The organism is Chloracidobacterium sp. (genome assembly GCA_015075585.1).
In the GTDB taxonomy this organism is placed as follows: domain Bacteria; phylum Acidobacteriota; class Blastocatellia; order Pyrinomonadales; family Pyrinomonadaceae; genus OLB17.
Genome location: JABTUB010000002.1, coordinates 57672 through 519044 on the forward strand (window position 1 = coordinate 57672; position 461373 = coordinate 519044).

393 protein-coding genes, 6 tRNA genes, 1 other RNA gene, 6 pseudogenes and 2 CRISPR repeat arrays (2 of these 408 running past the window's edge) are annotated in these 461373 nt (G+C 54.1%); of the genes and pseudogenes, 196 read left to right on the forward strand and 210 right to left on the reverse strand.

Annotation, left to right across the window (positions count from 1 at the left end):
• From HS105_09330 to HS105_09370, 9 genes are all read right to left on the reverse strand, one after another.
• Nucleotides 1-477, reverse strand: the 5' portion of a protein-coding gene (locus HS105_09330; protein MBE7516791.1) for an ion transporter. Its footprint begins 348 nt before the window's first position; the window shows 477 of its 825 coding nt (coding positions 1-477); the start codon lies at nucleotides 475-477; its stop codon lies off the left edge, out of view.
• Between the two features lie 47 nt (nucleotides 478-524).
• Nucleotides 525-1379 (reverse strand): 3-deoxy-7-phosphoheptulonate synthase, encoded by an 855-nt coding sequence (aroF, locus tag HS105_09335; GenBank protein MBE7516792.1) that lies wholly within the window; start codon nucleotides 1377-1379, stop codon nucleotides 525-527.
• Nucleotides 1379-1933, reverse strand: coding sequence for a hypothetical protein (locus HS105_09340; protein ID MBE7516793.1), 555 nt, complete (start codon nucleotides 1931-1933; stop codon nucleotides 1379-1381). The genes aroF and HS105_09340 overlap by 1 nt, the downstream gene beginning before the upstream one ends.
• Nucleotides 1930-2223 (reverse strand): chorismate mutase, encoded by a 294-nt coding sequence (locus HS105_09345; GenBank protein MBE7516794.1) that lies wholly within the window; start codon nucleotides 2221-2223, stop codon nucleotides 1930-1932. Before HS105_09345 ends, HS105_09340 begins: the two co-directional genes overlap by 4 nt.
• Nucleotides 2224-2456: 233 nt before the next feature.
• Nucleotides 2457-4385: a DNA mismatch repair endonuclease MutL gene (gene mutL / locus HS105_09350; GenBank protein ID MBE7516795.1), complete on the reverse strand. Its 1929-nt coding sequence runs from the start codon at nucleotides 4383-4385 to the stop codon at nucleotides 2457-2459.
• A gap of 2 nt (nucleotides 4386-4387) precedes the next feature.
• Nucleotides 4388-6070, reverse strand: coding sequence for a bacillithiol biosynthesis cysteine-adding enzyme BshC (bshC, locus tag HS105_09355; protein ID MBE7516796.1), 1683 nt, complete (start codon nucleotides 6068-6070; stop codon nucleotides 4388-4390).
• A 109-nt stretch (nucleotides 6071-6179) separates the two neighbouring features.
• Nucleotides 6180-8312, reverse strand: coding sequence for a hypothetical protein (locus HS105_09360; GenBank protein MBE7516797.1), 2133 nt, complete (start codon nucleotides 8310-8312; stop codon nucleotides 6180-6182).
• A 238-nt stretch (nucleotides 8313-8550) separates the two neighbouring features.
• The gene (locus tag HS105_09365) at nucleotides 8551-11013 is read right to left on the reverse strand and encodes a hypothetical protein (GenBank protein ID MBE7516798.1); all 2463 of its coding nucleotides are present in this window, start codon (nucleotides 11011-11013) and stop codon (nucleotides 8551-8553) included.
• Nucleotides 11014-11287: 274 nt separating this feature from the next.
• Nucleotides 11288-12577 (reverse strand): Glu/Leu/Phe/Val dehydrogenase, encoded by a 1290-nt coding sequence (locus tag HS105_09370; GenBank protein MBE7516799.1) that lies wholly within the window; start codon nucleotides 12575-12577, stop codon nucleotides 11288-11290.
• A gap of 296 nt (nucleotides 12578-12873) precedes the next feature.
• Here HS105_09370 and HS105_09375 point away from each other — a divergent pair, with 296 nt between their 5' ends.
• The 18 genes from HS105_09375 to HS105_09460 all read left to right on the forward strand — a co-directional run bounded on the left by HS105_09375 (nucleotide 12874) and on the right by HS105_09460 (nucleotide 30168).
• On the forward strand, nucleotides 12874-14334 hold the full coding sequence (locus HS105_09375) for a tetratricopeptide repeat protein (protein MBE7516800.1): 1461 nt from the start codon (nucleotides 12874-12876) through the stop codon (nucleotides 14332-14334).
• On the forward strand, nucleotides 14331-14882 hold the full coding sequence (locus HS105_09380; GenBank protein ID MBE7516801.1) for a hypothetical protein: 552 nt from the start codon (nucleotides 14331-14333) through the stop codon (nucleotides 14880-14882). Before HS105_09375 ends, HS105_09380 begins: the two co-directional genes overlap by 4 nt.
• Nucleotides 14879-15475 carry a hypothetical protein gene (locus HS105_09385; GenBank protein ID MBE7516802.1) on the forward strand — a complete coding sequence of 199 codons (597 nt, stop codon included), beginning with the start codon at nucleotides 14879-14881 and terminating at the stop codon, nucleotides 15473-15475. Before HS105_09380 ends, HS105_09385 begins: the two co-directional genes overlap by 4 nt.
• Nucleotides 15476-15562: 87 nt before the next feature.
• The gene (gene gcvT / locus HS105_09390; protein ID MBE7516803.1) at nucleotides 15563-16714 is read left to right on the forward strand and encodes a glycine cleavage system aminomethyltransferase GcvT; all 1152 of its coding nucleotides are present in this window, start codon (nucleotides 15563-15565) and stop codon (nucleotides 16712-16714) included.
• A 25-nt stretch (nucleotides 16715-16739) separates the two neighbouring features.
• A complete protein-coding gene (gcvH, locus tag HS105_09395; GenBank protein MBE7516804.1) occupies nucleotides 16740-17129 on the forward strand; it encodes a glycine cleavage system protein GcvH in 390 nt (129 codons plus the stop codon).
• Nucleotides 17130-17245: 116 nt separating this feature from the next.
• Complete coding sequence (gene gcvPA / locus HS105_09400) at nucleotides 17246-18574, forward strand: aminomethyl-transferring glycine dehydrogenase subunit GcvPA (GenBank protein MBE7516805.1); 1329 nt, start codon at nucleotides 17246-17248, stop codon at nucleotides 18572-18574.
• A gap of 292 nt (nucleotides 18575-18866) precedes the next feature.
• The gene (locus HS105_09405; GenBank protein ID MBE7516806.1) at nucleotides 18867-19268 is read left to right on the forward strand and encodes a transposase; all 402 of its coding nucleotides are present in this window, start codon (nucleotides 18867-18869) and stop codon (nucleotides 19266-19268) included.
• A gap of 82 nt (nucleotides 19269-19350) precedes the next feature.
• Nucleotides 19351-20658, forward strand: a complete 1308-nt coding sequence (locus tag HS105_09410) for an aminotransferase class V-fold PLP-dependent enzyme (GenBank protein MBE7516807.1) — start codon at nucleotides 19351-19353, stop codon at nucleotides 20656-20658.
• A gap of 40 nt (nucleotides 20659-20698) precedes the next feature.
• A complete protein-coding gene (gcvPB, locus tag HS105_09415; GenBank protein ID MBE7516808.1) occupies nucleotides 20699-22213 on the forward strand; it encodes an aminomethyl-transferring glycine dehydrogenase subunit GcvPB in 1515 nt (504 codons plus the stop codon).
• A 199-nt stretch (nucleotides 22214-22412) separates the two neighbouring features.
• Complete coding sequence (locus HS105_09420; protein MBE7516809.1) at nucleotides 22413-23999, forward strand: Re/Si-specific NAD(P)(+) transhydrogenase subunit alpha; 1587 nt, start codon at nucleotides 22413-22415, stop codon at nucleotides 23997-23999.
• 41 nt (nucleotides 24000-24040) lie between these two features.
• A complete protein-coding gene (locus HS105_09425) occupies nucleotides 24041-24289 on the forward strand; it encodes a DUF2281 domain-containing protein (protein MBE7516810.1) in 249 nt (82 codons plus the stop codon).
• Nucleotides 24290-24688 (forward strand): PIN domain-containing protein, encoded by a 399-nt coding sequence (locus tag HS105_09430; protein MBE7516811.1) that lies wholly within the window; start codon nucleotides 24290-24292, stop codon nucleotides 24686-24688.
• Nucleotides 24645-24779, forward strand: a complete 135-nt coding sequence (locus tag HS105_09435; protein MBE7516812.1) for an NAD(P) transhydrogenase subunit alpha — start codon at nucleotides 24645-24647, stop codon at nucleotides 24777-24779. The genes HS105_09430 and HS105_09435 overlap by 44 nt, the downstream gene beginning before the upstream one ends.
• Nucleotides 24780-24784: 5 nt before the next feature.
• Entirely contained in the window at nucleotides 24785-25576 is a 792-nt protein-coding gene (locus tag HS105_09440; GenBank protein ID MBE7516813.1) for a hypothetical protein, read from the forward strand.
• 396 nt (nucleotides 25577-25972) lie between these two features.
• On the forward strand, nucleotides 25973-26425 hold the full coding sequence (tnpA, locus tag HS105_09445) for an IS200/IS605 family transposase (protein MBE7516814.1): 453 nt from the start codon (nucleotides 25973-25975) through the stop codon (nucleotides 26423-26425).
• Nucleotides 26426-26636: 211 nt separating this feature from the next.
• Nucleotides 26637-26870, forward strand: coding sequence for a DUF433 domain-containing protein (locus HS105_09450; protein MBE7516815.1), 234 nt, complete (start codon nucleotides 26637-26639; stop codon nucleotides 26868-26870).
• The gene (locus HS105_09455) at nucleotides 26871-28283 is read left to right on the forward strand and encodes an NAD(P)(+) transhydrogenase (Re/Si-specific) subunit beta (protein MBE7516816.1); all 1413 of its coding nucleotides are present in this window, start codon (nucleotides 26871-26873) and stop codon (nucleotides 28281-28283) included. It begins immediately after the preceding gene.
• Nucleotides 28284-28548: 265 nt separating this feature from the next.
• Nucleotides 28549-30168 (forward strand): trypsin-like peptidase domain-containing protein, encoded by a 1620-nt coding sequence (locus HS105_09460; GenBank protein ID MBE7516817.1) that lies wholly within the window; start codon nucleotides 28549-28551, stop codon nucleotides 30166-30168.
• 14 nt (nucleotides 30169-30182) lie between these two features.
• Here the strand turns inward: HS105_09460 and HS105_09465 are convergent, their stop codons facing one another.
• Entirely contained in the window at nucleotides 30183-31094 is a 912-nt protein-coding gene (locus HS105_09465) for a 1-acyl-sn-glycerol-3-phosphate acyltransferase (GenBank protein MBE7516818.1), read from the reverse strand.
• Nucleotides 31095-31321: 227 nt separating this feature from the next.
• Here HS105_09465 and HS105_09470 point away from each other — a divergent pair, with 227 nt between their 5' ends.
• Complete coding sequence (locus HS105_09470; protein MBE7516819.1) at nucleotides 31322-34177, forward strand: VCBS repeat-containing protein; 2856 nt, start codon at nucleotides 31322-31324, stop codon at nucleotides 34175-34177.
• A gap of 76 nt (nucleotides 34178-34253) precedes the next feature.
• Here HS105_09470 and HS105_09475 read toward each other — a convergent pair whose 3' ends face one another.
• The 5 genes from HS105_09475 to HS105_09495 all read right to left on the reverse strand — a co-directional run bounded on the left by HS105_09475 (nucleotide 34254) and on the right by HS105_09495 (nucleotide 46379).
• Nucleotides 34254-35384, reverse strand: coding sequence for a saccharopine dehydrogenase NADP-binding domain-containing protein (locus tag HS105_09475; GenBank protein MBE7516820.1), 1131 nt, complete (start codon nucleotides 35382-35384; stop codon nucleotides 34254-34256).
• A 118-nt stretch (nucleotides 35385-35502) separates the two neighbouring features.
• Entirely contained in the window at nucleotides 35503-39033 is a 3531-nt protein-coding gene (gene metH, locus HS105_09480) for a methionine synthase (protein ID MBE7516821.1), read from the reverse strand.
• Between the two features lie 256 nt (nucleotides 39034-39289).
• The gene (locus HS105_09485) at nucleotides 39290-40960 is read right to left on the reverse strand and encodes a M1 family metallopeptidase (protein MBE7516822.1); all 1671 of its coding nucleotides are present in this window, start codon (nucleotides 40958-40960) and stop codon (nucleotides 39290-39292) included.
• A gap of 43 nt (nucleotides 40961-41003) precedes the next feature.
• Nucleotides 41004-43607 carry a M1 family metallopeptidase gene (locus HS105_09490; GenBank protein MBE7516823.1) on the reverse strand — a complete coding sequence of 868 codons (2604 nt, stop codon included), beginning with the start codon at nucleotides 43605-43607 and terminating at the stop codon, nucleotides 41004-41006.
• Nucleotides 43608-43838: 231 nt separating this feature from the next.
• Nucleotides 43839-46379, reverse strand: a complete 2541-nt coding sequence (locus HS105_09495) for a VCBS repeat-containing protein (protein MBE7516824.1) — start codon at nucleotides 46377-46379, stop codon at nucleotides 43839-43841.
• Nucleotides 46380-46503: 124 nt separating this feature from the next.
• On the opposite strand from HS105_09495, the gene HS105_09500 reads away from it, so the two are divergent.
• Nucleotides 46504-47676, forward strand: a complete 1173-nt coding sequence (locus HS105_09500) for a cysteine desulfurase (protein ID MBE7516825.1) — start codon at nucleotides 46504-46506, stop codon at nucleotides 47674-47676.
• A gap of 79 nt (nucleotides 47677-47755) precedes the next feature.
• On the opposite strand, the gene HS105_09505 is transcribed toward HS105_09500, so the two are convergent.
• Nucleotides 47756-48040 carry a hypothetical protein gene (locus HS105_09505; protein MBE7516826.1) on the reverse strand — a complete coding sequence of 95 codons (285 nt, stop codon included), beginning with the start codon at nucleotides 48038-48040 and terminating at the stop codon, nucleotides 47756-47758.
• Between the two features lie 427 nt (nucleotides 48041-48467).
• Between HS105_09505 and HS105_09510 the strand changes: the two genes are divergently transcribed.
• From HS105_09510 to HS105_09540, 7 genes are all read left to right on the forward strand, one after another.
• Nucleotides 48468-50711, forward strand: coding sequence for a bifunctional diguanylate cyclase/phosphodiesterase (locus HS105_09510; GenBank protein MBE7516827.1), 2244 nt, complete (start codon nucleotides 48468-48470; stop codon nucleotides 50709-50711).
• A 150-nt stretch (nucleotides 50712-50861) separates the two neighbouring features.
• On the forward strand, nucleotides 50862-51926 hold the full coding sequence (locus tag HS105_09515) for a tellurite resistance/C4-dicarboxylate transporter family protein (GenBank protein ID MBE7516828.1): 1065 nt from the start codon (nucleotides 50862-50864) through the stop codon (nucleotides 51924-51926).
• A gap of 144 nt (nucleotides 51927-52070) precedes the next feature.
• Nucleotides 52071-54209 carry a serine/threonine protein kinase gene (locus HS105_09520; protein MBE7516829.1) on the forward strand — a complete coding sequence of 713 codons (2139 nt, stop codon included), beginning with the start codon at nucleotides 52071-52073 and terminating at the stop codon, nucleotides 54207-54209.
• 4 nt (nucleotides 54210-54213) lie between these two features.
• The gene (locus HS105_09525) at nucleotides 54214-55929 is read left to right on the forward strand and encodes a VWA domain-containing protein (GenBank protein MBE7516830.1); all 1716 of its coding nucleotides are present in this window, start codon (nucleotides 54214-54216) and stop codon (nucleotides 55927-55929) included.
• Between the two features lie 72 nt (nucleotides 55930-56001).
• Nucleotides 56002-57312, forward strand: a complete 1311-nt coding sequence (gene xseA, locus HS105_09530) for an exodeoxyribonuclease VII large subunit (protein MBE7516831.1) — start codon at nucleotides 56002-56004, stop codon at nucleotides 57310-57312.
• A gap of 4 nt (nucleotides 57313-57316) precedes the next feature.
• Nucleotides 57317-58084: a hypothetical protein gene (locus HS105_09535; GenBank protein MBE7516832.1), complete on the forward strand. Its 768-nt coding sequence runs from the start codon at nucleotides 57317-57319 to the stop codon at nucleotides 58082-58084.
• A 6-nt stretch (nucleotides 58085-58090) separates the two neighbouring features.
• Nucleotides 58091-58327 carry an exodeoxyribonuclease VII small subunit gene (locus tag HS105_09540; GenBank protein ID MBE7516833.1) on the forward strand — a complete coding sequence of 79 codons (237 nt, stop codon included), beginning with the start codon at nucleotides 58091-58093 and terminating at the stop codon, nucleotides 58325-58327.
• Between the two features lie 54 nt (nucleotides 58328-58381).
• On the opposite strand, the gene HS105_09545 is transcribed toward HS105_09540, so the two are convergent.
• Together HS105_09545 and HS105_09550 are read right to left on the reverse strand one after the other, a co-directional pair.
• The gene (locus HS105_09545; GenBank protein ID MBE7516834.1) at nucleotides 58382-58792 is read right to left on the reverse strand and encodes a DoxX family protein; all 411 of its coding nucleotides are present in this window, start codon (nucleotides 58790-58792) and stop codon (nucleotides 58382-58384) included.
• 129 nt (nucleotides 58793-58921) lie between these two features.
• Complete coding sequence (locus HS105_09550; GenBank protein ID MBE7516835.1) at nucleotides 58922-60805, reverse strand: phosphoenolpyruvate carboxykinase (GTP); 1884 nt, start codon at nucleotides 60803-60805, stop codon at nucleotides 58922-58924.
• Between the two features lie 209 nt (nucleotides 60806-61014).
• Here HS105_09550 and HS105_09555 point away from each other — a divergent pair, with 209 nt between their 5' ends.
• A complete protein-coding gene (locus HS105_09555; GenBank protein ID MBE7516836.1) occupies nucleotides 61015-61800 on the forward strand; it encodes a PorT family protein in 786 nt (261 codons plus the stop codon).
• 281 nt (nucleotides 61801-62081) lie between these two features.
• On the opposite strand, the gene HS105_09560 is transcribed toward HS105_09555, so the two are convergent.
• Both HS105_09560 and HS105_09565 read right to left on the reverse strand, forming a co-directional pair.
• Nucleotides 62082-62810 (reverse strand): hypothetical protein, encoded by a 729-nt coding sequence (locus HS105_09560; GenBank protein MBE7516837.1) that lies wholly within the window; start codon nucleotides 62808-62810, stop codon nucleotides 62082-62084.
• Nucleotides 62811-63039: 229 nt separating this feature from the next.
• The gene (locus tag HS105_09565; protein MBE7516838.1) at nucleotides 63040-63597 is read right to left on the reverse strand and encodes a hypothetical protein; all 558 of its coding nucleotides are present in this window, start codon (nucleotides 63595-63597) and stop codon (nucleotides 63040-63042) included.
• Between the two features lie 347 nt (nucleotides 63598-63944).
• Between HS105_09565 and HS105_09570 the strand changes: the two genes are divergently transcribed.
• Together HS105_09570 and HS105_09575 are read left to right on the forward strand one after the other, a co-directional pair.
• Nucleotides 63945-64586: an SOS response-associated peptidase family protein gene (locus tag HS105_09570; GenBank protein ID MBE7516839.1), complete on the forward strand. Its 642-nt coding sequence runs from the start codon at nucleotides 63945-63947 to the stop codon at nucleotides 64584-64586.
• A gap of 12 nt (nucleotides 64587-64598) precedes the next feature.
• Nucleotides 64599-65834, forward strand: a complete 1236-nt coding sequence (locus HS105_09575) for a replication-associated recombination protein A (protein MBE7516840.1) — start codon at nucleotides 64599-64601, stop codon at nucleotides 65832-65834.
• Between the two features lie 24 nt (nucleotides 65835-65858).
• Here HS105_09575 and HS105_09580 read toward each other — a convergent pair whose 3' ends face one another.
• The gene (locus HS105_09580; GenBank protein MBE7516841.1) at nucleotides 65859-66317 is read right to left on the reverse strand and encodes a hypothetical protein; all 459 of its coding nucleotides are present in this window, start codon (nucleotides 66315-66317) and stop codon (nucleotides 65859-65861) included.
• 111 nt (nucleotides 66318-66428) lie between these two features.
• On the opposite strand from HS105_09580, the gene HS105_09585 reads away from it, so the two are divergent.
• The 3 genes from HS105_09585 (at nucleotide 66429) to HS105_09595 (ending at nucleotide 70104) form a co-directional block, all read left to right on the forward strand.
• A complete protein-coding gene (locus HS105_09585; protein MBE7516842.1) occupies nucleotides 66429-67190 on the forward strand; it encodes an ATP-binding protein in 762 nt (253 codons plus the stop codon).
• 141 nt (nucleotides 67191-67331) lie between these two features.
• Nucleotides 67332-68942, forward strand: coding sequence for a hypothetical protein (locus tag HS105_09590; GenBank protein MBE7516843.1), 1611 nt, complete (start codon nucleotides 67332-67334; stop codon nucleotides 68940-68942).
• Between the two features lie 10 nt (nucleotides 68943-68952).
• A complete protein-coding gene (locus HS105_09595) occupies nucleotides 68953-70104 on the forward strand; it encodes a TonB family protein (protein MBE7516844.1) in 1152 nt (383 codons plus the stop codon).
• On the opposite strand, the gene deoC is transcribed toward HS105_09595, so the two are convergent.
• Nucleotides 70098-70892, reverse strand: coding sequence for a deoxyribose-phosphate aldolase (gene deoC / locus HS105_09600; GenBank protein ID MBE7516845.1), 795 nt, complete (start codon nucleotides 70890-70892; stop codon nucleotides 70098-70100). The genes HS105_09595 and deoC overlap by 7 nt on opposite strands.
• A gap of 113 nt (nucleotides 70893-71005) precedes the next feature.
• Entirely contained in the window at nucleotides 71006-71794 is a 789-nt protein-coding gene (locus HS105_09605; GenBank protein MBE7516846.1) for an RpiB/LacA/LacB family sugar-phosphate isomerase, read from the reverse strand.
• A gap of 100 nt (nucleotides 71795-71894) precedes the next feature.
• Between HS105_09605 and hpt the strand changes: the two genes are divergently transcribed.
• The 3 genes from hpt (at nucleotide 71895) to rpmA (ending at nucleotide 73159) form a co-directional block, all read left to right on the forward strand.
• Nucleotides 71895-72470, forward strand: coding sequence for a hypoxanthine phosphoribosyltransferase (gene hpt / locus HS105_09610; GenBank protein MBE7516847.1), 576 nt, complete (start codon nucleotides 71895-71897; stop codon nucleotides 72468-72470).
• Nucleotides 72471-72585: 115 nt separating this feature from the next.
• Nucleotides 72586-72858, forward strand: a complete 273-nt coding sequence (gene rplU, locus HS105_09615) for a 50S ribosomal protein L21 (protein MBE7516848.1) — start codon at nucleotides 72586-72588, stop codon at nucleotides 72856-72858.
• Between the two features lie 19 nt (nucleotides 72859-72877).
• On the forward strand, nucleotides 72878-73159 hold the full coding sequence (gene rpmA / locus HS105_09620; protein ID MBE7516849.1) for a 50S ribosomal protein L27: 282 nt from the start codon (nucleotides 72878-72880) through the stop codon (nucleotides 73157-73159).
• A gap of 964 nt (nucleotides 73160-74123) precedes the next feature.
• Here rpmA and HS105_09625 read toward each other — a convergent pair.
• Nucleotides 74124-76019: a chloride channel protein gene (locus HS105_09625; GenBank protein MBE7516850.1), complete on the reverse strand. Its 1896-nt coding sequence runs from the start codon at nucleotides 76017-76019 to the stop codon at nucleotides 74124-74126.
• 131 nt (nucleotides 76020-76150) lie between these two features.
• Here HS105_09625 and obgE point away from each other — a divergent pair, with 131 nt between their 5' ends.
• From obgE to HS105_09655, 6 genes are read left to right on the forward strand one after another with little or no spacing between them, the layout of a single operon-like run.
• Nucleotides 76151-77161: a GTPase ObgE gene (obgE, locus tag HS105_09630; GenBank protein MBE7516851.1), complete on the forward strand. Its 1011-nt coding sequence runs from the start codon at nucleotides 76151-76153 to the stop codon at nucleotides 77159-77161.
• A complete protein-coding gene (nadD, locus tag HS105_09635; GenBank protein ID MBE7516852.1) occupies nucleotides 77158-77799 on the forward strand; it encodes a nicotinate (nicotinamide) nucleotide adenylyltransferase in 642 nt (213 codons plus the stop codon). The genes obgE and nadD overlap by 4 nt, the downstream gene beginning before the upstream one ends.
• Nucleotides 77799-78224: a ribosome silencing factor gene (gene rsfS / locus HS105_09640; protein ID MBE7516853.1), complete on the forward strand. Its 426-nt coding sequence runs from the start codon at nucleotides 77799-77801 to the stop codon at nucleotides 78222-78224. The genes nadD and rsfS overlap by 1 nt, the downstream gene beginning before the upstream one ends.
• Complete coding sequence (locus HS105_09645; protein MBE7516854.1) at nucleotides 78221-78664, forward strand: 23S rRNA (pseudouridine(1915)-N(3))-methyltransferase RlmH; 444 nt, start codon at nucleotides 78221-78223, stop codon at nucleotides 78662-78664. The genes rsfS and HS105_09645 overlap by 4 nt, the downstream gene beginning before the upstream one ends.
• Complete coding sequence (locus tag HS105_09650; protein ID MBE7516855.1) at nucleotides 78661-79014, forward strand: TraR/DksA family transcriptional regulator; 354 nt, start codon at nucleotides 78661-78663, stop codon at nucleotides 79012-79014. Before HS105_09645 ends, HS105_09650 begins: the two co-directional genes overlap by 4 nt.
• Nucleotides 79011-79742, forward strand: a complete 732-nt coding sequence (locus tag HS105_09655; GenBank protein ID MBE7516856.1) for a ComF family protein — start codon at nucleotides 79011-79013, stop codon at nucleotides 79740-79742. Before HS105_09650 ends, HS105_09655 begins: the two co-directional genes overlap by 4 nt.
• A gap of 9 nt (nucleotides 79743-79751) precedes the next feature.
• Here the strand turns inward: HS105_09655 and HS105_09660 are convergent, their stop codons facing one another.
• The 3 genes from HS105_09660 to HS105_09670 all read right to left on the reverse strand — a co-directional run bounded on the left by HS105_09660 (nucleotide 79752) and on the right by HS105_09670 (nucleotide 83285).
• Nucleotides 79752-81743, reverse strand: coding sequence for a PQQ-dependent sugar dehydrogenase (locus HS105_09660; protein ID MBE7516857.1), 1992 nt, complete (start codon nucleotides 81741-81743; stop codon nucleotides 79752-79754).
• Nucleotides 81744-81897: 154 nt separating this feature from the next.
• On the reverse strand, nucleotides 81898-82968 hold the full coding sequence (gene tsaD, locus HS105_09665) for a tRNA (adenosine(37)-N6)-threonylcarbamoyltransferase complex transferase subunit TsaD (protein MBE7516858.1): 1071 nt from the start codon (nucleotides 82966-82968) through the stop codon (nucleotides 81898-81900).
• Nucleotides 82965-83285 (reverse strand): DUF4286 family protein, encoded by a 321-nt coding sequence (locus HS105_09670; GenBank protein MBE7516859.1) that lies wholly within the window; start codon nucleotides 83283-83285, stop codon nucleotides 82965-82967. The genes tsaD and HS105_09670 overlap by 4 nt, the downstream gene beginning before the upstream one ends.
• 253 nt (nucleotides 83286-83538) lie before the next feature.
• Here HS105_09670 and HS105_09675 point away from each other — a divergent pair, with 253 nt between their 5' ends.
• Complete coding sequence (locus tag HS105_09675) at nucleotides 83539-83940, forward strand: hypothetical protein (protein MBE7516860.1); 402 nt, start codon at nucleotides 83539-83541, stop codon at nucleotides 83938-83940.
• A 13-nt stretch (nucleotides 83941-83953) separates the two neighbouring features.
• On the opposite strand, the gene HS105_09680 is transcribed toward HS105_09675, so the two are convergent.
• Nucleotides 83954-84811: a M20/M25/M40 family metallo-hydrolase gene (locus tag HS105_09680; protein ID MBE7516861.1), complete on the reverse strand. Its 858-nt coding sequence runs from the start codon at nucleotides 84809-84811 to the stop codon at nucleotides 83954-83956.
• A gap of 708 nt (nucleotides 84812-85519) precedes the next feature.
• On the opposite strand from HS105_09680, the gene HS105_09685 reads away from it, so the two are divergent.
• A complete protein-coding gene (locus tag HS105_09685; GenBank protein MBE7516862.1) occupies nucleotides 85520-86920 on the forward strand; it encodes a beta-propeller fold lactonase family protein in 1401 nt (466 codons plus the stop codon).
• Between the two features lie 77 nt (nucleotides 86921-86997).
• Here the strand turns inward: HS105_09685 and HS105_09690 are convergent, their stop codons facing one another.
• Together HS105_09690 and HS105_09695 are read right to left on the reverse strand one after the other, a co-directional pair.
• The gene (locus HS105_09690) at nucleotides 86998-88176 is read right to left on the reverse strand and encodes a phosphopentomutase (protein ID MBE7516863.1); all 1179 of its coding nucleotides are present in this window, start codon (nucleotides 88174-88176) and stop codon (nucleotides 86998-87000) included.
• A 24-nt stretch (nucleotides 88177-88200) separates the two neighbouring features.
• Entirely contained in the window at nucleotides 88201-89340 is a 1140-nt protein-coding gene (locus HS105_09695) for a VWA domain-containing protein (protein ID MBE7516864.1), read from the reverse strand.
• A 175-nt stretch (nucleotides 89341-89515) separates the two neighbouring features.
• On the opposite strand from HS105_09695, the gene HS105_09700 reads away from it, so the two are divergent.
• A complete protein-coding gene (locus HS105_09700) occupies nucleotides 89516-91336 on the forward strand; it encodes a VCBS repeat-containing protein (protein ID MBE7516865.1) in 1821 nt (606 codons plus the stop codon).
• A gap of 77 nt (nucleotides 91337-91413) precedes the next feature.
• Here HS105_09700 and trxA read toward each other — a convergent pair whose 3' ends face one another.
• From trxA to HS105_09740, 8 genes are all read right to left on the reverse strand, one after another.
• Nucleotides 91414-91740 carry a thioredoxin gene (gene trxA, locus HS105_09705; GenBank protein ID MBE7516866.1) on the reverse strand — a complete coding sequence of 109 codons (327 nt, stop codon included), beginning with the start codon at nucleotides 91738-91740 and terminating at the stop codon, nucleotides 91414-91416.
• A 68-nt stretch (nucleotides 91741-91808) separates the two neighbouring features.
• Nucleotides 91809-92819 (reverse strand): NAD(P)-dependent alcohol dehydrogenase, encoded by a 1011-nt coding sequence (locus HS105_09710; protein ID MBE7516867.1) that lies wholly within the window; start codon nucleotides 92817-92819, stop codon nucleotides 91809-91811.
• A 15-nt stretch (nucleotides 92820-92834) separates the two neighbouring features.
• Nucleotides 92835-93437 carry a thioredoxin family protein gene (locus tag HS105_09715; GenBank protein ID MBE7516868.1) on the reverse strand — a complete coding sequence of 201 codons (603 nt, stop codon included), beginning with the start codon at nucleotides 93435-93437 and terminating at the stop codon, nucleotides 92835-92837.
• A 16-nt stretch (nucleotides 93438-93453) separates the two neighbouring features.
• The gene (locus HS105_09720) at nucleotides 93454-93855 is read right to left on the reverse strand and encodes an Rrf2 family transcriptional regulator (protein ID MBE7516869.1); all 402 of its coding nucleotides are present in this window, start codon (nucleotides 93853-93855) and stop codon (nucleotides 93454-93456) included.
• Between the two features lie 154 nt (nucleotides 93856-94009).
• Nucleotides 94010-95755: a transglycosylase SLT domain-containing protein gene (locus HS105_09725; GenBank protein ID MBE7516870.1), complete on the reverse strand. Its 1746-nt coding sequence runs from the start codon at nucleotides 95753-95755 to the stop codon at nucleotides 94010-94012.
• Nucleotides 95756-95977: 222 nt separating this feature from the next.
• Complete coding sequence (lon, locus tag HS105_09730) at nucleotides 95978-98380, reverse strand: endopeptidase La (protein ID MBE7516871.1); 2403 nt, start codon at nucleotides 98378-98380, stop codon at nucleotides 95978-95980.
• Between the two features lie 157 nt (nucleotides 98381-98537).
• Nucleotides 98538-99029, reverse strand: a complete 492-nt coding sequence (nrdR, locus tag HS105_09735; GenBank protein ID MBE7516872.1) for a transcriptional repressor NrdR — start codon at nucleotides 99027-99029, stop codon at nucleotides 98538-98540.
• Nucleotides 99030-99034: 5 nt separating this feature from the next.
• The gene (locus tag HS105_09740) at nucleotides 99035-100060 is read right to left on the reverse strand and encodes a flippase-like domain-containing protein (protein MBE7516873.1); all 1026 of its coding nucleotides are present in this window, start codon (nucleotides 100058-100060) and stop codon (nucleotides 99035-99037) included.
• Nucleotides 100061-100355: 295 nt separating this feature from the next.
• Between HS105_09740 and HS105_09745 the strand changes: the two genes are divergently transcribed.
• The 10 genes from HS105_09745 (at nucleotide 100356) to HS105_09790 (ending at nucleotide 109247) form a co-directional block, all read left to right on the forward strand.
• Nucleotides 100356-100931 (forward strand): sigma-70 family RNA polymerase sigma factor, encoded by a 576-nt coding sequence (locus HS105_09745; GenBank protein ID MBE7516874.1) that lies wholly within the window; start codon nucleotides 100356-100358, stop codon nucleotides 100929-100931.
• A 109-nt stretch (nucleotides 100932-101040) separates the two neighbouring features.
• Entirely contained in the window at nucleotides 101041-101826 is a 786-nt protein-coding gene (locus HS105_09750; GenBank protein ID MBE7516875.1) for a hypothetical protein, read from the forward strand.
• A 119-nt stretch (nucleotides 101827-101945) separates the two neighbouring features.
• On the forward strand, nucleotides 101946-102563 hold the full coding sequence (locus HS105_09755; protein ID MBE7516876.1) for a hypothetical protein: 618 nt from the start codon (nucleotides 101946-101948) through the stop codon (nucleotides 102561-102563).
• Between the two features lie 23 nt (nucleotides 102564-102586).
• Nucleotides 102587-102796: a hypothetical protein gene (locus tag HS105_09760; GenBank protein MBE7516877.1), complete on the forward strand. Its 210-nt coding sequence runs from the start codon at nucleotides 102587-102589 to the stop codon at nucleotides 102794-102796.
• 495 nt (nucleotides 102797-103291) lie between these two features.
• Entirely contained in the window at nucleotides 103292-103888 is a 597-nt protein-coding gene (locus HS105_09765) for a M23 family metallopeptidase (protein MBE7516878.1), read from the forward strand.
• A 136-nt stretch (nucleotides 103889-104024) separates the two neighbouring features.
• Nucleotides 104025-106199: a S46 family peptidase gene (locus HS105_09770; GenBank protein MBE7516879.1), complete on the forward strand. Its 2175-nt coding sequence runs from the start codon at nucleotides 104025-104027 to the stop codon at nucleotides 106197-106199.
• Between the two features lie 164 nt (nucleotides 106200-106363).
• Entirely contained in the window at nucleotides 106364-106894 is a 531-nt protein-coding gene (gene folK, locus HS105_09775) for a 2-amino-4-hydroxy-6-hydroxymethyldihydropteridine diphosphokinase (GenBank protein ID MBE7516880.1), read from the forward strand.
• Between the two features lie 60 nt (nucleotides 106895-106954).
• Complete coding sequence (gene panB, locus HS105_09780) at nucleotides 106955-107818, forward strand: 3-methyl-2-oxobutanoate hydroxymethyltransferase (protein MBE7516881.1); 864 nt, start codon at nucleotides 106955-106957, stop codon at nucleotides 107816-107818.
• Entirely contained in the window at nucleotides 107818-108672 is an 855-nt protein-coding gene (locus HS105_09785) for a pantoate--beta-alanine ligase (GenBank protein MBE7516882.1), read from the forward strand. Before panB ends, HS105_09785 begins: the two co-directional genes overlap by 1 nt.
• Nucleotides 108673-108734: 62 nt before the next feature.
• Nucleotides 108735-109247 carry a TlpA family protein disulfide reductase gene (locus HS105_09790; GenBank protein MBE7516883.1) on the forward strand — a complete coding sequence of 171 codons (513 nt, stop codon included), beginning with the start codon at nucleotides 108735-108737 and terminating at the stop codon, nucleotides 109245-109247.
• Nucleotides 109248-109259: 12 nt separating this feature from the next.
• Here HS105_09790 and maf read toward each other — a convergent pair whose 3' ends face one another.
• Nucleotides 109260-109847 (reverse strand): septum formation protein Maf, encoded by a 588-nt coding sequence (gene maf, locus HS105_09795; GenBank protein ID MBE7516884.1) that lies wholly within the window; start codon nucleotides 109845-109847, stop codon nucleotides 109260-109262.
• 84 nt (nucleotides 109848-109931) lie between these two features.
• On the opposite strand from maf, the gene HS105_09800 reads away from it, so the two are divergent.
• From HS105_09800 to gatA, 4 genes are all read left to right on the forward strand, one after another.
• Nucleotides 109932-110246, forward strand: coding sequence for a DUF721 domain-containing protein (locus HS105_09800; protein ID MBE7516885.1), 315 nt, complete (start codon nucleotides 109932-109934; stop codon nucleotides 110244-110246).
• Between the two features lie 58 nt (nucleotides 110247-110304).
• On the forward strand, nucleotides 110305-110586 hold the full coding sequence (gatC, locus tag HS105_09805) for an Asp-tRNA(Asn)/Glu-tRNA(Gln) amidotransferase subunit GatC (protein MBE7516886.1): 282 nt from the start codon (nucleotides 110305-110307) through the stop codon (nucleotides 110584-110586).
• Nucleotides 110587-110681: 95 nt separating this feature from the next.
• On the forward strand, nucleotides 110682-111038 hold the full coding sequence (locus HS105_09810; protein ID MBE7516887.1) for a hypothetical protein: 357 nt from the start codon (nucleotides 110682-110684) through the stop codon (nucleotides 111036-111038).
• A gap of 13 nt (nucleotides 111039-111051) precedes the next feature.
• Entirely contained in the window at nucleotides 111052-112449 is a 1398-nt protein-coding gene (gene gatA / locus HS105_09815; protein ID MBE7516888.1) for an Asp-tRNA(Asn)/Glu-tRNA(Gln) amidotransferase subunit GatA, read from the forward strand.
• Between the two features lie 23 nt (nucleotides 112450-112472).
• Here gatA and HS105_09820 read toward each other — a convergent pair whose 3' ends face one another.
• From HS105_09820 to HS105_09845, 6 genes are all read right to left on the reverse strand, one after another.
• The gene (locus HS105_09820; protein MBE7516889.1) at nucleotides 112473-114695 is read right to left on the reverse strand and encodes an EAL domain-containing protein; all 2223 of its coding nucleotides are present in this window, start codon (nucleotides 114693-114695) and stop codon (nucleotides 112473-112475) included.
• Between the two features lie 450 nt (nucleotides 114696-115145).
• Complete coding sequence (locus HS105_09825) at nucleotides 115146-117197, reverse strand: S9 family peptidase (protein ID MBE7516890.1); 2052 nt, start codon at nucleotides 117195-117197, stop codon at nucleotides 115146-115148.
• Between the two features lie 261 nt (nucleotides 117198-117458).
• Entirely contained in the window at nucleotides 117459-118601 is a 1143-nt protein-coding gene (locus tag HS105_09830; GenBank protein MBE7516891.1) for a citrate synthase, read from the reverse strand.
• Nucleotides 118602-118903: 302 nt separating this feature from the next.
• Nucleotides 118904-119935, reverse strand: a complete 1032-nt coding sequence (locus HS105_09835) for a hypothetical protein (protein ID MBE7516892.1) — start codon at nucleotides 119933-119935, stop codon at nucleotides 118904-118906.
• A 204-nt stretch (nucleotides 119936-120139) separates the two neighbouring features.
• On the reverse strand, nucleotides 120140-122638 hold the full coding sequence (locus HS105_09840) for a carbohydrate binding family 9 domain-containing protein (protein MBE7516893.1): 2499 nt from the start codon (nucleotides 122636-122638) through the stop codon (nucleotides 120140-120142).
• 119 nt (nucleotides 122639-122757) lie between these two features.
• Nucleotides 122758-124635 carry a hypothetical protein gene (locus HS105_09845; protein MBE7516894.1) on the reverse strand — a complete coding sequence of 626 codons (1878 nt, stop codon included), beginning with the start codon at nucleotides 124633-124635 and terminating at the stop codon, nucleotides 122758-122760.
• A 180-nt stretch (nucleotides 124636-124815) separates the two neighbouring features.
• Between HS105_09845 and HS105_09850 the strand changes: the two genes are divergently transcribed.
• The 3 genes from HS105_09850 (at nucleotide 124816) to HS105_09860 (ending at nucleotide 127912) form a co-directional block, all read left to right on the forward strand.
• The gene (locus HS105_09850) at nucleotides 124816-126042 is read left to right on the forward strand and encodes a hypothetical protein (protein MBE7516895.1); all 1227 of its coding nucleotides are present in this window, start codon (nucleotides 124816-124818) and stop codon (nucleotides 126040-126042) included.
• A gap of 68 nt (nucleotides 126043-126110) precedes the next feature.
• Nucleotides 126111-127283, forward strand: a complete 1173-nt coding sequence (locus tag HS105_09855; GenBank protein MBE7516896.1) for a glycosyltransferase — start codon at nucleotides 126111-126113, stop codon at nucleotides 127281-127283.
• On the forward strand, nucleotides 127280-127912 hold the full coding sequence (locus HS105_09860; protein ID MBE7516897.1) for a hypothetical protein: 633 nt from the start codon (nucleotides 127280-127282) through the stop codon (nucleotides 127910-127912). Before HS105_09855 ends, HS105_09860 begins: the two co-directional genes overlap by 4 nt.
• A 20-nt stretch (nucleotides 127913-127932) precedes the next feature.
• On the opposite strand, the gene HS105_09865 is transcribed toward HS105_09860, so the two are convergent.
• Entirely contained in the window at nucleotides 127933-129273 is a 1341-nt protein-coding gene (locus HS105_09865; GenBank protein ID MBE7516898.1) for a glycosyltransferase, read from the reverse strand.
• A gap of 180 nt (nucleotides 129274-129453) precedes the next feature.
• On the opposite strand from HS105_09865, the gene HS105_09870 reads away from it, so the two are divergent.
• A complete protein-coding gene (locus tag HS105_09870; protein ID MBE7516899.1) occupies nucleotides 129454-130554 on the forward strand; it encodes an ABC transporter permease in 1101 nt (366 codons plus the stop codon).
• A gap of 244 nt (nucleotides 130555-130798) precedes the next feature.
• Here the strand turns inward: HS105_09870 and HS105_09875 are convergent, their stop codons facing one another.
• Nucleotides 130799-132406, reverse strand: coding sequence for a lysine--tRNA ligase (locus HS105_09875; protein MBE7516900.1), 1608 nt, complete (start codon nucleotides 132404-132406; stop codon nucleotides 130799-130801).
• 125 nt (nucleotides 132407-132531) lie between these two features.
• On the opposite strand from HS105_09875, the gene mfd reads away from it, so the two are divergent.
• Entirely contained in the window at nucleotides 132532-136017 is a 3486-nt protein-coding gene (mfd, locus tag HS105_09880) for a transcription-repair coupling factor (protein ID MBE7516901.1), read from the forward strand.
• Here mfd and HS105_09885 read toward each other — a convergent pair.
• A complete protein-coding gene (locus HS105_09885) occupies nucleotides 136011-136487 on the reverse strand; it encodes a hypothetical protein (protein ID MBE7516902.1) in 477 nt (158 codons plus the stop codon). The two genes, mfd and HS105_09885, sit on opposite strands and share 7 nt — an antisense overlap.
• A 355-nt stretch (nucleotides 136488-136842) precedes the next feature.
• Between HS105_09885 and HS105_09890 the strand changes: the two genes are divergently transcribed.
• A complete protein-coding gene (locus HS105_09890) occupies nucleotides 136843-137889 on the forward strand; it encodes a peptidyl-prolyl cis-trans isomerase (GenBank protein MBE7516903.1) in 1047 nt (348 codons plus the stop codon).
• 46 nt (nucleotides 137890-137935) lie between these two features.
• Here HS105_09890 and HS105_09895 read toward each other — a convergent pair whose 3' ends face one another.
• From HS105_09895 to HS105_09910, 4 genes are read right to left on the reverse strand one after another with little or no spacing between them, the layout of a single operon-like run.
• Entirely contained in the window at nucleotides 137936-138388 is a 453-nt protein-coding gene (locus tag HS105_09895) for a hypothetical protein (protein ID MBE7516904.1), read from the reverse strand.
• A complete protein-coding gene (gene dusB / locus HS105_09900; GenBank protein ID MBE7516905.1) occupies nucleotides 138385-139482 on the reverse strand; it encodes a tRNA dihydrouridine synthase DusB in 1098 nt (365 codons plus the stop codon). Before dusB ends, HS105_09895 begins: the two co-directional genes overlap by 4 nt.
• A 21-nt stretch (nucleotides 139483-139503) precedes the next feature.
• The gene (locus tag HS105_09905; GenBank protein ID MBE7516906.1) at nucleotides 139504-140031 is read right to left on the reverse strand and encodes a DUF4920 domain-containing protein; all 528 of its coding nucleotides are present in this window, start codon (nucleotides 140029-140031) and stop codon (nucleotides 139504-139506) included.
• Nucleotides 140032-140035: 4 nt separating this feature from the next.
• Nucleotides 140036-141700 (reverse strand): amidohydrolase, encoded by a 1665-nt coding sequence (locus HS105_09910; protein ID MBE7516907.1) that lies wholly within the window; start codon nucleotides 141698-141700, stop codon nucleotides 140036-140038.
• A 53-nt stretch (nucleotides 141701-141753) separates the two neighbouring features.
• Between HS105_09910 and HS105_09915 the strand changes: the two genes are divergently transcribed.
• Entirely contained in the window at nucleotides 141754-142248 is a 495-nt protein-coding gene (locus HS105_09915) for a hypothetical protein (GenBank protein ID MBE7516908.1), read from the forward strand.
• Entirely contained in the window at nucleotides 142245-142928 is a 684-nt protein-coding gene (locus HS105_09920; GenBank protein ID MBE7516909.1) for a hypothetical protein, read from the forward strand. The genes HS105_09915 and HS105_09920 overlap by 4 nt, the downstream gene beginning before the upstream one ends.
• A gap of 6 nt (nucleotides 142929-142934) precedes the next feature.
• Here the strand turns inward: HS105_09920 and HS105_09925 are convergent, their stop codons facing one another.
• The 3 genes from HS105_09925 to HS105_09935 all read right to left on the reverse strand — a co-directional run bounded on the left by HS105_09925 (nucleotide 142935) and on the right by HS105_09935 (nucleotide 145360).
• Nucleotides 142935-143735, reverse strand: coding sequence for a hypothetical protein (locus tag HS105_09925; protein MBE7516910.1), 801 nt, complete (start codon nucleotides 143733-143735; stop codon nucleotides 142935-142937).
• A gap of 3 nt (nucleotides 143736-143738) precedes the next feature.
• A complete protein-coding gene (locus HS105_09930; protein ID MBE7516911.1) occupies nucleotides 143739-144404 on the reverse strand; it encodes a sigma-70 family RNA polymerase sigma factor in 666 nt (221 codons plus the stop codon).
• Nucleotides 144405-144535: 131 nt separating this feature from the next.
• Nucleotides 144536-145360 (reverse strand): hypothetical protein, encoded by an 825-nt coding sequence (locus HS105_09935; GenBank protein MBE7516912.1) that lies wholly within the window; start codon nucleotides 145358-145360, stop codon nucleotides 144536-144538.
• Nucleotides 145361-145531: 171 nt separating this feature from the next.
• Here HS105_09935 and HS105_09940 point away from each other — a divergent pair, with 171 nt between their 5' ends.
• Together HS105_09940 and HS105_09945 are read left to right on the forward strand one after the other, a co-directional pair.
• Nucleotides 145532-146002, forward strand: a complete 471-nt coding sequence (locus HS105_09940; GenBank protein ID MBE7516913.1) for a tRNA (cytidine(34)-2'-O)-methyltransferase — start codon at nucleotides 145532-145534, stop codon at nucleotides 146000-146002.
• A gap of 123 nt (nucleotides 146003-146125) precedes the next feature.
• On the forward strand, nucleotides 146126-146677 hold the full coding sequence (locus HS105_09945) for a BON domain-containing protein (protein MBE7516914.1): 552 nt from the start codon (nucleotides 146126-146128) through the stop codon (nucleotides 146675-146677).
• 85 nt (nucleotides 146678-146762) lie between these two features.
• Here HS105_09945 and HS105_09950 read toward each other — a convergent pair whose 3' ends face one another.
• From HS105_09950 to HS105_09960, 3 genes are all read right to left on the reverse strand, one after another.
• Complete coding sequence (locus HS105_09950) at nucleotides 146763-147212, reverse strand: transposase (GenBank protein MBE7516915.1); 450 nt, start codon at nucleotides 147210-147212, stop codon at nucleotides 146763-146765.
• A 115-nt stretch (nucleotides 147213-147327) separates the two neighbouring features.
• A complete protein-coding gene (locus HS105_09955) occupies nucleotides 147328-147774 on the reverse strand; it encodes a hypothetical protein (protein MBE7516916.1) in 447 nt (148 codons plus the stop codon).
• Nucleotides 147771-148787, reverse strand: coding sequence for a hypothetical protein (locus HS105_09960; GenBank protein ID MBE7516917.1), 1017 nt, complete (start codon nucleotides 148785-148787; stop codon nucleotides 147771-147773). The genes HS105_09955 and HS105_09960 overlap by 4 nt, the downstream gene beginning before the upstream one ends.
• Nucleotides 148788-149039: 252 nt before the next feature.
• Between HS105_09960 and HS105_09965 the strand changes: the two genes are divergently transcribed.
• A complete protein-coding gene (locus HS105_09965) occupies nucleotides 149040-149297 on the forward strand; it encodes a helix-turn-helix transcriptional regulator (protein ID MBE7516918.1) in 258 nt (85 codons plus the stop codon).
• Between the two features lie 121 nt (nucleotides 149298-149418).
• Here the strand turns inward: HS105_09965 and HS105_09970 are convergent.
• The 5 genes and pseudogenes from HS105_09970 to HS105_09990 all read right to left on the reverse strand — a co-directional run bounded on the left by HS105_09970 (nucleotide 149419) and on the right by HS105_09990 (nucleotide 155258).
• Nucleotides 149419-149565, reverse strand: a pseudogene (locus HS105_09970) (transposase).
• Nucleotides 149566-149667: 102 nt separating this feature from the next.
• Nucleotides 149668-150078, reverse strand: a complete 411-nt coding sequence (locus HS105_09975; GenBank protein ID MBE7516919.1) for a hypothetical protein — start codon at nucleotides 150076-150078, stop codon at nucleotides 149668-149670.
• Between the two features lie 53 nt (nucleotides 150079-150131).
• Nucleotides 150132-153845: an RHS repeat protein gene (locus HS105_09980; protein ID MBE7516920.1), complete on the reverse strand. Its 3714-nt coding sequence runs from the start codon at nucleotides 153843-153845 to the stop codon at nucleotides 150132-150134.
• A 123-nt stretch (nucleotides 153846-153968) separates the two neighbouring features.
• A complete protein-coding gene (locus HS105_09985; protein MBE7516921.1) occupies nucleotides 153969-154880 on the reverse strand; it encodes a hypothetical protein in 912 nt (303 codons plus the stop codon).
• On the reverse strand, nucleotides 154881-155258 hold the full coding sequence (locus HS105_09990) for a hypothetical protein (protein ID MBE7516922.1): 378 nt from the start codon (nucleotides 155256-155258) through the stop codon (nucleotides 154881-154883). It lies immediately after the preceding gene.
• Between the two features lie 258 nt (nucleotides 155259-155516).
• Here HS105_09990 and typA point away from each other — a divergent pair, with 258 nt between their 5' ends.
• A complete protein-coding gene (typA, locus tag HS105_09995; GenBank protein ID MBE7516923.1) occupies nucleotides 155517-157328 on the forward strand; it encodes a translational GTPase TypA in 1812 nt (603 codons plus the stop codon).
• Nucleotide 157329: 1 nt separating this feature from the next.
• Here the strand turns inward: typA and HS105_10000 are convergent, their stop codons facing one another.
• From HS105_10000 to ribA, 3 genes are read right to left on the reverse strand one after another with little or no spacing between them, the layout of a single operon-like run.
• Nucleotides 157330-157677 carry a DUF488 domain-containing protein gene (locus tag HS105_10000; protein ID MBE7516924.1) on the reverse strand — a complete coding sequence of 116 codons (348 nt, stop codon included), beginning with the start codon at nucleotides 157675-157677 and terminating at the stop codon, nucleotides 157330-157332.
• Nucleotides 157678-157729: 52 nt separating this feature from the next.
• Complete coding sequence (locus HS105_10005; GenBank protein MBE7516925.1) at nucleotides 157730-159307, reverse strand: FAD-dependent oxidoreductase; 1578 nt, start codon at nucleotides 159305-159307, stop codon at nucleotides 157730-157732.
• A complete protein-coding gene (ribA, locus tag HS105_10010) occupies nucleotides 159279-159965 on the reverse strand; it encodes a GTP cyclohydrolase II (GenBank protein MBE7516926.1) in 687 nt (228 codons plus the stop codon). Before ribA ends, HS105_10005 begins: the two co-directional genes overlap by 29 nt.
• Before the next feature lie 250 nt (nucleotides 159966-160215).
• Between ribA and HS105_10015 the strand changes: the two genes are divergently transcribed.
• The 4 genes from HS105_10015 to HS105_10030 all read left to right on the forward strand — a co-directional run bounded on the left by HS105_10015 (nucleotide 160216) and on the right by HS105_10030 (nucleotide 165130).
• Nucleotides 160216-160842, forward strand: a complete 627-nt coding sequence (locus HS105_10015) for an ArsR family transcriptional regulator (GenBank protein ID MBE7516927.1) — start codon at nucleotides 160216-160218, stop codon at nucleotides 160840-160842.
• A gap of 97 nt (nucleotides 160843-160939) precedes the next feature.
• Entirely contained in the window at nucleotides 160940-161812 is an 873-nt protein-coding gene (locus HS105_10020; GenBank protein MBE7516928.1) for a 5'-nucleotidase, lipoprotein e(P4) family, read from the forward strand.
• A 23-nt stretch (nucleotides 161813-161835) separates the two neighbouring features.
• Entirely contained in the window at nucleotides 161836-164181 is a 2346-nt protein-coding gene (locus tag HS105_10025) for a S9 family peptidase (protein MBE7516929.1), read from the forward strand.
• A gap of 13 nt (nucleotides 164182-164194) precedes the next feature.
• Nucleotides 164195-165130: an SDR family oxidoreductase gene (locus HS105_10030; GenBank protein ID MBE7516930.1), complete on the forward strand. Its 936-nt coding sequence runs from the start codon at nucleotides 164195-164197 to the stop codon at nucleotides 165128-165130.
• Nucleotides 165131-165142: 12 nt separating this feature from the next.
• On the opposite strand, the gene HS105_10035 is transcribed toward HS105_10030, so the two are convergent.
• Nucleotides 165143-167773, reverse strand: a complete 2631-nt coding sequence (locus HS105_10035) for a leucine--tRNA ligase (GenBank protein ID MBE7516931.1) — start codon at nucleotides 167771-167773, stop codon at nucleotides 165143-165145.
• A 620-nt stretch (nucleotides 167774-168393) separates the two neighbouring features.
• On the opposite strand from HS105_10035, the gene HS105_10040 reads away from it, so the two are divergent.
• From HS105_10040 to ispH, 8 genes are all read left to right on the forward strand, one after another.
• Nucleotides 168394-169581 carry an ergothioneine biosynthesis protein EgtB gene (locus HS105_10040; GenBank protein ID MBE7516932.1) on the forward strand — a complete coding sequence of 396 codons (1188 nt, stop codon included), beginning with the start codon at nucleotides 168394-168396 and terminating at the stop codon, nucleotides 169579-169581.
• A 9-nt stretch (nucleotides 169582-169590) separates the two neighbouring features.
• The gene (egtD, locus tag HS105_10045; protein MBE7516933.1) at nucleotides 169591-170562 is read left to right on the forward strand and encodes an L-histidine N(alpha)-methyltransferase; all 972 of its coding nucleotides are present in this window, start codon (nucleotides 169591-169593) and stop codon (nucleotides 170560-170562) included.
• Nucleotides 170562-171299, forward strand: a complete 738-nt coding sequence (locus tag HS105_10050) for a biotin--[acetyl-CoA-carboxylase] ligase (GenBank protein MBE7516934.1) — start codon at nucleotides 170562-170564, stop codon at nucleotides 171297-171299. Before egtD ends, HS105_10050 begins: the two co-directional genes overlap by 1 nt.
• A 113-nt stretch (nucleotides 171300-171412) precedes the next feature.
• Entirely contained in the window at nucleotides 171413-172147 is a 735-nt protein-coding gene (locus HS105_10055) for a VanW family protein (GenBank protein ID MBE7516935.1), read from the forward strand.
• Between the two features lie 7 nt (nucleotides 172148-172154).
• Complete coding sequence (locus tag HS105_10060) at nucleotides 172155-172502, forward strand: hypothetical protein (GenBank protein MBE7516936.1); 348 nt, start codon at nucleotides 172155-172157, stop codon at nucleotides 172500-172502.
• A gap of 30 nt (nucleotides 172503-172532) precedes the next feature.
• Nucleotides 172533-173273 carry a type III pantothenate kinase gene (locus HS105_10065; GenBank protein MBE7516937.1) on the forward strand — a complete coding sequence of 247 codons (741 nt, stop codon included), beginning with the start codon at nucleotides 172533-172535 and terminating at the stop codon, nucleotides 173271-173273.
• 7 nt (nucleotides 173274-173280) lie between these two features.
• Nucleotides 173281-174564, forward strand: coding sequence for a hypothetical protein (locus HS105_10070; protein ID MBE7516938.1), 1284 nt, complete (start codon nucleotides 173281-173283; stop codon nucleotides 174562-174564).
• 72 nt (nucleotides 174565-174636) lie between these two features.
• Nucleotides 174637-175503 (forward strand): 4-hydroxy-3-methylbut-2-enyl diphosphate reductase, encoded by an 867-nt coding sequence (gene ispH / locus HS105_10075; GenBank protein MBE7516939.1) that lies wholly within the window; start codon nucleotides 174637-174639, stop codon nucleotides 175501-175503.
• A 3-nt stretch (nucleotides 175504-175506) separates the two neighbouring features.
• Here ispH and HS105_10080 read toward each other — a convergent pair whose 3' ends face one another.
• The 4 genes from HS105_10080 to crcB form a co-directional block, all read right to left on the reverse strand.
• On the reverse strand, nucleotides 175507-178011 hold the full coding sequence (locus HS105_10080; protein MBE7516940.1) for an EAL domain-containing protein: 2505 nt from the start codon (nucleotides 178009-178011) through the stop codon (nucleotides 175507-175509).
• A 185-nt stretch (nucleotides 178012-178196) separates the two neighbouring features.
• A complete protein-coding gene (locus HS105_10085; protein MBE7516941.1) occupies nucleotides 178197-179102 on the reverse strand; it encodes a GNAT family N-acetyltransferase in 906 nt (301 codons plus the stop codon).
• A gap of 35 nt (nucleotides 179103-179137) precedes the next feature.
• Nucleotides 179138-181714, reverse strand: a complete 2577-nt coding sequence (locus HS105_10090; protein MBE7516942.1) for a S8 family serine peptidase — start codon at nucleotides 181712-181714, stop codon at nucleotides 179138-179140.
• Between the two features lie 185 nt (nucleotides 181715-181899).
• Entirely contained in the window at nucleotides 181900-182319 is a 420-nt protein-coding gene (gene crcB, locus HS105_10095; GenBank protein ID MBE7516943.1) for a fluoride efflux transporter CrcB, read from the reverse strand.
• Between crcB and HS105_10100 the strand changes: the two genes are divergently transcribed.
• Nucleotides 182307-183497 carry a cation:proton antiporter gene (locus HS105_10100; GenBank protein ID MBE7516944.1) on the forward strand — a complete coding sequence of 397 codons (1191 nt, stop codon included), beginning with the start codon at nucleotides 182307-182309 and terminating at the stop codon, nucleotides 183495-183497. The two genes, crcB and HS105_10100, sit on opposite strands and share 13 nt — an antisense overlap.
• 58 nt (nucleotides 183498-183555) lie before the next feature.
• Here the strand turns inward: HS105_10100 and mdh are convergent, their stop codons facing one another.
• From mdh to HS105_10160, 12 genes are all read right to left on the reverse strand, one after another.
• The gene (mdh, locus tag HS105_10105; GenBank protein ID MBE7516945.1) at nucleotides 183556-184491 is read right to left on the reverse strand and encodes a malate dehydrogenase; all 936 of its coding nucleotides are present in this window, start codon (nucleotides 184489-184491) and stop codon (nucleotides 183556-183558) included.
• 203 nt (nucleotides 184492-184694) lie between these two features.
• Nucleotides 184695-185180: a hypothetical protein gene (locus HS105_10110; GenBank protein MBE7516946.1), complete on the reverse strand. Its 486-nt coding sequence runs from the start codon at nucleotides 185178-185180 to the stop codon at nucleotides 184695-184697.
• 318 nt (nucleotides 185181-185498) lie between these two features.
• The gene (locus HS105_10115; GenBank protein ID MBE7516947.1) at nucleotides 185499-186083 is read right to left on the reverse strand and encodes a hypothetical protein; all 585 of its coding nucleotides are present in this window, start codon (nucleotides 186081-186083) and stop codon (nucleotides 185499-185501) included.
• A 338-nt stretch (nucleotides 186084-186421) separates the two neighbouring features.
• Entirely contained in the window at nucleotides 186422-187528 is a 1107-nt protein-coding gene (locus HS105_10120; GenBank protein ID MBE7516948.1) for a histidine kinase, read from the reverse strand.
• Nucleotides 187529-187629: 101 nt separating this feature from the next.
• Entirely contained in the window at nucleotides 187630-188205 is a 576-nt protein-coding gene (gene kdpC / locus HS105_10125; GenBank protein MBE7516949.1) for a potassium-transporting ATPase subunit KdpC, read from the reverse strand.
• 39 nt (nucleotides 188206-188244) lie between these two features.
• A complete protein-coding gene (gene kdpB, locus HS105_10130; GenBank protein MBE7516950.1) occupies nucleotides 188245-190284 on the reverse strand; it encodes a potassium-transporting ATPase subunit KdpB in 2040 nt (679 codons plus the stop codon).
• A gap of 11 nt (nucleotides 190285-190295) precedes the next feature.
• Nucleotides 190296-192098, reverse strand: a complete 1803-nt coding sequence (gene kdpA / locus HS105_10135; protein ID MBE7516951.1) for a potassium-transporting ATPase subunit KdpA — start codon at nucleotides 192096-192098, stop codon at nucleotides 190296-190298.
• Nucleotides 192099-192156: 58 nt separating this feature from the next.
• The gene (gene kdpF, locus HS105_10140) at nucleotides 192157-192246 is read right to left on the reverse strand and encodes a K(+)-transporting ATPase subunit F (protein MBE7516952.1); all 90 of its coding nucleotides are present in this window, start codon (nucleotides 192244-192246) and stop codon (nucleotides 192157-192159) included.
• A gap of 113 nt (nucleotides 192247-192359) precedes the next feature.
• Nucleotides 192360-193043: a hypothetical protein gene (locus tag HS105_10145; protein MBE7516953.1), complete on the reverse strand. Its 684-nt coding sequence runs from the start codon at nucleotides 193041-193043 to the stop codon at nucleotides 192360-192362.
• Nucleotides 193044-193560: 517 nt separating this feature from the next.
• Complete coding sequence (locus HS105_10150; protein ID MBE7516954.1) at nucleotides 193561-194256, reverse strand: response regulator transcription factor; 696 nt, start codon at nucleotides 194254-194256, stop codon at nucleotides 193561-193563.
• Complete coding sequence (locus HS105_10155) at nucleotides 194249-195448, reverse strand: DUF4118 domain-containing protein (protein ID MBE7516955.1); 1200 nt, start codon at nucleotides 195446-195448, stop codon at nucleotides 194249-194251. The genes HS105_10150 and HS105_10155 overlap by 8 nt, the downstream gene beginning before the upstream one ends.
• Before the next feature lie 354 nt (nucleotides 195449-195802).
• Nucleotides 195803-195889 (reverse strand) — tRNA-Leu (locus HS105_10160).
• Between the two features lie 58 nt (nucleotides 195890-195947).
• Here HS105_10160 and HS105_10165 point away from each other — a divergent pair.
• Nucleotides 195948-196442: an NfeD family protein gene (locus HS105_10165; GenBank protein ID MBE7516956.1), complete on the forward strand. Its 495-nt coding sequence runs from the start codon at nucleotides 195948-195950 to the stop codon at nucleotides 196440-196442.
• Nucleotides 196443-196463: 21 nt separating this feature from the next.
• Here the strand turns inward: HS105_10165 and HS105_10170 are convergent, their stop codons facing one another.
• Together HS105_10170 and HS105_10175 are read right to left on the reverse strand one after the other, a co-directional pair.
• Nucleotides 196464-197399 (reverse strand): serine/threonine-protein phosphatase, encoded by a 936-nt coding sequence (locus HS105_10170; protein MBE7516957.1) that lies wholly within the window; start codon nucleotides 197397-197399, stop codon nucleotides 196464-196466.
• Nucleotides 197400-197445: 46 nt separating this feature from the next.
• The gene (locus HS105_10175; GenBank protein ID MBE7516958.1) at nucleotides 197446-198579 is read right to left on the reverse strand and encodes a cystathionine gamma-synthase; all 1134 of its coding nucleotides are present in this window, start codon (nucleotides 198577-198579) and stop codon (nucleotides 197446-197448) included.
• 125 nt (nucleotides 198580-198704) lie between these two features.
• Here HS105_10175 and HS105_10180 point away from each other — a divergent pair, with 125 nt between their 5' ends.
• Genes HS105_10180 through HS105_10190 form a run of 3 tightly spaced genes read left to right on the forward strand, consistent with a single transcriptional unit; the run spans nucleotide 198705 to nucleotide 201140 of the window.
• Entirely contained in the window at nucleotides 198705-199616 is a 912-nt protein-coding gene (locus HS105_10180) for a LysR family transcriptional regulator (protein MBE7516959.1), read from the forward strand.
• A 57-nt stretch (nucleotides 199617-199673) separates the two neighbouring features.
• Complete coding sequence (locus tag HS105_10185; GenBank protein MBE7516960.1) at nucleotides 199674-200006, forward strand: PilZ domain-containing protein; 333 nt, start codon at nucleotides 199674-199676, stop codon at nucleotides 200004-200006.
• A 15-nt stretch (nucleotides 200007-200021) separates the two neighbouring features.
• The gene (locus HS105_10190; GenBank protein MBE7516961.1) at nucleotides 200022-201140 is read left to right on the forward strand and encodes a carboxylate-amine ligase; all 1119 of its coding nucleotides are present in this window, start codon (nucleotides 200022-200024) and stop codon (nucleotides 201138-201140) included.
• A gap of 22 nt (nucleotides 201141-201162) precedes the next feature.
• Here the strand turns inward: HS105_10190 and HS105_10195 are convergent, their stop codons facing one another.
• The 17 genes from HS105_10195 to HS105_10275 form a co-directional block, all read right to left on the reverse strand.
• Nucleotides 201163-202092 (reverse strand): hypothetical protein, encoded by a 930-nt coding sequence (locus HS105_10195; GenBank protein ID MBE7516962.1) that lies wholly within the window; start codon nucleotides 202090-202092, stop codon nucleotides 201163-201165.
• A gap of 77 nt (nucleotides 202093-202169) precedes the next feature.
• A complete protein-coding gene (locus tag HS105_10200) occupies nucleotides 202170-202655 on the reverse strand; it encodes a hypothetical protein (GenBank protein MBE7516963.1) in 486 nt (161 codons plus the stop codon).
• A 14-nt stretch (nucleotides 202656-202669) separates the two neighbouring features.
• Nucleotides 202670-204202 (reverse strand): NADH-quinone oxidoreductase subunit N, encoded by a 1533-nt coding sequence (locus HS105_10205; GenBank protein ID MBE7516964.1) that lies wholly within the window; start codon nucleotides 204200-204202, stop codon nucleotides 202670-202672.
• A 42-nt stretch (nucleotides 204203-204244) separates the two neighbouring features.
• The gene (locus HS105_10210) at nucleotides 204245-205828 is read right to left on the reverse strand and encodes an NADH-quinone oxidoreductase subunit M (protein MBE7516965.1); all 1584 of its coding nucleotides are present in this window, start codon (nucleotides 205826-205828) and stop codon (nucleotides 204245-204247) included.
• Nucleotide 205829: 1 nt separating this feature from the next.
• Nucleotides 205830-207950 (reverse strand): NADH-quinone oxidoreductase subunit L, encoded by a 2121-nt coding sequence (gene nuoL / locus HS105_10215; GenBank protein MBE7516966.1) that lies wholly within the window; start codon nucleotides 207948-207950, stop codon nucleotides 205830-205832.
• Nucleotides 207951-207995: 45 nt separating this feature from the next.
• Nucleotides 207996-208301, reverse strand: a complete 306-nt coding sequence (gene nuoK, locus HS105_10220; protein ID MBE7516967.1) for an NADH-quinone oxidoreductase subunit NuoK — start codon at nucleotides 208299-208301, stop codon at nucleotides 207996-207998.
• Between the two features lie 28 nt (nucleotides 208302-208329).
• Nucleotides 208330-208896 carry an NADH-quinone oxidoreductase subunit J gene (locus tag HS105_10225; GenBank protein ID MBE7516968.1) on the reverse strand — a complete coding sequence of 189 codons (567 nt, stop codon included), beginning with the start codon at nucleotides 208894-208896 and terminating at the stop codon, nucleotides 208330-208332.
• 31 nt (nucleotides 208897-208927) lie between these two features.
• Nucleotides 208928-210016 carry an NADH-quinone oxidoreductase subunit NuoH gene (nuoH, locus tag HS105_10230; protein ID MBE7516969.1) on the reverse strand — a complete coding sequence of 363 codons (1089 nt, stop codon included), beginning with the start codon at nucleotides 210014-210016 and terminating at the stop codon, nucleotides 208928-208930.
• Nucleotides 210017-210025: 9 nt separating this feature from the next.
• Nucleotides 210026-212305, reverse strand: coding sequence for a molybdopterin-dependent oxidoreductase (locus tag HS105_10235; protein ID MBE7516970.1), 2280 nt, complete (start codon nucleotides 212303-212305; stop codon nucleotides 210026-210028).
• A 56-nt stretch (nucleotides 212306-212361) separates the two neighbouring features.
• A complete protein-coding gene (locus HS105_10240) occupies nucleotides 212362-212514 on the reverse strand; it encodes a 30S ribosomal protein THX (GenBank protein ID MBE7516971.1) in 153 nt (50 codons plus the stop codon).
• A 16-nt stretch (nucleotides 212515-212530) separates the two neighbouring features.
• Nucleotides 212531-213889 (reverse strand): hypothetical protein, encoded by a 1359-nt coding sequence (locus HS105_10245; protein MBE7516972.1) that lies wholly within the window; start codon nucleotides 213887-213889, stop codon nucleotides 212531-212533.
• A gap of 30 nt (nucleotides 213890-213919) precedes the next feature.
• Nucleotides 213920-215185, reverse strand: coding sequence for an NADH-quinone oxidoreductase subunit NuoF (gene nuoF / locus HS105_10250; protein ID MBE7516973.1), 1266 nt, complete (start codon nucleotides 215183-215185; stop codon nucleotides 213920-213922).
• A gap of 89 nt (nucleotides 215186-215274) precedes the next feature.
• The gene (gene nuoE / locus HS105_10255; protein MBE7516974.1) at nucleotides 215275-215718 is read right to left on the reverse strand and encodes an NADH-quinone oxidoreductase subunit NuoE; all 444 of its coding nucleotides are present in this window, start codon (nucleotides 215716-215718) and stop codon (nucleotides 215275-215277) included.
• Between the two features lie 170 nt (nucleotides 215719-215888).
• Entirely contained in the window at nucleotides 215889-217109 is a 1221-nt protein-coding gene (nuoD, locus tag HS105_10260; GenBank protein MBE7516975.1) for an NADH dehydrogenase (quinone) subunit D, read from the reverse strand.
• A 30-nt stretch (nucleotides 217110-217139) separates the two neighbouring features.
• Complete coding sequence (locus tag HS105_10265; protein MBE7516976.1) at nucleotides 217140-217619, reverse strand: NADH-quinone oxidoreductase subunit C; 480 nt, start codon at nucleotides 217617-217619, stop codon at nucleotides 217140-217142.
• Nucleotides 217620-217637: 18 nt separating this feature from the next.
• A complete protein-coding gene (locus HS105_10270; GenBank protein MBE7516977.1) occupies nucleotides 217638-218285 on the reverse strand; it encodes an NADH-quinone oxidoreductase subunit B in 648 nt (215 codons plus the stop codon).
• A 22-nt stretch (nucleotides 218286-218307) separates the two neighbouring features.
• A complete protein-coding gene (locus HS105_10275; GenBank protein MBE7516978.1) occupies nucleotides 218308-218796 on the reverse strand; it encodes an NADH-quinone oxidoreductase subunit A in 489 nt (162 codons plus the stop codon).
• Nucleotides 218797-219055: 259 nt separating this feature from the next.
• On the opposite strand from HS105_10275, the gene HS105_10280 reads away from it, so the two are divergent.
• The 6 genes from HS105_10280 (at nucleotide 219056) to HS105_10305 (ending at nucleotide 222109) form a co-directional block, all read left to right on the forward strand.
• On the forward strand, nucleotides 219056-219970 hold the full coding sequence (locus HS105_10280; GenBank protein MBE7516979.1) for a hypothetical protein: 915 nt from the start codon (nucleotides 219056-219058) through the stop codon (nucleotides 219968-219970).
• A gap of 60 nt (nucleotides 219971-220030) precedes the next feature.
• On the forward strand, nucleotides 220031-220240 hold the full coding sequence (gene thiS, locus HS105_10285) for a sulfur carrier protein ThiS (protein MBE7516980.1): 210 nt from the start codon (nucleotides 220031-220033) through the stop codon (nucleotides 220238-220240).
• A gap of 79 nt (nucleotides 220241-220319) precedes the next feature.
• Complete coding sequence (locus HS105_10290) at nucleotides 220320-221090, forward strand: thiazole synthase (GenBank protein ID MBE7516981.1); 771 nt, start codon at nucleotides 220320-220322, stop codon at nucleotides 221088-221090.
• Between the two features lie 51 nt (nucleotides 221091-221141).
• Nucleotides 221142-221360 (forward strand): type II toxin-antitoxin system HicB family antitoxin, encoded by a 219-nt coding sequence (locus HS105_10295; GenBank protein ID MBE7516982.1) that lies wholly within the window; start codon nucleotides 221142-221144, stop codon nucleotides 221358-221360.
• Nucleotides 221361-221426: 66 nt separating this feature from the next.
• Nucleotides 221427-221666 carry a MoaD/ThiS family protein gene (locus HS105_10300; protein ID MBE7516983.1) on the forward strand — a complete coding sequence of 80 codons (240 nt, stop codon included), beginning with the start codon at nucleotides 221427-221429 and terminating at the stop codon, nucleotides 221664-221666.
• Nucleotides 221667-221671: 5 nt separating this feature from the next.
• Entirely contained in the window at nucleotides 221672-222109 is a 438-nt protein-coding gene (locus HS105_10305) for a molybdenum cofactor biosynthesis protein MoaE (protein ID MBE7516984.1), read from the forward strand.
• Here HS105_10305 and HS105_10310 read toward each other — a convergent pair.
• Nucleotides 222067-222645, reverse strand: coding sequence for a bifunctional (p)ppGpp synthetase/guanosine-3',5'-bis(diphosphate) 3'-pyrophosphohydrolase (locus HS105_10310; GenBank protein ID MBE7516985.1), 579 nt, complete (start codon nucleotides 222643-222645; stop codon nucleotides 222067-222069). The two genes, HS105_10305 and HS105_10310, sit on opposite strands and share 43 nt — an antisense overlap.
• Before the next feature lie 13 nt (nucleotides 222646-222658).
• The gene (locus HS105_10315) at nucleotides 222659-224515 is read right to left on the reverse strand and encodes a hypothetical protein (GenBank protein MBE7516986.1); all 1857 of its coding nucleotides are present in this window, start codon (nucleotides 224513-224515) and stop codon (nucleotides 222659-222661) included.
• 109 nt (nucleotides 224516-224624) lie between these two features.
• On the opposite strand from HS105_10315, the gene HS105_10320 reads away from it, so the two are divergent.
• Nucleotides 224625-225587, forward strand: coding sequence for a hypothetical protein (locus HS105_10320; GenBank protein MBE7516987.1), 963 nt, complete (start codon nucleotides 224625-224627; stop codon nucleotides 225585-225587).
• A 134-nt stretch (nucleotides 225588-225721) separates the two neighbouring features.
• On the opposite strand, the gene HS105_10325 is transcribed toward HS105_10320, so the two are convergent.
• Both HS105_10325 and bcp read right to left on the reverse strand, forming a co-directional pair.
• Nucleotides 225722-226012: a rhodanese-like domain-containing protein gene (locus HS105_10325; GenBank protein ID MBE7516988.1), complete on the reverse strand. Its 291-nt coding sequence runs from the start codon at nucleotides 226010-226012 to the stop codon at nucleotides 225722-225724.
• A gap of 7 nt (nucleotides 226013-226019) precedes the next feature.
• On the reverse strand, nucleotides 226020-226478 hold the full coding sequence (gene bcp / locus HS105_10330; GenBank protein MBE7516989.1) for a thioredoxin-dependent thiol peroxidase: 459 nt from the start codon (nucleotides 226476-226478) through the stop codon (nucleotides 226020-226022).
• A gap of 52 nt (nucleotides 226479-226530) precedes the next feature.
• Here bcp and HS105_10335 point away from each other — a divergent pair, with 52 nt between their 5' ends.
• On the forward strand, nucleotides 226531-227133 hold the full coding sequence (locus HS105_10335) for a hypothetical protein (GenBank protein MBE7516990.1): 603 nt from the start codon (nucleotides 226531-226533) through the stop codon (nucleotides 227131-227133).
• On the opposite strand, the gene HS105_10340 is transcribed toward HS105_10335, so the two are convergent.
• Nucleotides 227038-227445: a hypothetical protein gene (locus HS105_10340; GenBank protein MBE7516991.1), complete on the reverse strand. Its 408-nt coding sequence runs from the start codon at nucleotides 227443-227445 to the stop codon at nucleotides 227038-227040. The two genes, HS105_10335 and HS105_10340, sit on opposite strands and share 96 nt — an antisense overlap.
• A 209-nt stretch (nucleotides 227446-227654) precedes the next feature.
• Between HS105_10340 and HS105_10345 the strand changes: the two genes are divergently transcribed.
• From HS105_10345 to HS105_10355, 3 genes are read left to right on the forward strand one after another with little or no spacing between them, the layout of a single operon-like run.
• Nucleotides 227655-228320: an N-glycosylase/DNA lyase gene (locus HS105_10345; GenBank protein MBE7516992.1), complete on the forward strand. Its 666-nt coding sequence runs from the start codon at nucleotides 227655-227657 to the stop codon at nucleotides 228318-228320.
• A gap of 27 nt (nucleotides 228321-228347) precedes the next feature.
• Entirely contained in the window at nucleotides 228348-229907 is a 1560-nt protein-coding gene (locus HS105_10350) for an aspartyl protease family protein (GenBank protein MBE7516993.1), read from the forward strand.
• Complete coding sequence (locus tag HS105_10355) at nucleotides 229904-230365, forward strand: PIN domain-containing protein (GenBank protein ID MBE7516994.1); 462 nt, start codon at nucleotides 229904-229906, stop codon at nucleotides 230363-230365. The genes HS105_10350 and HS105_10355 overlap by 4 nt, the downstream gene beginning before the upstream one ends.
• A 51-nt stretch (nucleotides 230366-230416) precedes the next feature.
• On the opposite strand, the gene HS105_10360 is transcribed toward HS105_10355, so the two are convergent.
• Complete coding sequence (locus HS105_10360; protein MBE7516995.1) at nucleotides 230417-231154, reverse strand: hypothetical protein; 738 nt, start codon at nucleotides 231152-231154, stop codon at nucleotides 230417-230419.
• Nucleotides 231155-231447: 293 nt separating this feature from the next.
• On the opposite strand from HS105_10360, the gene HS105_10365 reads away from it, so the two are divergent.
• The 5 genes from HS105_10365 to HS105_10385 all read left to right on the forward strand — a co-directional run bounded on the left by HS105_10365 (nucleotide 231448) and on the right by HS105_10385 (nucleotide 235537).
• Nucleotides 231448-231813: a hypothetical protein gene (locus HS105_10365; protein MBE7516996.1), complete on the forward strand. Its 366-nt coding sequence runs from the start codon at nucleotides 231448-231450 to the stop codon at nucleotides 231811-231813.
• 121 nt (nucleotides 231814-231934) lie between these two features.
• Entirely contained in the window at nucleotides 231935-233116 is a 1182-nt protein-coding gene (locus HS105_10370; GenBank protein ID MBE7516997.1) for a trypsin-like peptidase domain-containing protein, read from the forward strand.
• Nucleotides 233116-233352, forward strand: coding sequence for a hypothetical protein (locus HS105_10375; protein MBE7516998.1), 237 nt, complete (start codon nucleotides 233116-233118; stop codon nucleotides 233350-233352). Before HS105_10370 ends, HS105_10375 begins: the two co-directional genes overlap by 1 nt.
• 41 nt (nucleotides 233353-233393) lie before the next feature.
• Nucleotides 233394-234242, forward strand: coding sequence for a 3'(2'),5'-bisphosphate nucleotidase CysQ (locus tag HS105_10380; protein MBE7516999.1), 849 nt, complete (start codon nucleotides 233394-233396; stop codon nucleotides 234240-234242).
• Between the two features lie 41 nt (nucleotides 234243-234283).
• The gene (locus HS105_10385) at nucleotides 234284-235537 is read left to right on the forward strand and encodes an exonuclease SbcCD subunit D (protein ID MBE7517000.1); all 1254 of its coding nucleotides are present in this window, start codon (nucleotides 234284-234286) and stop codon (nucleotides 235535-235537) included.
• 3 nt (nucleotides 235538-235540) lie between these two features.
• On the opposite strand, the gene wecB is transcribed toward HS105_10385, so the two are convergent.
• Nucleotides 235541-236632: a UDP-N-acetylglucosamine 2-epimerase (non-hydrolyzing) gene (gene wecB, locus HS105_10390; protein ID MBE7517001.1), complete on the reverse strand. Its 1092-nt coding sequence runs from the start codon at nucleotides 236630-236632 to the stop codon at nucleotides 235541-235543.
• A gap of 148 nt (nucleotides 236633-236780) precedes the next feature.
• Entirely contained in the window at nucleotides 236781-238118 is a 1338-nt protein-coding gene (locus HS105_10395; protein MBE7517002.1) for a nucleotide sugar dehydrogenase, read from the reverse strand.
• Nucleotides 238119-238392: 274 nt separating this feature from the next.
• On the opposite strand from HS105_10395, the gene HS105_10400 reads away from it, so the two are divergent.
• From HS105_10400 to HS105_10410, 3 genes are all read left to right on the forward strand, one after another.
• Nucleotides 238393-239613, forward strand: coding sequence for a hypothetical protein (locus tag HS105_10400; protein MBE7517003.1), 1221 nt, complete (start codon nucleotides 238393-238395; stop codon nucleotides 239611-239613).
• Between the two features lie 135 nt (nucleotides 239614-239748).
• On the forward strand, nucleotides 239749-241998 hold the full coding sequence (locus tag HS105_10405) for a S8 family serine peptidase (protein ID MBE7517004.1): 2250 nt from the start codon (nucleotides 239749-239751) through the stop codon (nucleotides 241996-241998).
• A 66-nt stretch (nucleotides 241999-242064) separates the two neighbouring features.
• A complete protein-coding gene (locus HS105_10410) occupies nucleotides 242065-242934 on the forward strand; it encodes a UbiA family prenyltransferase (protein ID MBE7517005.1) in 870 nt (289 codons plus the stop codon).
• Between the two features lie 22 nt (nucleotides 242935-242956).
• Here the strand turns inward: HS105_10410 and HS105_10415 are convergent, their stop codons facing one another.
• From HS105_10415 to HS105_10430, 4 genes are all read right to left on the reverse strand, one after another.
• Nucleotides 242957-243379 (reverse strand): group III truncated hemoglobin, encoded by a 423-nt coding sequence (locus tag HS105_10415; GenBank protein MBE7517006.1) that lies wholly within the window; start codon nucleotides 243377-243379, stop codon nucleotides 242957-242959.
• Nucleotides 243380-243551: 172 nt separating this feature from the next.
• Nucleotides 243552-245777: a nitric-oxide reductase large subunit gene (locus HS105_10420; protein ID MBE7517007.1), complete on the reverse strand. Its 2226-nt coding sequence runs from the start codon at nucleotides 245775-245777 to the stop codon at nucleotides 243552-243554.
• Nucleotides 245778-245798: 21 nt separating this feature from the next.
• Nucleotides 245799-246128 (reverse strand): hypothetical protein, encoded by a 330-nt coding sequence (locus HS105_10425; GenBank protein MBE7517008.1) that lies wholly within the window; start codon nucleotides 246126-246128, stop codon nucleotides 245799-245801.
• A 118-nt stretch (nucleotides 246129-246246) separates the two neighbouring features.
• Nucleotides 246247-247149: a DUF72 domain-containing protein gene (locus tag HS105_10430; protein MBE7517009.1), complete on the reverse strand. Its 903-nt coding sequence runs from the start codon at nucleotides 247147-247149 to the stop codon at nucleotides 246247-246249.
• A gap of 103 nt (nucleotides 247150-247252) precedes the next feature.
• Here HS105_10430 and mqnE point away from each other — a divergent pair, with 103 nt between their 5' ends.
• The 12 genes from mqnE (at nucleotide 247253) to HS105_10490 (ending at nucleotide 256899) form a co-directional block, all read left to right on the forward strand.
• Nucleotides 247253-248353 (forward strand): aminofutalosine synthase MqnE, encoded by a 1101-nt coding sequence (mqnE, locus tag HS105_10435; protein MBE7517010.1) that lies wholly within the window; start codon nucleotides 247253-247255, stop codon nucleotides 248351-248353.
• A gap of 101 nt (nucleotides 248354-248454) precedes the next feature.
• Nucleotides 248455-249477, forward strand: a complete 1023-nt coding sequence (locus tag HS105_10440) for a DNA cytosine methyltransferase (GenBank protein ID MBE7517011.1) — start codon at nucleotides 248455-248457, stop codon at nucleotides 249475-249477.
• Between the two features lie 14 nt (nucleotides 249478-249491).
• The gene (locus HS105_10445; protein ID MBE7517012.1) at nucleotides 249492-250661 is read left to right on the forward strand and encodes an NgoFVII family restriction endonuclease; all 1170 of its coding nucleotides are present in this window, start codon (nucleotides 249492-249494) and stop codon (nucleotides 250659-250661) included.
• 12 nt (nucleotides 250662-250673) lie between these two features.
• Nucleotides 250674-251084, forward strand: a complete 411-nt coding sequence (vsr, locus tag HS105_10450) for a DNA mismatch endonuclease Vsr (protein ID MBE7517013.1) — start codon at nucleotides 250674-250676, stop codon at nucleotides 251082-251084.
• Between the two features lie 48 nt (nucleotides 251085-251132).
• Nucleotides 251133-251348 carry a type II toxin-antitoxin system HicB family antitoxin gene (locus tag HS105_10455; GenBank protein ID MBE7517014.1) on the forward strand — a complete coding sequence of 72 codons (216 nt, stop codon included), beginning with the start codon at nucleotides 251133-251135 and terminating at the stop codon, nucleotides 251346-251348.
• Nucleotides 251349-251518: 170 nt separating this feature from the next.
• Nucleotides 251519-251992: a DinB family protein gene (locus HS105_10460; GenBank protein ID MBE7517015.1), complete on the forward strand. Its 474-nt coding sequence runs from the start codon at nucleotides 251519-251521 to the stop codon at nucleotides 251990-251992.
• A 165-nt stretch (nucleotides 251993-252157) separates the two neighbouring features.
• The gene (locus HS105_10465) at nucleotides 252158-253300 is read left to right on the forward strand and encodes a hypothetical protein (protein ID MBE7517016.1); all 1143 of its coding nucleotides are present in this window, start codon (nucleotides 252158-252160) and stop codon (nucleotides 253298-253300) included.
• Between the two features lie 242 nt (nucleotides 253301-253542).
• Nucleotides 253543-254022 carry an SRPBCC domain-containing protein gene (locus HS105_10470; protein MBE7517017.1) on the forward strand — a complete coding sequence of 160 codons (480 nt, stop codon included), beginning with the start codon at nucleotides 253543-253545 and terminating at the stop codon, nucleotides 254020-254022.
• 25 nt (nucleotides 254023-254047) lie between these two features.
• Nucleotides 254048-254452, forward strand: coding sequence for a hypothetical protein (locus HS105_10475; GenBank protein ID MBE7517018.1), 405 nt, complete (start codon nucleotides 254048-254050; stop codon nucleotides 254450-254452).
• A 261-nt stretch (nucleotides 254453-254713) separates the two neighbouring features.
• Nucleotides 254714-255268: a hypothetical protein gene (locus tag HS105_10480; protein ID MBE7517019.1), complete on the forward strand. Its 555-nt coding sequence runs from the start codon at nucleotides 254714-254716 to the stop codon at nucleotides 255266-255268.
• Between the two features lie 218 nt (nucleotides 255269-255486).
• Nucleotides 255487-255930: a transposase gene (locus tag HS105_10485; protein MBE7517020.1), complete on the forward strand. Its 444-nt coding sequence runs from the start codon at nucleotides 255487-255489 to the stop codon at nucleotides 255928-255930.
• A gap of 543 nt (nucleotides 255931-256473) precedes the next feature.
• Nucleotides 256474-256899, forward strand: coding sequence for an SRPBCC domain-containing protein (locus HS105_10490; GenBank protein ID MBE7517021.1), 426 nt, complete (start codon nucleotides 256474-256476; stop codon nucleotides 256897-256899).
• A gap of 83 nt (nucleotides 256900-256982) precedes the next feature.
• Here HS105_10490 and mgtE read toward each other — a convergent pair whose 3' ends face one another.
• Both mgtE and HS105_10500 read right to left on the reverse strand, forming a co-directional pair.
• A complete protein-coding gene (gene mgtE / locus HS105_10495) occupies nucleotides 256983-258344 on the reverse strand; it encodes a magnesium transporter (GenBank protein MBE7517022.1) in 1362 nt (453 codons plus the stop codon).
• Between the two features lie 85 nt (nucleotides 258345-258429).
• The gene (locus tag HS105_10500; GenBank protein ID MBE7517023.1) at nucleotides 258430-259407 is read right to left on the reverse strand and encodes a GDP-mannose 4,6-dehydratase; all 978 of its coding nucleotides are present in this window, start codon (nucleotides 259405-259407) and stop codon (nucleotides 258430-258432) included.
• 126 nt (nucleotides 259408-259533) lie between these two features.
• Here HS105_10500 and HS105_10505 point away from each other — a divergent pair, with 126 nt between their 5' ends.
• From HS105_10505 to HS105_10530, 6 genes are all read left to right on the forward strand, one after another.
• Nucleotides 259534-260853 (forward strand): PDZ domain-containing protein, encoded by a 1320-nt coding sequence (locus HS105_10505; GenBank protein ID MBE7517024.1) that lies wholly within the window; start codon nucleotides 259534-259536, stop codon nucleotides 260851-260853.
• Between the two features lie 242 nt (nucleotides 260854-261095).
• A complete protein-coding gene (locus HS105_10510; protein MBE7517025.1) occupies nucleotides 261096-261590 on the forward strand; it encodes a 6,7-dimethyl-8-ribityllumazine synthase in 495 nt (164 codons plus the stop codon).
• A gap of 55 nt (nucleotides 261591-261645) precedes the next feature.
• Nucleotides 261646-262071, forward strand: coding sequence for a transcription antitermination factor NusB (nusB, locus tag HS105_10515; protein MBE7517026.1), 426 nt, complete (start codon nucleotides 261646-261648; stop codon nucleotides 262069-262071).
• Nucleotides 262031-262621, forward strand: coding sequence for a hypothetical protein (locus HS105_10520; protein MBE7517027.1), 591 nt, complete (start codon nucleotides 262031-262033; stop codon nucleotides 262619-262621). The genes nusB and HS105_10520 overlap by 41 nt, the downstream gene beginning before the upstream one ends.
• 69 nt (nucleotides 262622-262690) lie before the next feature.
• Nucleotides 262691-266416, forward strand: a complete 3726-nt coding sequence (locus tag HS105_10525; protein ID MBE7517028.1) for a multifunctional oxoglutarate decarboxylase/oxoglutarate dehydrogenase thiamine pyrophosphate-binding subunit/dihydrolipoyllysine-residue succinyltransferase subunit — start codon at nucleotides 262691-262693, stop codon at nucleotides 266414-266416.
• 37 nt (nucleotides 266417-266453) lie between these two features.
• A complete protein-coding gene (locus tag HS105_10530) occupies nucleotides 266454-267581 on the forward strand; it encodes a CapA family protein (GenBank protein ID MBE7517029.1) in 1128 nt (375 codons plus the stop codon).
• A gap of 3 nt (nucleotides 267582-267584) precedes the next feature.
• Here HS105_10530 and HS105_10535 read toward each other — a convergent pair whose 3' ends face one another.
• The 4 genes from HS105_10535 to HS105_10550 all read right to left on the reverse strand — a co-directional run bounded on the left by HS105_10535 (nucleotide 267585) and on the right by HS105_10550 (nucleotide 276620).
• Nucleotides 267585-268400: a hypothetical protein gene (locus HS105_10535; GenBank protein ID MBE7517030.1), complete on the reverse strand. Its 816-nt coding sequence runs from the start codon at nucleotides 268398-268400 to the stop codon at nucleotides 267585-267587.
• Between the two features lie 42 nt (nucleotides 268401-268442).
• Nucleotides 268443-272234, reverse strand: coding sequence for a chromosome segregation protein SMC (gene smc, locus HS105_10540; GenBank protein MBE7517031.1), 3792 nt, complete (start codon nucleotides 272232-272234; stop codon nucleotides 268443-268445).
• A 64-nt stretch (nucleotides 272235-272298) separates the two neighbouring features.
• Entirely contained in the window at nucleotides 272299-273060 is a 762-nt protein-coding gene (locus HS105_10545) for a DUF4388 domain-containing protein (protein MBE7517032.1), read from the reverse strand.
• Nucleotides 273061-273191: 131 nt separating this feature from the next.
• Nucleotides 273192-276620 carry a TonB-dependent receptor gene (locus HS105_10550; protein MBE7517033.1) on the reverse strand — a complete coding sequence of 1143 codons (3429 nt, stop codon included), beginning with the start codon at nucleotides 276618-276620 and terminating at the stop codon, nucleotides 273192-273194.
• Between the two features lie 184 nt (nucleotides 276621-276804).
• Here HS105_10550 and HS105_10555 point away from each other — a divergent pair, with 184 nt between their 5' ends.
• Together HS105_10555 and HS105_10560 are read left to right on the forward strand one after the other, a co-directional pair.
• Nucleotides 276805-277668 (forward strand): metallophosphoesterase, encoded by an 864-nt coding sequence (locus HS105_10555; GenBank protein ID MBE7517034.1) that lies wholly within the window; start codon nucleotides 276805-276807, stop codon nucleotides 277666-277668.
• Nucleotides 277665-278255, forward strand: coding sequence for a CDP-alcohol phosphatidyltransferase family protein (locus HS105_10560; protein MBE7517035.1), 591 nt, complete (start codon nucleotides 277665-277667; stop codon nucleotides 278253-278255). The genes HS105_10555 and HS105_10560 overlap by 4 nt, the downstream gene beginning before the upstream one ends.
• 100 nt (nucleotides 278256-278355) lie before the next feature.
• Here the strand turns inward: HS105_10560 and HS105_10565 are convergent, their stop codons facing one another.
• Both HS105_10565 and HS105_10570 read right to left on the reverse strand, forming a co-directional pair.
• Nucleotides 278356-279510 carry a sugar ABC transporter permease gene (locus HS105_10565; GenBank protein ID MBE7517036.1) on the reverse strand — a complete coding sequence of 385 codons (1155 nt, stop codon included), beginning with the start codon at nucleotides 279508-279510 and terminating at the stop codon, nucleotides 278356-278358.
• 6 nt (nucleotides 279511-279516) lie between these two features.
• A complete protein-coding gene (locus HS105_10570; GenBank protein ID MBE7517037.1) occupies nucleotides 279517-281028 on the reverse strand; it encodes a xylose ABC transporter ATP-binding protein in 1512 nt (503 codons plus the stop codon).
• Between the two features lie 127 nt (nucleotides 281029-281155).
• Between HS105_10570 and acs the strand changes: the two genes are divergently transcribed.
• From acs to HS105_10600, 6 genes are all read left to right on the forward strand, one after another.
• A complete protein-coding gene (acs, locus tag HS105_10575; GenBank protein ID MBE7517038.1) occupies nucleotides 281156-283108 on the forward strand; it encodes an acetate--CoA ligase in 1953 nt (650 codons plus the stop codon).
• Nucleotides 283109-283729, forward strand: coding sequence for a methylthioribulose 1-phosphate dehydratase (mtnB, locus tag HS105_10580; protein ID MBE7517039.1), 621 nt, complete (start codon nucleotides 283109-283111; stop codon nucleotides 283727-283729).
• Nucleotides 283730-283731: 2 nt separating this feature from the next.
• On the forward strand, nucleotides 283732-284277 hold the full coding sequence (gene msrA / locus HS105_10585; protein ID MBE7517040.1) for a peptide-methionine (S)-S-oxide reductase MsrA: 546 nt from the start codon (nucleotides 283732-283734) through the stop codon (nucleotides 284275-284277).
• 177 nt (nucleotides 284278-284454) lie between these two features.
• Nucleotides 284455-287121 (forward strand): hypothetical protein, encoded by a 2667-nt coding sequence (locus HS105_10590; protein MBE7517041.1) that lies wholly within the window; start codon nucleotides 284455-284457, stop codon nucleotides 287119-287121.
• 110 nt (nucleotides 287122-287231) lie between these two features.
• On the forward strand, nucleotides 287232-287480 hold the full coding sequence (locus tag HS105_10595) for a hypothetical protein (protein ID MBE7517042.1): 249 nt from the start codon (nucleotides 287232-287234) through the stop codon (nucleotides 287478-287480).
• A 133-nt stretch (nucleotides 287481-287613) separates the two neighbouring features.
• Complete coding sequence (locus tag HS105_10600) at nucleotides 287614-288558, forward strand: LD-carboxypeptidase (GenBank protein MBE7517043.1); 945 nt, start codon at nucleotides 287614-287616, stop codon at nucleotides 288556-288558.
• A gap of 61 nt (nucleotides 288559-288619) precedes the next feature.
• Here HS105_10600 and HS105_10605 read toward each other — a convergent pair.
• Nucleotides 288620-288695, reverse strand: a tRNA-Thr gene (locus HS105_10605).
• A 148-nt stretch (nucleotides 288696-288843) separates the two neighbouring features.
• Here HS105_10605 and HS105_10610 point away from each other — a divergent pair.
• From HS105_10610 to rsmG, 4 genes are all read left to right on the forward strand, one after another.
• Nucleotides 288844-289383, forward strand: coding sequence for a helix-turn-helix domain-containing protein (locus tag HS105_10610; GenBank protein ID MBE7517044.1), 540 nt, complete (start codon nucleotides 288844-288846; stop codon nucleotides 289381-289383).
• A gap of 39 nt (nucleotides 289384-289422) precedes the next feature.
• Entirely contained in the window at nucleotides 289423-289869 is a 447-nt protein-coding gene (locus tag HS105_10615; protein ID MBE7517045.1) for an ImmA/IrrE family metallo-endopeptidase, read from the forward strand.
• Between the two features lie 63 nt (nucleotides 289870-289932).
• A tRNA-Leu gene (locus HS105_10620) sits at nucleotides 289933-290019 on the forward strand.
• A 78-nt stretch (nucleotides 290020-290097) separates the two neighbouring features.
• Nucleotides 290098-290763 (forward strand): 16S rRNA (guanine(527)-N(7))-methyltransferase RsmG, encoded by a 666-nt coding sequence (gene rsmG / locus HS105_10625; GenBank protein MBE7517046.1) that lies wholly within the window; start codon nucleotides 290098-290100, stop codon nucleotides 290761-290763.
• Here the strand turns inward: rsmG and HS105_10630 are convergent.
• Together HS105_10630 and HS105_10635 are read right to left on the reverse strand one after the other, a co-directional pair.
• Nucleotides 290724-292115 carry a sigma-54-dependent Fis family transcriptional regulator gene (locus HS105_10630; protein ID MBE7517047.1) on the reverse strand — a complete coding sequence of 464 codons (1392 nt, stop codon included), beginning with the start codon at nucleotides 292113-292115 and terminating at the stop codon, nucleotides 290724-290726. The genes rsmG and HS105_10630 overlap by 40 nt on opposite strands.
• Before the next feature lie 27 nt (nucleotides 292116-292142).
• A complete protein-coding gene (locus tag HS105_10635) occupies nucleotides 292143-293789 on the reverse strand; it encodes a PAS domain-containing protein (GenBank protein ID MBE7517048.1) in 1647 nt (548 codons plus the stop codon).
• 219 nt (nucleotides 293790-294008) lie between these two features.
• Here HS105_10635 and HS105_10640 point away from each other — a divergent pair, with 219 nt between their 5' ends.
• From HS105_10640 to HS105_10650, 3 genes are all read left to right on the forward strand, one after another.
• A complete protein-coding gene (locus HS105_10640) occupies nucleotides 294009-294662 on the forward strand; it encodes a hypothetical protein (GenBank protein ID MBE7517049.1) in 654 nt (217 codons plus the stop codon).
• Between the two features lie 71 nt (nucleotides 294663-294733).
• A complete protein-coding gene (locus HS105_10645) occupies nucleotides 294734-297613 on the forward strand; it encodes a carboxypeptidase regulatory-like domain-containing protein (protein MBE7517050.1) in 2880 nt (959 codons plus the stop codon).
• A gap of 49 nt (nucleotides 297614-297662) precedes the next feature.
• Nucleotides 297663-297749: transfer RNA gene (locus HS105_10650), tRNA-Leu, on the forward strand.
• Between the two features lie 64 nt (nucleotides 297750-297813).
• Here the strand turns inward: HS105_10650 and HS105_10655 are convergent.
• Nucleotides 297814-299109: a hypothetical protein gene (locus HS105_10655; GenBank protein MBE7517051.1), complete on the reverse strand. Its 1296-nt coding sequence runs from the start codon at nucleotides 299107-299109 to the stop codon at nucleotides 297814-297816.
• Nucleotides 299110-299305: 196 nt separating this feature from the next.
• On the opposite strand from HS105_10655, the gene queA reads away from it, so the two are divergent.
• From queA to HS105_10680, 5 genes are all read left to right on the forward strand, one after another.
• Nucleotides 299306-300337 carry a tRNA preQ1(34) S-adenosylmethionine ribosyltransferase-isomerase QueA gene (gene queA, locus HS105_10660; GenBank protein MBE7517052.1) on the forward strand — a complete coding sequence of 344 codons (1032 nt, stop codon included), beginning with the start codon at nucleotides 299306-299308 and terminating at the stop codon, nucleotides 300335-300337.
• A 4-nt stretch (nucleotides 300338-300341) separates the two neighbouring features.
• The gene (gene rimI, locus HS105_10665) at nucleotides 300342-300875 is read left to right on the forward strand and encodes a ribosomal protein S18-alanine N-acetyltransferase (protein ID MBE7517053.1); all 534 of its coding nucleotides are present in this window, start codon (nucleotides 300342-300344) and stop codon (nucleotides 300873-300875) included.
• Nucleotides 300875-301504 (forward strand): thiamine phosphate synthase, encoded by a 630-nt coding sequence (gene thiE, locus HS105_10670; protein ID MBE7517054.1) that lies wholly within the window; start codon nucleotides 300875-300877, stop codon nucleotides 301502-301504. The genes rimI and thiE overlap by 1 nt, the downstream gene beginning before the upstream one ends.
• A gap of 123 nt (nucleotides 301505-301627) precedes the next feature.
• Complete coding sequence (locus HS105_10675) at nucleotides 301628-302827, forward strand: PilT/PilU family type 4a pilus ATPase (protein MBE7517055.1); 1200 nt, start codon at nucleotides 301628-301630, stop codon at nucleotides 302825-302827.
• Nucleotides 302828-302837: 10 nt separating this feature from the next.
• On the forward strand, nucleotides 302838-303566 hold the full coding sequence (locus tag HS105_10680) for a zinc-ribbon domain-containing protein (GenBank protein MBE7517056.1): 729 nt from the start codon (nucleotides 302838-302840) through the stop codon (nucleotides 303564-303566).
• A gap of 2 nt (nucleotides 303567-303568) precedes the next feature.
• On the opposite strand, the gene holA is transcribed toward HS105_10680, so the two are convergent.
• Genes holA through folP form a run of 4 tightly spaced genes read right to left on the reverse strand, consistent with a single transcriptional unit; the run spans nucleotide 303569 to nucleotide 306234 of the window.
• The gene (gene holA, locus HS105_10685; protein MBE7517057.1) at nucleotides 303569-304609 is read right to left on the reverse strand and encodes a DNA polymerase III subunit delta; all 1041 of its coding nucleotides are present in this window, start codon (nucleotides 304607-304609) and stop codon (nucleotides 303569-303571) included.
• Complete coding sequence (locus HS105_10690; protein MBE7517058.1) at nucleotides 304609-305160, reverse strand: LptE family protein; 552 nt, start codon at nucleotides 305158-305160, stop codon at nucleotides 304609-304611. The genes holA and HS105_10690 overlap by 1 nt, the downstream gene beginning before the upstream one ends.
• Entirely contained in the window at nucleotides 305157-305369 is a 213-nt protein-coding gene (locus HS105_10695) for a hypothetical protein (GenBank protein ID MBE7517059.1), read from the reverse strand. Before HS105_10695 ends, HS105_10690 begins: the two co-directional genes overlap by 4 nt.
• A 4-nt stretch (nucleotides 305370-305373) precedes the next feature.
• Entirely contained in the window at nucleotides 305374-306234 is an 861-nt protein-coding gene (folP, locus tag HS105_10700; protein ID MBE7517060.1) for a dihydropteroate synthase, read from the reverse strand.
• A gap of 105 nt (nucleotides 306235-306339) precedes the next feature.
• On the opposite strand from folP, the gene HS105_10705 reads away from it, so the two are divergent.
• Nucleotides 306340-306513 carry a hypothetical protein gene (locus HS105_10705; GenBank protein MBE7517061.1) on the forward strand — a complete coding sequence of 58 codons (174 nt, stop codon included), beginning with the start codon at nucleotides 306340-306342 and terminating at the stop codon, nucleotides 306511-306513.
• Between the two features lie 95 nt (nucleotides 306514-306608).
• On the opposite strand, the gene HS105_10710 is transcribed toward HS105_10705, so the two are convergent.
• From HS105_10710 to argH, 4 genes are all read right to left on the reverse strand, one after another.
• Nucleotides 306609-308504, reverse strand: a complete 1896-nt coding sequence (locus HS105_10710) for an ATP-dependent zinc metalloprotease FtsH (GenBank protein MBE7517062.1) — start codon at nucleotides 308502-308504, stop codon at nucleotides 306609-306611.
• A 178-nt stretch (nucleotides 308505-308682) separates the two neighbouring features.
• Entirely contained in the window at nucleotides 308683-309675 is a 993-nt protein-coding gene (gene tilS, locus HS105_10715) for a tRNA lysidine(34) synthetase TilS (GenBank protein ID MBE7517063.1), read from the reverse strand.
• A 36-nt stretch (nucleotides 309676-309711) separates the two neighbouring features.
• A complete protein-coding gene (locus HS105_10720) occupies nucleotides 309712-310131 on the reverse strand; it encodes a hotdog fold thioesterase (GenBank protein MBE7517064.1) in 420 nt (139 codons plus the stop codon).
• Nucleotides 310132-310145: 14 nt separating this feature from the next.
• Entirely contained in the window at nucleotides 310146-311534 is a 1389-nt protein-coding gene (argH, locus tag HS105_10725) for an argininosuccinate lyase (protein ID MBE7517065.1), read from the reverse strand.
• A gap of 54 nt (nucleotides 311535-311588) precedes the next feature.
• Here argH and HS105_10730 point away from each other — a divergent pair, with 54 nt between their 5' ends.
• The 4 genes from HS105_10730 (at nucleotide 311589) to HS105_10745 (ending at nucleotide 314478) form a co-directional block, all read left to right on the forward strand.
• Nucleotides 311589-312785, forward strand: coding sequence for an argininosuccinate synthase (locus tag HS105_10730; protein MBE7517066.1), 1197 nt, complete (start codon nucleotides 311589-311591; stop codon nucleotides 312783-312785).
• A 373-nt stretch (nucleotides 312786-313158) separates the two neighbouring features.
• The gene (locus tag HS105_10735; GenBank protein MBE7517067.1) at nucleotides 313159-313557 is read left to right on the forward strand and encodes a hypothetical protein; all 399 of its coding nucleotides are present in this window, start codon (nucleotides 313159-313161) and stop codon (nucleotides 313555-313557) included.
• A 33-nt stretch (nucleotides 313558-313590) separates the two neighbouring features.
• Nucleotides 313591-313980, forward strand: coding sequence for a hypothetical protein (locus HS105_10740; GenBank protein MBE7517068.1), 390 nt, complete (start codon nucleotides 313591-313593; stop codon nucleotides 313978-313980).
• Nucleotides 313981-314016: 36 nt separating this feature from the next.
• Nucleotides 314017-314478: an isoprenylcysteine carboxylmethyltransferase family protein gene (locus HS105_10745; GenBank protein MBE7517069.1), complete on the forward strand. Its 462-nt coding sequence runs from the start codon at nucleotides 314017-314019 to the stop codon at nucleotides 314476-314478.
• Nucleotides 314479-314486: 8 nt separating this feature from the next.
• On the opposite strand, the gene HS105_10750 is transcribed toward HS105_10745, so the two are convergent.
• The 12 genes from HS105_10750 to HS105_10805 all read right to left on the reverse strand — a co-directional run bounded on the left by HS105_10750 (nucleotide 314487) and on the right by HS105_10805 (nucleotide 334105).
• Nucleotides 314487-315755, reverse strand: a complete 1269-nt coding sequence (locus HS105_10750; GenBank protein ID MBE7517070.1) for a DUF1501 domain-containing protein — start codon at nucleotides 315753-315755, stop codon at nucleotides 314487-314489.
• Between the two features lie 59 nt (nucleotides 315756-315814).
• Nucleotides 315815-319147 carry a glycoside hydrolase family 92 protein gene (locus HS105_10755; protein ID MBE7517071.1) on the reverse strand — a complete coding sequence of 1111 codons (3333 nt, stop codon included), beginning with the start codon at nucleotides 319145-319147 and terminating at the stop codon, nucleotides 315815-315817.
• A complete protein-coding gene (locus tag HS105_10760; GenBank protein ID MBE7517072.1) occupies nucleotides 319095-320195 on the reverse strand; it encodes an exo-alpha-sialidase in 1101 nt (366 codons plus the stop codon). The genes HS105_10755 and HS105_10760 overlap by 53 nt, the downstream gene beginning before the upstream one ends.
• Complete coding sequence (locus HS105_10765) at nucleotides 320192-322006, reverse strand: beta-galactosidase (protein MBE7517073.1); 1815 nt, start codon at nucleotides 322004-322006, stop codon at nucleotides 320192-320194. The genes HS105_10760 and HS105_10765 overlap by 4 nt, the downstream gene beginning before the upstream one ends.
• An 11-nt stretch (nucleotides 322007-322017) precedes the next feature.
• The gene (locus HS105_10770) at nucleotides 322018-324312 is read right to left on the reverse strand and encodes a family 20 glycosylhydrolase (GenBank protein MBE7517074.1); all 2295 of its coding nucleotides are present in this window, start codon (nucleotides 324310-324312) and stop codon (nucleotides 322018-322020) included.
• A 53-nt stretch (nucleotides 324313-324365) separates the two neighbouring features.
• Nucleotides 324366-325319 (reverse strand): RluA family pseudouridine synthase, encoded by a 954-nt coding sequence (locus tag HS105_10775; protein MBE7517075.1) that lies wholly within the window; start codon nucleotides 325317-325319, stop codon nucleotides 324366-324368.
• Nucleotides 325320-325394: 75 nt separating this feature from the next.
• Nucleotides 325395-326195, reverse strand: a complete 801-nt coding sequence (gene lgt, locus HS105_10780) for a prolipoprotein diacylglyceryl transferase (protein MBE7517076.1) — start codon at nucleotides 326193-326195, stop codon at nucleotides 325395-325397.
• Between the two features lie 6 nt (nucleotides 326196-326201).
• Entirely contained in the window at nucleotides 326202-326720 is a 519-nt protein-coding gene (gene lspA, locus HS105_10785) for a signal peptidase II (GenBank protein ID MBE7517077.1), read from the reverse strand.
• Nucleotides 326721-326723: 3 nt separating this feature from the next.
• Nucleotides 326724-327161 (reverse strand): hypothetical protein, encoded by a 438-nt coding sequence (locus HS105_10790; GenBank protein MBE7517078.1) that lies wholly within the window; start codon nucleotides 327159-327161, stop codon nucleotides 326724-326726.
• 9 nt (nucleotides 327162-327170) lie between these two features.
• Nucleotides 327171-330029 carry an isoleucine--tRNA ligase gene (gene ileS / locus HS105_10795; GenBank protein ID MBE7517079.1) on the reverse strand — a complete coding sequence of 953 codons (2859 nt, stop codon included), beginning with the start codon at nucleotides 330027-330029 and terminating at the stop codon, nucleotides 327171-327173.
• A 202-nt stretch (nucleotides 330030-330231) separates the two neighbouring features.
• The gene (locus HS105_10800; GenBank protein MBE7517080.1) at nucleotides 330232-330543 is read right to left on the reverse strand and encodes an ATP-dependent Clp protease adaptor ClpS; all 312 of its coding nucleotides are present in this window, start codon (nucleotides 330541-330543) and stop codon (nucleotides 330232-330234) included.
• A gap of 67 nt (nucleotides 330544-330610) precedes the next feature.
• Entirely contained in the window at nucleotides 330611-334105 is a 3495-nt protein-coding gene (locus tag HS105_10805) for a glycosyltransferase (protein ID MBE7517081.1), read from the reverse strand.
• A gap of 223 nt (nucleotides 334106-334328) precedes the next feature.
• Here HS105_10805 and HS105_10810 point away from each other — a divergent pair, with 223 nt between their 5' ends.
• The 3 genes from HS105_10810 to HS105_10820 all read left to right on the forward strand — a co-directional run bounded on the left by HS105_10810 (nucleotide 334329) and on the right by HS105_10820 (nucleotide 339125).
• Nucleotides 334329-337385 carry a sigma 54-interacting transcriptional regulator gene (locus HS105_10810; GenBank protein ID MBE7517082.1) on the forward strand — a complete coding sequence of 1019 codons (3057 nt, stop codon included), beginning with the start codon at nucleotides 334329-334331 and terminating at the stop codon, nucleotides 337383-337385.
• Between the two features lie 114 nt (nucleotides 337386-337499).
• Nucleotides 337500-337832, forward strand: coding sequence for a YegP family protein (locus HS105_10815; protein ID MBE7517083.1), 333 nt, complete (start codon nucleotides 337500-337502; stop codon nucleotides 337830-337832).
• A gap of 117 nt (nucleotides 337833-337949) precedes the next feature.
• The gene (locus HS105_10820) at nucleotides 337950-339125 is read left to right on the forward strand and encodes a DUF1343 domain-containing protein (GenBank protein MBE7517084.1); all 1176 of its coding nucleotides are present in this window, start codon (nucleotides 337950-337952) and stop codon (nucleotides 339123-339125) included.
• Between the two features lie 29 nt (nucleotides 339126-339154).
• Here HS105_10820 and HS105_10825 read toward each other — a convergent pair whose 3' ends face one another.
• Nucleotides 339155-340948 carry a M14 family metallopeptidase gene (locus HS105_10825; protein ID MBE7517085.1) on the reverse strand — a complete coding sequence of 598 codons (1794 nt, stop codon included), beginning with the start codon at nucleotides 340946-340948 and terminating at the stop codon, nucleotides 339155-339157.
• 153 nt (nucleotides 340949-341101) lie between these two features.
• Here HS105_10825 and HS105_10830 point away from each other — a divergent pair, with 153 nt between their 5' ends.
• Genes HS105_10830 through HS105_10845 form a run of 4 tightly spaced genes read left to right on the forward strand, consistent with a single transcriptional unit; the run spans nucleotide 341102 to nucleotide 344440 of the window.
• A complete protein-coding gene (locus HS105_10830; GenBank protein MBE7517086.1) occupies nucleotides 341102-342037 on the forward strand; it encodes a bifunctional hydroxymethylpyrimidine kinase/phosphomethylpyrimidine kinase in 936 nt (311 codons plus the stop codon).
• A gap of 23 nt (nucleotides 342038-342060) precedes the next feature.
• Nucleotides 342061-342819 carry a hypothetical protein gene (locus HS105_10835; protein MBE7517087.1) on the forward strand — a complete coding sequence of 253 codons (759 nt, stop codon included), beginning with the start codon at nucleotides 342061-342063 and terminating at the stop codon, nucleotides 342817-342819.
• A 38-nt stretch (nucleotides 342820-342857) separates the two neighbouring features.
• Nucleotides 342858-343619, forward strand: coding sequence for an enoyl-ACP reductase (locus tag HS105_10840; GenBank protein ID MBE7517088.1), 762 nt, complete (start codon nucleotides 342858-342860; stop codon nucleotides 343617-343619).
• Between the two features lie 5 nt (nucleotides 343620-343624).
• A complete protein-coding gene (locus HS105_10845; protein ID MBE7517089.1) occupies nucleotides 343625-344440 on the forward strand; it encodes a TIGR00730 family Rossman fold protein in 816 nt (271 codons plus the stop codon).
• Here HS105_10845 and HS105_10850 read toward each other — a convergent pair.
• The 5 genes from HS105_10850 to HS105_10870 are packed head-to-tail and all read right to left on the reverse strand — an operon-like array spanning nucleotide 344437 to nucleotide 348328.
• On the reverse strand, nucleotides 344437-344751 hold the full coding sequence (locus HS105_10850) for a divalent-cation tolerance protein CutA (GenBank protein ID MBE7517090.1): 315 nt from the start codon (nucleotides 344749-344751) through the stop codon (nucleotides 344437-344439). The two genes, HS105_10845 and HS105_10850, sit on opposite strands and share 4 nt — an antisense overlap.
• A gap of 26 nt (nucleotides 344752-344777) precedes the next feature.
• Nucleotides 344778-345758, reverse strand: a complete 981-nt coding sequence (locus HS105_10855; protein ID MBE7517091.1) for a M48 family metallopeptidase — start codon at nucleotides 345756-345758, stop codon at nucleotides 344778-344780.
• 47 nt (nucleotides 345759-345805) lie between these two features.
• Complete coding sequence (locus HS105_10860; GenBank protein ID MBE7517092.1) at nucleotides 345806-346990, reverse strand: class I SAM-dependent RNA methyltransferase; 1185 nt, start codon at nucleotides 346988-346990, stop codon at nucleotides 345806-345808.
• A gap of 22 nt (nucleotides 346991-347012) precedes the next feature.
• Nucleotides 347013-347657 carry a hypothetical protein gene (locus HS105_10865; GenBank protein MBE7517093.1) on the reverse strand — a complete coding sequence of 215 codons (645 nt, stop codon included), beginning with the start codon at nucleotides 347655-347657 and terminating at the stop codon, nucleotides 347013-347015.
• Nucleotides 347654-348328, reverse strand: coding sequence for a hypothetical protein (locus HS105_10870; protein ID MBE7517094.1), 675 nt, complete (start codon nucleotides 348326-348328; stop codon nucleotides 347654-347656). The genes HS105_10865 and HS105_10870 overlap by 4 nt, the downstream gene beginning before the upstream one ends.
• A gap of 111 nt (nucleotides 348329-348439) precedes the next feature.
• On the opposite strand from HS105_10870, the gene HS105_10875 reads away from it, so the two are divergent.
• The 5 genes and pseudogenes from HS105_10875 (at nucleotide 348440) to HS105_10895 (ending at nucleotide 361978) form a co-directional block, all read left to right on the forward strand.
• A complete protein-coding gene (locus HS105_10875) occupies nucleotides 348440-349816 on the forward strand; it encodes a tyrosine phenol-lyase (GenBank protein ID MBE7517095.1) in 1377 nt (458 codons plus the stop codon).
• Between the two features lie 172 nt (nucleotides 349817-349988).
• Nucleotides 349989-352994 (forward strand): type II CRISPR RNA-guided endonuclease Cas9, encoded by a 3006-nt coding sequence (gene cas9, locus HS105_10880; GenBank protein MBE7517096.1) that lies wholly within the window; start codon nucleotides 349989-349991, stop codon nucleotides 352992-352994.
• 32 nt (nucleotides 352995-353026) lie between these two features.
• Nucleotides 353027-353926 (forward strand): type II CRISPR-associated endonuclease Cas1, encoded by a 900-nt coding sequence (gene cas1 / locus HS105_10885; GenBank protein MBE7517097.1) that lies wholly within the window; start codon nucleotides 353027-353029, stop codon nucleotides 353924-353926.
• Nucleotides 353927-353968: 42 nt separating this feature from the next.
• Nucleotides 353969-354301 (forward strand): CRISPR-associated endonuclease Cas2, encoded by a 333-nt coding sequence (gene cas2, locus HS105_10890; protein ID MBE7517098.1) that lies wholly within the window; start codon nucleotides 353969-353971, stop codon nucleotides 354299-354301.
• A 48-nt stretch (nucleotides 354302-354349) separates the two neighbouring features.
• Nucleotides 354350-357075: a CRISPR direct-repeat array (repeat unit 36 nt; unit sequence AGTTTAGCAGATAAGAGAATCGCCGCAACTCACAAC).
• A 43-nt stretch (nucleotides 357076-357118) separates the two neighbouring features.
• Nucleotides 357119-361978: pseudogene (locus HS105_10895) on the forward strand (N-6 DNA methylase).
• Nucleotides 361979-363031: 1053 nt separating this feature from the next.
• Here the strand turns inward: HS105_10895 and HS105_10900 are convergent.
• Complete coding sequence (locus HS105_10900; protein MBE7517099.1) at nucleotides 363032-363406, reverse strand: hypothetical protein; 375 nt, start codon at nucleotides 363404-363406, stop codon at nucleotides 363032-363034.
• A gap of 966 nt (nucleotides 363407-364372) precedes the next feature.
• Here HS105_10900 and HS105_10905 point away from each other — a divergent pair.
• From HS105_10905 to HS105_10915, 3 genes and pseudogenes are all read left to right on the forward strand, one after another.
• A pseudogene (locus tag HS105_10905) lies at nucleotides 364373-365065 on the forward strand (hypothetical protein).
• A 288-nt stretch (nucleotides 365066-365353) separates the two neighbouring features.
• A pseudogene (locus HS105_10910) lies at nucleotides 365354-365746 on the forward strand (hypothetical protein).
• A 655-nt stretch (nucleotides 365747-366401) separates the two neighbouring features.
• Entirely contained in the window at nucleotides 366402-366569 is a 168-nt protein-coding gene (locus tag HS105_10915; protein ID MBE7517100.1) for a hypothetical protein, read from the forward strand.
• Between the two features lie 836 nt (nucleotides 366570-367405).
• On the opposite strand, the gene HS105_10920 is transcribed toward HS105_10915, so the two are convergent.
• On the reverse strand, nucleotides 367406-367654 hold the full coding sequence (locus tag HS105_10920) for a hypothetical protein (GenBank protein ID MBE7517101.1): 249 nt from the start codon (nucleotides 367652-367654) through the stop codon (nucleotides 367406-367408).
• A 334-nt stretch (nucleotides 367655-367988) separates the two neighbouring features.
• On the opposite strand from HS105_10920, the gene HS105_10925 reads away from it, so the two are divergent.
• Complete coding sequence (locus tag HS105_10925; protein ID MBE7517102.1) at nucleotides 367989-368231, forward strand: hypothetical protein; 243 nt, start codon at nucleotides 367989-367991, stop codon at nucleotides 368229-368231.
• A gap of 131 nt (nucleotides 368232-368362) precedes the next feature.
• Here the strand turns inward: HS105_10925 and HS105_10930 are convergent, their stop codons facing one another.
• Together HS105_10930 and HS105_10935 are read right to left on the reverse strand one after the other, a co-directional pair.
• On the reverse strand, nucleotides 368363-368752 hold the full coding sequence (locus HS105_10930) for a hypothetical protein (GenBank protein ID MBE7517103.1): 390 nt from the start codon (nucleotides 368750-368752) through the stop codon (nucleotides 368363-368365).
• Nucleotides 368753-368944: 192 nt separating this feature from the next.
• The gene (locus HS105_10935) at nucleotides 368945-369508 is read right to left on the reverse strand and encodes a hypothetical protein (protein ID MBE7517104.1); all 564 of its coding nucleotides are present in this window, start codon (nucleotides 369506-369508) and stop codon (nucleotides 368945-368947) included.
• Between the two features lie 455 nt (nucleotides 369509-369963).
• Nucleotides 369964-370392: direct repeats of the CRISPR family, unit length 36 nt; unit sequence AGTTTAGCAGATAAGAGAATCGCCGCAACTCACAAC.
• A 106-nt stretch (nucleotides 370393-370498) separates the two neighbouring features.
• Here HS105_10935 and HS105_10940 point away from each other — a divergent pair.
• The 3 genes from HS105_10940 to HS105_10950 all read left to right on the forward strand — a co-directional run bounded on the left by HS105_10940 (nucleotide 370499) and on the right by HS105_10950 (nucleotide 375471).
• Nucleotides 370499-371713: an IS256 family transposase gene (locus HS105_10940; protein MBE7517105.1), complete on the forward strand. Its 1215-nt coding sequence runs from the start codon at nucleotides 370499-370501 to the stop codon at nucleotides 371711-371713.
• Between the two features lie 177 nt (nucleotides 371714-371890).
• On the forward strand, nucleotides 371891-373495 hold the full coding sequence (locus HS105_10945; protein ID MBE7517106.1) for a methylmalonyl-CoA mutase family protein: 1605 nt from the start codon (nucleotides 371891-371893) through the stop codon (nucleotides 373493-373495).
• 422 nt (nucleotides 373496-373917) lie between these two features.
• Nucleotides 373918-375471 (forward strand): type IV pilus twitching motility protein PilT, encoded by a 1554-nt coding sequence (locus HS105_10950; GenBank protein MBE7517107.1) that lies wholly within the window; start codon nucleotides 373918-373920, stop codon nucleotides 375469-375471.
• Nucleotides 375472-375475: 4 nt separating this feature from the next.
• Here the strand turns inward: HS105_10950 and HS105_10955 are convergent, their stop codons facing one another.
• Genes HS105_10955 through HS105_10965 form a run of 3 tightly spaced genes read right to left on the reverse strand, consistent with a single transcriptional unit; the run spans nucleotide 375476 to nucleotide 381645 of the window.
• A complete protein-coding gene (locus tag HS105_10955) occupies nucleotides 375476-377134 on the reverse strand; it encodes a TolC family protein (protein MBE7517108.1) in 1659 nt (552 codons plus the stop codon).
• Nucleotides 377131-380343, reverse strand: a complete 3213-nt coding sequence (locus HS105_10960; GenBank protein MBE7517109.1) for an efflux RND transporter permease subunit — start codon at nucleotides 380341-380343, stop codon at nucleotides 377131-377133. Before HS105_10960 ends, HS105_10955 begins: the two co-directional genes overlap by 4 nt.
• A gap of 3 nt (nucleotides 380344-380346) precedes the next feature.
• Nucleotides 380347-381645 carry an efflux RND transporter periplasmic adaptor subunit gene (locus tag HS105_10965; GenBank protein ID MBE7517110.1) on the reverse strand — a complete coding sequence of 433 codons (1299 nt, stop codon included), beginning with the start codon at nucleotides 381643-381645 and terminating at the stop codon, nucleotides 380347-380349.
• Nucleotides 381646-381775: 130 nt separating this feature from the next.
• Between HS105_10965 and HS105_10970 the strand changes: the two genes are divergently transcribed.
• Complete coding sequence (locus tag HS105_10970; GenBank protein ID MBE7517111.1) at nucleotides 381776-382096, forward strand: hypothetical protein; 321 nt, start codon at nucleotides 381776-381778, stop codon at nucleotides 382094-382096.
• Between the two features lie 12 nt (nucleotides 382097-382108).
• Here the strand turns inward: HS105_10970 and HS105_10975 are convergent, their stop codons facing one another.
• On the reverse strand, nucleotides 382109-382447 hold the full coding sequence (locus tag HS105_10975; GenBank protein ID MBE7517112.1) for a (2Fe-2S)-binding protein: 339 nt from the start codon (nucleotides 382445-382447) through the stop codon (nucleotides 382109-382111).
• An 80-nt stretch (nucleotides 382448-382527) separates the two neighbouring features.
• On the opposite strand from HS105_10975, the gene HS105_10980 reads away from it, so the two are divergent.
• Both HS105_10980 and HS105_10985 read left to right on the forward strand, forming a co-directional pair.
• Nucleotides 382528-382785, forward strand: a complete 258-nt coding sequence (locus HS105_10980; GenBank protein MBE7517113.1) for a glutaredoxin — start codon at nucleotides 382528-382530, stop codon at nucleotides 382783-382785.
• Between the two features lie 111 nt (nucleotides 382786-382896).
• The gene (locus tag HS105_10985) at nucleotides 382897-385335 is read left to right on the forward strand and encodes a protein kinase (GenBank protein ID MBE7517114.1); all 2439 of its coding nucleotides are present in this window, start codon (nucleotides 382897-382899) and stop codon (nucleotides 385333-385335) included.
• Nucleotides 385336-385338: 3 nt separating this feature from the next.
• Here the strand turns inward: HS105_10985 and HS105_10990 are convergent, their stop codons facing one another.
• From HS105_10990 to asnB, 5 genes are read right to left on the reverse strand one after another with little or no spacing between them, the layout of a single operon-like run.
• On the reverse strand, nucleotides 385339-386208 hold the full coding sequence (locus HS105_10990) for a class I SAM-dependent methyltransferase (GenBank protein MBE7517115.1): 870 nt from the start codon (nucleotides 386206-386208) through the stop codon (nucleotides 385339-385341).
• 41 nt (nucleotides 386209-386249) lie between these two features.
• On the reverse strand, nucleotides 386250-386873 hold the full coding sequence (locus HS105_10995; protein MBE7517116.1) for a YdcF family protein: 624 nt from the start codon (nucleotides 386871-386873) through the stop codon (nucleotides 386250-386252).
• Nucleotides 386857-388029 (reverse strand): glycosyltransferase, encoded by a 1173-nt coding sequence (locus HS105_11000; protein MBE7517117.1) that lies wholly within the window; start codon nucleotides 388027-388029, stop codon nucleotides 386857-386859. The genes HS105_10995 and HS105_11000 overlap by 17 nt, the downstream gene beginning before the upstream one ends.
• Nucleotides 388030-388058: 29 nt before the next feature.
• Entirely contained in the window at nucleotides 388059-389063 is a 1005-nt protein-coding gene (locus HS105_11005) for a GNAT family N-acetyltransferase (GenBank protein ID MBE7517118.1), read from the reverse strand.
• Nucleotides 389060-390955, reverse strand: coding sequence for an asparagine synthase (glutamine-hydrolyzing) (gene asnB / locus HS105_11010; GenBank protein ID MBE7517119.1), 1896 nt, complete (start codon nucleotides 390953-390955; stop codon nucleotides 389060-389062). Before asnB ends, HS105_11005 begins: the two co-directional genes overlap by 4 nt.
• Nucleotides 390956-391113: 158 nt before the next feature.
• Here asnB and HS105_11015 point away from each other — a divergent pair, with 158 nt between their 5' ends.
• Nucleotides 391114-392712, forward strand: a complete 1599-nt coding sequence (locus tag HS105_11015; GenBank protein MBE7517120.1) for a hypothetical protein — start codon at nucleotides 391114-391116, stop codon at nucleotides 392710-392712.
• Here the strand turns inward: HS105_11015 and HS105_11020 are convergent.
• The 10 genes from HS105_11020 to HS105_11065 form a co-directional block, all read right to left on the reverse strand.
• A complete protein-coding gene (locus tag HS105_11020) occupies nucleotides 392696-393736 on the reverse strand; it encodes a glycosyltransferase family 4 protein (protein MBE7517121.1) in 1041 nt (346 codons plus the stop codon). The two genes, HS105_11015 and HS105_11020, sit on opposite strands and share 17 nt — an antisense overlap.
• Before the next feature lie 5 nt (nucleotides 393737-393741).
• Nucleotides 393742-394860 carry a glycosyltransferase gene (locus HS105_11025; GenBank protein ID MBE7517122.1) on the reverse strand — a complete coding sequence of 373 codons (1119 nt, stop codon included), beginning with the start codon at nucleotides 394858-394860 and terminating at the stop codon, nucleotides 393742-393744.
• Nucleotides 394857-397253, reverse strand: a complete 2397-nt coding sequence (locus HS105_11030) for an alginate lyase family protein (protein ID MBE7517123.1) — start codon at nucleotides 397251-397253, stop codon at nucleotides 394857-394859. The genes HS105_11025 and HS105_11030 overlap by 4 nt, the downstream gene beginning before the upstream one ends.
• Before the next feature lie 6 nt (nucleotides 397254-397259).
• Nucleotides 397260-398399, reverse strand: a complete 1140-nt coding sequence (locus HS105_11035) for a hypothetical protein (protein ID MBE7517124.1) — start codon at nucleotides 398397-398399, stop codon at nucleotides 397260-397262.
• Nucleotides 398399-399994: an oligosaccharide flippase family protein gene (locus HS105_11040; GenBank protein ID MBE7517125.1), complete on the reverse strand. Its 1596-nt coding sequence runs from the start codon at nucleotides 399992-399994 to the stop codon at nucleotides 398399-398401. Before HS105_11040 ends, HS105_11035 begins: the two co-directional genes overlap by 1 nt.
• Nucleotides 399978-400847: a hypothetical protein gene (locus HS105_11045; protein MBE7517126.1), complete on the reverse strand. Its 870-nt coding sequence runs from the start codon at nucleotides 400845-400847 to the stop codon at nucleotides 399978-399980. Before HS105_11045 ends, HS105_11040 begins: the two co-directional genes overlap by 17 nt.
• A 122-nt stretch (nucleotides 400848-400969) precedes the next feature.
• Entirely contained in the window at nucleotides 400970-402022 is a 1053-nt protein-coding gene (locus HS105_11050) for a glycosyltransferase family 2 protein (protein MBE7517127.1), read from the reverse strand.
• On the reverse strand, nucleotides 402022-403185 hold the full coding sequence (locus HS105_11055; protein ID MBE7517128.1) for a glycosyltransferase family 2 protein: 1164 nt from the start codon (nucleotides 403183-403185) through the stop codon (nucleotides 402022-402024). The genes HS105_11050 and HS105_11055 overlap by 1 nt, the downstream gene beginning before the upstream one ends.
• A 1-nt stretch (nucleotide 403186) precedes the next feature.
• On the reverse strand, nucleotides 403187-404761 hold the full coding sequence (locus HS105_11060) for a hypothetical protein (protein ID MBE7517129.1): 1575 nt from the start codon (nucleotides 404759-404761) through the stop codon (nucleotides 403187-403189).
• Nucleotides 404762-404787: 26 nt separating this feature from the next.
• A complete protein-coding gene (locus HS105_11065; protein MBE7517130.1) occupies nucleotides 404788-406005 on the reverse strand; it encodes a hypothetical protein in 1218 nt (405 codons plus the stop codon).
• Nucleotides 406006-406469: 464 nt separating this feature from the next.
• On the opposite strand from HS105_11065, the gene HS105_11070 reads away from it, so the two are divergent.
• Nucleotides 406470-406784, forward strand: coding sequence for a hypothetical protein (locus HS105_11070; protein MBE7517131.1), 315 nt, complete (start codon nucleotides 406470-406472; stop codon nucleotides 406782-406784).
• Nucleotides 406785-406833: 49 nt separating this feature from the next.
• On the opposite strand, the gene HS105_11075 is transcribed toward HS105_11070, so the two are convergent.
• The 6 genes from HS105_11075 to HS105_11100 form a co-directional block, all read right to left on the reverse strand.
• The gene (locus HS105_11075; protein ID MBE7517132.1) at nucleotides 406834-408660 is read right to left on the reverse strand and encodes a long-chain fatty acid--CoA ligase; all 1827 of its coding nucleotides are present in this window, start codon (nucleotides 408658-408660) and stop codon (nucleotides 406834-406836) included.
• Between the two features lie 116 nt (nucleotides 408661-408776).
• Nucleotides 408777-409478: a DUF4197 domain-containing protein gene (locus tag HS105_11080; protein ID MBE7517133.1), complete on the reverse strand. Its 702-nt coding sequence runs from the start codon at nucleotides 409476-409478 to the stop codon at nucleotides 408777-408779.
• A 14-nt stretch (nucleotides 409479-409492) separates the two neighbouring features.
• A complete protein-coding gene (gene gpmA / locus HS105_11085) occupies nucleotides 409493-410233 on the reverse strand; it encodes a 2,3-diphosphoglycerate-dependent phosphoglycerate mutase (protein ID MBE7517134.1) in 741 nt (246 codons plus the stop codon).
• Between the two features lie 22 nt (nucleotides 410234-410255).
• Nucleotides 410256-411572: a bifunctional folylpolyglutamate synthase/dihydrofolate synthase gene (locus HS105_11090; GenBank protein ID MBE7517135.1), complete on the reverse strand. Its 1317-nt coding sequence runs from the start codon at nucleotides 411570-411572 to the stop codon at nucleotides 410256-410258.
• Entirely contained in the window at nucleotides 411569-412009 is a 441-nt protein-coding gene (locus tag HS105_11095) for a DinB family protein (protein ID MBE7517136.1), read from the reverse strand. The genes HS105_11090 and HS105_11095 overlap by 4 nt, the downstream gene beginning before the upstream one ends.
• A gap of 6 nt (nucleotides 412010-412015) precedes the next feature.
• The gene (locus HS105_11100) at nucleotides 412016-412888 is read right to left on the reverse strand and encodes an acetyl-CoA carboxylase carboxyltransferase subunit beta (GenBank protein ID MBE7517137.1); all 873 of its coding nucleotides are present in this window, start codon (nucleotides 412886-412888) and stop codon (nucleotides 412016-412018) included.
• Between the two features lie 126 nt (nucleotides 412889-413014).
• Here HS105_11100 and HS105_11105 point away from each other — a divergent pair, with 126 nt between their 5' ends.
• Nucleotides 413015-414889 carry a VCBS repeat-containing protein gene (locus tag HS105_11105; GenBank protein ID MBE7517138.1) on the forward strand — a complete coding sequence of 625 codons (1875 nt, stop codon included), beginning with the start codon at nucleotides 413015-413017 and terminating at the stop codon, nucleotides 414887-414889.
• Nucleotide 414890: 1 nt separating this feature from the next.
• Here HS105_11105 and HS105_11110 read toward each other — a convergent pair whose 3' ends face one another.
• The 4 genes from HS105_11110 to HS105_11125 form a co-directional block, all read right to left on the reverse strand.
• Nucleotides 414891-415655: an inositol monophosphatase gene (locus tag HS105_11110; protein ID MBE7517139.1), complete on the reverse strand. Its 765-nt coding sequence runs from the start codon at nucleotides 415653-415655 to the stop codon at nucleotides 414891-414893.
• Between the two features lie 79 nt (nucleotides 415656-415734).
• Nucleotides 415735-416613, reverse strand: coding sequence for an esterase family protein (locus HS105_11115; GenBank protein ID MBE7517140.1), 879 nt, complete (start codon nucleotides 416611-416613; stop codon nucleotides 415735-415737).
• Nucleotides 416614-416618: 5 nt separating this feature from the next.
• Entirely contained in the window at nucleotides 416619-416885 is a 267-nt protein-coding gene (locus HS105_11120) for a zf-TFIIB domain-containing protein (protein MBE7517141.1), read from the reverse strand.
• Between the two features lie 299 nt (nucleotides 416886-417184).
• Nucleotides 417185-418120, reverse strand: coding sequence for a DUF2270 domain-containing protein (locus HS105_11125; protein ID MBE7517142.1), 936 nt, complete (start codon nucleotides 418118-418120; stop codon nucleotides 417185-417187).
• A gap of 121 nt (nucleotides 418121-418241) precedes the next feature.
• Here HS105_11125 and tadA point away from each other — a divergent pair, with 121 nt between their 5' ends.
• From tadA to HS105_11160, 7 genes are all read left to right on the forward strand, one after another.
• Nucleotides 418242-418721 carry a tRNA adenosine(34) deaminase TadA gene (gene tadA, locus HS105_11130; protein ID MBE7517143.1) on the forward strand — a complete coding sequence of 160 codons (480 nt, stop codon included), beginning with the start codon at nucleotides 418242-418244 and terminating at the stop codon, nucleotides 418719-418721.
• A gap of 45 nt (nucleotides 418722-418766) precedes the next feature.
• Nucleotides 418767-418856, forward strand: a tRNA-Ser gene (locus HS105_11135).
• Between the two features lie 54 nt (nucleotides 418857-418910).
• A complete protein-coding gene (gene aqpZ / locus HS105_11140; protein MBE7517144.1) occupies nucleotides 418911-419684 on the forward strand; it encodes an aquaporin Z in 774 nt (257 codons plus the stop codon).
• 43 nt (nucleotides 419685-419727) lie between these two features.
• Nucleotides 419728-419817, forward strand: a tRNA-Ser gene (locus HS105_11145).
• Between the two features lie 8 nt (nucleotides 419818-419825).
• An RNA gene (ffs, locus tag HS105_11150) (signal recognition particle sRNA small type) lies at nucleotides 419826-419924 on the forward strand.
• A gap of 133 nt (nucleotides 419925-420057) precedes the next feature.
• Nucleotides 420058-420519: a hypothetical protein gene (locus tag HS105_11155; GenBank protein ID MBE7517145.1), complete on the forward strand. Its 462-nt coding sequence runs from the start codon at nucleotides 420058-420060 to the stop codon at nucleotides 420517-420519.
• Between the two features lie 87 nt (nucleotides 420520-420606).
• Entirely contained in the window at nucleotides 420607-421053 is a 447-nt protein-coding gene (locus tag HS105_11160) for a DUF1810 domain-containing protein (GenBank protein ID MBE7517146.1), read from the forward strand.
• A gap of 100 nt (nucleotides 421054-421153) precedes the next feature.
• Here HS105_11160 and HS105_11165 read toward each other — a convergent pair whose 3' ends face one another.
• Nucleotides 421154-422359: an acyl-CoA dehydrogenase family protein gene (locus HS105_11165; protein ID MBE7517147.1), complete on the reverse strand. Its 1206-nt coding sequence runs from the start codon at nucleotides 422357-422359 to the stop codon at nucleotides 421154-421156.
• A gap of 108 nt (nucleotides 422360-422467) precedes the next feature.
• Here HS105_11165 and HS105_11170 point away from each other — a divergent pair, with 108 nt between their 5' ends.
• From HS105_11170 to uvrA, 6 genes are all read left to right on the forward strand, one after another.
• Nucleotides 422468-423661 carry a molybdopterin molybdotransferase MoeA gene (locus tag HS105_11170; protein MBE7517148.1) on the forward strand — a complete coding sequence of 398 codons (1194 nt, stop codon included), beginning with the start codon at nucleotides 422468-422470 and terminating at the stop codon, nucleotides 423659-423661.
• A 50-nt stretch (nucleotides 423662-423711) separates the two neighbouring features.
• Complete coding sequence (gene moaC / locus HS105_11175) at nucleotides 423712-424176, forward strand: cyclic pyranopterin monophosphate synthase MoaC (protein MBE7517149.1); 465 nt, start codon at nucleotides 423712-423714, stop codon at nucleotides 424174-424176.
• A gap of 66 nt (nucleotides 424177-424242) precedes the next feature.
• Nucleotides 424243-425031, forward strand: a complete 789-nt coding sequence (locus tag HS105_11180) for a M50 family metallopeptidase (GenBank protein MBE7517150.1) — start codon at nucleotides 424243-424245, stop codon at nucleotides 425029-425031.
• Complete coding sequence (locus tag HS105_11185; GenBank protein MBE7517151.1) at nucleotides 425028-425786, forward strand: L,D-transpeptidase family protein; 759 nt, start codon at nucleotides 425028-425030, stop codon at nucleotides 425784-425786. The genes HS105_11180 and HS105_11185 overlap by 4 nt, the downstream gene beginning before the upstream one ends.
• Complete coding sequence (locus tag HS105_11190) at nucleotides 425765-426028, forward strand: hypothetical protein (GenBank protein ID MBE7517152.1); 264 nt, start codon at nucleotides 425765-425767, stop codon at nucleotides 426026-426028. Before HS105_11185 ends, HS105_11190 begins: the two co-directional genes overlap by 22 nt.
• Nucleotides 426029-426107: 79 nt before the next feature.
• Nucleotides 426108-428972 (forward strand): excinuclease ABC subunit UvrA, encoded by a 2865-nt coding sequence (uvrA, locus tag HS105_11195; protein MBE7517153.1) that lies wholly within the window; start codon nucleotides 426108-426110, stop codon nucleotides 428970-428972.
• Here uvrA and HS105_11200 read toward each other — a convergent pair.
• From HS105_11200 to uvrC, 5 genes are all read right to left on the reverse strand, one after another.
• Entirely contained in the window at nucleotides 428969-429274 is a 306-nt protein-coding gene (locus HS105_11200; GenBank protein MBE7517154.1) for a DUF2695 domain-containing protein, read from the reverse strand. The genes uvrA and HS105_11200 overlap by 4 nt on opposite strands.
• 18 nt (nucleotides 429275-429292) lie before the next feature.
• Nucleotides 429293-430567 carry an MFS transporter gene (locus HS105_11205; protein MBE7517155.1) on the reverse strand — a complete coding sequence of 425 codons (1275 nt, stop codon included), beginning with the start codon at nucleotides 430565-430567 and terminating at the stop codon, nucleotides 429293-429295.
• 15 nt (nucleotides 430568-430582) lie between these two features.
• Nucleotides 430583-431860, reverse strand: coding sequence for a hypothetical protein (locus HS105_11210; protein ID MBE7517156.1), 1278 nt, complete (start codon nucleotides 431858-431860; stop codon nucleotides 430583-430585).
• Complete coding sequence (locus tag HS105_11215) at nucleotides 431857-433152, reverse strand: putative DNA binding domain-containing protein (GenBank protein ID MBE7517157.1); 1296 nt, start codon at nucleotides 433150-433152, stop codon at nucleotides 431857-431859. The genes HS105_11210 and HS105_11215 overlap by 4 nt, the downstream gene beginning before the upstream one ends.
• Before the next feature lie 78 nt (nucleotides 433153-433230).
• Nucleotides 433231-435099 carry an excinuclease ABC subunit UvrC gene (gene uvrC, locus HS105_11220; protein ID MBE7517158.1) on the reverse strand — a complete coding sequence of 623 codons (1869 nt, stop codon included), beginning with the start codon at nucleotides 435097-435099 and terminating at the stop codon, nucleotides 433231-433233.
• A 75-nt stretch (nucleotides 435100-435174) separates the two neighbouring features.
• Between uvrC and HS105_11225 the strand changes: the two genes are divergently transcribed.
• Nucleotides 435175-436116, forward strand: coding sequence for a threonylcarbamoyl-AMP synthase (locus HS105_11225; GenBank protein ID MBE7517159.1), 942 nt, complete (start codon nucleotides 435175-435177; stop codon nucleotides 436114-436116).
• On the opposite strand, the gene HS105_11230 is transcribed toward HS105_11225, so the two are convergent.
• Nucleotides 436113-437603, reverse strand: a complete 1491-nt coding sequence (locus HS105_11230) for a glycosyltransferase family 39 protein (protein MBE7517160.1) — start codon at nucleotides 437601-437603, stop codon at nucleotides 436113-436115. The two genes, HS105_11225 and HS105_11230, sit on opposite strands and share 4 nt — an antisense overlap.
• 49 nt (nucleotides 437604-437652) lie before the next feature.
• Here HS105_11230 and HS105_11235 point away from each other — a divergent pair, with 49 nt between their 5' ends.
• The 3 genes from HS105_11235 to HS105_11245 all read left to right on the forward strand — a co-directional run bounded on the left by HS105_11235 (nucleotide 437653) and on the right by HS105_11245 (nucleotide 441101).
• Nucleotides 437653-438630, forward strand: a complete 978-nt coding sequence (locus HS105_11235) for a Gfo/Idh/MocA family oxidoreductase (protein ID MBE7517161.1) — start codon at nucleotides 437653-437655, stop codon at nucleotides 438628-438630.
• A 39-nt stretch (nucleotides 438631-438669) separates the two neighbouring features.
• A complete protein-coding gene (locus HS105_11240; GenBank protein ID MBE7517162.1) occupies nucleotides 438670-439812 on the forward strand; it encodes a serine hydrolase in 1143 nt (380 codons plus the stop codon).
• A gap of 71 nt (nucleotides 439813-439883) precedes the next feature.
• Nucleotides 439884-441101, forward strand: coding sequence for a VWA domain-containing protein (locus tag HS105_11245; protein ID MBE7517163.1), 1218 nt, complete (start codon nucleotides 439884-439886; stop codon nucleotides 441099-441101).
• A gap of 6 nt (nucleotides 441102-441107) precedes the next feature.
• On the opposite strand, the gene HS105_11250 is transcribed toward HS105_11245, so the two are convergent.
• A complete protein-coding gene (locus HS105_11250) occupies nucleotides 441108-442403 on the reverse strand; it encodes a glucose-1-phosphate adenylyltransferase (protein MBE7517164.1) in 1296 nt (431 codons plus the stop codon).
• 175 nt (nucleotides 442404-442578) lie between these two features.
• Between HS105_11250 and HS105_11255 the strand changes: the two are divergent.
• Nucleotides 442579-442908 (forward strand): annotated as a pseudogene (locus HS105_11255) (transglycosylase domain-containing protein).
• Between the two features lie 587 nt (nucleotides 442909-443495).
• Here the strand turns inward: HS105_11255 and HS105_11260 are convergent.
• From HS105_11260 to HS105_11295, 8 genes and pseudogenes are all read right to left on the reverse strand, one after another.
• A pseudogene (locus HS105_11260) lies at nucleotides 443496-443861 on the reverse strand (histone).
• Between the two features lie 208 nt (nucleotides 443862-444069).
• Entirely contained in the window at nucleotides 444070-444711 is a 642-nt protein-coding gene (locus HS105_11265; GenBank protein MBE7517165.1) for a thymidine kinase, read from the reverse strand.
• A gap of 71 nt (nucleotides 444712-444782) precedes the next feature.
• Nucleotides 444783-445688: a glycosyltransferase family 9 protein gene (locus HS105_11270; protein MBE7517166.1), complete on the reverse strand. Its 906-nt coding sequence runs from the start codon at nucleotides 445686-445688 to the stop codon at nucleotides 444783-444785.
• A gap of 98 nt (nucleotides 445689-445786) precedes the next feature.
• The gene (locus tag HS105_11275; protein ID MBE7517167.1) at nucleotides 445787-447298 is read right to left on the reverse strand and encodes a 2,3-bisphosphoglycerate-independent phosphoglycerate mutase; all 1512 of its coding nucleotides are present in this window, start codon (nucleotides 447296-447298) and stop codon (nucleotides 445787-445789) included.
• A gap of 59 nt (nucleotides 447299-447357) precedes the next feature.
• A complete protein-coding gene (locus HS105_11280; protein MBE7517168.1) occupies nucleotides 447358-447885 on the reverse strand; it encodes a hypothetical protein in 528 nt (175 codons plus the stop codon).
• Nucleotides 447885-449171 (reverse strand): phosphopyruvate hydratase, encoded by a 1287-nt coding sequence (gene eno, locus HS105_11285; protein ID MBE7517169.1) that lies wholly within the window; start codon nucleotides 449169-449171, stop codon nucleotides 447885-447887. The genes HS105_11280 and eno overlap by 1 nt, the downstream gene beginning before the upstream one ends.
• 46 nt (nucleotides 449172-449217) lie before the next feature.
• Entirely contained in the window at nucleotides 449218-450549 is a 1332-nt protein-coding gene (locus HS105_11290; GenBank protein ID MBE7517170.1) for an HlyC/CorC family transporter, read from the reverse strand.
• Between the two features lie 62 nt (nucleotides 450550-450611).
• Nucleotides 450612-451148, reverse strand: a complete 537-nt coding sequence (locus tag HS105_11295; protein MBE7517171.1) for a (2Fe-2S)-binding protein — start codon at nucleotides 451146-451148, stop codon at nucleotides 450612-450614.
• 132 nt (nucleotides 451149-451280) lie between these two features.
• Here HS105_11295 and HS105_11300 point away from each other — a divergent pair, with 132 nt between their 5' ends.
• From HS105_11300 to pyk, 3 genes are read left to right on the forward strand one after another with little or no spacing between them, the layout of a single operon-like run.
• Nucleotides 451281-451853 (forward strand): TlpA family protein disulfide reductase, encoded by a 573-nt coding sequence (locus tag HS105_11300; protein MBE7517172.1) that lies wholly within the window; start codon nucleotides 451281-451283, stop codon nucleotides 451851-451853.
• Nucleotides 451854-451862: 9 nt separating this feature from the next.
• A complete protein-coding gene (locus HS105_11305) occupies nucleotides 451863-453806 on the forward strand; it encodes a glycoside hydrolase family 15 protein (protein ID MBE7517173.1) in 1944 nt (647 codons plus the stop codon).
• 12 nt (nucleotides 453807-453818) lie between these two features.
• Entirely contained in the window at nucleotides 453819-455336 is a 1518-nt protein-coding gene (gene pyk / locus HS105_11310; GenBank protein ID MBE7517174.1) for a pyruvate kinase, read from the forward strand.
• Here pyk and HS105_11315 read toward each other — a convergent pair.
• The 9 genes from HS105_11315 to HS105_11355 form a co-directional block, all read right to left on the reverse strand.
• Nucleotides 455333-456007: a VIT family protein gene (locus HS105_11315; GenBank protein MBE7517175.1), complete on the reverse strand. Its 675-nt coding sequence runs from the start codon at nucleotides 456005-456007 to the stop codon at nucleotides 455333-455335. The two genes, pyk and HS105_11315, sit on opposite strands and share 4 nt — an antisense overlap.
• A 70-nt stretch (nucleotides 456008-456077) precedes the next feature.
• Complete coding sequence (locus HS105_11320; GenBank protein MBE7517176.1) at nucleotides 456078-457109, reverse strand: radical SAM protein; 1032 nt, start codon at nucleotides 457107-457109, stop codon at nucleotides 456078-456080.
• A 121-nt stretch (nucleotides 457110-457230) separates the two neighbouring features.
• Nucleotides 457231-457956: an outer membrane lipoprotein carrier protein LolA gene (locus HS105_11325; GenBank protein ID MBE7517177.1), complete on the reverse strand. Its 726-nt coding sequence runs from the start codon at nucleotides 457954-457956 to the stop codon at nucleotides 457231-457233.
• Entirely contained in the window at nucleotides 457943-458116 is a 174-nt protein-coding gene (locus HS105_11330) for a hypothetical protein (GenBank protein ID MBE7517178.1), read from the reverse strand. Before HS105_11330 ends, HS105_11325 begins: the two co-directional genes overlap by 14 nt.
• Before the next feature lie 3 nt (nucleotides 458117-458119).
• Nucleotides 458120-458794, reverse strand: a complete 675-nt coding sequence (locus HS105_11335) for an ABC transporter ATP-binding protein (protein MBE7517179.1) — start codon at nucleotides 458792-458794, stop codon at nucleotides 458120-458122.
• A 6-nt stretch (nucleotides 458795-458800) separates the two neighbouring features.
• Nucleotides 458801-459871 (reverse strand): hypothetical protein, encoded by a 1071-nt coding sequence (locus HS105_11340; protein ID MBE7517180.1) that lies wholly within the window; start codon nucleotides 459869-459871, stop codon nucleotides 458801-458803.
• Between the two features lie 181 nt (nucleotides 459872-460052).
• Nucleotides 460053-460385, reverse strand: coding sequence for a cytochrome C oxidase subunit IV family protein (locus tag HS105_11345; protein MBE7517181.1), 333 nt, complete (start codon nucleotides 460383-460385; stop codon nucleotides 460053-460055).
• A 9-nt stretch (nucleotides 460386-460394) separates the two neighbouring features.
• Entirely contained in the window at nucleotides 460395-461054 is a 660-nt protein-coding gene (locus HS105_11350) for a cytochrome c oxidase subunit 3 (GenBank protein ID MBE7517182.1), read from the reverse strand.
• Nucleotides 461055-461281: 227 nt separating this feature from the next.
• Nucleotides 461282-461373, reverse strand: the 3' portion of a protein-coding gene (locus tag HS105_11355; GenBank protein ID MBE7517183.1) for a cbb3-type cytochrome c oxidase subunit I. 1585 nt of this gene lie beyond the right edge of the window; 92 of the gene's 1677 nt are visible here — the last part of the coding sequence; its start codon lies beyond the right edge, outside the window; its stop codon occupies nucleotides 461282-461284.

The following is a 461373-nucleotide window of genomic DNA, read 5'->3' on the forward strand; positions in this document are numbered from 1 at the left end:
GACGCTTATCTTATGCTTGCTCGTCCTGAGTGCGGCAACGATAACGCGGCTCTCCGATACATACTTGGAAAGTTTGAGAACGCGAAAGATCCGCAGCAGCCTTAAAACGCGGATCGTGAGCAGATACTGGGTTCCCGGAACAAAAAGGCTGATATAGCTCGGTAATATCGCAAGAAGATCAACAAGGCCGTAGAAGCTGAACACATATCGAAACGGGCGCCTCGACGAGATCAAACGAAGAACGTATTCGATCGAGAAGAGTACAGTGAGTATCCATTCGATGATGTGCAGTTCATCGAGATAGACATCGCGAATACTTCTTACGCTTTCCAGAAAAACCGCAACGAGGCTAATGAGGATAAGCGCTATTACGGTGATGTCGAAAAAGCGGCCCGCCGGCGTCTCGGCCTCGAAAACTATCTCATACAAACGCTCTCTTAAGCGAGAACCTACATACGCTTCTTTCTCATTCTGCACCTAAATATTAAACAATACTTTGCGGCACTTCGCACATTTGCCTCAACTTAACCTTCAAAAAGAGGCCGCAGCGGCGAGGCGGCGATTCGTACGAGGTCGCGAAATGCGTCAAATGAAAGCGCCTGCTGAGCATCTGACACAGATTCGTCCGGCCGCGGATGCACCTCGACGACAACGCCGTCCGCTCCGATAGCAAGTGCGGCTCTGGCACACTGCGGAATAAGGCTTCGTCTTCCTGTAGCGTGCGACGGATCGACAATGACGGGCAAATGCGTCAGCTCCTTTGCATACGCGGCACCTGCGAGGTCAAGCGTATTACGCAACGAATTGTCAAAACTCTTGATGCCGCGTTCACATAGTACGACGTTCTCATTACCGCCGTGCAGCAAATATTCCGCCGCTGAGAGCCATTCCTTGATCGTTGCCGAAGGGCCGCGTTTCAGCAGGATCGGCTTTCCTGTGTCGGCGAGACGCTTCAGGAGAGCGAAATTCTGCATATTACGGGCACCGACCTGCAGCATTTCGGCATGATCGCAGATGACATCGACATCCGCTTCACTCATAACCTCAGTAACGACAGGCATCCGGGCAGCGTCTGCGGCGCGCCTTAGAAGCTTCAGGCCTTCGACCCCAAGCCCTTGAAAATCGTACGGCGATGTTCGCGGCTTGTACGCGCCGCCGCGCAATATGCTTGCACCATGCCGCTTTACGCTAAGCGCCGTTTCGGTGATCTGCCGGCTGTCCTCGACCGAACAAGGGCCTGCGATCACGACCGCTTCGCTTCCGCCGATCGGCACATCGCCTACCATCACCACCGTCGTCGCACGCCGCCGCGCCGTCGCCTTTGGCAAACCCTTGATCCTCGGCTGACCGATCACATCAATTATCCCTATATCGTGCATTACCCTTTCCTCCCGATCCTGACTGCTGTAAAAGTTGTTATATTGTTCGCCTCATCAGCGATGCCCCGAAGTATCACCTTCGCTCCGTAAAGCTCTGCGGCTCGTTCGCTGCCTATGGCTGCTTGTAATTGCGACCCTTCTTCAACGATCGCCCGTATGCTCGTAGCCGTATCCGGGCTTGCGACCGGCGTCAGATGCGGGTTCGCCTCGAAAAATCTCGAACACTGATCGAGAGCCGCCCAATGCGAACGCACTATCTTGAGACTGCTCACATCGATCAGCTCGGCTGCTGCCAATACATGTTCTATCTGTATGTCGATCTCATCCGACCTTTCTGTGGTATGCGTCAATAACAGCCCTGCAACCGTTCCTATTTCGCCGATGATCGAATTTCGCACCGGCAGCACCGCATACTCTGCTACGCCATCCGTAAGCGCATCGAATACATCACCAAAAGTACGGCATTCGATCAGCTCCGCGCCCGAGCCGAACAACTCCAGTGCGGCCGCATCACTGTATGAACCGCGAATGCCCTGTATCGCAACCGACGTCATACCGCGGCTCCTGCATCAAGCTGCTCAGCACACACGTCGCTTTGAAGCCGGCGGGACTCCGCCAAGATCATCACCATCATCGAGCGGATCGCCGACTCTGAAAGCCGGCCGTTCGAGCGTCTGACCGCGAGGCTTATGACCTCATCCTCGCGGGCTCCGTCCGCGACAGCCAGTCCGGCAGCCGCCTTCAGGCCTCCGATCTCTTTGGCGATCGCAAAGCGCCGAGCGAGCAGCTCAACGATCTCAGCATCGATCCGATCGATCTCGTTCCTTTTGTCATTGATATTCATAAAAACAAAAAGGCCGCGATGCTGGATCGCGGCCTTTGGTCGAACTTGTTGCTATCGTTATCCGATGCGAACACAAACCTCAGCCGCTTTACCGCTAAAGTAAAAGTAAAAGCTGAAGTTGTTAAAGCTCTTTCGCATTATCTGGATGAACGCTGCGTCGAAACGCAGTGTTAGAATAGCCAGCTGTACTAAGAATTGTCAAGCCATTTTCCGACGGGGCCTAATCTTTTTTGTTATGTCCTTTGAAAACCGCGCTCTATATCTTTCAGCGACAGCCGCAGGATCACCGGCCGGCCGTGCGGGCATGTTGTCGGCGATGTCGTAACGAGCAGCTTGTCGATGAGCCAGTGCATCTTCTCCGGCGTAAGCTTCATATTGATCTTGACGGCTGCCCTGCAGGCGAGCGATGCTGCGATGTCATCGCGAAATGTTGCTTTGGCAGTGCCCCGTTTTTCTGCATCGACCGCTTCGAGTACCTCGGCGAGAAGATTACGCGCCTCCGCAGCCGGCAGGTCGGTCGGAACGCTCTTGATCGCGACCGTTCTGCCCGACAGCCGCATCGTTTCAAAGCCTAAAGCAGCAAGCTCATCCTCGATCAACTCGAACGCCTGTGATTGTGCCGGCGTCAGGTCCATTGTCTCGGGAAGAAGCAGATTTTGCGATTCGATACGACGCTCGTGTTCACTCTGCCGAAACTTATCGAACAAGATACGCTCGTGCGCAACGTGCTGATCTATCAGCAAAAGCCCTTCGTCGTCCGCCGCGATTATGAAGCTTTCATGAAGTTGCCCAAGCGGTTTGATCTTTGCGGCAGAGACCTCCGCGGGTTCGGCCGGCTTTACATATCGTTCAGCGGAACCGACCGGCGGCATAACAGGATAACTCGACGGCTCTGTCGAAATTTGCGGCGGCGCTTGATACGCGGCGTCTTCAGGCTCCGGAAAGTTCGTTTCGCCCCGCTGCGGCCTCTCCTCGATCTTTTGATAGACAGCCTCGTCCAGAACGGCCTCTGCTTCTGATGAACCGCCCTCTATACTTTCAGCTTGGTATTCATAAGGCATATCGAAGTGCATTGTTTCTTGCACTTCGACAGCAGGCCTTTCGCGGGCCGACGTTTCCGGTGCTTCGACGGGCTCATCAGTCACCGGCTCCCTGCTTGGAGCCGCAATGCCTCCCGCCGCCAAGGCATCGCGAACGGTCTCTGCAACTACCTCCTTGACCGCTTCGGCACGTCGAAAGCGAACCTGCGTCTTCGCGGGATGGACGTTCACATCGATCTCTTCCAAAGGTATCTCAAGAAAAAGGAATGCGACCGGATAAAGCCCATGCGGCAGCACCGAACGGTATCCTTCGCCAAGAGCGTCCCCGATGATCTTGTCGCGCACGAACCGCTTGTTTATAAAAAAGTATTGCGAGTCGCGGGTCGTTCGCCGCTCGCGCGGAGCCGAGATAAAACCGCTGACGCGTGCAACGTACTCACGGCCGCCGCTGACAGGCAGCAGACTTTCGAGCAATGATGCACCAAAGACTTGAAACGCACGCTCGCGAAGATCCTTTGCCGCTGAGACCCGAAGCACCTCACGGCCATTGTTCGTCAAAGTGAAAGCGATCTCGGGGTGGGCGAGCGCGTAATGCGTAACGATCGAGGTGAGATGATAGTTCTCGGTCGCCTCGCTCCGCATAAACTTCCGGCGGGCAGGCGTATTAAAGAAAAGGTCGCGTGCCTCGATCGTCGTACCGCGGTCGCGCGCCGCGTCTTTCACGTCAATGAGCCGGCCGCCTTCGATATTGACGCGCGTCGCAAGCGTTTCATCATCCCGCTTGGTCAAAAGGTCGAGTTTTGCGACCGAAGCTATCGAAGCAAGGGCCTCACCGCGAAACCCTAAGGTACCGATAGCTGCAAGGTCGTCGAGCGACCGTATCTTTGATGTTGCATGCCGCTCGAAAGCAAGGATCGCATCGTCACGTTCCATCCCCTCGCCATCATCCGCGACTCTGATAAGCCGACGGCCACCCAGCTCAATATCCACTTGGATCCGTGTCGAGCCCGCATCGATCGAGTTCTCGATCATTTCTTTGACAACGGACGCAGGCCGCTCGACCACCTCACCGGCAGCGATCTGATTTGCAAGATTGTCGGGGAGTACCCTTATTCGACTCATAGTTACAAATATATGATCCTATGGCCGTTATCGTTCAGGTCAACGGCTTGGTACAGCTGACGGATAAAGCCTTCGCCAAAACGATCGAGATACGTGATGATATTCAATTTCCGCTCCTGTAGGACCTTTTCGGGGAAGAGTGCATCGAACATCGCTGCGAGCCTGCGCTCCGCATCACCGCTGTTTCGTACAGCAGCGGCGTAAGCCTTCGTTCGGATCGCTGCGATGTGATAGAGCATCTTCCGACGCCGCTTCGCGAATGCATCAGCTACTGTTACATCCAGTTTCGCCAAATGCCGGTCGAGGCGATTGAGCTCCGCATTTACCTTTTCTTCAACGTCAGCTATCAGCCTCGCAGTATCGGGCGAGACCTCGCGTTCAACGATCTTCGGCAGGAGTTCATCGCGTCCCGCGAACAGGTCGATGAATGACAAGCCGTATTTCGCAAGCGTACGCTGATGCCGCGACTCGATGACCGTAAAACTCTGCCGATGGCGGATCGGCGTAACACGGCGGCCTAATTGCTCATAAACGACCTGACATTGTGCGAAATACGCGATCTCCGCGGCCCCGCCGAAATAACATATCGTCGGGAAAAGATGATCCTGAACAACCGGACGGAACATCACGCCGGCACTAAGCCTTTCGGGGGTCGCTTCGGCAATGGTTCGCAACTCGGCAAGCGTGAATTTTCGGCGGTCACGTTTCGAGGTAACGAATCCGTCGGGTGACAACCGCAGGGCAGAGCGTTCGCCCTTGTCGGTGAGCCAAAAGATCGGAAAATGATCCTCTTCCACATGTACTTGCGCGTGGTAGCCGTCGGCTGCCAGTTCAGCTGTCCGATCGAGAAGCCTTGTAACGATGGTTTGTGCGGAGTCGATCGCCGCTGAAAAGATCGGGGCCGAAAGTCTCTTCAGTCCGTAATGACGCGGATCGGCAAAAATGAGACCGAACGGGGCGAATATCCTTGCCATCTGCGTCAGAAATGCGTCGCCAAAGCCGCGCCCCTCTTTCCACGTCTCGGAAAGGCCCTCGACGACCGCATCCGTGAACTCTGTATTGCCGAGCTCATCCGCTAACTGCCCGATAACAGCGCCTATCGAGCTATCGATAGTGGTTGCTCCGACGGGAGAATTATCAATACGGCCCGCCGGATGGAACTCTTTACGGATCAATGCCTCGCCCTTTCCGACAACCTCAGCCCAAGCCACCTCCTCAAAATCATGATCCTCGGTTGCTGCCCAAAATATCGGCACGGCATTCACACCCGAGGCGGTCAGCTCTTCGGCGAGTTTCACTGCCGATAACGCTTTATAGATCGTGTAAAGCGGCCCTGTGAAAAGACCGGCCTGCTGACCCGAAAGCACCGCAACACACGACCGGTCGTTAAGCCGGTCGATGTTCCTAAAAGTATTCTCCGAGGCTCCGCAATTTGTATTTATCTCCGCAAGGGCAGAGCAAAGCTTGGCCCGGTCAACAGTAAACCCATCGCATACGTCGTCAGCCTCGCGTTGCCGGCCCGCCGACGCCGCAGGCAAAAATGAGAAATACTTTGCGACTGAGGCCGAAGCCGCCAAATGATCCAAAAATATGCGCGATTGGCCCGGAATATGGGCGAACGGCAAACTCTCGATCTCAAGGCCGCCTGCGGTCGCGAGGCGTTGGCTGGCACTTTCAGTGGTCAATATTGACGACTCCTTTGTAAGAAAATTATAGTGTCGCAGAAGCGAACTGCAAAATCCAAAGAAAAAAGGCGAGGCCGCGGCCCCGCCTTTCACACCTATCGGCAATTGATCACGGAGCGCTGGCGATCCGCGGCCTATCGGCTGAACCGCCGGCCGACTGTGTGCCGCGTTCTATCCTATAAACGCCCGATGAATGTGTCCCCGCATAGATACGGTTCGGGTCGCGCGGATCGAAGGCGAGTGCCCACACCCTGCGGCTCGGCAGATTCCAGTCCTTATCATCCATACGCTTCCACTTATCGCCTCCGTCGGTCGAGATGTAGATCCCGCCGCCCTTTTCGAGCGAGCTTGAAACGATAACCTCATCTGTCCTTTCCGGATCGATCAAGATGCTCGTATAACTGCCGATGGGCAGCCCGCCGCCGCGTCGTTTCCATGTCGTACCGCCATCGCGGCTTATGTAAAAAGTCTGTCCTGTTCCCACATAGATGCGATCAGGATCCTTAGGGTCACTCGCGATCGAGCTTACCGGTGAGCCGTCAGAGGTCGGAGCCACCTTAGCCCATGTCTTGCCTGAATCATGCGAGACGATAACGCCCGAAGTCGCCGTCCCGACCCAGATGGTTTCGGGGCGAAGCGGTGAGGTATGTATCGAAAAGATATTGTCGTTATTGCCGCCCAGGTCGATCTTCTCCCAGCCTTGGGCAAAGTTATAGCTTCGATAAAGCCCTTTATCGGTTCCTGCGATCAGGCCGTTCTTACCGTCCTCGGTGAATTCAATGATCTTCACCTTCTCTTTGATCTGAGTGATCCCCTTCGGCACACTGACCGTCTTTACGATGTTCTTGCCCTTCCGGCGAACCGTTGTTTTAACTGTCTGAACCGGAACCTTGCCGGCAGGGATCGGCGCCCAGGTTATACCGCGGTCCATCGACCTATAAATGCCGACGTTCGTGCCCAAATACATCACGTTCGGCGTAACACGGTCTTGCCTCAGCGCAAACGGCGAGATCCGGTTGACGTCTATACTTGAAGAGGCCTTCCAGTTCGCTCCGCCGTCCGTACTGACAAAAAGAAATCCGCCGCCTGTCGCGATATTGCGGGTTGCCGCATAGAGCCTGTTCGGCTGCTGCAGATCCGGCATCACATTATATGTGAACCGGCTGGTGAAGCGGTCATTGGTCGGCGTAAAATTCTTGCCGCCGTCATTCGAGACCATTACACCGTAATTGTTCGTCGCAATGAAAACGCGGTTGGGAATATCAGGATGCAAAGCGATCGAGTTTATTTCAAGGTTTCTCTGCGTCGTCAACGACCATGCCTTGCCCGAGTTCGACGACATCCAGAAACCTTCTGTCGTCGCCGCAAAGATCGTTCCTGGCATCGTCGGGTGCTGCATGATATCACGCGTACGGCGTGACTGCGACGGAATGCCCTGAATCTTCGCCCACTTTTCGCCGCCGTTGACCGATTCGTAGATGCCGCTGCAGGCCGACGAGATTATATGCTCCGGATTACGCGGGTCGATATCGACCGCAAAGACGTCCGAGTCGTCGATCATACCGTCCTTTATCAGCCGCCAGCTTTTGCCGCTGTCCGTCGATTTGTATGCCCGCCACCACGTTCCGGCGTAGATCGTGTTCGTACCGCGCGGATCGATCGCGATCGAATCAACATTTATCGGGTTTGTAGTGGATGACAGCCGATCCCAGCTCTCGCCCGAATTCTTCGACACCCAAACGCCATTGGTCGTACCGGCAAAAAGATAATTCGCGTCGAAGGTTGACTGCACCAATGCGTGGACAGCCTCACCCTTTAACTCTTTGGAGGCCTTCCATGTTACGCCGCCGTCGGTCGATCGGAAGAAGCCGCCGGGATTCTTATGCCTGTGGCCGGAGGCATAAATGATCCTTGAATCGCGTGAATCCACAAAAAGATTATCCAATATCAATTCAGGTTCATTCAGATTCACCAGCAGCCGCCAATTCTTGGCACCGTCGGCGGACGTATAGATCTGGCCGTCAAGTGTACTGAGATACAGGCGGTTCGGATCGCGCGGATCAATGGTGATGCTTCTGACATCGCCGCCGTCCGGTCCGACGACCGCCCAATTTTCGAACTTCGGCAGATCGGCAGGCCCTTCCTCCGTTGGTGTTTCACCAAGGACAAAGCTCGGGGCTGCGAAAGCTACTGCCAAAATGAAGATCAGGAGTTCAGCTGCGATTTTAGTTGTTCTTTTCATGATCAAAACGGTCTGCGGTGAAATTTACGACGGATCGCTGTTACGGGAAGATGACACTCTTTGAGATGCCAAGCTCGCACTGCGGGTTTACCCGAATACGGCCGGCGGTGTTCGCGTTAAACGCGGCGACAGGACTATCTTTACAAAAACGGGCGCGAGTTGCAAGCAAAAAGACGGCCGAAGGTTGCGGAGAACCTTCGGCCGCCTCGGTTATGTTCGCCGTAAGGCGAAGCTGTTATTAGTTCGATGGCGGTTCTGCACCTGCCGGTACGAACCAGAACGATGTGCTGATCGGGCCGCTGCCGACCACATCGACCCAGCGAAGCTTGCTTGCATCGTACTTACGGAAGTTGACTGCCTTCATGATCTGGTTCTTGCGAGCCTTGATCTGAGCAGCGGTGCCGTGATTTACGATGTAGCCGGTCGCATTCGGGTCGTTGTTAAGTCTGATGTAGAAGTTATCCACACGAGCCTTGACATCGTCATCCTTCAACGGGCCGAACTCATCAACGAGATCCTTCTGCGGCAGATTTGCGATCTCCGCAGTTGCACTCGCCGTGGTGTCGCAGTTGCACGCAGCATCAGTTCCGCCGAGTTCGACAGTAGCTGTAACTGTCTGTCCGGCCATCTCTCTGGTCGTGGCGACCGTGATGCTCGACGTACCCTGTCCGCTGGTGATCGTTCCGTTGGAAACGGTCCAGTTATAGGTGTAGCTGCCGGAGCCGCTCACGTTAGCCGTAAATGTTGCCGAGCCGCCCGGTGTGACAAGGCCTGCAGGTCCGTCAGCTGAGAGCGACGGGCATACACACGGTATCGAGCAGCTGTCGCATTCTTTGACAGTAACCGTCTCGGTCTTTGTCTGACCGCAAATGCCGCAGCCGTCATCAACACCCGCAGTGATCGTGTAGGTTCCGGGGCGAACGCCGCTGAGATCCCACGAGACGCTTGATCCTTGGCCTACAACACGGCCGCCGGAGACGGTGTAGTTGTAAACGAGAGGATCGTTGTCCTTATCGGTCGCTGTGGTCGAAACACTGATCGTCTGATTGTCGCTGCACGCTTCTGACGTTGATTTCGTTCCGGCAGGACACGGCAGGATAACCGTGCGGTCGCTGAGCGTCAAGCCTGTAACATCAGCCGGACTGTTGACACGATCCGATTCACGCTTGTCCCGACGGCCGATCCAGAGCTGTGCGATATATCCGTTAGCATCACTCGATGTCTGGAAGCCCGGAACTGGAGCGGTAAAGTTGCTCGTAATGACCTGTGTCACACAATTTGGAGTTCCATCCGGACCGGTACCCGGGGTCGTGCCGCCGCCTTGTCCGATATAGCACGGAACCGTAACTTTGGTGGAGAAGGCCTGTTTGTTAACACTGTCCCAGTCCTGCTGATTAAAGTTGTAGCGATAGGCGAAACCAAGCCCCCACCAACGAGCGGGGAAGATCCTCGCACCGGCAATGCCGTCGATCGGATGATTCTCGAATGCGTTAGGTGTACGTCCGCCGACATACTGAAGTGTGCGGAGCTCGAGGATCGGCTGGAAGAACTTGTTGACCGGGAAATCAATGCCGAATGCGGCGTGAACTTCATTCGAACGGTCAAGAAGCTTGAATGTTCCATTCGGGAAGCTGCCCTTCGGATCCGAAGCCCAAAGGAAACCGACGTTTGCCGAGAGATTCACCCATTTAGCCAATCGGGCATCTGCGAATGTGGCAACGTAAACGTCCCCCCTGTCACCGCCCGGGCTAGCGCCGCGCTGAAGCTGATTAAAGCCACTGTATCCTTTGGCACTGTCCGCGTACCATCTGTAGGCAGCGACAAAACCAAAGCCGATCGGGTTATCAAGGCTCGTAAGCCTGAACTTTGCTCCCGCTGTAAAGCTGTTGAACGCACTATCCGCGAACGAGCGTGAAATGAACGGAGCATCAGGAAGATACGACGGCATGGTCGTAAAAACCGTAGGTGCGGTTCCGGCCGGAGCTCCCGTAGGACTCGTGAGCTGGACGGTCTGAAGCACTATACCCGGCAGAATACTGCCATAAACTGAACCGACACCGGGGAACCGGCCTGCGCCGTTACCCGAACCGGCCTGCGGCGGGCCCATCGTCGGCGTCGTGCCCGGGCCGAACCCGAACGAAGGGCCTGCCGGGAAACTCAAACCAAAGTTACCCGTGCTGCCGCCCGTGAACGGAAATTGAAACCAAGGTGCACCGATCGGCCGATACACAGCCTGATTTGCAAACATGCTCGGGCCGGGGCCTTGCGGCGCCAAAATGATCGCCGGCCTTACCTGTAAGCCGCCGGTCGTCCAGAACTGAGTGTTCGGAAGGTAGGCACTCGAAAGGTTCGTAAGAGCATTTGCCCTGACCTGACGATATGCCTCGGTTTCAAAGAACAACTCGACGTGATCGGTCAAGCCGACCTGAAAACTGAGCGGCACCGCCGAAAGATCGACGTTGCCCGGATCGCGATCCCAGTTGCTCAAAGCTGCGCTGAAAGTAAACTCACCGCGCCGAAGAGTGGAACCGTCATATACCGTGAACAGGCCCGTAGGGCCGCCAAAAGGACCACCGGTACCAACGGTCGGCGCTGTATTCCGCGGGTCTTTAGCAGACCGCAGATGGTGTTGCGCCGCCGCCGAGGCGACCAGTGAAAGCATTAAGAGCGTAATAACATACGCCTTGTTTGCGAATTTCATCATTTTCCTCCGCTGAAAATAAATAATCAGTTTCATTGATCGGTCAAACGCTTGCTTTTCACGCTTTGTCTGCCGACTGTCGCTTCAACTTCCGCAATAAAGGTGCGGCCATCAAAGACGAATTCTTGAACAAATACTAGAACATTAAATACAGGTTTATACGAGAGCACCGTCAAAAAGTCAACGCCTGACCCGAAAACCCATTACTCCGACAATTGAGACTATCTTACATTAAGCCGAAAATCAAGTTGATTTTTGCTTATGATGCAAATATTTAGGCATAGATACCACGCATTCTGGTATGGTAGGCCACTCGGTCAATTGCCATCATATATGCTGCCGTTCGCGAATCAACTCCGTGCCTGTCGCCGTAGCCGACAAGTTCATTAAAACTCGCGATCATTTTCTCCTCAAGCCTTGAATTAACTTCGGCCTCCGACCAGAAATAACCGGTCCTGTCCTGAACCCATTCGAAGTACGATACCGTTACACCGCCCGCATTGGCAAGAATATCCGGAACAACGAAGATCCCCTTGTCATGCAGTATCTGATCGGCCTTTGGCGTGGTCGGCCCGTTCGCTCCTTCTGCAAGTATCTTGCACTGGAGCCGGCCGGCGTTCTCCGATGTTATCTGATTCTCGGTCGCACAAGGGGCAAGCACATCACACTCGATCTCGAGCAGCGTCTTGTTATCAACGCGCTCAGCCTCAGGATAGCCCTCAAGCGTCCGATTTTCCTGAAGATACTGCCTAACCTTGGGTATGTCTAGTCCGTTCGAGTTGTGGATGCCGCCAAAGATATCCGAAATGGCGATGATCTTATAGCCTGTATCATGCATCAACTGCGCAGCCATTCCGCCCACATTTCCCGAGCCTTGAATAACCACTGATGTTTGCTCAGGCGTCTTATCAAGCCGTTTTATGGCCTCATTGACGCAAAACAGGACGCCTCGGCCCGTTGCTTCTTTTCGCCCCAGACTGCCGCCGAGGGCGACAGGCTTTCCTGTGACGACGGCTGTGACCGTGTGACGTGCGTGCATAGAATATGTATCCATGATCCACGCCATTGTCTGTTCATTCGTATTCATATCGGGAGCCGGAACATCCTTATCCGGCCCGATGAAGTCGATCAATTCCGCCGTGTAGCGCCGCGTCAGCCGCTCAAGTTCACCGAGCGACATCTGCGACGGATCGCACACGATACCGCCTTTGCCGCCGCCGAAAGGAACGTTAACGACAGCGCATTTCCATGTCATCCACGCCGAAAGGGCCTTCACCTCTTCGATAGTTACGTCAGGTGCGTAGCGAATGCCGCCCTTTGCCGGCCCGCGGGCAAAGTTGTGCTGAACGCGGTATCCTTCAAAAACCTGTATATGCCCTGTATCCATGCGAACCGGTATGTACACCTTTATCTCACGGCTCGGCACACGCATAACAGCATAAAGATCTTCATCAAGCCCGAGAAGCTTTGCCGCACGGTCAAAGCGCTCGCTCATGGCATCAAAGGGATTCTTTTCGTCACTGCCCTTGAAGCGCCGCATCTCATCGGCCATTGGGTTTGCCATTGTTATCCACTCTCCAAAATCAAGCTTATTTATTTAAGATGTTTCTCAAAAGAACGTGATCTCGCGGCCCGGCCTCCTCCAAATAATGTCCGTCCAACAGAAACGCTGGCTGAGGCATCCAACAACATCGCCCGTTAAGCGCGACGTTCGGCCATGGAAGCACGAACCGGCCACGGCTAATCGAATGTTATCTTACTGCCCATTGGTTGGCAAATTTGGTCATCGCCGTCGCTCTAAGAATTTTCACAAAGCGGTGAGTACAGTGGTAATCTTTAACATTATTGGCAGGAAATAAGATGCGCCTATCAAGCATTCGGAACAAGATCCAAGCGGCCGCCGTGATAGCGCTGGCGGTTGTTCTGACAGGTGCTTATATTCAGGCTCAGGACAATGATGACGAACAACGCCAGCAGGACGCCGTGGCGGCCTTCAACGAAGGCCAAGATCTGCACGAAAAGGGCGATCTCGCCGGAGCGATAGCCAAATACGATAAGGCCATCACCCTTATAAAGATCTTTCCCGAAGCCGAACTGCAAAAAGGCTCGGCTTATCTCTCGCTGAACGATCTCAGTTCGGCGGAAGCTGCTTTTCGCCAAGCGGTCAGGGACCGGCCGGATTGGACGCTTGGCCTCGCGATGCTCGGCGACGTACTCGTACGGCAGATGGCGATCGCGGCCGATCGCGGCGACAAGCAAAAAGCCGCCGGACTTGCAACGGAAGCGTCGCGGACACTCGAGCGATCGATCGAGCTTGACGTCAACAATTACCCGGCATACTCGGCAATGGTTGACCTCCAGTTGCGCACGAACGCTCCGGATGCCGAGGTCACCGCGACGCTTTTAAAGCTGCAGGCCATCAGCGACGGCAAAATGAAGGTGCCTTCGTCCGTTTGGCTGGCCCGTGCCGCACTGGAAGAGCGGCTCGGCAGACGGCCCGACGCTCGATCCGATCTTAAAAAGGCACTTGATGCCGACCCTCGATCTGTCAATGCGCTGCGGTTCGCTGCCCGGCTTGCCTTGGACGACCGTGATGTTGAGCAGGCGGCAATGTATAGGGATGAGCTTCGGAAACTGCGCGTCAGCGGCTCGGTCTTGGCATTGCTGTCGGCCCGTATCTTTGCCGCACAAGGGAAATATGCCGAGGCCGCAAAGGAGCTTTCGTCAATAAAGGAACCATCTGCTGAGGCCGATGAGCTGAGAGCAAAACTTGAAGCGGTTACAGCAAAGAGCACGGCGGAACTTGAAGCGGCACTGCAGAACGATCCTTCGAACGCTGCTGTTCTGGGCCGACTTTGCTCGGCATATCGCGTTGATTCACCCGCAAAAGCAATTGACCTCTGCCGCCGTGCGGCCTCGGCCGAGCCGGACAATATCGATCATGTGATCGGTTATGCGAGGGCGCTCGTTCAGGCGCGGCAATTCGATCAGGCCGTACCATTATTACAAAAGCTGAAAGCGCGGCTGCCGGATAACGCGACCGTGCGAAGCGACCTTGCGGCAGCGTTGTTTCAGCTAAAGCGATATCCTGAAGCAAAGGCCGAGTATCTTTGGATCGTTGATAGGATGCCCGACCGACCGATCGCATATTTTCTTTTGGCGATAACGTACGACCATCTGGGCGAATACATCGATGCAATGGCGAATTACCAATCGTTCCTCAAGATCGCCGATCCCGAGAGGAATCAGCTTGAGATAGATAAGGTAAAATTGAGAATGCCTTCGCTTGAGCGGGATATGAAAGGGATGAAACGCAAATGAGCAGGCAAAAGTCGGATACGAATGAATACACCACGGCCTGCGGCAGTCGGCATAACCGTGCGGGCAGACTGTGCCTGACCGCCGCCTTTCTCCTTTTCTGTGCATCCGGCTTGCTGGCACAAGTAAATCCGGGCGACGCCCCGCCGCCCATCCATGACCTGCCCAAGGATGAGAAGAAACAACTCCTCGGCCAAACTGATCCGAAGAAGAGGACGGAATTGACGCTCCGAATGATGGACACGCACCTTAAGCAGGCCGAGAAATACGTTGCGGCTACCGCTTTCGACGAGGTATTCCGTGAGCTTGGCTCCTTTCATTACTTAATGGACAATGCCGTAGCCTTTCTTTTATGGAATAACGATGACAGCGGAAAGTCGCGCGGAAATCTGAAGCGTTTTGAGATCGGGCTGCGCGGATTTGCTCCCCGGCTTGAATTGATCCGCCGCGAAATGCCGCCCGATCACGAGTACTATTTGACCCGGCTGACAAAATATCTTCGAGATGCCCGTGCGAAGACGATTGAGCCGCTTTTTGGCAATACACAATGAAAAATCTTTTCGTACTGATCATTATTGCCGCCGGCCTACTCTTCTCCGCCCACGGCACGGTCGCACAAGAGCGTGATTTTTTGACCGCTGATGAGGTCGAGCTGATACGCGATGCTCAAGAGATCGATCGACGGATCGATGTTCTGGTGCATGCTGCGGATCGCCGCTTCGAGGCTATGAAGATCGACGTCGGCTCAGTGCCGATAAGACAAAAAGATGAGTGGAAATGGGGGCCGGTGCCCACAGGCGAACGCGTTCAGCTGTTCGGAGATATACGGCGGCTGCTTCAAAAGGCGATCGACGACATCGACAATCTAGCTGAGCATCCCGACGCTGCAATTCTGCCAACGCCCGATGATAAGAAAGCAAAGCCGCTTGCGGAGATATTCCCGATCGCTGTGCGGAGCCTTGCCGCTGCCGCTGCAAGGTACCGGCCCGCTCTGATAAAGGAACTTGACACGGTACCGGCCGGCCGTGAGCGCAGCCTCATCAGCGCGTCAATAGATATGTGCGATGAGATCATCGCCTCTGTCGATAAACTTCCGAAAGAAACGCCCGGCACGCCGGCCAAAAGCAAGAAGAAGAACAGATAGCGCGACCTTTCGTAATTTCAACGCAAGATCTCAGGAACCACGCCGCCCGCATTTGTTGCAATTCGGGCGGTGATCTAAAATCATCGTATGTCAGAGACTGTATTGAAAAAAACACCGCTGAATCAGAAACACCGCGGCCTTGGCGGAAAGATGGTCGACTTCGGCGGGTGGGAAATGCCTGTCCAATACCAAGCAGGCGTTATAGAAGAGCATATTCGATGCCGCAGCTATGCGGGTTTGTTCGACGTTTCGCATATGGGCGAAATATGGGTTGTCGGCCCCGGAGCCATTGATTTTGTCGATCGCCTTACTACAAATGATGTGACCAAACTGGTTGACGACCAGGCACAATACACCGCGCTCACGAACGAGCACGGCGGCATCGTGGATGACCTGCTCGTATATCGATTTGAGGCCGACAAACTGCTGCTCGTTGTCAACGCCGGCACGACCGACAAGGATTTTGAATGGATCAGCTCACATCATTCACCTGATGACCACTGCCATGTCGAAAATATCAGCGACAAATTCTGCCAGATCGCGATACAGGGCCCTGAGGCCGTCGCTATTCTGCAAAAACTCACCGAGGCCGAGCTTGATACCGTAAAGTACTATCATTTTTGCGGCGGCAAGGTCGATGGTGTTGATGCCATCCTCTCGCGAACCGGTTACACGGGCGAGGACGGCTATGAGGTTTACACGCATCCCGACAATGCCGAAAAGCTTTGGGACAAGCTTTTGGATGCAGGCAACTTCGGCAGCGCCGGCGGAATACTTCCCTGCGGGCTTGCCGCCCGAAATACGCTGCGGCTCGAAGCGGGAATGTCCCTTTACGGCCACGAGCTCGGCGATGACATCACGCCGTTCGAGGCAAATCTGGGCTGGATAACAAAGCTCGACAAGCAGAATGGCTTTATCGGCTCCGAAGAACTTGCAAAGCAAAAGGCGTCGGGCGTATCGCGCAAGATCGTCGGGTTTGAAATGACCGAGCCGGGCATTGCACGCGACGGGTATGACGTTTACATCAATAATGAACGATCGGGTGTGGTAACGAGCGGTTCGCCCGCACCGTCTCTTAAAAAGAATATCGGTATGGCGTTCGTTCCGCCGCAATTTGCAAATCCGGGACAAGAAATTAAAATTGATGTCAGAGGCAAGCATCTGAACGGGGTCATCGTAACTACGCCGTTCTATAAGCGGAAGAAGAGGGCTTCCCTGCCGATCGCCAAGCAGGCCTGAAAAAACAATTGATCTGAATACTATTATGTCAAATATTCCTGAGAATTTACGTTACAGCAAAGACCATGAATGGGCTTCGGTCGAGGGCGACATCGCAACGATCGGCCTGACGGATTACGCACAGCACTCGCTTGGTGATGTGGTGTATGTGGATATGCCGCGCGTAGGTGACAAGTTCGACGCACATGAGTCATTCGGCTCGGTCGAATCGGTCAAGGCTGTTTCGGAGATCTTTATGCCGGTCAGCGGTGAGGTTACCGAGGTCAATGACGGCCTCAATGATGCACCGGAGACCGTGAACAACGATCCGTATGACGGCGGTTGGCTCGTAAAGGTCAAGATGGCAAATGCCGGCGAGGCCGATGCGTTGCTTTCTTCGGCCGAATACGAGGAGTTCTTGGAAGGCAATTCCTGAACAAATACCTTCGCCGCACAATCAGAATTTGGAAAAGCCGCTCGGAATTTGTCCGCGCGGTTTTTTCACTTTACGCGGTTATTGATAAGATTGTCGTTTAATAAGTAAGTTTATCCATGAGATACATACCGAATTCACCCGAAGAGCGTGCTGAAATGCTGTCTGAGGTAGGCCTGTCGGACGCTTCAGAATTGTTCCGTTCGATACCTGCTGAGCTGCAGTTGGGCCGCGAGTTGAACATCACCGAACCTCTTGCCGAAAGCGAAGTGATCGCGGCAATGGAAGCGATGGCGGCAAAGAATACTGCCGCAGCCAAGCCCTCATTCCTCGGCGCCGGCGTATATTCGCATTTTTCGCCGACGATCGTCGATCATCTGCTCCAGCGAAGCGAATTTTTCACGAGCTACACGCCCTATCAGCCTGAGATCTCGCAGGGCACGCTTCAGTACATCTTCGAGTTCCAGACGCTCGTTTGCCAGCTAACGGGCATGGAGGTCGCCAACGCCTCGATGTACGACGGCTCGACCGCGATGGCCGAGGCGTATCTGATGGCACAGCGTGTAACGCGACGCGACAAGATCGTCGTTGCGACAAGCGTCCATCCCGAGTATCGCGACGTCGCACGCACATATACGCAGCACGGAGCGGCCGAGATCATCGAGGTACCTTACGACGAGGCAACAGGACGTATCGGCGATCTTTCGGCACTTGACGACAAGACGGCCGCGCTCGTTGCTCAGTCGCCGAATTTCTTCGGCTGTATCGAGGATGTTGCGGCTCTTTCCGAAAAGGCTCATTCAGTAGGTGCACTTCTCGTGCTTGTGGTTACCGAAGCGATCTCGCTCGGGCTTTTGAAGACTGCCGGCGAGTGCGACGTCGATATCGTCGTCGGTGAAGGCCAATCGTGGGGCATTCCGGCAAGCTTTGGCGGGCCGCACGTCGGATTCTTTGCGACGCGTGAGAAATACGTTCGGCAAATGCCGGGCAGATTGTGCGGCGTGGCGTACGACAAGAACGGCAACCGCGGTTTCGTGCTGACGCTATCGACGCGCGAGCAGCACATCCGCCGCGAAAAAGCGACGTCTAACATCTGCACGAATCAGGGCCTGATCGCCCTAGCCGCAACGATCTATATGGAGACGATGGGCAAAAAGGGCCTTCAGGAGGTTGCCGAGCAGAACGCGCAAAAGGCTGCTTACGCAAGAAATGCCATCGCCGCCATCGATGGCTATTCGATTCCCTTTTCCGCACCGACATTCAACGAATTCGTCGTTCGCGGCCCGCGATCCGCCGCCGAAATACTCGAATCCGTCCGCGAAAAAGGCATCATCGGCGGCCTCGCGTTATCGAAATATTACGCCGGCCACGACAATGACTTCCTCGTCTGCGTGACGGAGACGAACTCAAAAGATCAAATGGATAAATTGGTCGCGGCTTTAACGTAAAAGGATGCCGAAATGCCTGTAAAGGACGACATCGATCGCAGAGGTTTTCTTTCTTCCGTTGGCAAAGGGCTTGGCCTTGCGGCGTTGGGGTCGGCGACTATTTGGTTTTTTCGTTTTTGCTTAGCCACGCGATTTATGGCTCGGCGATTATTTGAATTTTTTGTTTTAGCATTGCCACCCCATTTATGGTTCGGCGACTATTTGGTTTTTTCGTTTTAGCTTAGCCACGCCATTTATGGCGTGGTTGTGGTAGAGAACATTGATCCAGCCCGTTCACGGGCTTACCAAACCGATGTCGATCAGAGTTTATTCGGAGATAAATTTGCACATAACGTGGCATACAAAGGACAATCTGCAGATGATAACTACGGCGATGCAGCCTGAATTATATTCGTATCTTAAAAACAAGATCGTTGAAACCGAAGGCGCATATTTTCACAGTATCGGCGGAATTGAAACACACGTTCATATTGCGGCTTCGGTAAAGCCGTCTTTACATCTCGACGAATGGATCGGACAGCTAAAAGGCGGAAGTTCTTGCGCAATGGGCAAAGGTCTGCAATGGCAGCATGGATACGGCATTGTTTCATTCGGAACAAAGGATCTGCCGTGGATATTGGACTATATACGTAATCAGGAACAGCACCATAAAAAGGGAACGATCTACGACCGATTGGAACGGATTGAAGAATGAAAAGGGCGTGAACGCCCTGAACCGTATATTTGAAACTCACCACGCCGTAAACGGCGTGGCTAAGCTAAATCAAATCCGCGTTATGAAGATAGAAAGAAGAGCTTTTCTTTCCTCCGTTGGCAAAGGGCTTGGCCTTGCGGCATTGTCGTCGGGGGCGGTTGGGTCGCTGCTTGAGGATGTCAGGGCGGCGGTGCGGCATGTTGAGCATCTTTCGTCTTTGGAGGCGGCGGCCGACGAAGATTTCTGGGCGGTCATTCAGCAGTCGTTTTCGGTAACGCGGGGCATTATCAACCTGAATAACGGCGGCGTTTCGCCCAGCCCGCGGATCGTGACAGAGGCTTTTATCCGTTACACATGGCAGCAGGAAGACGCGACCGCATACACGATGTGGCAGATACTTGAGCCGCAGTCCGAGACGATCCGCACGGGGCTTGCCGAAATGTTCGGCTGTTCTCCCGAGGAGATCGCGATCACGCGAAACGCGAGCGAATCGCTCGAAACTCTGCTTATGGGTTTCGACCTGAAAAGCGGCGACGAGATCGTCACCACGACGCAGGATTATCCGCGAATGCTGACGACGCTCAAACAACGCGAGCTTCGCGAAGGCCTGAAATTAAATCTCGTCAAGGTTCCCATTTCTCCCGATAATATAAACGATCTTGCGGCACCATTTGAAAAAGCCGTTACGCCGCGAACAAAGCTGATCCTGATGTCGCACCAGATCAATCTGACCGGACAGATAATGCCGGTCAAGCAGGTCTGCGAAATGGCTCGTGCACGCGGCATCGAGACGATCGTTGACGGAGCACATTCATTCTCGCAGTTCGCCTTCAAACAGAGCGATCTCGGGTGCGATTATTTCGGTACTTCCCTGCATAAATGGACCTACGCTCCGAAAGGTACGGGAATGCTCTACGTAAAGAAGGAAAAGATCCCGAAGATCTGGGCCTTGATGGCAAGTGAGGATAAGAATAAGAACGACATTCGCAAATTCGAGGAGATCGGCACTCATTCGGCGGCGATGCGGCTTGCCATCGGCGAAGCGATCTTGTTCAATAGGGCGATCGGTGCCGAACGAAAAGAAGCTCGCCTACGATATCTTTCGCGCTATTGGATGAACCGGCTAAAAGAGGTTCCGAAGGTCGGCTTCAACACGTCGTTCGATCCGGCTCAATCGTGCGCGATCGCCAATTTTAAGATCGACGGCGTCGATCCGGTCGCTCTCGGCGGCTATCTGATGTCGAAACACCACATCTATACGACGCCGATCGTCCATACGGAATTCTCCGGAATTCGCATTACGCCGAATGTTTACACAACGCTTTGGGAGCTTGATAGATTTTGTAATGTTGTGGAGAATGTCGCAAAAAATGGTTTACCCAAAGTCTGAATCAAATACATCCGACGGCTGAAAGCTGTATTTATTAATAATGAGCATTAAAAAAGTAACTTCGCATCCGACACAGAATGAGGCTCTGATATTCGAGCGTTCGCAGACTGGCCGCATCGGCTATCGTTTGCCAAAACTCGACGTGCCCGAGACGGTCGCCATTCCGGCGGAGCTTCGCCGCGATGACGGACTCGAGGGCGTCCCCGAAGTCTCCGAGGTTGATGTCATTCGGCACTTTACGCGGATGTCCACCTGGAACTATTCGATCGATCTCGGCATGTATCCGCTCGGGTCCTGCACGATGAAGTACAACTCGCGGCTCAATGAAAAAGCTGCAAGGATCGGCGGTTTCGCGTCCCTTCATCCGCTTGCACCCGAAGAGGAATCGCAAGGTGCCTTGGAATTGATCTACAAGCTTCAGGAAGATCTTGCTGAGATCACGGGCCTGCCGGGTGTGAGCCTCCAGCCTGCCGCGGGAGCACAAGGTGAGATGACGGGCGTTATGGTCATCCGCGCGTACCTCGACCAACGCGATGGCGATGGTGCAAAGGATCGCCGCGTAATGCTCATCCCTGAATCTGCCCACGGCACAAATCCCGCATCCGCTGCGCTTGCGGGCTTTACGGTCAAGACCATTCGCGCTACCGCCGAAGGCTTGACCGATATGGACCATCTTCGTGAACTTTGTTCCTCGGGCGATGTGGCGGGCGTTATGTTCACAAATCCCAATACCGTCGGCATCTTCGAGCGAAATATCAAGGAGATCTGCGATACGATCCACACGGCGGGCGGCCTCGTTTATATGGACGGCGCAAATATGAACGCGCTCGTCGGTATCGCACGTCCGGGCGATATGGGAGTCGACGTCATTCATTTGAATCTGCACAAGACGTTCTCGACACCGCATGGCGGCGGCGGCCCCGGCAGCGGGCCTTGTCTTTGCACCGCCGAACTCGCACCTTTTCTTCCGACGCCGCATATCGTAAAGGACGGCGAGAGATACCGTCTGAAATACGACGTCCCGACATCGATCGGCCGCGTAAAGGCGTTCTACGGCAACTTCGGGATGATGATCCGTGCACTTTCGTACATTTACACGCACGGGGCCGAAGGCCTGCGTCAAGCGACCGAAACAGCCGTGCTGAATGCACGTTATGTTTCCAAGAAACTGGAAGGCACGTTCGACAAACCTTACGGATCTGACTGTATGCACGAGGCGATCTTTTCGCATAAGGATCAGGCGAAGAAAGGGGCCGTTACGCTCGATATCGCAAAGCGCCTTATCGATTATGGATTTCACCCGATGACGGTCTATTTTCCGCTTGTTGTCGAAGGTGCGATGCTCATTGAGCCCACGGAGTCAGTCGGGCGCGCCGACCTCGACGCGTTCTGCGAAGCGATGCTCGATATAGACCGCGAGATCGGATCAGACCCCGAACTCGTTACAAATGCTCCGCACTCGACCCGCATCGGCCGCCTCGATGAAGCAGCGGCCGCTCGGAAACCTGTTCTGCGCTGGCGCAGCGACGGAGATGCTCGCTCCGCACAGCTTTGATCGGCAAGAACTCTGTAATGAACGGCTCTTTCTCGAATACGGGACAGAGCCGTTCTTCCCGTCATGATCCGTGAAAAACGGTTGATCTTGGCCGGTTTTTATTCAAAAGTGGCGTATTTCTGCTATTCCTCGCCGATCCGGTTGACCCAAGGTCATTTCGAACCTAAACTTACCTTTTTTACTGTTGCTGCTTTGAAAAATGACGACCATCGGCATCCCTAAAGAGATACATCCCGGCGAGAAGCGAGTTGCCGCAACGCCGCAAACCATCCTTAAGTTGAAAAAGCTGGGCTTTGACGTTGCCGTCGAGTCGCAGGCGGGACAAGGGATAAACTGCACGGACAGCGAATATCGCGAAGCCGGCGCGGTTGTCATCGAGGACACGCGCAAGCTGTGGGAAACAGCGGATATCGTCCTGAAAGTGCGGCCGCCTGAGGAAAATAAGGCAGTCGGCAAGCACGAGGCCGAGCTTCTGAAAAATGGAGCAACTTTGATCGGCTTCATCTGGCCGGCACAGAATAAGGAAACACTCGACCGCCTTGCGAAACGAAAAGCGACCGTATTCGGCATGGACTGTGTTCCGCGCATCACGCGTGCTCAAAAGATGGATACGCTGTCCGCAATGGCGAATATCGCGGGCTATCGTGCTGTGATCGAGGCCGCGAATCACTTCCCGCGTTTCTTTACCGGCCAGATCACCGCAGCGGGAAAGATCGATCCGGCAAAGGTTCTGGTGATCGGTGCCGGCGTGGCAGGGCTTTCTGCGATAGGGGCGGCGCGCGGCCTTGGGGCGATAGTTCGGGCGTTCGATCCGCGTTCGGCAACGAAAGATCAGGTCGCCTCAATGGGCGCGGAATTTCTCGAACTCGACGTAAAAGAGGAAGGCGAATCGAAGGGCGGCTACGCTAAAGAGATGTCCGACGCGTTCCTCAACGCCGAGATGGCTCTGTTTGCCGCTCAGGCGATGCAGGTCGATATCATCATCACAACGGCCTTGATCCCCGGCAAACCCGCGCCGAAGCTCATTACGACCGGTATGGTCGAATCCATGAAGCCGGGCAGCGTGATCGTCGATCTCGCGGCAGAGCAAGGCGGCAACTGCTCGCTTACGCAGCCGGGCAAGGTGGTCGATCACAAAGGCGTAACGATCATTGGCTACACCGACCTTCCGTCACGCATGGCGGCGATGTCGTCGCAGCTTTACGGCTCTTGCATTGTCGCACTGGTCGCCGATCTCTGTAAGGAGTCAGACACTGCCGCTTTGAAGATCGACCTTGACGATGAGGTGATTCGCGGTGCCATCGTCCTGCACGAAGGCAAGATGATGTGGCCGCCGCCTGTCGTTGCCGTAACCGCGCCGCCCGAGCCGGGCGTCCCGACAAAAAGTGCTGCCGCCGTCGCCGCAACTACCAAGCCCGCGAACGGCCATGGCCACGGCGAAGGCATGGCTCTTAGTCCGTGGCTTCTCGTTGCGGTCGGCTTGATCATGCTCGGCGTCGGCTGGACCGCACCCGCATCGGTACTTTCGCACTTTACGGTCTTTATGCTCGCGTGCTTTGTCGGCTATCAGGTCGTATGGAATGTCAAACCGGCACTCCATACGCCGCTAATGTCTGTAACGAACGCTATCAGCGGCATCATCCTCGTCGGCGGAATGCTGCAACTGACATCAACTTCGATGAACCTGACCGTCATCCTCGGCGCGATAGCCGTGCTGATCGCCGCCATCAACATCGCCGGCGGCTTCTTGGTCACAAATCGCATGCTGGCGATGTTCAGAAAGTAACAGTGTTCGGCAATGGTAGAATACGTTATGAGGTAACTACTATGACAGTCAAAGAAGCGGTACTGGAAGATCTCGAAAAATTGCCGGTCGTCAAACAGGAGGAAGTGCTAGACTTCGTGCAGTTTCTTAAAGCGAAGCAATCGAAACGCAAACCACGCCGTTCGCTAAAAGGCAGTCTTGCCCATTTGAATTTTAAGTGGACCGAAGAAGACATGCGTCAAGCCCGAAACGAAATGTGGCGAGGATACACGAAGGACACCGAACACCTACTAGAAGACGGCCTTTTATAAATGGATATCGTTGTCGATACAAATATCATCATCTGGTACTTTGACGAATATTCGAGGCTTACAAAGCTCGCTGAAACAACCGTCGATGACGCTGCGGAGAACGGAACACTATTCGTTTCGTCGATCACCATCGTCGAACTCACATATTTGATCGAGAAGGATCGCGTGCCTAAAGAGGTGCTGGCCAAACTTCGCGAAGCTCTCGACGACGATGCGACCGCTTTCGAACTCGCTGGACTCTCTCGGCGAGTCGCTGACGAACTCCAGAATATCGACCGCTCCATCGTCGCCGACATGCACGACCGCATCGTCGCCGCAACCGCGTTGCATCTTGGCTTGCCGCTGGTGACGAGCGATGGCAATTTACAAAGGCTGTCCAATGTCGAAACGATCTGGTAAATTCACGACCATCGCCGTCGTCATTGCCGCCATCAACATCGCCGGCGGATTTCTCGTAACGAATCGGGTGTTGGGGATGTTTAGGAAATAGGTAATATGTCGGAATTGGAAAGTTTATTTGAAGCACTACGACATTACTTTGAACATTCCTCGTGGCGCCATGGTGATGAGAATCATTTGAAACACGAGTGGATCGATATCACTGAACGAATGCTTCGTATTGATGTCGAGGACATTTTGAAAAATAGTTGCTTTTGTTATTCCGCCGGAGCTGACATAACTCCGATAGTTGCCTTTAAGGATTTTATTCATTCGTACGTTTATTGCGATATTTGTGAATACACAAACTATTTTGAACAAATTGGAAAGTTAAAAAAAAGACTAGATAATCAGGGTTTTTGCGAAATTCAAAAAACAAACATTAATGCAAGTTGGCTTTGCATTCGGAATCAAGAGCATGATTCGTATCGACCAACCTGGAAAAATTGGAACATTGTTGGAAGCACAATTCATGCAAATGAATTGTTTGGAGAATTCAGCATTTGGAAGAATAAACAAGCTTTTTATTGCCTACTCTATGTCTGTTGGGACAGTTTCGCTACTTGGATGAATTTATATCAGAAATTCCGCATAACTCCGAAAGCAGTTTGTGATCTCTATTGGGAAGGAGGTCTTTCAACTTCCGATAGCGCAGCCTCCATTTCCCCCGAACTACTAACTCCTGAATATTGGATACCGGGTTGGGGGCGGTTAACTGAAGATGCACGCTATGAAGAAATTGGTGAAGTGAGTTACTTTGGCGACTTTGGTCACAACGTTAAATTCGGCACCGATGGGCCGGATTTTAAAGAGAAACTCTTTAAGCGAAGACACTTGGTAAGCGTTTGACGTTGGGAATACCGAAACAACATTACGATTTTGCCAAACCAACGCGGTGGTCCTACCGGAAGCGCCGACTGATGGAGCTGCCGATTGCAGTGCGAATTTCATAAGTTGCCTAGTCTAATTGGTGATGGCAGTCAGACAACCGTGCGGCGGTAAATCGAATTTAGCTGTGGGTTCAACCCACCGAAAACTGGGCCGAACGTTTTGTCCCATTAGGGACGTGATGAAAATAGCCCACCGATTCATCGGTGGGAACGGACGACACAACGATCCAAAGTCCCGTAGGGACGGCTGAATATTCGCGGCCGCATATGATTCATTCGTCCCTACGGGGCTTGGGAATAATTGGTCCCTTGTTCCTATTATCGGATGTCCCTACGGGACGCGGATGAGAAATAAATGGCACATTCATACGTCAGTCAATTGATGCACTGCGTCTTCAGCACTAAAGAACGCCGTTCGATGATAACGCCTGAATTGCTCGTCAGAATGATACCGTACATCGGCGGCATTGCAAGTGAGAACAAGTTTAAGCTGATTCACGGTGGCGGTGTTGATGATCACGTCCATTTGCTGATTTCGCTCGCGAAGACAATGGCAATCTCAAAGGCGATGCAGTTAATAAAGGGTGGTTCGTCGAAATGGATTCACGATACTTTTCCCGAACATCGAATGTTCGAGTGGCAGGAAGGATACGGAGCGTTTTCGATCTCGATCAGCGAAAAGGCTCGTACGATTAATTACATCGACAATCAAGCAGAGCACCATAAGAAGGTGGATTTTAAGACGGAGTTTATCGCGTTCCTCGATGCGCATGAAATGGAATACGATGTTCGTTATGTTTTCGATTGATATCTATTCGTCCCTACGGGACTTTATGCGTGCTTCGACATTGTTCCCACCGATGAATCGGTGGGCTATTGACATTCGTCCCCACGGGACACCGGAAGAACCTATTTGAGCCTTTTCACAATCGCATACATCGGCACGAGTGCGTTGTTCATTTTGAGGTTGGGCGAGTTATCGCAGGAAAGATCGATCAATAGCGTATAATTTTGAATCTATGGATTATCGAGAATACATTACGATGGAACCAAACAAACGCGGAGGCAAGCCCTGTATTCGCGGACTAGGAATCACGGTTGCAGAGGTTTTAGACTATATGGCTTCGGAAATGACCGATGACGAAATTCTCAAAGATTTTCCAGATTTAACCTGTGATGATTTGAAAGCTTGTATCGCTTTCGCTGCGGATCGTGAACGCACACTGATGACCGTACCGGTTGTACGAAACTAAATGCAACAAAGCCTGATCACAATCGCATACATCGCCGCGAGTGCGTTGTTCATTTTGAGTCTTGGCGGGCTTAGCCAGCAGGAGACCGCGCGGCGCGGCAATTGGTTCGGCATCGTCGGGATGTTGATAGCCTTGGTCGCGACGGCTGCGGCAATGAACGTCGGCGGCCTGCCGCTGCTCATTGGCGCGCTTGCGCCGGGGCTTGTAATTGGAGCGATACTTGCGGCGCGAGTCCAAATGACGTCGATGCCAGAGTTAGTGGCGATCCTGCACAGTTTTGTAGGTCTGGCGGCGGTGCTTGTGGGCTTTGCAACATATCTTGACCCGACGGCTCCGATAAAAGAGGCCGCCGAGCACAGCCTTCATCTTGGCGAGATCTATGTAGGCGTCTGCATTGGTTCGATCACATTCACAGGCTCGGTCATCGCGTTCCTAAAGCTGCGGGGTTCGATCAGCGGCAGGCCGCTCCTGCTGCCGGGCCGCCATATCATTAACCTTCTGATGCTGCTAGCCACGGTCATCCTCGGCGTCTATTTCTTCACGCTCAGCGGGACGAGCCATTCGGATGCGGCGGCTTACGTGTTGCTTGCGGCAACGATCTTGACAGGAATCTTGGGCCTGCACTTTATAATGGCGATCGGCGGCGCGGATATGCCCGTTGTCGTTTCGATGCTAAACAGCTATTCAGGTTGGGCGGCGGCGGCGGCGGGCTTTATGCTTGGCAACGATCTGCTGATAATCACGGGAGCTCTCGTCGGTTCATCGGGTGCGATCCTTTCGGCGATCATGTGCAAGGGCATGAACCGTTCGTTCGTCAGCGTGATGCTGGGCGGCTTCGGCACCGAGAGCACGGGCACACACTCGGCATCCGCCGCACCCGCGGGCGATGTCAATAGCATTGACGCGCCCGGAGCGACAGACCTGCTGCAGGCTGCGAAAAAGATCATCATCGTTCCGGGATACGGCCTTGCGGTCGCACAGGCTCAGCACTCGCTTGCCGAGGTCGTCAAGATACTTAAGGGAAAAAACATTGAGGTAAAGTTCGCGATCCATCCGGTTGCAGGCCGCTTGCCGGGCCATATGAACGTCCTGCTCGCCGAGGCGAATATTCCGTATGACATTGTTTTTGAGATGGACGAGATCAATGACGAATTCCGCTCATCGGACGTCGCGTGGGTGATCGGTGCCAACGATATCGTCAACCCGTCGGCGCTGGAAGACCCCGGCTCGCCGATCGCCGGAATGCCCGTGCTGCATGTATGGGAAAGCCGCGATGTGATCGTTATGAAACGCTCGATGGCAAGCGGCTATGCCGGTGTCGATAATCCGCTCTTCTACAAAGACAACACGCTGATGCTCTTCGGCGACGCCAAGAAGGTCGTTGATGAGATCCTGACCGAAATGCGGGGTTAGTTTTCGCTGTTATCGAGTCATTCTAAGCATTGATTTGAGTTCGCTCAGCTTTTCGAGCGGAAGCCGTTCGGGGCGCTTTGCGTGAGCAGTGCATCAACGGGGCAAGCCTCCGCAATGATCGGCGCTCACCCATGTTTCGGTGTGTTGATCTTGTGCGGATAACCCATTTTTCTGCTGAGATTTACCTGAATATTTCGGTACGCGATATTTTCGACAATATAATGCGCGGTTGTGCTAAAATCTCATCGGTTCGATAAGCAGACAGATGGCACTTGGTATCGTCATCCATATTTCGACCGGCACCGAAAAGCGTACCGAGTTCTTTTCGCAGGAACACATACGCATCGGTGCCGATGAGACCTGCGACCTTCAGGTAAACCTGCCGAACGGCGGGCCGGCGGGCGTGTGGCTTGATCTTGAAAATGCCGACGGCGTCTATCGCGTCATCAACTTTGACGAGGCGATGGGCGTTTCGGTAAATGACAAGCCGATACGCCGTTACATCGCGCTTACCGACGGCGATCGTGTGGCGATGGGCGACACCGGAGTTGAGTTCGCTTTCTTTGCCCTAGAGAGCCGTTCGTCATTGATCCGGACCGGCCGTGACCGGTCGCATATCGCTCAGTTCATCGAAGAGGCGGCCCTTGAGAGTTCGTCATCCGCAAAACGCGACGACGCCAAGGCATTCCTTCGCGAATTCACCCGTGAACTCGCCCGCGAGATCTCTTGGACAACCAAGGCCATCGTTATGGTGTTGCTCGCCGGTTTCATCACGGGCGTTGTGTACATCGGTTACGCCATCAACAGACAGCTTACCGAAAGCCGAAACACGGCAAATTCGCAGGCTGATCTGATTCGGCGGCTCGAAGGAGAGCTTCAAAAGACCGGCGACAAGATCGGCGAGCTTAATAAATCAAACGAAGATCTGATAAAGACCGTCTCGCTCGCTCCGAACCTTCGTGTCGAATACGGCGGCGCCGTCGGCCTGATAGTCGGGGTTTATGACATTGTCGATAAAAGGACCGGCAAGGTGCTGCGTTATGCCGACCCGCAATCGCTGAAGCCGAATCCGTACGAGCCCCCTTCGGAAGATCCCGGCCATCCGAGCTATCCGAACGCGATAGGCATTACCACCGAAGGCAGTGGCTCGCCTATCGAGTACGACTTTATCGGGACAGGTTTTCACGTCGGCGGCGGTTATATCGTTACGAATCGCCATGTCGTTCAGCCGTGGGAAGAGGACGATCAGGTCAAACAAATTATGGCGGTCGGCAACGGAAAGCCGCGCGTCAAGAAACTCGTACTTTACTTCCCCAGATACGCTCAGCCGTTCCCGTTGAAGGTTCGTCAGCTCGGCAGCCGCGAAGATCTTGCTATCGCATCCATCGACCCGGCGATCCTGCCGTCCGACCTGCCGATCATTCCGCTCGATCCCGATTCGACCTCAGCGGCTATCGGTAAAACTGTGGTAACGATGGGTTATCCGAGCGGCCCTGATCGGCTGCTTGCGATGATCGACGACGACCAGGCAAAGTCGATCAATCAGCGGTTCGGCAACTCACGCGTCGCTCTGATCGATTTTCTCGCGCAGTCGCAGAAGATCGTGCCGCTCACCACACAAGGCCTCATCACCGATCTTGATGCAAATCGTATCGTCCATGACGCGAAGACTGCTGAGGGAGGCTCCGGAGCACCGCTTTTCGGACAGGCCGGTAAAGTTATCGGCGTAAATTTTGGCGTATTTACCGAGAATACTGCCGCCAACATGGCGGTGCCTGTAAAATTTGCGGTCGATCTGCTGCGTAAAGCCGGCTGGCAGCCGCCTGAGGAATCCAACAAAGAAAGTGAACCGGTAACCACGCCGCCGGAGACTGCCGCTCATTGAAAAGGCTGCGTTCGTCAGGCGTGCGTGCTTTCCGACATCATCCAATCACGATCTTTTTCGCCTAATTCTGCAATAAGCGTCATCAGATGGTCGCCGATCTCCTTGTGTGTTCGCCGGCGGTCGCCGCGTTCATAGAACTCTGTAAGATCTGCTCTCTCGCCGAACCATATCCGAACCTTCCCGCCTCCGCGCCAGTTGCCGAGTATTTGCCTCGGAAGGTCGTTGCCGAGACCGGCGATGAACACAGGTATCACCTGCGGGCGTGCATCAAAAATGACCTTCCCGATCCCGGGCTGTGCCGGCAAAAGGTCATAAGGACCGCCTTCAAGGTTCCGTTTGCCCTCGGGATGAAAACCAATGACATGGCCGCTCCCGCCCTCAGCGAGCTGTACGAGACGCCGAAGTGAATATTTATCGAACTCCCGCTTCGACGCCTCGCCGGCTTCGCGAAAGAACGGCGGATACATCGAGAACCAGCCCATAACAAAGTTTACGAACCAACCTACAAGGCTTGAGTAAAAGAACTTTGCCCTGACCGGAAAATAAAGCAGCATAGGCCGCCGCGTTCGCCTGAACAGCACGCTTGAGACGGTGTACATATCAAAGAACGAACGATGGTTCGCTACGAGCAGCAGCGGCCTCTTTGCATCAGAATGCTCGACATTCTCGAGACCGAAGACGTTCATCAAATTATACGTCGCCAGAAATATCCAAAGGCTTCCGATATGCCGTTGAAAGAAGGTCATTAGCCGCTTCCAACCGCCGAGATTCATACGATGAGCCAGTCGAAAACCGAGCCTTTCGGTACTCGAGAGTACCGCCAACTCTTCGCGGGTAGGCAGAAGCGGCACTTCGGTCGCAGTCGAGAGCGTGTTAGTCGGTTTGTCGATAGATCCGGTCGTCATCGAAGTTGTCCATTTTACCATTTCACCGCCCTTTCGCGCAGGCTTGACCCGGCGTGGTTTCAGTGGACATTACGGTCAACATAAAATACCATTGTCAAATCCCGCTTTGTCCTAGCTATCGTCAACGACGTAGCCGAAAGCGGCGGTCTTTTCCGCCATCCGGCATCGGGTTTATCCAGTTCTAAAGGGAGCTACATATGTATTTTCGAATGACTTTTTTCTTCGCCGCTTGTCTGGCGATCCTACTGATGGCAGGTCTCATTTCTGCACAAAGCGTCCGACCGGGAATTTGGAGCGAAAAAGACCCGTCAACAATGGAACAGTTCACGGTTCAGCCGCTTCGCCCGACAGCCTTTAAGGTCTTTGGCCTTGACGGCCGGGCAATGCGGGCTGAGCTGAACGCCGCACCCGAAGAATTCTCAGCCTCTGCACTCAAAAAATATATCGAGCTGCCGATGCCGAACGGAACGCTCCAGAAGTTTGAGATCGAGCATTCGCCGATCATCGAAAAGGGCCTTGCGGACAAATTCCCTGCTCTTGCGGCAACATACACTGCCCACGGCGTCGATGACCCGACTGCCACGGCCAGGATCGATTTTCTGCCGAGCGGTTTCCACTCGATGGTCCTTTCGACACAGGGCACCGTTCTTATAGATCCGTGGGTAGAAGGTGATACCGAGAACTACATCGTTTATTACAAAAAGGATTTTCCGCGCGATCGGCAGTGGGTGTGCAACTTTGACCGGAGCCTCGAAAGTATGAAGCTTGCCGACGGTTTCAATGCCAACGACTTCATACCGGAATCTTCGGCAAATGTAACATCAGGAACAACACTTCGTCAGTATCGCCTCGCTCTCGCGGCAGACTATGAGTACTGCCAAGCGGTCGGGGGCGGCACTGTTGCGGGATGTCAGGCGGCTCAGGTGCTCGTGATGAATCGCGTCAACGGTGTTTATGAACGGGACGTTGCGATCAGAATGAACATCATTGCAAATAATGACCTGATCATATTCGCTGCAGGTTCGACGAACTGCGGAGGGCAAGCCTGCACGGCGGCTAATGACCCGTACACGAATGATGACGGAGTAGCAATGCTCACCCAGAACACAACGACGCTGAACAATGTGATCGGTACCGCCAACTACGACATCGGACACGTTGTCTCGACGGGCGGCGGCGGTGTCGCGAATCTTAACGGCCCCTGCGGCAGTAATAAAGCACGCGGTGTAACCGGACTGCCGAACCCGGTCGGCGATCCGTTCGCGATCGACTACGTTGCCCACGAAATGGGCCATCAATGGGGCGCGAACCACACATTCAACTCGACCGTGTCGAATTGCAGCGGCAACCGCTCAGGCGGTAGTGCATATGAACCGGGAAGCGGCATTACAATAATGGGCTATGCCGGGATATGCGGAAATCAGAATCTTTCAAATCACAGTATCGATACATTCCATGTAAAGAGCCTCGAAGTGATCGTCAATTACAGTCAGGTTGGAAACGGCAATACTTGCGCCGTATCTTCACCGACAAATAATACGCCGCCGACCGTCTCTGTTGCGGGAACCGACACCTACAATATTCCTAAAGGAACGCCTTTTGCGCTTACCGCGGCGGGGTCAGACCAGGATGGGGACTCCCTGACCTACGATTGGCAGGAGTATGATCTCGGCAGTTCGACGACCGCAGTACCAAATACAGATGCCGACGGTAATGCCCGTCCGATCCTGCGGCCGTACCCTCCTACTGCCGGCCCGACACGGCTTTTCCCGTCGCTGCAGTATATTCTATATAATGCCAATGTGCCCCCTGCAACAAACTTCGGTTTCCTGACGGGTGAACTGCTCCCCGCGATCACGCGAACGATGAAGTTCCAGGTCGTGGCACGCGACAATCGTTTGAATGGCGGCGGCATCAACACGGCGACGGCAACAGTGAACGTTGACGGCAACAGCGGCCCGTTCAAGATCACGGCCCCTAATACAGCGGGCACGTTCAACGGCGGTTCACCGGTTGCGGTAACCTGGGATGCGGCTAACACTGCCTCAGCTCCGGTTTCTGCGGCGAATGTCAAAATATCGCTGTCCGCAGATGGCGGCCTCACCTTCACGCAGGTCCTTTCGGCAAGCACGCCGAATGACGGTTCTGAGAGTGTTACGCTTCCGAATATCGGCACGAATCAAGCACGTATCAAAGTTGAGGCAGTGAATAACATCTTCTTCGACATCAGCGATGCGAACTTTACGATCAACTCGGTTCCGTCAGCAGGCCCGCGTGCACCATTCGACTATGACGGCGACAACAAGACCGATCTCTCGATCTATCGTCCGTCAGTTGGTCAATGGTGGCATCAGAGGTCGAGCGACGGCGGCAATTATGCTGTTACATTCGGCAATTCGAGCGACAAGATCGTGCCGGCGGACTTCACCGGCGATCAGAAGACCGATTGGGCTCTGTTCAGGCCTTCGACCGGTGAATGGTTCGTTCTTCGAAGTAACGATCTGACGTACTACGCGTTCCCGTTCGGCACGAGCGGCGATATACCGGTTACGGGCGATTTCGACGGGGACGGCAAGGCGGATGCGGTCGTATTCCGCCCGTCAAATAATACTTGGTTTATCCAGAAGTCAGGCGGCGGTACCGACATTTTCAATTTCGGCGCCTCGGGCGACAAACCCGTAGTCGGCGATTACGATGGCGACGGCAAGGCCGACATCGCTATCTATCGTCCGTCGGTCGGCGAATGGTGGCTGAGAAAGAGTTCCAACGGAGCTGTCTTCGCTGCAACATTCGGCAGCTCGACCGACAGGCCGGTGCCGGGATACTGGACCGCGGACAACAAGGCCGACATTGCCTTCTGGCGGCCTTCGACAGGCCAGTGGTTCATTCTTCGTAGCGAGGACTTCTCGTATTACGCATCCGCATTCGGAGCGAACGGAGACGTACCGGTTCCGGGTGATTATGACGGGGACGGCCGTTTCGATACTGCCGTTTTCAGGCCGTCAAACAACACGTGGTATATCCAGCGATCGACGGCCGGAACACTCATACAGGCGTTCGGTTCGACCGGCGATATCCCGACACCAAGTGCCTATGTGCCGTAAATTGCGGCGAGACCTAACGCAAAAAGCGGGAAGCTCATTATTCGAGCTTCCCGCTTTTGTTTATGAAAATTGATCTTTAGCGATAGACCTTTGAAACAAATCTGCCGGCCATAAAGACCTTCGGGTCGATCTTGCTCTGAAGCAGGACTCCTTTGTAATTTCCGCTCAGGAGCATCATTGCCGATTCGCACAGAGGCGCGGCTGTCGTAGTTTGTATCGCCCGCAAGCTATGTCCGTTGACCTCGAGCGGCTCAACAAAATACGCTTTCTCGACCATTCGCCTCCGTCCGCCGGCATCAAAACCATCGACGGCGGCGTGTACAAGCACAAGATCATCCTCGACCGAAGGAACCGCTGCCAACATCTCTTCCTGCAAACGGCCGCTCAGATTCTCCCCATCGTCCAGCTTTGCTATAAGCGACTCGACCCAACTGTAATGACCGACATACCGCAGCGTCTTGTAATCCAGCGAACGGGCCTTGCCCTTGAAATGATCAGGCAGGTCTGCAGCACCACCCGAGGTCAGGTCGGCCTCATAAGTACGCGCTCCGATAACGATCACTTCGCGATCCGACAACGCCGGACACTCCGTAATTTCGAAGTCGCGTATTACCCGTGAATTCTTGACATATTCCGTCGCCACACCGATGGGCGACCACGTAAAGCCGTAAAAATGCGGTGCGTGTGCATGAGCGGTCAAAGCGCCGACCTTCATCGCAACGCGCTCGACCTGCTCATTCTCATATTTTCGGACAAATTCGCCGTAAAGGCCCATCGCCAATACGTTGATAAAACCCGGTGCAAGCCCCGTCTGCAAGATCAGTCCTGTCTCGGCATTTTCTCCGAGGCGAATGATCTCATCGGTCTCGGCGACATATTCCGTAAGGTTCGCGTAGTGGCACTTATGATCGACGGCAAATCTCGCCATTCTCGGAGCCTGCCCGCCCGGCGAACAATCGAGAAGGACATCGGCCCGCTCGAAAGCATCTTTCATTGCGTCGTTGATGCCGTCACGCGGCATCACTACCGTTTCGACAGGTGTCGTCTTAGCGGAACCCGCCTTAATTGTCTCGACTGCCCTGCTCAGATTGCTTTCTGAAATATCGCCGAGGATGATCGTAACATCCGTCTCGCTCCATTCCCTGAGCAAAAGCGCCGCTGCCTCGCCGATCCCGCCCGAGCCGGCAATAAATATCGATTTGTTCATAAACAGAGTTTATGTGAGAGAAAGCCCTACTTATGCAACATTTTACAATGTTGCCGAGGGCTTGGCTAATCGGCATTGTCGTTGGAGATCGCTCGCATGCCGCAAGCGGACACAGCGTCTAATCAATATTGAAATACTTTGCCTCAGGATGGTGAAGCACGATCGCCGAGGTCGATTGCTCAGGGTCGAGCATGAATTCATCGGTCAAGTTTACGCCTATCCGTTCGGGCTGCAAAAGCTCGAACAACTTGCCCTGATCTGAGATGTTCGGACACGCAGGATAGCCGAAGCTGTAACGCGAGCCTTGATACCCTTGGTGGAACAGCTTGGCAAGCTCAGGCGCATCATTGCCGGCAATTCCAAGCTCTTCACGGATACGCTTGTGCCACATTTCGGCAAGTGCCTCCGCCGATTCGACCGAAAGGCCGTGGAACAGTAAATAATCTGTGTAATTATCAGACTTGAAGAGTTTTGCGGAATACTCACTTGCTTGCCGCCCCATCGTCACGAGGTCGAATGCCACAACATCCGTCCTGCCCGAATCTATCGCCGCAAAATAGTCCGCAAGGCAGAGTCGCTTGCCGCCGCGTTGCTCGATGGGCTGACGCGGAAAGGTGAACCGCATCTTTTCTGTTTTGAGATCGTCCTCCCAGATTATCAGGTCATTTCCTTCCGAATTGCACGGAAAATATCCGTAGACGACCTTGGCCTGAAGAAGCTTATGTCGAATGGCGTTGGCCTTTACCTCGGCGAACTGCGGATAGACGGTGCCCTCAAGTATCGCCTTATATTCATCTGCCGAACGCTTTCCCTGCTTGTATTGCCACTGACCCTTGAATAAGGCGGTCTCGTTAACAAAGTCGAAGACCTTTGTCAGATCAGTTATTTCGACAACCTTCGTCCCGTAAAAGGGCGCCTGTGGTATCGCAACATCGGCGGCAACATCCGAACGAACCGTGTGCGAGGTATCTCCGCTCGAACGCGTTGAAACGCGTGCCGCGATCGTGCCGAGCTTTGCATCGTCACCGACAAGGTCCTCGGATGCCGGCATATCGTCGGCAATGCTTTCAGCGGCCACTGTACCTGAGCTTGCGGCGGCGGCCGATGCTCTTGCTTCGGGGCCGGTCAATGCGTCCATCGCGTGCAGGCCGTCAAAGGCGTCGCGAGCGTAGAAGAGTTTGCCGTTGTAAAGCGGCATAAGGTCTTGATCGACATACCTCCGGTTCAGAGCCGCTCCGCCGAGCACCACCGGCGTCCTTATCGAACGCTCGTTCATAAGGTCGAGATTGTCGCGCATTATGAGTGTCGATTTCACAAGCAAACCGCTCATACCGATGGCGTCGCAATTTGTCTCCTCGGCGGCACGAAGGATGTCATCGATCGGCTGCTTGATGCCGAGATTTACGACCTTGTAGCCGTTGTTCGTCAGAATTATATCGACAAGGTTCTTTCCGATGTCGTGTACGTCGCCCTTGACCGTTGCGATCACCATCGTCCCCTTATTAACGCCTTCGACCTTGTCCATAAATGGTTCAAGGAACTTCACAGCCGCCTTCATCGCTTCTGCCGACTGCAAAACGAACGGAAGCTGCATCTGCCCCGAACCGAACAGATCGCCCACGGTTTTCATACCGTCAAGCAGAATGTCATTTATGATCTCAAGCGGCTTATACGTTTCGAGCGCCGATCGCAATGAATCTTCGAGGCCGATCTTCTCGCCGTCGATGATGTGGTGCTTGAGTTTCTCGTCAATGGGCAAGTTCGAAAGATCGGGCTTTATCGACTGTGCAGTTTTGCCCTCAAAGAGCTTTGTAAATTCGACAAGCGGATCATAAACACATATATCCTGCTCGAATTTACGGCGGTCGTAGATGAGGTCGCGCGCTGTCTCGATCTCCAGCTCGTTGAAACGTATAAGCGGCAATATCTTAGAGGCATTAACGATGGCTGAGTTCATTCCCGCCTCAACGCAGTCATGCAGAAAGACGGAATTCAGCACCACGCGTGCCGCAGGGCTTAGGCCGAACGAAATATTAGAGATACCGAGAATGATGTTCGCATCCGGCATTTCTTCTTTGATCCGGCGTACGGCCGCAATGGTCTCATCCGCGTTCTTTCGGTCTTCCTCAATTCCCGTTGATATAGGCAGTGCCAGCGGATCGAAGAAGATATCGTGGGCTTGAATTCCGAATTCGGTCGCCTGCTTATGGGCACGCCGTGCGATGGCAAGCTTGTTCTCTGCCGAGCGGGCCATTCCGTCCTCGTCGATCAGGCCTATGACGACCGCTGCTCCGTACTCACGGGCAAGCTCGAGAACCTTTAAGAATCGAGGCTCGCCATCCTCGTAGTTGGTTGAGTTCAGGATCGACTTGCCGCCTGCGTGTTCGAGTCCGGCCTCCATCTTCTCCCATTCGGTCGAATCGAACATCAGCGGGATCTTCACGTTCGTAACCAAGCGTGATGCAAGTTCGTGCATATCCGATACGCCGTCGCGCCCGACAAAATCGACGTTAACATCAAGCACGTGCGAGCCTTCTTTTTCCTGCGATTTCGCAAGCGATACAAGGCCGTCCCAATCCTCGGCATCGAGCAGGTCGCGCATCTTCTTCGAACCGGAGGCATTGACACGCTCACCGACGATAAGGAATGAAGCATCCTGTCTATAAGGCTGCTGAAAATATATTGACGATGCCGCGGGCGCCAGCTTCGCGTCACGCTGCTTCGGTGAGATACTGCCCAAACGCTCAACAAGCAGTTTGATATATTCCGGCGTCGTGCCGCAGCAGCCGCCGACGATGTTCGCACCGAAATCTTTCGCAAAATGCTCGACCTGCGATGCAAAGCTCTCGGGCGTTTCGTCGTAGTGCTGCTTGCCGTCCTTGACCTCAGGCAGGCCCGCATTCGGAAGGATCGATACCGGCAGCGGCGAGTTATCGCAAAGCCAGCGGAAGCTGTCCGTCATGTGGCGAGGCCCTGTACCGCAGTTCATTCCGATAACATCGATCGGATACGGCTCAAGCGCTGTGAGGGCCGCACCTATCTCGGTGCCGTTGAGCATAGTGCCGAAAACCTCGATCGTAACCTGAGCTATGACCGGCACGCGCATCTTGTGTTTCTTGAAATGATCGAAGATCGCGGCGAGTGCCGCCTTTGTTTGGAGTATGTCTTGACACGTCTCGACGATCAGCATATCAGAGCCGCCGTCCATGAGGCCGCGAACCTGTTCGACATACGCATTCTTCAGGTCGCGATAGGTGATGTGGCCGAGTGTCGGAAGCTTTGTGCCGGGGCCGATCGAGCCTGCAACAAAGCGCGGATGCTCCGTTGTCGAATAATCGCCCGCAAGGCGTTTCGCGATCTCGGCGGCCTTTTTGTTGATCTCGTAGCACTTTGCCGCGACACCGAATTCGGCGAGAACGACCTCGCTGCCGCCGAAAGAGTTGGTTTCGATCACATCGCAGCCGACGTCGAGAAAACTAGCGTGTACATTCTCGACAACATCAGGCCGCGTATAAAGCAAATTCTCAGAACAATTCTCAAATGACGGCCCGCCCCAATCGTCTATCGACAGATCAGCGGACTGCAGCGACACGCCCATCGCACCGTCAAAAATGACGATCTTTTCTTTTAACAACGCCTGAAGATCCATTTTGCCTCTTTCCCCTTGATCAGCGGCCGCACCGCAAAAGCTCGTTTCGCGCTACGGCCTGTAAAACAAAAACCCTATGCCGCAACAAGCACAGAGTCTTCGTGAAATGCCAAGTTAACTCCTGCTGTTTAGCCGATTTTTTTACGTGGCCGCAAGTTGCAATAACTCACCACAACCTCAAGTCTAAACACCGCATCGGGCACAAGTCAATTCGGTTCGAGTCCGCAAACCATAGCAGCGGCGGCAGAATTTGCCGTTATTTTACTTGCTGCGTCCCGATATAGAAGTTCGCATCGGCTGCGAAAGACGCGATCGGCGAGCCGAGATCAAGGACCTGCTCCGTCTCGGCCGGCTTGAGCCAAACCTCCTTCCCGTTGATCGTTGTTCTCAGCGGCATATTAAACCCTGCAACGACGTTCGCCCATTGGTAGGTCAGTCGCGTTCCGTCGATCTTATACCGAAGCTGCGGTATCTTCGTCGTTCGCAAATACTGGTCGAAGACCTTGCCAAGATCAACGCCTGCGTGCTGCGAAATGTACGATTCGATCTGCTGCGTCGTCACGGTCTGATGCCAAAAGTCCTTATTCAACCCGCGTAGTATCGAACGCCATTTGCCGTCATCATTCACCACCTGGCGGATCGTGTGCAGCATATTGCCGCCCTTGTTATACATATCGCCCGAGCCTTCGCGGTTCGAGCCGTAAGTACCTATGATCGGCTGATCGTTCAAAATATCGCGCCGCTCGCCGATGACATACTCCGAGCCTTCCTTTTTACCCCAATAATATTCGACAAAAAGATTCTCAGAATAATTGGTAAAGCCTTCATGGATCCACATATCGGCAGCGTCGCGCATCGAGATATTGTTGCCGAACCACTCGTGCCCCGATTCGTGCACAATGATGAAGTCGAACTTGAAGCCGATACCGGTGTAGCTAGTGTCGCGTCCGCGGTAACCGTTGCGGAACCAATTGCCGTACGTAACCGAACTTTGGTGCTCCATTCCGGCATAAGATACCGTAACCAGCTTATAGCCGTCCTCATACCAAGGATATTTGCCGAACCAATACTCGAATGCCTTCAGCATACGCGGCACTTCCTTGAACTGCCGCATCGCGGCCTCTTTCTGATGCGCAAGAACCCAGTAGCTTATATCCAGGTCGCCGCCCTCGCCTCTGTACACTTCAGACCAGGTAACGTATTTTCCGATATTCGCATTGACGCCGTAGTTGTTTATCGGGTTAACAACCTCCCAATGGTATGTTCGCGTTTTTTCCTTTTCATCGTGATCGACACCCTTCAGCCTGCCGTTCGAAACACCGACAAGGTCCTCGGGAACCGTCAGGTTTATCTTCATGCCGCGGTCGGGTTCGTCGTAGCCGATATCCTTGTTGGGCCACCAAACACTCGCACCGATGCCTTGGCACGTCGTGTTGATGAACCAATTGCCAAGATCATCGTGTCCCCATTGTACGCCGCCCGTCCACGGCGGATTTGTCGCCACGGTCGGCCGGCCCTCGTAAAAGATCGTTACGCTGTCCTCAATGCCCTGCGAAAGTTCGGACGCAAAATCGATCCAGAACACATTGCCCTCGCGTTCGAATTTGAGTTCCTTGCCTCCGCTTACAGCCTTTGTGATCACAAGCGGCATCTGCAGATCGATCTGCATCCGGCGGCCGGCCTTCAAGGTCTTGAAAGTGATCGTATTTGAGCCTTTTATCGATCGCGTCTCGGGCATAAAGCGTACTGAAAGGTCATAATGCTGCACATCCCACCACGCTCGTTCAGGCGTTATCGAGCCGCGAAGCATCTCTGCCCTGCTGATCGGGCCGTTCTGAGCGAACGCTCCGACAAACGCCGCAAGAATGATAAATGCCGCCGCGGTCGATAAACGAATGTCACGCACGCTGAAACTCTTTATGATCATCTTTGCCTTCGTCAACATATCTCCCGGTGTAGAGCAAAATGCCCTACTGCTTTAGCGCCGCTTTGAACCGTGCTTCCTGCGCCGCGACGAACGGCAGCAGCCCCGGAATATTCTTGAACTTTTCCTTAGCAAGGTCAAAAAGTTCCTGGCCGCGCGGGTCAGCAAGCTCGGTTGCCGCTACCAAACCATCAACAGCGCCTTGAATGTCGTTCCGCTCGAGAGCCTGCTTGGTCCTTTGGGCGATCAATGGATATGCTCGCTGATCGCCTTTTCCTGTTGCCGCGACGACCATCACGGCGGTATTGCGGACATTTTTCGACAACGACCCGTTGCTGACAGCGGCAAGCGCCGGGCCGAACGAGCGTTTGTCGGCAAGCTGAGCAAGCCCCGTATAACCCGCACTTGCAAGCCGCCCGTGCCAAGACGGTGTATTCGAAAGCTTTGTCAGCAATTCGAAAGCACGCGGATCCTTACTCTTGCCGAGGGCCCAAGCCGCTCGGTTGACCACTTGATAACTGGGATCGGCGATCATCGAAACAGCGATATCTGCCGTTTGTTTACTTGCATCTCGTCCCAGAGTTCCGATCGCATCGGCTCTGATCGCCGGAGCAGGATCCTTTACAAGCTTTAACGCGAGAGCTTCGATCTCGGCACTCGGTTTTGTCCCGGATGCCGTGCCGTCCCGGTTTCCCGCGGGTTTCGTGACCGCTCTGAAAGCGTCATCACGAATGCGCCAGAACGCATCTTTTTCCGCCGTCGTGATCATTGCGTTAACGATACGCCCGCGGTCAGGGCCTGAAAGCTTTTTCTCCAACTCTTCCAGCGCCCATTTGCGACCGAGAACATCCTTGTCGTTCTCCATCTGATAGATAAGGTCATCCGTAGATTTTTCAAAGGTCATCTCTTTCAGCAGAGTGCCCTCGTAATCGAAATTGACGAGTTTCGGCTTTGTCGCGGCATCGAAGGTCCAGACGTTCGTCTCTTTTGGCTCCATCCAAACGCGTGAAACCTTACCGTCTATCTCAATATCAACATACGATTGAAAATACGCCGTTTGCGGATATTCATTATTGGGATCGACCTTTTGTGTCTGTTTGGCCGTCAAGGTCAACTTCTTCGCATTTTCGTCGTACGACTGCGTGATCTCGAAGATCGGATGTCCCATTCGGTAAAGCCACTCGTCAAAGAACCAATCCATTGCTTGGCCCGTGGTCTCTTCAATGGCGATCCGGAACTCTTCAGTCGAAACGGGCTGATGCGCGTTGGCCGTAAGATAATGCTTTAATGATGCCGAAAAGGCGGCGTCGCCCAAGTGCTTTCGCAGCATATGCAGAACGGATCCGCCGCCCGGATATGCATAAGAATCAAATATCGCATCCTTATTCTCGTAGTATTTCGTAACGATTGGTCTGCGCAGATCCGAATTCCACGACCTGAGCACCTGATCCTGATTACCGCTGATATCGGTGTAAAGGAATTCATCATGGCCTTTCAGCTTCTCGGTCCACATCGCCTGCATGTAGGTGGCAAAGCTCTCATTCAGCCATATCTGCCCCCAATCGCGGCAGGTAACATAGTCACCGAACCATTGATGTGCGAGTTCGTGCGACTGGAGCGACTCGCTGTCGTTATCAAGCAGCTCACGCTCGTCGTGGATCATTTCTTCGATCTGTGTCGTAGCCGAAATATTCTCCATCCCGCCGCCAAAATCTTCGACAAACGCTTGTGAATACTTGGGATACGGATATTTAACGCCCGTTACCTCCGAAAAGAATTTCATCGTCGCGGGCAGGTTCTTAACTGTGGCCGCAACTTCTTTTGTCTCATTGGTATAGCCAAAGTTATACACCGGGATGCCATCAAAGTTCTGCGTTACGGGCGTAGTTTCGGCAACCACTATGGATGTCAAATAATTTGCATACGGCTGATCCATGACCCAGCGGAACGTTCGTGTGCCATCCTTATTGTCGCGTAAACTCTCAAGCTTTCCGTTCGAGACCACGTAGAATGGCTTCGCCGCCGTAGCGGTCAGCGTCGTCGTCCTGAAATCATTTGGCGTATCGTACGACGGGAACCAATAGCGGTTGAACTCGGTCTCGCCCTGCGACCATATTTGATGCGGCTTGTTCGGCTCATCCTCGGTTGGCTTAATAAACCGCAGGCCACGGCCGAACCCGCCGATAGGAGTGTCGCCCATCGCCGTATTCACGTAATTCGTCTTGTAATCGACTTTGACCTTTACCGTCTCGCCGACGCTCACGAATCGGCCGAGGTCGATCGAAAGATTGTCGTTCGCCAGCTTGCCGTCGTATGTGAATTTCAGCGGCACTCCGTTCATTGAAACGCCCTCGATGCTCATCATCGCGGCATCGAGCGTTATCACGCGAGTTGTTGTAAACGGAACAAACGTGATAGCTGACGAACCGGCCGCCTGCTCCTTGTCCCAGTCGAATTTAAGATCGATGTCAATGTGCTTGACGTCGATCTCGCGACTTCGGATCCAATTTACCGGCGGCAGTTTCTTGACCTCGCCGTCCTTTTGGACGAACGGATCGTATGGCCTATACGGCACGGCCGATGCAGGCGTTGATGAGAATGCAGTGATGAACAGAAACAGTACAAGCAGGAAATATGGGCGTGTTTTCATAATATATCAGCCTCGCAATATGTCGCGATTACGACGCCGAAAGAACAAATGTTTCAACTAGCACGGATTTAAAAACGAATCTGCGGAAAAACTGCCGAAAAACCGGCGTCGAACAAAGCGGTTCGATACCGGTCGTCGATGCAAACTATTGTAACGCTCAAATAAATGGAACGGATCAGCAACTCACTTAAGCAGGCAGCGGTCTAACGCACAAGTTACGTTCCGGGGCGATCACGGCAATGTCAGATACGCGGCCGGAACGGGCCGATCGCTGCCGAGCCCGAAGTTACGGATAAGAAGGCTGCCTGCTGTACCGTTGATCCACCAAGTGCCGATCGTCGGCCGAAACACCGCAGGATCGGCCTTACCGTCACCATCGTAATCAGCGGGAACGGGAATGTCGCCATTCGTGCCGAACGGCAGGGCGAAATAGCTTCCGTCCTCGCTTCTGAGTACGTACCAACTGCCGTCGCTTCTGCGCCAGACCGCAACATCGGCCTTTCCGTCACCCGTAAAATCCGCAGGCACGGCAGCGTCACCGTCAAGGCCGAATGTCGCCACAGAATGCGAATTTGTCGTACTCTTCATGATCCACCACTGTTTGCCGCCCGATCCGTTGCTTCTGACGATCGCCGGATCTGCCGCTTGGTCACCGTCATAATCAGCCGGTACGGGCACATCCTGCCAACTGCCCCAAGTTACACTCCGCGGCGTTTCGGACGAACTTTGCAGGATCACAAAGCGGGCAGCCTCGCCTAAATTGTCGGTGGTCCTCCAAACAGCCAGATCCGCTTTACCGTCGCCATCATAGTCGGCCGGAGAAGGACGGTCGAACAGTATCGCCTGTAAGATGTTGGACGCACCCCATTCTTGCACCCGCACCGTATTGTTCGAGCTGTTGAGGATGTACCACTTGCTGTTCTCGTTCTTGCGGAAAACGGCAATGTCAGCCTTTCCGTCGCCGTCGTAGTCGGCAGGGACGATCGTATCGCCCTCTTTACCCCAATGCTGTACCGAATAGCCGCCCGTGCTGTTCAGGACGTACCAATCCGAGCTCGAAGGACGGAAAACGGACACGTCCGACTTGCCGTCGCCGTCAAGATCGAACGCCGCGGAACCTGCCGTTTCGCTTGCCTGCCGTTCAAATGCCCCTATATCCGAGCCGTCGCCGCCCGCCGCATTCGGAGCTGACGGGTCATCGTACGGCCGCACGCTGCCCCGCTGATCTGCTGTCAATGAGCCTGCATTGCCGGTATCAATAGCCGGGCTTCCGGGGAGCAGCAGATGTGTTTGAGTAATACCGCCGTAGTTCTTGAGCGGAGCGAGCAAAGGATCGGCACCGTAGATGTTTGTCGAAACATCGCCCGTGATGACGGCATTTTGCGGTGCCTGTATAAGATTGAAGCCGTTCGAAACAAAGTTACCGAACACGTCTGTGGCCTTACCGTTATTGTCGAAATTGTTCGCAAATACAGAACTCTTGGCCGTTATCGAAGTGGCAACAGAGATCACACCGCCCGCGGCACCGGTGTTTTTTGCGACAGTAACGTTCCTAAGCGTCAGGCTGACCAAGGAATTGATCCCGCCGCCGTCACTTCCTGAGCGATTTCCCGAGACCGTGCTGTTCTCTATTGTCCTGGGAGCCAAGCCGCCTGCGGAGATAAATATGCCGCCGGCTATATCGCTCGCGTGATTAAAGCTTACGGTCAAACCTGATGCCGTAAGGCCTTCGGCATATATACCGCCGGCCGAATCTGCCGTATTGTGCGAGACAGCCGAATCCGTTATCACCAGGTTTCCCCGAGAAAGTATGCCGCCGCCGCTCGCTCCTGCTTGATTACTTAGTATTCGAGCGCGGGTCAGTGTCGAACCGGATTGAGCTGCGATACCGCCGCCCTCGTATGAAGCCGTATTTCCGCTCACGGTCGTATCTGTGATCGTTAATGTACCGCCTGAAAAAATGCCGCCGCCGCTCTGCGCGGAATTGCCGAGGAATGTCGAATTAGCGATCGTTGTCCGCGCCGAGCCGGAAAGATAACCGCCGCCGGTGTTGACCGCCGAATTATGGAAGAACGATGAGTTATCAATGGTCACGTTGCCGCCTTCTCCCGTGACCGCTCCGCCCCAACCGCTTGTGTTCAAATAGAATATACTTCGGTCAATATTTAGAGTGGACGCTGAGCCTGTGAGTAACAAAGCCCCGCCGCTGTTCGAGTGATTCAGGTAGAAGGTTGAGTTCCTTATATCGACCGTTGCGTTATAAAAACCCCTGATCGCACCGCCGAATTGTCCGCCTTCATTGCCGCCGAACGAACAGTTGTCAGCCCGCACGGACGAGCCGAAAGCTACGATCGCACCGCCGCCAACCGGCTCGCGGCCAACTCCGTTGCCGTTCGTAAATGTAATTCCGGATACGGTAAGATCCGCATCGGACGTGACATAAATGATCCTGCTCACATTGTTGCCGCTTATCTTCAAAAGGCCGCTGCCTGGGCCGTTGACGGTCAATTTTCCGCTATTAGCAACAAAGAGTTCACCTTGCGTTAGCGTGATCATCTGCGGCGAACCGAAGATCGCAGCGTCGAACTCAATAGAATCATCGCCCGCCGCGGCGTTCGCGGCGGAAACGGCTTCACGCAGACTGCAATTTGCGTCACACGAGCCGTCATCGGTATCGGACGTCACATTCACGTTGAAAACCGCCGCTTGGACATTAAAAGCAAATACTGCGAAAACGAAAAGAATCAATAAGTTAAGCGCGATGTGTTTCATAAACACTGCCTCCGGGAGCCGAATTGAAAAAGGCCTGGCTGTATCTTATTTCCAAATATACACCGATTCGACCGCAACTTCCTGATCGTTTAGCGTAAAAACCGCCGAATTGTATAATTGGAAAATGTTCCGACGCGTCTACCTCGATAACAGCGCAACTACGCGCGTCGCCGACGAGGTCTTTGAGGCGATGCTGCCTTTCCTGCGCGATTCTTACGGAAATCCGTCAAGCATCCATCGCTTCGGCCAAGAGGCACGTACGGCTGTTGATAAAGCACGACATCAGGTTGCCGCAATGCTCAACGCGCGTCCGAACGAGGTCCTCTTTACTTCGGGCGGAACGGAATCGAACAACCTGGCCATTCGCGGCTTTGCGCAGACGAATGCAAAATACGGCAATCACATCATCACGTCGGCCATTGAACATCCTGCAGTTCTGAATGTCTGCGAAGACCTTGCAGAGCAAGGATTTGAAATAACACACCTTCCGGTATATGCGAACGGTATCGTCCGAATGGATGATCTCAACGCAGCGATCCGTGATGACACGATACTGATCACAATAATGGCAGCGAACAATGAGATCGGCACGCTGCAGCCTGTTGAGGCTATTGGTCGTCTTGTTCGCGAGCTCCGAAAAAGCGGCAGCAGGGTCCGCTTTCACACAGACGCCGTACAGGCCGTCGGCAAGATAACAACCGATGTCGAGGCGATAGGCTGCGATATGCTCTCGCTCTCAGGCCATAAGATCAATGCCCCGAAAGGCATCGGCGCACTCTATGTGAGGCGCGGCACGAGGCTGCACGCACAGAATGTCGGCGGAAGGCAGGAACGCGGCCTTCGAGGCGGAACAGAAGCGGTGCCCGGCATTGTCGGCCTCGGAACAGCCGCTGATATTGCCGCAAGAGAAATGCCGCAGGTTGCCGAAAGAACACGCCGGCTGCGCGACCGCATCGAGCAAAGCATCGCGGAACAGGTCAGCGACATAACCTTTAACGGCGACCGCATCGATCGATTGCCCAATATCGCAAACATCTCGTTCCGCGGCGTCGAGGGCGAAGGGCTTCTGATAAATCTCGACATGGCGGGCGTTGCAGTTTCGACGGGTTCGGCTTGCTCATCCGGCTCGCTTGAACCGTCGCCGGTGATACGCGCTCTCGACGCAGATGATGAGACCGCCAGAAGTGCCATTCGATTCAGCCTCGGCCGGTACAATTCGGACGATGATATCGACCGACTGCTTGAGATCCTTCCGCAGGCTGTCGAGAATCTTCGCCGCTTAGCTCCGCCCAAGTAACCTCTCAATACAAAAATGACCCGCCGATCGCTCGACGGGCCATTCGTCCACCCCGTACTGTCAGTGAACTGATCGTTGCCTAGTCGATCGAAAATCCGCAGTTAACTACGGGCGTGGTGGCCTTCTCTATCATCTCGGCAATACCGGCAATGATAATGCCATCGTTGAAGCCCGCGATGATGATGCCGTCTCCAAAGCCTGCAATGATAATGCCGGTGAGGTCTTTTGAAGTAGAACTCGTACACGGTGCCGGAGCATTCGGTGTCGAGTCATTAAATCCCGCTATGATTATGCCGTCGCCTGCGAAGCTTGTGCCAACCATAAGAACCATTGCGAGTACGAGTGATGCGAGTGTCTTTTTCATTTTTCTTCTCCTAAAAGTTTAAGTTTTCAGATTTCAGTTCCGTTGAGGTTCTGTTCTGCCTTACTCTATTACAATCGCCGTGCCACAATTGGACCATTCAACGAATGGGCCGCTAAGCCCTTATTACATAGTTATTTACAGTTTATAGATCAGCTAATAGTTCGAGTCGCTCATTTTTCATTCGGAGTGAATACTTATGTAACATCTTTAACATTTCGTACACGTAAGTATTGCGGTTAAAGTAGTTAAATAATCGGATAATTGGTATACAGTCGAGTGCTGTATACCTTATATCCAATGTAATAACAAGCCAAATATATTTGTGGAAAATACTGCACAAACATGTTAAACTCTTATGTTGGATCAGGCTCTCGGAGCCTGTATTCATCAGGCCCCCACCTTTCGCGACACGTCTGCACCTCGCACTATGGATCGAGCCCGAGCAACCAAAATAGCAAAGATCGCCACGATCGCGGTGGGCGTGTGGGTTTGTGTGCTTGCGGGATGGCACCTGGGAAATAATATGTTCGGTTGGGGCTTCCTTTCTCTATTGGCTTTTACGGCATTTGCCGCGCCGCGGATGTCACTTGCCCTGCCCCGATCGCGTTTTGCCGTTAGCTTTTCTGACGCATCTGTATTCTTGACATTCCTCCTGTTTGGCGGGACCGCCGCTGTCATCATGGCGGCGATAGAATCACTGGCAACGTGTCTTTATCTCAAGCGAAACCGCTTTCCTTTCGGTCCGCTCATGATTCCAACAAACGTTGCGATAAACGCCATCACAATGTCTCTCGGCTACCTCACTTCTCTCTGGGTGGTTCCGGCCTCGCAGCTACCCGGACAGTCTTCAACGCCGTACGTCGCATCAACCCTTGGCATATTAGCCGCCATTCAATTTGCTGTTCCTTCTGCGTATGCAGCTTTCTTTGCAAAATTGAAAGACGGCACAAGTATTTTCACCACCTTAAAAAGGGACTGCTTCGCCAGCTCGATGACACAGGTCGTCGGAGCGGGAGTAGCGGGGCTGATCTACAAGCTCCTGATGTATGGCGACATACTCACGGGCGTGATCGCTATTGGGGCGATAGCGATCTTCTATGTCAGCTATAAAGAGTCCATTCACGAGATCAATACTGCGATCGAGAGCGAGGAGCAAGCTCACCTTCAGCGAGCCGCCATAGAACAAAAACGTCGTGAAGATGCAGAGTTGCATTCGCATGAGCTTGAGATCATGCTCGCCCGCCAGGAAGCGGTCAACGTAGCGCTAAGAAAGAGTGAACGTAACTTCCAGCATGCGGCACTTCACGATCATCTGACGCGGCTCCCCAATCGGAAACAGTTAGGCGAGAAGCTTTACGGTCTTATTCAAGACCATCATACGGACCCGAGCAAGGCATTCCATGTTCTTTTCGTGGACATTTGCGGATTCAAGAATATAAACGACAGCCTCGGACACACGGTAGGCGACAAGGTACTCATGATCGCAGCAAGGCGCCTCAAACGAATGGTGTCATCCGGCGATATGGTAGCCAGAGTGGGCGGTGATGAGTTCGTCGTCATCCTGCAAGGCCTACGCTCGCCCGACAAGGCTCATAAGATCGCACAGCGCATTCACGACGGCATCGGTCAGCCATTCTCGTTAAGCGGAAACAGCGTCTCGCTGGCGGTCAACATCGGCATCGCCGCTTGTGACGCAGATCATCAGACGGCGGAAGACCTTTTGCGCGACGCCGACATCGCAATGCACTTCGCCAAAGAGCACGATCTCGGCGTCGCTCTATTTACAAAGGATCTGCGTGAAAGGTTCCTTGAACGTGTCCGCACCGAGAATGCCCTTAGGACAGCTTTGGACAACAATGAGCTGTCAATGAGTTATCAGCCGATCGTCAACCTGATGGACGGCACGCTTTTGGGCTTCGAAGCCCTGTTACGGTGGAACAGCCCCGTTTTCGGCAGTGTCTCGCCAGCAAAATTCATACCGATCGCCGAAGATGCGGGGCTGATCATACCGATCACGACCTGGATACTGCAGGAGACATGCTTGAGGCTGGCTCAATGGCAGAGGATAAGCCCGAACTATGCCGACCTTTTTGTAAGCGTTAACATTTCCGCCAGGCACCTTCTTCGCGGTTCATTGGTCGCGGATGTCGAGCACGCTCTGACCGTCGCAAAACTCGATCCGACGTCACTCAAAATTGAGATAACCGAAAGCGTAGCAATGAAGGATGCCAAACACACGGCAAAGGTTTTGAATCGATTAAAGCGCCTTGGGGTCAAGCTCAGTTTGGATGATTTCGGAACAGGTTATTCGAGCCTCAGCGTTCTCCATGAGCTACCGTTCGACACGCTCAAGATCGACCGATCGTTCGTAACGGCCGCGGCGCAGAACCATGGCGATCCCGGAATTCTGCCGATCATCATTTCGCTCGCCCGCACATTAAAGATGGGTGTCATTGCCGAGGGCATCGAAACGGTTGAGCAGCTAACTCTGCTCCGCTCACTCGGCTGCAACTACGGCCAAGGCTATCTCTTCGCCCGTCCGCTCAACCTGGAAGCTGCCGAGAAAGCCCTTTACGGATCAAAGAACTGGATCCCGACTGATAATTCGGGCCGACGGACCGAAAACCGCGTAAATGATCCTGAGATCGGCCAGCCGGCACTCCGCGTGTGAGCACACCGCATAAGCGTTATCCAAACCCTACGGTTGTTGCTTTCGGCATTGCGTAGTATTATTCCTTGACCAAGAAAACGAGCGACTCGTGCCGTATCATACGAAGCAGAATGCTTTCGGATGGCGGCGAAATACAAGGATCGAAACGCAATGAGTGCTGCTGTCGGAGAAGTGACCGAGGTTGCCCCTGCACATCTTGAGGGCCTCTCGCCTGCATACTTCGGGATGGTGATGGCTACGGGCATCATTTCCATCGCCGCGCAGCTCATCGACCTGCGGCTCATTGCGCATATACTGTTCTATCTCAACTGTGTCTTCTATATAACCCTCTGGATACTGACGATCCTAAGAGTTATACGGTATCCCCGCCCGTTTCTTAATGACCTCAAGGATCATTTGTCGGGCCCCGGCTTCTTTACCACGGTCGCGGGAACGGGCGTCCTCGGCAGTCAATTCGTTGTTCTTCGGGCCGATTACTACATCGCCACGATCCTTTGGGCTATCGCTGCCGTACTTTGGATCACACTCACTTACACCGTCTTCGCCGGCTTCACGGTAAAAGAGAAAAAGCCGTCGCTCGATAAAGGCATCAGCGGAGGCTGGCTTTTGGCGGTCGTCGCGACGCAGTCGATCTCGGTGCTCGCTGCGCTGCTTGCCGCACATGTGGACCAGCCCGGCAAGCTCGAAATGAACTTCCTCGCTTTGTCGATGTGGCTATGGGGCGGAATGCTCTATATCTGGATGATGTCGCTCATTTTCTATAGATACACGTTCTTCCCGTTCTTGCCGAGCGACCTTTCGCCGCCTTACTGGATAAATATGGGCGCAATGGCGATATCGACCTTGGCAGGCTCGCTATTGATACTCAACTCCGGTGATGCCCCTTTCCTGGCGTCACTCTTGCCATTTATCAAAGGGTTTACCGTATTCTATTGGGCAACGGGAACGTGGTGGATACCGATGCTGCTAATTTTGAGTATCTGGCGTCACGGCCATCAGGGCTTCCCTCTTCATTACGATCCTCTTTATTGGGGTGCCGTATTTCCGCTGGGTATGTATGCCGCATGCACACATCGGATGATCGAGGCATTGGGCTTCGACTTTCTCCTTTTTCTGCCGGAAATCTTTTTCTATGTCGCGCTGATAGCGTGGACGTTGGCATTCATCGGCCTTTTACGCTATTTGATGCGGCATATCGCCTCATTCCGCCTTTGAGTATTCCAAAACCTGCTGTCGAGTTATACTAAACCTCTGATACGTTTCGGACGTACATTATCTGCAATTACCGCCGGAGTTTGGAAATACTTTTTGATGGGCCATTCGGATCTAACAGGACAAGTACTGGACGGAAAATACCAGATGATCCGCGAGCTGGGCAGCGGTGGCATGGGTTCTGTTTATCTTGCGACCCATCTCGGCACCGAAAGGCCCGTTGCCGTAAAGATCATTGCCCCGCAATTTATGAAACGCGCGGAGTTCATCGAGCGCTTTCGCCGTGAAGCCCGTGCTGCCGGCCGTCTCCGGCACCCGAATGTTGTCGATGTAACGGATTTCGGATTTGCGATGATGAGCGGCGGCGAGGTCGCTTATCTCGTAATGGAGTATCTGGATGGCTGCACCCTCGGCGAGATACTCGAAGAAGAAAGGAATCTGCCGGTATCTTGGACGCTCGACATTCTCGAACAGGTCAGCAGTGCAGTGAATGCGGCTCACGAACAGGGTATCATTCACCGCGATCTGAAGCCCGACAACATCTGGCTCGAACCGAATCAGCGCGGCGGCTACACGGTAAAGGTTCTCGATTTCGGTATTGCAAAGCTGGAAGAACACAATAGCGGTACTGCGGACACCTCGCTGCCGGGCGCTGAGCCTGCTGTATCGCGGCCCACGCAACTGATACATAACGATGCGGCGACGGTCCACGGTGAAACGGGAAATGACACTCGAAAGGGCCAAAACGCGACCATACAGCTAGCTCCGTTGGCCGATGAGGGCAAAACCGCAATATTTGAGAATGCGGCAGAAAATGAGGATACGATCGGAACGATAGTGCTCGATTCTGCCGAGGGCGATGCAAGCGAGGACGCGAGCCGCCCGCTGACCGCTCATTCGTTAAAGGATTCGCCGACAACAGCAAGCCTGACGCGTGTCGGGTCGGTGCTCGGCACCCCGCTTTATATGTCGCCCGAGCAGTGCAGAGGCGAGTCTCTCGATACGCGTTCGGACGTTTACAGCCTCGGTGTCATCGCCTATCAGATGCTGTCCGGAAAAACTCCGTTCGAAGGCAAGTTCGACGATGTAATGGAAGCGCATAAGGCACTTCCGCCGCCCCGATTTTCTGCCAAAGGCGTCCCGCGTAAACTCAAAAATGCGATCCTTTCTGCACTCGAAAAGGATCCGAATATGCGGCCGCCGACAGCCGAAGCATTTGCAAGCATTCTACGCTCACACAGCGAAGGGATCTTTGGCCTGCTTCGCCGTTCTTTGGTCATTTACAGCGAATATCTGCCGAAATTTCTGCTTGCCGCGACCCTTTTTTCGCTGCCGACGATCATTTTGACGATCGCGACGATCGTGCTTGCTTTTCTCAATGTCAGCGGGATGATCTTAGAGGCGACCTCAAACATAGCGATCGGCACGCTTGCAGGTTTGCTTCAGGTCATCAATCTGTTCTGCACCTACTTGTTGACGGGGGCTATCGCGTGGATGGTTGTGCAGTCGATAGCAATGCCGCTTCGGCCCGTCCGGCTTCGGTCTGCCCTAACTGAGGTCCGTAAAAGATGGAAGGCACTTGCCATTACGGGCCTGTTGAGCACCGTTTGGTCGCTGCTGATCGGAGTGATCACCTGCGGCATCGGCTTCTTTGTTACCAGTGTGATCTGGACATTGGTCACGCCGGTCGTGATATTGGAACACATTAAGGGCAAAGCCGCTCTGAAGCGGTCGAAGGATCTCGTAAAACGATCACTGATGACGACTGCGGCCGCCGCGTTCGTGATGTTCCTGATACCCGCGATCGCCGGCGGGACGCTTTCGGCGATCGTTGACCTTGCGGCCACGGGCATCGAGCAGAAGATCGAGCGGATCGACACAAGCCCCGACGACACGGGCAACGCTCCTAAAACGGCAGCTCCTGCCGACGATAAGCCGGAACAGCCGCCCGCGCAGGACGAAAGCGGCGCCAAAGGCATCCGCATCACATCGAAAAGCGGCAGTGGGATACGGTTCACCACCGATGACTCTGCGACCCGGACAAAGGTCGAGCGCGCGGTGCTGCAGTCATTCGTACAATTGATATGGCTCCCGATGCAGATAGTTATACTGTCATTTTCGTCGATCATCGTAGCTCTTTTATACATAAAGACGCGGCTGGCGGGCGGTGAATCATGGACAGACCTCATTGCACAATTTGAGGATGATGAGCGGCCGGTGAAAAAGTGGCAAGAGCGTGTCAGACGGCGCCTCATCCATTCCGGAACAATTTCAAGCAAGCCGTAGGCCGATGACAGTTTCCGCAAGAAAGGTGATCGTGATACTTGGATTCCTGCTCGGCTTATCGGCTGCGGCAGCAGCTCAGGAACTCACCCGCAGAGCACCGATCAGCATCGGAACGCCGCTCGATGTTGTTAATCGCTACGGGCGCGTGACCGTCGTAACGGACGTATCGCTGACCGCCGTCATTCAAGTAAACGCGAGTTCATCCATATCCGTTGCCGAGAGCGAATTGTCGATCACGACCTCACGCAACGCAGTGGCCGTTGCGGTTGCGCCGGCCGACGCGAAGAAGCGGATCGATATTCGCGTTACAATTCCCGAAGGTCTTGCCGTAAGGGTTGCGACCATTGACGGCGCGGTCGATCTGCTCGGGAGTTTCTCTCGACTTGATGTCAGCACTGACACGGGAACCATCGCCGCCGACCTTGCGACGGACAATATCACCTATAACCTTCAATGGACACGATCGAGGCCGCGATATATGTCCGATCTCGCTTTGAATGACGTTAAGGAAAGGAGTGCCGGGCGTTTCGAGATAAAAGGACAAACTACGGAGGCTTCCGGCAAAAAGAAGAAAAAGGACAGCTCCGGAGGCGCGCCAACGGATAAAGCCGACGCCGGTGTAACCCTCAACGCCACGACCGAGCGCGGCATCATTCTGCTGAACGTCCCGCCGGATCAGGTTGCAAGCGACCTTCGCGACCGCCCGCTCACAAATGCTGCGAAAGCGATCGTTCGGAGCGGCGACTCGCTTCTGATGGATGCCATTCGCAAGGCAGCTCCGAAATACTACGGCGACTATGCCCGCTCTCTTCCGCCGATAAAGATGGAGCCGCGATTCAGCTCGAGCGACAGAAGCGTTAATGTGCCTGCGGCGGCAGAACTGACGGCACTTGTGCGGGCGACCGATCTTAATAATCGAGCCGTCGCCGGGCTGAGCAAAGCCGACTTTGAAGTAACCGAGAGCGGAACTCCTTGCGAGGTACTCGCTGTTGAGCCTTCCGAAGCTCCGGTCAACCTTGTTCTGCTGCTTGATGTCTCGGGAAGTGTCGAGAATTATACAACGTTTATCCGCAAGGCCGCACGCGAATTTATCAGCACGATGGATAACCGAGACCGTATTGCCATCGTTATCTTTAACGATGATGTAAAGGTGCTCGCGGCTTTCACGACCGACAAAGGGCGGCTTTCGGAAAGCTTGGATTCATTCGATGCGGGCGGCGGCACCGCATACTATGACGCTCTCGCTTATGTGATCGCCGATACGCTGCGGTCATTAAAAGGCGGGCGTAGTGCGATCGTCATACTTTCTGACGGCGACGATAACCGCTCGTTCCTGTCATTCCGGTCGCTGCTGGGTTCGATACAAGAAAGCGGATCGCTCATATATCCGCTGTACGTACCTTCCGGATTGATCGCTGCGTCGCAGGCCGGAGCGACGATCGATCCGCTGCGCGCACGGTATTTGGGACTTTCCGCAAAGAGCGACGGTGAAGGCCGGCAGCTTGCTCAGATATCGGGCGGTGTTTATTATTCGATCTCACGCCTCAGCGAGATCCAAGCCGCATACGAGGACATTGTTTCCCAACTGAGGACAGCATATAACGTCATGTTCCGCTGTCCGTCGGCTAATAGCGGCAGCAAGGCTTCGCCGCGGCTAAAGGCCAAGGTAAAACGCGAGAACATCTTTGCAACGATAACATCTGTTGCGGAAAGCAAGTAGGCAGTGATGATCGAACACACTGAACGGCCGCAATGACTATGCAACACTGCCGATCTATGTTGAAATAACACAGTGGAAGACCTTCTTTTTGCAAAACAGACGGACGAGCCTCAGCCGCTGACCGTTACCGAGCTGACGGCTCAGGCGAAGGCCGTCATCGAACGAGCGTTCTCAAGCGTTTGGGTTGCGGGCGAGGTCGTAAATTTCACAAGAGCGGCTTCGGGCCATTGGTACTTCAACATAAATGACGGCACTTCACAGCTTCGCTGCGTATGTTGGAAGGGCACGAATTTTCGCATACGATTTCGCCCTGAGAACGGGATAACCGTTCGAATTCGCGGAAAGTTGACGATATATCCTGCACGCGGCGAATTTCAGCTTGTCGTCGAATCACTCGAACCTGAAGGCGAAGGCGCCCTGCGCGCGGCTTTCGAGCAGATCCGCAAGCGGCTTGAGTCCGAAGGGCTTTTCGCACCCGAGATCAAGCGGCCGCTTCCCTTCCTACCGAGGCGTGTCGCGGTCGTAACGTCCCGAAAAGGTGCCGCATATTATGATATACGCTCGGTGCTGACGCGACGGACACGCACCGTTTCGATCTTACTCGCACCGTCGGCAGTTCAGGGCGAAGGTGCGGCAGACAGCATCCGTACGGCGATCGAGAACATAAATGCTTACAACGAAACGCTTGACGCGGCCGAGCGCATCGACGTCATGATCGTCGGCCGAGGCGGCGGCAGCGCCGAAGACCTTTGGGCATTTAACGACGAGGCCCTCGCAAGAGCGATACGGGCAAGCAAAATTCCTGTGATCTCGGCCGTCGGGCACGAGGTTGATTGGACGATAAGCGATCTTGTTGCCGATGCGCGTGCGGCTACGCCTTCGGCAGCAGCCGAGATCGTCGCAGGCAAAGAGGATGATATCCTTACGCGGATCAAGGCGAGCGAAGACCTGCTTCGGCACCGGACCGCGATCATCGTTGCAAGTGCGGCCGCCGAGCTTCAGGGTGTGGCGGACCGATTGGATGCGGTGATCGATGAGAGAGCCGGAGAGTACACAGAAAGGTTCAGCAATGCGGCAAGCCGTATTTCGCCTGAGCTTCTTTCACGCCGTGCTGCCGAGCTTTCGTCGCGGATTCGACTGCTCTCGCAGCGTCATACTGCGGCACAGACACGATATCTTACAAAACTGTCAGATACGCTCGGACGGCGTGCCGCGACGCTCGACGCACTTTCGCCGCTTAACGTCCTCGGCCGCGGCTACTCGATCACACAAAAGGAGAATGGCCGCGTTGTCCGAAGTTCCGCTGATGTAGGCAAAGGCGAGCGGATCAACATCCGTCTCGGTGAAGGACGGATCGCTGCGGAGGTTTCATCCGTTGAGTAAGCAGATGTCTATATTTGCCGGCGACACAAACACGACTGCATCGAGCGCTCCGAGCGAGCGGCCGATGTTCTCCGCCGTCTCGCACGACCCGCGAGGTTCGCGTCGGTTAAAGATCATTGCTGCCACCGTCGCAGGGTTTGCGGCCCTCATCTTGGTGATCGCTGCCGCCGGCGGATACATATATTGGCGAAGTTTTTACGACACGCCCGAATATTCGCTCGCATTGCTGATCGAGGCTGCTCAGCGGGATGACAAACAGGGCGTTGACGATATTGTCGATGTTGATTCTGTCGTAGATGACTTTGTACCGCAGATCGCCGCCAAGGCTGCTGAGCTTTACGGACGCGGCATTCCACCGAGCATTATCGAAAAGCTGGCTGTGGTCGCAGCTCCGTTGGTTCCTTCTGTAAAGGAGCGGGCAAGATCGGAACTTCCTCGCGTGATCCGTGACCGCACGGTGCGATTTGCCGACGTTCCGTTCCCTGCACTTGTCATTGGTGCGGGCCGATATCTTGATATAAAGACCGACGGCGATACGGCGGTCGTTAAAACCCGACGCGATGACCAAGCACCGACATTCAAAATGCGGCGCCTCGGCGGCAAGTGGCGTATCGTCAGCATACGCGATGATAAACTTGCGACAGACATTGCCAGAACGGTCGGTCAGGAGCTGATCGCGATCGCGAAGAACGGAGCGGGCGTATCAAATGGCTCGGTCAACATAGGCGGGCTTGCCGACATTCTGCGTGAAGCCGAAAAGTTGATAAAGTGAATAAATATGGAACAGTCATTTGAAAGCTCTCTCAACCAACTTGAAGCCATCGTCCAAAAGCTGGAGGCAGGCGAACTCACGCTCGAGGAAAGCCTCGGCCTGTTCGAGAAAGGCGTAACTCTGGTCAAGGACTGCCGAACACGCTTGACGACCGCAGAACGCCGCATCGAAAAGCTCACGCGCGAACTGAACGGCGACTTTAACGTAGAAGAGATGCCCGACGATGAAGCAGGCGAGAACTGACAAAGAGGCCGCCTTTTCGGGCAGCCTCCGGCTCAATTCGCTGATGAATATTCCTTAGGTCTCGACCGAGCCGCCGCTGCCGCGTATAAGCGAATCGACACTCAGCACGCCTGAGCCGCGTGACGCAATATATAAGAAAGCAAAGCAATAGGCGACCGCGAGTTCCCCGCCGCTTTGTATAGGGAACCAGCTCATCGGATGATGCACCATAAAATATGCCGTCGCCATCATACCGCTCGCGATGAATGCCGCGATGCCTGCAAAGAATCCCGTGAAGATCATCAAGCCGCACACCGTTTCGATCGCTGCGGCGACCAGCATAAGGCCTGCCAGCTCCATCGGCCCGTTCTTTGACGCCGGTACATTAAAGAACTTCTGCGTGCCGTGCATCACGAACATCAAGCCGAACACGATGCGGAACAATGCGTAAATATACGGCGAATAACGCCCCATGAATCTTTCCATTCCTACTCCCCTTAATAGAAATGCCCCGATCGGGGCGAGTTAAATGATGATACTATCCGGCGGCGTGCAAGGCAAGACAGCCGGACACTTCTGCCCGGCTGTCGATCGGAGGATAAAATCACGTTATGTTCAGCCTGCTGCCTGCGAATGTTCCGCAGGTTCATGCCTCGGTGAAGCGAGTCCCGACTCAGATGCACGCCACAGATTTGAGACAAGCAGTTCGCGTATGAATGTCATCTCCTTCGGCAGGCGGTCGTAGAGCTTAAAGAACAACTCATCGTGCATTGCGATCTCCTTGAGCCAGAGGTCGCGGTCGAGATGCATGATCTTGTCCCATTGTTCCTTCGGCAGGTCGAGGCCGCGCCAGTCCATATCCTCGTATCGCGGCATCCAGCCGAGCGGTGTCTCGACGCCCTTCGAACCGCCGCGGGCACGCTCGACGATCCACTTGAGCACACGCATATTCTCGCCGTAACCCGGCCAGAGGAACTTGCCGTCCTCGCCCTTGAGGAACCAATTCACCGAAAAGATACGCGGCGGATCGGGTATTTGCCGTCCGAAGTTGAGCCAATGGCCGAAATAATCGCCCATGTGGTAGCCCGCAAAAGGCAGCATCGCGAACGGATCGCGTCTGACCTCGCCGATGTTGCCGAATGCGGCGGCGGTCATCTCCGATCCCATGGTTGCGGCCATATAGACGCCGAATGCCCAGTTGAACGACTGCTGTATGAGCGGCACGACCGAGTTGCGGCGGCCGCCGAAAATGAAAGCCGAGACGGGCACGCCTTCCGGATCGTTGAATTTCGGGTCTGCGACCGGGCATTGCGTGATCGGTGCGGTAAATCGCGAGTTCGGATGGGCGGCTTTCGCTTCGCTTGCGGGCGTCCAGTCGTTGCCCTGCCAATCGATCGCGTGTGCGGGCGGTTCGCCGTCCATTCCCTCCCACCAGACGTCGCCGTCGTCGGTCAACGCGACGTTTGTAAAGATGGTGTTCTCTTTGATCGACTCCATCGCGTTGGGATTGGTTTTGTAGTTCGTGCCGGGTGCGACGCCGAAGAAGCCGTTCTCGGGATTGATAGCCCGCAGCTTACCGGTTTCGTCGGGTTTTATCCATGCGATATCGTCGCCGACGGTCGTGATCTTCCAACCCTCTTCTTGGAAAGGCTTTGGCGGAATGAGCATCGCAAAATTAGTCTTGCCGCAGGCCGAAGGGAACGCTGCGCAAACATAATCCTTCTTACCGTCAGGCGATTCTACGCCGACAATAAGCATATGCTCGGCGAGCCAGCCTTGTGCGCGGCCGAGGTTCGAGGCGATGCGGAGTGCGAGGCACTTTTTACCGAGCAATGCGTTGCCGCCGTAGCCTGATCCGTAGGAAACGATGGAATTCTCTTCGGGAAAGTGGACGATGTACTTGTCTTTCGGGTCGGGCGAGCAGGGCCACGCGACATCGGCCTGGCCGTCTGCGAGAGGCATACCGACAGAGTGGAGGCACTTCGTGAACTCACCTTCGCCGAGGGCTTCGAGTGCGGCCGCGCCCATGCGTGTCATGATCTTCATATTGACCGCGACGTAGGGCGAATCGGTAACCTGCACGCCGAACTGCGAGATCGGCGAGCCTATCGGGCCCATGCAGAAAGGTATCACGTACATCCTGCGGCCTTTCATCGAGCCGTCGAACTTACCCTTGAGCAGCACCTTCATCTCGGCCGGTGCCATCCAATTATTCGTCGGCCCGGCATCTGTTTTTGCACGCGAACAGATATACGTCCGGTCCTCGACGCGTGCAACGTCCGAAGGGTGCGAGCGTGCAAGGAAGCTGTTCGGGCGCTTTGCCGAATTCAGCTTTACAAAGGTGCCTGCATCGACCATCTCTTGGCAGATGCGGTCATATTCCTCTTGTGAACCGTCGCACCAGTAAACGTCATCAGGTTTACACAGCTCGACGGCATCGGTAACGAACTTTATAAGCTCTTCATTCTTTATATTGGAAGGTGCATTGATCTCGGTCATAAAAAATCTCCGTTAAAGGCCTGCCACATACGCCTTTGAGACAAAGCGTTGCGGCGGGATGTCTCGCAAAGTACGTGTTGTAGTTCTAACAGCTTATCACATCATAAGTTTATGATAAACATTTACGGCCGTATTGCTTGCGTTACGTTTGTGATAGTGCAATATTCGAGTTTGTTCACGTTTCGAACAAGGAATAAAAGGGAGAAAATATGACAAATTCCATTCGTTTCATTTTATTCAGTACGCTGATCCTCACGCTTGCGGGCATTTCGTTCGCGCAGGGCGGCGATCGCGAAGTTTACATCGGTGTAAAGGCCGGTTTTTCGATGCCGAACCTCGTGGGCGGCGGCAATGAGGAAGTTACGAAGGACTATAAGTCGCGTCTTGCGCCGAACTTCGGCGGTTTTGTCGATGTGCAGCTTCACAAGGCAACATCGCTGCAGGTAGAGGTCAATTATTCACCTCAGGGCGGCAGGCGTACCGGAATGCAGCCGATCACCCAGCCGATGCCGGGAATGCCGCCGCTGCCGCCGGGAACGTATCTTTACGCGAACTTCAAGAACACGGCAAAGCTCGATTATATTGAGGTTCCGGTGATGCTGAAATACCGGTTTGCGAAGGACAAACCCGTCGGCGTTTACGTGAATGCCGGGCCGTATATGGGCTTTTTGACAAAGGCGACAACGGTTACGAGCGGAACGAGCTCGGTTTACTACGACAAGGGCGGGACGATGCCCGTGATGATGGGGCCGACGACGCCGCTGCCGCCGGTGAACTTTGATGCGAAAACGGATGTTACGAGCAGTTTGAATCGTTTCAATATGGGCATCACGGGCGGCCTCGGGCTTGCCTTCAAACACCGCAAGAACTACGCCTTTATCGACGCACGCGGCTCATACGGCCTTACGACCTTGCAAAAGAACACCGCGACGGACGGCAAAAGCCGCACGGGTGCACTTGTTTTCTCGGTCGGTTATGCCTTTGGCGTAAAATAGACCGCGACATATCGAACGAACATCGCTCATTCCCAAGTATCGGAAACGCGTTCCCGTTATACGGAGACGCGTTCCCGACCTGCGGAAGCGAATTCCCACGATGTTGACGCGAATTCTCACGATGTTGACGCGAATTCTCACGATGTTGACGCGAATTCCCACGATGTTGACGCGAATTCCCGATATGTTCACGCGAATTCCCACGATGTTGACGCGAATTCCCGATATGTTCACGCGAATTCCCGACTTGTCGAAGCATTTTCCCGACTTGCGGACGCTCGTTAATCCTCGTATCCGACAAATTTCAAACGGCTGATCTGCTTATACTCATCGGATGAAGGCCCGTACAGCCCTTTGACATAGGCTTTCACTTTCTTTTGCAGGCTGAACAAACACTGCGGGCCGGCATACATCACGTCGCTGCGGGTTAACCGTGCATTGGAAATGTCTGTATAAGAATCGATCACGGCTTGCGTGGCGGCTTTCATATCGTTCGAAAGCGTTTGCAGTGCTGTGGTGGTCAGGTCAGTTTCATTCGGCATGTAGAAAGGGTCGCCCTGATAAATGGCGATCAAATTGTCGAGGTGTTCGGCACGCTGCGTATAGCTTGTCTGGGCTGCCGAATGTGATCCCGCCGATTCGTCTTCAGGCGTGCTCGGATCGTCAACGGGCTTTGCGGATGCACGTTTGCCGTCGATCTTGCGCTTGAAGCCTTTGGCGTCCTCGATCGAATTCTCGGCCGCGCCCGTCGATGCGTAATAGTTGACCGAACGTGCGACCGTCGTACGGAGCGGTGCGTAAACGTTCTGCCGCGTATTGATAGTGGTCTTGCTTACGCCGAGTTTTGCGGTTACGAGATCCATTGCGGCATCCGCAGCGGCGAGAGCCGTGTTGAGCGCAGTCAACTCGATATCCTTGTTCGACGGCTTATAATAACCGCCGTAGCCCGTAACGAACGAAACGAGCGAACGGAACGACTGAATGTTCCGTGCGTGTCCTACTTCTGACATCAATTTTGCTGAGTTTGTGGGTAAAAGATACGCGTGTTCGGATGGCTCCCGCAGGAAAATGAAATAGGTTTGCCGCCAATAGACCGCATGGTCGAAGCCGCCGCGTGATCCAAACTATCAGCTTTCTCTAAAAGACCACACACCGGCCGCGTCTTTCTCAACAAACCCGGCAAGCCGCCGAACCTTCAACTTCCAACGCCGTAAATATATGTTCACCAGCCGAAAAATGTCAAGAATTTTCTGAAGACTGCGACGCCTTATCAACATATACGAAATAGTCTTCCACATCACGTATTGCATATCTCACTGCGTAGAATGAAATATCGAAAGTACTGGCAGCACCTTTCAACATTATCCCCGGAAGAGTCTCGATATGGCCGTCCTTTGTCTTTTTGCTTCGTGTGCCGAGGTTATGTACAATATCGTTCCTAACACGTATGAGTGCCTTTAGCCGCTCGTGTAATTGATTGTCACATTTTATCTCCCGGTTTCCATGTTGATCCAATATACATTTCGTCCGCTGTAAAACATCACCACTATTACAGCTGCTGCTTGCGTTATGTACGTCAATTCCGCGCTTGGTAAGATTTTCATCAATGATCGTCGGCAAATAAAGCTCCAGCAAGGTAACCGAATGAGTAACCAACATCCAAATGATGTGCGGTACGATGGGACTAACAGGCACAAAATCCTCAAAAGGGATCTCGGCCTGCTTTTGTCGATCATTAGGATCGCCTTCAAGTTTAGCAATACATTGCTTAATGGTATGTTCGAGTTCATCGATCACAAGGTGAAATACGCAACATGCATCTTTATACGACAATTGCGGCTCGTTCATAAAGAATTCCCGAATTTATGCGGTCCGCGTATCTACTCGCGGCAGCGTCGTTCTTATGTTAGATAAGAATATCTCGCAATATTTTACTATGTCCTAAAAGAATTGCCGATATTATACAGGACGTAATGGAACATACTGCCGATCATCAGGCGAAATAAACAACGTCGTCGGCTTGGATCGGCACGAGTTTTTCATGGCCTCTTATAATTTTGCGATCGTCCTTGCCTATGAGGCTGCGCGACCACAAGGCAACGGCGTGCGCACGGGCAGCGGCGAAGTGATGTAAGATATGTTCTATGTGCGGACGGGCATCGCAGCGGCTTACCGAGGATTTTGCGTTGATGATCGCGCATTTTACCTTGCCGGACATACTTACGACACGCAATAATCTGCGGCCGACAGAGCCTGCGTGGATAGTTGCACGCCGCGGCGACGGCGTCATACGCACATTGCGTGCGCGCTGGTGGTGTCAGCGAGAAGGCGGCACGCACTTCGAGACAAAATACCCGACGTTCAACGCACGCGTCGATACGATGCACGAACGCAGGCTCTGGTCCGACCTTTTACGCCGCGGCCAACGCTGCCTCTTCCCCGTTAGCAGCTTTTACGAATGGCCGATAAAAGGAAAAGGCCTGCCGCCCGTCGAGATATTTGTCGAAGGACGCAAACCATACGCCCTTGCGGGGCTTTGGAGCCGCTATACCGACGAAGACAGCCCGTTCTTTTCGTTCGCCGTCTTTACCACCGCACCGAACGACTTTATGCTGCCGATACACGAAAAGGCAATGCCGGTCATCATCTCCGACATTCACGACCAGGAACGCTGGCTCACGGAAGGCGACGAGGAACTGCTCGTGCCGTATAAAGGCATTCTCGAAGCCGACAAGCTTGATTCGACACTCGAAAAGCTTTACCCGAACGAGAACGCAAAACGCTGAGAGAACGATACAATGGAACCACTCGCCAGCAGGATCCGCCCGCGTTCGCTCGATGAATACGTCGGGCAGGAACACCTTGTCGGCGAAGGCAAGCCGCTCAGGCTCGCGATCGAAGAGAAACACGTCTTCTCTTTCATCCTTTGGGGTCCGCCCGGCACCGGAAAGACAACGCTCGCACGCATCTACGCAAATGCGCTAAACGCCGAGTTCTTTGAGCTTTCCGCCGTCTCAGCCGGTAAGGACGACATCCGCAAGATCGTCCGGCGTACGGAAAAAGATGAACGCGAGGCCGCAGACGCGCTTTCGGGCGATCTCTTCACCGATAGCGAGATCGACAAGCGCGACAACGAAATGCACCGCGATGACAGCTCGATCACGTCGCGCGGCCGCGTCCGCGTACTTTTTCTTGACGAGATTCACCGATTTAACAAGGCTCAGCAGGACTTTTTGCTGCCGTTCGTCGAAAGCGGCGAGCTTGTTCTCATCGGCGCGACCACCGAGAACCCGAGCTTCGAGGTGATACCGGCACTGCTCTCGCGGATGCGAGTCTTTGTCCTCAACGAACTAAGCGATGCCGATATGTCCGCGATCATCGACCGCACCGGCTTTGATCTCGACAAGGAAGCGAAAGAATGGCTTATCGAAATGGCGAACGGCGACGCACGCCAAGCCATTACAATGATCGAGAACACCGCGCGTCTCTATAACATCGTCGATCTCGCCGCTCTCAAAGAAACGCTGCAGTCGAAGTTCCTGCGTTACGACAAGAAAGGCGAAGAACACTACAACGTCATCTCGGCCTTTATCAAGTCGATGCGCGCCGGCAAGCCGGACGCCGCAATTTATTATCTCGCACGAATGATCGACGCCGGCGAGGACCCGAAATTCATCGCCCGCCGCATGGTCATCTTTGCAAGCGAAGACATCGGCCTTGCACAGCCGACGGCATTGGTCGTCGCGAACGCGGTCTTCGAGGCCGTTACGACCATCGGCTATCCCGAATGCAGGATAAACTTGGCCCACGGCGCCGCTTACCTTGCCCGCGCTTCAAAGGACAGAGGCGCTATCGACGCTGTCGATGCGGCCCTCGATGATGTGAAACGCTTCGGCAACCTTCCTGTCCCGATGAAGATCCGCAACGCTCCGACAAAACTTATGAAAGAACTCGGCTACGGCAAGGATGAAGGCAATGATCCGGAAAACGACCTTCTGCCGGAGAAGTTACGCGGTAAGAAATACCTTCGATAGGCCGAATTTGACGGCTTTTCGCGGTCAGCGCTTCCAGTAATGCTTGATCTTCAGGTCAAGCATCGGGAATGCGCAGTATTCGACATTGCGGCCGGTCGCGCGCAGCGTACGCACCATAGGGATCGCAGCGTCCGCGTTGCGTGTGTGGACGATTATCGTCGCCGCCCGCTGAAGATCTGAGCGTTCGGCAAGCCATTTTGCGACCGCAAAGCCAGTACGATCGTAGTCGTCGTGGTCGTTCGATTCGTAGTGCTCGGGCAGCAGATCGTGATCGAGAAATATCGCGTCGTATGTCTTGCCCTCAAGCAGCGCCTTTGCCTCCTCGACCGTTTCTGCGATGTCAAGACCGTCGCCTGCGAAACGCTTCTCGAACCAGCGATGCCGCCGATGATCGTCATCAAGCAGCATTACGCTGATCGGCGCCCTGTCAGCCGAAAGGTCTTTGAGACCGAACTTTATCAAAACACTGCGTATCAAGCTCATAGATCCTGGTGCCAATAGACTATAACATAACGAAAAGTTGGCGATCAGCCGCCTTTTTGTATTAAAGAACCGCCATGCTAACATTGTCGTGTCTGCCGTCCGAAACACTCGATGCCAAAGCATGAAAAAAAGGTTGTCGATATAACGACACGCACGAACGAAAGGCCCCGGATGCCCGAGATCGCACCCGACCAGACCCTCTGCGACCAATGCTACGGCGTCGGAATGATCGTCATACCCGGCAAAGGTGCGAAACCGTGCAGCTGCCGTAAGCGGGACCTTTTTACTGACGGTATCGACAAGGCGAACGTCCCAAAACGCTACGCTTCATGCCATATCAACAACTTCAAGCCTGAGACCGCTTCGCAACGCCATGCACTCAAGATGGCCGAGACCTTCGCACGCGAATTTCCCGCCGTCGATCGCGGCCTCCTGTTCATGGGCAGCGTCGGCGTCGGAAAGACCCACTTGGCAGTCTCGATCATCAAACTCATCGCTGAACGCGGTTTCTCCTGCCGCTTTTATGAATTCGGCACTCTGCTCAAGGAGATACAGAACTCATATAACCCGCGAACCGACAGTTCGGAAGACAGCATCCTCGGCAATGTTTTTGATTGCGATGTGCTCCTGCTCGATGAACTCGGCGCCGCCAAGCCTACCCACTGGGTGATGGACACCCTCTATCACATCATCAACACTCGCTACAACGACAAGAAGGCGACGATCTTTACAACAAATTTCCTCGACGAACGCACTGATCCGCGGATCGAGATACTCGAAGACCGGATCGGCGTGCCTGTTCGCTCCCGCCTATACGAAATGTGCGCAACGGTGCCGATGACAGGCAACGACCACCGCCGCAAACTCGCATAGTTTGCTGATACACGTTTCGGCGGCAATTCCTCAAAGGCGTAAAAGGACAACGTAAACATCCGTGTAAAAACTTGTTGTATTTTTCCGTTCAATATTGTTATACTTGACGAGGGTCCATCCCTTCCTACCAAATTAACGCCTATGCTTCCCGCTAATACAACCCTACAAAAGAACCGCTTTCGCATAATCGCCCCGCTGATCGAGGTCGATCGAGGACAGCTTTACGACGCCTACGACAACGACCTTGAACACAATATTCTCTTACACGAATCTGCCAGTCTTGAGCCGCAGTCGTTCAGCACCCGGCTTTCGGCGCTGAAAGCTCAGGAGACCGACGGAATCGTCGGGATCGGAGGCGGTTTTGCCGAAAATAATTACGAATATCTGGCAGCGGACGCTTCGGGATCTCGTGCATCGGCAGATGATCTGATGAGCGACCCGAAAGGAGCCTTTGCCGACCTCCTTATCGCACTTTGCCGTTTGATAGAACGCGAGGGCGGCGTTGACAACATCGTGATAACGCCGCATCACCTTCGACGTTCCGGCAGCGGTACCATAAGCCTCGTCTTTTTCGGTGCCCCGAGCGGCCTGAAGAGCATCTCATCAGCCGGCCTGCAAAAGCCTTCGCCGTATCTTCCGCTCGAATCGGTCTGGTTAGGCATCGATATCGTAACGCAAAACGCTCTTTCGCGTACCTATGATGACGCAGCGATCGAGGTGCTCGAATCGCCGCGTGATGAACGGTCGCTCTTATATTCGCTCGCTGCGTCCATATATATGATCGTGACCGGTTCGCCGCCGCCCGACCCGCTCGTTCGGAGCCTCGAACTTATGGACGGCAATCCCGATCCGTTCGTTCCGCTTTGCGCGGCCGAACCTTCGTGGTCTGCCGACCTGTCGGATGTTATCTCAAGAATGGCTGCGATACGCCGCGAGGACCGTTTCAGCTCGGTCGCCCAAGCGATCGAAGCCGTGCGAAACGCGTCGGCCGTTATTGCGGCTCCTGCTGCCGCAACCGTATCGAAAGTTCCCGAGTCCCCACCGAAAACACAGCCGGTAGATCGGGCGAACATTTCGTTCGCTGACCTTGCCGACGAAGATCTCGATCTGCTTGAGATCCCTGTCGCCGCGGTTAGCAATTCTCCGTCTATGGAGGAAGTGCTCGCCGCCGATCCGCTGTTTGCGGCCGCAGGCGAGCAGACGTTCGTCGAAGAACCCATGGCCTCTGCTGATCCCGAGCCGTCGCAGCCTGAGCGATCGAGTGACGAGGCAGAAGCGGCACCGTTCGAAACCGTCGTTACGACGCCCGAGCCTGTCGCCGAGACTATCGTTCCCAAAGAGCCGGTCGATGCGGTCTGGGCCGACGGCGAAGAGAAGCCCTCGGGCAAAGGCAAGGCTTTGGCAGCGGCTGCCGCAGCGGCGGTGCTTATTCTTGCCGGCGGTGCTTGGGGCCTTTTGTCGTACTCATCGGCGGGCAGCGGCGTCACGACGGAGGTCGCCATGCCGTCCCAAGAACGGACCGACGTTCCGCCAACGTCCGGTACTGATCCGGTAACATCCGTTTCATATCAGACAGCAGACCCGACAACCGATAATTCAGCGGCCGCCGATACCCGCCCGCAGCGAAAGCCGGAGGTCCAGAAGAACCAACAACGGCCTGTTGTTGCCGAAACAAAACCTGAAAAGACGGACAAACCGAAGCCGGAAAAGACCAAAAAGCTGACGGTTGACGATCTTCTTCGTGATAATTAGGAGAACCTAAATGAGCCCCGATACTGTATTCACCCGCCGTTCGAAAACACCGATCCTGATCCCTATTCTGCTTGTAATTGCGGCAGGATGCTTAACTCCGCTATTTGCACAGCAGCAGCTTAGCCTTGCCGATATACTGATCGCCCTCAGATCAAAAAAGGCCGATATCACCGAGAAGAATAAGATCCTCGCCGATGCGGTAAAAGACCGCGGGATCACCTTTGCATTAACGCCCGAGATCGAGCGCGAGCTTAGCACCACGGGAGCGAACGGACAGCTGATAGGTGCGATCAAACAACGCACCGAGCCTGCCGCCGAAAAGCCAAATGCAAATGCCGCTACTGTGACCGAGCCTGAAAAACCGGCCGTACCCATGGAAACATACAAGCAGAACGCCGCCGCGAATCTAGAGAAAGGCTTGGTTCATCAAGCCGTGAGCGATCTCAATCATGCCATTGACATTGATCCTGCAGATGCAGAGCTTCGCATTATGCGGGCAACGGCGTTCGTACGTCTGAAAATTCTTGACCTCGCCCTCACCGACCTTGATAAAGCCGTGGAATTGTTTCCAAGTGCCGTGAATTTGGAAGCACGCGCCGCCGTATATGAAAAGCTAGGAAATACCAAAGCTGCGAATGCCGATCACGAAAAGGCATTCGCCATCGACCCGAAGAATGCATCCGCAGCCGCAGCGGTCGCCAAGATGAAGTCCGCTGAGGAAAAGGCTCCTGCTCCAAAGACCGAGGCCGTAAAAGCAGAGCCCGCGAAGACCGAGTCCGCAAAAACCGAGCCTGTAAAAGCTGAACCTGCAAAGGTTGAGCCCGCGAAGGTCGAGGCACCTAAGCAGGTTGCCGCAAAGCAGCCGGAAGCCGTTGTGGGGCCTGTGGATATCGGCCCGCTGAACCTATTCGCCACGCGGCTCGTTCAGCCGAACTACTCGAGTACCGATAAATTGATGCGTATCGAAGGCCAAGTTAAGGTTGAGATCACATTGGACGAGGAAGGCAAACCGACCTCGATAAAAGCGGTCAGCGGCCCGGGCACGCTTCGCAACTCGGCGGAAGAGGCAGTGCGGCGGTCAAGGTTCGAGCCGATCATCGTTGACGGCAAAGCCGTAAAAGCGACGGGCTACATTGTGTTCAACTTCAAGCTTCGTCAGTAGGAACTCGTACCGGCAGTTACCTTTTGACCTGAAGCTTCCTGCGCGATCTTGACTCCAACCGAAGCCCCGATGCGTGTCGCTCCGGCTTCGAACATCGCCCGTGCGTCGCCGATGCCTTTTACGCCGCCCGATGCCTTTACGCCAAGTGATTCGCCAACGGTTCGACGCATCAAAGCGACGTCGTGAGCTGTTGCACCGCCCTTTGCAAAGCCGGTAGAGGTCTTTACAAAATCCGCACCGGCATTCTTAGATGCGATACACGCGCGTACCTTTTCGTCATCGGTAAGCAGAGCTGTCTCAATTATCACCTTGCAAAGGACGTGAGCTTCGTGAGCCGCTTTGACGACCGCACGAATGTCGTCTTCGACGGCGCAGTCATCGCCGGACTTCAATTGTCCCACGTTGATCACCATATCAACCTCGCGGGCTCCGTCAAAGATCGCCCGCCTGGCCTCATACGCCTTAACGTCCGGCAGGGTCGCGCCAAGCGGAAAGCCGATCACTGTGCATACAGGCACGCCGCTTCCCTTTAGGAACTCCGCTGCCTGCTTGACCCATGCGGGATTAACGCAAACGGACGCAAAGCCGTATTGTGCGGCCTCTTCGCAAAGCTTTTTGATGTCTTTGTATGAAGCCTCGGGTTTGAGCAGCGTGTGATCGATCAGGCTTGCCCAATCGCGAGCGGTCGCGGTTTCGCCAAGAACGATGCCGATCCGCTGGGCACCCGCATCGACAATGCGTTCAACATCGGCACGGCAGAACGTCGGATACGATTCTTCGCCCGACATTTTTGCCATCACCATGTCGGTGATCTGGTCTATCAGCTGGTTGTAATCGGCATTTTTCTGCATCACTTCACCGCATTTGTCATCCTACTTAAACCATCCGTAAGGTCATTTTATCACGAACGGTACTGCCTATCGATCGCATCGATCTTGCCTACGCGCTTCTTGTGCCTCTCCTCCGATATTTCGGTGGTAAGAAATGCCTCGACGATAGCCTTGACCTCCTCGAACGAATTCTGCCCGGAGCCGAGCGTCAAGATATTCGCTCCGTTGTGCTCTCGCGAATTCTTCGCAAGCGCGACGGAGTATACCTGCGCCGCACGCACGCCCGGAACTTTGTTCGCTGCCATTGCACTCCCGATGCCTGCACCGTCAATAATGATCCCGACGTCCGCCTGCTTGCCGCTGACCGCACGGGCCACCGCGTGTGCAAAGTCAGGATAATCGACCGCATCCTCGGTCTCGGTGCCGAAATCACGCACATTCAAGCCAAGATCGCCAAGAAAGACCTTAAGCTGTTCCTTGAACTTAAAACCGCCGTGGTCGCACCCTATCGCCACCGAACGCACCTTTATACCTGAGCTTCGCGGGTGCTTGCGGATCAGCACGATATTCAGGTCGCGAACCAGATCGCTTGCCAGCGGCGTGAATTTCACATCCGCGGCGACACGCACGCGAGATCCTTCTTCAAGCCCTCGAAGGTCATTCTCCGTGATCAGAGTTTTTGACGATTCGTCGCGCTCCCATTCACGTTCGGCCCTATCCCGCAGCGAATTTACAACAATATGCTGCGGCGGGTGTGCTTCAGGCTCAACCGAGGTTCTCGCTTCACCCGGAACGGCAGCTAACACTTGACGCACAAGCTCACGGACGCGATCTCGTTTCTCACTATCAGTTTCGTTCATTTACAGGCCAAAAAGCTGTTCTTGCTCACCGGACTTGAAACGCTTCTCTGTTTGAAATAGTATTTCCAAAATTCGATTCTTTCAAACAGCGAGGAACAACATGACCTCAGAATTCGCTCAGGCCGTGTCAACAGAGTTTAGCAACCCAAATTTCGAAATATTGTACAGTGCGGAACGGATCAACGAGCGTATTTGCGAACTCGGCGCACAACTCACCGCAGAATATGCAGGCAAAGAACTTGTTCTCGTCAGCGTTCTCAAGGGATCGTGCGTCTTTCTCGCCGATCTTATGCGTGTGATCGACCTGCCGCTGACGATCGACTTTATGTCCGTATCATCATACAAGGACGGGACCGTCTCTACCGGCGACGTTGAGATCTTGAAGGATCTTTCAAATCCGATCCGCGGCAAACATGTGCTTGTGGTCGAAGATATCGTCGATACCGGACTTACCTTAACGAGGCTGATCGAGATACTCGGTTCGCGCGGCGCGGCGTCTATCAAGATAGCGACTTTCCTTGATAAGCCTGAGCCTAGGATAAAGAAAGAACTTATTGTCGATTACACCGGCTTTGTCATTCCGAATAAATTCGTCGTCGGTTACGGCCTTGATGCCGCCGGCCGCTATCGGAACCTGCCGTTCGTCGGGATCGTTACCGACCCGTCCAAGGCGTAAAATTCGGGGAAAACCTTTATTCCTTCTCTTGACCGCATACGGCTATATCCGTATAATCTGATATTTTCGACCATGGCACTCGACATGTGCCTGTCGAACAGGAGCTAACAGAGAAATGAGTTACGCGATCATAAGAACGGGCGGCAAGCAATTCGCGGTCGAAAGCGGACAGACGCTTCGCGTCCCGAAGATCGAAGCAGAAGCCGGAACGAAGGTCGATGTCGAAACGCTTTTTGCTGACGGCAAGGTCGGTGCATCTACGCTGAAGGCAACGGTGGTATCACACGGTAAGGACGATAAGGTCATCGTGTTCAAAAAGAAACGCCGCAAGCAATACAAGCGTAAGCAGGGGCACAGGCAAGGATTTACGGAAATAACGATCGACTGATCGTTGATAAACTAGAGTTATGGCACATAAGAAAGGGGTAGGTTCATCACGCAACGGACGCGACTCAAATGCTCAACGGCTCGGATTGAAGAAATTCGGCGGCCAGCACGTCCTTGGCGGCAATATTCTCGCACGCCAACGCGGCACCAAGTGGAAGCCGGGCAACAACGTGGGGCGCGGCAAGGATGATACGCTGTTCGCTCTGATCGAAGGATTTGTTAAGTTCGAAGATAAGGGCCGTAAGGGCAAATTCATTAGCGTCTATGTCGAAGGCGCTCCGGAACTCGCACCGGCAGCGTAATTGCTGTATTTTTTCTTTTCGAGAGGCTGCCTGAAACGGCGGCCTCTTTGTATTTCCTGCTAAAAAGCGATGGTCCTGAGAACGAATTTTATAAAATTCGGAACAAAACTTGATCGCTGAGATCTTTTTTTTCTTTTTTTTCACGGTCACCCTCTCGCATAAATTTTCCGCCTGTGGAAAACTTCGTCGGATGTAATTGACACTGTCTTTTAGCCTTAGCTGAGAACGCCGTTGCCGAGCCGCGATCCGTACACACCATTATCCACAGGTTTTCCACAGAAAGCCCGTAAATACGGGCTAGAGTTAAAGTATTTTCTACTTGACTTCCGTTTTTTCCGGGTTATTATGTCCATACAGTCGAAGTTGCTCACGGGTACTTTGACCAGCACCGGGAGGTGGATGGGTTGCGGCGACGCATCTCTTCGAAAGACGGCAGGAGCGGAAGCCACCGTTTGAAACGCCCGGAGTTGAAGCCGAAAGGCTTGTGCTGAGAACCGCTAGACAGTTCTCGATCGGCAGGACGCTTCGGCGGATCGCCTGATCTAATGTCACAGGGATAAAAACCTGAGACGCCTTGCGAGAAATGATCAGCTCGAAAGGTGCACAAAAGTCGCTCGCGAAACCTGTTCGCAGCATACGCGAGCCTCGTTGCCGGGGACGTAACCGGCGGTGGAGGAAAAGCCACCAAAACAAAAACCTAACGGCACCTCGACAGCATCCTTGCGGTGCGAACGAGAGAAAGGATCTAAGTTCGCTTTTATTCTTCGTGCTGGCCGGCGATCAAAAGCTCCCCGCAGAGCGTCGTCGGAATAAAAAACAGGCAAGTGCCCTATGTACAAGGGCATTTGCCACACCCTTAGCCCCGCCGGTACGCGAGTCTTCGGAATCGATGCCCAAAGGTGAATAAGGAAAAAACAAAAGCGTTGATCTTTTCAAGCAATTGAAAAGATCAACGCTTTTGTTTTTATGCGCCGTCTTCATCATGATCATCCTTCTGCTCGCTGCCTCGGGCGGACTTTGCACGGGCCTTCGCCATGGCCAATACCGATGGAAGCTGCAGCACCTGTTCCCTTCGGGTTTCGGCCTCGAGGTGCAGCACTCGTGCCGAAAGCAGGTTATTGAGCGAGATCGTGCCAAGCAATCGCGTCGGATCTTCGCGATCAACAACCGGAAACCGCGTAATGCCCGTTGCTGCCATCCTTTCAACGACCGGCCTCAGCGGTTCATCATCAAAGACCACCTGCGGATCGTAATGCGTGATCTCAGAGAGCCGCCCGTTCGGGTCGCGGTCGGCTCTTTGGATAGCAGCGCGTAGGTCGCGGCGGGTTACGACACCTACCAACCTATCGTCCGCGTCCACAACCGGGTACATATGTTGGACTCGATCGGAGAGGTCTGATGATATCAATCGAGCCAACTCCTTATTCGTACGCCCCTCATGCAAGGCGTCAATATCAGTACGCATAACCTCCCGTGCAAATGTTATCTCCATCGGATCGAGTGAATATTCCCGACTCATATGATAACCACGCCGAGCGATCTTTTCTGTAAGGATCGAACGGCCAAGCGTCAGAACGGTAAATGCGTGAGCGATGGTTACCGCAGTAAGCAGCGGAAGAAGCATGTTGATGTCGTGTGTCAACTCCAATGCGAACACGATACCGGTGAACGGGGCCCTCATTGTACCGCCTAAGATCGCACCCATACAGACAAGAGGCCAAAACCCGACGCCTTCTGCAGGCAAGATGCCGCTCAAAACGCCTCCGAGTGCTCCGCCCATCATCAGTAACGGGGCTAGGACGCCGCCGGATGTACCTGAACCGAGGGAAATGATCCAGATCGAGGACTTTACAATAAGCACGCCCATAAGGACCTTGATCGGCGCCTCGGTTTGGAGGAAACCGCGTATCACGTCATAACCGACACCTAAGGACTGCGGAAAGATCAGGCCGCCGACACCAACCGCAACGCCACCGATAGCGGGCCACCACATCCAATGGATCGGAAGCTTGGCAAATGCATCCTCCGATGCATACACGCCCTTCGTCAGCAGAAGCGAGAGAACTCCGGCAAGCACGCCCGCAACGACGCACCCCAACAGTCCGTCAAACCCGACAAATCCCGGGAATGGGCCCGCCGGAAACAGCGGCGCAGGATCGAGGAGATATCGCCGTGCCGTCGTAGCCGCGGCACAGGCAAGAGCGACAGGGATCATACTTCGCGGCTTCCATTCGAACAGCAGCAGTTCGACTGCCAGCAGCACCGATGCTATCGGTGCACCAAAGGTCGCGGCCATTCCGGCGGCTGCACCAGCTACAAGTAAAGTTTTTCTTTCGGAACTTGTAAGCCGAAAGAACTGTGCGATCATCGAGCCGAACGCACCGCCGGTCATAATGATCGGACCTTCCGCTCCGAACGGCCCGCCAGATCCGATCGAGACAGCGGACGAAAGCGGTTTCAGCAATGCGATCTTCGGCTGGACTCGGCTGCCATTCAAAAGGATCGACTCAATAGCCTCGGGAATTCCGTGGCCCCTGATCCTCTCCGATCCGTACCGGGCCATTATTCCGATGATCACGCCGCCAATAACCGGCACAAAGATGATGAGCCAACCAAGCGTATTTCCAGCCGGAGAGACACTTTCGAAACTCAACCGATGATAGAAGAAGACATTTGTAAAGAATGCAATTAACCGCAGCAAGAGCCATGCGATGCCTGCCGCTGCGGTCCCAATTACGATCGCGAGGCCCGAGATGCGAATTATCCGCCGTTTTGTAGTGAAGTCACCGAGATCAGCGGCACTTGAATTCTCAAAGCGTGTCCAAAACCCCGTATTTTCCGCAACGGTACCATCTGTCATTTTCCCCCTCCCTGAATACTCAAAGAAACGAAAATATCATCTTTGGACCTCCGATGCAGGTCTAAAAGCACGAATCGTGCTGCCGCATTTGTTAACCGTTGCCGCCCGCGAATAGAATTGCACTCGGAAGGATGTTTCTTGATCGCGTCAAGATAAGAGTCAAAGCCGGCGACGGCGGCAACGGCGTAACGGCCTTTCGGCGCGAGAAATTCGTGCCTCGCGGCGGCCCTTCGGGCGGCGACGGCGGTGTCGGAGGCAGCGTCTGGATAGAATCGTCAGAGGGCCTCAACACGCTGCTCCATCTGCGCTACAACCCCGAACACAAGGCAGAGCGTGGCCGGCACGGCGAAGGCTCGAATCGTTTTGGAAAAGACGGCGCTGACACGACGGTCGGTGTTCCTGTAGGTACGCAGGTGTTCGATGCCGCGACCGATGAGTTGCTCTTCGATTTTACGGAGCCGGGCCAGCGATACCTTGCAGCAAAGGGCGGCAAGGGCGGCTGGGGCAACGCTCACTTTGCAACTGCGACTCGACAGGCACCAAAATTTCATTACGACGGTCGCCCCGGCGAGGAACGCGAACTCCAACTCGAACTGAAGTTGATCGCCGACGTCGGCCTCGTCGGTTATCCGAACGCCGGCAAATCTACTTTGATCTCGGTGATCTCGGCCGCAAAACCAAAGATCGCCGATTATCCCTTCACGACTCTAGAACCAAATCTCGGCGTTGTGGATATGGGCGATTACCGTACGCTCGTCGTTGCCGATATACCCGGGCTTATCGAAGGTGCATCGGACGGTGCGGGCCTCGGCCATCGATTTCTGCGTCACGTAGAACGCACAAAGCTGATCCTCCACCTTGTTGATATCTCATCGTTGTCGGGCCGCGACCCGGTCAGTGATTACGAGGTCATCAACCGCGAATTGGCGAAATATGATGCTAACCTTGCCGAACGTGAGCAGATCGTGGTCGCCACAAAGATCGACTCGCTAGATGACCCGGAACGCCTTGAGAACCTGAAGGCACGTGTCAAAAAGGATAAGCGCCGATTCTTCGCAATTTCATCGGTCGCAAATCGCGGCATCAAAGAACTGATGACCGCAGTGGCCGACCGTATCTTCAGGCCGGAAGAAGACCGATGAAAATCACTGCGTTCTATGGAGGCTCGTTCGACCCGGTGCACAACGGCCATATCGCGGTCGCACGGCAACTGCTGCAGCACACGCCGCTCGATTCCGTGGTGCTTGTACCGGCATTTCATGCACCTCATAAGGTACGGCTTCAGCCGACATCGGCTTACGATCGCTATGCAATGCTGTGTCTGGCCACCGAGGCTGATCCCGGGATCAGCGTTTCGCGGATGGAGATCGAGGCTCCGGAACGTCCGTATTCACTCGAGACCTTGACCCGCATTCTCGAATCGACGACGCCCGAAGAGGTCTTTTTTGTGATCGGTGCGGATTCTTGGCGTGACATCAGGACGTGGCGGGAATGGGAGACAGTGCTGACAATGGTGAACATACTTGTTGTCACAAGGCCGGGCGTAGAACTCGCCGCCGCCCACGTCTCGGATAAGGTGCGCGATCGGATCATCGACCTTCGAGGATTTGATGACCTGCAATTTTCGAACGGCCTGCACGTTTACTTCACGGACCTTGTGAACATGGACGTTTCAGCGACCGAGATAAGGCAGAAGGTGCGCCGCGATGACGCGTCGTGGCGTAGCGATGTTCCGGCAAACGTTGTAAACTACATTGAAAAGTATCGGATCTATAAGTAATGGAAGAAATTCAGGAGAAATCACTCCAACACAGCACAGCCCGCATTGAACTCGCCGCAAAACCAACATCGTTCAAATCGCTTGATCCCGCACTCCGACTTGCGATCGAGTGCATCGACGAAAAGAAAGGTATTGACATCGTCGGCCTCGACCTGCGCGAAATAGCAAGCTTTACGGAGTTCTTCGTTATTGCAAGCGGAAGCAATCAGCGGCAAGTGCAGGCTATCGCCGACGAGATATCTGAACAGCTAAAGAAACAATGCGGCGTCAGTGCTCTCCGAATCGAAGGATACAATACCGCCGAGTGGATCCTGCTGGATTACGGCGACTTCATCGTCCACCTTTTCGATCGCGACGCGAGAGAGTTCTACGACCTCGCCCGTCTGTGGCGCGATGCTCGAAAGGTCGAGATCGACATTACATGAAACTGCGTTTTCTCTGGGTCGGCAAGACCCGTAACAGGCATTTTGAGGCGCTGCAGTCCGATTATCTGCGGCGCCTTTCGCATTTTGCCAAGTGCGAGGTAACCGAAGTTCGCGACGGCGGCGGCCCCGAAGCTGAAGGCAAACGCATCTTGGAACGCCTCGGCTCGACATCCGCCGTCTGTCTTTTGGATATTAACGGCGAGAAATATACATCACACGGACTGGCTCAACTGATCGAACGCTGGCAGACGGACGGGCGAAAGGAAACGACGTTTATCATCGGTGGTGCCGAAGGGGTCTCTGCTGCGGTTGCCGAACGTGCCGACCATAGGTTATCCTTATCGTTTCTCACATTGACGCACGAGATGGCTCGTGTGATCTTGGCGGAGCAATTATATAGGGCATTTACGATAATAAAGGGCTTTCCGTATCAAAAATGAGTAAATTGAATGTAAAAGAGATCACCAAAAAGCTTCATCATGAGCGTGCCGTACTGATCGATAAGCTGAAAGGGAACGACCTGTCGATCGATGATTCGGAAACGCCGGATCCGGTCGATCTTGCGGTACGCAATTATTCGAAGAATGTAATGCTCGCGGTCTCCGAGAACGAGAGCCGTCAGTTGACACTTATAGACGAGGCCCTTGTACGCATCGCGGATGAAGAATACGGCAAATGCCAGAACTGTGAAAAGGCCATTAATCCAAAACGGCTCGGCGCGATCCCTTGGGCACGATATTGTCTTGATTGTCAGGCACTGTTGGAGCAAGGCCTGCTTGACGAAGAATGATCTTTGACCGAGCCAGAGACTTGGCGATCTCCCTTCTATACCCTCAGGGCTGCAAGATCTGCGGCAAATTGATCGAAAATTCTGATGACGGCGTTGCTTGCGGCGATTGTTGGCGGCAGACGCACATCTTTAGCGGCGACGAGATCCTGTGCGGCAAATGCGGGGCTCTGCTCGGCACACAAGGCGGCCCGCTTGCTGTTCGCTGTCATAGATGCGATGAGCAGCATTTTGACCATGCAAAGGCTATCGGCGTTCATGAATTCGCTTTGGCAGCTTCGATCAATCACTTAAAGAGATATCCGGATATTCCGAAGCATTTACGGAACTTGATCGAAAGCTGCTCCGCGACATTGCCTTTCACGAATATCGATCTCCTTATGCCCGTGCCTCTCTCATCGCAGCGACTGCTCGAGCGCGGATTCGATCAGGCATTGCTTATTGCAAGGATCGCGGCAAAGATGCTTGACCTGCCGATAGACGGTCATTCCCTTTCGAGGACGCGGCACACGCCAGTTCACCGTGTCGGCATGGATCGCAAGGCCCGCGAATTGACTCTCAATAATGTGTTCGATGTCGTAAGGCCGAAGCTCATTGCGGGCCGAAATATTCTTCTCGTAGATGACGTCTTTACAACAGGAGCAACGACGTCAGCTTGTGCCGCCGCTCTCAAAAAAGCAGGCGCGGCGAGCGTCAATGTTTTCACGCTCGCACGCGCCGTTCTGAATTAAGACCGCTCTTTACGGATTATCGCTCTGCGGAGCGGGTATGTCACCGTTCAGCCCGAATTGGAAGATCCTTGTCGAGCCGTTCGAACTGTTGACGATGTACCACACGCCGTTCGACGGCCGAAAGACCGCGATGTCATCCTTGCCGTCGCCGTCATAATCGCCGACCGCTGGCACATCGCCGCTGATGCCCCATTGCTGAGCATAAAAGCCTGCCGTGCTTCGATTCTGATACCAAATACCGGTCGACGGGCGAAAGACGGCTTGATCGGCCTTCCCGTCAAAATCATAATCGCCGGGTACCGGCACATCGCCCGCCATGCCGAAGTGCGTAACGACATACTGCCCGTTGATGCTGTTCAGCCGATGCCAATCGCCGTCGCTCGGACGCCATACGCTTATATCGGATTTGCCGTCAGTGTCGTAGTCGGCCGCAACCGGAATATCGCCGTTCTGCCCGAACGGAACAACGAGATAGTTATTGGGATCCGTTGTGCGGCGTATCCACCATGTGCCGGTCGAGGGCCGGAAAACGGCTATATCCGCTTTTGCATCGCCGTCAAAGTCGCCTTGTGCAGGAATGTCGCCCGCAGAACCGAACGGCACAACACCCGCGGTTGAATCACTGCTTCGAAAGTAGTACCAGACATTTGTCGATGGCCGATACACCGCGATGTCCGAGATGTTGTCACCGTCGTAATCCTCAACGACGGGTTGGTCGCCATTCAATCCGAATTGCTGAATGCGATAGGTACTGTCCGAGCTGTTATAGGCGTACCACATTCCGGTCGAGGGACGAAAAACGGAAATGTCGGTCTTAAAGTCGCCGTCGAGGTCGGCTGACGCTTTTGCTCTTACGATCTTCTCGAGCGTTCCGGTCGTGTTGGCGATTCCGACCGTGTACAACTCGCCATCGTCATCCTCACCAAATGAGGAATAAAGACGGGTGGTATCAAGCAATGCGATCGTGTTCTGTTCGTTTATAAAGACCTCGCCCGTACAATAATCGCCGTAAACGTACGTGCCGGGCACGAAAGTATTCTGTGTGCCTCGGTAAACATATCCGCCGACCACGCTGCAGCGCGAACCTGTTTGATATTGATAGATCGGCATGAGATAGTTCGCCGGATTGCAAAGGCCGGGGTCGTTTCCCGTACACTGCGTTCCTTCATAAACACGCCATCCGTAATTGCCGCCGAGCGTAATGATATCGACCTCTTCGATCGCGTTTTGGCCTACATCGCCGACCCAAAGCTGATGCGTGCCGCCGCGGTCGAACGACCAACGATACGGATTGCGCATTCCTATTGTGTAGATCTCATCCGCACCGGGTGTCGCACCTGCGTATGGATTTGTCGGAGGAATATTGTAGGGCGGCACCTGAGTCTCAGGGACATTCACATCGATCCGAAGGAATTTACCGAGAAGCGAATTAATGTTCTGTGCATTGGCCAGAGGATCATTGCCCGAGCCGCCGTCGCCTGTTGCGGCATAAAGATAACCGTCATCAGGGCCGAATGCGATCGTTCCGCCGTTATGATTTGAGGCCAGCGTGTGCGGGATCGTGATCAACACACGGGCCGTACTCGGATCGCCCTTATTCGGGTCGTTCGGAAATACCTTGTACTCAGCGATCTGAATTGCTCCGTCACTGCTTCGCGTGTAATAAACATAGAACTTCCGGTTATTCGTAAAATCCGGATGAAACGCAAGCCCCAATAGCCCACGCTCATTGCCGGAACTGCTGACCACGCCGGAAAGGTTGATGAAGTCCGTCGTGGCCGAAGCCCCGGGCTGCAAGACCTTAATGATACCGCGCTGCTGTACCACGAAAATTCGCTTTGTTCCATCGCGAACTGTAACCATATGAACCGGCAAGGCGAGTCCGGAAAGGACCGGGATAGTGCGGATCTTCAGCGGCGACGGTGCGGCAAAGGTTGGGCCGCCGGTCAAAAATGCCATAAGCGTCAAGGCCGCAACGGCAAAAAGAACTATTCGTTTCATTTGAACTCCTAAGAACGCGCAAGCACTCCTAAATAACGGAAGCTGTACCTGCGGAAATCTGGACAAGCTTGAATGAACACTTGTCGGTGATGCGATTAAAACCGGTTAAAACCAGAATGATTGTACAACTGAACGGCGATCCGCCGCAACACACCTAGAGCCTGTAGTGTACACCTTTTTTTCGCAATGCTTCGTCCTCATTTTCGAGGTTCTGAAGGCGCAGCGTGATATCGGCGGTCATCTCAGGCCCGGCGCACTCGCCCCGCTTGAGTGCGGCAAAGCCGGCAGCGGCTATCATAGCTGCATTATCGGTGGAAAGATGCTTTGAAGGGAAATATACAGGAATGCCCAGCCGTTCTGCCGCTGCCTCAGCAGCTTCCTTAAGCGCAAGGTTACAAGCGACGCCGCCGGCAACTATGAGCGTACGAGGAAGCAGGTCTTTGGCGAGCTTTTCAAGCGTACCGACAAGGGCCTTGATCACAGCAGATTGAAAACCGGCGGCAATGTCACGCACCTCGGGCGACGGCTCGTTCTCAATAATGTTGATCTCATTCTCGCGCAAATAACGTGAAACCGCGGTCTTAAGTCCGCTAAAGCTCAGATCGGGGCGGCCGTCGGAGATCTTCGCTTGAGGAAAATGAACCTTTCCGGCATTAACGCCCTTGGCCAACCGTTCGATCACAGGGCCGCCGGGATAGCCGAGCCCAAGCATCTTCGCAACCTTATCGAATGCCTCGCCGGCGGCGTCATCACGGGTACGCGAGACGACCTTATACTTCCCTTCCTCCGGAATATAAAAAATGTTCGTATGCCCGCCGGAAACGATCAATGCGAGAGCGGGATATTCGACCGGCGGATTCTCGAAAACGATCGAATATACGTGGCCTTCTATATGATTTACGCCCACGATCGGAATATCAAGGCCGTACGCCAAGGCCTTTGCGTAACAAACGCCAACAAGCAGCGAACCGATCAGCCCCGGCCCTTGCGTTACCGCGATCGCATCGATATCGCTGAGCCTCGTGCCCGCACGCTCAAGAGCCTCGTTTACAACAGGCTCGATCTTTTCGAGATGCTCACGCGAGGCGATCTCAGGGACGACGCCGCCCCACTCGCGGTGAATATCGACCTGCGAGGCAATGACCGACGATAAAATTTCGCGGCCGTCCCGCACCAAAGCCGCCGCCGTCTCATCACAAGAGCTTTCGATACCAAGTATGATCATCTGCTGAACACACTGCCCTCCGCCGAACCTTGATTAGCGAACACGTCGAACACCTCTCTTGAGTAGCTGACGCCTTCCGGAAATTGCCGCATCATTTCATCACGCAGTTGGGCGGCGTCACGCTCCAAATACTCATTGAGTGCCGCCTGATCCTCGGCAAAATAGGCGGTCCGGTATTTGCCCTCGCGGCCGGCAAAGATCGCGTGGATGAACCGCCGCGTCGCAAGCACCTCAGTTATGTGCACCGTAACCATATAGCTTTCGTATGTTTCCCTTTGATCCGGCGCCACACTAGCTGTTACTTCATAAACGATCATAATTACTTTCGCAGCGAACCGCCGCAGCCTCGAACCGCCGTCATACCATACACTTTACCTATCGCAAGCCCGCTTGTGAAAACCAGCCGCCTCGAAAATGCTGTATATGCGAACGATCACGGTAGCCGCACCGCCGGCTTTGTCTTAAAGTTCTGCCCCGACAGCGGCACGTTCGCCGATATGAATGATTGACTTTCGCTCCGAACAGGCATATTACGGAAACGTAGGGAATGTTTTTGAAAGGAGGCTGAATATGAAAAGGAAAGCACTTGCGGTCATAACATCGCTTATCGTCGCTGTCGGCACGATAATGATAGTCGAGATGATCAACTCAACGATCCTGCCTATCGAAGGCAGCGTGATGGCACGCAACCCCGACACCGTCCGCGAAGCAATGACGTCGCGTCCCGATCTCGGATTTATCGTCGTGGTGATCGGCTATGTCCTGGCTGCATTCGGTGCCGGTTTCATCGTAACCAAGATGTCACGTCGCGAAGGCGGCAGTCTTCACCTGGCGATATTATGCGGTGTCATTCTGACCGCTTTGGGTATCGCGAACATCGTGCTGTTTCCCGGCCATCCGATGTGGTTCATCGCCCTGATGCTGATCTCGTTCATTCCGTCCGCCGCGGTCGGATACAGATTTGCGAGATAGAAAGATCAGTGATCTATGGCTTTTTGCCTTCCCGCCACGTAGGCACAAAGTCGGAATTGATAAGCCAGCGTACAGGTTCGATCATCGAGTTTATCGACCGTGTCATGTGGCCGAAGTCAATCGTGCGAACCTCGTCGCTTGCCTTGTGGTAGTCAGTGTGCAGCCCAAAGCTTGACACCGTGTGGGCAATGATGCCCTGCCGGGCAAGCGTGTAGTTATCCGAACGCTGAAAGAAATTCTCGTCCGGATGCGGATCGGCAACCAGTTTAGCCCCACGCCGCGCAAGTTCGGCACCAAGGTCGGAGCGTTCATACCCCGTAAGCCAAAGCTCATCGGGCTTCACCTTTGCATCGGGGCGGCCTATCATTTCAAATTCGAGGTTCGCAACAAGATCCTCCTTTGGAAACGGCAAATAATTGACAAAATGCGAGGCGCCGAAACCGCCCGCTTCCTCGCTGCCAAAACATACGAAATAGACGGTCCTCCTGGGCTTCTCGCCTGCCGCGATCACTCTTGCGAGTTCGAGAACTGCGACCGATCCGGAAGCATCATCGTCGGCGCCGTTAAATATCTTATCGTCGCCCGGAGCATTATCGCGTACGCCCAGGTGGTCGAGGTGCGAGGTTATCAAGATGACCTGCGAGCGAAGTTTTGCATCCGAACCCGTGATCTTGCCGATCGCGTTCCATGTATAGGTCGGTGCTCCGGCCGTGAATGTCGCATTCAGCGTAAGTGTGCTGCCGTCTGCAAGCTTTGCAAGTTCATCGCCCGCCTTTTTTGATACGGCCATGAGCGTTCCAAACCGCCCAAGCTGCGCCCTGCGGCGTGCGACCTCATCCCAATTTTGGCGGATCTCGTTCGTCTCGACCATTATCACGGCGGCAGCACCGCCGCGTTGGAGATCGCGGATCGCGCCTTGAAAACTGTCGTAAGCCGCATCGGCAGGAGGGGTCAGAATGACGATCGCTCCTTTTTTAGCCGCATCGCCCGGCTTCGCGTGTTGAATGGGGCCGCTGATCTGCTTTCCAGCGATCGAAAAAACAATAAGGTCTTGACCGAGTTTGATCTTTGAGCCGGGATCGCCTTCGATATCCAGGCCGCTTAATTGCTGCCGTGCGGGAACGGTGACGGTCTGTACGAATGTGGGCTTTCCGTCAAAGCCCGTATCGCCTGCCGCCTCAAGCCCGAACTGCATGAATTGCGAGCCGATATACTCGGCCGCGATCCGCTCGAATGCCGTGCCGCTGCCGCGTCCCTGCATTGCGTCGCCGGCCAAAAAGTACATTGCCGCACGGACATCGCGTTCGGAGACCGTATTCGGCACCTTCTGCGCAGCAGCAGAAAATGCAGCACCGAAGGCAAATACAACAAGGAGCGACGACCTCAAAAACACATTCTTCATACCGAGTTAATACGCAGCGGCGGCGGTTTGGTTCTGTATTTTCGTATCGGGACAAAATGCCGACAGCGGCCGTTTCTGTTCAGGATGCTTGACGACAGTTAGTTGCCATCGAGCGCCGCGGTCGCTACAATCAAAACTGCAATTCCCAAAGAGATATTAATAGTTCAAAGGAGGGCTATGCGTTTTTCTATTCTTTCATTCATTGCGGCACTCTTCGTTATTGCCGGCACGGCTTCGGTCTCAAAGGCAGGTTTCGTCTATTCGGTGGTTGACGCCGTTGAAGGCAATCAGATCTACGGCTTTTCTGCAAATGAAACTACCGGCGAACTTACGCTTCTGGCGGGCTTTCCGGTCGCGACGGGCTTTATAGGAGGCGGCAACACAAATTTGGAGCATATCGTTTACGATCCGGTTAACAAGTTCCTGTTTGTCGCGAACCGCGGCTCGTCAAACATATCCGTCTATTCGGTTAACACGATGACGGGGGCGATCGCTCCTGCGTCCTTTTCACCGATCGCCTCGGTTGCGAATCAACGGACGCTGAAGGTGCATCCGTCCGGATCGCCGCTGATCGTCGGCGCGGATAACTTTGCAAGCTTTGTCATAACCGCAACATCGGCGACGCCCGCTCCCGGCAGCCCCTACACTATGCCGACAGGCGTCAGTCCTGCAGCCTCGGCAATGTCGCCCGACGGCTCTTACTATTACGCAGGCGGCAACACAGGCAACTTCTTTGCGGGAATGTCGGTCAATTCCTCGACGGGCGAACTTACGCCGATAACGGGCAGCCCGTTCGATTCGACCGCAAGCAACCCTGTGCCGGTAGATGTCGATTCGACGGGAAGGCTCTTTGTTTACGGCTCGCGCCAAGCCGCAATGCGTATCTATACGCTCGCGTCGGGTGTACCGACAGCGGTAGCCGGAACACCGTTCACGGCCGGCGAGGTCGGCTTCGCCTCAGTGGCAAAACTGCACCCGAACGGCAACTTCCTTATGCTTCCGAACAGGACGCGTGCCCACGTCTATTCGTACGCTGTCGGCGGTTCAGGAGCGGCTACAACCTTTAGCGTCGTCGCCGGTTCGCCTTTCGGAACGGGCGGAACAACCTCGCTTGCCGGTGTGTATAATCCCGCCGGGACATTCTTCTATGTTGCAAATGCCGGTTCGCGCAATTTGACCCGTTTTGCGGTAAATCCCTCGACGGGCGTTCTGTCGGGCCAGGTCGTACAAGCGGCAAACACCCTCGGATCGGTAGGAAGCCTTTCGGGCATCGCTTACGTTCCGGAAGGGCCAATGTCCGGCCCGGTAACGATCTCAGGCCGGATAATGCGTGCAAACGGCACAGGCGTTTCGGGAGCAAGGGTGAATATAAGCGGCCCGAACGGCTTTTCGGCAAATGCTTTGACCGGCAGTTTCGGCTATTTTACGTTCAATGGAATCCTCTCGGATCGGCAATATACGATCACGATCGTAAGTAAGCTGGCGACGTTCGGCCCGACGCTGATCACGCCGAGCGGCGATGTAACAGGCCTTGAGATATTCGAGGTGCCGACGTTCTCACCGCGGCTCTCCCGTTAGATTGCTATTCAATTGAAAAACAGTGTCGCAGAGCGTTCTGCGGCACTGTTTTCTTTCTTAGATCAGAACGATCGAATTCAGAATGCGACCTCATTCAAGAATGAGTTTCCGTCATCGATCTTAAGAGCAAAGTTCTCTGCTATTGTTTGCCCGATATCCGATAGTGAGCCGCGCGTGCCAAGATCGACGCCGTGCTTTGCCGACTTTCCGTAAACGAGCAGCGGAACATATTCGCGCGTATGATCCGAGCCTCGATAGGTTGGGTCATTTCCGTGATCGGCTGTCAATATCAGCAGATCATCTTCACGAAGTGCATTGAATATCTCCGGCAGCCGAGTGTCGAAATGTTCAAGGGCCTGCGCATACCCTTCGACATCACGGCGGTGGCCGTAGAGCATATCGAAATCAACCAGATTGCTGAAGATCAGCCCGCTCGAATCAGCATTGAGTGCATTTATCGTCTGATCGATGGCCTGCTCGTTATTCTTTGCCGTCAGATCCTCAGTTACGCCCAAATTATCATAGATCGATGCGATCTTTCCGATGCAGACGACATCGAGGCCGGCATCTTTAAGTTTTGGCAGAAGGTTGCCGTCCGGCGGCGGAACGGCGTAATCGTGGCGATTCTCCGTACGTTTGAAATCCGAGGCGTTGCTGCCGAGGAACGGCCGTGCGATCACGCGTGCCACTTCGTCATCGCCGGTGAGTATGCCACGCGCCACCTCGCATATCTCATAAAGGCGATCGACGGGTATTACCTCCTCGTGCGCCGCGATCTGGAACACACTGTCGGCCGATGTGTAAACGATAGGCTTGCCCGTGCGGACGTGCTCTTCGCCAAGCTCTTTGATGATCTCAGTTCCGCTGGCAGGTATATTGCCGAGAATGCCCGGCACGTGTGCTTTGGTGACGAAAGCGTCGATGATCCGCTCGGGAAAGCCGTCCGGGTATTTAGGGAAGCCCTGCTTCAGGACGATGCCTGCCATCTCCCAATGCCCCGTCGTGGTATCTTTGCCGTCAGACTTTAGCGTGCATTTTCCAAAGCATCCGATCGGATCGCTGCTCGGAGCAACGCCGTCAAGCGGTGTGATGTTTCCCAGCCCGAGGCTCCGCAAATTGGGGACGTTCACTCTGCGTGACGCAAAAATATGCCCGAGCGTGTGCGAACCTGCATCGCCCCAGTCTGCCGCATCAGGCATCTCGCCGATGCCGGCACTATCCAAAACCACCAAACAAACACGGTTGAATTTGCTCATAGAATGATTTTGCCACGAATACGGTCAATTTGCAGGTGCGGTGTAGCCATCGCGAGCGCGTACGGTCGTACCTTTTGGCAGGCCGACAGTCTCGACGCGTATCTTGCGATACGTTCCGTCGCGAGCATCGTTCGTCGGAGTGTAACTGAGTGTATATTTCGTACCAAGTTCGGCCGCAATGCTCCGGAACGAACTTCTGGCGTCTGAAATATCGGCCACCGGAAAGACCTTTCCGCCCGACATCTTCGCTAGTTCGTCAAGTTCGCTGTCTGCCGTTTCGTAAAGGCGTTTGCTGACAGCGAGGCGTTCAAAGTCGCCAAGCTCGCAAAAATCAGATACTTTCTCTGTCTTGCCTTTCGGGTCTATCGAGAGGTAATAACGCCTGATCTGCGCGGCCGAAAAGCGTATCGAACTTTCACAATCACCCAGCAGCTGCGATTCAAAGAACTCTTTCGTATCGACCTTTATGAAGTATGTAACCGCTCCGGCCTCGCCGATAGCTTCCTTAGCCGCCGCGAAATCAGCCGCACTCGCCGAATCAACACCGTCGGTCACCGCGACCAACGCCCTGCGACCGCGAAATTCCTCGGCCGGCTTTGTTTTAAAGATCACCGCTGCAGCCTGCTCAATGGAATCGTAGAAAGGCGTTCCGTTGCTTACATTCATCCTGTTCAATGCCGCATAAAGCGCCGCGCGGTCAGTAGTAAGCTCCGTCAGCACTTCGCTCACCGAAATGCCCGAGCGCCCGTCGCTCTGTTTTGTATAAGCGGCGACGGCAACGCGGTCGCCGGGCCTGAGACCGGCAATAAAATCGCGTGCCGCACGTTGTATTAGCTGCAGATCGTTTCGCGTCGAACCTGATGTATCGAGCAGCAAGGCCACCTCAAAAGGAGCCGCGACGGCAGAGAACGCCTCGACCGACTGCTTCTTGCCATCCTCGAAAACAACGAAATTCGCGGCCTTTAATGATGATGCAAAGGCTCCGTTCGGCAATGTTACAGCCACGGGAACATCAACAAGCTGCGTATCGACACGCACGACCTCATCATTGCCGCTGCTCTGAGCAAAAGCGGCACCGGCGGCACTTAAGAAGATCGTCAACGCGAGTACTCTGTAGATCGAACGCATGTCACTGACCGTATGGACCGAGGATATATCATTCATTCTAACAGCAACGATCCGCCGGTGCGCCGAAAATCTGCTTGAATTTGGTTTCTCCGACGAAAATTGTGATAATATTCAACCAACTAGCCAATAGTTTCTGGGTTGTCAAGCCTTTCGGGGTTTAGCAGTTCATTCAGATCGTAATTTTGAATCTCGCGATTTTTAGGAGAAAAAAATGAGAAACTTTGCATTAGCGTTGATCGTGGCTCTGGCAGGCGGTGCGATCTATATCGCTTCGGATATCGGCCCGTCAACCTCCGCGAAGAACACGGACGGGAGAGCGGTTCGACAGACACGTCCCTCTTCGGTCTTGTTCAATGATGACTTTACTTACACGGGCCTTCTTTCTGCAAACGGATGGACCGCTCACAGCGGTTCAGGCACGAATGCTTTGACCGCGGCGCCTCCGGGATTGACATATACCGGCTATCCCGGATCGGGTATCGGCAATGCCGTCAGCCTCACCACAAGCGGCGAGGACGATCATCACACTTTCACAGTCCAGGAGAGCGGTTCGGTCTATGCGGGCGTCATGGTTAACCTTTCCGACGCGGCGCTGGACCCAAGTAATGGGGATTACTTCTTCCACCTCGGCCCTGATCCTATCGGTTCGACATTCCGTGCAAAGGTATTTGCAAAAAAAGGAACTAATGGCAAGATCGCATTCGGTATATCAAAGGGATCCAATAACACCACAACTCCTCCGGGAATCGGATTCACTGATTATGTTTATGATCTGAATACAACGCACCTTCTTGTTGCCAAATATACCATCATTGACGGTGCGTCAAATGATACTGCGGAGCTATTGGTCGATCCGAACCTAAGCGGAGCAGAACCGGCCGCATCGGCAACCGCTCTCGACAACACGACGTTTCCGGATATAAATCCCGGGGCAGTTGCACTTCGCCAGGGGCAGTCCGCCAATGCCGCAACACTCAAGGCTGACGGCATCCGCGTTACTACGTCTTGGGGTGATCTTGCGGGAACTGCGCCGCAGCCTAAGGCGGTCATCGACTTCAACGGCGACGGTAAAACCGACTTTGCGGTCGTTCGCGGCACAGACATGCCACTCAGCGGCTTTACCGGGCAAGAGGTTCGCAGACGACCCGGACAGCACAGGGCGGCGGCTCCGCAGGCTCCGGCTATCTTCTGGTACACGAGCATCAACGGCTCGGGCGATACCAGCGTACAAAAGTTCGGCGACTCCGCTGCTGATCAGATAACGCCGGCCGACTTTGACGGCGACGGCAAAACTGATCTTGCGGTCTGGCGCGAGGCGCCGGCCACTCAAGCGGCGTTCTATATCCTGCGAAGCTCGGACGGCACCGTTGATACGCAGGTCTTTGGCCAGGACGGCGATGATCCCGCTGTCGTCGGGGATTACGACGGTGACGGCAAGGCTGATCCGGCCGTCTATCGCTGCCCTGAGGCCACGCCGGGCCAATGCTACTTCTTCTACCGCGGAAGCGACAATAATCCCGCCGGCAATATCACATACGTCCCTTGGGGATTTGGCGCGATCGGCGATTTCTATCCGAGCATCGGCGACTTCGACGGCGACGGCAAATACGACTTTTGTATTCAACGCGAAGACCCGAGCACTCCGGGACAGGCACAGTTCGTTCTCTTAAAGACAACGGGCGGAGTTGACTACATTAACTGGGGTCTAACGACGGATTTCATAATTCCCGGAGATTTTGACGGCGACGGTATGGCTGACTTATGCGTCCGCCGTTCTTCAGGCGGGCTTCAGACCTACTATATCCTGACCCGAGCGGGAGCGATGAGCCAGGTGCAATGGGGCCTGGTTGGCGACATCTCCGTACCCGGCGATTATGATGGCGACGGTAAAACCGATATAGCCGCATGGCGACAAAATGCCGATCCGACGCAGAATTACTTCTACGTTCAAAAGTCAACTAACGGAGCGTTAATGATGACGGAGTGGGGACAGCAGTTCGATTACCCCATTGCAGGTTGGGCAGTTCATTAAGCTTATTTTGCGATCGGCCAATAGGAAGGCCCGAACGGTTCGAACCGTTCGGGCCTTTACTTGTGAATATGCTTCCGTCAGATATATTTCTCGATCACTTTTGCGATCGATTCGCGTGTAACCGCACCGACGATCCTTTCCTGCTCCTGGCCGCCCTTGAACAGGATAAGCGTCGGGATGCCGCGAATGCCGTACTGCTGAGGCACATTCATATTCTCATCAACGTTCATCTTATAAACGCCCGCCTTTCCGTCGTATTGTTCGGCAATAGCCTCGACCGACGGTGCGATCATCCTGCAAGGGCCACACCACTCAGCCCAAAAATCGACAAGAACGGGCTTGTCCGAATTCAAAACCTCGGCCTGAAATGCCGCGTCAGTTACTCCTTTTGCAAATGCTCCCATTGAAAGTTCTCCTTTTCCTATTAAGTGTATGATTTTACCTAAACTCAACGGCGGTTGGCTATCCGCCGCTAACGAACCAGTACTATTTTGCCGAAATGCTCACCCGACCTCATATATTTCAGCGCCGCCCGAGCATCATCGAACGGGAACTCTCTGTCGATCACCGGCCGTATTTCGTGCTTGCCGAAGAATGCAAGCATATCGGCCAGCATCGCCCTAGATCCTACAAAAATACCCTGCAGCCGCTGAACTTTCATAAAGGAACGGACAGGATCGAATGAGCCTTTGCCTGCGAGGACGCCGATCATTGCAATGTGCCCGCCGATGCGCGCCGCATTTACCGAACGTTCGAGCGTCCCTGCCCCGCCGACCTCGATCACATGATCTACGCCGCGTTTGTCCGTAAGATCGAGTACCGCAGCATCCCAATCAGGCCGCTCGCGGTAATTGATCACCTCATCTGCCCCGAGTTCCTTCAGTTTTCTAAGCTTTTCATCGCTACCCGAGGTCGCAATGACCTTTGCTCCCACGGCCTTTGCTATCTGCACTGCAAAAACCGAAACACCGCCGGTTCCAAGGGTCAGCACGGTTTCGCCTCGCTCCAGCCTGCCGGAAACCATAAGTGCATTCCATGCTGTAACGGCTGCACACGGAAGCGTCGCCGCCTCCTCCGGCGACAAGTATCTCGGTACTTCGACAACGCCTTGCTGATCAAAGACAGCAAATTCGCGGAGAACGCCGTCCCATGCAGGCCCGCCGCCGAGCGCCGAACGCACCTTTTCGAGATCGGCCTCGCCGTCAAGCCATCTCTGTGCAAATATCGGCATCACCCGCTGCCCGACACGCCATTTTGATACATTCTTTCCGACGGCGACGATCTCGCCCGCAGCGTCAGAAAGCGGTGTCGCCGGCAGCCGCATACGCGGATTATAACTCCCTTCAACGACCATCAGATCGCGGTAATTCAAAGACCACGCGTCAAACCGTACAACAACATCCTCATCACCCGCGGTCGGCACTTCACGCTCGACAAGCATCAGGTTGTCTATTCCAAATTGATCGATCTGAAATGCCTTCATTATCGCCGCGAAATACTACTTCAACTTTGAAAGGAGCTCGACGAACTCAGCCTGAACGGCCTTTCCGGCATTGTCGTTATACCAACGCTGAAGCTCCTCGATAATATCGAGCTTTTCAACCCCTTCGGCCTTTCTGCGTGCGAACAGCTCAACGGCCGGTTCCGGCCGCGGCCCCCATGTGAACAGCACTTCGTGATTGTCGCTATCAAGCGCAATGAGCTTCGGTATCGAGCGCGCACCCGCGGTGAGGAATGCATCCATCAGCTCGGAATTCTCGTCGCGAAGCAGGTATTTCGTCGTTATCTTGCTATTTTCGGCGGCGATCTTTTCGACAACAGGAAGGTTCTGAGCACCGTCGCCGCACCAGCCTTCGGTCAATATCAGCCAAACCTGATCTCTTTCGACCGCTGATACAGCATCTGATGTAACATTATTCACACTGACCGTTTTATCGATCCTCGACATCCGCTGACGATTGAGTTTAGTGTAATTGACGTGGTCTTCCGACTGATCGGCACCCGTCGCCATCCCTTTTGCCAACAATTCATCCATCAATGCCACGTATTCGCCGTAGGTCATTGCTGTCTCAACATACTTCCTTAGATCAACGTTACTCATAAAACTGTTTGGCGGCTCATGCTTCGGCGCTTTCGACCTGTTCCATCACGTTAGCGAGCGTATAGCTGCTTAGGTGTCGGCAGATCACCTTATCCGTCTCTTTCTGGAGGTTGCAGAGCACAGCCTCGATCTTCTTTCCCACCGGACAATCCTGATTCGGCTCCTTTGCGTGGAGGGCAAATATTTCGCTGTCAACAACAGCCTTGTATATCTCAACAAGCGTTATTTCGTGCGGAGCACGCGCAAGCCTCGTACCGCCGCCTGCCCCCGTTTGCGACGTTACAAACCCTGCGTGCGAAAGCTGCCCCAAAAGGCGGCGGATAACGACGGCATTCGTATTGACACTGCCGGCGATGCATTCAGATTTGACGTTGCCGTCAGGCGAGTGCGCAAGCATCGCCAGTACATGCACCGCCATCGAAAATTGACAGTTCGCCGCCATATCTGTAACAAGTGTAGTTACAAAACCCCGCTCTGTCAAGCCTGTCGCACGGCAGATGTAATTTCAGCGTTAGATGCACGAAGGCCGCCGGTGCGGCGGCCTCTGCTCAACTGTATGACTGCAGGATGGGTTATTTTGTCGGAAGCTTTATTTCGCGGCCTGCAAAAAGGACGGAATTCGGCAGGAGGCCGTTGAACTTGGCAACCTCGACAGGGTCGAGCTTATACCGGTTGGCAAGCTTTGTTACCGTATCGCCCGCAAGAGCCTTGACCGTTCGCACGTTCGAGGGCGTTCGTACCGCGGGCTGCGACGTCGGCCGCGTATATGCGATAGTAGCTACATTATTGCCCTTCACCGGTACAAAGACCTTGCCGCTGGGCTTTGCCATTCCGGGATTTGCCGCCACGAGGTCCTCGACACTAACACCCGTTCGATTCGAGATGGTCTGCCACGTCTCACCCGATGAAGCCTTTGCGACGTTCGTATTATTGATCCTGGATGCGGGGAGCCGTCTGAACAGCGCCACCACTTCGTCGGCCTTGCCGACCGGTACGTTAAGCACATACGGCTCCGGCGGCGTTACGTTCGAGCGTAAATGCGGGTTGAGATAGCGCAAATACTGAACATTCGTATCGGAGGCCTGCGCGATGAGGCTGAGATTCGTTGATGCAGGAACTCGAATCCGATCATAAACAAGCGGAGCCGCCGGCCTGATATGGCCGAATCCGTACTGATTCGGGTTGTTCGCGATCAGGATCGTTGCAAGGATGTTCGGCACGTAATTGCGCGTTTCCTGCGGCAGGTACGGATACGCGATCCAGAAGTTCGAGACGCCCGCACGACGTATGGCGCGGTCAACGTTGCCTTCACCCGAATTGTACGCGGCCATCGCGAGTTCCCAATTGCCGCCGTAGCGATTCGCAAGGAACTTGAGGTAGCGTGCCGACGCGCGTGTTGCTTCGTCAAAGCTGTTGCGTTCATCGACATATGCGGTGCGCTTCAAACCAAAGCGGCTTCCGGTTCCCGGAATGAACTGCCAAAGGCCCGACGCCGCTGCCCACGACAAGGCCGAAGGCTTCCACGCGGATTCAACCTGGCCAAGCCATGCCACATTCTCGGGCACGCCCTCTTCCTTAAAGATACGCCGCGCCATCCGCATGAACATACCCGAGCGATAGAGGCCGACCTCCATCGTCGTGCGGCCTCGGCCGCGATAATAGTTGATGAACTGCTGGATCATCGGATGCACCTGAAAGGTGAACCCGAGCGAACGGTTGGCAACCGCTGTCTGAATATACTGATACTGCTGCTGCGCGACCGGATCGGTAACTTGGAGTTCCTCAGGCGTCAGCTCAAGCTTTGCAAGCTCGTCAAGAGGCGACGGCTCGAATACCTGATCGTTAAAACCGACCTGCGGACCTGACGTTGCCGGGCCGCTTGGGGTTCCGGCTGAAGCGACAGAGGATGATCCCGGCGATGCTGCGGCGGCAGCTCTTGCGGTCTTCGCAACGCTGTCCGCAAGAGCCGCATCGATATTCCATGTGCAGGCCGCAGCGAGCTCGCGCACTTGCGGCGGCTGTTCAGCCAGCGGGAATTCAATGCGATATATCGTCTCGATCAGTTTGCTGTAACAGCCCTGAAGTTTCGTATCTTTCTGGATGTTGAGATTTGAATAGAGAAAAGTTTCGACAGATCGATTGAACTTTTCGGCAGCAACCTGCCGGTTGTTGGTGGTATATGCGACCAACCCTTCGCGAAAGGCCGTACCCGAATTAGAAAGGACAGTGCTAACGACCGCTTCCGCGTCGTTCACCTGTTTGGTGCGGGCATCCTGCCCGATCGCGAATGTCGCGGCCCCGATCAATACAATTGTCAAAACTACTGACTTCTCAAAAAATTTGATCATTTATCCAAATATAACGGCAATAAAATTTCGAACCGGCTATGTGAAAGTTACGCTCTGTGATCAGATTTGTTGCAAAAACACACTCATCCGTCCCGCATAAAAATGTGCCATTCTCGATTTTACGCTCGCAAAAATGGCGTGTCAATGCCGCAACTTCCCATAAAATAAGGATATCGCCTTCGCTCGTAGCTTTCAGTTCGTGCCGGCGGCGGCGTTTTGACGCTGACGTCGTGCTCCGGCCGGCCGCAATGCAGCGTCAAAGACCTGCTGCACATTCTCCACAAATATAAACGACAAATCGTCCATAACTTCCTGCGGAAGGTCAGCGAGGTCACGCTCATTCGCAGCCGGCAGGATGACCGTTTTGAGTTTTGCACGCCGCGCTGCGAGCAGCTTTTCTTTGATGCCGCCGACGGGCATGATGTGGCCGCGAAGAGTGATCTCGCCGGTCATTGCGACATCCTTTCGAACGCGCTGCTGAGTCAGGACAGAGACAAGTGCGGTCGCCATACCGACGCCCGCCGATGGGCCGTCCTTTGGTATCGCTCCCTCGGGCAGGTGAATGTGAATGTCGAACTTCTCGAATTGCGTTTCGTCAATACCGAGGTCTTTGGCTCTCGACTTTGCATACGAGAATGCGGCATGAGCCGATTCCTGCATCACTTCGCCGAGCTGGCCCGTAAGCTGCAAGTTGCCTTTGCCTTTCGTCTGAAGCGCCTCAATGAACAGGATCTCGCCGCCGACCGCGGTCCATGCAAGGCCCGTAACGATACCGACTTGATCCTTTTCTAACGCTTCTTCATTAAAGACGCGCGGCACACGCAAATACGTGCTTAGTTCATCGGCGACCACACGGACAGCCTCGAACTTTACGCCGTTCTCGGCCTTTCGGCGGGCGACCTTACGGCAAACCTTGCCGATCTCACGCTCGAGCTGCCGCAAGCCGGCTTCGCGGGTGTATTCGCTTATCATCTTTGCGATCGCCTTTCGCTCAAAGCGGATGTCCTTCTTTGCGAGGCCGTTCTCGACGATCTGTTTGGGAATAATGTGCCGCCGAGCGATCTCGACCTTTTCCTCTTCCGTGTATCCCGCAAGCGAGATGACCTCCATACGGTCGCGAAGGGCAGGCTGGATCGAATCAAGCACATTCGCCGTCGTCATGAACATCACATTCGAGAGGTCGAACGTGATGCCGAGATAGTTGTCGCGAAAGGCGAAATTCTGCTCCGGATCGAGCACTTCGAGCAGGGCCGAGCTCGGGTCGCCGCGAAAATCGGCTCCGACCTTGTCGATCTCGTCGAGCATTATCAGCGGATTATTCGTTCCGGCCTGCTGAATTGCCTGCAGGATGCGGCCCGGCATCGCACCGACATAGGTACGGCGATGCCCTCTTATCTCCGCTTCGTCATGAAGCCCGCCGAGCGACAGCCGGACGAATTTTCGGTCAATTGCCCTTGCCACCGAGCGCCCGAGGCTTGTTTTGCCGACGCCCGGCGGGCCAACCAGACAAAGGATCGAGCCTTTTGGTTTGGCACGAAGCTTTCGGATGGCAAGCGCCTCGACCATTCGCTCCTTGACACGCTCGAGGCCGTAGTGATCTTCATCGAGTATCCGCTCAGCCTTCTGAAGATCAAGATTATCTTCCGATGAGACCGACCACGGAAGATCGACCATTACATCGAGCCAATTCCGCAAGGTTGCCGTTTCGGCGGTGTCAGGATGCATCCGCTCGAGTTTCTTAAGCTGTCGCAAAGCCTCTTCTTCGGCAGCCTCCGGCATTTTTGCCTTCAAGATCTTGTCTCGGTACTGCTCGATCTCCTCGAACAGTTCGTTGCCTTCTCCGAGTTCGGCCTGGATGGCCTTTAGCTGCTGCCGCAGGAAGTATTCACGCTGCGAGCGGTCAATGTCGGCCCGTGCCTGCGAATTGATCTCCTGCTGAACGGTCAGAACGTCTATCTCCTTCGACAAAAGCTCATTCACACGCCGCAGCCGCGGAATCGGATCGTGTATATCGAGGACGCTCTGCCCATCCTCGACCCTCAGTTCGAGATTTGACGCCGAAAGGTCGGCGAGGCGGCCGGGATCGTCCAGATTCGCTATGATCGCAAGCACTTCGGGTGAAATGTTCTTGCCCAAGCTTGCCGCCCGCTCCATCGATGCCCGCACATTGCGCACAAGAGCTTCGACCTCGAGCGAACCTTCAGAGACGAACGGCTCCGAGACCGGATCGACCTTGGCCTTTACGTGATCGCCGCGTGATGAGACAGACGTTACCTCACATCGCGAAAGCCCTTGAATGAGGATCCGCACACGGCCGTCGGGCAGCTTTAGCATCCGCATTATGATCGCAACGGTCCCGACTGTGTAAAGATCCTTCTGTCCCGGCTCCTCTTTGTTCACATCACGCTGCGAGACGAGGAGGATCATACGGTTGTCTTTCAACGCCTCCTCGACAGCGCGTATCGAACGGTCGCGTGAGACGAAAAGCGGCACGATCATGAACGGATAGATGACGATATCGCGGAGCGGCAGCACCGGCAGCTCAGCCGGGATCTGCATCATCGGCTCGACTATCTCACCGTCAGGCATCGCCATAGAAAAATCTTCGATGTCCACCATAAACTGTTATCTTAGGCAAATGCCGCACGAACGGCAAAATGGAACGCTTCAGTTAGATGCAAATACCAGGCTTTGGGCGTCCTGCGGTTTGGCACAATGACGGGAATCGTCTCTCGATCGGCGTCCTCGGAACTTACTTCTTGCGTTTTGTTTTTCCTTTCGGCGCTTTGTCGCGAGCACGGATCAAGGTTTTCAGCTCGTCCATGAACTCCGAAACATCGGCGAACTCAAGATAGACGGACGCAAAACGAACGTAGGCGACCTTGTCGAGGGTTTTGAGCCGCCGCATTATTATTTTGCCGACCTCGCTGACCGGAAGCTCGCGGTCGGCAGAATCTTGGACGCACTTTTCTACCTCGTCCGCGATCTTTTCGAGCTGAGTGGTTGAGATCGGGCGTTTTTCAGAAGCCCGCAGCAAGCCGCTAAGGACCTTGTTCCGGTCGAAATGCTCGCGCTCGCCGTTCTTTTTAATGACCATGAACGGTATCTCATCGATACGCTCATATGATGTGAAGCGGCGGCCGCAATTCAGGCATTCGCGGCGGCGGCGGATCGAGTCGCCGTCCCTTGCCTCGCGTGAATCGACGACCTTATCTTCAATGTGATCGCAAAAAGGGCAACGCATAACATTCAAACGGCAAGGCTTGGCGAATCCGACTCGATCTCCTCGACCGCATGCTCGCCGGACAAAAGGCTGCGGAACTTCTCAACGCTTATATCGCCGTGGAACAAGTAATATAAACCGAAAACGAGTGCGGGAGCAAAGTAAACCAGATGCATGATGATCGAGACGGCCGCTGCTTTTTCGCGGTCGGTTCCGAGCAGGAGCAGGCTTCCGGCCGTAGCAGCATGAAACGCTCCCGCGGCGCCGCCGGGCGTCGGCACAAGCGAACCCATCGACGCAACGCCCATCACAAAGATCGAATCGACAAAAGAATACGGAAGGCCGAACGCAAGCATCACGAGATATGTCGGCACTGATATCGCGAACCAAAGGGCGAGCGTCCAGAATGATGCCCAGAAGAGTTCACGCCAGCTTCTGAGCACTTTGATCGAGCTTGCAAGCTGCTTCATCAAACTGATCATCACGCGGCTGAGCCTGTCCGGTATCGGCAGCCTTTCGCATATCCGCGAGAACCACGCGATCAATTGCTGCGATCTCCACGAGTAGATCAAAAGGAAAATGATGAAACAAACCACACCGAGCAGCAGCAGGTTGCCGACGGTTCGGATCGATGCGTACTCCGTCTCGTGACCCTCGCGCATATTGAACCAGATAAGGCTGATCGAAAAGAATGATATGAGCGATGCGAGGTCGAACACACGCTCCATGCCGATCGTTACCAAGGCGGCACTTGGGCGAACACGCTTATCGAGCATCGGCAGCCACATCGGGCGTAAGATCTCGCCCGCTCGGCCGATGAGGAAGATCGCGGCAAAACCGACCGTGGTCGTTGCGAAAAGGTCTCTGATATCCGATGCAGTGATAGGCCGGAGGAGCACCTGCCATCGCACGGCACGCAAAAAATAGCCGAGCGAAATGATCGCCGCGGCAGCAAACAACTGAAACGGATCGGCGGCTCGAAGGCTCTGTCGAACCTCATCCCAATCAAGATTACGGCCGAAATACCACAGCAATACTGCTGTGACGGCCAAAAGAATTATGAACTTTAGATACTTTCGCAATCGACTTCGCAAATGCCGCAGTCAGCAACCGGCGGCGGAAAACAAAGAGGATACCGCATTCAGGACAGATTGTCAGTTGCTCGGCGGTATTAAGCGGATTCGTTTCGTAAGGTCAAAAACTACTGATAAATCGACGATTTACGGGAACTTTAATGCTGCGCGGCTCGTAACTCGAAGTTGACAAGGCGGCGTTTTGGCCTATGTTGTTGGTATAATCGATCTACGAAGGCTGTATTGGAGTAAGGTCTTGGAAGCATTGAAGGCTGTGGCAGACATAAACGGCGCTGAACTTGTCAAGCGGGTTCGCTCGGGCGACGGCACCGCTTGGGAGGATATCGTAACTGCGTATTCGCGGCGGATATTCAACCTGGCGTATCGATTCACCTCGAATGCCGAAGCGGCTGAGGACCTTACACAAGAGGTTTTCATCCGTGTTTACCGTTCGCTCGACCAATACGACGCGAAGCAGGGCGACCTTTCGAACTGGCTTATGCGGTTGGCCCGCAATTTGATAATCGACGATTACCGGCATCGGGCCCGTAATCCGCAAAACTCGATGGCAGATGCCGTCGATGACCATACATATCACCTTCGTGCGGTCGGTAATTCCGCACAGAGGGAAATGGAACGCAAGGAACTCGCGGGCCAGATACAAAAGGGCATCGACAAACTGCCGGAAGACCTCAGGACGTGCGTGATACTTCGCGATATCGAGGAACTCACCTATCAGGAGATTGTCGATCTGCTGCAGATACCCGAAGGCACGGTAAAATCACGCATTAATCGCGGCAGGATCGAACTTGCAAAGATTTTGAGACGGATGCGAGTGGTTTCGATCTGAAAGAGAGAGGCCGACAGAGAAAGATGATAGCGGCAATAGCCATACAAGTTGTGCTTTTAATGATGGGATCAGCGATCGCGTATATCGCTCAGTGGATAAGAGTGTGGTAATGATCAACGAGCAGGAACAAACAATAGGCTGCGTTCAGTTCGAGGAATTGCTGACCGACTATATCGAAAGGACGCTCGACGGCTCCTTGCAAAGATCGGCTGCTGCTCATGTGCTTGCCTGTCCTGTTTGTCATTCGCTGCTTAATGATGTCCGCAACTCCCTGGAGGCGTGCCATCAGATCGCAGCGCCTCGGAAGCCTTTGACGCGGCTTGAAGCCCGTATCCTTTCGGCGACCACACCAAGGACCGCGATGGCCTGCGACGATTTTGAAAGCCATCTCACAGATTATCTTGACGGCTTTCTGCCGGCGGGCGTCTTTCACCGTTGGGAGCGACACGCGGCGGTTTGCACATCCTGTGAGGACCTTCCGGGCATGGTCGTCCGTTCGATCGGTGCTTGTTATACATATAAGACAGAGGAACTTGCCGTACCTGAAGGCCTCCTCGGGCGGATATTTGATGCCACCAGCAGAGCCGCTGGACTGAAGATCGAAAAGCGTTCGGCAGCCGCCGTGGTGCGGGATTGGGTACGCTTGGTCAGGTTCCCGGTCGGAATACCGCATCTCGCCCCTGTGGCGATGATGCTGCTCGTCGCTTTTCTCGTCTTTAGTCAGACGATCTCGGCGGACGGCACACTGACTGACGTTTATCATCAGGGTGTCCAGCTTGCCGAATCTACATATATGCAAGGCAGCCGCGCGTTCTCAGGCAGCGAGTCGTCCGATGCGATAAGGAAAGACCCTGTGAGCGGCACCACCTTTGTCGATAACGGGGGAGCTCGCTGATGAACTGCTCCTATCACACTTACAATGCCGCATCATCAAGCTGTAACGGCTGCGGCCGGGGCCTGTGCCCTGCATGTGATCACCGGATCAAGGGCTTTCCGTACTGTCAGGATTGCATTGTGAGGGGTGTCGATCTGCTCCGTCATCAGGGCAACGCGAACAATACGACATTTGTAAAAAAGCGGACACTGCCGTTGGTCGCGGCACTGCTTTCAGCGGTCTGTCCGGGCCTTGGAGCTGCGTACAACGGCCAAACCACAAAGGCTCTGGTTCATTTCGCCGTCTTTGTCGGCCTCTTCCAGATGGCGGTATTGACCGGCGGAATCTCACTTTTCGTGCTTGGCTTTATGGGAATGTGGGCCTTCGCACTGGTTGATTCGTGGCGGGTTGCCCAGGCGATCCGCTCGGGCGTAACTCCCGACATGGCTGAGGATATACTTGTTCGGCGTTTTACCGGAAACCCTAAACTGTGGGGCGGCGTACTCCTTCTGCTCGGTGCGGCATTCCTTTTCCAAAGGCTGTTCAACATTGGGATAATGATTCGTGCGATCGTTCCCATGATGCTTATCGGGCTTGGCCTGTACATAATGCGGGGCGTCATTTTTAAGCCGAAAGCTGCTCCGGCCGACGGCCCGACGCGCTTTGCTTTTCCGCAGACCGGCTCGGACGATGCGATGCAGCGGATCGAAGAAGAGCTTGCCCAGCCGTCACAGTTCGGCAGTTGGCGTGATCATTAGTTAATTTTACGAGGGTTGACCTTATGCCTGCATGGTTCAAAGTTGGTGCAATTTTCAGCAGTATCGCGGCCGTTATCGCTCTTGTGATAATGATCCTCGAAGGCGTGATCGCCTTTGTCGCTCTTGTCAGCTTTGCCGTTAAAGCACTGATCGTGCTGGCATTTGTCGCTGTTTTTGCGGTCGTTGCCTTTCTTGCATATAAGTCGTGGCGGGATAGACGCGGCACGAAATAACTCTCTCTGCATTTTCTGAGCACGGGCGGACATTGAAAACAATGCCCGCTCTGTTTGCATTCTTGCGGGAAAATGTGGTTTCATAGAAGTTCCTTATAATCCGTTATTGGGAAACAATTGATAGTTATCCCCCACAATAACGAGAGTTAATTTTCCAAATTTTCACTCTTGTTGCCGGTTTCGCGTTAGTCGCTCGCGGCTGTTCTTGCGTGATTCCACGTCGTTCGAAGCGCTGAATGTTCGAACGTACGAGATCATTAAAAGGAGCTTTACAGCATAATGCAGAATAACAACAAGCATTATTCATTTTTATTAACACACAGATCAAAGAACCGTATTTATTTTAAGCGTGTCGAGATTTCTAAAGCCTCGGTGCATTTCGGCACATTGGGTATCGTTTTATTGGTTGGCATCATTTCCTTAGGCATCGGAGTCCGAGCACTGTTCGGCGATCGCGTCATTTCAAATTCCGTTCAGGCAAGTGTAGCCGCCGATTTGTCGGCTGACCAAACGAAACAGCGGGAGGTCATCAATTACGCCCGCCCGCTTCCGAGCGAAAATCTCGCAAGGAACAGCGGCGGCCCTGATGCCGCCGAAGAGACGGACGGCGAGAATGACACTGCACTCGAAGCTGAGATCGACCTGATCCGGATGAATTTGCCCGAGGCGAATCTGCCGAACAAATGGGCACATCTCGGTAAGATCAATAATGAATTCGGATTTCGACGCAATCCGTTCGGCGGCCGCTCATACGAGTTTCATGCAGGAATGGACATCGACGGCGAACGCGGCGACGAAGTATTCGCTCCCGCAGGCGGTACGGTCGTAAAGGCCGGTTGGTCCGGCGGCTACGGAAATATGATCGAGATCGATCACGGCATGGGGCTGACGACGCGTTACGGGCACTTATCGAAGGTCAATGTAGAGGTCGGCGACACGGTTTCGCGTGATCAGGTCATCGGCCTGATAGGCTCTACCGGACGCTCGACAGGGCCGCATCTTCATTATGAATTCCGCCTTCACGATCGTTCGATCAATCCGCGCCATTTCTTGCCGCCTGAACCAACGGAACTTTCCGCAGCAGCGAAATAGCCGGACTTAGAATGTGATATAGATCGGGCGAGGCATTATATGCCTCGCTCTTCTTCATTTGGCAGTGCCTCGCCTCAGTGACTATAATCATTGATTGTTCAATTGGCTTAAAACCGCTCCTTAAAGGACCCTTCTTATGAGAAAGAAAATCTTCGTATCGTACCTATTGATGACGGCGATGCTGTTGTCGTCGTTCCTATCCGTACATGCCTTTGACGAAGGAATGTACACACCGAGCCAGATCGCAAGCCTCGACCTTAAGAAACGCGGGCTTAAGATCAAGCCCGAAGAGATCTATAACCCGGCAGGCGGCGGCCTTTCAGAAGCGATCATTCGCCTGAGCATCGGCTGCTCTGCGGAGTTCGTATCGCCCGACGGCCTTATCCTGACAAATCATCACTGCGGCTTTGATGCACTCGTCAAAGCGTCGTCACCCGAACGCGACCTCGTTGAAACGGGCTTTAATGCGGGCAGCCGCGCAGGCGAGATCCCGGCCGAAGGATATTCGATAGATATACCGACACGCACCGCGGACGTAACCGCAAAGATCAAGAGCGGTACAGAGAACCTCTCAGGGGCGGAGCTTGCAGCCGCTGTCAAGAAGAATGTCGATGCGTTGACCGCTGCCGAGCAGGCGAAAGCGCCAAAGGGTTCGACGATCCGCATACAGGCGATCGACAGTGGTTTTTTCTACTATCTGTATCAAACGACAAAGATCGAGGATATTCGGGTTGTTTATGCGCCGCCCCGCAACATCGGCGTGTACGGCGGAGACCCTGACAACTTTGAATGGACGCGCCAAACGGGCGACTTCACATTTCTGCGTGCATACACTGCACCGGACGGCTCGTCGGCAAAATACTCGAAGAACAATGTTCCGTACCATCCGAAAAAGTATCTTTCGATCAGCCTTGACGGTCTGAAGGATAACGATTTCGTTTTTGTTATGGGCTATCCGGGCGGAACGACACGTTATCGCGAAAGCTGGTCGAATATTTATGCACGCGACGCGAACTTCCCTTTCCTCGAAAAATGGCTGAGTGCTCTCAGTGCGAGCCTTCGAGCGATCGGCGCTGGCGATGAGGAAAAGAGGATCGCTTTCCAATCCGACATCGCAAATTATGACAATTCACGCAAGGTCTATGGCGGCGGCTGGCTGCGTATGAAGCGGGCCCATGTTGTCGAGGCTCGTCAGCAGGATGAGAAGCGAATGGCTGAGTGGATCGCAGCAGATCCGGACCGGCAGAAGCGTTTCGGCACGATCCTGCCCGAGCTTAAGACCCTTTCGGAAGAGACGAATGCAACGCAAAAGCGTGACGTCGTCGTTCGGCGGCTTCCCGACCCGACTGGCGCCACTCCTGTCTTCGCTCAGCTCGTTACGGCAATGGCAATGACCGAACCTCCCAACAAGATGCTCTCCGACGAAGAGCGTGCGGCAAAGCTGGAAGAGGTCAAAAAAGCGTATCAGGACCGCGAACCGGCCCACGAGGTCGAAATGCTGAAGTTCTTCCTTCGCTCCTTCGATGAGCTTCCGGCCGATCAGAAATTCAAGCCGGCCGAAGACCTGTTCGGCAGTTTGAAGGGCAAGGCGCGGCGTGATGCCGAAGCAAAGTTCGCCGACAGCATCGCGAACGGCGAATATGCCGACCCGGCACGCGTCGCAGGGCTTTATGGCCCGCGTACGCTGGACTATAACGAAACACGCGAAAAGATCCTCAGTTTTGCCCGCGGAGTGCTCAGCGAACTGAGGGCGATCAGTGTCCGCGCTCAGAAATTCAACGCCAATATCGATCGTCTTCGCCTCGGCTATATGCAGGCCCTGACCGAAATGCGCGGCACGAAGACCGTTTACCCCGACGCGAATTTTACGCAAAGGTTCACATTCGGGAACATAAAGGGCTATCAATCGCGCGAAGCAGAGTACCGCTTCCCGTTCACGACGATCAAAGGCTTGATCGAAAAGAATACCGGCACACCGCCGTTCGATGCCCCGCAGAAGCTGATCGACCTTCAGAATGCGCAGGACTTCGGCCGTTACCGATCAGGTGACAGCGTTGTCGTGAATTTTATTTCGACGAACGATATCATCGGCGGTAACAGCGGCTCGCCCATACTCAACGGCAAGGGCGAGCAGGTAGGCATTTGCTTTGACGGTAATTACGAAGGCCTCGGCAACGACTTTTACTACGACCCGAATACGAACCGCACCATCTCGGTCGATATTCGCTTCGTACTGTTCGTTACCGAGAAGTTCGGCGGTGCAAAATGGGTGGTTGACGAAATGAAGCTCGTCGGCGGCCCGAAAGGCTAGAGCGCGGCGAACGCCGCATCTGCTGTCCGGCAAAATGACGGCCCGGAAATGACGCTGCTGCTTTGCGATGCGCCGTTTCCGGGCCTGCTTTTTGCAGAGGTTTTGCGATCGGCGGCTTTTGACATTGCTGCGGCTTTCGTCTATCAGTTTATAAGCATATCCGCGTGGAAACCGACTTTACGACAGCATACATTGCATTAGGATCGAATCTGGGCGATCGAGCCGGCAACCTTTTGATGGCCGTCCGTGCGTTCATCGAAGCGAGTTTTGTTGTCCACCGTCTATCCGGTATTTATGAGACCGATCCGGTCGAGATGGTGTCGGAGCAGAAGTTCCTCAACATGGTCGCAGAAGTTCGCGTTACCAATGTCAGCCCCACGCAGATGATGGCACGCCTGCTGCGTATCGAATACCTGCTCGGGCGCGGCGGCAAGACCCAAAAGCTGCCTCGCACGGTCGATCTAGATATCCTTTTGTTCGGCGACGTCTGTATGCAGACCGAATTCTTAACGCTGCCGCATCCGCGAATGCATGAACGCAAATTTATTCTGAAGCCGCTGAGCAAGATCGCTCCCGACCTTGTACATCCTGTACTCGGCCGTGAGATCAAAGACCTTTTGGCCGATCTCGCTGACCCTTACGAGGTCAAACGCTGGTTCCCGAATGCCCGCACTGTGGTTGACGCTGCGTCATAGACGGCGGTACTCGAAGTAAAAATTATGCTAGACTTGTTGCGTTCGCTTCGCTAAGTATTTATGGCTTATCTTCAACCCGACAAAGAGGGAAAGGTTTATTTGCCCGCTATCCGTGCGGCCAAGGAACGCGGCGAAAAGCTCGTTTGCCTGACGGCCTACGATTATCCGACGGCCCGCGTAGTTGACGAAGCAGGCGTTGACATCATTCTCGTCGGCGACTCGATGGGAAATGTCATTCACGGCTACGGCAACTCGATCCCGGTCACACTCGACGAGATCTCATCGGCATGCATAGCCGTTAAGCGCGGAACTGAGCGTGCAATGGTCATAGCCGATATGCCGTTCGGTACATATCACATTAGTGAGAATGAAAGCGTAAAAAATGCGCTTCGCTTAATGAAATACGGCGGCGCGGAAGCAATAAAACTCGAAGGCGGACGCAACCGTGCAGACCTTGTCAAGCGGCTCGTTGACGAGGAGATACCTGTCTGCGCGCATATAGGCTTGACGCCGCAGTCCGTTTACAAAATGGGCGGCTATCGTGTACAGGGCCGCACGGTCGATCAGGCAAAGCGGATCATCGACGACGCAAAGATACTCGAAGACGCCGGCGCATTCGCTATCGTCCTTGAGCTTGTACCGCGCGAAGTCGCAGCGATCATTACAAAGGAACTCAGCATTTCGACGATCGGCATCGGCGCGGGAGCCGAATGCGACATACAAGTGCTCGTCTTGCACGACCTGATCGGCCTCACCTACGGCAGGCAGCCGCGCTTCGTGCGGCAATATGCCAACCTGCGTGAGATCATCACCGGTGCTATTCAGACTTGGACCGCCGACGTGCGTTCAGGTGAATATCCGAGCGAAAAGGAGTCGTACGGCCTTACCGCCGAAGTATTTGACGAGCTTAAGAAAGAGCTGTAATGGAGATAATTAACCGGCGGCAGCGAATGTTCTCGATCTCACGCAAATTGCGTCGTGAGGAGAAAAGCGTTGGCTTTGTGCCGACGATGGGAGCGTTGCATGACGGGCATTTGACGCTGGTGCGAGAGGCCCGTGCGGCAAATGATGTCGTCATCGTATCCATCTTCGTAAATCCGAAACAGTTCAATGACGCGGCCGATCTTGAAAAGTATCCGCGCGACCTGACAGCCGATGCCGCACGCCTTGCCGAGTTCGATGTCGATTACATCTTCGCCCCCGAAGCGAACGAGGTCTTTCCTGAAGGTTTTGCGACGTATGTCGATGTTGTCGGGCTGACCGATCTGATGGAAGGAGCGGCACGGCCGGGGCATTTCCGCGGCGTCGCAACGGTCGTAACGATACTGCTTAATACCGTGCGTCCTGCACGCGCGTACTTTGGCCAGAAGGATGCTCAGCAGGTTGCTGTCATTAAGCGTTTGACGGCGGATCTCGGCTTTGAGACGGAGATCGTTGTCATCCCGACGGTTCGCGAACCATCCGGCCTTGCGATGTCTTCGCGGAACGAGCGGCTGTCCCCTGAGGAACGTGAACGTGCCGCGGCCATCATAAACGCACTGCGTGCCGCAAAACTCGCTTTCAAGAAAGGTGAACGAAATGCGTCCGAGTTAACGCAGATAGTTCGTGTACACCTTGCAGAAGAACCACTTGCAAAGCTCGACTATGTTGCCGTCGTCGATCGTGACTCGCTGCAACCTATTGACCGTATTGGAGATAGCGAGGCTCTCATCTGCGTGGCGGCCGATATTGCGGGTGTCCGCCTAATAGATAACGTCATCCTTAATCGGAAGCAGTAGTTTGGCACAGAAACTGCATCAAAGTTAACGTGTGGGGTGTCTTTATCGGAGGCTCTGCTGTTATGAAGAAGCTGAAATACAATTTCCTGCTCAGTTCTATCGCGATCTTGGTCGTATTCGCTGCTGTATCTTCAGCACAAACGATCTTGACGACACTCGACGGTGCTCGCGTTGATATTGCGGGCCAAAGAGGCAAGGTCGTTGTCCTTGCGATAGGCGCGACCTGGCTGCCGTTATCGACCAAACAGGCCGAATACACGAACACTCTGGCGAAAAAGTACGCAGGCCGCGATGTTGTGTTCTACTTCGTTTCTACCGATTCGGCGAATACGAGATCGAAGAATTTTGTCAGCCCCGTCGAGATCAAGCATTTTGTGACGACGGCCAAATTGAACGTTCAGATGCTTCGCGACCCTGACGGTGCGGAAACAATTAAGAAATTCGGGATCGAACAGGTCCCCTCATTCGTCATTTTGGACAAGGCCGGAAAGCTGTCCGGCGAGCCATTCGGCGGCATCGATCCGAAGTACGACATCACCGTACCTATCTCGCGTGCGATCGACAGGCTCCTGTAAGTTCTATTGAAGCTAAGCTCTCAAGCCTGCCTCGTGCAGGCTCTTTTTTATCAGCCTATAGACAAGCTGCACCGGAAGGCCGACGACATTCCAATAATCACCTTCGATGCCGCTTATAAATAAAGCCGCCTGTGCCTGAACGGCGTACGCTCCTGCTTTATCGAGCGGGTCGCCCTTTTCAGCAAGGTATTCGATCTCGTCAGCCGACATCTCGCAGAAGTTGACCGTCGTGGCCTCAACCGCGTCCCAAACACGGCCGTTGTGAGCCACTGCCACACCTGTGAGAACGATATGAGAACGCCCTGACAGCATTTCAAGCATACGCCTTGCGTCGTCAAGCCCGGACGGCTTCCCGAGTATCCCGGCGCCGACAACGACGGTTGTGTCCGCCCCGAGAACGAGACCGTTCGGAAATCTTTCTGCGACGGCCGACGCCTTGCCGCGTGCAAGCCTTCTGACATACTGCTCAGGTGTCTCACCGTCACGCTCGCTCTCATCGATCGCAGCAGCGTGTTTCTCGAACTCCCAACCAACCGACGACAATATCTCGCTTCGGCGCGGGCTTTCCGAGGCAAGGATCAATTTAGGCAGTGTTAACATAAATTCCGAATGACGCACGACAGCGGCACTTGGGCGAATGTTGGCCGTCGATTAAGATAATAGTAGATGAGCGTGTGATATCAAATGGAGAGTCTTTACGGGCCGCTGAGCGCTGTCTTGGCACAGTACATTGACGATGAGAAGGTCGCATCGGCTTTCGTCGTTGCGGCGTGGCGCGAGGTTGCGGGCGTCGGGATCACCGAGCGGACGCATACTGCAGGATTCAGCAAAGGAAAGCTGACAATAGCAGTGCACGATGCTCTGTGGCAGCGTAATCTCGAAGGGCTGGCTACGCAGCTGTTGGCGCAACTCAATTCAAGGCTCACAGGCATCACGGTAAAACGGATCGAAATTATCGTGGATCCCGAAATGTTTGCCGCAAAGCCGCGTCGGATATGAATATCCCGGCCGGACAGGTGATAAACCGCCCGAATATCGGTCTTATGAAGGTCAAATAATGGATATAAGGAAAGTCGCTAAGTTAGCCCACCTTGAGATCACGGACGAAGAGGCCGCTCTTTTCACGCCGCAAATGGAAGACATCGTCAAGTACATCGAGCAGCTGAACGAGCTTGATACTTCGGGCGTCGAGCCTATGCTCGGCGGCCTCACGTACGAAGGTCTCACCACCTTTACTCTTCGTGAAGACGCCGCACACATTTCGTTCACGCAGGCCGAAGCTCTTGGCGAAGCACCTTCAGCCGTTGACGGACATTTCCGGGTGCCGAAGGTATTGTGAGAGGCAGGACATCAAACAACTGCATCATCCGGCCTATGCTTTGGGCCGCTTGTCTGCTTTTTGCTGTGTGTATTTCTGCATGCAGTATTCCGACCTTGGAATCGGCACAATGCTCCGCAGCCCGCGAAGGTGTCCGAAAATTCTATTCATTCCATCTGGGCAACGATATGCAGCCGTCGGCGGAAAATATTGAGCTGCGAAAGCGATTTCTTACCACCGACCTCTACGATTCGTTAAGGAACGGGCCTTTCGGCGAAATTGACCCGTTCACGAATTCCCAACAGCCTCCGCGCACGTTCAAGATCGGTAAGTGCGTTGAGATGTCTGACAACACCTCGAAAGTGCAGGTTCAGCTCTATTGGAAAGATGATGCGGCGACGACGCAAAAGGAGCTGCATGTCGAGGCGGTAAAAGAAGGCGACGCCTGGCTGATAAATAAGCTCATATATTGAACAAATTGAAATTATGTCGATCGTTTCAGATATAGAAAAAGTCCTTGATAATGCCGACCGCCTCAACGGCGAGCTAAACGCGTTCCTGTCCGTTGAACGCGAAATTGCCATGGCGGAGGCCGAGCGGATCGACGCTCAGCCGGCATCATCGCCGCTGCACGGTGTTGCTATCGCCCTAAAGGATAATATCTGCACAAAGGGTATGCGGACATCGTGCGGCTCACGAATACTCGGGAATTACCGGGCTCAATATGATGCAACGGTTGCCCGACGGCTCAAAGATGCGGGCGCGATCATCGTCGGCAAGACCAATATGGACGAATTCGCGATGGGTTCGTCAAACGAGTCATCGGCGTTCGGCCCTGCGAAGAACCCTTGGGACACCGACCGCGTTCCGGGCGGAAGCTCCGGCGGCTCGGCGGTTGCCGTGGCATCGGGTGTCGTAAGGGCATCGCTGGGCAGTGAGACCGGCGGTTCGGTCCGCCAGCCCGCATCGCTGTGCGGCATAGTCGGCCTAAAGCCGACATACGGCCGCATTTCGCGGTTCGGGCTTGTTGCATTCGCGTCGTCGCTCGACAATATCGGCATCTTTGGGCAAACGACACGGGATGTCGCGGATGTATTGAGCGTTATCGCAGGCCGTGACGAAAATGATGCAACATCGGCCGATGTCGCAGTGCCCGAGTACGCGGCCTCGCTTAACGAAGACATACGCGGCAAAAGGCTCGGCGTACCGCGGGATCTCTTGGGTGAAGGCCTTGATGGCGAAGTTCGCGAACACGTACTCACATCGATCGACAATTTCCGCAGCCTCGGAGCCGAGATCGTCGATATCGAGTTGCCTCACGCAAAGTACGGCATTGCCGTTTACTACATCATCGCGACCGCAGAAGCCTCGTCGAATCTTGCGAGATTTGACGGGGTGCGTTACGGCTATCGCTCCGCAGAAGCGGCTGGGCTGCGCGATATGTACTTCAAGACGCGTGAGGACGGCTTTGGAGCAGAGGTTAAGCGCAGGATAATGCTCGGCACTTACGTCCTGTCGAGCGGTTATTACGACGCCTATTATCTGAAAGCGCAAAAGGTACGCTCGCTCGTGAAGCAGGATTATGTATCCGCATTCCGTGAGTGCGACGCCATCCTGACACCGACATCGCCGTCGGTCGCCTTTCGCTTCGGCGAACGCGCCGATGACCCGATAGCGATGTATTTGAGCGATATCTACACGGTCTCGGCAAACCTCGCCGGCATACCTGCGATAAGCGTCCCTTGCGGACTGTCATCCGAAGGCCTGCCGATCGGGCTTCAGCTTGTCGGTGGCTTTTGGTCCGAGGCGGCACTGCTTAACCTTGCTTCAAAATACGAAGCCGCTCACCCGTTGGGCAAGCGGCCGGGCATCTTTGCCGGTTAGTAAAGCGACACTCGCCGCGGCACTTACTGAGCGAGCCTCAGATGCGAAATATTAGGATTTTGCCTGATCGCTCCCGCGGCTCCGGGAAGTATGTTCTGCCACCTGTTAGTTTCGCTCAGAAGCTTGTTCACATCACTGACCTTCAGGGGCTTCGAGAAAAGATAGCCTTGCCCGTATTCGCAACCGAGGATCCTCAGCTGATGAAACTGATGAATGCTTTCAATGCCTTCGGCGACGACCTTAAAGTTCAAAACCTTTGCCAGGGCGATGACGGTTCGGACGATCTCGCCGTTATCCGTATTGCTCTCCATCGCACTCACGAACGACCGGTCAACCTTCAGCAGGTCTATCGGGAATTTATGAAGATAACTGAGGCTTGAATATCCCGTCCCGAAGTCATCTATACTTATCTGAACACCCGTCGATTTGATCTCCTTTAGCATCAAGATCGCGGTCTCAGCGTTCTCCATTACGGCGCTTTCCGTAAGTTCCAGCTTTAGGCTCGACGGCTCAATGCCCGACTCATTGATCACTGAACGGATCTGATCCACAAGATCGGGATGAGCAAAATGTTTACCCGAAAGATTCACGGCAACGCTCAGCGGCGTTTCCGCTGGCCGCTGTTTTTGCCACTGCACTATCTGATTGCAGGCCATGTTCAGTATCTGCAGGGTCATCGGGATAACAAGGCCTGTGCTTTCTGCTATCGGGATGAATTCGTTGGGCGGCACAAGGCCCCGCTGCGGATGATTCCACCGAACGAGGGCCTCAAAGCCCACGAGCGATGCATTGTCTAGAGCGATGATCGGCTGATAGTGAAGTTCGAACTCTCGTCGCTCGATCGCAAATCGAAGGTCAGTTTCGAGCTGCAGCCGCGTAACAGCACGGATATGCATCTTCTGGTCAAAGATCACATGCGGTTCGCTCTGATCCTTTGCGTTGTACATTGCGATATCCGCATCGCGAAGGATATCTTCAGCCTCCGCGTATTTCGGACTTCCGAATGCGATCCCCATTTTCAAACTCGTAAACACCTGCCGGCCGTCGAGCGTATATGGCTCAGCCACGCGCTTTGCCAAACGTTCGGCGAAGGCGGTGGCCTCATCCCTTGATCCGAGACCGGTCAGAATTATCCCGAATTTATCGCCCGAAAAACGGCCCACCATATCCTGCTCCCGAACCATGCCCGCGAGACGCTTACCGACATTGCGTATAAGCCTGTCGCCGATCGAGTGGCCCAGACTGTCGTTGATCGTCTTGAACCTGTTGAGGTCAAGCAGCAGAACTGAGAAATTACAGTCGTTGGCCTCGCGGCTCTGGCGGAGAAGTGTTTTCAGCTGATCGAGGAAATAATTTCTGTTCGGCAGGCCCGTCAGAGCATCGTGATACGCAGCATGGCGGAAGTTCGCGTGGCTCTCTTGCAGTGCCTCACTGCTGCGTTCAAGTTCTTCGACGTAATGTTTCAGTTCCCTTACGTGCTGCTCGGCAAGTTCGGCACGCTTATGTTCGGCATCGGTAGCCGTAGCAAGAGCGCGGTTCATATTCCGAATAACCCTTCGGAAGATGAGAAAAACGAGGCCTAAGATCGATACCAGCGTAGCCAGAAGATAGATATCTATACGGCCCAAAGCCTTCACGATAACACCGGCCATCGCGCCGCCGACCAAATAGACAAGAGCACCGTCAAAACAACTCTCAGACCATACACGCCATAATCCGTGGTCATGACCTATCGAGTAAAAAGCTGCGGTGAGGAAGGAACTGACCATGAAAAGGACGGCTGTTATCGTGACGAACAGCCAAATAAAGCTGGTAAGGTCATTGCGTGCGAGTACTGCTTCAGATGAACCAAATAGTAGCTGCACGGCATAGAACGCTGCAAAAACGGCTATCGGCGCCACCGAGAGGCTGACGATCGCTCCCTTTGGGTTAACCTTGCCGTTGGCCCGCCAAAGGTGAAGCCTAACGGCGACCATATCAAGTATTGAGAGAATGACCGCTACCTCCACGCCGTAAAGCACCATTGCCAGGATCACAAGTGCATCTGACACCGTCAGGCTCATTCGGGCGCGCGGCAATTGGATACGCAAGAAGTAGCTGCAAAATACCGTGAAGATGCCGATGATCCCGATTCCCGGATCGAACTCTTTCGTTCCCAGTCCGATCAGTGCGAACACGACAGTGCCTAGCGCGAGCGGGGCGATAGCCGCAATAAATATATTCTTGTTTCTTTCGACGGCGTCCATTTGAAGATGAGGATCCGGTGTTGTAATGAATGTGAGAGGCGGTCGGAGGCTGCGTGATCAAGATACGATCTGCCTCAATTGATTATAAGATAAACGCTATTCTAATTCCAACAACTTTTTTTAACAACTTATTTGACATTTTCTGCAATAGCCGGAACGGGCGGGCGGATTGTCGAACTACGACCTCGCGGCACCTTGCAGCCGGCGTCAGTTCAAGAGCAAGCGAGCGAGCCGTTTTGCTTTTTCGGCAAAGCGCTTCGGCACTCATTACAAAACAACGGCAATGACCGTGCCTCACCAAATATATTACGTAACTTGTTGGTGCTGCTTAGTTTACCGATCAGAAACGTGGAATGCTGATCGAGATCGTGAAGGCAGGTCATTTAATATATCGGTCATGATGACCGATATATGAAATAACGAAAGATGGAATATCTTCGATCGAAAAAGCTACTTTGTGATGCCGGTCTGGGTGAGAGCGTAGGCATAATCGAAGGCAACTTCTTTTAGCCGGTCATAGCGTCCAGATGAACCCCCATGCCCCGCACCCATATTTGTTTTTAGCAGGATCACACTGTCATTGGTCTTCAACTCGCGGACTTTGGCGGCAAATTTCGCCCCTTCCCAATACGGAACTTGACTGTCGTTAAGCGATACCTCGATGAGCATATTAGGATACGGCTGGGCCTTTACATTTTCATATGGTGAGTACTGCACCATGTAATCCCAGTCCTTTTTAATATGAGGATTTCCCCATTCGATCCATTCTTCGGTAGTGAGCGGCAGCGTCTCATCGAGCATCGTGTTCATAACATCAACGAACGGCACCTGCACGATCGCCGCCTTGAATGTCTCGGGCGATCGATTGACGGATGCGCCCATCAGCAGGCCGCCTGCGGAACCTCCTTGGATGACCAAGCGGTCGCTCGATGTATATTTATTTGCGATCAGCCACTTTGCCGAGTCCACAAAGTCGTTGAACGTATTCATCTTGGTGTACATACGCCCGGCGAGACGCCACGCTTCGCCAAGTTCACCGCCTCCGCGGATCAGGGCAAGGCCGTAGATCATTCCGCGATCGACCAGCGAGAGACGCGCGGCCGAGAATCCGGCGGTCATCGACGCTCCGTATGAACCGTATCCATAGAGCAGCATCGGAGACTTGCCGTCCAGTTTCGTACCTTTTTTCATCATTACGACGACAGGTACCTTTACGCCGTCGCGTGCGACGGCCCAAACGCGTTCGGTCTCGTACTTCGTCTTATCGTAACCGCTTGGTATCTCTTCCTGCTTTATGAGCTTGCTTTTGCGTGTCTTAAGATCGAACTCATAAACGGAATTCGGAGTGATCATTGACGAATAACGATAACGTATTACGGGCGTGCTGTACTCAGGATTGTATGTAAGACTCATCGTATAAACACTTTCGGGCGTCGCGATGACCATCGGAGCACGCCGCGTTTTCCTATCCAGGACCCGCAGGTACTCAAGCCCGTTCTCCTTGACGGACAGGATCGCAGAGCCGTCAAAAAGATCGATCCCGTCGATGTGAACCTTCGGGTCATACGGTATATAGTCTTTCCAATTTTTTTCGGCAGGGTTGCTTGCCGAGACCTTCATCACCTTAAAATTCTCGGCACCGTCCTTGTTGGTCACCACAAAGAACTCGCCCTGATCGAAATTGAGTGAGTATTGGTGGCCTTCGCGTCGAGGGCTGAACACATTCCACTCACCGTCTGGCGTATCAGCCGCCAGATAGCGGAATTCATCCATCGTCTTGGCCCCGGAACCGATGAACAGCATCTTGCCGTCGCGGCTTCGGCCTACATAGACCCCGAAAAGAACATCGTCGTCGTAGAATACTTTCGCGGGCGCCTGTTGCGACCCGAGCACATAACGCCATGCGGTATCGGTACGCTTAGTCTTCGCATCCTCGGTCGTAAAGAAGACCGTCTTGTTGTCGGGCGTCCATGTAAAAGAAGTTACACGCTCGATCTTATCAGGGAGGATGTTGCCGGTCCGCAGATCTTTGAACCGGAGCGTGTACTGCCGATAGCCGGTCGTATCGACCGAAAATGCCAGTATATTACCGTCATCACTGACATCGAACTCATTTATCGCAAAGAATTTGTACGGCTTTGCCATCTCGTTCGTATCAAGCAGGATCGAAGCATCGCTGCCGTCTTGTCGTGTGCCGCGAAGGTACGTCGCATACTGCTTTCCCTTCTCGGTTCGCGTAAAGTACCAATAATTGCCCTTCTTATACGGCACGCTTTCGTCGTCCTGTTTGACCCGCCCGATCATCTCTTCATAAAGCGAGTTTACGAAGCCCTGATACTTGCCCATGACCGATTCCGTGTATCGGTTATTGTCTTCAAGATAGCTGCGGATCGCGGGATCGAGATGATCCTTATCGCCCCGAAGCCAGAAGTAATTATCCGTGATCTCATAGCCATGGATCTTCAATATCTGCGGAACTTTTTTTGCGATCGGTGGTTTCATATCTGTCTGGGCAGCAATAACCATACTGCCGGCCATAATTGTTGCGAACAATAACACTTTACGGAGAAAACGATGCTTCAACTCGATGCCCTCCACGATCAATGACCTATATTTACTGTAACCGCTTCGATTTTACTTTCAGTTCAATACGCAGTGCAAACAACGATGCAGCGTAACAGTCGGATCGGGAGCCATCCATCGCGAAAAGTAAAAAGGCTGCCGTTTTCGGCAGCCTTCATCGATCAAACGATCGAAGCGATATCATCTTTCGGCGATAGGAACATACTTAAGGTCACGCGGCCCTACGTATTCCGCACGCGGCCGAATAAGCTTGTTATTCGCGTACTGCTCGAGGACGTGTCCCGTCCATCCCGAAATGCGGCTGACCGCAAAGATCGGCGTGTACATATCAAGGGCGATGCCCATAAGATAGTAGGTCGAAGCCGAGTAAAAATCGACATTCGGGTACATTCCCTTCTTGTCGTGCATCAGTTTTTCGATACGCTGCGACATCTCGAACCACTTTGACTCGCCGGTCTTGTCGGCCATCTGCTTCGAGAATTTCCTGAGCCAGGTCGCCCGCGGATCCTCCGTCTTATAAACGGCATGGCCGATGCCCATGATCTTGCGTTTTTCTTCGAGCGCCTTTTCGACCCACGCATCAACGTTATCAAGCTCGCCGATCTCGATAAGCATCTTCATAACGGCAGTGTTCGCCCCGCCGTGCAGCGGCCCTGCAAGTGCGGCGATGCCCGCCGTGATACATCCGTACATACCTGCGAGCGTACCCGCAACAACACGCGTCGTGAATGTCGAGGCGTTCAGCTCGTGATCTGCATGCAGGATGAGGGCGATGTCGAACATCTTTGCTTCTTCAGCGTCCGGCTTGGCACCGCGAAGCATATACAAAAAATTCTCGGCGATCGACAGCGACGCATCCGGCGTTACCGGATCTTTAGCATTGCGGATGCGGTCCCACGCGGCTGCGATCGTTCCGATCTGGCCTGTCAATTTGATCGCGGAACGCATAGCAGACTCGCGATCGGTCTTTCGGCCGTCCTTGTCGTAAAAATCCAACGCGGAAACGCACGTTCTGACCACATCCATCGGGTTCGCGTCTTTCGGCATATACTTCATGCCCGCGAGTATCTCGGCCGGAACCGCATAGTTCGCCCGTATATCGGCCGTCAGGGCCTCAAGCTCGTCCTGCTTCGGCAGACGCCCGTTCCAAATCAAAAATATCACTTCCTCAAATGTCGAATGCTGTGCAAGATCGTGTATATCGTATCCCTGATAGATCAGGATGCCCTGCTCGCCGTTCACGTCGCCGATCGAACTTTGCGCCGCAACGACGCCCCTAAGTCCTGCCGATGCCGTTCCCGTAGTTTCAGTACCTGTACTCATGTTAAAAATCGTTCCTCTGATTGATCGTATCTAAACTTGCTAATCTGATCGACCTAATGCTCGAATTTGCGGGCGTTTGGCCGCGCGTCTCAAACTTTCATTTTAACCGAGTGCCTCCAACAGTTACAAGCGGAGCCTTCAGAGGTCATAGGCCTGCGGCCTCCCGCCGGCGAAAAAAAATTATCCGCGACCGCAGCAACGCTTTCCCAAAGGAGAACCAAACAGAAAGCTGCCGCCGCGGCCCGGATAATGTCTTCACGCAATTGTGATGCGTGATCAGTGATCGGAGTTCGCTGCCCCGATCATCGGATCTGTGTCTCGTACGAGGTCTTGATCCTTACCTGCTGATTGCGATTGATGTTTATGTTCTTGCCGCGCTCGATCACGACGGCACCGACGCCGAACGCAGCACCAACGCCCGCCCCGACCGCCGCCCCGACAGGACCGCCTATGATCGCTCCAGTAACAAGGCCCGCCGTAGTAGCGCCGCCGACCGTAATTGAATCCTTTTTGACAGTACTCTTTCCGATAGCAGTACCTTCGGTATCAACGACCTTTACGTTGTCACCTTTCACCGGCATGACCTCCGTCAAGATCGCACTGAAATTCGACCAACGATTCTCGCTAAGCATTATACGGTCGAATGAAAGTGCCAATTCTGAGCGCTTCTTGATGCGGCCCGGCCGCGTTACCTTTGCGACCCGTCCTTCGATCACAGCTCCCGCGATCTCGACCGGCGAAACGACCTTCGCTACAAATTTATCGCCCTCACGATTTCGTTCCGTCGAGAGATCGTCCTGCATTTCGAGCATGATCTCGGTATCGCGCGGGATGATGATGACGGCATCGCCATTCGTTATGTACGAAGGCTGAACAGTCGCGGCGGCTGCCGTGCTGTTATCAACCGGAGAAGCCTGCTGCGTAGTGACCGCTACATTGTTGAGGGGAACTGTCGCCGTCGGCACAGCCCGGCGCTTGAGGCCGGTTGGCAGTGCCTGCTCGAATGAACGCTTTTCAAATCCCGTGTCGTATCCGGCCTCGAAACCTTGCTGGTAGCCGTCGCGATACTCTTCAAGCGTACCGTAATCCTTATTAAAAGCACGGTCGGCCTTTTTGTATTCCTCGTGGCGGTCAATGCTTTTTGAGAGATTGTCGATTATATCGCGATAGCCCGCCATATAGCCGTCCGAGTAGCCGGTGCGATAGCCGCGCTGCAGTGCAATGTGAAGATCGCTCGTCTGGGCCGAGGCCGATCCGGAAAACACGATCGTGAGAGCTATATTGCTTAAAAAGATAGAGATCGCAGCAACAAGTAATTTCTTGCTTAAGTTCATTTTGACTCCTTTTTCCTAGCAGTTATCTGGTGAAATGCAATTCCGACATATATTTATACATAAATTCTTTATGATTTACAAGAAGTTTTTGCATAAAATTCTTAAAATTTTGCTTAATATTAGAAAAAAGAGAGAGGGCGACTGAGCCGATCCGGCTGCCGCCCTCTTTGCCCTGCAAGGTGTGGTGATGCCGGGCATCCGGCCCTAGAAGCTTTTGCGGAAGAGGTAGGATGCCCTGATAAAGAAAGTGCGCGAGTTGCGTTCAAATCCCGGTGTGTAGTTCTGCGTAAATCGATTATAGCCGCGATAGTTCAAATCGTCATTATAGCCGGCGTAGAACGCCGTTCCGGGATGCGGGCTCCATCCGAACAGGAACTGCCCCGCCGTTCGATTCCTAAGCGTATCGTAATCGATGCGGGCACGAATGAACGTAAAGCGTGTAAATTGGTACGTGGACCTTAGCGTATAAATATTTGAGTCGAACGCGATCTTATCGGTATCGTACCGTCGCAACTGGCTGTTCGAATATTCAAGCGAAACGCTGAAGGCGTCCGTCGGTTTGAGCGAAAGCTCAAGGCCGATATCCGTTTGCCCGCCGCGGCCCGGATCAAGAGCGGGATAAGGGCCTGTCATTCCGCTGCTCACCCAGTTCAGATATGTCGGTGAAACTCTCGGGTATCGTTGACCCGCTCCGAAATCGTAATCAAATGCGCCCCAGACGTGACCCAGAAATCCGCCGACGCTCATCCGTTTACTCAAGTTCTTGGAAAAATTAACGCTGGCCATCGGCTGATGCGATGACCGCTCTGCCGGCCCCGAGAACGCTCCTGCCATCGTGCCTGAACTATTGCGTTTTGGCCCGAACTCGTCCTCATAAAGTTTCTCAAGGCTGTCGCCGGCCTCGAAATCGACGGAAAAGTTGCCGCTGAACTGAAGATTCAGGCCTGCCTGCACACCGGTGCTCTGAAGCCGGCCATTCCAATCGAAATCGTATCTAACGAGCTGTGTAGTATTCACACGCACGAGCCGGCCGTTCGGATTCGACTTTGTACTCAGCCGATTCATAAAGAAAAGGCCATTCGTATCGACCCGGTTAGTGAAACCGGCATCGGCGCGATAATCGCGCGTCCGGCCCTTGGCCTGCACGAACCAGCCATGCGTGTCGGTCGTATAGTCGATACCCCACAAATATCCGAAGCCGTTCCCGGTACGGTATGAGAACCTGTCCGTTTCCGGTGAATAAAAGTCCTTGCGCGAGTGCGTCCCGACAGCTTGGAACTCCATGACGGTCTTTGAATTCAGCTTGTATGTTCCGTCAATACCGGCAGTGAAGTTTCGATCTCTCGGAAATATGCGCGACGTCCCGAAGAAGCCGATATTATTACTGTCACCAAAGTCGCGTTTTACACGAACGACGGAAAATAATGCGTTCTTATCGATAAATTCATCCAACGGACACTGTATGGTCGGGTCGCTCTGCTGAGCGAGGCGGCATTGGCTGTTTCGGCGGCGGTCATCCTCGGAGTAATTTCCCGGCGCCTTGTCAGACGCCGCCAGGAATCCGAATGACGTCTTGCCGGCCTTGCCGCTCAATTTCACTGCGTAATCCGGATCGACGATCGAACGTGAATAGAATGTTTGCAACGGAGATTGGAAGATATCTTTTCCCTCAAGAAAGAACGGCCGCTTCTCTTCAAAAAAGATCGGAAAGCGTTGATTTGCCGTGATCACAGGTGCATCGGCTTCGATCTCGGCAAAATCCGGATTGACCGTTGCATCAAGTGTAACGTTGGGCGAGAGCGTGAATTTCAAATTGACGCCGACCTCTGCCTTGACCGGCCCATTGACAAATCTTCCGCCGACAATTATAGGATCACGCTTCAATTCGCCCGTTTCACTAACCGTAACGCTCGGCACGATCTCAAGCGTCCGTTCGTATTTGATGCCGTCGAGGCCGCCTATCCTGCCGTGCTTCACCAGCTTGCCCGCCATATTGCGGTCATCCGGCAGCCACGCATCGAGTTCGTCATTATTACGGTCGATGTTCCGTGCGACATTGAAGCCCCAAAACTTCCCTTTGCCCGCAGAATAGCGAAGCGATTTGAAAGGTATCTTTACCTCGACCGACCATCCCCAATCCTGGATCACGCCTTTTGATTCCATTACAATATCGACGGAAAAATCGGGCCCCATGCCTCCTTCGGTAAAAATGCCGTCCAGCTGAATGCCATACGGGTTGAATCCCAATAAATAAGCACGCCGCTGATCGTCATAGGTGTCGAGCCAGACGCGGACGTTGTCCTCGCCGAATATATCATCGCGCTGAGCAACGGTGGCTCGGATCTTGTCCTTATCATCCCAACATTTGAAGCCGAGATACAGAAAATGTTCGTCGTACATCATATACGCTTCGGTAGGCTTTGAGGGCGGCGTATTGTCTCCGGGCGCAACTTGGATGAAGTCCTTAAAGACCGCCGCATCCTTCCATGCTTCCTCGTTCAATAAGCCGTCGATCGTGAGAGCCGCCGATACCTTTGGGATCATGATTGGCCGCTGCTTCTCAGGCGGAAGTTCGATCCGACCTATCCGCTTGCGTGTATTGCCATCAGCAGAAGGGCCGCTGCTGTCGCCCGATCGGGGCGATTGTGCATGCCCGATGCTTACTATCAATATCAGAAAGAGAAATATTGCAGGTCTGGTCATAGATGAATAACTTTACAACAGGTTGCAGAAATGAATGGATCAATGAATGAGTGCAGCGGCTGCGGTGATCAAAAAGCCGCCGATCCGTCCCGGCGCGTATGTTCAAATATGGATATGTTTCACCTTCGGGCAGAAATCGAGTCGAATGTCCTGAACGTAATGCTTCCGTCAGTCCGAAGCGTGTAGGCGTTTCCGCCGCTGCCGAGGGTGTATTTCGATCTCTCGTTCTCGAGGTGTTTCATATTGTCAAAGCCATCGAAATTGACATCATTTCCGCGGGCTTGGATATCTGCGTTTGCCGACGGCGGAAGCGTTATAACGATATCGCCTCGGTCGGAGCGGGCATCGACCTTGGTGAACAAACCCTCAAGGCCGATCATGCCGGTCGCCGATCGCGTGTTGACCTGTCCGTTCGCACGGAGCAGTCTTATATTACCGTTGCGCGAAGATATGGTCATATCTCCTCCGATATCGCGAAGGTCAACGGTCTCGTCGAAACCTTCAACTTCAAGCGTGCCGGCGACACCTTCGACACGGATCGCCGATTCGGATGAAACTTTCAAATTTGTTTTCTTCGGAACATAGACAACGATACTGGCTCCTGCGCTCTGACCCCAAAGCCATGACGGAGCCTCACGCCGCAAGTCATCCGTGCCTGAAATTGTGATCTTTACAGAGGCATCGGTGCGTTTCTCTTCGATGTGCAGCGGCTCGGAGTTCTGCTGGTCGGTTATCTGCAACGCCCGATAGCTCACTTGAGGTTTGTCCCATCCGATGACCCTGATCGACGCTGCGGCGGCTCCGACCTCAACGGACGGAACGCCCGTAACATCGAAAATGTTCTCCTTACGCTCGATCTTTACCGGGCGATCGTCAGGCCCCGTCATTGGCCAAGGCGGGTTCGGCGGCCGGGTCGGGAAGCTCTTTTCCTTCAGCTTCAATTGTTTTGTGTCAGGACAATCCTCGTCCATTTGAACAGCTATCTTCTTTAACTGGGCAAGCCCCGCTTGGGCCTCTGCCGCTGCCTTTTCTGCGATCTTTGCCGCATTCGCTTCGATCTGAGCCTGATTCTTCATAAATTCCGCAAGATATGGGCCGTCAAGATCCGCATCACCTTTCGGCGTGCCGTTCATCGTAAGAAGATCGACAGCCGGCGGAAGCGGCTTGCCGTCCGTCCTGCGTTTTATCGAAAGAGCACCGTTGACACTGTCAAGCCTTATCAGAGCGTCGCCCGTGCCGAGTTTGCCGTTCATATCCCGGCCGATATACTCGCCCTTGCGGACAGTCAAGCCTAGGTCGTTCGATATGCTGCCGTTGAGCGAACTCGCCTTTATTATCGAGCTCGCGTCTGGCGGGATCGTTACGCTGACACTGCCGTTCACCGTACTCAACGAAAAGCGGCTCTTCGCATCAAGCTTCGCGATATCGGCGACGAGTTCACCGTTGACCGTGGAAAGCTTTGCTGTGCCGCCCATAGCGGTAGCATTGATCTTTCCGTTCACGACGGAAGCTACCGTACTATTTGCAAGGCCCGACAAAGTAATGGCTCCGTTCACAGTTCCGATCTCGTTAAGCACTGCGTCGCGCGGCACGATCAATTCGTATCGGACCTCGACGCCGCCAATATTCCGCGAACGCCCGCCGTTGGAACTCTGCCACCTTTCGTAGTCGCTCTCGACACGGATCGCATCAGGCTTAGCATCAATACGGACGTCAACCTCCGCAAGTTTCTCTTTCGAGTCAGCAACCTTTGTCGCGACGATCTGTACTTCGCTGCGGTCCCAGGCCGTGATGCTTATAGGGCCGTTGACATTCGCGACCGAAACTCGTCCGCCGGCCTTCAACGGCAAGGTTCTTTCAATTTTCTCTGTTTCCTCGAACGCTGCAGAAGATCCGCTTGTCGTAACGTCCGAAGAATCGTGCTTTTGTGTCAGCGGAAACATCGGGTTGCCGCCGAAAAGCAGGCCCGAAACTATCAATGTATAAATCCAAGTCATAATTACCTCTCAAAAGCCGATCAAAGTTGATCTTCTGAATCGAATACACCGCAACAGCGTCTGTTGTGACATAAGGTCCGACATTTTTTTCGCCTGCTGTCCAAAGACGGGAGAATTTACTTTGAACGTACGATTTGGTAGTTTGGAATGTTCAGATGGCACGGCCGTCGGCATTTATCGATGAATTTGCAGCGAACAACCTTACATATCCTGAATGGCCCAAGAGATCTTTCCGACCGTGCAAAGACCGGCGTGTCGCTGCACTGCCATACAGAGCATTCTAAGGAGATGCTTGCCTTTGTGCCGCATTATGCTGACAAACTTCCGATAATCTCTTATTTCTGGCATAAGGAGAAAAAGAAGTACGAAGAACGCGAGGGCACCGGGCCGGCCTTTGATACCGCATATTGGTCGCCGCCGCTTACCGGTCAAGCCGTCTATGATATCGAGAAGTCGCAGATCGAGGCCGCGAACCTATATTCATTAGTGTCACTTACCGACCACGACTGCATAAACGCCAACTTGACCCTCGACGAGGCCGACCCGTCAAAGTCCGTGCCGATCTCGCTCGAGTGGACGGTTCCCTTCGACTTCGGTTTTTTCCACGTCGGAGTTCACAATCTGCCAAAGGACAGGGCGGTCGAAATATCCCGAACGCTCATCGGTTATACATTCGAAAAAGAACGCCATTGCGACGAGAATCTCAGTGAGTTGTTTGCGATGCTCTTTGAACTGCCACAGGTTCTCATCATACTTAACCATCCGATCTGGGATATCGAAATGGCGGGCAAGGAGCGGCATAATGCCTTGCTGAAGGATTTCCTTCGGCGCCACGGCCGGTGGATACACGCGTTTGAGATAAATGGTTTCAGAAGTTGGTCGGAGAATAAGGCAGTTATCGAAATGGCCGAAGCCCTCAGCGTTCCGATCGCCACGGGCGGCGACAGGCACGGATGCAAGCCGAACACGGTCATTAATCTGACCCAAGCGGAAACGTTTGATGAATTTGTCCATGAGATACGCGTAGAGCGGGCGAGCACTGTGGCCCTGATGCCTGAATATGAGCAGCCGCTGCACTCGCGTCAGCTGCAGTCTTTTTCAGAGATACTTTCGCTGTATCCCGAGGCTCCGGAGCACCGGCGACGTTGGTTTGACCGTGTTTTCTTTGATATCAATGACGGCAAGGGCCTTGTGCCGCTTTCGGAGCACGGCTGGAAACGCGGCGGCCCGACCTGGCTCCGATGGGCTATCTGGACGCTCGGCTTTCTCGGCAGCCCGAAGGTGCGTCCGGTCTTTCGCGCCGTTCGTAAGAGCCGCGACCGCGTGCCGAAGGATCTTTCGATCGCCGATTTTGAGATTCCGGATCCCGAGGAATTTTTCGGCGAACTTTCGGGCGAGGCCGTTTGAGCTTTGCTCTGCTTTATATTTCTTATAATGGCAGCCTCGGCTGCCATTAACTGTTAATGAATACTCTTGTGAGTGATACTCCGCGGGTCGCATTCTTCCCCGATTCATATCTCGAAGTGAACGGCGCGGCCATGACCTGTCGCCGTCTTGTGGAATATGCCGCGAAGGAGGGCTTCCCTTTCCTTGTTGTCCACGCCGGTTCTGAGAATAGGACGGTTACGGACGGCAGCGTTACGCATTTTTCGCTAAAGCGTTCGCTCGTCAATATCGCACTTGATGAGGAACTTGCATACGATCCGCTATTCGAACGTCATCAGGGTAAGGTACGGAAAATGCTTGAGGAATTCAAGCCGGACGTGATCCACATAACGGGCATCAATGATGTCAGCATCATCGGTTCGGTGCTTGCGTGGCGAATGCATTTGCCGCTGCTCGGCTCGTGGCACACTAATGTGCACGAATTCGCCGCACGCCGCATCGAGCGCATGCTTCGATTCCTGCCGAAAGGTTTTGTAAACCGCCTAAGCGCGTTCGCCGAGCGTAAGATCAAGGCGGGTACGATGCTCTATTACAAACAGCCGCAAGTGATCCTTTCGCCGAACCCCGAACTTGTCGAGGAACTCGGCCGACGGACAGGGCGGCCATCGAAACTGATGGCGCGAGGCATCGACCCTGTTTTCTTTTCACCGGAGAAGCGTACCGTGAGCCATAACGTCTTTCGGATCGGATCGGTCGGCAGGCTGCGGGCGGAAAAGAATGTCCGCGTGCTTATTGACGTCGAGAAGGCGTTCCTTGACGCAGGGATCGACGACTTCGAGATGCTGATCGTGGGCGAAGGCACCGAACGCGAGTTCCTTGAGAAGAATCTTACAAAGGCGCGCTTCACCGGCTTTCTCTCGGGCGAACCGCTGGCCGAAGCATACGCGAACATGGATGTCTTTATGTTCCCGTCCGAGACCGACGCCTTTGGGAACGTCGCTCAAGAGGCGAACGCATCGGGCGTTCCGGCGATAGTTTCGGACAAAGGCGGGCCGAAATTCATCATAGACGAGGGCGAGAACGGCTTTATTGCAAAGGAACGTGCCGATTATGCAAAATTCGCACTTCAACTTTACAATGATAGGCAGCTGCTGGCTGAAATGAAGTCGAACGCGCGCCTCGCCGGGCGATCCAACTCGTGGGACGCGATCTTTGACGGAGTTTACGACGCCTACCGCATGGCAATAGCACGTCATAAATGAGCTTGAACGAAACGACGATCACTGCCAAAGAGGATGATCTTGAGGGATTTGAGGCCCCGCCGCCGCCGCATACAAGTGTGTATGCGGTCGCGCGGCATATAATAAGCCATCCGATCGACACCTTTGTGCTCCGATGGAACTGGAAATCCGCCGTGCTCTCGGCCCTGCTCCGTTCACCGATCTTTTTCTTCACATACGTTTTCAAAAAGGACGGCTTAAAGCTGGCCGCGGGCGCGGCATTGGCGCAGTCGGTCTTCCGCATCATTTTCGGCGGCACGAATGGCGCGATAATACAGTCATTCAGCAAGGTGGAGCCCGCATGGCATGCTGTCTTGACCGTACCGCTTATTCTGGCGGCCTTCAGTCATTTGGTCGAATTCATCGTACAGTCGGCGTATGACAGCCGGACGGGCGTGAACGGCAAGGGCCGTGCGATCACGATCTCGATAGCGGTTTCGGCCATATCGGCGATCTTCAATCTGTTCGCAATGCGTCGCGGCGCGCTGCTTGTAAAGGACGAGAGCCAGCAGTCGCTTTGGCGCGATCTCAGGCGTATGCCGTGGATAGTCTTCGAATTCCTTTCCTTCCCGCTTGTATGGACAGTCCGGCGCGCCAGAAAGCCTCGCTGACAGGCCGAACATCCCTAACATCAGCCTTTCTGTCTGGGATTTGTCAGCCCGCGTGCACGAAAGTCCGCATAGAGTTCGTCATAGGTTGCAAAGAGTCTTGACATACTGTTCGCTTGGCTGTTTTGGGCCGCGGCGGCAAGGCCGTTATCTATCCTGCGAAGCCGCTCGCTCGCGCTGTCTGCGATCTCGGAAAGAGCGGCAGCGAAGCTCTCTGCCGTAGGTTCGACGAGCCACGCATTATCTTTGTCGGCGTATGTAAGGATGCCGCCGGAGTTCGGCGCGAGAATAGCGGTACCCGATGCCATGGCTTCGAGGCCCACATTACCGAACGGCTCCCGCGGATTGGGATGGATAAAGACGTCAGCATTTGCGTAATATCTTGCCAGCGTCGGCTTGTCGATATGCCCGACAAAGACGACCCTTCCCGGACAAAGGTTCTCGGCCGCCGCCTTAAGGTCGTCCTTTCTCGGGCCGTCGCCGGCTATCAACAGGAAGAATTTGTAATCCGCCGAGCGTGCGGCGTGGTGCATGATATGGGGCAACAGTTCCACATTCTTTTCGGTCGAGAGCCTTGTGGATGAGAGCATTATCTTCGCGTCCTTTGGGAGGCCTGATTTAGCGATGATCTCGCTGCGGAAGGCTTCAGAGCGGTTAGCCGGAGAGAACAGTTCGGTATCGACGCCTCTCGGGCAGATCCGCACGCGTTCGCGCACGGTCTCGGGCAATGTTTTGAAGAACTTCCCGAGGCTGTTGTGGATGCGGTAGTTCGCGCGGGCATACTTTTCGGTCGCAGTGTAGATCTCCTCGGCAACGAACTCGGAGTTCGCGATAAAGTAATCGAACATCTGCAGGATGAAGTTGCCCATCAGGTTCCTTGAAACGGCCGCGCCGATCCTGCCGCCGATCACAAAGGTCTTAAAGATGGTGTCGAAGCGTTCGCCGGTGAAGTAAACGAGCATCGGGCGGCCCAGACGGCTAAAGAACCCTTTCCGCACGACTGCGGCAAAAGGCACGACCGATGCGTTGTCGTACACCTCGATCATCTGCGGCATCTCGGCGAGCAGGACCGTGCGGACGGGAGTTCCGGTTTGGAGGTAATGGGTCGGCAGTATGGTCCTGTATCGCTTATCTATGAAGCGCGAGGGCGGCGCCGCGATGCGGTAGATCTTGGCATGGTCGCCGACGTTCTCGACCGACGCTGCTTCGTCCGGAACTATCAAGCTGACGTATCTTTGGCGTTCATTGGCGGCTTTGAGCAGACGGTCGTAGTTCGTTTTAACGCCGCCGGAGAGGCTGTGATAGTAGTTAGTTATATGGACCGAGCGGGTCAACTTGTTCGGCGTGTCTTCGGACATCTGCATCTTGTCAGCGTGCTTCTCTTGCGGGCCGCGGCAGATATCTGTTACGTCGGCGGCACAAAGTTTCAATCTAAACCGCCGCCGTGCCTTATGCAAACCGGCGCGCGTCCCGGCACCGTACAGTTTGCGAAATACGGACGCGCATTGCCGAGGCCCGCCGCTTGAATTATATTTCATAGATAGATGCTTGAGCTTGTCCTCGCAAATTTGAAAGTACGCCCGATACGCACGGCGATAAGCGTAGTAGGTGTGGCGATAGGCGTGATACTTGTGGTTCTTTTCACCGGGCTTGCCCGAGGGATGACCGATGATATGTCGCGGCGTGCCTCGAACTGGAAGGCAGAGATCGTGTTCGCTAAGTCGGGCGGAATGGAGACGACGAGCTCCAATATGAATGTCAGCACAGCCTACGCGGACAAGCTGCAGGCCGTCGCGGGAGTGGCGAGTGTCGTTCCGGTCGGCCGCTACATCGCATCGAACGCGAAGGGACGCTGGGGACTTCAGCAGATAGACGGCGTACCTTGGGATCAGTTCGCGGCGATGAACGGCTTGTACCTGACAGAGGGCCGCGCACCGGTTGCGGACGACGAAGTGGTGCTCGACGAACGCCAGATACGCGAGGACAATGTGCGCTTAGGCGGCACGATCGACATCTTTGGCGCGAAGCATTATAAAGTGGTCGGCATATTTGCTCCGCCGTCCGGTGCTCGTATCAAGATGTCGCTCACAGCACTGCAGGACGCCCTCGAATCTCCGGGCAAATGCACCTATATCCTTGTAAAGGTCAAGGACGGGGCCGATCCTGCCGCGGTAGCAGCCGCGATAAACGCCGCGCTTCCGGGCAACAAGGTCAATCTTACAAACGATCTCATCATAGACGCTCAGCAGCGCATACCGGGCCTGAACACATTCCTCAACGTCCTTGTCGCTCTCGGTGCATTTGTTTCGACGGTCTTCGTACTTCTGTCTATGTACACGACGATCACCGAGCGGCGAAAAGAGATCGGCATCCTGAAGTCGCTGGGTGCATCCCACTCATTCATCATCCGCACCATCGAGGGCGAGGCCTTTGCCATCGGGCTGATGGGCATAATCGTAGGGTTCATAACTGCCTGGGCCGCATCGGAGGTCATCGGCAGAGGCTTTGATCTTGCGTTCAAGTTCGAGTTCAAATGGATCCTGTGGGCGATCTTCATTGCGGTCGGCGGGAGCCTTATCGGAGCCTTGTATCCCGCCTGGCGTGCCTCTTCGATAGACCCTGTCGAGGTAATGGCGAACGAATAAGCCCCGCCGCACTCCGTCAATATAGATCGCGGTTCTTTCCCGAAGGGCAAATAGCCGCGCCACTCATGGCGTGCATCTTGTGCGGAACGATGCAGAACGCTCGTTTTAACGGGCTTGGCCCGGTCCGGCTTTAGTCAAAATGAACAAAATAACCAAGGGACCTTAGAACGTCATCGCCGGCTCATCGCAGATCTGAACCGGCCCCAAAAAGGACGCGCCTTTGTCGCCGCGGTTCTGATACGGGTCATTCGGCATCTTCGGCAGGCGAATTCTTCGGCCGCATATGCGGGAAAAGAATAACGTCGCGTATCGAGTGTTTATCGGTGAGAAGCATAACAAGCCGGTCGATGCCGATGCCTATTCCGGCGGCAGGCGGCATACCGTAGGCGAGTGCCCGAACATAGTCATCGTCCATGACCATAGCTTCGTCATCCCCGCGTTCACGTTCGGCCATTTGATCGACAAATCTGGCGTACTGCTCCTGCGGGTCGTTGAGTTCGCTAAAGCCGTTGGCGACCTCCATACCGTTTATGAAGAGTTCGAAGCGTTCTGCGATGTTCGGCCGCAGAGGCGACGCCTTCGAGAGCGGCGACACGGACTTCGGATAATCAATGATAAAGGTCGGCTCGATAAGCTTGTGTTCCACTTCAGTATCGAAAGCGCCCATCAGATCGCTGTCGCTCAGCGCCGAGGCATCACGCCCTGTCACCGCAGACACGGCGTCGGCCATCCGAATCCGCCGGAAGCCGCCGAAATCTATCGGCGTACCGCCGTAGCTGACGATCAGGTTGCCGCCGTTCGCCTGCATAACCGCGTCCCTTATCAGCGCCTCGCAAAAGTCCATCATCCCGTCAACGTTCATATACGCACAATAGAACTCGAGCATCGTGAACTCGGGATTGTGCTTTTGCGACAAGCCTTCGTTGCGGAAGTTGCGGTTAAGCTCGTAAACCTTCTCAAAACCGCCGACGACCAGCCGCTTTAAGTAAAGTTCCGGTGCGATGCGGGCGAACAGCGGAATGTCGAGGGCGTTGTGATGCGTCTCAAAGGGCTTTGCCGCCGCGCCGGTGGGTTTCGGGCTTAGCATGGGCGTCTCGACCTCGACGTAGCCGTGCTCATCCAGGAAGGCACGCATCCGCGTTATCAGCTTTGCTCGCCGCTCGAACACCTCGCGGGTCGTCAGACTCTCGTGCTCGACCTGCAGCGACGATCCGATGAGGTCTGCGTACCTGTAACGCCGCCGCAGCTCCGCGTCGGCAAGCCCGTGCATCTTGTCAGGCATCGGCAGCAGAGCCTTTGCAAGGAACTGCAGCTTTTCGATATGTACAGACACCTCGCCGGTGTTCGTCGCGAATAAATAGCCTTCTACGCCGATCACATCGCCGTGATCCAATAACTGCCAAAGCTCCCAGCCCTTGTCCTCGTCAAGCGTGTCCGAGCCGTCATTCTTTATCAGCGACACGCCGCCCTTCTTCGCACAGTAGATCTGCAGTTTTGACAAGCCGTCGGTCAAGTGAACGAAATTGCCGCGTGTCGGCGTCGTCATGCGGCCTGCGATCCGCAGCGTGCCGAGCGAGCGAAGCTCCTCATTCAACGCGTCTTTGAACTCGGCAGGCGGGCGTTCGCCCTCGGCAAGATCCTTTTTTATGTCGGTAAGCCACCGCTCCGCGTCAGCTACAGGCGCGAACCGCCTGACCGCAGTTATCGTATCCTCACCGCCCGTCAGCGCCGTGCGGGCGAATTTGTTCGGATAGCCGTTGCCGACAAGCTCCGTTATGGCGGCAAGCGACGCGAGCCGCGCCTCGGTCTGCGAATTGTGCTCAATAATGTCGTCAAAAGTAGGAATGTTCATTTCAAAAGCTTCGATTATAGTTATGCGGGCGCCGTACGGCAAACTTATCCTGCTTGTGGCACAATTAGACCTGCCGACGAAGAACACCCTGCCGCCGCAGATGTTCGACGCGGCTTTCTGTGCCTGTGGGAACTCAACTCGATCATCTGATAAGCCGTGTGAACTCCGGCACACGCATCGTAAGCCTCGCCGGGCTTACCTCGACCGCGTCAAAGGCCTTCGTACTCTCGCGCCTGCACGCCGCAACACGCAAACGCTTCGCCGTTGTTGCACCAAGCAACGCCGAACTGGCCGAATGGGCAGCCGACCTCCTCTTCTGGGGCGTTCCCGCACTGCCGCTTCCCTCATTTGACGCCGACCCTTACTCCGGCAGTTCGCCGCACGCCCGTACACAAGAGCAGCGCGCCGTCGCACTTTGGCAGCTTCAGGGAAACGAGGTTCCGGCGGTCGTTATGTCAGCACGCTCACTCGTACAGCGTACCGTAAGCCCCGACGAAGCCGCACGCCTCGGCATCGAAGCCGGGCGCGATCAGGAACTGCCTCCCGACCGGCTTGTCAAACATCTCATCGCGGTCGGCTACGTTCGCGAAGACCCCGTCGTAAGCCCCGGCCAGTTCAGCGTAAGAGGCGGAATTATCGACGTGTGGTCGCCCGATGCCGACATACCTCTGCGGCTGGAATTCTTTGGCGACCACCTTGACTCCATACGTTCGTTCAACCCTGAAACACAACTGACCATTGCCCACCTGACGGCCTGCCGCATCGCCCCGATGCGCGAACTCGCCGCCGCACCGCAAGACCTTAAGGACTGGGCCTTTTTTGCTAAGGAACGCTTTCGCGACGAGCGCTTCCGCCGCTATCTCAAGGATCGTACGGACCTCGCCGCCGAAGGTGAGGCCTTTTCCGGATGGGAATTCGTCCTGCCCCTGTCATCGCCGCTTCGCGGCAGCACATTCGCACATCTCGGCGATATGCTGCTGATCCTTGACGAGCCGTCAGCTATCGAAAATACACTGTCAAACCTTTACGACGACCTGCAAAATGAATATCACGCCTCGGACGAGGCCGGCGATATCGTGCTCGAACCCGCCGAATTGCTGCTCACCATCGACGAACTGCGGACCGAACTCAACGTACGCAGGGCGGTAGAACTTCGCGCCTTGGGGCGAACCGCCGCTGATACGGATCAGGGCTTCGCCATTGATGCCGCTATCGACACCGGCCCGGCAAAGACGGCATCCGCACCGCTCTTCCTCTTTCCCGCCACGCAGGAAACCGCGGAGATCGAGCTGCGTTCGCGCTCGACCCGCAAGTTTCACGGCGATGTCGCCGCGTTCGCTGCGGAATTCGATCGAGAGGCCCGGATCGTCGTCTCGACCACGGGAATGGCCGAGCGGCTTGCCGAAATGCTCCGCGAATATAATGTCCCAGTCGCCGCAGGCACGGTCGAGGTCGGTTCATTGTCGGCGGGCTTTGAAATGCCCGATGAACGCCTCGCGATCTATTCAGAAAGCGACATCTTCGGCGAAGATCGTGCCGACGAACGCCGCTCCGGCCCCGCGGCAAAACGCCAACGCTCGCGCCTCGGTGCTTTCATTTCCGATTTTCGCGACCTGAAACCGGGCGACTATGTCGTTCATGTCGATCACGGCATCGGCAGGTTCGACGGACTCAAAACGATAGACCGGCAGGGCGCGGGCCGCGAGTTCATGCTGCTCGTCTATGCCGATGACGCAAAGCTATTTGTCCCCGTCGAACGCATGGATCTCGTCTCGCGGTACTCATCGGGCGAGGCGACGCAGCCGTCGCTCGATCGGCTCGGCGGGCTTGGCTGGCAAAAGACAAAAGCAAAGGCGAAACGTGCGATGCGTGACATGGCGGATGAACTTCTTAAGCTCTACGCCGAACGCAAACTCGTCAAGGGCTTCGCATTCCTGCCCGACAGTCCGTGGCAGCACGAATTCGAAGACGCCTTTCCCTATGAACTAACGCCCGATCAGGACACTGCCATCGCCGACGTTAAGAGCGATATGGAAGCAGCCACGCCCATGGATCGGCTCATCATCGGCGATGTCGGCTACGGCAAGACCGAGGTCGCGATGCGTGCCGCGTTCAAGGCCGTGATGAACGGCAAGCAAGCCGCCGTGCTTGCGCCGACGACCGTGCTGGCTTACCAGCATTTCGAGACCTTCAAGAAGCGCTTTGCGGCCTTTCCGGCAAAGGTCGAACTGCTGTCGCGTTTCCGCAGTACAAAAGAGCAAAAGGCCGTTGCAGATGCGGCCGGCAAAGGCGAGGTCGATGTTCTTATCGGCACGCACAGGCTTCTCTCCAATGATGTTAAGCTGGCGAACCTCGGCCTTGTCATCGTTGACGAGGAACAGCGTTTCGGCGTCGCTCATAAAGAGAAACTTAAGCAGTGGAAAAAAAAAGTTGACGTGCTGACACTCTCTGCAACACCGATACCGAGGACGCTGAATATGTCGCTGCTCGGTATGCGCGATATGTCGGTGATCGAAACACCGCCGCGTGACCGCCTTGCGATCAACACGCAGGTCGTCCAGTTCTCCGAGAGCGTGATACGCTCAGCCATAGAACTGGAACTGTCACGCAGCGGCCAGATCTTCTTCATCCACAACCGCGTTGAATCCATCGAACCGCTTGCCGTCCTTATCAAGAAGATCGTGCCTGCCGCTCGCATCGCTATCGGCCACGGACAAATGAACGAAAAGGAAATGGAGCGGGTGATGCTCGATTTCATCGACTATAAATATGACGTGCTGGTCGCGACGACGATAATCGAGAACGGCATCGACATTCCGCGCGCCAATACCATCATCATAAATCGCGCCGATAACTACGGCTTGTCACAGCTTTATCAGCTGCGCGGCCGCGTCGGGCGATCCAACCGACGGGCGTATGCATACCTATTGATACCGAGCGAATTGGAACTCACGCCGATAGCTCGGCGGCGTTTGTCGGCGATCCGGGAATTCTCTGACCTCGGCGCGGGTTTCCGCCTTGCCGCCCTGGACCTCGAACTGCGCGGCGCGGGCAACATCCTCGGCGGCCAGCAATCCGGCCACCTCGATGCTCTCGGCTTTGACCTTTATACAAAGATGCTCGAACGCACCATCGCCGAAATCCGCGGCGAAGACATTGCTGACGAGATCGGCGTATCGATCAACGTCGGCGTCGATGTTTCGATCCCTGCCGAATATGTGAACGACGCGAGCCAAAGGCTGCGTATGTATAAGCGAATTGCCTCCGCCGATGGTGACGAGGCACTCCGGCAGATCCATCTTGAGGTCGAGGACCGCTACGGGCGTCTGCCGCGCTCCGTCGAGGATCTTTTCGAATACGCACGACTTCGAAAACTCGGCGAGACGCTCGGCATCGTCTCGATCGACCGCAGCGGCAGCCAGATTGCAATGAAACTCGGTGAGGCCTCGCGCGTAAAGCCGGATGAGCTGATGCGGTTCTTAGACGGCACGCAAGGTGCTCTTTTCAGCCCGAACGGCATCCTGCGGGTACCGATCGAGGCCGGCGGTAGTGCGATCACGATCGCCATTGACGCCCTTCTCAGCGTTTCGGGGCGATCAAGCGGTTATTGAAGCTCGGCTTCGGCACAGTCGCCGAAATTGAACTCCCGGCAGGTAAACAGCTCCGGAACGGTGTCCTTTGTCTGCTTTCTGACGTTCAGCCAAACCGGCGAGCGTGAATATTTTTCCTTTGTCCAACCGAGTTTCTCACGGTTCCGCCATACGAACGTATAGGCCTCGCGCTCGTCATCGTGAGCCAAGTGGCGTGCTTCGTGGAGAAGTATTGCGGCCCGTTCGGTATCGTCGGCAGGGTATGTAAAGAAGTCGGGATACAAGGTAATGAGTTCAAACGGGAAGTTCGTCGCGGCGTATGCGTTCTCTTTTGCTACTGAAGCATTCAGCCAATTATCGGTAGAGCGAAAGGCTGCAAAATGTTCGAGCATGAACACTTCGTCGGCAAAACCGCGTTCACGAAGGACCGCGATCGCCCGCTGTACTCCTTCGTGCTGCGACGCGGTAAGCGGTTTTGATGAAATGATCAAAGAAAAATAGAAACCGCACAGAACAGCGATACACGCTGCGATGCAGACTGTAATGCGGCGATACACTGCGGTGCGCGACACTTCACAGTGAGTTCCGCACAGCGTACACTGAGCGTGGCCGTCGGCGTTCAGCCGGCCGCAATTTGAGCGATCTCGTCGCATAGCAGAGCGCAAAGGGGAACGTAACATTCCCCCACTCTTATAAAAATGATAAATCGGCTGTGTTTTTCAAAGCTGAGCAGGGCCGCAAAACGCACAGGACAAACTATATTTCGCTTTCGGCATCAAACACTTCAGTTTGCAAATTGTTAGCGGTAAAGATATAACCGTAACTTACGTTTTTATGAGATCTTTAATGAAAAGCCGCCTACTAATGCTTGCTGCGGCAGTGATGCTCGGAGCGGTTGCCGTCGGTGCCCAAGAAACCGAAACGAAGGTTGTGGATGAGGTCGTCGCACAGGTAAATGACGGCGTGATCACGCTTTCAAAGGTGCGCCGCGAGGCGAAGGACATCGTTGACAGCAGAGTTGCGGAAGGCGTCAAGCGTGAACAAGCCCAACACGATGTCGATGAAAAGCAAGGCGAACTGATCGCCAACCTCATCAACGAAGAGCTGCTTATCCAGAAGGCAAAGGAACTCGGCCTTGACGGTGAGGTCGAGGCCGCGATAAATCAACGCTTCCTCGAAATAATGAGGCAAGGCAATATGCGCACGCTGGATGAATTGTATGAAGCAATGCGCCGCCAGGGCGTCGATCCTAATGAAATGCGTGAAATGTGGCGGAAACAGGCGATCCGTGACAAGGTGATCCAGCGGGAGGTGCAGGCAAAACTCTATTGGGAGCCGACTGCGAAGCAGATCCGCGAGTATTACGAGAAGAACAAAGCGAAGTTCACCAAACCTGAGAAGGTCGGCCTCACCGAGCTGTTCCTGAGCTTTGCGGGCCGTGACGAAAATCAAGTGAGGGCAAAGGCCGCTGAATTGGCAAAGCAAGCCCGTGCGGGTGCCGACTTCGCCAAGTTGGTCGCAGAGAATTCCGATCGGCCTGACGCCGCAAAGACAAAGGGCAGCGTCGGCGTGGTGCCTTTGCGTGATCTTGATCCGAAGTTTCAGGCAGCGCTGAAAGATGTGCCGGCCGGCGGTATCACTGACCCCGTTGATATGGATAACGTCGGTATGGTGATACTTCGGGTTGACGAGCGTCAAGCGGCATCGAGTGAATCGCAGTTTGACGAGGATGCCGTGCGGGTCGAAATGATGAAGGAAAAATATCCTGACGAGGCGAAGAAATTTATGTCGAAGCTGCGTGCCGATGCATATATCAAGATCAACGACACATACCGCCCGATCGTCTCGCCGATCCTCTTTGCGGACGAACGTAAGGATCATTCGCCGAACTGATCCTTATAGATACGTTCTTTCAAACCGCCGCCTGTACGGCGGTTTTTTATTTCCCCAGGATCTGGCTGACAGCTTTGGAGTATATATCTGCTTTCTTCGCCAGCCGTTTCACCTGCGGATGGTCGCTCTTGTATGAGCGCTGCAGGCGGTTGAGTTCCGTATCGATCTCGGCCTTGCGAAGTATCAGCCTGCCGGTCGATTCGGTCAGTTTTGCAATATCGCTCGGCTTGATAACAAGCATTCGGTCGATATCACGATTGATCGCGGCAAGCTCGAACCGCGCGTCGATCACTTTCGGATTGTCTTCGGTATAATCATCCGCGTACGAGACGATATCGGCTTCCAGTTCCGTCTTGCGCAGCAGAACGACACTGTATGCCGCAGATGACCGCACCGGCCCGACATCATTTGCCGCCGATTGCGCGTTCGCACTCACGATCATGCCGCCGAGAAGCAGCAATGCCGGTAAAAACCATCTAGTGACGCCAAAAGATCTCATACTTCTGCACCCGCCGTCCGTGAAACGCCGGTTTCGATGATCGAAGGCAATGCAGCATCGCACGAATCAAGGACAAGGTCGGCGTCCGCTTCGACAGCACCGTCGCCGAACACATCACCGCGTTCAAGCGTCCGAAAATAGTTATCGATGTTGTCCAGTATCTCGTCGGCTGAGTGCGAATGATAGAGCGTCTGCCGAAACTGAGCACCGCCGACAAGCCCTTTTGTGAATTGTCCGGCAAGCTGCTTCATCTTGCCGAGGCTGACCATCTCCGGCATTTCCTCCAGACACATTCCGAAGAACTCGAGCAGCACGGCCTTTTTTTCTTCGACATCGGGCTGAGACGGTATTCTGCCATCGAGAACGTCGGCAAATTGCCGAAATATCCATGGATTTTGCATCGCACCGCGCCCGATCAGTATGCCGTCAACGCCAGTCTCGCGCCACTTTTTCAGCCCGTATTCTATGGTTGTAACATCTCCGTTTCCCGAAACAGGCACACTTACGGCCTCCTTGACCTGACGAATGATGTCCCAATTCGCAAGGCCTTTGTAGCCTTGCTCGCGCGTTCGCCCATGCACCTGAATATGCTCGACGCCGCACTGCTCCGCCATTTTTGCGACCTCAATGACATTGATCGACGCATCGCTGTAGCCCGTACGCACCTTTAGCGTCAGCGGTATCGAAATCGAACGCTTTATTTCGTTCAGGATCGATCCCAGCAGTTTCGGCTCACGCAAAAGTCCCGAACCGCCGCCGTTCTTTACGACCTTCGGAGCGGGACAGCCGCAATTCACATCAACGATGTCGGCTCCTATCTCTTCTGCCATCTCGGCACCGAGAGCCATCCTTTCAGGCCGGCCGCCGAAGATCTGCACTGCGAACGGACGTTCATCCTCGTCAAAGCGCATCTGACGCTTCGACTTAGGATTATTGCGTGTCAGGCCCTCGACCGAGATGAATTCTGAGACAACAAGGCCGACGCCGCCGCGGCGTTTTATCAGCCGGCGAAAGACGCGGTCCGTCACGCCCGCCATCGGTGAAAGGATGAGCGGCGGGTCGATCTTGATGTCTCGGATGAAGAACGGTTGCACAATACCAATTGATCGAAGCTACTACTTTCCGCCCTGTGTCAGCTCGATGCCGGTCGCCTCGAATGAAACTTCGGTGATGCTGCCGTCGGCATTCCGGCTTCCGAGTTTGGCTCCGTCCTCGGCTTCCATGTGGTCGGCCTTCGCTTTTGTGATGGTCTTTACCTGAACAGTTCCCTCGGCACGGGCATTCGCTCCGGCCGACTTGAGCGGAATGAAGAATGAATGATCCTTCATATTCACACGAATGCTCTTTGAATCCTTGGTCTGCGCCACCTCTGCCCAACAGCCTTCATTCTTGCACGAACGCACAACAACGCCCTCGATGCGGATGGTCTTGCCCGCATATTTCGACGGGTCGGCAAGCACCTTGTTGAGGCTGACCTTCTTCGAATTGCCGATCGCGGCACCCCGCTTCAGATAACTGCCGGCGGGGATCGCCGCGTTCATATCCGCTTCGGTAGGCTTAGCCTTTTCCGCCATATTTTCCTGGGCGAACGACACCATTGCGAACGCCGTCAAAATTCCGCATATCAAAATAAGTTTTTTCATAATTTTACTTTTTTGCCTCGTAAACCACTCTACCGTCAACCACGGTCATGAGCACCTTTGCCTCGCCGATCTTTGCGGGGTTGATGGTAAATATATCATCTGAAAGGACGATCAGGTCGGCGAGCTTTCCTTCCGAAAGCGTGCCCTTCACATCCTCTTGAAACTCGGCATAGGCCGAACCGAGAGTATAACACCGAACGGCATCATCCACCGTGATCTTTTGCTCGGGGAACCAGCCGTTCGGGTTCTTTCCGTCGGTCGTCCGCCGCGTTACCGCGGCCTGAATACCGAACAGCGGGTTGAGCGGCGCAACCGACCAATCGGTGCCGAATGCAAGGTGTGCACCGGAATCGAGCAGCGAACGGAAAGCATATGCTCCCTTGAGCCGTTCACTGCCGAGCCGATCGACAGCCCAACGTCCGTCATCGGTCAGATGCACCGGCTGCATCGATGCGACGACCCCGAGTTTTGCAAAACGCGGTATATCCTGCGGCCGCAGATGCTGCGAATGTTCAATACGGAAGCGGCGGTCGCGCGGCCCGTCCTCACGAATAACGCTCTCATAAATGTCGAGTATCGTTGCGTTGGAACGGTCGCCGATCGCGTGGATCATCACCTGAAGGCCGTGCTTGTCCGCATCTGCGACCGCGGCCTTCATTGTGGTCAGCACTTCGGCACGCGGAATGCCGCTTGTTGACGGGTCATCGTTATACGGCTCAAAGAACCATGCGGTTCGCGAGCCTAAACTGCCGTCAGCAAAGCCTTTGAGCGAACCGACACGCAGCATAGGGCTGCCGAATGCCGACTGAAGGCCGACATCCTCAAGGCCCTGCCGATCAAAGAGTGCGTTGCCCGCATAAATGCGTGTCTTGAGTCTGCCGGCACGGATCAATTCTTGATAAATACTCACAGCCTTGCCTGCCGACATATCCTGTACGCTGGTTACGCCGAGGCTTGCGGCATGATCCGTTGCGGCAATAGCAGCTGCCGTCAACTGTGCGGTCGAGGACGGCGGAATGATACGGTCAACAATGCCCATTGCCGTATCTTTCAAAACACCCGTCGGCTCGCCGTTCGCATCCCGCACGATCAGGCCGCCGTCAACATCCTTTGTTTCTTTTGTCACACCGGCGAGCTTCAGCGCAAGGCTGTTCGCAACTCCCATGTGTCCGTCAAGCCTCTCGACAAAGACAGGATTGTTCGGCGCGGCGGCATCTATCAACTGCCGGGTCGGCAGATCGTTGGGAGTCCAATTCTCGTGGTCCCAATTACCCCCGAGGATCCATTCGCCGGGCTTGAGTTTTGCGGAGTACTCTTTTATTCTCGCCGCGAACTCCTCGCGCGACCTTGCATCACGAAGGTCAATCAGCCCGAGTTGCATACCGCCGGAAATGAAGTGCAAATGAGCATCATTAAAGCCCGGAATGACGGTCTTGCCGCCTGCGTCAATGACGCGGGTTGCCGGGCCGATCAGCGGCTTCGTGTCAGCATCACTGCCTACACGGACGATCTTGCCGCCAAGGACCGCAAGCGAACGGGCAAGCGGCCGCGCCGTGTCCATCGTGTGAATATTCGCATTTACTACGACAATATCGGCCTTTAGCGGCCGGGCGCTGAGCCATACCGCAAGCAGCATCACTATCGCCGGAAGCAAGGCCAACTTTTTCATAAGACAAGCGTTTGAAACCATTGTATCCTTTAGAGTGAGAGAGCATTATACCAATGAAGCCGGCCTATCTCCACATTCTTTCGCTTTCAATTGTCATCCTCGGGCTGGCGTTCGTCATCTTTCTGTATTGGTCGCAGCCGAAGACGATCGCCGAGGTGGGAACGAAAGGAAGCGTTGTCCTCGGCACATACAATATCGATCGGGCCGAATTTGAACGCGGCTTGGAGGCGTTCAGGCGGGATGACTTTCTGAACGCTCGTGCGGCCTTTGACCGCGCCGACCCTGAACATCAGAACGCTGAGGCACAGTTCTATGTCGCATACAGCTTTTACAGACAAGGATGGGGCCGTTTGTCGAGCGATAATGCTTTGTTCGGACAGGGCTTGAAGGCTGTCGATCGCGTAATGGCTATCGACCCGAATTTCCGTTCAAGCGACACATCGCTCGGCTTGCGTACACCGCTTGAATTGAAAAGTGAGCTTGAAGACGGCCTTAAGATAACGCTTTCTGACCTTGACCCGCGGAGGCTCGTATGCGAACGCAAATGAACACCGAACTTGCTGAACAAGAGACGGCGATCGGCATCGCCGAAGGCCCCGGCAAACGGACAAATTATCTTGTCTATTTTGGCTTGCCCGCGGTCTTCCTCGCAGTAACGCTCCTCGGCGGCCTGCGCTTCGGTATTCAGGACAATGCCTTCATCTTTCTTGTGCCGCCGCTGATCTGCCTCGTTCTCGGCGCGGCTGCGATGGTGCTTTTCGTACGTTCGGGACTCATTTCGTCAAACGGTTGGTTGTCGCAAGAGAATGCGTTGCTCGTCAATGCGGCTCGCGGGGGTGTTCTATTAACGCTTTTTACCGCCTCGACCCAAGTCTTCAATTCGCTGCTGCCGGAGCAAGGGCTGCCGTTTTGGGTGATCGGATTCTGCTTCGTCTGGACGCTTTGGAACAACCTGTTCTCCGAGTTCGATGCGTCAAAACTCGTAAAAAGCCTCGCGGCATTATTCGCCATTGCATTCGCGGCGAAATACCTGATCCTTGCGAACTTAGTATCGCCGTCCGAAGGCGGCTGGTTCCAACGGCTTCTCGAAAATCCGGGCAAGGAAACAATAACGTGGCTGCTCGACCTGCCGAAGTTCTCACGAGCAACAGGCTACGCACAGTTTTTCACTATTGTCCTGTATCTTGCGGGATTGTACCTGACACCGAACCGAGTTGACGAACACTGAGGATGATCACTGCGGGCGATCAAGGCTCACCACGACCTTGGCTCCGTCGCGGCGGATCTGCATACTGCCGCCATTAAATGTGCCGTCGAAAGTTGCTTTCTCCTCGACCGGCTTCTGATCTATCATTTCGATGACATCACCGGCCTTAATGCCGAGCCGCTCGGCCGCCGAAGCAGGCTTCACGCCTGTGATGTGCCAGCCGCCATGCCCAAAGCCGCCCTCAATACCGAACTGCTCGATCACTTCCTTCATTGAGATCGCCTGTGCTTTACCAAGATCGGACGGCTGCGGCGGCGGTGCTGCGTTGGGATCAAGCCCTTTCGGGAATAACTGGACGCCCGGCTTTAGCGCGCTGTCTATCGTCTCGTTCGATGCCGGTGTTCGTTCAGTATGCCGTACCGGAGTGCTCGAACGGCGCCGAACCGGAACAGTGAACTGTGTTAGCGGCTCCGATATCGGAGTTTCTCTCGCCTCGGCAGTTTCTGCACTCGGAGCATCGATGCTCTGTGGCTCATCCGCAACGCTGTTGGTCGCCGGAATTTCCACGACCGTGTCAACCGGCCTGACAGCGACAGCCGTCTGATCTTGCTTGAACACGAATAGGCCGATCGCTATGCCTACAACTGCGAGCGGCAGCAATGCCGCAAATGCCGGCTTCCACAGCACGCCGCCTTTTCGCGCCGGCATGCCCTTTGCGATGCCGGCACGCACGCGCGTCTCGAAATCAGGCGGTGCATCGGCCCGCGGAAGTGATGCCAGAGCGGCGCTGACCGCTTCTTCCTCTTCAGTTCGTGATCTCGATTGCATCGATCAATCCAAAAAGCCTTCCAATTTCGCCCTCAGGAGGCCGCGGCCCCGACTTATCCTCGATTTTGTCGTACCAAGGCCTAACTCCATGATCTCAGCGACCTCTTCATACGAGCGCCCTTCGATATCACGAAGCACGATCGGCAGGCGGTATTTCTCCGGCAGGCTCGCGATCGCCTTTACAATTGCCGCGTTCCTCTCATTTTCAACGGTTTCAGCTTCGGGCGAACGCCGCACGTCCGGCGGATCGTATTCAACGTCACTGTTATCATCGCTTTGCAAGTAGCCCGTCAGCGAAATGAGCCGCCGCCGCTTTCGCCTCCTTATCTCGCTTATCGCCAGATTGCTCGCAATGCGGTAGATGTACGTCGAGAACGCATACTTCGTGTGGTAGCGCTCAAGTGCAAAATAAACGCGTACGAATGTTTCCTGTGCCAGATCGACGGCCTCATCATAATCATTCAGGAAGCGGTACAAAAAGTTCGTGATAGGCGAGCGGTATCGTGCGATGATCTCGCCGAACGCCTGTTCGTCGCCGCCTCTTGCCGCCTCGACAATCTCGTGATCGGATCGGCGTGCATCAGGCACAGAGGCCGCCATTGCCTCCGTTCGCGCGATCTCCGCGTCAGTACCCTTGGCACATTCATAGCTGTTTACAACAGAAGTCATCCGAAAACAAAAAGCTTCTGCCTTGCTACATCACGCACATCTGCACGAAATGTTGCATTAAAGGCCATTCAAAAACGCAGAAGCCCCGAACTGCTTGTCCGAGGCCCGGCAAAAAAGAGATCGCTCCGCGGTCACTGCCCGCGAAAAAGGTCGTCGTCGATCTTAGGGCCGAATGTGATGGTCCCGACCTCGGACTCTTCGACGGTCTTGTCATTTGCCGTAAGGACGGTGCGGTACGGCACGAGCGTGCCCTGTGCGTAGCGGTAATCGTAGAACTTGCGTTGGTACTTAACGCCGCCGTCCTCATAGGTCAGCATCATCACGCGATAGGTCTTGACGCTGATATAATACCGCGTCACGCGGCCCTTAGTGTCAGTAACGTCAACCACATAGAACTCGACGCCAAGGTGCTTGTCTTTGCCGACAAGATCGAGCTTTGAGCCATCCTCCTTGAAGCGAAGCAACCCGTCAAGCCCGCGGAAGATCTGGTCTTCAAAGGTCCGCACGGCATCTTGCCTCGGAGCAAAGGTCGCATTGTTGAATACACCAAAGGTCTTTTCGCCATCCCATACGAGCGAATAACGTGCGTTCGGAAATTCCTGTTGAACCCGCACCTTATCTTTCGAGAGGGCATCGCCGCGGATGATGTAACGGGTATAAGCCGCAGTATCCAGCGTGCCGGCCGCATCCGCCACTGTGGTTTTTCCGTGCTCGAGTGTAGTCTTGCGGATCCTGTCGAGCAAAGCACGCCCGCCGCCGAAACCATAGACAATAATGCAAGATTCCGCGACCTGCTCGGCGGTTATCTGCCCCGCGTTATCCTTGCCGTTATTCTTTATCGGACTCGGCGTCGGTGCCGGTTCGGTCTTATCCCGTGCAGCCTCGTCCGTTTGAGCGTTGGCGAACGCAACAAAAAGTACGATCAAAAGAATAAGGCTTGAAAAACGAATTAACACGCAGCAGATCTCTCCTTATTTGACGATGAATGACACCGAAGTGCGGATTGTATCACGCCTTTGCGGGCTTCCGCATTGTAGGCTTGATGATTTTTGCGGCAAAAAGGATGTATCTCGACAACATCGCACTGCGGGCAATACCGGAACATTTCGTTTACAATTGCTCTGCAAATGAAGCGAACCGGACCGAGCGTTGCCCTGTACGAGCCTGAAATTCCGCCGAATACGGGAAATATCGCACGCCTGTGTGCGGCGACGGAAACGCCGCTGCATATTGTCGGCGTTACAGGGTTTAGGATGGACGACAGGATGCTGAAACGCTCCGGCCTCGATTACTGGAGCGAAGTGCGTCTGGAGCGGCATCTCGACATGGAGGCTCTAAAGACGGCATTGCCGTCGGCACGCTTTATCTATTTGACGACCAAGTCGCATAAACCCTATTTCGATCTTTCATTCAGCGAGGACGACTGCCTTGTATTCGGCCCCGAGACGCGCGGCCTGCCTGCCGAAATACTCGCTTCGGCGCCTGAAATGTGCGTTACGATACCGATGAGCAACAAAAATGTCCGCAGCCTCAATCTCGCAACAAGCGTCGGCATTGTCCTCTATGAAGCCCTTCGCCAGCTTGGCACCGGTCTCTAAAAAAGCGTTTCTGCTGTCGGCTATTTCATGAGTATCGCCACATTATCAGACAGCCTTTTGCCGGCGAAAAACGTCTAACAATTGTCATGGAAATTATGGCAAACCTTAAGGAGGTTTAGAGAGATGAACAGACTGACATCATATTTAACAGCACTCATACTTGCCGTCGGTTTGGCCGCCGTCGGAGTAAGCGCGCAGAACTTCGCCCCGGAGGGCACTGTCGTCAAAACACCGAATCAGCATCAGATCGCAAAGCGGATCAGATACTTGTCGCATTACAGCGTTTTTGACGTGATCAACTTCAAGGTTGACGGCTCGACGGTCGTACTGACGGGCAAAGTAGCCTCACTCGGCACAAAAAGTGCGGCATCTACCGCGATCAAAGGCCTTCCCGGTGTAACAAAGGTCGTGAACAATATCGAGCAGCTGCCTGCATCGCCTTTCGACGATCGGATCAGGCGCGAAGCGATCCGCACATTCATAAACCGCGGGCCGGCACAGTACTTCAGTGAGATCGATCCGGCGGTACGCATTATCGTCGAGAACGGTAATGTAACGCTGGTCGGCACCGTTGCCCGCAAATCGGACAGCGATCTGCTCAACGTGCTTGCGAACGGCCTTACGGGTGTCTTCAGCGTAACGAACAACATCGTCGTTGAGGCCAAGGCCCGCTAACGCCTTTCGCATATAACAACTGAAGCGCTCAACCAAAAAGCCGGCGTCCCCACCGCCGGCCTTTTTATATACCCGCGATCGGGATCTACATCACGCAGCTCATCCGTGACGAAGGCGGGGTGCCGTAGCCCAGTCCGCCGTTGCGTTGGGTTGAGATGGCTTCTTCGCCGAAGGCCATGAAGTCCTTTCGGCTGGTGACGTTACCGCTGCCGTCGGTCGTTACTCTCGTGCTTCCGAGGTGATCGAGCGTGACGTAGGTTGTGCCGGAGCTTGTTTCGGTCGAGATCAGGCGCGAGCCTGCGTAAACGTAACTTGTCGTCGCGACGGTCGGTAAGCCGTTCCTTTCCATCGGCGGAGTCGTCGTCCATTCCTCCACCAACGTCCCGCCCGCATCATTCACCACCATCTTCTGCTTCCAGCGGTGCAGAACGTTCTCATTTACACCCGTCTCCCGTGAGATGGCCGCGATCGACTGTCCCGCCATGTATTTCCGTATGACCTCTCGCTTGAACTCCAGATCGTATTGTTTTCTCATCCCCTCATTCTAAGACATTTTCTTGTCCGGTTTCATTAGACCCTTCCAGAGTTCCACTTAGTTCCACTATTCAACGCCCAAAACCACGGTTTTGTGACCCAAACCGAACAAACACCTAGCTTTTGGGGCGAGGGAGTGTCTTCTGCGGTAATTCGAGCATATTCTTGCATGCCGCAGCTGTTTCGGCCGGGTCATCCTTCGAAAAGGCCCGTATCCAATTGCGCAATGCGAACAGGGTTTGCCGTATCTCTTCATCGGGAACATTTTCCTTTCGCTGTCGCTCAATAATGTCGCTCTCCAAAGCGATACACTCAGGGATATTAAGCGGAGGGCTTTCCGCGAAGAATTCTTCACGGTTCTTAGGCCATCCTTCAACACGTTGGTTCGTGTTTCGTGTCTGATTTGAATCAAGCGGCGTTATTGTCGCGGTAGGTGATTCGGCATTCGATAGCCTGCCGTTATCAGCATTACCAACCTGACTGGATTCGCAACCAATCATTGAAATCGCGCCGAGCAAAACAAACGACGAACCTAATTTTTGCCAGATTCTCCTTAAGCTCATTTTGCGATCACCACCTTTGTTATTTCAACTCTTACTTTCTTCGACCAGTCGCTAGGGGCATCGTCAGCTTTGTAACCAAACTTACGGCTATATTTTGGTTTTAACGCGCTTGTGTCGGACATACCGAAATCTTGGCCGGACGCGTTTATGGGCGAGTAGGTTTTCTCTGAAATTGGATTTCCTTCCTTATCCAGAAAATAGATTGTGATTTCAACTTTGTCCAGAGTTTTATCGCCGTTATTCTTTAACTCGCCCCAAACGCCAGGCTCGTTTAGAATGTTCTGCCCAACCTTCACGTTACTTATGGCAACATTGCTGATATAAGCCGTTTCTTCTGGACTTGTGGATGACGTTTCCGAGGTGGTGCTTAATGAGGAACCGCTTTGATTCGAAGGTGGTTGCATTTTGCTTGCGTTCGACTTAGAAGCCGCGTTCGGTGTCGAAGGCGCGGTGATAAAACTATACGCAGTTAAAACTATCCAACCGAGAGCAATTACTCCCAACACACCAAACAAAATCGAATCGCTAATTTGGGGAGCCCCGCTGAGTCCCCCGAATGATAGTATTTCGTCCGTCGATTCTGGTTCCGCTTCTGCTTCTGTCGATTTCAACAAACCAGCCGCAATCAAGAGAACTGCCCCGACAATCAATATCGCCCAGCCCCATTGAATTTGAACCGAATTGAGCATCGTTTCGCCTAACCCAGCGAAAGGATTGTTCGCCAGACCTTCCTTCATCTGCGATTGTATTTGAGACATTCGATACTGAAAACTAATGAATGTAAAAGCGAGAATTGCCAGAGAACCTCCACCCGTGAACAATAGGAATCGGTATCGTTTGGTCAGGGTTAAGAAAACCGAAAAAACAGCAAGTGCCAAAATGAGCACGCCGTCACCTTTGCCATTTTGAAAGTAATTCATTCCACCAACGATTGGCAGACTAATGATTGGTGTGAAAACACCAATGAATAGAATCAGAGACCCGACGAGTCCCAAAATTTGTCGCAATGCCATACCTTTCTCCTGTTTATTGTGAAATCATCTCATTCCTTTCGCTATCCGAAACTTTGAACTAAAATGTTTACTTGATAATTCGAGCTTGTTCTTCTGATGATATTTCAACACGAACATCATAAATGATGTTCGTCCAAAAGCCATCAATAATTTGGCTTTTGGCGACTTCCCAAACCGACAACATATTAGACCGAATTCTGTCTAGTCTCAAGACGATACAACGAACCGACCCGCCATTAGGAGGTAAACCTAATGGCTAAGTTACCGCGTCCGAGACCGCTTTGGCTTGCCGAAAAGCTCAAAGCAATCCGAATTGACCTGAATTTGTCGCAAAGAGAAATGCTTGGCAGGTTAGGAATGAATGACGCCTACAATCGGAGTATCATTTCGGGCTATGAATTGGGCACAAAAGAGCCTCCGTTGCCTGTGCTTTTGAAATACGCCCGCGTTGCGGGTGTTTCTACTGTCCAGCCCCCGTATTTTACCCCAGATGGAAAGCTAGTGATTTAACGCTTTCGAGTTTAGAGAAAGGTGAACCGGAGGCGAGGCTTTCCCTGAACTGTCGCTGATCTTTCTTTCCCTGATTTTGCATTCGCCACTCTGTTCGGTCATATTCGCGGTGGAACTCTTCCGGCGTTTGATAGCCGAGTGACGAGTGCGGGCGCGTCGTGTTGTAGAACGTCCGCCAGCCTTCGATCACGACCCGGGCCTCCCACAGAGACGAAAACCATCTCCGGCTCAACAGTTCATCGCGCAGCTTGCCGTTAAAGCTCTCGCATTTTGCGTTGTGCCGAGCGCGATCTGGACAGGCTGCAAACGCGGATTGAACTGCGTCGATTCCCAAGTGTTATTTCCGAGTTTCATTGAAGTCACATGAGTTTTAATCTATCTTAGTTATAATCTTTTTTACCCGTCCATCAACATCGAAACGAACACTAACATATTTATCTGATTCACTTGGAGCAAGCGGAACTTCCCTTGACAAAAAATAGTCCCACGCCCAACCTTCTGTTTTACCTCCATAAAAGCCGATCCTTGTTGTTTGATCTGGTTGACCCATGATGGCGAGAACCTCGTCACCGTCCATGTTTTCTTGCAAGGACGCATATCTGCTAAGAATGTGTAGCTTTCTTGATTCATTTGCAGTATAAGGAAATGTTGTTTCTTCAGTAAATTGTTCCAATAGGACAGGGTCTTTTGAAACTCGCGGTTGTTGCACCCGAGGGCAACCTGGCAAGTTGCAACAAGCCAGAATGACAATCAACAATAGTGCATTACTTGTATGGATCATAATATTTTTCAAACCAAGCGAATGCTTATTATCCCCAATACTGTATTTTTAAATTACCAATCGGGGACGCCTCCAGAATAATTACTTTTCCATGTTACTCCTCGGTTAAAGACTCTCGGTTTAGCAACTCCTTCATTAATTGCTTGAACGGTCCCAGGAATCGTTGAATTTCTTCGCTGGTTATTTTTAATATCTACACCAGATGCGGTCAGTACTTCGGCGACGATGTCTGCACAATCCCTGCCTAAACTCCATTTTCCGGGATTAGCCTTCAGTTTCTCATAATATTCTTTTGCCGCTTTCCAATCTATGTTATCGATAGATATTACTTCAGGCTTTTCATCCCCTTCCTTGCCTTCTTCTTTCAAGGAGCCACCGTCGTCAACGGGTATCTTGGTAATAATTTCCCATGGCGTTCCAGCAAGCCTTCTAGGGTAAAAAGATATGTAAAGTGACTGATTTCCGAAAATAAGCTTCACCGATAAGTGCCCAGGTCCAAGAGTACTAGATGGCCAATAATTTACTATTGCTCGAGCAGGTGCAGGACCTAGGTCGCTAAGTCCGTTCTTGAAACCATGAATGTGGCCATCTTCACCTATAAAAGTTTCATTAGTCTTTGGCTTATACAGAGCGTATCCATTCTTAATGTAGTTTTTATATTCTTTTGACGAATCATCAAGGTAAATAAATCGAGTCACTGATCCATTTAGATCTTTGTAAATGTACACTGGCTTAAGGCCGTTGGGATCGACAAACTTAAGTGGGTTATTCAGCACATATGAATACCTATTCAAAGATTGCGGATTGGCAATTTTGGCGCTTGCGAGTAACGGATCAGGACTTGAAAAGCGTCCCTGATTCGAATTGCTATAACGAGCCTGAGCGAAGTCTAGGTCAGTTTCTGCGTCTCTTTCGTAGCCGGTGAACTGCTTGCGGACGGTGTCGGAGGTGTAGCCGACGGCCGTTGTGCGGCCGCCCGTGCCGTCGATCTCTTCGCCGAAGGGGAGATAGTCGTGTCTGGCGACGACATTGCCGCTTGAGTCTGTGTTGATTCTCGGTGAGCCTAGATGGTCGGCGGTAAGATATGTAGTTCCGGCAGATGTCTCCGTCGAAAGTAATCGAGAACCGGCATAAACGTAGGTCGTCTGCAATGTGCCAGTTGTAGAATCGCGTTCTTCGATCAGTTTATCAAAAGCGTCGTAAACAAAGATCGTGTTATCGCCAGTTGAAGCCGTTTTCTTAACTCTTTTCCCGTCACCGGCATAGACGTAGTTTCCCAGAGTGCTTCCGTTCGCGGCGGTGAGCATTTTATTTTCGGCATCATAGGTGTAGGAGTTTCCACTTGGATCGGCGGTCGTATTTCCCGAAGCATCGAACGTATATCCGTTGCTTGTGATGCGGTTGTTACTTGCGTTGAATGTCAGGCTTGTCGCTCCCGTTCCGCTCGTTATGTTTCTATTCCCGTAACGGTCGTAGCCGAACACCTGTGTCCACGTTTGCGTCGAGTTGTAGGTCTCGGTGGCCGATGCAATGCGATTCAACGGATCATATGTGTAAGTCTGCTCGAACGGATGCGCAAGGCCGGGAACTGTGATCTTCTGACTCAGGACATTGCCGTTATTCGCAGTTGTGCCGTAGCCGTATTCGAGTTTCAACAGGTCGGTTCCGTTTTGTGTCGTACCGAGTCCGATCTGTGTTGGTTGTAAGCGATTGTTGAAAACAGTACTTTCCCAACGCCCATTGCCCAACTGCATCGAAGTAACTGCTCCCGCAGCATTGTAGGTGAAACTGCCTGCACGGGTTTGATAGCTTCCACCCGAAGGCTTCGTCTCGACAAGCGACAGGTTGCCGTCGGCATCAAGAGTGTTCCTTACCTTTCTGCCGCTCGGATACGTTTCCTCGATCAACGCTCCAGAAAGATCGTACGTGTAAGCCGTATTATACGCCGTCCCGCCTGTTGTCTGTTTATGCCCAGTCACACGTCCTAAGATGTCAAAGCTCGTGTATTCGGTTGTCGAAACGCTTGATGAAACCTTTGTCAGTTTTCCCTTCGCATTCGTTACGTTGTCGTAGTAATAATCGACATCGGGCGTGGAATCAGAGTAATCACGCAGTGTAACACGGTTAAGTCCGTCGTAGGTGTAGCTTGTGGTGACGCTCCTCGCATCGGTCTTGCTCGTTAAGTTGCTATTTTCGTCGTAATCGTAATTTATCGTCCCCGATTCGGGATTTGCTGCCGAAAGCAATCTGGAAAGGCTGTCATAGACAAACGTCCTCGTCTGTGCGCCTTGAGTTACCGTCAAAAGGTTGTTCAGCGTGTCGTAATTATAATTCGTCGGCTGGTTCGGGTTATCGATGTCGCCAAGCTGATTGTTTGCGTTGGGTTCGTCAACTCTTGTGAGATGCCCCAGTGCGTTCGTGATGCTTCGTCTCAGCTTGCCCGCCTGATCCGCGACGGTTACGGTCGTTCCTATATCACTGCCCGAGGTTGCGATTCCGTAATTTGTCTCCACAACCGCACCGTCCGGCGTCGTTACCTTCCAGGGTCGTCCCGCGTCGTCAAAGCTGTTTGTCGTCCAATAGATATCATTGGTTCCATTCGCCGTATAACAATCCTGCGTCAAGAGATTTCTGAAAGGGTTCGAAACCTTTTCCACGCGACCAACATTGTCATAACAGGTCAGCACGTACTCATCGCCCGCGACAGTATCTACAGACTGTGTTTTATAAGTTCGTCCGAGTCCGTCGTACCAGTTATAGCTTTCCTTCCAATGCGGAGTCGAATCTATCTGTACCCGCGACCTGACATATCGCGTCGCCTCGTTCACTCCGGCGCCGTATTCCGTGATCGTCTCCTGCCCGTTCGGTGCCGTTACCTTTGTCGGCCTGAGCAGAGGATCGTTGTATTCGAGCGTTGTAACCTGTCCGTTTACGTCAGTCGCTGTCAGAGGCAGCCCAGCATCGTAATCGTAAGTCATCTCAGTAGTGAACGAGATCATCGACCCTTTCTTGCCCAAAGGGTCAGGTATCTGCGTCACAGTACCTGTCGGATACGCATAAGCATACGTCTGCGAATAATCCGTCTGCGACAAATGTCCTCGCCCGTCCCACGATTTTCGTTGGTTGCCGAAGTTGTCGTATTGTGCGTGAGTCGCAACAAAGAGGCTGTTGGTAATATCGTAATAGCTCTTTGTCGTCGTGACATTCCCGCGATAGTTCGTGCCCGGATCAACCCATTGACTGTCGGTTCCCGCACTGATGATCGGATAAGTTCCGACCTCGTCATAGAATATCTCCGTTTTAGCTTTTACATTGCCGCTGCCGTCCTTGACCTTCGAGACGGTGACTAGGCCGTTGATATTCTGGTCGGTGTAGTAGCTCTTAATGCCGGAGTAATTCGGGTCGTCGATCAGGTATGTCAGTTCCGAAACGCGGATCGTGGTCGTTGGCGTTGCCGACGGGATCGAAGGCATCGTGCTGCTGCCGCCCGGCGTGAGCGAACTGCCGTTGGCCGCCGGGACGAATGCGTAACTCGTCGTTTTGTTTTCAAGCACAGGCGTCTCTTTGTAGCCGAGATCACCGTTATATTCATGCAGGGTCGTCGCAGAAATGCCGTTTCCCGATGAGTCGTAAACGATCGTTTCCTCGTAATCCACTCGCGGATGCCATTCGGCCCCGTCGCTTCCTATGCCGGTCTTTGTCCAGTGCGTCAACTTTTGCGACACAACGTGGTTGTCGCTCGTAAACGCCAACTGTCTGTAAGGCATTCCCGCAAGCACGGTGTCAAAGCCGTAGCCCGTGCCTTCGAGAGACTGGTGATACCATGTCTCGAACTTTGTCCCGTCCGGATTGGTTATCTGCCTTGAACCGTTCGACGGGAATGTGTATGTCTATTCGTACGGCGTCGAGTCTGTGCTCGATTCGTAAACCTTTCTGTCAACTACCCCGCGGTTGGCCTTGTCATACGGGCCTTCCAGATATGCGTTCGCCGGAACGGTGTCGTAAGTGAAGGTCTCCTCGCCGCCCGTCGGATAAACTACCTTGTCGATCTCGCCCCATACGTTATAGGAAAACTTGTAGCTTCCACCAGTCGGCAGCTCTATCTCGGTCAAAACTATCGGATTGAATAGACCCGCTATCGGCGTGATGCGCGAGCTATAGTCGCCTTCGAACAAATAAGTTCCCGCCGAGCGTGTCTGCCACTGGCCGCCCGAAAGGTAGTAGTTTGAGTAGTATCGCAGCGAATTGTTAAAATCCGTCAATGCGCTGTCACCCGAAGTCGAACCCTTCAACTGTTTCCAATGAAGCGTGTATGCGATCGGATCCTGCCCGACAAGCCCGGGGATCTCGTAGGTCTGTGTTCCGGCCGATGTCGGTGCAGACTGCCCGACCGGCAGCGGAATGTCCCGGCCGAGCGTATCCGTCCAGTAGCCGTTCGCATAGGTGCCCGAATGAAACTCATTGTAATTTCCGTTTCGGTCGGTAAATCGCGTTGCCTGGTGCGTGGTGCCGTCAAAATCATAATACGAGCCGTCAGGCATCTTCGCCCGGAAGATACTGTTGCCCGTGTCCTGCACGTAAATGATATTGGAGCTGTCAATCGCGTAGAACGTCCCTTCGAAGCTCGCCGCGCTCTGGATCGTGTCCGTCGCCCTTAGTTCGTGAGTCTCACCGCTCGGCATATGGAGAAGGACCCGTTTCACACACCTCGGATTGAATTGAGTACCGCCGCCCCTCGGATTGCACGCAATATCGACGTCATCCCGATAAACATTGCCTTCAATGTCGTAAGGTTTGTCCATTTATTCGATATATGGCACGCCAACGCTGGTCGTCCAGCCGGATGCAGATTTGTCTGCGAACGAGGCATAATTCAGCGAATAACATAATCCAGTTAGAGGCGTGACCGCGGAACTCACATAATCCACGTGCCACTGCTTCGACGAATAACTAAGCGATATGGGTACGTTGATGCCGCGTCCCGGATAATTTCCGAGCGGCAAGCTGAACTCCATCGCATTCGTCGCCGCGTTGACCCTGCCCGACCCTTTGAGCGTCTGGTCGGCCTTGCCTTCGGTGTACTGAGCGGCTTGGCTGTATGCAGACGTCGAAACGCCGAGAGATACACAAAAGAATACTAGAATTCTAAAGTTGCGTGAGAACAAGGCCGATTGGAACATTGGGAAACACCTCTTTTTGCAACATCTATTACACACGATAGATACTTGTCAACTCGTCGAACAAGAAATCCGCCGTTTCCTCGTAATTATGCGTTTATCATAATCGCACACTTTCGTGCCTTTTTGGTGAATGATCTTTGATCGAGCTTTTGCAATGCGGTCATTTTTCTGCGCGGTTTTTGCGTTTCGGCGGTTGATTCGTCATTATTATCGTTTTCCTGCGAGTACGCGGGGCGGCTATAGGAGAGCCGATCTGTGATGACCAAAGCTGAAAACATCCGCAACATCGCGATCATCGCACACGTTGACCACGGCAAGACCACGCTTGTCGATGCGATGCTGGCACAGGCCGGCACCTTTCGCGAGAATGAAGAGGTCCGCGAGCGCGTGATGGACTCGATGGACATCGAACGTGAGCGCGGCATCACGATCATGGCAAAGAATACGTCCGTGCGGTATGGCGACCATAAGATCAATATCGTCGATACGCCGGGACACGCCGACTTCGGCGGCGAGGTCGAGCGCGTGCTTAAGATGGTTGACGGCATAGTGCTGCTTGTCGATTCAGCCGAGGGCTGCCTGCCGCAGACGCGATTCGTCCTGCGAAAGGCACTTGAGCTAAAGCTGCCGGCGATCGCGCTGGTTAATAAAATTGACCGTCAGGACGCACGCCCCGATGAGGTCGTCAACGAGATCTATGACCTCTTTATAGACCTCGGCGCCGACGATGAGCAGATCGAGTTCCCGATACTTTATTCGATCTCGCGTGACGGCATCGCAAAAAAAGAGCTTGCGGACGAAAGCAAAGACCTAAAACCGCTGTTCGAGCAGATACTCGAGACCGTGCCGCCGCCGCAGCCTCTGCGTGATGATTCGCTGCAGCTGCTCGTCGCAAACATCGATTACAACCCGTTCGTCGGCCGCCTCGCGATCGGCCGCATCTTCTCGGGCGAAATAGCGAAGAACCAAGAGGTCGCCGTCTCAAAACGCGACGGCTTGCTCGTAAAAACACGCGTCAAAGAGCTGTTCGTTTTCGAAGGGCTCGAACGCGTTACGGTCGAGAGTGCCGGCGTCGGCGAGATCGTCGCCCTTGCCGGCTTTGACGACGTCGAGATCGGCGAAACCATCACCTCGCAGGACACACCGCGGCCGCTGCCCGTCATCGCTGTCGATGAACCTACGATCTCGATGATCTTTGGCGTGAACACTTCACCGTTCGCGGGCATCGACGGAAAATACGTTACTTCGAGGCAGATAAAGGAGCGGCTCGACCGCGAACTCCTCGGCAATGTCGCGCTTCGCGTCGCCGCAACCGATGCCGCCGAGCAGTTCAAGGTGTCCGGCCGCGGCGAACTCCAGCTCGCCATCCTTATCGAAATGATGCGTCGCGAAGGCTATGAGCTTCAGGTCTCAAAGCCCGAGGTCATCACAAAGAAGGACGAGGCTACGGGCGAAACGCTCGAACCGATCGAGCAGGTCGTCGTTGACGTGCCGGACGAATTCATCGGCGTAGTTACCGAAGCAATGGGCCGACGCAAGGGCCAGATGACCAAGATGATAAATAACGGTTCGGGCCGCGTGAGGCTCGAATTTGAAACGCCTTCACGCGGGCTGATCGGCTTTCGCGGCGAATTCCTGACCGAGACAAAAGGTACCGGCCTGCTCAATACGCTGTTCTTACGCTTCGACCGGTGGCAGGGCGAAATGCGTTCGCGCCAGACGGGCAGCCTCGTCGCCGATCGCCTCGGCGAGACAAACACCTATGCCCTCTATAACTTACAGGAACGCGGCACGCTCTTCGTCAAACCGCAGGTCAAGGTTTATGAAGGAATGATAATCGGCGAGAATGCCCGCAGCGTTGATCTCGACGTCAACGCCATCAAGGAAAAGAAGCTCTCAAATATGCGCACAACCAGCGCAGACGAAGCCATGCGCCTCGTCCCCGTCCGCGAAATGTCGCTGGAGCGCGCCCTCGAATTCATCGCCGACGACGAACTCATCGAAGTCACGCCCAAAGCCATACGGCTGCGCAAACGCGTCCTCAAATCAAGCGAACGCCCGAAGAGGTGATCTACGCTGCGGCGAGGAAGTCGCGGATCACAACGGCGTTATTATGTTCTTCGTCGTGGGCGCCGTAAACCAGCGTTACTTTGCCGCTTTCAGCCAGCTGCGTAAGTTCGGCGACCAATTCCTTGTTCTTATTCAACTCGCTGCGAAAACGTTTTTGGAATTCGCCCCATTTTTCGGGATCGTGGCCGAACCACTTTCTAAGCTCGGTGCTCGGCCCAAGCTCTTTTAGCCACACATCCACCTTTGCGGCATCTTTGGTAAGGCCCCGCGGCCACAATCTGTCAACCAACACACGTTTGCCGTCATTCTTATCCGCCGGCAGATATACACGCTTGATCTGAACTTTCATCTCAACCTCCGTGTCATTCGTGATATGGCAGATCGGCCGCAAGGCTCAGCCTCTACTGTGATATCCCGAAGACATCAAAATCATCACGCCGGATCTCGTCGGGTGTCGGTACCTTATCACTCAGGAAAAGCCCTTCAAGATACGCAAGCTCCTTATCGCGATTCATACTCGCAACCGCCGTTACAAGGCCATCCTTTACGAAAAACGCGAGGAACTCTTGAGTCTCGGGCTTGCCCTTGAAGATGATCTCATCCCAACCGGCGGCACGCCCGAGATAATTCAGCGTCGAATCGAACTCCGTCGTCCAGAAGAAAGGCACCGCATGATACTTCGCCGCCTTTCCGGCCATATTGCGGGCCGCGACCCTTCCTTGCTGAAGCGCGGTCCGCCAATGCTCGATACGCATTGTTTGACCCGTGCGCTGATCCCTAAAATGCACAATGTCACCGGCAGCGTACACATCTTCAGCTATACGCATATTCTCATCAACAAAAACTCCGTGATCGGGGTGCAATTCGACACCCGAAAGAAAACTCGTCTCCGGAACAACGCCGATCCCTGTGATCACAACGTCTGCCTCAACCTTTTCGCCGGATGCGAGGATAACGGAGCTTACATTCGGATCACCCTCGAAACCCGCGACACCATTGCCAAGGCGGAACTTCACGCCGTTATCTTCGTGGATCTTTTGAAAGACCGCACCGATCTCGAGGCCGAGCGTCCGCTCGAACGGTACCTTGTCCGGCGCGATAACCGTTACGTCCAATCCGCGCTTCTTCAGCGCCGCCGCCGCTTCCATTGCAATGAAGCTCGCACCGATAACAGCCGCTTTCTTTGCACCGTCGATCGAGGCGATGATGTCATCGGCACTGCCAAAACTGCGGAGCGTGTGGATATGCCCAAGGTCGGCACCCGGCAGTTTGAGTTTTCGCGGAGCACCGCCTGTGGCGACCAATAGCCGGTCGAACGCCATATCACTACCGTCGTCAAAACTAACCTTTTTGCCTGCAATATCGACGCCTGTAACGGTTTTCCCTACAATTCTGTCAATATCGTGCTCGGCAAAGAACTCCTCGGAACGCAGCAGCATCCATTCCGGCTCAGCCTGCCCGAAGAGGTAATCCTTGCTCAGATTCGGGCGATCGTACGGCAAGCGGTCTTCGCGCGTTATCATTACGATCTTGCCCGCAAAACCTTCTTCACGAAGAGTTTGTGCCGCCATGTATCCGGCACCTCCGCCGCCGATAATGACAAACTTCCGAGTGTCCGCCGGATCTTCTTTTATCATATCCGGCGTTCGGCGATCGCCTTCGACACCGTCAAGATCAATGTGAATGACGCCGTTCTCGATCCTCAGAGGGTATTGCGGCAGCGAATCGATCGCGGGCGGCTCGATCATATTGCCGTTGCGTGCATTAAAGCATGCGTGGTGCCATGGGCAGATTATCTTGTCACCGATCAATGCTCCGTCCGCCAGCGGAGCACCGTAATGCGTGCAATACGCGCCCAACGCAAAGCACTCATCACCGACCCTTGCCAACAGGACCGGCGTTTCGCCGACCTGGATCTCTTTCAATTCACCGGCATTTATCTCTGACAGACTAAGCCGCGCAGCGTTCTGGTCGCTCATAAGTTCTCTCCGGAAGTTCAATATAGTGTCCCATGCGATCACGCTTTGTACGCAGATACCCCGCAAATGTCTTGTAAAACTCGATGGGCAGCGGCACCCTTTCGGTCACCTCAAGGCCGTAGTCACGCAAGGCCTTGAACTTTTCAGGGTTATTCGACATCAGCCTTACACGATCGACGCCAAGCTGAGCGAGTATCTCGGCACACTGCTCGTAATGCCGCAGATCGGTCGGCAGACCCAACATATGGTTAGCCTCGATCGTATCGGCTCCCGCATCCTGCAGAGCATACGCACGGATCTTGTTCATTATACCAATGCCGCGGCCCTCTTGCTGATGATAGACAATGATGCCGTGCTTTTCCTTTGCGATCTTGAGCATCGCGGCGTGAAGCTGCTGGCCGCAATCGCACTTAGCCGAACCGAATACGTCGCCTGTCATACACTGCGAATGCATCCTCACCAAGGTCGGCCGCCCGCGGAAATGCGTGCCCATCGCCAACACAACGAATTCCTCATCCGATGTAAGCGAGCGGAAACCCATAAGCCTGAAATGCCCGTATTCGGTCGGAAGCTTTGCTTCGGCGACCTTTTCGACCGTCTTTGCCTTTACGCCGCTGCGTACCGGCCTCAAATTCGTCTTGTTAGTTCTCTTTCTCATGACTCCCCCTTTGCATTGCCGCGCCTTTTCTCATTTCGGGCACTTTTGACCGGAACATACCGTTGATGGTGCAGCGACTGTACATATCATTGTGATCGTGCTCATTATCCTTATGCTCTGAACGTTTTATTGACCGCTCAATTTCCCGCGACATTTTCAACTTATACCATTCATTCTAATAAGTCAAGAAATCTTTATGTTTATTGGATTTATTTTTTGTTTTGTGCTAAGATGCTTATCGGGGTGAGGTATGGGCAAGACGAAATTCGACAAACGCTTCTTCGAAAGTACGAGAGGGCAGATCGTTCTGCTTCTTCATGGGACAACGAAAACGGTCAATGAACTCGCAACTACACTTGACCTCTCGGACAACGCGATCCGCGCACATTTGCTCACTTTGGAACGCGACGGCCTCGTCGAGCAAGGCGGCCAGGTAAAGGGATTTCGCAAGCCCCACTTTGTTTACAAGCTCACTTCCGACGCGCGCGGTCTTTTTCCGAGTTCGTACGATGTGCTCTTCAACCGGCTTATCGATGTCCTGAAAACTAAGCTGCACACAAACACAGTTAAGGAGACGCTGAAAGATGTCGGCCGCACGCTCGGCGAAGAGCAAGCTATTGACGGTGATCTGGACGAGCGCATCGAAAAAACCATTGAGGTACTGCACGAACTTGGCGGCGCCGCAAAGGTAGTTCATCGCAACGGACGAACCGTCATCGCAAGCGAGAGTTGCCCATTTGCTGAATCAGTGGTTGAGCATTGTGAGGTTTGCCAAATTGCGGAATCAATGCTGACAGAAATGCTCGGCCGCCCTGTACATGAGAAATGCGACCGCACACACTTCCCCAAATGCTGCTTTGAGATCGAAACGACCTAGCTGACAATAGCTGCATTAGCCGCGCGATACAATAATCCTGTCTTCATTTTGTTCAAAAATCTCATATAATCATAACGACCCGTTTGGTACGATCGTTATGAAAGCTAAAATTGTATTGCTCAATGCGGCTCTTGCCGCTGTCACGGTGGTTTCGACGCACTTCATCACAATTTCCAGTGCGCAGCAGGGCACGGCGCCCGCCAAGCCTGCCGCCAATGTTGATTATCAGCTCGGCGGAACGCTTTATATGCAGAAAGCGGCGGAGTATCGCGCCCTTGCGTATCAGGCGTACAACATCGCGCATTGGCGGCTTGATGCGGACATGGATAAGAAGAACGTCAAGAAACTGCCGAAAGCCGAGCGAAAGAAACCTCGGGCGATAATGGTCGATATTGATGAGACGGTCTTGGACAACTCGCCCGCGCAGGCATTCAATATCGTCAATCATCTGCCGTTCGACCTGAACCAGTGGTATCGCTGGGGCGAAATGCGAAAAGCAAAACCGATCCCCGGAGCTGTCGAGTTCCTGAACTATGCGACGTCAAAAGGCGTCAAGGTCTTCTACGTATCGAACCGCGACCGCGAGCCGCAGCTCCGGGCAACGATCGACAACCTGAAGAGCGCCGGGTTTCATGACATCTCGACAGAGAATGTGATGCTGCGTGAAAAAGGCCCGGACGGCAAGCTCATTTCTGCAAAGGATCCGCGCCGCGACATCATTCGTAAAAAGTATCGCATCGTTTTCTTCATAGGCGACAATCTTGATGATCACTCAAGCGTTTTCGAGCACAGATCGATAGCTGAGCGTTTTGCGGAAGTTGATAAGGCAAAAGGCCTTTTCGGCAAACGCTACATAATGCTGCCGAACGCTATGTACGGCACTTGGGAAAACGCCATCTACGGATACAACGGAAAGCTTACGGAAGCCGAGAAGGAACAGATGCGGCTTAATGCTCTGGAACTGCCGTAGGGCAAGGAGCCCAATATAGGCTTGTGAGAACAAAACTCATTGCGAATGAACGGTATCCGGCCACTCGGCGATCGCTGCGTGCAACGCTGCTCGCAGCGGTATTATTGCTGTATTCTGCGATCACGGCCGCGCCGCAGGCACTTACGGTTCGTGAAATAATGGCCGAGCCGTCGATCGCAGGGATGAGGGCTGAAGGCGAAAAGCTCTCGCCGGACGGCACAAAGGCCATCTTTCTTTGGAACGCCCAAGGCCGACTGCCGCTTGACCTCTATCTGGTGCCGGCGGATGGCGGCGAAGCTCAGGTCATTTTGCGGCTTTCGGATATGCCGCCGGCCGCGCCTCGGCCTGTAAAGGAGAACAAACTCGATTATGGTTTGACCGTACGGGACGACTTTGTAAAGGAACGCGAACGTGCGTTAGGAAGCTTCGAGTGGTCGCCGGATTCAAAGAAACTCGTTTTCTCCGCGGGCGGCGACCTTTATGTACTTACCCTTGGCGAGAGGACGCCAAAACGCTACACGAACACTCAAACTGCCGAGGTTGCTCCGCGTTTTATCGATAACGATCGGATACTTTATCTGCAATCGGGAAATCTGTTCATCCTGAACACTGCGGATGCGGTAACGACGCAGATCTCACGCGAGGCCGACGCCGCAAAGTTCGTTTCGGTCGGCAATGCTTCAGTAAGTAAGGACGGCAAACTGGTTGCTTACGTTGTTTCAGATACGTCGAAATACCGATCGCTGATCGTGCCCGGTTATTTAGGTGAATTTGTCGAGGCGTCGCAGACACGCCGCGGTTGGGCAGAGCAGAAACTCTTTGTAACGGCAACTGACGGCAGCCGCACAACACCTTCCGAGGTCAAACTGCCAAAGGCTGAAGGCGTCGGCAATTTTCGCGGAATAAAGTGGGCTGCCGACAACCGCGAGCTGATCGTTGACCGCGTAGATCTGGATCTGAAACGCCGCGTCATCTTTTATGTGAGCAGTGCGGGAAGCACGGACGAGCAGGCCGTCACCGTAACAGAGGAAACCGATCCGAAGTGGCAGGCTCCGCTCTCGGCAATATTTGAACCTGATCCGAGTGACGCGAGACGCCTATTCTTTTGCTCAGAAAAGGACGGTTTTAACCACATATACTTGGCAACGATCATTAAAGGGCAGGACGCCGGCGGTGTTGCTCTAAAGGACAGCATTTCGATCGAGCAGCTTACACGAGGGCCTTGGCAGGTCGAGTGGGCAAAATGGGATCCGAGAGCGTCTCAGATCTATTTTCTTTCCACAAGAAAAGGCACGTCCACACGCAGCATCGCAGCGGTTACGCCGGACGGCAAGATCACTGACGATCCGCTTACCGAACGCTTGGCTGCTACGATCGATACGCCGCAAATATCGTCGGAGGACAAGAATAATCGTGCGCTCTATGGCGTATCGCGTTGGAATGAGCCGACGGAATTGTACTCGCGGCCTCTCTGTTTTGGCGCGGCTGCTTGTGATAAGACGGAGACGCCGCCTGTCCGACTAACACACACCGCACCCGAAAAATTTGCCGAGCGATGGAACTCAGTTCCAAAATTTGTGAATATTCCGACGCGTGACGGAAAGGAGATCGCCTCAAAGGTCTATCTTCCCGCCGGACATGACGCTAAGCGAAAGTATCCGATGGTCATCTTTGTCCACGGAGCGGGCTACCTTCAGAATACGATCAACGGCTGGAACAACTACTACCGTGAATTCATGTTCAACGAAATGCTAACGCAGAAAGGCTATGTCGTGTTGGACATCGATTATCGCGGCTCCGCGGGCTACGGACGCGATTGGCGAACCGATGTCTTTGATTTCCTTGGCGGCATGGATCTCGACGATCATATTGACGCCATTGATTTTATGGTAAAGAATTACGGCGTTGAACGATCACGGATCGGCGTTTACGGCGGCAGTTACGGCGGGTTCATGGCAGAGATGCTTGCGATGCGTGCCCCGGAAAGGACCGCTGCCGCAGCCGCACTTCGTCCGGTCGCCGATTGGAAGAATTACTATGCTTCATCGCCCGGCTATACGGTGCAGCGGCTCGGCTTTCCCGAAAAGAATCCGGAAGCTTATAAGCGCTCGTCGCCGATCAGCTACGCGGATAAGCTCGAGCGGCCGCTGCTGATATTGCACGGGATGTCGGACAGCAACGTCCACGTGCAGGACTCGATACAATTGATCGAAAAACTCATCCGGCTCGGCAAGACAAAGTATTTCGAGGCGATGCTCTATCCGTCGGAAGATCACGGATTTGTACGGCCCGAAAGCTGGACGGACGAGTATGAACGCATCCTGGCGTTCTTTGAAGAACACTTGAAACAACCGATGCTCACGCCTTGAGCTAACCTAAACTATGCGAATATTGATTACCGGCGGTGCCGGGTTTATCGGCTCACACCTTTGCGAACGTCTGCTCAACGATGGCCAAGAAGTGATATGCCTCGACAATTTTTTCACCGGCAGAAAGCAGAACATCACGCATCTGCTTGACAATAAAGCATTTGAGCTTGTGCGGCACGACGTAACCGAGCCGATACTGCTTGAGGTTGATCAGATCTACAATCTTGCCTGCCCTGCTTCACCGGTTCATTACCAATACAATCCGGTAAAGACCGTAAAGACCAACGTCATGGGCACGCTTAATATGCTGGGCCTTGCAAAACGTGTTCACGCACGGATCCTTCAGGCTTCGACGAGCGAAGTTTACGGCGACCCGCACGAGCATCCGCAGACCGAGAGTTATTGGGGGAATGTGAATCCGATCGGGCTGCGGAGCTGCTATGACGAAGGCAAACGCGTCGCCGAAACGCTGATGATGGATTATCACCGACAGAGCGGCGTCGATACACGGATCGTCCGTATTTTCAACACTTACGGCGAACGCATGCTCGAGAACGACGGCCGTGTTGTGTCAAATTTCATTGTTCAGGCTCTTCGCGGCACACCGCTGACGATATACGGCGACGGCAGCCAGACGCGCTCATTTTGTTATGTGAGCGACCTTGTCGAAGGCCTCGTCAGACTGATGAACAAGGAATCCGAAGACATACACTTGCCCGTGAACATAGGCAATCCGGGCGAATTTACTATGAAGGAACTTGCCGAAGAGGTCGGCAAGGTCTCCGGGCGTGAGATCGCGATCGAATATCGCGATCTTCCGGCTGACGATCCGAAGCAGCGGCGGCCGAATATAGAACGCGCTCAAAATGAACTTGGCTGGTCTCCAACGGTGCCGCTGAGCGAGGGGCTAAAACGGACGTTCAAATATTTTGAGCGAATACTAAGTTGACAGCGATGCGGCTCAGCGGACCACAATATTTACAAGCCGCCCGGGAACAACAATGACCTTGACGACCTGTTTCGCATCGGTATATTCCCTCACCTTCTCATCTGCGAACGCGCTCGTTTCAAGTGCGTAATTCGAGGCATCAGGAGCTGCCATCACGCGGCTTCTGAGTTTGCCGTTCACTTGGACAGCGATCTCGATCATCTCTTCTTTCGCAAGTTCTTCATTATATTCGGGAAAGGCCGCACCATTAGCCAGTATGCCGCGATCATTACCGATCAGTTCGGCATAAAGCTCTTCAGCGACATGCGGTGCAAAAGGTGCAAGCATCAGCACGAGCGACTCCAGTGCTGAGCAAACAGCACCCTTTACATCCGCATCTGCTGAATCGGCTTCAACACTGATCTCACCTATGGCATTCGAAAGCTCCATCAATGCCGCGACGGGCGTGTTGAACTGCAGGCTCTCGAGGCTGTCCGAAACCCGCTTGATGGTTTGGTGCGTCTTCCGCTGAAGGGCCCTTGCCGTGCTGTCGGAGAACTCACTGCCGCTTTGGCGGCCATGCGAAGCGGCGACGCCGTGCCACTTATGCACCTGCCGCCATATCCGCTGGAGAAACCGAACGGCTCCCTCAATACCGGCCTCGTTCCAGACGAGTTCGTTCTCGATCGGCGCGGCGAAGAGAATGAACAACCGCGCAGCATCGGCACCGTAGATATCGACCATCTCATCAGGATCTACACCGTTTCCTTTGCTCTTTGACATACGCTCGATCGCGTATTTGAGCGAGGTGCCGCCTGATGATAAAGCCTTTGTAATGCGGCCTTTGGCATCACGCTCGATCGTTACATCGTCGGGCTTATGATAGACACGCTTGCCTGTTGAATCGTCAAAGAACGTCTCGCCGACGACCATCCCCTGCGTCAGAAGCCTTTTGAACGGCTCATTGAATGAAACAAGCCCGAGGTCACGCATAACCTTCGTCCAGAAGCGCGCGTAGATCAGATGCATCACAGCGTGGTCATCGCCGCCGATATATTGATCGACAGGAACCCAGTATGCTGCCGCGGCCGGATCGAACGGCAACTCGCGGTTATTAACATCAAGATAGCGATAGTAATACCATGACGAATCGACGAACGTATCCATCGTATCCGTTTCGCGTCTGGCATCTCCGCCGCATTTCGGACACGCTGTTTCGTAGAACTCCGGAACCTTCGCAAGCGGCGATTCGCCCGTGCCGGTAAAAGGAGCGGTCTCGGGCAAAGTTACCGGAAGCGCTTCGTACTTTTCGGGTACGACGCCGCAGCCCGCACAATAGACTATTGGTATCGGTGAGCCCCAAAAACGCTGGCGTGAGATGCCCCAATCGCGCAGCCGATAGGTTACGGCGGCTTCGCCAAAGCCGTGTTCGGCGGCAAAGGCGGTCATCTCGCTCCGTGCGTCCTCACTTGTCATTCGCGACCACTTGCCTGAGTTCACAAGCGTCCCATATTCGGTGAACGGCGACTCGGCAGAGCTGGGTTCGGCATCATTGCCCGACGGCTCGATCACCTTTAGGATCGGAAGCCCGAATTTCGACGCGAACTCATGATCGCGTTCGTCATGGGCCGGAACTGACATTACCGCTCCCGTTCCGTAATCGATCATTACATAGTTACCGACCCATATCGGCACCTCGTCGCCGCTGAACGGATTGAGTGCCCTTAGGCCGGTGTCGATGCCGTCCTTTTCTATCTCCTCATCGCGTTCCTTCGGTTTGAGATTCTCGGCGGCCATGGCATCGATCTTTGCCATAACTTCACTGCTCAGGCCGTCGCGCAGGGCCGCTATCGCCGGATGTTCAGGAGCAAGGACAACGGCCGTCGCGCCATAGATCGTGTCAATACGTGTCGTAAAGACGCGGATCGCAGGCACTTTGTCCTTATGATCGACGAATGAGAACTCGACGAATGCCCCATCGGAACGGCCGATCCAGTCACTCTGCCGCTTGAGCACGTTCGACGGCCAACCCTCCTCGATCTCGGTCATATCGTCAAGGAGCTGTCCCGTATAAGCCGTCGTTCGCAGGAACCACTGCTCGAGATCTTTCTTGGTTACCGGATTGCCGCAGCGCCAACAGAGGCCGCCGCTGGCCTGCTCATTCGAAAGCGTCGCCTGATCGGTCTCGCACCAATTGACCTGTGTCATACGCTTGTACGCCAGGCCCATCTCGAACATCTTCAGGAAAAACCATTGGTCGAACTTATAGTACTCCGGCCGATGCGCGTACATTTGACGCCGCCAATCGTAGCTAAGACCGAGATGCTGAAGCTGGGCACGCATCACGGCGATGTTCTCTTCAGTCCACTCGCGGGGATTGACACCGCGTTTAACGGCGGCATCTTCGGCAGGCTGGCCGAACGAATCCCAACCGATAGGGTGCAGCACGTTAAAGCCCTTCAGACGCTTGAACCATGCGAGAGCATCCCCCGCGGAATAGTTCCGCACATGGCCCATGTGAAGATTGCCCGAAGGATACGGCAGCATCTCGAGTGCGTAGAATTTTGGCCGCGCATCATCGGGTTCGGCCGCAAACGTTCCGCCCTCGGCCCACTTTTGCTGCCATTTTTGCTCGATCTTTTTTGCGAAATATTTATCGTCCATTGAACCGCTGAAAATCAAAATGAAAATCAATATGTTAACGGATAAGTAGAAACTCATCCACTATTGCGAACTGCAATTTGAAGGAAGGAAACGCCGCACATCGCCCGTAAGGGCGAGGCGGCTATCTAAGGGCGAGCATTTGATCGGCAAATACCATTGAGCGATGCTATCGCACAACAGCCGCCTATGTCCAATTGAACCTTCTTTTCATAAAAACAATGTGGTATGATATGAATGCTCTGAGAACTGAATGAACTGCTCAAAGCAAGGAATTTAATGGTAAAACCGATATTCATGCAGACGCACGAGAACACCGGTACTTGATCCACGCACGTCGTCCGTCTGCTCCGCAAATGGAGGCTCACGATGGTCGAACGCACACATTCCGCAACCGCTCAAACTTCCCCCGAGAAAAGGCCAAAACACAAAGGAACTGCGCAACGCATGTTGCCCGTTCAGCATGGCCGCCTTGCCGATGAACTCATTGCATTTCTTGCCGACTCGCCCGAGAACAGGCGCGCAAGGCAGGTGAGCGAATGGGAGGCGATGCGGCGTATGAGCTCTGCCTGGCAGGTGCAGCACATTTCTTAATGTGCCGTATGATCTGTTTTAATTGAATTATGCAGGCAGTAAAGAAAAATGAACCGGGCGAAAGCCTGGCTGATCTCTATTCAAAAGTTCGCGGCGAGACGGAACGGCTCTGCGAGCCGCTTGAGATCGAAGATTACGTACCGCAGCCCGTGGTAGATGTTTCACCGCCAAGGTGGAATATCGCTCATACGACGTGGTTCTTTGAAGAAATGATCCTCTCGAAGCGAAAGGGCTATGAGCGTTTCGACCCGCATTTTGCATTCCTATTTAACAGTTACTACAACACCGTCGGTGAGCGAACCCAACGGGATCGCCGAGGGTGGCTCAGCCGACCGACGGTCAAGCGAGTTTACGAATATCGCAAGTATGTCGATGAGAAGATGTTGGAACTTTTGACGTCAGGCGAGCCGCTTGACGCCGAAACCGAAGCGATCTTCGTCCTCGGCCTTAATCACGAGCAGCAGCATCAGGAACTCTTTTTGACCGACTTGAAATATACGTTTAGCGTAAATCCGATATTTCCTGTGTACTGCGAAGGTTTTGCTCCGGAAGAGGCTGCGATGGACGCAGACGGCGGCTTTGTTGACATTGAAGAAGGCCTTTATGAGATCGGCTATGCGGGCGATGGCTTCTGCTTCGACAATGAACTTGCACGGCACAAGGTTTGGCTGGACGGCTGCCAGATCGCAAGCTCGCTCGTAACAAATGCCGAGTTCATTGAATTCATCAACGACGGCGGCTATCGGATCCACTACCTTTGGCACGCAGACGGCTGGGATTGGGTAAACCGGAACAACGCAGACAGCCCGTTGTATTGGCACAAGCGGGATGGCGGCTATATGCACTACACGCTGTCAGGTTTGAGGCCGTTGCCGCTTGATGCGCCTGTGTGCCATATCTCCTTCTATGAGGCCGCCGCGTTCGCTGAGTGGAAGGGCGAGCGCCTTCCGACCGAATTCGAGTGGGAAGCCGCGAATCAGAAATTCCGATGGGGCCTGCGTTGGGAGTGGACGAATTCGGCATATCTGCCGTATCCGCACTTTGCAAAAGGAACCGGCGCGGTCGGTGAATACAACGGCAAGTTCATGATCGATCAGATGGTGCTTCGCGGGGCGTCGGTAGCAACTCCTAAAGGCCACAGCCGCCCGACATACCGCAATTTCTTCCAGCCGAGGCTCCGCTGGCAATTCACCGGCATCAGGCTTTGTCGTAAATAGGTGCTGACGATGCAGGGCAATTCCACAACTGAGATCACGCAATTTGCGGACGACGTCCTCAAGGGCTTGTCCGCTTCGCCAAAGTACCTCTCGTCAAAGTATTTTTACGACAGCGAGGGGTCAAGGCTCTTCCAAGAGATAATGAAACTGCCCGAGTATTACCTGACAAACTGTGAACGGGCGATATTTGAAACGCAGGCGGCGGAGATACTCGAGGCTTTCGCAGGCAGCGAGAATGCCTTTGACCTCATAGAGCTCGGTGCCGGCGACGGCTCGAAGACAGCGATCTTGATCGATCGATCCCTTGCGCGGTCCGTCGATGTCACCTACTCAGCTATCGACATATCGCAGGAGGCCCTTAGCGGCCTCGGCAGAACATTCTCTGAGAAATTCCCGATGTTGAAAGTGAACCTTCTCGACGGCGATTATTTGAAGATACTCGCCTCGCTCAAGCACACTTCCGAACGGCGAAAGGTGCTCCTGTTTCTCGGGTCGAACATCGGCAATTATTCGCATGACGCGGCCGTCGAGCTTTTCCGTTCGCTGCACACGGTGATGAACAGCCGCGACCTTCTCCTCGTCGGTTTCGACCTGCAGAAGGATCCGTATGTCATTGCAGCCGCGTATGACGACGATGCGGGCGTGACTGCCCGGTTCAACCTCAACCTGCTGAAACGAATAGATCGCGAATTCGGCGGCGATTTTGACGTTGCAAAATTCTCGCACCACTCGATCTACGATCCGATCAATGGGGCGGCCCGCTCATACCTTATCAGCGGTGAAGCTCAAACGGTTAATATTGAGGCCCTTGGCCGATCGTTCAACTTTGACGAATGGGAAGCCGTATTCGTTGAGGTGTCACAGAAATATTCGATGGCCGCGATCGACCGCCTTGCCGAAGCGAGCGGCTTCTCGATCGAACAGAATTTTCTTGATGACCGGCAATACTACTGCGACTCGCTTTGGGCTCCGACGAATTAATGCAAATAAATGTCATCCGTTTTGACTCCTTGCCTTCTACCAATACCGAGGCGGCCGAGCAGGCCGGACGCGGAGCGGCCGAAGGCACCTGCATCATTGCCGCCGAACAAACCGCAGGCCGCGGCCGTCTTGGCCGCAGATGGGCCGGCAGCAAAGGCACGGGCCTTTATCTGAGCATCGTCCTCCGTCCGGCCATCGAACCGCGATCCCTGCCGCTTATGACGCTGATGGCAGGCCTCGCGGTGCACGATACAATGCACGAGATCGGTCTCCGGCCGGATATTAAGTGGGTAAATGACGTCTTGATCGGCGAGCGAAAGATAAGCGGGATACTCGCAGAGACGATCGAGACACCGCTCGGCCGCGCGGTTATCGTAGGTATCGGCATCAATATAAGATCCGAGGGCCTGCCGCCCGAGATCGCAGCAATTGCCACATCCCTCAGCGATCAAGGCGTACGCATTAATGCAGAAACGATCGAGCGAATATTACTGCGCCGTTTGACGGACCGCTACACGCGCCTTTTGGCCGAGGGCGGCTGCGGCGAGACCATCGCGGAATGGGCCGAACGCTCAAGTTATTTTGCCGGAAAGGCCATTCGTGCAACCCTTGGCACATCAACGATCGAAGGTATTACTGACGGGCTTGAGCCGGACGGCGGTTTACGTGTTAAACTTCCCGACGGCAGCGTTAACATTATCCGTTCGGGCGAGGTCGAGCGTCTCAGAAGCATCTGATCTTTCCGCGGTACCGCTCCATAAGCTGTGTGAGAAAAAGACTTTCTGAAATACACCCTCTGTTCTATCGTGCGCGCATCTGGCAAAAGCGTTTTTTTCGCCGGCTTTCAGATATGAGCAGCGGTGTTAGCTTCGCCTCAGAACAAAGTACAAGCGATCTGGCATTCTCCTGCAAGAAACACCGCTCGCTCCTTCGCCGCAAGCTCGGGAACTCCGATCCGCTGCTGCAGGAGAACAAGGTCGCGAATCTCAAGATCGCATGCCCTACGATCGACGGCCTCTTGATAAAGCCGGGCGAAACCTTTTCATTCTGGAAAAGGGTCGGTGAAGCGACCGCGGCGAAAGGCTATCTCGAAGGCATGCAGCTTTCGCGCGGCGAGGTCGTACGCGGTGTCGGCGGCGGCCTGTGCCAGCTTGCCAACCTCCTTTATTGGATGGCCCTTCATACTCCGCTGGTTGTGGTAGAGCGGCATCATCACAGTTTCGACCCGTTCCCTGATGAGAATCGGGTGCTGCCCTTCGGATCGGGTGCCGGCGTTTTTTACAACTACATCGACCTGCGATTCCATAATCCGACCGAGATCACGTTCCAACTAAGGGTCGAGGTTACTGACGATCACCTGAAAGGCTCGATCTTAAGCGGCGGCCCGACGCCTTTCAGCTACCATATAGTGGAAAAAGAACACAGATTTGAGCGTATCGGCGATAAGATATTTCGAGAAAATGAGATCTGGCGTGAGGTCATCGACCGGCGCACCGGCGTACACACAGGCGATGAACTGATCGTGCGCAATCACGCCGAGATCAAGTATGAATTGAGTTTTTCGGCCGAAGAGTGTACTTTGTAAAAAGCCTATGAACGACGAACTAGAGTTTGACCCCGATCTTGACCTTGACGAAGAAGCGGATCTCGTGTCGCCCGGTGAAGGCGAGTTCATTCCGATCGAGGATGACGATGATTGGGTGAACGTGGTCTCGACCCGAACGGCCATTATGAAGAAGAATGATATGGTCGCTCTTCTTTGTCTAAAGACGGGTATCGTCGGAGCTGCGATATGCCGTGTCGATCCGCGAGAAGCCGTGCCTGCCGTTCAGCTTTATAAGGACGCCGGTGTTGCCGCAGACTCGTTCGATCGTGACCTGAATACAAGCATATCGCGCGGGTGGAGCGTCGTTTACGACGGCCTTCCGCTTCACGGATAAGCAGGCCGTCATTGCAGGATCCGCAGTGTAATGTTGTTAGCCGTTGACATTGGCAACACCAACATCAAGATCGGTGTTTTCGACGGCGAATCACTCATCGACAAGATAACCATCCCGACAGACCGCAAGGCGTCGGCAAGCAGTCTAAATGACGCGCTCGCCGCACAACTGCCGCCGAATATCGCATCAGCTGTGATCTGCTCGGTCGTTCCCGAAGCCCTCGTACCCGTAAAAGAACTCATGAGCTCGCATCTCGCGTTTAGCGTGCGTGTCATCGAAAATACCGATGAACTGGGTATTACGGTCAACTATTTTCCGATCGAGGCTGCAGGCACCGACCGGCTCGTGAACGCTTCCGCCGCAGCTGCAATTTACGGCGTACCAACGATCGTGTGCAGTTTTGGCACGGCAACGACGATCGATCTGGTCGATAGCGAACGGCGCTTGATCGGCGGCCTGATCGCTCCCGGCCTTGATACCTTGCCGAAAGCGCTGCACATCGCTGCTCCGCTGCTGCCCGAAGTTGAGCTTGCGGCTCCGAAAAGCGTACTCCAGAATACGACCGAGGGATCACTCCGCTCAGGGATCGTGAACGGTTATGTGGAAATGGTCTCAGGGCTGATCCGTCGGATCAAGAATGAGGCCGGCGGCGATATTAGGGTCATTGCGACGGGCGGAAGGGCAATGCTGGTCGATGAGAATACCGATATCATCGATATCGTAGATGAGGACCTGCTTCTAAAGGGCCTTCAGAGATTGGCGCTCAGCTGAAATTCAAATGAATGCTTCACGGATCGAACTTCCGCCGCGAAAGCTCATCAGCGCTCTTCGACAGCATAACCTGCTGCCGGCAATAGTCTTTTTGCCGACGCGCCGACGCTGCGATGAGGCCGTACAGGACATCCGCAATGACCGCTCGCAACCCGCGAACGAACAAAAGCGGAGTAAGCGTCAGGAGCTGTTCTCTGAATTCAGCACCGGGCACCCTGAGATAGCCGGACACAAGCAAGCACAGGCGATCATCAATTCAGGCGTCGCATCGCATCACGCGGGACACGTCCCTGCGTGGAAGCTGCTTGTCGAAAAAATGATGGCTGCAGGCCTGCTCGACACGATATTTGCAACATCGACCGTCGCCGCGGGCGTCGATTTCCCTGCACGCACCGTCGTGATCAGCAATGCCGATACACGCGGCAACGACGGTTGGCGGCCATTGTCCGCAAGCGAATTGCAGCAAATGACGGGACGCGCAGGCCGCCGCGGACGCGACAAGGTCGGCTTTGTTGTCCTCGTTCCGGGCCCTTTCCAGAATATTCGGAAAATCGCCGAGCTTCTGTCGGCAAAACCCGATCCGCTAGAAAGTAAATTCCGTGCGACATATACCAGCCTGCTCAACTTGCTCGATGCTTACGGCAGCCTTGCACAGGTTCGCGAGGTTGCCGAGAAGAGCTTTGCATTTCGCTCGGCAACAGGAAAAAGCACGCCTCAACGCCAAAGCGACGGCCTCTGGCTTCCGTTTGAAAGGCGGGCGAAGGTGCTCGACAAGCTTGGGTACATCGACCTCGCGTCAGAGGCCGTGACCGCTGACGGAAAGTGGCTTGCCGATCTTCGCATTGACAGACCTCTTATCGTCGGCGAGGCGCTGCGGGCGGGCATTTTCGACGGGCTCACGCCGCCGGATCTTGCAGCCTTGATAGCAGCGATCGCATCCGACCCGGATAGAAATTACGGGATGCTTCGAATGTCGAACCGTTTGGCCGGCTGCATTGATCAGTTGGAAGAAGTGATGCAGACAGTTGCCGAGATCGAGTGGAAATTTGGTGTAGCACCGGCCGATGAACTGAATGCGTCGGCCGCGACATCTGCTGCCCGATGGGCACAAGGAATTGAATGGGACGAGTTGACCGCTGCGACACGGGCTGAGCCCGGCGACCTAATACGCCTGCTTTCGCGTACCGGTGAGGCTCTTTGCCAGATCGCCGAGCTTCGCGAGCCGGATCGTTCAGTCGCGTCGTTGGCTGCCGCTGCCGCCGCCGCAATACTCCGCGACCCTGTCCGCTAGATCCGCTTGAGTTCGTTTCCGCGTTTTTGGTTTGGTAAGATTATACGCAGGGGAAAGCTTGCAGGGGGAAAGATGAAGGTATTGCTTGCGAATGAATACGGGTTTTGTTTTGGAGTCGAACGTGCGGTCGATATGGTCGAGGCCGCGTTAAGCGACGGCGAAAAGGTTCGTACACTCGGACCGCTAATCCACAACGAGCAGGAAATGCAGCGCCTGGCAAACGAAGGCGTTGTTACGATGACCGACCCTTCGGAGGTTTTAAGCGGAGAAACCGCGGTTATACGTGCGCACGGCGTAACACCCGAAGTTCAGCATCAGCTTGAAATGACGGCAACCCGCGTTGTTGACGCGACCTGTCCTTTCGTTACCCGCGTCCAAAAACTCGCCGCTCGTGCCGCCGCCAACGATCAGAACATCGTTATTGTCGGCAATCCCGAGCATCCTGAGATGATCGGCGTTAAGGGCTATGCGCCTGACCACGCTTTTGTTGTACATGACGAGACAGAGGTTGCTTCGCTGCCGATGCTTCGCGACCCGATCGTCGTGGCCCAGACCACCATCAAGGCAAAGACATTCTTCGACACCGCCGAAGCTGTAAAAGCCCGCTCGACGGGAAATGTTCGCGTAGTGAACACCATCTGCTCCGCAACGCGCGACCGGCAGGACGCAGCACGATCACTGTCAACGATGGTCGAGGCCTTCTATATCATCGGCGGGCGCCATTCATCGAACAGCGTAAAGCTCTTGGCCGTTTGTAAAGAGAATTGCGAAAAGAGCTTTTTGATCGAGACCGAAGAAGAGATCGACCCTAACGATCTCGTCGGAGTGAATGTTGTGGGCGTAACTGCCGGTGCTTCGACTCCCGAATGGCTTATCAAAAAAGTGGTCGCGCACCTTGAAGATATCGGCCGAGATCTCGAAGTCGCAGCTAATGCCTGACCCCTACTGTATCGCCTCGATCACCGGCACATCCGCCATCGGCAAGTTCGAATCGCGGATCGCTGCTTTGCCGAGGAATTTCTTTAACTCTGTAAACTCCATCGGCGAGGCAAAGTAGTAGCCTTGAGCACCTTCGCATCCTAATTCTTTCAGCCGCTCCAATTGCCCTTGCGTCTCAACGCCCTCAGCAATGACGCGCAGGCTCAGCTTGCGTGCCAGTGCAATGATGGCTTCTACAACGGCGTCGTTGCTGCCGTCATCATCCACGATAGAGATGAATGAGCGGTCTATTTTGAGTGTCGAGATCGGTAGCCTCATCAGATAGCTGAGGTTCGAGTATCCCGTACCGAAATCATCAATATGAATGTCGATCCCAAGACCCCGAAGGTGATTCAGCATAGCAACCGAACTGTCAGCGTGCTCAAAAAATACTGATTCCGTGATCTCGACATGGAGATCTCTCGGAGCAAAGCCCGTTTCATCCAATATCGAACAAATGCTCTGAACGAGCGAGCCTTGTGCGAACTGCCGACTCGACAGATTGACGCTCATCGTAAGCTGACGGTCTTTGCTGCGGCGGTCTTGCAGCGACCTGATCTCGGTACACGAACGGTGAAGCACTTGCGCGCAAAGCTGATCGATAAGCCCAATTTCCTCTGCAAGAGGTATGAACTTGCCGGGCGATATATGGCCCAAGGTCGGGTGATACCACCGAGCCAAAGCTTCGACGCCGGTGATACGCCCGCTCTCAAGATCAAGGATCGGCTGATACCGGACCGCCAACTCGTCATGTTCGACAGCTCGACGGAGATCCGTTTCGAGCTGAAGGGTTTCGCGGGCGGCCTTGTGCATTTCCTCATCAAAGACCGCATGTCTTGCCTTGCCGGCACGTTTTGCCTGATACATTGCCGTGTCCGCATCACGCATCATATCCTCGGCAGTAAAATGCTTCTCGGATGCATGAAGGACACCGATGCTGGCAGATGTATAGACGATGTGCCCGTTAAGGTCGAACGGAACCGTGAGCTGATGCTGAATCCGATCCGCGATCCGCGTAACCTCGGCTGCATCGAACACACCCTCGACAAGAATGGTAAATTCGTCCCCGCCGAGCCGAGCAACGATGTCCGCCGGCCTCATACATTCATTCAGCCGTTCTGCAATACCCTTTAGGAGAAGGTCGCCGATAAGATGCCCGAGACTGTCGTTGACGACCTTGAACCGGTCGAGGTCGATAAACAACACGCTCACCTGATACCCTTGGATCGAATGAACCTTTTCGAGGGCTGTGGTCAAACGTGTAAGGAAGTAGGAACGATTCGGCAGCCCGGTAAGCTGATCGTGGGTCGCCTCATATTCAAGCTTCTGCTGATCGTTCTTTTTCTGAGTAATATCCTGTATCTGGAAGATCAAATTCGGCTGTTTCGATCTAACGTCGCTGGCGGCTGAAACGCTCCACGATGCCCATACGATACGGCCGGTCTTGTGAAAATAACGCTGCTCCATCTGGCAATTGTCTATCTTGCCCGACAACAGCTCGTGGACCTTGATCAGCGCCATGCCGAGATCTTCCGGAACGGTTATTGACTGAAAGTCCATCATTAGGAAGTCTTCTTCGCCGTAACCGAGGATCTGGGTCAATGCATGGTTGACCTTGAGCCATTTGCCCGTTGACGTCAGCAGGCCGATGCCGATCGGCGCGTAATCGAAAGCGCTGCGAAACCTCTCTTCTGACTCGCGCAAGGCCTCTGATTGAGTTTCGAGTATGCGTGCGTACTGCTCCGCCTGTTCCGCCTGCCGCATCGATGCCTCGACGTTCCGCATATACATCCGGTAGCCGAGAAATACGAAAAAACAGATCGGAAAGGTGGCAACGATGATGTTCAGGCCAAGATACTCGCCGAGCTGAACAAGCAAGCCTGCTCCTATCGCTCCTATCAGGTATGTGAAGAAGGACCAAATGTACTTGACCTTCCAAGTATCCCAGAACGGAGTGTTGTCACGCAGCGATCCGTACGACGAGGCCAAAGCAGTATTTGTAATGAATTGTGTTATGGCAATTACGGAAAGAGCGACGACAAAATTCTTTTGGTAGTCACTGGTGCCATGAACCTGACTGACGGTATAGAGGCCCAATACCTGCAGCACGAACCATACGACGGCGGTCGAGATCGCCATTGTAGCCGTATTGAAAAATACCGTAGATCGCTTCTTACAGATACGCCAGCTTGTCGCGAAGGCATCGCCTGCGGCCAGCAGCACGGCGAACTGGCCGCCGTAGAGTAACAGCGCGAGAAAAATGAATATCTCGCTGGCTGAAATATAACCCTTGAAGCGCGGCACTTGGATAGTGATACGCGAGCCGACACCTATCGTGAACAGGAACAGGAGAACTAGGTGAACGTCGATCAGATCAGGCTCAATAAGCCAAACGGACACAGCAATAGAAGCCGCGCCGAGCGCGTAAACCAAAATCGCGTATGCCCATGTGAGTCTCGGATACTTCATTGATTGGCCGTATCCATATTAACGGCGTTATTGACCCGACAGTTTTAACGAGGACAGCCGAACATTTGCCGGCCGAAAGGATGAGCCAGAGACTGCGTTACGATGAACGCAAAATAGGAAAGGCCGAGTGTGGCCTTTCCTATTATCGCTGATTGGCGTTCAGAATGTCCACCAATTTCTTCTGCTCAGACGAAGAGCGTTACGCATTCGTCCGAACGTTTGTAGCCCGCTTTCATAAAGCTGCGGTGGGCGTTCGTCATCTGAACATTGCTTAACATACAAATGTTGGACGCACGATCTAGAAGGTCGAGCGTAAGCGATGCCAAACAGCGTGAGCCTATACCCTTGCCGCGGTGCTTCTCGCTGACATAAATGCCTTCGAGATAGATGCACTCGGGCGTTTCCGCGATGATGTCGGCTTTGAATATAAGCTCGTCGCCATCCATCACAACGAAGACACGCTGCTGATCGATACGCCGAGCCACACGCTTTAGGAAGCCTTCACGGTCGCGGACCATAGGGTCCGACCCCGACTCAATAAAGGCGACCTCTGCCTGTGCCTCTGCGGCCTGCATCAGTTCGTCTTCGGTTGCCGGCCTTAACGCAGTCACCCTTTCAGGAACCGCGAACGGAAAGGCCGTTTCAAAAAGAGCCTCGCGGCATGTCAGCTTCGGCTCGGCTCCGTTCGAAAGGAACGACCAGAACCGCTCGGCTGTATCACCGCTCGACATTACGAGGTGAATGGGTGTTTCGGCGTTGCGTCCGCAAACTGCCAGAGCATACAAAGCATTGTCAGTTCGAGCCTCTACTAGGGTCGAATGTCCGATCAGAGCAACTCCTTCGAGCCGGCCTTCCGCGTTGCGATAGCCGTAGAATTTGCCTCGATTAAGCTCGCTCTCGATGCCGTTGTCGTTGATGAAGCTCGTCATCACCACAGTATGCACCGGCCGTTCTGCCAAGAATGCGAGGGTCTCTCGTCTGTTCGCCTCAGTTAAGGCGACCAGCCCTTGGACATCCGCTAAGATCGGTTGGAACGCTTTGGCCAAGACCGTTCGGGACAGTTCAGTTTTTCTTAGTTGTGTCTTGAACATAGCGTTTCTCCTTATGTATTACATGATAATGATCGTTATTGCATTCCTGCAGTATCATCACCAAGGAGAACGCTGTCGCCAATTAGAACACCGTCACCGACAAGTACGCCGTCACCGACAAGTACGCCGTCACCGACCAGAACACCGTCGCCGACGAGTACACCATCGCTGACCAGTACGCCGTCACCGACCAGAACACCGTCACCGACGAGTACACCGTCACCTACCAGAACACCGTAGCTTAAGTACGGCGTTCCCACCCCAAGGGCAGAACCGTTGCTCGTATTCACGTCACGGTTGATCGTAAGCCCGGCCGTGAAATAGCTTGCCGTATCCAGCGAGAAGTTGCCGTTTCCGAAGGTAACGCCTTGGCCGACTATATTCTCACGCTTATAAACGGTCTGGAACTGCGAAACGAGGTTCGCACCCGAGAGGGTCGTGAACTTTCCGATAATGAACTGAGCCCACGGGAACGTCGAACCGCCGATCGTTGTTGACGGCGTCGGCATCGTCCATCCCGCAGGAACGGTTGCCGCGCCTTTCGTAAGGCTCTGAAAATCGACATCCGTGCGGAGCGAACGTGCCAAACGCACCGCGCCTTCGAGGTTAAGTGCACCTGCACCCTGCTCAAAGGTGTTAGCACCTGCGATCGGCTGGGCAGTGTACTGCATCAGCATTCGGACCATTCCGGGTGTCAGCTTCGGATTGACCTGCAGCAGTAGTGCGGCGGCACCCGCAACTACCGGAGCGGACATCGACGTGCCGCTCATGTACATCATCGAATCAGCACCATTTGTCTGATCGACGTTCAGTAATGCGTTGAGTACCGACATTCGGTTGCTCGGCGACTTGTATGAGATAAGCTTGTTTCCGGGAGCAACGATATCGGGTTTGATCAGGTTGTCATATACCGTCGTGCCGGTCGAGGTCTTATAGTAGCTGCGCGTAGGCCCCCGCGAGCTGAAAGTTGCCATTACGTCATCGGCACGCGAGGTCGTTCCCAACGAATTGCTCGCACCTACAGTGATCGCATACGGGCTGTTGCCGGGGCTGTGAATACGCCCGTACACTTTTTGTCCTTGGTGGGTCTTGCCCTCATTTCCGGCGGCAGCTATGACGACAATACCTGCAGCTACAAGTTCCTTGACCTTGATACACACAGGATCGTTCGTCCAAGTATCGATGGCTGTCGTACCGAGGCTCAGGTTGACGACCTTGATGTTATACGCAGCCCGATTTGCAAGGATCCAATTGAGGCCGTTCAGAAGCCACGACGTGTTTCCGATCCCAAGATTATTCAAAACCTTGACACTTATGATCGTCGAGTTATTCGCAACTCCGCGATACGCACCGCTGTTCACATTGTCATCGCCGGCAGCGAGGCCCGCGACGTGTGTGCCGTGTCCGTAAGCGTCTGTCGTGTCCGTGATCGTACCGTTCGTAAAGTTCACGTTCGCGACGACGCGCGATGAGCCTGCTCCATTCTTAAAGCCGTTGTGGCCCGCATACAGGCCTGAATCAACGACCGCAATACCGACGCCTGTGCCGTCCAACGTGTATGCCGGACGGCCGTTCAGCGCGGGTTGAGACCGCATCAATGTCGTGCCTGTGGCATCTTCAATATGCCCCATGCTCGTCATTTCGCGATCCGGAGATACGTAATTGATCAAGCCGCTCGTTGACAGCGTATTAAGCACGGACAGCGGCAGGTTTACGACAAGCGTATCATCGCTGCCGATACGGCCTGTGATACGTGCCCGTCCGTCAGCAAGGATCGAGCGCAGAGCTGCACTCTCGACATCCTTTGCCTGCAGGATGACATCAACGCGCTTCTTGCCCGACGGATCGGCCGCCATCATATCGCGTAGATCCGGCGATACATTGTCGCCGCGGTAGGTATTATTCGAAGCGATCTTGCCGTTGCCGGCATCCGTTTCCGCCTTCCTACTTTCAGAAACGAAGATGCCGGCAAAGTACGGCGAGACGTCGGCATTAGCCTCTACCTGCTCTTTGTACGCTGCTGCGGAGCTCGAACCAATGACCGAAATGCGGCCCTCGGAAACGGCTTGAAAGAGCTTTTGGGTAGGCGCTTGAACACCGACAAGATCGGCCATTCCATCAAAATAAAGGATCACGCGTCCCTTGGACGCGATAGCTTCATCAATGATCGGCTCCAGTTTTTGTGCTGCCTCCTCTTTTGAATGGGAATTCGAGAAGAGCACTGCGGTCTCGACCTGAAGGATCGAGCGTCCCGCAAGAGCCTCCGGGGCGGTTCCGTTCGAGATACTCAATGCGGCCTGTTCAACGACCGCGGTCTGGACCGCTGGGTCATCATTAACGACGATCGGCTGACGAACACCATCCTCCGCTAACGCCTTCAGAAGTGCATTTGCTGCATTCTCAAGGCTTAGGTCCTCACGCAGTCTTCCTTCACGGCCAAGCTGCGTAAGGTCGGTGGTATATCTAGCCGTTGCTGAGGTGCTGGAAGCAACATTGATCCTGTCGCTGCGCAACGCTCCTATCGCAAAAATATTCGAGAACGCGAACGACATGACGATCGCTAGGACGACGATCTGTCTGATGAGTCCGGTTTTTGTTCTTTCCTCTTTCATAATCTGAAGCTCCTTAACTTGGGGCATTAAATCTTCGGCATACAATGGTGCCGTCGGCTTTCCTTATATCAAGGCGTGTGCCAAACAGTTAAGTATTGTATTTACAGGGCTTATCTAACTTAGAGGCGTTCAGGAATGATGTGATACGGTCATTCTGACCGATTTTTTTCGTCAATATGACCGACTTACCAGTTGCGGGCAGCGAAAAGGCCGAGGAATGCGGCAATTATGCAGACAATGACGCTTACAACGACGTAGGACGCGGATGTAAAGAAGCTCCGTGAGGTCAGCAGCTCGACATTTTCGAGGGCAAAGGCAGAGAAGGTGGTAAAGCCGCCGCAGAATCCGGTCGCAACGAACAGCAGTCGTCCTTGATCGTCCGGAAAATAACGTCCCGCGAATCCGGCGGCCAACCCGATAATGAAACAGCCCAGGACGTTGACGACAAAAGTACCTATCGGAAAATCTATCGCCATCAGCCGCGACATAAAATAGACCGACAGGTAACGGGCAATAGAACCCAACATTCCGCCAACGCCGACGAGTATGGTGTTCCTGAGCATAGAAACGCAGGTTATTGTAACATCATATAATGCAGCTTGCATTCACATCGCCATCCGATAATTTCCATACTCTCGTAACCCTATTGATCATCTGGGCATCAGCGATACTGATGGCGGAACTCTTTGAACGCCTGCGGCAGCCTGCGGTCGTCGGGCAGATACTTGCGGGCATCATCATCGGCCCTAGCGTCCTTGCGTTGGTACAGCCGAATGAGATCACATCGACGTTGGCAGAGATCGGCGTGATATTTCTGCTGTTCACCGTCGGCCTTGAAACAAAGCCTCACGATATTCTGCGTGTCGGCAAAAGTGCGTTCCTTGTTGCGGTACTCGGCGTGATCGTTCCTTTCGTTGCGGGTTATGTACTGATGGAACTGTGGGGAGCTCCGAACATCGAATCGCTCTTTATCGGCACGGCAATGGTCGCAACCTCCGTTGGTATCACCGCCAAGGTTCTCGGCGATCTCGGCCTGATCGAGCATGATACAAGCCGAATTATCCTCGGAGCCGCCGTTATAGACGACATTCTGGGCTTACTGGTGCTGGCGGTCGTTTCGAGCCTCGCACAAGGAAGCATCAATTACCTCGAGCTTGCTCTTACGGCTGCGCTGTCTATCGGCTTTCTTATTTTCGTCATGTTCGTAGGAGCTCCGGCCGTTACACGAATGGCGCCTCGGATCGAGAATCTGCGGCTCGCCAATTCCCTCTTTGCATTCGGACTCGTACTTTGCCTTGCCTTGTCGGTCGCGGCGGCCTACATAGGCGTTGCGGCGATCGTCGGTGCATTCGTGGCCGGTATGTCGCTTGCTGAAGCGACCGAGGACAACCCGACTATGCACAAACAGATCGCCGGCGTTACCGACTTTCTGGTACCGTTCTTTCTCGTGGGTATTGGGCTTCAATTAAAGCTCGACGTCTTTCGCGATTCGTCAACGCTGGCTCTGACCGCGATCATCACCGTCGTGGCCGTGATCACAAAACTCATCGGCGGCGGGCTGGGCGTCCTGAATCTCGGATGGCGAAAGGCCGGACAGGTCGGCGTAGGAATGATACCGCGCGGCGAGGTCGGAATCGTCGTTGCTCAGATCGGGCTCGGAATGTCGGTCATAACCGATTCGCTGTACGGCGTCGTACTCTTTATGGCCGTTGCAACGACGATCGTTGCTCCGCCGCTGTTGAAGGTGCTCTTCAAGGGTGAAGGAGCCGTCGCGGCCGAATGAAATGCACCGGCAGAACCCAAAAACGGCTCTGCCGGTGCCAACAAACCGACCGGGATGTTCAGATATTCAGAACATCGATGAGTTCCTGAACCGCCGCCGCTGACTTATGCAGGGCCGCGCGCTCGTCGTTCGTCAGATTGATCTCTATTATCTCCTCGATGCCGTTCTTGCCAAGCTTGACCGGGACGCCGACAAAAAGATTGCTGATGCCGTATTCGCCTTCAAGGAAAACCGCACAGGGCAAGATCTTCTTCTTATCCTTCAAGATCGACTCCGCCATCTCGACGGCACCGAGCGAAGGGGCGTAGAAAGCCGATCCGGTCTTGAGCAAACCGACGATCTCGGCACCGCCGTTCGCAGTGCGGCTGATGATGGCATCGAGCCTCTCCTTCGGAATGAGTTCGGTAACCGGAATGCCCGCACAGGTTGAATAGCGCGGAAGCGGAACCATCGTATCGCCGTGGCCGCCGAGCACGAACGCGGTAACATTCTCGACCGAAACATTCAATTCCGCCGCAAGAAAACAACGCATGCGCGCCGAGTCAAGCACACCGGCCATGCCCATCACACGATTCTTCGGAAAGCCCGAGCGGCGGAATGCGACCTGTGCCATTGCATCAAGCGGATTTGAAACCACGATGATATACGCATTCGGCGAATACTTTGCGACCTGATCGGTAACTTGACCGACGATCTCCGAATTTGTCTTCAATAGGTCGTCACGGCTCATACCGGGCTTACGCGGCAGACCCGCGGTGATGATCACAACATCCGAATCAGCCGTCTCTTCGTATGAATTCGCACCGACAAGCTTTACATCAAAACCCGCGATCGGGGCCGCCTGTGCGAGGTCGAGGGTCTTACCCTGCGGCGTGCCTTCGACGATATCGACCAGAACAACATCCGCAAGTTCCTTACTTGCGATCCAATGAGCCGCCGTTGCGCCTACATTTCCCGCACCGACGACCGTAACCTTATTTCTTCCTGCTGCCATATTTATCCTCTCTATATCTGTCTGAAATATCCAAATGACCCGAAAGGTTCTATTTTATGCCCAGTAGAAAATTCCCGCAAATTCGCCTTGAAAATTGACGTGGCAGGCAGCATCCTTGCCGCAAATGAAAAAGCCCGCCGTGCTCTCCCCTTCACGACAGGCCTTTTCATAATGGCCCGCGGGTTGAAGCCCGCAGCCAAACTTTAATTATCAGGCAAAGGCAGCAGCAGTTCTTCGGTCAGTTCTATGACGAATTGCCGGCCCTCACGCAGCCTTAGATCACGCCCTTTCCTTATCGCAAGCGTTCCGCCGCCGACCCCTGCGGCAACCGATGCCCCGACAATGGCGCCGATGCCCGGCTTTATCGCGTTGCCTATCAATGCGCCGAAAGCAGCACTCCCGATGATGCCTGCGACGTTGCGTGTCCTATCGGACTCGGCTCGGATCACGGTTACCGTTCGTGCCGAAACGCTCCGGCGAATTCCGTCATCAACCAATAACCGTTGGATAACGATCTCTAACTCGCCGCTTCGCGAACCGCGGGCAGGCCTCGCAACTCGATCAACACGGCCTTCGAAGGCAACGCCTTTCGGCAGCACCACAACATCGCGGACGACGACCGGTTCTGCGGTTCGCGCAATGAACGTATCATCGACACTTGCTGAACCGGAATTTATCTCGGAAGCCATCTCCAACGTGATCTTCGTCCCTTTCGGCAGCCGATAGATCGAATCCGGCCCCTGCGCATTACAAACAATCACGCAGAAAAAAACCGCGAATAATGTCAATATGAAGTTTCGGCGGGCAACAGACCTAATCATAGGAGCCTTTCCTGCGTCCGGCCCGGCAGCCGTTACTCCGTAACGGTTATCCGCAAATGCCGTGCCGAACGCACGGGCGATATTGGTTCACGAAATACGTACGGTTTGACGCAGCCTGCACCAAATATGGTTGCCCGCCAATAGACAGCCTGCAATACGAGATGGTTCGGGCATACACGATTTCCGTTACGGCAGGATCGGATGGCCGCCGCCTCTGCTGTGGTCGGCGGTCGCTCGGTAGCGGCTCCGGTCATTGTGGTAAAGCACGAGATGTTCGCCCTCATTCCGCACTGCCTCCGAAACGCGTTCGAAATTCTTCGTATGCTCAGCGATCATGAACGCAAGCGGCTTATTTGAAACAATGATGCCGGCGGCGTAGATGAATCCGCCTTGGTCGTACACGCTGCCCGCATACTGTGCCGCACCGATCGCAATATCGGGCGAGTATTCACCGGCGGCGTTCTTTGTGCGATCGGCATTCGCAATAAAAATATTGTAGTCGCTCGCTTTCAGCTTCTTGCTGTACCCGTTCGTGCGGGCCGCCGCGAACAGGGCGTTCAAGCCCGTGTCTATTGCGTTCAGCAGTGCCGCGGACGCCGGTTTGACCGAATATACCGATGCCCCCATCCTGGTTCGTGTAGTGTATGAGAAATTATCCCCTGAAATACGCTCAGCATCAGCAAACATCCTTTGCGATTGAGCCGGAGAGAATTGCGCCGCCGCGATCGTAATGACAGTAACTAAGACAAGGCTCGACAGGTGCCGCTTCATTCGTTGACCCTCCGACCACCAACAGTTGCAATCGGCGTACCAACAAAATGGTGCTGAGGGCGGGAATCGAACCCGCACGCCCCTGCGAACGCGAAATCGCATCAAATCGGACAAACATTCGGCAGCTCATAGGACCCGCGACATTCTTTCGAACTCTTCCGGGCCAAGCCGCAAAACCGTCAGTCGCATACTAAATTATCGCCCCGGATGGGTAAATACTTCGGCTGATGTTGATCCTGCCGTGATCGTTTAATGGATTTATTAGCCAATGAGCCGTCGGCCGTTCATCGTTCCAAGAATTGCGCACAAGACTGATCCGGCGATCGAGTTTACGAGAACTAATCTCGCTTGGTTATTGGAATAACATGAACCGCCGCGCCTTTTACCTCTGCGAGAAAGCGGTTGATAATGGATCCTTTCCAGAAGATCTGCCAGCGAGAACGTGCGGACTGGCCGAATATGACGTGAGTTATCTCATTCTCGCGGGCAAACGTGAGCAACGCATCGGCGACTTTCGTTGCTTTCAGCTTTACGACGGTCGCCCCTAGAGATTCAGCAAATCTAATGTTCTCCTGAAGTGTTGCGTGGGCTGCCGGAGATATTCGGCCTGCCTCCTCGCTAGGAGTTTCAATGTAAACGGCAAACCATTCGCCGTGAAACGCGAGCCGGCCAACGATCCTTGCACCTGTGCGAAGCAGTTTTTTTGCAGAACCACCGCTAGCCATGCAAACCATTACCTTTTCCGGAACGACCGATGGTTCGAGGCCTTCACGCACGCGATATTCGAAGTCCTGAACCGACTGATGCTGAGCGACCTGCCGTAGAGCGAGTTCTCGGAGGGTTGCTATATTGCCTTTGCGAAAAAAGTTGTTGAGAGCCTGTTCGATCTTCTCTATCGAGTAGATCTTTCCTTGTCTTAGACGTGTTCGAAGAGTATCGACGGAGATATCAACGTCGATAACCTCATCGGCCCTCTGCAGGAAACTGTCGGGAACGGTTTCGCGCACCTGAACACCGGTCGCGCTTGCGATAACGTCGTTGAGCGACTCAATGTGCTGAATGTTCATCGCTGTGATCACGGCAATGCCGTGATCCAGCAATTCAAGTACGTCTTCATAACGCTTTTCGTTCTTGGAGCCGGCGATGTTCGTGTGTGCGAGCTCATCAACGATCACCACGGCGGGGCGGCGCGCCAATATTCCTTCAAGGTCCATCTCCTCGAAGGTGTTGCCGCGATACTCGATCCGCTTTGGCGGAATTATCTCGAGATCTTTGATCTGTTCGGCCGTTTCAGTTCGGCCATGAGTCTCTACGACCCCGATAACAACGTCGATGCCCTGCTCGCGAAGTTGGTGGGCGTCTTCAAGCATTTGCCATGTCTTACCGACACCGGCGGCCGCCCCAATGTAAACACGCAGCTTTGCCCTCTCGTTTTCCTGCACCATTGCGAGCAACGATTCAGGCGACGGCCGTTTGCCGCCGTTCGAAATTGGAGCCTCTGTTATTACCGTGTCAACAAACATAGAGGTCGGTGGCCAATTCTATATTATTTCCGATCTGCGGAAGTCAGCTTGTCCAACTCTAGATTTAACAATAATACGTTAACACGCGGCTCGCCGAGGAAACCGAGTTGGCGACCCTCGGTGAATCGAGCGACGACCTGAGCGAGTTGGCTTTCGCTAATTCCTCTTTCCCTTGCAACACGCGGGATCTGAAATTCGGCAGCGGCCGGAGAAATGTGCGGGTCGAGTCCTGAGCCGCTCGTCGTAACCAAGTCAGCCGGAATTGGCGAACCGGGGTTTTCGGCATTGAATTTTTCAACATCCGCCGAAATACGCTCGATCAGTTTGGGGTTTGTCGGGCCAAGATTCGATCCGCCCGATGAAGCCGCGTCGTACCCTTTGCCGGCGGCAGATGGACGCGAGTGAAAATATCCGGCGGAGGTGAACGATTGGCCGATCAGCTCTGAGCCAACCACATTTCCGTCACGAACGATCAGAGAGCCGTTGGCCTGGTGCGGGAAAAATACCTTGGCAAAACCGGCTACTGCAAGCGGATACAGGATGCCAAGGACGATCGTCATAACTAAAACCATTAGTATAGATGTGAGTAAGTCTTTCATATTATTAGCCTTGCTTAAGGCGCAATTTCCCAATCCTTCTTATGCCAATCCGATCGCCGTGATCACCATGTCGATCAGTTTGATACCGATAAACGGCGCGACCAGTCCGCCGAGGCCGTAGATCAGCAGATTTCTACGCAGTAAGCTCGACGCTGACAACGCCCGATATTTCACGCCGCGAAGGGCAAGCGGAATGAGAGCGACGATCACCAACGCGTTGAATATTACCGCTGAAAGGATCGCCGATCGCGGCGTCGCCAGGCCCATGATATTAAGCGCGTTCAGGACAGGAAACGCCGCCGCGAACATCGCCGGGATAATCGCAAAATATTTTGCAACGTCATTCGCGATCGAAAACGTAGTCAGCGCGCCGCGCGTCATAAGCAGCTGCTTGCCGATCTCGACGACCTCGATGAGCTTTGTCGGGTCGCTGTCGAGATCGACCATGTTGCCGGCCTCTTTCGCGGCTTGGGTTCCAGAGTTCATTGCAACGCCGACATCGGCTTGAGCAAGTGCCGGAGCGTCGTTCGTTCCATCGCCGGTCATTGCGACAAGCTTTCCTTCGGCCTGTTCGCGCTTGATCAACGCCATCTTGTCCTCCGGTTTCGCTTCGGCGAGAAACGAGTCAACACCGGCTTCTTCGGCGATCGATGCGGCGGTCAGCGGATTGTCGCCTGTGATCATCACCGTCTTGATGCCCATTTGCCGAAGTTGATTGAAACGCTCGCGCATTCCTCCTTTCACGATGTCCTTCAGATGAATAACGCCGAGCGGCGTGCGATTGTCCGCGACGACCAGCGGCGTGCCGCCGGCCCTTGAAATACGCTCGACCACTTCGCGCAGCTCATGCGGCGATTGGTTTCGGCTGTTCACGACATACTTCTCGATCGCATCGACCGCGCCTTTTCGAATTTCGCGGCCGTCGAGATCGACCCCGGACATTCTGGTCTGGGCTGTGAAGGGAATAAATTCCGTTCGGCCGGCAAGCTCATGCACTTCGCGTCCGCGCAGGCCGTACTTCTGTTTTGCCAGCACGACGATCGAGCGGCCTTCGGGCGTTTCGTCCGCGAGCGATGAAAGCTGGGCCGCATCTGCAAGTTGAAGGTCGTCCACGCCTTTCAGCGGGATAAACTCGCTCGCCTGCCGGTTGCCGAGTGTTATCGTGCCCGTCTTATCGAGCAGCAAAGTATTGACATCGCCCGCCGCCTCGACAGCACGGCCGCTCATCGCAAGGACATTGTGCTGAATAAGCCTGTCCATGCCTGCGATACCGATCGCGGACAGCAGCCCGCCGATCGTCGTCGGTATAAGACAGACAAGAAGCGAGATCAGAACAAAGATCGTCTGCGGTGCGTTCGAGTAGATCGCAAACGGCTGCAGCGTCACGACCGCGAGCAGAAAGATGATCGTCAGGCCGGCGAGAAGGATATTCAATGCGATCTCATTTGGAGTTTTCTGCCGCGCAGCTCCCTCGACAAGAGCGATCATTCGGTCGATGAATGTTTCGCCGGGGTTCGAAGTGATCCGAACTTTGATCCAATCAGAGAGAACCTTTGTTCCGCCGGTAACAGCGGAACGGTCGCCGCCGGATTCGCGGATCACCGGAGCTGATTCGCCGGTGATCGCTGATTCATCAACCGACGCGACTCCCTCGATCACTTCGCCGTCACCGGGAATAAACTCGCCCGCCGAAACATGGACGACATCACCTGCTCGAAGATCCGTCGCGTTGACCGTTTCGGTCGAGCCGTTTTTGACGCGATTGGCGGTTGTTTCGGTCTTAGCCTTCCTCAGCGTGTCGGCCTGCGCCTTGCCGCGTCCCTCGGCCATTGCCTCGGCGAAGTTCGCGAACAGTACCGTGAACCACAGCCAAAGCGTGATCTGGATCTCGAAACCCAGATCCGCCGTCTCGCCGGTAACTAGATTCGCGATCAGCCGTGCGGTCAATAGTGCCGCTCCGACCTCAACAACAAACATCACCGGGTTTTTCAGCATCACTCGCGGGTTCAGCTTTGTGACCGCCCCAATGAGTGCCTGCAGAATAATGTTCTTATCCCAAATCGAAATCTCGTTCTTCATATGTTTTTTTTCTAAAGAGCCTGCCCGGCGTTCATCAATAGATGTTCAAGGATCGGTGAAAGACTGAGGACCGGGAAAAAGGTCAACGCGCCGACGATCAGGATCACGCTTACGAGAAGCACGGTGAAGAGCACCGTATTGACCGGGAAAGTTCCGAGGCTCGGCGGCACATATTTCTTCCGGGCAAGATTTCCCGCGATCGCCAGCATCGGGATGATCATCAGAAAGCGCCCGAAGAGCATCGCCAACCCTATCGTCGTGTTGTACCAGAGTGTGTTCGCATTCAGGCCGGCAAATGCCGATCCGTTGTTGGCCGTTCCGGACGTGTAAGCGTATAGAATTTCAGTAAGCCCGTGTGCACCTTGATTGTTCAGCGACGTTAAGCCAAATTCGGGTGAGATCAAAGAGACAGCACTGAAAGCCAGGATCGTTAGCGGGAAGATCAAAACGAACAGCATCGCCATCTTCACGTCGTAAGCCTCGATCTTTTTTCCGAGGTATTCCGGAGTTCGTCCGACCATAAGCCCGGCGATGAAAACCGTCAGGATCACCATCACCAAGATCCCGTACATTCCGGCCCCGACGCCGCCAAATATGACCTCGCCGAGCTGCATATTAACGAGCGGAACCATTCCGCCGATGGGCGTAAAACTGTCATGCATCGCGTTGACCGCACCGCACGACGCGTCCGTCGTAACCGTCGCGAACAGTGTCGAGCCGGCCACACCGAAGCGCGTTTCCTTGCCCTCCATATTGCCGCCGACGGCCTGTTGATCTACCGTCGCCGGATAAAGCGGATTGCCCTTCGACTCGAACTGGTACGAAATGAATGCACCTGCAAAGAACAAGACCGCCATTGCTCCGAAAACTGCCCAGCCGTGCCCCTGTGATCTCACCATCCGCCCGAGCGTGTAAGTAAACCCGACGGGGATAATAAATATCAACAGCATCTGAAGCAGATTGGAGAGCGGTGTCGGATTTTCGTAAGGGTGAGCCGAGTTTGCGTTAAAGAAGCCACCGCCGTTCGTTCCGAGCATCTTTATCGCGAGCTGCGATGCGAGCGGCCCCTGGGCGATCGTCTGGGTTGTTATGTCTTTCGATTCCATGACCGTTTGGCCATCAGCGTCGGTAACGATGTTTCCGTCAGCATCCTTACTCTCCACCTCGACCGCTACGGATTCGGTAAGCTGCGCCGTCGCATATGGCTCGAAGTTTTGGATCACTCCCTGAGAAACGAAGAAAATGGCCGCAACCAGGGAGATCGGCAAGAGGACATAAAGCGTTCCGCGAGTCAGATCAACCCAAAAATTGCCGAGACGATCGGTTTCGAATCTGGAGATCGCCCGGATAAAGACGATCGCCAGCGCCATTCCGACGGCCGCGGAAACAAAATTCTGAACGGCAAGCCCGGCCATCTGCGTTAGATAGCTCATCGTTGATTCACCGCCGTAGCTTTGCCAATTCGTGTTGGTAACAAAAGATGCCGCAGTATTGAATGCCGTATCTGGTGCCACAGCACCAAGATCCTGCGGGTTTAGCGGCAATAACGCCTGAAATCGCTGCAGCGCATAAACGCCGAGCAGAGACGCAAGACTGAACATCAACATCGCGACGCCGTACTGTTTCCAGTTCATCTCAGTTGTCGCGTCAACTCGGCAGACGGAATAGATCAGCCGCTCCGCGGGCCGAAGAATACCGTCCAAAAAGGTCTTCTTGTTCGAGTAAACTCGCTCAAGGTAAACGCCCATCGGCTTGCATAGAAGCAGAAGGATACCGAAGAAAACTAATATTTGAAAGATCCCAAAACTTGTCATAAAAAATTTCGACGAGAGCAAACCGATCGGCGTTTAGCGATCGCCGTGCCTCAAGTGTCTAAAACTTCTCCGGCCGCAGTAGTGCGTACACGAGATAAACAAAAAGTAGGGCCACGCAAATTGAGGCCAGCATCGTTTCCAATGTCATCACTTTTCCTCCGCCTTCTTCATCGATCCGCATCCAATAAGGTAGAGGATCGACAACAGGCAAAAGCCAACGATCACCGCAATGTAAATTACATCCTGCATAAGTTTCTCCAATTAATTAAGATTGATCCCGATAGCGGCGTAGAAGAAATGATTTCCGCTTCGCGTGCCGGCATTGCCGATCGAGTAGCCGAAATAGCCGGTCACTTTCGGATGCGGTTTGAACGCAATGCCGGGCGTGAAATAGCCGGCGGCGTGTTTGCCCGTGTACCAATCGGCGTTTATGTTTAGGTACTTGCTTACGCTTTGCTCAAACCCGAACTGCCCGCCGGCACGACTCGCGTCTTGAGCGACGACGTTTTTGGTGAAATGATAAGCGCCCGCTGTCAGCCGCGTGCCGGTTTTGAAGGACTTGCTCACCTGTGCGTAGGCGTAGTTGCCGACGTTGTACGATCTGTTCCGGATCGGAATGAATACATTGTCGCCGACCACGATCGACACGCCGCTTTTTTCATTGTGGTACGGCCGCCATTTTACGGCCGGAACAAGCGTTGTCGAATCGACTCCGGGTTGAACATTGCCCGTCACGTTCAGTCCGATCTCGACATTTCGTCCGGCGCCGGCCACAATGCGCGGAACGAACGACGAAAACCGCCCGACCGCGACTTCCGTATTTGGTTTGAACGTTGCGTCAAATTCAACATACACCTTGCCCTTGTCCAGAATATCCGACGACGGCATATTAAAAATGGTCTGCTGCCCAAAGGCCGGATACGCGAATACCAAAATTGGGAACAAACTTGTAAATAAACTGGCTATAGTTGCTTTCCACATATTTTTTCTTTCGTTTGATTCGCTCGTGATCAGCGTCTGCGGCGCGCTGTAAACCTCTCACTTTACTGACTAAGCCCCGATCGCTTAAATTGCTCAGCACTTAACCCGATATCTAACGCGCCGATCTTGTCCATTGCGTGGGCGGCCAGCATTAAGAGTGGAAATGCACTGGCGACCAATACTGTTCCCGCTACGTCAAGACTCGGCCATGCCCCATGCTCGCCAACCAGCGTAAATGCACTTATGCCGGCGCCTAATAGACCCGATGTAAGTCCCAGCGTTCCAGTCAAAAAAAGAGTGCTCAACCAAAATCTGCGGCGGTTCAGATTGGCCACTTCGGCCGATATTTGGCCGTGAGCGGATAACGAAAATCGACGTGCTTCGCAAGTGATCATAAATGCCTCGGACACGACGGATCATGTCCACAGGCGCTAGATTACCTGCCGATCAATAAAGACGGAGAAAAGAGAAAATAAAAAGATTATAAAGATTCGTTGTGGTCCGGAACGAAGCGATATCCGACCCAAGGTTCGGTTCGAATATACTCAGGGCGGGCGGGATCAAGCTCTATCTTTTTGCGGAGATTGCCAAGGAATACGCGCAAATACTCGATCTGCTCCGAGTAATTTGGCCCCCAGATCGCAGAGAGAATAGATCGATGGGTGAGGACACGGCCGGGATGCTTTATCATATGATGCAGCAGATCAAATTCCTTCGGCGTGAGCCGTACCTCAGCACCTCGAACTCGCACAAGATGACGCTCGACATCAACCACGAAGTCGCCAATCTCAATATAGTTGTCTAACCGATCGTTTGGAGCTCGACGGAGGATCGCCCTTATCCGTGCAACCAGTTCTTCCATGCCAAATGGTTTAGTAACGTAATCGTCCGCGCCGCTTTCGAGGGCTGCTACCTTTGTTCTCTCTTCGCCCCTGACCGAGAGGACGATTATGGGCACCTTCGATATCTTTCGCAGTTCGACACAAAGCTCGAGTCCTGACATTTCCGGCATCTGGAGATCAGTGATCACCAGATCGGGGCCGAAATCCCTAAAGGTATCGAGCGCCTCAGTACCATCTCGCGCCGTCCGAACATCGAACTGATGCGCCTTGAGCCCAAGGCGAAGAGCATTCGTAATTTGGCTCTCATCATCAACGATCAGTACGCGACTAGGCATTCGTTTCCCCCGATCCATCATCCATGGGAACTTCATTGTCGCCAATCGGAAACCGGAAGACAAAACGTGTTGAGTACTCGTCCTGGCCGTCGGTAACCCAAACTGAGCCGTTTTGGGATTCGGCAAGTCCTCTCGCGATCGCCAAACCGACACCAAGTCCGGTAATGTCGTCATGTCTCTTCTCGGGCGCTCGCCGGAAGAACTTCGCGAAGATCTTTTCTCGGAACTCAGCCGGGATACCCGGTCCTTGGTCCTCGACAGAAACCTCGATATTGTCACGGGGAGAGCGTTCGACCGTTATGCGAATTGGTTTTTCCGACGGAAAATATTTTGCAGCATTGTCGAGGAACAGATACAGTATCTCTTCGACCGCAACCCCATTTACGCAGACGGCGGGAAGTTCATCTTCGACACGAAGGTTGATCCGCCGATCATTTAGCCGCTCCCTCATTCGCTCGAGCACTGACTCGATGATCTCCGATACTTGGTGCCATGATCGGCTATTGTCAACGCTGCCTCCTTCCAATTTCGCGAGATCCACGATGCCGCCGATAAACGCATCGAGACGATCAGTTTCGTTGTCGATGATCTCAAGAAGGGCGTCGCGTCCAACCTCGTCGATCACTACATTCGGAGCGCGACCGGCACGCGTCGAGGAACCTTCAAGTAACGTGGTTACAGATGCCTTTATCGAGGTTAATGGAGTGCGAAGGTCGTGGGTGACTGCGTCGAGCAAAGCTGATTTTAATTGCTCGCTTTGCCTTAGAGCCTCCGCTTCGCTCGCCTGCTTGAAAGCAACCTTAAGCTCCTGATACAGGCGTTCGATCTCCCTTCGACGCATTTCTGATTCGTCCGTGCGCCTCCTTGCGTAAGCAGATAGTTGGCCGGCGATGACAGCCGTGATCAGGAAAGCCCCTAAAGCAACCCAATTTTGCGGGTCTGAGATGGTGAGAGCAAAAATGGGTGGTAGGAAGAAGTAATTGAAAAAAACGACGCCGATCCCCGCTGCGACTAATGCCGGGTACGTGCCGAACAAAGTGGCAACCGAAAGAACGACGATCAGTAGGGAAAGTGCAACCGTCGTCGTGTTTATGGTCTCACGAAACGGAGCCAACGCCGCGGTGATCGCGACCATACCGGCAATCGCCGCGAAATAGCCGCGCAGTTCCTTTATGTGCGTCGGTCGCTTCATAATGAATAGATCATGGTTTGCCCGCTCCGAGAATGTAAATGACTGCGAATCGGACCACTAAATCGATCTGCGATCCCGCGATCTTCATAGCAGTTTCAAATCATACTGATCCGTTCGTGCATCATCAACCATTTGCTAATCGAGATCACCGGTGAGAAACAATTGGGAAATCGCATTGTACTTAGTGATGCACTCTTTCCGTCGAAACATTGTGTCGTTATCGACCGAGCAAGTTCAGCGTTGGTCGAACAATGCTAAAGACCTTAATCCACCGTCCACGCAGACAACAACGGATGAAAACTATGAAGTGCCGGAACGAAAAACGTGCCGCCGACACGCGATCGAAAGGTCGGATGGTGCTGAGGGCGGGAATCGAACCCGCACGCCCCTAAGGACACGGGATTTTAAGTCCCGGGCGTCTACCAATTCCGCCACCCCAGCACGTTTCAGAGATTATCACGTCGCCATAGGCTTCGACAAAAGCCTGTTGTCCGGCGATATGGTAAACTTAGCTTTACGTGTCGTTATGGGTAACCTGTTGTGGATCGTTTGGCTTGTGCTTGGCATTGCGCTGATCGTCGCTGAGATATTCACGCTTGGCTTCGTGCTGTTCTGGTTCGGGGTCGGTGCGATCGCTGCGATGGTAATGAGCCTATTCGGATTTGGCCTTGGTTGGCAGTTCGTTACATTTGCCGTCGTGTCCACCTTTCTGACGATACTTTCGCGAACCATTTTCGTATCCTACCTGCCGCAGAGCGGCGGCGGAATTAAAACGGGTGTTGACGCGCTTCCCGGACAGATAGGCACCGTTTCATCCGCAAGCCAAGGAGCGTTAAAGGAAGGTGCTGTAAGGGTTTACGGCTCTGTTTGGACCGCATTTCCGATCGATGACGAGGATATTCTGACCGAAGGCGAAAAGGTCGAGGTCGTCGAGGTACGCGGCTCATCGATCTATGTGCGGCCGGTTCGAAAGGAACTGCCGGGCTGGCGCTAGAAACGCACTATTGCCAAAGGTTCAAAGTATCTCTGCTGTATCTTGCTCCGCCGTATCGTGGATGCCGCCAAGTTCGAGGAATTCGAGCTTGACCTCTTCACCTTCCGGTTCAGGCAGGTCTTCGCCCTTAAACCTCGCAATAATAACGGTAATATTGTCTTCACCGCCGTTCTCGTTCGCTTTCTGTACAAGATCGACGCATGCATTTTGTAATGCGTCGATGTTCTCGGCAATAGCGTGCTGCATATCCGCTGCCGTAACCTTATTGGAAAGGCCGTCGCTGCACAGTAAAAATACATCGCCATTGTGAGGAGTAACCCTGACCGAGACCGGATAGATCTCATTCTGGGCGCCGAGGGCCTGCAGAATGACATTCTTTAATGAGTGTGTCTCAGCCTCTTCGGGTGATATTTGCTGAGCATCAATGAGCTGCTGCACTAGCGACTGGTCTTTTGTAACCTGATAGATCTTACCGCTTCTGACCAAATAGGCCCGGCTGTCGCCGACCTGAATAATATCCGCTGCGTTCGGCGTTACGCCCAATCCGGTAAAGGTGGCTCCCATTCCTTGATACTGCGGCTCAGAGCGGCCTTGATCGTGTATGAGGAGGTTTGCATTCACGGTTGCATCGTAGAGTTTTATGATCAGGTGATGATCTTGATTGTCAGGCGTGATCGTCTCATCAACCGAAACATCAAGCATCCGTTCGCTTACGCTCTCGACGGCCATAGTACTAGCGACCTCGCCCGCAAGTGCGCCGCCCATACCGTCGGACACGGCAATGACGATGCCGTTATCGTCAACCGTAAAACTCTGCGATTCGATGACGAACTCGCTGTCGTCCTGCGAGCTGGTCCAGAGTTTTTCCTCGCCGATATTGAGCAGGAGATAATTATCCTCGTTGCCCTTACGTACTCGGCCGACATGCGACGTCGCGTGGACTTCTACAGTGAACATAGTTGCATGCACGAGTTTATCTTCTCGCGAAACATCATTCAAGAACCTAACTTAATGCCTGATCCAGATCGGTGATTATATCCTCAATATCCTCGATGCCGACAGAGATGCGTACAAGCCCGTCAGTTATGCCAAGGCTCCGTCGTTTCTCTTCCGGTACGGAAGCGTGCGTCATTGACGCCGGATGCGATATAAGCGTTTCGACACCTCCGAGGCTTTCGCCGAGAGTACAAAGTTTGACGGACTCAAGAACTTTTTTTGCGTTAGCAAGTGAACCGGTCTCAAACGACACCATTCCTCCGAAGCCTGACTGCTGGCGTTTTGCAAGCTCATGCTGCGGGTGCGAGACAAGGCCGGGATAATAGACCTTTTCGACCTTCGGGTGCTCGGTAAGAAAATTAGCCACGACACGTCCGTTACGGTCGTGAGCCTCCATTCTGACCGCAAGTGTTTTCGTACCGCGAAGCACGAGGAACGAATCGAAGGGCGACAGGATAGCACCTATACTGTTCTGCACGAATGCTATCCACTCAGCATCCTTTTCATCGCTTAGAGCGACGAAACCGCCGACACTGTCGCTGTGGCCGTTCAAATATTTTGTCGTCGAGTGAACTACGATATCAACGCCGTGTTCGATCGGGCGTTGGAAGTATGGCGACATAAAGGTGTTGTCGCAAACGACCCTGGCGCCGTGAGCGTGAGCAACGCCCGAAACGGCCGCAAGATCGGTTACGGACATAACCGGATTGGTCGGCGTCTCGACAAAGAGCATTTTCGTGTTCGGCTTGAAAGCACCGTCGATGCCTTCCGCATCGGTCGTATCGACGAGATCGAACTCGATACCGTAATTTGTGAGCACTTTGTTAAAGAGCCTGAACGTCCCGCCGTATGTGTTATCGCCAAGCAGAACATGGTCACCCGCTTTTACGAGCTTCAGCACAGTGTCGATCGCTGCCATCCCCGACGCGAATGCATAGCCGAACTTCGCTCCCTCTAGCGCAGCGATATTCTTTTCAAGTGCGGTTCGCGTCGGATTCTGAGTACGTGCGTATTCAAAGCCTTTATGGCGGCCAAGACCTTCTTGGGCATAGGTCGATGTCTGGTAGATCGGGACGCTGACCGCACCTGTCGTAGGATCGGGTTCATTTCCCGCGTGAATGGCCTTTGTTGAAAAACCCATAAGTAAGAAGCCTATATTTTAGCCTATTTATACCTTTGCCCGCTATTCACGCCTTAGGAATATCACTCTAATTATTGCCGTCGCATCAAACATTTATTATTCTATAGTTATCATAAGTCGTACTAATGGACATCAATCAACTAGAGGTCATCTTAACCGTTGCAAGGGAGCGAAGCTTTTCGAGAGCCGCTGAGGTATTGGGCCGTTCGCAGCCCGCTATCAGCCAAGCAGTGTCGCGACTGGAAGATCAGCTTGGCGAGGTGCTCTTTGATCGATCGTCCAAGGACGGAACGCTAACGCCGGCGGGAGAGGTCCTTTGCGAGCATGCTGTCGAAATGCTGAACATTCGCCGCGATGCGTTGGAGGCCCTTCGCGAGATGCGGCTGCTTCGACGCGGCAAGGTCAGAATAAGTGCGAATGAACACACTGTCTTTTTCCTGCTGCCCGTTATCGATAAATTCCTTGCAGAGCATCCTGACATCAAGATCGAGGTCAAACGCGGTGTTGCGAGCCGGATACCAAAGGCGATAACTGCACGCGAGGCTGAACTCGGCGTCATCTCCTTCACGCCGGACGATGATACGATCAACTCGATCGAGGTCGTAACGGACGAACTCGTCCTCGTGGTTGCTCCTGACCACCATTTGGCCGGAGGCAAGCAGGTGTCGATCGCCGAACTCGGCAGTGAATCGTTCATCGCTCACAATGCCGCGTCGCCATACAGGCAAAAGGTGATAACTGCGTTTGAAAAGCACAAGACCCCGCTGAATATCTCGGTCGAGTTGCCGTCGCTTGAGGCGATCAAGCGGCTGGTCGAACGCGGTGTCGGCGTTGCATTGATCCCGAGGCTGACTGCTGAGAGCGAGATCAACGCCGGTATCCTCTCCGCACTGACGGTACCGGAAATGAGGCTGGAAAGGACGTTGAACGTCATCTACAGGCGGAACACTTCACTGTCGGCAGCGGCCGAGGCATTCCTTGAAGTTTGCCGCGGCCTGCAAAGCGAAAGACCGTCTGTACGCCGAAAGGCTTTTTAGGTTACACTCAGTAGGGTTCGAATTTCACTTAGAACAAAACTACCGAGAGGTTTACAAATGAGCGAGAATGAAGTCGGCGACCGCCCATCCGAAAGTGAGCGTCGCGATTCCTACCGAAAAAAACTCATTGTTGACGTCCGCTTTGAGGGCGGCGACGGAACAGGCATTGCCAACACACGCGACATCGGTGTAGGCGGCCTTTACATGACGACGGCAGCACCGCTGGACATTGGCGACCCGCTGTTGATGACGATCAGCATTCACGGACGTGAACTGCGGCTCAGAGGCGTGGTCGTCTATACGGATCCGGGGCAAGGTGTGGGTGTGAGGTTCCGAGACATCTCGGATGCCGACCTCGCTGCCCTCCACACTGAGATAGCTGACAATTAGAGGTTAAAAAGGGGTATGTTCGATCAATTTACGCTGGGCATCGAAGAGGAATTCCAGATAGTCGATCCGGAAACTCGTGAGCTTCGATCGCACGTTGCCGAAATGCTGGATGAAGGCAGGCTGCTGCTTGGTGAGAAGATCAAACCGGAGATGATCCAATCGATGATCGAGGTCGGCACCGGCGTCTGTGCGAACATACAGGAAGCCCGCGAGGATATCTCGAAACTCCGCTGTATCATCTCCGAACTCGCCGGCCGCAAAGGCCTGAAGATCGTTGCCGCATCGACACACCCTTTCTCTAAGTGGTCTGAACAGAAGATCTATGAAGGCGACCGTTACAAGATACTTGTTGACGAGCTTCAAATGGTCGCCCGCTCGCTCCTTATTTTCGGTTTACACGTTCACGTGGGCGTACCCGATGTCGAGCGCCGCATTCACATAATGAATGCCGCAAGGTATTTCCTGCCGCATGTGCTCGCGATGTCCACCTCATCGCCGTTCTGGCTCGGACACAACACGGGCCTTAAGTCGTACCGCTCCGAGGTGTTCAAGAAATTTCCGCGCACGGAGGTGCCCGACTACTTCCAGTCGTATTCTCAGTATCAGGCTTATGTCGATCTGCTTGTAAAGATGAATTGTATCCCCGACGGATCGAAGATCTGGTGGGATGTACGCCCGCACTATAAGTTCCCTACGCTCGAATTCCGTGTCTGCGATATCCCGACACGGGTCGATGACACCATCGCGATCGCTGCCCTATTTCAGGCCATCGTTGCAAAACTGCATCTGCTCATAGACGCGAACCTCGGTTTCCGGCTTTATCCGCGCCGGCTGATACTTGAGAACAAATGGCGGGCGATCCGTTACGGGCTTGACGGCAAACTTCTCGATCTCGGCAAGCAGAAGGAAGTGCCGGTCAAGGATCTGATACACGAGCTTCTTGAGTTTGTCGATGAGGTTGTCGATCCGCTCGGTTCGCGAAAAGAGATCGAGCACATCTACACCATACTCGACCGCGGCACATCTGCCGACGATCAGATCCGTATCTTTGAGGAATCAGGCGGCAACTTTGAGGCCGTCGTTGATATGCTGATCACGAACACGATGGAAAATGTGCCTAACCCGTGCTTTTAGCGGGACGAACATTTGCTGCCGCTCAACTGTCTGACCGGCTTGTGCTGTGCTGAAGTGCAAGTTCAAGGAAATTCTCGAACAAGATGCGGCCGTCGCGGCTCTTATTCTGATGCTCCCACCGCGTCGGGTTCTTGTGCCAGTCCTCAAATGATTTTTCCAGATGGAACTGGACGCAGTAGATCATCTGCCCGTCTGTGCGTTTGACCATCATCTGATTCTTACAAAGGTACGACGTCGCAAGGAGCTTGAAGCCATCAGGCACACCCTCGACCTGGATGCCGTGATTCTGCCACACGCGCAGGATATTGTCCTTTTTTGTGTACTCCTGCCAAACACCGCTGCGCTCATCGTCATTTCCCGCAAAGATCGGATCCGTCTTATCGACGATCTTTACAAAGCGGTATTGATATTCCACCACGCGGCCGTCCCGCTTCTCTGCCGGGTCAAGCTTGTCAAGTGTCGTCAATTCAGCACCGTAAGCAAGGCCGACAAGCTGGTGTGCGCCGCAAATGGCAAGCACGGGTATCTTCGTCGAGTGGATGAACTCCGTGAACTTTTTGATATGCTCGGGATTATAGTAGTCAAAGTCCGCGTATGTGCCCGACATAACGATCGCGTTCGGGCGAAACCGCTCCGCTGCTTCAGCGATCTCCGACAGATGAACGGTCAGCGTTTTCGGGTTCTTTACAAGCCGGATAACGTTTCGTGCGATATTGTCGCAAGCCATTGACGACACGGAGCGCTCAAACTCGAGCTTTGCATGGAGCGACTCGCCCCACTCCTCGCGCGCAAGGTCGGACAGGTCAGACTCGTAGCGCAGCAGATCGTTAACGATCAGCACCTTCGAGTGGCTGATCTGCTTCTCGATCGGCTCGTACTGGCAGAAAGTACTGTTATTGTAAGGGAACGGAAGGTTCTCAGTTTCCGCCGCCTTAGATATCCTGTCGTACATATCAACCTAACCTATGCGGGCGATGCACCGCCGCGCATCCAAGTATTATACCATTCCCGGCGTCTTGGTAAAGAGTGCTAGGGCCTCCCGGCATAGCGATCGCTCGCCTTCGTATCAAATTGCGGAACCTCTTCACCCGCTCCGATAGCATAAAATTCAGAGCGGAGATGTTTAAGTACCCGTCCGCGAAACCGTTTCATCGCCGCCGGTGCGAGACTTACTGAAGCCTCATCGATCATAAGTATCAGCCGCTGCCATGCGGTTTCGAGTTCGTCGGCAATGACCGAAACCTTTGTGATGTTATACGGAACGGCGAACTCCCGGACGCCGATCCGAACGAACACACGCAAATAACGCGCCGCCGCAAGGTCCGGGCACGAGATGCGGCGTTTGCCTACCCTTAATTCGATACCTAACAGTGTGTATTGGATGGCCGGAGAATTCTCCCGCTCGGGAATGTCGAGGACGATGCGGCGAGTCCGCTGAGAATGTACTTTTGAGAGGTAAAGGCTCGGCAGCCACTCACTGCCGAGCCCGGAACGTAACAATGCGATCGGATCCATGCCGCGAAACCGGACTATTTCTCGGCCCTCACCGATATCTGTGCAGGCGAGGTTGAGAAACGCTTGATAACGCGGTCGCCAAAGAGTCCGAAATAGAATATGCCTATAACTGCAGCGATCAGTGCTGCCGCCAGAGCAGGCGTCATCTTTGGCGTACGCCATTCCGAAACGCGTTCCTTAAAGAACATCACCACGACGACGCGAAGGTAATAATACGCCGAGATCGCCGTGTTGATCACCGCAACGACAACCATGGCCGTTACGAGTACATTGCCGGCTTCCAGAGCCGGCCGGAATACGAGAACCTTGCCGACAAAGCCCGCCGTGAGCGGCATTCCGAGCAGCGAAAGCAGGAACAGCGAAAGCGAGAATGACAGCTCGGGCGAGCGGAAACCGATACCGTGATAATCTTCGATATCGGCGCGCCGGTCGTTCTTTTGACCTATTAGCGTAATGATCGCAAACGCTCCGAGGTTCGTGATCGCATAGGTCAGCATATAGAAGGCAACGGCAGCGATCGCCTCATCGCGTGCGGCTTGGGTCTTTGCAAGGCCTGCACCTACAAAACCGACAAGCGTATAGCCTGCATGCGCGATAGATGAATATGCGAGCATTCGCTTGATATTCGACTGCAGGATAGCAGCAACGTTTCCAACGGTCATTGTTAGGATCGCAAGCACAGAAATGCCCGTGATCCACGATTCGTGCAGATAGGATGAGACGTTGATACCGGCGATGAGCGGAAAACCGAGAACGAATATCCGCAGGAACGACGCAAAAGCTGCCGCCTTTGGCCCGGCAAGCATAAATGCCGTAACAGGCGAAGGTGCTCCCTCATATACGTCCGGTGTCCACACATGGAACGGAGCCATTGCAACCTTAAAACCGAATCCGACGATCATCAACGCACCGCCGACGAGCATCAGCGCAGGAAAATTGGGATCTGACATCTTTGCCGCGATCTGCGTGAGATTGGTTGTTGCGGTAGCACCGTAAACGAGAGCCATTCCATAAAGGAGGAATGCAGAAGCGAACGAACCAAGGAAGAAATACTTCATCGCAGATTCGTTCGACTTGAGATCGCCGCGGCGAAGACCTGCCATCACATAGGTCGATATCGAAAGCGTCTCAAGCCCGAGAAAGATCACGACCAGATCGTTGCCGGCCGACATCATCATCATGCCGAAGGTCGCGAACATCAGCAGAGCGTGATACTCGCCGACCGGTATCTTTTCGTTCTCAGTCCATACGGTCGAAACAAGGATGGTCATTGCCGTAACGAACAAAAAGACGAACGAGAAGCTGAGGCGCAGGTTGTCCGTTGCGATCATGCCGTTCCATGAGGTCGCAGGCACGGTTCCGCCCCACATCATAGCCAGGAAGATGCCCGAAGTGAACAGAGCAATTATCGAAATGGCCCCCGTCACGCCGCGCTGCTTGGGGAAAAAGCAGTCGTAGAGCATCACTACGATACCCGCAGCGGCGACGATCAATTCCGGCAGAATGATCGAGATGTTCGGGTCGGGGGTCAAAAGTTCTGAGATCATCAAAATACTCATCTAAATAAATCTCTCTGCGTCAATTCTCGGTTATTTTTCCGCGACCGTACCGCCGGCCTGCTGCATCACGTGCACTTCGATCGCCTTGACGCTGTCAACCGTCCTGCTGAGGAACGGCTTGGGATAAACTCCCATATAAACCATCAGGAACAGCAGCGGTATCATCAAGCCTATCTCACGCCACGAAAGGTCAGTTACTACACGGTTCTCTTCGCGTGTAACCTTTCCGAAGAAAACACGCTGCACGAGCCAAAGGAGATAAACCGCGGCCAAAATAACACCTATACATGCCCACATCGCCGCAAAATAATTCCAATTCACAGGGCCGGAAGATGAAAGGACCTGCGAATCGAACATACCGATCATTACAAGGAATTCGCCGATAAATCCGTTCAGGAACGGCAATCCGATCGAGGACATTGTTGTAATGACCATAAAGGTCGCGAAAATCGGCATCGGCGTAGCAAGGCCGCCGAGCTTATCGATCTCACGCGTATGCCGCCGTTCATAGATAAATCCGACAAGGATGAAGAGTGCTCCGGTCGAGACACCGTGATTGAGCATCTGATAGATCGCGCCCTGCATTCCCATTTCGGTAAATGAGAACATTCCGAGAACGATGAAGCCCATGTGTGCGACCGATGAATAGGCAACCAGCCGTTTCCAATCCGGCTGCACCATTGCAACCAGCGCACCGTAAATGATGCCGATGACCGCGAGGATTATAAAAAGCCATGCCCACTCGCGGCTCTGTTCGGGGAACAGAGCGAAGTTGAAACGCATCAGCCCGTATGTTCCCATCTTGAGAAGTATTGCGGCAAGGATGACGGAGCCGGCGGTCGGAGCCTCGGTATGAGCGTCCGGAAGCCATGTATGCAGCGGAAATATCGGAACCTTGATCGAGAACGCAAGAGCGAATGCCAGGAAAAGCAGCGTACCGGCCGTCGCCATCGGGCCGGCAAAGCTCATTTGGCCGCCTTTCAGAGCCTGCGTAATGGCGACAAGATCGAACGTACCGTGAAAGCCCGTCTGATCGGCATAAATGTAATACAGCGAGATTATAGCAACGAGCATCAGCAGGCTGCCGACACCTGTGAAAATAAAGAATTTCAGCGCCGCATAGATGCGGTTATTGCCGCCCCAAACGCCGATGAGAAAGAACATCGGTATAAGCGAAGCCTCGAAGAACAGGTAAAAAACAAGCAGGTCGAGCGATACGAATACGCCGAGCATAGCGGATTCGAGCAAGAGCATGAACGCATAGAATGCGGTCTGCTTTTTCTCGACGGCATTCCATGCCGCCAACACGGAGATCGGCATGATGAACGTCGTCAAAAGGACAAGCCAGAAGCTGAGGCCGTCAACGCCGACATGATAATTGGTATTGATCGCACTGATCCACGGCACGTTCTGCTCGAAGATGTAGCCCCCGGACGGCAATGCCGTACCGAACATCGTCAAAGAAATGAGGAAATTCGCGAGCGTAACGCCCAAAGCGAGCCACTTCAAATGGCCCTCCTTTCCCCAGAACATCTGATGAGCGATCATCAGCAACGTTCCGACCACAGGCAGAAGGATCAGGATAGTCAAAAGATTTTCGGTGATAAGACCCATACTAACCGACCAGCTTTAATCCGTAATAAATAAAGTAACCGACGACGACGACGGCTCCGAAGACTATCACCGCAGCATAACTGCGAATGTAGCCGACCTGAACGGAGCGAACGGCGTTGCCTAGTTCTACCGCAAAATGGCCAATGCCGTTGACGATGCCGTCAATAAATCCGACGTCAAACCCTTTCCAAAGCCCTTCGCGCGACAGCGTCGTAAGCGGATCGACAAAATAGCCGTTGTAGAGTTCGTCAACACGCCATTTGTCCTCGAGTATCTTCGGCAGCTTCCTCAGGGGCGTCTTTGCGAATAACAGCCAACCAGCGACGATGCCGGCAACGGCCAAAATGACCGAAAGTACAGCGAGCTTTCGTTCCGCAGAAACTTCCTCGGCGGAGTGGTGCACCTCAGACGCCGCAGCAGCCGCATTGTGTTCGCCGCCCGCAGCCGGCGCCTCGTGTCCGGCATTCGGCCCTACCTTTGCGATCACCGGTTCGAGGACGCGTTCAAAGACGTTCATGTCCTTGGCTCCGAACATCGAACTCATCGCATACGGAACGCCGACAAGCCCGCCGATGGTCGAAAGTACCGCAAGGACAATGAGCGGCGCTGTCATCAACCAATGCGACTCATGCGGCTTAAAATCGGCAGGGAGCGGATGATGCTCCTCATCATCGGCAGAAGCGTGCTGACCTTCGATCTTGTTATGATAACGCTCCTCGCCAAAGAAGGTCATCGCCATAAGACGCGTCATATACACGGCAGTAAGCACCGCCGTAATGAGGCCGACGATCCATAGAACATAATTCCAGCCTTCCGGCAGTCCGCTTGCCGAAAAGGTGCGATAAAGGATCTCATCCTTTGAGAAAAAGCCGGCCCATATCGGTATGCCGCAGATCGCAAGCCAAGCCGTTCCCATCGTGATATACGTGATCGGCATATACTTGCGTAGATTGCCCATTTTGCGCATATCCTGCTCGTGATGCATTCCTGTAATGACCGAGCCTGAGCCAAGGAACAAGAGCGCCTTGAAGAAAGCGTGCGTCATCACATGAAATATCGCCGAGATGAACGCACCGACGCCGCAGGCAAGGAACATATAACCGAGCTGAGAAACGGTCGAATAAGCGAGAACCTTTTTGATGTCGTTCTGAGCGAGGCCGATCGAAGCGGCAAATATCGCCGTACCACAGCCGATCAAGGCGACGATGAACATCGCCGTCGGCGCATTCTGATATATCGCGTTGCAGCGTACTACCATATAGACACCGGCCGTAACCATTGTCGCTGCGTGGATAAGCGCCGAGACGGGTGTCGGGCCTGCCATTGCATCCGGCAGCCATGTAAAAAGCGGTATCTGTGCGGATTTGCCTGTCGCGCCGATGAATAGAAGCACTGCGGCCGATGTAATGCCGCCCGCAAAGATACTCTGCCAGCTGAACGGATCGGCAGACATTTGGGCGATCACATTCAGCGCACTGGCGACGTGTACGCCGTCAACCGTCTTATCGTAGAACGACATCGAACCGGTCAGCGTGAAGATCAGGAATATCCCGATCAGCACGCCCCAATCGCCGATTCGGTTCATTACAAAGGCCTTCTTAGCGGCACGCCGTGCCTCGTCCTTTGTAAAGTAGTAACCGATCAGCAGATACGAGCAAAGGCCCACGCCTTCCCAACCGACGAACATAAGCAGAATGTTATCGGCAAGGATAAGCGTCAGCATCGAGAACATGAACAGGTTCAGGTAGGCGAAGAAACGGTAGAATCCGCTGTCGCCCTTCATATATCCCGTTGCAAAGATGTGGATCAGCAGGCCGACAAATGTAATGAACGACGCATAGATCGCCGACAAATGATCCATCGCAAGGCCGAAATCCGCACGGAAGTCGCCCGCCTGGACCCAAGTCCATAAATGATCGAACGTCGGCTGAGCCGCGAACATCGCTCCGCCGCCTGCGACAAATGCTATGTACAATGCGACGGCACACGACACGAATATCGCCGCGCAAGCCACAACGCCGCTGAACAACTCGTTCCGCAGTTTGCCGCCGATCAACCAGTTGATGACTGCACCGGCAAGCGGAGCGAAAATTACTAGACTTAGAAGGTTATTTTCGTTCATTCCAAACGATCAGAGCGCTGCCGCTCTCCGGCCCTTGTGATACTTTTAATTCTTCAAAATACTCGCGTCGTCCACATCGACAGATATCTTGTTGCGGAAAAAGGCGATAATGATGCCCAATCCGACCGCGGCCTCGGCGGCAGCGACACTCATCACCATAAAAACGAACAACTGCCCCGTTGCATCGCCGTAATAACGTGAGAATGCGACAAAGGTCAAATTGACGCCGTTCAGCATCAATTCAAGGCACATAAAAAGTCCTAAGGCATTGCGCTTAAAGATCATTCCTACACAGCCGATCGTAAAGAGTATGCCCGACAGTGCCAAAAAACTTCCTAATGATGGTTCCATATCAAAACTCTGCCTTCGCTCTCAAAACTCAGCCTCGATCGCTCTCGAGATGCCTTTTTTCTTCCTCGGTCTCAACAACAAGCTCAAGCTGCGGCTGGCTCAGGCGGCGTACGAGGATCACCGACCCTATGACCGCCATCAGCAGAAGTATGCCCACGATCTCGACCGGCAGAAGATACTGCGTGTACATGGCACGCCCGATATCAATGGTGCTGCCGAGCGTCTTTTCGGTATCGGCGGGGCTGTTCGGCGCTTTCGTAACGGCATAGAAGACAAACAACGTCTGCCCGAGCAAAATTACGCCAAGCCCGCCGCCCAATGCCCAAAGGTACTTCAGTTTTGACAGCGGCGGTTCATCATCGAGATTCAAGAGCATTATCACGAATACGACGAGCACCATGATGGCACCGGCGTAAACAAGTATCTGCACCACGCCGATGAACGGAGCCGCTAAAAGCACATAGATACTCGCCAGGGCAATAAAAACCCCGACCAGCGAGATCGCACTGTACAGAGGGTTGCGATGATAGACCATCGACACCGCACACGCGATGGCAAAGCCAGCAAATATAAAGAATAGGACCGTACTAACCATAGTTCAGCAGCAGGCGGCCTGCGTTCAAGCGTCAACGGTTAAAAAAGAACACAACGATGGTCGTTATGATCACATTCGCCAAAGCGACCGGAAGCAAGAACTTCCAGCCGAAGTTCATCAGCTGATCGAAGCGGAAACGTGGCAGCGTTCCCCGCACCCAAATGTAAAGGAACAGGAAGCAGCAGGCTTTGCCCACAAAAGCGATCAAACTGACGAGAGCATAAGGTATCGAGCCGACCTCAAAAATATGGCTGAGGCCCGGCACATACCATCCGCCGAGGAACAATACCGTACACATTACCGAGACAGTGAACATATTCACATACTCGGCCATAAAAAAGAGTGCGAATTTCAGCGCCGAATATTCGGTATGAAATCCAGCTACAAGCTCCGTCTCTGCCTCAGGCAGGTCGAACGGTACGCGGTTCGTCTCGGCAAATGCCGCGATCAGAAAGACGCCGAAGCCTATTATTTGCGGTATCACATTCCAACGCCACGGCGAATGGACCTGAGCCATTACAATTCCGTTCAGATCGAGCGTTTGCGACAGCATAACGACACCGAGCACGGAGGCTCCCATGGCCAACTCATAGCTGATCATCTGTGCAGCGGATCTGAGGCCGCCCATCAGGCTGTATTTATTATTTGACGACCATCCCGCAAGGGCGATGCCGTAAACTCCGACCGACGTTATCGAGAAAACGAACAAAAGGCCGATGTCGATCCTCGCGATCGTCAGCGGGAATGCCGTGATGCCCTCGCCCAGCCCGAACGGCAGAAAGCTCCAATCGATCGTCGTTATCGGCGGGCCGAAAGGATACACGACCATCGGAAGCAGCGCACATGTCAGCGCAACGAGCGGAGCGAGGAAATATACGAACCGCGTTGACTGATCCGGGATCACGTCCTCTTTGAATATGAATTTCAAGAGGTCGGCGAACGGCTGCAAAAGCCCCCAAGGGCCGACACGATTCGGGCCGACGCGGCCTTGGATCCAGCCGAGTACTTTTCGTTCGGCAAGCACCGTGTACGCAACGATCAGCATTACGCCGGTGAATGCCGCACCGACCGCAAGAAACGCGACGATAGCAGGAAATGCAGTTTTCAGGACAGTTTCCATATCCAAATACTAATCAGTTACCAATGCACGGTCGGCAGCGCCGATCGCTGCGGCCTCGGCCTTGCCCTTTTCGGTCGGAACGCCGTCAAGGTCGAATTGTTCCAACGGCGCCAGCATCAGGTTCATCGGCTTCGGGTTTCCGGCCGCAAGCAGGTGGAATTGCGGCGTCTTACTCGTCATGGTCGTAAGCCGGAAGAGCTTATGCCCGATCTTCGGCTTTTCGTTATTCTTTGCACCTTCGCCTGTGATCGCCTCGATACGTGCCAGCAGTGCGGCCGTCTGTTGTGAAATGTCAGTATCGGCTCGGCAAATATGCACCGCACGCGCCGGGTTCGTCTCATCCTTCATCGCAGGATAGCGAAGGCCGGAATATGCCGGCACCGTATCAGCCAATTCCCGGAAGATCGCGGACGCCGACCAATCGGCCGTGATCTGACGGCCCATTTCTCGCGCCACAAGAGCGGTGATCATCCAATCGGCCTTTGACTGGTGCGTAGGCTCGATAGCCCTGCGTACACGCTGGACGTTGCCCGCGTTATTAGTGAACGTGCCGTCGATCTCGGCAAAGCTCGCTGCAGGGAATACGACATCCGCAAGTTCCGCCGTCTCGGTCATGAACAATTCCTGAACGGCGATAAAGTCTTTGTTCTTTAGAATGCCCGCGTCCTGAAGGCTGCCGCCGATCAGCAGTGCCTTTGCGTTCTTTACCGCATCCTCGACAGAAATACGGCCTTGCATCACATCATTGGCTCCGACCGAGTTGTTGTACGTGGCAAGCGGATGTATCAGAGCACGGCGGCCTTCGCCGACGAAGTTCACCGCATTCCTCGCGATCACAGCCTGAGCCTCCGGCGACAGGTCGCCTCCGATCATTATGACGACATCGCCCTTTGCTTCATTCAGCGCGTTACGTACAGCCTCGATCTCGGCCGCGTCGATGCCGCCTTTCTCAGCCGCGAGTTTGTCGTTCTTGCTGTCAGCAAAAGCAAGAGCGAAGGCATCCTGCGTCCCGACATTCAAATGAATGTGCCGAGCACGGGTCTGGTGCTCAAGGTTTGTCGGCATTTCGCTGACAATAAAGAGCTTTGCTCCGCTGTTACGTACCGCCTGCCGCACCTGCTTTGCCGTGAAGGTCTGTTCTTCTTCCGGTTCGCCGCCAATGACCACTATCACCGAGGCATAACGGATCTCCTTATGCGTAGCGAGCGGAACGCTCAAATTATCGAAAACGGGAGCGAGATCCTGCGGGTCGGATACCGCAACATTCGTCGATCCGGCGGCCTCGGCGAACTTGCGTAATGTAAAGATGGCTTCATTCGTAAGCCTCGGGCTTGCAACGACACCCACATCCTTGCCCGCAGCCGACAGCCGCTCCGCCGCAAATTTGACAGCCGCATCCCATGTTGCAGGTATCAGCTTTCCGCCCTTCTGGTAACGGATGAGAGGCGTCTTGAGCCGATCGGCGTGATTTACGAAGCCGTGAGCATAACGTGCCTTTACATCAAGGAACTCGCCATTTATGCCGTTCACATAGCGGTCACGAGCTACGACACGATGTACGACCCCTTCACGCGAGCCGATCGATATCTGCATTCCGTCCGAGCTGTAAACATCGGTCGTAGTGGTCTGATCGAGTTCCCATGTGCGCGTCTCGTGCCGATAGACCGCGTCGAGCAGCGTACCCGTCGGGCAAACCTCGACACAGTTGCCGCACTGCGAACAGTTCAGCCAGCCGCCATAAGTACCTATTACCGTTGCCACGCCGCGATTGCCCGCCTCGATGGCATCCTCGCCCATCCATTCGGTACAGACGCGTGTGCAGCGTTTACAGAGGATGCAGCGCTGCGGATCATTCGCGATAACCGGCGACAGGTATTTGTCAGGCGTAACGTTCTTGTTCTCAACAAAACGCTCTTCGAGATCGCCCCAATCGAAAACGACCTCCTGAAGCTCGCACTCACCGCCGCGGTCGCATACCGGACAGTCAAGCGGATGATTCGCCAGCAGGAATTCACCGCCCGCACGCTGAGCTTTCTGTACCTCTTCGGAATCCGTCGTAACGACCATTCCGTCAGTGCAAATGATCGTGCAGGCCGTCTGAAGCTTCGGCATCTTTTCGATCCGCACAAGGCACATCCGGCATGATGCCTGTAACGCAAGGTCCTTGTAATAACAGAACGACGGGATCCCGAAGCCCTTTTCGCGACAAACATCAATAAGCCTCGATCCTTTTGCGGTCTCGAAATCCGTTCCGTTTATGGTTACTTTAATTTGCTCTGTCTCTGACATTGAACTCACTGCCTGCGACGGTCACGAGTCGATCTCTGCCGCCCCACGCTAAACCCCTATTCGGCCTTCTTTGTCTTCTTACGGGCCTGTTTCGGCTCTTGCTCAGGTGCAGCAGCTTCAGCCGCTTTTGCCCGCTTCTTCGGCCGGCTCTTTCCATACGTCCCCGCGGATATCTTTCCGCGCCGACTCCGTTGATCGCCTTTTCCCATAAGGTCTCTCTCCTCTCTACTTTCCGCCAAACAGTGCAAGCAGGCGGTCCTGAACCTCGCTATTCGTGGCGAGTCTCGAATGATCCTCGCAAACCAGCATTACCGATGCGGGCCGCAGAATGGACGCCCCTCGGCGATCGTTGATGTCCCAAGTTTCGAACGAGCGTTTTGTTACGACGCCGTCGCCCTCGGCATACATTACTTTTTTCAACTCGCTTGACGGCACTTTCTCGCCGGCCGTTCGCGAAAAGCTAGTAGCTTTGAAAAGTGTCCGATACTGATCGCGATCGCCTTTTCGATATATCAACAGCGTATCAAGCGTCTCTTTGCACTCTGAACCGATCAGATCGAAACTCACGCCTTGCGATGAGTCTCCAACGGCAGAAAGAGCCTCGTAAAAGTGCTTGGTCCGTGCGAGCATCGCTCGAAAGAACGCCGGCGCATTCTTTCGCTCTTCCTCCGTGAACTCACGGTCGAACTTCGGGTCATCGATCGGGTTCCAACCGTAACGCGACCATGTCTCGGGTTCATACAGGTCGATCGCGATCGGGTCAAAATATTGATCAACCACATTAAGCGTCCCCGGAGCCGGCAAAAGCTCATAGGTTGCCGGAACAGTGAACACATCGAAACGAGAAATTCCCTGCACCCACGGCAAATTGATCGGGATCGGCCCCCAGCGTGAGCCGCCGCTGAACCCGTAAAGAGCGTCCAGCGAACCCTCGTTCGGCGTCCCGAGCAGGACAATATTTTCAAACAACTTCGCTCCTGCCCATGGTGCTGATCTATGTATCGGCGACGGAAGCTCCGTATCGCCGTACATAGCCGCATACCGAACGATCAGGCCGCCCATTGAGTGTGCGACCACATCGAACTTCAGATCCGGCCGCTTCAGCTTTTTCTTTAGGGCCTCGATCCTACGGACAAGTTCGCGTGCGGTCGCGACATTATCAAGCCGCCAATCGTAAGGAAAGACGTAGATCGCCTTACCGGCCCCTTTGTCGGTCGGATCGTTCCACGACTCCTCATGATATCCGGCACGCGACTTGAACGAGTCGATCAGCCCTTGATAAACGTCGATACGCGGGAAGATACCTATCTTGATGCTGCGAATAATATCGCCCGCAATAAGGTCGTCACGGCTTTTAAGCGGGTCGGCAGTGATCGGCAGCCTCAGATCATCATCTTTTGACCGCTGGACCTTCGGCCAAACCACCTCGCCCGTCCTCCGATTCACCAACTCCGAACCAATAATGCCCGGGATCACGATCAACGGCCGTCCATCGTCCTGCGCCGACACAACACCGCCCTGCGCCAATATGCCAAGGCAAATGACGGCAATGAGGCTTACTCTTTGTCGGATCGCAGCGATCATGCTGTTATCAAAGATCTTCGGAAACTGGCGTTAAATATTTGCTGCCAATTCGCGGGCGGCCGTCTTTTTCATCAGCCACTCCTTAAAATCATCGGGAAATTGCCTTATTGCACTCTGTACCGGCCACGCCGCCGCGTCAGCAAGCGGGCAGAACGACTTGCCTTCCATGTTGTCGCAGATATCGAGCATCAATTGCGCGTCTTCGGGTCTGCCGCCGCCGTCGGCGATACGATTGAATATCTTGACCAGCCAATCCGTCCCTTCGCGGCAAGGCGTACACCAGCCGCACGACTCGTGCTTGTAGAATTCCGAAAGGTTCTTTGTCGATTCCATGATATCCACGGTCTCATCCATCACGACAAAACCGCCGGAACCGACCATCGAACCCGCAGCAACAAGGCCTTCGTAATCCATCGTCACGTTCTTTCCGAGAATCTGGCCGGTATTCATAATATAGACGCTCGATCCGCCGGGAATGACCGCCTTCAGCTTCTTATCATCACGAAGCATACCGCCGCAGTCCTCGAAGATGAACTTCTCCATATCGGCATAACCCATCGGCAGCTCATAGACGCCGGGCTTTTTCACATGGCCGCTTACCGACCAAAGCTTGGTGCCGCCGCTCTTTTCCGTGCCGAGCTTCTGCCACACTTCGCCGCCCATGTTTATTATCTGCGGCACCGCCGTCAGCGTTTCGACGTTATTGACTACGGTCGGGCACGCATACAGGCCCGCGATGGCCGGAAATGGAGGCTTCATACGCGGATGGCCGCGCAGCCCTTCGAGCGAGTTAAGAAGAGCCGTCTCCTCGCCGCAAATGTACGCTCCGGCGCCTGTCTGCGTATGCAGATCAAAGTCAAAGCCCGTCCCTAAGATATTCGTGCCGAGCATTCCGGCTTCGCGTGCCTCGGCAAGCGCCCGATCCATGATGTCAATGAGGTAGCGATACTCGCCGCGATAGTAAATGTAGCCGGTTTTCGAGCCAAGCGCCCATCCGGCGATGGCCATTCCTTCGATCAATGCGTGCGGGTCGCGCTCAAGCAGATAGCGATCCTTGAACGTGCCGGGCTCGGATTCGTCGGCGTTGCAGACGATATATTTCGGCTTCGGGTTATCCTTCGGAACAAACGACCACTTCATTCCCGTCGGGAATCCCGCACCGCCGCGTCCGCGAAGTGCCGACTTCTTGACCTCGTCGATCACAGCTGCCGGCTCCATTTTCAGGGCCTTTTCAAGAGCCTTGTAACCGCCGTGATCTTTATACACCTTTAGCGTATGCCCGTCAGCGACGTGCATCAGCTTCAATTGTAGCGGCTCACAGCCAATTGCTTTGATCTCCATAAAAATGCTTCAGGATCGGAGTCCGCATCTTCGATCCGCAAATACTACCCGCACTCGTCCAATATCTTATCCACCTTCTCGATGGTCAGGTCTTCGTGATAGTCAAAGCCTATTTGCATCATCGGCGCGGTGCCGCAGCTGCCTAGGCATTCGACGAGCGAGACGGTGAACTTGCCGTCCTCGGTCGTCTCACCCGGCTTGATGCCGAGTTTTGAGCAGATATGTTCGGTGATATCGGGTTCGCCCATTATCTTGCACGACAGCGTTTTGCATATCTGTATATGGTGGCGGCCGATCGGATGCATATTGAACATCGAGTAGAACGTAGCCGTTTCCCATACATCCGTAACCTCTATATCAAGGAACTTCGCGAGGAAATTCACACCCGGATTATCTATCCAGCCGCGTTCACGCTGCACGATAAAAAGCAGCGGAACCAACGCAGAACGTTTTCGCTCCTCAGGATACTTAACGAGGTGCGATCTCATTTCCTCGACCACCTCCGGCGGGAACTCCGCAACTTCGTCAGTTACAACGACCTGATCCGTATAACTTGTAGGTGTAGCTGCTGCCATCTAATTCAATGGATAATTGATAATGGAAAATGAAAAATGGTTTTCAATGAATTGTCCGTTATCAATTATCAATTCTCCATTAACTAACGATCTATTTCTCCAAGCACAATGTCCAAACTGCCGATGACCGCGACGACGTCGGCAATCATCTCACCTTTTGTCATCACGGGAAGAGCCGACAAATTAACAAAGCTCGGGCCGCGGAAATGTACGCGGTCGGGCTTCGGCCCGCCATTTGAACGCATATACACGCCAAGCTCGCCCTTTGACGCCTCGATCGCGTGATATACCTCGCCCGGAGGCACATTGAACCCTTCCGCAACGATCAAAAAATGATGGATGAGCGAATCCATATGCTTACGCATATCGTCGCGGTCGGGCAGGACGACCTTCGGTGCATTCGCCTTGATCGGGCCGGGCTTGAGGCGGTCCAAAGCTTGGCGCACGATCTTATAGCTTTCGACAAGCTCGCGAATGCGGACCATATACCGCGACCAAACGTCGCCGTCCGGCTCGGTCGGTATCTCAAAATCGTACGTTTCATATCCCGAGTATGGATTATGACGCCGCAGGTCGAGTTCGACACCGCTTCCACGCAGGCTCGGCCCCGTAAGCCCCCAATTTATCGCATCTTCCGCTGAGATGATGCCGATACCTTTCGTGCGGTTCTGCCAAACCGTGTTTCCGGTAAGCAGCTTGTCAAAGGTGTCGAGAGCATCCGGAAAATTATCGAGGAACTGCCTGCACCTTTGCTCGAATCCCGCCGGCAGATCCATCATCAGGCCGCCGATGCGGAAATAGCTGGGTGTCATTCGCCCGCCGGACGCCGACTCGATCATGTTCAGTATCTTTTCGCGTTCGCGAAAACAAAAGAAAAAGACCGACATCGCACCGAGATCCAAACCGTGCGTTCCCAGCCACACCATGTGCGACGCGATCCGCTGAAGCTCGCACATAAGAACGCGAATGACCTGAGCGCGGTCGGGGATCTCGAGGTCGAGCAACTTCTCTGCCGCCATTACATAAGCGAGGTTATTACCGAGCGGATTCAGATAATCCATCCGATCGGTGATAACGATGCCCTGCTGGTATTTCTTGTACTCAAAGAGCTTTTCCATTCCCGTATGCAGATATCCGATATCGGGAATGCAGTTAACGACAAGCTCACCGTCCAGTTGCAGATCGAGCCTTAACACACCATGCGTTGACGGATGCTGCGGGCCCATCGACAACGTCATCTGCGATTCAAGCGGCTTGTCAAGAACCTCAGATAGCGGGTAAATATTTTCAGCGGCAGTTGCCATATACACAGAAAGACAGGCGGCCTGTCCGATCTAATTCAGACTGTAAGGCTCGTAGCCTCGCAGCGGGTAATCTTTTCTCAAAGCGTGGCCGTCAAAATCGGACGGCAGCAGAATTCGCCTAAGATCGGGATGTCCGTCAAATACAACACCGACGAGGTCATAGGTCTCACGTTCGTGCCAATTCGCGGTATTCCAAACTGTCGAAACGGTCGGCACGTGAGCATCATCCTCACTCACGCGAACCTTCAAACGCAGCCGCGAGTAATGTTTTGTCGAGAACAAATGATAGTTGATCTCGAAACGCGGATCTTCCTCCGGCCCATTGTCCGCACCGCAAAGGTCCGCGAGCATATCGAACTGATGCTCATCAGCAAAAAAACGGCACACATCGACAATGGACTCGCGCGGAACCGTTACCGTTACTTCGCCATGTGCCTCAGGTGTGTCGGCGACCCAGTCTGCATTGCGCTCTTTCAGCTTTGAAACGAATTCGTGAAGCCTTTCTGTCATAGATGAATTGTGCCCTTTTTACGAGCTTTTCCTCCGTTCGTGAAGCGAAGGAACCGAGTACGGCGGTTCTGCTTTTCCTTCCTCGACCTCGGCAAGCGTTTCGCGCTCAAGCATCGTATTTTCGGTAACAGGAAGCGTGCCCGGCACGACGGACTCGCGAGATTCGACTTCGAACGTATCGCGGCGATCCCTGACCGATTCTTTCATTATCTTGTCCTGCAGCATAGTGATCGCATGCACGAGCATTTCAGGACGCGGAGGGCAGCCCGGTATGTAAACGTCAACCGGCACGATCTTGTCAACGCCCTGGACGATGGCGTAATTGTCAAAGACCCCGCCGGAGGTCGCACAGGCACCCATCGAAATAACCCATTTCGGCTCAGGCATTTGATCGTAAATACGCCTGAGAACGGGCGCCATTTTTCGCGAAACGCGGCCTGAGACTATCATCACATCGGCCTGACGAGGGCTTGCGCGGAATGTCTCTGCTCCGAACCGCGACAGATCCTGCCGTGATGAGACCGTGCACATCATCTCGATCGCACAGCAGGCAAGTCCGAAGGTCGCTGGCCAAATACTGTTCTTGCGTGCCCAGTTTATGATCGCATCAAGCCTTACCGTAAGGACTTCGGGAAGAGCGTCAAATAATGTATTTTCAAGGCCCATACGTTATTTCAAGCCGGATCTGCTAAGCCGCCAATCTCCTCTGTTCAGCCGTTTCGCGACGCCGCTTTGCCGCAAGCCGTGCTTCCTCGCGAACTTCGGCCCGAGCCTGCATACCCCAATCAAAGACGCCTTTCTTCCAAACGTAGATGTAACCCGCGATCAGAGTTGCAATGAAAACCAATATCTCGATAAACGCGATCGTCCCGAAGGCGATGCCGAGCAGACGCTGCTCCGCAAGCAGGCTCTTGAACGCCACTGCGAACGGGATCATAAAAAGGACCTCAATATCGAATAGCAGGAATATAACGGCAACCGAATAAAATTTGATCGAGAACCTGTCACGCGCCGAGCCGATCGGGTCTTTGCCGCATTCATACGGCATAAGCTTGACGGCGGTGCGCTTTCGCGGACCCATCAACTGAGTGACGAATAATTGGCTCACCGCAAACCCGGCCGCAACCAAGAACATGACCGCTATCGGCACATAATCTACTATGTTGAACTGCGACATACGCCTATTTCCCTGCTCCGTTTAAGCACATACGGCCCGAAATGAAGATCATTTAACCAAGGTCAATTGGGGAATTTTACTCAAACTAAATCGTAGTTTAACGACCAGTTAGTGTCAAGGATGCCGCCGATACCCGAGCAACCCCTAACAAGCGGATGATTTATTCGTTGACCCTCGTGAATTCGATATGTTATTTTTGATGTGGCGCATCGTGTGGCTGCGTCCCTTTCCTAAGCCTCCCATTTTTGCGTAACCTATTGTGATAGCTGGTTTTAACACAGATATTAAACACGACGGCGTCGTATATCATGTTCAGACCGAGGACAAAGGGTTGTCTTCGGCACTGATCGTGTCTCTCGTCTATAATAAAGGCACCATCATCGCCAGCCGCCGCACCAGTTACACCGATATCGTCGGCACGGACGTCGATAAGGATAAGCTTTCGGAGCGGCTGACACGCCAGCACAGGCTTATCTGTGCGGCGATCAAGGCCGGACGCATCGACGAACTGAAAAACGCAACACCAAAAACCGCCAAATACACCGCGCCCGCTCGAAATGAAGCCGCCGACAAACCGATCGAGCCGCCCGCAGAACACCTGCCGCTGCCGCGCCCGCAGACATTCGGCCCGACAAGCAGTGCGACGAGGGGCACCGGCCCGATAACGATCGGCCGTATTGAGACGAAGCGCGTTATTTCCGTTATTCCAAATGATCCGCCGGAAATGCCGAAAAGCGTCGTCAGCCCTCCAGACGACCCTTTCGCTGATGGCCCGGTCATCGAGGATGTCCAGATAATTGAAGAAGAGTTCGTGCTCGAACCGGAAGCCGTATCAGTGGTGAGCGAACTTTCGGGTTTTGACAGGCCTGCAAATCAGAAGCTCGGCATCGAACTGCTAGGCAATGCGAAATTTGTCGGCGGGGAAAAACGCAGCATTTCTGTAATGGTCTGCCGCGGAACAGGCCGAAAGGTCATTTCTGATGCTCAAGTGATGATAAAGGTTCTAGGATCAAGTTTCCGGCCCGTCATCTTTCACGCAAAGACCGATGCTAACGGATTGGCGACCGTCCATCTCCAGTTGCCGCGGTTCAGTGCGGGCCGTGCCGCATTGCTTATTCGAGCTATGGTTGACGGCGAAGAGGCAGAACTGCGAAAGATCGTCTCGCCGGCATGAGACGGTTGAATTTTAGACAGACAAGACGGACAATCGTAGAGGCTTTGATGCCTCTTTTTTATGCGCAGGATCATACTCAACGGAGAAAAAAAAGAGATCACGGCAGAGATCGGCCGCGGCATCACAGACCTCGTTCAAGAGCTCGGGCTTTCGGCTCGGCGTATCGCGGTCGAGTTGAACGGCAGCGTCATTCGTCGCGCCGATTGGGATATAACACCCGTTAATGACGGCGACAAGATCGAGATAGTCCACTTTGTCGGCGGAGGTTGAGTACTTTCGCTGAGCGTGATCAGCCGTACCCGTCACGGTTCCCTATTTTTAGCCGCGTCGGTATGTTAACCTGCTGTCTATGACAGAAAAATTCTCGTTAGCAGGAACAGATCTTGGCTCACGCTTGATAATCGGCACGGGCAAATACCGCTCGTATGACGAAATGAAAGCGGCACACGAGGCCTCCGGGGCTGAGATGGTAACCGTCGCAGTGAATCGCGTTCCGCTTGACGGCTCATCCGAGTCGTTTCTCGATCACCTCGATCCGAAGATGCGCATCCTGCCCAATACCGCGGGATGTTACGACGCCGATCACGCGATACGTACCGCGAGGCTTGCACGCGAAGCCTTAGAGACGGATTGGTTAAAACTCGAGGTCATCGGTGATCCCGTCACGCTCTTCCCTGATAACGAGCAAACTCTTGCTGCTGCCAAAGTCCTTGCAAATGAGGGCTTTATACTGCTTCCGTATATCACTGACGACCTGATAACGGCGAAGAAGATGCTCGATGCGGGCTGTGCCGCAATTATGCCGCTCGCTGCACCGATCGGATCAGGAATGGGTGTTCAGAATCCCGCGAATCTGCGCATAATGCGAGAGCAGCTTCCGGACGCGACGATCATCGTCGATGCCGGCGTCGGAGTACCTTCGGATGCCGCGATCGCCATGGAACTCGGTGCCGACGCGATCTTGATGAACACAGCGATCGCTGAGGCAGCCGATCCCGCGGCGATGGCAACGGCTATGAAGCTTGGCGTCGAGGCAGGACGCCTCGCCTATCTCGCCGGCCGTATGCCGAAACGCCTATACGCATCGGCTTCTAGCCCGATCCAAGGTGCGATAAAATGAACACGAGCGGCCTTGGCGGTATGATGTTATCGAATTGGGCGATCTCTGATAATGCACAGGACTTTGCCTGCTACGATCTGGCGTGAAGAAGACTCGTACGTGGCACTCTGCAGTGAACTGGACATTGCGAGCCAGGGCGAAACCGTCGAAGAGGCACGCAGAAATTTGCGCGAGGCTGTGGAGCTCTTCTTCGAAACGGCTCACCCGACCGAGATAACAAGCCGTCTCAACTCCGAGATCTACATAACTCCGATGGAGTTCGAGAGTTGAGCGCAAAGGTCAACAATTTATTCTTCGGCGAGGCGGGAATACGAACTATAGCGAGTGTGCGAATGTATGAAGATCAATGTGTTATTCTTCGGAGCGACCGCCGACATCGCAGGCAAGCGTTCTGAGGAGTTGGAAATAAATGAAGGGGCCTCGGCTGAGAGTGTATTGTCGGAACTCTACTCTCGATTTCCGCCCCTTGCCGCTCAAAAGCTTCATATCTCGATCGATCAAGAGTATGCGCGGCCGGATTCGCCCGTAAAGAATGGCGATGAGATCGCGATCTTCACCGCGGTTTCAGGCGGCTAAAGACTATGGATTTCTGCGAACTCACAACCGAGCCGATCGATGTCAACACGGTTGCGCGACGTGTTGTGCCGCCCGAATGCGGTGCGACCGTCACGCTCGACGGTTACGCACGCAGGTTCACAAAAGATAAAACTACGGGCGAGGTTCGCGAAACGGAATATCTTGTGTACGAGGCGTACGACGGGATGGCGCTCAAGGAGATGCGAAAGCTGATCGACGCCGCTCATTCGAACTTTGAAATTTCAAATATTGGGATCGTGCACCGCACCGGAAGGCTTGAGATCGGCGAAACGAGCGTCGTCATCTCGGTCGCTGCACCTCACCGAAGAGACGCCTTTGCCGCCTGCGAATGGCTGATAAAGGAACTAAAGCGAACCGTTCCCATCTGGAAAAAGGAAGTTTACTCGGGCGGCGACGCCTGGGCCGAGGGCGAAAATTCCTGACCGAGTTCGACAGAAGCACGTTCCACGATCCGATCAAAGGCCCTTTCCAATGCAGGATTTACACCGCGAAAACCGGCCACCACTTTCATTGCCCACACAACGTACGCCTGCCGCCGTTCCAAGTCCCAACCGATGCCGGGCGACCCGATGACATCATTGATATTGCTTATCTTGTCTGCGAGCTTGATAAGCTTTGCTCCGCGTGACAACTTCGGAGCCTTTTCGATCTGAAGCTCTTTTCGCCGCGCTTTGGGAAGCGACCTATCATCAGAAACCTCCGAAACATACGAAGCGACCGCGTCCCCGAAATTCTCTGCGATCTCTTCAGCCTTGACGCCGCAGTCCTCGATCGTATCGTGCAGGAGGGCTGCGATCAAAATGTCCTCATCATCGATCTCCGCGATATTTGCGAGAAAGGAAGCAACTTCGAGCGGATGATTTATGTAAGGCTCGCCATCGGGGCCTTTGCGACGCTGAGCGGTGTGTTTTTTGGCCGCGAAAGAAGCGGCCTCTAGTATGCGTTTTGAGTTGTTCATAACCAATTTCGGCCTAGCGGACGATCTCGAGGGCGATCGTCTGCGAACCTGAGACAATATACTGCCCTCCGGCAAATTGCTGCTCCCACACGGTTGCCGAGGCTGTGGCCTTCGGGCCGCCGGAGGCTCGCGGGCTGCCAATGGTGGCAAGGATCGACGGCGGAAGGTTCGGCATCTCACTCGCTCCGACCACGAAGCCCGGCGTGTTCCTGGTCAGAACCGCGTAAAGACGATCAGGGCGCTTTGCCGAATTCAAGATCGTTACTAATTCCGCGGCATTCTTTGCTGTCAGCTGTTTGACAGGCGATGCTTCCTGAACGGCGCCTCCGTCAGCCACCATCAGCGATATAGGCCCTGCAGGTATATCTTCCGGTATCGGCACCGACAGGTCTTGAACAACGAGTGAGCCAGTGCCGCTGCGTAAGTATGCCGTTACATTGATGCTCTCGCCGGGCCGGACCCTTTCACGATCGACCGTTACCCGTTCGAGTACGGCCGTACGGCTGCCTTCGCTCACCTTCATGTCTATCTTGACAGCGTCAATGCGGGTGTTCGGATAGTCAGCGTTCAGCAGCACCGACACCGGCAAGGCAAAGGCCGCGGCCGAAAGAGCGGGCGAGATCGATCCCGACATGCGGCGGTCGATGATGATGCTCGGAAGCCCGCGAAGCTTGATCTCGCCCGCAACATCTATGGTAGTGTCGCCAATATTCCTTTCGCCTGCGGTTATCGTGTTTTGAATACCGAGATTCACTATGAGCGGCGTCAGAAGTTCATTTATCGCGGACTCAAAGTTGACCGATGTCTTTGCACCGCGGCTGTTGGTCATCGTGATCGCGATCGGCAGCATACGCGGTTCGACGCCAAGCGTTCCGAAAACGCCTGTAGCCCGATCTTGTGTCAGCGAACCGACCGTCGCACCCGGCACTGACATCTTGAACGAATTATTGAGGCTCGGCACGACGACCACTACGCTCGATTCGCTCATTGGCATCCTGGTCGATCCAAGATTGAACCACGGATGGCCGAATGCATAGATACGGTCGCCGTCGCGCAGTGTGACCGTTCCCGCCGCGGCTATCGAAATATCGCCTCGTGCAAGCTGCGCAGTGACGGAACGGCCGCCAACAAGTGTCTCGGCATCCGCTTTTTTCAGCGGTTCAACGCCCGCACCGCCTCCCGGAACTGCGGCGGCTGTTATGCCGGCATCGGCAAAAAGGCCCGCATAACGGTCCAAGATCTGCTGCGAGATACCTGAGAACATCAGCGGTGTCGCTATCGGCATAAAACGCCCGCCGACGAGCTTCGCGGTCTCGGAAGTTTGTGAAACGCTTGAAACCACAGGGCCGATCGCGGCGGGCGGCAGTTGCGGCCTCCAATTCTCGGCTAAGAGCGATGAAGTGCTGAGTGTTACAGAATGTGCCTTACCCGATGACCGCTCGGCGGGGCCGTGAAATACCGACAGCATCTGTTCGATAGGCGTGATGCCGCAGATCGGCTCCTTCGCGTATGCAAAGCTGTAGGCGATCGCTCCTACAAGCTTTCCATCAATATAAACGGGCGAGCCTGACATTCCGGCAAACACTTGTGTCCGCAGCGCATTAGCACCGCTCAGCCGGCCAATTATCATATCCTGATGCGGCCCGACCGAACCGGGAATGATGCCGAGGATGTCAACGCCGAACTCCTCGGGCCGGTCACCCTGAAACACCGTTCGGGCAGTACCCTTAAGGCCTGCCTTCACGTCCGCGAGCGGAAATATCTGTGTCGAAGGGATCGGCGGAATAACATTGCCGTTCTGCGCGTTCAACTGGGCAGAAGCGGCGGCGATCAGCAGCAGGATCAGGCAGATAGTTAGCGGTCGGTACATCAAAAAAACCTTACGTAAACCAAGGCTTTTATGGTAACATCGAACGTGGCTTTATCGAAAGCCTCTCCGGTTTCGCCTCTTGGCCTCTTTAGCCCAAACCTCTTTTGCTATGGCCGCTTCATCACGTCTTGTCCGCAGTTTAGCCCGCTTATTTGTTCCGGCGATCGTTCTTTTTATCGCCGCCGTACTCGCCGGTTCGGTTTGGCTCGTTTATACAGCCGCTCACCCGAAGCCGAGCTCTTACCTCATTACGCCCGAGAAATTCGGCCGCATCAGCTCGCGTGCCGCGCAGATCACTGATGAAACATGGCCCGCGCACGATGGCACGACACTGAGTGGCTGGCTGCTTCGCGGCGCTCCCAATGCACCGGCGGTCATTCTGTATCACAGATACGAAGTCAACAGATCACACGTGCTGAATCTCGGCGTCAAGCTGAGCGAAGCGACGGACTTTACGATACTGATGCCCGACCTTCGCTCACACGGCGACCAATTGCAGAAGAAAGGCACCTCATTCGGCGGATGTGATACTGAGGACGCGCTTTCGGCCATCGAGTTCCTTCGGGGACTCAGAACGCCCGATCAGATCGCACTGATCGGCAAAGACATCGGCGTGTACGGAGTTGAGTTGGGTGCATTGACCGCGCTGTTCGCTGCGGCAAAAGATCCGAGCGTAAAAGCTCTCGTCCTCGATTCTGTACCGGAGAATTCCGATCAGCTATTGGATGGCATCATCCGCCGTAAATACCCGTTCGCAAATTTCATCACCGCCGGCCTCGCAAAGATCGGGACGCACATCTACTTTTATGACGGCTGTTATAGCCGCAACTCGACCTGCGACACTGCCCGAAATATCTCTGACAGGAAGGTCTTATTGTTAGCGGGCGTTGACAGTGCGGGATATCAAGAATCGACGGCGAAACTCGCTAAGTGCTTTCCTGACAACAACAAGATCGACGTTAAGACGGACCTCAGCCCGTCCGGTTTCAGCATCATCGATGCCTCGATAGAACAATCGGACGCCTATCATCAGCGCGTGATCGACTTTTTCCGCTCATCGTTGGCAAATTAACGATACTACTGAGTTTTTTCCATCGGATAACCTGCCCGTTTCCAGGCTTGGGTTCCGCCGAGGAGAGCATAAACACCGGGGATCTTTTGAAGGTTCATTTGGAACGCCAAACTGGCGCTCGTATGCTCGTTCGGTCAGGAACAATAGACGATGATCTTCTTGCCCTTCGAAACTTTTTCAAAGGTCGTCGCGGATGAGCCGAGCGGGACGTTGACAGCGCCTGCGATGTGCTCCGCGTTGAATGCCGCTTCGTCACGGCTATCGACCATCACCGCCGTTCCCGCGTCGAGATCCTTCTTCGCATCTTCGATCGAAATGCGCGGCACCTCGGAATCACTGCTGAATTTGTGATAGGGGTCGATCGCCCCCGTTCCGCATGCCGCCAAGAATAATGACGAAATTAGTAAGTACAAGAGAACACGCATCTTAAATCTATTTCTCTCCAAATGCCGCCAGCACTTCGTCGGCGTGTTTTGCCACATCGACCTTTTCGAAGATCTTTACGATCTTACCATCGTCGATGAGAAACGTCTTGCGAAATGTGCCCATATACTTTCGTCCGTACATCGACTTCTCGCCCCACACACCGTACGCCTCGACTATCTTATGATCCGTATCCGCAAGCAGATCGAACGGCAATTGGAATTTAGAGATGAACTTCTTATGCGAAGCCTCATCGTCAACCGAAACGCCAAGCACCGTAATTCCCTTTGAGCGGTATAGGCTGTCGGCATCGCGAAATGAGCAAGCTTCCTTTGTGCAGCCCGGCGTGTCATCCTTCGGGTAAAAATACAGTGCCAGCCGTTTCCCTTTGAAATCAGAGAGTTTGACCGTCCTGCCGTCCTGATCCTTCGCTGTGAAAGCCGGAGCCTTGTCGCCTTCTTTTAACATATGCCTCACTGAGTTGGCTATAATACCAAAAGCAAATTGTATCACGCCGATCGTGAAGTATCAGAGCAGGCAAAAAGCGTTAGCAGAATTGGAAGGGGTCCGCAAGAAGTTTCAGGCTCAGATCTCGGAATTTGAGCGGCGCGCCGCTGATTGTGCTCTTTGCACAACGCCGGGGGCGTGCTGCCTCGACGCTCATTTTGTAAATGTCCGTGTCAGCCACCTCGAAGCTGATGCGATAACAGACTCGATATCAAACCTGCCCGAAAAAATCAAACGAAGAGTGTTGAATCGGGCGAAAGATGCGGCGGAGCGTTACACTCTGTCTGCCGCGAACGAACCTGATGAAATGACCTACGCGTGCCCGCTGTTCGAGCCGGGCATCGGCTGTCTTGTTCACAGCAAAGCAAAACCGCTGCCGTGCATTGCCCACGCGTGTTATTCATCCGCCGAGGACCTTCCGCCCGACGAACTGCTTGAGACCGCCGAACAAAAGGTAGTGCAGCTCAACGAAAGCGTTTATGGGCGCACTTGGCTGCCCGAGCCGATACCGATCGCAATATTAGCTCGAACGCCGCAGCCGGCCTCCGAGAACGACAGCGGGCAGCAGCAGCAGAATGAAGCCGATGTGATACCAAACCGGAGCGTACGCCCATAAGTAGGCCTCGACGATGATACCTACCACGATCAGCAACAAGCCGAGTGCCGTCGTCGAACGCCGATACTCGCCCGCCGCCAACGCGCACATATAACCGGCGATGATCGAAGTTATGACGCTACGCAGGAGGTTGATCGCGGCAATGGCATTGTCGTATTCGAACGGTTCCTTGTTGAATATCGCACGCTCAACTCCCTGCGAATAGAGTCCGAGCCAGTCCGGCGAAATGCTCGCAAGCGTACTTTCGCTGCCGACCCATACGATGCTCCACACGACAAATCCAATGATAATGCCAAGAACGATCCTCATCATTTCCCTAACTTTGAAGCTGCATCGCATCTTTGTATCCGCAACGGGACAAAGTTGCCGGCAACAACGTACCTCCAATTTAGCCTACGCAATATTTCTCGCGATAAAGGTAATGTAAGCCGCCTTGCCGTGTCAACAGAAACTGCGAACAACCGGGCCGTCATATCATCGTTGACGTTGAAATGATCGTAACCGTACAATCAATTTCACCTGTGAGCACCGATACCGCACCGCCGATGACGCGGCAACAGATAAAACGTATCCACGCCGAACGGCGAGAGGAGATATGCCGACGGCTTGATGAGTTCGCCGTGATCGGCAGATCGGGCACAGACCACGATCTATGGGCTGAGATGGTCTTTTGCTTCTTCACGGGCGGCTGCTCAGCCGCAATGGGCATCCGTGCGCTCGAAGCCGTCAGGCACCTGCTGATGTCCGGAACGCAAGAGCAATTAGCAGCGGCTCTTTCAGGCGTCCACAGATATCCGAATGCCCGTTCGCGGTATATCGTCGCTTCGCGTGAATTCCTCACCGCCGACTGCAATATGAAGCTCCGTAAAAGGCTCAACAGCTTTGCATCTGACATAGAGCGTAGGGATTGGCTCGTAAATGAGAAAGGCATCAAGGGCCTCGGCTACAAGGAAGCAAGCCATTATCTTAGAAACATCGGCTTTCGCGGCTATGCGATACTGGACAAACATATTTTGAACAGTCTTTCTGAATTGAAGATAATTGAGGCCCCAAAGCCACCAAATAACCGTTCGAAGTATCTAAGCATTGAGAACAGACTCCGCGACTTTGCCATTTCGTTAAAGATCGACCTCGATGAGTTGGACCTTGTACTCTGGTCGATGAGGACGGGAAAGATCTTGAAGTGATCGTCGGGGCAGGCTGTCGGCAAGCTTATGAGGTGCCGTAACAAAAGCTTATTTGGCGTAAAAGCGGTATTTTTGACCGCTCTGCTGGTCTTATGCGTACTTACGCCCGACGCTGCTGCGCAGACTGATACCGATATAAAGCACTCCCTAAAACAGGCAGGGAAACTGACCAGAGCGGGCCTCGTTGATGAAGCTGAAACGCTGATGAGGCGGGCGGTCGCCGGCTCTCCGGAAACTTCTGCGGCAAAGGTCGAACTGGCATACATTCTTGCCAAACAGCGAAAGATCGGCGAGGCATACGACCTCGTGCTAAGCGTAGCGAAGGCCGAACCGCAGAACGCGCGTGCATTTTCGGTACTGGGCTACATTCTCCTTGCATCAGGCCGATTTGGCGACACGCGTGCCGTGCTTGAGAACGCTTTGGCGATCGACCGTTCGGATGATCTCGCATGGGCGACACTCGGCCGCTTGGACTTTTACGAGAATAAGATCGACCGCGGCATCCTCGGGCTGAAAGAAGCCGTTTTTCAAGACCCTTTTGAACCCGATCATCTTCTGGCCCTTGCGCAGGCTTGCGTTCGTGCTGAGGATTATCGCGGTGCCGCCGACAGCTACTACAAATTCCTGAGCATCTCAAAGGATACCGATAAAGAACGCCGCGACCGCATCAAAGGCCTGATCGAATTTCTCCGTTTTCTCGGAGACAAGGCGGGAATCTATACCTCCGCCCACAAGGATTCAACCGTTGTGCGATTCGATCTGGTCAACAACCGGCCGGTCATTCAGCTCAAGGTTAACGGTAAAAGCGAGGCTCTCAACTTCGTACTTGATACCGGTTCGGGAATTTCTGTAATGTCGGAAAAAGCCGCCGCGCGGCTGAAGATACGCCCTGTAACACGCGGCGGCTTTGGCCGAGGCATCGGCGGCAACGGCAAATTTGAGATCGTTTACGGCTACTTGAACAGCATCGAGATCGGCGACGTGAAGATCAAGAACATTCCGATCTATATCCGCAAGTTTCACGATCAAAACGAACGGATCGACGGCTATATCGGGCTTTCGCTGATATCGCGTTTTATTACAAAGATCGATTACGGACGACAGACCTTTTCGATCACACGACAGCCGGATGCGGACGAGCAACCATCGGAAGAAAATAATACCGTGTCGCTGCCACTCAGGCTTACGTCGAGCGGCTTTCTGAGCGGTGAGGTCTTGCTTAAGGACGTTGAGGCTCCGTTGAATTTTATCGTTGATACCGGAGCCAGCCTTACGGTAATATCAGCCGGTGTCGGGAATCTTGAATCGATCAAAGGGTACCTCGTACCCGGCAAATTGCGGATCATCGGGTCGGCGGGTGTAACTGAGAATGCTTCGATGTACGTTCTGCCGAAGGTCTCTTTCGGCAGTTATTCACGCGATGGAGTTGAGGCCGTCGCACTCGATCTGGGCGTGATAAATGAAACGTCGGGCTTTGAACAGTCCGGCATCCTAGGCGGAAACTTTCTCAGGAACTACGCGGTTACATTCGATTTTAAGAATTCAAAAGTGTTCTTTGACCCGATCTCTCCGGCTGGACCACAATGAAGATCAGTCTTTATCTCGAAACAAGCGTTATCGGTGCATACCTCGATAATGAGGATACCTTTCGGCGCGATCTCACGATACGCTGGTGGGAGCACGAACTGTCGGAATACGCGGCCTATTCGTCTGTGCTCGTCGAACGTGAGCTTGAGCGCGTAGCTGAGCCGTATCGACTCTCGTATTTGAACTTGAACGCCAAACTACCAGCCCTTGAGATGACCGACGAGGTCGCGATCCTCGCCGAGGCATACATCGAACGAGGCATCTATCAGCGCAAGTATATCGGCGACGCAGTTCATGTAGCGTTGGCGGCTTTCCACAACATCGACTATTTGGTTACCTGGAATTTTGGCCATATCGCCAACGTCCGCAAGACCGCACGACTGCGGATGTTCAACACAGCAGCGGGCTTTTTTACGCCGAATATCGTAACTCCCGATATGCTTGCACACGCCGTATAAAAAAAGCCGCCGTACGATACGGCGGCCCATTTCTCAAAGATTTCCGAACAGCTAAGGCCTGACATCAGGAGACTCGACAAAGCGCGGCAGGGTAACTTTCTGGTTAAGGTAAACGCCGAACTCGGTACCCGATTTTACGGTTGCCTCTTCGCCCTTTGTGTAGCGCTCGCCAAGAAATCCGCCACCGGCGCCAAGCAGGCCGCCGATGAGAGCTCCCTTGCCGCCGCCGATAGCCGCACCGATAATGGCGCCGCCCGCAGCGCCGCCGCCGTACCAGATCAGTTTCCGGTGAGCCATCTTATCGCCGGACGCGGTCCCTTCGTTATCACTCTTTGCCGTCTTGGTGTCGAGGTCGGTAAGCTGGCCGTTGATCGCCCGAACAGAACCGTTGGGCAGCCGAACGGAAACAAAACTGACCGACAACGCCCCCGGCTGGCCTTTTTTGCTTGCCTTCTGAACGGCATCAACATTGCCGTTCAGCGTGCTGCCCGTCGGGATAACGACGACACCCGTCGAGGAATAAACAGGCTCAGTTACCGTTGCCGTGAATTTTGTGCCCACGGTCGCTGTCTTGGACGTAAGTGTTTGATTCAGCCGTGAACGTATGATCGTGCCGGCCTCGACCGTATAAAGCGGGATCGTCGCCTTTGGGGTTATGACCTTCTTTTTGGTAACAACTTTTTTCTTTAGAACCGGCCTTCGCTTTTGCGCCGACACGCTGCCGGAACCAACCGTCAGAACCAGTGCGGCCAACGCCGCAACGATGTGAATTTTATTGAATATCTTCATTATCAACCTCTTATCTCGATCGACCTCAATGGCGGCTCGCATCTCCGCCACGTTTAGAATGTTAACTGACCGCAACGGTTGCCTTTCAACCGCCGATGTAAGAAAAATCTACCACTTTCTCCGTCCAAAATAAAAAGTTCTGCATTTTTCTGAAATATCGGTGCATTAGAACTGTACTCAAAGCGTTAGAGATAGTTCACAACCTAAAGACTCGATGACCCTCGGCCATATGCCGGGGGTCAGTCAGTTTAGAGCTGAGGTTTAACAATATTTTGCACGGGGTGAAGAAGACAATGCCGTTGACCATGCCGACCATTCTCTTGTTTGGATTAAATCTCCTCGACGCTTTGCTGACAATCGTTTGGGTAAGAAGCGGCGTGGCGACCGAAAGCAATCAGCTGATGGCCGCACTGCTTGATATCGGCAACGCTCCGTTCCTGGCCGTTAAGATCGCGATCGGCGCCGTTGCTGCCATCGTATTGATGCGCTGGGGCAACCGTCCGCTGGCACGCTACTGCCTTGCAGTGGCTCTTGCCGTCTATATCGGCCTCATGGCAGTTCACGCATTCACCGGACTTGCGGCATTCGGTTATGTCTCCAACGCATTTATCGAGAACATGGGCAGATTTCATGCCGATGTCGTCTCAATTTTCGCCTGAGTGCGGGTCAAGATATCCGAAACTCGAAACATCTCGGCATCGTATCCTAAAGCACAACCGCGCGCTCGCAGGCGTGCATCAAAGTCTCTGCTATTGCTCATAGCTGTGAGGAAGTGCATTTATGTCGAAAAGATCAGTTTACCAATTGTCAGGCAAGCAGTTGATACTGCTTGCGCTGTCGTCGGCGTTGATCACCGTCGGGGCGACAGCTCTTATTTATAATTACGGCCGCGCCGTCCTCGACAAACACGGGGCCGATGCCACGCTTGCGGAGTCAACTCCGCCGCCAACCATTTCTGACCCTTCAAAGGTTACCGACGAGCAAAATAATATTGAGGTCTATCGCGCTATCGCTCCGGGAGTCGCATTTATCAATACAACCACTTACAGCCAGGATTTCTGGGGCGATGTTCAGGAAGGCAAAGGTAACGGCTCGGGTTCGGTCATCGATCAGAACGGCGATATCCTGACCAATTATCACGTTATCGAAGGCGCACAGAAGCTCAGTGTCAGCTTTGGCGGCGATAAGACCTACCCCGCCAGAGTGATCGGCGGCGATCCCGATACTGACCTCGCTGTTATCCGTATCGATAATCCTCCGCCGAACTTAACGGTCGTACCGTTCGGCGAATCGGACACGCTCGCTGTCGGCCAAAAGGTACTTGCCATCGGAAACCCTTTCGGACTTGACCGAACATTGACCACAGGTGTTATTTCGGGCCTTCAGCGTCCGATCCGCGCGCGTAACGGACGCCCCATAGACGCTGCGATACAAACAGATGCGTCGATCAATCCCGGTAATTCGGGCGGCCCGCTGCTCGATAAATTCGGACGGATGATCGGGATCAACTCGCAGATACTCTCGCCGGCAGGCGGTTCGGTGGGCGTCGGCTTCGCCATCCCGATCGGCACCGCAAAGCGGGTTATTCCGCAGCTGCTGCAATATGGTGAGGTTCGCCGGCCAAAGTTAGGGGCTTCGCTTATTAGCGTTGCTGAGGTCTCGGGGCGAGGATATCGTGTGCCTATCGAATCGGGCCTCATAGTTCAGCGTGTTGACGGCTCGACGGCCGGGCTTCGCGGCCTTACCCAGTCGGCTGACGGCGGCGTCGCTTGGGGCGATATCATCGTGTCAGTTGACGGCGAGGCGATGAATTCCGTGGACGACCTGTACCGATATCTCGATAAAAAACAGATCGGCGATACGGTAAATGTCGAGGTCTTTCGCGGCGGCCAACGCGTGACGGTTCCGGTTAAGCTCTCCGCCGGCAGCTCGAAACAGCCGGCACGCCGAGCTGAAGAATAATGATCGAATTGGCTGATTTCTACAATGACGGCACGGGCTGGACGTGCCGTCATTGTGCGCGTGAGCTTGCCGCAGAGGACGATCCTACGGCCCATTCCCGCTTTTACCGCGAAGGCGAAATGGAGACAAAGATCTTTAAGCTTTCATCCGTTGGCCTCGCCAAATGGCTTGACCCGGAGCGTGAAACGCTGATCTGTCCGCGATGCGGCGTTACGGAACGAGTCAATAGGTCGTGATTTTCCGATCGCCGGCCCATGACGTATAATCGGTCAGACAGATGCTCGAAAACGAACTCGATCTGGCCTTAAGCCTCGCAAAACAAGCCTCAGAAGCCATTCTCGAATATTACGCAAAAGATATTGTTGCCGAAGAAAAACTCGGAATTGACGACCACTACGAACCCGTTACCGATGCTGACCGCGAGGCAAGCCGCATCGTCGTCAACGGCATTGCATCCGTTTTCCCCGATGACGCCGTACTTTCCGAGGAAGAGACCGATGAGACCACCGCACGCCTGAAAAAGAGCCGCTGCTGGATGATCGATCCGATCGACGGCACGGCCGGTTTTGTGGCAAAAGACGGTGATTTTGCTGTCCAAATTGGGCTTGCGATCGGCGGCGAGCCGGTACTGGGCGTTGTCGCAATTCCCTTTTACAACGAGGTACAGTGGGCAGTGAAAGGGTGCGGAGCGTTCCGTTCCGTAAAAGGATCGTCGCCCGCGGTCATGATGACCTCGCCCGAAGCCGAACGGTCTCGGATGGCGATGGTTGCCTCGCGGCATCATTACGGCAAACGCCTTGACCGTATCGTCGATCATTTCGGCATCGCGACGATCGTTAGGCGAGGCTCGGTCGGCCTAAAGACCGGGCTGATCGCATCGGCAAAATGCGACATCTACATCAATCCGGGGCGTCGTACTAAATTCTGGGATACATGTGCCCCGCAGATCATTCTGACCGAGGCAGGCGGCCGACTAACCGACCTATTTGGCGAACGTATCCGCTACGATCGTAAAGACGTTCAAAATCACAACGGCATTCTTGCCACGAACGGACGCTCTCACGAATTGATCGTTCGTGAACTTCAGCCGCTGCTTCGGGAATTCGGCCGCGAGCGAGTTGAATAAGATCGGAGCAGGCCATTGTCCGGCTGTGTTAAGATGCACCTATGAAGTTCCTCCATATCGCTGATGTGCATCTAGGCTGCACGCGGTATCAGCTGGCTGAAAGCCCGCGCGATTTCTTCGATGCGTGGGTCGATGTCCTCAAGCGATACGGCATCGAGGAAAAGGTCGATCTCGTCGTCATCGCAGGCGATTTCTTTCACAAGCGTTCGGTTCCGCCCGAAGCCATGGATCATGCCGTCGAAGGACTCACGATGCTCCGCGATGCCGGAATTCCGGTAATAGCGGTCGAGGGCAACCACGATCAGAAATACCTCGACAGCAAGTTCAGTTGGCTTCGCTCGCTTTCAAAATGGGGACTGCTGAAGCTGCTCGAACCGAAAAGCACAGGCGATGAAATGATCTATGAGCCGTGGGACGAACAGCTAAGGCAAGGCGGCTATATTGACGTCGGGCGGGCAAGGATATTCGGCTCGGATTGGTACGGAACGATGGGCAACGTCGCCATTCCGATGCTCACGCGTGCGATCAAGCAAACGCGACGCGAAGGGGCATTCCACATTTTGCTTCTGCATACTGATGTAGAGGGCCATCAAGTACATCCTATTCCGGCCCTTTCGGCGGATGCCCTTAACCAACTGAAAACCGCCGTCGAATACGTCGCGCTGGGCCACACGCACAAGCACTACGAGATCGACAATTGGGCATTCAATCCCGGCTCGATCGAGATAACGAACATCTCCGAGCACCGCGAAACGCGAGGTGCATTCATTGTCGATGTAGATGCAGATAACCACGTGACGGCTCATCACGTATCGGATTATGTTCACAGACCGTTCCAGCAGCTTATCTTTGCGGTCGATGCGTGCGAGACGGGTGCGGATGTGGCCGACGGCGTCCTTGAGCTGGTAAGACGCGACGCGCTGAGTGCGGTCCCGGGCAAACCGCAGCCGATCATTGAAATATCACTGCGCGGGCGCCTCGGGTTTCCTAATTCAACGATCGATATGTCAAGGCTGCGCGACGACATAAAAGCTATGACCAACGCGCTCCACGTTCGAATAAAGAATCACACGATCCCCGTCGAATTCAAGGATTTGGCGGATGACGGCGATGATCCGGCACGCGAGCATCTCGAGCGGCGCGTTATCGACGGCCTTGTCCTGCACGACAATCGGTATCGTGCCAGGGCAGAAGCCGTAGCCGACGCAGTTATCGGGGCAAAGCGAATGGCCCTTAGCGATGAGCCTGCCGAGAAGATCGCCGAATTCATCAGCCAGATAATAGTACCGAAATAAGAGCTATGCGCGGAGCAGTTCATCGCAGATCCGTGCGGCAGCATGGCCGTCCCACAGCGGCGGGATACTCGCCTTGCGGCCCGAGGCCGCCAATGATTCCGCCGCCGCGGAACGGATCTTATCAGGATCCGTGCCGACAAGGACGTTCGTACCAAGCTCGATGGTTACAGGACGCTCGGTATTCTCACGCAGCGTAAGGCACGCTATACCGAGTGCGGTCGTTTCCTCCTGCAAACCGCCGGAATCGGTCAGCACAAGCCGTGCTCCGCTGTAAAGACGCATAAAATCGAGATAACCGAGCGGCTCGATAAGCTTGATCCCTGAACGTTCGATGCTTGCACCGACACCGAACTCGTCGATCCTCGCTCTGGTTCGCGGATGAGCCGGAAAAATGAGCGGCAGGTCATTCGCAACGTCTGTCAGTGCATCAATTAGCGGAAGAAAAGTCTCGGCAGAATCAACATTTGACGGGCGATGAAGCGTTATAACGCCGTATTCCCGTCCTTCGACGCCGAGATCCGCACGTATTGTTGAGCGTTCCGACAACTTGAGATGAGCAAGCAGCGAGTCGATCATCACGTTGCCCACGAAGCGGATCTTTTCAGCGGGAATGCCTTCATTCTTAAGATTCTCATCGGCATCCTGTGAGGTCGTGAGCAGCAGGTCAGAGATCGAATCAGTCAAAATCCGGTTGATCTCCTCTGGCATTGTGCGGTCGCGTGAACGCAAGCCGGCCTCGACATGAGCGACCTTTATGCCGAGCTTTGCAGAGACCAGTGCGCAAGCGATCGTCGAGTTCACATCACCGACGACGACAACCCAAGAAGGCTTTTCCTCGGCCACTACCGGCTCGAACTCGGTCATTATCTTTGCGGTCTGAACCGCATGCGAACCGGAGCCGACACCGAGATAAACATCAGGCCGCGGCATCCCGAGGTCGGTAAAGAACGAATCCGACATCGCTGCGTCGTAATGTTGGCCCGTGTGTACGATCTTTACGTCAAACTCACCGCCGCGCCGCTTCATTTCGGCGTAGATCGGGGCGATCTTCATAAAATTCGGCCGCGCACCGGCGATGAGTAGAACTTTGATCAATTTTTTTGTAGCTTTGTGTTTCCTATTCGTGCATCCGCGGCAGATGACGCTCTCGCCGCCAAGATCGACCGCTAATTTTGAGCCGCTGCCCGCCGCGTAAAAACTTCACCATTATAGAACAGTTCCCGCCGCCTGCACCGCGGATAATTCACAAACGAACGACCCTCGCCTTACAGGAACCGCGCACGTCGCTCGTCAGGGCATTTCGTGTATCGACCACAAGCGAAGCCAGATCGCAGACACGGCCGTAATCAACCGTTGAATGCTCGGTGCAAATTATCACGCAATCCGCTTCAGAGAGGAGCTCGTCAGAAAGTTCCCGGTTATGAAGCGGTTCGCCGTCACCGATCGTGTAGGCGTGATCGAACGTAACCTCCGGCACGAACGGATCGTGATACACAACATCGGCGCCGTCAGAGCGAAGCAGATCAATGATCGATAACGCAGGCGACTCGCGCATATCGTCAATATCCTTCTTATACGCGACGCCGAGGATCAATATCTTTGAGCCGTTGACAGCCTTTTTACTTTCATTAAGTGCGGTCGAAACTAGCTCGACAACGTAATTCGGCATTGTCGAATTTATCTGCTCGGCAAGTGAAATGAACTGTGAATCAAACCCATGCTGGCGTGCCTTCCACGAAAGGTAGTGCGGATCGAGCGGGATGCAGTGCCCGCCGATCCCCGGTCCCGGAAAGAACGGCATAAAACCGAAGGGCTTTGTCGCCGCCGCACGCACAACCTCCCATGTATCGATCCCGAGCGCGTTGCAGAGCTTTGCCATCTCGTTGGCCATCCCGATATTTATCGCCCGGAAGGTGTTCTCCCAAAGTTTTGCCGCCTCAGCCACTCGAGCCGACGAGACAGCATGCACGTTCTCGACGATCTGACGATAAAGGAACGCGGCGGCTTCCGTGGAATCTTGGCTGACACCGCCGACGACCTTGGGAATGTTGTGCGTCTGGAATTGCGGATTGCCGGGATCGACACGTTCGGGAGAGAACGCAAGAAGAAAATCTTTGTCGACCTTGAAGCCCTTCTCCTCGAACATCGGCAACAGGACCTCATCGGTCGTACCGGGATACGTCGTGGATTCAAGGATGACCAGCTGGCCGGTGCGCATATATTTCTGCACTTCGCCGCCCGCCGTCAAAATGAACGACATATCAGGGTCTTTCGTCTTTCGCAGCGGCGTTGGGACGCAGATAATGATCGCGTCACACTCGGCCAACAGGCTGAAATCGGTCGTTGCCTTTAGCTTGCCCGAGCTGATGCACCGCGCGACCGTTTCCGAGCTGACGTCAACAATGTACGAGCGTCCTTCATTGATAGCGGCGGCCTTTGCCTCATCGACCTCGAAGCCGACAGAATCGAATCCTTTCAAAGCGAATTCGACAATAAGCGGTAAACCCACATAGCCGAGACCAATAACGCCGACACGCGCATCTTTACTGTTGATGCTTGAGAGCAGAGCTTCCTTTATCATAAATGATCGTTCCGAAATGGGAAATTTAGGGTCTAAATTATGGGCGTAGCACCCTGCGTAATACTATTAGAATTAATGTTCGCGGTCAATATCTGTCCAAACCGAGCATTTGCAAGGCGTTGATTTGGGACCCTGCATCAATATAAAATAACGCTAATTCACGTGAGATACCTAACGCGCCTCACAACAACTGAACATACGACGCCGAACGGCGACAACTTCGGCGCCGAACACACGAGAACTTTTTGATTAGAAAGATCGACGCTGATCAATTATGACCCCTGAGAGCGGTTCAAGTAATCCCGTTGTTCGTGCAGTTCTAGGCGGCGGAGCACCTCGCCCCGCAATGGTCGCTGCTTCGAAAGGCATACTGCCGCTGCCGCAGCAAGATCTGCTCGAGATCCTTGTACATCTTGCCGCAAGTCCGGATGAAGAACTCCGCATAAACGCCATCTCGACCCTCGGCCAACAGGATGTTGCGTCGCTGACCGCTGAGCTTGCCTCCTCCACGATCTCGCCTTCAGTTTTGAACTATTACGCAGACACGCTTGGCCAGCCAACGGCCTTGGTCGAGGCCGTACTCGCGAACGCCAACACGCCTGTCGAGACGATCGTAAAATTCGCACGCACGGCACAGGACGGTCCGCTGCTCGAATTTCTCGCACTCAATCAGCAGCTGCTCATTCGGAATCCGGACGTCATCGAGGCGCTTCTGTCGAACCCGCACCGAACCGCCGAGGCCGACCGCCGTGCGAGCGAGATACGGAGCGAGTTCTTTGAGAAGGAACGCGGAGCACAGCAGATCGCCGAGGAGCTTCGTGCTCAAGGAAAAGAAGCGGCGGCGGAATTCATCGAGCGATCGGAATTCGCCGAACACATGGAGGCGTCTGGCCTCTCGCTGGATGACGCGATATTCCTCGCGGGCCATATCGAGGTGCTTGACCGCGAAACCGACGATTCATGGCTCGGGCTTGAGTTCATCGAAGAGATCTACGAAGAGACCGAGGATCAGCGACAGGCGACGCTTGAAAAGATACTTGGCGAGATCGCAGCCGAAGATGACGAGGTCTCGAGTGAACGCATCTCGATGATCAACAGGGTCATGAAGATGGGTGTTAAGGACCGCGTCAAACTTGGTATGAAAGGCGACCGTGAGGCACGCAATATTCTTATACGCGACCCGAACAAGCTGGTTTCATCGGCAGTGGTGAACAATCCTAAGATCACCGAGCAGGAGATCGAAATGATCGCCACGATGCGTTCGATCTCAGAGGATATCCTTCGCCAGATCGCGATGAACCGACAATGGTCACGCAGCTACACGATCGGTCTTAATCTGGTAAAGAACCCGCGTACGCCGCTCGCCAATACGATGACGATAATGAATAAACTGCAGCTCCGCGACCTGATGGGCCTTACAAAAGACCGCAACGTCCCCGAAGCCGTTCGGCGGCACGCGACAAGGCTGGTTACAGCGCGTTCCGGCAGGCGATGACGGCTTTATGTCCGGAAATACCATCTGCAGGCCAAAAAAAAGAATATTTACACTTCGGCATTTGTTTGTCATAATGTCAGCTTGCAAAAAGTACTATTTGTGGTCGGTTAATTTATTTCAACGGAGGCATTCCAAATGAAACGCTTAGGAGTTCAACGATTATTTGCAGCAACGCTCGCGATCGCAGGTTTAACTTTGGCGGCCTTCGCTCAACTGGCACCGGTTACTGCCGAAATGCAGAAAAAGGCGGCCTTCGAGCGGCTTATAGAAAAGGCCGCGGCCGGTAGCGTACGCGTGATCATCGGACTAAAAATGGATCCGCTGCCGCCCGGTGAACTCAAAGGTGCGAGGCTCGAACAGGAACATCTGGCGGTCAGGCGTGTACAAAATGCCTTCCTGAACAAGAATACGTCTCTTCGCTCGGATAAGAACCTTTATCTATTTGATTATATTCCGTTCTTCACGGCGTATCTCGACGGGGACAGCCTCCGCGATCTTGCGTCGGATGACAGCATAGCAAGCATCGAAGAGGACAAGATCGAAGACGCAACATTGGCCGAAAGCGGCCCGATCGTCTCAGCTCCCGCCGCGTGGGCCGCAGGCTTCACAGGCAGCGGTTATGCGGTGGCCGTGCTGGATACCGGTGTTATGAAAACACACAACTTCCTTACCGGCAAGGTCATTTCCGAAGCGTGTTATTCAACAAATAACAGCGCCGCAATAAGCGTCTGCCCCGGCGGCGTTACTGATTCGACCGCCGTCGGTTCAGGCGTTAACTGCGATGCGGCTGTCAGCGGCTGCCCGCACGGAACTCATGTCGCAGGGATAATCGCGGGTGTCGGATCAAGTTTTAACGGTATCGCTAAAGGCGCAAATATTATCGCGATCCAAGTATTCTCAAAGTTCACCTCGCAAACAGATTGCGGCACTGCGACCGCACCTTGCGCCCGTTCTTATAACTCCGATCAGATCAAGGGCCTTGAACGCGTTCTTGCCTTGAGCGGCACATACAATATCGCCTCGGTGAATATGAGTCTTGGCGGCGGACAGTATTTTTCAAATTGTGACAGCACTGAAGCGGCACGAAAAGCCGCCATCGACAACCTTCGATCGGTCAAGATCGCCTCAGCTATTTCTTCCGGCAACAGCGGTTACACGAATTCGATGGGAGCTCCCGGATGCATATCCTCGGCGGTAAGCGTTGGTTCGACCGATGACGGAAGCTCGGGCGTCGGACTTGACGTGGTCTCAAGCTTTTCGAACAGTGCCTCCTTTTTGAATCTGCTTGCACCGGGCCGATGGATATTGTCGTCGGTTGCCACGACAAACGGTTCGACCACAACCTATCAGAATTATTCCGGCACATCGATGGCGGCTCCTCACGTTGCGGCGGCATTTGCCGTCCTTCGACAGAAGAAGCCGTCTGCCTCGGTCGATCTGATCCTGAATGCCCTGACAGCCACAGGGCAGCCGATCCTGGATACGAGGAACGGCATCACAAAACCGCGTATCAATGTATATGCCGCTCTGAACGCACTCAGCAAGAAAGCCCCGTTCGACTTTGACGGCGATTCGCGCACCGACCTGGCGATCTTCAGGCCGTCCGTAAGTGAATGGTGGTGGCAGCGTTCCACGAACTCGACTACCGGTGCGGCAACATTCGGCAGTTCTTCGGACGTGATCGTACCGGCTGATCACACAGGCGACGGCAAAACCGACATCGCCGTATGGCGTCCGTCGAACGGCACTTGGTACGTGCTTCGAAGCGAGAATTTCTCGTACTATGCGGCGCCTTTCGGCGCCTCGGGCGACATTCCCGCTCCCGGTGACTTTGACGGCGATAATAAAGCCGACACGGCTGTTTTCCGTCCTTCGACAGGAACTTGGTATATCAACCGTTCGAGCGGCGGAACGGATATTGTGAATTTCGGCGTTTCAACGGATAAGCCGCTTGTCGGTGATTTTGACGGTGACGGCAAGTCCGATATCGCGATATTCAGGCCGAACGGCACGAACGGAGCCGAGTGGTGGGTTCGCCGCAGCACCAACGCGACCGTCTTCGCGGCCCAGTTCGGCATTTCGACGGACAAGGCGGTGCCCGGCGACTATTCGGGCGACGGCAAAGCTGACTTTGCGGTATGGCGTCCGTCAAACGGCACTTGGTATGTGCTGCGAAGCGAGGATCTCAGCTATTATGCGTTCCCTTTCGGCGCGAATGGCGACCTGCCGGTTCCGGGTGATTACGACGGCGACGGTAAAACGGATGGAGCTGTATTCAGGCCGTCGAACTCAACGTGGTACGTCAACAGGTCAACCGGCGGAACGCTCATTCAGGCCTTCGGCACCTCGGGTGATAAGCCGCTGCCGAATGCGTACGTCCGTTAGCTTGCTGACTTAGACCTTTGATCGGCCGCAAAGACCGGCGTGTCTTTGCGGCCGTTATATTTTGTGATGCCTTCGTTTATCGCTAAATGTCGAACAACGCTCGAAATGATCAAATTCGAGCACACGCTGTTCGCACTTCCTTTTGCATTCCTCGGCATGGTACTCGCCGCAGAAGGCCTGCCTACGTTTTGGCAGTTCGCATGGATAACTGCCGCGATGGTCGGAGCACGTTCGGCGGCGATGACCTTTAATCGCATAATTGACCGTACTATCGACGCGAAAAATCCGCGTACCGCATCGCGCGAACTGCCATCAGGCAAGCTCACGGTCGGATTTGCGTGGACATTCTTCGCTGCTGCCCTGCTTCTCTTTTTGACCTCTGCATTTATGCTGAATCGGCTGACGTTCATGCTCTCGCCGGTAGCATTGCTTTTCATCCTCGGCTACTCCTATGCAAAGCGCTTTACCGAACTCGCACATCTTCTGCTCGGAGCGGCACTCGCGATCTCACCCTCAGCCGCATGGATCGCCGTACGCGGCACACTCGACGATGCCGTGCCGATCTTACTTTCGGTATTCGTAATGATATGGGCCGCCGGATTTGACGTACTTTATGCGTGCCAAGATCATGACTATGACCGCAAAGCAGGCCTTCGTTCGATCCCGGCGAGGTTCGGCATTCGCCACGCCCTTTGGATCGCCCGTATGTTTCACTTCCAGGCGTTCATCGTGCTTTGCTTGCTGTGGCTGATAACCGGAATGTCGTGGGTGTCGCTGATCGGCGTTGTCGGGATCGCTATCCTGTTTGCGTATCAGCATTCGCTCGTTAAGCCGAACGATCTTTCGCGTATGAACGCGGCATTCTTTACAACGAATGCTTTTGTCAGCGTGATCTTGCTCGTAACATTTGGCGGAGCGGTATTCCTGACGCACTGAGTAAGCAGCGGCGGTTCATTGGCTAAAATGCCATCGAGGCTGCCATTTCGAGCCTCAATTCGTCGTCAGGATTTAGGAAATACGACATCCGCGCAGCGATCGCCCGTGCTCGTCTCTTTATAGATCCGGCATTTTCGCCGTCGAAGTACTTATCAACACACTCATCAAAAATGGCGACCCACCGCTTGAAATGCTCTGCCGTCAGCGGCTCTTTATCATCCAGCAGTTTATGGACGTAAAGAGGGCTTCGGCCGTATTTCTGATACGCCCTTGTCCCGAAAAGAAGCGTCTCCCAGAAATCTCCGATCACCGGAAGGTGATGCTCAAGATCGAGCATTGCAACCTCTGTGAACAGATAACCGATCATTTCGTCGCTCATGGCGCGCGAGTAGAACTCCCGCATGAGCAGATCGATATCTTCCCTGTTCAAAATATCCTGTTTCATTGATCGATAAACAAAAACACCCTAACGAACTGCTCGCGTTTGCCCGTGCAGCCCGCACAACGTGTCTGTTTCAATGATAACCATTGACCCGCAAAAGGTCATCCGCAGACGCAGGAATGCGGCGGCAGGATCGTTGAACACCTGCCGCCGCTTACCATCGAACCGCCGAACTTTATGCTGCAGCGACCCGCGTCGGCCGTGCAAAGATAAGTTTGAGCGTGAACCAAATGAATGCGACCGCCCCAACGGCAAAGATCGTATCGCCGACCATTCGCATCCATCGGAGTATGTCCATAACGCTTGTCTGCATGAATTCCGGGCTGCGTGCCGCCCAATAACCCTGCGCGACCGACTGATATGTCTGCATCAGTCCGATCGGCAGCAGGCTCAGCAGTATCTCAAGCAGCATTCCGATATTTATCGACCAGAATGCAAACGACAGCAGCCGTTCATTCCATTTGCGTTCCGGATCCATTGCCCGCAAACAAAAGAGCGTCAACGCCAGGCCCAACGTACCGTAAACGCCATACAAAGCACCGTGCGCGTGTACCGCTGTCGTGTTCAAGCCCTGCATATAATAGAGTGCGATCGGCGGATTGATCATAAAACCGAACACACCGGCACCGACAAGGTTCCAGAACGCAACCGCGACAAAGAAGTAAACGATCCATTTATATTGCGCCAGCCACTCGCGCGCCTGTGAGTGCCATACGTTATCGATCGCCTCGTAACCGACAAAAACGAGCGGCACGATCTCAAGTGCACTGAACACCGAACCAAATGCAAGTGCGACTGTCGGCGTACCCGCAAAATATAGATGATGAAGTGTTCCGATAATGCCGCCGCTCAAATATATCGCACCTGAAAGCAGCGATGTATATGCGGCGATCTCAGCTTTGATCACGCCCAGACGTGCAAAGAGGAATGCGATAACGACGGTCGCAAATACCTCAAAGAAACCTTCGACCCAAAGATGCACGACCCACCAACGCCAATACTCAACCACGGTAAGGTGCGAACGGGCACCCCAGAAAAGACCGGGTGAATAGAAGAGGGCAATACCGGCGGTCGTTGCAAGATAGAGCAGCACGAGCGACTTGTTATTCTCTTTTGAACGAAGGGCCGCGACGGCACTTCTGCCCACAAGGAACAGCCACAGCAGCAGTCCAATGAAGAGGGCAGCCTGCCACACACGGCCGAGATCGACATATTCGTAGCCCTGATGACCGAACCAGAACCACAGGTCGCCGTCGAGCTTATGCATAACACTCAGCCATTCGCCCGCCATCGACCCCAGTACAACGATCAGCAACGCACCGAAAAGCAGATCGACACCGAGCTTTTGGCCTTTTGGCTCGCGCCCGCAGATGTACGGTGCGATAAAGAGGCCCGCAGCGAGCCACGCCGTTGCGATCCAGAAAATGCCGAGCTGGGTATGCCAAGTCCTCGTTATGACATACGGCAAATACTCCGCCAACGGGATGCCGTAAAGCCCGCCGCCCTCGACGCCGTAATGGGCTGTGACAATTCCCATTGCTATCTGCAGCAGAAACAGAAGGCTTACGACCAGGAAGTATTTCACGGTCGCCTTTTGTGACGGCGTCAGCATCTGCCCGATCAACGGGTCGGCCATGGGTGCATCCGTCGCATCGGACGACTTTCGCCATCCGGCGTAGAACCAAACCATCGCACCAATGCCGGCGATCAGGACGATGACGCTGACGCCCGTCCAAACAACTGCCGAACTCGTCGGCACGTTGCCCACAAGCGGCTCGGACGGAAAGTTGCTCGTGTACGAGATCGTATCGCCGGGCCTATTGGCTGCGGATGCCCAAGCCGTCCAAAAGAAGAATGAGTTCAACTGCCGTAGTTTTACAGGATCGGATTGTGCTCCGCGTTGGATCGCATAATCGGTATTGCCGTTGGCAAAAACATCTGTATAGTGTTCGAGGTTAAGCTGGAATGCCCGGGCACGAAGTGGTTCAACCGTCAGAACGCCCGTCGCCGGATCGTAATTATTTGCCCTTACCGTATCCTCAAGCCGCTGCCTAAGCACTGCTTGATCTTCGCGGCCAAGCTGCGAGAATTCGACGCCGTTCTTCTCCTTTGCCCACTCATCGAGCAGGAACACGGCCTCGCGATGCAGATAATCCGCCGTCCAATCAGGCGCAACGTAGCTTCCGTGCCCCCAGATAGAGCCGACCTGCATACCGCCCATCGCCTGCCAGACATTTTGACCGTTCATTATGTCTTCGTTCGGGATCATAACGGCTCCGTCGGAGGTAACCACCTTCGTAGGGATAGGCGGCGCCTGCCGAAAGATCTCGGCGCCGATAAGCCCCAAGACTGCGAAGGAGAACACACAAACTGCAATTAACAGAAACCAAAGTCTTTTCATTGTTATTCCTCAATTAAAGCATCAGTACGGTCTGAACTTCGTTACCAGAAGCTTGATATCAGGCTCGGCGGTCACTTCGTGTTCGACCTCCGCCGCAAGCGTGATAAGAACTCCGGGCGTCATCACGATCGATTCCTCAAGCCCGGGTCCGGCCCTGAATGTTCCGTTCCCGGACACGCAAAGTACCGTGATCGGATCGTGCGATATATGTTTTGCGAGAACTCCGCCGTCAGAAAGCGTGATCTCGATAAGCTTGCGGCCGGGCCCGTCGTAAATTTCGCGTGCCTTTGGCGACGCAGCATCGATCTGTCCGCCAAGTGCAAGATCGGTGATATGTTCAATATGTTTCATTACAGCTTCAGGATAATACTCTGCCACAGACACCTGTATCACCGCGAACATCAAAAGCGATTTGCCTATTGATTAACCAAATTAATAACTTTTGGCCGCTCGGCACTGAACTATTCTGTCAGCATATCGTTTCCGGCTCACCTCGAGAATTCAGGGTTTGCGGAATACGCAGCTCGGTATGAAGCTTTTTGTTCAGGCGATCTATGAAGTATGCGGCAAGCAGGGGTGATTCGCGCTCAACATTCTGATGGACAAAAAAATAAAGGTTCTTCAGGCCAACCTTTTTCCACTTAGCGATACGCCGCACCCACTCATCGAGACGCCGCCGGTCGATATCAGCAGAATTTGCACCGACCCAGCGGACAAAAGCCGTCGGGGTTGTCAGCCGCATATGCATAAGGTCACGCCGCCCGGCGGTATCGACAAGTACGTTCGTTATCTTATACTTTTCGAGCAGCTTGTAAAGCCGGGCAGAAGTGTCGCGGTCGTTGAACCAATCCGTATGGCGGAACTCGACCGCGAGCGGCATCTTGTACTGCCGCCAATATTCGATGAACGCCGCGACACGTTCCGCATCCTTTGGCTTGAAGTTATTGTGCATCTGCAGGAACGGCATGCCGAGCTTTTCGCGGAGCAGCGACATATTAGCCACGCTGATATCAACAAGCTCTTCGACCTCCTTCAGCCGCCGATAATGCGAGATCGACTGCGACAATTTTGGACAGAACTTGAAGCCTTTCGGCACGCTCGCGTACCAATTTTGAAAGACCTCCGGCTTGAACATTCGGTAGAAGGTTGCGTTCAGCTCTACGCAGTTGAACTGTGTCGAATAATACCGTAGCTCGTCCTTCGTCCCTTTCGGATAAAAACCCTTGAGATCGGTCTTGTTCCACTTGGCGCACCCGACATATATGCGCAGCTCCTTTGCATTGCTCTTCGCCAAAACCCGTTTCGTGTCAGGATGATCTCGCGATATTGTGAGGTCAACACTCTCCGGATCATCAACCTTGCCGAATTTCATAACAATGACTTGCCCGCTAAGATCGCCACGAATTACAGATAACTCTCGTGTATGTTCGCTTGTTTCGCAGGCAAATTCAATTTTGGTAAACTTAACGCTAAATATGCAGTTTTCATTTGACCCGAAATTACAGGATATTGCGTTCAAGGTCGAGGATGGCGAGCGGTTGTCGTTTGACGACGGGCTCGCACTTTACGCGACGACCGATCTGAACGCGCTCGGAAAATTGGCCGACACCGTACGCCGGCGAAAGCACGGCCTGACGACGTATTACAACGTCAACCGGCACTTCAACCACACGAATATCTGCGTCGCGGATTGCAAATTCTGCGGCTTTTATAAGCGTGCGCGTCAGGAAGGCTCCTATACGCATTCGGTCGAAGAAGGCGTGCAAATAGCCCGCGACGCAGTCGCCGAAGGTGCGACCGAACTGCACATTGTCGGCGGGCTGAACTCGAAACTTCCTTTCGAGTATTACACCGATCTTTTCTCGTCTCTAAAACGCGAATTTCCAAAGCTGCACTTAAAGGCGCTCACGATGGTCGAGCTTGATTTCTTCGCGAGATTCTACAAGATGAGCGACGAGGAAGTGATCGAGAAGCTCCACTCCGCGGGGATGGATTCGTGCCCCGGCGGCGGTGCAGAGATCTTTGCCGAACCGACGCGTTCGCGCATCTGCGACCACAAATGCGACGGCGACCGCTGGCTGGAACTCGCCGGAAAGGTGCATAAAGCGGGCCTCAAGACCAACGCCACGATGCTCTACGGCCACATCGAGTCCATCGAGGACCGCATCGATCACCTCGTCCGTCTCCGCGAGCAGCAGGACAAAACAGGCGGATTCCAATGCTTCATCCCGCTCGCTTTTTATCCGCCCGGCACAGCACTCTCGACGCTTCCCGGCCCCGACGCCATCGACAACCTGAAGACCATCGCCGTTTCACGCCTGATGCTTGACAACTTCGACCACATCAAGGCCTACTGGGTAATGCTCGGCAAAGCCACCGCCCAGACCGCGCTCCACTTCGGGGCCAACGACCTCGACGGCACCATCACCGACGGCGGCGAACTCACCCACAGCTACTCCGTCGAATCCGGCGGCGAAGTAAAAATGACAAAGGCCGAGATCATCGACCTTATCCACCGCGCCGGATTCGAGGCCGTCGAAAGAGATACGGTTTATAACCGCGTCGCCGCAGTGTAACGTCATCGTTGAATCTGGTTATGCGATGGTTTCAAGTCGCTGTATATAAACACAAGGGTTTCTTGTAAAATGGCTGAAAACCTTCATTAAAATATATATTTATGTCACTGAGTTTTATTGATCTCTTCGCTGGAATCGGCGGTATAAGATTGGCTTTTGAACCATATGGAAAGTGCGTCTTTAGTTCTGAATGGGATCGACATTCACAGTTAACCTACATTGCAAATTTTGGGGAGCGTCCTTGGGGCGACATAACCAAGATCAAGGCCATTGATATACCACAACACGATCTGTTGCTTGCGGGATTTCCGTGCCAAGCATTTAGTGTGGCCGGTTATAGAAAGGGATTTGAAGATACACGCGGAACGTTGTTTTATGATGTCGCCCGTATCCTGGCAGTACACCAGCCAAAGGCTTTCTTACTCGAAAACGTCAAAGGACTAGTTAGCCACGACCACGGCACAACATTTGACATAATCACAAGGGTTTTGAAAGAAGAATTGGATTATGAGGTCTATACACAGGTCTTGGATTCAAGAAATTATGCAAATGTTCCACAAACAAGGGAACGAATCTTCATCGTCGGATTCCATAAAGAGAAAGTTAAGGACTATTTCGACTTTACCTTTCCTGAGAGGACACCGCTTACAAAGACGATTCATGAAATTCTTGAGCACGAAAGGCAGGAGGATAAATATTATTATCCGCCTTCACATATGTATTTTGCCAAGATGAACGAAGCAATTAAAAACCCAAATACGATTTATCAATGGCGAAGGACTTATGTGAGAGAAAACAAAAGTAATGCTTGTCCCACACTCACCGCAAACATGGGTACTGGTGGGCATAATGTCCCACTTGTTCGAGATGCTTACGGCATACGAAAACTCACGCCAAGAGAATGCGCGCGATTCCAAGGGTTTCCAGATTCCCACGTATTTCCTAAAGAGTTGTCTGACACGAAGAAGTATTATCAAATCGGGAACTCGGTTACTGTTTCGCTTGTTGAGAGAATAGCTGAACAAATTATACAGGTTCTTGATGTCAAACCGGAAGAAGTGGAGCAAGTTTCGGAGCCCCATAACTCACCGACTATTACGGCTAATTTTTCGACCGCAGGCTAATATAGCAGGAATAGATGTTTACCAATCTCCAGAATCTAGAACAGCAAGAATATTATCTGAAGATGTTGGGAATCGTTGGTTCGCTAACTCGGCTGTTTTCCGCAAACTCAGAACCTTACATTGATTATCGTATAGCCGAAAACTTGTTTTGTAAGGCCTTTGAGGCTGAAAACCTATCGAGATCTGACGTATCGGCCGATGCGAAAAAAGAGAAAAAAGGCATTGGCATCAAAACGTTCCTTGATAAAGGCGGGATTAGTTTTGAGAAGATTGCCGAGTTTAATAAAAACAATCCCCTCTATAAGAACAAGGTTGAAGGCGAGAAAATATTAGAGATTGCAAAACTTAGAAATGACAGATTATCGGCCACAAAAGCTTGGTGTCAGATTGAAGATATTTTTTATCATTGTGTTACACGCGGTAATAATAAGATTTATGTCTATGAATGTAATGCCGACCCCATAAATCTGTCGGAAATACAAATAACTAAAACGACCGAGGCAGCAATCTCGTTTAATGACGGTACTAATGAATATCGCTTTGTTAACTCAAAAAGCACATTATATCGGAAGTTTGAGCGAGACAACGTACTATTAGAAAGTGACATTGATATTCTTGATGATCCCTTTGAATTGCTTGAGGACCTACTTACCAAAGATGACCAAAGCGTCGTAGAAAAGTTCATCAAGAAGGATGAGACATTGTTCGTTCCTGCGAAATATGCGGTGAAGTATCCTAGAATTTATTTACCGCTGTATTCCGTTAGGAACGGTGAAAAGTATATTCCTGAGAAAAGTGGTTTGAATCAGTGGAGAGCTGATGGAAGACCTCGCAACTCGAACGAAGTCTATATTCCAATACCTTCGTGGATTCATAAAACGTTTCCCAGCTTTTTTCCGCCTCGAAAGGTGGCCTTCAATTTGAGGCTATCGAATGATCAACTGGTTAGTGCAGCAGTTTGCCAAGACAATGGCAAGGCACTTATGAGCAACCCAAACAGTGATTTAGGAGAATGGCTGTTACGTGGACTGATGAATCTCGACGAAAAGACACTAGTTGAGTATAAATATTTGGACGGGCTTGGCGTCGATAGTGTCGTAATTGATAAGATCGGCGAACTTAACTACGAGATTGATGTCGTTCAAACAGGTTCATTCGACGATTTCAAAGAGGCGAATAGCTGATAGTCGATTGTCGTGGTTGATAACATTACTCCAAAACAACGAAGTAGCAATATGTCACGTATTCGAAGCGTGAATACTAGGCCCGAAGTCGCGGCCCGCTCACTTCTGCACCGTCTCGGGTATAGATTCCGAAAAAACGTCAAAAGCCTGCCCGGCAAACCGGATATCGTTCTCAAGAAACACGACACGGTAATTTTTGTTCACGGCTGCTTTTGGCATAAGCATACAGGTTGCAAGCGTTCAAATATGCCAAAGAGTAACAGCGGATATTGGGAATTGAAACTTCTGGGAAATGTGTCTCGGGATCGCAAACATATTGAAAATCTGAAAGCCCTAGGATGGAAAGTGTGCGTTGTTTGGGAATGTGAAATCAAGAATGCGGACAAATTAATAAAGAAGATTCAAAGGGTATTGGATAAATGAAACTCCAGCCTCTCATGTATATTGTTCTTATGGTGCTTTAAAATAGAAATGCGATACATGGTTGTCATAGAAAAAGGCGAAACGAGTTGTGGAGCGTACGTTCCCGACCTTCCGGGGTGCGTCGCTGTCGGCGAAACCGAAGCCGAGGTCAAACAACTCATTCAGGAGGCCATCGAATTACATCTGGAAGATCTGTCTGAGTCCGGTGCCGCAATTCCGCCTGCATTGTCGCGAAGTGATTATGTTGACGTGATGGCAGGTTAGACATTTCACGCTCCGCACTTCGACTCCTAGGACATCGACTGCCCTATCCGACGGCGGCGAACTCACCCACAGCTACTGCGGTCGACCGCGGCGGAGGCGGCATTCACTGTGCGACAAATCAACTGCCTTCATGACGGTGGAAATGGCGGTTGAAACCTAGGCCAGGACGAATGAGCGATACGACCATTTTGATTTCTGCATTGGAGACGGCGCCGGGTGTGATCATTCCTTTGATCCGGGAGGTTCCGGCCGATAGATTGAAGCGGCGGCCGAGCGAGGGGAAATGGTCGGCGTATGAGCACGCGATCCACTTGTCGCAGTCGGACGTCGCGTTTCGGGCGCGGCTTGATCTGATCCTGTCGGGGCCGGAGCCACTCATCAAAACCATTGAGAATTCTCCCGAGGACGAGGCTGGAGCGATGCTCGAGGTCGATCTGGACGCCTCGCTCGACCGCTACGTCCGCGAGCGCGCGTCGCTTGTAGAAAGGCTCAAGCAGTTATCACCCGACGAATGGCAAAAGGAGGCCGTGCACGAGGCGTTCGATCATTATTCGGTGTTCATAATGTTCCGGCATCTTCTGAACCACGAGATGTTCCACGCGTATCGCATCGAGGAACTCCTGCTCAAGAAGGATTGGGATTAGGAAACTTGTCCCCGCTATCGATCCGACCTCGACCTCTCGACCGCGAAAGATCTTTTCGCGGACAAGAAACCCATCGACGGCTGAATTGCATCTAACCAGCCTAGGCACGGCGAAAGCTCGACACTCCACGAGATCTAGTTAATAATTGAACGAGTTTCAATTGGTATGAACCTTCGCAACCACCCGCTTATTTTTGTGTTGACTCTCGTATTGTTCGCACCTGCCGCAATGTTGGCGCAGACGAAGGCGGATCGGCCGTTTTCGGTCGCTGCTACAAACGACGGTCTGACGATACATTACACTGCGGCGACTCCTCAGTTCCGATTAACGGTCGCAGAAAAAGGGCTTTCGATCACACGCAAAGCAGAGGATGGAGTTACTCTCAACAGCGCCGGCGGATCGATGATGATCCGGTTTACGAAGACCGCCGAGTTCGCAGACACTTCGAAAACACTGGCAGATCAGGAAATACTAGAGGCACATCGCCAGTGGTTCAATTGGATGCGGGCCGCAGAGAGTGGAAAAAAGATCAAGGTCACGGATGGGCCGGCAGGATCGCTGTCCGTAACCGACCTTCGACGGGCGGGCAAGGTTCGGATATCTATCCCCTCACTCTCATGGACCGCCAAAAGTGCGGGCCGGAATGCAAATCTCTTTTACCGAACGGCTTTGATCGGGAATGTTGTCGTTATGCTCGGCGCATCGTTCGACGGTAACAAGGCCGTTATGGCATCTGCGGTTACAAAGCGGGCCCTTGAATCTCTAACGATCATCGCCGGAGTTTCGCAAAAGAAGGGCGATGAGATTGACGAATTTTTGGAAATGGCCGAGGCTAACGGCGTATCAAGGGCGGATCTAAAGAGATCCGCTGAGGAGTTTGAGAAAACGACCGCTTCATCGAAAGGATCCGTGTCCGCTGCAAAAGCCGCGACAAAAGATCAGACCGTCAACGAGGCACTTCGGCAGCAGAGAGATATCTTATCCCGCGAACTTCCCTTCATCGAGCGATTTGCGGCATTCAAAAAAGCCTATCAAGAAAGATTTGAGTCGCCCGCCGGAATCCGGCAGCGTCGCTTGGACGGCGACAAGAGTTTCATATATGGCGCTGAGCTGAAGCGTTTCCAAGAGATGAAAGGGGAAACGGCGGCATTTCTCGCAGAATTCAAAGAATATCTTCTTAAAAATGAGCGCATTTTGAAAGCTGATGGAAAGCTAGCGGCGATCGACGGGGCAAAGAGCGAGATCAGCCGATTGGATCGGAATCTCGAATGGCTCAACGGCGAGCTGAAGAACTACTCGTCGAACTAGGTGAAAGCCGTCGATATAGCGTTGCGGGTTGCTGCCAGTGTCGAACCGGACAAGAACTGTTAACCACGGAGATCATAGGGCCCACAGAGAGTAAACTAACAGTCCGCAATGATCTCTGCGTCCTCTTTGGCGAGGCCGACATCAAATAATAAGCCGGAAGCGGTTAACCACGGCGAACACAGTGTAAATTCGGATGTCTCAGTGAACTCGGCGTCCTCTGTGGTGAAAGAAGGCTGATCAATATGGAATTCAACATTAACAAGAACACCAAGACCGTTACGATCACGGCGGAGTTCGATGCCCCGCGTGATATGGTTTGGGATGCGTACACGCGGGCCGAACTTCTCGATCAATGGTGGGCGCCGAAGCCCTTTATATCAAGAACGAAGGCCATGAACTTTGAGGTCGGCGGCCGCAGGTTCTATGCGATGATAAGCCCCGAGGGCCAGGAGCGTTGGGCGGTCCAGAAATATACTTCGATCACGCCCAAGACGAACTTCAAGTTCTTCAACGCATTTGCCGACGAGAACGAGAACCTTGACCTTCCCGGCTCGGACTGGGACCTCAATTTTTCGGACAATGGCGACGGCACAAAGGTCAGCGTTTCGATATACAATGAATCGCTCGAACGCATGGAACGGGTAATCGCAATGGGCTTTAAGGAAGGGACCGAGGCGACCTTCGAGAACCTGAAAGAACTCTTAGCAAGCCTGAATCGTTAGTCAGAATGGTAGGAGTGGAGGAACTATGAAAATAGTTAAAGGAATTTTAGCGGTCGTTGCCGGGATCGTTGTGGGCAGTCTCGTAAATTTCGGCATCCTAATGCTTTCGAATGCTGTGTTCGGCTTGCCGGACGGGATGAACCTATTCGACGCCGAAAGCGTAAAGGCGAACGCACATAAGCTCACGATGGCGAACTTTGCGGGCACATTGTTAGCTCATCAGTTCGGGACCTTTGTCGGTGCGTTTGTTGCCGCCAAGATCGCTCCGTCCGCCAAGATGATATTTGCCATCGCTATCGGAGCTTGGTTCCTTTTGGGTGGGATATACGCCGCCACGCTCATCCCGGCTCCGTTGTGGTTTGTCGTCGGCGATCTTGCACTCTACATTCCGGTGGCGTTCCTCGCCGCAAAGATCGGAGGCCGTCGATGAAGAGAACGGATTTTTTCTAGCAATTGTCCTCGCGGCGATTTCGACGATAGCAGCATCCGCGCAGCAAAAGCCGTCGGCGGGATACGAACCGGGGTAGGTTCCGTGTCATATCTCGCTAGCCTACAACTAAGGAAATCGGTCGATCCTCAAACAACGAGCAGTATGAAACGAATAGTTTTTGCAATTGCGGCCGTTGCCTTATTCGGTACAGTCATTGCTACGGGGCAATCGAAAATTGTTGGTGCGTATCAGGTTTGTGAAATGGCCTGTCAAACCATTCAGATACGATCCGATCATACTTTCGAACGAGTCTTGGACGGTGACCTTTTCAATAACCAACGCACTATCGGAAAATGGATCGCGTTAGCCGGGAATCGTATAAGAGCTGTCGGGCCAAAACCAAACGGGCCGCCGCAAGTCGAGGAGGAAGAGGCTCCCCGAGACAACTTTACGATAATCGTGATCGACTTCGCCGGTGCCGTTCTTCCGCAGGCTGAGCTTCATGGCATTGCGAACGGTAAACCGTTTCGATGCGTAACGAATAATGACGGAGCCTGTGAGATCCCGATCTGTAATTCATTTATAGTTGCCCGGGCACATTACAGCGGGGAATACAACGTCAAGAGTGCGTCATCAAGGATCTTTCGCGTAAAGCTGTCCGCCGCACAGATGCCAGACGACGTGATCGATGATGTCTGGGTGATCGAAAATGGCGTTCTCTATTGGGAAACAAACGGAAAGATCGATCGGACTTATGGGCTTCGCAAGATCAGCAAAAAGGCGGAGCGAATGATCTTTCCTACAGCCGATAAATAAGTACCCGAATATCGCATTCACTACAGAGAGAGCAGAATTTGTATTGAGCCGCTGTATCGCGTAGAGTTGGCTTGAATTTAATTGTGGACGTTTGTCCACAGAAACGATTCGATATGATGTTCTAATTGTCTCCGAAGGAGACGGACAATATAGCGTAGGGTGAAACCCTACGTACCGACGCCAAAACGCAGCCCGTCCCTGAAAGGGACGAACAAGATATGCCGCAATCATTGGTCAGAATTTTGGTGCACGTTGTCTTCTCGAGCAAAAACCGCATCGATCTTATCCATCCGGAGGTCGAGGCTGGCTTGTACGCATACATTCACGGCATCGTTGAAAACAATAGGTCGAAACTCATAATCGGCAACGGTACGGCGAATCACGGCCATTTACTGATCTCAATGGGCAAGACGATCGACATAAGCGGTCTTGTCGGCGTTATAAAACGCGACAGTTCGGTTTGGATGAAGAAACATGAACGCTCATTCTATTGGCAGGAAGGCTACGGAGCCTTTTCAATTGGGGAGTCTCAGGTACCGCGAGTGATGAAGTACATTGCAGAACAGAAAGTGCATCATGCGCAGAAGACATTTGAGGATGAGTATCGCGGGTTGCTGGGTCGATACAAAGTCGAATATGACGATCGATATGTTTGGGATTGATCGATCAATTGTTCGTCACCTTCGGCGACGCGCCGCTTTATTCCACGCATTCGTAGGGTTTCACCCTACGCTATAATGTGCGTCTCCTCCGGAGACAAGATCGGATGCCATCCTATGACCGTTCAAAAGCAAATTAGCGAGTACATCAACGGCCAACCCGATTAGAAGCGCGACGAAATGCAGGAATTGCATGGGCTTATTGTGGGCGTAAATGCGAAATGCAAGCTGTGGTTTTTGGATGGCAAGAACAGCGAAGGCAGGATTATTTCGAACCGGAGCATCGGATACGGCTCTTACCTTTAGAAATATACGGGCGGATCGACCAATGGGATCTATGGGGTCGGTCTGAGTATGTACACGCTCAGCATCTGTGTCTGTATTATGGGTATCGAAAACAAGAAATATCCGGCCGAGACGTACGCAGACGACCTCGGCAAGGCACGCGTTACCGGCTACTGTTATTAAGTTCAGAACGCTGTGCGCCTCCAACATCGAAACGCTCGAAGCCGTGTTACGATAAGCCTTTACTGATAGGATAGGATCATGATACTCCTCGAGACCTCACGAAACATCGCGGCCTCGGCCTATAAGGTTTTTGCCGCCTTTGCCGACGGTGAGCGTCTTGCCCGCTGGTTCGGCCCAGCTGGATTCACTAATACGTTTCACACATTTGAATTCGAGAGCGGCGGGCGTTGGGTCTATACAATGTATGGCCCAGACGGGAAAAATTATGAGAACGAGAGCGTCTTTCGCGAGGTCGTGCCCGGAAAAAGGATCGTTATTGAGCACATTTCATTGCCAAAATATGAGCTGACCATCGCGCTTGCTGAAAATGGCGGGCAAACAAAGGTGACTTGGATACAGGATTTCGAAAACGAAACCTTCGCGACGAAAATGACCGATTTTCTGAAAACCGCCAACGAGCAAAACCTCGATAAGCTCTCCGCGGAAGTTCTCGGTTCGAGCTAGCTCCGTGCACGGCAGGATGCTCGGATCGGTTACTTCGCGTCAGCTCTTGGCGACGTCGCATGTGGTCAAGCCCGACCATTTCGTCACAAGAGGGTTCCGCGGAGGATGACGGAGGCGATCGTAAAGTAAATAACGAGGCCCGTTACGTCCACGAGCGTGGCGACGAAAGGTGCGCTTGACGTTGCGGGGTCGAGGCCGAATCTTCGCAGAACGAACGGGATCATCGAGCCAGAAAGCGTTCCCCACATAACAATTCCGATCAGTGAAGCAAAGACCGTAACGGCAACGAGCAGCCAATGCTCGGTGTAGTTATAGATGCCGAGGCCTTGCCACAACGCTATACGCACAAAGCCGATCACGCCTAGCACGACGCCGAGCGAGAGGCCTGACAGAACCTCACGCCGCATCACATACCACCAATCACGCAGCGTTACCTCGTCCAGTGCCATGGCACGGATTATGAGCGTCGCGGCCTGGGAACCCGAGTTGCCGCCCGATGAGATGATAAGCGGCACGAACAGGGCAAGTACCACGGCACGTTCGATCTCGTCGTCGAAGTAACCCATGGCCGAGGCGGTGAGCATCTCGCCCAAGAACAGAATGATGAGCCAGCCCGCGCGTTTGCGTATCAATGAGTAGAAAGGCGTACGCACATACGGCAGGTCGAGGGCCTCGAGTCCGCCGAACTTCTGGATATCCTCGGTCGCTTCGGATTCTGCAACATCGAGGATGTCATCAGCCGTTACGATCCCGACGAGCACGCCGCTGTCCGTAACGACGGGCAGCGTCGAACGGTCGTAACGCCGAAAGATCTGGACCGCTTCTTCCTCATCCATCGTTGCCCGCAGTGCCGTGAATTTCCGGTCGATGATGCTGCTGACAACAGTCATATCATCAGCAAGAAGGAATTGGCCGATACGTACGTCGTCGATCAAGCGGTTCTCGTCATCAACCACGTAAACCACGTTGAGCGTCTCGGCCTTACGGCCCGATCGGCGTATGCTTTCGAGCGTCTCCTTTACAGTCCACGTCTCGCGGGCCTGCACATAATACGGCGTCATAAGACGGCCGACGCTGTTCTCGTCATAGCCGAGGAGCGTGCCGGCTATCGCACGTTCGTCATCGGTCAGAAGATTAAGCGTCTCTTTCAGTATTTGGTCGGGCAGGTGTTCTAGAAATGCCGTACGGTCGTCGGGAGCCATATCGTTGAGAATGGCCGCAACTTCAGCTTTGCCGAGATCCTTGATGGTCGCCTGCTGCGTATGCTTGTCAAAATATTCGAAGACCTTTGCGGCAGTCTCCTTCGGCAGCAGGCGAAAAGCGACCGCCGTCTCATTCTCCGGCAGGCCTGCAATGGCATCTGCGGCCTCACTCGGGTGCAAATCGAGAAGTTCGGCTCGAAGTTCCGCCCAGTTGCCGCTGTCTGATCGAGGAATGTTTGACATGCTCCGCCTCCTGCCGAAAAGGTTCGGCAATTACATTGATGGTAATACGTTATCGCCCGGCCCGCCGCCGGCGTAAGTGTGAGTATTATAAGAGAGATCGCTGCCGCGAGGTTCGGAACCATTCAACGAACTTCGGAATGCCGTCTGCGATCTTTGTCGTGGGATTATAGCCGAGCAGCTCGCGGGCCTTTGTGATGTCGGCGTATGTACACGGCACATCGCCCGGCTGCAGCGGCTTCTGATCGATCACTGCCCGCATATCCAATGCTCTTTCGAGCAAACGAATGAGTTCTTTCAATTCAATGGTCTGCGATTCGCCAAGATTAAAGATCTCATGCATCGAGCCGCTATGATCCATTGCTGAGCGGACACCTTGAATAATGTCGTCGATGTAAGTGTAATCGCGCCGCGTGGTGCCGTCGCCGTACATTTGGATCGGCTTGCCTTCCGCGATCAGCTTTGTGAATTTGTGGATAGCAAGGTCGGGCCGCTGCCGAGCTCCATAAACCGTAAAGAACCGCAAACAGATAGTTCGAATATCGTGCAGGTGCGAATAGGTATGGCAAAGCAGTTCGCCTGCAGCTTTGGTCGCAGCATACGGCGAGATCGGCTGATGTATCCTATCCTCCTCGCTGAACGGTATTTTGCAGTTGATGCCGTAAACGCTCGAGCTGGAAGCAAATATGAACTGACGTATGCCGTGAACTCGAGCCGCTTCCAAAAGGTTCAGTGTCCCTGTGATATTGGTTTCGGCATAAAGTCGGGGCTGATCCAGGCTTGGCCTCACGCCCGCCCGGGCCGCGAGGTGTACAATTACGTCGAAACTATTCGATGCAAAAACGGTTTCGATGGCTCGCCTGTCGCGAATATCAGCTTCGATAAATCTGTGATCGGGATGCTTCAAATGCCCGGCAATGTTCGAGCGTTTTATCTCAGGTGAATAGAAATCATTAAGGTCGTCAAGAACGGTAATTGTCCAATTCCCTTCGCCGAGAAGGCGATCCACCAGATGAGACCCGATGAATCCTGCTCCGCCCGTCACCAATACGCGTCTGTTTGCCATCTTTTGAACGCTCCGAACGAGACAAAGACTGAAAGATAACACATACCAAGCAAAAGCTTGTAATCGGACCTGCGAGTTATGGTAACATAAGCACACAAATTCTCATTTCCATCAGGAGCCTGTAGTATGCCAATTTCGTTTCCCGTAGCTTTATTCAGGTTCACAGTCGCCGCAGCGGTACTTTTGCTTTGCGCATCATTCGGCATCGGCCAGAAATACGACTCGATCGAAAAAGGCCGAATGAAGGATATGCTTAAGGTCATCAAAAGTGATATCAAAAGCCACTACTTCGACCCGGAATACAAAGGCATCGACCTCGAAGCCAAGTTCCAGGCGGCAGCTGAAAAGCTGAGCGGGGCGACGTCTACCGGGCAAGCTCTCGGCATAATCGCGCAGACCGTTATTGATTTTAATGACTCGCACCTGTACTTTATTCCGCCGGCGACAAACCTGCGTGTCGATTACGGATGGCGTATGTCGTATATCGGCGACAAGTGCATCGTTACGGATGTGAAACCCGGAAGCGACGCGGAGAAAAAAGGGCTGAAACCGGGCGACGAGATCATTGCGATCAATGGCTTTCGCATCACGCGCAGTGAGCTTTGGAAGGTTCAATATTATTACAACAGGATAAGTAAAAGAGGCAGCCTTGTGTTAGCTGTCTTAAGCCCCGGAGCCTCATCCGCCCGCGATATCGAGATCGCATCCGAGGTCAAGCATCAGCCGCAAACGATCGTCGGCGATTCGCTCTTCCGATTAAATGACGATTTCTATAATGAAAAGAATGATGACCACCGCTTTGTAAAGTTGGCCGGCGGCATCACTGTATGGAAAATGCCGAGCTGGGCGTTCGACCCAAGCCTCTCGGGCAATTTGTTCTCTCGGGCTGCTAATGGCCAGTCGATCATAATGGACCTTCGCGGCAACGGCGGAGGTTATGTTGTAAATCTCGAGGATATCGCCGGCTACTTTGTCGATAAGGATACGCAGATCGCGGAACTTAAAGGCCGCAAAAAGATGGATCCGCAGGTCGCAAAGACGAAGGGCAGCAAGGTATTTCCCGGCAAACTGGTGATCCTGCTTGACAGTCGTTCAGGGTCGGCGTCGGAGATATTTGCCAGATTTATGCAGCTTCAAAAACGTGCAACTGTCATCGGCGACGTTTCCGCGGGCGCAGTAATGCAGTCAATGACATACGACCATGACATTGGCGGCGGCAGCTATGTTCTCTTCGCGGTCAGCGTTACCAATGCTGACGTTATCATGAGCGACGGAAAGAGCCTCGAGCATGTAGGCGTCATTCCGGATGAACTCGTGCTCCCTACACCTGCTGATGTTGCCGCGGGACGCGATGTTGTGATGGAGCGTGCTGTCGAACTGCTCGGCGGCAAGGTCGATCCGGCGGAAGCCGGTAAATGGTTCCCGTACTTCTGGAAAACCAAGTAATACCACGGCCGTGTCGGATCACTTCGGAGCAGGCGGCGGCCGAACATAGCTTATCTCAGCGAACAGCGACGGCAGACCGAACTTTTGACAGTTCGGCTGCCTTTTTTCATATTCTATTCGAGATAACTTTACGGCCGCGTCGAGCAAAGTTCGCGTCGTACCTTGTCAGTGCCGAGAGCGGTTCAATATAATCGTAACAGGCCGCATGTTCGGCCTGACGGACGGGAAACTTGAAAACGGATCTGAAACGAGAAGTATTGTCAGCGGCAGGCAGGCCATTCGCCATTGTCTCAACTCGCTGGCATTCTGAATTCACTTCAAGGCTTGTCGCGGGTGCCCGCAAAGCTCTGCTCGATAGCGGCGTAAGCGAAGCGGACATTCACGAGTATCAAGTGCCCGGCACATTTGAGCTTCCGCTCGCCTGCCAACAGGCTGCATCCACAAAACAATTTGATGCTGTCATCGCACTCGGTGTCGTTATCCGCGGCGATACGCCGCACTTTGAATACGTTGCCGGCGAGGCCGCTTCGGGCATAATGCGTGCAGGGCTTGATACCGGCGTTCCTGTGCTGTTCGGCGTTATTACCGCCGACACGCGTGAACAGGCCGAGGCTCGCTGCCGACCGGGCGAAGACAATAAAGGCTGCGAAGCAGCTCTTTCTGCGATCGAGATGGCCGCGACTATCGAACAGATCAAGAACAAGAAGGGAGGGTCGGCAAAAACCAGTGTCGTCTGAACTTAACGATAAGAGTACCGGAACACGGCATAAGGCCCGCGAAGCAGCCTTACAAATGCTGTTCGCCGTCGATATGTCGCCTGAAGATCCCGAGGTGCTGACGCACAACTATTGGAGCGAATTGGGCGATGAGGCCATTGATGAGCGGACACGCGATTTTGCAAACAGCCTCGTCAAGGGAACGCTTAAAAACATCTCTTCGATAGACGACTGCATCAAAGTTCGCGCGGAGCATTGGCGGATCGAACGAATGGCGATAGTTGACCGCAATGTGCTGAGGCTCGCGGTCTTTGAGTTCCTTTATTTTGATACGCCCGAAACTGTTTCGATCAATGAGGCGCTTGAACTTGCACGCAAATTCTCTTCTTACGAGGCCACGCAGTTCATCAACGGTGTGCTCGATGCTATACGGCAGGACGTTGCGGTACGTTCGTCCGACAATGCGGGCGAGCCTATCTCATCATCAACTTCGGCTAATTAGGCTTTTTCTTAGCGCCGCCCTCCTTTTCACGGCGGTTGCGACGGCCGCCGCACAGGCGTATCCGTCGAAGATACGCGGCTATAAGGTTTACAACGCAGACGTTCGTGTACGCTCCGCCGATCCGGCGAGCAAAGGCAGCGGTAATGATGCCGAACTGCGCCTCACGCCGCTCCGCGTTATCGATATCGGCATCACCGGAATTACGGTCGCCGCCGGCGGCACCATCTACGGCAATGAGCACAGCGGCAAGATCCACTTTCTCACATTCGAGAATTTCCGGATAAACGGCATTCCCGTCGAGATCGACGAATACACGACGCAGTTCTCATTCTCAAAAGGAGCGGCTGTCGATCTGCCCGTGCCTGCACATATCTTTATCAACACGATCAGCCTTGCAAAGGCTGTAAAGAGCGAACTTTTTGACCGCAAGGATCGCTGGCATATCGACGGAACAGTTTTTGTCTTCGGCAAATTCAAACGTTTCGGCATCGGTTTCAAGCGCGTTGTGCCGGTCCGCATCGATATTGAGATTGACAATCCGCTACGATAGCCGCAGGGCTATTTATTTCCTTTCATATCAGCTAGAATGGAGGTTTGACCGAGGAATTTTATTTTAGAAATGAGTAACAGCACACCCGATCTTAGCGCGTTCTTAAAAGAAAGTTTTGGATCCAACTCCACCTATGTCGAAGGCCTTTTGGCCCGTTATAGGCAAGATCCGCGGCTCGTTGACGAGTCGTGGCAGACGTATTTTGCTGAGCTTTTAAGCTCTGGCACAGCCTCGGTCGAAGACACGCGGCCGGCTGCAACGCCCGTCGCGGCGGTATCAACTCCTATTGAAGCAAGGAAAGAACCGGTCGTCGTCCTGTCGCCTGACACAGAACCGAAAACCATCACCGGCCCGGCGAAAAAGATCGTCGAGAATATGGAGATGAGCCTCACGGTCCCGACAGCGACAAGCTTCCGCAGTATCCCCGTAAAACTGCTCGAAGAGAATCGCCGCGTCATCAACGAACACCTGGCATCCCGCGGACGCGGCAAAGCCTCGTTCACGCACATCATCGCGTGGGCAATAGTTCAGGCTGCCAAGGCGTATCCGCACATGAATTTCGGCTTCGGAGTGGTCAACGGAGTGCCCTCGCGGCTTGAACATGAGCATATAAACCTCGGCATCGCTATTGATATCGAGAAAAAGGACGGCTCTCGCAACCTGCTTGTTCCGAACATAAAGAACGCCGATACAATGAATTTCGTCGAGTTCTTTGACGCATACAATGGTCAGGTAAAAAAGGCACGCGAGGCAAAGCTGGAGATCGCCGATTTTCAGGGCACAACGATCTCGCTGACCAATCCCGGCACTATCGGCACGGTCGCGTCGAACCCGCGTCTGATGGCGGGCCAAAGTGCGATCATTGCCACGGGTGCCATAGAATATCCGCCGGAATATCAGGCGATGACGCCTGCCGCGCTGTCGATGATCGGTATCAGCAAGGTCGTTACCGTTACATCGACCTACGATCATCGCGTGATCCAAGGTGCCGAAAGCGGGCTTTTCCTTGCACGCATAAACGAGCTGATAAAGGGCCAGCACGGCTTTTATGACGAGATATTTGCGGCTTTGGAGATCAACTATCCGCCGCTTCGCTGGGCCGAGGACCGCAACCCGACCCTATTCGGACGCGACGATGAGCAGGCCGAAAAGCAGGCGAACGTGCTGCAGCTGATCGACGCATACCGGGTTCGCGGCCATTTGCTCGCCGACACCGATCCGCTGAACATGACCTCGCATCACGTATCTGAGCTTGATCTCGAGAACTTCGGCCTAACTATTTGGGACCTTGACCGCGAGTTCATCGCTGGCGGACTGCACGGCGAAAAGACCGCAACGCTGCGTCATATCCTTTACATTCTCAGAAAAGCATACTGCGGAAAGGTCGGCACGGAATATCGACATATCCAGAACGAAACGGAGAAGGAATGGATACGCGCACGCATCCGCGAACACTTTGTCGATACGCAGCCGCTGCCTGCCGAAACAAAGAAAGACCTGCTGCAGAAGCTTATCGAGGCGGAGCAGTTCGAGCACTTCCTGCATAAGAAGTATCTCGGTCAAAAACGATTCTCGCTCGAAGGCTGTGAGACCGTAATCCCGATGCTCGATCAGCTTGTCGAAACGGCCGCCGCTCGCGGTGTCGATGAGATATTTATGGGTATGGCTCACCGCGGCCGGCTCAACGTCCTTTCGAACATCATCGGAAACGCTGACACAGGCGACATGGCGGAACGCATCTTTACTGTATTCGAGGGCACATCGCATCCGAGTTTTCCTGCCGATGAAGGCGACGTAAAATACCACCAAGGAGCGGAAGGCCGGCGCAAGACGCGATCGGGACGTGAGATCGCACTTCACCTTGCATCAAACCCGAGTCATCTTGAGACCGTCAATCCTGTGGTCGAGGGAATGACGCGCGCCCGGCAGGATGAGCTTCGCAATGGCGAACAGCGAACGCGCGAAGAGGTCTATGCCCGTATCTTACCCGTTCTTCTGCACGGTGATGCTGCATTCGCGGGCCAAGGCGTCGTGATGGAAACGCTCCAACTCGCCAGCCTTCCGGGCTACCGTACGGGCGGAACGATCCATATCGTCATCAACAATCAGATCGGCTTTACTACGTCCGCCGAATTCGGCCGCTCATCGATCTACTCGACCGACGCCGCTCATATTACACAGACGCCGATCTTTCACATTAACGGCGATGACCCCGAAGCCGCTCATCGCGTGATACAGATAGCGCTCGAGTATCGCCATCAGTTCAATAAGGACGTCGTACTCGATCTGGTCGGCTTCCGCAGGCTGGGGCACAACGAAGGCGATGAGCCGAGCTATACCCAGCCTGTTATGTATGCACGCGTTAAGGCGCATCCCGGCTCGCAGCACCTTTATGCGCGGCTTCTGATCCGCGAAGGCGTCATTACCGAAGAAGAACTCGAAGCAATGACGAAAAGGACCGTCGATAAATACGAACGCATCCTTGCGAGTGCAAAGGCCATTGCCGCTGAGAATCCCGCACGTGCCGTACTTGCCCCGCCGATCGTTGACGAGGACGGTTCCGAGATCATGGACACTTCGGCTGATGCGGGCATCTTGAAGACCGTTTCAGACAAGGTGTCGCTTGTTCCGGAAGGCTTCCATATCAACCCGAAGATGGTAGGCCAATTGGCACGCCGTGCAAAGATGGGTGACGGCGAAGTGCCGATGGATTGGGGTTTTGCAGAGGCTTTGGCATTCGGCTCGCTCGTCGTCGAGGGTTTTCCTGTTCGTATCAGCGGGCAGGACTCGGGCCGCGGAACCTTCTCACAGCGGCACGCCTCGATGTATGACCTTCTTACGGGCGAGCGTTGGACGCCGCTTTCCGAGCTTAAGAATGAACAAAATCCGGCGGCACGCTTCTATGTATTCGACAGCAGCCTTAGCGAATACGGCGTTCTCGGCTTTGAATACGGCTATTCGGTCATCAGCCATAAGGAGTTGGTCGCGTGGGAAGCTCAATTCGGCGATTTTTCGAACGGCGGCCAGATCGTTATCGATCAGTACATCTCTTCGAGCGAGGACAAGTGGAAGCAGACAAGCCCGCTTGTAATGCTCCTGCCTCACGGTTTCGAGGGGCAAGGGCCTGAGCACTCATCGGCGAGGTTGGAGCGCTACCTGCAGCTCTGTGCGGAGAACAATATGCAGGTCTGCTATCCGACGACGCCTGCTCAGTACTTCCATCTTCTCCGCCGCCAGATCAAACAGGATATCGTGCGGCCGCTTATCGTGATGACGCCGAAGAGCTTGCTGAGACTGCCGGCTGCAACCTCCGAAATGAGCGAGCTGACGAGCGGCGGCTTCCGGCCGGTGATCGACGATGCTCGTATCACAGATAAGGCGGCCGTAAGGCGTATCGCCTTGTGCAGCGGCAAGGTCTTTTATGACCTCGACGCAACGCGGCATGGCGAATCGGCCGCACATACTTCGCTTGATGTTGCCGTCATTCGGCTCGAACAGTTCTATCCTTTTCCCGGCAAGCTCCTGCAGGCGATCCTTGCAGAATACCAGAATGCAGCCGAGATCGTTTGGACGCAGGAAGAGCCGCAAAATATGGGCGGCTGGGCGTTCGTGGAGCCGCGGTTGCGTGCGATCCTGCCGCAGGGGATCACGCTTCGGTATGTCGGCCGGACGCCGTCGGCGTCTCCTTCGACCGGCAACTACGCGATCCATCATCTGGAACAAGTTGAGCTGATCGAGGATACTTTCGGAATGGAAGCTCACGGCTCGGGGGCAGCAGCGTCCGAATCGCACTGACGATCAGATCTCAACGACTGACCGTAATTGATCGAACATGAAGAAACTTGCAGCACTTATCGCCGTTCTCGTTGTCGGAACATTTACATTCATCCTCGCTTGCCAGCCGAAAGCCGCGGTGAACGCGGAAACCGCGACGGCAGCAGCGGCGGAGCCTGAACCGACGCCGCCGGCCGTCACAAACAATGAGCCGATAACTATCGCTGCGGTCGGCGATATTATGATGGGTTCACCGTTCCCGAATGATTCGCGAATGCCGCCAAACGACGGAGCCGATCTTTTCAAGGAAGTTACGCCGATCCTGTCAGCGGCTGACATTGCCTTTGGCAATCTTGAAGGGCCGATCATCGACAATGGCGTGTCAGCAAAATGCCCTCCGCGCTCGACACGCTGCTTTGCATTCCGTATGCCGACGCGTTACGGCAAATACCTTAAGAACGCAGGGTTTGACGTGATGAGCGTGGCAAACAACCATGCCGGCGATTTTGGCGAGGCCGGCCGTGCCAGCACTCAAAAAGTGCTTACGGAACAGGGCATCAAGTACGCCGGCAGCCTTCAGCCTGCTGCGGTAACAGCATTTCTCGATGTAAAAGGTAAGAAGGTCGGCTTTATCGCCTTTGGCCACAACAATGGCATGCCGAGCATCAACGACCTCGATAACGCCCGAAAGCTGGTCGCCGACCTTAAGAAGCGATCGAACATCGTGATCGTCTCGTTCCATGGCGGAGGCGAAGGCACCGACCGCCAGCACGTTCCCAACGGAACGGAGATATTCTTGGGCGAGAATCGCGGCAACCTGCGTGCGTTTACCCATACGGTAGTGGATGCGGGTGCCGACATAGTCCTCGGCCACGGGCCGCATGTGATGCGCGGTATGGAGCTGTACAACGACCGTCTGATCGTTTATTCGATGGGCAATTTCTGCACCTACGGCTGGTTCGGCCTCGCCGCTGAAACAGCCTTGGGCAAGATCGTCGAGGCAAAGATCGCCGCGGACGGCAAGTTCATCTCAGGCAAGATAAACGCGACAAAACAAGAGGGCCGCGGCGGCCCGCTGCTCGACAGCGCGGGCACGGCCATCCGCGTCGTCCGCAACCTTTCTACAGCCGACTTCGGCGCCAACGCACCAAAGATCGCCGACGACGGCACCTTTACCAAAGAGTGATGCCTACTTCTTCCGATCCTTTTCGATGTACTTGATGATGTCGGCGGCGCGGTTGCGGGCCATTAGCGGTATGCGTTCGTCGGCCGCGAGTTCACGCAGGAAAGGTATGATATGCGGCGGGTCTGAGACCTCGCCGCGTTTTACGAGGCTCTCGAACGAAGTCATAAGCCCCGGTGCGAGCAGCGGCTGATTCTCACGCGAGGAATCGATCTCGAACCGCCAGATGTATTCGCTGCCGATGCGCCGATATTCATCCAAAAGGAACATCGCATCCTTATTCTCGGTCCAGTTAAAGATCGCGGTGCGCGAACGCCCGCTTTTTGTGAGCGTGAGGCTTATGTTGCCGAGGTGCGAGTAGTCCCGCGGTGTTTGATAATTTGCGGATGAATTCAGAAAATCCAATGCCTCAAAAGCTCCCCGCAGGCGCTCCATCGTAACCGCTGAAAGCTCTACGGGATCGGTTATATCCTCGCCAATGTTCTCTTTTCTAAAAGTGATGCTGCCCTTGCCCGCTTCATCGTGTTCGATATGTACGAAGTCAACCCCGAAGCCGGGCCGCTTGAATTCATAAACATACTCGGGCGTGAACTTTGACTCCTTTATCGGCGGAGCGACGGTGCTCGGCCGTTCATTCTTCTTCGGCTCAGGTATCGGGGCAGGCACGGGCGACGCCGTTGGCTCCGCAGTGGCCGCAGGTTTGACCGGCGGCTTTTTAACAATATGCTTGCGCTTCTGCCCGAGGCCGAGCGTCGCCGTCGTGATCAAAAGCACCGCCGCAACGGACAGCTTGCATACGGCGGACATAGATGAATGACGCATCGGGAATTATGATGTTCTGCGGACGCTGTGCGGTTGCAGCAGCTACTCGAATTTGACCGAGACTATCTTCGAAACGCCCGGCTCCTGCATCGTTACGCCGTAGAGAGCCTTTGCCGCTTCCATCGTACGTTTATTGTGCGTGATGACGATGAACTGCGTCTTCTCGGACATATCAGCGATCTTTGCGGCAAACCGCCCGACGTTGGCGTCGTCAAGCGGCGCATCAACCTCGTCAAGCAGACAGAACGGCGACGGGCGATATTTGAAAATGGCCATCACAAGAGCGATCGCCGTCATTGCCTTTTCGCCGCCCGAAAGCAAGAGGATGTTTTGCAGACGCTTGCCGGGCGGCTGAGCGACCACCTCGATGCCGGCGTCAAGCACATCCTCGGCGTCCAGCAGCGTCATCTGGCCTTGTCCGCCGCCGAACAGCTCATGGAAGAACTCGGTGAAATTCGCATTGATCGCCTCGAACGCATCACGAAAACGTGCACGCGAACGCTCCTTTATCTCACGAAGAGCCGCTTCCGTCGCCGCGATGCTGTCAACGATGTCGGTACGCTGAGTTTCGAGAAAGATGAAGCGCTCTTCAGCTTCGCCAAGCTCTTCGAGAGCAAGCATATTTATCGCACCGAAATTCTCAAGCCGTTCACGCAGCGAATGAGCCGATGATCGCGCCGCCTCAAGATCAAAATCTTCGATAGGCTCGCTTCCTGCGATCAGCTCCGAGAGCGCAGTGTTAAGCTCCTGCTGGCAATTTTCAGCGATATTTTTAAGTTCGGTAACGGCCTCGGCCTGATGTATCTCGACCGCCGCGCGTTCGTTGCGTGCTTCGCCCAAACGGCGGTTGATCTCAGCCAACGCCTCACTCATTGCGTCGGCATTAGCACGCTGCTCGGCCAATGAGTTCATTGCGGCGGCAAGGGCAGAGCTTTCACGCTCGACCTCGGCACCCGCACCGGCGATCCTGTCCGTGATCACCGCGATCGAGGTGTGAAGATCACGCACCTTCTGCTCGGCCTCAGACAGTTCGACGCCAAGAGCTGTATGCCGCGATCTCAGCTCCTTTGATTCATTCTCGACCCGCCGCAAAGCGTTCTGAGCGCTTCGGCGGCGCTCGCCCGATGTCGCGGCGGCAAGCCGTTTATCGTTCAAAACAAAGGCCGCTTCCTCGACCGTCGAGCGAACTGATGCCAACTGTGTGCCGATCCGGGCAAGTCTTTCGGTCGATTCGATGCGGGCCGTCTCTGCCGCGGCTTTGTTGCCTTGAGCGTCTTCGAGCAGCACTCGAACCTCGGCTATCTCGGCGGCCGTTTGACGGGCTTCTTCACCGACGACACGGCGGTGCCGCTCGGCACGTTCGATCTCTTCGCGAGCAGAATGGTGCTGTATCTGCAGGCCGTGAACGCCGCGATCGACCTTTATTATCAGCGATTGAAGATCGACCATCCTGCCCTCATTCTCGGTAAGCACCAGCCGCGCATTATCGACCGCGGTGCGTGCCGTCTCGATGTCCTGAGCAAGTTTTCCGACCTCGCGTTCAAGGCCGTTAAGCTCGCGTTTGAACGCAAGCAGCGACTCATTCGGGCCGCCGGCCGCACGCTTTCCGCCACCGACGAACATCCTGCCCGCGATCAGCATATTACCGTCGCGGTCGATCACGAGTTCGCCTTTCGGAGCACTATCAAGATCGTCAACCAGTCGTGCGGACATCTCACGCGGAAAGACCTCGGCCAGTGCCGCGGCGACCTCGCCATCGACACCGAGATGATCGCGAATGGTGTTGCCGCCCCTATTCACAATACCGTCTGAGACGGCGGCTTTCGGAATTATGAGCATCGCCGTCCTGCCAATGCCGTTCTCGCTGAGCCACGCTGAAAGCTTCTTTGCATCTGCAACCGAGCCTACAACAACGGACTGAAGATACTCGCCAAAGGCGGATTCAACCGCCCTTTCCGCCGTTTCGGATACGTTGAGCCGGTCGGCCAGGACACCGCCAAGCTCGATGCCGATCGAACTCTGCTTTGCAAATATCTTCTGCACCTGCGGCGTATATACCGCACGCTTCTCTTCAAGCTCGCTGAGCGTTGTGAGCCTGTGCCGTTTCGCCGAATATTCGTCCGTGAGTTCGCCTAGCCGCCGCTCTTTCCTGCGAAGTTCATCAAGCGAAGATGCTGTAACGGCAAGTAGTTCTTCCCTTTCTCTATTAAGCTCGCTGAGCTTTTGCTCTTCAGCCGCGACCGTTTTTGCAAGCTCGGCGGCCTGACGCTCATTTTCGCTGAAGGACTCATCGGCGCGGCGGGCCTCGCCCTCGAGCCCCGATGAACGCTGTGTCAGGCGTTCAAGATTGATCGACAACTGACGTCCTATCTCGCCGAACCGTTCAAGTGCTGCCGTGTGCTGCAAAAGGTCTGCCCTTTCGGTCTCGATCTGCTTCTCGACATCGCCCAATGCAAGGCTGCGCTCGGCGTACGCCGCCTCGGCAGCACCCAATTCCGTTTCCGCTTCGGCAAATGCAGCAGCCTCTTTTTCGTCGTCCTCACGAAGCCGTATCAGCTCGCCCTCGAGCATTTCGAGCCGGCCGCCGCTGGCCGCTATCTCGCTTTTGAGTGTATCGATACGGGCGTTGAGATTGACGACCTGTTCGCTCTTGTAAAGATGTTCGCGTTCGGCCCTGTCGCGTTCCAATGCGTTATCGGCATGGATGCGGCGAAGTTCTGAAAGGCCTTCTTCCGCAGCACGTGCGGCAGCGGTCGCATCGCGGGCAGCGGCTTCGCTTGCCGAAAGCTCGGTATGAAGTTCCGCTTCGAGGTGTGAAGCCTTTTCAGCCTCAGCCTTCATCTGTTCGGAAAGCGTGGAGTAGTAACGGCCCTCTTCTGCGTACAGCTGCCGCAAAAGCACGCGAAACTCTTCCTGAAGAACCTTAAAACGACGCGTTTTAGCAGCCTGCCGACGCAGCGAGTTGACCTGCTTATCGACCTCGGAAATGATATCAGTAACGCGGCCGAGGTTGGATCTCGCATTATCCAGCCGCGTTTCGGCCGCACGCTGCCGTGTGCGGAATTTCGATATGCCGGCCGCCTCTTCGATCAGATTTCGCCGGTCGGCGGGCTTCGATGAAAGTATCTGGCCGATACGGCCTTGCTCAATGATCGCGTAGTGCGAACCGGAAAGGCCCGTGCCGGCAAAGAGGTCTGAGATATCGCGGAGCCGGCACGTCTTGCCGTTCAGCAGGTATTCGCTCTCGCCGGAAAGATAGAGCCGCCGCGTAACAGAAACGGCTTCGCCGGGTGCAAAATCTAGGGCAAAGGAACGCGGCCGCCAGCGGCGCTTCGTTTTAACTTTTGTTTCAATGATCTGTGCTGAGCCGACCTGTGCAGCCTTGACACTCTCGACAGCTATGTCAGCCGCGTCTCCGAACGGCGACACCGCTACCGCATCGAGCGCTTCGTCCCGTTCGGGTTCGATCGCTTCGATGAGATCCATATCAACAGCGCTCTCGTCGATCCCGCTCAATGCCTCGTCTATATTCTCAAGATCGCTTTCATCGCTGAACTCGACGGTGTCGTCGAGCACCATGTGGAGGACGACCTCGGCCATCCCGCCGGGCTTTCGATCCCGCGTTCCGGCAAAGACGACATCTTTCATCTCGCCGCCGCGCAGCGATTTTGCACGCTGTTCGCCAAGCACCCATGCGATCGCATCGGCGACGTTCGACTTGCCGCAGCCGTTCGGCCCGACAACGCCCGTAATGCCGCTGCCGGTGAATACGATCTCAGTGTGATCGGCGAAAGACTTAAAGCCAGTAATTTCGAGACGTGAAAGCTTGAACATCCCTATCTAGTGCCGTTTTTTTAAGAGGCACTATATTTTGTGGCAATTACGGCTTTAAGTCAACCTATATCAGCTCGTCCGCAACGTTTCTGGTGCCTTGCTTTTCAGCCTTCTCTTGGTCAAGTTCGGTCAGAATATCGAGCAGGAAATTTGTATTGCTGGTGATATTTATCACTATCGGAAAGTCTTGCTCGGACGCGGTGAACTCGAATGTCCCTTCCGCGATATCGACGATCTCGCGGAATGCCTTGGCTCCATTCGTACCGTTGCACTCGGCATCGACGATCTTTCCGCCGTTGAATGCTACATTGGCAAGATGAAGATCTGACTTGATTACCAGAAGGCCCGTCATCTTTGCTCCCTCAACTACTTGGACGGCATCAAAGATGGAAACGAATGAAAGGTCGCCTGCCAGCGTAACGTCGTTCCTGACCTTATTCGCTGAGCGATCGCGGCGAACGGCGAGATCCGGTCTTCGTGCCCTTCGGATCGCTTCAAGCCCCGGAGCTACCGAGATGCGCGGATCGAGAAGCTTCGCCTCCTGCAGGCGATCATAGGCAAGATCCAAATTATCGCGTGCGATATAGAGGCTGACGAGGGCCAGACATTGGCGTGCGGCCTCGTTCAAGTTCTTCTCCCGCACGGCTACATCCCGCATCTTCTCGCGAAGATCGATCGAACGCGGGCTTCGCTCGATCGCCGTCCGGAGCAGCTCGAACGCCTTATCCGGAGAACTGTACTTTACGAAAAGGTCGGCGTCGAGCAGCACGGATTCAATGGAGGTCTCAGAAACGGGAACGGACGGCTCAGGAAGGATTCGGCTCATAGAAAGAAACAAACTTGTTCAACAATGAGAGTACCACAGATCGCGGCTATTAACCACAGATTTTTTCCGGCTCGCCCGCAAAAGAAAGGCCGCCTCGAAAGGCGGCCTAACAGCAACGATCAGATCATCGGCTAGAAATCGAACCTGAATCCTATCCGTATCTGACGCTGATTATAGGTGCGTGTCGGGACAAGGAATTTGTCGTAATCAGCCGGGGCAATGGCAAGATTGATAAATGCCGAGCCATAGCTGAAGATCGCACTATTGAATATGTTAGTAACCTCAACAACCGGGCGGAAGCGGAAGCGATCCTTAAAGCGCCATTCACGTGTAACACTGATGTTGAAGTTATAAAAGGACGGGCCTGTACCCGCATTTCTGGGAACGTTGCCGCTTCGCGCGCCGATCGGCGGAAGCGAAAATTGGCTAAGCAGCGAGGTCGGGATCGGCGAGCCGGGACGCCGCCAAACGATATCGCTCAGATTGCCGCTGAAATTTACGCGATCGGTACTGACATCGTCAAGATTGCGATCGACACCGCCCGCACTCAGGTTGAACGGAGCCGCGGAGCCCCAGCGGAACAGCGGTGAGAACCTCAGTTTGCCCAACCACCAAGGCGTATCGAATACACCTGTAACAGCGATGCGGTGGCGCCTGTCCTGCGTGTTGCGGGCCCATTCGCGGCCAAAATCACCGTTGATCTCTGCGTTGGAGGTATTGTTCAAACCGTCATCCTTTGTACTCGAAAGAGTGTAGGCAAAGCGGAATGACGAGCCGAAGCCGCGTCCGAGCTTGCGGTAACGGCTGCGAAGCTCAAGGATCAACCCTTTATAGAATGCGTTGCCTATCGAGCCGATGCGCGAAGTTTCCTGCACCGTCGGATCAGGGCGGAACTGCGCGATTGCCGCGGTCGCAATACCGATCGGGGCACCGGTCGCATTATTGTTCTGTCCGATCACGGCAACGGCGGGTGCGGTCGAACTTGAGTTAGTCGTGTTCAAGTTGACGTAGCAGTTCGTTGTGGTCGTATTGCAGTTCGACGTGCTGGTCGGCGAGCCTGCGTGAAGGCCGCTGGTATCATTCGTCGGCCCAAGGAAAAATGTGTATTGCCGCGAAGGCGACAATTGATACGGGTTAGCGAGCAGCCATGCCGTCCAATCACTGAATCCGCCCGGAAGGCGAGGGGCATTCGGGTTCCAGTCGCGCCAGAGGCGAACCGTCTTATTCACTGTAAAGTTCGCTTCAAAAACCCAATTCCTGATGATCTCACGTTCAAATCCGATATTGAACTGATAGCTTTCCGGTATCTTGAGGTCAGGCTCGACCGATCGAAGCGGATTGCCTGCGCTCGATACGTTCCCTACGGTAAAGCCGGTGTTCGAATTACACGGCCCGAGCGGCGAAACAACTGTCGCACACGCCGCCGTAACAAGAGAACGGAGTTCATCAGCCGTCGGGTATGTTCCCGGAAAATTAGTGGACAGGGCCGCCAGGATCGCAACACGGCGGGAATCCGTTGCAGATGTTCCGATCTTGTTCGTGTCAAAGTTAACCAGTGTTCCGGCGGTATTTTGAATGGAATCGCCCACCGTCCTAAGCAGAACGCGATTGTAAAACATACCCGCGCCGAAACGGATCACGCCGCGTCCGCTCTTGAACGGATTCCATGAAATACCGATACGCGGGCCCCAGTTGTTGTTATCCTTGACAGCCGTCTCACGCTCATAGCGAAGCCCGGCGCTCATGGTTACTTTATTGAAGAGCTGCACCTGATCGTTAAAGAAGAATCCCATATATGTATTCTTCACATCCTGAGCGGTGCCGAAATTCTGACGAAATCGGTTAAGTTTGTTGTTGGCAAAATCGAGTGAGCTGCCAAAGTTGAATGTGCCTGTCGCATCGCCGAGATTCGTTACATGCGAATTAACGTTCTGGAAGTCAACACCCATCTTAAGGGTGTGACTGCCCGCAACGTAGGTGAATGAATCTTGAAGCTGGTAGCGGACCTCGTTACGCGTATCCGGAAAGTTGCTGCCCGAACTCACCGTCGAGTTACCCATTACAAGGCTCTTTACGGTATTCGTTATCGGATCGCGATAACTAACGATCACGACCGGATCGAACGGATTCGGGGCCTCAAAGCTCGGTTTGTAGTCAGACCACTGAAAACGTATCTGATTTACAGCCCGTGCACCAAAGACATGGTTATCGGTGATGTTGAAGGCGTTCGTGTTGATATTCTTTGCCTGGAAAGCGTCTTCAAGGCGGTTCACCGTAACACCGCTGGTACGCTTGTTATTCTTGCGGCCGAACTGGAAGCCGACCGTCAGGTCGTTGTTCTTAAAAAGGTTGGTATCAACTCGTGCGGTCAATATATTGCTTTTGTTCGGCGTACTGTAAGTCTTGTTATATGCCGATATAAAGGCTGCCGTCGGCGGCGTTGCGGTACAAGCGGCCGGGCTTGAGTTGTCACAATACTGCGTTGTGCCTGTCGGGCTCGGCAGCGCATAACGCGGATTCGGGATAAGCGGCAGATACGCGTCGATCAGCGTAGTGTCCTCGAGTTTGTCGTATTCATAAGCGACAGCGAAGAACGTCTTATGCTTACGGCCGTCAAAGAAAAGCGGGAAAATGATCGGGCCGCTGATCGTAAAGCCGGGATTAATGTCGCGCATCGGCGGACGTGCTATCGATCTGCTGTTGTTGTACCAAGTGTTGGCGTTAAGATTCGCGTCGCGGAAAAAGCCGAAGATCCGGCCTCTGTACTTTGCACCGCCGGAACGCGTCCGCAGATTGATACGTCCGCCTGATGCACGTCCGTATTCTGCGGAGAATTGGTTCGAGATCACCTGTACTTCCGCAATGCCTTCGAGCGACGGCTGGAAACGGTCGCGTGATGAGCGGTCATCGTTATTATCAAGGCCGTCAATAGTAATGTTATTTGAGTAGGCCGTGCCGCCCGAGATCGAGAAGTTGCCCTGTTCGAGCGGTGCTCCGCTCGGCGCCTGCAACCGATCATCGGCGAGGCCGTTGGTCGAAAGCTGCTCTTCCGAAGTTCCGCCGAGTGTCAAGACGAGGTCGAGTGCATTGCGGTCTGTATTCGGCAGCTCTTCTATCTCCTGCGACGTGATAGTGCCGCCGACCGTTGTTCGGGTTTCGTCCACTACAGGAGTGTCATCCTCGGTTACGGTAACGGTTTGTTCGGCGGTTATGGCTGCGGGTTCGAGCTTGAAATCTTTGACGAGGTTATCGGCGGAAACGGCGATTATCTGCGGCGTGATCTGTGAGCCGAAACCGCTTGCCGAGGCTTCGATCGTGTAGGTGCCCGGCCTCAGTTTCAGAAACCGGTAGCGTCCTTCGGCGTCGGTAACCACCGTACGCTTTGAACCGGTAATAGTCTCTGTAGCGGTAATTGCAGCACCGACCACAGGAAGCCCATTTGCATCGGCGGCCTTGCCGCTGATCGTAACGTCATCGAGATCTTGCCCGAGGACACTAAAAGAACACACAGCCAACATCACCGCGAAGACCGCGATGAACGGGGCAACTTTTCTGATCATAAACGCACTCCTGATAGTTAAAGACGAAATGTTTTGACATCGTACCGAAATTTCCGGCCATTCGCAATGCAAGAGTTTAGCAAAGCCCCTTCGGAAAAGCGGTCGCCGCGGGCGATAATGTTATCAGTGCAGGTTCATTGTAAAGACATTTCCTGCAGGCTATAATCCAACAAAGTTTCGGCATATGGTGAATACCGCGACAAAACGATCAAAATTTACAGAACGCATAAATTCGTTCGTCGCATCGGATGCTCCGATCCGCAAGCTTGCGGGCACATGGTCAAAACGCGCAAGAAATGCGATGGACGAGGCAAACAGCCTCTCGCTCGAAAGGGTTGCGATCACGCTCAAGCAACTGCCTCGAAAACTAAACGGCTTCAGGATAGTTCAGCTCTCGGATATTCATCACAGCCCTCTCACGCCGCTCGCGCACGTCGAACGCGCGGTTAAGATCGTCAACAGACTGAAACCCGGGCTTGTTGTCCTGACGGGCGATTATGTCTCGCACGAAACCGAATACATCGCTCCTGTCGCCGAAACGCTCGCTAAGTTGCGGGCGGCATACGGCACATACGCCTGTCTCGGCAATCATGACCACTGGACGGACGCCGGCCTCGTTACCCACCTTTTTCGCGGCGAAGGCATCAATATGCTCGTGAATGAAGGCCTTCGCATCGAGGCTCGCGGTGTAGGGTTTTGGCTATGCGGTGTTGATGACTATATGGTCGGTAAAACCGATGTTGCAGCGGCACTGCGAGGCTCCTATCCGGATGAGGTCAAGATATTGCTCGCTCATAATCCGCTTATCTTCCGCGAGGCGGCCAAACTCGGCGTTGACCTTACACTCAGCGGACATACCCACGGTGGGCAGGTGAAGCTTCGCGATGACGAAAAACGCCTGTGGCCTTCGCGACGGCTGAAAGCCGGACTGCACCGGCGCCGAAATTCACAAGTTTATATCACGCGCGGCATCGGCACGGTCGTGTTGCCCGTTCGTTATCAATGCCCTCCCGAGATCACCGTCTTAGAACTTCGCTGCCCTGTATGAACAGCGTCCTGACCTTCGCCAACATACTCACTTTCTTGCGGATCGTGCTGGTACCGATCTTCGCGATGCTGATGGTCTATCGCCATTATGATTGGGCGCTTGCGGCATTTGCCGTTGCCGGTATTTCCGATGGCATAGACGGCTTTGTAGCCCGGCATTTCAAGCAGGAAAGTGAGCTCGGCACGGTGATCGATCCGATAGCGGATAAGCTGCTGATGACAACTGCATTCATCATCCTTTCGGTTCCCGGTGTCTTTGATTCGCCGCCGCCGAGGCACTTGCCGGTCGAACCGTACGTTACGATCACGGTAATCGCACGAGACATTCTTATAGTCGCCGTCGCAGGAGCCATAAATATTATGACGGGCTTCCGGGGCTTCAAGCCTTCAAAACTCGGAAAGGCGAGCACATTCGTACAGGTCCTCGGTGTCCTGCTCATCATGATCGATGTGGTTTTCCCTCAGCTTGGTGGTTTTTATCTGCCTACCGTTTATATCACCGTCGCGTTCTTTGCCGCGGCGTCAGGCGTTCATTACATATTTCACGTTATGAAACTGATGCGCGAAGCGGACCACGAGCAGGTATGAACCGCCAACTGCGGCACACTGTCGATCTCATGACCGCGTTGAATTTGGCCGCTTTCGAACTCTCTGTCCATAGCGGCGGCGGCGAAAGATCGATACGATCTCAGGCTCGGCGGCCGATCATATCCAGCCCGACGGCGACAACAAGGATCGTCCCTTTTACGATATCCTGCATAAAATCGCGCACACCGAGCAGCGACATTCCGTTATCCAGCGTCGCCATTATCAGCGCTCCGAGGCACGCACCGAAAACGGTGCCGCGTCCGCCGATGAGCGACGCTCCGCCAATAACGCAAGCAGCGATCGCATCGAGTTCCTTTAGCGTGCCCGCATCCGGCGTCGCACTTCCGACACGCCCGGCAAAGATCATCGCGGCGAGGCCCGTTGCCGCACCGAGTACAGCAAAGACCTTCAGTACATTGAAGCGGTTATTGATGCCGGAGAGGCGTGCAGCGTCCGCATTGCCGCCGATCGCATAAAGGTAACGGCCGAAGGTCGTTGAGGTCGTAATAAAACCGCCGATCATCGCAACCGCGAGAAGTATCAGCACAGGTGTCGGAACCCCGACATAAACGCCGTTATTCTCGTACGAATTCATCACCCAGACGAATGCAATAATGGCCGCGATCGGCAGGATCGATCTGAGCAATTCGCCCTTATGATCCGCCTCGCCGAGGCCGTATATCTTTGCGCTGCGGGCGCGTCGCGTCGCCATGAACAGAACGGCCGCGATCGCCGCCGCTGCAATGATCCATCCTGCCGTTGTTCCTATGTAGCTCTGGCCGAATGCCTTGAAGGTCTCATTCGATATCGGTACGGTATTTCCGCCAAGGAGCCACTTCACCGCGCCGCGCCACGCAAGAAGGCCGCCGAGCGTTACGATGAACGCCGGGATATTCAGATATGCCGTTAATGCTCCCTGCAAAACGCCCACGCCAATGCTGACCGCTATCGTAAGGGCAATGGCCGCGGGCAAACCGTAGCCGTTAAGCAGTGCCCAAGCCGCAACTCCGCCCGCAAATCCGAGTACCGACCCGACCGAGAGATCAATATTCCCTGACACGATCACCATCAGCATACCGACCGACAGGATCCCGGTAACCGACATCTGCGTCATCAGGTTCGATAGGTTGCGCGCCGTAAGGAAGGTATTGCCCGTCGCCCAATGAAAGAAGAGCCAGATCAGCCCGAGAACGCCGAGCATGACATACGCTCGGAGCGACGATCCGCTGAGGAAATTGTTTTGTGTGTTGCTCATCGTGGTCTATTGGTTCCCGGTCGCCGCGGCCATTATACGTTCGGGCGTTGCCTCCGTGCGGCTGAATTCTGCCGCGATCGTACCCTCGTGGATCACCAGTATGCGGTCCGACAGTCCGAGCACCTCGGGAAGTTCACTCGAAACAAGCACGATCGCGAGGCCTTCTTTTGCCAACCGGTTTATCTCGGCGTATATCTCCTGTTTTGCACCGACATCAATGCCGCGTGTCGGCTCATCGAGAAACAGTATCTTCGGCCGCGTCAGCAGCCATTTGCCGAGCACGACCTTTTGCTGATTGCCTCCGGAAAGCGTTCCTGCGGCGGTCAGCACCGAATTCGCTTTTATCCGAAGACTTTTCATCGGGCCTTCGGCGGCGCGGGATTCACGGCTCCGATCGGTAAAGAATCGCCCCGAGATCAGCTTTAGGCCGGCAAGTGTAATGTTGTCGAGTATCGACTGATCCAGGATCAGGCCAAAGCGTTTTCGGTCCTCCGTAACAAATCCGATTCCGGCATCAATGGCATCCGCCGGCGTACGAATATCTGCCCGTTTTCCGTCGATCATGATCTCACGCGTACAGCGGCCTTCCCATGCTCCGAAGATGCCCATAAGCAGTTCGCTGCGGCCGGCACCCATAAGCCCCGCGATACCGAGCACCTCGCCTTGCCGCAGATCGAATGAGACATCGGAAACGACAGTTCTGCTCGGGTTATCAACGTCGTGAACAGTCAGGCCTTTGACCGAAAAGGCTGTATCACCGAACGTATGATCGGCTCCGGGGAAAATGTCTCCGACCTCCCGGCCGACCATTGCCGAAATGACCCGATCCTTTGTCAGATCATTCACGTTGTAGGTTCCGATAGTACGCCCGTCGCGCAGAACTGTGATCCGATCGCTCATTCGGAATACTTCGTCCAGTTTGTGAGAAATGTAGATCATCCCGACGCCGCGTTCGCGAAGCACGGTCAGAATATTGAAAAGCGTCTCGACCTCAGATTCTGTAAGTGCTGCGGTCGGCTCATCGAGCACCAGTATGCGGGCGTTCTTGCTGAGGGCCTTTGCTATCTCGACAAGCTGCTGCTGGCCGATGCCGAGGCTACCGGCCTTGACACGCGGATCGATATCAAGCTTCAGTCCCCGCAACAGGTCGGATGCCCGATGATATAACTCTGCCCAATCAATAATGCCGAAGCGGTGCGGCTCTTGCCCGAGAAAGATATTCTCGCCGACGGTCAACTCCTTCACGAGCGAGAGTTCCTGAAAGATGATCGCGATGCCGGCGGACTCCGAATCGCGTATGCCACGAAACTCGCACACGGCGTCATCAATAAGTATCTCGCCTTCAAAACTGCCGACAGGATGAACGCCCGAAAGCACTTTCATCAGTGTGGATTTGCCGGCGCCGTTCTCGCCGACAAGCGAATGGAATTCGCCGCCATCGAGAGCGAGACTTACTCCATCGAGGGCTCGAACACCCGGAAATTCCTTGACGATGTCTCGCATTTCGAGCAGCGGCATAGTTGTTCGGTGAAAATTTTTCTTCGCCGATTTTACACACAGACGGCCCTTTGTCCAAGGCCGTGACTTATGTCGCCCTAAATAGATGTTTCCGTCAGTATGTCGGATAATTTATACTTATCTCAATATGTCAGACGCAAAGACCATTGACTCGGTACTTAATGAGAACCGCGTTTTTTATCCGCCGAAAGAGTTCGCCGCAAAGGCGCATATCGGATCATTCGAGGAATACCGACGCCAATATGATGAGGCGGCGGCCGATATCCCCGCATTTTGGGCAAAACAAGCCGAGAGCCTCGATTGGTTCAAGAAATGGGATACCGTGCTTGAATGGAATGAGCCGTTCGCCAAGTGGTTCGTCGGCGGCAAGATCAACGCGTCATACAACTGCATTGATCGGCACCTGACAACGTGGCGAAAGAACAAGGCCGCGTTCATCTGGGAAGGCGAACCCGGCGAACAGCGTACGCTCACCTATTTGCAGCTTCATCGCGAAGTGTGCCGCTTTGCGAATGTATTAAAGAAACTCGGCGTTAAGACCGGCGACCGCGTTGCGATCTATATGCCGCTCGTACCCGAGCTTGCTGTTGCAATGCTCGCCTGTGCCCGGATCGGCGTAACGCACACAGTGATCTTTGGCGGGTTCTCGGCTGACGCGATACGAGGCCGTGTCAATGACGGCGGCTGTGTTGCCGTTATTACCGCCGACGGGTGCTACCGACGCGGCAAGGAAATAATGCTGAAAGCGATCGTGGATGAGGCGGCCGCAGAGTGCCCGACCATCAAGGATGTCATCGTTTATAAGCGTACCGGCAGCGAGATAAGTATGCAGCACGGACGCGACCACTGGTGGCACGAACTTGTCGAAACTGTCGATGCCGACTGCCCGCCCGTTGAACTCGATTCCGAGCATCCGCTGTATATCCTTTATACTTCCGGCACGACCGGCAAGCCGAAAGGTATTCTCCACACGACCGGCGGCTACCTCACACAAAGTGCATATACGACAAAACTGACCTTTGATCTCAAAGATGAGGACGTCTATTGGTGTACCGCGGATATCGGTTGGGTTACAGGACACACATACGTCGTCTACGGGCCGCTTGCGAACGGCGCGACCGTGATGATGTACGAAGGTGCACCGAACTATCCTGACTTTGACCGCTTCTGGGATATCATCGAACGCCATCGCGTCAACATCCTTTACACTGCACCGACCGCTATCCGCTCCTTTATCCGTTGGGGCGAGCAATATCCGTTAAAGCATGACCTTTCATCTTTAAGACTTCTGGGAACCGTCGGCGAGCCGATAAACCCGGAAGCATGGATGTGGTACCACACGATCATCGGCAAGGAGCGTTGCCCCATTGTCGATACTTGGTGGCAGACGGAAACGGGGGCGACGATGATCTCGCCGCTGCCGGGTGCGACGCCGACGGTTCCGGGAACGGCGACATTGCCGCTGCCCGGCATCTCGATTGATATCGTAAAACGCAATGGCGAATCGGTCGGCGTTAACGAAGGCGGCTACCTCGTCGTAAAGCACCCTTGGCCCTCGATGCTCCGTACGCTTTGGGGCGATGACGAACGCTACAAACAGGCGTATTGGTCGGAGATACCGGGCGTTTATTTCGCCGGCGACGGAGCGCGCCGCGACGAACGCGGATACTTCTGGATCATGGGCCGCGTTGATGACGTGATAAATGTCAGCGGCCATCGCCTTGGCACTGCCGAGGTCGAATCAGCACTCGTCTCGCACGAAGCCGTTGCCGAGGCCGCGGTCGTCGGCCGTCCCGATGAGCTAAAGGGCCAGGCGATCGCCGCCTTCGTCACACTCGAAGCGGGCCGAAGCGGCAGCCCCGAGCTAAAAGATGAGCTTCGCGCCCACGTCGCCAAGGAGATCGGCGCGCTGGCAAAACCCGACGACATACGTTTCACCGATGCACTGCCGAAGACACGTTCCGGAAAGATCATGAGGCGGCTCCTTAGGGAACTTGCTACAAGCGGCGAGGTCGCCGGCGATGTAACAACGCTTGAAGACTTCTCTGTTCTCGAAAAACTGCGTGGCGATGAGGAATAAATGCCGAATAGCGATCCTGTACAAAATCCGACCCAAGAGCTTTCCGTCGTAGGCCGTTCATTCTATCAGCGCGGTTGGGCACATGGTTCCTGCGGCAATTACTCGGTGCTGCTGGCACGCAAGCCGCTGCGTTTGTGCATTACGGCCGCAGGTATCGAGAAAGCGATGCTCGATGAAACCAACTTTCTCGAACTCGATGACGATGCCGAAATACTGCAGGGCTTCGGCCGTCCCTCTGACGAAACGCTCCTTCACCTTACGATCTACCGGTTGCGGCCGCGTGCACGCTGCATCTTGTATTCGCAAAGTGTTCCGGGCGTTATCCTGGCCGACCGATGCTTTGTTGACGGCTCGATCACCCTTCACGGTTATGAGGCGATGAAAGGCCTGAGCGGTGTGGCCGATCTCGAACACACTGAATCAGTGCCTATTATCGAGAATGCTGCCGATCAGATCGCCCTTGCCCACGTGATCGAGAACGTATTACTCGAGAATTCATCCATACACGGCATTTATATCCGACGCCACGGACTTTATACTTGGGGCAGTTCGGTCGAAGAAGCTCGGCACAACATCGAGATCCTGGAATTCCTGTTCGAAGTAGCCGAGAGAAAACGTTAAGTATGACAACAGACAATTTAGAGACCGCAACACTCGGCGGCGGATGTTTCTGGTGTACGGAGGCCGTTCTTGAAGGCCTGAACGGCGTGGTCGATATTGTCTCCGGCTATAGCGGCGGACATACCGACAACCCGACCTATCAGGAGGTTTGCACACAAACCACAGGCCACGCTGAGGTCGTTCAGCTACGCTTCGATCCCGAGGTTCTCTCGTATCGCGACCTGCTCCGCATCTTCTTTACCGTACACGACCCCACGACGAAGGACCGGCAAGGCAACGATATCGGCCCATCGTATCGCTCTGTGATCTTCTACCATAATGATGAGCAGGAAAGGACCGCCCAAGAGGTAATTGTCGAGATAATGTCCGAACATCTTTACAACAAGCCGATCGTAACGGAAGTCACCCGATTTGAGCATTTCTGGCCGGCCGAAGATTACCACCAGCAGTACTTTGCGAATAACCCGGATCAGCCCTATTGCGCGGTCGTTGTAGCGCCAAAGGTCGCTAAGTTTCGACAAAAATATTCAGCAGATTTGAGACCGTAGTGTTCAAGAAAATTAAACGTTAAAAAAACTGCTTGACACCTTTCTCTCCGCTTAAGTAAAATTAACAGGTCGGACGGGTTTGCGGTCCGATACCTCCATCGCAAAACCCCGGGACGGCTGTCTCGGAGATCAAATTCAGCGAACGCATCACCCGATGCGGAACTCCAAAAGATCATTATGTTAAAGATAACGTCGGGCCGCCTGCGCGCGGTCATATTCGGTGCAATGATCGCAATGTTTGCGGTCAGTATGTTTGTCGTTAAGTACAATTCCGCCGAGGCTCAATCTGAACGCATTTCGGACAGGGCAGGATTGGCTCCGCACGCAGCGACCGTAAGCGGGCGGGTATTTCTCGACTTCAATATGAACGGCGAGTACGACACGTCCGGCGGTACTGCCGCACAACCCACATCTGTGGATATCGGTGTGCAAGGAGTAACCGTTACCGCATACGATCCGGCGGGAACGTCACGCGGCACGGCCACATCGGCAGCGAACGGAACATATTCGATCGCAGTTACGGGCACAGGCCCTTACCGAATCGAATTTACGAATCTGCCTGCGGACCTGAAACCTTCCGCACGGAGTGCTTCGTCAGTCAATGCCAACTCGGCAACCACGGCCGGCTCGACCGTACATTTCGTACCGAACGCAAATACTTCCGACGTAAACCTCGCACTGCATCGGCCATCTGATTACTGCCAAAATAACCCGACAATGTGTTCCCAGCTCTACGGGATGGGCAACACGAACACTCCCGGAGCTGCCTTCACGTTCCCATTCTGGGCCGGAAGCACAAGAACCGGAACAGAGAATGGTTCATTTCCGGGTGCGTTCAGCGACTTTCTTTCACCAACGGGCACAAGTCTGGCGACACTGGACGAGATAGGTACTACTTTCGGCATCGCATATCACCGTACTTCGAGACGCATCTTTACGGCTGCTTATATGAAGAAGCACTCGAACTTTGGTTTGGCCGGAACGGGTGCGATCTATCAGATAGATCGCAATACAGGCTTTGTTACAACCTTTGTCGATCTGAACAGCGTGTTCGGAGCGAATACTGCGGGTGCAAATCCTCACAACACAAACAATTATCTTACCGACAATGGCAACACGACATGGGATGCGGTCGGCAAGGTCGCATTCGGCGGCATCGCACTAAATGAGGACGAGAGCTACCTCTATGCAATGAATTTGGCGGATCGCCGGCTCTACAAGATACCCACAAGCGGCCCGCTTAACAATACAACCATCACGCGATATGCGTTCCCGACGTCGATGCCCAACTGCAACAATGCTGCTGATGTCAGGCCTTTTGCCGTCAGTTGGTACGCCGGAAAGATATATGTAGGAGCGGTGTGCTCGCGTGAAACGGCGAGCGGATCTACATCAACCAATCTTCGCGGGTACGTCTATACGTTCGACCCGACAACGAATACTTTTGCCGGATCAGCGACCTTGAACTTCCAGCTCAACTACACACGCCAGGAGACGGATCCCGGCTATAGTGCAAATTGGAGGAACTGGAGGACGACATATCAAACGATCAGTACATTGCACTTCATTTATCCTCAGCCGATGCTGACGGACATAGACTTTGATCGAGGAAATATGATCCTTGCGTTACGCGACCGTGACGGCGATCAAACGGGATACAATATTCCAAGCGATCCGTCACAGCCTAACGATTACTCGAAAAAGGGTATTACCGCAGGCGATATTCTCAGAGCATGCGGCGATCCGACGAACGGCTGGACGCTTGAGAGCAACGCCCGCTGCGGCGGTATCGGGAACGGCCCGACGGGCAGCAATGAAGGGCCCGGAGGCGGCGAATACTACTATCAGGAGAACTATCATCCGAATGGCACGCCGCACGACGAGGTCGGGCTTGGAGCAGTAGCTCAGATCCCCGGTCAGAATGTAATGATCGCAAGCATCTTTGACCCGATCTACCTGGCGGGAACGAACGTTTACGATGCGCAAGGTTTCCGCTGGTTCGTGAACGGCACCGGCGCGCAGAATCGCGGTTATCAGGTAAATGACGGCGATTTCGGTAAAGCGAACGGCATCGGCAATGTTGTAGCCCTATGTGACGCAGCGCCTCTAGAGATCGGCAACCGCGTGTGGCTAGATACGAACGGCAACGGTGTTCAGGACCCCGGCGAGAACGGCATTGCCGGCGTTCAGGTCCGTCTTTATCTCGGCTCGACCCTGGTCGGAACCGCTGTTACGGACGCAAACGGAGAATACTACTTCGTCAGCAGTACGTCCGTTGATGCTAATACCAACGATAATATCGGCCAGGTCAATGGCGGTATTCAGTTCGACACTGCGTATCAGATACGCTTTGACCGGCCCGCTGATTATGCGAATGGCGGCCCGCTCAAGAGTCTCCTTCTGACAAGGGTAGATCAAACGTCCCAGCTCGGCGATAAGGACGCATCCGATTCAGATGCGGTTACCGTATCGAATCCTCCGGGCTCGCCCGCGGGCAACTTCCCTGTGATCAACGTCACCACCGGCGGCCCCGGTTCGAATGATCACACTTACGATGCCGGCTTTTATCTGCTGCCTTCAGCCGGCGGAGTGAACGTATCCGGCCGCATAACGCTGCGGTCCGGCAGCGGCGTCCGTAACGTCGTCGTTGCACTGATCGAAGCTGACGGCACTCAGCACGTCACGAGGACCGGCTCTTTCGGATACTATCAATTTGATGATATTCCGGCAGGCCAGACAGCCGTGATCGCTGTAAGCGCAAAGAGTTACACGTTCATACCGATGACTCGCATGGTGTCGCTGGACAACGACCTTTTCGATGTTGATTGGGTCGCGGAGCAATAAGACACTCCGTCATTTCGACAACTTTGACTCAGCGGCTGTCCTTTTTTGGGCGGCCGCTGTTTTTTTGTGCAATGCCAAATTGTCCCGTAGAAAAGATACGTGTATCTTGATTGTCAGAGATAGCACCGAACGTGCAGCGCGTCATCTATAAAAAACTTGCTTGGCTTAACGAACTTCCGACGGACGAGGCCGAATGTGTGCTGCGCGAATGCGGCGGAACCGATGAGTGGTCGCGTGCGATCGCGAGTGCACGGCCGTTCCCGATGCTTGATCATCTCTATCAACTCGGTGAACAGCTCTGGCCGGGAAAGGACTTCGGAACGGTAGAGCGTCGCCTGAATTCGCTTTTAGAACGATAAAGGATGTTGCTATTTCACGCATCGGTAATTTATCATCGGTCAGACAATGAATCGCCGTGACCTTATCAAAAGTGCAGCTGCATTGCCGTTCGCCGCAAGATCGATGTCTGCACACTCGGGATCCGCACCAAAAATGATCAAACCAAAGCGCCTGAAAAAGGGTGATACCGTAGGGATCATCGCTCCCGCAAGCGGCGCGACCCCTGAGGCTTTTGACAAGGCTGTAGCGAGCATGACGACGATGGGCTATAAGGTCAAGATCGGTGCTTCGGCACGCGGCCGGCTTGGATTTCTGTCAGCCGCCGATGCAGAACGGCTCAAAGACCTGCATTGGGCCTTTTCCGACCCGGAGATCAACGCAGTGTGGTGTATCCGCGGCGGCGGCGGCTCCCCAAGGCTGCTTGAGCGGATCGACTACCGCCTCATCAAGAACAATCCAAAGATATTCATCGGTTTTTCGGATATTACTGCCCTGCATATCGCAATAAGCCAAGCGACGGGCCTTGTGACGTTCCACGGGCCGGTAGCATCATCAGAATACAGCGACTTCACACGCTCAAATGTGCTTGGCGTCATCGCCGAGCCGTCTGCCCCGTTTCGAGTCGAAAGATCGGAATTCAATAACGCAAAGCCGTCGGCCCTCTATCGCGGACTTGAGATCGTCAAGGGAAAAGCACGCGGCCGGCTCACCGGCGGCAATCTTTCTTTGCTATCATCGCTTGCGGGCACACCGTTCGCGCTGAAAGGTTTAAAGGGAAAGATCCTTTTTATCGAAGAGATCGAAGAACCGCCGTACCGCATCGACCGAATGCTGACGCAGCTTCGGCAGAGCCTCGATCTTCGCTCGCTTGCGGGGATCGCCCTCGGGATCTTTGACGACAAGAATGCTGAGAATGCAAAAGACGCCTCACCTGTTATGGACGTGCTCCGCGACCGCCTCGGCGACCTTGGCATACCGGTCTTTTACGGCCTCTCATTCGGCCATATCCGCGATAACATGACCATCCCATACGGCATCGAAGCCGAGCTTGATACATCTGCCGCGACACTCACATTTCTTGAAACCGCGGTGCAATGAGAAAAGCGGCCGTTTCGGGCCGCTTTCGGTTGGAAAGTAATTTATATAGTGCAGTCTTATGTGGAGCCACCCGTCGGATTTGAACCGACGACCTTTCGATTACGAATCGAATGCTCTACCAACTGAGCTAGGGTGGCCTATTTGTAAGGCCATGCTCCTATACGAACGCATAGGAGCCATTTTCGGCAAAGCCGAATTGATAAGTTTACGAAATTAAAAGTGTTAAAGTCAAATGGCGAAGCGGTGTTTGAAGAATGGCAATTTTTACGCTATAACACTCGTATTATGCCTCAACACGAACGTAACAGTGCTTTTATCGAACGGCTTCATCTGACGTTTGAGCATCGTTCGATGGCTGAGGTCGGACGAATGCTGGGCGTACCGCACGCAACCATTCGCAACTATTACCAAGAAGGCCGTCTGCCGTCGGCTGAGGTCCTGATAAAGATCGCCAATACAACGAATGTATCATTGAATTGGCTCTTGACCGGCCGCGGAGATATGTACGGTGGGCGTGTCCCGCCCATCGGCATGGACAAATTCATCGAGCGAAAGATCGCGGAAATGATCGATGTACGACTGGCGGGCCTGATCGTCCCGACCGGGCGAAGCACCAACGCATTTGATCTCAAAGCCGCCGTTGCCGAGAGCATTGCCCCGGAAAAGATCATGCAAATATGGCTCGAGGCCGATGGCCGGAAATATCCTTCAGACTTCGGCGTTGCCTTTTTCCGCGGATGGGAGAAATTCTCATCCGAAGAAAAGATCGAGGCATTAAAAGATGCAAGGCGTATCCTCGACCGAGTTCTTTCGATAGAAGACTGACAACTATGTGTGGTATATTGCTGCGATAGTGCAACACGGATGATCACGCTCCTCACAAAGCTCAAAGATCTGGATATCGGCTGGAACGAACACCCGCTTGACGAAGACGATTTCTATCGGATATGTGAGCGGTTCGGGGTCTGTGTCGATGAACTGCCGATGCGCGTCGGCGGATTCTATTTCCGCATCAAAGGGCACGATCATATCGCGATCAACAGCACATTGCCGCCGGTCGAGAAACTTTTCGTGATGTTCCACGAACTTGGGCATTTCCTCTTCCACGCACCGGGATTTGACACTATGGCCAAGTTCCACAGCGTAGGCGGGCGATCACGTGCCGAGAGTGAGGCAGACCTCTTTGCCGCGTGTGCACTCATCCCGAGGCCGCGTTTGATCTCTTTGACGCCTGAGGAACTCATCGCCGATGGTGCCGATCAAGACATCATTGCGCGGCGGATCGAAGCATTCGAGTGCTTTGGTATCTGACGACATAGGCTTGTTCCTTGAAAAAGCGCCGCTGAATTAGTATTCTCAACATTCGCCCGAATTGCGGACGTGGCGGAACTGGTAGACGCGCAGGTCTCAGAAGCCTGTTCTGGTTACAGAGTGGAAGTTCGATTCTTCTCGTCCGCACCAACAATAACGTGTAAGATACGAGGGATGTGCGGCCGCGTACGTCCCTTTTTGTTTTAGGAACGCGGGCACCGTTCAACTATGGCATCGGAATTGGAAACGGCTCTACGGTCCCGGCAAACAGCGTTCGGCATATGCCTCTCGGACGATCAGATCGCGGCGCTCGATGCGTATTACAATCTGTTGTCCGAGCACAATCCGCTGCTGCACCTCGTCGCAGCCTGCCCGCCGGAGGAATTCGCATCACGACACATTCTCGAATCGCTTACTCTTTTGCCTCACCGGCCGCAAAACTCCAACATAGCTGATGTAGGCTCCGGCGGCGGACTGCCGTCGCTTCCCTGTGTACTCGTGCGGAAAGACCTACGCGCGGCCTTGATCGAATCAAAAGAAAAAAAGGCGGCCTTTCTGCAGAGAGCCGTCGATGAACTCGGCCTCACGGACCGCGTGACCGTGATCAACCGTCAGTTCAGCGAAACGACCGCCGAAGGCTTCGGCGCCGTTACTTGCCGTGCACTCGATAAATTCACCGAGAAGCTGCCTGCACTTGTGAAATGGGCAAAGGGGCGGCGAATGCTCCTGTTCGGCGGCAAGACCCTTGCCGAAGCCCTTACAGGCCAAGGAATGCCTTTTGAAAGCCGGTTGATGCCTCTTAGCGACCGAAGGTTCCTATTCATAACGCAGCGTCGGCCTCGCAAAGATGCTGCTCATCGGATATCGAGTCCGTATTCGCGCAGGCGGCGATAAAGTGTCGAAGGGGAGATGCCGAGGATGTCGGCCGTCTTGCCGCGATGCCAGCCTGTGCGTTCGAGTGCGCCGAGTATCTGTTGACGTTCGACATCGCGCAGGTTCGCGGATGACGCGTTCTGAAACTCTGCCGCCGGCGCTTTGCCGTTTACACTGTAATTGATCTGCACCAAAGGCTTTTCCGCCGGAAATGCTATCTCCGGCGGCAGTTCACGCGGCGTGATCACGCCGTGATCCGCCAGCAGAACGGCCCTTTCGAGACAATTGCGCAGCTGTCGTACATTGCCCGACCATTCAAATGCAAGCAGGGCCTCGACCGTCGCCGGCGAGAGTTCAGGCTCGTTCTGGCCTGCAAGTTTGCGAAGCAGGTGCTTTGCAAGCGGTTCGATATCCTCACAGCGTTCGCGCAGCGGCGGCACGTTAATTTCAAAACTGTTGATCCTGTACATCAGGTCCGATCGGAACACACCGTCGGCTATCGCAGCTTCCTTCTCGCGATTGGTAGCCGCGATCACGCGCACGTCAACATCAACCTTCTTTAGGCCGCCGACGCGAAAGAACGATCGTGTCTCAAGGGCCCTCAGCAGTTTTGACTGCAGCTGCATCGGCATCTCCATCACTTCATCAAGAAACAATGTTCCGCCGTCGGCGATCTCGAATAGCCCGAGCTTTCGCGTGCGCGCGCCCGAGAATGCACCGGCTTCGTGGCCGAAGAGTTCGCTTTCCAGCAGAGTGTCCTGCAATGCAGCACAGTTCAGATCGATGAACGGCTTGTCGGCACGCCGGCTCAGGCGGTGTATCGCTTGGGCAACGAGTTCTTTGCCGACTCCGGACTCGCCCGTGATCAAAACCGACGTGTCCGACGGAGCAACGCGTTTAATTAGCCGCAAAACCTCTTTCATCTGCTGCGATTCGGCGACGATATCGGGAAGCGACTGTGCCGATCGTGCTATCTGAGCACGAAGCCTTTGATTGTCGATCTTTAGCTGCTGTTTGCCGAACGCGGCTGTGACCAAAGCGCCGAGTTCGCCGATGCGATAGGGCTTTGTCAGATAATCGTATGCCCCGAGTTTCATTGCCTCGATCGCGGTCTCGACAGTAGCCTGCCCCGTCAGCATTATCATTTCCGGCGGATTCTGGCACTGCTCCATTATTCGGCGCAAAAGCGCCATGCCGTCCAGCCGCGGCATATTTATGTCACAGAGAACAAGGTCGAAGTCGTGCTCTTGTATCAGCGACCACGCCGCCTCACCGTCCTCCGCGACCTCAACATCGTGCCCCTGGCGTGCCATCTCCTTTTGGACGACAAGCCTTAGATTCTTTTCATCATCAACTACCAATAAACGGGCCATAAGAATTGGGGCAATTTGCCTAATAGGTTATTTTGCAGCGGGAAGATAGATTGAAAAGGTTGTGCCCTTACGGGGCTTTGAGCGGACGTTGAGACGGCCTCCGTGATCCGAGATTATGCCGTAGCAGACCGCAAGGCCAAGCCCGGTACCGCGGCCGACCTCCTTGGTGGTAAAGAACGGCTCAAAGATCTTGGGCATATCTTCGGGCGGAATACCGATACCCGTATCGCTTACCTCAATAACGACGCGGCCATCCTGAGGGAATACCCGCAGTTCGAGCGTTCCGCCGTTCGGCATTGCATCGATCGCGTTGGTCGCCAATGCGATGACTGCCTGCTGTATCTGGCCGGCGTCGGCCGTAACCGGCGGCAGATCGTCTGCGACCTCGACCTTGAATTCGATCCTTTCACCGCGCTTTTGGTGAATGATCAGATTTGCGGCCGCTTTAAGTACCTCGCCAAGATCCGTCGCGATACGTTCACCGGCACGCACACGGCTAAAGTCGAGAAGGCCGTTCGTGATGGCCTTGCAGCGAAAAGCTTCGCTCTTTATCAAACCGAGATATTCCGCCAGGTCAGCAGCCGAATCGGAGTCAGTGAATGAGCCGTCCTTTATCCTTTCCTCAAGTGCCTCTGCACATGCAGCTATCGTCGCAAGAGGATTATTGATCTCGTGCACAACTCCCGCGGCGAGTCTGCCAACCGCCGAAAGCTTCTCCGCACGAGCCACGGCGTGCATCGCTTCGACCCGAATGGTAACGTCCTCACCGACGGTAATAACGTGAGTTACCTCGCCCGTCTCGGCACTGCGCATCGGCACCTTTGACACGATCCAGTGCCGCGTCGAGCCGTCATCGGCGACCGTTTGCTGCTCGATCCTCTCGATCTCGCCTGTACGGAAGGCCCGCTCGAATTCTTGCCGCAAACGCCCTTGAGGATAACGCGCCAGCACATTGAACACATCGCGGCCGATGGCCGTCTCACGCGGAATGCCCTGTTCGCCGATCTCGCGGTGCTTATTCCACGTTACAATGCGGTAGTCGCGATCAACGACGTAGAGCGAGACAGGGAGTGAATCGAGAACGACCTCGGTGAATTTTCGATGCTCTTCGCGTGCCTCTATGATCGAGTTGTGAAGCGCAGATTCGAAATGCGCGGATAAATTCAGGCTGAGAGCCGCGACTTGGGCGGCTGCATCGATCGTACGAGAACGCCTTTCGGTCAGATCTTCGGCGGCTGAGAATCCGACGGCTATCAGCCCGCGTATGTCGCCATCAACAAGGAGCGGAGCCACATACTCCACAGTGTGTTCGGCATCGCTGATAAAAAATTCGTCCGCATCCGCCTCGCGGTAGCTTACCTGCGGCGGCAGGAATGAGAGCCACTTCTCGAATCGCTTTCTGCTCAGCAGATCGCCGTGTCCGCTTGGCGGCGGCGTTGAAGAAGAACTGATAAAGCCGATATTCGGCAGTTCCGCCGCAAACACACAAGCCGCTCCCGCGACGCCTTGAACAATGGCATCGGCAACGCGGTTTGCGACCTTTTTCGGATGAACCGTTGACAGTAAACTTCGGCCGAGATCGGAAATGAATTTAAGATCGGTGCCTAGTTCGTCTGCCAAGGGCAGGCCGGTCGAGCGACGCGGCCCCTTTTTGGGCGACGTAGAGAGTTGCATTCAGTGTGATCCGCCGCCAGCAAAGCGAGTAGGAAGACTCCAGGACGGCTCATAAATAAAAGAAAGGGCCGTGGGAACTGCCACTATTTGAATATTACAACGGATTTTAACATTTTTGTCAATGTTTTTCTGGATTTGAGATCGATATTGACTTGGTTTCCTGTACGACGGAAAATATCGGCAGTGGGGATTTTTTTTATAAGGATTGGCACGGCCATTTTGATTATTCTTGCCGCGATCACGCTGTCGGCAGCAGCGTCCGACGCTCAGGATATGGTCGATATGACGATAGCAACCGTCAGCGACGGCTTAAGTGTCGAACTTATAACCCTTTCCGATCTCAGGTGGCAGCTTGCGCTCCAGCCTGACAAGCAGCTCGATCCACCGCAAAAGGACGATCTTGAGCAGGCACTTCAAACCGTTATCGACGAGCGGATCTTCAGTATCGAATCCAAACGCTTCCCTCGTCCCGCTCCGACGGATGCCGAGATCAAAGAGGAGATCGACCGCCTTTTGGCGTTCTTTCCGTCCGCAGCCGATTTTGAAAAACGGCTTCGCATGGTCGGATTCGAGTCAATAAGGGACGATAATTTCCAGCGGCTCATTGCCGAACGCGTCGCGATAAACAAGTATGTTGACTTTCGTTTTAGGGCATTTGTGGTGATCACGCCTGACGAGATCACCCGGTATTTCAACGATATCTTCCTGCCGGACTTTAAGCGAAAATATCCCGGCGTTGTGCTGCCGACACTTGACGAAAAACGCGAGGCAATACGGTCGATCCTTATCGAGGAGCATATCGCCTCCCGTATCGAGAGCTTTCTTGACGACGCAAAACGGCGTGTTGAGATAGAAATGCTTACCGATCTCTAGCATTTTTGTCAGATGGCGGGTGCGCGTGCGCGCTATACTTTCAGCATCTGCACTGCGGCGGAACAGACAGGATGTATGCACGACCTCTATTGCTTGCGGGAACACCGGCGCTGATCGCCGTCCTTATCGCTCTTGTCGCACATGGTACATCAAGATCCGCACACACAAGCGGCATCTCAGCCCCTGAAGTTCGCCGAGCCGCAGCATCGGGTGTATCAAAACGTGCGGATTCGCTTACAGCCGGGCCGCTCGGTGAACGCGGCAGGCTTACGGTAAGGTCTTCGGAACTCATAACTCCTCATTCCGGCGAAACGCAGACAAAGCACGATGCTGACGCCTCGCCGGCGCGTCTGTTTGGCGCGCCGATGCCTACGCCGTCGCTCATATTTGACGGCATCTCGAATTACGACAATATAAACGCTTACGGAATGGTATTCCTCCCGCCGGATATGAACGGTGATGTCGGGCCGAACCATTACGTCCAAGTCGCAAATGCCTTGGTTAAGATCTTTGATAAGAACGGCAATACCGTCAGCGGCCCGTTCCGCCTAAGCTCGCTTTTCAGCGGCCTCGGCACTGTCTGTTCGACGCGCGACGACGGCCTGCCGACCGTACTTTACGATCCGCTCGCGGACCGCTGGATGCTGAGCCAATACTGCAATGCGTTCCCGCCGTTCCGGCAAATGATCGCGGTGTCAAAGACAGGCGATCCGACGGGTGAATATTTTGTCTATGAGTTCGTGATGCCGAATATCCGCATTAACGACTTCGCACGGTTCGGCGTCTGGCCCGACGGCTACTACATGTCAACTGAGGAGTTCCTTGGCAGCGACTACGCGGGGCAAGGGATGTTCGCCTTCGAGCGTGAGAAGATGCTGAAAGGCGATCCGACGGCGTCATACATCTATTTCAGCCGTCGGTCGCTGTCCGCCGAACGCTTGGGCAACATTCTGCCCTCCGACCTCGACGGACTGCGGCCTCCGCCTGCCGGCGCACCGAACGTGTTTGCGAGCTATTCGGCAACTGAGTACGGCGAGGCGGCCGATGCTCTGCGGCTGTTCGATCTTCACGCTGATTGGGCGGATCCGTTCGCCTCAACCTTTACAGAACGTCCGGAAAGCCCGATCGCGGTCGCCGCCTTCGATCCGACAAGCCCGCCGGGCCGTGCCGATATCGCGCAGCCGCCGCCGGGAGAAATGCTCGATTCCAACAGCGACCGTCTCAACTCGCGGCTCGCCTACCGCAACTTCGGCACGAGCGAGTCACTTATCGTCGATCAAACGGTGCGTATGTCACCCGGAGGTACGTATCGTGCCGGTGTTCGCATTCACGAACTGCGGCGCAGCGGCGGCAACTACACCGTGAATGTTGACTCGACACTCGGTACAGCCGATGCGTCACGCTGGATCGGCAGTGCTGCGCAGGACGGCCACGGCAATATCGCATTCGGCTACAGCTACGGCTCCGAAAATAAGAAGCCCGCGATCCTTTATTCAGGACGCCTTACCGGCGACCCGGCCGGCTCTTTTCGTGAGGAAGGCTCACTTGCCGTCGGCACGGGAGTGCAAAAGGCATACGGTTTTCGCTGGGGCGATTGGTCGAGTATGTCAGTGGATCCTTCGGACGACTGCACTTTTTGGCAAACAGGCGAATACTTTACACAGCAGAGCCAAGATTTCAGCGATTTCACATGGTTGACACGAATAGGGCGCTACAAATTTGATGAATGTACTGCGGCGCCGCGCTCATGGCTTACAGGAACAGTTTTACGTGCAGACAACGGTGCTCCGATCTCAGGCGCCCTGATCAGGGCCGACCTATATTCACGCTCATCTGCCGCGGACGGCAATTACGGCTCCATGATGATGCTCCCGGGCAGCTATTCTGTGGCGGCGTCCGCTCCGGGATTTCGCACGCGTACCGTAACGATGTCGATAGCTGACGGCGAATCACGAACTCTGGACTTCGCATTGGAACCGATCGCTGTCTTTTCCGAACCGCAACTAAATATTTCGGCAGAGAGCTGCGGCATCAGCAACGCACCCGATCCGGGCGAGGCGGTTACGATCGACCTGACACTTACAAATTCGGGGAATGCACCGGTACAGAACCTCGTCGCAACACTGCTTGCGGGCGGAGGCGTTACACTTCCCGGTGCGGCACAGGCCTTCGGCCCGATGCCCGTCGGCGGCCCTGCTGTCACGCGTCCTTTTACGTTCACCGTTTCGCCGACGCTTGTGTGCGGCGAAATGATCGAGATGACATTTCACCTTCAGGACGGCTCGAACGACCTTGGCAGCATTACCGTCTCAATGCGCACCGGTACGCCGAAGGTCGCTTTCACACAGAATTTCGACCGCACCCAGCAGTCAACATTGCCGCCGCGTTGGACGCGAAGCGAGACTCACGCCACCGAATTCGAGACGCCGGGCGAGCGCAACTGGCATGTAAGCCTCGCCCGCGGAACCAACGGTACACGATCGGCCTACGCAAGGGACATACAATACGTCGGCGTCAATGAAATGACATCGCCCGTCTTTTTGATAGGCACGCCGTCGGCAAAGCTTTCTTTCAGGAATTGGTATGAGCTTGAGACCACGTTCTTGCGGAACCGCTTATACGACGGCTCGGTACTCGAGATCAAAATAGGAAATTCGGATTGGGAAGATATTATCGCGGCCGGCGGTGTATTCGAGAGCGGCGGCTACGACGGAACCATAGATACTTGCTGCCAGAATCCGCTTGGCGGACGACCTGGCTGGTCAGGCCGCAGCGGCATCGAGCAAACATCTCAATTCATCGACTCTGTTGTCAGGCTGCCTGCCGCCGCCGCGGGACAGATGGTCCAGCTTCGATGGCGGCTCGGCACCGATATCGGAACGTTTCGAGAAGGGCAGTATATTGACGATATCGCCGTTACTGACGGCTACGTTTGCGGCTGCACGAATTAAGCAGATATTTGACCTGCGGCCAAAGCATAAGTATCATCGTAAATTCGCCGCCGGAGTGGCGAAATTGGTATACGCACCAGACTCAAAATCTGGCGAGGGCAACTTCATGTCGGTTCGAGTCCGACCTCCGGCACCAAAAATATTAATGCGGCCCTGAACTTTAGCGCTCAAGGCCGCATTCTTTTTGCCATTCGAACGAACTACCGCATATAGACGGTGGTCTGTCCGGTATTGCGGTTGTAGGTCGTAATGCCGCTCGCACTCCTCGTAACATTTGATGTGTCGCCGTTAAGAGTGATCGTATTCTGATAGTACGTACCGTAGAACGCCTGACCGTTGACGAACGCCGCAACGCTGCCATCCTGATTGATCGTCAGCGTGATATTGGTGCCGGCGCTGTTGCCGTAGAACGTACCGATCGCCCACGTCGGCGGACGTGAGGTATTGCCCCAGTTTCCGCCGGCGCCGCTGCGCGTATAGTTCGTGTAGCGGCGGGTATTGCGGTTATAGGTGCGAATGCCGTCGTTGCCCCACTGTTCAACCGTCGATGTGTCGTTGTTCAGATACAGGCTGCCATTGTAATAGGTGCCGTAAAAGGTCTGTCCGTTATTGACAGCCGTGGCGCGGCCATTCTTATCAAAGGTTAACGTAATATTCGAGCCGTCGGTGGAATAGAAGGTTCCGATCGCCCACATTGGCGGCCTCGACATATTTCCGTTGCCGTTCCAGTTGCCGCCGCTATTCCAGCGGCTGCGGGTATAGTAGGTCTCGGTTCCCTTGTTGCGGTTATACGTACGAATTCCGTCATTACCCCATTTATCGACCGTCGAAGTGTCGCCGTTCAGATAAAGGTTGCCGCGGAAATATGTGCCGCTAAACATCTGCCCGCCGACCATGGCACTCGCGCTGCCGTTCGAGTTAAAAGTAAGCGTAATGTTCGAGCCGTCGGTCGAATAGAAAGTGCCGACCGCCCAACTCGGCGGAGGTGTCATATTGCCGCCCGCGCCCCAATTTCCACCGCCCCACCAGCCGCCTCCGGCAAGACCGGGAAGATCGTAGGTATCGGCAAGCGTATTGATATCATTCCGCATTGCATTCCACTGCCGATCAAGCTTACGGCCGAAAGGCAGCGAATTCATCATGTCATTCACCTGCTGTGCTTGGTTGATAAGGCTAGAAAGCTGGTTACGCACCGTCCACCATTCGTTGGTGCGATTAAAGTCACGTTTGAAATCGCTCGCCGCCCTGTCATAGGCCTTTACTATGTCGTTATAGCGATCCTCTTCGCGAGTGCCGTTGATGGGACTGCGGTCCATCTCGCGGTCAAAATCGCGGCGGAACTGACTGCTGCTGCGATCAAGTTTCGAGATGATGTTGCTGACATCCCGCTTAGAATACCTGTTTTGATTACGCAGAACTTGTGCCGAAGAAATGACCGCAAAGGCCGCGATCAAGGCACCGATCGAAAAGATCACTCTGTATCTTGTATTTTTCATTAGTTTTCTCCTCAACAGTCGGCGATAACGCCTATCGCCGTCAAAGCTTTTGTTTGCGGCACTTTGCCGCTCCACCCATACTGATACAATTAGAAGCAAAGAGGTTGTAAAGAATCTCAACCTGTCATCATTTGGAGCTTATGTTGATTATAATTCAGCGTCCGACAGATTCTCAAGGAGCAGTTCCTTTCGCAATATGTTGATCTCGGAGCTGGACTTCACTTTGCCGCCGGAACTCATCGCTCAGCAGGCTGCGGAGCCTCGCGATTCGTCACGCATGCTTGTGGTTGACCTCGATGATCAGAGCTTTGCGGACAAGCGTTTTCTTGATTTGCCTTCGTTGATGAGAAAGGACGATCTGCTCGTGCTGAACAATACGAAGGTCTTTCCGGCACGGCTGCACGGCATCACATCGACCGGAGCGTCGGTCGAAGTTTTCCTGATCGATCAAAACGCCGACGGCACTTGGAACGTCCTTGCAAAACCCGCAAAACGGCTGCCTTTCGGCAAGAAGATAACGTTTGACGAGCACCTCCATGCGGAAGCGGCCGCACGATCGGCTGACGGGAAGGTAATATTGCGGTTCTTCGCGGACGGAGATCTTTTCGAGATCATCGAGCAGGTCGGAAAGACACCGTTGCCGCCGTATATTCACCGCGAAAAGGCAGGCCTCGACAGCGACCGCGACCGCTATCAGACCATTTACGCAAGCGAACGCGGAGCCGTCGCGGCACCGACCGCGGGACTTCACTTTACTCAGCGAACCTTTGACGAGCTGCGAGCCTGCGGCGTGGAGTCGGCTTACATAACCCTGCATGTAGGCTACGGTACCTTCGAACCCGTCAGGTCTGCGACGGCGGAGGAACACACGGTCGCACCGGAACGCTTCTTTATCGACGAAAGAACTGCCGAGTCCATTAACAAAGCAAAGAAAGAGAACAGGCGTATAGTCGCTGTCGGAACAACGACGACCAGAGCTCTCGAGTCATCGGCTCTCGCCGAAGGCATCGTTACTTCGGGCGAGCAAACGGCCGGCCTTGCTATTAAACCCGGACACCGGTTTCGTATCGTCGATGCTCTGCTGACCAATTTTCATCTTCCGAAAAGTTCCCTTTTGATGCTAACATCGACCTTTGGCGGGCATACTTTGGTGATGAGTGCCTATCGCCATGCTGTTGAGCAGCGGTATCGCTTTTACAGCTATGGCGACTGTATGCTGATCGTTTGACGCAATGGCTGTACTCTCGACGATCCGTAAACTTTTTCATAACGATGCTTACGATGCATCCGACCCTGTTCTGCCGGCGCCGACTGCCGAATATTCGATCCGTCCGCTGACGCCGGACGACCTCGCAGAAGTGCTGACGCTAAACATTCGCTGCTTCCGCAATGGCGACAACTACACTAAACACACCTTCGAGTTCCTGCTGAGCGACGCGAGAACACTCGGCTACAAGATGGTCGCGGATGGTTCGGAAATGGTCGGCTTCGCATTCATTATGGAGAACCCGAACGGTGCAGCACACCTGACAACGATCGGCGTTTCACCCGAGCACAGACGCCGTGGTATCGCCGCCCGTATGCTGCAGCACGTAGAGATGAAGGCACGTTCCCGCGGCCTTTATACCGTCGTGCTTGAAGTAAGGGCCGGAAATCTCGCCGCTCAAGACCTTTATCGCCGCGCAGGTTACTCGATCGTTCAGCGGATCAGCAAGTATTATTTTAACGGTGAGGACGGCTTCCTCATGATGAAGGGTCTGAATTAGTGTTTCGGCCGCTGCCAAAGATTTACGCGATCACAGACCGCCGCATATCCGGCCTTACTCATGCCGAGCAGGTCATCCGTTTGGTCGATTCCGGCATCACACTGATCCAGCTTCGCGAAAAAGAGCTTGGTGCCGGCGAATGGTTCGACGATGCCTGCCGCGCTGTCGAATATGCTCATCAGTTCAACGCCTCGGTGATCGTTAACGATCGGCTTGATGTCGCCATGGCGGCGCGGGCGGACGGTGTTCACCTCGGTCAAACGGATCTTCCTGCTACTGAAGCACGCCGTATCGCAGGCGAAAAGATGATTATCGGTGTCTCCACCCACACCATCGAACAGGCAAAGGCAGCCGTTCTGCAACCTGTCGATTATCTGGCGTTCGGGCCGATTTTCGCTACCGGAACAAAGCAAGAGGCCGATCCGGTGGTCGGCATCGATCTCTTGCCGCGTATCAAGCGCATGGCGGGCCGCCTTTCCCTTGTTGCAATAGGCGGGATCACGGCAGAGAATATCTCGTCCGTTCTCGACTCGGGAGCGGATTGCGTGGCAGTGGTCAGCTCCCTTCTGAAAGGCGGGGCGATCAGCAAAAACACCGAGCAGTTTATTAAACTTTTTAAACATTATTAAATTTTGCTTGCATTCTCTGGTCGGAATGATGCACAATATATCAGGAAAACGGGCACCTCCTTCCTGCAGCCCGGCCGCTTGAGTTCCCGCCTTGTTCATTAGTATTGGGAGAAGATCCGCGTAATGAGTTTGTTAGATATTGCACCAATCATCGAGCAAATGTTGCTCGTATCGGAAAATGTCAGCGACCTCAACTTTTCGGCGAACCAAAAGCCGCAAGTTGAGATAAACGGTGTACTTTATCCGACGTCACCATTCGGTATCGGACGTCTCACGGCATATCAGACCGAAATAATAGCAATGTCGCTAATACGCGACAATCCCGACGCCGCGGCACATCTCGCCAAATATCGAACGGCGGATCTCAGCTACGCGTTACCCGGAAAATGCCGTTTTCGCGTTAACATTTTTCAGCAGCGCAATTCTTTCTCGATCGTAATGCGCGTCATTCCTCATAAGATCCCGAGCTTTGACGATCTCAGGCTGCCGCACACATTAGCCGATATTGCAGATATCCGCAACGGCATCGTCCTCTTGACGGGGCCGACCGGTTCGGGAAAGAGTTCGACGCTTGCGGCGGTGATCGACCGCATCAACGAGACAAAGGCGTACCACATCATCACGATCGAGGATCCGATCGAGTTCCTGCATAATCACAAGAGATCGACCATCAATCAGCGCGAAGTGGGTGCTGACACAAAGGACTTTGCCTCTGCCCTGCGTGCCGCATTGCGGCAGGCGCCAAAGGTTATTCTGGTCGGTGAGATGCGCGACCTCGAAACCGCGGAGATCGCCCTCGAGGCTGCTGAAACCGGCCACTTGGTTCTCTCGACCCTGCATACGATCGATGCTTCAAAGACGATCGACCGCATTATCGGCCTGTATCCCAAGAACGAGGAAAGGATCATCCGGACGAGGCTCGCTCAGACCTTCCGCTACATCGTCTCACAGCGTTTGATACCAAAGGCTGACGGCAAAGGCCGCATCGCAGCCGTCGAAATTCTAAAATCGAACCCGCGAACTCGTGAATATATTGAAAAGGGCGAGAGCGAGGGTAAAACGCTCCTTGACGCGATCCGCGACGGCGAGCTCGACGGTATGCAGGATTTCGACAGCGTCATCCGCGGGCTTATCGAAAGGGGCGAGATATCAATGGAGGACGGATTGTCCTTCGCCACAAATCAGAACAACCTGCTTCTGCAACTCAAAGGCCTCGCATCGACCGAGGACTATATCAACGCAAATCCGCCAAAATTCGATGGCCAGGCTCCGGCCGCTCCTCAGCCGCCGCCGACAGACTCGGTCCTCAGCATGATCGAATAGTACCAAAGATATGATCTTACGCTGCGATAATTGCTCTGTTTCCTTACAGTTAGATGAATCGAAAGTGCCCAGCGGCAATTTTACGGTTCGGTGCCCGCGTTGCCAGAATATGCTTCGCGTACAAAAGGACGCCTCGGGCAAAGGCCTCTCGACCGTTGAACAGCTTCAGTCGAACAAGCCGGCCACGGCGGTTCCTGACGGTGCTCAAGAGTTTGCCGCGAAAGAGTCCGAGCTGCAGATAAACACGGCCCTGAGGTCGCTGCTTTCTGCCTTGCAGACCGATAATCGCAGTTCGGCAACTGAGGAAAGTGAAGAGAAGCCGCGCCGCGTGCTTTTGTGCCTGGGTGAGAAGCGCAATGCGGTTGCAAAGATCCTCGCAGACGCGGGATATAAGGTCTATATCGCGGAAACACCGGCTCAGGCGAATGAGCGTTTACGCGACGGCAAAACGGAGTTGTTGATCTTCTCGCCCGATTTCGCACCCGACCTCGGCGGTGCGGGCGTGATACAGCAGAAGGCGAACGCGATGTATTCGTCCGAGCGCCGCCGACTCTATCTCGTCTCGCTCGAAAATGAAGGCACCACAATGAACGCTCATGATGCCTTTATGCGTAATCTGAACTTGGTAGTCAACGCGCAGGATCTTGCTCAGTTGCCGCTGATACTCAATCGCGCACTCAACGATTACAACGAGTTGTACAATTACTTCAACCGATCGAGCAATCTTGCCCCGATCTAGGGCTACGCCGCCGCAAGCTCGCAAACAAGTACTTCCATAAGCAAACGGCTGCCTTGCGGCCCGCCGCCGCCGAGCGATGTCTTGAGTGCGAGGTCGGTCTCGGCTATACGCCGCAGCATTTCACCGAGTTTCTTTTTGCCGTAGCGTCTGGCGGCATGAAAGATCTCGTCCTGTTCGCGTGTCGGGCGTCGCAGAACTGCGGTGATGTCACGTCGGTCGGCGCCCTGCGACATCATTGAGGCGGCAATAAGCAGCGTGCGAAAGTTATAACCGAGCAGGCCGATCAGCATTACAGGTTCGGCCCCGTCATCGAGTATCTTTCTCAGCACCTCGAGAGCCGCCCTTTTGTCTTGCTTAAGGATCTGGCCGGCAAGGGCAAAGTTGGTCATCTCGCGTGTGTTCGGGACAAGCAGATCGATAAGCTGCTGATCGACCAGCATGGACGGAAAGGATGCGGTAGTGAGCTTATCGACCTCATTACTCAGCCGCCGTATATCATTCCCGACCAGCGATATCAGATGCCGCAAAGCCGTTCCGTCTATCGACACGCCTGCCTTCTTGAATGTGCTGCGCGCCCACGAAGCGGCCTTTTCGTCATCGAGCTGCGTGAATTCCACAGTGCCCGGCTGCGATCGCAAAAGCTTTCCCATTTTGCGAACGCCGTTAAGTTCCTCGGCGATAAAGATGACGACGGATGAAGGCGACGGGTCATCGAAATACGCCTTTAAGATCGCTTCATGTTCTTCTTTTACCGTATCGTTGCGGCCCGTTGCGGTAATTCTGACATTGTTGATGCGAACCACGCGGCGCGATGCCATCATAGGAAGCTGCTGAGCTGCGGCCAGAGCCTTCGGCAGGGCATCCTCGCTGTTAAGGCTGAATTCTGCTTCATTAAAGTCTCGAAATTCGCCCTCGTCAAAGGCTCTTTCGATAATGGTCTTGACGGCGCGGTCGCGCAGATATTCCTCCGTTCCGTAGAGGATATAGACCGGCAGGAACCGCCGATCCTTTACATGCTCGCGAAGCTCATCGACCGTCAGCATTACTTTTTCTCTTCGGCGACGCCGATGCCGTTCACAATTGCGGATACCACCGATTCAGCGAATGTTCGAGCCATTCTCTGCACGGCGGGGTCTTCCTCATTAAAGAACGAACGCGGGTCTTCCGCGAACTCGAATGAATCGCGAAAGACGAGGTTCTGATTGTCATAGAGTATCTTCTCGCTGTGCAGATCTCGCACCGTAACCGCGGCGACGATCGTTACTTCATAGACCCTCGCACGACCTTCGCGATCGAGAAGCACGCCCGAGATGCCGAAGCTCCGCATCGTGCCCTCGACGACGGCGTCGGCGCCCGCGCGGTTCCCTTGAACTTTGAGGCCGTTGCCTCGCCGGATGATCTCGCGGCTTACGGCTTCGGTAAAGCGGGACTCCAGTTTATAACGCATTGCCTTGGCCTCGAAAGTAAAGGCCGGCACGGCAATGGTCTTGATATCTTTTGGCAGTCCGGTGCTTGTTACGGGTTTGTAACACTCGGTAAAACCTGCGGTCAGGAACAGGCACACGAGCAGGCAAGGCAGAGTTAAGGCTTTCATAACTGCTTCTTTTTCGAGATGCGGCGGCCTATCCACACAAAGAATAATGCTCCTGCGAACGCCGAAAGGATGCCGCCGATGATATAGCTCCAATCTGTCTCGCCCGAAGATCTCGGCCCGTCGCCCGGCGGTATGTCCGCAAGTGCCTGCAGTGCGAACAGCGTTATGACACAGAATCCTCTGACGGTGAGCCGTGCAACTTTTCTCATACCGCTATTGAAACACAGATGTATCAAAAAGTCCGAGTTCGCGGGCAATTTTGATAGCCTGGACGGTCTCGGCGACATCATGGACACGCACCATCGAGGCGCCGTTGCGTACGAACGCAACAGCGGCGATCAAGCTGCCGCCAAGCCGCTTGTTCACGGGCGCATCGCCGAGCATTTTGCCGATAAATGACTTGCGCGAGGCACCGCCGAGGAACGCAAAGCCCGAAAAGTGCTCGCGTATTTTGCCGTGGTCGCGTATCAGCTCGGCATTTTGTGCCGTAGTCTTGCCAAAGCCGATGCCCACGTCGAGAACGATCTGCGTGTCCTTAACGCCGCGGCCGCGAGCGGTTTCGATCGAGGCCGCAAGGTCACGTTCAACGCACGCGACGATATCATCAACGGGCGGCTGCGTGTGCATCTCGGCAAATTCGCCGCGCGAGTGCATAAGCACAAGGCCGGCGTTCGCCTTTGAAGCGACAGAGGCGATCTCGGCATCAAACCGCAGGCCCGAAATATCGTTTATTATCTCTGCGCCGTGATCTATCGCGGCACGCGCCGCGGCAGCACGCGATGTATCGACGGATATGGGCACATCAAAGCGTTTTGCGAGTTGTTCGATCACGCCGGCAACGCGTGCGATCTCGACATCGACGCTCGTACGGCTGCTTCCGGGACGTGTCGATTCACCGCCGACATCCAGAATGTCGGCACCTTCGGCTATCATTTGCGCAGCATGATGCAACGCCGCATCAACCGTATCAAAACGGCCGCCATCGCTGAAACTGTCGGGCGTTACGTTCAAAATGCCCATCACAAGCGGGCGTTCCGACTGAATTACACGCTTTGCTGTCTGCCAACTCAACATATTTCTCACACACCTCGCGGATGCGGACTTTGCACTCACTCATTCGGGCCGAACATCACAGTTTACCACTCTTGCAGCGAATGGCTTCTCTGACACATTGGCTCAATGTACGGTAACATTTCGATGATGAACGGCTGCAATGCCGTGATGTTCGTGCGCAATGCCGTGATGTTCGTGCGCAATGCCGTGACGTTCGTGCGCAATGCCGTGACGTTCGTGCGCAATGCCGTGATGTTCGTCCGCAATGCCGTGATGTTCGTGCGCAATGCCGTGATGTAATTGCGCAATGCTTTATAGCAACGCTTCAACAACGGAAAAGAGGCCGCCTTTTCGGACAGCCTCTTGAACACGACCGTTCTGCACGCCGTAAATGCTCAGGCGGTCGCCGGCGTCGGCGGCAGGATCGGCTTCTTGAACGGATTGGTCGAAGGACCCTCGGTCTCCGGCGTTCCGCCGTCATCATCCGGCGTAGAAGTTTCACCATCAAGCGGCAATCCGGCGACAACACGGCGTATTTGAACGCTGTCGAGCGTCTCAAATTCGAGAAGCGCCTCAGCAAGCCGCACCATGGCGTCGTGATTCTCGCGAATGATCTTCTCAGCACGAGCGTACTGCTCGGATACGATCTTCTTGACCTGCTCATCGATCTTTATGGCCGTATCTTCCGAATAATCGCGGTGCTGCGCGATCTCGCGCCCGAGGAATATCTGCTCTTCCTTCTTGCCGAAGGTAAGCGGGCCAAGTTCACTCATACCGTATTCGCAAACCATCGCTCGTGCAACCTCAGTAGCCTTTTCAATATCGTTCGACGCACCGGTCGTGATGCTGCCGATAAAGATTTCCTCGGCGATGCGGCCGCCCATCGCCATCGCGATCTGGCCAAGCAAATACTCTTTCGATGCCGACAGCCTGTCTTTTTCCGGCAGATACATCGTAACGCCGAGCGCCATGCCGCGCGGGATGATCGTTACCTTGTGAACAGGATCGATATTGGGTACTTTAAGCCCGACAAGCGTGTGGCCGGCTTCGTGATAGGCGGTAATGCGTTTCTCTTCGTCGGAAATCACCATCGACTTCCGCTCAGCACCCATCATCACCTTGTCCTTTGCGATCTCAAAGTCGCTCATCGTTACAACTTTCTTGTTGTAACGCGCCGCGTTAAGTGCCGCTTCGTTCACTATGTTGGCAAGGTCGGCTCCGGTAAAGCCGGGCGTGCCGCGTGCGATGACGCTTACATCAACGCCTTCGTCAAGCGGTATCTTTCGCGTGTGAACCTTCAAGATGCCTTCGCGTCCGCGAACATCCGGACGCCCGACGACAACACGCCGATCAAAACGGCCGGGCCGAAGCAACGCAGGGTCGAGCACATCGGGCCTGTTCGTTGATGCCATCAGGATAACGCCGTCGTTGGATTCAAAACCATCCATCTCGACAAGCAATTGATTGAGCGTCTGCTCACGTTCGTCGTGTCCTCCGCCAAGCCCCGCACCGCGATGCCGCCCTACGGCATCGATCTCGTCGATAAAGATGATGCACGGAGCGTTCTTCTTGCCCTGCTCGAACAGGTCGCGAACTCGGCTTGCACCTACACCGACGAACATCTCAACAAAATCCGAACCCGAGATCGAGAAGAAAGGAACGTTCGCTTCTCCGGCGACCGCCTTTGCAAGCAATGTCTTGCCCGTTCCCGGAGGGCCGACCATTAGGACGCCCTTTGGTATCTTGCCGCCGAGCTTTTGGAACTTCTGCGGATCTTTAAGGAATTCGATGATCTCCTGCAGTTCCTCTTTTGCCTCATCCACACCGGCGACGTCCTTGAACGTTACGCGTTTTTGCTGATTATTGAGCAGCTTTGCCTTCGATTTTCCGAACGAGAGAGCCTTGTTGCCGCCCGCCTGCATCTGCCGCAGCGTAAATGCGAGAAAACCCATAAGCAGGATGAACGGCAATGCCTGTATCAAGAGGATCCAGCCCCAACCCTCACTTTTTGCCTCATCGCTGGTCGTGATCTGTGAACTTCCGGGATTTTGATCGTTAAAGTCATCGATCTTCTTTTTTAGAAGCTCGACCGTCGGGTCTCCGCCGACCGTAGTAACGAATTTCGCACCATTCACATCGGTAAATTCGACCTGCGACTGCTTGAACACTGCCTGTTTGATCTCTTTATTGTTAATGCGTGTGATGGCAGAGTCGATCGAGAGCTCCTGCGCCGGTTTCGCTTGGCCCTTCTGCAGGAACCATACGAACACCAACGCGCTCGATATTATCATTAACCAAAGAAGAACTTGCTTAGATTTCGAATTCAAATTACAGCCTCCAACTGCGTCCTTTCCGACACCGCTTTACGCTTTGATGTCGCGGGCCAAAAGCGCGTTGTTACCTATAAAACAGACGCCCGCTAAGTAACGCCAATCTTTGATTTTAGTTTGCCAAACGGTAATTTTCAACCTATTTCCGCTTAAAGATCAAACGCCCCCGCGAACGCACGACACTAAAGCCGCCCGGAAGTTCGGCACGCCGGCCGCTCTTTTCGCTGAGGGCAAGCGATACGACGGCCTGTACGTGCTTAAGCCCCAAGCTGCGCGTACTGTCCCTGCGGGCCTCTAACCACACGCGGACCGCATCGAGCCGCTCATTTTCGCTCATTTCACGCAGCGGGGCGATCAAAGGCTCATCCTCATCTGCCCAAGGTATATGCGGCAGCGGCAATCCCTGCATCAATAGAGCCGTGCGCGAAAGCGTCTCGATGATGTTGGGGTTGATATCCGCCAAAAGCGGCATCAGGATCTTCCGGATATGTACGCGGCGGTATGCGGTATCCTCATTCATCGAGTCGTAACGATACGCAACATCGCATTCGTGGCAAAAAGCCTCGGTGTCCAAGCGCTTTGCCCACCCGATCAGCGGCCGTATGAGCAAGATATTTTCCGCCGTCCGCTTGCGGTCAGCCCCATATTCACGGGTAAACAGCCTTTTCGGCTTAATGCCCTGCAGGCCGCGCGGCCCGCTTCCTCGGAGCAGGTTCATCAGGAACGTTTCAGCCTGGTCATTCATCGTGTGGGCGGTAAGGACGGCGAATGCCTTCACATTCTCGGCAATGCGAGCCAGAAACTCGTACCGAGCTGCACGGGCACGCTGCTCGACATCCGCTCCGCGCGTGAGCCCGTGTGCATGGCCGACCGCAAGCTCAACCCCAAGCCGGCTTGTTATTGACCGAACGAATTCTTCGTCATCATCGCTCTCGCCGCCTCGAATACCGTGATTGAAGTGTGCCGCGACGATCCGTATCGCGAGCTTCTCCTGTTTACGGAGAGAGTGAAGGGCCAGCAGAAGGCTCAACGAATCAGCGCCGCCCGAGACACCAACTACGACCGTAACGCCCGCAGCCGGCAGTTCGAGGCTTCGCCATTGGGTGATCAAGTGTCTCTCGAAATCTCTCACGCGAAGAGGATCGCGGATACGCGCTGCGCTGAAACGCTATCCGTTATAAGCCGCTCGCCGCTGTATCAGCGCCGTCAGCCGCGACGTGCAGACAAGTTTGCCGCGTTCATTGGTAATATCGATCTTCCAAACCGCAAGCGTTTTCCCGGAATGTACCGGTTCGGCAACAACTGTGAGTTTGCCCCGGCTTACGGCCCGCAAATGATTCGCATTGATCTCGATGCCGACGGGTGTCGTACGATCAAGATCGGCACTCGCGACCACGCCGACCGACGCGGCAGTTTCGGCGAGATACAGCGAGATGCCGCCGTTCATAATGCCGACGTACTGATGAACTTTTGGCGTTACTTCCATTTCGAGGACGACACGTTCGCCGGATGCCTCGATGATCTTGACGCCGAGGAACTGCATCAGCTCATTCTCCGCCGTCTCTTTCATCAACTTTGCTCTATCCATTATGAAAACACCATCTACTTGCCGACACGCTTTCTCGCCGCTGTCAGCGCGGCCTTCACATTCGATGGCGATGTGCCGCCGACGGCGGATTTCGACGCAAGCGTTGCATCGGGCAAAAGTTCATCAAAAACCGACTTTTCCACCGCATCTGAGAACTGCCGCAGCTCTTCAAGCGAAAGTCCTCCCAGCTCAACACCCTTGCTTATGGCGAAAAGCACCGCCTTGCCGACCGCTGCGTGTGCGGTGCGGAACGGCACGCCCTTTTTTACAAGATAATCTGCCAATTCGGTGGCGTTGAGGTAACCAGTCGTCGCCGCGGCCAATGCGGCATCTTCATTCAGCGACGCATTATCGATCACCGTTGCGGCCGCCCGCAGAGAGATCGCCGCCGTATCAACGATATCGAAAACGGCCTCTTTGTCCTCCTGCATATCCTTGTTATAGGCAAGCGGCAGCCCTTTCATAATGGTCAAAAGGCCGACGAGCGATCCAAAAACGCGGCCAGACTTTCCGCGCAGAAGTTCAAGCGCGTCGGGATTTTTCTTCTGCGGCATTAGGCTCGAACCCGACGAAACAGCGTCGCTCAGCGTCATGAACCCGAATTCCGAAGAGCAATAAAGGATCATATCCTCGGCAAGCCGCGAAAGGTGCACCATCATCAGTGCCGCGGCCGCAGCGAACTCGACCGCAAAGTCGCGGTCCGAGACAGCATCAAGGCTGTTTGGCGATATCGCTTCGAACCCCAGATCACGCGCAACCGCTTCCCTGTCGATCGGAAAGCCTGTCCCCGCAAGAGCACCGGAGCCGAGCGGCATCACATTCACACGTTTTCGAGCATCCGCAAGACGCGCCGCATCGCGCTCAAGCATTTCGAAATACGCGAGGCACCAATGAGCGAACATTACGGGCTGTGCCCTCTGCAGATGCGTGTAGCCCGGGATCACGGCTTCGGAATGCCGCTCGGCGAACGCGATCAACGAGCGTTGCGCGTCCGTGATATATGCCCCGAGCGTGTCGATCTCGCCGCGCAGCCAAAGCCGAAAGGCCGTCGCCACCTGATCGTTGCGGCTACGGCCGGTGTGGAGTTTGCGGCCCGCGTCGCCTATCTTCGCGATCAACCGAGCCTCGATAAAGGAATGGACGTCCTCTGATGCCGCTTCAAAATAGGCATCACCTGCTTGATCGTATTCCCGAAGCATTTCACTAAGACCGTCGCGTATCGAGCGAAACTCGTCTTCGGTCAAAACAGCCGCGCGCCTAAATCCGCCGGCGTGAGCTATGCTTGCCGTAATATCTGCCGCAAAAAGCCGCCGATCGAACGAGAATGACTCGTTGAACTTAGTAAATACTTCATTCGGCTCTTCGGTAAAACGGCCGCCCCAAAGCTGTCCTGAGTTGCTCATTAAAATCACTCTGCAGTTATAATTGTAGGTTGATTTATGAATATTGGCTAACCTATGCAAAAAATAAACAAAGTAGTGCTTGCCTATTCGGGCGGCTTGGATACATCGGCGATGCTCCTTTGGCTAAAGGAGACTTACGGGTGCGAGGTGATCTGCTATACGGCGGATGTAGGGCAGGGCGAGGAGCTTGACGGCCTTGAGGAGAAGGCTATCGCAACAGGTGCTTCGAAGCTTTATACCGAGGACCTTCGCGAGGAGTTCGTAAAGGATTTCGTGTGGACGGCGGTCAAGGCAAACGCACTTTACGAAGGCGTTTATCTGCTCGGCACATCGCTTGCACGCCCCGTTATCGCAAAACGCCAGATCGAGATCGCCCAAAAGGAAGGCGCGGATGCCGTCGCACACGGAGCCACGGGCAAGGGCAACGATCAAGTGCGTTTCGAGCTTACATATTATGCTCTGCAGCCGAATATCAAGGTCGTCGCACCGTGGCGGCATTGGGATTTCAAGGGCCGCTCCGACCTGATCGCGTACTGTGAAAAACACGGAATTCCGGTAACAGCCACCGCCGAAAAGCCGTATTCGATGGATCGGAACCTTATGCACGTCAGCTACGAGGGCGGCATTCTCGAGGATCCGTGGGCGGCCCCTCCCGAAGATATCTTCCTTATGACACGCTCGCCCGAGAACGCTTCTGATACGGTACGCGAGATCACGATAACGTTCGAGAAAGGCGAGCCTGTCGCGATCGACGGTGTGTCCTACGGCGCCGTAGATATGCTCTCCGCGCTAAACCATCTGGGCGGCGAACACGGCATCGGCCGCGTCGATCTGGTCGAGAATCGCTTTGTCGGAATGAAGTCGCGCGGCGTATATGAAACGCCCGGCGTTACCATTCTACAAACGGCGCACCGCGCACTCGAGTCCATAACAATGGATCGCGAGGTAACGCGGCTCCGCGACAGCCTCAGCACGAAATTTGCCGAGTCGGTCTATTACGGATTTTGGTTCGCACCCGAATTCGAGATCCTCCGCTCAATGATCGACCAAACACAAGAGCCGGTCAGCGGCGATGTTCGCCTGAAACTCTACAAGGGTAATGTGATCGTTACGGGCCGCCGCTCGCCGAATTCGCTGTACCGCGAACGCGTAGTTACCTTCGAGGACGATGCGGGGGCTTACGACCAACACGATGCCGAAGGGTTCATCAAGCTCCAAGCCCTGCGTTTGCGGCTGCGAAATATGGAGTGAAGGTCGTCATCGCAGCGCCACTTTTACCCGCATCGGCCTCAGAAATGGCTTGATAATTGAATGCTTCCTATGATATCTACATAGCTATCTTGAAAGTTTAACCGATAATATTCCCGACCACGCACCGAAATGTTTTCCGGCAGATCGCTGCATTCGTCCGAGAATATTCTTTGTTCCGCATTGTCGATGTCGCCGCCGGTGAACGGATATGATATTTCGGTCAGTTTTTTCTGCAAAAGACGTGAGGTTCGCACGTCTTACTTCGGATACGTTCCGGAATGAGGTCAGGGAATGCTCCCGCTCAGACTGTCCGACTCGGTCATCGGCAATAGTGCCGCTTTTGTTCAAATTTTAGATCCAATTCGGAGGTTATATGGCTGGTATTGACGAAAAGCAGATCAAAAAAGATGGAAGGGCCATCTGGAACTACCTGATCAGTTACTACTCGAAAAAGCTCCCAAAAGATCAGGTCGCGGATAAGCTTAACAAGATCACTGAAAAGATAGCACAGAAGCTCGGAATGGGCGGCTACTTCAACGTCTTGACCGGCAACTTGCCGGGTGCCAAGCTCGCAAGCTTTACCGCAAGCTGGATGAAGCTGATGTACTTCGAGGGATATTTCTCAGCCAATCCGGGAGACAACCCGTACGATCCGGCAACCCAAGAAGACGAGTACGCTGAATATCTGCTCTACTCTTGGGGACGCGGAAAGCCGGGCTATAAATACTTTGACGTCGCAGCGGCCTACAATCCGAACTACAAGAAAAAGTAATCGCTGCGGTCATTCATTGCTAAAGTTATCCGGATGCGTGTTCTGCAGGCGGCCCTTGTCTATTTCGTTTCCGTTTTTGCGGTCGGTTTCTTGATGGGTGTTATACGTGTTCTGCTGATCGTGCCGCGTATCGGCGAGCGTTGGGCTGAGCTTGCAGAACTTCCGTTAATGATCGCTGCTTCCGCCGCGATCGCGTATCTTCTTTTTGCGCGCGCCAAATTCAGCCTGAACAGGCTAGCCTGTGCGGGCTTTCTTGCACTTGTATTTCTGGTATCTGCCGAGGTCGCGGTAAATGCTGCATCCGGACGCTCTCTCTCTCAATATATCACCGGCCGCGACCCTGTTTCCGGCCTTGCGTACGCCGTCTCGCTTTTATTGTTCGGCTTGATGCCGTTGGCGATAGGCCTGCGACGGCAAAGCTGATAACATCAGCTTTGAAGCATCGGCCCGGAACCGGATATGGCATTTCTTGATAAAAAGATCCCGCCGCCCGTGATCGCATTGGCAAGCCTCGCCATCGTGTGGGGTATCGCCCGTCTTTTCCCGACGCTGTCCTTTTCATCGCAATATCTGCTTCCGACAGCATCGCTGATCGCGGCCGCGGGCTTTTTGCTCGCACTGTGGGGCATTGTCACGTTTCGGCGTGCAGGCACTACATTAAATCCTCACACACCCGAAAATACCGATATGATCGTCCGGAACGGCCCGTTCCGCTTCACCCGCAATCCGATGTATCTCGGCCTTGCGATCGGCTTGGCAGCAGCCTGCATCTTCTTTGGGAATCCGCTGTCGGTGATCGGCTTGGCGGCATTCGTCGCCTATATGACACAATTCCAAATAAAAGCCGAAGAGCGTGCCATTGAGAAAAAATTCGGCACGCCCTACGTTGAATATCGCTCGTCCGTGCGGCGATGGCTTTAGCCACGCCCTCAGCTCAGAAATCCGCGAAACTTCGCTGAGTTTGCCGTGTAGCCCGGAAATATCTTTGCCAGATCGCGTACGCCCATATGCTTGAGCGAGGCTTCTGCGAAGATGTCTCGAAAATCGGTTGTAACGTCGAGGTCTCGGCCTTCGTACAGTTTATCGGACGCAAGGCCGCGAAAATCGCCGTAGATCTTGCCACCTTTGACAGAATTGCCGATCGCGAACATCGTATTCGCATGGCCGTGGTCAGTGCCGCGTCCGCCATTCTCTCGCACGGTGCGGCCGAATTCGCTCATCGTAAGAACGATCACGTCATCCATTCGCTTGCCGAGATCAGCGGTAAAAGCCGCTATCGACTGCGAGAATATCCGCAAGAAATTGGCGAGCTGGCCGCGGCCACTGCCTTCATTCGTATGCGTATCCCAACGAATATCGCTCCCCGTATCCGTAAATGCTACCTCGAGGCCGACGCCGGCCTTAATGAGCTGAGCGATCTGCCGGAGTGAGCGGCCAAGCTGGCTGTTCGGATACTGTGCGCCGTTCTCGGGTTTGTACTGTCCGGGGGCCGCCCGCTTTAGGAAATCGACAGCCTCGAACGTCTCCTTTCCTGTCCCTTCGAGCGTATCCTTGACGTTCTGTTCGTAGATCCCTTCAAATCCATTTTTCAGGTCGGAGCTGAAAACGCCCGCCTTGATGGAAAAGTCGTTGAGATTCGCCATAGCCACCGACGGAGCCTTGCCGTACAATGAACGCGGCAGCACGGGTGTCATAGAAACTGCGCGGAATGGCGACGATCCCTTATCCTTCGATTGCTGCAAGAGTCTGTTGAGCCAGCCGTCCCTTGTGCTTTTTACGCCGGGCGTGGCCGATTCCATATAGTCCTGTGCGTCAAAATGCGAACGCGTATTGTCAGGCGAACCGACGGCGGTCAGTGCGGCAAGATTTCCTGCATCCCAAAGCGGCTTGAACGCAGCCATCGCCGGATGCAGGCCGAACGTGTCATCGAGTTTTATAACGCCATCCGAATCGCCCGGCTTCTTTACGGCGATGGTCGGACGAAGCCTGTAGTATTCGCTTTCGCCGTATGGTACGAGCACATTCAGCCCGTCAACGGCTCCGCGTTGGAAGATCGTGACGATGATCTTTTTTCTTTTTGAGTCCTTTGCCGCGGTCTGTGCGGCCGCAAATTGATGAAGAAAATCGGGAGCGGCTGCCATCAGCCCAAAACTCGCCAATCCGATGCCGCTTGCTTTCAAAAAATAACGCCTATCCATAAAACTCCTCGCGTAGCGTTCAATGTCACCATATTAGACGCATCGGCGGTCGAATTGGCCTATCTAATGATTATCTCATCAACAAAAATGTACGCGTCAAAACCGGCACCGGGATGCCACGCGGGGATCTTGCCGAGATTTTTTGCCTTTACGCGGACGTAGCGGGCAGAGACGGGCGTGATCTTTCTAAGGTAATCGCGAGTGATCGGTGTCATATCCTCGACCGGGACATCCGTCTTGATCTCGGCGACCGGGCGGAAATTCACGCCGTCGTCCGAGACCTCGAACCCGACTGTCGTCGGCATCCATATCCAGGAGCGCGCGACCTGAAGGAATCCGCCGCCGACCTCGCTGATCTTTGTTGGCCGCTTCATATCGACAACGGCCTCGAAATCCTGCCCTTGATAGCCTTGCCATTCACCGGACGCAAAATTCACAGTTCCGCGAATACCGTCGATCAGCCCCTCGTCCCCGCCTCCGTTGTACTGACTGCTGTAATGCGACAGTATCTTTACAGACCAGTCATTCGGACGTTTGTAAAATGTTGCGGAGACCTCGGGGCTTTTTATGCCGTCGCCGTTCTCGGCGGTGGCGGTGATGGTCGTCGTCTCAGATATCGGGATGCCTTCGCAGCACATCGAACGCCACGTCCTGTTATCGCGATCATCCTTCCACGAAATGATGGCTCCGCCCACAGGCGGTTCGATCTTTACTAGCGTTTTGTCCGTGAATATACGTTCGCCCTCGATGACAGGCACTGCGGTCGTCGAAATATCTATCGACGAAACAGGAAAGTGATCAAATGCGGTCTTGACCGGCTGATCGATCATTGAGAACTCGAGCACGCCGCCGCGCATAATATCTTCGTGCGTGATAAATGCTTTTTTGTACGGTGCACCGTTGAACTTAGCGTTGAGAATGTATTTGTTCGCCTGCGACACGTTCTTTGCACGAACGGTGAAGGTCTTTCCGTTCTCCAGATTGAATTTCAACTCGGGGAAAAGCGGCGTGCCGAAAGCGTAGATGCCGCTGCCCGGCGTTACCTCATAAAATCCCGCGGCGCTCATGATGTACCACGCCGACATCTGGCCGCAGTCCTCGTTGCCGATCAGGCCGTCGGGCGTAGGCTTGTAAAATTCATCGAGGATCTGCCGAACGTACTTCTGCGTTTTCCACGGCTCGTGAGCGTAATCGTAAAGATAGGCGATGTGGTGCGAAGGCTCGTTGCCGTGCGCGTACTGGCCGATCAGGCCGGTGATGTCGGGTTGGACGCGACCTGTCAGCTTATCCTTCGTCGTGAACAATTCATCGAGCTTCGCTGCGAACTTCTCACGGCCGCCCATCAATTCCATCAGCCGCGACACATCCTGCGGAACGAAGAATGTGTAAACCCACGAATTGCCCTCGGTAAAATTGAACGTCACCTCATTCGGAGCGAACGGCGAGACAAATCCGCCGTTCCTTTTCGGCCGCATAAAGCCGGTCGAAGGGTCGAAAAGGTTCTCGAAATATTGAGCACGCTGGATGTACTTTTTGAAGTCATCCTGGTAGGCCTGCTTCTCTATGTCGATCGGAAAGTGTGCCACGCCCTTGCTATCAATGTTCGCTTTCGGGGCGTTCTTTGTTGGCTTTTGGTCGCGAAGGAACATTACCTTCGCCATCTGCGCGATGCACCAGTCGTCGTACGCGTATTCGAGCGTTTTCGAGACGGACTCGTTCTCGTCCTCCATCGAGATGTAGCCCCGTTTTTTGTATGCGGCGAGGCCGAAATGGTCGAGTTCGGCGCTGTGTTTCGCGGCCTCATACGCCTTTTCGTAATCGAAGCCTTTGATGCCTTTTGCCATCGCGTCGGCGATAACTGAGACGGCGTGATAGCCGATCATCGTGTCGGTCTCTTCGCCCCACAGTTCCCAGACAGGCAGCCGTCCGCCCTGCTCATATTGGCGTATGAATGTGTTGATAAAATCGACCGTGCGTTTTTGATCGATGATCGTATAAAGCGGATGCGCCGCCCGGAACGTGTCCCAAAGCGAGAAGACAGTGTATTGCTCCGACGGAACGCGGACACTCTTGTCCGCATGAGCGTCGTTTCGACGCGAACGAGCGTGTGTGTTGCGAACTTTTTGCTTGGCCGCGACCGTTTCGCCGGAGGAACCGGCGATGCGGACAGGAGTGTCCGCGTTCCGTAGGCTATGAACTTTCCCGTCGTGGCCGCGATATTTCCCTTCCACATCACTAAAAACATTCGGCTGGATCGCGGTGTGGTACAACGCCGTGTAAAAGTTCGTCATTTGAGCGTCGGTGCCGCCCGAAACCGCGATCTTGCTCAGCTCTTTATTCCACGCCGCTTTTGCATCGGCCCGAACCTTGTCAAAATCCCAGCCGGGAAGTTCTGCTTCGAGGTTCTTCCGCGCACCTTCGATGGAAACGTAAGAGATCGCAACTTTTATAAGTATCTGTCGATTCTCGGGCCTACCGAAGGGAAAAGCAACTCGGATGTGTTCACCCAAACTACTGTCTATCCAATCTTGATCTTTCGTGATATGAGGCGTTGGGTAGGTGTATTCTTCGTACCAATACGGTGCAGCGAAGCGTTCGGAGAACTGGGCGACAAAGTATACGGTCTGATCCTTCGCCCATGAAGAAGAACGTCGCCATCCCTCAACTCGATCTCCCTTGACATCGATCTGTGACATCAACGTCTTGTCGCGCCACGTCAAATCGAGTGTGATTTTCGCTTCGCTGTTGGCCGGGAAAGTGTATCGGTGCAGGCCAACTCGCTTTGTCGCCGTCATCTCTGCCAGAATTGCGTCATCGTCCAATTTTACGGAGTAGTACCCAGGCTCGGCCTTCTCGTTCGCGTGCGAGAATTTCGAGGCGTAGCCGTTTACCGACTTATCGCCCTCCTTCGCAAAGAACTGCGGCTCTCCGACCGTCGGCATAAACAGAATATCGCAACCATCCGGGATGCCCGTGCCGCTCAAGTGCGTGTGTGAGAAGCCGTAGATGATGTCGTCGGAATAGTGGTAGCCGGATGAGCCGTCCCAGTTGTCGATGCGTGTGTCGGGCGAGAGCTGCACCATCCCGAACGGGATGGTCGCACCGGGAAATGTGTGCCCGTGGCCGCCCGTACCGATGAAAGGGTTTACCCAGCGGGTGTAGTCGCGCGTCTGCGCGGAGACCGATGGCAGTAAGCAGGAAGCCGTGAGCAGAAGTAGCCCGCAGAATCGCAGAGCCGCAGAGAAGGGAAGTTTCCCGCAGAGACGCAGAGGCGCAGAGAAGAAACGCTTAGATGCAAAGGGAATTCGTTGTTTCATATTGGCATTAGCCTCGTTTGCATTATCGCCATTTGATGATCGTGAAAGCGATCTGTCGATAGTTCTCATTCTCATACAGAACTCCGATACGGCGTTTGTCGATCACGACGATATCCGAATACCCGGTCGGATCGTTTTTCGCGTCAACGCCTCGATCGACGGGGAAGCCGCGGCTCCAGGTTTTGCCTTCGTCGCGGCTGATCCGCAGCGTAAGGTTGTTTCGAAATTTTTGATCGGCATTGTTCGCAAAAGCGATCGTGTTGCCGCCGATCGAGAGCAAGCTGCCCTGGCAGACCGGATCTGGAAGCTGCGTGTCAAAGCCTGCTGATTCCCATGTCGCGCCGCCGTCGCTGCTTCGTGCCGAAATACGATATTTCTGATCGCCTCGTTGATTACGTGCGTTAAAAAGCACACCGCCGTTAGGTAATTCGGCGGCCGTTGCCTCGTTGCTGCCCTTGATGCCAATGTCGGCGCTTATCTTGAACGTCTTGCCGTGATCGTCCGAGTAGAACGCCGCGGCCATGTAATCCGAAAAGTCCTTTTGGGGTTCGCCTGCCGAATAGTTGATCGGGACAAAAAGCCTGCCTTTGTATTTGCCTGTTGTGAGTTGGATCGCATGGCCGGGCGTATTCGCATAAGCACGCCAATCGGTGCGTTTGACCTGTGCGGTGATATTCACGGCCTCCGACCACGTGCGGCCGTCATCGACCGAAGTTTTGTACCAAACCTCACGCGTTCCCTTGCCGAGGCGTACCTGAGGCTCTGTCGCATCGCCTGTGTTGTAGAACAAGAAGATCCGACCTTTCGGATATCGCTTGTCCAAGAGATCGACGACCGGAGCCGGATTCCCTGCCTGCAGGCGGCCGTTATCGACGACCTCCTGCAGCGCTGACCAGGTCTTGCCGTTGTCGCTGCTTGTCTTCAGGACGATGTTGACGTCGCCGAAATCACCTGCGCCGTCACGGCGTCCTTCGGCGAACGCAAGGAGTTTGCCCGAAGGCGATCTGACGATCGCGGGAATGCGATACGATGCGTTGCCGTCGCTGCCGCTCGTGAACACGACCGTCTTTTGCGCAAAAACGGTCGCGGAAAGTACGAGGATGAGCAGCAAGGCCTTTTTCATTTTGTTTCGTAAAGTATCTCGGGCCCGGCCTTCAAGGTTCGCGTGCCCTTGTTCTCGAGGTCGAGGACAACGATCGAGTTCCGGCCTTTTTTGAGCCAACCGATCGGAAGGTATAGCGACTGCTGCGGTCCGATGCTCCAGAATCGCCCGAGGTGGTGGCCGTTCACCCAAACGTGGCCTTTGCCCCAACCGCGCATATCGAGAAATGTGTCGCCGAGTTCCTTGAGCGTGAACGAACCGCGAAACAGAACCGGGTCGGACATGCCGCGTTTGAATTTCACCCGTCGAAGATCATTGAATGTGAGCGGGATCATTCCCCAATTCCGCAGCTCGCGGCCGTCGAGTGTCACCTTTCCGGTAATGCCCTTGCGATCGAGAACGAGATCGTTCCCCCAGTTAATTCGGCCCATATTCTCGATAAGAACCTCGAGCACATCGCCCTTTCGTGCGTCGATGCCGATCGACTGTTCCTTAAGCCGTCGGTCGAGCTTGCCGACAAACTTGTGGTTCACGAAGACGTGCGAATAGTCGTGCTGTTCGGCGAACTGAAGCTTTCCCCTATCGTCCGCATCGAAGCGGTGACGGTAGAGCACGAACCCGTGCGCCTGCCCAAGCTGCTCCATTGTTTTCGGTTCCGCTGAGCGAATCGGCTTGCCGAACGTCCTCACGGCATCGGCGAGCGTTGCGAACTCATCGAGTCGGATCTCAGGGATCGTGATGAACTTCGTCTCATCTCTTAACGATGGAAATCGCTCGTCGGGAAAATGCCGTTTCAAAACTTCGCGAAGTGCGAAATATTTTGGCGTCGGCCGTCCGGCAGAATCGAGGGCGCCGTCATATCCGTAATCAGAAGTATCGGGCTGGAACGGAACATCATTAGAATAATTCGCTCCGGCCATATAGCCGAACGACCATCCGCCGTGAAACATATAAAGGCTGAAGGAAATGCCGTTCGCGAGAAGGCGGTCGACGCCTTTTGCCACAGCATCGGGATCGACGGTGTGATGCTTATCGCCCCAGTGGTCGAACCAGCCGGTGTAGTATTCGCCGACCATACGCGGTATGCCCGGGCGGAATTTTGCAAGCATGTCGAATTGTGCGATCGGTTCCGGACCGGTTCCGAAATTGATCACGGGTAGGACGTCGGGTAAGGTGCCGCCCCTTAGGGTCCATTCTTCAGGACCGTCGGCGGTAAACAGCGGTACGGTGAAGCCCGCGTCGATGATGCTCGTCTTTACGGCGTTCAGATAATCCTTGTCGTTGCCGAAGAAACCGTATTCGTTCTCGACCTGCACCATTATGATATTGCCGCCGTTCTGGATCTGGAGCGGGGCGAGCTGTCGCCCGACCTCTTTCATATATCGAGTCGATGCGGCCAGAAATCGCGGGTCTTTCGTACGGATCTGCATCTTGCCGTCACGGACGAGCCATGCGGGCAATCCGCCGAAGTCCCATTCGGTGCATATGTACGGCCCGGGGCGGATGATCAAAAGCAGGCCTTCTTCCTGAGCGATCTTTGCAAAGCGGGCAACATCGAGCGCGCCCGAAAAATCGAATTTGCCCGGGCTCGGTTCGTGTAGATTCCAGAAAACGTAGGTTGTTATCGCATTCAGGCCCATCGCCTTCGCTTTGCGAAAGCGGTCGCGCCAATGTTCGGGCGGAACTCGCGGATAGTGCATCTCGCCCGAGCGTATGACGACCGGTTTGCCGTCGAGGAGGAAATTCGTGCCGCTGATAGAGAAGCTCCGGCCCTGTCCCGCCACGGCAACCGCGGCAAGAATTAGTAGTACAAGAGCCAAGAAGATCTTCATATCAAACCATCTCAATGCACGAATTCCCCGCCGTATGCTTGATTCAATCCACGCCCTTTTATGCCGTAGCGGAAACGGAAATACGCATCGCCGCCGCGGTGGTTGTAGCGAAGCGATATTTTGTGCGGCCCGGCCTTTAGCGGAACGATCGCCGATTTGATCGAACTGTTCTTCGTTCCGGCCTCATCAATGACCTTCTTTTCATCAAATACGAGAGTTGCGTCCCACGTCGAATCGATCAGAAGTTCGTAAACGCCGTCTTCGGGAATGTTTAGATATCCATCGAATGTCACGGCGAATGGTTTTGTCAGATCGAATGTTTTTGCGAATTGGTTCAGCATTATCGAACGCGTTTCGCCTGTGCGATGTTCGCCTTCGCCTGACATATCACCGCGTGGAATGAAGAAGTCGTAAGATACGCCCGGTTTTGCGGCCTTCCCTACCTCGGCCGGCGATGCCAATGTTCCACGAACTATCGTCGCGGCGTAGATCGAACTTTCGCGTCCGGCGGCGTTTACGACGATGGTTTTCAGCGTCACGGGTTCTTCATCCTTGAGTTCGATCTTGACCGGGTCAGAATAGACGGCGGAGTTGCGCGTCGGCGCGGAACCATCGGTCGTGTAATAGACTTTCGTTCCCGGAGCCGGCGTCAGCGTAACCGAAACGCTCTTTTCAGCAGTAACGATATTCTCTAGGCCGCCCGGTTCGGGAATGCGGTAATTTACGTGTTCGGCGTCTAGCCGCGGCAGGCTCGCGACAAGGCGCCGTTTGAAATCCGCATAGTTCTTATTTGCGGGCTGCGTCCACAGAACCTCGGACAGGGCGAGCATACGCGGGAACGCCATATACTCAACATTCTCGGGCTTTTTGAGGTATTCCGTCCAAATGTTCGCCTGGCCGCCGAGGATGTATTTCACCTCGTCCGGAGCAAGCTCTTTCGGTACGGGATCCCAGCCGTAAACTTTCGAAAGCGGAATGTAGCTGCCGATATTTAGCGGCTCGTATGCCGGATCACCTTGGCCATAGTCAAAGTACACGTACGTGTTCGGTGTCATTATCACATCGTGGTGTGCGTTCGCTGCCTCGATCCCGCCCTTTTCACCTCGCCAACTCATAATGGTCGCGTTCGGTGCGACGCCGCCTTCGAGGATCTCGTCCCAGCCGATGATCTTCTTGCCCTTCGAGTTGATGAACTTCTCGATACGGCGGATGAAGTAGCTCTGTACTTCGTGCTCGTCCTTGAGGTTCTCGCGTTTCATCAACTCCTGAACGAAAGGCGATTCTTTCCAATGGTCTTTAAGGACCTCGTCGCCGCCGATGTGAATGTACGGCGAATCGGGAAAGAGCTTGATCGTCTCGTCGATCACGTCTTCGAGAAATTTGAAGGTCGTGTCAGTCGGGCAAAAAACTTCTTTGAAAATGCCCCACGTCGTCTGAACTTTGTACTTGTAGTCGGTCTTGCAGCCGAGTTCGGGATATGCCGCCAAAGCGGCCGAAGCGTGGCCCGGAAGCTCGATCTCAGGGATCAGGGTGATGTAGCGGGCTTTTGCGTATGCAACGACCTCTCTGATCTGTTTTTGCGTGTAAAATCCCTCGACCGGAATGCCGTCGCCAATGTAAGGCGAAAAGTTTCGCGCAACCATCGTCTCCGGCCGCTTCGAGCCGATCTCGGTAAGTTTGGGATATTTCTTTATCTCGATCCGCCAGCCCTGATCGTCGGTCAAATGCCAATGGAACGTATTGAACTTATACTGCGACATCAGATCGATGTACTTCTTAACGAACTCGATCGGCATAAAATGCCGCGACACATCGAGATGCATCCCGCGGTATCGGAAACGCGGCGAATCCTGCACCTCCATCGCCGGAATTTCAGCTTTGCCTTTGAATTCTGTCGGTAACAATTGAAGCAGCGACTGAATAGCATGAAACTGTCCTTGTTCGAATGCTTCAATTATGATGCGATCTTTATTGATCCCCAGCCCGTAACTACTGAGATCGGATCCGGGAGTGTGCTGTATCGCCAAAGACGGAGATTGAAAACTAATATAGTTATTGTTTTGTTTTTTATTTGTATATTCTAATTTAAAGCCATATCGCGCCATAAGCAGGTCGTTAAGAACACCCGCAGACTTTCGCCCTTCTTTGTTCGTGGCAACGATCTTGGTCTTATGGTCAAGTGTAAAATTTCCTTCTCCCGCTTTTACGTAATTCGGCCTCGGAATGATATTGATCTCATTCGCCTTAGCAAAATTAACCGAGACAAGAAGCAAAGAGAGCGCGACAGCTGCAAAAAGGTTTTTCATAAATAGTTCAATTGAACGACCGGAACGCACGCGTCCCTTGTGCGTTCAAGGCTTCAAAGCATTTTCAGCAATTGTGCCAGTTCCTGTGGAAGTTCGGAAGTGAAATGCATGCGTTCGCCGGTCTTTGGATGATCGAACGCAAGGTGTGCCGAGTGCAGGAAGAACCGCCCGAGATGCTCGACGGCCTTTCTTACCTCGTTGTTTGCGATCGAATTGTCGCGGCCTTCGTTATAGATGCTGTCGCCGACGACAGGATGATTTATCGAGGCAAGGTGTACGCGAATTTGGTGCGTGCGTCCGGTCTTGATCTCAACGTCGAGGAGCGTGAATTTCTCGAATCGCTCGCGAATCTTCCAGAGCGTTAGCGCGCTGCGGCCGTTCGCGGCAACGGTCATTTTTGTGCGGTGCCAGCGGTCGCGTGCGATGGGCCGGTCGATCGCTCCTGAGTTCTCACGCGGACTGCCGTGTACAAGAGCGACGTACCTCTTCTCAACCTCACGATCTCGGAACGCTGCGGACAGTGCCTCCTGCATCTCGATGTTCTTTGCGACAACGATCAACCCGGAAGTGTCTTTGTCGAGGCGATGTACGATACCGATCCGGTCAGAACCGCCCGCTGACGCAGGCGGTTCTGACCGGAAATGCCACGCTATCGCATTCGCGAGTGTGCCGCCCGAGACGCCGGCACCGGGATGGACGATCATTCCGGCAGGTTTATTGATAACGGCAAGGCTGTCGTCCTCGAAAACGATGTCAAGCGCAATGTTTTCCGGCTCAAATCGCACATCATCGCGCAAGGTCAATTCGACGTCGATAACGTCGCCCTCGCGTACTTTGTAGGAAGAGCGCGCCGTCTCGCCGTTTACAACTACATCCTCTTCGTCGATCAGTTTCTGCAGTTGCGAACGCGAACGGCTCTCGATCTTTCCGGCAAGAAATGCATCGAGGCGCGTGCCGCTGTCATCGGACGAGACTGTTATTTGAATGATCTCTTCTTGCTCAGACAAATCTTTTCACGCTCCTGCACGACCAATTACGTGATCCTGATCACTTAACTTCTGCGCAGAAAGCGGCGTGGCCGCTCACGCGTTCCGTTGTTTGAGCGAACGCAGGCGAACGACCATAAAAACAATACACGCTGCGGCTACCAATAGGCTTGCAAGCTGCGAGGTCGAGAGGCCGGTCATTGTCGTGAGACCGAACAGGTCGCCGCGCGGATCGTCTCGAATGAACTCGATCAGGAAGCGGAAGATCGAGTAGATGATCCCGTACGCTATCAGTATCTGACCATCGAATTTCTTTCTCTTGTGGAGCCAATACAAGAAGAAAAATACCGCGAGCATCGTGAACGATTCTATAAGCTGCGTCGGGTAGAGGAACAGATCCGAATGATCCGGCCCGTAGATCGGAACGCCTGTGTATTCGTGTCCCGCTTCTGTAAAATGAACGCCGATCGGCAGCACCGTAGCCTTTCCCCAACAGCAGCCTGCGGCAAAACAACCCTGTCTGCCGAATGCCTGTCCCAAGGCGACCGCCGGTGCAAAGGCATCGGTGATCTTCCAGAACGGCAGTTTGTAATAGCGTACCGCAAAGGCGACCGTCAGAAATCCGCCGATGATGCCGCCGTAAACAACTCCGCCGCTTCTTAAAAAGTCGAAGGTGAAGATCTGAACATCCGGTTCGACGAGGGCCATCAACAGCTTTGAACCGACGAGGCCACCGACAAGTGTCCAAAGGCCGAGATCAAAAACGCGGTCGCGCGGTATGCCGTCACGTGCCGCAAGCCTCGCCGCTGCAAAAAGGGCGAACAGCATTCCCAACGCCAGCCAGATACCGTAGGTCGTGACCGGAAAATTGCCTATCCTGAATAATTCGGGGTACATCTTCGGTTAGTGTGCGGCCGTTCGTTTCTCGGCAGCCTCCTGCCTTTTTGCGAGCATGACATCAATAAGAAGGATGCCTGCACCGACGCAGATCGCGACATCGGCAACATTGAAGGTCGGATAATGCCAGGCTCCGAACTTCACGTCAATAAAGTCGATAACGTAACCAAGCCTGATCCTGTCGGTCACGTTTCCCGCAATGCCGGCAAGCAGCAGGGCAAGGCCGCCAAGGATGCGGTCGTCCGTACGCGGCGTCCGCCACAGGAAATAGATGACCAGCGTTGCCGCAATAAATGCCACCAGCGAAAGGCCCCAGCGTCCTGTGTCGCCGTGTTCGTCAAGCATTGAGAACGCGATGCCGGTATTCTGTGCGTACGAGAGGCTGAGAAATCCCTCGATCAAACTGCGGTCGCCCGCATGGCGGAGGTTAGCCGCCGCCCATGCCTTTGTTGTCTGGTCGATAAGAAATACGCCGCCCGCGATCACGAGATAGGCGAACTTCCAAGCTAGGTCGATCTTCTTCACGCGTTATTCAGTATAAGGGAATATGGCCTTTGGTGCCTTGTATCGGCGATGCCAATCTGCGTAACAGACGTCCGTGCAGCCGATGTCATAGCGGACGACGCGCCATTTACCCGCGGTCTTTTTCAGCAGCGCAAAGAAATTATTGTCGAACATATCTGCGTCCTTTGCTTCTTGATAAGGCGTGCGGCGATAATCCGGCTGTCCGCCGCCCGGCGCCTGCGGCGTGCCGCCCAGAAACGCCCAGTTACCGGACACATTAAAATTGTCGGCGACGAAAACGATCTTCTGCTTCAACTCCTTTTCGACAGGAATACGAAGAGCATCGAGGATCGCCTGCCGCTCCGCCGTGCCTTTCTGTGGTGTATAGACAGTTTGTGCCAATGATGCGGCAACGGCGAAAATGATGACCGCGGCCGCGTTAACAACACTTCTTAACTTCATATTGTCCTCCTAAGACGCCGCTCCGAAACCGATCTGATCGAGTGCCTCGACACAGCGTTCGCAAACTGTGGGATAGCTGCTGAATTCACCGACATGCACCGAGTAGTTCCAACAGCGCTCGCACTTGTTACCCGCAGCCTTCTGTATCTCGACCGCCGAGCCGTCGCCTTCGCCGATCTCGACCTGCGAGACAATAAAGATGTACCGCAGGTCATCAAGGCGGTCAAGCAATATCTGCCGCTGGTCATCATTGGGGCGGATCACAACCTTCGCCTCAAGCGATGAGCCGATCTGCTTTGCATTGCGAGCCTCCTCGAGTGCTTTCAAAACATCATCACGAATGGCAAAGACGCGCTCCCACACGGCAAGCAAATCTTCATCCGCAGCCTCGCCGAATGACGGGAATTCCGCGAAGTGCACGGACGCGGCACGCTCGCCCGGCAGGTTCTCCCACGCTTCATCTGCCGTAAATGCAAGCATCGGAGCAAGCAGAAGGCAAAGCGACCCCGCGATCTCGTAAACTGCAGACTGCGCCGAGCGCCGAGCTTTGCTTTTTGGTGCGAAAATATAGAGCCTATCCTTGATTATGTCGAAATAGCGTGCCGACAGCGTTACGGTACAGAAGCTGTAAAGCGCTCCGTAAGCCGCCTGAAAATCGTAGGCCTCATAGCCGGCGATGACTTTTCGCTTGACGGCATCCAACTCGGCCAGAGCCCATCGATCGACCTCTTCCATCGCCGAACGCTCAACTGCATCGGCCGCCGGATCAAACCCGTCAAGATTGCCGAGTGCGTAACGCAGCGTGTTCCTGATCTTGCGGTATGCATCGACGATGCGGTCGAGTATCTCGTCAGAACAGCGCATATCCTGCGTATAATCGACCGCCGCAGCCCACAGACGCAGTATCTCAGCACCGCTCTTTCCGACGACCTCATTGGGCGACATCGAATTGCCGGCCGATTTGTGCATCTGCTTGCCTTCACCGTCAACGACCCAACCGTGGGTGATGATCTGATCGTACGGCGAACGGCGGTGCGCCGCGATACCGCAGCTCAATGATGAATTGAACCAGCCGCGATATTGATCGCCGCCTTCGAGATATACATCTGCAGGAAAGTGCAGCGTGTCGCCCCGAGTCTCGAGTACCGCAACACAGCTCGAACCCGAATCGAACCAGACATCCAGAATGTCCGTCTCCTTTCTCAGATCCGCGCTGTTGCAGTTCCGGCAGCGGAAGCCCTCGGGCAGCAACTCGCTTTCGGGGCGAGCATACCATGCATCTGCCGTCTCTTTGGCAAAGATGTCGGCAACATGATCGACGATCTGCGGATCGGCTACCGCTTCGCCGCATGCCTGACAATAAAAAACAGGTATCGGCACGCCCCACGAACGCTGTCTCGAAACGCACCAATCCGGACGGCCCTTGAACATATTGCTCATGCGGCCTTTACCCCACGACGGATGCCATTTCACGCGCTCGATCTCTGCCAAAGCGTTCTCGCGAAGGCTGGGCCCTTCGATCGACGCGTCCATCGAGACGAACCACTGCGGAGTCGCCCGAAAGATCACCGGCTGCTTGCATCGCCAACAGTGCGGGTAGCGGTGCTCGTAAGTTTCGACACTCAGCAGGGCTCCGGTCTCGCGCAGGAATTGGACGATGTTCTTGTTTGCATCAAATACATTCTGTCCGCCGAAATGCACGACGTCGGGTGTCAGGTTGCCCGCCGCATCGACCGGTGCGTAGATGTCGAGGCCATACTTTTTCGCAATGGCAAAGTCATCGCCGCCATGCCCCGGCGCCGTATGAACACAACCCGTTCCCGCGGGGCCGGTTCCTTTGCCTTCGGCACGAACGTCGAGTTCTACCTCAGCATCCGCTTCGCCAAGCGTTACGTGTTCGCCGTTCATTATCAGCGACCGACGGTCGAGCCACGCATGGCGGCATTCCAGCCGATCGAGCACGGAACCCTTGAATCGAGCAAGCTCCGTCACTGCGCCGAGGCCGCACGCCTCTACGAAAGAGCCGACAAGCTCAGATGCGACGATATACACCTCACCATTCGATTCTACGGCAGAATAATCGAAGTCCGGATGAACCGTGATGCCCATATTCGCGGGCAGAGTCCAGGGCGTTGTCGTCCAGATGACGACGAAAACATTCTTTCCGACCAATGCCGGATCGATCTTGGACGGTTCGCTTCTGAGCGGAAATTTGACATAAACGCTTGGCGATGCGTGCTGTTTGTACTGCACCTCGGCCTCGGCAAGCGCCGTCTGATCGTGTATGCACCAATAAACGGGGCGAAGGCCCTTATAAACGAAACCGCGCTCAAGAAAGCGGCCGAACAAACGAGCTGTCGATGCCTCGTATTCCGCCGACATTGTAAGGTAAGGGTTGCCCCAATCGCCCAAAATGCCGAGCCGTTTAAAGTCGCGCGTCTGGTTATTCATCGCCGTTGACGCATGCTCGCGGCAAATGCGTCGAAACGTCGCGACGGGTACGTCAGCCTTTGTCTTGCCCTTTTCGGCAAGTTTCTTCTCGACATAGGTCTCGATAGGCAGCCCGTGGCAGTCGTAGCCCGGAACGTAAGGCGCATCATAACCCATCATCGAACGCGATTTGACGACAAAGTCCTTCAATATCTTGTTAAGTGCTGTCCCGATATGAATGTCCGCGTTCGCGTACGGCGGCCCGTCGTGCAAAATGAATTTCTGACGCCCCGCTCGTGCCTCGGCTATCGAGTTATAAAGGTCAAGATCCTGCCATTTCTTAAGTCTGGCAGGCTCCATTTGGCCGAGATTCGCCTTTTGTGAAAAGGCGGTCTTCGGTAAGTTAACGGTCTTCTTAAGGTCTAATTGTTCACTCATCTATAAAATCAAAATCCCAAGCTATCGGTTTAGCTTGGGATCGCCTGCAGCACAGTAACAGCTGTCGCTCAACGCTCGGTGAGCACGCATCCCGCGATATTGCTAATAATGGGCGATGGCCTCCGCATAAAACATTTATTGTAACATACATCTTCTCAAGAGCAGGCAAGAGTGGCGAAGGCATTTCCGAGTTGGTGCACGCTTATTCTTCTTCGAGCGTGCAGAGCAGTGGAAACTCGTTTGCACGGGCAAGATTAAGAGCTTTTTCGCATTTTGCCTTTGCGATCTCGTAAGGATAAACGCCTGCGATGCCGATCCCTTCGCGATGGACCTTGAGCATGATGGTTACCGCGTCGGCATCGGAGCGACGGAACACGTGTTTCAGTATGAAGACGACGAAATCCATCGTCGTGTAATCATCATTATGCAGCAAGACCTTGAACAGCTTGGGCTTTTTAAGTTTGGTGCGTTTCTCGGCCAACACCTCGCCGTCTATATCAGGCAGATCGACCACGGTAATATTTAATCACAATACTGCGGCGCTTCCACATCTTTCAGGCAAGGCCCGAAACCTGAACCGGCTATGTCTCGACCGTTGCTTTTCGCTCCAGCTTGCCCCAGCCCACGACAGCACCGCGGATCGCCGTCCAAACAGCCTTCACCATCACCCAATACATCACTTGGCGATAGCCGAAACGCTGGATCAAGAGCCATACAAGCAGGCTTTTCTGCTCCTTCTTTTCCATCAGGAACGCAATGAGTGCGCCGACCCAATCGACCGCAAGAAAAAGGGCATAGTAGAACAACACCTGATTCAGGTTGGTAGGCGTGTGGTCGTATTCGCGCTGATGTTCGAAATAGCTCATCGCCGCTCCGATAAGCGTCCAGATGAACATCAGATCCATGAACGGAGAGATGAGCGGGAAGAATACCTGAAAGATCCAAACATTCGGCATCGCGACCAGCCCGAGTGAACCGTAGCGTGGGTTCAGCAATGCCGTCCGATGCTTCCACATACACTGCAGCGTTCCATACGACCAGCGGAAACGCTGCTTTGCAAGGTTTCGCAGCGAATCCGGAGCCTCGGTCAGGCCGACGGCACTCTCTTCATAACCGATGACGTAACCGAGCCGCCGCACTTGTATCGTCAGATCCTGATCTTCAGCAAGCGTATCAGATGAGAAGCCGCCAGTTTCTTCGAGAATGCTTCGCCGCCAAGCGCCGACCGACCCCGGAACGACAGTTATCGAATTAAGCAAAGAAAACGCGCGCCGGTCGAAATTTTGCGAGGTAACGTATTCGAGCGCCTGCCATTTTGTAACAATATTGATCCTGTTGCCGACCTTTGCATTCCCCGCAAGGGCGCCCAGCCGCTCATCCGCAAAGCGGTGCGCCATTGCACCAATGGTCGTCGGCGTAAATAGCGTATCCGCATCCAAGGCGATGATGACCTCGCCTTTTGCCCGACGCCAGCCGAAATTGAGCGCCGCCGCTTTGCCGCCGTTCTCTTTTTTATAGAGTGCTACAAGCGGAGCGTCCTTAAAATTATCAGCCGCGACATCGAACGTACGATCGGTCGAACCGTCATCAACTACGATCACCTCGAACTTCGGATAGTCGGATGCGATCAGTGCCTCGATCGTGCGAATGATGACCTTCTCTTCATTAAATGCGGGGACGATGACCGAGACGAACGGCTGATACGCCTCGCCGAAGTGATCTCGCTCACGTTTTCGCGAACGCAGGTACTGAATAAAAGCAAACGTGCCGATGAACAGCATTCTGCCGATGCCCAGGACGATGCCGATCAAGAAAAGCCAGCTGATAAGCCACAGCCCGAGCGAGACCGCGTAAAACACGTATTCGTTCGCCTTCGTGGTAAGTGTTTGATCTTTGGGAACCTCCGGCATTGCCTGCTCGGGCGACATATTCGCAAGTTCCGGAACAGTAGTGAATTGGTAGCCGCGTGCACGAAGTTCATCAATTATCCGCGGCAGTATCGCGACAGTTGCCGATCGGTCGCCTCCGCTGTCGTGCATCAGAACAATGTTTCCGCGTTCTTCAGGTGTTTTTATCGCGACCTGCTTCAACAGTTCATCGACCATCTGATCCGGCGTATGCGGAGTGCCGTCATCGTTCACCAATTTCCAATCATCAGGGTCAAGGTGCAGGCCGACCGAAACATAGCCGAGCCGCTGCGCTTCAACTGTCGGGTTAACCTCATCCGGTGTTCTCGGTTCGGCGTCGCCAAAGTACGGTGCTCGGAATAATCTGGTCGAATGGCCGGTCAGGCTCTCGATCAGCCGCTGAGTGGCATTGAGCTCGATATCGGTGATCTGCATCGGCACTTCCGCCATATTCGGATGGGTGAATGAATGATTTCCGATCGTATGCCCTTCGGCATATATCCGCTTAACTAGGTCGGGATTCGCCTGACCGTTGACGCCCAAGATGAAGAAGGTCGCCTTGACGTTCTTTTCCTTCAAAATGTCCAAGATCTTGGGTGTCCACACGGGATCGGGGCCGTCATCGAATGTAAGTGCGATCTGCCCCGGCTTATCACCGGCACGCTGAATGACGTAGGACGAAGGGATCTGCTTGTACTTCTCATCCGTTACCATGCCGTCCGCAAGCGTCAGTTCACGCAAGCCTTCGCTTGGCTGCGAGATCACCTGAAGTATCTCGCCCGTTCCCCGAAAGTCCACGTCATAACCGTACTCGATGGTTCGCAGATCATTGACCGTACCCGTCGCCGCGCTGCCGAAGACATCCCACAGCGAAGGGTCTTCACTGCCCAAACGCCAAAGAGCGAAGCCTGCTACCTTGTAGGGCTCTGCACTTTTTATTTGGTTGTATGCCGTCGCAGCATCGAGGAACCAAACGCTGTGATCCTTTCCGTCATCCTCGGTGTATGTAAAATACGGATTCTTTGATTCACTGTCGAACTTGATCTGCGACGGCGAATCGAGCGATTCTTTTGCGGCAAGCAGAGCTTCTTGGAACGAGATGGTCTCGGCCTCGCTCTTATCATCTGCCCAGTTGTAACCGTAGTTACCGAAACAAACGATGGTCTTTGCGGGCGAAAGCTCGGCCATTCGCTTCTTCAAGATCGAATCATACCAATCTTGGCCTGCTACCGGCCCGGCGTCGCCCGTTGACCAGTGCTGATCGTATGCCATCAGCATCAGGTAGTCCGTAACGCCAGCGTATGCTTTGTAATTCCATTCGGGATCGTTGAACGGAACTGCTTGGGCAAGGATCAGCCCTCGCTGTGAAAAAATGTCGTGAAGCTCGCGCATGAAGAGGAACAGGTCCTTCTGCGATGCGGGCGGCACTTCTTCGATATCGATCGTGATACCGCCGAAATTATATTTCTCAATGGCTGCGAGAATCGCCCGGATCAATTTTTGGCGGCCCGGCTCGTCGCCGATCGAATTGATGAGGATGCCTGAATTCCATTTCTCGTTCTTATAGTTCTGCAGTAGCGGAAGCACAGGCATCTCAGGCTTGTTTCCCTGCAGAAAATCGAGAGCCGCCTCATCCACATCAAAAACAAGCGGCGAATCCGCATTGCCCGAAAGGCGTATCCACTCCGGCACCAGCCAATCAAGCGAGCGGTAATTCTGCCGCAGCGAGGCGAGGCTGGAATCATCCCAATTAACATAGAAGCCGATCGAGAGCGGCTTGCCGTCATTAACGGCTTTTGTTCCATTGTCGGAGTGTGCCGCGCGAAGCATCTCGGCATTTATCTTTCGATCGATGCGCTGTTCGTCGCGGCTCCGCTTTTCCGCCTTTGCCCTGCCGCCGGTTCGTTTAATTGCCGCCTCGGTCTCTGTCAGCGGCAGTTCCGGTGCCGGCAGATTAAGATCATTCTGCTGCGGGAGCGCGGCGGCCGGGTGCAGCCGAAAAGCCGGAAGGAACGGATTTGCAAGGATACTAACAATAAAAAAGCCGGCGACCACGGTTACAACCAACGCCAGCGAAACACTAAAGATCGAGACAAACTTGCCGCGCCGGCCTCTTGAATCCGCAAAAACTGTCTTCGAAGGCGCCTCGCCGCCACGCTTATCGCTCATTGCTCCAATCTGCCTTTATGCATACGCAGTTCGTATGACATTGTTCAAAGTAGATGCGCCATTCCACTGAACGGTTTACAGCCGCCAAAAAAGCAGTGGACTTTATTGCTCAGTATCTGTTAAATTCAGTTGCGCTGGCTACTTAGTATTCAATTGAATGAATTTGAGCTGACTGCCGCTGAAATGCACGGCAGATTGTACGTTTACTTGCGGCAAAAGAACAATGCCTGAACGACGCTCCGACAGCACATCCGCACTGCGAGAACCGCGAAATCAACGCCGCGCCTCCGCCGAGCGCATGGATATCGTTTTCAATCAGATCGGCAGACACCTTCGCGAGGGCCGCTCGGGCGAAGCGGAACGCCTGATAAATAATTCACTGCAAAGCTACCGGTTCTCTGACGACAGTCTTGCCCACCTCAAGCGCCTTTTGTCCTTCACGCTCGAAACGACAGGACGGTATAAAGAATCGCTTGATGCCGTAAGGCCATACGAGGACGAAGTAAATCTCGACAGCCTTGGTGCGGACGCGCGTGTTCGGGTTACGACCCAACTCGGCATCGCATACAGCAATGCCGGCGACCAACCGAAAGCAGTTACGATCCTCAAGGACAATAAGAAGCGGGCGCGGAACGAGCAGTTGAGCTCATCTTACGGCAGCATTGATATCGGCCTTGCCCGTGTTTACCGCAAGCTGGGGCAGTATCCGATCTGCCGCGATCATGCAATGAAAGCTCTCGAAAGCTACCGCGAGAACGGCGACTGGCTCGGCATGGCAGAGGCTTATCGCGAGATCGCCAACAGCTATCACCAAGAGGGCGACAGCGAATCGGCGGTCGCAAACTTTCAACTCGGCATCAAGATCATCGGTGAGAACAGCGCTCCGTTCATGCTCGGCAAACTCTACACCGATATGTCGGGTGCTTACTGGTTCCTGCGTAAACCGCTTGAGGGTATTGAGTGTCTTGAACGCTCGCTCGAATTCTTTGACGAGACGGAACACGCGCTGAATTCGCTGATCGCATACGGCAATCTGGGTATAAATCTGATACTGATCGGTGAGTGGCAGCGTGCCGAGAATATGCTTGAAAGAGCATTGGAGATCGGGCTTCGCGAAAATTATGTGCATGTGGCCGGACTTTATGATTCGCTCGGCGAGCTTGCCCTGCTGCGCGAGCGATTCGAGGATGCGGAGTCGTTCCTTGATTCGGCACTGGATGTCGCGGAGCGCTACAACCACAATTGGTACAGGCTGCAGGCAATGCGTAACCGTGCGCGCCTGTATCTTGTCACGGGCGAGCCTGAAGAAGCGACCGCTCTCGCGAACGAGACCATCGCACTTGCCGCCGAGGCGGGAGACAAACATTACAGCAACATGGCTGGCCTTGTCCTTGCCGAGAGCTATCTGGCGCTTGGCGACAATGATCTTTGCGAAGAGGCCATCGAAGCGATCGAGGCGAATGACGCGCGATCTGATTTCTTCGTTCTCGGCAGCATTCAGCGGATAAAGGGACTGATGGCTCTTTCGGATGGTGACAATGAGCTCGCCATCCATCATTTTAACCGTGCGTTGACCACGTTCGAGGCTGCTCAAGACCTATTTCACACCGGGCTTATCCGTTTCCTGCTGGGGGCTAATCTTGGCTCGACAAATCTTGTGCGTGCCCGCGATGAACTCGGAACTGCCGAGCGTATCTTCCGGAAGCTCGGCGTGTCCTCTCTGCTGGACAAGACTGACGAAGAGCTGCGGAAGCTCGATGAAAGACCGCAGCACAAGTCGGTTGCGCAGCGTTCAAATTCGGTGGTATCACAGCTGCTGACGGTTCGGCTCGCTGAGGCGACGGCATCGCGTGAACTGATCTTCCGTGAGCTGAGCGCCGTGCTCCAACAGGAAAGTAATGCGAAAAAGCTCGTGATCGCGGAACATTCTGAAGAAGGAGCGATGCAGGCATTCATAACGCACGGCTATTCGCCGCAGGAGAGTGCAGAACTTGTTTCACACCTCGTTCATGCACAAGAAAAGGGCACTGAGAAGGCGTTTCTGCGCACTCGCAACATCGCCGTATTTCCGCTGCGAGGCTCCGCCGCTCCGCCCGCCATGCTGATCGTTCACCCAAGTGCCGGCGCGACACTCTCGGACGGCACATCGTTCGGGCCGCTGCTTCGCGTTGTCGAGCTAGGCATGGATGTCGTCGCGCTCCGAGATCGCGATCGTGTTCAGCACAGCACGCCCGAGCTTTCGCCGTACACATCGAATACCTTAATGCCGGGCTTCATTCATTCGTCGCCGGCTATGACCTCGCTGGTCGAAGAGGTCTATAAGATCCGCTCATCGGATGTTACCGTGCTTGTTACAGGCGAATCGGGTACGGGTAAGGAGCTTGTCTCGCGGGCGATACATACGCTTTCGAACCGAAAGGATAAAGTGTTCGTGCCGTTCAACTGCACCGCGATACCGAAAGAACTTGCCGAAGGACACCTCTTCGGTTACAGAAAAGGCTCCTTTACCGGAGCGACCGCCGATTCGCCCGGCGTGATCCGCAGTGCCGACGGCGGCACGCTGTTCCTTGACGAGGTCGGCGACCTGCCGATAGACGTTCAGCCGAAATTGCTTCGCTTTTTGCAGGAGGGCGAGATACAACCGCTCGGCGAGAAGCATCCGATAAAGGTCGATGTCCGTATAATTGCCGCAACGAATATGCCGCTCGAAGATAAGGTTGCTGACGGTTCATTTCGCGAGGATCTGTATTACCGGCTTAATGTCATTCGCCTGCGCGTGCCGCCGCTGCGTGAACGGCGCAGCGAGATACCGCCGATCGTTACATACTACACGAATCATTACTCGGCACGATTTAATAAGCACGACGTTACTTTCGCACCGCAAACGCTCGATCTGCTCATGGTCTGCGATTGGGAAGGCAACGTACGCCAGCTCTGCAACGAAGTCCAGCGTATTATCGCACGTGCCGAAGACGGCGAGGTTATCACGCCCGATCATCTTTCGGCAGACCTAAAGCGTGCGACGAGGCCGCTGACGCCATTTGGTGAGCCGAGGGCGTCAAAGCCTATTACAACCTATGACGGCGGGATAATGCCCTTCGTAAATATCAATGAGGGCAGCACGCTTGAAGAAGCCGTATCAGAGCTTGAGATGCAGTTGATAAGGGCTTCGCTTGCCAAACAGAATTGGAACATCTCGCGCGTCGCAGCCGAGTTGGGATTGACGCGCCGCGGCCTCTATCTGAAGCTTGCGCGCTACGGTATTAAGAAAGCTGTTTGAGCTATCGAGCATTCATTCGGCTCCGCTCTTGAATACTCGCGCCTTGTGTGCCATATTCTATTGACAATTCCAAGTTGTCTTTTTGGAAATTTTCAACAATTCAAAGGAGAGATCATGGCAGGAAAGTTTGAGATCAAAACCGGGAAGAACGGCAAATTTCATTTTAATCTTAAGGCCAGCAACGGCCAGGTGATTTTGACCAGCGAAAAATACGAGAGCCGCGCCGCCGCAGTTAAGGGCATTGCCTCAGTAAAGAAGAATGCTGGTAATGATAAGCGTTTCGAGCGCAAGACCGCTAAGGACGGCTCGCCGTATTTTGTGCTCACAGCATCGAACGGTGAAGTGATCGGAAAGAGCGAGATGTACAAGGCCGCCCGCTCAATGGAGAACGGCATTGCTTCAGTTGGTAAGCATGCACCTGACGCAGCAGTGGCCGACGCCGAGTAATTTCGGTATTCTAGCTCGGTCTTAACAGATCGAAGCCCGTGCCGACATCCGAGTGATACCGATTTTGTATCAATTTGTATCGTGGTGTCGGCGCGGGCTTTGTTCATAATGATGACAATGAACCGCACAATCCTCGGGATCGAACGTATCGTCAGTGATAAGATCGGCCTCATCAGAGGCCGCCGCGTCGCCCTCGTCTGTAATCAGGCCTCAGTTCTGCCGGCCACTTTTCAACACGCGGCAGATGCCTTCTTTGAACATCCGGGAATTAACCTTACTACGCTTTTCGGGCCGCAGCACGGCATACGCGGCGACGTTCAATACAACATGATCGAGACGCCGCATGTCCGTGACAGCCGCACGGGTATAATGGTCTATTCACTTTACAGCGAGGTACGCGAACCGACCGAGGAGATGCTCGCCGATGTTGACGACATTGTCATCGATCTTCAGGATGTCGGCTGCCGCATATATACATTTGTTTATACGATGGCGAACTGTATGCGTGCCGCTAAGAAATTCGGCAAACGCGTCATCGTTTGCGACAGGCCGAACCCGATCAACGGGAACGATGTCGAGGGCAATATAACCGAAGATGCTTTCAGATCGTTCGTCGGGCAGTTCGCATTGCCGACACGCCACGGAATGACCGTCGGCGAACTCGCGAGGATGTTCAACTCGCATTTCGGTATCGGCTGCGAGCTTGAGGTCGTCGAGATCGAGAATTGGCGACGTGAAATGTGGGGCGACGAAACAGGCCTGCCGTGGGTTCTGCCTTCGCCGAACATCCCGAATGTCGATACGTGCGCGGTCTTCCCGGCAACGGTCCACATCGAGGGCACAGAACTGTCGGAAGGCCGCGGCACGACGCTGCCGTTTTTCCTGAACGGAGCTCCGTTCATCGACCCTTACGAATGGGCCGCTGAATTGCGCAAATTCGACTTTCCCGGCGTAGCTTTTCGCGAAGCATACTTTCGGCCGACGTTCTGTGAATTCGCGGGCGAGACCTGCGGCGGCGTGCAGATCCATGTGACGGACAGGAACATCTTCACGCCTGTTGCCGTGGGCATAGCGATGGTCAAAACAGCCTGCGACCTCTACCGCGACAAATTTCAATGGCGGCAGAACGCCTATGAATACGAGTTCGACAAGAACCCAATGGATGTCGTTTGCGGCACGGACAAGATCCGCAAGGCGATCGAGGCCGGCTGGCCGATGGATTCTATCACGCGCGATTGGCCGGCAGGCGTTGCCGCATTCAAGGCCGCGCGTGAAAGCTTTTTGCTTTATTGAGCGGATCTAAATGCCGATCGCACCAACCGCTATTTTATAGCCGCCGGATCGGTCAGAAGCCTGCCTACCGGGTATATGCCGATCCGCTGATCGAGGAAATAACGTGAACGCTCGTAGAAGAATTGCAGCCGTGCACGCAGATTCTTTGCGAACGCCTCGTCTTTCAGTTTCTCTTCGAATTCGGCCTTTATTTGCGGGTCGTCTGCGAGCATCTTCTGCGCGACCTTTTCGATCTGATAGCTCTCGCCATACTCTTTCATCTCAAATATCGCGTTGAAAAAGCCCCAATAAACGAATGAGTCAGGCCCCGCGGGTTCGAGTAAATGGATCGCCACATTCGCCGTATCCTGATCAAGCGGCACAACGGCAGAGCCGGCCGGAAAGGTGCGCGTTTCCTTTATCAAAATAGGCTTGCAGTTAAGCGTTACGCGGTTCTCAAAGGATGTCGGCGCCCATTTCGGCTCCGTAAGGCGATAGCTCTCAACCTCGATCGCCATCGGTTTTGCAAGGGTATGAAGCTTGATGCCGTGCCAACGCAGCCGATCGATCACCTCAGTATATTGCACGGGGATGATGTAGCCGCGCGGCGTCGGGACGCTCTCGGTAACCTTTCCTTCATCAAACTTCTTTATCGTGAAGGTCTTCGGCGTGGTACCGTAAACAAGCCTCTTTCCTCCTGAGATCGGTGAATCGTCGATCTTGTAGTCGAGGCCTTTGAATTCGATCTCAGTTGCCTTATCTGTCGTTCCAAGCCGAAGCGGATATTGCGTACCGGGCTTTGCCGCCCTTGCGACAACAGCATCGTCCGCGGCTTTGTTCACTGCAAAAAGACTCTCGCGGCTCGCACCGATCTCCTCGATAAAATAACGCAGCACATCGTAGGTACCGCGCACGCGCGAGCGATACGGCTTGTAAACGTGAGTTTCGATAAGCAATCCGGCACGGCTGCGAAGCGGAGTATAGCCTGTCGCAAAACGCGGTGTAGCGATGAACGTCGCGATGCCGCTCGTAACCTCACGTCCGGCGAACTCAATGTAATGCGTCATCACATTGCCTTCTTTCTCAGCGTTCGACACTACTTTGCCATCAAAGTGTTCGTTCATCCATGCGCTGATCCGCGGATCGGACTCTTGAAAATGCGCGTACTCAAAAGTTACGTTGTATTGGAAATCCGCTCCGTCCGTTACATGACAATCAACAAAGGCATCCGGCCGCCACTTGTTCCAGAGTCCGAGAAACGCACGCGTCTCCGGCGCGTCGGCCTTCATGTAATCACGGTTCAGATTCAGGTTCGTCGCATTCGCGCGAAAGCCCATCTCATCCGGCCCGTTCTGATTGATACGCATATACGGCGAGCGGTTCTCGTGGCCGTCAACGTTATAGATGACCTGAAAAAGAACGACCACATGATCGAGCAGCTTGGCTCGCGTGCCGATGATCCCGATATCCCTGAGCAAAGCGAAGCCCGCATCCTTACCGTCGATCTCACCCGAGTGGATGCCGGCTTGGATCAGCATAACGGCCTTGCCTTGCTTACGTGCCGCCTCCGGCGTAAAGGCACCGTTCGAAGCAGCTATCAAAAGCGGCATTTCGCGCCCTTGTCCGCTTCTGCCGTAGGCTTCGTAGCGGATAAGGCCGCGAGACGCCTTGGCTAGACGCTTTGCATATTCGATCGCTTCATCGAATGTCGAGGTTCGCGCATAATTCGTTTCTTCTGCCGTCGTGCGCCATTCGGCAGGTACATTGCCTTCCTCACTCTGGGCCGAAATGCCGGTCAGCACACCGCAGATCAGCAACGCCATCGTTATCTTTATCAATTTCATGCTCGGATTATATTAGCATTCTCAATGGAGCTCCTGACCTTCGAACATATCAAAATCGCAAATTTCGATGTTGCTGTGTAAAATAGCATCATTCGACGGCACTTTGGCAAACGCCTCGGCGCCGTGCAAATTTAGATATTCTCTTTAAATATTATGGCATTAACAGTTGTTGGTTCAGTGGCTTTTGACGCGTTGGAAACGCCATTCGGCAAACGCGAACGTATCTTGGGGGGCGCGGCAACGCACTTCGGCCTTTCGGCCAGCTTCTTTACAGAAGTAAACGCGGTCGGCGTGGTCGGCGGTGACTTCGGCGATGCCGAGTGGGACGTTTTTCGGCGGCACCGCATCAACACGGACGACATCGAGGTGATCGCGGACGGCAAAACGTTCTTTTGGCAAGGCCGCTACGACTACGATATGAATACAGCCCACACGCTCGACACGCAGCTGAATGTTTTTGAAACGTTCGATCCGAAGCTGAGCGTAAACTCAAGGGAAGCGGATTTTCTTTTCCTTGCCAATATCCTGCCGATGCTGCAGAAACAGGTTCGTGAACAGATGCCGAAGGCAAAATTCGTCGCAATGGATACGATGAACTTCTGGATCTCCTCAATGAAAGACGCCCTGCTCGAAACGATCAAGGTCGTCGATTGTATCGTGATCAATGATGCGGAAGCTCGCCAGCTTACGGACGAACCGAACATACACAAGGCCGCACGCCGGCTTATGGCCCTCGGGCTCAAAGCAGTAGTGATCAAACGCGGCGAATACGGTGCGACCCTCTTCACACCGGGCGGCTTCTTCGTCGCGCCGGCGTATCCGCTTGAAAGCGTATTTGACCCGACAGGTGCGGGCGACACGTTCGCGGGCGGTTTTATGGGTTATTTGGCGGCGACCGGCGATGTTACCGATGACGCGCTCAGGCGTGCCATGGTTTACGGCTCAGTGATGGCGTCATTCAATGTCGAAAAGTTCGGCACGGAGCGCGTCGATACGCTCGATCATTCTGAGATCAATGAACGATTCAAGGCATTCAAGACAATGACGCACTTTGACGATATCCCTTTTGAGAGGGGTGCATCCGCATAGGCCGCGTATTGCGTCCGCATATAATGAATAAACACGGCAACAACGCGCTTTTGCGGCTCGAAAAGCCGACGGTGAACTATCCGCTGCTCGCCGTGTTGGCGGTGCTGCTGCTTTCGGTCGCCGGAGGCATTGTATTTGCGGCCGGCAAAGGCGAATGGGTGTTCGCTATTCTCTTCGGCCTCATAGGAGCGTTGATATTGTTAGCGGTCTTGATCGAAAAAGCGTGGCGAAGACGGCGGGACGCGGTCGATGACCGGAAATTCATACGCTGGAATTCGGCATTGCCCGAGGTGCAGCAGCAGGACGTCAATGTCGAGGTTCACGAGCTTGCCCGCTTGCTTGGCGTCGAAGACGATGCTCTCAACGACCTACTCAGTGCCTATATCGTCGCGGAAGACCTCGCTCTGCGGCAGATACAACAGGAAGAGGATCTGCCGTTGATGCGGCACGTCGCCATCGGCGGATCCGCATTTGACGGCATAATGGTCGATCGCGATCTGATCACCTGCATCGAAGTGTCGTTCATCGTAACTCCTGACGTTCGTCAGGAGCGTATCGAAGCGATGATAAAGAAGGTCGTTACCGCACGGCACAACCTAGCGGAGCACAAGAGCCGGCTGCGGCTCAAGCTTATGTTGGTTTTGGTAACGCAGATCACAAAGGAAGAAGAAGATCTGCTTCGCGGCAAGCTTATGAGCGATCGTTTTGCCGAGACGCCGGTTGACATTGATATCAGAATGCTCGATTTTGAAATGCTGCAGCGGCTTTACGTAGGCGAATAGGGTACGCGGGCCGACAGCTTTTAGTGAGGAAGGTTATTATGCTTGAAAATAAGGTCGGAATGGTCTTTGGGGTCGCCAATAAGCGGTCGATCGCTTGGGCGTGTGCAAAGGCGTGCGGTGAACACGGTGCGAAGATGGCTTTTACATTCCAATCCGAGCGCCTAAAGGATTCTGTTGAGGAACTCGCGGGCACGCTCGACGGTTCGCTGGTCATTCCGTGCGATGTATCCGATCAGGAGCAGGTCGATGCTGCGTTCGATGCGGTGAAGACAAGATACGGCCGGCTCGATTTTCTTATTCACTCGATAGCGTTCGCCCCGAAAGAGGCACTCGAAGGCGAATTCATTGCAACGACACGCGATGCCTTCCGCACCGCGCTTGAGATCAGCGCATTTTCGCTTACACAAGTTGCTCTTGCCGCGCAGCCGCTGATGACCGAAGGCGGTTCGATCGTTACCATGACGTATTACGGAGCCGAAAAGGTCGTGTCGAACTACAACGTAATGGGCGTCGCAAAGGCCGCGCTCGAATCATCAACACGTTATCTTGCGGCCGATCTCGGCAAGAACAAGATCCGTGTGAACGCGATATCCGCAGGGCCGATCAATACGCTTTCCGCCCGCGGTGTCAGAGGCATGGGTTCACTGCTTGGCTACGTCGCCGAACGTTCGCCGCTTCAGCGCAACGTTACGGCCGATGAGGTCGGCAACACGGCTCTCTTCCTTGTAAGCGATCTTGCAAGCGGCATCACAGGCGAGACCATCTATGTGGATTGCGGCTATAATATCATGGGAATCTAAAGAATATGGGCAATTCAAGGTCATCACATCCGTCAAAACGAAGGGCAAAAACAGGCGTCGATCCGCGTACGGTCGCCGAAGCGAAAGAATTGGAAGCGGCTCCTGATTATTGGCGGCTGACAGATGATGAGATACTTCTTCGGTCGCCTCAGCCGGAGGACGATTATCGCACTTCTGATTCGTGGCGCGTATTTCGGATCCTCGGCGAATTTGTCGGCGGTTTTGACAATATGGCGACTGTTATGCGCGGCGTGTCGATCTTCGGCTCGGCCAGAACTCACGAGGACGACGCAGATTACAAAGCGGCATACGAAACGGCGTATCTTCTGGGAGCAGCGGGTTTCGAGATCATAACCGGCGGCGGCCCCGGCATTATGGAAGCCGCAAATCGCGGTGCGCATGATGCAGGTGCGGTCTCGATCGGCTGCAACATCGAACTTCCGATGGAGCAGACGCCCAACCCTTACCAGAACCGCTCTCAGACGTACAAATATTTCTTCGTCCGCAAGACGATGTTCATAAAATATTCCAATGCATACGTGATCTTTCCCGGCGGTTTCGGGACGATGGACGAACTATTTGAAGCTCTGACCCTGATACAGACACGCAAGATACGGAACTTTCCCGTCGTACTTTTCGGCTCGCAATATTGGAAGGGGCTGTTGGCGTGGCTCACCTCAACGATGCTGAATGCGAAGATGATCAACGCGGACGATCTGGGGCTTATACATCTTACCGATTCACCGCGCGATGCTGTGGATTTCATCATCAAGACCGCGTACGAAGGCCTTATGATAGAACAGCATGAAAAAACGCCCTAGCCCCGTGCTAACGCCTGAGTTGCCCATTGCAGATACGGCTCCGACACACGATCGGCATCAATGGCAATGATCTCAGGCACTTCGTAAGGATGTTCTGCGGACAGGAATTCGTGGATAGCGTCCCACTTCTCATTTACAGTTTTTATGAGCAGCAAATGCTCGCTTTCGCGGCACATTTCGCCCTTCCACATAAAGACAGACGTCATCTTCGGCAAGATCTGGACACACGCCGCGAGACGCGTCTCGACGAGCTTCGCCGCTAATGCATTCGCGTCGTTAATTTCCGGAACGGTTGTGAATATGATCAACATTCGATCCTGACCGATCTCGTCGGCCGCTAGTTGTTCTCCATTAGGGTCTCATATTCGCCGGACTCGACCCATTCGATAACCTCGGCGACGCGCCATATCGGCAGCGGATGCGTGAGGCCGGCATTGACGGCATTCGCCCAGAATTTATCGAGGCCCTTCTCGTCGCAGTCCTTTTGGAATTGCCGTCCTTGCTCCAAAAAGAGGTCGTAGTCGATCCGCGACGCAAATGTGCCGCCTGCAAGCTTCATCATCGTCCTGCCGACGGCGTGCGGATCCTGTGTTACAAGTACGGCCGCACGATCACACGAGAGCTCGGCTCGCCGCGCCCACGCCAGAAGGGCGCTGTTGATGCCCATCGCAACGATAAGCTTTATTATGTCGGCACCGGGCAGAAGGGCCGCGACAGAAGCGTTCGCCAGAAGCTCGATCAAGCGCGCCGCGGTCAGATAAAGAACGTGTTCGGAATGAACATGCCCGACCTCATGCGCTATCACGGCAAGCGTTTCATCCTCGCTGAGGCGTTCGAGCAGTGCAGAATGAAGCACGATGTACGGCCGCTCAACGCCGTAGGTGAAGGCATTCATTATGGGATTTTGCTGAATGAACATCTCCGGCATCTCGACGCCGAGTGTCGAACACGCGATGTCGAGTTTTGCATAAAGGTCAGGACAGTGGTGCTTTGTAACCTTTATCGAGCCTGCCATCAGCCCGACGCGTATCGCCGACTCGAATGTTACGGAGATAAGCTTTTTGAGTGCTGAATCGACGCCCGGTATCGCCTTCAGCGTAGCAAGGGTCCGCTTGTCATCGGGGTGAATGTAGTCATCCTTGCCGAGGCTGCGGAACTTCTTGTGCGGCTCATCGGACAGCGGCAGTTTGCAGCGCCCGCAGTTCGCGGCTCCGTTGACGTAGTTCGCCTTTACGGCGTTCTTTTGCCCGCAGTAGCGGCATGCAATGCTGTGCCTCTTTGCCGGCACGTTCGATCCTTCTTCTTTCTTTCGCGGCATAATTCCAATTGAATGATAACAGGTTTACGTCATTTAAGGCCTTGCACCTAAGGCGCTCTGCCCTTGAGGCTGAGCTGCACGACGGTTTCGATGTGATGGGTCTGCGGGAAAAGATCAAGAGCCTTGATACGCACGATCTCATAACCGCCGTCGCAAAGGATCACGAGGTCACGGGCCAGCATCGACGGCTCGCACGAAACATACGCGATCGTTCGTGGCCTCAGCCGAACGATCGCTTCGATAACACCTTTATCTGCGCCGGAACGCGGCGGATCGAGCAATATATGATCGGGACGCTCGGCATTCGCAGCCAGAAACGCAGCGACGCGGCCTGCCGCAATTTCAATATTCGTCAGATCGGCACTGTTCCGCTTGGCGAAATGCACGGCTTCTTCGTTCTCTTCAACGCCGATCACGCGATCGAATCTTTGAGCCAGCGGCACCGTGAAAAGTCCGACGCCGCAATAGAGATCGAATGCAAGCTTGCCTTCTGCATCGCCGATCGCGGCGGCGGTAAGCTCGTCAATAAGGAATTTGTTCGCTTGGAAGAAACCGGCGGCTGAGTAGCGGAAGTTTCCGGCGGCTGTCCGGTGGACGAGTTCGGCGGCCGGCTCTGCGAATTCTTGCGAATAAAGCGAGATCGTGCCGTCATCATCTTCGGCCGCATCGATCTCGAAATGATCATTCCACGCCTCGCTAAGCCCGCCGCGGAGTTCGGCGATCTTTGACTCAAGGCTCGGCACGAGTATCGGACACTCCGCAACATCGACGATGTCGTGCGAGCCGCGCTCGTAGTAGCCGATCTTGTTCGCAGGCCGATCCGCATGCCAGCGGGCACGCGAACGATATCCAAGATCGTTGCGAGATGCTGCAACTTCGACGTCGTCGGCGAGATCGATCTTCGCAATGTGCTTGAGCGCATCGCGTATGATCGCGGCCTTCGCGGCGAGTTGTGCCGAATGCGACATCTGTTGAAGGTCGCAGCCTCCGCATACACCAAAGTGCCGGCAACGCGGCTTTACGCGATCGGGCGAAGGCTCGATCACCTCGACGATCTCAGCGAACGCAACTCTTTTCTTCCGCCGAATAACCCGCACGCGAACGCGGTCGCCGACCGCCGCGAGTGCAACAAAGACCGTTACACCCTCGGCAAAGCCGATACCGTAGCCGTTCGCGACGATACGTTCGACCCGCAGATCGATCTCGCTGTTGTTATCGTGTTCTTTTTTCAATGAAATAAATGGCAGCCGATGCTTACTGCGTGCCGAAGTCGGCGTCCTCCAACATTCGGCGAAAACGCGCGAGGTCCTCCGCCTCGCGATACGAAATGACCATTATAACGGCAGATCGTTTATACAGCCGCACGTACATCCGCTTCTTTGCCGAGCGTGTCTCTATGTCGAGGAATGCGAACTGGCGGCCGCCGATCGCCTCTGCGTCCGTTTCACCGTATTTAAGATCGACCGGCACGCGCATGGTCCGGTAGGCATTTCGCACGGCATCAAGGTAATCGACCGCATCGCGGATCTGCGGCTGATCGGCGATATCTTCGGTCACGAAGCGTATCACCGCTGAGGTCTTGCTTTCGGGCGTCGAGCGAAATGCGGTAAAGAGTACCTTGGTACGCTCATTCTCACTGACACTCAGGTCGATTCCCTGCTTGCGAAGGGCCGCTTCAAAATCACGGCCCGCAAAATACCAGTCATTGGGCAGAGTGAATGCCAAGTGCAGTGCCGCATTCGAATAGGTCTTACCGTCGATCGAACCGCCGTTCTTTACGACCATATCCTCAACTTCGGGCGTCGGTGTCGGCTTTCGCTTCGTTCTTTGTTTGGATTGTGCTGCCGCAAAAGGTGCAAATGCCAAGATCGCGGCGGATATCAGTATGATGCTTCTCATAGGTAATAAAGGCCGAGCCGCGGGATGCCCGCCTCTTCGCGAAGCCTCTTTAACAGCATCAGTTCGAAGGTGTTCTTGTACGCCTCGCTTCCCATCTCGGCCTTGTATTGCCGTAATTCGTCCGCTGTAAGCTTCTCCAGATGCTTTAGATGCACCTTATCCCAATTTGAAAGCATCGAACGTTCAAGCAGCTGTTCGATATCGCTGAGCGTAGCGTCGGCGACAGATGCATCGTCAGTAAGATCGCGGCTGAGTTGTTCAAGCCGTGCGACAGCTCGTCCGATATCCTCCGCAAGCGGCACGGCAGCAACCTGCTGCAACTTCTCGATCGAGGCGGCGATATGCCTCCGCACCAGCTCGACATCGAATTCCTGCGTTTCTTCCGCAGCCTCGGCGCCGCCGATGCCGGTCTGCGAACGCAGCCATTCCGAGTGCTGTATCTCGACCTCCTCGCGGCAGTAGAAAAGACTCTTGATCGAGCGTGTGCCGGCGGGCTGCTTATCAAAAACATCAAAAACAGACTCGATCGCTCTTAAGACGATGTGCAGCGGGATGCCTCGTTCCTGCCATGCTTCGATCAACGCCCAATCGATAGGGCTGAGCAGCAGGTGTTTGCCCCGCCGCCGTATGAAGGCATCCTCGATCTCGGTGTAGTAGTTAAAGTAGTTCACTCTGCTTCCGTCTGCGTCCGGCACTAGATTTTAGCATTCGCATCTGAAACCCGCATCGGGCGGCATGCGTACTGTGCTGGGAAATCACTTCGTGATAGCATTAGGTAAATTATGAAAAGATCATGGGCCGAGCCTTATAAGATAAAGGTCGTTGAGCCACTTCGCATGACGACGCGCGAGTATCGCCGGACAGCACTCGAAGAGGCAGGTTACAACACTTTCCTGCTGCGTTCCGAAGATGTCTATATCGACCTTCTGACCGACAGCGGAACGAACGCCATGAGCGATCGGCAGTGGGCAGGAATGATGATCGGCGATGAGGCGTATGCCGGAAGCGCAAATTACTACCACCTTGAAGAGAAGGTGCGCGAATTCTACGGCTATAAATACCTTGTCCCGACACACCAAGGCCGCGGCGCTGAACACCTGATCTCGCAGATCCTCGTAAAGCCGGGCGACTATGTGCCGGGAAATATGTATTTTACGACAACGCGGCTTCATCAAGAGCTTGCCGGCGGCACGTTCGTCGATGTGATCGTTGACGAAGCACACGACCCGCACGACCTAAGCCCGTTCAAGGGCAACGTCGATCTCGAAAAGGTCCGCGAGCTTATCGAGAAGGTCGGCGCAGATCGAATACCGTACATCTCCGTCGCCGTTACGGTCAATATGGCCGGCGGGCAGCCCGTTTCGATGGCGAATCTCAAGGCCGTGCATGAACTCTGCAGCGAACACGGTATAAAGGTCGTGCTCGATGCGACACGCGCCGTCGAGAACGCTTGGTTCATCAAGATACGCGAAGAAGGCTTTGCCGACCGCTCGCTCGCCTCGATATTAAAGGAAATGTGCTCGTACACCGATGCGTGTACAATGAGTGCGAAGAAAGACCTTCTGGTAAACATCGGCGGCTTTCTGGCCGTTAACGACTTTGACGTCTTTGAAGAAGCACGCAACATGGTCGTGATCTACGAAGGGCTGCACACTTACGGCGGGCTTGCGGGACGCGATATGGAGGCTATGGCGATAGGCATCTCGGAGGCCGTGCATGAGGATCACATTCACGCACGCATCGGCCAAGTGGAGTATGTCGGCTACCGCCTGCTTGAGAACGGCATCCCGATCGTGCAGCCCATCGGCGGCCACGCTATCTTCTTGAACGCACGGTCATTCCTGCCGCATCTTGAACAGACACAGTTCCCCGCTCAGTCTCTCGCCGCCGCTCTTTATCTCGAATCCGGCATTCGCTCGATGGAACGCGGCATCGTCTCAGCCGGCCGCGACAAAGCCACCGGCGATCATCACTACCCCGAGCTCGAACTCGTGCGGCTCACCTTCCCGCGCCGTGTTTACACGCAGGCGCACTGCGACGTTACGGTAGAAGCCGTCGTCGAAGTCTTTAACAAACGCGACCAGGTGCCGCCGCTCGAAATGATCTACGAACCGAAATATCTGCGCTTCTTCCAAGCTCGCTTCAAACCCGTGAGCTGAGAGAGGATACAGCGAGCAAAAAAATGCCCGGGTGCTTTCACACGCGGGCCATGTTTATGATTTAACCTACGAAATACTTCTTGTTATAAGAAGCAGCGTATTCTCTTATCTACTAAACTTTGATAATCTTATCTTCACTGACAAGAAAAATCAAGTAGATCTAGGATTGTTTATGACAAACACTTTGAATGTCTTAGGGCTTGACCTAGGGCCGACCTCAATCGGATGGGCATTGCTGCACTTAGAATGTGATGAGGACGGCAAAATACTTCGAGACCAAGAGGACTTTCTTATAAATGCCAAGATCAAGGATATTGGCGTCAGGATATTTCCTGCAACAACCGACGATAAGACCAAGGCCCCGAAGAACCAAAAGCGACGAGCGTCGCGGCTTCAAAGACGGCTCGTAGCTCGAAAAGCTCAGCGGCGAAACGATATCCGATCTTTTCTGATGGAACACGGACTATTACCCGAGCTATCCGCTGCAACCTCAGCCGCTAGATTCGACGAGCTTGGCGATCCGTTCGAATTGCGGGTTCGAGCGCTCGATGAAAAGCTTGAGCCGCACCAGATCGGCCGCGCGATATATCATCTTGCTAAACGGCGCGGTTTCCTGAGCAATCGAAAGTCCGGCACCACAAAGGAAGACGGCGTGGTTCTTGGCGGTATAAAGGAAGTTCGCGAGGCTATGGAGGCCGGCGGCCATCGAACGCTGGCAGAATACCTCGTCACCCTGCCAAAAAAGCGAAAACATTTCACCCATAGGGCGATGACCGAAGATGAGTTTGAAACGATCTGGAATGTTCAGTATCAATTCCATCCTGACATTCTGACCAATGAACTGCACGCAAAATTAAAGAACGCAATATTTTATCAGCGGCCCCTCAAACTACAACGCGGACTTATCGGCAAATGCACTTTTGAAACGGATAAGAAACGCTGCGATATTGCGCGACAAGCCGCGCAACGCATGCGTTACTGGCAAGACATCAATAATCTGGCATGGCAAGACCAGCAGACGCTCAGTTGGCAAACGTTGACGCAGGAGCAAAAGATATTGCTTGCCGAGGAATTCGAACAGTCAAAAGAGGTCAGCTATAAGAAGCTGCGAAAGCTATTAAAGCTTTCCGACGATATAAACATCAATCTCGATAAAAAGCTCTATGGCAACAAAACCGCGTATGCGTTCCGAAAAGCGATTCCCGCAAGGTGGGATGCGTTGAACGAAGAAGAACAAGATCGACTGACTGAAGACCTGTTCCGGATCCAAAATGAGAACGGCCTCAGGCGTCGGCTAAAGGAATTCTGGCAATTCAGTGACGAAGACATAAAAAAACTGGAGGATGTCTGGTATCAGCTCGAGGACGGTTATAGCCGTCTGTCGCTAAAGGCGATCAATAAGGTATTGCCAAAGATGAAGGAGGGCCTGCGATACGATCAGGCTGTACTAGAGGTCTATGGTGATCATCGCAAGCAATTTGGCGGCGACGAATCCCAAAAGCTTCCGCTTCCGCCGAAAGACCTGCGGAACCCCATCGTCTTTAAGGCCCTTTGTGAACTGCGCAAGGTTGTCAACGCTGTGATACGTGAATATGGACGTCCCGACATCATCCGTATTGAGATGGCACGCGACCTCAAGCTGACTGAGAAACAAAAGGAAAAGGCGATCCAGCAAAATCGAAGCAATGAGAAAGCGAACCAAGAAGCAGCGGCATATATTTCTCAACGCATGGGCATAAGCCCTGAGAACGTTTCCGGAACAGATAAGTTCAAATATCGCCTTTGGAAAGAGTCGAACGAGCGCTGCCCTTACACGGGCAAGTTGATACCGCTCAGTAGCTTATTCGATGACGGCGTTGTAGATATCGAGCACATAATCCCATACAGCCGTTGCTATGACGACTCTTACATGAACAAGACCATTTGCGATGCGAAGTTCAATCGAGAGGTAAAGCTGAACCGGGCGCCGGGCGAGATCTTCGATACGGAAAGTGAGGAACACTACCAATTGATGCAGCGGATCAGTTGTCTTCCCCGCGGAAAGCAGCGGAAATTCACGATGACGGCCGAGCAGCTCAATACGACGGATTGGGTCGGCCGTCAATTATCCGACACCCGTTACATTTGTCGAGAGGCAAGAGGATACTTACTTCAGTTATTTCCAAGCAGTAATGATGAGAACGCGTACGTTCAGGTCGTTGCGGGCGGAGCCACGGCGAATCTTCGGCGTGTTTGGGGCATCAACGCGATCCTTTCGGATGGTGATATCGATGTCAAGAACCGTTGGGATCATCGCCATCACGCATTGGATGCGCTTGTCGTTGCCCTATGCGATCGCGGCCTTTATCAAATGATCTCGAAACTTGCCGGCCGCAATCGCGATATGATGCGTTACATCTTAAAGGGCATCGGCGAACCGTGGCGAGGCTTCTTGGATGATGTCAACGCAGCGGCGGAAGGGATCGTAGTATCGCATGCGCCTACACGAAGGGTTCGCGGCCAGCTTCTTGAAGATACCGCATACGGCGCTACACAGACGCCGGGCGTGTATGTGGTCAAAAAGGCACTTGCGTCTATCACACTTCCGGCTATCAAGGCCATCGTAGATAAGGGTGTCAAAGAGCTTGTCGAGCTCCGCCTGTCGCAATACGGCGGCGATCTGAAGAAAGCGTTTGCCGATACTCTTTACCATAAGGACGGCAAGACACCGATCCGCAATGTCCGATGCTTTGTGGCAATGTCTCCGGACACTGTTGTAGGCATAAAGGACGCTGAGGGCAAGGAATACAAATACTATCCGCTTGCCGGCAACCATCATGTCGATATCTTCGAAAACATCGACACCGGTGAGCGAAAGGCCGTCCTTGTACCGCGCTTCTATGCCGCAAAGCGCGGGTGGAAGCCCGCAGATCTCGGCAGTGAATGGAACAAACTCTTCTCGCTCTGTGCCAACGACTATGTCGAGTTTCGTGGAGATAAAGGCGAATTACGCATTTTAAGGATACAGAAGATGTCCGGCGGTGGAGATACGCGTGTTGATATGCGACCACCGGAAGATGCAAGAAGTGATTACATCAAAGGAACAAGTGTTGCTCTAACAACGTCTAACGGTCTTCGGAAGATCGTAAGAAAACTGCAGGTTGATCCGTTGGGACGGCTCAGAGAGGCAAAGGATTGAAATTTTTCGGTTCGCTTGCCGCATTGAAAATTATGATCAAGCGAACCGTAGAAATTTCGACACCGGGATGCTACGTCCACACCAAGGATGACCAGCTTGTCATAGAAAGAGACGGCTTCAAGGTCGGCAGCGTTCCCATCGAAGACCTTGGCGTGCTGATACTCGACAGCCCGCAGCTTCTCATCACATCGTCTGTGATGCGTTCATTAGCTGAGCAGAATGTTTCGGTCATCTTCACCGATTCAAAACATCTGCCATCAAGCCTTACGCTGCCATTTTCTGTTAACTCCATACAGACAAAGGTGCTTAACGGGCAGATCGGCATTTCACTGCCGACAAAGAAACGCCTTTGGTCTGCGATAATATCTCAGAAGATCTCAAACCAAGCCCGTTCACTTGAGCTATGCGGCAAGGACGGCAACGCACTAAAGGGGATCGCAGCACGGGTCAAGAGCGGCGACCCCGAGAATCTTGAGGCATTCGCCGCAAAGCTGTACTGGAAGAAATTGTTCGGTGATGACTTTCGCCGCGACCGAGACCTACCTGACCACAATATGTTCCTCAATTACGGCTATGCGATCGTTCGGGCAGCAACGGCGCGCGCAATAGTTGGCACGGGACTTCACCCCAGCTTGGGCATAAACCACAAGAACCAATACAATCCGTTTCCGCTTGCTGACGACCTTGTCGAGCCTTTGCGCCCATTTGTGGATGTGCGCACATATTCTGTCCTAAGCGAGTTGAGTGGCTCGAACGAAGAGTTGGAGCTTACACGCGATATTAAGAAACAGTTTCTGGCGTTGCTTGCCGATGACTGCTTATTTGACGGCCGCCGGTCGCCGCTTCTTGTAGCACTAGGCAACTATGCGGCTTCAATAAAACAGGTAATGATGGGTGACTCAAGTAAACTCCTGCTGCCCGCACTGTTGTAACGGCACGGCCGGGGCCGATATGCCGGCACGTTCGTATCCGCTATGTTTTATTTTGGAGGGCTAGATACTGTGTGGATGGTTGTAATGTTCGATCTGCCGATGGAAACATCTGAGGAACGGCGACGGTATGCTCAGTTTCGCAAAGTTCTTTTAAGAGATGGTTTCACTATGCTTCAACTGTCGGTTTACGGCCGACACTGCCCGTCTGAGGAAAACGCCGATGTTCATGAAAAGCGTGTCGTTTGGGCATTGCCGCCAAAAGGTAATGTGCGTATAATAAAAGTTACCGAAAAGCAGTTCGCACGGATGAAAACCTTCTATGGAAAAGCCCCACGCAAAACAGAAGAACCACCTCTCCAACTTAGTTTTTTCTAAGCTCGATCAGTGGTTCCCCCTTTCTTTTCAGCCATTTACGGCTGATCTAGTTTAGCAGATAAGAGAATCGCCGCAACTCACAACTATCTTCCTTAGGTCAAAATAGAAATAGAAAGTTTAGCAGATAAGAGAATCGCCGCAACTCACAACCGTCCCAAATTGGAGAGTTAAGGCCCATTAAGTTTAGCAGATAAGAGAATCGCCGCAACTCACAACTTCTATTTCTGGGGTTAGCCCCCCGATATAAGTTTAGCAGATAAGAGAATCGCCGCAACTCACAACAGAAGCTTGTCCATCTCCTCGCGCCACTTCAGTTTAGCAGATAAGAGAATCGCCGCAACTCACAACTGATCGGATCTTCAGTCGGCATACTCCCCAGTTTAGCAGATAAGAGAATCGCCGCAACTCACAACACGCATCATCTTAGGCTCATACCAGTACGAAGTTTAGCAGATAAGAGAATCGCCGCAACTCACAACGAGCAGAAATTTGGGATGTCGGCGACAGAAGTTTAGCAGATAAGAGAATCGCCGCAACTCACAACAGAATACGGCTTATGGCACGGCAGGGTACAAGTTTAGCAGATAAGAGAATCGCCGCAACTCACAACTATCGTAAGTATGATCTTTATCTTACGTTGAGTTTAGCAGATAAGAGAATCGCCGCAACTCACAACCGCAGATTTCGTGTAACGTGGGCGCCGGGCAGTTTAGCAGATAAGAGAATCGCCGCAACTCACAACTATATCCCCTGCTCTCCCCTTTATAATATGAGTTTAGCAGATAAGAGAATCGCCGCAACTCACAACTGTGCATCGCATAGGCGATCAATTGAGATCAGTTTAGCAGATAAGAGAATCGCCGCAACTCACAACTCCGACGGCGACAAACAGCGACTACAAAGGAGTTTAGCAGATAAGAGAATCGCCGCAACTCACAACCTACACCTGCGCCTATCTTAGACGCGCCGAAGTTTAGCAGATAAGAGAATCGCCGCAACTCACAACTGGCCTTCGCCATACGAGCAACCAACGCAAGTTTAGCAGATAAGAGAATCGCCGCAACTCACAACTGTACCCGATTCATATATCTTCCAACTACCAGTTTAGCAGATAAGAGAATCGCCGCAACTCACAACCTATCGCCATATCGTCATTCCGCCTCTCTAGTTTAGCAGATAAGAGAATCGCCGCAACTCACAACAGATCATTCACAACCTCGAATGTGTCTTCAGTTTAGCAGATAAGAGAATCGCCGCAACTCACAACATAAAGCGATGATCGAAGCAATGAACAAGAGAGTTTAGCAGATAAGAGAATCGCCGCAACTCACAACCGGGTGTATGCGAGAAGCCAACTGCCGGCAAGTTTAGCAGATAAGAGAATCGCCGCAACTCACAACATGGTCGACGCTATCCCGAAGCCTCGTACAGTTTAGCAGATAAGAGAATCGCCGCAACTCACAACGCATATCGACTTCGGCTTTCAACTCGTCCAAGTTTAGCAGATAAGAGAATCGCCGCAACTCACAACTTCGAGCGGTGCAGCGTGGACAAAGGCGAAAGTTTAGCAGATAAGAGAATCGCCGCAACTCACAACACCGCCGACATAGGCGTTATCGCCGAATTAAGTTTAGCAGATAAGAGAATCGCCGCAACTCACAACTGCGACAGAGTTACGGCGATACACGCCATAGTTTAGCAGATAAGAGAATCGCCGCAACTCACAACCATTCTCGTTCATAACATTCGATCTATACCAGTTTAGCAGATAAGAGAATCGCCGCAACTCACAACGAACTATTCGCTCATTAGTCCTTTCTTGTAGTTTAGCAGATAAGAGAATCGCCGCAACTCACAACAGGCGGGACGGCCCGTACATCCTTTTTGCAAGTTTAGCAGATAAGAGAATCGCCGCAACTCACAACCCGAATTTCGCGATGTAGCTTGTCTTTAAAGTTTAGCAGATAAGAGAATCGCCGCAACTCACAACCTTCGCTGCCCACGATTTCGGCCACATCCGAGTTTAGCAGATAAGAGAATCGCCGCAACTCACAACAATTGAAACTCAATTCGGGCAAAGTGTTGAGTTTAGCAGATAAGAGAATCGCCGCAACTCACAACTTTGAGCGTCCGGCGTGATCGTCCGGCGTAAGTTTAGCAGATAAGAGAATCGCCGCAACTCACAACCGAAACACTCCATGTCTTTGTAGAAAGAAAAGTTTAGCAGATAAGAGAATCGCCGCAACTCACAACAACACGCTGGATTTGAATATCGCCATAATAGTTTAGCAGATAAGAGAATCGCCGCAACTCACAACATCGACGGTGCCGGCAATGTCGCTCAGAGAGTTTAGCAGATAAGAGAATCGCCGCAACTCACAACATGTACTTAGTCCGGCGAAACGTGTCTGTAAGTTTAGCAGATAAGAGAATCGCCGCAACTCACAACAATTTATACCGTTGCCGCCGGTGTAGTTAGAGTTTAGCAGATAAGAGAATCGCCGCAACTCACAACACCGACAAGTACGGCAAGACGTGGGATAAAGTTTAGCAGATAAGAGAATCGCCGCAACTCACAACTTGCGAGGTCGGGCGATATTGATGTCGAGTTTAGCAGATAAGAGAATCGCCGCAACTCACAACCAACCAGCGTTTTCGACTATGACTTGATTTAGTTTAGCAGATAAGAGAATCGCCGCAACTCACAACGAGCTTGCGTCGGTCTAGTCGAGCTTTTAAGTTTAGCAGATAAGAGAATCGCCGCAACTCACAACCCGTTTCAGAGCAGGCATCAATAGCTTTGAAGATATTCCGAAGATGCTTCAAATCATCAGAGAAGAGGGTGTCGAAATCATCAAGATCGACACCGACAAGATGATGGAGCCTGGCCAATGGGGGTGGCGGCCGTTCGCGGTGGACATGAGGATGCCGAACGGCCAACTCGTGGAATTCTACTCGTCATTTACTGAGATGATCGACGCTCAGGATACAACGAGCGAGACGCATCCCATAGACAACCACAAGCTATTTGAGAAATGGAGAAATGTAAGCGAATCTGAGAAGACGAATAACCCAGAGTATCAGAAAGACGTCGATGCCTCTTACGCCGTTTATCAAGAGGCGTGGGAAGCAGGATTGAAGCGCGCGGGCTACAAGGACGATGCAGCGGCTTCAGCTTCCTTCGCCAAGGCGGTTGCTTCTTTAGGGTCGGTTACTCGTACAAAGTCGTCTTCGAGTTCATCGGCAGAAGGAACGCCCTCCGACCAAACGCCGTCAGAAGACCGCCGCATTGACGGCAACCTGGCGCCATCAAACATTACGAACGCAGACGAATCACGCCGTCCCTTGCCTACTGAGAAGGGCAACTTATCGACTGACCGATCATCGAAAAACATATCATCACCCGATGACATTATACCACAAGAAGGCGACACGAAGCCGACGCAAACACAGCCGCGTTCCGGCAGGGATCTTGTCCGTGCTTCCCTAGATCGAGTACGCAGAGAGAAGGCGGCCGCCGACGCCGCGAAGAAGCAAAAGGATAATGACGATTTCGGCGATCTGGACGACCTTTTAGGCGTAAACCAAAAATCCGCGATCGAGCCTGAAGAGCAGCCGTTTTTCCAAAGCAAATATGAGAAATTCAAGCCCGCTCTCGAAAAGGCCTTTGGCAGTGTCGGAGAGGGAACGCCTAACGAGCGTGTAGATGCCTTCATTAACAAGTTGAACGAGCGATATCCTATAGACGCGCTCGAACAGCTAGAGCCGTATCTGGTGCGTTTTGTTGAAGATTATATCTTGACGGCAACGCCCAATATGAGCGAAAATAACGACGTAGAGGCCACAGATGATTTTAGACGAAAACAAACTGACGAAGATGGTCAAGGTCGCGATGCAGGAGAAGGCTCCGAAGATGTACGCGGAACTGACGGCGGACGGCACACTGAACAAGGTGGCCCGCGAGAGAGCGAACGCCGCAATGGAGACGCTGTATCAGATGGAGAACGAAGCGACCAATCAGACCGCGACGGGGCCGATATCCCACACGTTTCTCGAACGGATACAGAAACACACGGAACTCAACAATCAAGCGACGCGGACAGCGATAGAGCAAGCGACGGAGTTTCCGAGGGAAGACGAGAGCGACGACGAGACTATCTAGCGCCCGAAGGCAGCCTTACTCGTGAAGGCTCGTGGCGGCAAGCAGCAGAGAACAACCTGAACGCTATCGAACTCGCTAAGAAGATCGAGTCCGAGGATCGCGCAGCAACGCCCGAAGAACAGGCGATACTTGCCAAGTTTGTGGGTTGGGGCGCGTCTGAACTCGCAAATAACGCCTTCAGAGAGCCGACCGCTTGGGGGATGTCGCCTGAGTGGAAGAAGATCGCCGAGCGTATGCGCGAGGTGATGACACCGGAAGAGATACAGACCGCACGGCGCTCTACACAATACGCACATTACACATCGGAACAGGTCATACGCGGCATCTGGAGCGCTCTCAATCGCTTCGGATTCCAGCAAGGAACTATCCTTGAGCCAGGCATGGGCATAGGACTGTTTCCTGTTGCGGCCCCCAAGGTGACGGCTGAAAATTCGTCGTACACAGGCGTCGAAATGGACGCGATGACGGCCAGGATAGCAAAACTCCTATTGCCTGACCAGACCGTTCTGCCAACGGATTTTACAAAGCAAAGGATCCCTGCCAACCATTTCGACGTTGCGATAGGAAACCCGCCCTTCTCGAAGACGGTAGTTTACGCTGACCGCAAATACAGCAAGCTGAAGCTCCGTCTGCATGACTACTTCTTTGCGAAATCGCTTGATTCAGTACGGCCAGGCGGCCTTCTTGCTTTCGTCACGTCTAACGGCACGATGGACAAGAAGAACAATGCGGCCCGCGCGTACTTGGCAGAAAGTGCCGACCTGCTTGGAGCAATACGCCTTCCGCAGACCGCGTTCAAACAAAATGCCGGCACGGAAGTGGTTACAGATGTCCTGTTTTTCCGCAAGCGCATGGCCGGCGAAGAGCCAAGCGGCGTAAAGTGGCTAGGGCTTGCTGAGGTTACGGCAAAGAATGAGTGGGGCGCGGATGTCACCGGTCTCATCAACGAGTATTTTGTGGATCACCCTGAAATGGTTCTTGGTGAACATTCGTTCACAGGGTCGATGTACGCATCTGACAGCTATACCGTTGTCCCGAAAGAAGGTGACATCGAAGCGCAATTCCTGGAAGCTGTCGATAATCTGCCGAAGGCAGTATTTGCGAAGCAGGCTCAGGCGGCGGATACAGCGACAAAGGCGGCCGAAAGGGACTGGAGTATAACAGCCAAGAAGGAAGGTTCGCTGTATATTCACGACGACGGGCGTCTTATGATCGTGGACGGCGGTTCGGGCATCGAGCTGTCGGCAACAAAGAAGATACCTGCCAGTCATTTGAAGATGCTGAAGGACTATGTAGCGCTTCGGAATGCGTTAAAGCAGGCGCAATATGACCAGCTTCATGCCGAAGACGATCCTGCAATTAAGATCGCCGAGGCGAAGGCGGACATAGAAAAGCAACTCGCCGAGTCGGGCGGCACAAAAGAGCGGGCAATAGAGCGATTCGGCAGGATGAACGATCTCGATCTGATGCGGACGATCACCCAACATGCAATGAAGATAGGGGCGTCGCCAAAGCAGTACGCCACCGCGCTGTCTGACGTTCTGGGCCGTGACTACATTACGATGTGGCCGGTCGAAAATGAACTGTCCGCATGGGAAGTCTCGCTTGCCGCCCTGAACAAAGAATACGACGCCTTTGTGAAGAAGCACGGGAATATCCTGGAGTTCACGGAGCGCGAAGTCACAAAATCCGATGAAGACGGCAATCTCACAACAAATGTCATTAGGACATTTAAGAAGGACAACATTCTCAGGAATGACATTGAGTCGGCACTGGTAAAGGCGCTTGAACGCGTCACCGATGACGGAACGATCGAAAAAGGCGCTCCGTTGTTGGGCAGGCAGATAAAGCCGCCCGCTCCGCCCAAGATCGAGAATCTGAACGATGCATTGATGGTATCGCTTGACACGCTTGGGCATCTCAATCTCGACCACGTTGCAGAACTGGTGCGTCCTATCCAGGAGATGACCCGCGAGGATGTGATAGCTGCACTCGGAGACGCGATATACGAGGAGCCTGGCGGCGGCGGGCGCTACGTTATGGCTGACGAATATCTGTCGGGCAATGTTAGGGAGAAACTTGAACTCGCCGAGGCTGCGGCATCGGATAAGCGATTCCGTCGGAATGTCGAGGCGTTGCGAAAGGTACAGCCGTTGCCGCTGGCCGCCGAAAAGATATCTATACAGCTTGGCGCAACGTGGGTACCGGCTGAGCATGTGTCAGAGTTCGCAAAGCAAGTTTTAGGACTGAAAGGAGAGACGCTTCAACGCCGCGGACAGCACGGCTCTGCGGTGTACTTCGATCCTGCCACGAATAGATGGACGGTTCCTGAAGCGCACGGCTCGGGCGCGCGAAACGCTCGGTCGGCGACAGCCGAATATGGCACCGAGCATCGATCACCGGCAGAGATATTGGAAGCGGCGCTGAACGATCAGAGCGTTACGATCACATCGACGGATGAACACGGTAAGAAATATCCGAATAAGGATGCTATCGCCGCAGTTCGGGCCAAGATAGAAAAGATGAACCAAGCGTTTAGACCTTGGCTGTTCTCAGATGCGGCCAGAGGAAAGGCACTTGTCAGTCTATACAATGAAAAACTCAACGTCATGGCCCCGCGTGAGTTCAACGGAAGCCACTTAACGACGCCTGGATTGTCCGTAAAGTTCAAACTTCACCCGCACGTCAAGCGCGGGATATGGCGTATTATCCAAACGGGCAACACCTATTTGGCACACGCGGTTGGTGCTGGAAAAACATTGCAGATGATCGCATCCGCAATGGAACAGAAACGTCTCGGGCTTATAAGCAAGCCGATGTTCGTTGTCCCTCGGCACATGCTTCAACAATTCTCGTCCGAATTCCTACAGGCGTATCCGTTGGCGAATATCATGGTTGCGGATGAGGAGAGCTTCCATACGGACAATCGGCGGCAGTTTGTCGCCAGGGCCGCTCTGAACGATCTTGACGGGATCATCATTACACACTCGGCGTTCGGTCTGCTTCGCACTCGGCCGGAGTCGTCGTCATCTGTACTCGATGAGCTTCTTGCCGACATGCACTTCGAACTCGACCGCCTGACGACCGGAGTAACCGGCGACGGAAAGAGGGTTGGCGATTCGATGCAGGATACTCGGACGATCAAGCAGATCGAGCAGCGTATTGAGGCAATCGAGCAAAAGTTCTTCGGTCGCATGAACGCATCGCGCGATAACGTGGTGGACTTTGAAGACCTAGGCGTTGATTTTCTCTACGTTGATGAAGCGCATGAATTTCGCAAACTCGATTTCGTCACGAATCAGACGAATATCAAGGGCATCGATCCTCAAGGATCGATGCGAGCGTTAGACCTTATGGTCAAGAGCCGATGGCTCGATCAGCAAAGACCAGGCCGATCGTTGGTAATGGCGTCAGGTACGCCTATCACGAACACAATGGCGGAGCTGTACACGATACAGAGGTTCTTTGACCCGCACGGTCTTGCGGCGAATACACTTTCACACTTCGACGCATGGGCGAAGGAATTCGGACAGATCGAAGAGAATGTCGAGCCGAACGCGGCCGGCGGCTATCGGCTGGTGAAGCGTTTCTCGAAGTTTGTCAATACCGGCATTTTGATGCAGCACGTCCGCTCGTTCATGGACGTTATTACGCTTGGACAGTTACAAGGCCTTATCAAAATCCCTTCAATCAGGACAAATACGGAGGGCAAGGCGGCGCCGCAAGTCGTCATTACCGAGCGCTATCCTGAACTAGAGGCGTATCTGAAGGGGCCGTTGTCTGATCGCATCACGGCGTCGGAGGCGTGGAAGCCGTCACCGAGTGAGCCGAACAACCCCGATCCGATGATTGCAATTATTGCGGACGGTCAGCTCGCGGCGTTCGACATGCGATTCATCTATCCGTCGTTACCAAGTAACCCCGCTTCTAAGCTGAACCGTCTCGCGGACGGCATAATCGACAGCTATCATGCTTACAATGATATTGAATACACCAATCCGTCCACAGGCGAACCGTACCCGATAAAAGGCGCGGCGCATATTGTGTTCTCATACTCCGGATTTGGTGACCAAGTGGCAAAGAATCGCGGATTCAATGCACGGCAATGGCTGCGTAAACGCCTGACCGAAGGCGGCATACCGAACAATGAGATAGCGTTCATTAGCGACTATAAGACGACCTCTGCAAAAGCGGCTCTTTTCAAGGAAGTTCGAGAAGGGAAAAAGAAGATACTAATCGGTTCGCCCAAGAATATGGGGACGGGCGTCAACGCCCAGTTGCGGCTAAAAACGCTTCATTATGGAGTGGCGCCGTGGTATCCGGCGGACATTGAACAGCCGCACGGCCGCATCCTGCGTCACGGCAACCAAAATCCCGAAGTAGAAGTCAATTGGTACGCGGCCAAAGGCACCTATGATGAAGCTCAGTGGGGGATGCTCGCGCGCAAGTCCAAGGCAATAGAAGATGCAATGACAGGCAAATTCGATGGCGATATCGAAGATGTCTCGGAATCATCACAATACGCAATGGCCTCGGCACTTGCCTCTGGTGACCCACGAGCGTTGCGTTTAGCTGAACTTCGGGGCGTCGTTGAGAAATACAGCCGCCTTGAGCAGGCGTATCACGCAAGTCAGAGCGGCCTTCGCGCCGATCTTAGAGATTTCAATTCTGGAGTCAGCAATAACAGCATTAGCTGGAACGAACAACAGCTCAAGCGGCATGAAGACGCCATTGCCATTGCGCCCTCGGAAAAAGTGGATCGCGAGAATTTCACGATCCAGATAGGCAAGAAAGCTTTCACCCCAAGCGAGGACGTGAAGGTTACGGATATAGGCAAGACCCTGCAAGACGCTTGGAGACGAGAGGTACAGCGGTTCACGAAGGAAGCGGTCGAATCGAGAGCGCTGCAGCGTGGCACCGTCGCGACCGTATTCGGGAAGCACGAAGTGCGCGCAAGCGTGTGGGCGGACGGGCACAGTATTAAGTCTGACTTAGCCATCTACATTGGCGATGTTTGTATCAGCCTGACAGATTTAAGCGTCAAACCGACGGACATCGACAACGTATCATCGTCAGGGCTGATTACTCGCATATACAATGCGTTTAATGGTTTGGGCGACGCCGTAAAAGACCGAGCGGCGAAAATTGAGAAACTGAAGCAGCAACGTGCCGCAACAGAAGAGGCCCTCAGGAAGCCTTTTGAATTCGAGGATGAGCTTAATAATGCTCGCGCTGAATTGAACCAGCTAGGAATGGAGATGGCGGGCGTCGATCTAGCGATTCCGCCCGATACGATAACGGCGGATGAGCTGAAGGAACTTGCGGACGATTACAACCTGCACGATGACAAAGGCGACGTTGATGAGCCGACACTCAAGTCTGCGGTGCCGTTGAATGATACTTCGTCAGAGGGTTCGGGCTTGGACGCGAACGGCAACTTAATGCCCGAAGCGGCGAAAGGGATCGCTGAGGAACGTGCGAATATCGAGAAGGGAGCCAAAGCAGACGGAACGTGGTTGAAGGCTCCGAACGGCGATACGTCAAAGCTCACGCCGCATCAATGGATAGATTCTCGCACAACACGGTTCAAGAGGTGGTTCGGTGATTGGGAACTGGGGGCGAAAACAACTTCTATTGTCACAGCAGCCCGACACACGTTCACCGACCTGCAAGATGCGGCACGATGGGCAAAAACGCATATTACAGGAACTTATCGAAATAAAGAAACAGGACATCGAATTATCGTCAGCGGCAATGCGATCAGCAAATATCTCAGCGAGAAAGCCGTAGCACAAAGCTCGTCGATGCCGTATCATCTGGCCACATTGCGCGTCTTGCCCGACTTAATACGCAATGCAATTTTGATAGAAACTCACGCAGATGCTTCGGGTAACGCGAGAGTGGCGGAGATGCAAAGGTATTACGCGGCCGTTAGAATTGCAGGCGATCTTCGGCGGGTAGAGCTGACGGTTCGGGCGTTCAAAAGTGGGGACACGCGACATTACAGCTACGAAGTTACTCAAATCAAAACGCTTGGCGGTTCCTTAGCGGAATCGGTTGAGGCAAATGCGTCAAACCGCACACCAAGCGTTACAATGGCTACATTACTACAAGGCGCCAAGAAAAACAACGGTGAAACCTTCGACACGCTCGCGTCCAAGGCTATCGACGCGAACGGTGAGCCATTAGTTGTGTATCGCGGCGATGTGAAGGCGAACGACGGTATTTTTTATACATCGTCGCCCGCGATTGCCGAAGGTTACACTCGCTCTACATTCTTTCGCGGCGGCACGGAGCCACAAACTACGGCGGCTTTCCTATCACTACACAATCCGCTCGTAATAGACGCAAAGGGTACGCGGAACGACAATATCCCTGTACCGTGGAGCGAATGGAAGCCTAAAACATTCGGCAACCTGCCGAAATCGGCGGTAAGTGTCGCTGACGCCTATGACTACGCCATTAAACACGGACACGACGGCTTGATCGTAAAGAACGTAATCGACACGGCTGACCCAACAGAACGCGCGAAACCGAGCGATGTGTACGCAGTCAAAGATCAGTCTCAGGTCAAGTCCGCTATCGGCAATCGCGGCAGTTTTAGCAAGAGCGAGAACAGCATCGTGAAGCAAGCTGGGGACGGGCATCCCTCGACTTCGGGGAATTGGGGGAAGAAGCAATTTAACGCTTTGGTAAAGACGCTGAAGCGTGTGTTTCCGGCTCACGCTGATACGGTCGTTCACGAGGACGCTAAGGCGCTGGCGAAGGTGTTGGGGCAAGACCCTGAGAGCGTGTTCTTTGCTCAGGAATGGAAAGAGCGGAATGAGACGTTCAACAATGATCTTGACAGGCTTATTAACGGCACTATCCCGAACGGACACGTCTTTCAGATGGGCAATCCGACGCGGATACTGCAATCGGCGGGCGTTCCGAATCTGCCTATCGAGCTTGCGGCGAGTTTGCTAAAGGACAAGAGCAGGCAGAAAGAGCATCCGTTTGACCTTGCGGATGTAAAGAATCTGCCGACGGCGATACAGAATCCGATAGCTGTATTTGATTCGGCAACCATGCCCGGACGCAAGGTAATACTTACCGAGCTTGAGCATACGGATAGTAAGACAGGTAAAGTTACGAATTTTGTTGCGGCGTTAGAGATAAACGCGACAAACCGGCGGTCGATTCAGGTCAATGATGTCAGAAGCGTTTATCCGAGAGAGAGTGTAAAACTGCTCAAATCATTCGGCAACGATACGGAAAGAGTATTTGCGGATAAAGATAAAGCCCTCAAATGGTTGAGTAAATACGAGTCCAATTCCCATAAGCTTACTCAGCCATTTGAAGGCACGAATAAGACTTTAGGGCAAGTCATTGCGGAAGTCAAGGAAAAAGTAAAGAGCCACAAGAACCCGCCAGTCGATACGACGCAGATGCAGGCGGCGTGGCACGTTTCACCGCATAAGTTCGACAAGTTCTCGACCGATTTTATGGGAACCGGCGAAGGTGCGCAGGCTTATGGATGGGGACTGTATTTCACCACCGCCGATGAAGTTAAAAGGCATTATGAGGAGAGCTTGCGGGGCAAAGTAAAGGGTCGGGCGATTAACGGAAGCGGGGTGGACGTGACCCCATCCCCAGGGGCTACATACAAGGTCGATCTAAAGCCGTCTGAAGATGAGTATCTGCTTTGGGACAAGCCTTTGAGCGAGCAGAGCGAGAAGGTGAAGGCGGCACTGAATAACTATGTTGCCCCTGATATGTCTCCGCCTAATCTGCTTAGTGCTTTTCTTGCATCAGATTACGCAAAACAGTTTCCTGATACGTTAGATGTGAAGATTGCCCGTCGGATATTCAAAGAACAAGATCCTGATGACATCCGCGATTGGGCTGACAAACAAAAGCAGAAACAAGGAACTGCATATCATCTGCTTTTAGGCCGAAATGGAAGTCACCTATATCACAATATATCCCATCGGCAAGGCACAGATAAAGCCGCGTCCGAGTACCTGTTATCTCTCGGCATACGCGGCATCAAGTATCTGGACGGCAGTTCACGCGGTAAAGGTGAAGGCGACTACAACTATGTCATATTTTCAGATAGCGACGTAGAGATAACGGGCATTGACTATCTGAAAACACCTGACGGGACGATATTTGGTGCGACTTATATTGACCCTGAAACGGGCAAGCGGAACATCTACATCAATCCTGAGAATCTGAACCCCGAAACGCTGCTGCACGAGATATATCATCCGTTCGATGACGCGATGGCACAGGCGGCAAAGCAGGGTGATGCTCACGCAAAGGCGGCGATAACGAGGCTTGATGAGATTGCGGACGAGGGTGGTTATCTAAAGCGTGTAAAAGAGAATAAAGCCTACGCGAACCTTAACGAAGAACAGGCACGGTCAGAAGCCCGTGTGCAGATGGTCGGCGAATACGCGGACAAGACCATTACGCAGGACGAAGGCTTTATCTCAAAGCTGAAACGAGCGATAAACGATGCCGTCAAGTGGATAGCGGACAAACTAGGGCTGTCGCTCAAACAATTCACGCCTGAGCAGATACTTAATATGTCCGTCGAGGACATAAACAAAGCGTCTCTGCAATCAGCGGCAAAGGGCGAGTTCGGGAAAGGGCGAAGCACGGAAGGCGTCACGATGCAGGCGATGCCGAAGGACGGGAATGAAGATACCTCTTATATCGGCAGTCAGGGTACATACGCCAAAGACAGCAACATTACGCTGAAGTCGGCCCTTGATGCCATTGACAATAATACAGTAAAACAGACAACCGTTGCCGACCTGCGGGCCATGGCGTACAAGACTATCGACGAGATCCTACCGGATGCTCGCGTTGAGGTCGTAAACGGCAACATCAAGACCAATATCGCGGCAAATGAACTGTACCGCAAGGCGCTCGAAGAGGTGCGCATAAAGGCGGGTCTAACCAAGCGCGGCGCCCGAGACGCCGAAGACCTCTTTATCGGGGCATTTCAAGATCAGAAACAGACAGCCGCGATACAGAAAGTATTGACTGAAAAACGCGACGAGGCGAAGAGTCTCGGTTACTCGCCGGCCGAAATCCGCTCGTTCGATGACCTGATAAATGCTCTCGACGAATCCGCGAAGGCCCATAATGGCACGGCGGTAGTTTACGTCATGGACGAGGCCTTGGCGCACGAAGTGTTCCATCGTGCAGACTATCTCGGATCGATGAAGGGGCTTATGGAAAGGCATACGCCGACGTCCGCTCGCATCTTAGATGGACACGATGTAACGCAGATTCTGACACGGCAGAAATTCGCTAAACTTGCGACATATCGGCAGCTAAGCGGCAAAGAGGCGATGCGTGATGCGTGGATACGCTCTGAAGTACCCCCGCTCTTATTGGAAACGTCCGAGGCAGAGTTGGCTAAAATGGGCATTACGCCCGAAATGAGGGACGACTATTTGCTAAAATGGTTCCAAGGTTATGTAGCCAAGAATGGTATTCAATCTCTCGACAACTTCGAGACTGAGGAATTAGATGTCAAACGATTCATTGACCAACTTCGACACGACACAGACACAGGGCCAGAAAAAGGCTCAGAACCGCCCGTTGTCCGCAATGGCCCGACTAGCGGCAAGAATGAAACCGATACTAACCGGCAATCACAGCCCAGAACGACAGCGACGGCTGACGGCGGAGGCAGTGCGCCAAGTCCAGGACGAAATGAGGGCCGAAGCGACAGAAGTGACAGAAGCGGCGACACCGGACGAGCAAATGTAAAACTCCGAAGCCTGCCTCAAACGATGCGCGCGGCAGGCATCTATGCCATTGACGAGGCTTACGAGGTATTCAGCGACAAGGCGGCTACCGAAGAAGCGGAAAGGTTGCTTAATGATCTTGGGTTAGAGAGGTCAGTCAATCTCCTGCGGAACATCCCTGCAAATGCGATGGACGCGCAGCATGCGATATTGTCCTTCATGCTCACGCGGACATTGCAGACACACGCCGATCAGATTGCGGCCACCAATCCTGCTGAAGCGCAACGTGCGTTCGACCTGTCGCTGGAATTGGCCCGAGAACATGGCCAACGAGCGACGCAGGCCGGTCGATTTACAAGAATAGCGTCGGTCATAGGCCCAACGACCGAACATCTGATATATGCGGTTCAGGGCATCGTTGAGAGCCAACTTCAGCGGCAATTCACATATAACGATTATCAAGAGTGGCAAGGAGCGGGCAATCGACTCGAAACTGCGGTTGCCGCACTGACTGAGGCGCGCCGTAAGATTCGGAACCAGCAAGCTGAGATACGGCGACTGCGCATCCCCCGACAGATCACGGCGCGCGAGGCCGAGAACCGAAAGCGGGCGGCAGAAGCGCTCGACGCGCGGTATGGCGATAAAATAGCGGAATTACAGGCCGCACTTCAGCAGCAGTATGCCGCACCGACGATCACTAAGCCGGCGACGGATGCGTCGGACGTAACGCTCAAGTCAGGCATCGACGAGGACTTCCCGACAGATGATTTTGCCCAGGTCGGCGCAATGTTCTTGACGAAAGGGCTTGCACAGGAAGATGAGTACCTGCCCGACGATTTTCGCATGGAGATGCGCAGTACGTTTGGTGACACGATCGACCCGTACTTCGATGATATCTACAAGAAGGCGTATAGCCTTCGCGATCAATGGCTCAAAGACCTGCGGGATGAAGCGGCCAAAGGCCGGATAGAGCGCAAGTACAACGACGGGAACGAACTGTCGCAGGAAGAGATAGATGAAATAATCCGGACTGAGAAGGCTCAGGCGAGAAAACGCAATGTGATCGAGGGCCTGCATGAGGTAGATGCCCTCAACGGCCGGAAGAACGATCTCATGGAGTACGTCGAGATGGTGACGCAGTATGAACATGTGCGTCAAGCGGCGGAAATGATACTTGCGAAGAAGTCCATACCTGAGATCAAAGCGGCGCTTGCCAAGGAAGGCTTCACAAGGGGTAGTTCGCAACGCAAGGCGATCCGCGACGCAAACACCGCAATAACGGAAGCGAAGAACGAGCAAAGGGCCGCGAACGAGAGGGCATCTGCCGAGATACGTGAAGCGGACGTGCGATTAAAAGAGTTGGAAGGCGAGCTGTGGGAGCGCCGCCAAGCGGTCAAGGCGGAACAACGTGCCATAAGAGACCAGATAGCGCGCTTAACCAAGGGTGAGCTGGCGTATTATGCGAAGATGGCGTACGACGCTACGAATGCGACGCGCACGATGATGGCAAGCCTCGACATGAGTGCGGCTCTGCGACAAGGCGGCTATTTTACGCTCGCTCGGCCCGAAGCCATGGGCAAAGCGTTCGCGGACATGTTCAAATCCGTTACCGAGAAAGGATACGGCGCGGCGATAACCGAAATCGAGAATCATCCCCTGTTCCGCATGATGCAGCGGGCGGGCGTGGATTTTGCGGTTGCGGGCCGCGATGACGAGTCATCCTTAACGGGCGGCGAAGAGATGTTCCGAGGCGAAGTTTAGCAGATAAGAGAATCGCCGCAACTCACAACTTCATTGTCGGTCAAAAGCCGATAGGTGAAGTTTAGCAGATAAGAGAATCGCCGCAACTCACAACAGTCATCAACCAAAGCACGGTCGAAATCGAGTTTAGCAGATAAGAGAATCGCCGCAACTCACAACAACTGCGCGATGCGGGCGTTAAGGTCAGTGAGTTTAGCAGATAAGAGAATCGCCGCAACTCACACCTCAGTTGTAGTTGTGGTTGTAGTCATTGTGAGTTTAGCAGATAAGAGAATCGCCGCAACTCACAACTCTTGTTCTGTTTCTTTAATATATTCATAAGTTTAGCAGATAAGAGAATCGCCGCAACTCACAACCAGGTCAACAAAGTTGACGCTGAGACCGGAAGTTTAGCAGATAAGAGAATCGCCGCAACTCACAACCAAGATACTGAGCGGCATCGGCGGCGGCAGTTTAGGAGGGTGTAAATAATTTTGTGTAAATGGTCATTAACGGTCGAATGGGATAAGGTTCGGCGAGGGAGGAAAGATGACCATAGACAACGAGCTGATTGACAATTTATTGAAGGACTATAAGAAGCCGGAGGATCTGATCGGGGAGGACGGATTGCTGAAGCAGTTGACGAAGCGGCTGCTGGAGCGAGCGATGGCGGCAGAGCTGACCGAGCACGTGGGATACGAAAAGCATGAGGCGTCGGGCAGAGGCAGCGGCAATTCGCGCAACGGGACATCGAGAAAGACGCTGAAAGGCAACTTTGGCACAGTACCGATCGAGGTGCCGCGTGACCGGGCGGGGACGTTCGAGCCGCAGATCGTCGGCAAGCATCAGACGCGATTCACGGGTTTTGACGAGAAGATCATATCGCTTTACGCACGTGGGATGTCGACCCGCGAGATACAGCAGCACATCGAAGAGATCTACCAGGTGGAAGTCTCGCCGACGCTTGTTTCGACAGTCACCGATGCGGTCATTGATGAAGTAAAAGCGTGGCAGAACCGGCAGCTTGACGAGGTCTACCCGATCCTTTACCTGGACGCTCTTCAGTTCAAGGTTCGAGACCAGGGCCACGTTCGAAACAAGGCCGTTTATCTGGCGATCGGTGTCAACATGGACGGATTGAAGGAAGTGCTGGGCATGTGGATAGCTCAGAGTGAGGGGGCAAAGTTCTGGCTTTCGGTCGTCACCGAACTCAAGAACCGCGGCGTTAATGACATCATTATCGCCTGTGTTGACGGGCTCAAAGGCTTTCCCGAAGCGATCGAGACCGTGTTTCCGAAAGCTGAGGTACAGTTGTGCATCGTCCACATGGTACGCCATTCGCTCAATTACGTCGGCTGGAAGGAGCGTAAAGAAGTGGCCCGGGACCTTAAAACGATCTATAGCTCGGCGACTGACGCAGAGGCCGAACAGCGGCTCGACGAATTTGCCGACAAGTGGGATGCCCGCTTTCCGACGATCTCTCGAAGCTGGCGCTCGAACTGGACCCGCATAATCCCATTTTTTGCCTATCCGCCGGAGATCAGACGCGTGATCTATACGACCAACGCCATCGAGTCGCTCAATATGACGCTTCGCAAAGTGACAAAGGCCCGCGGATCATTTCCAAATGACGAGGCCGTGCAAAAACTGCTCTATCTCGCTCTGCGAAATATCACAAAAAAATGGACCATGCCGATCCGCGATTGGAAGGCCGCCCTCAGCCGGTTCGCTATCGTCTACGAAGACCGGCTGCCACAGAGTTGACAAGATCGGGCTATGGAAACCGTGGAAAAATAAAAGACATTTTTCCACCGTTCCCACAGCCCCTGCTACTACTACTGAAAATGAAGGGAGATCATTTACACAAAGAACTTGACACTACCTTTAACACCGGACTGCGGTCTTGTGTTTTAACGCGAAGCTTAGGGCTTGTGCTAAAGTATGCGTGTTATGCCTTTACGCCGCGAAACGTTCGAAACTTCCTCGGGCATCGAGCTTCCGAATGACTTCAACCCCGGCAACACAGCCGCTCTTGATTACGAGAACGAGTTGGGAGCGCCGGGCAACTTCCCGTACACGCGCGGCGTCAGGGACACGATGTACCGCGGCAAGTTCTGGACGATGCGGCAGTACGCGGGCTTTGCCACCGCCGCAGAGTCGAACGAACGCTACAAATACCTGCTCTCGCAAGGCACTACGGGCCTCAGCGTCGCCTTTGACCTTCCGACGCAGATCGGCCTCGACAGCGACGATCCGCTCTCGGTCGGCGAGGTCGGCAAGGTCGGCGTCGCCATTGACGGTCTCGATGATATGCTGACGCTCTTTGACGGCATACCGCTCGACCGCGTATCGACGTCGATGACCATCAACGCGACCGCCTCTACGCTGCTCTGCCTGTATCTGGCCGTTGCCCGCAAGCAAGGCGTCGCTTTTGACAAGGTGAACGGCACCGTGCAGAACGACATCCTAAAGGAATACATCGCACGCGGCACCTACATATACCCGCCGAAGCCGAGCCTGCGGCTTATCACCGATACGTTCGCCTTTTGCGCCGCCGAAGTGCCGAATTGGAACACGATCTCGATCAGCGGCTATCACATCCGCGAGGCCGGCTCAACCGCCGCACAAGAGGTCGCCTTTACGCTCGCCGACGCCGTCTGCTATGTCGATGCCGCCATTGCCGTCGGGCTTGATGTGGATAAATTCGCCCCGCGGCTCTCGTTCTTCTTCAACGCACACAATCAACTGCTCGAAGAAGTGGCAAAGTTTCGCGCCGCACGCCGCATCTGGGCAAGGATAATGCGCGATCGCTTCGGGGCAAAAGATCCGCGCTCGATGATGCTGCGGTTCCACACACAGACCGCCGGTTCGACGCTCACCGCACAGCAGCCCGAGGTCAACATCGTCCGCACCACTATCCAAGCACTTTCCGGGGTACTTGGCGGCACACAAAGCCTGCATACCAACTCGATGGATGAGGCTCTTGCCCTGCCGACCGAGCATGCCGCACGCATCGCCTTGCGAACGCAGCAGGTCATCGCATACGAATCGGGCGTAGCAGATACTGTCGATCCATTCGCCGGCAGCTACGCGATCGAAGAGCTGACCTCGCAGCTCGAAAATGCCGCCCTCGCATATATCGACAGGATCGATCAAATGGGAGGCATGCTCAACGCTATCGAATCAGGCTACATACAAAGCGAGATACAGGATGCGGCATATCAATACCAACGCCGCGTCGAGGCCGAAGATGCGATAGTCGTCGGCGTAAATCGTTTTCAAACCGATGAGAGCACCCAGATACCCATACTACGTGTCGATCCTGTCGTCGAACGCGATCAGGTAGAGCGGCTGCGTACCGTCCGCGAAAAGCGCGACACGGTTGCCGCCGGCCGTGCCGTCGAAAAGCTCACCGAAGCTGCCGCCGGCACCGAGAATCTCCTTCCGCACATTCTGAATGCTGTCGAATCATTTGTAACGATCGGCGAGATCAGTAACGCACTGCGTAAGGTTTGGGGCGAATACGAAGGGCCCGCTTTTCTATAAATTTCCGCAAAATCTAATGACAAACGCAGTTTAACTGTGTTATTCTGCAAGAGCGGTGCCTTGCGGCACTGCCACTTTTTGCAGAGCAAACGGCCCTGTCCTTCCTCGACCCCGGCTACTGAACCATGGAGAAACTGAACGAGTACCTGTCGGCCCTTCTGTCATCGTGCAGCGACGAATTGCACCTCGAACCCGCACGCAACCCTTATCTGATCTCAGCCGATGTTTCGCGAGACCTCAGCACTGTGCCGATCCTTTCGACACAGATCAGTATGATGGTCTTTCCGCTTATCCCGCCCAATGTGCGTGCAAAATTGCCGCACAGCAGCGAGGTCGAGTTCGTACATGCGAATAATCTGGGTAATTTTAACTTTGTCGTAAAAAAATCGCCCGCCGGCTTTAACGTAACGATCCGACCGACGATGGCTTCGGCGACCGATCCGGGAACAAACTCGGCGGCTTCCGCGCGCCACTCATTCGGCGGCGATGTTGAGGTAAGCGTAACTGCGGGTTCACCTTCCCCCGATGCCGTTTCGACGCCGACCTATGAATTCGAAAGCTCATCCGCTGCCTACGAATACACCGAATCGGTTGCGGCCCCGACAGCCTCGCTGGAGGATATGCTGAACAGCCAGCCGATGCCTGCCGCCGAGTACGACCCTTCGGCGGATGTCGAGATAGTATCCGCAAATGACCCGTCATTCGAGACCGTATTCTCGGATACATCAACCTATGAACCGCCGGGCCGCCGTGATGATTACGCCGAGCCGGGATACGATGCCCCGATGTTCCCCGCGGCCGACCTCGGAACTGAAATGCCGATCGATAACGCGGCATCAGAGCCGTGGCCGCCGTCATATGCGCCGGCCGAGACCGCACCGGTCGTCGAACTTTCGATGCAGGAACGTATGGACGCTCTCTTCCGTCAAATGGCAGAAGCGGGCGCGTCGGACCTGCACCTTTCGGTCTCGATGCCGCCGATGATCCGCAAGGACGGTAAAATGTGCGCGATCAATGAAAACGAAGCGGTGATCACACCCGAGACAATGCGGGCACTGTTAACCTCGATAATGCCGGACAAGAACCGAGAAGAATTCGAGGCAAGGCATGATACGGATTTTGCTTACGAGATCGTCGGCCTCGCCCGCTTCCGCTGTAATGTGTTCATGGATCGGAAGGGTATGGGTGCCGTTTTTCGCATCATCCCCAGCAAGATATTGACCGCCGAGCAGCTCGGGCTGTCAAAAGCGATAATGGACCTTTGTGCTTTGTCCAAGGGCCTCGTCGTCGTAACAGGGCCGACCGGTTCGGGCAAATCAACAACGCTGTGTGCAATGGTCGATTCGATCAATAAGACACGCGAAGACCACATAATCACGATCGAAGACCCGATCGAATTTGTACACGAAAATCAGAAATGCCTTGTTAACCAGCGCGAGGTGCACAATCACACCGATTCGTTCAAGGATGCTCTTCGGGCCGCATTGCGCGAAGACCCGGACATCCTGCTCGTCGGTGAAATGCGTGACCTCGAGACGATCTCGATCGCCATCGAAACAGCCGAGACAGGCCACTTGGTCTTCGGTACGCTGCACACGACAACCGCCGCATCGACGGTTGACCGCATCATCGATCAATTCCCTGCGGACAGGCAGCAGCAGATACGCGTAATGTTGTCCGAATCTCTAAAAGGTGTGATAGCCCAGACACTGCTGCCAAAGAAAGGAGGCGGCCGCGTGGCTGCACTCGAAGTCCTGATCGTAACGCCTGCTATCTCGAACCTGATCCGCGAAGGCAAGACGTTCCAGATACCGTCGGCAATGCAGACCGGCAAGAATCACGGAATGGTGATGCTTAACGACGCCCTCTTCGAGCATGTAAAGAACGGCCTCGTCGAGCCGCGTGATGCGTACATTAAGGCGGTTGACAAAACAGGATTCGAGACACTGCTGCAACGCGGCGGTTTCTCGCTATAACGGATCATTTCAGAACGGTAATGTTGTTGTGTGACAGCGTTTCGCCGATCGACCGCCGAAAGACCGATATCGCAATATTGAGATCGGTCTGTGCCTGCAGTTCGCGGCCGCGGGCCGCCAGCAGGTCGGTTTGCCGCTGCGTAACCAAATAGAAGGTGGTAATTCCGGCGCGGAACTGCCGCTGCTCGCTGTCGTAAAGCTCTTCGGCCGCTTGTCTCGCCGCAACCGCCGATGCGAGCCGCGACTCCGCCGAACGAAGGGCCTGGATCGCATTTCGGACATCAGCCTCGATCGCCTGCTCGGTTTGGGCGCGGATATTCTTAAGCTTATCGCCCTCGACAAGCGTTCGTCCGAGATTGGCCTTCGCGGTGTGGTTGCCTATCGGAAATCCGATCTGAATACCGACACGATAGGTCGGATATTCCTGTTGGAGAAGATTGCCGAACGATTTGAAATAGCCGCCGTGCAGGTTGTCGGGGACACTCGACGTTCCCGAAGCATTCGCTCGCGGCGTACCCGCGAGGCCCGATGATGTGTAGGTGCTGAAAAGATCGATCTGCGGCTTTGTCTGGTTTTTATAGTACTTAAGATTAATGCTGTTTATCTCTTCGTTATCAGCGAGCTGCTCTAATTCAACGCGATTCTGGAAAGCCTCGGTTCGTGCGACGTCGAACCCGACATGCGGCACCGATAGCGATACTTGCGAAACGGGAATGAGCGCCCGCGACCACTCCGCCGCTGTGTTGTCGGGCAGCAACAATGTCTTTAACGCATTTTCGGAACGGGTTACCGTTTCCTGCGCCGTGTAAACAAGCTGTTCAAAATTAGCGATCTGTGCGGTCGCCGCCACGATCTCGATCGGTGCGAGTGCTCCTTTCTCGACAAGCCTGCGGTTGCTTTCAAGCTGTTCTCTCGCCTGCTTGAGCGTATCGATCTGGATCTGAAGATTCTTTAGTGCGAACGTAAGCTGCCAATATGCCTGTTCGACCGATGTAACGACATCGATGGCCTTCAGCTTGAGGGCCGCATCGGACAGTTCGACATTCTTTTTTGCAATGGCTATCTGGCGTCGATTATTGTCGATCCTGCGATTCCTGAATAAGGGCTGAGTATATGTTACGACAAGTGACGTCGGGTATTGCGGATTGAGAGTTGCGTTGCGGTTCGTCGTATTGGCACGTGAACTTGTCAGAACCGCACTGTACGATCCGCCGAATTTGGGTGAAAAGCCCGAAACTCCTAGGTCAGAAAGGAATTGTCGCTGTCCTACCGCACCGTTGACAGCACCGCCGATGGTCGATGCGGTCGGTGTGGTCCGACTCTCGTAATAATTCTGCGAACTGACAAGAGGATCGTATATGCCGCGGGAACCTCGAAGATTGAACTCGGAGATCGCAACGTCGTTACGCGAAGAATCGATATCATTATTGTTCTGCAACGCCATCTCGATGGCTTGCTGAAGTGTAAGCGGCAGTTCATCAGATGCCTCAACACCCGCGCGCGAAACATCCGGCATCGGCCGTTGAAGAGCCGGCTTGACCTGCTGAATGACGACATCGTCGTCAGGTGTTGCCGTCGGCGCAGGCGTTTGTGCTGCTGCACTTGCCGCGAGGAGCGAACCGAGGAGCAGGATCTTCGAAAAACAGCGAACCTTGTGCGTCAAGCGGCTTCCTCCCGATCATCAACGGACTCTGGGGCTTTTGGCCGCCTGAGCTTTGAAAACACGCTGCCTGCGCCGCCTGCCGCCTTTCGCCAGAGAGCGGTCTCCTGCAGGTCGTCAAATAGTGAATAGAAGACCGGCACCGCCAGCAGCGTAAGCAACAGGCAGAGCGATTGTCCGCCGACGACCAAAATGCCGATCGAACGATTTGTCGCCGCACCCGCTCCGCTTGCGACCACCAGCGGGATCATTCCCGCGACGAGAGCGATCGTCGTCATCAAGATCGGGCGTAGGCGGTCACGGTTAGCCTGAATGATGGCATCGTATCGTGAAAGCCCGTGGGCGCGCAGTGTATTAGTATGGTCTATCTGCAAAATGGCATTCTTCTTCACCACGCCAAAGAGCAGCAGGATGCCGAGGGCCGAGAATATATTAAGCGTTTGGCCGGCTATCGCGGTTGAGATCAATGCGAACGGAACTGCGAGCGGCAGCGTCAGCAGGATCGTGATCGGATGAATGAACGACTCGAACTGCGCCGCAAGCACAAGATACATAAAGACGAATGACAACAGGAATGCGAGCATGAACGAGCTGTACGCACGCTGAAGCTCCTTTGATTGCCCTTGCACGCCGCTCGAATACTCGGCCGGCATATTGAGATCCTTAACGAACCCCGCGAGCTTCGTTACAGCATCGGCCTCTGACGTGTTCGGCGGCAGGCCCGACGAAATTGTTACGACACGCTGTCTATTAAGGCGGGCGATAGATGCCGGACTTCGCGACTCGACCATTGTAACGAGACGGTCGAGGCTTACAGGTGTTCCCTTGCTTGACGCAACGGTGAAATATTGGAGGTTCTGACGCGAACGGCGGAACTTCTCATCGGCCTGTACAATCACATCGAACTGTTGAGTACCTTCGCCGAACGTCGAAACACGTTGGCCCGCCGCCGCGATATTGAGCGCCCTCGCGATATCCGTGGCGCTCACACCAAGATCTGCAGCCCGCGTGCGGTCTATATTGAATTGAACCTCGGGTGTTCCGGGATCGACGGAGTTATCGGGGTCGCGGAATGTGTCATCCTGCTTCATTCGCTCGACAAGCTGATCGGCGTATGTATTCAGCATGTTCATATCGGGCCCCGATATGTAGTAGCCGATGCCGGAGCCGCCGCGGCCGAGGCCGATGCCCTGCGCTATGGATGACGTTGCCGATACGTTGATGCGCCAATCCTTGCTCTGATACGGCTTGACCATATTGCGAACCATCGCAATAAGTTGTGTCTGGCTTTGGCTTCGCTCGCCGACAGGTACAAGGCTGACGCTAACGCTTCCGCTGTTGCCGCTGCTGCCGCCACCGCCGAAGCCGCCTGCGTTCACGGTTGTATTCTTAAGTCCGGGCAGCTTTTCCCTGACATCGCGTGCGATGCGATCCAACAGCGACTGGGTAGCTGCGAGAGAAGTACCTTGCGGGCCGCGGACATTGACCTGAAAGATCGATTCATCCTCATCGGGCAGGAAGGACATTCCGACGAACTTATAGAGCGGAACGATCGAGGCAACCGTCGCGACGCACACAAGCACAACAGCCCATCGGAACCGCATTGCGAGACGCAGCAGCCATGTATAGGTCGTGTCAACCTTGCTGTAAAACCATCCGCCCTTGCTGTTGTGGTGCGTTTGTGTCTCGGAAGGATCACCATCGTGATCGGCGGGCGCCGCAGTGTCCGGTTCCTTTTTCTTGATCCAGCGGGCCGCAAGCATCGGCGTAAGCGTGAACGAAACGATCAGCGACACAGCGATCGCGGCCGCAGACGTCAGGCCGAACGATGACATAAAACGTCCGACGATACCGGTCATAAAGCCGACCGGAATGAATACCGCGAGCAGGCTCAGCGTTGTCGCAAGCACAGCAAGGCCGATCTCACGTGTGCCTTCAACCGCCGCGCGGAATGGGTCCATTCCCTTCTCTTCGACAAAGCGGTAGATGTTCTCAAGCACGACTATGGCATCGTCAATAACAATGCCGACCATCAGCGTCAGTGCGAGCATCGTCATTTGATTCAGCGAGTAGCCCATCGCGGCGATCAAAGCAAAAGCAGCGATGATCGACGTCGGAATGGCGAGCGCGGAAATGATCGTCGAACGAAAATTCCAGAGGAACAGGAATACCACGATCGCAGCGAACAAAGCGCCGAGCACCAGGTGTTCCTCGATCGCGTGGAGCGACGTCTCGATAAAATCGGACTGATCCCGAACGATCGCCACTTTGAAATCCTTTGGCAGTGTCGGGATTATATCCGCCATGCGCGACTTTACGTTACGGATCAATGCGACCGTATTCGCGCCCGACTGTTTACGGATCGCAAGGGCAACCGACGGCATTCCGTCAAGCGAAAGTGTATTGGTCGGATCGGCACCGACCTCCTGCACACGCCCGATATCTTTGAACTTGACCGGAAAGCCGTTCTTGTTTGCAATTACGATGTCATTGAATTCATCGACCTGCGTCAGTTTGCTGAGTGTTCGCAGGCCGACCGTTTTTGCTCCCTCAACAAGCGTTCCGCCCGGCAGTTCCTGATTCTGTGCAGAGACGGCCGCCGTAACCTGCGTTACGGAAAGGTTGTACGCTCTAAGACGGTCAGGGTCGATATAAAGCTTGATCTGCGTCGGCCTTGCACCGAAAATGACCGCCTCGCCAACGCCGTCGGCAGACTGAACCTTCTCCTGTATCAAGACCTGAACAAGATCGCTGAGCTCCTGCACACTGCGCGAAGAGCTGATGGAATACATCAAAACCGGAGCCGAATCCGGATCGCTCTTTCTCGCAACCGGCGGATCGGCATCTTCGGGAAGCCGGTAAACGACGGTGCTGAGCTTCTGCTGCACCTCTTGGAAGGCTTGGTCGGGATTCTTTTCCAGGTTGAACGTGAGCGTAATGTTGGACGATCCGCGAGAGGACGTCGAACGCATCTCATCGATGCCCGGAACGGTGTTCAGCACACCTTCGATCGGATCGGTCACCTCGCTCTCCATCTCAGCGGGAGCGGCACCTGAATTACTCGTGGAAACCGAAATGGTCGGCAGGTCGATCTTAGGAAAGCGGTCGACGCCGAGCGTGAAGAAACTGAATCCGCCGACAACGGTCAGAAACAACACGATCACGGTCGCAAAGACCGGACGATGAACACAGATCTCGGCTAACCATTGCATAGATCAGTAGCTTACCCTTGCCCCTTCATAAAGCTGGTCGAGGTTGCTGGTAGCAACGGTCTCATCAGCATTCACGCCGGAGAGTATCTGGAACACATCGCCTTCTTCGATACCAAGCTGCACGACACGCAGCTTTGCCGAGCCATCCTCAATTACGAACACCCGATACGACGCCGTCGTCGGGTCACGCATAACAGCAGCCTTCGGTACAAATACGCCCGCAGCGCCGCCTTGGCGCGATATCTGAGCCGTTACGAACATTCCGGGCCGCAAAGCATTGTCGCCATTCGGAACGGTCGCTTCGACGATCACCGCCCGCGAATTCACATCGAGGCTCGGCTCGATCGCAGACACGGATCCGGCGAATTTTCTATCTTTGTAAGCATCGATCTGCAGCGAGACACCACGGCCGACCGCAAGATACGGCACATCGGCCTCCGGCACTTGGATCTGAACCTTGATCGGGTCGGTACGCAGTATGCTCGCGACGACAGACGCCGTGGAAACGAACTCACCGACCGCCGTCGGCCGGCTTCCGATATAGCCCGCGAACGGTGCGTGGATCACAGTGTCAGCGACAGCCTTTTCTGCGATATCAGCGTTTGCCTTTGCAGTTTGAACGCTTGCACGGGCACTTGCTATCGCTTGGTCACTCTGCCGCGCCGTATTGATCGCCGAGTTCATCTGTTCCTTTGCGGCGTTCGCCCGTGCGCGAGCGGTATCACGTGTCGTGCGGTAGCCTTCATACACGACCATCGACACGTCGCCGCTCTTTGCGAGGTCGCGGTAGCGGCTCTCGTTTGCTTCGGCTTGTTTCAGTTCGGCTAGCGCTTGTTGATATGCCGCGTTTGCCGCGCTTACCTCCGGCACGGTCGAGGCATTGAATTGTCCGCCATTGTGCAGCCCGAGCCTGGCTTCTGCTTGACGCACGTTCGCCTCAGCCTGTCTGACCGAAGCCCTCGCAGATGCTAGGCTCAAACGCGGGCCGCTGTCATCGAGTTTCGCGAGAACCGTGCCGCTGCGAACGTATTGCCCTACCTCGACCGATATGTTGATAACCTTGCCAGAGACCTTCGGGGCGACATCAGAAGTGTCAAAGGCGACGAGGCTGCCTGTGGCCTGGATGGTCGATGCGACCTCGCGGCCCTCACTTTTGGCGACCGTTATGGTGACGCCCGGTTTGTTGTCATCAGAATTAGCTTTTGGCTGAGATTTGCCGCCGCTTAACCAGCCGCATCCCGTCAACAGCGTAATAAAGGTCAAAAGAGTCAAGAAACCGGTGCCCTGTCTCAACATAGTCATCGTCTTTAAACACTCAGTCTATTACAGTTTGGGACACTCGTGGACTGTGTTATTGTAAATTTTTGTCAAGCAGGGCTTGCGGAAGTGCCCTCTCGAAAATGTTAAACTCTACTATTGTTGAAATAATAAGATGCATGAAATAACCGCTATTGAACTGAAATCAATGATCGAAGATCGCAGCGATCTGCAGCTGATCGATGTTCGCCAACCTGATGAATATGCCTACGCAAGGATCGAAGGCTCAAAGCTGATACCGCTCGGTGAGATCGTCGCCAGGATGAATGAGCTGGATCCCGGCCGTGAAGCGGTCATTCACTGTAAAATGGGCGGGCGAAGTGCTCAAGCGATCGAGATCCTGAAACGATGCGGCTATACGGGAACGCTCAAGAATTTGGCAGGCGGCATCATTGCATGGTCTTCTGACGTTGACCCGAGCGTGCCTAAATACTGACCTTTTGCTCAACTAGCTTTGGGCTGCGGGGCCTTGATCTTCGATGAGTTCGGGGCCTTGCCGGCCTTTGAATTCAAGCTCAATGTGCTGCGAGAGCCTGACGATCTCCATGCCTTCGCTTGCAATTGTACGACAGGCGATCACCGCTTTTTCCTTGTCGTCAGTTCGCAGCCAGACCTGGCAGTTGAGACACTCTCCGTTCCAGCAGAAATTTCCGTATGAAATGCTTTCTACCGAAAGATATTGTAGGCAGCGAAGCAGAGAATTATTCTCCGGAACAAGATGTTTCCTGCCAAGGATGTCGATCTCGATGAGTTTTTCGTAAGGCGCAATGAATTCGAACTCGGCCATATCGAAAAGATATTCTAAAACCACAGGTGTTTCCAATGCGGGGCTAGATAATCTTTTAGAAAAAGTGTAAGTTCTAATCAATGTCGATAGTATTGTACACGAAGCCCGACTGCCCATATTGTCGGAAAGCGATAGATCATTACATCGCGAACGGCATTGACTTCACCGAATACGATGCACAGAATGACCAGGCACGGCTCGAAGAAATGCTGAAGTTTGCGAACGGCGATCCGACCGTGCCGTGCATCATAGAGGATGGAAAATACGCAGCGTCCGGTTGGGGCGATCCTCCCAGAGGCTGCACGATCTACATTCCGTCAGCCATGCAGGGCGAATGAGAAGATCGGCCGTGGTCATGTCCGCGTGGTATGGTGAAGGTGGTTCGGGCAGACTGACCTTCTTCCGAAAGAAAATACTGTTTGGCTGATATGCAACGCTCTGATGAAAATATGATCGGTTCGAAGATCGACCAGTACAAGATCGTCGAAAAGATCGGTTCCGGCGGCCAGGGCACTGTGTACAAGGCCCTCGACACAAAACTCAACCGCACTGCCGTCGTCAAGGTACTCCCGCCGGAGTTGACACAAAAGACCGCCAACTTCAAGCGCTTCGAACGTGAGGCACAGCTCTGCTCACAGCTCGACCATCCGAACATCTGCACGATCTATGACTTCAACGAAGCCAACGGCATGTTCTACATCGCAATGCAGTATGTGGACGGCAAGAACGTAAGGCAATTGGTCTCGGGCCGTCCGCTTGAACTCAAAAGCGCATTGTCGATAGCGATACAGGTGGCCGATGCTCTCGCGTATGCCCACTCAAAGAGCATCATCCATCGCGACATCAAGGCCGGCAACGTGATGGTAACAACGGCAGGCCAGGCAAAGATCCTTGACTTCGGGCTTGCAAAACTTGTCGAGGACGAGCAGGCATCCCTTACCGAAGGCCACGAAAAGACCGAAATAACCGAGCTTGGAATACCTTACGGTACGGCAACTTACGCAGCCCCCGAGCAGGCACGCGGTGAGCGCGCCGATCAGCGGAGCGATATTTTCTCGACCGGCGTGTTACTGTATGAGATGGTAACCGGCATCTGGGCATTCCAAGGCAAGACGGTCATAGACGTGCGGCATCAGGTGCTTTACGGAACGCCGAAGCCGCTCTCCGACCAGCGTCGCGAACCGGTTCCTCCCGAACTTCAGAGAATTGTCGATAAGGCTCTTGCGAAGGATCCAAAGGACCGCTATCAGAAGATCACATCAATGCGTGATGACCTTCGCAACCTCCTTCGGTCGATCGCAGGCCCGCAGCTTATGCCGGGCGAGACGTTCAAGCCCGTCCACGCTGACGGCAGCAAGGTAAAAAGAATGCTTAATTGGTTTACCGGCAGGTCGTCGCCCGAACCGCCGTCAGCATCGGTCTCAGCACCAAGCGTAACGAATCCGCCGTCACTCGGGCCGGATATTTCGGTCACTTCGACGGGCGAAAAAAAGAGTGTTGCCATATTGCCTTTTAAGAATTTGGGGCAAGATGCGGCATCTGCGTTCTATGAATTCGCACTTGCTGACGCCGTGATCACCGAGCTTGCAAGGATACGCTCGATAGTGGTGCGTCCGAGTTCCGTCATTGCAAGGTATCAGGGCAAAGACTATGACCCTCGTGAAGCCGGTAAGGAGATGCGCGTACACGCCGTGCTTTCGGCCGGGTTCATTCGTTCAGGTGAAAAACTGCGTGTAACCGCACAGCTTCTCGATGTCGTATCGGGCAATATACTATGGAGCGACCGAATAGATGCCCAAGGCAGCGACATCCTCGCACTGCAGGATGAGATCGCACAGCACATCCTCGAAGGGCTGCGGCTCGAGCTTACCGACCTTGAGGCGGAAAAGCTAAACCGCCGTGCAACCGACAATGCCGAGGCGTGGGAGGAATATCTGCGTGGCCGCGACAATTTCGGCCGATTCATTTTCCGCACCATAGATGCAGATGATTGCGACGCAGCGATAGCCAACTTCAAACGGGCGATCGAGCTTGACCCGCATTTTGCGTTGGCATACAGCGGCCTCGGGGCATGTTACGCGAATCGCTTCTTCAAAGGGCTTGGCGTACCGGAAGACTATTCTTACGCCGAAGCCGCGTTCAGCAAGGCGTTCTTTTACGATCAGAACGTCGTCGAGGCCCGCGTTCTAATGGTGCTTATTTACATGGCACGCGGTGAAAAGAAAAAGGCCCGCAGCGAGATCGAACTCCTTCAGAAACAGTTTCCGAACGATGCGGCACTTTATTTCGTCAAAGGCGTTATGCACCGACTGGACGGCGAGTACGACGACTCACTTAAGGCATTTGAAAAGCTCGCCCGTCTCGATCCCGCGGCGAAGGCCGTAGCTGCCTACAATCGTGCAAGAATTTTCATATATCGCGGTGAACTCGATCAGGCAGATCACGAGCTTGCAAAAGGCTTTAAGGTCGAGCCCAATCACCCGATGCTGAAGATCTTCAGTGCCGGTGTGCTTTATTATCGCGGCGATAAAGGGCGGGCGATCGATATGGTTGCCGATGTTCTGAAGGAAAATCCACGAATGGATGGCGTAAAACCGCTCTTGGCAGAATTCCTCGCCGGGGCAGGCCGCGAAGACGAAGCTAGAGCGCAGCTTACCGAAGACGCCTTGGCCGTTTCACGCTCAGATCATGATATGGCGTATTGGGTCGCGTCGGCATACGCGCTGCTCGGCGAAAAGGATCTCGCCTTTAAGTGGCTCAATAAAGCAGTAAAGCTCGGAAACCAGAACCGCCCGTATTTTCAGAACGATATGAATCTGCGATCGCTTCGTGACGATGAGCGCTGGCCGGAATTGATGGCGAAGATGGAGATCGGCGACCGGACCTGACCGTCAACGCGATCTTTCGAAAACGAACTCGTTGCACCCAAGCCCTACGCCTTTCGTTACAACTTTTGTAAGAGAAAAACCGCGCGCTCGATAAAAGTCGAATATCTCCTCGACCGTCGCAACCTCATACGGAAAGCCGCCGACCCAATCGATTATGTCGTGCCAGCGATTCATGCCGCGGCCGTTCTTATAACGTGTCCACGAATGAATATACTCGGCAGGCTTCAAACGGAGAGCCGCGCTGAGCATTCTTTTTACTTCATCCGGCAGCGAAACCGCGACGGCGAACGGCGTCTTTAGCGGACGCGGCAGGCCGCAGTATGTCTTCTTGATCCAATGCCAGCGGCTTGCCTGACTGCCGGTGTCATTGTAGATCGCGATAAACAATTTGCCGCCCGGCTTTGTCGGTATCACAGCGTTTTCGAGTGCGTCCCACATTCGGCCTGTGTGGTGAAGCACGCCCCACGAATACACGATGTCAAAGGTGCCGAGAGATGCAACGTATTCACGATCGAGCGCCGATCCTTGTTCGACACGCCAAATTGCGTCGTCCGGAAAATAACGCCGCCGGAGTTCCTGCGTGCAGGCAAATGAATTGCTGTCGAAATCGAATGAGTGAACGCGCGCGCCGAGCCTTCGGGCCGCAAGAGAGAAAAGGCCGCTGCCCGAGCCTATATCGAGAAACGTCTTGCCCTCAAGCGTTTCGACCTCGAGCATATTCCGAAGCGAACGTTCAGCCTCGGCTATACGTTCATCGTCCAGCACATTGAGGAATGCAGCCCAGTTCTTACCGAACTCAAATCGCTCACCGGCAGCAACCTCGGCGCTGTGCTGCCCCGCAATATTTTCGTCTCCAATAATTGTGGCACTCATCTTGAGATCTCGCAGCGGCTTCGAGGCAAGCGAAACCACTTTCAATAAAATATCCAATACACGGCAAATTTCACATATTCGCCTGCTACCATTTGCCAGCCGCGCGGCCTCAGGTACCAATATGCAGGCCGGGGCGTATTGATGCCCGCCGCAGGATGCTCAATGCCGATCATGACGTCCTTGCCTGCAAACTCACGTTCGAACGTCCACAACGCACGCCTTGAATGATAGGCCGAGGTAACTATCATGAGCGAATGGATGCCGTACGCTTCGGCCGCATCAACGGCGGCTTTTGCTTCTTCATCTGTACCGGCAACAAGTTGCGGTAAAATGAAGATCGCATCAGGAGCCACACCGTCGGCAATGAGTTCACGCTGTTCGAGTTCGAGGAACGGAACGTTGCGCTGTTCACCGCTCATCCAGCCGCTTTTTGTGCCGTCATTCGTAATGAATATCATCGGAGCGAGGCCATTGCGGAACAGTTCAGCGGCTTTTCGGGTACGTTCCTTATAAACGGCCGACCCGCTCAGGACAATGATCGCATCAGCGTGATCCAGCGGCTTTTCGACGATCAGGAATTTCGCCAAGAAAGGCGCGGCAATTATCCAAACGCCTATAACCGCGGCCAAAATTATCACCGCCATTGCCTTACTCCGAATTGCCATCTTTTCTCGCTGCAAGCAAGGCACGGAGTTCCTCGATCTTCGATTCCCAACTCTCATGCCGAATGCGTTCGCTCACTTCGCTGCGAGGCTTCGGCGCCGCGAGCGCCTGTTCGATCTTGGCGATAAAATCGTCATGGCCGGTACCAATGAGGCAATCTTCGAGTTGGTGCACCTCGGGAATGTCTGTCGAGACGACAGGCAATCCGGCGGCGAGGTATTCACGAACTTTAAGCGGATTTGCCGCCAGAGTTAACTCATTGATCGCAAAAGGATTTAGAGCTACATCAAACGCCGCGCAATACGCAGGCAATTCACTGTACGGTTTACGCCCGAGGCGATGGATGTTAGGAACGCCGTCAAGGACCTTTATCTTCTGCTCGGCATCAACGCTGACCTTGCCGATGAGAACGACCGAACCCGAGCTGAAATGCTCCGCGACCTTCATTATCAGTCCGTAATCTACCCAATCCGCAAGCAGCCCGTGAAAACCGATAACGGGATGCGGCAGGCCGGCAACATCTTCCGGAATCTCAAGGCCACCGTCAACGGCAGTGTGAAAGTGCTGCCAATCCGTCCCGTGTCTGATCAAATATGTTTCTCGGTTGAACTGCTTTTTCGACTCGTAGAGCTTTTCTGCCGAAACGACAACGATATCGCTCTTGCGGAAAAGATCTTCTTCAATATCCATAAGTGCCGCGTTGCCGGTAAATGCGGTGTATTCATCAACGCAATAGTAAATGAGCTCTTTCTCGCCGAGGCGGCCCGCGATCATACCTGCCGCAGGATTGAAGACCATATTTACGACATCGCGGAAACCGAGCTTTCGCATCGCCCCCTTGACCTGACGTATCAAGAAACGGCGGTTCGCGGCGACAACTGCTTTGCTGCCGTAAGCGGGAACGGCGAACGGGTTCAGAACGAAGATATTCGGCTCGATCTCACGGACCGGCTCGAAGAAGCTCTTTATTTTCTTATAGATACGCGACGCGTCCTTGCCTGAGGCCGTCGGCATGCGGTTGGCTATCGAGTTGACCCAAAGTATTCGATTCTCTCGAGCCAGCACACGCATAAGATGCGTTTTTGATAACGGGTCGCCGGTCCAATCGTGGCTGAAGCACAATATGTCGCGGCCGCGAAGTTCACCTGCGGCGGTCATGTGTTGTACATCAGTGGCATTGGCGGTCATTATCTCGAAAGTATCTTGTTTACGCGGTCGCGAACATTCTGCGGCAGCCGCCTGTAAGCACTCGCACCGATCGCGCGCACATTCTCGCGTAGCTCGTGCCGCTTGAAAAGGCTCTTGTCCACGCGATAGCGATACGTCCGTACGATCTCGCCGCCGAACCTCCGCAGGAACAGATGTGAGCCGCCCATGCTGAAATGTGTAAATCCGCCCTCACAGGCCCATCTTATCGCATGCCAGCCGATCACATCATTGGGCCTCAGACGTTGGAATTCGGGAAGTGAAAAGTTCGCGGCATATTCGACAACACCGCCTTTGACGAAGCGATAGAAGCTGCCCGCAACGACGCGGCCGTCCGCTTTAGCGATAAAAACACGCCGATTATCACGCTGACCGAGCGCCGTTCGCATTTGTTCAAGCGTATCAGGCTCGTGGCCTTTCAACCTGTTCCAGCGGCAATGGATGTCGTACATCTCCGCAAGTTCGTCCTCGCTTTCAAGCTCCTTTATTCGGATCAGGCCTTGCCGCTCGGCCTTGCGAAGCTCATTCCGCCTTGTTTGTGAAAAGCCTGCGAAGAGAGTGTCCGCGCCTCTTGTCAGATCAAGCATAACGACCGATGTCGCATCAGTACTGGCCGATCCGGTCGCATTCAACCCGCTTAGCTGCCGCCACGCGTAAAGGTCAATGAGTTCCGCATCCATGCTTTCAAGGCCTTCGAGAATTACGGCGGCCGCAGTCTCGGCGTCGGCCCCTTTGCGGAAAGTAAGCTGAGGCCGCGAGAACATCCCGGACGAGATGCGGCCGGCCTCGATCACGCCCGTTGCGACCGCATGAAAAATGCCGTTATCGTCAACTGCCGCAACGGCAAACCTCTCATTTCTTATGTATGGGTCGGTGAAATAACCCGGCGACGTATAGTGCGTCGCAAGCTCAGCCTCGGCAAGGAACGCTTGCCACCTTTCGGCGACCTCGCCCTCCGGAAAACGTGTGATAATGAGATACTTCATTTTACGTTCTCACCATCAATAAAGCGGCGCATCCATATCTCGAAATTAACGAGGAGCCAAAGGCGCTCATCGTGTTTGCGTCCCGCGTTATGTTCGGCGACAAGCTTGCGCAACGCATCGTCGTTAAATATGCCCCTGCTCATCGCCCGTTCGCCAAGCACATATTCATCAACGATATGCTTGTACTCGCCGCGGAACCAGCGTCCGATCGGAACCGGAAAGCCCATCTTCGGCCGATCGAGTATCTCCTGCGGCAGGATACCCTTCATCGCCTCCCGAAGTATCCACTTGGTCGTGCCGCCGCGAAGTTTCATCTCGCGCGGCAATTTTGCCGAATATTCCGCCAACTTGTGGTCGAGAAACGGAACGCGGCTTTCGATCGATGCCGCCATCGACATTTGGTCCTGTTTCATCAGCAATTCGTGCAGATATGTCTTTGTGTCGGCATAGAGCAGCTTATCGAGCATATCTCGAGCATCGCTTGTTTCAAGCCACTTGTTTTGGCGTGAATAGGGATTCAGGTCGTTGATCTTTGCCTTCGTGCCGGCTGAGAATAGGTCAGCTTGGGCCGTTCGTGAAAATATACTGAAATTATCAAAGAACAAACTCTCGACGTCCGCGGTGCGCGTCAGGAACGTGCGCGACAGCTTCTGTCCGAACCGTGACGGCAGCGTCGCGACACCGCCTTTTACGGCACTTCGTACAAATGACGGTGTCAGACTCTCGTACCGCTCGCCGAGATCGAGCAGCTTTAGTGCCTTTGCATAGCGTCCGTAGCCGGCTAGCATCTCATCGCTGCCCTCGCCCGTCAGCACGACCTTAACATGTCGTTGGGCAAGCTTTGATACAAAGTAGAGCGGCACGCTCGCCACAAAACCGATCGGCTCGTCCTCGTGCCATACAAGATCAGGCAAGGCCGCAAAGAATTGATCGGGTGTTACGGTAACTTCATAGTGTTCTGTTCCGAAAGCCTCAGCGACCGTGCGGGCGTATGCAAGCTCGTTCGCCTCTCGTTCATTGAATGCGACGGAAAACGTCTTTATAGGCTCATCGACCATCGTTGACATCATCGCCGCGATGGCGCTCGAATCGATGCCGCCCGAGAGGAACATTCCCAGCGGCACATCGGACATAAGCCTCAACTCGACCGAACGGCGGAACATATCACGCCACTCCTCGACATATTCGGCATCGCTTTGCGGATGGTGTTTAGGCTCGAACTCGAGATCCCAATACGAGCGCACATCGACGCTGCCGTCGCGCCAGAGCAGCGTATGCCCGGGCAAGAGGCGTTTTACGCCCGCTAACAGTGTCTCGTCGCCGCTTGTGCCGTGATTGGCAAATTGATCCGGAAGAGCGTTGAAATTCACCTCGGGCCTCACGCCGCCCGCTTCAAGGATCGTCTTGATCTCCGACCCGAAGAACAGCGAACCGTCGGCATCAAATACATAGTAAAGCGGCTTAACGCCGAGGCGGTCGCGCGCTATAAAAAGCTCACGTTTTGTTTTGTCCCAGATCGCGAACGCGAACATTCCGCGAAGATGCTCGACGCAGTCGCGTCCGTACTCGCGATAGAGGTGAAGTATCGTTTCGGTATCGCTGCGGTTCTCGAACTCGTGTCCGCGAGTTTCGAGATCGGCACGGCTCTCGGCGTGGTTATAGACCTCGCCGTTATAAACGATCACAAGGTCGCCGAGAGTCATCGGCTGCATACCGTGAGTCGGATCGACGATAGAAAGCCGCCGATGCCCAAGCCCTATATTGCGGTCGATAAAGATACCGCCGTCATCCGGGCCGCGATGAAACTGCACGTCACGCATACGGGTCAAAAGACCCGACGAGACCTCGCGTTTTGAACGCGTCGTATATGCTATGCCGTTGATACCGCACATATCTTGTAGTAAAAAGACAGAATGAGGGCAATTTTGCAGTGAACTTGCCGGCCGCGGGAGGCACTTTCAATGTTACCCTAGATTTGAGGCAAAATACCAGCGATTTCCTGTCGAAATACACGGATTTGCCGTGCTTTTCGTTCTATTATAAAGCAGAAATGAACGTCGCAGCAGATCAAATGGCCGCAGGTGCTGTCCAAATAAAACCGAAACAACTGACGCGCGATCGCAAACCGCTCATACGCGCCGCGGCTATTGTGATGCTCATTATCGTAACGGCCGCTGCCGGACTGCTGATATTCGACAGATATTCGGGAGCATTCGGGATTGTCGGCCCGCACTTTGAGATCGAGCAAACTTCGAAGGGCCGGATCATTCACGTCCCGCCCGGCGGCAGTGTGCAGGCCGCGCTTGCTCAGGCCGAAAGCGGCGACATCATCGAGCTGAAAGCGGGCGCAGCGTATTACGGCCCGATCACGCTTCCCAACAAGCCGCTTACCGAGACCGTTACGATCCGATCATCTGCGGCAGATCAGCTGCCCGTCGATCAACGAGTATCGCCGAAAGATGCGCCGCTCATGGCAAAGCTCGTTTCGCGAAGCGAAAAGCCGGTGGTTACGGCCGTCAACGGAGCTCATGATTATCGGTTCATCGGGATCGAATTCACGGCACAGACAAAGTCGTATATTTATAATCTCGTACTCTTCGGCAACGGTGAATCAGCCGCTAACATTCCATATCATCTTGAGATAGACCGCTCGTATCTTCATCCTTCCGCCGACGGCATCACTCGTCGCGGAATCGCGTTGAACAGCGGCGGATCGGTCATTAAGAACAGCTATATCGAAGGATTTGCCGGGCCGAGCGAAGAGACGCAGGGCATTTGCGGATGGACGGGCACACGCGACGTTAAGATCCTCAATAACTACATTGAAGGCGGCGCCGAGAACATAATGTTCGGCGGTTCCGATCCGGACAGTGCCGACCTTACGCCGAACGGCATCGAGATACGCGGCAATCATCTGAACAAGCCCGAGGCTTGGAAGTCCGGCGTTACGGTAAAGACGCTCTTCGAACTAAAGAACGCTAAGCGCGTACAATTCATCGGCAACCTTATCGAGAATAACTACAAAGGCTCAGCATTTCGCATCACGGTACGCAATCAGGACGGCCACGCACCGTTCTCGACCATCGAAGATGTCGTCATTCGCGACAACATCATCAGAAACTCGGGCGACGGCATCAACATCCTCGGCCACGACGATCAGCAGAAGAGCGGCACACTGCGAAACCTTGTGATCGAGAATAATCTGTTCCTGAATTTAGCGGGCGGCAACGGATTTGACGGCTCGGGCTATCTGATACAGGCTGCGGCGGGCGACGGTATCACCATCGCGAATAATACCGCGTTCAACATGGGAAATATCGTTACATTTTACGGCGAAATACCCTCGAACTTTGTCTTTCGGGATAATATCGTCGGACACGGCGAATACGGCATTCACGGCCCGATTGATCTGAATTCCGCCTCGGCCAAGGCAATGTTCCGCAACAATCTTTTTATGAACCTCAACCGCGTCAGCCCCGGCGATCATGCATTTCCCGCGGGCAATATGATCGTTCAGAGCATTTCAGATGTCGGTTTTGTGAACGCCACGGCGGGCGATTACAGGCTTTCCCCGACAAGCAAGTATCGTGGAAAAGCGACGGGCGGCAAAGATCTCGGCTGCGCTCTGCCGCCTACATCGCCACACTAAGCGAGACGTATAACTCGACGACCTTGCGTATATTCTCGCCGTCGTCTTTTTCAGACGACTCGCATTTGCCTGCCGCGATCGATCGCTCAACTGCGTCGAACAACCCTTCAGCATCGCCATTCCTTATGAGAAACACCCCTTTGGGGCGCATACCGTTGTCGGTCGCAACGACCGGCGTTCCGAGATGCAGGGCCTCACGAACAGAGATCGCATCGCCGTCAAAAAGCGTGGTGCGGAGCAATACGTCGGCTTTGTCGATCAGATGCAGCGTTTCATTATGCGGGACATTGCCTGCCGGCACAACGGCCGCCGAGAGTCCAAGATCGGCGATCCGAGCCTCGACCTGCGTACGCAGGCTGCCGTCGCCAACGAGTATTAGCACGGCTTTCGGGAAACGCTCCAACAGCTTCGGCAGCGCCTCGACAAGAAACATCGGTTGATAATCGGCCTCAAGCCCGCCGACTGAGACCAACAACGGTTCGGCTCCGGCGACAGCCTCTTTAAGCCGCGTCGAAAGCTCTATATTCGGATCGGGCCGCGAAAGCACGAACGGCGAGATCACCTCGACCTTTTCCTTAGCCACGCCAAACTTATGAAAAGCGTCAGCGATAGCGTCGTTGACCGCGATGAGTTTTGAGAATCTTCGAAATACGATTCCGGCGATCGAGAACGGCCTTGCCTTTTGCACAAGCCCGGAGAGAGGAAAAGCACCTGAATGGATCGTCAATACCTTCCGTTTACCGCCGAACACTGCACACGCCAGCGCCAGCGCAATCACACGCGGCGTGATATCGCCACCCAGATGCAGATGCAGCACATCGAATTCCATTGAACGCAAGGTGCGGATCAACGCGATAGGCGAGCGTGGCCTGAACACATTCGGCTCACTGCTCGGCGGCCCCTTTGTGGTCGCAATGAATGTGCATCGGTGGCCGCTTCGTTCGAGTTCGTCGCCGATGGCGCGCATATTGCGGCTGACACCGCCCTCGGGCGGCGGCACGGGGCCAAGTTGTACTATGTGCAACGGTCTCATTTTACAAGACTCTCATAAAGGGCCGCCGTGTCGGATAGTTGGCGTTCGGTTGAGAATTTTTCTTCTATTATGCGACGGCCCGCGGCACCGAACCGCGAGGCCTTCGCCTCATCGCAAATAAGATCGAGCAGCTTATCGGCCAATGCTGGGTCGTCATCTGAGGCGACAAGATACCCTGTTTCATCATTGATGACGGCCTCGGCCGCTCCGCCGACATCGGTCGCAATAACAGGCTTTCCGGCGGCCATATATTCAAGGATCGAGTTCGAGAAACCCTCTGCCGTCGATGTAAGCGCGCACGCGTAAGCGGCGTCGAGCAATGCCGGAACGTCTGTACACCGTCCTATGAAATGCACGCGATCTCCGATACCCAGCGAAGCCGCCATCGCCGCAAGCTCATCTTTCAAACCGCCTTCTCCCGCAACTACAAAATGCACGTCAGGCAACGTGCCTTTGATCCGTGCGGCCGCCCGGAGCAGCATCGGAATGTTCTTAACGCTGTGCCGAAGGTTCGCGACCGCAACGACGAGCTTTTTATCGGGCAGGCCGAGACCCGCCAAGGTTTGCTGCCTATCATTGGCTTGAGCAAAGCGGCCAAGGTCGAGGCCATTGTAGATCACACTTATCTTTTCGCTTTTCACGCCCCGCTTGATGAGATGCTCTCGCACAGCGGCGGAATTCGCAACGATCGCATTTGCCCGGCCAAATGCGACACCCTCGACGAATTCCTGAGCCCGCGTCCGCATACCGCCGGTCTCGCGTTTTGAAGCAATACGCCCTTTCAGCCGTGCAAGTTTTCCGGCAGCCATACCGAGAATGTTCGAGTAAAAATCGTGCGAATGGATGACGTTGATCCCATTCGCGCGAAGGTAGCGTGAAAGCGCACGAACCTGCCGGATGAAGTTGAGGTTGTAGAACGATGTCAGCCTAAACTCCGGCACATCACCTAGATCGAGGCTCTCGATGTCTTTTAGCAGGATGCCTTCTTTATTTAGTGCAGCTATCCGCACCTCGATGCGTCCGTCCTCAGCCAGAGCACGCGTCAACGCCACGGCTTGCCGCTCGCTGCCGCCTTGATGGAAGCTGCCGATCAACTGTAGTACGCGTATCTTCACACCGCTTCGGGGCACTTTTCGCCGATGGATACCGTGCTGTGGGTACCATCGGCATTTATGTAGAGGTCGCTGCCGAAACGTCGGATCGAGACGGACGCGTGACGGCCTTCGCCGTCAAATATATCGCGTTCGTTCAACCTCAGGCGGTCGCCGCCGATCAGCACGAACTCCTCAGGTATCGTTTCGTCTGCCGTCAAACGCGCCCATGAAAGATGGAAGTTCGTGTCAAAGAGTTCCGTCCGCAGCATTTCGCCGTCGCCAACGACAAAGACATCCGTATATGCGCCGAAATTTATGATAAACGCCCGGCCGCCAACAATGGACAGCTCGGCCGCTATCGGGTTCCTACGGCCGGTACCTACGGGCATTATGAACGTAAAGAACTCCTGCATTCCGCGCCCCGTTGACAGATAACGAAGGAACGGTGCGTTCGTTTTGTTGCCGTATTCCCTGGACACCCAACTCTCTTTCCGCAGCCAGTGCCCTTCATCGCCGAAACAAAATATCCTGTGTCGTTTACTTCCCGCGTAGGCACCGTCGATCCCCGTCGAGACCTTTGTGCCTGCGGCATAATGAAAATTCAACTGACATTCATGCGAACCCTTAACAGCAATGAGGTCGCGGATAATTATGTAGTCATTTTTCAGGAAAAGTATTTCGCGCTCGTGGGCCGCTCCGCCCTCGATGGTGTCAAAGCCGCGTGTCTGTCCCGCAAAATGGTCGAAACGCGCATCGGTTAGCGCGGCTGCAAGCTGCGTCTCGGCCCTTTCTCCCCAACGGAAAACGCCCGAAGGACGGCTCGAAGACCGGTCATCGATCGTCGCCGTGTTATGTGCCGCACTCATTCGAAAGAGGTCTCGCATCTCACGCGATTCGTGATAGGAATACGTCCCCGGATCGACGAGCAGAGTTCGGCCATTGAGCGAAAGGTCGATAGAAAGCGCATCCGCGTGGCCGTGCCCGCCCGAGAGCGAACCGACCTCACCGTGATCGACGATCAGTACAGTGTCTGTATCCGCCCAACCGTCACGCATCACCATATAGCCGCCTGCCGCAAATTCGCGCGATGCCGCCTTCGGCCTTCGGCTGTTGAGCTTTGCATACCGCGCGACGCCTTCGCTGCCTGTAAGCCAAAAAACCTCATCCAAAGCCTTCCGCGCAACATATTTCATTTCGCCTCGGCCAAGTATCGATGCACCGAGGGCGAGTGAGCCGCGAAAGTCATCGGCAGCGGCCATCGTAATTGGCAGCATTCGTCCGCCGTCATCATCGCCGATCAATGGCGTAGTGCCGTCCGGCCGCGTTATGTACATCATGAACTCGAGTGCGGCAAGATAGCGTTGATCGGCAGCAAGATTTCGCTTATCGTACTGCGGATCGCCGGCCAGGGAACGGAGCACGAAAAAGTGTGAGTAAAAATCGACGGTATAGCGCTGATACCATGTGCTTTGCTCAAAATAGACACCGTCGGGCAGTATCTGTTTCGTGATCTCATCAAGCAGGATGTCGCTGCCGAGCTTCGTCCAATGCTTTGCTTTTTGCAGGAACGGCAGCTGCGTACCGAGATAATAGAGGGCGAGTGCCTCGCCGGTCAGATGCGTATTGGGGCTGTAATATTTCGAAAGGTATTTCTCGATGTGGCGGCCGTGAAGATAAAGGGCCTTTACCGCTTCCTTGAGTATTTCCGGCGTAAGTGCGGCAGAATGCCGGAATAAGTTAAGTGCCCATACCCAAGAAACAGAACGGAACGCTGCCTCAAGGCTGCTGGTCCAATTGATACCGACACCGCAAGGGTTCTGCTCGATCCACGACAGCAGATGCTCGACAACCATAAACGCATATCTTTCGTCGCGCGTCAGCGTGTAGGCCACGCCGAGAATAAAGAAATGCTGGTGGCGGTTCAGTTCCCAAACGATCTTTTTATCACCGGTTTCCGAGGTATCGAGTTCGTCAAATTCTTTCCAATGTTTTACAGGGGCACGCAGGCCTGATATCGGTTCGAGATGCCAATCGACCTCGGTTCCGACGTACAGATTCTTGTAACCAAGCAGGTCAAAGCGTCCTTCAAGGAGCAGATCGGCCCTGCTGACGAACGCATCACACACTTCATTGCCGACGGCATCGCGAAATCCTTGCCCGATATCGCCTACGAATGAGCGAAAGAAGTGCTCATCCGCATTTTGAAAGAACACTTTCGCAACGCGCTCTGCAACTGCATCGGGATCGCGGAACCGACGCCGGTCGAGAAGCTTGAAGAATTCGCCATCCGACAGATCACGCTCGCCCAGACCCATTTGATCACGATACGCGGACACGGCTTGGCCGCCGCGTGACAGCAGTTCGCTGACGCTGCGGCCGCGCATCTTTTTGATCGTGTCCAATGGTTTCGCCATCACGCCTTATGCACCTTTCCCCTCGCTCATGATCGTCTGTAAATGATGATCGCGATACAGGTGCGGATCACCGGTAAACCCTTCGCTGATCGCGACGGCCATATTGAACGCCTCTCGTGCACTTGCAAAGTGAATGGTCTGCTTTCCCGTCCGCGCCGCTCCTTCGACCATCTCACCGAACAGCCGCTTTGCATCCTCACCGATACAGGCCTGCTGGTCATGATCAAAGAAACCGTGGCAATACAGCTTGATAAAGATCACATCGGACCGGCCCTCGACCGTGATATTCGCCGATGCCCAGCGCTTGAGCCTGCCGACCCCGCTTCCCAATGCGGCGGTAAGTGAACCATCGTCGATCCGCGGCCTAACGCGGCTCAGGTCAAAGATAAGCGGCCCGGTAAATATCAGTGGTAATTGCGGTTCCGTACCGTTCACCGAAAATCTCCTGCCGACCGCGTGCGGAACGGCCTGCTTCGGATCGCCGCCGTACTCGTAGATCATATTGATCATTGCAACCTGCGTTCGATCGGGCGCCGAGGGCAGCGTAAAGTCGGCGTAACAGCCCGTATCGCGAAGTATGGCCATCTCGTCATCAACGCCGCAATATTTGCCGCCGCACGAATTCGCCAAGGCGAGATTGCCGTGAACAAAGGCGTACATCGGTGCTCCCCCGCCGTGCCAACGCGAAAGGCATCGATGCCGCTCTGCAATGGTGTCCCGAAACTCTACAAGCTGACGTTCAAGGTTCTCGGCCGTGTCCGGCCGATCGACGCCGTGATGCAAATGCACCTCGACCTCGCCCAGGCCTTCCTCCTGCATCTCAGCCAAAACGTCGAGTATCTCAGGATGATATTGTTCGGCCGGATAGAAGTTCGTATGCCGAAACTTCGTCCCGTCCGCATCGCTTACCGAATTACCGATCTCTCGTGCCATTTTGCGATAAGCGTCGAGCCGCTTCATTTGCGTCCGATGGTCGAGCACACCGCCTGAACTCCAGCCCGGCTCAAAGTGATCTGCCACAGTGATCACAATATGCTTATGCTCAAAGGCAGTCGCCTCAAGCAAAGCACGGGCGCGGACGAACGGATAGCGTACAAGCCACGGCAGGTTCCATCTTAGCTTTGTAATGAAGGTATCCTCTCCCATCAGCTTGCCGCCTCAGCCGTGTTCGACCTTCGATGCAGGATCATCTTGTCGATGAACTGCCGCACCGTTCTCTTTTCTTCGGGTTCGATCACACCAAAAAGATTCGCAAAGAATAGATATACGGGCGCGAACACCGCCCCCGAGACTGCAAGCACAAGCCCGCCGCCGATAAGATTGCGGATTCCCATCTTCTCCGACATCAGCACACCGCGCACGAAGTGTTCGCCGATCGCCATCACGTGATCGTGCGTTCCCGCATACACGAGATATGTCGCGGCCCCGGCTATGATGCTGGCGACACCGGTCTTACCGATACTCTTTAAAAGCGGCAAGTGCCGCCGGCCGACGCCGAGTTTGACAAAGATCATGGTCTCGGCAAAGCACTTTTCGATCACTATCGCAGCAACAGCGACCGCGATAAAACCTGTCAATCCAAGATACGGCAGGCCGAAATACAGGCCTGCTATCAGCATCATGAGGATCAATATTCGCGTCAGCAGGAACAGCCTGCCAAGCTCCTTGTAAGAGCGAAGCACCGGATCAGTTATCACGATGCTGAATGGCAGTATCGTGAGGTTGACCATGAAGATAGGCGCGCTCGCCGCATACTTTTCGGTAAATAGTGTTATGACAAAGGTGTTCGCAGTAATAAGCAGAAAGATGTAGATCGGGAAATAGAAGAACGAAAGTTTTTGCGACGCCCGTGCCGTGAGCCTGATCATCTCATCTCGGTCGCCTACGAGCTGCAGTTCATTCATTCGCGGGATCAGAACGGAGGTTACGGATTCGGAGAGCATCGCGATCAGCGGCACTTCAAAACAGCCATACGCATAGATCGCAAAGTCTGCGGACGAGAATTTATATCCGACAAAATAATTATGTATATCATTTTGTGCCATCCACAGAATGCCGGCCAAGCCGAACGGCATAGCGTAACGCATCTGCTCCCAAAAGAATGAGAGGTCGAAGGATCGCCAAAAGCCGGGAAACCGCGATGTCAGGTACACAAGCAGAATTGCCGTTTGGATAACGCCCTGCACCATCGCCGCGTACATGAACGACTCGACCGTAGCGAACTCAAAGACAGCGGCACCCATGAATATGGTCTTGCTTAACTGAGCGATGATGATGAAGACGGTCGCGATCCGGGCTTCTTGATTTGCGATCGCGACCGTTTCAAGAAAGGTTGAGAATATCCAGATCCAAATGACAACGCCGATCTTCGGAGCAAGTTCCGTAAGTGCCTCACTCTGAAAGACATCGCCGATTATCCGCGGGTAGAGATTGAGCGCAAGGCATGCAAGGCCGCCGACAAAGAAATTGAAGACCAGGATATTTAGAATCGAAGCCGCTCTTCGCTCCTGACTTTCCCTTGCGAGAAAATAGTATGCGCTCATCGAGAAGCCTAACGGCAGCAGCACCACCGCGTTGGCAATTACTTGAAACGCCGCACGATAGTGCCCGACCTCTTGCTGCGGCAGATAACGCACGATAAGCAGCGGCAGCACAAAGCTGAAGCCAAAGCCGATGATCTTGGCGGCCAACAGCCATGCGCTCTGCTCTTTTAATGAGCGTTTTTCAGCCGATCCTGTCATTTTTGGTCACTGAACTGTGTCTTGCGTGGGTGTCATACCAGCCCGGCACCGAACGCTTAAGCACCCGCTCGACGGTATGGATGAAGTTTCTGCCTTTCTCGGTCTGCACCAGATACGAATAATCTCCGAACAGCCAGTATTTCACAAAGATCCGGCGATATTCCCTGATCACCGCATCACGCGATCGCCATTTGCCTTCGGTATCTTCGCCGATCGGCCCGGACGCCCCTTCTTCAAACTCGTACAATCGGCCGCCGTTACCGTCGGGAACCGAGGCAAAAGAACGCTCAAAATCCTGTTTGATCGCCTTGAACTCGTGATAGCCAAGCTTCTCCAGAAGGTCGAACTCATATATGAGGTTTCTGAAGATGACCTTCTCAGAGCGGATAGACAGATAGTCGGGCTTATTCTCAAAATCGAGCATCGCGCGCAGGCAAACCACTTCGGATCCGACAATGTCCGCCTTCATAAATTGCGGCACACCGTGCTTTTCCATCTCAGCACCGAAGTCAACCGCATTGACCTCGATCTGCTCCATTGCGGTATCGTAGATCTCGTTGCGAAAAACCCAATCGAGCGAGTTACTGCCCCAAAGATTATGATCGCGGTTCCGATAGAATCTTGTGGTCGGATCTTTTGACGCCTCGGTGATGGCTCCTTCGACTATCGTCAAACGGCCATTCTCGATCGCATCAGCAAAGCGTTTGCGGCAGAACTCGGCATTCTGAGGGTCGGCCTCAAAGGCGACGACCTTGTAGCCTTTTGCTAAATAGAAGTCCGTGTCCTGGCCTCGATGCAGACCTACATCAAAGACAAGATCGCGGACTTTTGGGGTCGTTCTCAGTGATGACATGGCACTCTCAACACGCGGATGATGCACTCTGGCCGGGCATGGCGCATAGCATCTTCGCTTAAGAAAAATATCAATGGCCTGATATTTTCAGGAAAGCCGGAAACCGACTTAAATTACTTAAATTATTGACCGCGTCCCGCAAAGGGCCTGCCCACAGCACCGCCCGGCACCATCGCTATTTCATCGGCCCGATTGCTGCGGTAGCGGTCGAGCACAAGCCTTGGCGCAACTCGCAGGCCGATGGTGATCAGAAGCAATTTCAACGATCTGCGGTGCCGGTTCGCCTCGGCGAATGCCCGGCGCGCGCCCGCGAAGTCCTCGCTTATCAAAAGAGCCTTGCCGCGCTCGACCTCAAGATCCGCCTGCAGGCCCTTAACACGCCGCTCAAGAAGTTCCATGTCCTTCGCATCAAGATCGACCATTCTCTTGATCCGGTTAAAGACATCGATCTCACGCTCGACACGGCTTACCGAATCACCCGAAAGGCTGTTCAGGTGCACTCGATATTTCAAAAGCACGGTTCGCTGATAGCCGATCCGGGCACCATTCCTCGCCATTCGGACCCAAAGGTGGAAATCATGTGCGCGCGCGCGTTCCTGCTCGAACATCCCCGCATCGATGATCGCCGATCTCAAAGCCACGGTCCCCGAAGTGATGACATTGCACCTAAAATCCAACAGCGATGCTACCGTAACTTCGCCCTCTGAAGGAGCAGATTCCATGAACGTGCGCCGCAATGCAGACCGCATTCCGAACTGCTGTGCGTCACAATAGACCATATCGTGTCCGCGGCCCAGGAACGTAACTTGCGAAGTAAGGAAATCGGGCAGCCAAATATCATCGCCGTCGAGGAACGCAATGATCTCGCCCCGAGCATGACGGATCGCCGTATTTCGGGCGGCTCCGGCCCCTTGGCTCGGCTGCTTGATGTAAATGATATTCTCGCGATGCGGCTGGATCGCCCGCTCAAATGCGGCGGTGTCAGGCGAGCCGTCATTGACGACTATCACCTCGTGATCGCGAAAACGCTGAGCGGCGACCGATTCCAGTGTCTCACCGATAAATTCGGCAACATTGTATGCCGGTATCACCACGCTCACCCTTGGTGCCCATGAAAAGATATTTCGGCCTACATTGACCTCGATCCCGAGCTTTTTGTCCTCTGATGACAACATTACGATCGCACCTCGCGGATCGGCTCCCAAGTTGCGTACCTCTCGCCTCGTATGAATCTGTAGAAGGCGATGACCGATGCAAGATTAGCAAGAACAAAATAAAGCGGCACAACAAGGAGCGTAATTCGAATATCAAGACGCTCAAGGATCGAGCCGACAAGGGCACTCAGATAAAATGCCGCCTGTAACACTGACGCCACAAAAAAGAATGGTGATGAGGCGGCCAACACAACGCTTGAAATGAACATTCCTGCAAGCATGAGAGGTACGGCGTAACGCAGAGCCTTATGCGAGATCAGCTCGATCGCGTAGAAGCCGCTCTTGAACGGATTCAACATATCGGCATTTCTCACAAGATCGGCCAGCGTCTGCGAGATCACGCGTATCCGCATCCGCATCTCATCATCAGTGTTCTGATTCGTTTCCTCAAAACACACCGCGGACGGCTCGAACACACTCCGCAGATCATTGCGGTAAAGCACTGTGCAGATCAGAAAATCAGAGCATGCCTCCGGATACATCTCGCGATATGCCGAACGCCTGACCGCGTACATACAGCCCGAAGCTCCAATAAGCGAACACGCCCTGCTCTCGGCCGACCTCAAGAATGTCTCATAGTTCCAATAACCTTGCGTTCCCTTGCCTACGTTCGAATCGTCATTATTAACATATTCGAGGCGGCCGGCCACACATCCGACAGAGTCATCGGCAAATGCAGGCAGTATCCGCTCAAGCACATCCTGCGTGTACTCGGTCGTTGCGTCGCTGAATAGAACGATCTCGCCGGCCGCTTCCGCAATCGCACGATTCTGCGTCTCGGTCTTGCCGACACGGCCATCTTGTCGGAAAAGTTTTACGCCTCGGCCCGCGTATTCCTTCACGATCTCATCCGTCCGGTCGGTCGAGCCGTCTGAGGCGACCAATATCTCGAGCTTCTCCGCCGGATAGTCGATATCAAGTGTATTATCAAGCTTTCGACGGATTGCTTTTTCTTCGTTGAATGCCGTTATCAGCACCGTAACGCTCGGCTCGATGTTGCTGCGATGAACCTTCTTGGGAAACAGCCGCGAAACAGCATACACAAGAAGCGGATAGCCGAAATATACATAACCCAAAAGGGCAACGCATATCCAAAACACTATCGCTGATGTTGTGTAGAACATATCAAACCGCAGCGGCATCCGCCTGCCAGGCCGCCGTAGCGGCCTCTTCTACCTCGTTCTCGATACTGAAGATCCGGCGAAACGCCACCGCATACGCGATCAAGTAATAGATGAACCAATTATAAGCTACGGATGCGAAGAAACTTGAGACCATGTAGCCGATGATGCTCGCTTGAAAGCCGATCGACAGATAATAGAACCAGTTCGCACTGCCCTCATCGAACAGCTTACGCTCGATCGCCGAAAGCTTCCTGAATGGACTGATCATAAAGATCAGGTACGCAACAAGGCCCATTATACCAAGCTCGGAACTCACCTGTGTGAATGCGTTATGCGACTGCAAATTTCGTATGCCGACGATCGGGAAATTGCCGATGCCGATGCCCCACGGATTGCGTGCGGTAACGAGAAGCGAGCGTTCGAGCAACTCCTTCCGCTGGTCGGACGACCCTACCGGATCAAGGCCCGGAATAAAGATGGACAGCATACGAAGTCCGTAATTGCCCGGTGCGGCAACTATGACGATCAGACCTATCACTGCCGAAGCTATCGATACATTCAGGCGCTGACGGCGGCCAAGCTTCCACGCCAAGACCAGCCCCACAGCCAGCAAGCCAAGAAAGCCTCCGCGCGAAAACGTGACCATATTCGCTCCGACGAGAAGAGCCGCAATGACCCAATAAATGATACGCCACAGCTTTGATCGGGATGCGATGCCTAAAGTGATCACAAGCGGCGTCATCATCACAAAATGCATCGCCATCTCATTCGGGTTGCCGAACATACCGCCGACATCGACCGCAACACGGTATTCCTCCACCGTGAACTGCCCTTTCATATACATATCAAGGGCCGCAAATGAGAGATAAACGGCAATACCGAAGGACAACCACAGCAGCCCCATCAGACGCTTTCGCGTTCGGACGACATTTATCAGCACAATGAAGATCACAACCGCTTTAAGATACGGATCGTTGAACTTCTCCCACGCGAGGCCCGGATCTTTGGCGATCGGCATCGTTAGAAGAGCGATGACCGTCATTGCGAGTATCGCCTTGACCTCGGTCGAGAATATCGTCAGATTGCCTTCGATCGCGAGCTGTGACGGGATGTAGATGATCAGTGTCGCAAGTGCAAAATAGAATGCGGTCGCCGAAAGGAACGCGAGCGACGAGATCAGCTCATAGGGCCGAAATAATACGAGGATCGAAAACAGGTAAAGGCCGATATACGTAAAAAAATGACCGTTGCGGACAAGCCATCGATCTGCGGTGAGAAGCTGCTTGTCCTTGATGGCACGCTTCTCATCCTTGGTCGGCCGAAATACGACAAAACGCTCTTCTGCCGGTGCCTCGGCGGCTGATGTTGCGACTGAGGCCTCTATCTCCCGCGCACGTTCCTTTGCGTGTTCGACAGCGGCCGCCGTATTTTGAAGGCCGTTAATGTGCGTGTCTGTCTTTGCGGCTGCGCCCGCCGGTTTCAATGAATCAAAAGGACCTGAAGCCACTCGGCTGCGGCTCTTGGCAGTATTCACGAGTGGCTTGTGGTCGCGTGTATCTGATCCTGTATTCTTCATTTACGGCCAGGCAGTTCGAGTATCCATCAGGCCGGCACCTCTTGCCGTTCGAGCGTGATCATAGAACGGATCCGCGTCCTCAAGGCCTTTTCGAACTGCCGCGCCTCGTTTACACCGTTAAAGGTCAGCTCCTGAAGATTGGCCTCGATCCTCTTGCGATAGTCTGACACGAGTGAGTCCGAGACGCCAAGCATTTCCGCCACCTCAAGTTGATTGCCGCTGTCGGAAACCAGATAGCAATGCCACAGGATGTTAAGCATGCGGTCGTACTGCTTTTCTTTGCCGCGAACCGCCTTGTTAAGCATCTCGAGAAATCCGTCCACGTAGCCCGCCGCTTCACGCTCAGCCTCACCGCGAAGCAGATCCTCTTCGGGCGTCTCACGAATATCCTTGAACTCGAACGGCATGCGATCGTCGTCGTCACTCTCTGACGATCCGCCGACCGGCACGAGATGAATATCCATTATCGGAAGCCGCGACATCACGAATGAACGAAGGCTGCGAATATCGACCGGCGAATCGATCGCCTTAAAAACACGAATAATGAGTTTCTCAAGTTCCGCATTGCTTATTACGATCTGCGCATCGCCCGTGCAGCCGACCATGCGTGTATCGCGGGCCTTGAAGGCAACGACCTTGACCCTTTCGTCCATCTCCTGGACATCGCGGTGTACCTTTTGATCTTTCCAATCAGCGAGGCCGTAAAGCCTGTCAACCAACCTCCGATGAACTTCCGGAGTGCTTACATTATCAAATCGTTTGAAAAGCTTGCTTGTTTGGACGAGCGTTGAGATGCGGCGTGCCAAGCGGTAGCTCTCAGGATAGCGTTTACGCAGCTCGGCGGTGAGCATATTTGTCAGCTCGATCTGGCTGATCTCGGCCTCGATCTCGACGTCGGACATCGAGGTGTCGAGATAATGTTGGAATCTCTCCTTGCTTAAAAGTGCTACGAAAAGCTCCTGTGTAAGGTCGGTGTAAGCGTTCTGCCGGCCCTCTTCCACCAAGAAGCCCGCACGCTTTGAGGCTCTCACAAGCGGATGTGATGATACGATCCGGTGGAGCTCCGTCCAGATCTGATTCACATCCGATGCCTGCAGGCTCTCATTCCATTTGCCTACACGGATCTGTCTTCCTGATGTTGACCGAATTTTGCGTTCCTGAGATTTCACTTCATTCATATTCAGCCTGTCCCGATCGCGGTCTCCGTGCTCGATCGAGGACGGATATTCCCGTTGTGCTTCCATCGGTTCGCGTTTTCTCGCAGGCCGGTCAAATGACCCGGCTTTTGATGCGCGTTACTGTATCCGAGATGCGGCGAATTTCCGCACTATCGAAATAATTCCGATCCTGGTAGATGTGATCTGGCTTGATCTGTGGTCGAGCTATTCTGTTGATCGAGTTGCGGTGGGTGAGAAGATTGCCGTCTCACTACCTACACTTAAGATAGTAGCAATTAAGGCAGAAATGAGCAACAATTTTTTGCATACACAAAGTTCTTTGTGCCATTACTCTAATCTCTTTAATATCAACTGCTTACAAGACGGTGCAACTTGAGATTACGGTGCTGATGACAAAATGTGTGATTTTGTTCTCATAAGTTTTGGAACGTTTCAGCCATTACAGATTTATGTTTTATGTAACCTTTGAAGCGGCTGAGCACTGTTTTCAGGTCAGCCCATGGTGACGGTCCGCTTACGGGTCGCTTGATATGTTCACTGCGAAGAAGATCAATTTCTCAAAGAACGAAGATTGTCCGCCGTCGGATGAACTGCTCGATTTCCAGAATGGAGAAATGAGCGTCGCCCGCGGTTTGGCGGTATGTGCGCACCTTGCGATCTGTGATTTCTGCTCGGCTGAAGTGGAGTTCTATTCCCGCTATCCGCAGGCAAAGGGTGAGGCCGTATCTGACGAAGAGCCGGCTGCAATCCCCGGCCCGCTCTATGAGTTGGCGGAGGCCATTCTTAATGACAGCCGCAGTCCCGACATCCTGAACAGCCTTTTACAAAAAAAGGCCGGTAAGTAGATAACCTTACGCGGCCGAGTCCGATCTTCTGCGATCGACCGAACCTTCGCTACATTCCGCAGATCTCATCGATCGCTTCGCAGTACTTCTCATCAATTACGCTTCGCTTTATCTTAAGTGTCGGCGTCATTTCGCCCTTGTCTATTGAGAATTCACGTGCCAGCAGGTAAACGCGCTTAACCCTTTCGTAATCCGAAAGCTCGCGCGTGAGGTCAACGGCGTCTTGCTGTACACGTTTAATGAACAACGGATCCTCACATAATTCTTCGCGGGGCCTGGAAACATCGTGGCCGGCAGCTTTCATTTCCTCTTTGAGTGCCTCCCAATCGGGGACGATGAGCACGCCCACCTGCTTGCGTCCTGATCCGACGACAACAGGCTGAGAAATGAGAGGGCTTTGCTTGAGCAGGCTTTCTATCTGAAGCGGTGCAATGTACTTGCCGTTCGATAGTTTGAAAAGATCCTTCAATCGATCGGTGATGTAGAAATGTCCGTCCTGATCGACATAACCGACATCACCGGTATGGTAATATCCTTCGGCATCAAGAACGGCCGCCGTCGATGCCGGGTCGTTGTAATAGCCCTTCATCACATTTCTGCCGCGCACCAGCACTTCGCCCTGATCCCCGATCTTTATCTCGATCCCCTCGAAAGGCGTCCCGATCGAGCCTACCTTATTGTCATTCGGCCTATTGGCACTGACGATGCCTCCTTCCGTCATGCCGTAGCCTTGAAGTATCGGGATTCGTGCTGCCCAAAATGCGTAGCTTAGCTTCTTTGAGAGCGGCGCTCCGCCCGAAACAAAGAACTGCAATGAACCGCCGACGCCTTCGCGCCATTTTGAGAACACCAGTCGATCCGCAACTGCATATTTAGCTGCGATCGCCGGCGTGACCTTATTGTGCGTATCTTTTGCCGCCCAATATTCTTGACCGACGGTAAGCGACCATTCGAAAAGCTTGGTTCGCCATCCGCCGGCGCTCTTCCCCTTTTTGACGATCTTGTGATAGACCTGTTCAAAAAGACGCGGTACGGCCGTCATTATCGTCGGTTTGACCTCCTGCAAATGACCGGCGAGCTGGTCAAAGGCCGAGCAATAATGAATTGAGACGCCGTTCGCGCAAAGCACGTAAAAAACCGCCCGCTCGAAAATATGCGACAAAGGCAGCACCGCCAAACTGCGGTCGGATGACCGGATCGGCAAGCCGTGTGAGATCGCAATGATATTCGATACAAAATTATCGTGCGTAAGCATCACGCCCTTCGGCTCGCCTGTGGTTCCGGACGTGTAGATTATCGTCGCAAGGTCTTCCGGCTCGATCTGTGACAATGATCTGTCAACAAATTCCGCATCGATCTTTTGATATTCAGCTCCCGCGGCCTCAAGTTCGGCCAGCGTGATACTCCGGCTGTCGCCGTCCTGAACAACGCCGTCATCAAAGAATATGAGCTTTTCGAGCTGCTCAACCGTCTGCACCGCCTGCTCGGCATGCTTCAAGATCTTCTTTCCCGAGATGAACAGCATCCGCGCGCCGGACCTTTCCAAGATATATCGCACCTGCTCGACAGCCTGCGTGGTATAGATCGGGACCACGACGGCTCGGAGACTCAACACCGCAAGATCGACGAGCGACCATTCAGGCCTATTTTCGCTTATGATCGCGATCCGATCGCCTGCCTTAACTCCGTAAGAGGCCAGCCCAAAGGCGATGCGCTTTATACGCTCGATCGCATCGCTGCCGCGGATATATTTCCACTCTCCGCCAAGCTTGTAGCCTAACGCATCGGACTTATCATACCGGGCGAACGCCTCAAGACAATAGTGAGGGATCGTTTGAGGGATCCGGTCAAAACCTGACAGATTGTCTGTGGCCATCTTGAAAAAAACGCCCCGAAACGAGGGCATTTCCATTCTGACAAATGGAATATATTAAGTCCAACGTCTCAAATGAACGGCAACGATGTATCGCTGCCGCCGATACCCGAAAAAGCCTATCGCAAGATGCCGAATACCTTCTTGAGCAGGCTCGTTGACCTTTTAAGAGGATCTTTCCGTATCTTTGCCTCTTCATCGGCGATGTAGAGGAAGAGGCCGTCCAGGGCCTTTTGCGTTACATAGCCGTCAATATCGGTCATATCGGCACCGAGCAGTTTTGCCGCAAAACCATACTTGCCGACCATCGTCTTATATTTCTTCGTAACGCCGACACTCGCCGTCATTTCCTCAACGATCGGGCGAAACCTCTCACGCAGCTTCTCTTCGCTTGTGCGTCGAAAGAACCGCGTCGCCGAATCCGGCTGCCCGCTGAACAAGATCTGGCGTGCATCGTCAAAGCTCATCTGCTTTATCGCAGCCACGAAGACATCAACCGCGACCGGAACCGCCTTTTCGGCGGCTCGATTCATAGAAACGACGAATTCATCTACCACTTTGCCTTGGCCGGCGGTACGAAGCCCCTTTTCGAGCTTCTGCAAATTATTCGGCAGCGGGATCCTGACCCTTGCATTCTTCAGAAAGCCGTCGGTCTTGCCAAGCGTCTTGATCGCCGAATTAACGCCGTTGCCGAGAGACTGCTTTAGGCCCGCGGCGATGTCGGCATCTGAGACGCTCGGGCTTCGCTGGCCGTATGCTAACGACACGGCAACAACCACGGCAATCAAAACAGCAACGGCCTGTGTAAATATTCTCCGCATCGCAAATGGCCCGATCATTTCGCTTTGCCCTGGTCCGCAACCGCCGATTGTGCGGCCTTGATCGCCTCAGCATCGCCCAAATAATTGCTCGCAATAACGTTCAGGTCAGCATCAAGCTCGTACACGAGCGGGATGCCGGTCGGTATGTTCAGATCGACTATCTCGTTATCTGAAATACGGTCTAAATGCTTCACAAGGGCCCGCAGGCTGTTGCCGTGAGCGGCGACGATCAACCGGCGGCCGGCTCTGACCTTCGGAGCGATCTCATTTTCCCAATACGGAACGACCCGAGCGACGGTATCCTTCAGACATTCGGTCGCGGGAAAAGGCCGAACACTCAAATAGCGCGGATCATTGCCCAGATAACGCTCATCCGACTCGTCAAGCGGCGGCGGCGGGACATCATAGCTGCGGCGCCATACCTTTACTTGATCTTCGCCATATTTTGCCGCCGTTTCGCTCTTATCGAGGCCCTGCAGGCCGCCATAATGCCGCTCATTCAGAAGCCACGATGTCGTTTGCGGTATCCACATAAGATCCATCTCATCGAGGACGCTCCAGAGCGTGCGGATCGCCCGCTTCAACACCGAGGTATATGCTTCATCGAATGTAAAACCTTCTGCCCTCAAGAGACGGCCCGCGGCCTTTGCTTCCTCGCGTCCCTTATCTGAGAGGTCAACGTCCTTCCAGCCCGTAAAGCGATTTTCCTTATTCCATTGGCTCTCGCCATGGCGAATGAGAACGAGTTTGTGCATATCACTATCTTAAATTCAAACGTCAAAAATTTGAATTCGGCAACGCCTCATTCAACAGCTTTTTTATTTCTCCTACCAAGTAGAGTGAACCTGTAACCACCATTATGCCGTCGGCCGGCGTAACCTCGGCGGCGATCGTCAGGGCCTTTTCGGCATTGTCGGTCGCAAATACGCGTTCCTTGGAGAGCGTCGGCGGCAAATATTCGAGCAGGTCCGCGTAAGCGGCCGAACGGGAGTTCATCGCTTCGGTCAAGACGACAGAGCTTGCCGCCGGTGCGAGCAAGGTCAATATCTCTTCGATGCTCTTGTCACTCATCGCTCCGAATATCAGCGTTATGGGCCGCCTCTCATTCTCATCAAGAAATGTGCGCAAGGCTTCTGCTCCGCCTGCGTTATGAGCACCGTCAAAGAGAAAACGGCCTTGATATTCGAGGCGGCCCGGATGGCGTGCTCTCTCCAATCCACGCACGACCGCATCGTCATCGATCGGCAGTCCGAGATCGTATCGGAGCCGCTCAGCGGCCATTACGGCTATGCAAGCGTTCTCGGCTTGATGTTTCCCCGCCAAGCCGAGTTCGTTTATTTTATAAACGGCATTAGCCGTCGTGAACTCAGCGGACCGGCTCTTAAGTTTAGGCTCAGATGCCCCAACAGATGCCCGACAGTCCGTTTGCGGAATAACACCGACTCGGCGGCATTGCTCGTCCAACACCGCTTTGACGGAGGCATGTTGAGCGCCGATCACGGCCAAAGAATCAGGACGGATGATCGCACCTTTTTCGGCGGCGATCTTTTCAAGCGTGTCTCCTAGATAGCCTTGATGATCGAGGTCGATCCGTGTGATCGCGGCAAGTTCTGCTCGCGCCGCGGTCGTCGCATCGAAACGCCCGCCAAGGCCCGTTTCGAGGATCGCTGCCTCGACGCCGGCTTCGGCAAACGCGACAAGGCCGATCGCGGTCATTTGTTCAAAGAAGGTCGGAATATGGCTTACATCGCCCGTTTGCAGCATCTCTTCCGCAGTTTTGCGGACACGGCCGGCAATGCGTGCGAATTCGGCCTCGCCGATCTCCGCACCATTGATCTTGATGCGTTCGGTCATCGAGATAAGATGCGGTGACGTATAAAGGCCCGTTCTTATACCTGCTTCACGGCAGATCGAATCGAGGAACGCACAAACGGAACCTTTGCCGTTCGTGCCTGCGACCTGTACTTTGAGATAGCTATTTTGCGGCCCGCCAAGCGCCTTGAGGAGTTTCGTGATGTTATCGAGGCCGAGTTTCATTGCCGCGACCTCGTTACCCAGCGAAAGCAGGTACTGCTGCGACTCGGCGAAATTCATTTGAGCCGCCGCAGATAATATATCTGCCCGAGGTGCCAACTTAGGTGTGTCGCGAGATGGGTAGCGAACCAGCCTGTCGACATCGGCGTACCAAAGACCTCGATCGGGTAATCCGCTGCCAGATCCTCGTCGGTCAACTTGGAAAGTGCGGCGGTAACTGATCTGCGCGCGGCGTCGATCTCATCAAGCAACTCTCGGCGCGGGACATCGGATCGTGAAAATTCACTTTCACGGTCGCGCACATATCCCGAATGATCCAGCACGGCACCGAAAAAATGCTGCAAATTGCCGCATAAGTGCAAACACAGATTTCCCGCTGAGTTCGGCACGTTCCCGGGGCGCTCCCACAGACTTTGATCATCGGGGAACGACTCGATCTCAGCCTTGAGTTTGCCGAGGTCGCGTTCGTATATCTCAGTCAGTATTTGTTGAAGCATCGCGGCTTAATTTGCTCCTTTGACCGCAGGATTCATCATAAAATCGAGCACTCGAACGATCGTTGCCTTCATCTCGCGCCGATCCACGACCATATCGACCATGCCGTGTTCGAGCAAAAATTCGCTCCGTTGAAATCCCTTCGGCAATTTTTGCCGGATCGTCTGTTCGATAACTCGCGGGCCGGCAAATCCTATCAGTGCCTTTGGTTCGGCGAGGATGACGTCGCCGAGCATTGCAAAACTAGCCGTAACGCCGCCCGTAGTCGGATCGGTCAGCACTGAGATGAACGGCAAACGCTCCTGATGCAGCCGTGCGAGAGCTGCTGATATCTTGCCCATCTGCATAAGGCTCAGTGTGCCTTCCTGCATGCGGGCGCCGCCCGATGCGGAAAAGATCACGACCGCACCGCGCGTTTCGATGGCATATTCGATCAGCCTTGTTATCTTCTCGCCGACCGCTGATCCCATCGATCCGCCAATGAACGACATATCCATCGCTCCGGCGTAAACAAGATGGCCGCCCACCAACCCTTTGCCGCAGATGATCGCCTCGGGCAGGCCCGAGGATGCACGCGCCGAATCGATACGCTCGTAATAAGGCTTCGAATCAACGAATCCAAGAGGGTCGCCCGATGTTATGTCCTCATCGAGCTTCTCAAACCTCGCGTCGTCAAAGAGATCCTTCAAACGCGACTCTGCAGGATAACGAAAATGATAGCCGCAATTCGTGCACACTTCAGATGATCCTGACAGGTCACGCTTATAAAGTGCCGTGTCGCACTCGAGGCATTTCACAAAAATGCCTTCGGTTTTGACAGTTTGTTCTCCGTCATCCGTCGAGCTTTCGATCTTCGGCTTATCCCTTCGAAACCACGCCATAAAATAAGAGATAGGTTAGCACACCGCATCAGGCTGCAAAAGCAGAAAGGTGTTCAATACTTATTGCGATGAACCGACCGAACTCGGGTAATTTCATGCTATATTCCTTATCGTCGAGGTTGAGATATGCGGATACTTTCATTGGCGATCATTCTTTTCTTTAGCTGTAGTGCGTTCGGCGCCGTAAAAACATGGACAGGGGCAGGCGCAGATGCGAATTGGGCGACCGCGGCGAACTGGAGCCCTTCCGGAGCTCCGGCGGCGAGCGACGACCTTGTTTTCCCGGCAAATGCACCTCAACAGGCGAATAATAACAACACAATGCTCTTGACGCTTTACCGCTCAATAACGGTCGAAGGCGGAGCATATACATTCAGCGGCAATCTTATACGGCTCTCGAACGGCATAACCGTCAACGGCGGTACGCAGGCATTCAATATCGCTATCACGCTCAGCGCGCCGCAGACATTCCTTGCCGATGGCGGAGGCACGGCAACGATCGCTGTTCTTTCCGCAGGCAGCAATGCGCTGACGATCGACGGTGCCGGTCTTGTAGGGATCGGCCTGCTTTCGGGTTCGGGCGCCATAACAAAGAACGGTGCCGGAGCCGGAGCGATCATCGCATCGGCGGGATTTAGCGGGCCTATAACCGTCAATGACGGCGTTTTTGTAGTGGACGCGAACATACCGAACAGCACCGTGAACGTGAACAGCCAAACAGTACCGAGCAGCGTTGCATTGAGCGGCTTTGGCGGCACCGGAACTGTCGGTGCGACAACGGTTACTCAGGGAGCCATAAGTGCAGGCACATTGACCTCGCCGACCGGCGTTCTGAACATCTCGGGCGGTCTTACTTTCACCGCGAACGGCGGTTACGCCTGTAAGATCGGCGGCACGTCGCCCGGTGCGAACGGCCACGACCAGTTGAACGTAACGGGGTCGGTCGCATTGAACAACGCTGTCCTAGTACCCATACCTTGGGCTAACTTCCGGCCGGCGATCGGTGATACTTTGGTTATTTTGAAAAATGACGGAACCGACCCGATCAGCGGCACATTCCTCAACATGCCGGAAGGAGCGGTGTTCGCAGGCCCTCTCAATACGGCTTTTCGCATCACTTATCATGGGGGCGACGGCAACGATGCTGCGATCACACGCGTTGCTCACGCACCGTTCGACTTTGACGGCGACGGCAAGACCGACATCTCAACATTCGACACGGCTTCGGCCAATTGGGACATCCTTTTCAGCGGCAGTTCGCAGGGCGGCCAACCATTCGGGTTGACAACGGATAAGATCGCACCTGCCGACTATGACGGCGATAATAAGACCGACATTGCCGTCTTTCGCGACGGCACTTGGTGGATATTGAGCAGCTTTTCATCGACGGTTTCGGCTACTCAATTCGGGAGCACAGGGGACGTTCCCATACCGAACGATTTCGACGGCGACGGGCGTGCCGATCTTGCGGTCTTTCGGCCTTCGAGCGGAATATGGTACGAACTGCGCAGTCTAGGGTCTCAGTTCTACGCCCAACAGTTCGGTATGAACGGCGATATTCCGCAAATTGCGGATATTGACGGCGACGGCTTCGGCGACCTTGCTGTTTACCGCCCCAGCGACGGTACGTGGCATTTCTGGCAGAGTTCAACGAGTTCATACCTCGCGTTTCCTTTCGGGATCGCCACCGACAAGCCCGTAATCGCTGACTACGACGGTGACGGACGCTCAGATGTGGCGGTCTTTCGCGGAACTGCCGATCCCGCTCAGCCTGATTTTTACATACTTCTGACGAACGGGTGGGTTTACTACGGATCGTCATGGGGAGTTCCGGGTGACGTACCCGTGGTTGGCGATTACGACGGCGACGGACGCTCGGACATCGCGGTTTTCCGTCCTTCGACGAAGATGTGGTACATCCTCGGCTCGACCGCAGGATTCAGCTCGACCGCCTTCGGCCCCGGCGATCCGGCCGCCATACCTGCGGCGTTCATTCCGTAGGCTATTGAAGCAGTTCAAGCATCTGCGAGTGAAGCAGGCCGTTCGATGCGGCTATCGGCGGCTTGTAAATGCTGAAGCGCGAACCGTTGTAATAGCTGATCTGCCCGCCGGCCTCTTCAATAAGCAGGACGCCGGCGGCGACATCCCACGGATTCAAGCCCTCTTCCCAGAAACCGTCAAAGCGTCCGCAAGCAACATAGGCCATATCGATCGCGGCACTCCCGTCGCGCCGAACTCCGCGCGACGCGAGCAGCATCTCGGTCAGGTGCCGTGCAAAGTCGGTACGGTGCTTTATATCATAGGGAAAGCCGGTAACGATCAATGCATCCTTCAGGCGTTCCGTGTCAGAGACCCTGATCGGCTTTCCGTTGAGCGTTGCGCCTTTACCTCGCTCCGCCGCAAAAAGCTCATCGCGTGTAGGGTCGAACGTAACACCGATGACAACCTCGCCATTATGTTCAAGCGCGATCGTAACGCAGAAACACGGATATCCGTGTGCAAAGTTCGTCGTGCCGTCGAGCGGGTCGATTATCCATTTCCATATTTCGTCGCCGCCTGAAACGGCGGCTTCGCCGCTCTCTTCGGCGAGGATCGAATGTTTCGGATAGTACGACCGTATCCTCTCAACGATCAAAGCCTCGCTGGCAAGATCAGCCTCGGTAACGAGGTTTATATCGCCCTTCTTTGAAATTTGGATCTTTCGGCCGAATTTTTCCAGCAGCAGGCGGCCGGCATCACGAGCAGTTTCAATTGCAAAATTCAACATCTCTTATCCAAGTTTATAGCCAAGCAGCGTTCAACTTGAAATACGGATGCTGTTTTAACTAGATCGTGTACCGAAATGCTCAGTTCTTGATGCTGCGCTCAGCGACCATCAGGAACTCGCGTACTTGATCATCCCAAAACTCCCAATCATGGCCGCCCGGCCGCTCGCGGTATTCGTACCGGGCCTTCTTGTCGAACATCGCCTTCATAAAGTCGCGATTGCTTTGAAGCAGGAAGTCCTGTGTACCGCACGCCACATAAAGGAACGGAAGATCTTTCACCTTTTCGGGCGACATCTCATTTATTGACCGGAAAATATCATTCTCGCGCCGCGCGGCGCTGTCTGCGGGGCCAAAAACCTCATCGACCGTCTTCCCGATCGTGCCGGCATTCTTGGTAGTGAATGACGGTGCACCGAGTGCACCGCTGAAACTGCCGGCGAGCACGAATTTGTCGGGATATTTGAGCGCGAACTTCAAAGCGCCGTAGCCGCCCATCGAAAGCCCGCCGATCACGCGATGTTCGCGGTCGGCAACCGTACGGAATTTCTTATCGATCTCAGGAATGAGTTCCCTGATGATATAACTCTCGTACCTGTCGTCAGGCATGGTAACCGAGTCACTGTACCAGCCGCTACCGCCCTCGGGAGTAATGATGATGAAGTTGTGTTTTGCGGCGTACGCGCTGATCCGGGTTTTGTCGGTCCAATTCGAATATTGCCCCATCAGGCCGTGGAGCAAATAGACGACCGCATAACGCATTTTCTTATTCTTCTCGTAACCGACAGGAAGAACGGCACGATAAGGCATTTCACGCGCCATCAATTTGCTCGTGAGCTTTTCCTCGCGGACTGCCGCAGTACGCGAATCGCCGTCGCCTTTCGAGCCTCCTTGCGCGGCCGCTGAACCAATGCACACGAAGCAGAGAACGGCGGCAATTATCAGTCGTTTTGCTCTCATCTCTATCACCTGAAGAGTCTGCCGAACCAATCCGGATCGACCTCGTCACTCGTTACATGAATGAACTCGCCGGCGTCGAACCACACGCCCGAACATCCGTCGCAGACATCGATCTTGACATTTTGAAAGTCAGTTTCGACCAGCGAGCCGCCGCACTTCGGACATTTGAATGTTGCTGTAGCGGTACCGGATGCCGTAGCCGCCGCGGGTGAATGTGCGTCGCCGCACTGCATTTGCGCAGCATCGCCGCGAATTGTTAGGTCAACCGACATATAGATATTGCCTCATGCCTCTTAGCCTTACGACTTTCTAAGCTTCAAAAGCTGAACTGCGATCATGCTCAACCCGACTCCGCAAATAATTCCGTTGACGAAGTAGTGGCCTTTGCTGTTTATATCCAAACTGAAATTGTAAATGGCGAAAACGGCTAACACAACGCCTAAGCCGATCAATATTTTATTTTTCATTTCAACGGTCTTTAGCGCTTCTGCCAAATTACATCGGGCAGGCAATAGCTGCCGGTGCCTCCTAGCTGTTCAGTGGCCCGCGGTCTTATCGGCGTCAAACGGCCTTAATCATCCGTTCGATGTACGGAGCGAACACGCTGCCGTGTCTTTTTTGAACGGCGGATCGTATTCCTTCTTTTCAGATTGCTCTCTGCCCAATCTGACACCTGTTTGAGCGGATGCCAATCGAAGCTTTCAAGCGGGAGCATCTCGCTCGACGCATCGCGAAGTTTAGACGTGCTGAAAGCGACGAATATGACAAGGGCGTTGAAGAGAACACCGACCGTCACGACCAGCCAGCCGGGAGCCGGCCCGACGGCCGCGCGGCGAAACACTATATCCCAGAAGAGCTTTCGGTCAGCATCGGTCGTTGTAGGTATAGGCGACGGGTGGATATAGACCTTGAGCATCCACGCCAGGCCCAGAAGGATGAATATCCACAGATAATTCGAGCGCAGCCGTCGTCCGAGAGCCTCCCAAAGGCTGATCGTAAAGTGAGGTGAGATCAGGTCGGCGGAGATATGTTCGGCCCATTCCTTGTCGGGCGCCGCTGTCTGCTGCGAAAGCATCGGGGCAAAATATCCGGTCTCAAGCACGCGCACACGATTTGCCCATACCTCGTAATAGCGATAACGTCTGGCCTCCATAAAAAGGAAGATCGAGACGAGCAGAGTATTTATCGGTATGGCAAAGTGCGGATTGTCGGGCGAACTAAAGACGAACGAAAGGGTCGCACCGGCTGTGATCACTGCCCAATTGGTCGTCGCATCAAGACGGTTGCGCCAAACATTTGAGCGTTGGACCTCTCCGCGATAAAAATGGACGATCGCCGTATTGAACTCAGCCGGTGCAAGCCTCTGAGCGATGGCCTGCGGCGTAACCTTCTGCTTTTGGGCTCGCTTATTGACCTCATCGGCGAGGGTGCGAAAACCTGCCGGCACATTCGTTATGTGAACGTCCTCTTCGACAAGTTGTGGCCTTATGCGAACTTCGTCGTTCATATTGCGGCGTGCCGGCGGCACGTTCGGGGGGCAAAAGCCTTTACCAGCATTGGTTTAACACTTTGAGGCGTCAGATGCAAGAAATTTCGGCTCGCATGCTAAGATAGCCCGTGCTGCAGCTATGGTGATCGAGACAGATGAGAAGTGGATGCGGCTTGCGATCCGTCTTGCCCGCGAGGCTGAAGCGCAAGGCGAGGTGCCGGTCGGCGCCGTTATTGTGGATGGCGACGGCAATATGCTTTCCGCTGCATCGAATCGTACCATAATGCAAACCGACCCTACCGCACATGCTGAGATACTTGCGCTGCGGGCTGCAGCCCTTTGTGTCAATAATTATAGACTGCTCGGGACGACCGTATATTCGACCATTGAGCCGTGTGCAATGTGTGCCGGAGCGCTTGTGAACGCACGAGTGGCGCGTTTGGTTTTTGGTGCCGCAGACGAACGCTTTGGCGCGGCGCGCACTCATTTCGGCATCTGTGACGGTGATAAACTCAACCATCGTATGGAGATAACCGAAGGTGTTCTTGCTGATGAATGCCGTGCGCTGATGCAGGATTTCTTTCGCAAGCGACGAAGAATACCATCGGCAGGCGAATAATGCGCTTGCCTCTGTGGGGCCAAATCGGTAGAATTGTCCATTCGCGGAGAGGTGCGAGAGTGGTTGAATCGGGCAGTCTCGAAAATTGTTGTACCTTTGCGGGTACCGTGGGTTCGAATCCCACCCTCTCCGCCACGCTTTCATAGCACGTTCGGCTAACCAAACACTTTCAAGATCGGAGGAATGACCATGGCACTCAGCAAACGACTTTCGGCCGAATTTCTAGGAACGCTGTGGCTTGTTCTTGGAGGCTGCGGCAGTGCGGTACTTGCAGCGTCGATACCAAATGTCGGCATCGGTTATGCCGGTGTTGCACTTGCGTTCGGATTGACGGTACTCACCGGAGTTTACGCCCTCGGACATATATCGGGAGGACACTTTAATCCGGCCGTAACAGCGGGCCTGTGGGCCGCTAAACGCATCCCCGGCCGCGACGTTCTGCCGTATTGGATAGCACAGCTTTTGGGCGCCATCGCAGCGGCGGGCATTCTGTTCCTGATTGCAAGCAATAAGCCGGGGTTTGCCATCGGCGGCTTTGCGGCGAACGGCTTTGGCGAACATTCACCGCAGAAGTACGAGATAATCGCCGCTTTTGCCGGTGAAGTTGTGATGACGTTCTTTTTCCTCGTCGTGATACTGGGGACCACGCATAGGAACTCGCCGTCGGGCTTTGCGGGACTAGCGATAGGCCTTTCGCTTACGCTAATCCATTTGGTGATGATACCGGTAACGAACACGTCGGTTAACCCGGCGCGAAGTACAGGCCCCGCCCTGATCCTTGCGATCTATTCCGACCCGTGGGCCCTCAAACAGCTGTGGCTGTTCTGGCTGGCGCCGTTGCTTGGCGGGCTGCTTGCGGGATATTTCTTTCCGTGGCTCGGCAGTGAACCTTCCGGCGATGTCGTGATCGAGGAACGCGTCGTGGTCCAAGAGATCGTCGAAACCGGCGGCAAGAAGAAATAGATACTTGAAACTCCGGCGTGCCGCATGGCGCGCCGACCTTTGCGGAAAGGTGCAAGAGTGGTTGAATTGGCAGCATTGGAAATGCTGTGAGCCTTAACGGGTTCCGTGGGTTCGAATCCCACCCTTTCCGCCAGCATATGGCCTCAGGCCCCGCACAACATTTGATCGTGAAACCCGCTAGGCGAGGAATCGAGCAACGGTAGCGATATCAAACGTGTGTTGCGGCTAAGTCTGAGGCCGCCATTTTTTGCCGATTGTTGTATCAAGAGCGGTATAGGGTTGAGGTTTCCTGATTTTTGATAAGCGTACAGGCATTCGATCACGCTCGGACCGATAACACATCGTAAGAACAATAGTTCGTACTAATGGACCGATGAACGGAATACAGATCATAGAGACTTGGGAGATCCACAACCGAATTGATCTTTTCCTCTTGGCCAACATCCAAGAAGCATTTCTTTCAGATATCGCTGCCTCGAAGGGGCGAAGTGTGGGCGAACATTTCGCACATATTCATAATGTAAGAATGATGTGGCTAAAGGCCGCCGCACCTGAACTCCTAAATGGATCAAATAAGATCGAGAAAGCAGATATTACGAAAGAACGGCTTGAGGCTGAATTGAAAGCAAGCGGCAAGGCGATAACCATGCTTTTGCAGGTCGGCTTTGAAAAAGGAAAGATCAAAGGATTTAAGCCTCATCCGGCTGCTTTTCTCGGATACTTGATCTCTCACGAGAGCCATCACCGAGGTCAGATATTACTGTGTCTAAAGCAATCAGGGCATCCCGTCGAGAAAGAGGTACAGTACGGGATCTGGGATTGGGCTTCGCGATGATTATGAACAGCCTTTCCGCTCTTTAATGTACAATAGCGATCAATAGGCGGCACCGGCTGGCACGGTCCTGCCGCTTACGACAAGCCAATGCCCGAACAACATGATCTAAGCAGATTTCTGACTGCCCAAGCGGGCACTTTTGAGCAAGCTTTTGCTGAAATTAGATCGGGCCGCAAGCGTTCTCATTGGATGTGGTTCATCTTTCCCCAATTCAGAGGGCTCGGCTACAGCGAGATGTCGAGACGGTTCGCGATAAACAGCATAGATGAGGCACGATCGTACTTAGAACACCCGATCCTTGGAGTAAGGCTAAGGTCGATATGCAGTGAACTCTTAAAGTCGGACAATTCGGATCCGAACGCCATCTTCGGGAGTCCGGATGATCTCAAGCTCAGGTCAAGTATGACCTTGTTCGATCATGTTGATGAGGCTGACGAACGGATATTCAGAAAGGTCCTCAAAAAGTTCTTTGCCGGGCGGGAGGATGAACGTACTGTCGAGTTGTTGGAACAGCAGCACACGGACTCGGCGTAGGAGCGAACCAATAGGCAAAATTTAACGCGCAAATAAAGGGCATTGCCGGAAAGTACCGAAACTTAACCGCCGGCAACGCCCTTTTCTGCTGCACTTTGAACTACGAGGCTTTGTACGGCGGCAGCGTAACGCGAGCCTGCTTCTCTTTCTTGAGGCCGAGGGCCCAATCTGCCTGCATCAGCGTGTGTATGTCGCGGGTTCCTTCATAGATCACCGCGGCCTTGCAGTTCCGCAGATAACGCTCGACGGGATAATCGTTCGTGTATCCATTCGCGCCGTGGACTTCGATCGCCATCGAAGCTGCCTTTTCGCTCCGCGTGGTCGCCTGCCATTTCGCCATCGAGGCGGCCTTTCCTGAGGGCTTGCCGGCATTCTTCAGATAGCCGCATTTTAGCCAAAGGAGGTGCGACATTTCGTAATCGGCTTCCATATTGGCGATCTTTTGCTTGACGAGTTGAAAATGAGCGATCGTTTGGCCCTGAACCTCGCGAGTGTTCGCATAGGCGATCGACGCATCGCGGCATGCGCGAATAACGCCCGTTGCGCCGCTTGCAACGGTATATCGCCCGTTCTCAAGGGCGAACATCGCGATCTTGAAGCCCTCGCCTTCCTTGCCGAGCATATTCGCCTGCGGCACGCGGACGTCCTGCAGCGAGAAGAAGCCCGTGTTACCGGCACGAATGCCGAGTTTGCCGTGGATCGTGCCGCTCGAAAAGCCCGGCATCGTGCGTTCGACGATGAAGCACGAAAGTCCGCTGTGGTCGCGCACCTTTTGCTTTTCGGGATCCGTCCAGCAGAAGAAAAGGAAGTTATCCGCGAGATCTGCGAGTGAGATCCACATTTTTTCGCCGTTCAGGATCCAATCGTCGCCGTCGCGGCGAGCGGTCGAACGCATCCCGATGACGTCGCTGCCCGCGTTGGGTTCCGTCAGGCCGAAGGTGGCAAGTTTCTCGCCTTTTGCCTGCGGAACGAGATATTTCTGTTTCTGCTCCTCGGTGCCCCAGGAATAAAGGGTCAGGCTGTTAAGCCCGACGTGTACGCTCATCGCGACGCGAAGGAATGTGTCGCAAGCTTCAAGCTCTTCGCATACAAGGCCGAGTGAGACATAATCAAAGCCTGCACCGCCGTATTGCTCAGGAATGCAGACGCCCATAAGGCCGAGTTCTTTCATCGTCTGAAAGACTTTCGGCTCGTAATGGGCCTTTTCGTCCCATTCTTTGATATACGGTTCGACCTCGCCCGCACAAAATTCGCGGACCGTTTGTTGAAGTGCAAGTTGTTCTTCCGAAAGTTCTAGTTCGATCACGGATGCTGTTTCCCTCTCCAAAATTTGAATATGCTAAAATCTTAAAAGTAAGTACAAACAGGCATTTTACCACTTGTTCGGAGCGATGTCCTGCTTTCAGTTCACCTTATGATCAGCATTTCCTCCGCCGAACGCATCATCAGGCGGCAAACAGGCGCCGGCCCGGCAGAACGCATCGCGATATTTGACGCGGTCGGGCGTATCCTTGCTGAGGATGTTATCGCGGACACCGACCTGCCGCCATTCAACCGTTCGCAGATGGACGGCTATGCCGTCATAGCAAGCGATACGGCAAATGCACCGGCTGAATTGAGGATCATTGGCGAATCTTCCGCAGGCCACGGCTGGGATGGGCGCGTCCGTCGCGGCGAATCCGTTCGCATTATGACCGGAGCACGCGTTCCGAAGGGCGCTGATGCTGTGCAGCGTGTTGAGCGTACAAGCGAATCCGGCGGTACAGTTACGATCAAGGAGGCTGTGGCGAAGCGAACGTCAATAGTCCCGAAAGGCTCAGAGGTACGCAAGGGACGCCGTGTGCTGCGTATCGGCGACCGGATCACGCCGAACAACATCTCGGCGGCCGCTGCCTTTGGCTATGCAAAGGTACTCGTAGGCCGCAGGCCGCGCGTGGCGATACTTTCGACAGGCGACGAGATCGTCGAGATCGCAACAAAGCCGAAGCCCGATCAGATACGCAACTCAAATTCCGTAATGCTCAAGGCACTTGCCGAGGCCGCAGGTGCCGAGTGCGAACTGCTGGCAAAGGCCGGCGACGACCTCGCATCGATAAAGCAGCAGATAAAGGCCGCATCGCGCAAAAAGGACGTACTGCTGACGACGGGCGGCGTCTCGGTCGGAAAATACGACCTTACAAAGGTGGCTCTGCATGAGCTTGGCGCCGAAGTTTTTTTTGAAAAACTTAGGCTCAAGCCCGGCAAGCCGATGATATTTGCACGGCTTGGCAAGATGCTGATCTTCGCATTGCCCGGCAATCCGGTATCGGCGACCGTTACATATCAGCTTTTTGTCCGGCCGGCGTTGCTGCGTATGCAGGGTGTCCGCTCAAGCGGTTTGGAATGGGCAACGGCGGTCGCCGCAAAGCGTGTAAAGGCGGCCGTCGGACGCGACACCTTTGTTAACGCGCGGCTTTCAACTGATGAGAAGGGCACACTGATCGCGACGCCGCTGCGCACTTCGGGTTCATCTGATCTTGTCGGATATTCTGCTGCCGAGGCGTTGATATTCGCACCTGCCGATTCAGTTATCGAGGCGGGCGAGGCAGCAAGGATCGTTTTTGTTTAGGGTAGCGATCTATCGGAGCATTTGAGGCAGAAGGCCTCAGGAGTCAAACAATGAGTGAGCTTTCACATTACGCCGATGACGGACGGGTCGAGATGGTCGATGTTTCGGCAAAGGCGGTAACGCAGCGCAGAGCCGTCGCCTCAGGCAAGGTCATCCTTTCTGCTTCTACTATCGAGGCGATCAATGCTAATAAAACGCCGAAGGGCGACCCGCTCGAGATCGCCCGGATCGCGGGCATTATGGCCGCAAAACGCACGTCAGAATTGATCCCGCTATGCCATCAGATCAATTTGTCGAAGGTCAACCTGACGGCGGAGATGGTTTCGGACGGCGTCGAACTCACTGCAGAAGCAATAACCGACGCAAAGACCGGTGTCGAAATGGAAGCTCTGACAGCCGTTTCCGTTGCCGCACTTACGATCTACGACATGTGTAAAGCTGTTCAGAAAGATATTGTAATTGCTGACATAAAGCTTGTTTTGAAGACGGGCGGCAAGCGGGACCACGGTGTTTGAGGCCGAGCTTTTGAACAACCGCCGCTAAGTGAGCGTACTTGGTACAGTGAGCAGGAGGCACGATATATGAGTTACACGATCGCTGAGGACGCGAAGCCGCAGGTGATGCTCTTGGCCGCGGCAACACTTATAAGCGTTGGGCTTTGGGTCGTTGCATGGTTCATACCGACGGCGGCATACATTTACTATCCGCTGCAGCTATTTGCGACGTTCATACACGAGGCGAGCCACGCGCTTGTCGCTCTCTTGACGGGAAATTCCGTTTCGAGCCTGACCGTGTCGCCGGATACGAGCGGCGCCGTATGGTCAAGCGGCAGCGGCCTTTCGGGGCTTCTGATCTCAAGTGCAGGCTATGTAGGAGCGACGGCTTACGGTACGGCATTGCTCGTATGGATACGGTTCGGCCGTTCGCCGCGAACGCCGCTCTATTTCTCAGGAGCACTTATCGGGCTTATGACCATTTCATTCGGACTGCTCCTGCCTTTCTGGAACTTTTTCGACAACGTTACACTCGGAAGTGTTGCATTTACTGTGTTTGCGGGCCTTGCCATTACTGCCGCTCTGTTTGCGATCGCTCGTTGGGCTCCGATCCGCTGGGCACATTTCGCCTTGGCATTCCTGTCGGTGCAGTGTTTGCTCAACGCATTTTTCAGCCTTCGCGATCTGTTCGTCATCTCGACAACGACCGACCGCGGCACCGACGCCGCCAATATGGCCGCAGCGACCGGCATCCCGGCAGTTATATGGGTAGTTTTATGGGTCGCGATCTCATTGGTTATAATTGCCCTCGGCATACGGCTTTACGCCGCCACGGGTAAAAAAGGAACAGACACTGTTTTTGAAGACAAATTATGAGGCCGATCAATATCCTTCTCTTATTGCTTTTATCCGCCGCTGTATTCTACGGCCAAACCAAAACGGTTGAACCTTTGGCGTCATATCCTCCGTTCGCCGACTCGCTGCAACTGGTTGTCGTTACCGCAAGGGACTGGAATTCCAGCATCGGAACTGCTCGGCTGTTCAACCGTGAGGACACGAGGTCGAAATGGAAGCCCGCAAGTGACAAATTCGCTGTTGTCTTAGGAAAGAACGGACTTGCTCTCGCAAAAGGCGTTACGGCGAAAGACTTTACAACGGTCAAGGCAGAGGGCGACGGCCGCTCGCCCGCCGGGCTTTTTCCTCTAACCGAGGCATTCGGCACCGGCGTCAAACCAGTCGCCGTTGAAATGCCGTATTCAAAGCTCGGCGAATATACCGAGTGTGTTGATGATCCGCGTTCGCAATTCTATAACAGGATCGTCGATAGGATGAAGGTCGGCGTCTTCGACTGGAAAAGCTCCGAGAAGATGCTCGCCGTCGGTGAGCCTTATGCGTTAGGGGTCTTTGTCGGTTTTAATTCGTTTCCGGTCGAAAAAGGCAGCGGCTCATGCATATTCCTGCACGTTTGGAAGGATCAGAACACTGCGACGGAAGGCTGCACCGCAATGGAACGCCGCAACGTCGAACGCATTCTCGGCTGGATCGTGCGTTCAAAGAACCCGTACCTCGTACAGCTCACCGAAGCCGACTACAAAACGAAACAAAAGGCGTGGGAACTGCCGAAACTTTAGATTCGCTTGTGATCGGATCGCGTCTTTTGGTTCGTTCGCGGACTGACTGGCGTTTCGCGTCCGTGGCGCGCCGCACCGAGGAGGACGTCATCATCAGCGTTTGTTCGCCGACCGGATACACCTATCGGCTTCGGCGCAGCGCATCGACACCTATCGAGCGCGAGGGCCCGCTCTGCATACTTCCCTTTGAGTGTGATGATACTTGGCACGACAATCTCACGGCATACGACACGCGCTGGTAGCGGCAACTCGCTTTCCCTTCGCATCTGATCGGACGCTCTGATAAACTGTATCTTTGCCCTTATGGGCAAAATGCTGTCTATGCAGGCGCGGAAGAAGAAAGAGCAGGCAATAGAGGTCAAAGGAGCCCGTACTCATAACCTGAAGAATATCAGCGCGTCGCTCCCGATAAACAGGCTGACGGTCGTTACAGGCGTTTCAGGCTCAGGAAAATCATCGTTCGTCTTTGACACGCTTTATGCGGAAGGGCAGCGCCGCTATGTCGAATCGCTGTCGGCATACGCGCGGCAGTTCCTCGAACGGATGGATAAGCCCGATGTGGATGAGGTAACGAACATCGCACCGGCCATCGCGATCAGGCAAAAGAATTCGACAAAAAATCCGCGTTCGACCGTTGCCACGCAGACCGAGATCTATGATTATCTTCGCCTGCTGTTTGCCCGTGCGGGACAAACCTTCTGCAGCAACTGCGGCCGAGAGGTAAAGAAAGATTCACCCGAATCGGCGGCCGAGGAAACGCTTGCAACACTCGTACCGGGAACGCGTTTCTATGTGCTTTTTCCGATCCGAAGCGGTTCGCCAGATGAGCCGGAACATGGACAAAATGCGGCCGGCACGCGCCGCGCGGGAAGGGTTTCGGCAAATGCGAAGCCGCTCGGCACGACAGCATTTCTGATCTCGCTTCTTCAGCAAGGGTTTTCGAGGCTTTACCGCAGCGGAGAAGTAATAGAACTCACAAGGCCTGAGGATTTTCCTTACGAAAGCCTTGACGGCGTTCATGTGTTGATCGACCGGCTAAAGGCCGGCAACGATATTCGCGAGCGGCTGGTCGATTCGCTCGAAACCTGCTTTCGCGAGGCTCATTCCGCCGTGATACGCGAATATGTTTCGTCCGATGATGCCGAGCCGGTCGTACTCCGCTTTTCGGACAGTTTTGTCTGCAAATACGACGGTACAAGGTATCACGAACCCGAGCCGCATCTCTTTAGTTTCAACTCACCCTTCGGTGCGTGCCGTACATGCCAAGGTTTTGGCAATACGATAGGCATTGACTACGGCCTTGTGATACCGAATCCGCTGCTTTCGCTTAAGCAGGGTGCGGTCGAGCCTTTTACGCGGCCGATGCATGCGTGGGCACAAAAGGAGCTTGCGGGATATGCCGCATCTGCGGGCATCGATATGAACAAGCCCTTCGCCGACCTGCCGGACCATCAGCAGAACTGCGTCGTTTACGGCGATGAAGGCTGGCGTGGGCTAAAGGGTTTCTTTGAGTGGCTTGAAACAAAGAAATACAAGCTTCATATTCGGGTCTTTCTCGCAAAATATCGCGGCTACACCGTTTGCCCCGACTGCGGCGGACAAAGGCTGCGGCAGGAGGCACGCGATGTAAAGATCGGGATGCTTTCGCTGCCTGAGATCGTTGCGATGTCAATTCGCGACGCTCACGAATTCTTCGAGGCGCTCGAACTCGACCGCGAGCGTGCCGTAATTGCCGACAAAGTGCTTACTGAGGTCAGAAGGCGCCTGAAATTCCTCGTAGATGTCGGCCTTGATTATCTCGATCTCGGCCGGCTGGCGGCTACACTCTCGGGAGGCGAGGCTCAGCGGATACAGCTTGCGACAAATCTCGGTTCACTGCTCGTCGGTACGCTGTATGTGCTTGATGAACCGAGCATAGGGCTTCATCCGCGTGACAATGCTCGGCTTATAGAGATCCTGCAGGGACTTCGTGACATCGGAAATACGGTCGTCGTCGTCGAACACGATCAGGAGATGATGCGTGTCGCCGATAACATCATAGATATAGGCGTAAATGCGGGCGAGGCAGGCGGCGAGCTTGTTTTTGAGGGCAGTTTTCCGAGCCTTCTGGAGGACCGAACATCGCTGACCGCAAAGTATCTTCGCGGGGATGCTGTCATCCGCGTGCCTACGCAGCGGCGCAAGCCTACAAAGGATCGGATCGAGATCATAGACGCTCGCGAACACAATCTAAAGAACATTTCGGTCAAGATACCGCTCGGTATGCTTGTATGCATCACCGGAGTTTCCGGCAGCGGCAAATCGACGCTTGTTCACGATGTGCTTTATGCCGGGCTGAAGAAAAAACGCGGTGAATGGAACGCGCCCGTCGGTTTCTTCAAAGAGATCAAGGGCAGCGACAAGATCGACGACGTCATACTCGTCGATCAATCGCCGATAGGCCGCACTCCGCGTTCGAACCCTGTAACGTATATCAAGGCTTACGATACGATCCGCGAACTCTTTGCCGCGACCGCATCCGCAAAGGCAAAAGGCTTGAACGCATCACACTTTTCGTTCAACGTGCCGGGCGGCCGCTGCGAAACGTGCCAGGGCTCCGGCACCGTTACTATCGAAATGCAGTTCCTCGCCGATGTCGAGCTGACCTGCGAAGATTGCCGCGGCAAGCGGTTCAAGAGCGAGATATTGGATGTACGCTACAAGGGAAAGAACATTGACGAGGTGCTGCAATTGACCATCCGCGAGGCGTTGCTTCACTTCAAAGATGTGCCGAAGCTCGTATCCCGCTTAAAAGTGCTCGATGCGGTCGGTCTCGGCTATCTGCGTCTCGGCCAATCGGCAACGACCCTTTCCGGCGGTGAGGCTCAGCGCGTCAAGCTCGCCTCGCATCTTGCACAACGATCGTCGTCAAAAACACTATTCATCTTTGACGAACCGACAACGGGCCTGCATTTCGACGATATCAGCAAACTGCTGCTCGCATTCCGTGCCCTTATTGACGCCGGCGGCAGCCTCGTCGTGATCGAGCACAACCTCGATGTCATCAAAACTGCCGATCACGTCATCGACCTCGGCCCCGAAGGCGGCGTTGGCGGCGGCGAGGTCGTCGCCGTGGGCACGCCTGAGCAGATAGCCGCGAACGAGCGATCTATCACGGGACGGTTCCTTAAAGAAGTTCTGGGCTAATCATCGCCGAACTTGGAACGCCACGGCGGTGCGATCTGCTCCATCACCTTACAATCACAATAGCCGCCGTTGCCGTTCAGCCACGTCGTAAGCCGCGGAAAATCGAGGCGGTTATCCATCATGAACCGCATCGCATACTGCAGGCTGTGATTACACTCGCTGTCAAAAAGCTCATCTTCGATAAAATCCAGCATCTTGCTGATCGTCATCTGCGATTCGGGCAGCCTTTCGAGGAACTCGCGGAGTTCATCGACTGTCATTTGTTCGAGGTTCTCTATCTCGTGTTTCCTGATAATGGGCATAGGGCGATTATATCGTAACTAGAACTCTGATTCGCTGAGGCGTGATGCTTCGGAGCGTCGGGCTTCTTCGATCTCGCGTTGGCGAATGCCGTCACGGCCATCGTATGAGAAGAATTTCGGCAGGAATAGTGCCGTTGCCGCAACCGCGACGACGCACGCTATGCCGCCGCTCACCAATGCGAACCGTACGCTCGTGTATTCGGCTACGACGCCCATCTTCGCACTGCCGAGCATCGGCCCTGTCAGGTAGCTTATCATCTCGATACTCGCCATACGCCCGCGCATAAAATTCGGGATCGTCTGATTCCAGATCGCACCGCGAAAGATGCCCGATATCATATCCGAAAATCCTGCGGCCGCCAGAAATAACAATGCCGTGTAGATGCTGTCTGCCGCACCGAAGGCAAGAATGCCCACGCCCCAAAAGATCGCCGCGATTATCACCCAAACGCCGTGGCGTGTGATCTTGCGCGTCCAGCCTGAGGTCAGGCTTGCGATGAGGGCACCGGCCGCAAGAGCTCCGGGAAAGAGGCCTACGGTCTCATTGCCGTAGTTGCTCGCCAACGCCGGATACAATGCCTGCGGGAACGAAAAGAACATCGCGGCGATGTCAATGAAATATGTCCCGAGAAGTTCCTGACGACTCACAGCATATTTTAGTGACGTGATAACGCTGCGGACGCTCGGCTTGTCGGCATTCGGGTTGCGCGGCAGATACTTCAGTAGCATCACCGCAATAAGGGACGCGGCGAACGTTGCGAGATCGATCATATAAGCGTCCACGGCAGCGAACTTCGCCGCAATGATGCCGCCGATCGCCGGCCCGAGTATCATCCCGATGTTGAACCTGATCGAGTTGAGGGCCTGTACGGCAACCATCATCTCGGCCGGAACGACCGCCTGAATATAAGACTCGTAAGCGGGCCGCTGGAGAGCCGCAAGGCCCGCGTGGAAGGCTACGACAATAAAGAGCAGCCAGATATGCGGTTCATCAAGGAAGGCATTGACAACCAAAAGAGCCGTAAGCAGCGTCTGCCCGGCCTCAGTGAGACGCAGCATCAGCCGCCGATCGAAATAATCCGCCATCGCCCCGCCGACAAAGCTCAGCACCACCATCGGCACGAACTCAGCCAATGCGATATAGCCGACCATCGCATTCGATCCGGTAAGCTGGTACATCTGCCACGGAATGATGATGAATGTCATCATCGACCCGAAGAATGAGACGAGTTGACCGAAAAAGAGAACGCGGTAGTCGCGCGACACCCTTAATGGAGAAATATCAAGCAGCATTATGACGGGTCACGGTCATTTCATATACTCCGTCCAATTAAAGAGCCACAAAGCATAAGCGTTCGCAACAAAGGAGACGGTATAGAGTACCGCCTCGGTTATAGTTATCTTTTTCGGCGCCGAATCAAGCATCAGAAGAAATGCCCACGGCAAAAGCACAGTTGCGTAGCGATAGCCGAACTGCCAGCCTCCGGAGTTTCCGTGTATCCATAAAAGAAATGTGAGTATCAATACTGCTGCCCACGAAGCAATTTTGAGAGCAATATCCTCCGAGCGTATTCGTAGCAGCAAAAAAAAGAACGGGCTGCTGAGTAAGATCGATGAACTGAATCTGTCAGGAAGCAGATACGGCCATTGATCGCGCAGGTGCCACATCTTAAGGAGCATTTCCCAAGCCTGCCGCGGAATATATGCTGTCGAAAAGATCCCGTGATCGTACCACGGTTCATTCAGCACACCGGGAATGCGCGCATAGCCGAAGTCTGTAATTGAATGAAACCGCAAATAGTTATAGCCGAGTGTAAGCACGCCCAGAATAAAAGGGACGATGCAGAAATACGCAAGCCGCGATAACCGCTGTTTCGCTCCCGCCATGCCGGGAATCGTTGCGATCTCAGCCACTTCGTTACTCACCGGTCCGTCACGATACATCAAATAAAGAAATACCGGAGCGGTCAGCAGGTTCTCCGTGCGGTTTCCGAAAGCTATCGCAAAGAACACGCCGGCAAGCGCCGGCCGCCTGTCGAATACCGTAAAGTAGATCGCACCGAGTTCGCCGACCATTGCAAAGGCAAGGGCAAGCTGCCATGCTCCCGCGAACGACAAATTCACCCACAGAAATGTGCCGAACAGGATGCCGAACGTCATCAGGAGCTGTTTCGCGGCCGATATGTCATACCTTTCAGCGATCTTGAGAAGGAAAAAACAGCCGGCCCCGGCAAGCAGCGCCGCGATCCATCGTGCCGGCATTTCATCAATGACGCCGATACTTTTGAGCAGTGCTGCGGGCAGCATTGACAAGACCGAACCGAGCGGAAAGACCGAGTAATAACTGCCCTCGAACGGAACGAATTCATTGAGCCATGACGGCGGCTTTCCGGCAAAGCCGATGCTTCCGCTCAGAAAGTTCGCGGCAACCCGAAATGTGTAATCGTAGTAGGACTGCGGCTTAGGGTTCGAAAAGAAGTACACGGCGCCCGCAAGCAGCGACAGCCAAACGGTCTGCGACCTCGTAAAACGTCGTGGCGGCCGCTCTTTCGAATGCTCGCTTGCGGCAGCAGCTATATCGCTCATGCGGCCCATATCTTCAACTTGAACTCGTCATTCGCGATATAGATCTCGGGCTTGCGGCCGGAGAAAAGATGCGACTGACGCAGTATCATCGGCAGGCCGCCGTGCGGGGCATTTATGCCGTATTCGCGGCGTGTAAAGATCGCTGCGATCTGCGGATTGAGCCTTTGTGTAATGCCGTAGCGTATCGCGCGGTTCGCGGGCGGCGAAAATCCCGCCGTACGCCTCGGGTTGATAAATTCGACAGCGTTGTCGTAAATATTGATCCTCGTTCGAATGTCGCGCAGCCCTAGGTCGCGGTGGATAAGTGCATTGATCACTGCCTCGACTACCGCGTAGTGATGATAGCGGCCGCGCGGCTTTGCGATATCATCGCCGACCAGCATTAGTTTCCGCTTAGGCTGCTGTTTGTTGAGATCGATGTACCGGCCGAGGAACGCCGTCACCGCTTCGAACTGCGAAAGCATATTCCCCTTTATCTCAGCTGCTTCGATCAGCTGCGCGGCGGAGCCTTCGCCCGAAAATCGAGCGACCGTCAAATTCGATCGCGGCAGCAGTTCCGCGACACGCTCATTCTTTCCGAAAAGCAGTACCGCGGCAACGGTCGGGAAGAACTCATCTGCATTTCCGACCGCAAGCAGAAGGTCTTTCCGCAAGAGATCCGCGGTATTGTAGAGGTTCAGATGCGAAGCTCCGTCATCGAACGCATTGGCGAACGACCACAGCAAAGCGTCATCAAAGTCGTCTTCCGTAACGGTTTGCAGCGGAATATTCTCAAAGCCGAGCGGTCTCACCTCATCAAGCCAGCCGCTTAGCTCATCGCGGCTTATCTCGCGTTTTTCGGCTCCGATCCTAAGGTAAAAGCGTCCGTCGCGCGTACGATACGGCCGCCTTCTGCCGTCAACATCCAATGCCACGATGCGCTTGCCGCTGTCGAAAGCGACCGTGTCGATCATCGGCACAAGCGGCGGCACGATCTCGTCGCGACAGATGCGTGCCAGCTCCTGCTGCACCCATTCAGGATTGCTGACGCCCTCGATCCGAAGCTGATCGTTCACGCCGAAAACGATCGTTCCGCCGTCAGTATTCGCAAGCGCCACAATGCCCTGAGCTATACGCTCACTGTTCGAAAGTTTTACTTTGAGCTCAAGGTAGGTGTCTTCGCCGCCGCGAATCAGCCGCAGAAGCTCGGTCCGCGTGGTCTGCTGCGCAGGTTGATTGACCAGATATTCCTGAAATGATATATCCTCCGGGGAAGCTGCCCGCGGAGTGTGGCGAAATCTTCGACGTGCCATAGCATCGGGTGATTTTCGGAAAAGTTCGACCAGTTAGATTGAAACATTCAAGGCCGCAAATGTAAACCGCAAGCTCGGCTACGTCATATCCGAAGCGGCCTTTCCAGCGACAGAACGCTGAGCGGCAAAGTGCCCGGCAACCTCGGCGGCAGCCTTTGGCCCGATATGCGGCGAAAGCTCCTCGACAGCGGCCTTTGCGATGCGTTCGATCGAACCGAATTCGCGCAGCAGCACCCTCTTTCGCTTTTCACCGATGCCCGGTATCTCCGAAAGTTCGGATGTAAAATCTCGCTGCTCACGCCGCTTGCGATGAAACTCGACGGCGGTCTTGTGCGTCTCCTCACGGATCTGAAGTATCAGCCTGAACGCTTGTGAATTGCGGTCGAACTGTATCGGACCGTTTTCGCGGCCGTAGATCAGCAGGTGCGAGATCTCGCTGTGCCGTTTCGGAGGTTTTACAAGCCCGACGAGCATTATCTGTTCGAGATCGAGCGAGTTCATCGCCGCGGCCGCCGCCGAAAGCTGACCTTTGCCGCCGTCGATAAAGATAAGCTGCGGAAGCGGTTTCTGCTCTTCGATCTGTCTGCGATAGCGTCGAAAAACTGCTTCGTTCATTGACGCAAAGTCATTGGAGCCCTCGACGGTCTTGATTATGAACCTGCGATACTGTGCACGTGCCGGCTTACCGTTCTCGAATACGACAATGCCGGCGACGTTTTCAGAACCTGAGATGTTCGAAATGTCGAAGGACTCGATGCGTTCCGGGAAATGCGAGAGTTCGAGCAGTTCCTGCAGCTCTTCGAGCACCTTTTCGCTGTCGGGTTTGAGTACGCGAAATCGCTGTTCGAACGCGATCTTTGCGTTCGTCTCAACAAGCTTTACGAGGTGCTTATTCTTACCGCGTTTGGGATCGAGTATCTTCACGCGGCGGCCGCGTCGGTCTGTCAAAGCTTGTTCAAGTACGGCGCGGTCGCTGAAATCCTGCGATACATGTATCTCAAGCGGCACATAATCCGTCGAGTAATATTGCGTCAAGACCTGGCCCAAGAATTCAGCCGCGTCAAACCTGTCATCCTCCGGCAGGTCTTCCCAAAAGAATTCCCGCCGCCCTACAATGCGGCCTTCTCGCATTGTGAAAAGCTGAAGTGCAAGCCGCTGCCGTTCGCGGTAAAAACCGATGATGTCGATATCTCGGTCGGCCGTGGTTGCCATCTTCTGTGTTTCGCTAAGAGCAAGCACTGTCCGCATCAGGTCGCGGTAACGCGCCGCCAACTCGTACTTTCCTTCTTCTGAGAACTGCCACATCCTGGCTTCCAGCGACTTCGCAAGCTCTTTATTCCGCCCTTCAAGCAGTTCGCGCACGTCGGCTGTCGCCTGCCGGTATTCCTCCTTTGTGCAAAGCCCTCGCACGCAAGGTGCAAGGCATCGCTTTAGGTGATATTCAAGGCATGGCCTGGGCAGGTTTCCGTCTATCTCAATATCGCAGGTTCGAAGCTGAAATGCGCGATTGATAAGGTCAAGCGTGTTGCGTGCAAGCACCGCCGGCAGGAATGGCCCGTAATAGTGCGAACCATCGCGCACGATCTTTCGCGTTATGACGACCTTCGGGTAAGGTTCGTTCGTCAGCTTCAGGTGCGGGTAGGACTTGTCGTCCTTAAGAAAGACGTTGAAACGCGGCTTGTGCTTCTTGATCAAATTAGATTCGAGCACCAACGCCTCGACCTCATTATCAACGACAATGAACTCGAAATCCGCAATATTCTTTACAAGCTGTCGGGTTTTGGGATCATGATTGCGGCTCGATTGAAAGTACGAACGCACACGATTGCGCAGGTTCTTCGCTTTGCCGACATAGATGATCTTGCTGGCGGCGTTCTTGTGGATGTAGATGCCTGCTCTCGTCGGCAGCGTCTTAAGCTTCTCTTTTAGCGTCTCGGCGGTTGCCACAGCTATATTCTATCGCTGTGCCAAGCGTAAGTCATACTTTGCGTTCGGCTCGGCTTTGCGTAACACTGTCTTGCGGTGAAAACAGAACTTACGACCGATGCTGCATACGCCGGCGCGATCATTCGGCGCGGCGGGCTTGTCGCATTCGCTACCGAGACCGTTTACGGGCTTGGCGCGGATGCCTTTAACGAAGTCGCTGTCGCAAACATCTTCACGGCAAAGAAAAGGCCGGCGGACAATCCGCTGATCGCTCATATTTCGCGCATCGAACAAATAGATTCGCTCGCCTCTGCGATCACAAACGCTGCCGCAAAGCTCATCGACGCTTTCTTTCCCGGGCCGCTCACGGTGATCCTTCCGAAAAAGGACACAGTGCCGGCGGTCGCTACCGCCGGTCTCAACAGTATCGGAATACGGATGCCGAGACTCGGCCTCACGGAACTATTCTTGACCGCGGCGGCAACACCGGTTGTTGCGCCGTCGGCAAACCTTTCAGGGCGCCCAAGCCCGACAACATGGCAAGCGGTCCTCGAAGACCTTGACGGCCGAATTGACTGCATTCTGCAAGGCCCGCCATGTATCATCGGACTTGAATCAACGGTAGTTGACTGCACCGGTGAAGTGCCGGTTCTATTGCGAAAAGGCTGCATCACTGCGGGCGAACTGCGGAAGATCGTTCCCGACATCGTTGCGGACAGCGGCAGTTCGCCTCTCACGCCGAAAAGCCCCGGACTCAAGCATAAACATTATTCGCCGCGAGCAAAGGTCGTCGTTGTCAAAGGTTCTGCCGACGATCCGGAGCCGAACTCGGCATTCATCGGTTTAACTGAGACAAAAGGCGCGTTTGAGCATAAGCTGATATGCAGAAACGTCGAGGAATACGCACATTCATTATTTGAATTCTTTCGCGAATGCGACCGCCTCGGCATCGATACGATCTATTGTGAAAGCATCGACGACACTGCCGATATTGGTGCGGCGTTGATGGATCGTATCGAGCGGGCAGCAAAGCGTTAGGGCTTCGTAACCTGTACGATCGCAAGCTCGGTATTGTCGGCGATCACTTCGCTGTGAACAAGCGGCGACGCTGTCAACTGCTGCAGATGTTTGAGCGGAATTATGACAAGCACCGCCGAAACTCGCTCATCGCCCATGGCCGCTGCGATCTCCGCCGCACTGTAAATGCGCCTTTGCTTTCCATCCGTGTCGCGGACGAGCCTTCCGGCCGCATAGAACTCCGCACTGTGTGAAACCGTGTACATTCCAACGACCTTTTCACCGTCGAAGCCGCGTTCGTTCGCTGCCGTCAAAAGGCCTTTTACGGAGTCAGTATTCGCGAATGACGGCATGAACAATACCAAGAGGCACGCTGCTGCCGCAAGCGTTGCTAAGGCAGTGACGTAAACTGCACGGAAACCGGCCTTGCCTATCTTGCCCTGCCTCGCAAGGAATAGTGAAGAAAGGATCACCGCCGCGGGTACCGACGGCAGTATGTAGCCGGGAAGTTTGGAGCCTGAGAATGAAAAGAATATCAGCGGTATCAGCAGCCAAATGCCTGCAAACGTGAACAGATCGGAGTTCTCAAAGGCCTCGCGTGTACGCCACGCCTTGATGCGTGAAATGATCGACGCAGCAAGCAGCGGCAGCCACGGCAGAGTCAGGAGCGGCAATATCCACCAGAAGAATATGAATGGCTGCGGATGCTGATATTTGTTCGACGAAAAGCGTTGAAAATGATGTTGTATTATGAACTCGTTGAAGAATTCATAGCCGTGGCGATAGAACATCGGACCGTACCAAACCGCGGCGGCACACAGGGCCAGCAGAGTGCCCCATATCGTGCTGAACCAAGCATTGCGCGAAGGCATTCGGCGTATCGCAATGTGATACGCAGCCACGATAGCACCGGGGAATACTGCTCCTATCAGCCCTTTTGCAAGCAAGCCGACGCCGACAAAGAAGTAGAACGCGGCAAGAAATCCGACACGTTCAACACCGTCCTTCCTGCTTGAGGTCTCGTAAATATAATAGGCCGCGAGCGCGGCAGTGATCGGAAATGTAACTATTATGTCGAAGCTCGCACCGTGCGAGAACGCTACGATCCCGATCGTCGATGCTCCCAGCAATGCAAACCATTTCGCCGCCCCGCTGCCCGCCGTTTTTCCGACGAAATACAGGCACGCAACGGTCGCAACACCAAAGATCGCGGGCCCGAGCCGCGCTGCCCATTCGCTGACGCCGAAGAATGTGTATGAGAGAAATTCGAGCCAGTAGAGAAGTATCGGCTTCTCAAACCAATTGAAGCCTCCGAGCGTTGGTGTGATCACGTCGCCGCGCTCGAACATTTCTCGCGCTACCTGTGCATAACGCGGCTCGTCAGGCCCAAGGAACGGAAGCCCGAGGCCCAGGAAGTACGCGGCAACGCCGGCCAATGAAACCGCTATCCACGCAAGCCGAGGCACGGCGTTATCTGAGGCAGCGGCGGGCTTTGTAATTTCGGCCATCTTCAAACAGAATGTAAAGTATTGCTGAAAAGCACTTCCCAATCAAACTATGCCCGAAAATGACAAACTTCGACTCGCCGCGATCGGCACCGGCAGCCTCGGACGCCATCATGCGCGAAATTACGCCGAGCTTGCCGCTGAGAACGAGATCGAATTTATCGGCATCTGCGATACTGCCCCCGCAACTGCGCGTGTGATAAGCGAAAAGTACGGCTGCGTGTCTTTTGCTGACCCGAGGCAACTCTTTGACAAAGTTGATGCCGTTTCGATCGCCACACCGACCGAGACACATTGCGATATAGCCTGCTCATTTCTCGAACGCGGTATTCATGTACTTGTCGAAAAGCCGATGGCGATAACGACAGATGAAGCCGATAAAATGACGGCAGCGGCCGCGACAGGTTCGGCAAAGCTGATGATCGGGCATCTTGAGCGGTACAACCCGGCAATGGTCGCCCTTAAGCCTCACATAACGACACCGCTTTACTTCGAGATCCATCGTGTTTCGCCGTTCCCGGATCGGTCGCTTGATGTCGATGTGGTGCTGGACGTCATGATCCACGACCTTGACGCCGTTCAGTGGATGGTCGGCGAGGATGTCGGCGTCAGCGCCATAAGCGCGGTCGGGATTCCCGTGATCTCGGATAAGGTGGACGCCGCCAACGCACGGATCGAGTTTGCTAACGGAGCGGTTGCGAACATCACATCATCGCGGGTAGGGCATGAGAAGGTTCGTAAGACGCGGTTCTTTCAAAAGGGTTCGTATGTAGTGCTCGATTACGCCGCGAAATACGCGGCGATAACCACACTTGATTCGGACGATCCGCATTCATTTGCAGGCATCTCTATACAGAAACTCGATATCGCCGATACTGAGCCGCTCCGCGCCGAGATCAATGATTTCCTCGCTTGTATCCGCAATGACACAGCACCGCCGATCTCGGGAGCCGACGGCCGCCGCGCGCTCGCATTGGCGACGGGCATTCTTGATCGCATCGAGGCTCATCGGCAGTTCCTCGATGTCTAGGGAGATACAAGTTCGCATTTCACCGCAGCGATCGCTCAGATGAACGCACCGACCGAGATAACAGAATTTCTCACAACACGCATTGATGCCGGCGACTTTCCTTCGGCGGTGTTCCTAGTTGGCGAGCACGGCTCGATCCGTTTTCACGACGCGATAGGTAATGCAGTCGTCGAGCCTGAGATCATCTCGGCAACGCCCGAGACGATCTATGATCTTGCAAGCCTGACAAAGGTTCTGGTAACGGGATTCCTGACGGCGACCGCGATCGAGAAGCGTTTGCTTTCGCTTGATGATCGAATCGCGAATTTTGTGGATGCCTTTGCGTCTGCCGAAAAGAATGCGCTCACGATCCGCAACCTCGCCGCCCACACATCAGGCATGCCGGCATGGCGTCCTCTGTATCTGCTGTGCAGCAGTAATGAGCCGGCCGCTGTCATCGACCTCATCGGCAAACTTCCATTGGAAAGCACGCCCGGTTCGGCCGTTGTTTACAGCGATCTAAATTTCATAACGCTTGCTGCCGTGCTTGAGAAGGTCTTCTCGCAAAGCCTTGCCGAGATCGCAGCGGAGCACATCTTTCGCCCGCTTGGGCTTACGCGAACGGCATTTCGGCCGGCGGACAAGTTCGAGCGCCGTCTGATCGCCGCGAGTGAGACTGGAAATGCATTTGAACGTCAAACCTGTATCGAGCAGGGCTACATCACGGAAACTGCGATGTCGCCGCATCTGCGGACCGGACAGATATGGGGTGAAGTGCATGACGGTAATGCCTGCTTCCTCGGCGGAATAGCCGGGCATGCGGGCCTTTTCTCAACTGCCGCCGATGTGTTCAAGATCGCTTTGCAGTTCCTTGCCGCATCAGCAACGCTGCTTTCTGAAGAAACATGCCGCCTTTTCACCGCAAATTTAACGCCGCATCTGGACGAGCACCGCTCGCTTGCGTTTCAGTTGGCATCAACGCCGGACTCGACCGCGGGTACGAAGCTGTCGCTGCAAAGCTTTGGCCATCTTGGTTTTACGGGAACAAGCCTTTGGCTCGACCCTTCGAAGCAGCGAATTTTTATTCTGCTGACCAATCGTACGCATCATCACGGCCTCCCTCTGGTCAATATAAACTCCGTACGCCGCCGGTTTCACACTCTTGCTTCGGAATTCGCCGACAAGGGCGCGGCAAATCTTTAGCAACTATTCACGAGCGCATATAATCATAACGAAGCTGTCCTCAAGAGGCTCTTTTGAGGATGCTTATGGTTATGAGAAAGTATGCGGTTATCTTGGCCTTGGCGGCGGCTCTGAATATAACGGCCGCAGCACAGACGAACACATCGACACGCCCGCGTGTAGCGGCGACGCCGACACCTCCTGTCCTGCAAAGCGACAGCAATGTACCGACTCGCAAGGACGGCCCGCCCGTACTTCAAGGCAGTACACCGCGAGCAGGTACGACGCCGACGCCGGACGGAAAGGTTGATGACGAGAATGAGATAATCAAGGTTGATACCGAACTGGTAACAATGCCCGTATCGGTTCTCGATCGCGACGGGCGGTTCATCTCCGGCCTTCAGCAGAAGGACTTTCAGATCTTCGAAAATGGTGTTCAACAGCAGATAGAATATTTTCAATCCGTAGAGCAGCCGTTCACTGTGATCCTTCTGATTGACGTAAGCCCTTCAACACAGTATCGCATCGATGAGATCCAAAGCGCCGCCGTCGCTTTCGTCGATCAGCTGAGGCCCAGCGACCGTGTGATGGTCATCTCTTTCGACGAGCGAGTTCATGTTCTCAGCCCGGCGACCAGCAACCGTATGCAGCTTCGTAACGCTATTTATATGGCTGAGTTCGGTAACGGCACCAGCCTTTATGAAGCTGTTGATTACGCGCTCGAACAGGAAATGCGTTACATAAAGGGGCGCAAGGCTGTCGTACTATTTACCGACGGCGTCGATACAACATCGCGACGTGCTTCATATCAAAGCACCGAAGCAAAGACCGAAGAGACCGATTCGCTCTTCTATGCCGTTCGCTATGACACTTCGCACGATCTCAACGGCGGAATGACAGGCAGCCGCTATCCAAACCCGAATCGCCGTCCTTCGGGCCGAGTTACTATGGGCGACATACTCGGCGCGATTCTGATGGGCGGGAACGTAAATATCGGATCCGGCGGCGCACCCGGCGGCGGAAGCGCACAGGAATACGCGACGGGAAAAAAATATCTGGAAACGATATCGAGGAACAGCGGCGGCCGTTATTTCGAAGCTGACAGTATGATGAATATCCGTGCGGCATTCACCGGCATTGCTGAGGAATTGCGCAGGCAGTATTCGCTCGGCTACTATCCGGCAACGCAGGGCACGGCCGGCGAAAGGCGTCAGATACGCGTCCGCGTTATGCGTCCCGGCGTTGTTGTGCGGGCAAAGAACAGCTACATCGTCGGCCGCGGCAGCGGTAACAAACTTGCCGGTATCTGAGGCGGCTCAAATTATCGTGCCGTCAGGGATCACCGCATTCTTGGGAATGATGATAATACTGTCGCGAATATAGAACGCTCCGTCGGGCGAATCGTACTGCTGGACGCTGTCGGCATTTATGAGCTGAACGTTCTTTCCGATACGAACGTTCTTATCGACGATCGCGTTTCTTATCACGCTGTTTTGATCAATGCCCAAATGCGGAACATTGCGGCCGATATTGGCTTCAAGATCGTCTAAACCTTCAAAGAAATCTGATCCCATGATTATTGAGTTCTCGATCTGTGCGCCCGTACCGATGCGGCTGCGCAATCCGATGATCGAGTTCTTTGCTGTAATGCCATTCAGGATGCAGCCTTCGCTGATCATCGTATCGTCGATCGTACAGTCATGCACTTTTGACGGCGGCAAATTGCGGCTGCGCGTGTAGATCGGCGAGCTCGCATCAAAGAAGTTGAATTTTGGCAGCGGACGTGCCAGATCAAGATTTGCTTCATAGAAAGAGCGTATCGTACCGATATCTTCCCAGTAGTCCTTGAAGAGATGGGCCTGGACGTTATACTTAGTGATCGCCGAGGGAATTATCTCCTTGCCAAAGTCCACTCGCGCGTCGTCCTCGCCGAGCAGCTCAACGAGTTTGTCGTACTTAAAAACATAAATACCCATTGACGCGAGAAAAGGCCTCTCTAATGCTTCATTCGGTGATAATCCGAACGCCGTGGTATCGACACGCATTTCTTCGAGGGCATCGCCCTTCGGCTTTTCCTTGAACTCGATGATCGCCCCGTCGGCATCCGTCTTCAGCAGGCCGTATTCACCTGCCTCCTCCTGACGGCATGGGATCACCGACACCGTCAGATCGGCACCCGACCAAAAGTGGCGGTCGAGAAAATCGCGATAGTCCATACGATAAAGATGGTCGCCCGACAAGATCAGTACTGTGTCTATTCGCCAATCACGCAAGTGAGGCATCATTTGCCTGACCGCGTCGGCCGTTCCTTGGAACCATTCGGTGTTGTCCTTTGTCTGCTCGGCGGCAAGAACTTCGACAAAGCCCGATGAGAAAGCCGAAAAGCGATAAGTCGTCGAGATGTGCCTATTCAGCGATGCTGAGTTGTATTGCGTAAGGACAAAGATGTGCATTATCTCGCTGTTGATGCAGTTCGAGACAGGCACGTCGATAAGCCGATACTTTCCGCCGAGCGGCACTGCGGGCTTAGAACGCTCACGCGTTAACGGATAAAGCCTTGTGCCGGCACCGCCGCCTAGAATTACCGCAACAACATTTTCGTAATGTCCCATAATAGTGAATAGTGAATAGAGCCTTTGAAATAGTCAAGAAGCTGTCAACACGTGAGAGCCTGTCCCTAATGTTGTATAGTTACCGCATGGCGCTTGCCTGTATGGCAGCGTCATCGCACAGATGCTTTTGCTATAGCCCTTGTCTAAGCGGTCAGCGTATCTGTTCACGTCCATAATGTGGTATTGGGTCAAGATCCTCTTTTTTATTTTTCTCGGAGCCATCGTGCTATGGCTCGGTTATGAGATAGTAACATTTCCAAGTATCTCAAAACTTAAAAATGAGAACCCGACCACGACCTCACTCATCGAGTATAGGCTTTCGCAGGCCCGGGCAGACGGGATCGAGCCAAAGAAGTTCATGATCTGGATGCCGATCGAGCAAATAAACCCTAATCTGCAAAGAGCAGTGCTTGCGGGTGAAGATGCACGCTTTTTTCAGCACCACGGTTTTGACTGGGATGCTATACAAAAGGCTTGGGATGAAGCCGTTGAGGAAGGCAAGAAAGAGGATAAAGATGACTGCATAGCGGCAGCGAAAGCAGCGAACACAAGTCCACAGGACTGCGGCAAGGACCAAAACGACTGGATACCGCCGCTTCCTAGCTTTAAGCGTGGCGCTTCGACGATCACGCAGCAGCTTGCCAAGAACCTCTTTCTTTCCGAGGACCGTAATTTTTTGCGTAAAGGCCGTGAAGCCGTTTACACCTATTTCCTGGAACGCGAACTCTCAAAGAAACGCATACTCGAGATCTATCTGAATGTCATCGAATGGGGCGACGGTGTTTACGGTGCCGAGGCCGCCGCACGCACGTACTTCAAAAAGAGTGCGAGCGACCTGACAAAAGACGAAGCCGCATTCCTTGCGGCGATGATCCCAAGCCCGCTGAATGTTTTCAACCCTGCAAAGAACCGCAAGCGGGTCATCCGGCGTCAGAAGGTACTCATGCGCGGAATGAACTCGATCAAGCTCGAATACTGACATCCGCTTATTGTGATCTCAGATCCAAGGCCCGACAGATCCGTAAAAGGAAAAAGAGCGGCCTCGTGACGACGCCGCTCTTCTCCGTCTGATGTGCAGTGCGGTTACTTCTTCTTTGCGGGTGCCTTCTTCGCTGCAGGTTTCTTTGCAGCGGCCTTCTTTGGAGCAGCCTTTGCGGTTGTTGCCTTCTTTGCTGCCGGTTTTGCTGCGGTTGCTTTCTTAGCAGCCGGTTTTGCTGCCGTTGCCTTCTTAGCTGCCGGTTTCGCAGCAGCCTTCTTCGCAGCCGGTTTTGCTGCAGTAACTTTCTTGGCTGCAGCTTTCTTCGGAGCCGCTTTTGCTGCTGCCTTCGGTGCTGCTTTTTTAGCAACGGCCTTCGTGGCAGTTTTCGGTGCGGCGCTCTTTGCTGCCGGTTTCGCGGCAGCCGCTTTCTTGGTCGCAGGTTTCTTCGCGGCCGGTTTTGTTGCTTTCTTAGTTGCCATATGTTTCTCCTTTTTCTTGAAAGTCAGTTCCGCGTAAAATGCGCACATTCAGAACGTAAAACATCATACAATATTTTGCGTTCATTCCAAGCATTGAATGCAACATAAAGTATATGTTTTGAAAATTTTTTTTGAGCGTATCCGCACTTGAGATCAGCGCGAATATCATCGATCGTGTGCGAAGATCCTTATACAGGAACGGCAATGCTCATCCGTGCGCGGCTGAACGGCCGTCGTGCAGCGTCGGAGCATCCGCATGCGGCACGAAACATTTGCGGCAGCGCGCCTCATACTTATCGCTTGCACCGACCTCGACACGAGCCTCGGATTCGACCGTGCGCTGCGAATAGTTCGCGGTGCCGCCGCACACAACACATATCGCGTGTGTCTTTGTAATGAACTCGGCTATCGATAGCAGCTGCGGCATCGGCTCGAACGGTTTGCCCGTATAGTCTTGATCGAGTCCGGCGATGATCACGCGTTTGCCGTCTTCGGCAAGGCGATTTACGGCGTCGATGATATTCATATCAAAGAATTGTCCTTCGTCAATGCCGACGACCTGAGTGTCGTCTTCGATCTGCGCCATCATCTCTGCTGTGCTCGCGACCGGCGACGAGTCGTGCTTGTGGCCCGAGTGCGACGCGATCTCTTCAACAGAATATCGAGCGTCGATCTGCGGTTTGAAGACCTGCACTTTTTGCCGCGCGATCCGCGCGCGGTTGAGCCGCCGTATGAGTTCCTCTGATTTACCAGAGAACATCGACCCGGCGATCACCTCTATCCAACCCGTTCCGTTCTGACGCACTTTGCGGCGTTCCTCGGTATTGTCGAACGCAAATTCCTCGACCATAGTTTGACCCGTCGTTCTCCTGAAGTACAAGAGGTTATCACGCCCCGCTCCACTTGTCATTTGTTTCCGCGCTATTCAGACAGCGCGGCGCAAAGCGCTTCGAAAACATCGCTAACATCCACGTCAGCTAGCCGTCGCCCCTTTACGCTGTAAAGGTGATTGGAAAGCGGTACATAGATCAGCTCTGCATTCTGATCCACGACCAGCACGACCTTAATGCCGGTTTGAGCGGCAAGGTGCGTTGTACCGGTATCATTTCCGACCATCGCCGCGAGTAATCTCATCGCGGGAACGAGCTCACGCTGCCCCAGGTTGTACAGCTTTAACGTGGATGCAGGGAAATAATTTTCGGCTCGATCGACCGCATCAGATTCCTCCGGTCCTAAAAACAGAGCAGGCACAATGCCGGCCTTTGATATGCGCTTCGCAAGTTCCCCGTACTTTTCCAAGGACCAGCGTCGCGAAGGGTGTCCCGCTCCGGGAAATACGCCAACGGCGCCATCCAGGCTTGGAAAGCGCTTCCGCATGGCTTCAACATCTTCAACTTTCGGACGGAAAATGAACGGTTCGCGCGGCACATTGCCCACGAGGCACTCGGCAAGATCGAAGCATCGATCGGCGATATGCCGTTCCGGATCGAATGGCGGCGCGGCAGGCTTGAAATTTGAAAGACTGTCTATCGAGCGCGTATTCCGTGCGGCATAAAGCCGCTTTGGAATGCCCGCGAGGAATCCGAGCAAGTTGGTTTCACTACGACTGAAGAAATCGATCACCAGGTCGAACCTTTCGCGGCGCAAAGCATGCAGCAGCCTTAGCGTTTCAACCGCTCCGCGAAAATATTTTCGCTGCTTGAATAATTTTCGATCGAACGCGATGTAATGGTCAGCGGCATCGGCCATTTCAGCAACATCGAGTGATGATGTACCGAGAAGCAGAGTTACGGATGCAGAGTCGGGGCATTGTCGGATCGCTCGCATGGCAGCAGTGCTCAACACCACATCGCCCATTTGGCCAAAGTTAATAATCAATATCTTGTATGGACGCATCCGCTGCACAGGTAGGTAACGGCGCCTTGCTATATCCGCAGGTCGCTCCCTGTCATCTCATTCGGAACCTCAAGGCCGAGCAGCCGCAGCAGCGTCGGTGCCACATCGGCGAGCGAACCATCTCGGCGAAGCTGTGTGCCTTGAAGCGAGTCAGCGACAAGATGGAACGGCACGCGTCCGTTGACAGGAGAGATCGAAGCGTCGTCGGTGTTCGACATAGCCTCGCATGCTCCGTGCGAGGCCGTAACGATCGCCGTGCCGCCGGCCTCGCGGATCTTGTCGAGCATTCCGCCCAAACAGACGTCAACGAACTGTATCGATTCTACCGTTCGATCCATAGAACCGCTCCGTGCAGCTATCGCCGCAGCCGGCAGATTTACCGCAAAGATACCACGCGGAGCCGCTTCCATCTCACGAACAAAACGGTCGGCGATCTTAAAGCTCATTGACTCGGGCCGAAGATCCGAAGACGGGCCAACAACGGTCGGTATCAGAACTTGTGTATCACTCTCAACCTCGATCTCGCCGCCGCCGTCAAAAAAATACGTAAGGTGCGGGAACCGCTCCGTCTGCGTTATCTTACAGCTCGCAATACCCGCGTTCGCAAGCACTTCGGTCAGCACATTATTATTGGAACTTGACCGGAACGCCACCGGCAGTTCAAAAGCCCGGTCGTATTGGGTCAAGCACACGGCTCGGATCGACGGTTTGCGCAGGCCCCCGCCGTCAGGAACTGCAAGGCTTCGTACAAGCTGACGAATTCCCTCCGGCCGATGGTTGTAAAATATCACCGAGTCGCCATCCTCTATCGTTGCCACAGGCACACCCGGTTGATCTTCGATCACGATCGGCGCGATGAATTCATCTGCAATACCGCGAAGGAACGAGCCGCGTATGGCGGCCATCGCATCAGGCGAACGCTCGCCTTCGGCGTGAACAAGCATCGTGTAAGCACGCGCCGTTCGCTCCCAACTTCCGCTCGAATCCATCGCAAAGTAGCGGCCGCAGATCGTTGCGATACGGCCAACCCCAATGTCCGCGAGTTTGACGGCGAGAGCCTCGGCGTAAACATCTGCCGTTCGAGGCGCAACGTCAACTCCGTCAAGTATTATGTGGACAAAGACATCCGTAAGGCCGCGTACGCGAGCCATGCGCAGGATCGCAAAAAGGCTCTCGATCGATGAATGGACGCCGCCGTCGCTAAGCAAGCCGATCAGATGCAGTCGCCGGCCGCTCTCTTTTGCAGCGATGATAGCACTTGCGAGTTCCTGATTTGTCTCGAACTCACCGTTTCGCAGTGCATCGCGGACCCGATGATCGTCCGAATTGGCTGAACGCCCGCACCCCAGATCAAGATGGCCTTCTTCTGCATCTCCGGGCGCCGCAATGCTTGTCATCGGGAATGCCCCACAAAGACGATCATAATTCGGCGTGTTCGCGTGGAAGACCGCATTACCGTCGACGGACGGCGAAAAGCCCCACCCGTCGAGAATAAAAAGTGCAACAGGTGCCGCGAGCTGTCTTTGCTGAGGATCAATCATTTGGCGATCGGCGAATTCTCGATGTTGATTATACCCGATTGGGCGGCCCGCGAGGGAGTCTAATTTTCGCTATTTTCAGCGGTGATCTTAAGCAGGTTGCGGGCCTTTGCCTTTAGCGCTGCGCTTGAATTACCCATGTGTTTTCTGACAATTAGTCCGACCTCGTCAAGAAGCTGCACTTCGCCGTTGGCTATCCGCACCGCAACCTCCATAGCAAATGCCCTAACGGCGATCGCGGCCTTTGGATCATCGAGTTTTGTAAGGCAAATGTCATAGAGCCTTCCCTCAAAGCTCCTCGGTATCGGTGCGTGCCGGAGGAGCCGCAGGATATTCCGGTGAACCGCCGCGCCCGCCGTGTTATCTTCGAGCAGTTCGACGATACGCGAAAAGTACGGTGCTATGAGCTTCGGATGCCGCTCAACGACAGTTGACACAACACCGGCCGACCTCTGCGCGACACGATACTCGCCGGAAAAAAAGAGAGCCATCAGCTCGGCGAATCTCTTGCTGTCACAGTCAACATGTTCTGCAACCAACAGCATCTGACGCCGCGAGTGCTCACGAAGAAGCTCAGACCGTACGTCCATCAGCCGATCTGATAGAACGCCTTTCTGCCCGGATAACGTGCCGAGTCGCCAAGATCCTCTTCGATGCGCAGCAGTTGGTTGTATTTTGCAATGCGGTCGCTGCGGCAGAGGCTTCCGGTCTTTATTTGTCCCGCGTTGGTCGCTACCGCAAGATCGGCAATGAAGTTGTCCTCGGTCTCGCCGCTTCGGTGCGAGATCACGCACGTCATATTGTGAGTTCGTGCAAGCTCGATCGCATCGAGTGTTTCGGTAAGTGTGCCGATCTGATTTACCTTGATCAGGATGCTGTTGGCGGCGTGTTCGTCGATACCCTTTTGCAGGAATTGCACATTGGTCACAAAAAGGTCATCGCCGACAAGCTGCACTTTATCGCCAACCATTCCGGTCAGCGACTTCCAACCTTCCCAATCGTTCTCCGCCATACCGTCTTCGATCGAAATGATCGGGTACTTCGCGCACCAATCCGCCCAGTACGCGGCCATCTCGTCTGATGAAAGCTCACGTTTATCGCTCTTTTTGAAGATGTACTTCCCATCCCTGAAGAATTCACTGGACGCAGGGTCAAGAGCGAGCATCACATTCTCACCGGCTTTGTAGCCCGCATTTTCGATCGCTTCAAGGATCGTTTCCACTGCCTCATCGTTTGATGAAAGATTCGGTGCAAAACCGCCTTCGTCGCCGACACCTGTCGAGAGGCCCCGCGACTTGAGAACGCCTTTAAGGTTATGAAATATCTCTGCGCCCATTCGCAGAGCCTCGGTGAAGCTATCCGCCCCGACCGGCATGACCATGAACTCCTGAAAATCAACGTTGTTATCGGCATGGGCGCCGCCGTTAAGGATGTTCATCATCGGGACTGGAAGCGTCTTTGCATTGGCACCGCCGACGTAGCGATAAAGCGGAACCTCAAGCGAAGTTGCCGCCGCCCGTGCGTTAGCCAATGACACAGCGAGTATCGCGTTCGCACCCAGCCGCGATTTATTATGCGTGCCGTCAAGCCCGAGCATCGTTTCGTCTATCAACGTCTGATCGAGCGCGTCAAGGCCTTCAAGTTCGGGCGAAATGATCTCATTCACATTCTCGACCGCCTTTGTAACCCCCTTGCCTAAATAGCGATAGTCGTCGCCATCGCGAAGTTCCACCGCCTCGTTCTCGCCCGTTGAAGCACCGCTTGGCACCGCCGCCCTTCCCATGCTTCCGTCGATCAGCATCACTTCAGCCTCAATTGTCGGATTGCCGCGCGAATCAAGTATCTCCCGCGCCCACACTTGTTCTATGTAGCTCATAATATTCTCATGTCTCCGTGGATCTCCGGCTGCCAAGCATCCGCCGCTAAGTGCCTTCCATCCTTACTTTCAAAATTCGCCGCTTATCGACGCTTTCGATCTTAAAATTGTATCCGTTAAATGGCAGGACGTCGCCCTCATCCAATATTTGCCCGGCTTCGGCCATCAAGAACCCTGCGATGGTCGTGTACGCCTCCGACAGCGGAACATTGACGCCTAAACGCCGATTCAGATCGCGCACGGCAAGTCCGCCGTCAAGCAAATAGCTGCCATCTGCTTGTTCGGTTATCTGCTCGTTAACCTCTTCGTCGTGTTCATCCGAAATCTCACCGACGATCTCTTCGAGCAGGTCCTCGATCGTGATAATACCTTCGACGCCGCCGTGCTCGTCAACAACAAAGCCGAAGTGGAACTTCTCTTTCTGCATCTGTCGCAGCACATCTTCAAGATGGGCGGTGTCAACAACATAATTCGGCTTGTAAAGGACGGTCTCGATCTTGAAATCCTCAGGCCGGCCGGTGTACGCAACCAGATCTCTGCTGTGGATGTATCCGGCAATGTCATCGAGCGAGCTTCGAAATACCGGCAGCCGAGAAAACGCATGTTCGCGAAATGCGGCGGCGATCTCATCATACGTACTTGTCTCCGGTATCGCAGTGATCTCAGTGCGCGGCACCATCGCCTCCTTGACCGTTGTCTCAGAAAATTCAAAGACCTTATTAATGAGAGTCCGTTCTTCTTCGTTTATCTGGCCGCCTTCCTGCGAAAGTGCGATCAGCTGACGTATCTCTTCTTCGGTATAGACCGATGCGTGCTGAAGCGACGACCTAAGCCCCAATAACCGCCCGAACCAGCCGCCGGCAGCATTGAGAAGCCATATCACCGGCGCGAAAACATAAGCAAAAAGCTCCAACGGCCTTGCTGCGAACGCTGCAAATTTCTCGGCACGTTCAAGGGCGAACATTTTCGGCACGAGCTCGCCGAGCACCACATGCATGAACGTAATGATGCTGAAGGCGAGAAATATCGCAGCGCCGTGTGCAATGTAATTCGCGGCTCCTTCGCTTGCGATCCGTTCGGCGAGAGGTTCGAGCAGTGCGGCAAGTGTCGGCTCGCCTCGCCAACCCAACGCAAGCGATGCAAGCGTAACGCCAAGCTGCACCGCCGATATGAACCGCGAAGGGTCGTCGATCAAACGAAGTGCGGCGGCCGCCCCGCCGCTTCCGTCATCTGCCATCGACTGCAAGCGTGCCCGTCGCGACGAAACAAGAGCGAACTCTGACGCGACAAAGAAGGCATTCAGGCCGACGATCACAAATATCAGCAGAAAATTGAACAGGACCAATGAGAGCGTGATCGGCTCTGTGCTCTGAAACAAAATGAGAAAACTACTGGCGGGGTCGTCCATTAAATAGTCTTAATATTCGAACGGCAAGTATATCACAACTTAGCATATCTGACCGCATCAATAAGTTCTTGTATAAGCGGGCGGCACGAACCGCAGCCTTTGCCGGCATTCGAGACTGACATAAGTTCTTCGGCTGAATAAGGGTCATACTCTTCGATCATGGCCATGATCCGATCTTCGGAAATGCCAAAGCAAGTGCATACCAGCGGCGACTCGCCGTGAAACGTACTGCTCACACGTTTCCGATGCTCATCAAACGCCTTATGCAGAGCTTCGACACAGGCTGCAATACAATGCCGCCGATCCGATGTGGCGCCGATCTTGTGTGAGGCACCGGCCTCAAGTTCCTCACGCTCCAAGCCCGAAAGTTCGCCCAAGCGCTTGCCCTCGATCTGTGCGGTTATCACCTCTCCGCCGGCTGCCATGTATCCGCATCCGTTGGTGCGGAATGACGCGGATCCTATTCGATCATTCTCATCGAATGCTAATTCCCATTGAGCAGTGCATCCGCATTCGAGCGCCGCGTCACGTCCGGCGATGCCGTTGAGCGTTTCGGTGCTTCGCTGCATTGCCTTGCGGCATTCCTCCCTGATCTGCTTTGAATACGGCATTAGCAACTATTGACGTTATGAAGCTGCGACCGAAATGTAAAGCCGCGCTGAAAGATGCCATAGAACGCACGGTAGTGTAGAATTGCAGATATGAGAGCGCTCGTCCTGCTAGGTTTGATCTCAGTTGCGGCCATTGCATTGGCTTGTATGCCGGCGGCTTCGCCGGTGTCGATCTCGACCAAGCCGTCATCGATCAATAATATTCCGCAGACGAATGTGCCACTGCCGCCGTCAAAACCGCTGGCGGAAATGTCGTGGGCCCTGCTCGACGGAGGTGACGAAAATCTTGGGATGCATCGCGGCAAAGCCGTGATATTGGACTTTTGGGCAACATTCTGCGGCCCATGCCGCGAGGAGATCCCGCACCTTAACGCGCTCAAAGCAAAGTACGGCGATGACCTGATGATCTTCGGGCTGAACGTCGGCGGTGAGGATGACAAATCGGAGATACCGAAGTTCACGGCCCAGACGAAATTCGATTATCCTATCGCCTTTCCGGAACCTGAACTTATCAAGCTCGCCTTTGCTCAAGGCGATGAGATCCCTCGAACCATTGTCATCGGCCGTGACGGAAAGGTCGTTACTCAGATCGTCGGTTTTAGCGAGCGGATCAAGGCCGAACTGGATGCCGCTGTCGAAAAAGCGGTCAACTCTGCCGTTTAACCATCGCCTATGCGAGACCTTCCTGTCGGCAACGGCAGCCTTCTTATTAATTTCGACAAGGATTATCAGATCCGCGACATATACTTTCCGCATGTGGGGCAAGAGAACCACAGCGAAGGCTTTCCTTTTCGATTCGGTATTTGGGCAGACGGCGAATTCACATGGACCTATGACCACGGTTGGAAGATCGAGCTTAAGTATCGCGACGATTCGCTGATCACTGATGTAACGCTTACGAACTCATTGCTGCAGATCAGCCTGCTGTGCAGCGATGTTGTTGCCGATCACGACAATGTCTTTTTGCGCCGCATCACGGTGCGCGACCTTGCCGGAAAGCAGCGGCAGGTCCGCATTTTTCTTCATCACGATTTTCGCATATACGAGAATAAGGTCGGCGACACGGCTTTTTATGATCCGGCGACACTCTCGCTGATCCATTACAAGAAGCATCGCTATTTCCTCGTAAACACACTGCCGCATTTTGATGAATTCGCGACAGGCCGCAAGGCATTTCACGCACAAGAAGGCACTTGGCGCGACGCAGAGGACGGACAACTGGCGGGCGGTGTCATCACTGAAGGCTCGGTCGATTCAACGATCACCGTGCATACGCCGATGGAACCGAACGGCAGCTTCGAGTTCTATTACTGGATAGCGGCCGGAAGGTCGCACCTTCAGGTCGCGAATGTAAATCGCGGCGTGATCGAAACAGGCCCCGAAGGGCTTTTCGAAAAAAGCGGCTCGTATTGGTCAGATTGGCTTTCAAAGACGAAACCCGATGTCAGCGAGCTGTCGGGATCGATACGAAAGCTTTTTCGCCGAAGCTTACTGATCGCTCGAACGCAGATCGACAACGACGGCGCGATCGTCGCCGCGAACGATCACGATGTTACCGACCGAGCGACCGATCACTACAGCTATCTCTGGCCTCGCGACGGAGCCTTTGTGGCTAATGCCTTTGACGCCGCCGGGCATTACGACATCTCGCGGCGTTTTTTCAGTTTGTGTCATGAGATCGTGCACGAGCGCGGCTACTTTTTGCAGAAGTATAATCCGGACGGCACCGTCGGCTCAGGTTGGCATCCGTTCTGGGATATCCGCCGCAAATGCGAAATGCTGCCGATACAACAGGACGAAACCGCACTTGTACTGTGGGCACTGGCGGAACACTTCAAGCGCACTGATGACGTTGCACTTGTACGAAGGCTTTACCGGTTCCTGATCGTGCGATGCGCCGATCATCTGTTGAACTATCGCGATCTGAGAACGGGATTGCCGCAGCCGAGCTGGAATCTTTGGGAAGATCGTCGCGGCGTTCATACGTTCACTTGTTCAACAATAGTTGCGGGCCTGCGCTCTGCCGCTCTCTTCGCACAGCGGTTCGATGAACAGGAACGTGCCGAAAGGTACCGCAAAGCCGCGGATGAGATCGTTGAAGCAATGCGAACCCATCTTTACAGCAGCGATCACGGCCGCTTTCTGCGGGCATTGCACGCCGATTCTGATGACAGATTGTGGCCCGATGCAACGGTTGACGCGTCGCTGTTCGGCATCTTCTATTTCGGGTGTTTTGATGTCGATGACCCGCTCGTAACAAGTACGATGTCAGCCGTGGAGGAGAAGCTCGGCAATAACGGCATCGGCGGTATCGCACGCTTCGAAGATGACGGCTATATGCGAACCGCTCCCGATAAGCCGCCGAACCCTTGGTTCATCTGCACACTTTGGCTGTCGGAATATTACATTGCCCGGGCCAAACAGGTTGCGGATCTTCAACCTGCTCTCCGTTTGATCGAATGGGCGGCGGAACACGCGATGCCGTCCGGTGTGATGAGCGAGCAGCTCAGCCCGTCCGACGGCCGGCCGCTTTCGGTGTCGCCCTTAACGTGGTCGCATTCGACCTTTGTCAGAACCGTACTCAGCTACCTCGAACGCCTGCACAGGCTAATGTAAAATCGAATTCTAATGAGAAAAGCGAAGATACTCGCAACCCTTGGCCCTGCAACCGACAATGAGGCCGTCATCGCATCGATGCTCACGGCCGGCCTCAATGCCATCCGTATCAATATGTCGCACGGCGACCACGCCGATCACGAGCGGCGGATAGCGGCGGCACGAGCCGCTGCCGAGAAACTCGGCCTGCCGCTTGCAGTGCTTGCCGACCTTTCAGGCCCGAAGATCCGGACGCGAACGCTTGCAGGCGGTATGAGCGTCGAACTCTCCGAAGGCTCGCGATTCGTCCTTACAAATCGCGAGGTCGAGGGCAACTCGAACGAGGTTTCTACCAACTTCGACGCACTGCCGTCCGCCGTCTCCGCCGGTGCAAGGATACTTCTTGACGACGGCGCGATCGAACTGCGTGTCGAGTCCACGACCGAGACGGATGTCGTGTGCACGGTCGTCGTCGGCGGAACGCTCGCTGAACGAAAAGGCATAAATCTTCCGAATACAAAATTGCCGATCCCATCGATGACCCCTAAGGATCATATCGACCTTGAATGGGCGATGGCGCAGAATGTCGATTACATCGCGCTATCCTTTGTACGTTCGGCCGAAGATTGCAACGAAGCGAAGGCCAAGATCAAAGAATTGAATACGAGAAAGATCGGCCGGCCTCTGCTTATCGCAAAGATCGAGAAGGCCGAGGCCATCGACAATCTCGAAGATATCGTTCAGGCTGCTGACGGCCTCATGGTCGCACGCGGCGACCTCGGTGTCGAAACAAGCGTGGAACTCGTACCCGTTTACCAGAAACATATAATCGAGCTTTCGGTTGCCCGCGATAAACCGGTGATAACCGCCACGCAGATGCTTCAGTCAATGATCGAAAATCCGTTCCCGACGCGGGCAGAGGCTTCTGACGTTGCTAATGCCGTTTGGGACGGTACAGATGCCGTAATGCTGTCCGCTGAGACCGCGGCCGGCAAGCATCCCATTGAGGCGGTGCGGACAATGGCCCGCATCATCGACTCAGCCGAGACCATCAGAGCTCCTCACTTAAAGAAGCCTGTAAAGTTCAGCCTGCCGCCGTCAGGCCGAACAAGCCAGGCACTTTGCAAGGCTGCCGCCTATGCCGCACGCGAGATGCACACCGAGAAGATCGCTGTCTTTACCGAATCCGGCCTTATGGCACGGCGTCTTTCCACTATCCGCTCGGGCCTGCAAACCTTTGCATTGACCACATCGCTTGATGTGCGCAATCAGCTATCGCTGATCTGGGGTGTGCTTCCGTTCTACGACAAGGATCTCGATCCCTCAGGCAATGAAATTCCGCAGGACGGACGCTCCGTGACTGACCTGCTCGGACATCTTGACGCAGACAAGACAGCCGACCTGCTTCGCAACGGTGAAAGGATCTTGCTCCGTGCGGGCGTTGTCAGCTCGGGTGAGACGATCATCATCATGGCCGGACGGCTTTCCGGCTGCGGGCTTTCAAGCTCGGTGATCGTGTGGACGATCGGCGAAAAAGTGGCCCGGCGCTAAACCACTGCCCCGAAGATGCGGCCGACAGCGGCCGTGGCCGCCATTGCGGCCGCGCCCCAGATCAGGACGCGCACGGCTCCTTTGAGAATACTTGCGCCGCCGGCACGTGCGGCGACCGCTCCAAGTGCCGCTAAAAAGACCAAGGAGCTTACCGCAACAACGAGTATCTGCGGCGTGTCCGTCGAAAGCCACACGGTTGCAAGCGGCAGAATAGCTCCGATCGAAAAACTTGCGGCGGAAAAAGCCGCGGCCTGAAGCGGATTTGCCGACGTGCTCTCTGAGATGCCGAGTTCATCACGAGCGTGGGCGCCGAGGGCATCGTGCTCGGTCAGTTTCTTCGCGACCGCGGCGGCAAGATCCTTATCAAGCCCACGATCCTCATAGATGGCGATCAGCTCATTAAGCTCCATGTCCGGCTCATCGGCAAGGTATCGCCGCTCCATTTTTATATCCGCCTCTTCCGTATCAGCCTGCGAGTGAACGGACACGTACTCACCTGCAGCCATTGACATCGCTCCGGCGAAAAGCCCTGCAACGCCCGCAACCAGGATCGCCGAGCGGCTGCCGCTTGCGGCCGCAACTCCGATCACAAGGCTGGATGTTGAGACGATACCGTCATTAGCGCCGAGAACAGCGGCTCTTAGCCAACCGATCCGATTGACCCTGTGGATATGGCCTTTTTCATTAGGTCCTTGGGGCACGTTTCAGAATTGTGTTTGTCGAATAACGGAGGTCTCGAACTCACGACGTCCGGTCCGTGCTGAGCACTCGCGCAATGGTCTCTTCCGAGATGCCGCCATTGCGCCTTTTATACTCCGCCGCCGTGATCTGCGGGTCGCGCCACGCGTCCAGATGGCCGACCTGATGCACACATTGTATCGTGCAGGTAGGCGCACAGCCCTTCTCGGTATTGTATTCGCGGCGCATATCCTCGGCTGTGTATTCGAGAAGCGGTATGCCGGGTGTGCCGCGCTGCTGCGAGCAGTAACTGACAATGCCGGCCTCATCTATGTAGAGATAACGGGCGCCCGCACGACAGCGCCACTCGTACGAGCCTCCGTCAACCAACGCATCCTGGAACCAATTCCAGCGTGCATAGCTGCGCGTCCCTTTTTTCTTTATCTCTCGATAGACTTCCTTCTCGCGCGGCGTGAGGCCCTTGAGCAAGCCGTTGTCGTCGTGAATAACGCCGACCGTTGATGAGAAGCCAAGTTCGCGGGCACGGTTGGCTATCTGCAAAGCTTCTTCCGGATTAGAAACTCCGCCGCCTACGACCGAATTGATGTTGACCTTGAAATCTGCGTATTTACTCAGGTTGATCAACTTTGCATCGAGCACTTTCAGGCTCTTTTTCGATACCTCGTCGGGTATCACGTTATCTATCGATATCTGCAGATAATCAAGCCCGACGTCATTGAGCTTCTTGATCTTCTCAGGCTGAAAATAATATCCGTTGGAGATCAGCCCTGCGATCATTCCGTGTTCGCGGATCCGCTCAATTATCCTGTAGATATCGGGGTGCATCATCGGTTCCCCGCCGGAGATCGTAACAACTGACGTACGGAACTCGGCAAGCTTGTCGATACGCTCGATCATCGTATCGATCGGCACCGGATCGCTTGTCTTGTCGTATTCATTGCAGTAAGCGCAGGCAAGGTTACAGCGCCGCATCGGCACTATGTGCACGAGAACCGGATGCTTTGTCGATGCAAATGCACGCACGGTGTGCCGGACACCACGCGTGAACCTGCTGAGTCTGCTTGCTTTAGGCATAAAAACGCGCTTCCTTGACCAAGTAATAGATTATATTGGCCGCTCCGAAGCTTTACAAATCAATAAAAAAGGCCTCGTTCGCTCTCACGGCGGAACGAGGCCGGCAAAACGATCTGAACACTCAGCTCTTGATCACCTTTACGCCGTCAGGCACTTTGAGGCTGAAGATGCTTGCGTCGATCTTGACGTTCTTGCTTATGTTGGTGAGCAAAATAGTCGTTGTATCGTTATTGGCGGCTGTAACGCGCGCTTGCCGCGGCATTCCGTCGCCATCGACCCATAGATCGGCCTGCTTATACTTATCGGCGGCCTTGGGCGTTAACTGCAGGTGCCATGTGCGAACACCGCCCGCGATCTGCTCCTCGGCCACGAAAATGATGCTGTAGTTCGCCTTGAGCTGCTCTTTCGACATACTGAGAAAGGCGAGGGGGCCGGCGACCTTTGAATTCTGCTTTGTTGCAGTATTGGTATTGCCTTTGTAAGCCTGACTCAGGGTCGGCCGAACGATCAAGTATTCATCACCGACGATTATCATATTCTCGGCCGGCTTTACCCAATCAACGCGAATATAACGCAAGCGCTTCCCGGCTTTGGGAATGTAGTTGACGGTGCCTTGCGTCGTGTCAGTGCCGGCATCGCCGAGGGCTGCATCAGATTTGACCATCGTAATGTTCGACTTCAGCGAACTAAGGTTCTTGTTATGCTCATCCATTCGGCGTAAGATCTCGCCCAGCGGGCCTTGAGCGCTTGCAGGAACCGCAGACAAAATACCGATAAAGAGCAAAGAGATGGCCGGAATATAAAGATATCTTCGAAAATCACGCATATTACACCTATCGTTCGACATACGTCCGAGTTTGGACGACGGAAACTTGCGTCGGCGTTGTCCTCTCATTCTTTTCGAACCACGTTTTCGGGGTCAGAAAAATAAAGGCGATTATCAACAGGCAGAAAACATCATACTGCCACGTCCCGCGTTGATGGTCCCAAAGTATGATCCTTTTCATAAATTAAGCTGCCAGAAGGCCGTCGCGCATCCGCACCGTTCTCGAACAGACCGCCGCCGCCTCAGGGTTATGTGTGATCATAATGATCGTCTGCCCAAGCTTGCGATTCAGTTCGCGGAACATATTCAGCACGATCTCACTGTTCTCGGTATCCAAATTCCCTGTCGGCTCGTCCGCGAGAATGATCGCCGGGCTGTTAACAACAGCACGGGCCAATGCGACACGCTGCTGCTCACCGCCCGACATCTCAAGCGGCTTGTGGTGCATCTTGTCCTCAAGCTTCAGAAGGCCGAGTACTTCGCGGCGACGCTCGGAGCTGCCGTTCGATGAACCCGTGTGTATCTTCTCCGCAAGCTTCAGATTACCTTCTGCCGTAAGCGTCGGGAACAGATTGAACCTTTGAAAGACGAATCCGATCTTCCGTCGTCGAATATCGGTTCGCTTAGCATCGGAGACCTTGGAAAGATCCTCGCCGTCGATCATTATGCTGCCGCTCGTCGGGCTTAGCAAACCGCCCATAAGGTGAAGCAGCGTCGATTTGCCGCACCCCGAAGGCCCCATGATAGCAACGAACTCGCCCTTTTCGATATCCAAGGATACGCCGCGAAGCGCAGGCACATCGAGCTTGCCGATATTGTATGATTTCGTAAGATTTTCAGTCCGCAGGATCGCTGTCATTGTGATCTAATGAAGTTCGTCGGAGGCTTTCTGCGCCGGCCTCGCATCTTGCAGATCGGCAGTAACTTCACGGAGTTTCGCATCCAGATCCACCTCGTCCAGGCCCCAAGAGTTTTGCAGGACGAACGCGGACGGCGGAAACTGGCTGCCGATCTTTACATCCTCAGGTGCTTGATAGGTCAGCCGCATGGAGTATTTTTCTTTCGGTCGTGTTACCTGGATCTCAAGCGGAAGGTTGCTGAACTCGTCGGTAGATGTGAGTTTGCCCTCTTTGCCGTAAACGATGTCCGATTCGATCTCACCGACGCGGTCGAATATCTGTTGGCGAGCAAGCCGAATGCCGCCGACACGGTCGAACCAAAAGCGGCGCTCGATCTTTAGTGAGCCGTCGGCCCCTTTGCCGAATTCATCAAGCAGATAGTAGCCGCGGATCACCATGCGCAGCGGTGACTTTTTAGACTGACTCAGATCCTCCTCGGTCTGAAAGATCGTACTTGTTGTATAAACATGAGCCGCATCGGTCGGGCGGACCAACATCGCATCGGTAAAATGCTGCGGCCGGAGATTGGAAAATGCATTCACACCTTCTTTAACAGCGTTCCCGTTATCAAGATCAGCGTGTTTGAGCGACTTCTGCAGCTTTGAATAATCAGCATCATTGGTGCCGATAACAAACTTCTTGTACCTGCCGCTTCCGCCGTCCTGCAGGATGGCGACGCGGAACTTTGTCCCGTCCGACGTCATTTGGGCGACATCGGTCTTGATGACCGGCACTTGCACCTTCATCAAGATGCTCGCAGGCCGTTGGACCACGATCTCGCCGTCAGCCTCCCGATAGACCTCTTTGCTGCCGAACTCGGCGAACGAGTTATCTTCGAATTTCAGATACATCTTTGCCCGCATTGAGTTCACTCGGGCAAATCGGTTGACCTCATTTATAAGATCCTTCGGCGCCGCATCTTCGATCTTGAGCAATCGTGGTGCTTTATCCGGCGATTTGACGGAGATGCAGCCGCTGACGCCCGCCGCTATCGCTGCGGCAAGTATTATCAGTAATGATCTCTGCCAGGTCTTCATTGCGTTCTGATGCGGAAACGGCCGGTCGCGGTTGCAGTTCGATTTGCCGATAACAGTCGAGCCCGACAGCAATACAAACTAGAAAGCATATCACGTTGCCGCCTCATAATCTATGCATGAAAAACGCGCTTTGCCGAGGGCATTCAGCCCCGGAAAAGCGCGTTGAAATTACCGATCCAAGCTATTGGCCAAATACGCCAAGGCCTCTCGTCAGGTAGTCTCCCATAGTAAAAGCGAACATCACGAGAAGCCAGAAAAAGCTGGCAATGATCGCTAATCTGACAAGCCGCGGGCTCCAATACACATGCATGAAGAAGAGCATCACGCATACCATCTTGATGAATGCGATAAGCAGAGCAACAAAGGTATTTGCCCCCGGAAAGAACATGTCATCAAGATCGTACAGAGCTATCGTATAGGTCAGGATAGTGCCGACCGCGAGGATCAGGAATACCCCGACATATTTCGGGATATTCATATGCAAGTGCTGATGTTCGTTATGATCTTCGGACATCGTGAACTCCTAATGAATATAGTGCCTGCCAAGCAGGTATAATAAAGGGAAAAGAAATATCCAAACGATATCGACAAAGTGCCAGTACAGACCCGACGCCTCGACCGGTGAATAATACTCGGCGTTGTAATTACCCTTGAATGCGGTCCACAGCAGCCAAAGCATTATCCCGAGGCCGATGATCATGTGTACCGCATGGAGGCCCGTCATCACGAAGTAGATCCAGAAAAAGATCCGCACCTTGTCGCGGAATTTGTCCTGATCCAGCTCGCCGTTCGAGAAATATCCGACCTTTTCTGACGCTGTAAGGAAGTGTCCGCTCGGCTGCGCCTGCTGCTTGGCGATCATTTCCTCGACAAGTTCGTATTCACGCCATTGGAATTCGCCGCGAGGGTTTATGTATTCGTGGCCGGACGGATCGTGCACCGCTGCGTCAGGCGCGGATGCCGGAGCACGAACGATACGGTTTAGTCCCTCGACCGGCACGATGCCGTGAGTCCACTTATCGGTATATTCAACGACCTTTACGCCCAAGAATACAGTACCGAACAGCATCGTCAGGATGATCATCACGACCTGCATCGTTCGGTTGTTCACCTGCGCGAAATAGACCGTAAGAGCCATCGTTAACGAACTGACGATCAGCACGAGCGTATTTGTGAATCCCATGACCACATCAAGGTGGTTACTACCCGCCGCAAAGGCGAGCGGATACTTCGAACGCATCACAAGATACGCTGCAAAGAGGCCGCCGAAGAACATGATCTCCTGTACGAGGAAGACCCACATTGCGGCTGAGACGCTTGCCTCCTGCTGTGCCATGTCCTCGAACTGATGCTGCAGCCCGGGTTCGTGGTAAACGAATTTGGTCGATGTGTTTGATGACATATATATTGTCAAGCAGCGGCCTGAGCTTCAGCCACCTTGCGTGCACCCTCAAAATCGAGGCCGTTATCTTCGCTAAAGTCGTATGCTTCCCATGTTACAA

What these genes read in the sequence shown, in the direction of transcription:
- rplU (MBE7516848.1), top strand. Translation starts at nt 72,586, where the DNA reads ATGAGTTACGCGATCATAAGAACGGGCGGCAAGCAATTCGCGGTCGAA.
- gatA (MBE7516888.1), top strand. Translation starts at nt 111,052, where the DNA reads ATGTCGATCGTTTCAGATATAGAAAAAGTCCTTGATAATGCCGACCGC.
- HS105_09695 (MBE7516864.1), bottom strand. Translation starts at nt 89,340, where the DNA reads ATGAATGATATATCCTCGGTCCATACGGTCAGTGACATGCGTTCGATC.
- HS105_11040 (MBE7517125.1), bottom strand. Translation starts at nt 399,994, where the DNA reads ATGACAGGATCGGCTGAAAAACGCTCATTAAAAGAGCAGAGCGCATGG.
- HS105_10810 (MBE7517082.1), top strand. Translation starts at nt 334,329, where the DNA reads ATGCCTGAACGACGCTCCGACAGCACATCCGCACTGCGAGAACCGCGA.
- HS105_10970 (MBE7517111.1), top strand. Translation starts at nt 381,776, where the DNA reads ATGCATGAAATAACCGCTATTGAACTGAAATCAATGATCGAAGATCGC.
- nuoH (MBE7516969.1), bottom strand. Translation starts at nt 210,016, where the DNA reads ATGGAAACTGTCCTGAAAACTGCATTTCCTGCTATCGTCGCGTTTCTT.
- HS105_09645 (MBE7516854.1), top strand. Translation starts at nt 78,221, where the DNA reads ATGAAACTGCGTTTTCTCTGGGTCGGCAAGACCCGTAACAGGCATTTT.
- HS105_11335 (MBE7517179.1), bottom strand. Translation starts at nt 458,794, where the DNA reads ATGACAGCGATCCTGCGGACTGAAAATCTTACGAAATCATACAATATC.
- HS105_10835 (MBE7517087.1), top strand. Translation starts at nt 342,061, where the DNA reads ATGAATAAACACGGCAACAACGCGCTTTTGCGGCTCGAAAAGCCGACG.
- HS105_09845 (MBE7516894.1), bottom strand. Translation starts at nt 124,635, where the DNA reads ATGACTTGGATTTATACATTGATAGTTTCGGGCCTGCTTTTCGGCGGC.
- HS105_10265 (MBE7516976.1), bottom strand. Translation starts at nt 217,619, where the DNA reads ATGACAGAAAGGCTTCACGAATTCGTTTCAAAGCTGAAAGAGCGCAAT.
- HS105_10110 (MBE7516946.1), bottom strand. Translation starts at nt 185,180, where the DNA reads ATGGCTTCCGAGATAAATTCCGGTTCAGCAAGTGTCGATGATACGTTC.
- HS105_09950 (MBE7516915.1), bottom strand. Translation starts at nt 147,212, where the DNA reads ATGAGAAAACAATACGATCTGGAGTTCAAGCGAGAGGTCATACGGAAA.
- cas9 (MBE7517096.1), top strand. Translation starts at nt 349,989, where the DNA reads ATGACAAACACTTTGAATGTCTTAGGGCTTGACCTAGGGCCGACCTCA.
- HS105_09490 (MBE7516823.1), bottom strand. Translation starts at nt 43,607, where the DNA reads ATGAAAACACGCCCATATTTCCTGCTTGTACTGTTTCTGTTCATCACT.
- HS105_10825 (MBE7517085.1), bottom strand. Translation starts at nt 340,948, where the DNA reads ATGAAATTGATAAAGATAACGATGGCGTTGCTGATCTGCGGTGTGCTG.
- argH (MBE7517065.1), bottom strand. Translation starts at nt 311,534, where the DNA reads ATGAGCAACTCAGGACAGCTTTGGGGCGGCCGTTTTACCGAAGAGCCG.
- HS105_11060 (MBE7517129.1), bottom strand. Translation starts at nt 404,761, where the DNA reads ATGAAGAATACAGGATCAGATACACGCGACCACAAGCCACTCGTGAAT.
- HS105_09365 (MBE7516798.1), bottom strand. Translation starts at nt 11,013, where the DNA reads ATGAAATTCGCAAACAAGGCGTATGTTATTACGCTCTTAATGCTTTCA.
- nusB (MBE7517026.1), top strand. Translation starts at nt 261,646, where the DNA reads ATGCTGTTCGCCGTCGATATGTCGCCTGAAGATCCCGAGGTGCTGACG.
- HS105_09800 (MBE7516885.1), top strand. Translation starts at nt 109,932, where the DNA reads ATGGAGAGTCTTTACGGGCCGCTGAGCGCTGTCTTGGCACAGTACATT.
- HS105_11345 (MBE7517181.1), bottom strand. Translation starts at nt 460,385, where the DNA reads ATGTCCGAAGATCATAACGAACATCAGCACTTGCATATGAATATCCCG.
- HS105_09430 (MBE7516811.1), top strand. Translation starts at nt 24,290, where the DNA reads ATGGATATCGTTGTCGATACAAATATCATCATCTGGTACTTTGACGAA.
- HS105_10755 (MBE7517071.1), bottom strand. Translation starts at nt 319,147, where the DNA reads ATGAGAATGAGAACTATCGACAGATCGCTTTCACGATCATCAAATGGC.
- HS105_10635 (MBE7517048.1), bottom strand. Translation starts at nt 293,789, where the DNA reads ATGCAACTCTCTACGTCGCCCAAAAAGGGGCCGCGTCGCTCGACCGGC.
- HS105_09865 (MBE7516898.1), bottom strand. Translation starts at nt 129,273, where the DNA reads ATGCAGATGTCCGAAGACACGCCGAACAAGTTGACCCGCTCGGTCCAT.
- kdpB (MBE7516950.1), bottom strand. Translation starts at nt 190,284, where the DNA reads ATGAAGAACGAGATTTCGATTTGGGATAAGAACATTATTCTGCAGGCA.
- HS105_10865 (MBE7517093.1), bottom strand. Translation starts at nt 347,657, where the DNA reads ATGAGAAGCATCATACTGATATCCGCCGCGATCTTGGCATTTGCACCT.
- HS105_09655 (MBE7516856.1), top strand. Translation starts at nt 79,011, where the DNA reads ATGATCTTTGACCGAGCCAGAGACTTGGCGATCTCCCTTCTATACCCT.
- HS105_10210 (MBE7516965.1), bottom strand. Translation starts at nt 205,828, where the DNA reads ATGGGTCTTATCACCGAAAATCTTTTGACTATCCTGATCCTTCTGCCT.
- lgt (MBE7517076.1), bottom strand. Translation starts at nt 326,195, where the DNA reads ATGTACCCCGAATTATTCAGGATAGGCAATTTTCCGGTCACGACCTAC.
- mgtE (MBE7517022.1), bottom strand. Translation starts at nt 258,344, where the DNA reads ATGTCAAACATTCCTCGATCAGACAGCGGCAACTGGGCGGAACTTCGA.
- pyk (MBE7517174.1), top strand. Translation starts at nt 453,819, where the DNA reads ATGAGAAAAGCGAAGATACTCGCAACCCTTGGCCCTGCAACCGACAAT.
- HS105_11030 (MBE7517123.1), bottom strand. Translation starts at nt 397,253, where the DNA reads ATGGCGAAACCATTGGACACGATCAAAAAGATGCGCGGCCGCAGCGTC.
- eno (MBE7517169.1), bottom strand. Translation starts at nt 449,171, where the DNA reads ATGAGCTACATAGAACAAGTGTGGGCGCGGGAGATACTTGATTCGCGC.
- HS105_10840 (MBE7517088.1), top strand. Translation starts at nt 342,858, where the DNA reads ATGCTTGAAAATAAGGTCGGAATGGTCTTTGGGGTCGCCAATAAGCGG.
- HS105_09870 (MBE7516899.1), top strand. Translation starts at nt 129,454, where the DNA reads ATGCTTGAGCTTGTCCTCGCAAATTTGAAAGTACGCCCGATACGCACG.
- HS105_09420 (MBE7516809.1), top strand. Translation starts at nt 22,413, where the DNA reads ATGACGACCATCGGCATCCCTAAAGAGATACATCCCGGCGAGAAGCGA.
- HS105_11330 (MBE7517178.1), bottom strand. Translation starts at nt 458,116, where the DNA reads ATGAAAAGGATCATACTTTGGGACCATCAACGCGGGACGTGGCAGTAT.
- HS105_10530 (MBE7517029.1), top strand. Translation starts at nt 266,454, where the DNA reads ATGAAGAAACTTGCAGCACTTATCGCCGTTCTCGTTGTCGGAACATTT.
- HS105_09340 (MBE7516793.1), bottom strand. Translation starts at nt 1,933, where the DNA reads ATGACGTCGGTTGCGATACAGGGCATTCGCGGTTCATACAGTGATGCG.
- HS105_11055 (MBE7517128.1), bottom strand. Translation starts at nt 403,185, where the DNA reads ATGTTCTACACAACATCAGCGATAGTGTTTTGGATATGCGTTGCCCTT.
- gpmA (MBE7517134.1), bottom strand. Translation starts at nt 410,233, where the DNA reads ATGCACAAACTCGTTCTCATTCGCCATGGCGAGAGCCAATGGAATAAG.
- lon (MBE7516871.1), bottom strand. Translation starts at nt 98,380, where the DNA reads ATGGCGATGCCTGACGGTGAGATAGTCGAGCCGATGATGCAGATCCCG.
- HS105_09495 (MBE7516824.1), bottom strand. Translation starts at nt 46,379, where the DNA reads ATGAAACACATCGCGCTTAACTTATTGATTCTTTTCGTTTTCGCAGTA.
- HS105_09345 (MBE7516794.1), bottom strand. Translation starts at nt 2,223, where the DNA reads ATGAATATCAATGACAAAAGGAACGAGATCGATCGGATCGATGCTGAG.
- HS105_10400 (MBE7517003.1), top strand. Translation starts at nt 238,393, where the DNA reads ATGACCCCTGAGAGCGGTTCAAGTAATCCCGTTGTTCGTGCAGTTCTA.
- HS105_10480 (MBE7517019.1), top strand. Translation starts at nt 254,714, where the DNA reads ATGGCCTGTCAAACCATTCAGATACGATCCGATCATACTTTCGAACGA.
- mtnB (MBE7517039.1), top strand. Translation starts at nt 283,109, where the DNA reads ATGCCGAATAGCGATCCTGTACAAAATCCGACCCAAGAGCTTTCCGTC.
- HS105_10940 (MBE7517105.1), top strand. Translation starts at nt 370,499, where the DNA reads ATGACCATAGACAACGAGCTGATTGACAATTTATTGAAGGACTATAAG.
- kdpF (MBE7516952.1), bottom strand. Translation starts at nt 192,246, where the DNA reads ATGACATTGGAAACGATGCTGGCCTCAATTTGCGTGGCCCTACTTTTT.
- HS105_11170 (MBE7517148.1), top strand. Translation starts at nt 422,468, where the DNA reads ATGATCAGCATTTCCTCCGCCGAACGCATCATCAGGCGGCAAACAGGC.
- tnpA (MBE7516814.1), top strand. Translation starts at nt 25,973, where the DNA reads ATGGCACATTCATACGTCAGTCAATTGATGCACTGCGTCTTCAGCACT.
- HS105_11265 (MBE7517165.1), bottom strand. Translation starts at nt 444,711, where the DNA reads ATGGTCGAGGAATTTGCGTTCGACAATACCGAGGAACGCCGCAAAGTG.
- HS105_09830 (MBE7516891.1), bottom strand. Translation starts at nt 118,601, where the DNA reads ATGAGTACAGGTACTGAAACTACGGGAACGGCATCGGCAGGACTTAGG.
- HS105_09525 (MBE7516830.1), top strand. Translation starts at nt 54,214, where the DNA reads ATGACAGTTTCCGCAAGAAAGGTGATCGTGATACTTGGATTCCTGCTC.
- HS105_11160 (MBE7517146.1), top strand. Translation starts at nt 420,607, where the DNA reads ATGCCCGAACAACATGATCTAAGCAGATTTCTGACTGCCCAAGCGGGC.
- nadD (MBE7516852.1), top strand. Translation starts at nt 77,158, where the DNA reads ATGAAAATCACTGCGTTCTATGGAGGCTCGTTCGACCCGGTGCACAAC.
- HS105_10950 (MBE7517107.1), top strand. Translation starts at nt 373,918, where the DNA reads ATGGCTTCGGCGACCGATCCGGGAACAAACTCGGCGGCTTCCGCGCGC.
- HS105_09750 (MBE7516875.1), top strand. Translation starts at nt 101,041, where the DNA reads ATGATCAACGAGCAGGAACAAACAATAGGCTGCGTTCAGTTCGAGGAA.
- HS105_10945 (MBE7517106.1), top strand. Translation starts at nt 371,891, where the DNA reads ATGCGTGTTATGCCTTTACGCCGCGAAACGTTCGAAACTTCCTCGGGC.
- HS105_11005 (MBE7517118.1), bottom strand. Translation starts at nt 389,063, where the DNA reads ATGAAGTATCTCATTATCACACGTTTTCCGGAGGGCGAGGTCGCCGAA.
- HS105_10310 (MBE7516985.1), bottom strand. Translation starts at nt 222,645, where the DNA reads ATGAACAACTCAAAACGCATACTAGAGGCCGCTTCTTTCGCGGCCAAA.
- HS105_10830 (MBE7517086.1), top strand. Translation starts at nt 341,102, where the DNA reads ATGGCATTAACAGTTGTTGGTTCAGTGGCTTTTGACGCGTTGGAAACG.
- HS105_09435 (MBE7516812.1), top strand. Translation starts at nt 24,645, where the DNA reads ATGGCAATTTACAAAGGCTGTCCAATGTCGAAACGATCTGGTAAATTC.
- panB (MBE7516881.1), top strand. Translation starts at nt 106,955, where the DNA reads ATGGCTTATCTTCAACCCGACAAAGAGGGAAAGGTTTATTTGCCCGCT.
- HS105_09915 (MBE7516908.1), top strand. Translation starts at nt 141,754, where the DNA reads ATGAAGCCGGCCTATCTCCACATTCTTTCGCTTTCAATTGTCATCCTC.
- crcB (MBE7516943.1), bottom strand. Translation starts at nt 182,319, where the DNA reads ATGCAAGCTGCATTATATGATGTTACAATAACCTGCGTTTCTATGCTC.
- HS105_10040 (MBE7516932.1), top strand. Translation starts at nt 168,394, where the DNA reads ATGCAGGCAGTAAAGAAAAATGAACCGGGCGAAAGCCTGGCTGATCTC.
- HS105_10225 (MBE7516968.1), bottom strand. Translation starts at nt 208,896, where the DNA reads ATGGTTAGTACGGTCCTATTCTTTATATTTGCTGGCTTTGCCATCGCG.
- HS105_10180 (MBE7516959.1), top strand. Translation starts at nt 198,705, where the DNA reads ATGGACATCAATCAACTAGAGGTCATCTTAACCGTTGCAAGGGAGCGA.
- HS105_10695 (MBE7517059.1), bottom strand. Translation starts at nt 305,369, where the DNA reads ATGAGAAAAGTTGCACGGCTCACCGTCAGAGGATTCTGTGTCATAACG.
- HS105_09625 (MBE7516850.1), bottom strand. Translation starts at nt 76,019, where the DNA reads ATGACAGATGGTACCGTTGCGGAAAATACGGGGTTTTGGACACGCTTT.
- HS105_10520 (MBE7517027.1), top strand. Translation starts at nt 262,031, where the DNA reads ATGCGGGCGAGCCTATCTCATCATCAACTTCGGCTAATTAGGCTTTTT.
- HS105_10055 (MBE7516935.1), top strand. Translation starts at nt 171,413, where the DNA reads ATGAGCAGCGGTGTTAGCTTCGCCTCAGAACAAAGTACAAGCGATCTG.
- HS105_10305 (MBE7516984.1), top strand. Translation starts at nt 221,672, where the DNA reads ATGGATTTCTGCGAACTCACAACCGAGCCGATCGATGTCAACACGGTT.
- HS105_10150 (MBE7516954.1), bottom strand. Translation starts at nt 194,256, where the DNA reads ATGCCTAGTCGCGTACTGATCGTTGATGATGAGAGCCAAATTACGAAT.
- HS105_10470 (MBE7517017.1), top strand. Translation starts at nt 253,543, where the DNA reads ATGGAATTCAACATTAACAAGAACACCAAGACCGTTACGATCACGGCG.
- HS105_11200 (MBE7517154.1), bottom strand. Translation starts at nt 429,274, where the DNA reads ATGCCCATTATCAGGAAACACGAGATAGAGAACCTCGAACAAATGACA.
- HS105_10165 (MBE7516956.1), top strand. Translation starts at nt 195,948, where the DNA reads ATGGTAAACTTAGCTTTACGTGTCGTTATGGGTAACCTGTTGTGGATC.
- HS105_11115 (MBE7517140.1), bottom strand. Translation starts at nt 416,613, where the DNA reads ATGAGAGCAAAACGACTGATAATTGCCGCCGTTCTCTGCTTCGTGTGC.
- HS105_09555 (MBE7516836.1), top strand. Translation starts at nt 61,015, where the DNA reads ATGACAAATTCCATTCGTTTCATTTTATTCAGTACGCTGATCCTCACG.
- HS105_09990 (MBE7516922.1), bottom strand. Translation starts at nt 155,258, where the DNA reads ATGTTCCAATCGGCCTTGTTCTCACGCAACTTTAGAATTCTAGTATTC.
- HS105_11120 (MBE7517141.1), bottom strand. Translation starts at nt 416,885, where the DNA reads ATGTCGGTTGACCTAACAATTCGCGGCGATGCTGCGCAAATGCAGTGC.
- HS105_11045 (MBE7517126.1), bottom strand. Translation starts at nt 400,847, where the DNA reads ATGTCATCACTGAGAACGACCCCAAAAGTCCGCGATCTTGTCTTTGAT.
- trxA (MBE7516866.1), bottom strand. Translation starts at nt 91,740, where the DNA reads ATGGGAGCATTTGCAAAAGGAGTAACTGACGCGGCATTTCAGGCCGAG.
- HS105_11270 (MBE7517166.1), bottom strand. Translation starts at nt 445,688, where the DNA reads ATGCGAGCGATCCGACAATGCCCCGACTCTGCATCCGTAACTCTGCTT.
- HS105_10440 (MBE7517011.1), top strand. Translation starts at nt 248,455, where the DNA reads ATGTCACTGAGTTTTATTGATCTCTTCGCTGGAATCGGCGGTATAAGA.
- HS105_10920 (MBE7517101.1), bottom strand. Translation starts at nt 367,654, where the DNA reads ATGGAACACTTCGTGCGCCAAGGCCTCGTCCATGACGTAAACTACCGC.
- tsaD (MBE7516858.1), bottom strand. Translation starts at nt 82,968, where the DNA reads ATGATCATACTTGGTATCGAAAGCTCTTGTGATGAGACGGCGGCGGCT.
- HS105_10465 (MBE7517016.1), top strand. Translation starts at nt 252,158, where the DNA reads ATGAACCTTCGCAACCACCCGCTTATTTTTGTGTTGACTCTCGTATTG.
- mdh (MBE7516945.1), bottom strand. Translation starts at nt 184,491, where the DNA reads ATGGCAGCAGGAAGAAATAAGGTTACGGTCGTCGGTGCGGGAAATGTA.
- bcp (MBE7516989.1), bottom strand. Translation starts at nt 226,478, where the DNA reads ATGTTAAAAGAAGGCGACAAGGCTCCGGCTTTCACAGCGAAGGATCAG.
- nuoK (MBE7516967.1), bottom strand. Translation starts at nt 208,301, where the DNA reads ATGGAACCATCATTAGGAAGTTTTTTGGCACTGTCGGGCATACTCTTT.
- HS105_09690 (MBE7516863.1), bottom strand. Translation starts at nt 88,176, where the DNA reads ATGAGCAAATTCAACCGTGTTTGTTTGGTGGTTTTGGATAGTGCCGGC.
- HS105_09960 (MBE7516917.1), bottom strand. Translation starts at nt 148,787, where the DNA reads ATGGCATTGCGACAAATTTTGGGACTCGTCGGGTCTCTGATTCTATTC.
- kdpA (MBE7516951.1), bottom strand. Translation starts at nt 192,098, where the DNA reads ATGACAAGTTTTGGGATCTTTCAAATATTAGTTTTCTTCGGTATCCTT.
- HS105_10965 (MBE7517110.1), bottom strand. Translation starts at nt 381,645, where the DNA reads ATGACTATGTTGAGACAGGGCACCGGTTTCTTGACTCTTTTGACCTTT.
- HS105_09710 (MBE7516867.1), bottom strand. Translation starts at nt 92,819, where the DNA reads ATGAAGGCATTTCAGATCGATCAATTTGGAATAGACAACCTGATGCTT.
- HS105_10430 (MBE7517009.1), bottom strand. Translation starts at nt 247,149, where the DNA reads ATGAAATTCGGCAAGGTTGATGATCCGGAGAGTGTTGACCTCACAATA.
- HS105_10270 (MBE7516977.1), bottom strand. Translation starts at nt 218,285, where the DNA reads ATGGGCCTTGAAAATACATTATTTGACGCTCTTCCCGAAGTCCTTACG.
- HS105_11100 (MBE7517137.1), bottom strand. Translation starts at nt 412,888, where the DNA reads ATGGCGTGGTTTCGAAGGGATAAGCCGAAGATCGAAAGCTCGACGGAT.
- HS105_09585 (MBE7516842.1), top strand. Translation starts at nt 66,429, where the DNA reads ATGCCAAAGCATGAAAAAAAGGTTGTCGATATAACGACACGCACGAAC.
- HS105_10850 (MBE7517090.1), bottom strand. Translation starts at nt 344,751, where the DNA reads ATGTTGATCATATTCACAACCGTTCCGGAAATTAACGACGCGAATGCA.
- typA (MBE7516923.1), top strand. Translation starts at nt 155,517, where the DNA reads ATGACCAAAGCTGAAAACATCCGCAACATCGCGATCATCGCACACGTT.
- HS105_10155 (MBE7516955.1), bottom strand. Translation starts at nt 195,448, where the DNA reads ATGAAGCGACCGACGCACATAAAGGAACTGCGCGGCTATTTCGCGGCG.
- HS105_10600 (MBE7517043.1), top strand. Translation starts at nt 287,614, where the DNA reads ATGATCAAACCAAAGCGCCTGAAAAAGGGTGATACCGTAGGGATCATC.
- HS105_09590 (MBE7516843.1), top strand. Translation starts at nt 67,332, where the DNA reads ATGCTTCCCGCTAATACAACCCTACAAAAGAACCGCTTTCGCATAATC.
- gcvPB (MBE7516808.1), top strand. Translation starts at nt 20,699, where the DNA reads ATGAGCATTAAAAAAGTAACTTCGCATCCGACACAGAATGAGGCTCTG.
- egtD (MBE7516933.1), top strand. Translation starts at nt 169,591, where the DNA reads ATGCAGGGCAATTCCACAACTGAGATCACGCAATTTGCGGACGACGTC.
- uvrA (MBE7517153.1), top strand. Translation starts at nt 426,108, where the DNA reads ATGCAGGCGCGGAAGAAGAAAGAGCAGGCAATAGAGGTCAAAGGAGCC.
- HS105_11325 (MBE7517177.1), bottom strand. Translation starts at nt 457,956, where the DNA reads ATGTCGAACGATAGGTGTAATATGCGTGATTTTCGAAGATATCTTTAT.
- HS105_10975 (MBE7517112.1), bottom strand. Translation starts at nt 382,447, where the DNA reads ATGGCCGAGTTCGAATTCATTGCGCCTTACGAAAAACTCATCGAGATC.
- msrA (MBE7517040.1), top strand. Translation starts at nt 283,732, where the DNA reads ATGACAACAGACAATTTAGAGACCGCAACACTCGGCGGCGGATGTTTC.
- HS105_09840 (MBE7516893.1), bottom strand. Translation starts at nt 122,638, where the DNA reads ATGACCAGACCTGCAATATTTCTCTTTCTGATATTGATAGTAAGCATC.
- HS105_10290 (MBE7516981.1), top strand. Translation starts at nt 220,320, where the DNA reads ATGACAGAAAAATTCTCGTTAGCAGGAACAGATCTTGGCTCACGCTTG.
- HS105_09700 (MBE7516865.1), top strand. Translation starts at nt 89,516, where the DNA reads ATGAGAAACTTTGCATTAGCGTTGATCGTGGCTCTGGCAGGCGGTGCG.
- HS105_10185 (MBE7516960.1), top strand. Translation starts at nt 199,674, where the DNA reads ATGAGCGAGAATGAAGTCGGCGACCGCCCATCCGAAAGTGAGCGTCGC.
- rimI (MBE7517053.1), top strand. Translation starts at nt 300,342, where the DNA reads ATGGCTGTACTCTCGACGATCCGTAAACTTTTTCATAACGATGCTTAC.
- HS105_10705 (MBE7517061.1), top strand. Translation starts at nt 306,340, where the DNA reads ATGTACGGTAACATTTCGATGATGAACGGCTGCAATGCCGTGATGTTC.
- HS105_09785 (MBE7516882.1), top strand. Translation starts at nt 107,818, where the DNA reads ATGGAGATAATTAACCGGCGGCAGCGAATGTTCTCGATCTCACGCAAA.
- HS105_11235 (MBE7517161.1), top strand. Translation starts at nt 437,653, where the DNA reads ATGCCCGAAAATGACAAACTTCGACTCGCCGCGATCGGCACCGGCAGC.
- HS105_09560 (MBE7516837.1), bottom strand. Translation starts at nt 62,810, where the DNA reads ATGTCAGAAGTAGGACACGCACGGAACATTCAGTCGTTCCGTTCGCTC.
- HS105_09380 (MBE7516801.1), top strand. Translation starts at nt 14,331, where the DNA reads ATGAGCAGGCAAAAGTCGGATACGAATGAATACACCACGGCCTGCGGC.
- metH (MBE7516821.1), bottom strand. Translation starts at nt 39,033, where the DNA reads ATGGATCTTCAGGCGTTGTTAAAAGAAAAGATCGTCATTTTTGACGGT.
- HS105_10035 (MBE7516931.1), bottom strand. Translation starts at nt 167,773, where the DNA reads ATGGACGATAAATATTTCGCAAAAAAGATCGAGCAAAAATGGCAGCAA.
- HS105_10765 (MBE7517073.1), bottom strand. Translation starts at nt 322,006, where the DNA reads ATGAAGATCTTCTTGGCTCTTGTACTACTAATTCTTGCCGCGGTTGCC.
- HS105_09975 (MBE7516919.1), bottom strand. Translation starts at nt 150,078, where the DNA reads ATGATCCATACAAGTAATGCACTATTGTTGATTGTCATTCTGGCTTGT.
- HS105_10325 (MBE7516988.1), bottom strand. Translation starts at nt 226,012, where the DNA reads ATGCGTGTTCTCTTGTACTTACTAATTTCGTCATTATTCTTGGCGGCA.
- HS105_09675 (MBE7516860.1), top strand. Translation starts at nt 83,539, where the DNA reads ATGAAAAGGAAAGCACTTGCGGTCATAACATCGCTTATCGTCGCTGTC.
- HS105_11275 (MBE7517167.1), bottom strand. Translation starts at nt 447,298, where the DNA reads ATGATTGATCCTCAGCAAAGACAGCTCGCGGCACCTGTTGCACTTTTT.
- nuoD (MBE7516975.1), bottom strand. Translation starts at nt 217,109, where the DNA reads ATGGCAACTGCCGCTGAAAATATTTACCCGCTATCTGAGGTTCTTGAC.
- HS105_10820 (MBE7517084.1), top strand. Translation starts at nt 337,950, where the DNA reads ATGAACCGCACAATCCTCGGGATCGAACGTATCGTCAGTGATAAGATC.
- HS105_11295 (MBE7517171.1), bottom strand. Translation starts at nt 451,148, where the DNA reads ATGCAGCGAAGCACCGAAACGCTCAACGGCATCGCCGGACGTGACGCG.
- nuoF (MBE7516973.1), bottom strand. Translation starts at nt 215,185, where the DNA reads ATGCACGTCGCTGACGGGCATACGCTAAAGGTGTATAAAGATCACGGC.
- HS105_10610 (MBE7517044.1), top strand. Translation starts at nt 288,844, where the DNA reads ATGCCTCAACACGAACGTAACAGTGCTTTTATCGAACGGCTTCATCTG.
- folP (MBE7517060.1), bottom strand. Translation starts at nt 306,234, where the DNA reads ATGTTGAGTTGGCAGACAGCAAAGCGTGTAATTCAGTCGGAACGCCCG.
- HS105_11180 (MBE7517150.1), top strand. Translation starts at nt 424,243, where the DNA reads ATGAGTTACACGATCGCTGAGGACGCGAAGCCGCAGGTGATGCTCTTG.
- HS105_10615 (MBE7517045.1), top strand. Translation starts at nt 289,423, where the DNA reads ATGATCACGCTCCTCACAAAGCTCAAAGATCTGGATATCGGCTGGAAC.
- HS105_10730 (MBE7517066.1), top strand. Translation starts at nt 311,589, where the DNA reads ATGCAAAAAATAAACAAAGTAGTGCTTGCCTATTCGGGCGGCTTGGAT.
- HS105_09605 (MBE7516846.1), bottom strand. Translation starts at nt 71,794, where the DNA reads ATGAACGAAACTGATAGTGAGAAACGAGATCGCGTCCGTGAGCTTGTG.
- HS105_10680 (MBE7517056.1), top strand. Translation starts at nt 302,838, where the DNA reads ATGATCTTACGCTGCGATAATTGCTCTGTTTCCTTACAGTTAGATGAA.
- HS105_09385 (MBE7516802.1), top strand. Translation starts at nt 14,879, where the DNA reads ATGAAAAATCTTTTCGTACTGATCATTATTGCCGCCGGCCTACTCTTC.
- HS105_09945 (MBE7516914.1), top strand. Translation starts at nt 146,126, where the DNA reads ATGAACAGACTGACATCATATTTAACAGCACTCATACTTGCCGTCGGT.
- HS105_11090 (MBE7517135.1), bottom strand. Translation starts at nt 411,572, where the DNA reads ATGAATTTCGCCGAGTCGCAGCAGTACCTGCTTTCGCTGGGTAACGAG.
- HS105_10300 (MBE7516983.1), top strand. Translation starts at nt 221,427, where the DNA reads ATGAAGATCAATGTGTTATTCTTCGGAGCGACCGCCGACATCGCAGGC.
- HS105_09425 (MBE7516810.1), top strand. Translation starts at nt 24,041, where the DNA reads ATGACAGTCAAAGAAGCGGTACTGGAAGATCTCGAAAAATTGCCGGTC.
- HS105_09850 (MBE7516895.1), top strand. Translation starts at nt 124,816, where the DNA reads ATGAATTTGCAGCGAACAACCTTACATATCCTGAATGGCCCAAGAGAT.
- smc (MBE7517031.1), bottom strand. Translation starts at nt 272,234, where the DNA reads ATGTTCAAGCTTTCACGTCTCGAAATTACTGGCTTTAAGTCTTTCGCC.
- HS105_10630 (MBE7517047.1), bottom strand. Translation starts at nt 292,115, where the DNA reads ATGGCCCGTTTATTGGTAGTTGATGATGAAAAGAATCTAAGGCTTGTC.
- HS105_09460 (MBE7516817.1), top strand. Translation starts at nt 28,549, where the DNA reads ATGGCACTTGGTATCGTCATCCATATTTCGACCGGCACCGAAAAGCGT.
- HS105_10425 (MBE7517008.1), bottom strand. Translation starts at nt 246,128, where the DNA reads ATGAAACATATTGAACATATCACCGATCTTGCACTTGGCGGACAGATC.
- ispH (MBE7516939.1), top strand. Translation starts at nt 174,637, where the DNA reads ATGAAGGTATTGCTTGCGAATGAATACGGGTTTTGTTTTGGAGTCGAA.
- HS105_09715 (MBE7516868.1), bottom strand. Translation starts at nt 93,437, where the DNA reads ATGAGTAACGTTGATCTAAGGAAGTATGTTGAGACAGCAATGACCTAC.
- HS105_11305 (MBE7517173.1), top strand. Translation starts at nt 451,863, where the DNA reads ATGCGAGACCTTCCTGTCGGCAACGGCAGCCTTCTTATTAATTTCGAC.
- HS105_10350 (MBE7516993.1), top strand. Translation starts at nt 228,348, where the DNA reads ATGAGGTGCCGTAACAAAAGCTTATTTGGCGTAAAAGCGGTATTTTTG.
- HS105_10985 (MBE7517114.1), top strand. Translation starts at nt 382,897, where the DNA reads ATGATCGGTTCGAAGATCGACCAGTACAAGATCGTCGAAAAGATCGGT.
- HS105_09540 (MBE7516833.1), top strand. Translation starts at nt 58,091, where the DNA reads ATGGAACAGTCATTTGAAAGCTCTCTCAACCAACTTGAAGCCATCGTC.
- HS105_10090 (MBE7516942.1), bottom strand. Translation starts at nt 181,714, where the DNA reads ATGAAAGAGGAAAGAACAAAAACCGGACTCATCAGACAGATCGTCGTC.
- HS105_10735 (MBE7517067.1), top strand. Translation starts at nt 313,159, where the DNA reads ATGGCTGGTATTGACGAAAAGCAGATCAAAAAAGATGGAAGGGCCATC.
- HS105_10475 (MBE7517018.1), top strand. Translation starts at nt 254,048, where the DNA reads ATGAAAATAGTTAAAGGAATTTTAGCGGTCGTTGCCGGGATCGTTGTG.
- HS105_10675 (MBE7517055.1), top strand. Translation starts at nt 301,628, where the DNA reads ATGAGTTTGTTAGATATTGCACCAATCATCGAGCAAATGTTGCTCGTA.
- HS105_10080 (MBE7516940.1), bottom strand. Translation starts at nt 178,011, where the DNA reads ATGAAGTATCCGAGACTCACATGGGCATACGCGATTTTGGTTTACGCG.
- holA (MBE7517057.1), bottom strand. Translation starts at nt 304,609, where the DNA reads ATGCTGACGGTCGATGAGCTTCGCGAGCATGTAAAGGATCGGCGGTTC.
- HS105_09720 (MBE7516869.1), bottom strand. Translation starts at nt 93,855, where the DNA reads ATGGCGGTGCATGTACTGGCGATGCTTGCGCACTCGCCTGACGGCAAC.
- HS105_11070 (MBE7517131.1), top strand. Translation starts at nt 406,470, where the DNA reads ATGTTCACTGCGAAGAAGATCAATTTCTCAAAGAACGAAGATTGTCCG.
- tadA (MBE7517143.1), top strand. Translation starts at nt 418,242, where the DNA reads ATGGTGATCGAGACAGATGAGAAGTGGATGCGGCTTGCGATCCGTCTT.
- HS105_10505 (MBE7517024.1), top strand. Translation starts at nt 259,534, where the DNA reads ATGCCAATTTCGTTTCCCGTAGCTTTATTCAGGTTCACAGTCGCCGCA.
- HS105_09660 (MBE7516857.1), bottom strand. Translation starts at nt 81,743, where the DNA reads ATGAAACGAATAGTTCTTTTTGCCGTTGCGGCCTTGACGCTTATGGCA.
- HS105_09505 (MBE7516826.1), bottom strand. Translation starts at nt 48,040, where the DNA reads ATGAAAAAGACACTCGCATCACTCGTACTCGCAATGGTTCTTATGGTT.
- HS105_10535 (MBE7517030.1), bottom strand. Translation starts at nt 268,400, where the DNA reads ATGCGTCATTCATCTATGTCCGCCGTATGCAAGCTGTCCGTTGCGGCG.
- acs (MBE7517038.1), top strand. Translation starts at nt 281,156, where the DNA reads ATGTCAGACGCAAAGACCATTGACTCGGTACTTAATGAGAACCGCGTT.
- HS105_11105 (MBE7517138.1), top strand. Translation starts at nt 413,015, where the DNA reads ATGCGGATACTTTCATTGGCGATCATTCTTTTCTTTAGCTGTAGTGCG.
- HS105_11110 (MBE7517139.1), bottom strand. Translation starts at nt 415,655, where the DNA reads ATGTTGAATTTTGCAATTGAAACTGCTCGTGATGCCGGCCGCCTGCTG.
- HS105_10340 (MBE7516991.1), bottom strand. Translation starts at nt 227,445, where the DNA reads ATGATGAGGATCGTTCTTGGCATTATCATTGGATTTGTCGTGTGGAGC.
- HS105_10590 (MBE7517041.1), top strand. Translation starts at nt 284,455, where the DNA reads ATGTTAAAGATAACGTCGGGCCGCCTGCGCGCGGTCATATTCGGTGCA.
- HS105_10980 (MBE7517113.1), top strand. Translation starts at nt 382,528, where the DNA reads ATGTCGATAGTATTGTACACGAAGCCCGACTGCCCATATTGTCGGAAA.
- HS105_10360 (MBE7516995.1), bottom strand. Translation starts at nt 231,154, where the DNA reads ATGAAGATATTCAATAAAATTCACATCGTTGCGGCGTTGGCCGCACTG.
- mutL (MBE7516795.1), bottom strand. Translation starts at nt 4,385, where the DNA reads ATGAGTCGAATAAGGGTACTCCCCGACAATCTTGCAAATCAGATCGCT.
- HS105_09680 (MBE7516861.1), bottom strand. Translation starts at nt 84,811, where the DNA reads ATGGTCGAGACGAACGAGATCCGCCAAAATTGGGATGAGGTCGCACGC.
- HS105_10445 (MBE7517012.1), top strand. Translation starts at nt 249,492, where the DNA reads ATGTTTACCAATCTCCAGAATCTAGAACAGCAAGAATATTATCTGAAG.
- HS105_10555 (MBE7517034.1), top strand. Translation starts at nt 276,805, where the DNA reads ATGGTGAATACCGCGACAAAACGATCAAAATTTACAGAACGCATAAAT.
- HS105_11210 (MBE7517156.1), bottom strand. Translation starts at nt 431,860, where the DNA reads ATGAGCGATATAGCTGCTGCCGCAAGCGAGCATTCGAAAGAGCGGCCG.
- HS105_10395 (MBE7517002.1), bottom strand. Translation starts at nt 238,118, where the DNA reads ATGATAAAGGAAGCTCTGCTCTCAAGCATCAACAGTAAAGATGCGCGT.
- HS105_10015 (MBE7516927.1), top strand. Translation starts at nt 160,216, where the DNA reads ATGGGCAAGACGAAATTCGACAAACGCTTCTTCGAAAGTACGAGAGGG.
- HS105_09920 (MBE7516909.1), top strand. Translation starts at nt 142,245, where the DNA reads ATGAACACCGAACTTGCTGAACAAGAGACGGCGATCGGCATCGCCGAA.
- HS105_10085 (MBE7516941.1), bottom strand. Translation starts at nt 179,102, where the DNA reads ATGTTCAAGACACAACTAAGAAAAACTGAACTGTCCCGAACGGTCTTG.
- HS105_10060 (MBE7516936.1), top strand. Translation starts at nt 172,155, where the DNA reads ATGAACGACGAACTAGAGTTTGACCCCGATCTTGACCTTGACGAAGAA.
- HS105_10415 (MBE7517006.1), bottom strand. Translation starts at nt 243,379, where the DNA reads ATGAAACAGGATATTTTGAACAGGGAAGATATCGATCTGCTCATGCGG.
- HS105_09500 (MBE7516825.1), top strand. Translation starts at nt 46,504, where the DNA reads ATGTTCCGACGCGTCTACCTCGATAACAGCGCAACTACGCGCGTCGCC.
- HS105_10120 (MBE7516948.1), bottom strand. Translation starts at nt 187,528, where the DNA reads ATGGTGCAGGAAAACGAGAGGGCAAAGCTGCGTGTTTACATTGGGGCG.
- maf (MBE7516884.1), bottom strand. Translation starts at nt 109,847, where the DNA reads ATGTTAACACTGCCTAAATTGATCCTTGCCTCGGAAAGCCCGCGCCGA.
- asnB (MBE7517119.1), bottom strand. Translation starts at nt 390,955, where the DNA reads ATGTGCGGTATCAACGGCATAGCATATACGACGCGTTCAAAACGCGAG.
- HS105_10020 (MBE7516928.1), top strand. Translation starts at nt 160,940, where the DNA reads ATGAAAGCTAAAATTGTATTGCTCAATGCGGCTCTTGCCGCTGTCACG.
- ileS (MBE7517079.1), bottom strand. Translation starts at nt 330,029, where the DNA reads ATGAGTGAACAATTAGACCTTAAGAAGACCGTTAACTTACCGAAGACC.
- HS105_09575 (MBE7516840.1), top strand. Translation starts at nt 64,599, where the DNA reads ATGGAACCACTCGCCAGCAGGATCCGCCCGCGTTCGCTCGATGAATAC.
- HS105_09570 (MBE7516839.1), top strand. Translation starts at nt 63,945, where the DNA reads ATGTGCGGACGGGCATCGCAGCGGCTTACCGAGGATTTTGCGTTGATG.
- HS105_11095 (MBE7517136.1), bottom strand. Translation starts at nt 412,009, where the DNA reads ATGCTTCAACAAATACTGACTGAGATATACGAACGCGACCTCGGCAAA.
- HS105_11350 (MBE7517182.1), bottom strand. Translation starts at nt 461,054, where the DNA reads ATGGGATTCACAAATACGCTCGTGCTGATCGTCAGTTCGTTAACGATG.
- HS105_10030 (MBE7516930.1), top strand. Translation starts at nt 164,195, where the DNA reads ATGCGAATATTGATTACCGGCGGTGCCGGGTTTATCGGCTCACACCTT.
- HS105_09820 (MBE7516889.1), bottom strand. Translation starts at nt 114,695, where the DNA reads ATGGACGCCGTCGAAAGAAACAAGAATATATTTATTGCGGCTATCGCC.
- HS105_09550 (MBE7516835.1), bottom strand. Translation starts at nt 60,805, where the DNA reads ATGACCGAGATCAATGCACCTTCCAATATAAAGAATGAAGAGCTTATA.
- HS105_10175 (MBE7516958.1), bottom strand. Translation starts at nt 198,579, where the DNA reads ATGGGTTTTTCAACAAAGGCCATTCACGCGGGAAATGAACCCGATCCT.
- HS105_10380 (MBE7516999.1), top strand. Translation starts at nt 233,394, where the DNA reads ATGCTCGAAAACGAACTCGATCTGGCCTTAAGCCTCGCAAAACAAGCC.
- HS105_10740 (MBE7517068.1), top strand. Translation starts at nt 313,591, where the DNA reads ATGCGTGTTCTGCAGGCGGCCCTTGTCTATTTCGTTTCCGTTTTTGCG.
- HS105_10750 (MBE7517070.1), bottom strand. Translation starts at nt 315,755, where the DNA reads ATGGATAGGCGTTATTTTTTGAAAGCAAGCGGCATCGGATTGGCGAGT.
- HS105_11245 (MBE7517163.1), top strand. Translation starts at nt 439,884, where the DNA reads ATGAGAAAGTATGCGGTTATCTTGGCCTTGGCGGCGGCTCTGAATATA.
- HS105_09965 (MBE7516918.1), top strand. Translation starts at nt 149,040, where the DNA reads ATGGCTAAGTTACCGCGTCCGAGACCGCTTTGGCTTGCCGAAAAGCTC.
- HS105_10065 (MBE7516937.1), top strand. Translation starts at nt 172,533, where the DNA reads ATGTTGTTAGCCGTTGACATTGGCAACACCAACATCAAGATCGGTGTT.
- HS105_11340 (MBE7517180.1), bottom strand. Translation starts at nt 459,871, where the DNA reads ATGAAGACCTGGCAGAGATCATTACTGATAATACTTGCCGCAGCGATA.
- HS105_09360 (MBE7516797.1), bottom strand. Translation starts at nt 8,312, where the DNA reads ATGAAAAGAACAACTAAAATCGCAGCTGAACTCCTGATCTTCATTTTG.
- HS105_09760 (MBE7516877.1), top strand. Translation starts at nt 102,587, where the DNA reads ATGCCTGCATGGTTCAAAGTTGGTGCAATTTTCAGCAGTATCGCGGCC.
- HS105_09405 (MBE7516806.1), top strand. Translation starts at nt 18,867, where the DNA reads ATGTCGATCAGAGTTTATTCGGAGATAAATTTGCACATAACGTGGCAT.
- aqpZ (MBE7517144.1), top strand. Translation starts at nt 418,911, where the DNA reads ATGGCACTCAGCAAACGACTTTCGGCCGAATTTCTAGGAACGCTGTGG.
- HS105_11065 (MBE7517130.1), bottom strand. Translation starts at nt 406,005, where the DNA reads ATGGAAGCACAACGGGAATATCCGTCCTCGATCGAGCACGGAGACCGC.
- HS105_10370 (MBE7516997.1), top strand. Translation starts at nt 231,935, where the DNA reads ATGTCGAAAAGATCAGTTTACCAATTGTCAGGCAAGCAGTTGATACTG.
- HS105_11155 (MBE7517145.1), top strand. Translation starts at nt 420,058, where the DNA reads ATGAACGGAATACAGATCATAGAGACTTGGGAGATCCACAACCGAATT.
- HS105_10235 (MBE7516970.1), bottom strand. Translation starts at nt 212,305, where the DNA reads ATGTCAGAGACAGAGCAAATTAAAGTAACCATAAACGGAACGGATTTC.
- HS105_10655 (MBE7517051.1), bottom strand. Translation starts at nt 299,109, where the DNA reads ATGAAAAATACAAGATACAGAGTGATCTTTTCGATCGGTGCCTTGATC.
- hpt (MBE7516847.1), top strand. Translation starts at nt 71,895, where the DNA reads ATGACCTCAGAATTCGCTCAGGCCGTGTCAACAGAGTTTAGCAACCCA.
- HS105_09895 (MBE7516904.1), bottom strand. Translation starts at nt 138,388, where the DNA reads ATGAGATCTTTTGGCGTCACTAGATGGTTTTTACCGGCATTGCTGCTT.
- gcvH (MBE7516804.1), top strand. Translation starts at nt 16,740, where the DNA reads ATGTCAAATATTCCTGAGAATTTACGTTACAGCAAAGACCATGAATGG.
- HS105_11320 (MBE7517176.1), bottom strand. Translation starts at nt 457,109, where the DNA reads ATGCCTAAAGCAAGCAGACTCAGCAGGTTCACGCGTGGTGTCCGGCAC.
- HS105_10745 (MBE7517069.1), top strand. Translation starts at nt 314,017, where the DNA reads ATGGCATTTCTTGATAAAAAGATCCCGCCGCCCGTGATCGCATTGGCA.
- HS105_11280 (MBE7517168.1), bottom strand. Translation starts at nt 447,885, where the DNA reads ATGGACGTACGGTCTGAGCTTCTTCGTGAGCACTCGCGGCGTCAGATG.
- mqnE (MBE7517010.1), top strand. Translation starts at nt 247,253, where the DNA reads ATGCAGTTTTCATTTGACCCGAAATTACAGGATATTGCGTTCAAGGTC.
- HS105_10805 (MBE7517081.1), bottom strand. Translation starts at nt 334,105, where the DNA reads ATGAGCGATAAGCGTGGCGGCGAGGCGCCTTCGAAGACAGTTTTTGCG.
- HS105_10815 (MBE7517083.1), top strand. Translation starts at nt 337,500, where the DNA reads ATGGCAGGAAAGTTTGAGATCAAAACCGGGAAGAACGGCAAATTTCAT.
- HS105_09955 (MBE7516916.1), bottom strand. Translation starts at nt 147,774, where the DNA reads ATGAGCTTAAGGAGAATCTGGCAAAAATTAGGTTCGTCGTTTGTTTTG.
- HS105_10525 (MBE7517028.1), top strand. Translation starts at nt 262,691, where the DNA reads ATGAGTAACAGCACACCCGATCTTAGCGCGTTCTTAAAAGAAAGTTTT.
- HS105_10690 (MBE7517058.1), bottom strand. Translation starts at nt 305,160, where the DNA reads ATGAAAGCCTTAACTCTGCCTTGCCTGCTCGTGTGCCTGTTCCTGACC.
- HS105_10100 (MBE7516944.1), top strand. Translation starts at nt 182,307, where the DNA reads ATGCAGCTTGCATTCACATCGCCATCCGATAATTTCCATACTCTCGTA.
- HS105_10875 (MBE7517095.1), top strand. Translation starts at nt 348,440, where the DNA reads ATGAAAAGATCATGGGCCGAGCCTTATAAGATAAAGGTCGTTGAGCCA.
- HS105_11000 (MBE7517117.1), bottom strand. Translation starts at nt 388,029, where the DNA reads ATGACCGCCGCAGGTGAACTTCGCGGCCGCGACATATTGTGCTTCAGC.
- HS105_09595 (MBE7516844.1), top strand. Translation starts at nt 68,953, where the DNA reads ATGAGCCCCGATACTGTATTCACCCGCCGTTCGAAAACACCGATCCTG.
- HS105_11240 (MBE7517162.1), top strand. Translation starts at nt 438,670, where the DNA reads ATGAACGCACCGACCGAGATAACAGAATTTCTCACAACACGCATTGAT.
- HS105_11230 (MBE7517160.1), bottom strand. Translation starts at nt 437,603, where the DNA reads ATGGCCGAAATTACAAAGCCCGCCGCTGCCTCAGATAACGCCGTGCCT.
- obgE (MBE7516851.1), top strand. Translation starts at nt 76,151, where the DNA reads ATGTTTCTTGATCGCGTCAAGATAAGAGTCAAAGCCGGCGACGGCGGC.
- HS105_10405 (MBE7517004.1), top strand. Translation starts at nt 239,749, where the DNA reads ATGAAACGCTTAGGAGTTCAACGATTATTTGCAGCAACGCTCGCGATC.
- HS105_09835 (MBE7516892.1), bottom strand. Translation starts at nt 119,935, where the DNA reads ATGAACTTAAGCAAGAAATTACTTGTTGCTGCGATCTCTATCTTTTTA.
- HS105_09910 (MBE7516907.1), bottom strand. Translation starts at nt 141,700, where the DNA reads ATGAAAAAGTTGGCCTTGCTTCCGGCGATAGTGATGCTGCTTGCGGTA.
- queA (MBE7517052.1), top strand. Translation starts at nt 299,306, where the DNA reads ATGTTGATCTCGGAGCTGGACTTCACTTTGCCGCCGGAACTCATCGCT.
- HS105_10000 (MBE7516924.1), bottom strand. Translation starts at nt 157,677, where the DNA reads ATGAAAGTTCAGATCAAGCGTGTATATCTGCCGGCGGATAAGAATGAC.
- HS105_10855 (MBE7517091.1), bottom strand. Translation starts at nt 345,758, where the DNA reads ATGCCGCGAAAGAAAGAAGAAGGATCGAACGTGCCGGCAAAGAGGCAC.
- gatC (MBE7516886.1), top strand. Translation starts at nt 110,305, where the DNA reads ATGGATATAAGGAAAGTCGCTAAGTTAGCCCACCTTGAGATCACGGAC.
- HS105_09790 (MBE7516883.1), top strand. Translation starts at nt 108,735, where the DNA reads ATGAAGAAGCTGAAATACAATTTCCTGCTCAGTTCTATCGCGATCTTG.
- HS105_09410 (MBE7516807.1), top strand. Translation starts at nt 19,351, where the DNA reads ATGAAGATAGAAAGAAGAGCTTTTCTTTCCTCCGTTGGCAAAGGGCTT.
- HS105_10170 (MBE7516957.1), bottom strand. Translation starts at nt 197,399, where the DNA reads ATGTTCACTGTAGAAGTCCACGCGACGTCGCATGTCGGCCGAGTACGT.
- HS105_09580 (MBE7516841.1), bottom strand. Translation starts at nt 66,317, where the DNA reads ATGAGCTTGATACGCAGTGTTTTGATAAAGTTCGGTCTCAAAGACCTT.
- HS105_09860 (MBE7516897.1), top strand. Translation starts at nt 127,280, where the DNA reads ATGAGCTTGAACGAAACGACGATCACTGCCAAAGAGGATGATCTTGAG.
- nuoE (MBE7516974.1), bottom strand. Translation starts at nt 215,718, where the DNA reads ATGAGATCGCACCTCGTTAAGTATCCTGAGGAGCGAAAACGTTCTGCG.
- HS105_10500 (MBE7517023.1), bottom strand. Translation starts at nt 259,407, where the DNA reads ATGGCAAACAGACGCGTATTGGTGACGGGCGGAGCAGGATTCATCGGG.
- HS105_10410 (MBE7517005.1), top strand. Translation starts at nt 242,065, where the DNA reads ATGCCTTCGTTTATCGCTAAATGTCGAACAACGCTCGAAATGATCAAA.
- HS105_09825 (MBE7516890.1), bottom strand. Translation starts at nt 117,197, where the DNA reads ATGAAACCACCGATCGCAAAAAAAGTTCCGCAGATATTGAAGATCCAT.
- HS105_11125 (MBE7517142.1), bottom strand. Translation starts at nt 418,120, where the DNA reads ATGAACGACGAAGTTCGCATAAGGCCACAACTTGTCGAAGAGGACGTT.
- HS105_10005 (MBE7516925.1), bottom strand. Translation starts at nt 159,307, where the DNA reads ATGAGCGACCAGAACGCTGCGCGGCTTAGTCTGTCAGAGATAAATGCC.
- thiS (MBE7516980.1), top strand. Translation starts at nt 220,031, where the DNA reads ATGCGCAGGATCATACTCAACGGAGAAAAAAAAGAGATCACGGCAGAG.
- HS105_09485 (MBE7516822.1), bottom strand. Translation starts at nt 40,960, where the DNA reads ATGATCATAAAGAGTTTCAGCGTGCGTGACATTCGTTTATCGACCGCG.
- HS105_10960 (MBE7517109.1), bottom strand. Translation starts at nt 380,343, where the DNA reads ATGCAATGGTTAGCCGAGATCTGTGTTCATCGTCCGGTCTTTGCGACC.
- HS105_10205 (MBE7516964.1), bottom strand. Translation starts at nt 204,202, where the DNA reads ATGATCTCAGAACTTTTGACCCCCGACCCGAACATCTCGATCATTCTG.
- HS105_09670 (MBE7516859.1), bottom strand. Translation starts at nt 83,285, where the DNA reads ATGATCGTTTATGAAGTAACAGCTAGTGTGGCGCCGGATCAAAGGGAA.
- HS105_09475 (MBE7516820.1), bottom strand. Translation starts at nt 35,384, where the DNA reads ATGAACAAATCGATATTTATTGCCGGCTCGGGCGGGATCGGCGAGGCA.
- HS105_10295 (MBE7516982.1), top strand. Translation starts at nt 221,142, where the DNA reads ATGCACAGGACTTTGCCTGCTACGATCTGGCGTGAAGAAGACTCGTAC.
- HS105_10990 (MBE7517115.1), bottom strand. Translation starts at nt 386,208, where the DNA reads ATGAGTGCCACAATTATTGGAGACGAAAATATTGCGGGGCAGCACAGC.
- HS105_09465 (MBE7516818.1), bottom strand. Translation starts at nt 31,094, where the DNA reads ATGGTAAAATGGACAACTTCGATGACGACCGGATCTATCGACAAACCG.
- kdpC (MBE7516949.1), bottom strand. Translation starts at nt 188,205, where the DNA reads ATGAAAGACTTACTCACATCTATACTAATGGTTTTAGTTATGACGATC.
- HS105_11050 (MBE7517127.1), bottom strand. Translation starts at nt 402,022, where the DNA reads ATGTTGTCATCAGAGGACAAAAAGCTCGGGATCGAGGTCAATGTAGGC.
- HS105_11205 (MBE7517155.1), bottom strand. Translation starts at nt 430,567, where the DNA reads ATGCTGCTTGATATTTCTCCATTAAGGGTGTCGCGCGACTACCGCGTT.
- HS105_09905 (MBE7516906.1), bottom strand. Translation starts at nt 140,031, where the DNA reads ATGAAAAAACTTATTTTGATATGCGGAATTTTGACGGCGTTCGCAATG.
- HS105_09650 (MBE7516855.1), top strand. Translation starts at nt 78,661, where the DNA reads ATGAGTAAATTGAATGTAAAAGAGATCACCAAAAAGCTTCATCATGAG.
- HS105_10355 (MBE7516994.1), top strand. Translation starts at nt 229,904, where the DNA reads ATGAAGATCAGTCTTTATCTCGAAACAAGCGTTATCGGTGCATACCTC.
- HS105_10315 (MBE7516986.1), bottom strand. Translation starts at nt 224,515, where the DNA reads ATGTACCGACCGCTAACTATCTGCCTGATCCTGCTGCTGATCGCCGCC.
- HS105_09545 (MBE7516834.1), bottom strand. Translation starts at nt 58,792, where the DNA reads ATGGAAAGATTCATGGGGCGTTATTCGCCGTATATTTACGCATTGTTC.
- HS105_09925 (MBE7516910.1), bottom strand. Translation starts at nt 143,735, where the DNA reads ATGCAATCGAGATCACGAACTGAAGAGGAAGAAGCGGTCAGCGCCGCT.
- HS105_09455 (MBE7516816.1), top strand. Translation starts at nt 26,871, where the DNA reads ATGCAACAAAGCCTGATCACAATCGCATACATCGCCGCGAGTGCGTTG.
- HS105_11035 (MBE7517124.1), bottom strand. Translation starts at nt 398,399, where the DNA reads ATGGGAGAGGATACCTTCATTACAAAGCTAAGATGGAACCTGCCGTGG.
- HS105_09515 (MBE7516828.1), top strand. Translation starts at nt 50,862, where the DNA reads ATGAGTGCTGCTGTCGGAGAAGTGACCGAGGTTGCCCCTGCACATCTT.
- HS105_10375 (MBE7516998.1), top strand. Translation starts at nt 233,116, where the DNA reads ATGATCGAATTGGCTGATTTCTACAATGACGGCACGGGCTGGACGTGC.
- HS105_11185 (MBE7517151.1), top strand. Translation starts at nt 425,028, where the DNA reads ATGAGGCCGATCAATATCCTTCTCTTATTGCTTTTATCCGCCGCTGTA.
- rpmA (MBE7516849.1), top strand. Translation starts at nt 72,878, where the DNA reads ATGGCACATAAGAAAGGGGTAGGTTCATCACGCAACGGACGCGACTCA.
- nuoL (MBE7516966.1), bottom strand. Translation starts at nt 207,950, where the DNA reads ATGAACGAAAATAACCTTCTAAGTCTAGTAATTTTCGCTCCGCTTGCC.
- HS105_10460 (MBE7517015.1), top strand. Translation starts at nt 251,519, where the DNA reads ATGAGCGATACGACCATTTTGATTTCTGCATTGGAGACGGCGCCGGGT.
- HS105_10550 (MBE7517033.1), bottom strand. Translation starts at nt 276,620, where the DNA reads ATGATCAGAAAAGTTGCCCCGTTCATCGCGGTCTTCGCGGTGATGTTG.
- HS105_10790 (MBE7517078.1), bottom strand. Translation starts at nt 327,161, where the DNA reads ATGAAGTTAAGAAGTGTTGTTAACGCGGCCGCGGTCATCATTTTCGCC.
- rsfS (MBE7516853.1), top strand. Translation starts at nt 77,799, where the DNA reads ATGGAAGAAATTCAGGAGAAATCACTCCAACACAGCACAGCCCGCATT.
- gcvPA (MBE7516805.1), top strand. Translation starts at nt 17,246, where the DNA reads ATGAGATACATACCGAATTCACCCGAAGAGCGTGCTGAAATGCTGTCT.
- HS105_09520 (MBE7516829.1), top strand. Translation starts at nt 52,071, where the DNA reads ATGATCCGCGAGCTGGGCAGCGGTGGCATGGGTTCTGTTTATCTTGCG.
- HS105_10070 (MBE7516938.1), top strand. Translation starts at nt 173,281, where the DNA reads ATGAATGCTTCACGGATCGAACTTCCGCCGCGAAAGCTCATCAGCGCT.
- HS105_09875 (MBE7516900.1), bottom strand. Translation starts at nt 132,406, where the DNA reads ATGAACATTCCTACTTTTGACGACATTATTGAGCACAATTCGCAGACC.
- HS105_10720 (MBE7517064.1), bottom strand. Translation starts at nt 310,131, where the DNA reads ATGGATAGAGCAAAGTTGATGAAAGAGACGGCGGAGAATGAGCTGATG.
- aroF (MBE7516792.1), bottom strand. Translation starts at nt 1,379, where the DNA reads ATGCACGATATAGGGATAATTGATGTGATCGGTCAGCCGAGGATCAAG.
- HS105_10195 (MBE7516962.1), bottom strand. Translation starts at nt 202,092, where the DNA reads ATGTACGACAGGATATCTAAGGCGGCGGAAACTGAGAACCTTCCGTTC.
- HS105_10365 (MBE7516996.1), top strand. Translation starts at nt 231,448, where the DNA reads ATGCCGTTGACCATGCCGACCATTCTCTTGTTTGGATTAAATCTCCTC.
- HS105_10455 (MBE7517014.1), top strand. Translation starts at nt 251,133, where the DNA reads ATGCGATACATGGTTGTCATAGAAAAAGGCGAAACGAGTTGTGGAGCG.
- moaC (MBE7517149.1), top strand. Translation starts at nt 423,712, where the DNA reads ATGAGTGAGCTTTCACATTACGCCGATGACGGACGGGTCGAGATGGTC.
- HS105_09770 (MBE7516879.1), top strand. Translation starts at nt 104,025, where the DNA reads ATGAGAAAGAAAATCTTCGTATCGTACCTATTGATGACGGCGATGCTG.
- HS105_09450 (MBE7516815.1), top strand. Translation starts at nt 26,637, where the DNA reads ATGGATTATCGAGAATACATTACGATGGAACCAAACAAACGCGGAGGC.
- HS105_10490 (MBE7517021.1), top strand. Translation starts at nt 256,474, where the DNA reads ATGATACTCCTCGAGACCTCACGAAACATCGCGGCCTCGGCCTATAAG.
- HS105_10420 (MBE7517007.1), bottom strand. Translation starts at nt 245,777, where the DNA reads ATGAAAAGACTTTGGTTTCTGTTAATTGCAGTTTGTGTGTTCTCCTTC.
- HS105_10845 (MBE7517089.1), top strand. Translation starts at nt 343,625, where the DNA reads ATGGGCAATTCAAGGTCATCACATCCGTCAAAACGAAGGGCAAAAACA.
- HS105_09985 (MBE7516921.1), bottom strand. Translation starts at nt 154,880, where the DNA reads ATGGACAAACCTTACGACATTGAAGGCAATGTTTATCGGGATGACGTC.
- HS105_09370 (MBE7516799.1), bottom strand. Translation starts at nt 12,577, where the DNA reads ATGGCAAACCCAATGGCCGATGAGATGCGGCGCTTCAAGGGCAGTGAC.
- HS105_09440 (MBE7516813.1), top strand. Translation starts at nt 24,785, where the DNA reads ATGTCGGAATTGGAAAGTTTATTTGAAGCACTACGACATTACTTTGAA.
- HS105_09930 (MBE7516911.1), bottom strand. Translation starts at nt 144,404, where the DNA reads ATGACTTCTGTTGTAAACAGCTATGAATGTGCCAAGGGTACTGACGCG.
- HS105_11250 (MBE7517164.1), bottom strand. Translation starts at nt 442,403, where the DNA reads ATGGGACATTACGAAAATGTTGTTGCGGTAATTCTAGGCGGCGGTGCC.
- HS105_10385 (MBE7517000.1), top strand. Translation starts at nt 234,284, where the DNA reads ATGAAGTTCCTCCATATCGCTGATGTGCATCTAGGCTGCACGCGGTAT.
- HS105_09940 (MBE7516913.1), top strand. Translation starts at nt 145,532, where the DNA reads ATGAAGCGAACCGGACCGAGCGTTGCCCTGTACGAGCCTGAAATTCCG.
- HS105_10565 (MBE7517036.1), bottom strand. Translation starts at nt 279,510, where the DNA reads ATGAGCAACACACAAAACAATTTCCTCAGCGGATCGTCGCTCCGAGCG.
- deoC (MBE7516845.1), bottom strand. Translation starts at nt 70,892, where the DNA reads ATGTCGGGCGAAGAATCGTATCCGACGTTCTGCCGTGCCGATGTTGAA.
- HS105_11215 (MBE7517157.1), bottom strand. Translation starts at nt 433,152, where the DNA reads ATGGCACGTCGAAGATTTCGCCACACTCCGCGGGCAGCTTCCCCGGAG.
- cas2 (MBE7517098.1), top strand. Translation starts at nt 353,969, where the DNA reads ATGTTTTATTTTGGAGGGCTAGATACTGTGTGGATGGTTGTAATGTTC.
- HS105_11080 (MBE7517133.1), bottom strand. Translation starts at nt 409,478, where the DNA reads ATGCGGAGAATATTTACACAGGCCGTTGCTGTTTTGATTGCCGTGGTT.
- HS105_10710 (MBE7517062.1), bottom strand. Translation starts at nt 308,504, where the DNA reads ATGATAATATCGAGCGCGTTGGTGTTCGTATGGTTCCTGCAGAAGGGC.
- HS105_10245 (MBE7516972.1), bottom strand. Translation starts at nt 213,889, where the DNA reads ATGATCGCTGCGATCCGACAAAGAGTAAGCCTCATTGCCGTCATTTGC.
- cas1 (MBE7517097.1), top strand. Translation starts at nt 353,027, where the DNA reads ATGATCAAGCGAACCGTAGAAATTTCGACACCGGGATGCTACGTCCAC.
- HS105_10925 (MBE7517102.1), top strand. Translation starts at nt 367,989, where the DNA reads ATGTCAAACGATTCATTGACCAACTTCGACACGACACAGACACAGGGC.
- HS105_11075 (MBE7517132.1), bottom strand. Translation starts at nt 408,660, where the DNA reads ATGGCCACAGACAATCTGTCAGGTTTTGACCGGATCCCTCAAACGATC.
- HS105_11015 (MBE7517120.1), top strand. Translation starts at nt 391,114, where the DNA reads ATGAACGTCGCAGCAGATCAAATGGCCGCAGGTGCTGTCCAAATAAAA.
- HS105_10770 (MBE7517074.1), bottom strand. Translation starts at nt 324,312, where the DNA reads ATGAAAAACCTTTTTGCAGCTGTCGCGCTCTCTTTGCTTCTTGTCTCG.
- HS105_10240 (MBE7516971.1), bottom strand. Translation starts at nt 212,514, where the DNA reads ATGGGAAAAGGCGATCAACGGAGTCGGCGCGGAAAGATATCCGCGGGG.
- HS105_09980 (MBE7516920.1), bottom strand. Translation starts at nt 153,845, where the DNA reads ATGCCTTACAGACAGTTGGCGTTTACGAGCGACAACCACGTTGTGTCG.
- HS105_10760 (MBE7517072.1), bottom strand. Translation starts at nt 320,195, where the DNA reads ATGAAAAAGGCCTTGCTGCTCATCCTCGTACTTTCCGCGACCGTTTTT.
- HS105_10645 (MBE7517050.1), top strand. Translation starts at nt 294,734, where the DNA reads ATGTATGCACGACCTCTATTGCTTGCGGGAACACCGGCGCTGATCGCC.
- HS105_09510 (MBE7516827.1), top strand. Translation starts at nt 48,468, where the DNA reads ATGGATCGAGCCCGAGCAACCAAAATAGCAAAGATCGCCACGATCGCG.
- HS105_09470 (MBE7516819.1), top strand. Translation starts at nt 31,322, where the DNA reads ATGGCAGGTCTCATTTCTGCACAAAGCGTCCGACCGGGAATTTGGAGC.
- ribA (MBE7516926.1), bottom strand. Translation starts at nt 159,965, where the DNA reads ATGAGAAAGAGAACTAACAAGACGAATTTGAGGCCGGTACGCAGCGGC.
- rsmG (MBE7517046.1), top strand. Translation starts at nt 290,098, where the DNA reads ATGGCATCGGAATTGGAAACGGCTCTACGGTCCCGGCAAACAGCGTTC.
- HS105_10320 (MBE7516987.1), top strand. Translation starts at nt 224,625, where the DNA reads ATGGCCGCTTCATCACGTCTTGTCCGCAGTTTAGCCCGCTTATTTGTT.
- HS105_10570 (MBE7517037.1), bottom strand. Translation starts at nt 281,028, where the DNA reads ATGCCGCTGCTCGAAATGCGAGACATCGTCAAGGAATTTCCGGGTGTT.
- HS105_10560 (MBE7517035.1), top strand. Translation starts at nt 277,665, where the DNA reads ATGAACAGCGTCCTGACCTTCGCCAACATACTCACTTTCTTGCGGATC.
- HS105_10915 (MBE7517100.1), top strand. Translation starts at nt 366,402, where the DNA reads ATGGAAGTCACCTATATCACAATATATCCCATCGGCAAGGCACAGATA.
- HS105_09375 (MBE7516800.1), top strand. Translation starts at nt 12,874, where the DNA reads ATGCGCCTATCAAGCATTCGGAACAAGATCCAAGCGGCCGCCGTGATA.
- HS105_11300 (MBE7517172.1), top strand. Translation starts at nt 451,281, where the DNA reads ATGAGAGCGCTCGTCCTGCTAGGTTTGATCTCAGTTGCGGCCATTGCA.
- HS105_10190 (MBE7516961.1), top strand. Translation starts at nt 200,022, where the DNA reads ATGTTCGATCAATTTACGCTGGGCATCGAAGAGGAATTCCAGATAGTC.
- HS105_10485 (MBE7517020.1), top strand. Translation starts at nt 255,487, where the DNA reads ATGCCGCAATCATTGGTCAGAATTTTGGTGCACGTTGTCTTCTCGAGC.
- HS105_09685 (MBE7516862.1), top strand. Translation starts at nt 85,520, where the DNA reads ATGCGTTTTTCTATTCTTTCATTCATTGCGGCACTCTTCGTTATTGCC.
- HS105_10995 (MBE7517116.1), bottom strand. Translation starts at nt 386,873, where the DNA reads ATGGCAATTCGGAGTAAGGCAATGGCGGTGATAATTTTGGCCGCGGTT.
- HS105_09890 (MBE7516903.1), top strand. Translation starts at nt 136,843, where the DNA reads ATGAAAAGCCGCCTACTAATGCTTGCTGCGGCAGTGATGCTCGGAGCG.
- HS105_10050 (MBE7516934.1), top strand. Translation starts at nt 170,562, where the DNA reads ATGCAAATAAATGTCATCCGTTTTGACTCCTTGCCTTCTACCAATACC.
- nrdR (MBE7516872.1), bottom strand. Translation starts at nt 99,029, where the DNA reads ATGCGTTGCCCTTTTTGCGATCACATTGAAGATAAGGTCGTCGATTCA.
- gcvT (MBE7516803.1), top strand. Translation starts at nt 15,563, where the DNA reads ATGTCAGAGACTGTATTGAAAAAAACACCGCTGAATCAGAAACACCGC.
- HS105_09535 (MBE7516832.1), top strand. Translation starts at nt 57,317, where the DNA reads ATGTCTATATTTGCCGGCGACACAAACACGACTGCATCGAGCGCTCCG.
- HS105_10545 (MBE7517032.1), bottom strand. Translation starts at nt 273,060, where the DNA reads ATGAGCCGAATCCTTCCTGAGCCGTCCGTTCCCGTTTCTGAGACCTCC.
- HS105_10275 (MBE7516978.1), bottom strand. Translation starts at nt 218,796, where the DNA reads ATGTCGCAGTTCAACATAGTAGATTATGTGCCGATAGCGGTCATGTTC.
- HS105_10115 (MBE7516947.1), bottom strand. Translation starts at nt 186,083, where the DNA reads ATGAAGCGGCACCTGTCGAGCCTTGTCTTAGTTACTGTCATTACGATC.
- HS105_10200 (MBE7516963.1), bottom strand. Translation starts at nt 202,655, where the DNA reads ATGGATCCGATCGCATTGTTACGTTCCGGGCTCGGCAGTGAGTGGCTG.